Genomic DNA, 461373 nt, shown 5'->3' on the forward strand with positions numbered 1-461373 from the left:
TAGAGAAATTCGAGTAGCTCGAGTTTCTTGCTGGCATCAATTAAGATGTCAATTTGAATCCGAAGATTCGTTTGTTCTTTTCACCGACGAGGTCGGCTCCAGAACTTTATTTGTTGACGTTTTGCTGTTCAGTTTTCAAGGTTCATTGTGCGTCGCTCGGTTAGAAGCAACTCTTATATAATACCACGTTTACATTCCCGATGTCAACAACTTTTCTAAAAAAGATTTAAGCTGTTTTCAAAGCAGTTATTCACTTACCGGAAAGGCAACGTTATCAACTATACCACCCGTCCTTTTCAATTGCAACCCCTTTTGTAATCTTTTTTTGTCCTTCTCCATCTACTAAAGCCACGATGTATCTTTACAGTCGCGGCTTTATTCCATTCAATCTATGATCTTCGAAATCGCAATGCTTCTATGTGTCGCTAAATCAATGAGAATCCCATCCGATTCTTTTTTTACCATTGGTCTTAATGGAGTATCACGATGAATGAACATGATTTCGCCGACTTCGCCATCCGTCAGCTTCACTCTTGTACCAATGGATAGATTCCCGACAAGTCTATGAAGTGCTTCTACGACTCTAATATCGAATTTGCCGAACTCTTCCTCTTTGATCATTTCAATCACTTTGTATGGGGAATGTTTTACTCTATATAATCTTTCAGATGTCATGGCATGAAATACGTCAGCAACAGCAAGGATTTGGGAGAATGCCGAAATAGTATCCATTTTCTCTCCGCGTGGATAGCCACTTCCATCGAGCCGCTCATGATGCTTAAGGATTGCCAGTTTCATATCCTGCCTAAGTAAAGGCGTATCCTGTATCATCTTCACACTGAACAACGTATGCTTTTTCACTTCGTTGTACTCTTCTTTCGTAAGGAACGCGGTTTTTTCCAATATGGAAGGCGCAATTTTAGCCATACCGCAATCCGCCAATGCACCCGCCAATCCTAATTGCAGCGCATCTCCCTTTTCATATCCCATTTGATTGCTGATAGCTGCTGCGAGAATCCCGACAGCGACCGAATGATGATAAATGTATTCTTCCGGATTGGAAAAATCGTTCAACATCGTAAGCATTTGCTTCTGCTTAATGAATTTCTCGATCAATGGAATGATGAATCCACGGACTTTTGGGACATCGGGATGTTGACCGGCACGCCAATTGCTGAATTCCTTTTTATAATTACGGACCGCTTCGTTATATTCTTTGCGTAGTTGATACATGCTCAACGGAATATTTTCAAGAATGTCCCCAGCATTCATGGAAGAACTTTTCTCCGACTCTGGAATGTCTTTCTGGGCGACCCGTTCTTCCACTTTCACGCGTTGCACTCCGAAAGCCTGTAATACTTCAACATGTTCCTGTGTTAGTTCCGTGTCTTTTCGTATTATCGGAAACTTCGTTTTACTATACACATCTTCTTTAAGTACTATTCCTGTTCGCAGTTCACTGATTGTCTTATATACTTCCATGTCTAAGTTGTCACCACTTTCCAATCGTCTCTTAAGGACTATCATACTGCAAATATTCAAAATAGACGATAGAAAAAAAGTTATTGAGCAGCATTCAGCCGGCTCAATAACTTTTTAACATTATTCTTCTTCTATTTCTTCTATATGGTCCGCTTCGATGGATCCTTCCATCTCTACGTCCGTGTTACTATCGTCGGTTTCGTCGGTTTCATCAAACTCTTCATGTTCTTCTTCCTTTTCGACTTTTGCAACTGTCGCGACAAGCTCATCTTCTCCAAGACGGATCAGGCGGACACCTTGCGTACTGCGGCCGATTGAGGAAATGTCTTCAATATCCATGCGGATCAGTATGCCATGGATCGTGATCAACATGAGGTCTTCCGATCCGTCGACTGTCTTCATCGCAACGAGCTGTCCGTTCCGATCAGTCACATTCAACGTCTTCAACCCATATCCGCCACGGGACTGGATGCGGTATTCGTCTTCAGGAGTCCGTTTACCGAAGCCCTTTTCGGTTACAACCAGGATTTCATCGCCCTCTGAAACAGTATCCATGCCGACAGCGATATCTCCTTCTCGTAGACGAATGCCGCGCACACCACTTGCGACACGTCCCATCGATCGGATATCACGCTCGTCGAATTTAATAAGCATGCCATCACGTGTACCGATTGCGATGTTCTGATCACCGGTTGTCATCTTCACACCGATCAGTTCATCATCACCCCGCAATGTTAGAGCGATAAGGCCGTTAGAGCGGATATTGGCAAAGTCGGCTACAGATGTACGCTTGACCACGCCGGCTCTCGTAGCGAAGAAGAGATATTTATCCTCCTCGAATTTGTCCACAGGAATCATGGCCGTGACTTTTTCATCCTTGTCGACATCCAACAGATTGATGATCGGCAATCCTTTCGCCGTCCTGCTGAATTCCGGCACTTCATATCCCTTTTTACGGAATACCCTTCCACGGCTAGTAAAGAACAGGATTGTGTCATGTGTTGAAGTGTTCAATAAATGCTCGACAAAGTCATCATCATTCGTTCCCATTCCTTGGATGCCGCGGCCTCCGCGACGCTGGCTCCGGTACGTATTGGCAGGAAGCCGTTTGATATAGCCATTATGCGTCAACGTCAATACGGAGTTCTCGACAGGGATGAGATCCTCATCCTCGAGCATCTCAGCACCGCCACTGCCAATCTCGGTCCTGCGGTCATCGGCGAAACGCTGCTTCACTTCAAGCAGCTCTTCCCGGATGATCTCAATGACTTTTTCCTCGTCTGCAAGAATGGCGCGCAACTCGGAAATCAAGGTTAAGAGCTCTTGGTATTCATTCTCGATTTTATCCCGTTCCAGTCCTGTCAAACGTTGGAGACGCATGTCAAGGATTGCCTGAGATTGACGTTCGGACAAATTGAAACGTTCCATCAGACCTGTTTTCGCTTCATCGGTCGTTTTCGAACCGCGGATCAACGCGATGATTTCATCGATATGATCAAGCGCAATCCGCAGACCTTCCAAAATATGCGCGCGGTCTTCAGCTTTCCTCAACTCGTATTGAGTACGTCTCCGGATGACCACTTTCTGATGTTCCAAATAATGATAAAGGATTTCTTTCAGTGCTAAGATTTTCGGCTGTCCATCTACAAGCGCAAGCATATTAATCCCGAAGCTCGATTGAAGCGCCGTATGCTTATAAAGGTTATTCAGCAACACATGAACATTTGCATCCCTACGGACGTCGATGACAATACGCATACCTGTCCGGTCGGATTCATCCGCCAAATGTGTGATGCCTTCAATCCGTTTGTCACGGACGAGCTCGGCAATTTTTTCAATAAGCCGTGCCTTGTTCACCTGGTAAGGAAGTTCTGTCACGATGATTGTCTCTTTGCCGTTCGAGTGCGTCTCGATTTCAACTTTACCCCTGATGATAATCGAACCGCGCCCGGTTTCATATGCTCTGCGAATACCGCTTCTACCGAGAATGATACCGCCGGTCGGAAAATCCGGTCCCGGAATGATATCCATCAATTCCTCAGTAGTGATTGCCGGATTGTCTGCCATCGCAAGCACTCCGTCAATCGTTTCTCCCAAATGATGGGGAGGGATGTTCGTAGCCATACCGACCGCTATGCCCGATGTTCCGTTGACAAGCAAATTCGGAAAACGGCTCGGCAGAACAATCGGTTCTTTTTCTTGGCCGTCATAGTTATCTTGGTAATCGATTGTATCTTTATTGATGTCTCGAAGCAGTTCCATTGCGATCCGGGACATTCTAGATTCCGTATAACGCATCGCCGCTGCCGCATCGCCATCAACGGAACCAAAATTCCCATGGCCATCGACGAGCATATAGCGATAGTTGAAATCCTGCGCCATCCGGACCATCGTGTCATAAACGGCACTGTCGCCATGTGGATGATACTTACCGATTACATCACCGACGATACGGGCTGATTTCTTATGTGGTTTATCCGCGGTGTTTCCAAGATCTTGCATCGCATAGAGAATACGGCGGTGGACGGGCTTCAACCCATCCCTCACGTCAGGCAATGCCCGGGAGACGATGACGCTCATCGCATAGTCGAGAAAGGACGTCTTCATTTCCGTACTGATGTTAATGCCTTGGACACCACGTTTTGGCATATCTGCCATATTGTCAAACTCCTTTCAACTCAGGCGCTTTTCACACACAGCCTGTCAACTCAAAAAGGTCCCTTCTGTTGCGGGTCCCTGTTCCATTTTTCGTTTATTGAATAAATCAAGTATCCAAATTCTTTACGTACATCGCATTTTCCTCAATGAATCTGCGGCGCGGTTCAACTTCATCACCCATTAATTGCTCGAATGTTGAATCTGCATCAAATGCATCTTCGAGCTGCACTTGAAGGAGTGTACGCTGATCCGGATCCATCGTCGTTTCCCATAACTGTGTCGCGTCCATCTCACCAAGACCCTTATAACGTGTAATGACCGGTTTCGGAACGGAAGAAAGCCGGTTCATGATTTCTTGGAGTTGTTCTTCGTCGTAACAGTATTCTTCATGCTTGCCTTGTTTGACCCGGTAAAGCGGCGGTTGTGCGATATAGACATAACCTGCTTCAATCAACGGCCGCATGAAACGGAAGAAGAATGTCAATAATAACGTCCGGATATGTGCTCCGTCGACGTCGGCATCCGTCATGATGACGATTTTATGGTAACGCGCCTTCGAAAGATCAAATTCATCCCCGATGCCTGTACCGAGTGCTGTAATCATCATCCGGATTTCCGCATTTCCTAAAATACGGTCCAATCTGGCCTTTTCAACATTCAGGATTTTACCACGTAATGGCAGGATCGCTTGGAAATGACGGTCACGTCCGCTTTTCGCAGAACCACCTGCCGAGTCTCCTTCAACGATGTACAATTCACTGATTGCCGGATTGCGTGAAGAGCAGTCCGCCAGTTTTCCAGGAAGGCTCGATACTTCCAATGCTGATTTCCGGCGCGTCAATTCACGTGCATTCCTTGCAGCAATTCGCGCCCGGGCAGCCATAAGGCTCTTATCGATCACCAATCGTGCAGTCACCGGGTTTTCAAGAAGAAAACGTTGGAACCCTTCAGAGAATAAAGTATTCGTGATCGTGCTTACTTCGGAGTTGCCCAATTTTGTTTTCGTCTGTCCCTCGAACTGAGGGTCTGGGTGTTTAATTGAAATGATGGCCGTCAATCCTTCTCGCACGTCATCGCCTGAAAGGTTCGGATCTGCTTCTTTCAGCATTCCGTTCTTCCTGGCGTAGTCGTTGACAACACGAGTCAATGCGGTTTTAAACCCGGATTCATGCGTACCGCCTTCATACGTATTGATATTATTCGCGAATGAAAACAGGTTCTCCGCATAGCCGCTATTGTATTGCATCGCGATTTCGATGGAGATGCCATCTTTCTCACCTTCTATGAAAATTGGTTCCTCATGGATCGGTTCTTTGTTTTTATTTAAATGTTCAACGTAGGACTTGATGCCGCCTTCGTAGTAGAACGTATCTGTGCGAATTTCCTCCTCGCGTTCATCCGTGATGCTGATGCGCAAGCCTCTGTTCAGATACGCCAACTCACGCAGACGATGTGCCAATATTTCATATTCATAGACTGTCGTTTCCGTGAATATTTCAGGATCTGCTTTGAATCGTGTACGCGTTCCAGTTTCGTCGGTTTCACCGATGACTTCCAATTCATGCGAAAGAACGCCTCGTTCAAATTGGATAAAGTGAAGTTTACCATCCCGTCGCACATAGACTTCCGTCACTTCGGAAAGTGCGTTCACGACAGAGGCACCGACACCGTGCAAACCGCCTGATACCTTATAGCCTCCGCCTCCGAATTTACCTCCGGCGTGAAGAACCGTCATAATGACTTCAACGGCTGGTCTGCCTGTCGATTCCTGGGTGCCAACCGGAATGCCGCGCCCATTATCGTCGACGCGAATCCAGTTATCCTTTTCAATTGTCACTTCAATATGGTCGCAATAGCCCGCCAACGCTTCATCGATACTGTTGTCGACAATTTCCCATACAAGATGGTGAAGCCCTCGCGAACTAGTTGTACCGATGTACATGCCCGGACGTTTACGGACAGCTTCCAGGCCTTCTAGGACCTGTATCTGATTCGCATCATAAGCCATTTGCAATTCTTTTTCTTCCATAGCCAAACCGTTCACCTTTCCTTTCCACGCATCGATCTAATCTTCTATTACTTTTCAGACAGGAATGGATTTAATTCTCTTTATCGCTGACCCTGCCAGCAGATACTTCATATAGCTCGGCATCACGTATCGTCTCATGATCGATTCCCGCGATATTCGTCGTCGTGACAAATGTCTGCACTTGGCCCTGCATGATATTCAGCAAGTGGGACTGGCGGTAATCATCGAGCTCGGATAACACGTCATCCAAAAGAAGAACTGGGGTCTCTCCGACTTCCTGTTTGACGAGGTCTATTTCCGCAAGTTTGAGCGACAGAGCAGTTGTCCGCTGCTGCCCTTGCGAACCGTATGTTTGGATATCGTAGTCATTCACAAAAAAATGGAGATCGTCACGATGCGGTCCGATCAGAGTCATCCCACGTTCTAATTCACGACGTCTCACTTCTTGCAATTTTTGACTAAGTATTTCTTCCATCTGCTCAGCAGTCTGCCCAGAATCCAACTCTTTTAATGTTCCATACGTCACTTTTAGCTGCTCGATGCCTCTGGATATCCCTTTATGGATCGGTTCCGCCCATTTCTGGAGCAGTTCGATGAAATAAAACCGTTTCCGGATGATCTGGACAGCCAGCTGTATATATTGTTCTGTATAAATATCGAACATGACGTCCGTAAAATCCAATTTTCCGCGATGATCTTTGAGGATTGCATTCCGTTGCTTTAAGACCTTTTGAAAAGTCAGCAGGTCATGTAGATAGACGGGGGATATTTGTCCGATTTCCATGTCTAAGAATCTTCTTCGGACTTGTGGACTTCCCTTTACAAGATTCAAGTCTTCCGGAGCAAACATGACAACATTGAGCTGACCGATATATAGGCTGAGGCGGTTTTGTTCCAGATGGTTGACCCGCGCTTTCTTGCCTTTTTTCGATATCGTCAATTCAAGCGGAAGACGTCCGTATTTCCGCTTTATGTCCCCTTCTATTTTACCATACTCTTGCTCCCAACGTATAAGTTCACGATCGTTTGCAGTGCGGTGCGATTTCGCCATTGATAATACGTAGATCGCCTCCATGATGTTGGTCTTGCCTTGCGCATTTTCTCCGATCAGAACATTGATATGCGGGGAAAAGGATAGTTCAAGGGATTCATAATTCCGATAATCCGTTAGAGCAAGCCGTTCAATGTACATCCGATTGACCATCTGAGGATGTGGATATCTTGAATTTGCCGACGCCGGGAAGTGTGACGATATCCCCGTCATATAGCTTTTTGCCTCGTCTGCGATCAACTTCACCATTTACGTAGACAGTGTTTTCCTCCAAATACCATTTGGCCATACCGCCCGAGCTTATGCTATTCGACATTTTTAACAATTGACCTAATGTAATGAATTCCGTATCAATTTTCATGATTTCCATCCGCTTCAGTCCTTCATAAGTTAGTCTGTTCCTCTATTTTACCGAACTTTCAGCTGTAAGTAAAAATGTAAATGAAAAAGAGCTTGCACTAAATAAAAAGAAACAGGCGAAGGAAAACGTTTTGCATTCCTTTGCCTGCTGATAAAAGTAGACAGTCTCTTAGTTGTTAAAAAGTCCTGACAGGTAAAATCAATTGTAAAATTGCATCGCTTTCCATTGATTTCAAGATGAATGGCCTCATGGCACCTGTGAAATGGATCGCAATGTCCTGCCCTTCGATCGCTTTCAATGCATCCATCATATATTTGGCGCTGAAGGAGATCTTAAGATCCTCACCATTCACATCAATCGCTTCGATCAATTCTTCAACCTTTCCAATTTCCGGGGAGTTGGATGAAACTTCGATGGCATTGCCGCCTTCTGCAGCGAAGCGGACAATATTATTCCGGTCTTCACGGGCAAGAAGCGAAGCCCGATCGATTGCCTGTAATAATTTACGGCCATTCACTTGTACGGTCGTTTTATATTCCGAAGGGATCAATCTTGACGTATCCGGGTAATTCCCTTCCAAGAGCCTTGAATAAAACAGTACGTTTCTAGATTTGAATAAGACCTGCTGATCTGCAATAACAATTTCAACAACGTCCGAGTTGTCCTCAAGGATTTTATTCAGCTCCTGAAGGCTTTTGCCAGGAATGACGACACTGAATGGGCTTTCCGGCATCATTTCAGGAACGATTTCCCTTCTAGCCAGACGGTGGCTGTCCGTTGCTACGCATACGAGCTTCTCATCATCCGTTTCCCAATGTACGCCCGTCAAGATCGGACGAGTTTCCTGCTGGGATACAGCAAAGACAGTTTCCTTAATAATCGATTTCATCAAATCTGAAGGCAAAGAGAAGCGATATTCGTCTTTTACATTTGGAAGAACCGGGTATTCATCTGAATTTGAACCAATCAAATGGAATTCGGATTTTCCTGATTGAATAAGAGTTTGCATGTTTTCAACTTCAATCGTTATTTCGTTTGTAGGCAATTTACGGACGATTTCACTGAAGACTTTTGCTTGAAGAATAATTGACCCAGATTCAATCACACGGATAATTTGCTCTCCGTCTTGTTCAACAGGAATGAAAGTGCAGATTGTAATATCTGAATCACTTCCTGTCATCGTCAATCCTTTTTCATTCACTTCCATTTTCACGCCGGTCAAAATGGGGTTTGCCACTTTTGAACTGATTGCCTTCATGACATCATTCAATCCTTCGAGCAACCAGTCTCTCATTATTTCAAATTTCATTTTGCACCCTCGCTTATATAATTATTAGTTAAGTACTAAAGATAGTAATAGTAATAGGGGCTGTGGAAATGTTGATAAGTCCCTAAACCCTATATGCTGTAAAACGATTCACATGTGCATAATATGTGCACAGCTTGTTCTGTTTTCGGTAGGTTATTCACATGTGGATACTCATCAACGACCAAGGATGCTCTTAATATCCTGAATATCCTGCTGTAGATTTTGATCATCTTTCAGCTGCTTTGAGATTTTTTCATGCGCATGGATGACAGTTGAATGATCCCTGCCGCCAAATTCGGATCCGATTTTCGGCAATGACGAGTCTGTAAGTTCGCGTGAAAGGTACATGGCAATTTGACGAGGGAATGCAATCGCTCTCGTCCTTTTCTTGGCTGTGAAGTCTTCCAACCGTATATTGTAATGCTCCCCGACTGTTTTTTGGATATCCAATATGCTGACTGTTCGTGGACGGGAATTTGGAATGATATCTTTCAAAGCTTCTGCTGCCAGGTCAGTTGTAATGTCCATATTTACGAGAGATGAATAGGCAACGACGCGAATCAAAGCCCCTTCCAATTCACGGATGTTCGTATCAATTTGATTTGCGATATATAACATCACATCATCCGAAATGTCGAGCAGTCCATCCGCCTTCGCCTTTTTGCGCAAGATGGCAATCCGCGTCTCCAGATCAGGAGGTGCGATATCCGTTATTAACCCCCACTCGAAACGGGATCTGAGACGATCTTCCAACGTGGGAATTTCCTTCGGTGGACGGTCACTTGAAATGATGATCTGCTTCGATTCCTCATGCAATGTATTGAATGTATGGAAAAATTCCTCTTGCGTCTGTTCTTTTCCTGCGATGAATTGAATATCGTCAATTAGAAGCACATCCACGTTCCTGTACTGGTTCCTGAAATCGCCTGCTTTGTTATTCATGATCGAATTGATGAATTCATTCGTAAATTTTTCCGATGATAAATAAACGACTTTCGATGACGGATCCTGTTCCATAATGTAATGCCCGATTGCATGCATTAGATGGGTCTTCCCGAGTCCAACGCCCCCATAGATGAACAAAGGGTTATATGATTTCGCTGGGGCTTCTGCAACAGCGAGTGAAGCAGCATGGGCAAACCTGTTGCCTGAGCCGATGACGAATGTATCAAATGTATATTTTGGGTTCAACATGACAGAAGCTGATTGAATAGCTGACCTATCTGCTTGTTTTACCGCGGGTTTCGGTACTTGGAAATCGTTTTCTTCCATTTCTTTTGGAACGACGAAATGAATGAGCCGATCCTCCCCAGTCAATTCCGAGAGGATGCCTGTAATCAAATGCACATAATGATTCTCGAGCCAATCCTTAGCAAACGAATTTGGAACAGCAATTGTTACATTCTCTTCCCCATAGGACATTAATTTTGTCGATTTGAGCCAGGTTTCAAAACTTGGCCTGGAAATTTTGTCTTCAATTTTCGACAAAACATTGTTCCATAATTTTTCAAGCTGATCCACTCGTGGGCCTCCTTTACATAGAAAATAAAAAAACACAGGAATATGTATTATACACAGAATCCGCTTCTGTGGATAAGAAATATCCGAAAGTGTTGAAAAAATTATCCACAACCTATCAACAATTGTGGATAAAAAAATTAGGTTTTTAAATTGTTAACAGCAAAATCCTCTATATTGTATCAAGAAACTATAAGATTTACAAGGGATTCTATGAGTTACTAACAGTAGCGGCAATTGTGGAGAATTACTTTATCCACAGCCTTTTGTATGTGCAAAAGGTGTAGATAAGACCTGTGCATAAAAAAACGAGGAAAAATTTCTATGAACATATTGTTCGGTTGTCGATTTTTGAAATTGTGGATAACCTTTTATGTCGAAACGTGCGGTTGAAATTTGTTGAATACGTATGGAGTTCAAATTGGATGCATAAAAAACGGTTGACATCTTCGGCTATGCCCTTTATACTGTTCAAGACTGTCAGATTGTAAAGGGACAATGCAGGAGGTGTCTTTGAAATGAAACGTACATTCCAACCAAATAAACGTAAACGTAGTAAAGTTCACGGCTTCCGTGCAAGAATGAGCTCAAAAAGCGGTCGTAATATCCTCGCTGCTCGTCGTCGCAAAGGAAGAAAAGTGCTTTCAGCATAAGACCACTAACTCAGTGGTCTTTTTTTTTACATATACTTGAATATGTTGAATCAAAACTGGCGTTATAGTAAATGAATTTTATTGATTGAAGCGGAAGGCGGCGACTCCTGCGGGAAGAGCAAGCAAACCGAGACTCTGGACGGAGCGAAAGCGAAGGAAGCGGCTCGGTGCTTGCCCGCGGAAAGCGTCCGCCTGAAGCGGAAATCAACGTAGAAGATGTTGATCCATGGAGGTGAAGTGCTTGAAAAAAAGCCAGCGCGTCAAAAAGAATGAAGACTTTCAAAAAGTATTTAAAAAAGGCAAGTCCGTAGCGAATCGGCAATTTGTCGTCTACTCCTATAGGAAGGAAGACCAACTGGAATTCAGAATCGGGTTATCCGTTGGCAAGAAAATAGGGAATGCAGTGACGCGTAACCGTATTAAACGATACATCCGACAAGCCTTCCTCGAAATGAAAGAAGAACTGGAAAATGACAGAGACTATGTTATCATCGCCAGACACCAGGCGGCCGTACTTGATTTCCACGAAACGAAAAAAAGCTTGCAGCATGTATTAAGGATCGCCAAAGCCTTCAAACCGAAACAAGCATAGAGGCGTTATTGAGTAAGAAGTAGAACGTATTAAATGTTCATGATAAACTGAAATCATCGATATTTCATAGAAGCAGATTTGGGGGAAACGATTTGAAGAAAAGAGCCGCGTTATTACTTATGCTGACCGTAGTGTCAGTATTCCTTGCCGGGTGTTCGGAATTCAATCAACCGATATATGATACGAGCGAGGGCTTTTGGAATAAATACATCGTTTGGCCGATTGTGTCCTTGATCGTCACTTTTAAAGACTTATTAGGCACATACGGACTAGGAATCATTGCAGTAACAATTATTATCCGACTTGTCTTGCTGCCGTTAATGATCAAACAAGCGCAAAATTCGAAGCGGATGCAGCAAATGCAGCCAATTCTCGCCGGATTGAAAGAGAAATACAAATCGAAGGATGCTGTGACGCAGCAAAAGTACCGTGAAGAAATGCAGAAAGTGATGACGGAGCAGAAAATCAATCCTGCCGCCGGATGTCTGCCTGTATTGATTCAAATGCCAATTGTCATTGGACTTTATCATGCCATCAGCAGGATGAATGCTACTCCAGAAATAGAAATCGGGAAATTCCTTTGGTTCGAACTTGCAACTCCGAGCATTACGCTAGCGATCGTCGCTGGACTCATGCAGTTTGTCGTTTTACGGACAGGCCCGGCAATGGATAATCCTCAAATGAAAGTAATGATGTATATCATGCCTTTCATGATTATGATTTTCGGTACATTCCTGCCGGCAGCATTAGCACTTTATTGGGTTATCGGTAATATCATTTCAATTATCCAGAATATCTTCATTTACAAACCATTTAAGAAAAAAGAAGTGGCACCTGTAAAAGTAGGAGGGAAACGGAAATGAAAAAGATAACGCGAAAAGGAGCGACAGTGGAGGCTGCTATTGAGGCGGCACTACAAGAGCTCAATGTTACGCGTACTGATGTTGAAGTCGAAATTATGGATGCCGGAAAAAAAGGATTTCTCGGATTCGGAGCAAGGGACGCCGAAGTAACGGTCTCATTAAAGGAAACGATCAAGCAAAAAGCCGTTGAGCCTTCAGAGAAAAGAGAATCAGTCCAAGAAGAACCAATATTGCCGACTGAACCTACAATTCCGGCCCAACCTTCATTACCGCCAAATGTAGAAGAAACGGTAGTTGAGGCTGTTGAGCTGGCGATGCAAACAATCGAGTTGGATGATAAGAATCCGGCTATGTCGGATGAACAGGCGATTAATGAAACGAAAGCATATGTTACCGAAATCGCCAAAGCGATGGGAATCGATGATCTAGTCATCAAGCACGAAATGGATGGGAAATATCTATCCTTCCAATTGGATAGCGAGAAAGCTGCATTCCTGATCGGCAAACGCGGTCAAACATTGAACGCTTTACAGCAGTTGGCCCAGCTCGTCGCCAACAAAACTTCTGAACAATTTAAAGTCGTGCGTCTAGACGTAGGCGATTACCGTGAAAGACGCGAACAATCATTGGAGCAATTTGCAGAGCGGATGGCAGACCAAGCCGTACGGAATGGAAGAAAAGTTCAACTGGAACCAATGCCTTCCTATGAAAGGAAAGTCATTCATAACGCATTGTCAAACCGATTGGATATCGAAACGTATTCTGAAGGAACGGATCCGAACCGCTATCTCGTCATCGAGCCGATCATTTAATCTGAACCCCGTGAACTGATCACGGGGTTTTTCTATTCTAAGAAATACTGTTTGCGAGAGGAGAAGAGGGAATGATGACAGTGAGATAAAAGTCCCGAAATGAGCATAAGTCTCCTGAACTCGCGCATAACTCGGCCAAACTCGAGCATAACCTTCCCAAACTTGCGCAAAACGCCATCGAACACGAGCATAACTTCCTCAAACTCCCGCAAAACTTTTCACATCTCCCCGTATGATAACTTATCCACATTTTTTTAGCCCGATAACTATGAGAACGACAGGATTTGTGGTATTATATGTTGTCAGATAGTCAAGTCAAAACGGGTTATCCACATGTGGGTAACCGAGTTAGGAGGGTGAACAGTTTGCATTTTGATACAATAGCCGCCATATCGACTCCAATGGGGGAAGGGGCTATCGCCATCGTCCGGCTTAGTGGAGATGAAGCTATCGGCATTGCAGATCGAATTTTCCGTTCTCCGTCGGGGAAAAAACTTGCGGATGAACAATCACATACAATTCATTATGGGCATTTGAAAGATCCGTCCACGGAGGAAATTGTCGAGGAAGTCATGGTATCGATCATGAAAGCTCCAAAGACATTCACCCGTGAAGACGTTGTTGAGGTAAACTGCCACGGTGGCGTGGTGGCGGTGAACCGTGTCCTCAACCTTGTGTTGAAAGAAGGGGCTCGCCTTGCGGAACCGGGCGAATTTTCCAAGCGTGCATTTTTGAATGGCCGCATCGATTTATCGCAGGCGGAAGCAGTCATGGACCTGATCCGTGCAAAAACGGACCGGGCAATGAACGTTGCCTTAAATCAGATGGAAGGAAAGCTTTCCAAGCTGATTGGCGAGCTGAGGCAGGCGCTTCTTGAAACATTGGCGCAAGTCGAAGTGAATATCGATTACCCGGAATATGATGACGTCGAAGAAGTAACCATTCCACTTATGATCGAAAAAGGGACATGGGTAAAAGAAGAGATTGAAAAGCTTCTTCGTACTTCATCTCAAGGGAAAATTCTACGAGAAGGATTATCCACGGTCATTGTCGGGAGACCGAACGTCGGAAAATCCTCCTTGCTGAACAGCCTCGTTCAGGAAAATAAAGCAATTGTCACCGATATTGCAGGGACGACCCGTGATATCATAGAGGAATACGTAAATGTCAGAGGAGTGCCGCTGCGTCTCGTAGATACGGCCGGCATCCGGGAGACGGAGGATATCGTCGAGCGGATCGGGGTTGAAAGATCCCGTCAAGTTCTGAAGGAAGCGGATCTTATCTTGCTTGTCCTCAATAGTTCCGAGCAGCTTACGGAAGAGGATATCCGTCTTTTCGAAGCGACCGAAGGAATGGATATGATTGTCGTCATTAACAAAACCGATCTGCCACAGAAAATAGATATGCAGCAAGTGAGGCAATTGACCGGCAATGGAGCGATCGTCACTACATCCATCCTGAAAGAAGAAGGCATTGATGAATTGGAAGAATCCATCGCTAAACTCTTCTTCGAAGGGACACTTGAAGCGGGTGATTTGACGTATGTGTCCAATGCGAGACATATTGCATTGCTCCACAAGGCGCATACATCTATCCAGGATGCTTTGTCCGCTGCAGAGGGAGGCGTGCCCGTCGACATGATTCAAATCGATGTCACGCGCACGTGGGAGCTCCTGGGCGAAATTGTCGGCGACACCGTCCAAGACAGCCTCATCAACCAGCTATTCTCTCAATTTTGTTTAGGCAAATAAAAGCGAAGGGAGGCGTTTAGCTCCGACAGGCACTGGAAGATTTGAACCTAAGGCGCTTTTTGCCTTAGAATCAAATCTGAAGTGACCGAGGGGCTGCCTCCTGAAGCCTAGATAGGTAAATAAATTATTCAAATAGACACGGAAAATTTATATATTAGGAAGGATGAACGAACATGCCACAATTTGAAGCAGGCACGTTCGATTGTATAGTTATCGGAGCAGGGCATGCCGGCGTCGAAGCGGCATTGGCTTCTGCAAAGATGGGTGCATCGACATTGGTGCTGACAATGAATCTTGACATGATCGCTTTCATGCCATGCAATCCTTCACTCGGAGGTCCTGCAAAAGGGATCGTCGTACGTGAAATTGACGCCCTTGGCGGCGCGATGGGGAAAGTGATCGATAAAACACATATCCAAATGAGGATGTTGAATACAGGGAAAGGACCCGCTGTCCGTGCGCTTCGTGCACAAGCGGATAAAGTCCTCTACCAACAAGAAATGAAACGCGTCCTCGAGGAACAGGAAAACTTGACGCTCCATCAAGGTGTCGTTGAAGAATTGATCGTCGAGGACAATGAAGTGAAAGGGCTCGTCACGCAAATCGGTGCAATCTACCGAGCGAAAACGATCATCATTACGACGGGGACTTTCCTTCGCGGGGAAGTCATTATCGGTGACTTGAAATACTCAAGTGGTCCGAACAATCAAATGCCGGCAATCAAGCTTGCTGAAAACCTACACGAACTTGGATTGGAAACAATCCGGTTCAAAACAGGTACACCGCCGCGAATCAATGGCAATACAATTGATTACAGTAAAACAGAAATTCAACCAGGCGATGACGTACCTCGTGCATTCAGTTATGAAACAACACAATTCATCATGGACCAGCTTCCATGCTGGTTGACATATACAACACCGAGAACACATGAAATTATCAATGAAAATCTTCATCTTTCCCCGATGTACTCAGGAATGATCAAAGGGAAGGGGCCAAGCTATTGTCCTTCGATTGAAGATAAGATCGTCCGTTTTGCGGATAAATCACGTCATCAGATTTTCTTGGAACCGGAAGGACGAAACACGAAAGAGTATTACGTTCAAGGCCTTTCAACGAGCCTACCTGAACACGTTCAACGCAGATTGATCGAAAGTGTCCCTGGTCTGGAGAAAGCGGAAATGATGCGTGCAGGATATGCGATTGAATATGATTCAATCATTCCGACACAACTTTGGCCGACACTCGAAACGAAAAAAATTAAAAATCTCTATACAGCTGGGCAAATCAATGGAACTTCCGGCTATGAAGAAGCAGCTGCCCAAGGAATCATGGCGGGCATCAATGCGGCAAGTAAAGTGCTCGGCAAGGAAGAAGTCATTCTTGGAAGATCGGATGCTTATATCGGTGTTCTGATCGACGACCTCGTAACAAAAGGAACGAGCGAGCCATATCGTCTTCTCACGTCCAGAGCGGAATATCGTCTCTTGCTGCGCCATGACAATGCTGATATGCGTCTTACAGAAATCGGGTACAAACTTGGGATGATCAGTGAAGAACGTCACGAGAAATTCCTCCTCAAGAAACATCAAATCGAAGAGGAAATCGAGAGACTTCGAAAAGTGACGATCAAACCAAGTGAAGCAGTTCAGGAAATCATCCGTGAATCCGGTGGAACAGAACTTCGCGAACCGATGAAAGCGGCAGATCTGTTAAAACGGCCGGAAATGAAATATGATCAAATCATCACTGTTGTACCGCCTGAAGAGAAGAAATCCGAAGAAGTGGCGGAGCAAGTCGAAATCTTCATCAAGTATGAAGGCTATATCGAAAAATCCATGCAGCAAGTGGAACGTATGAAGAAGATGGAGAACAAAAGAATACCTGAGAACATTGATTACAATGCAATATCGGGTATTGCCAAGGAAGCGAAAGCTAATCTGTCTGCTGTCAGACCGTTATCCATTGCGCAAGCATCGAGGATTTCCGGTGTAAATCCAGCTGATATTTCTATCTTGCTCGTCTACATCGAACAAGGGAAAATCGCAAAGATTACTGGTTAACATCATGTGACTGATGTGGGGTTAAGTCCGCGTCAGTCTTTTTTTACAGAAGGAGGATTCGAGTGAACGAAGAACAATTCAGAGAGGCGTTGAAAGAGCAGGGGATTAACCTAACCGATCATCAGCTTCAACAATTCAACAAATACTTTCACATGCTGGTCGAATGGAACGAAAAAATGAACTTAACAGCCATTACGGATTCGCCATCTGTTTATCTAAAACATTTTTATGACTCCATTACCGCTGCATTTTACACAGATTTGACTGGAAAGAAATCCATTTGTGATGTAGGTGCAGGTGCTGGATTTCCGAGCATACCATTAAAAATCTGTTTTCCAGAACTATCTGTAACAATTGTTGATTCTTTAAATAAACGAATTACATTCTTGACGGAACTCGCTAATGAACTTGAACTTAATAACGTAAGATTCATCCATTCCAGAGCCGAGGACTTCGGACAAAACCCGAAGTACAGAGAGAAATTTGATATTGTCACTGCACGTGCTGTTGCTCGTTTATCTGTACTTTCAGAGTTATGCCTACCGCTAGTAAAAGAGGGTGGAATCTTTATTTCCATGAAGGGCGCTGCTGCTGAAGAAGAATTATTGGATGCGAAAAAAGCAATCAATGTGTTGGGAGCGGAACTCGTCGAGAAGTTTTCTTTCAATTTACCTATGGAGGAAAGCGAAAGAAATATATTCATCTTGAATAAAGTGAAGAAAACACCTAAGAAATACCCTCGAAAGCCTGGCATCCCAAATAAAACGCCAATCATTTAATTGTTTCACGTGAAACAATAACTACTTGCTACTAACTCTGATGCGAATGAAAACAATTTACAGGCGCTTGAAATAGAGTGCCTGTCTTTATACTATCTATCAGTTTAATAGTATTGCAATCTAATAGAATTCTACTCTTTAATAAGTAGTAAAGAGGATATATAATAGATATGACGAAATAGCTAGTAACGATGAGCAGTTTTGTAAAGGTGGGTGCCGGCGATGAAAAACACGTTTTCACGGTTTTTTGGTAGTGGAGAAAAAGAACCTGATTTACAGAACAATGGTAACACTCCACAAGAGAAAGTCGATCAAGTTAAAATTGATTTAATTAAACCGAATAAATATCAACCTCGAACCATTTTTTCCGAAGAGAAAATTGAAGAGCTTGCACGTACAATCCATACACATGGTGTGATCCAACCCATCGTCATTAGAAAAAGCGACGAAGGGTATGAAATTATTGCTGGAGAACGAAGATTCCGCGCAATGAAGAAATTGGGTTGGGAAGAAGTGCCGGCCATCATCCGTAATCTCGACGATAAAGAAACAGCGTCCATTGCATTAATTGAGAACTTGCAACGTGAGGAATTGACCGCAATCGAAGAAGCGTATGCTTATGAAAAATTGCTGGAGTTACATGGGTTAACTCAAGAAGCGTTAGCGCAAAGACTCGGAAAAGGACAATCCACAGTTGCGAATAAGCTGCGTTTATTAAAGCTTCCGGATGATATCAAACATAAGATCTTGACGAAGGAAATATCCGAGAGACATGCGAGGGCATTGATTTCCGTCAAGGATGCCGAGTTGCAACATAGGCTGTTCCAAGAAGCGATTGACGAACAGCTAAATGTAAAGCAATTGGAAGAACGGATTCAGCAAGCATTGAATCCTGTTGAAGAAGAAAAGGAAAAAAAGAGAGCAGTTAAACGAAAATCGGTGAGTAAAGATGTCAGAATTGCATTAAATACAATTCGGCAATCATTGGCGCTTGTAACGAAAAGCGGAATCGATGTAGTGACAGAAGAAGAGGATGCAGAGGATTTCTATACAATCACTGTTAAAATACCGAAGAAAAAGTAGAAAACAACATAATATTCTCGTAAAATGTGCGAGACGCACTCTTGCTTGGATGAAGCAGGAGTTTTTTTGTGCTATACCTTACCACGACCAACGTTTTTTTGATAAACTAGTAAAGAGTCAAAGAAATAGAATGAATCTATTCATTATTGAAGATAACTGTTTAATAGATGAGTGAGAAAGCAGGTGCAAGTGTGGGTAAAATTATAGCCATTGCCAATCAAAAAGGAGGAGTTGGTAAGACAACCACTTCGGTAAATCTTAGTGCTTGCCTTGCTCATATCGGCAAAAAAATCCTATTGATAGATGCCGATCCGCAAGGGAATGCGACGAGCGGGGTAGGGGTCAATAAAGGTGACGTACATCAATGTATTTACGATATGTTAATCGATGATGTCAATATAAAGGAAGTTATTCACCAGACGAAGATGGAAAACTTGGATATCGTTCCGGCAACCATTTCTTTAGCTGGGGCCGAGATTGAACTCGTTTCAACCATTTCAAGGGAAGTGCGGATGAAACATGCAATCCAAGAAGCGAAGGAATTGTATGATTATATTATTATTGACTGCCCGCCTTCTTTAGGATTATTGACTATCAATTCTTTGACTGCTGCAGACTCAGTCATTATCCCGGTTCAATGTGAGTATTACGCATTGGAAGGATTGAGCCAATTACTAAGTACCATCAGGCTTGTCCAAAAGCATTTGAATGAAGGTCTCTCGATTGATGGCGTGCTATTAACAATGTTCGATGCCAGGACAAATTTAGGGATTCAAGTCATTGATGAAGTGAAAAAATATTTTCAAGATAAAGTGTACGGAACGATTATTCCACGAAATGTACGATTGAGTGAAGCGCCAAGCCACGGAGAGCCGATCATCATTTATGATTCAAGATCGAGAGGCGCGGAAGTATATTTAGAGCTGGCAAAGGAAGTGGTGCACAATGGCTAAAGGTCTTGGAAAAGGATTGAACGCTTTATTTCCGGATGAGTCGTTAACGAAAGCAGAGTCCATCGAGAACATTCGTCTGAAAAGTATTACAGTGAATCCGTACCAGCCAAGAAAGATATTTGATGAGAATGCAATCCATGAGTTAAGTGAATCAATCAAAGAACACGGAATTTTACAGCCTATCATTGTCCGAAAGGTAGGGACAATGTATGAAATTGTAGTAGGTGAAAGACGATTCAGAGCTGCTAAGATTGCAGGGTTGGCGGAGATTCCGGCAGTCGTCCGTCAACTGACAGATGAAGAGTCGATGGAATTAGCGATTCTTGAAAACTTGCAACGTGAAGATTTAACGCCGATTGAGGAAGCAGAAGCTTATCAGAAACTAATGGATAACCTTTCTCTTACACAGGAACAACTAGCATTCAGACTAGGTAAAAGCCGGCCACATATAGCAAACCATATCCGATTGCTCAGCTTGCCTGAAAAGGTGCGCAACTTGATTACAGATGGGAAACTATCAATGGGGCATGGGCGCACATTGCTCGGACTCCGAAAGAAGGAGCAAATTCTGTTGATTGCAGAAAAAACAATCAACGAAGGATTGAATGTCCGTCAATTGGAGAAGCTAGTCCATAAGTTAAATGAAAATGTTCCACGTGAAACAAAACCAGAAAAGAAAAACATTTTCATTGAAGAGCAAGAGTCGCATTTGAGGAAATATTTCGGTACGAATGTGACGATAAAGAAATCAAAGAACAAAGGTAAAATCGAGATTGAGTTTTTCACAGAAGAGGATCTTGAAAGAATCCTGGAACTATTGAATGAATAAGCCTATACCTATTTTGCTTGTTGCAAAATAGGTATTATTTTTACAGATGGAAGTGAAAACGATGATTTTATTCGGTTCGATTGTAAATGCCTTTCTTATCGTGGTCGGAGCTTTGCTTGGCCGTTTTTTATATAATATCCCTGAACGGATGAAAGAGACTGTCATGTACGGAATCGGATTGGCGGTCACAGCAATCGGCATTCAAATGACATTTGAAAGCACCCAAATTTTGATTGTCATCATTAGCATCGTTATTGGAGCAATCATTGGGGAATGGATGAACCTCGATGACAAAATAAATGAATTGGGAAAATGGATTGAACGGAAGCTCCCATCGAAAAAAGAAGGACCTGGTATTGCCCAAGGATTTGTCACTGCAACACTCATCTTCGTTGTCGGCTCAATGGCCATTATTGGAGCAATTGACAGTGGATTACGAAGTGACCATGATGTGTTGATCATGAAGGGAATCATAGATGGATTCACCTCTGTCATCCTTAGCTCCACGCTTGGCATTGGAGTCATGGTTTCCGCAGTTCCGGTATTCCTCTACCAAGGCCTCATCACACTATTTTCAACGCAAATAAGCCGCTTTGTACCGGATGACCTATTACAATTTTTCATTTCAGAAATGACAGCGACAGGCGGTTTAATGATCGTAGGAATTGGATTGAATCTAATCGGCATAACGAAAATCCGGGTGGCGAACCTCATTCCTGGCATCGCCGTCGTCGGTATTATTGTGACAGTCGTTCATTACCTGTTTTGAATCTTCCATAGGCAAGTTGAAGAGAACGGGAAATGATTCTGCTCATCTCAAAAGGAAGATGCAGTCGTGTGCTCTGCAGGACAGCTTGTTCCATGAAACCTGAAATGTTAACGACACCTTTGATGGATAAATTACCGACGGGTGGTAATTCTTTTCCGACGGCTTTGCCGGGATAGAGAGGCCCTTGATGAAATAGCAAGTGGCCGATTGAGTCGCTTCTACCTAAGCATGCATCAATTGCAACGATGAAAGAGGATGGTTCCCTCGATTGCAGTTCATCCAATTGTTGTTGTAAATTAAGAGCATGTAAAGGCTTTTCCAATGTCCCGACGACGTTGAATGGAAATAATAACGATTCGGCTAAGTGGGATCCAGTCAACGGACCTAATGCATCTCCCGTGGATCGATCCGTTCCAATACAAAAGAAGGTTAAAGAATCTTCATGAAAAGGGATTTGTTCAAGGAAATAAGTGCTGAGCTTCCAAACTGCGCCGGTTTCATTATAATGAAGACGATAATCATATTCTGTGGAAAGTGTTGTGTGCATGACAAAACTCCATTCTCATAAATAGTTCAATAATTGATTGTGTAGCAGTATACGCGGCTTCATGGGGATTTATACGGAAAGGTAAGATGCGGATGACAAATGCATTACTAGAGAGTATGAAAAGAATGTTCCTAGATGAAGAAACGGAGAGAATCGGCAGGTTCATCTTCTCTGAGGAAACATGGTTCCATATTGGAATGCTTGCTATTAAGATTTTCTTTATTATCACACTAGCTATACTTGTCGTTCATGTCGGCAAGTATATTATTAGAAGGATTTTCAGAATCAAATTAAAAGGACCTATTCGTAAAGAGGAGCGACGGGAACAGACCTTACATAAACTACTCGAGAACGCGCTCAGCTATATCGTCTATTTTTCTGCAATCCTGGCTGTTCTACAGGAGTTTAACATCGATGTGAAAGGGCTTCTGGCAGGAGCAGGGGTTTTGGGGCTCGCTGTCGGTTTTGGAGCGCAAAGCCTTGTGAAAGACGTCATTTCAGGATTCTTCATCCTATTCGAAGACCAATTTTCAGTGGGGGATTACGTTAAAATTGGCACGGCTGAAGGCAGGGTGGAAGAAATCGGTTTGCGGACAACGAAAATTAAAAACTTTACAGGTGAAATTTTCATATTGCCGAATGGAACAATTGCACAAGTCGTTAATTATTCATTGAAAAACTCATTGGCCATTGTAGACGTCACTATTCCATTTGAACTTGGCGTCGAGAAAGTCGAAAAGTCGATCGAAGCTTATCTTAAGTCGATGAGCAAGGACAACCCCGATCTTTTAGGAAATCCGAAATTGATTGGTGCTCATGATTTCACGGAGGACTCAGTCATTGAACGGATAATCGTGGAAACGAAACCGATGCGTCATTTCGATACTGCAAGGAACATAAGCATGGGCATAAAAAAACATTTAGAGCAGGAAGGAATCGAGATTCCATATCCTATGCTCGTGTCAAAATCATTTGATAACCAGTAGGGGCAAGGAAGGAGTGAGATGAACGGTGGAGAAAGAGTTTCAGTTGAAAGACGTCGTGGAAATGAAAAAGCCGCATCCATGCGGAACAAATGCTTGGAAAATCATCCGCATGGGTGCTGACATCCGGATCAAATGCGAAGGCTGTGGCCATAGTGTAATGATCCCACGAAATGAATTTGCAAAGAAGATGAAAAAGGTGCTTGTCAAAGCGGAAGCTGAACAAAATTAGACAGGAACGCCAACTATTCTTATAATAGAAGAGTTGCAAAGATGATTATGAAATTGACCTATATGAAAGGTTGGGAAATAAATGGCGTTAACAGCAGGTATCGTTGGTTTGCCGAACGTCGGAAAGTCGACTCTATTCAACGCAATAACGAAGGCGGGAGCAGAGGCTGCCAACTATCCGTTCTGTACAATCGATCCGAACGTCGGGATTGTAGAAGTGCCCGATGAAAGGCTTCAAAAATTAACAGAGCTTGTCGTACCGAAAAAGACAGTGCCGACAGCTTTTGAATTCACAGATATTGCAGGGATTGTAGAAGGGGCGAGCAAAGGGGAAGGATTAGGAAATAAGTTTCTCTCCCATATCCGCGAAGTCGATGCAATCTGCCAAGTCGTCCGTTGTTTTGACGATGAAAATATTACACATGTATCAGGGAAAGTAAATCCGATTGACGATATCGAAGTCATCAACTTGGAACTGATCCTTGCTGATATGGAAAGCGTGGACAAGCGATTGACACGCGTCTCCAAAATGGCAAAGCAGAAAGACAAGGATTCAATGGCTGAAGAACCAGTGCTAATGAAGTTGAAGGATGCTTTCGAGAACGAAAAGCCTGCTCGATCCGTTGAACTGACGCCGGAAGAATTCCAGCTCATCAAAGGAATGCACCTGTTGACGATTAAGCCAATGCTCTACGTTGCAAACGTATCCGAAGATGAAATTGCGGATGCGGAAGAAAACGAGTATGTCAAAACGGTCCGTGAATTTGCCAAGCAGGACAATGCAGAAGTGATTGTCGTCAGTGCAAAAGTCGAGGAAGAAATGGCTGAATTGGATGACGAAGAGAAGGCGATGTTCCTTGAAGAGTTAGGCATCAAGGAATCTGGCCTCGATCAACTCATCAAAGCATCTTATCATCTACTAGGACTCGCCACATATTTCACAGCAGGCGTTCAAGAAGTCCGCGCATGGACATTCCGAAAAGGGATGAAAGCGCCGCAATGTGCAGGCGTCATTCACACAGACTTCGAACGCGGCTTCATCCGGGCAGAAACAGTGGCATATGATGCGCTTGTAGAAGCAGGCTCCATGGCAGCTGCAAAAGAAGCAGGCAAAGTCCGTCTGGAAGGTAAAGAATACATCGTCCAAGATGGAGACGTCATGTTATTTAGATTTAACGTGTAAATAAATGAAAAAACAACCGGAGAAGGGATATCCTTTTCCGGTTGTTTTACTGTATATTTCGATCAGGTTTGAACAGATAGAGCTTTGGCAACTCGGGATCATCTTTTACAAGCCAATCATCCGGGAATTTTTTCAGTTCCTTATGCATTGCAAAGTCACCCGCAGCCCCGCCAATGAGAAAAGCGGCTAGACCAAGCCAGATGCCATTACTCGTAACTAATCCAATCATCGCTGGTACTACGCCAGTCGTCCAAAAAGGAAGCAATAACGCTTTCTGAATAGCCCGGTTCGTCATCAGCCGATTGGTCGTAGCATAAGCAATACCCAACTTGAGATTCATTCCGATAATCATGCTCTTCCAAGGTACATTCCCAAACACCCTGAAACCAAGAAGATGAAAAAGCTCATGAAGAATTATCAAGAATATATAACCGACAATGAAATACAGAACATTCCGGATGGAAAAAGTGAAAGATAGTTCCTGCTGTATAAGACCATCTACAACCAGCAATCCAATGAGCGTCAGAATGGTAAGCAGCATGCCACTCTTAGCAACCGTGGGTAAGTCGATTTCAATGATTTTGTCTGGTTCAGTAATATTATTCATCAGATCACCTCTTATTATAATTATACACGACTTGGATAAGTTGATTTATAGTTTGAAAAGAACTTGCCAAGGATTGAAGCGAAAGGCGGCGTCTCCTGGGGGATCAGCGGGACAGGTGAGACCCCGCAGTGGAGCGCAAGCGACCGAGGAGGCTCACCGCCCGCCCCCCGGAAAGCGACCGCCTGCAGCGTAAATCCGATTAACTATATTTAATAGTTGATTGTATGAAGACATCATGTTAAAATATGATGATGTGAGTAATAAACATTACTTACTCCTTGCCCGCCGTAACAAGTGGGCCAAAGTCCATAAGGAGGTGACTAAAGATGAGAAAGTACGAAATCATGTACATCATCCGTCCAACAGTAGAAGATGAAGCGAAAAAAGCATTGATCACTCGTTTCGATGACATCCTAACTTCAAACGGAGCGGAAATCATCGAGTCGAAAGAGTGGGGCAAGCGTCGTCTTGCATACGAAATCGACGACTTGCGTGAAGGCTACTACCAATTGGTAACAGCTAATGCAGACACTGCAGCAATCGATGAATTTACACGTCTTGCGAACATCAACGAAGCTATCATTCGTCATATGGCTGTTCGTCTGGACAACTAATCCATAGAAGAACGAAATGCAGTACCGTTAAAAGGTGGAACTTGAAAATGATGAGGGAGGTTGCATTCTGATGATTAACCGTGTCGTTTTAGTCGGCCGATTGACAAAAGATCCTGAACTCAAGTACACGCAGAGCGGAATCGCGGTAACGCGTTTTACGCTAGCGGTGAATCGGACGTTCTCTAGCCAATCAGGAGAGCGTGAAGCTGATTTCATCAACTGTGTCACTTGGAGGAAACAGGCGGAAAACACTGCGAACTTTTTACGTAAAGGAAGTCTTGCTGGGATCGAAGGCCGCATCCAAACGAGCAGCTTCGATGGACAAGACGGCAAACGTGTCTTTATGACAGAAGTCGTAGCGGACAGCGTGCAGTTCCTTGAACCGCGCAGTGCAAATGCTGAGAGATCTGGAGCTGCTTATGGTGGTGCACCACAGAACGAACAACCTTATTATCAGAATCAGCAGCCGAACCAGCAATATCAACAACCAGCTCAACAACAAAATTATACACGTACTGACAATGATCCATTTTCAACGGGCAGTGGTCCGATAGAAGTATCGGATGATGATCTGCCGTTCTAATAGAGAATTGTCGGTAACGTAGTCAAGTAAGGAGGGAAAGCGATATGGCACCACGCCGTGGAGGTAAAAGACGTCGTAAAGTCTGCTATTTTAATTCGAATAACATTACACATATCGATTATAAAGATACTGACCTACTTAAGAAATTCGTTTCTGAACGTGGAAAGATCTTGCCTCGCCGTGTAACTGGTACAAGCGCAAAATATCAACGTAAATTAACGTCTGCTATTAAACGTGCTCGTATTATGGCACTTCTTCCGTTCGTTTCGGAAGAAAGATAAGAAATACTATTTAAACCGCCTTGTGATACCGGCATTTCCGGTCTCTGGGCGGTTTTTTGAATTTCCTTTTTATGCGTCTTTGGGAAGGTTTATGCGTGTTTGCGGACGGTTATGAGTGTTTCCTGGGAAATATGCGTGTTTGATGGCGTTTATGCGTGATTCGAAGAAGTTATGCGTATTTGTCAGATGGAAACCGACGCGGACTGTCTGCTGTGTGTTGGACAGGAAGTCATCCTGTCTTTTGGTTAATCGGCGGCAATCATGATACAATTATAAGAACTCACTTTCAATGAGGAGATAGAAAATACTAAGTCCATTGACTGGACGGAGGAACAGAATGATGCAGGACCAATCTCGAAAAATAACATACGGTGCGATGATGCTCGCATTGTTCACGATACTTCTGGCGGGGGCATTCTTCATCCCTTTCCTTGGAAGCATCATTATGATATTCATTCCGTTGCCGATCATTCTTTATCGGCTGCGTTATGACAGAAGCTCGACGATTTTCGTGGCGATTGCAGGGGCAATGCTGTCCCTTATTGTTGGGGGCATTTTATTAGTGCCTTTCGCTGTGATGTTCGGGGTACTTGCCTTCCTGGTTGCCGAATCGGTACTGTTGGGTAAATCCAAGCTTTACACGTTCATGGCATCGGGATTATTTTTCATCATAACAGGTATATTGGTTTATCTCATAGCCGCGCTTGTTTTTGAAGTCAATGCGATCGACAGTCTGATGACGATGCTGAAGGAATCGGAGACGCAATTCAAGGCGTCGCTCGAAAGTTTAGGTGCACTTCCGGAAAACTATGAAAAAATAGTGGGAGAGGCGTTCACTATGTACCGCTCTGCCATTCCGGCTATGTTCATCCTGTCGGTGTATGTGTTTACATTCATCATGGTGATCCCCAATTTCGAGATGCTCCGCAGACTTGGCCATCAAGTGCCTGTGTTTCCGCCATTCCGGGAGATGAAGCTGCCTGTCATTACGATTTTCGTATACGGGCTGATCATTATACTTCCTTGGATGATGGAATTGAAACCGGATTCCTCGGCTTATTTGCTTTATGTCAATGCAACGATTATTTTACGGTTTCTTTTACTAGTGCAAGGGTTGGCATTGATTCACTATTTTATGTATAAAATGAAAATGCCTACTTTTGTCACGGTACTTTCCACTATTTTCGCATTGCTTTTCAGTCCAATAACCACACTTCTTGGCATACTTGATATAGGCGTGAATATCCGTGCTTGGATCGGAAAAGACAACTTGAAGTAAGGGGATGAGACAATGAGGTCATTTTTTAGAAGAAGAGCTATCCGATACCCACTGACTGTCATATCTCTCCTTGGATTGATAGCGGCCGTCCTGTTATTCCTCTCGAATTTCTGGGAGGGCCTTTTATTCACGATTCCGTTCACGATAGCGTTAGGCATCGCTTGGAAGCTAGAGGAACAGACGTATATGGAAACGGAAAAGCATATCGAATCCCTCTCCTACCGGATGAAAAAGGTCGGGGAAGAAGCGTTGCTCGAGCTGCCGATCGCCATTATCCTTTTTAATGAAAAGCATATTGTCGAATGGGCAAACCCCTATGCCGTCAATATCTTTGATAAAGAGACGTTAATTGGTGAGGAATTGTTCCAGCTATCTGAGGCATTCCAAACTATTCTTAAAAACGACGGACAGAAGACGACGTTGAATGTTGGCGATTCCACTTATCAAGTCATTTACAGGGCTGAGGAAAAACTGCTCTATTTATTCGATATCACGGAAAAAGTGGAGATTGAATCTCTCTATCACCAAGATCGTACTGTACTCGGAGTCATGCTCATCGATAATTATGATGAACTAGCACAGACGATGGACGATCAGACGAGAAGCAATCTTAACTCGCTTGTCACTTCACTCGTGAATCAATGGGCGTTGGATAATGGTATTTATGTGAAACGGATAGCATCCGATCGTTTTCTAGCGGTTTTCAATGAAGCGATTCTTTCCAAATTGGAAACGGCGAAATTTACGATCTTGGACGATATTCGGGAGAAGACAGCAATTCAGAATGCTGGTTTGACGCTGAGCATCGGGGTAGGAACCGGCTCTGCCGCGCTGACAGAACTTGGTGAGCTGGCGCAATCCAGTTTGGATCTTGTTCTGGGCCGTGGAGGCGATCAGGTCGCCATTAAGCATACAGATGGCAAGCTCAAATTCTTCGGAGGCAAGACGAATCCGGTGGAAAAAAGAACTCGTGTACGCGCCAGAGTCATTTCACATGCATTGCGCGATTTGATCCAAGGCAGCGATAAAGTGTTGATCATGGGCCATAAAATGCCCGACATGGACGCAATCGGGGCATCCATCGGAGTTAGGAAGATGGCACGGATGAACAATGTGGAAGGTCATGTCGTCCTGAATTTTGATGAGTTGGATGGTAGCGTGACCCGTCTGATGGATGAAATTAAAAAGGACGAAGGGTTATTTTCACAATTTATCGATCCCGAAACCGCTTTATCAATGCTGACCGAAAAATCTCTTCTAGTCGTTGTTGATACACATAAACCGAGCATGGTCATAGATGAGCGGTTAATCGACAAGGCCGAAAAGGTCGTCGTCATCGATCATCATCGACGCGGCGAGGAATTCATCAACAGCACGATGCTCGTCTATATGGAACCGTACGCATCCTCCACAGCCGAGCTCGTGACAGAGCTTGTGGAATATCAGCCGAAGAATGAAAAATTGACGATGCTCGAATCGACTGCGTTGCTCGCGGGAATAGTTGTCGACACGAAAAGCTTCACATTGCGAACGGGGTCAAGAACATTCGAGGCGGCATCCTATTTGCGGACGAACGGAGCCGACACAGTACTTGTACAGCGACTGTTGAAGGAAGATATTGCGACGTATATTCAACGGTCTAAATTGATTGAAACTGTTGAGCTCACTTCTGCCGGCATAGCAATTGCGAAAGGTGAGGAAGGTGTCATCTATAGTCCAGTGCTGATTGCACAGACTGCAGATATCCTTCTGACGATGCAAGGAGTCATCGCCTCGTTTGTCATCGCTTCCCGTTCGGACGGGAAAATCGGCATTAGCGCAAGGTCCCTTGGGGAGCTGAATGTGCAGCTAGTCATGGAAGAACTTGGCGGCGGAGGACATTTGACGAATGCCGCTTGCCAGCTAGAAATGGAAACAATAGAAGAAGCGGTTCAATTATTGAAATCCGCTATAGAAGATAAATTGGAAAGGGGAAAATGATAATGAAAGTAATTTTTCTGAAAGACGTTAAAGGTAAAGGGAAAAAAGGCGAAGTGAAAGAAGTATCTGTAGGCTACGCGCAAAACTTCCTGTTGAAAAACAAGTTGGCGATTGAAGCGACGCCTGCAAACCTGAGCCAGCTCGAAGGACAGAAGAAGCGCGCACAAAAGGATGCGGCTGCAGAATTGGCCGAAGCACAGAAACTTAAAGAAGTAATCGATGAGAAAACTGTGGAAATGAAAGCAAAATCCGGGGAAGGCGGACGTCTCTTCGGCTCGATTACGACGAAGCAGATCGCAGAAGCTCTCGAAAAAAATCATAAAATCAAAGTGGATCGCCGTAAGATGGAACTGCCTGATGCAATACGGGCTCTCGGCTATACGAATGTGCCGATCAAACTGCACCCGGAAGTTACAGCTACGCTTAAAGTCCATGTAACCGAAGAATGATAGGGAGCGATAATGATGGATCAGATGTATGATCGCGTCCCCCCGCATAATAATGAAGCCGAACAATCTGTCATTGGAGCGATTTTCCTTCAACCCGAGGCATTAATTACAGCTTCCGAAGTCCTTCGCCCCGATGACTTCTACAGGACGGCTCATGAGAAAATCTTCGACACGATGCTGATCCTGAGCGATAAAGGACAAGCGATTGACGTTGTCACAGTCACAGAAGAGCTATCAGCGAAGAAGGAATTGGAAGACGTCGGCGGCATTTCGTATTTGACGGAAATTGCAAACGCTGTCCCGACAGCGGCAAATATCGAGTATTATGCCAAGATTGTTGAAGAGAAATCCATCCTAAGAAGGCTCATCCGGGTTGCAACCAATATCGTTGAGGAAGGTTTTACGAAAGAAGACGAAGTGGAAGCTGTCCTGTCCGAAGCGGAAAAAAGGATTATGGAAGTTTCCAACCGGAAAAATGCCGGTGATTTTAAGCACATTAAAGATGTTCTAGTGGAAACGTATGACAATATCGAGCTTCTTCATACGAGAAAAGGCGAAGTAACAGGCATTCCGACCGGATTCCGTGATCTCGATAAGATTACAGCCGGTTTTCAGCGGAATGACTTGATTATCGTTGCTGCCCGTCCTTCCGTTGGTAAAACAGCGTTCGCCTTGAATGTGGCTCAAAACGTGGCGACCAAAACGGATGAAAACGTCGCGATCTTCAGTTTGGAGATGGGTGCAGAACAACTCGTCATGCGTATGCTTTGTGCGGAAGGGAATATTGATGCGCAAGTGTTGCGGACAGGGAATTTGGAAGCAGAGGATTGGCGGAAACTGACGATGGCGATGGGGTCTCTTTCCAACGCCGGAATCTTCATCGACGACTCTCCAGGCATCCGGATTAACGAGATACGTTCCAAATGCCGTCGACTTCAACAGGAACATGGCCTGGGCATGATCATGATCGATTATTTACAGCTCATTATGGGAAGCGGCCGTTCCGGCGAGAACCGTCAGCAAGAAGTATCGGAAATCTCCCGTTCCTTAAAAGCACTTGCTCGGGAACTGAAAATCCCGGTCATTGCACTATCCCAGCTTTCCCGTGGCGTGGAACAACGACAAGACAAGCGGCCGATGATGTCCGACTTGCGGGAATCTGGAAGTATCGAGCAAGATGCGGATATCGTTTCTTTCCTCTACCGGGAAGATTACTATGATAAAGAAACAGAGAATCAGAATATGATTGAAATCATTATAGCGAAGCAACGTAACGGCCCAACCGGTACCGTTACGCTAGCGTTCGCCAAGGAATACAACAAATTCCTGAACATCGACTGGAGCCAACACCAAGCCCCGTCATATCAATAATGGATAGTGAAAAGCCTTGATTCACCTGTCTAACAGGTTTATCAAGGCTTTTTGCCATATATAAGACTATATTCACAGTTGGTATTCTCCTCATTTACAACTAACATTTGGAAGTTAATAAGGAATATTTGGTTGCAATACTACAAGTTCATTACAAATAGACACAAAGCAACAAGCGACTAACTAGATATGATAAATTGAAGAAGCGTGAAAATCTCTCAGTATGATGGCGTCTAGTAGCAGCTGCCAGTCGGAAGGAGTAACAAACGATGTTTTTCAAGAAACAAAACATGAACAATCAACAGAATAGAACGGCCCTATATAAGAAGTTCCAAAAGATAGGTATCATGACAGTCTTCTTTGGAGGAATTAGTATAAGCTCCGGTTTTGCACTGGAAAAAGAGGGAGAGTCCTCAATCCATACCGTCTACCATGTCTACTCGGCCAGCGAATATGTCGGAATGCTGTCTGACGATAAAAAGATCGAACAGCTCAAACAAGAGGAATTACAGAAAGCGGCCTCCGAATACGAAGGACTCCCATTAACAATCGGAACTGAGTTGTCTGTCGTACCGGAAAAGGTATTTACCGTAGGAACAGACGATGAACAGGTCCTTGGAAAACTTCAGAACATGCTTACCGTGGAGGCGGAAGCGATCGGTGTTCAAATTGACGATGAGACAGCATTCTATGTCAAAGACACTGCCGATTTTGAAGAAGTGATCAAGGAACTGACATTGCAAACAGTTACCGAGCAGGAGCTGGCTGAATTCGAAGCCCGCCAACAATCTACTGAACCTATACCACCGTTAAAAGAAAGTGAAACAAGACTTTCAACTATTCAATTCAGCGCCGACATTCAGGCTACTGAAGGACAGACGGCACCCGAAGAGGTCCGAAGCGTGCAAGAGGCAATGACTTTGTTGAATAAAGGTACGTTGGAAGAGAAGAAATATCCTATTCAAGCAGGGGATGTATTAGGGAAAATTGCTAGTGCCCACAATATGTCTACGGAAAAACTAATGGAAATCAATCCGGGCATTACGGAAGATTCGGTCCTTCAGATTGGTCAGGAGCTGAACGTGACAGCGCTTGAACCTTATATAGAAGTGGAAGCACACTATGAATCAAAGGAAATTGCACCAATCCAGTTCAAGAAACTGACTGAAAAAGACGCATCGACGTTCAAAGGTGAAGAGAGAGTTAAACAAAAAGGAACGGACGGCAAGAAATCGGTTACGCATCAGATCCGGAAGAAGAACGGAAAAGTGATTGGCAAGTCCGTAGCAGAGGAACATGTACTGGTAGAACCGGTTCATGAAGTAACGGTCGTCGGTACTAAAGTGATCCCTTCACGCGGGACGGGAAGCTTCAAATGGCCGGCGGATGGCGGATACGTTTCTAGCCAAATGGGGAAACGCTGGGGCAGAGTGCACCAAGGCATTGATATCGCCCGGCCATCGTCACGGTCAATCTTTGCTTCTGACAATGGCGTCGTGACCGATGTAGGCCATCACGCGACGTATGGAAACCGTATCATCATTACTCATAACAATGGGTACAAGACGTTATACGCCCATCTATCGTCTATTGAGGTCAAAGTCGGACAAACAGTACCTCAAGGATCGAAAATCGGTGTCATGGGCTCCACAGGACGCTCAACTGGCATGCATTTGCATTTTGAAGTAATCAAGAACGGTTCCAATATCAATCCGTTGAGTGTGTTAAGATAAAGAGAAGGAATGGAGACGCTACAGTGTATTCTGTTGCCGTCTCTTTTTCTAATTTGGTGTAGGTGCAGAATGGAAGGTTTATTGCAAAAGTAATAGAATATATACTAAAGTAGTCGCCAAATTGGCGGGAAAGGGAATGAATGATGCAAAATAAAACCATTTTAGTTGTAGATGATGAAAAACCGATAGCAGATATATTAGAGTTTAATTTAAAGAAGGAGGGCTTTACTGTCTATTGCGCATACGACGGTGAAGAGGCGCTCGAAAAAGTGGAAGAGGTACAGCCGGATATTATGCTGCTCGATATCATGCTTCCAAAGCGTGATGGCATGGAAGTATGCAGGGAGGTCAGGAAGAAGTATGATTTCCCGATCATCATGCTGACAGCGAAAGACTCGGAAATCGATAAAGTGCTAGGGTTGGAGCTAGGCGCGGATGATTATGTGACGAAGCCGTTCGGTACACGCGAATTGATTGCCAGGGTGAAGGCGAATTTGCGCAGGCATTCGAAGACATTGTCGGAAGAGCAGGATGAGGCAACAAATGAAATTACAGTTGGAAGCCTCATCATACAGCCGGACGCTTATTTGGTACAAAAACGCGGAGAGTCTATTGAGCTGACCCATCGTGAGTTCGAATTGCTGCATTACCTCTCAAAACATATCGGACAGGTGATGACGAGAGAGCATCTATTGCAAACAGTATGGGGATATGATTACTTCGGGGACGTACGGACAGTCGACGTAACGATCCGCCGTCTGCGTGAAAAGATCGAAGACACTCCGAGCCACCCGACGTGGATCGTAACGAGACGTGGAGTCGGTTACTATTTGCGTGATCCGGAACAGGAGTAAGGACAATGCAGAAAGTCGGATTCTTCAGATCGATTCACGTGAAATTCGTCCTCATCTATATCATGCTCATCCTTGTAGCAATGCAGATCATCGGGCTTTATTTTGCTAGTAAGCTTGAAGATACATTGAAGACGAACTTCACAACATCGGTCAGGGACAGGATGAACCTTGTCGAATTCAGTGTGCGTGAAGAAATGATAAAAGACCGGTCACCGGACGATCCGTCAATTGAACAGAGCTTGCGGACCGTCCTTTCGAACTTTAATTCGGAAGACATCAATGAAATTCGGGTCATCAATGCAAAGTATAGAATATTGGCCACCTCCGAATTGGGCAATCAATCATTGGTTGGCCAGCGATCGATGGAAGACAGTGTGAGAAGATCCATCACCTCCGAAACGTTCTATGAGAATATCAACTTTGATCCGGTCAAGCGTGAACGTGTCATGGTTCGCGTGAAACCGATCACGAACAATAATAAGGAAGTCGTCGGCACGTTATATGTGACGGCCAATATTGAAAAAGTGTTCAAGCAGATCAATGAAATTAACCAGATCCTTGCGGGTGGAGTGGCAGTATCGCTGACAATCACAATTATCATCGGCATATTCATCGCCCGTACATTCACAAGGCCGATTTCGGATATGAGGCGCCAGGCGCAAGCGATGGCGCAAGGGAACTTTTCCAGGAAGGTATACGTGTACGGGAATGATGAAATGGGCCAGCTGGCAATCGCCTTTAACCATTTGACGAATCAGCTTCAAGAATCTCAGTCCACGACGGAAAGTGAACAAAGGAAGCTAGCCTCAGTTCTTGAAAATATGACGGACGGCGTCATTTCAACGGATCGCAAAGGCAGAGTGAGCCTGATCAATGATTCCGCGCTCATGATGTTGAGGATGACACGCGATCTAGTGCTGAATCGTCCCATTACGAGCATTTTAGGTTTGGACCAGGAGTATACATTCGAGGATCTCATTCAAGTGAAAGATTCCATTGCGCTCGACTTCAGTACAGAGAAGGAACCATACATCTTGCGGGCTACTTTTTCAGTGACGCAGCGGGAGACGGGCTTTGTGAACGGCCTAATCGTCGTTCTTCATGACAATACCGAGCAGGAGAAAATTGACATGGAGAGACGGGAATTCGTTTCCAACGTTTCTCACGAGCTTCGCACGCCGCTGACGACAATGCGCAGTTATTTGGATGCATTGGCGGAAGGTGCTTGGAAGAACGAGGAGATTGCCCCTTCCTTCCTCCGTGTGACACAGACGGAGACAGAGCGGATGATCCGGCTCGTCAATGACCTATTGAAGCTTTCCAGGATGGATAGTAAAGAATATGAGTTGAATACCGAATGGGTGGAATTCAATCATTTCTTCAACTCAATCATCGAGCGGTTCGAGTTCTCGAAGTCGCAGAACGTTCATTTTAAACGGTTGTTGCCGTCTGCGGATCTATTCGTTGAAATCGATACAGATAAGATGACTCAGGTAATTGACAATATCATTTCAAATGCGCTTAAGTATTCGCCGGATGGCGGGGATGTGCGCTTCGGGGTGACAACATCGGGGACGTATATCAAGGTGATGATCTCAGACGACGGCATGGGCATCCCACAAGCGAATGTGAACCGTATTTTTGATAGGTTCTACAGGGCGGACCGCGCGAGATCGAGGGCAATGGGTGGGACAGGTCTCGGACTTGCCATCGCAAAAGAAATGATCATTGCCCATGGCGGGGAAATATGGGCGGAAAGTGAAGAAGGCAAAGGAACAACAATCTTCTTTACGCTGCCTTTTGAACGACAAGAGGAAGGTGAATGGGATTGAAGTATATTGAGCCTATCAAATCAATCATCCTACTATTGCTTGTCTTGTTGAGCGTCACATTCACCTTTTCCATTTGGACGTATTCTCCGAGGTTGGATACGATTGAACAATCACCGACCGTCGACATATCCATCGGAGCACGGAAGCAAGTGGAGGATCTCATCAAGCCGTATAAGTTTCTTATTAAGTACGACGAATCGTTCAGAGGGACGACCGATCAGAATCGAATTGATCATATTGTGAGGGAAATGGGCACCTGGAAAGTTTCCCAGTTGGCTCGGGAACCGAACGAGATGAACAAGGGTCAGATGAAATCCTTTTTCGAACAGACGAATCAGTTCACATTGTTTTTCCAAGGTGAAGTACCGCTGCCGGTATATGATGAGATTTTGCCGATTGAGGATGTTCAACTTCCGGAATTCAGATTTGACCGTCTTGTCGTCAGATGGAATCCGAAGGAAATCGCTTTTGAAGCTCATTTCATCAACCGTGCGACAGGAATCCATTATCGTGGAAAGATAGCAGCCTCGGATACGATGAAGTCGTATCGGCAAATCATCCTGGAAGGGGAAAATCTACCCTCCTATGCGGAAGTGAATGTCTCAGAGTCTGTCTATTTGGCGGTCCCGACTGAACCGGTTAAAATGCTGCAAAGCACGTATATCCAGGAGGAAATCAGTCCGACACGCTTCCGGGATGCTTTATTCAATGATCCGAATGCAGTGCGACGCAGCCAAGTAGATTCGACGGATGAGGAATTTGGTGATGACCATGCACAGCTACGTGTGAATACGGAAACTAAAATGTTGAACTTTGCCCATCCCGCCGCGCTGAGCAGTGATCCGGCAGCATACCCTTCCGACTTGTTGATTGATGTCATTGATTCTATTAATGAGCATGGCGGATGGACGGATGCGTATAGGTTTTCGTATATAAATCCTACCTCCAGGTACGTGAGATTCCAACTATATGTTCATGGTTATCCTGTTTTCAGCGAGCCCCCGGTTACGGGTACAACGGAAATTGCACAGTATTATGGCGAAAACCGGGTTTTCCGGTATATCCGTCCGTACTACAAAATTGATGTGCCGCTGGCGAATGATGAAATAGAGCTTCCGCCAGGGACCGATATTGTAAACGAGCTGCTGGAAGTTGAGAATCTTGATTTTGGAACGGTTGAGGAGATCACAACCGGCTATATGATGAAACATGATTTGGAGCAAAGGATATTTATCATGGAGCCTGCCTGGTATTATTATGCCAAAGGAAATTGGGTCCGCTATACACCTGAACAAGGCGGGAGTGAGCAGATTGGATTGGAATAAAACAAAAACAATCTTCATTGTCGTCTTTTCCATCTTGAATATCTTCCTTTATTTCTTATATTTGAATCAGCGCACCGAGGCGCAAAATATTCAGGTTGCGGGGAAAACGTCGATTGAGGATTTAATGAAGCAGGAGAATATTACGTACAATGTGCCGCAAGTCGTGAAAAATGACTTCTCCTACATCTCCGCAAATATGAAATCCTTTTCGCAGGAGGAATTGGAACCGCTTGAGGATCAATCCATTGTCATCTTCGACAACACACAGATTGAATCTATAATGGATACTCCTGTGTCTATCCGGAATGCAAAAGAAGACTATGATTTCAAGGATTTTATAACGAAATATGTATGGAACGGAGCAGAATATGAGCGTTGGGAAGTGGATAAGGAAGCACGGAAAGCCATCTTCTTTCAAAGAGTGAATGGGGAACCGATTTTCTACAGCCCGAATGCGACTTTGACGATCTATTGGGACGAGAACTATGAAGTGACCCATTACAATCAGCGAATGCTAGAGGAATTCTCGAGCGACAACCATAAAAAAGAAGTGTTGACGCAAGATGAAGCGGTTAGGTCACTCGTTACACGCGGTTATTTAAAGCAAGATTCCAAAGTGTTGAATGTGACGCCAGGATACTCATCACTCGTCCAATTGACCGGGAAGCAAGTATTTGCCCCGACATGGAATATTCGTGTAGAATTGAAGGACGGCACCATCGAGGATCACTTCATCAATGCTATTGAAGGTAAAGTGATAGACTTTAAATTGGACAAGTTGAAAGAGGAAGAATTCGATGAGGCTGAGGATGAAGAAGAATAAGGAGTTTTTCATATGCGTTTCAGTGTGCTCGCAAGTGGCAGTACGGGCAATTCAATATATATAGAGACCGAAGAGCATGCTTTTCTGGTCGATGCTGGACTTAGTGCAAAAAGAATGGAGCAGCAGCTTGAAAACATCGGGCGCTCCATGACGAATGTAGATGGCATCTTTGTCACCCATGAACATAGCGATCACATTAAAGGGATTGGTGTTCTGGCACGAAGATACAAAGTGCCAATCTATGCGAATGAGAAGACTTGGCTTGCGATGAATGGGCTCGTCGGCGAAATTCCGACGGAGCAACGATACCATTTCAATATGGAGACGAATATGTCATTCGGCTCTCTCGACATCCAGTCGTTCGCAGTTTCCCATGACGCCGCGGATCCGATGTTCTACGTATTCCATCAGAATGACCGCAAGCTTTCGATCATCACGGATACGGGGTATGTGAGCGATAGGATGAAAGGGCATATCCAAGGGTCTGATGCGTTCGTGTTCGAAAGCAATCATGACGTCAGCATGCTGCAGATGGGCCGCTACCCATGGTCGGTCAAACGCAGAATCCTGAGCGACGTCGGGCATGTTTCGAATGAAGATGCCGCTGTTGCAATGAGTGAAGTCGTCGCTCAAAAAGAGACAAGAATTTATTTATCGCATCTAAGCAAGGATAATAATATGAAAGACCTCGCAAGGATGAGCGTTGCACAAACATTGGAGGCATGCGGGATCCGCCCGGGGGAATTCGTGCATTTGCATGATACCGACGCGGACAAACCGACAGAGCTTGTCACTGTTTAATAAAGATCGAAAAGCCTTGCCTTCGGGTGAGGCTTTTTGATTGGCGAGAACGGTATGTGCCTTGCCCCGCCTGTAGCTACTCAGCGCTCAAAGAAACGGCTTTCGCGCTCATAGAGACGGCACCAACGCCCAAGCTAACCGATAAACCAACTAAAAGTTAAACAATGACTTGATTCTTATTAACCCGAATGGGGTAAAGTGAGTGTAACTGTCTACAGAGAGGGAGAGGAGAATGGACGAATTCAATCAAAGACCCGGCAATGGAGAAGAAAAGCCGGTCATTCAAGAAACAGAAAGGCATGAAGAACCGCCAAGATACAGCGAAAGACCAGTCAAATCGAAACGTCGTGGCGGCTTTTTAACAGCCCTCTTTGGAGCAATTCTCGGAGGGCTCATCGTCTGGTTCCTCATGAATTCCACTTTCGACAAGGAGAAAGTGACTCCACAAGTCGGCAGCGAGACGACTGGTGAAAACAACCTGACGAGCGAGAGAGTCTCCATCGATATTAATACGGATGTTACTGATGTAGTATCGGAAGTCGCAGATACGGTTGTCGGCATCACCAATCTTCAAACAGTGCGTGACTTTTGGTCGGCGAAGGAAACGACGAGGGAAGGCAGCGGATCGGGAGTCATCTATAAGAAAGAAGGCGACAAGGCGTATATCGTCACTAATCATCACGTCGTCGAAAACGCTGAGGAGTTGGAAATCACGTTCGATGACGGAACGAAGGCTGACGGAAGACTTGTCGGCAGTGATATGTGGACTGATTTGGCCGTCGTGGAAATCGATGCAGCCCATGTTAAAACAGTCATCGAATTTGGTGATTCGGATGCTTTAAAGCGCGGAGAGACGGTCATTGCAATCGGTAACCCGCTCGGCCTTGGCTTTGCAGGTTCCGTAACAATGGGGATTGTCTCTGGGAAGGACCGATCGATACCGATGGATTTCGATCAGAATGGGACGGTCGATTGGCAGGCGGACGTCCTGCAAACAGACGCTGCCATCAACCCGGGAAATTCAGGTGGAGCGCTCATCAATATGGCGGGACAATTGGTCGGCATCAACTCGATGAAAATTTCGGAGTCGACTGTGGAAGGGATCGGTCTTGCTATTCCAATCAATATTGCAGTACCGATCATTAAAGACCTTGAAACGACCGGCACGGTTCAGCGGCCGACAATGGGCGTCAGTCTCTTTAATCTGGAGGATGTCCCTTCATCGGAACGAAGAGGAGTGTTGAAACTGCCGGAGGAGATAGCTGGGGGAGTCATCGTCACCCAAGTATTTCGCAACACACCGGCGGAAGCAGCAGGCGTACAGAAGTATGATGTCATTGTGGAAATGGACGGTAAGAAAATTTCGGACATGGTTGGCTTGCGCAAGCATCTATACAATGACAAAAAGGTCGGGGACATGATGAAAATGAAAGTGTATCGCGATGGAGAACCCATTGATATTGAAATGGAACTGAAAGACGGCAATACATTCTGAGGAATTTAGCATAAAAGCGGGCGAAAAACCGAACAGAGTGTTACACTTTTTACAAGGATGTAATAAATACTTATCCACAACAGGCAGCATAGCAGAACATCAGCTATACTGCCTGTTTTTCTGAATAAGTTATTGACATGTGGATAAGAAATTGAAATTGTGAATAAGTTTGTGTAAAAAATAATGGATGAAAGAAGTGTGGATGATGAAAATATATAGCTGTGAAACCCATATAAATCATGCATTGGACGTACTTGTTGCACAAGAGGAGACATTTCCGATCATGGAAAAAGTCGATGAAGTGAATAAGTTATCCACAAAATGCGAGTACTGTGACACACCCGCAACGTATATTGTGGCGAACAGGTAATCGGGCACAATATGTAGTTTTTCCTGTGGATATGTGTATAAGTTCTGTGCATAACATTTAAGCAAAGGTGGACAACCCTGTGAATATTACAATTGTGTCAGTTGGCAAACTAAAAGAAAAATATTTGAAAATGGGCATCGACGAATATGCCAAACGACTCGGAGCTTATGCGAAAATTGATTTAGTGGAAGTACCGGATGAAAAAGCCCCTGAGTCTTTGAGTGAAGCCGACATGGAAATTGTTAAGAAAAAAGAAGCCGACCGAATTCTCGCGAAAATCAACCCCGATGCATACGTGGTTGCGTTGGCGATTGAGGGTAAAATGAAAACGAGCGAAGAATTGGCTGCGGGGATGGAGTCGTTGATGACGTACGGGCGAAGCAAAGTTGTCTTTGTCATCGGTGGCTCTCTCGGATTACATAATGATGTATTGAAACGGGCAGATGAGTTATTGTCGTTCTCAAAGATGACGTTTCCGCATCAGTTGATGAAATTGGTGTTGTTGGAGCAGGTGTATCGGGGATTTAGGATTATCAAGGGTGAACCGTACCATAAGTAAGTGAGGAAGTGATATTTATAAAGCCATTGGTACAGGTTCCTTGGCTTAAACAACCGAATTACCTGTACCTATGGCCATTGCAGAGTTAATGTTTGCTTCTGTCAAAAATGTTTTTCTTAATAATTAAATAGTTCTTGATCTCGAAGTTTAGATAAAATAGATTTGCCCTGATTTCAAATTCTTCCCTGGTCTTTGGCAATTCTGTTTCCCGTATGGATTGTTCGTATTCCTCTAATAGCTTTAATGCAATGGTTGTATCTCCCGAGTCTACATGTTGGCTGATGTTAAGAAAAATGCCAGCGAGCATGCCTCTTTGTTTGATGTCTAACTCTGATGAAGAAACAATGCTTATAATGCCAACCATCTGTTTTAAGATTTGCAGTTGATCCTCCCGCATTTCGAGATAATAATAATCTTTGTTTTCTTTTCGTAATAGATGGTTTTCTACATCTTGTATAGCAATGTTTTTAGCCCGATTCAGGACATCTTCGACTTCGATTAACTCTTTTCCGTCCCAATTTTGTTCACCGTTTTTTAAAAGAATAGAGAATTGGTATAGAATAGCGCTGAATTTAGTTTCAATTTCCGTTTTATAGTTTTCAATTTCTTTCTTAAAGCTTGGCATAATGCTATTCACGAGCAAGGCGATTCCTATACCAATGAAAATAACGTAAAGTTCATTCAATAAGTTTTCCAAGTTGGCTTCCTTCACTGTGTAAATATGTAAAATAACAACCATACTTGTGACGAAACCTTCCTGAATACGTAATTTTATAAGGGCTGGGACAAAAAACAAGATAAATAAAGTTAATACTATTGGATGATATCCTAATAATTCAAAGCAAATGGAACCAAGAAGTAAAGATAATAGAGACGCAAAGAACTTCTTCCGGATGGAATGTAAAGTTCTTTTTTTTGTCTTCTCAATACACATAATAACGATAATCGCCGCAAATGTTGCAAATTCCAAATCGAATAGACTTGCAATCCATATTGCTAGTCCTGCACCTATTGCAGTCTTAATTGTCCGATATCCCATTCCTACCATATAAGCATCACCTACTGTTTCTATACTTTCATTATACCCAAGCTAATGGCATTTAGTTATTTTGTGCTTGGACTTTAAGATAAGATTGACTTCATAGAATAAATATATTATTCTACAATATGGTTTATTATACCATTTATAGTAATGATTATTTGATATAACTTCAGAAATGGCTTACAATTATAAATGTAAACGCTTCACTTTTTTATATCTAATTGAATAGCAATTTCTTAAAATTTAGGAGGGTTATTATGTTATTAGAAGAAAAAGTTGCATTGATTACAGGAGCTGCGTCGGGTCTAGGAAGAGCACAAGCAATTGAATACGCAAAAGAAGGCGCAAAAATCGTCATTACTGATGTGAATGAAACTGGATTAGCTGAAACAGCAAAATTAATTGAAGATAATAAAGGTACTGTACTCAGTGTTATTGCTGACGTTTCTAAAAAAGAAGATGTACATAAATTGGTCAACGAGGCTCTAAAAGCGTTTGGGACAGTAGATATTTGTGTTAATAATGCGGCTATTTTGGCCGATTTCAAAGCTTCTCTCGATATTACGGAAGAAGAATGGGATAGAATCATGGCTGTTAACGTTAAAGGAGTCTATCTACTGACGAATGAACTTTTACCTTACATGCTTGAGAAAAAGAAAGGGACCTTCATAAATATTGCTTCAATTGGAGGAACAATTGCAGGAGTCGGAGACGCGGCATATATCACTTCAAAGCACGCGGTTGTCGGATACACGAAACAGCTAACATTCAGTTACGCTAAAGATGGCATTCGCGCTGTTTCACTTTGCCCGGGCCTAGTCGATACGCCAATGGTACGATACGCAATTGAGCAAGAACATCCAGCAGCAGCCAGACAAGTAGCTTCTATTCCTTCTGGGCGTGTCGGAAGCCCTGAAGAAGTTGCCGCTTTCTCTGCCTTTTTGGCAAGCGACAAAGCTCAGCATATAAACGGTGTTGAAATGAAAATTGATGGTGGTCAATCCATTGGCTAAGTAAGGAAGAAAATCTTTTAACGGGTTGACACTAGTCAACCCGTTAAAAATTGTTTAAGACTGTAAGACCTATGGATAAATACGATTTAGGGGGCATTTTTACATGGGTAATCTATTAATACGAAAAGCACATATCAAAGATGGCGAGGCTCTTAAAGACATCAAAATTATTGATGGTAAGATTGTTAAAATAGCGGCTGACATTCAAAATGACAATAACTCAAAAGAGATTGATGCAAAAGGCAATGCGGTACTACCCACACTCATTGAAAGTCATATTCATCCCGATAAAGCTTTTCTGGAAGAACGTAAACCGAATCTATCAGGTACTTTAGAGGAAGCTTTGAAGAATACAGCTGAACTAAAGAAATTATACACATACGAAGATGTGAAGGAACGAGCTGAACGAGTGATCCGGTGGTCGGTGCTAAACGGAACTACAATAATGAGAGCTCATCCTGACGTGGATCCCTTCGAAAAGACGCTTGGGGTAGAAGTACTTCTAGATTTAAAAGAGAAATTTAAAGACGTTCTAGATATGCAGATTGTTGCATTCCCTCAAGAAGGCATCATTCAATCACCAGGCGTACTGGAGATGATGGAAGAATCCATCAAAATGGGAGCCGATGTAGTTGGGGGTTGTCCATATAGTGAAAAGACAATGGAAGATACTAAAAAACAACTGGAAATCGTTTTTGACTTGGCGGAAAAATACAACTTGCCGATTGATATGCATGCCGATTTCGGTACCGATGCGAATGATCCTCAAAATACATGTATCGAATTGATATGCGATATGACAATTGAACGAGGATATCAAGGTAGAGTGGCAATAGGACATGTAACAACATTAGGTTCGCTTGATCCAGAAGTTGCGGCGCCTATTTTTGATAAAATTGCCAAAGCGGAAGTATCAATAGTTCCATTGCCTGTTACAGATATGTTTATGACTGGGCGTGCAGAGAGAAAAAACATTCCTCGTGGTATGGCGCCTGTATTGGCAATGATGGAGCGGGGAGTAAATCTGGCGTACTCCTCCAATAATATTCGAAATGCTTTTACGCCATTTGGCAATGCTGATTTAATCGCCGTTGGGTACTTACTGCAAGTTTCACAACAGATGGGCTCCGCGGCACAGCGTCGTTCAGTTTTAGATATGGTAACGTATAACGCAGCTAAAGCAATTGGAATTACGGATACGTACGGTTTGGAAGTTGGGAAAAATGCTGATGTAGTTATCTATGACTGTGATGATTTGAGTAATTTAGTGAATGACCAGCCACTAATTCGTTATGTCATTAAAAATGGTAAGGTCATCGTCCAAAATGAATTGACACAAGATTTGGCACCTGTATTGATGGAAGATTAATAACGTATGAAACTATTATTTTTAATCCGGAAAGGTGAAGAATATTGACTGTAACTACTATGTTAAACAATTCCCGACTACCTGTCTCTGACACTCCACCTTATGATGCGCTGCAAGCGTTTGTTAGAGAAAACCACATCGCTCTTAAAGGAACGGATGAAGGGAATCTTGAAGACCTTGTGTTTGCGGTAAAAGATGTATTTAAGATTTTAGGAAGTACTTATAGTAATGGACATCCGGAATGGCTGCGGACGCATGCTCCAGATGATTTTACTTCTAGCATTGTAACTAAATTATTAACTGCTGGAGCCGATTTAGTAGGGAAAACGGTCTGTGACGAGCTATGTTACAGTATTAGCGGTGAAAACTGGAATTACGGTTCGCCACTTAATCCTCATGACCCTAGACGTTTTGCAGGAGGGTCTTCGAGCGGAACGGGAGTGGCTACGGCAGGCGGTTTAGTCGATTTTGCCATTGGAAGCGACTGCCTGGGATCTGTTCGGGTTCCTGCGAGTTATACGGGAATCTTAGGAATGCGTCCCACTTATGGACGAGTGGCGAACGATGGAGAGGCGCCATATTGCGAGAGCATGGATGTTCTAGGATACGTAGCCGGCAATACAGATATTTTCAGACGAGTTTCTGAAGAAATATTAGGACAAGATACTAAACAAGTACCATTTAATAAGTTGCTTATCGCAGATGATTGTTTTGATTCGATAAACAAAGATGTCGCAGAAGTACTACAGCCTGCTGTTACCCATTTAAAACAAAATTATGAACAAGTTGAACACGTCAGATTAAGTCGTAATGGTTTAGAAGAATGGACAGAGATTTTTAGAATTATTCAGGGGTATGAAGTTTGGGAGAGCTACGGTGGTTGGATAAGAAAACATCGCCCGCATCTTTCACCTGGTCCAAAAGAACGCTTAGCTTGGGCATCTACCATTACCTTGAGCGAGTATAAAGAGGCATTAACTAAAAGGAAACCTATTATTGAAAGAATGAATGAGCTTTTGACAGATGGCGCACTGCTTTGCTTACCTACGGCTGCTTCTGTAGCGCCTTTACGAAATAGCTCTACAGAGGAAATAAATGCCGTCCGTGCCCAATCTAGTAACCTATTATGTATTTCACCTTTATCCGGTACTCCACAGATTACTTTGCCACTAGTTAAACAACATGATGTGCCACTTGGTATTTCGTTAATTGGCGCTCCTGGTTGTGATTTACAGCTAGCGCAGACTGCCGCTGATTTAGTTGATAGTTATACTAATTGAATTGAAAACCTGAAAGATGAGCCGGATAAAGTATCCGGCTTAACCTTTCGATTTTTAAGATATAGAACTAGGTAATTATCATTCCTCTGGGAGGTTTAGGTCAATATGAGTCAATTAGGTATTGGGGCAACACAACAAAAAGGCATGAGGGCGGTTGCTCAAGAGGAAATAAAGGTAACGCAAGACGATGTTACTTTATTCAAGTCTAGAGGGTACGAGAATGAGGACTTGTTACCGAAAACAAAAGATAAACGAAACATGAGTCCCTTGAATTATTTTACATTATGGATGGGGAACTTACATAATATCCCGAACTACGCTGCAGTAGGCGGTTTATTAGTTTTAGGGATAGCACCCCTGAATATAATGATAGCATTAATACTAGGTGCCATTATAACTGGTCTATTTATGGCGTTTAATGGACAAGCAGGTTCAAAATACGGAATTCCCTTCGCACTCCATTTGCGGGCGACATATGGAGACGCTGGAGCTAAACTACCGGGCTTTTTACGTGGTATCGTAGTTGCGATAGGTTGGTTCGGTTTACAAACCTTTGTCGGATCACAAGCCCTGCTTATTATCGTCGGAAAATTATGGCCAGGCTTCCTGGGAATCGGCGGTGACGCTACTTTCCTCGGAATCGGGATGCCAGGACTAGTATGTTTTATCATCTTTTGGCTGGTGAATGTAGGGCTTGGCATAAGTGGGAGTGGATTTTTAAATAAATTCAATACAGTGTTAACTGTCTTCATCTATGTTCTGTTTATCTCCATGGGAATTTGGGGAGTAATTGTTGGCGGCGGTTTTAGTAATATTCTAAACTACGCCATAGAAGGACCGACTCAATCCATCAACCCTCTTTTTGCATACATATTGATCATCAGTGCCGTATTGGCATTCTGGGCTGCTCCAGCAACAAGCGTTGCTGATTTCACGCAAAATGCAAATTCAAACAGGGACCAAATGATTGGACAGTCAATGAGTTTAATTATTGGTTACATCATTTTTGCTTTTACAAGCATCTCCATCCTCATAGGTAGTTCTATTCATTATGGAATGGAACAATGGGATGTGTTAAACGTAATTAATAAGTGGGATAGTTTACCGGCAGTATTCTTTGCAATGCTTATTTTATTGCTAATTACTGTTAACTCGAATGTAACGGCAAATGTCACTCCAGCTGCATATCAATTAACTGCGCTCTTCCCAAAATGGATCAACTATCGAAGAGGAGTCTTCATTGCAAGTATCGTCGGTTTCTTGATCATGCCGTGGAAATTGATGGAGAATCCTGACAGCATTTATACCTTCTTGAGCGGAGTTGGCGCCATTTTAGGTCCTGTAACTGGTGTTATGATCTATCAGTTTTTCTTCGTAACTAAAAAAGAGATTGATCTTAACCAGCTATATTACGATTCGAATGATCCGACAGCGGTCAGTAAGTATAAGGGTGTCAACAAGAATGCATACATTGCAACGATTTTAGGGGTAGTCGTATCTCTAAGTGGTAATTTCATACCATTACTTTCAAGCATCTCCGATATCTCTTGGATAATCGGATTTGTGACAGCATTCATAGCGTATGGATTACTTGTTAAGTTTTCACCAACAATTAATAACGTATAAACTGTTAAAACGGCGACTTGGAGTCATACATGATACAGTAATTAGGTTGTAAATACTTCGATTTATTTAACACGAAAGGTTGAGTTTGTATGAAAATTGGTATCATCGGCGCAGGAGCCATAGGCGGACTTTATGGTGCGGTCTTGTCTGAAACAGGACATGACGTTTACTTAATCGATATATTTAAAGAACATATAGACGCAATCAATACTAAAGGACTTACAATCTTCCATGGTGACGATAAAAAAGTGTATACGAATCTCAAGGCGTTCACTGATGGGAGAGAAATTGGCGAAGAGCTTGATTTAGTTATTGTTTTAGTCAAAACATATATTACTGAAATTGCTATGGAGGAAAATAAAAATCTCTTTGGCGAAAATACGATTGTGTTAACTCTACAGAACGGCATCGGTAATATTGAAAAAATCGCTAAATTTATTGATGAAAGAAAAATTATCGCAGGGAACACGAGTACAGCCGGCTACATTGAGGAGCCTGGTGTCATTCTCCATACAGGCAGTGGGGGCACGGTAATCGGTGAGGTTGATGGTCAAGTCACTGATCGAATTAAAGAGATTCAACGCATGTTTGACCATGAAAAACTCGGAGAATCAAAGATTTCTGAAAATGTAATGTCATTAATTTGGGAGAAGTTAATTGGCAATTGCGGTATTAATCCGTTAGGTGCACTGACCGGCCTGAGAAACGGCGAGTTGGTGGAAAACGAGGAGACTTCTAACTTGCAGGATAAAATTGCGGAAGAATGTCTGATGGTTGCCAAGAGAGCGGGCATTCCTTTACGTTTTACTGACTCCTCTATTATTAAAGACTTGGCTAGGAAAACAGCGCCAAACCAGACTTCGATGCTGGTAGATGTATTAAATAAAAGAAGAACTGAAATTATGGCTATCAATGGCGGAGTTGTTGAAAAAGCCAAAGAACTTGGCTTGGAAGTTCCCATAAATGAAATGCTTGTCAATTTAGTGTTGGCGAAAGAGAAAAGTTATTTAACCAAATAACAGTTGATACTGTTCATTTTGGTCTTGGAGTAGTAATGCAAACGAGGAGGATTCAATTATGATAAGTAATTCAGATTTGAAGCACCTGCGACGTTGTATTGAATTAGCAAAAACTGCGCTAGAGAAAGGGGACGAGCCATTTGGTTCAGTCCTTGTCTCGGCTAGCGGGGACGTACTTGCAGAAGACCATAACCACGTTGCAGGTGGAGACCATACACAACACCCAGAATTTGCTCTGGCACGATGGGCGGCTGCGAACATGACGCCTGAAGAGAGAAGCAAGGCAACAGTATATACCTCTGGTGAGCATTGTCCTATGTGCGCAGCGGCTCACGGCTGGGTAGGGTTAGGCCGGATTGTTTACGCAAGTTCCTCCGCTCAGCTCGTACAGTGGTTGAGTGAAATGGGAGTTGCCCCAGCACGCGTTCGTAATCTTCCTATTGAAGATGTTATTCGTGATACGACAATTGACGGACCTGTCCCTGAACTAGCTGAACAAGTTCGCGAACTCCATCGTCAGTTCCATGCAAGCAGATGATAGACAAAGCAATTAACACATGATAGAGTCCAATCTCCAAAAAGGAGATTGGACTCAGACTGTAGACAAACACTATGAATTTGGGTGTTAGCCTACAGTCTCTTTTCTTTTGAAATAGAGATAAAGCTACAATGTTGATTTACGCTACGAGCGGACGCTTTCCGCGGGCACGGCTTCAGCCGCTTCCCTCGCTGCGCTCAGTCCAGGGTCTTCAGCTCGCGCTGTTCCCGCAGGAGTCGCCGTTCTCCGCTCCAATCAACGGTGTTTTCTATTAACTGAATGAGGTGATGGATATGATGACATGGAATCAAATTAAAGAACGCGAACAGTTGGAAATGCTGACCATAAAGCAGTTGGTTCCTCATGACCATTTGGTGCGCAAACTGGGTGCCGCCCTTGATCAGCCACCAATAGATGATTCAACGTCATATCTGGCAAGATTACTTGGGTGTAGTTGAGGACTTGCGTCACAATCATGAAATCAAAGAAATATACGGGAAGCGTAAAGAGACGATTGAACGTGAACGTGTCTTTGCCGATGCCAAAGATAAGCATGGCATGCGATGGACGACTTAAAAAAATGTAAATACAGGCGATACTGACTTTTGCTGCCTTAAATCTTAAGAAGCTGGCCAGTTGGACGTGGAGAGCGCCGGATATGGAGGCTGAAATGATACCCCTGTCTTAAAGGATTTTCCAGTTGATTGGAGTGCAGGGCGGCGACTCCTGGGGGATTAGCGCAGCGTGAAGACCCCGCAGGAGCGAAGCGACGAGGAGGCTGAGGGCAAGCCCCCGGAAAGCGTCCGCCCGGAACGGAAATCAACGTTATTTCAGTCTACTGACAGTTAGAATGTACATGTTTAAGCAAAAGGGTTGGAAATCTATGATTTCCAACCCTTTTGTCTACAGTCTGAGTCCAATCTCCAAAAAGGAGATTGGACTTTTCTTATTCTCAAATATGAAACATCCATACAACAATCGGTCCAAGAACGGATCCGATGATTGCACTTAATGCCATTGTGATAGAGCTCATCGAAAAGGTGAGTTCACCGTATTCAGCGGCTTTGGCAGTCCCGATTGCATGCGATGCACTTCCAAGGGCAATGCCTCGGCCGATCGGGGTATGCACGCGCGTCCATTTGAAAATAGAAGGTGCAACTATTGCGCCAAAGATACCTGCAATCATAACACAGACAACCGCCAGCGATGCATTTCCGCCCAATCCTCTTGCGACTTCAATTGCAACAGGAGTCGTAAGGGATTTTGGGATAAGGGAAAGGGCTAATGAGTGGTCGATCCGGAAAAGTTTAGCAAGGAGAGCAACACTGACCATCCCCGAACTTGCGCCAACCAAAACCCCTCCTATTATGGGCAATAGATTATCAAGTAAAAAACGACGTTGGTTATACAAAGGATAAGCAAGTGCGACAACGGATGGACCTAATAGGGAACTTATCCATTGCCCTCCAATCATATAGCTGTCATATGAAATATGAAACAATGACAAGATAATGATAATAATAGTAGTCGCAGTTAAAACAGGTATGAGAACTGAGTAAGAATACCGCTTATAGACTTTAGCCATCGCTAGATATGCAATGATGGTTACTAAAATCATACAGAAGGCGAGTGTGGCTTGCTGCATTCTTGATCACCCTTTCTGTTTTGTGCCTTTTTCTCAAAAAATTGTCCTGCCGTACCTGTAATTGCAATGGAAATGACTGTACTTACTAGAACAGCAAGGATGAACAGTGCACCTTGAAAAGAGAGTAACGAGGAATAGTTCATGACACCGACTGTTGTTGGAATGAAGAACAACATTAATAAACTGAGTAGAAATCCCGCTCCACTTTCTATCCATTTCACCGGAATAATTTTAAAACATAAACAAGTGAATAGTAATAAGAGTCCTATAATACTGCCCGGAATGACTAAGTGGAAAAAGTTCTGAATAACGTTTCCAATATACGAAAATATATATAAAATACAAATTTGTAAAACAACGATGAAAGTTTTCATAATGTGTTGCTTAATTTGAAACAACTTCCTTTCTATCTAGAAAAATTTTTCTTTTCCTGATGACCAACCCTTTATCAGCCTTTCGCAGTTGGAAGTATATCATTGCTCTCCTCCCTTTACAACACTGGAATAGGTCATTCACAGACTAAATTTGCTCCATTTCTAATCATATATTAATCTATCTCTCAAAATATATTAGCTTTTGAAAGGTACATTACAGTTATCAATGATTTCAAGGAGGAATTTTACATGAAAATTGTAATTGTACCATCGGGATTTAAAGAATGTTTAGACGCTGAAGAGGTTGCGATCGCGATGGCTAAAGGGGTAAGACGGTTTGATGAGGAAATTGAAGTTGTAGTTGTCCCGATGATTGACGGAGGGGAAGGGTTTGCAAAAACAATTGTGAGCGTAAAGGCCGGTGAATTAATTTATAAAGAAGTGACGGGCCCTGTTGGAAAGAAAATTGTAAGTCATTTTGGGATTTTTACTGAGAACGATAAACGGACGGCTGTAATTGAAATGGCGGCTGTTGCTGGGTTGAAGCATGTTCCCCGAGATCAAAGAAACCCGTTGAAAACGACTACATACGGGGTAGGTGAACTGATACTCGCAGCCCTTGACCTTGGTGTCGACAATATCCTGATTGGGTGTGGGGATTCCGGCACATCTGATGGCGGCTCGGGAATGGCACAAGCTCTTGGTGTGAAGTTTTTCGATCATCATCGTAAGCAGCTGTTCATCCAAGGTGGTGAAGATTTGCTAAAGGTTGCCCATATAGATTCAACACATGTAGACAAACGACTAGCGGATGTTTCCATCGATGTGGCATGCAATTGGACGAACGTACTTTGCGGGGAGAAAGGGGTAGCTCGAGTCTTTGGCCCGCAAAAAGGAGCGACTCCCCACCAAGTGGAAAAATTGTCGGCTGCACTGGAGCACTATGCCGCTTTAATTCAAAAGAATAGTTCACTCGATGTCAGGACATTGCCAGGCAGTGGCGCATCCGGCGGGCTTGGAGCAGGATTAATTGCCTTTACAGGCGCAACCCTTCACCCGAGGTTCGATATTATTAAAAATTATATTGATATAGAGGAGAAAATTGCAGGGGCGGATATCGTACTCACGGCGGAAGGCAGTATCGATTTTCAAACACCGAACGGAAAAATTCCAGCTGAAGTGGCTAGGATTGCGAAAAAGAATCAAATTCCGGTTATAGCGATCACAGGTACGATCGGTAAAGGTGCAGATCTAAACTACCAGGCAGGTATCGATGCATATTCAAGCATCATTCAAAAACCGGCAACATTGGAAAAGGCGATCAGTAAAGCACCCCAATGGATTGAAGACAGTATTGTAGCAGTTCTTCGCCAAGTGAGCGTAGGACTTCGGATTGCTAGAAGAAAAATGGCATAGATGAGGTGGTGGACCGATGATTACGAGAATGAATAAAAGAAGGACAAAAGAAAGCTTCGCAGTTGCTCTAGTCGACAGAATTTCAACGGCAACATTAGGGATTATTAGTGTCCATGTCTTCTACTTGATGATCATTGCTTCAGCCGCCCAACTTGGTTATGCTGCAAAAGTTTCTCTTTTCGCATTTTTGTCTGCCATGACTTTATGGGTTGCAACAAAAATTCCTGCGGGTTTTGTAGCAATCTCGTTACTCATATTTATTGTTTTATTAAAGGCAGGTAAACCAGAGCTCCTCTACAATTCCCTGTCGGAGGAAATTGTGTGGCTGATGGTCGGCTCATTTATTATAGGTGAAGCGGTCAAACAATCAGGGCTTGCAACGCGTTTCGTTGAGTCGATTGTAAAATACTCCAGCAATAAGAATAGAGTGCTAGGAGGTGTTTCGTCGGCATTGTTCGCTTCCGCCTTTTTTATTCCATCCACTTCTGGAAGGGCCGCTCTTTCCATGCCGATGTTGGAACAGTTGCGCAACAAGTTTTCCGCTAAGGAACAAAGCGTGTTGGCAATCATGGCGCCAGTCGTTATTTTAATGAGTACTTCCGCAACATTAATAGGAGCCGGCTCCCATCTGATTGGAATAGGGTTATTGGAAACGACGGTCGGACGGTCCATATCCTTTGTCCAATGGCTTGTTTGGGGTGTACCGTTTGCCCTCGTTATCACTATTATTACAGTCGTGGTTATAAAGTTCATGTTATGGCCAAAAGAAGCATCGAACGAATTTGAATCGACGGAGAGCAGAAATGATATTTTGCCGAATAGACCATTTGGGAAAAACGAAAAAAAGACATTGGTCATCATATTTATTTTGATGGCCGGCTGGCTGTCAGAGAGCATTCATGGTTATGATATTGCATTTATTACGATGCTTGGCGCGGTGCTTGTCATGCTTCCAAACTATGGAGTGATTACTTGGAAACAAGGAATCAAGGCGGTATCATGGAATCTTATTCTATTTGTAGCTGCGGCAACTGCACTTGGCCAAGTCTTAGTAGACACTGGCGTTGTCTCTTGGATAGAGAAAGGGATGTTCAGCGCTATTCACCTGTTTAGCGAGGCGCCTGAGTGGGTGGTTGTAAGTATTATTTTACTTGTTACGATCACGAGCCATTTATATATTACATCTCATACGACAAGGGCGATTGTTTTCATCCCAAGTTTTATCTTGTTCAGTCAAAGTATTGGAATGGACCCAGCTGCGGTAGTTTTTCTAAGTTTAATAGGGATGAATTACTGCATAACAGTACCTGTCAGCTCGAAGGCATTATTGCTTTTCTACGAAGAAGGTGAAGTTTCCTACGATGCAAAGCAGCTAGCCAAAATCAGCTCCGTTTTAATGCCGATTTACTTACTAGTCATGCTGTTATTTTATTTTACGTACTGGCAGTGGACAGGACTGCATTTATAAATGAGGTGATAAAATGTCTGACCATATATTAATTATCGAAGATGATAATAAAATTGCTCGAATCATTCAGCTGGAACTGGAGTATGAAGGTTATGAAGTGAGCATCGCCCACACAGGCAGGGAGGGTATGGCCTTAATTGAAAACGAAAAGGTAGATTTGGTGATTCTGGATGTCATGATTCCGGAATTAAATGGAATGGAAGTACTTCGACGTATCCGTCAGGCGAATAACGAAATTATTGTTATTATGCTAACAGCAAGAAGTTCAGTGTTTGACAAAGTGAACGGCCTTGACTTGGGTGCTAATGATTATATGACAAAACCATTCGAAATTGAGGAACTGTTGGCCAGGATCCGCACGAACCTGCGTTTTAAGCCGAAAAGCGTTTCGGTGAAAAAAACAATCCATAAAATTGGCTCTGTTGAAATCAATACAAATACGAGAGAAGTGTACAAATACGGCAATTTAGTGGAGTTGACTCCGAAGGAATATAATTTGCTGCTCTACTTGGTGACGAATAAAAATCAGGCGATAGAGCGTGAACAAATTTTAACAGAAGTATGGGGCTATGACTATTATGGAGATACAAATATAGTAGATGTTTACATCCGCTACTTGCGAAAGAAATTAATTGACTCAAAGGAAGAATCATTCATTCAAACTGTCCGTAGTGTCGGTTATATGATAAAGGATTAACATCATGAAATTGCAAACGAGAATACAGTTATTTACGACGGTTGTATTAATCGTGCTGTTACTAGCTGCAAATACGAGCATTTATTTTATCTTTAAAAACACAAGTATTTCATCAGAACTAAATCGTTTGTCGAACATCTCCAATCATATCCTTATAGAAATGAACGAGAAACCGGAAATTTCAATGGAATCCATGTTGCAAGCATATTTACTTAGTGACGGACTGATCCGAACTGTAGTTAAAAAGGAAAGGCACCCGTCCATTCAGGTTTTTACTGACAATACCTATCGAACAATTCCATCCAGCTATTATGAAAAACAGTTTGAGGGAGTCTTTGAATTTGAAGATTCGATGTTTGCTATCGTTTCCATTCCTGCAATAAGTGAAGGCGGAGAAATTATCAACCTGCAGTTGATTGAGAATATTGATCTGTTGTATGAAAATATACAGGAATTAAAATGGGTGTTAGTGATGACTACAATAGTCGTTATAATCATTTTATATTTCACAAGCGGTTTTGTAGGAAGGTTAATTTTACTACCGATTCAACGATTGACGAATACGATGAACACGATTGAAAAAAGAGGGTCATTTGAAAAGATTGCTGTTGCTTGTGAATCGAAGGATGAAATAAATAAAATGGCCATGACCTTTAATCGAATGATGATAAAGCTAGAAGCGAGCTACTTAAAGCAAGAACAATTTGTTTCAGATGCTTCTCATGAATTGAAGACGCCTTTGACGGTCATAGATAGTTACATAAAAATGTTGAAGCGTTGGGGGAAAGAGAGACCGGATATGCTTGAGGAAGCTATCCACTCAATTGAATCGGAATCGCGCCATATGAAATATTTAACCGAACAGCTTTTGCAATTGGCGAAAGTGGAAGAGGGTATTGAATATGAAAAAGAAGTGGTGGATATTGCCGCTATTGTTCGAAGCACGATTCAGCGGCTGCAGCCGTCCTTTAAACATACAATTCACTTTCTGAATGATTCCGGTTATAGTTACGTCAAAATACATGAACAAAGCTTTGTTCAATTGCTTGTTATTTTGCTTGATAATGCTAATAAGTACAGTGACGACAGCATAACGGTGGAAATGACGGAAAGTAACGGCTTTGTAAGTATTACGGTGAAAGACAGGGGAGTCGGCATACCGAAAGATGCACAAGCCTTTGTATTTGATAGAATGTTCCGGGTTGATAAGACGCGAAGCCGCAAAACGGGCGGAACAGGGCTTGGCCTGGCAATTGCAAAAAAGGTCGTAGAGCAGCATGACGGCAAAATCATTCTTGAAAGTGTAGAAGGAATGGGTTCGAATTTTATCGTGACCCTTCCGAAGCTGGAGGTATAAAAAATGAAGGTGAAGCTCCTTCTGATAGGTTTTATTATTCTTGGCCTATTGTTTTCGCTGTTTCAGATTTTTGGTGATTCTTCAGCGGAATTCACTGAACAAGAAGCCCAAGATATAGCTATAAAGCTCTACGGTGGAAAAGTGCTCGACTATGCCGAGCAAAATGGCGACTATGAAATAACGCTTGAGAACGATAGAGGTGTTTATTATTTGGTTGTCGATGGGAAAAACAAAAAAGTGAATACAATAAAACTTATTGAGAAAAAAGACGAACTTGATTCCGCAGGAGGAAAAGTCGTTAGCGGTACTATCGACATCCCTGGCAATGAAGATCATGTAGACAGCAGGATAAACATAAGTGAAGAAAAGCTGGAGGCGATATATGAAAAGAAGGCAATAGAAATCGCTTTGAAGCAAGCCCATGGAATCATTACGAATGTTGTAAAAGTCACTACACAAAAAGGTGATCATTATAAAGTAACAATTGATAGCGTGAAAGAAGTTGCTCATGTATATGTTCAATCAGACACAGGTAAAGTATCCTCCGTGTCATCCATCCCGAAAAAACAAAGGTATGATGACGACGATGATCATGAGGGCGAAACTGAAGATATTGCCGACGATGATTAACATGCCACCAAGGTATTTTTAATGAGAAGTAGAAAACACCAGCTTCTACCGGCCGGTGTTTTTAGCTATCAGTATTCTGAAGTTCCTCGTAAAGTGCGTGAGCCTTTTGCTCGGCTATTTGCTGATCCTTATCATAGATGGTGATCAGTTTGTTTCCAATAATAAAGTTGAATTGTTTCGTCATGTTATTCACCTACCTTTGAATCTATCTTTATAAATACCACTTCTGAGCGGTTTCTAAACATCACGCATAGTTTCTGGATATTTTACAATACTAAGATCGCCGCAACTTATCTTATGTGCAGGAGGGGAAAACATAAATGGCGAATGATTCAAAACCGAGCTGGAAAAAGGACCATCCGAGCACTTTCTTAAGCAATTCTGTTCTTAAGGCGGATCGATCGGTAAAGCAGGCGATGTCACATCCGGAAGAGATGGCAGCGGAGCATGCGTTCAATTCAATCTTACGTGCTGAAAATGCATTCGCGAACGCAGTGGAACGCAATGAACATATGGATACAGTTCAGCAGAACAAAGAACAGTTGGACTTGATGAGACAGCAATTGAATGAAGTGCATGAGCAAGTGGAAGATCAGTAAGAACTGTACGGCCATGACCCCCAAAGGCTTTCGGGGGTTCTTTTTACGTTATACTTACTGTACAGGAATAAAGGAAGTGAATGATAAATGATTTACGCAATTGTAGTATTTATATTTGCAGGACTTGCTGAAATAGGTGGAGGTTACCTCATATGGCTATGGTTAAGGGAGGGTAAGCCGTTTTATTGGGGTATGTTGGGTGGCGTAGCTTTAATTTTATATGGGGTAATAGTTACCTTTCAATCATTCCCTTCGTTCGGCAGAGTGTATGCTGCGTATGGGGGGATATTCGTCGTTCTTTCCGTATTATGGGGATGGGGCATTGATAGAAAAACACCTGATTTATATGACTGGCTAGGTGCGGCTATTTGCATAGTCGGTGTTTCGGTGATGTTATTGGCACCGAGGCAGTAAAATTCGAAATTGATTGTGTTCCTGCTATCCACGCAAACATTGATATAATAGAGGAGTGTCACAAGCTGAACGATAGCTTTGACACTCTTTTTTCATATGACAGATTAACTGGGGAGTTGAACTATAAATGAACAAGAAAGCAATAGCGGATTTTCGCAAACGTTTTAAGTTGGATACAGATCTATTGAGAATCATTGATATTTACAATGTATACATTCGGCAGGAGAGCAATGAAATCTATCACGAGGTGAGCCAACCTTTCGCCCTCTTGGATCGGGAGCAGCAAGAATTATTCCTCTCCAATTTCAAGAAAGTGCTGGGTGGCAAACTGGATGCAAAGCTTTTCGAAGTGAAGTTCCGAAGTCAAATGGAAGAGGAAGCAGACCATACGCAGCAGGTTCTCTATGCTGGTCTCCAGTCGGACAACGTCGAGGAATGGAAGGCAGAAATGCAAAAAATTGCTCAAAAGATGATCCAAGACACGCAATATGAAAAAGACATCGTTGTCACATTCATAAGAGGGAATTATTACAGACCGACGAAACGGCATAGCGAAGAGGCAGAAGTGGCGGACAGGGATGAAGTGTACAAAAACCCATTCATTCTCTGCAGCATGAATCAGACCGATCTGCCGAAACAATCTCTTGTATTTGATTTTAATGAGAAGATATTCAAGTCTCGTATTACGCTTGACCCGGTCATCAATCTGACGTCCCCGATCGGCGGCTTTTTATTCCCGTGCTTTACGGATAATGCGGCAGACGTCAATCACGTCCTATATGCTGCGGGGAAAGTGAATAAGCCTAATTTCCACTTTATCGAAAATGTGTTGGACGGCGAGGAAATCATGACTGCCGAGGAAGATAAAGTCGTTTTTGAAGAGATTGTAAAGTCGGTTGTCGGTGATGAAATGAATACACGAACGATTGCGAGCGTATATGACGAGATTCAGCGCATGATGGAAGTGGATGACGAGGATGAGGAAGATGAGAGCATTCCTACCTTGGACACAAAAGAAGTTACTCGCGTCCTGAAGGCGAGCGGCGTGGAGGATGTCGATACCGAGAAGGTGGAAATGGCATTCCGGAAAGTGATCGATGATGACAAGTATGAGATGAAAGCAAGCCATATCGTCCCAAGCTATACATCGAAATCGATCAAAATCCAAACGAAAGTGGCAAACATTGCAATCAGCCCGCAGGACTTGCGGTTTGTAAGGCAAGTTGAAGTGAACGGTAAAACTTGCATTTTAATTGAGGTGGAAGAGGACACGATGATTGAAGGATTTACACTCCTTTCGGAAGAGCTGTTGGATTAAAAGAGAAATGGAACACGTACTTTAATAATTTCTCATTTTAAAGACAAGCTAAGGGAAAAGAGAAAGGTGATCACATGGATACCAAACATGGATCAGAACGTGCACAGCATGAATAAACCCTTCATACCACAGCTTGTCTATTTTGAACCAAATGCATTGGAATATCCGCTTGGAAAAGAATTGAAAGAGAAGTTCGAGAAAATGGGGATTGAAATCCGTTTTACAACATCACATAATCAAATTCGGGATTTGCCGGGCGAGACGGATGCCCAAAAGTATCGAATCGCTAAATCGACGTTAGTCGTCGGGATTCGAAAAACGTTGAAGTTCGATACATCGAAGCCGTCAGCGGAGTATGCCATTCCATTAGCCACGGGATGCATGGGGCATTGCCATTATTGTTATTTACAGACGACAATGGGGACCAAACCGTATATACGGACATACGTGAACGTAGAGGAGATCCTCGAAGCGGCCGACAACTATATCGAAGAACGGGCACCTGAAATCACCAGGTTCGAAGCAGCTTGTACATCGGATATTGTGGGAATTGATCATTTGACTCATTCATTGAAAAGGGCAATTGAACATTTCGGCCAAACTGAACTGGGGCGGCTTCGGTTCGTGACCAAGTTCCATTACGTGGATCATTTGCTTGACGCGAAGCACAATGGACACACGCGATTCCGATTCAGTGTCAACGCCGATTATGTCATCAAAAACTTTGAGCCGGGAACATCTCCTTTGGCGAAACGCATTGAGGCCGCGGGGAAGGTGGCGAGGGCAGGCTACCCACTTGGGTTTATCGTAGCGCCCATTTACATCCACGAAGGCTGGGAGGAAGGGTACAGGCATCTGTTTGAGCGTCTCGATGAGGAGTTGCCACAGGATGCCCGGGAAGACATCACCTTTGAATTCATTCAGCACAGATTTACGAAGCCTGCGAAAAGGGTCATCGAGAAAAACTATCCGAAGACAAAGCTCGAGTTGGATGAGGAGAAGCGGCGCTACAAATGGGGGAAGTACGGCATTGGCAAATATATTTATCAGAAAGACGAAGAGGATGAATTGAAGGATCGCTTATATAGCTATATGGAACAGTACTTTCCGAAAGCCAAAATAGAATATTTCACGTGAAACAAAATGAGTAGCACAATAGAACAAAAAAGTATCAGCACAACCCTAATGTTTTCGGGAGTCGCTGATACTTTTTGAATTAAATCACAATCACGCCAAGTAGAACTGCAATGATTAAGAGGACGATACTGAGTCCCCACATCATCATGAAGGAATAGCGGATATGTTTCCCCATTTCCAATCCGGCGAGTCCTAACGCCAACCAAAGCGCTGGTGATAATGGACTGACAAATGTACCGATAATGTTTCCGATGATCATTGCATAAGCCGTAGAAAGTGATGGGATGCCGAACGACAGAGCAACCTGGTCAATAATCGGCAGCAGGGCAAAATAGTATGCATCCGTGCTTAACAACAAGTCGAAAGGTACTCCGAATACACCGATGATGATATGCAAATATGGAGTGACGAATGCCGGCAAAACTTTCACTAGATCTGTAGCAATTGAGGTCAACATATTCGTACCGTTTAAAATTCCTAGGAAAGATCCAGCTGCCAAAATAATCGTCGCCATCATTATTCCGCCTGGCGCATGCTCTTTAATGCGTTCCATTTGGTCTTTAACTTTCGGGAAGTTGAGTGGCAGTGCAATACTGACGCCGATCATAAATGCAAAACCTGCTGGAATGATACCCCATACAAGAACGCCGATGACAGCAATTGCGAGAAAGGCATTGATCCAAAGAAGCTTGGGACGCTTTAAATCATTCTCTTCTGCAACAGTGGCCGCCAATTGTGCTTCCGCAATTGTTTCATCGGAAACTCCTTCTTCAATCGTACCTTCGCCTAACGAAGCTTTTTTCGCTATTAAGCGTTTTTCACGATAGCCTAGAGCGACTGCAAGGATAATTAATAAAACAAGGCCGATAATCTGAATTTGAATAAGTGGCCTCCATAGCTCCGTCACATCCACATCCAGCACAGAAGCTGTTCTACCGAGCGGACCAGCCCAAGGCACCATATTCATAATGGCGGCAGCTGTTCCAACAAGCATCAGGAGCAAATATGGATTCATTTTTAACCGTTTGTACAAAGGCAGCAATGCCGGAATTGTAATGAGGAATGTCGATGCGCCGGAACCATCCAAGTGTGCGATTGCGGCAATGATAACAGTGGCAACGGCAACTGCAATGACATTTCCCCGGGAAACTGCAATCATTTTATTAATGAGCGGATCGAATAAACCGACGTCTTGCATGATTCCGAAAAATAAAATCGCAAAGATGAACATAATGGCAACGCTTGCAACTTTAGTTGTACCTTCTGTGAAAAACACACCAATTTCATCGAAACTGAAGCCTGCAGCAAATGCCCCTGCAACTGGCACTAACACGAGTCCGACAATGGGAGAAACTTTCCCGCTAATAAGTAAAGCTACAATGATGACGATTGTTATCAAACCTATAATACTTAGCATATTGTCTCCTTTCCAGTGAACCGGAGTGCACTTATGAAAGAGAAAGGCATTCATTTATGTAAGCGGATACATACTTGATGAAAATCAAGATCTCCCTACAAAAAAGGACCTCTCTATTTCAAAATATTCTATAGTTAGAAATCTATCATAGAGAGGTTGGAAGTATAAGATTATTCAATTAAAAACACTAATGAGTGTTCTGGTCGTTTTGTTCATTCTGTCCACGGTATGTATCTTCGTTCCGGACGGCCAATATCCCCGTATTTCAACTGGGCATCTGCTTCTTTTATGGACACTAGATATTCCAGGTAACGCCTTGCGGTCGATCGGCTCACGCCCACTTTGTTTCCGGTGTTCAATGCCGTGATGCCGGATTCATCGCTATCATTCAAAATCACTTTTATTTTTTCCAACGTAAGTTGATCGATTCCTTTCGGCAATCTATCATCACTGTCTTTTAGTGGAGGTGAGGCTATTTGCAAGCCTGTCAGAAGATCAATTTCTTTTTGATTGAGCTCTGTTTTTGTCATCAAAAGATGCTTTTGCTTTTTATAGCTCACAAAGGTCCGTTCAAATCGGTCAAAGTCCACCGGTTTCACGATATAATCGAAAATCCCTCCACGCAATGTTTCTGCAACCGTCTCCACCTCTTTTGCGGCCGTCATCATAATGACATCGATTTCCGTGAACTCGGATCTTAACGTCCAAAACAAATCTAATCCTTCGACGTCCGGAATATAGACATCTAGTAAAATAAGATGCGGTAACTCTTCCGTGCTGCGTAAATAAGTAAGTGCTTCCTCACCCGTCTTCGCAACGTATGTCACAACAAATCCTTCCACGCGATTGACAAACTGACGATTAATGTCTGCAATCCGAAAGTCATCTTCAACAATGACTACATGAATCGGCTCAAGCATACGATTCCCTCCCTTCTTTCGGCATGGACAGCACGAAGCTTGCACCGCCAAGATCTCCTTCTTCCAAATAGAGTTCTCCATCTACTCCCTCGATAAGTCGCTTCGTAAGCGCGAGCCCAAAACCGCCGTGTTCGCCTTCTTTTAATGTAAATCCCTGCTCAAAAATCAACTTCACATATGGATCGGGTACGCCCTCGCCGGCGTCGTCTATTTCAAAAATGATATCATTGCCGATATCGGTAAAAGAAATAGCTATTTTCCGGTCAGCAGGCAGGTTTTGATTCACTGCATCCATCGCATTATCGATCAGATTCCCGATGGCGGTCAACAGGGCTTCCCTTTGCTTATCGCTTAAACGGGTTGCGAGTCTGCTATCTTCTTGCACTGCAATATTGATTCCCATCTCACTGGCCTGATTTAATTTGCCAAGTAAAAGGCCGCTTACCTGTGGATCGGCCACTTTCTGAATGAGCAGTCGGATCCAGCTTTTTTGAATGGAACTTTCCCGTTGAATATAGCGAAGCGCCTCTTCCTTTTTATCTAGTTGCAATAAGCCGAGAATCGTATAGAGCTTGTTCGAAAATTCGTGTGTTTGGGCGCGTAGTGCATTTGTATATTTTTTAATCGTTGTCAATTCTTTTGTCAATAAATCAATTTCAGTTTTGTTCCGGAAGGTGAATACTGTTCCGACCAACGAATCCTCGAAATAAATAGGCACCTTATTGGCAAAAACAATTGTATTGCCGATCATCATCTCTTGATCAATCCGATCGTTTTCATCTTGGAGAAAACTGAGTAGCTGTTGCGCGGGTGCGAGGTCTTTGATTGACACTCCTTCATATTGTTGAGGAGGTAGGACTTGATCGAACAATAGACGTTGCGCCGCAAAATTGATCATCGTAATCATACCGTTTTGATTAACAGCGATAATGCCTTCATGCGTCGATTGAAGTATCGTCTCTTTTTGGATGAATAAATGAGCGATTTCCTCCGGCTCTAAGCCAAACAACACTTTTTTAAGATACGATGCAATCAGAATGGCAACTATAATGGCGACAATAGCAACAGTTAACAAGACGATCCATAGGTGGATATTGTAGGACGTTACTATTGCTTGGATATCATTCACTAAAAATCCGACCGATACGACGCCTACAATTTCCCCGTCCAAATACACGGGGACTTTGGCGCGCACAGAATCGCCCAATGACCCGGCTGCCTTGGAGACATATGATTCACCATGGACCAACGCCCTTTCACTGTCTTCCCCGACCATTTTCTCTCCGATTTTGTTTGTGTCAGGATGCGCGTATCGGATTTCTTCTTTATTGCCGACGACTATGAACTCGGCCTTTGTCGCTTTTTGGATAGGTGCGACAAGGGGAGTGATGATGGAAGCGGGGTCTTCGTGCCTAAATGCATCAGCAAGCTCAGGAATATGCGCCACGCTTTCCGCTACACTGAGCGCGCGATCCCCAACTTGTGCTTCCATCGTGACAGATATGAAATGACCAATAAAAAGCCCGATCACCATAATAATCGCAATGATGAGGGAGCCAACCAATAAAACCATTTTCATTTTGAAGCTAATAATGATAGTTGGTTGTAGATGCGGATTTTTACCCCGTCTTTTATGTAGTTGAATCATATTCGTCGCTCCGATTCATTTTAATCGTAATAGTAATTCAAGATAATATGTTAGTATTTGTTTATGTCTTCGATAACGTACATCATGCAGAATAAGCTGTCCATTCGCATATAGTATAGTGAATTATTTCATAGGCAATAAAAAAACATAAGTAGAGGTAATGTAGTATGAATGACAAGTTACAAAAAAATGCCGATGCTGGCTATCGGCTTGCTGAGAAGAAAGCTGCCGAATATTTCGCATCACTTTCGGGACAGCGAACAAACAAGACTTATGCTACTACCTTAACGAAAGATATACTTAATTGGAAACAGAATCATATACATCATTATTCACTGTTCTCGCGGGGGAAGGGAAAATCCAATTCGCGCGGCTACCACCATTATATACAAAGGCTTGACTACACCGGGAAACTCGATAATTACTTAGATCGAAGCATCTCTTATATTTTCTTGCGGGACCTAGGGAAGTCCTTGGATTCGCCGCATACGCAGAACAGGATCCGGCTTCTAGTTAATGATAGTAAAGAACAACTCCAAGGACGTACTACGGAGATGTTCAGCATGGCGGGCTTGTATCGTTGGGCTCAAAAAGAAGGCGTGGAAACAACGATGATCTGGTTAATTAGCAAACTGAAGTCCGTTTCCGCAAATATTCCAGAAGGGATGAATGCAGAAGAAGCTAAGCGGAAACTGATGAAGATCATTGCAGGAGTCATCTTGCACCAGATTGAAGAAATGAGCGAGAAGATAACGACCGAAGAACGTACCCGAAAGTTAGATAAAGCGATAAGACTCGGCTATTCGTATGGCCTCACCTATCCTTTTATTGATGATCTCTTGGATTCGGATGTCCTATCCGGTGAAGAGAAGGGACAATTTTCCGGTTTGATACGAACCACCCTTGTTACAAGGTCAGTACCCGAATTGGGAGAGTGGACCGATACTACTAAAGAGTTAATACAATATATTCATTCCGAACTTCGAGAGGCTTTTGCGTATATTCAGGGTTGTTTGCGCCAAGAGACAAAAGATAATTTCTTCGAGCAATCCTACGTATTTTATCATTCTCAGGAAGTGGACCGTGAAAAGGATTTATCGAATGTAAGTTATTCGAATGAAGAACTATATATCCCGGTCATTTTAAAATCCGCTTCTTCACGACTCATTGTCCGTTCAGTACTTGGTGCTGAGGAGGATGAGGGGTTTGAAAACCGCACATTTTATTATGGCATTTACAACCAACTCGCCGATGACTTCGCAGATATGTTTGATGACTTGGAGGCGGGAGCGGTTACTCCATACACCTACTACATGAAATACCGGCACATCCGTCCGGATCTCATCAATCCATTTGAGATGTATTGGACGGTCATCTCTAATTTGATCCATAATGTATATCATTCGGATACGAAGACACGCGACGTGATTCTGAACCGCGCCATCAACGGTTTGAAACGATTTAAAGAGCGCATGGGAATCGAAAAATACAATGAGGTGATGGAGCTGTTCGCAACCGGGAATCTCAAATTCGATCGACTCATTCAAAAGATGGTACGGAAAGCGGATGATGTTGACTTCTTTGATAAATTGCTCCGGGATCATATTATCGCCAATTTCAAAGATGAACGGGAAGAGCGGGAAGTCTTTAAAGACATGGTTGAAACAATGCGGAATGAGATAAACGATTTCTTACATATCCGTGGGAATAATAATGTTTCATTCATGGAAGAGCCGATCATGGATGCTGCAAATTACAGTCTGCAAGGCGACGGAAAGCGACTTAGACCGATAATGACATGGGTCATGGGCGTTCACGAATATGGATTGGATCCGTCTGCAATTATACCCCTATTGAAATCATTGGAATATATGCACACAGCCTCTCTGATCTTTGATGATCTGCCATCCCAAGATAATTCGTCCATCCGCAGGGGGCGCCCAACGCTGCATCATAAGTATAATACGGCCACAGCGGAGTTGACCGGCCTCTATCTGACCCAGAAGGCGGTCGAGGAACAAGCATCGCTCAAACAATTCGACCCCGAAACCGTGCTCCGCCTGATCCATTATTCATCTGGAAAGACGACGGATATGTGTAAAGGCCAGGCGATGGACTTGAATTCCAAAGGCAAACAATTAACAGTCGAACAGTTAAATACGATGTGCTTTTACAAAACCGGTATCGCCTTTGAGGCCTCTCTCGTTATGCCGGCAATCTTAGCGGGGAAACAGGAATCTGAACTGGAAGCATTGAAACAATTTTCTTATCACGCAGGCATCGCTTTCCAGATCAAAGATGACTTGCTCGACGTCGAAGGCGACCTGGCATCCCTCGGAAAGCCAACCGGCAAAGACGTCGAAAACAACAATTCAACCTTCGTATCAATCTTAGGCACTGAAGGCGCCAGAAAAGCAATGTGGGACCACTACTGCACCGCCATGGAAACATTACAACAGATGCAGCACAAAACAACCTACTTAAAACACTTCTTACACTACATCATGAATCGTAATAACTGATGAGCTGTCAGAATAATTCCGGTGCCTGTGCAGCAAACTATTCAGATTATGAACTACAATTGCATAAAGGAAAAACAAAACTCACTCACCTCCGAGTTGGGTTTTGTTTTTGTGTATTATCATTCGATGGATTGAATAGTCATAAATGTGCTTTGCACAGGCACCCGAACAATAATTAGTTTTCATGGTACAATTAAATCTGAATATATCATAAAGTTAGAAAGTGTTAGATTCCTTGCCTTATAGTGTTTTGGAGCATGAGTGGGAAGAAAGAAATTTAGTAAGATGAACTGAAGTTGGGGAGTTATTATGACTAAAATTGGCCTAGTACGACATGGAATTACTGAGTGGAATATTCTTGGAAAGGCACAAGGTATCTCTAATGTTCCTTTGAATGAGGAGGGTATTCAGCAAGCAATCAAACTTGGAGACCGACTATCAAGTGAAGAATGGGATTTGATTATTTCAAGTGATTTATCAAGAGCTAAGAAAACCGCAATAATAATTGGTAGTAAGATGAATCTATCAGTGGGTTATTTAGATAAACGAATACGGGAAATAAACTGCGGTCAAATTGAAGGAACTACTGAAGAAGAAAGAGTGATTCTATGGGGAAGGAATTGGCGTGAATTAGATCTAGGTATGGAAGAATTTGAACTGGTAGCTAAAAGAGGAATTGAATTCGTTGAGGATATAGCAAATTTACATAAAGGAAAAAGAGTCTTAGTAGTGAGCCATGGTGCTTTAATCGGCCTAACTCTACAACATTTGATGCCTGAAAGATTTCCGACTACTTATATTGAAAATACTTCTATAACAGTACTTCAGAACAGCGAAGACGTTTGGGATTGCAAACTTTATAATTGCACTCATCACTTACAATAAAAATAGACTTGAAAGATTAATAATGGTTGCCGACGTTCTGAAAAAATCCAATAAAAATAGTATTGCTTTTGCATTTAAAAAGTTTGGAGTGATTTGATATTGATTAAAGCAGCGATCTTCGACTTAGACGGAACGCTATTGAACCGAGATGAATCTGTGAAATTGTTTATCGACAATCAATACGGCAGGTTACATAGATTCGTAGGCCATATTCCAAGGGAGCAGTTTGCAGCAAGGTTCATCGAATTGGATAACCGTGGATATGTATGGAAAGATAAAGTTTATCAACAGCTAGTTGATGAATTTAAGGTTACGGATATAACGTGGGAGGAACTACTTCAAGATTATGTCGATGAATTCCAGAACAACTGCGTGCCTTTCCTTGGTCTTATCGAAATGTTGGAGGAGATAAAAAGAATGGATTTGAAGTTGGGGATCATCACGAACGGTAAAGGGCAGTTTCAAATGGACAACATAAGAGCGCTTGGCATTGAGCACTATTTTGATGTTATTTTAGTATCCGAATGGGAAGGCATAAAAAAACCTGATTCACAAATATTTGAAAGAGCATTGGAGCGGTTAAATGTTTCGCCTACTGAAAGCATATTTGTAGGGGATCATCCTGTAAATGATGTAGAAGCTGCTAAGAATGTTGGAATGATTGGGGTTTGGAAAAGGGATCTTCAATGGAATGCAGTGGAAGCCGATTTTATCGTTGATGATTTGGCAGAAGTGCCTTTGATTATAGAGAAGATAAGTGTCTCGTAAGAAAAAAAGGGGGTAATACAGTTGCGGCTAAAAGCAATGAGCAAGCCTACAATTATGATTTTAGGAACATTTCACATGGGTTCGACTTTAGATATGATAGAAATAGAGAAGGACAGTATGCTATCAGTACAAAGGCAGAAAGAGATCAAAGAGGTGGTCGACCGTTTAAAAGATTTCAAGCCTACGAAAATCGCTTTGGAAGTTGAGAAGAAACGGAATGGTACTCTCAATGAGGAGTTTACAGGCTTTTTAAAGGGTGACTATCACTTGATGGAAAACGAAATCGACCAGATTGGATACAGACTGGCAAAACAGATGGGGCATCAGGAAGTTTACGCGGTCGATTGGATGGAACAAGGTGCTCTTCAGAGAGAGAGCAGTGAAGTTGCTGAATGGGCGAAAGAGCATCAGCCCAAGTTGTATGAAGAATTATTTGGGCCGTTGTACCGACTTGAGTTAACAACCGTAGGAAAGAGTGTCAATGATCTACTCCTTTATTACAATCAGCCGGAAGTAGTCGAACAACTTCATCGCAGCTATGTGAATATGGCGCGCATTAAAGACACCAAGCAATATGTCGGCATGGACTGGCTGATTTGGTGGTATCAACGCAACCTCATCCTATTCTCGAATCTCTCGGATTTGGTCACTACTCCAGACGACCGCATCCTCTTCATCGTTGGCGGCTCCCATGTCAGGATTGTCGAGAACTTCGTCAAAGAGAGCGGGCTTTTCGAAACTGTGTCCGTGCAGTCATACTTACAGTAATCCAAAAAACGATCGCATCCTTTAATTGGACGCAATCGTTTGAGCATTTATGGAGTGAAACTCTTTCCAATCATGAATTTCATAAGTAGGCTGAGCCAAGCCATTATTCTCTTTTCGTTTCGGATTGTACCAGCATGTATCGATGCCGTAGTTATTGCCTCCGCGGATATCCGACGAAAGTGAGTCTCCTATCATCAGGACGCGTGATTTGTCTTTGATTTGCAGCTGCTTGAATACATGTTCGAAAATTTCAGGCTGTGGCTTTTGGTAACCGATCTCTTCGGATGTGAAGATTGCTTCAAACGTGTCGGCTAGACCGGAAGCGGCAATACGAGCCAATTGAACTTCTTTGAAGCCGTTCGTCAAAACCGCAATCCTGGCACCCTTCAGAGAACGAAGCATTGATGCCACTCCGTCGATCAAGTGGACTTCTTTCCCTAAATAATCAAGATACAATTGGCCGAACTGTTCTGCATCCATATCAAGACCATGTTCAAGGAACAACCGTCTGAACCGCTCCGTTTTCAGCTCCGCAAGCGTTATCCTACCTTGCTCCAAATCCTCCCAAAGCACCGTGCTGACTGCCCTGTACGTATCCCTGAAATCCGCCAATGCGTTCGGTAAACCGTGCGTAGTGAACACATTCGTAAACGCATGTTTTTCTGTCTCACCAAAATCCATCAACGTATCATCCAAATCGAATAAAAACACATCGTATCTCATTCTCACATCTCCTGACTGACGAAAGCTGTGTCTCTAGTATAACACTGGACTTAGGTGCCTGTGCAACAAACAATTCAGATTATGAACTACAATTGCATGAAGAAAAGGGTAAACCCACTCACGATGTAGTTTGGTTTTCGTCCCTCGGTATATTCATACGTTGGGTTGAATAGTCATAATTGCACCATGCACAGGCACCCAAACAATTCACCTAAACAATTAAACAATTATGCATATGGGGGCATTCTGACAAAAGATTGTGATATAATATATGAGGTTATTATTGAACAGAAAAGGTGTGTTCCTAGCTCGCGTCTTGTCTTGTTTTGACGCCTAAGAAGGAGCGTCTACATCCTTTCTGCAAAACTAGGGTATAAGGATGATAAAAATGAGCAACGGAGAAACAAAAACAGACGTCATCTTAATTGGCGCCGGAATCATGAGTGCAACTTTGGGAACAATGTTGAAGGAATTGGCACCGGACTGGAAAATTACAGTGTTTGAGAAGCTCCCGGGCGCAGGAGAGGAAAGCTCCAATGAATGGAACAATGCGGGGACTGGACATGCTGCACTGTGCGAGCTCAACTACACCAATGAAAAGCCAGACGGAACTTTAGATATTAGTAAAGCAATAAAGGTCAACGAACAGTTCCAGCTTTCTATGCAGTTTTGGTCTTATCTCGTGAATAATCAATTGATCAGTAATCCAGAAGACTTCATTATGCCATTGCCTCATATGAGCTATGTGCACGGGAAAGACAATGTTGAGTTTTTGAGAAAGCGTTTTGAAGCGCTTTCCAATAATCCGCTGTTCGAAGGGATGGAATTCTCCGATGACCCTGAGCAGTTGAAGGAATGGCTTCCGCTCATGATGAAAGACAGGACCGTGAATGAACCACTGGCAGCGACAAAGATTGATACTGGCACGGACGTTAACTTTGGCGCTTTGACACGCATGTTATTTAACCATTTAAAGAATAGTAATGTTGATATAAACTATAACCATAGTGTGAACCAATTGAAACGTACAGCCGATGGTCTGTGGGAACTGAAAGTGAAAAATCTCGATAGCGGAGCTGTTGAACGCCATACCGCGAAATTCGTCTTTATCGGTGCCGGAGGAGGAAGTTTACATCTCTTGCAAAAATCCGGTATTCCTGAAGGAAAGCATATTGGGGGATTCCCGGTAAGCGGTCTCTTCCTAGTGTGCAAAAATCCCGAGATTGTCGAGCAGCACCACGCGAAAGTTTACGGCAAAGCTTCGGTAGGTGCTCCGCCGATGTCTGTTCCGCATCTAGATACAAGATATATTGATAATCAAAAATCATTGTTGTTCGGACCGTTCGCCGGCTTCTCGCCGAAGTTCCTGAAAACGGGCTCCAATATGGATCTCATCACTTCCGTGAAACCGAGCAATGTCTTTACGATGTTGGCGGCAGGCGCGAAAGAAATGTCATTGACGAAATACTTGATACAGCAACTGATGCTATCGAAGGAACAGCGGATAGAGGAGTTGCGCGGCTTCATCCCGAGCGCGAAAAGCGAGGATTGGGATACCGTCGTAGCCGGTCAACGCGTCCAAGTCATCAAAGACACGGAGGCGGGCGGCAAAGGGACGCTTCAATTCGGTACGGAAGTCGTCAATGCTTCAGACGGCTCGATCGCTGCATTGCTCGGAGCCTCCCCAGGAGCTTCCACCGCCGTTCACGTCATGCTGGAAATTCTAAATAGATGTTTTCCACAACACATCAAAGAGTGGGAACCGAAAATCAAAGAAATGATTCCTTCTTATGGCTTGTCGCTCGTCAACAATCCGAATCTCCTTAAGGAAATCCATGCGACAACTGCGCAGGCGCTTGGTCTTGTGTACCAAACAGATGAACAGGAATCTTCAAATGAAGAAACAGAGTCATTGGTAGAAGAGTCTGTTGTTGTTGAAACCGGGGATACCGAGCAAGACCCAGCCCTGGGAGTAGACAGGGAAGTACCGAACGTAGATGATACGTTGGTTGTAGAAGAAGAGCCAAGTAAAAAAGAGTGAAATATGAAAAGCTGACTCGGCGGCATCGTGCCGAAGTCAGCTTTTTTGCATGTTCAGAATGTATAGCGGGCAACTTGTTCGTCGCTAATAATGAGCCCCTCAATTTCTTTGAACCCCATTTTTTCATAAATACGTTTTGCATGTTCATTCGCCGGCTCATAAGAAAGCGTGATTGTATGATGGTGATCTTCCTTTATCGCCTTAATGTCATCTATTACAAGTTGGATTGCTACTTTTCCATGCCCTTTTCCCTGATGTTTTTGATCAATCATCATACGGTAAATCCAATACTCGTGATCGTCTTCATCGATACCGTAAAGCGCAAATCCGATCATTTCCTCGCCAAGGTAAATTCCTTTAGCGTAAAAGTTTTCAAGGAAATTCAACTGGGCAAGCGACACCGTATTTGACGCTACGAAATTCACTTGATCTTCCCGAACGCGAAGTGATATGGCTTTCACCCAATTATCCTTCGTAATTGATTCTAAATGCAGCATGTTCATCTCCCCTTTGCTAAATTATAATCGATAATTTGGCGGCCTTGGAAGCCTAACTTTTTAGAACAGGAAACTTTTTCAATACCCAGGAGCAGTTTGGAATTACCAATAATAGTATATAATGATAATATGACAGCCTAGTCAGATTGGGTTATAATAGATAACGTCGCAATCACCCTTCAAATCGTGGAAAGGGGATTTTTTTATGATTACATTACATAATATCAGTAAAAGTTATTCGGGTTTTCAGGCTATTCAATCAGTCTCCTTATCAATAGAAAAAGGCGAAATTCATGGCATTATCGGGGCGAGCGGCGCCGGCAAATCGACGCTTCTACGACTGATAAATTTGTTAGAAAGTCCAGACGGCGGGGAAGTGTTGGTCAATCATCAGACGCTGACAAACTTGAACGGCAAACAACTCCGCGAGGCGAGAAAATCGATCGGGATGATATTTCAGCATTTTAATTTAGTGGCAAATAAAACAGTGTATGATAACGTCGCTGCATCGTTGGAGTTGGCTAAATTCCCTAGAAAAGGTCGCCGATCCCGAGTGGTGGAATGTCTTCAGTTTGTCGGATTGGAAAGTTATAAGGACAAGTACCCTGCCCAATTGAGCGGCGGGCAAAAGCAGCGTGTGGCAATCGCCAGGGCATTGGCGAACAATCCGCAAGTTTTGCTATGCGATGAACCGACATCCTCACTCGATCCGAATACGTCTGCAGAAATTCTAACTGTGTTGCAAAACATTAACAGGAGCTTCGGAGTGACGATCGTCATTGTCAGCCATGAGATGGAAGTGATCAAAAGCATCTGCAACCGTGTCACAGTCATGAATGAAGGACAAGTGTACGATACGGTTTCCATGCAGCCGAAAGGGATTGGAATGATGAACAATAGCCCCAAATTCTTTGTGGAACAGCTGACAAAGGACGGTGACGTGGGTCATGCCTGACGTCTTGCTTCAATACGAAGCGGAAATTTGGAGTTCAATAGGGGAGACCTTTATAATGGTCGGGGTTTCAATCGCTGCGGCCGTGTTAGTCGGGCTCCCTGTTGGCACATTGCTCTTTTTGTGCAGGAAAGGGCAAGTCTATGAGAACCCGGTTGTCTTTTCAGTATTGAATTTATTGGTGAATACCGTCCGTTCATTCCCGTTCCTATTATTGGTCGTCTTCCTCATCCCGTTCACAAGGATGCTCATCGGAACCGCCATCGGAACGACGGCCGCAACCGTGCCGTTATCGATAATCGCCATTGCGCATTATTCCCGTCTCGTTGAACAATCGTTACTCGACGTGCCGAAAGGGGTAATGGAGGCGGCAATCGCTATGGGGGCGTCGGTCAGGCAGGTCATCTTTAAATTCTTATACGTCGAGGCCCGCTCAGGACTCGTTTTAGGATTAACGACGTCGATCATCAGTTTCATATCGTATTCAACGATAATGGGTGTCGTCGGCGGCGGCGGCATTGGAGACTTTGCCATCCGGTACGGTTACCAGCAATTTAAAACGGATTTAATGATGTACATGATTATCATAATGGTCATACTGGTGCAGCTCATCCAATTTACGGGGACAACTGTATCAAGAGTGATAGATAAACGATAACAGGAGGAAACAACATGAAAAAGCTAATGATGCTGGCGACTATGCTAATTATTTTATTAGCAGGCTGCGGCAAGGATAAAGCAGCGGATACCCCTGCTAAAGTAGAAGAGAAAGATGAAACAGTGACGTTGAAAGTCGCTTCCTTGATCCCTCCAATGACGGAAATTCTTGAGCTAGTAAAACCGAAGCTTGCTGAGGAAGGAATCGAACTAGAAGTTGTTGTATTAGGTGATAATGTCCAGCCGAATAGCGCACTTGCAGCGAAAGAAGTGGATGCGAACTTCTTCCAGCACGTTCCGTATATGGAGGAATTCAACCGTAATAATAATGCAAACTTAGTTCCGATTACACCGATCTACTTTGCGAATTACGGTGTCTACTCCAAAGACTTCGCGTCAATTGATGAACTGCCGGAAGGTGCTGTCATCGCAATGGCGAACGACGTTTCAAACATCGACCGTTCGTTGTCATTGCTCGCACAGCATAAAGTCATTACATTAGGTGAAAAGAAAGACACGTATTATACAAAAGCGGATATTACCGACAATCCGAAAAACTACAAGTTCGAGGAAGTCGATTTGCTGATGCTTGCGCGTATGTATGACGATGCAGATGCAGTTGTTATGACACCGGCATATGCCGCGCCACTTGGATTGACACCGAAGAGCGATGCATTGCTAACAGAAGGAGTCGAAAATGACTTTGCAATCACGTTAATCGCACGTGAAGACAATAAAGACTGGGAGCCGATTCAAAAGTTGGCAGATGCAATGACAAGCCCTGAAGTACGTAAGTTTCTAGAAGAGAACTACGACGAAACCGCAATTCCGGCGTTTGAATAAAGTGAGAAGAGCCATTCCGGGTTGTATTTACAACTTGGAATGGCTCTTTCATTTGCCGCGTAAAAGATATCGATCATTTCGGGACAGATATCGATCAATTCACGGGATATATCGATCACCATACGACTGATATCGTTCATTTCCCGAAAGTTATCGATCATTTCCCAAGATATATTGTCATTTCAGGACTTCCGACTCACCTGGTTTGCCTAAAAAAGCCATGCCCAATTCAATTGAGGCATGGCTCTTTTCATTCATCGTTTCAGTTTGTCCTCTTCGACAATATCAGTTGGTTCTTGTTGCAAATAATACGCGCCCTTTGTCAGTATCGCGATGATGACCGTCAAAATAGCGGCGAGCACCGCAGCGAAAAACGCAGCTGTCGATTGGAGGAATAATCCCATATAGCCAAGTGCGGCAACTGTGCCGATTACACTTGAAACGAGGAGGGAAACAACGCCGACCGGATTCCACTTATACAAATACTCTTGTGTGGCAACATAATAATTCGGTCCAATTTTCAACCATTTTTTTACGACTAGCGCATCCGTCACCAAGATGGACGCCCATGAGAACAGGAAGACTCCTTGGAATGTCATGACCGTAGCAAGATGGTCTACAATGCCGCCGAGCATTAGAGCAATCGCCGTCAATGCGGAGACAACGACCCAAAATCGTCGGCCGGGGGTGAAACGGAAGATGTTTTCAAAGAAGTTTGATAAGGAGAGTGAACTACTATAAATATTTGTGACATTAATACGCAATTGCGTCAACATGGTAAATAACGCGCCACCGATTCCGAGCAGCAGTACAATATAAACGCCTGGATCCGACTCCAAATAACGGACACCGAACCAGATGCCTAATCCTCCCATAACGCCATAACAAAAAATTTGAGGAATGAACCCGATTGCTAAAGATCCAATTTTGATATCTTTAGGGCGTAAAAAGCGGGCATAATCTGAAGCGAGAAGAGCGGTCAAGCCCATAATCCCATTATGCATACCGATGCAGAACAGCAGCGCGGTTCCGCCAAGCTGGACTCCTTCTGGCATGTAAGAGAAAACAGGACCCGTATAAATAGCAGGTTTGATAAAAGAAATGACAATCGCAGTGATCAAAAAGAGGATGAAAATTGGTAATGACCATTTTTGCAGCTTGTCCAGTTGTTGAATTCCAAACCAATTAAGAGGAATAACAATGAGTCCAAATACGAGGATTAAAACCCATTTCGGAAAGGAGGGTAGAAAATGATGTACGGCTGATATTAGAATCAGGCCTTCAAAAGCACAATACATAATAAAATTCGATGCGTAGATGAGTGATGTCAAAGATGCTCCAATATAGCCGAAGCCGCCGCCCCTCGATAGGAGGTTCACATTCATGCCGGTTTTCGCAGATAAGTACACAATGACTGTACCGAGTATACCCGCCACGATAATTGCGTAGCCTGCGGATAAAAGGGCATTGGGTGCTCCGAATTGAAGTGCCATCACACTTCCCATTTGGAAGTAAAAAATCGCTGTAGCGATACCGAACGTAATGTTCGTTATGCTAAGCCAGCTAGCTTTTCGTTCCTCGCGAGGTACACGGTCTAAAGAATAATCCCGAACGACCTCTTCTCCTGTGTCTTGTTGCAGTGTAGTAGTTTGTTCTGTTGTCATAAATTCCAGCTCCTTATTGTGAATCGCTCACTCCTTCAGCCCTTAGGCATATTTTTAATCAAACTTCTTTTATTAATGCTCACCCCTCCATTTTATCAAAAAGTAATAGAATAACCAAGTGTTTCGTTAGACGAACGGGTCTTTGTTAATGTGAAAATTCCCATCTAAAAACAATCTTTGTTTTGCTAAAAAACCACAAAAAACAATAATAATTATTTATATGAACGTATGATGAAGAAGACCATCGATCCGAAAATAATGACAAGGAAAATAGGCAAAAAGGCGATGCTAAGTGAGTCAACACTTCCTAAAGCCACTTGCTCGGTTTTGTACGTGAGAAACACAAAAAGCAGGACACATTCATTCTTTAGGACATTCATCAACAAGCGTGAATTCCTATATTGGAATTTGATATTACTTTCATTCAACTTCCTGTAATTATGCCATTCGGGATGTTTCTCAAGAAATGTCATAATAACAGCTAAAAAGGCAGCAATGCCGGGCAGCAGGATCAGCTCCCATTTCGATCCCCAGCGATTCACCTCACCCAATGCGTTGTAATGGGCAGGAACTTGGTCAGGAAGATTGCTCATGATGCCAGCTAAATAGAGGAGGGACGTTATAGTATCCAAGAATTTTTCGGACAAGGTTTTCGGAATGTCCAAAATAGGCTTCTTGTTCAATTTCCACACTCCTTTTACCTTTCATTTACGGTTGCTCTGCCCAGAAGTTTCATCGTTTGGATTTAATCATAAGGAAAAATTGGTTTTATTTGGAAGCACCTCGCACGTATGAAAATCCTCATTTAGCAAAAGCTAATTATAATTGTTTATAGAGGAGGAATATGTATGGGAGCGCTTCGACGTATTGCATTGGCATTGGTTATCATAGGAGCATTGAATTGGGGATTGATCGCTTTTTTCCAATTTGACTTGGTTGCGTCATTATTTGGCGGACAGGATGCATTTATGTCAAGGGTGGTTTATGCCCTTGTAGCAATTAGCGGATTGATTTGTTTAGGTCTTTTATTTAAACCGGATGAGAATAAGGAAGTCGTTGAGACTCGGAGCCGCACTTCCACCCCGGCCTATACTGAGTTCGGAGAAGAACCGGACTTCACGAAGGAACGAAAGTTATCTGATAAAGACGAACAATAACAAGAGTGACAGCTAACCCACGAATGTGGGCTGCTGTCACTCTTCTTTTTCTTCCTCAATAATTTCCTCGATTTTCTCCATTTGTTCCTGAACTTCTTCCTCCACGTCAGTTGTGGCGGGAATGATAGGCTCGGTGTTGTAATCAGTCCGTTTTCCATAACGGAGCAATTCGTATAAAACCATGCCATTGTTCGGTTTTCCATTCACAGTGAACATTGGGACAATATCCAACAGTACATAATAAAATATATAAAAAATGAAGCGTTCCCAAAAGGTTCGAAAGTCTTCCAAGAAACCATTCGCCAGCAAAGTATTGATGGCAAAAGCCACCGCAAGATTAATGAGGATAGGCCCGGCGTAAATGCATATATATGCGAACTTTCCATCCCTTTTCAAGGAATCAAAAGAAAACCAACTATATAAGTGATAATATCTTCGAATGTCAAAAATGCCGATTTTTTTAAAACGAGGTCCCGATCCGATCGTTAGTCTTGGATTCTTGACGCCGAAAATGGCACTTATGATAAAATATCCGGATTCCCTAATGAACGTGACGACTGGCAGAATGATGAAGACGGAGATGATCAACGAAATTAAATCTGAAAATCCAAACATAGCAGCCCCTTCTCTTCAAACAAACAAATATTTTGTCACCTCTACTCAACCTACCCAAAGGAAGGGGAGTTGAATCTTTGCCTGACGAGCAGGAATCTGTATATGCTCCGGCGAAACTTCTTATAAGCGGATGCAGAGAAGGAGAATATACAAGTGAATTTATTTAATCGGGTTGAGAAGGAAAATGAATATTGGCTTGTTGATCAAGTGAAGGTGGACGGGGTTTCCAAGCAGAAATATGAGGAAGCATTTGATCGATTGCTAGGTGAATGGAAGGAAGAACAGGTCGGTTATTTATCGTTGTTGATGGATACTGTGCATGAAAAGAAACTATTGGAACAAGGTTTCCGCAAAATCTCAACGATTGTGGAATATACACGGAAGTTAAATGAAACCTTTTCGTCAGCCCCGGGTATAACTGTCGAACCGTTAAGCGACGGAGGAATGGTGGATTCGGATTTTGCGGAGCTATACGAGCGTTGCCGCAGTGGATCTGCAAATAAAAATAAACTGTTCACAATCGAGCAGGTGATGGAATCACTCGAAAATGAACTTGGACCTGAATGGAGGGCATCTTGCTTTATCTTCCGGAAATCCGGCGAGCCGGTTGGTTTAAGCATCCCCATTATCGAGCAAGGAACTGTCGATGAGGGGCGTCTGTTTTATTTTGGGATTGTGCCGGAATGGAGAGGGAAAGGGTATGGAACCGTGTTTCACCGGCTTTCGCTCAATTTGCTGAAGGGAATCGGTGCTGCGACTTATGTCGGGAGCACGGATGAAGTGAATCATCATATGATTGGCATTTTTGAGCGGAATGGCTGCCGTTTGCGCGACAGGAAAGGGATTTATCGGATTGATAGGTGAAGAGCTCTCGTACTTGTACTTGCAGCGCTTGCTTGAGATTCTATTAAAGTGTTCGCGATGGCAAATCTCCAAAGGTCAATTTCAGTTAGTGGATGAACATTTAATCGCCTCCTTTGAAAATTGAATGTACTACCCTATCCAACTAGCTGAGAGTCTATTTTGAAGGGTATTGCCGATGGGAGTGAAGAACTTAACTAGTGATTAAGTCCTGAAATGACGATAAAATTGTGAAAATGACCGATAACGCGCTGTAGATGACCGATAACTTTGTGACATTGACCGATAACTTCCCGCAATTGATCGATAACTCTTGAGAAATGATCGATAAAAAACTGCCCGTCATGTTTACACGACCGACAGTAGGGCTACTATTTATAATTCTACTTCAATGTCTTCAAAATAAATTTTCTTCGAACCTTCAAGCGTGCTCACGGTCGCAAACGGGTGAAATATAAGTTTAGTCGCCTGCGGATCAATGTTGTGGATGGTTGCGCTCCATTGGAGATCCTCGCGAGTTCTGGCGCCACCTTCAGTAAACCCGCCGTTATAAGGAACTTCGTATTCATTCCCCAGATCATCTGTGGCTTTCAGCTCCGCCTCGACTGCCGTCCAGTCATCCAGCAATGTAGGGTCAACCAATTGCTGATAGTAAATATTGAAGGTTAACGGTGTCTTTCTCACTTCCTTGAATTGGATGGCAACACCATCTTTTTCAACTAGCTCATTCAAAGTCAGCACTTCGGGTTCGATTAAAGGCAGAGAGAAGTTTAACTTCCAGTCGCCTTTCACCTCTTTTTTATCACCAAGCAACACTTTCGGCTCCCAGTTGATATCCACCTCATCGGGTGTTTTCTCAAAATGGGGAGTGATGGTCATAATGCCTGCGTAGCCTAATCCTTTCACTCTCTCAAAGGAGGCGCCGGCATTTCCAGCAGACTCGCCCTCAACGGAAGGCCAGCCGTCAAAAAATAAGGTTGAGCCATAATTTTTATTTGTTTGTACCGTCACTGCCAAAGTGATTGTCGTCCCATCGAAGACTCCTTGGTCGATATTGATTAAAACATCTTTATCTTTCGCAGTCCGGCCGACGTCAGTCGCAAGCTGTCCGAACTCCTTATAGGCAGGTTTACTAGTTGAACCGAAATAGTCGAACACATTCCCGATGACCGGCAGCTGGCTTATCATATTCGCCATCGCTGGATTCAACAGTACCGTCCCGCCTAAAATACTAATTGCCAATGTGGCGGCGAGTACATATCCAGCACGCTTTTTGACAGTCCTTTTACGGGATTGAGCATTTGATTTAAATGAATTCTCAATGATCGAATCCAGCTTCTCACTCGGTACAGGAATGGCCTCCATCGTGTCTTTAATAATTTTCGTTTCGTCTTTCATCCATATAAACTCCCTTCAATTTTGTTTTCAACAGGGCGAGACCCCTATGTAAGTTCGTTTTAACAGTGCCCTCAGGACACCCAAGTATATCCGCAATCTGATTGACCGTGAAATCATGAAAAAAGCGCAAGACGAGAACAGATTTGTACTTGTCATCCAATTCATAAAGGACATTGGTCAAATCCAGTCTTTCTTCAATGGAGCCGCTAATCTGAATAACGTCAGGAATTGAATAGCTCTCCATTGTAACGATTTTTTTGTTTTTACGAATCTCCTTCAACGAGACATTGATGCAAATCCGCGTCACCCACGTGCTGAAATATTCCGGATTCCTTAGTTGATGTATTGATTCAATGACTTCCAATACGGTTTGCTGAAATACTTCCAGGGCATCATGTTCATTTTTCATGTAAATGAATGCCATTTTATAAAGCTTATCTTTCTCTTCTTTCAGAAGCAGCTGCAATGCGTTCTGATCACCTTTAATTGCTTTCTTCACCAGTCTTTCCTTTTTCGGCATGGAATCACCACCTTCTATAGATTAGGTGAACGGGATGGATGAAACGTTTCAAGTATTTTAAGAGTGAAAAAGAACAGCCACTAAACCCGAACTAGAAACCAAGTGATTCTTAAGTCCCGAAATGACGATAACTCAATGTATTTGACCGATAACTTTCAAGAAGTGACCGATAACTCTCCGCAACTGACCGATAACTAGTTGAAATTGACCGATATCCACCGGGAAATGACCGATATCCAAAAAAACGGCCCGGGCAATGAACGAACAACTCCAAAACGACAAGAAAAAGCCCTCAGTCAATGACCAAGGGCACAATCTTATTTCGTATAGTTATCAAAATATCCTTGAATGAACACAATCGGGGTACCTTTATCACCGCTGCCTGAAGTGAGGTCGGACAGTGAGCCGATGAGGTCAGTCAGTTTCCGTGGTGTCGTCCCTTGGGATTCCATGGAACCGACGAGATCCTCTTCTTTGTTCTCGATGAATTCATTGATCGCCTTTTTCAACTCTTCGCCTCGTAGATCAGCGAAGTTGTTGTCTGCAAGGTATTTCAATTTGATTTCGTTCGGCGTACCTGCGAGGCCAGCTGTATAGGCAGGTGACACGACAGGGTCTGCGAGCTCCCAGATTTTGCCGACTGGGTCTTTGAAGGCACCGTCGCCGTAAACCATGACTTCAACTAGCTTGCCGGTCTTTTCTTGCAATGAAGCTTGAATCGTGTCGACGACCGGCTGGCAATTGCGTGGGAACAGCTTTACGCTGTCTTCCGTCGCCTTATTGGAGCCTAGAAGTCCGTACGCTTCATTAAATCCACTGCCATCGACCGATTCGGCTAGGATATTATCAAGGCTGTAGATCTTTTCGCCGCCATTCGCTTTCAAGATGCGTTTTGTTCTCTCACGAGTATGGATATCGCAAGTGAGCACGTCTTTTGTGTAATCAAGAATCGTCTTCGCGTTGTTCGAGAAGATGACTTCGCATTCAACGCCGTATTCTTCAACGATTGATTTATAATACTCGATGTAATCGATACCAGTGAATGTATGTTTATTGTATCCGAAATGATTGCGGAATTCTTGTTCATTCAGCACGTCCGTCCATGGGTTGACGCCTTTTTCGTCGAGCATATCAATATCGACAAGGTGATTGCCGACTTCATCGGATGGATAGCTGAGCATCAAAACGATTTTCTTCGCAGCACCTTTCGCGATTCCGCGGAGACAGATTGCAAACCGGTTGCGGCTAAGAATCGGAAAAATGACGCCGATTGTGCTGTCGCCGAATTTTGCTTGAACGTCTTTCGCAATATGATCGACTGTCGCGTAATTGTCTTGAGCGCGAGCTACGATGGATTCCGTGATTGTGACGATATCTCTGTCATTGATGGCAAATCCTTCGACTTCCGCCGCTTTCAACACGCTATCCACGACGATTTCTTCAATATTGTCCCCTTTATTGATAATCGGGCAACGAAGACCTCTGACAACCGTTCCAACTACTCTTTCCAATGTTATCGCTCCTTATCGGTATAACTTAACTGACAATCCTCTTGTACTATACTACTGATTAATGGTATAAGTAAAATTAATAGTTCTAATGATGGGTATAAGGGGTGGTTATATGGTAAGTAAATTAGATCTGTACCGTATTTTTTGTGTTGTCGGTAAGAATGAAAGCTTTTCAGGGGCTGCAAAGGAACTTTTTATGACCCAACCTGCCATCAGCCAATCGATTATGCAGTTGGAACGGGAGCTCGACACACGACTATTCAACCGGACGCCTAAAGGAGTTACATTGACGAACGAAGGAAGCCTTCTTTTGGAGTATGTTAATTCGGCCATCAATTTAATCGAAATCGGTGAGGAAAAGATTGCCGAGTTCAAAAATCTGACAACCGGTGAGCTGCGAATCGGCGTCGGTGATACGATTTCGAAATACTTTCTCCTGCCCCAACTGGAAGCCTTCCGTTCTCGTTATCCGAATATCAAATTGAAAATCGAGAATGGAACGACGGACGAACTTATTTCATTCCTGAAATCGGGGGAGGTCGATATCGTCGTCTGTAATTTGCCTGTCAGTGACCCAACGTTGAATGTAACGTCTTGCATGGACATCCACGATACGTTCGTCTATGGAGATAAATATCGGAAGCTGCTTGCAAGGCCGGTCGGATTCCGGGAACTTGCCAAGCTGCCGCTCATCTTCCTTGAGCCAAGTTCGAATTCGAGGAAATATGTCGAAGATCACTTTTTATCCAAAGGCGTAAAGCTCTCGCCCGAGTTCGAATTGGGCTCCCATGATCTCGTCGTTGAATTTGCAAGGATGAATATGGGGATAGCATGTGTCACACGTGAGTTCACGATAGACTATTTGGATAGTGGAACACTCCATGAAGTCGAGCTGACGGAGCAGATTCCGCATCGAAGCATCGGCGTCTGCTCGTTGAAGAGTGTGCCGCTATCGCCGGCATCGACTAGATTTTGGGAGCTTGTTATAGGGGAATGATATGTTGATCGTGCTATTGATTTATGCGCAATTATTTCCGTTTATGCGCATTTCGCGAGATTTATGAGCTTTTATTTCCATTTATGCGTTTTTGGACAGTTTTATGCGTATATAATTGGAGTTATGCGCGCTTGTCAGGATTTATGCGTTTCTGGCGCGGGTGGATCAACTAAAGGGGGATCAGTACAATGTTTGCTTTTAGAATTGATGAAAACATCGAGTTGCGTTTATTGGAACTCAGACATGCCGAAGAGCTATTTCAATTGACCGATCAATCAAGGGAAAGCCTCCGCGAATGGCTTCCTTGGCTCGATTTCACGAGAACGATGGCGGATTCAAGAAATTTTATTGGCAGTACATTGCAGCAGTTCAGTCGGAATGACGGCTTCCAGGCGGGCATTTGGTACAAAGGAGAGCTTGCTGGCGTAATAGGCTTGCACAGCATTAATTGGTCAAACAAATCGACTTCTATCGGCTATTGGCTAGGAGCCGGCTTCGAAGGGAAAGGCTTGATGACGAAAGCTTGCCAGGCGGTTGTTGACTATTGTTTCAATGAATTAGAGCTGAATCGGATTGAAATCCGTACAGCGACTGAAAATCAGAAAAGCGCAGCCATTCCGCAACGGCTCGGTTTCCAGCTGGAAGGTAACTTGAAACAAGCGGAGTGGCTGTATGATAAGTTTGTTGATCATTATGTGTTTGGATTGGTGAAAGAGGAATAGCGAAAAACGGAGGACAAGCGATGTCCTCCGCCTCATTTTCATATCTCGATAATAAATGGAAGAATCATCGGTTTTCTTCTCGTCCGGGTGTAGAGCAGCTTCTCAACTGACTTCCGGATGGCGTGTTTCAAGTCATTCTGCCGGTACCTGGTGGAAGGTTTTGCATCTTTAATCGTTGAAATGACTAACTGGTTCACTTCCTTGTAAAGCTCATTTGCATCGCGTTCATAGACAAAGCCACGTGAAATCGTATCCGGATCCGAAATGATTCGACCATCCGCTTTGCTCATGGAAACGATGATGATGAGCATCCCTTCTTCGGAAAGAAGTTTGCGATCGCGCAATACGACTCTTCCGACATCCCCGATGCCAAGACCATCCACAAAGACATTCCCAGCTTCTACATGTCTCGTTTGGCGTGCGATTCCATTTTGAATGTCTACGACATCCCCGTTGTTAAGAATGAAAACATTTTCACTTTCCACACCGATCGATTCGGCCATTTCGCGATGCAACTCCAACATGCGGTATTCACCGTGAATCGGAATGAAATAGGTTGGTTTCATTAACGACAGCATGAGCTTCAACTCTTCCCGGTATGCATGTCCGGAAACGTGCATACCCGTTGCGCCGCCGGTCCCATATATGACCTTTGCTCCGAGACGATATAGATTATCGATAATCCGCGACACGCTTTTTTCATTCCCTGGTATCGGGCTGGAGGCAAATATGACGGTGTCTCCGGGCAGCACCGATACTTGGCGGAAGTTGTTGCTAGAGAGACGCGATAACGCCGCCATCGGTTCACCCTGGCTGCCGGTACAAATGATGGCGACGTTTTCAGGATCCATCTGATCGACTTCTTGCGGTTCGATCAGCATGCCTTCGGGAATCTTCAAATATCCGAGTTCCTCGGCGACTGACACGACGTTCACCATGCTTCTGCCAAGCAATGCAATTTTTCGGTTCGTCATATGCGCAGCTTCGATGATTTGCTGGACACGATGGACATTTGAGGCGAATGTTGAAATGAAAATCTTACCTTCCGCTTTCCGGAATGCGTCTGCAATATGCCCGCCGACAACCCGTTCGGATTGCGAGAAGCCGGGGCGCTCTGCATTTGTACTTTCAGATAATAAAAGCAGCACACCCTTTTTCCCGATTTCGGCCATCTTATGAAGATCCGCATACTCATCGTTAACAGGCGTAAGGTCAAACTTGAAATCGCCAGTATGCACAACTGTTCCTTCGGGCGTTTCGAAGGCGATTCCAAGACAATCCGGAATGCTGTGATTCGTTTTGAAGAAGGTGGCGGATATCGATCCGAGGTCGACAGTTGAATCTCCGTTTATTAATATAAGTTCAGTTTCCCTCAGCAGTCCATGTTCTTTTAATCTTAACTGGATCAGTCCGAGTGTCAGCCGTGTCGCATAGACAGGGACATTCAGTTGCTTCAGGAAATACGGAATACCTCCGATATGATCCTCATGCCCATGAGTGACAATGAGTGCCCGGACATTTTCCCGGTGTTCCTTCAAGTAGGAGATATCCTGGATGATCAGATCGACGCCCAATAAATTCTCATCCGGAAATTTCGAACCGCAATCGATGACGACGATATCGTTCGCGTATTGAATGACATACATATTTTTACCGATTTCATTGATGCCGCCTAAAGCAAAAACAGCTAATTTTGTGTCCACATCGATGTCCTCCCACATTGGTAATGAAAAAGGGCTGTCTCGTCGTTACGACAGAGACAGCCTTTACTCCGAAAGTAGGATTCGAACCTACGGCCTATCGGTTAACAGCCGATTGCTCCACCGCTGAGCTATTTCGGAAGGATATTAGTAATCCTATAATGTGCAGAATGCGGTGGATTATTCATCTTTATTTTAAAAAATTGAGCGGCAATGAATTAGCATGTAATTTTGGTGTACAAATTAAATGAAATATACTTCACATCCGCCCGGAGCGGAAGATGGAGTAGATCATGAAAAGAAACATGAGCGCGGCGATGATGGAACCGGCTTCAATGATCGGGAACTGCCATAGCACGTTTGTCTGGCCGGCGATGGCTGAGCCGATGATCAACCCGACCATGAGAATGCTGAAGGACAGCAGGATGATACTGAATGAAAGGCGGTTGCTGATCCGGTCAAGCCGATGCAGAAAGGCTTGAAGTTGCTGAATATTGATGTCGAGCTGAAGCTTCCCTTTTCGGATTGTCGTCGCAATTGCTTTCAAGTCCTTTGGCAGATTCGTTAGGATTTCGATGTTTTCAACAAAGTCTTTCCACGAATTTTCAAGCAGGTTCTTCGGATGATAGCGCTCTCGCATCAATTTCTCTCCAAAAGGCTCGACCGCTTCCATGATGCTGAGCTCAGGGTCCAACTTCGCAATGAGCCCTTCGAGTGTAAGGATAGCCTTACCTAATATCGAGATTTCAGATGGGATGATAATATGGTGTCGGTAGGCGACTTGAAACAGTTCGATGAAGATTGCCCCAAGGCTCACATCATTTAATGATACATCGTAATACTTCGTTTGAAGATCATCCACGTCCCTCGTAAATGCCCGCATGTCTGTGTCTTCCGATAGGATACCCATATCGGAAAAAACTTCGATCATCCCTTCTGTGTCTCCTTCGCGCAAATTGAGGATAAGCGAGGCAAAATGGTATTTCAGCTCCTTATCAAGCCTTCCGACCATCCCGAAGTCCAAATAAGAAACGACGTGTTCAGGGAGGATGTAAATATTACCTGGGTGCGGGTCACCGTGGAAAAACCCTTCATCCAAGATTTGATGGAACATCGAATCGACGATCCGTCGCGCAATCAACTTTCGGTCATACCCGCCTGCGTCCATCTTTTCCAAATCATTCGCTTTGACACCGTTGACCATTTCCATCGTCAGCACCTTGTCCGTCGAATAATCCCAATAGACTTTAGGTATATGGATACTCGGATTTTCCTCGAATTGTTTCGCGATACGCTCACTATTGCGCCCTTCCACCCGGTAATCCAGTTCATCTTGCAATGATCTGGAGAATTCGATGACCATCTCGCGGAGGTGATACGTTTCGGCCCAATCCGTATTGTCTTCTAAAAAGCGGGCCAAATCGCTTAAAATGGCAAGGTCGGTCTCCATTGTTGGTCTAATGTCAGGCCGCTGAACTTTGACAGCAACCTCTTCTCCACTTGGCAAGTGTGCGATATGCACTTGCCCGATCGAGGCGGTAGCTAACGGCTTCTCATCGAATGTCTTGAATAGATGTTCAAGAGGCTCTTCGAGTTCAAACTCTACTATTTCCCGAATTTGATCAAACGGAACAGCTGTAACATGGTCCTGAAGTTTCTCAAGCTCCGAAGCGATTTCAAGAGGAACAAGATCCCGCCGTGAACTCGCAATCTGTCCAAGTTTGATGAAAGTCGGTCCCAATTCCTGCAAGGCATGACGAAGCTTGACCCCGGCATCTTGCATATTCATTTCATTTCCGCCGTCGTCGTTTGACGAACTGCGATCGGTTAGCCCTAACCGGAACAGAAAGTGGCTGAACCCGTTGCGCAGAAAAACATTCGTAATCTCTTGAAATCGTTTTGTATGCCGTATTCGTATCTTCAACAAATTAATTCCTCCAAATCTATCGCAGCGGTTTACCTATCCATATACCCTTTTACGATTAATGTTAGCCATTGTATTACTTCTTTACGCGGCCGACAATTAAAGGCCAGCCCCTCTCAAACGTTGTGATTCCAAAGAAAGCTAGACTCATTTCGTGTTACACTTAACAAAAATCAATAGAGGGTCATTCCATTGGATATTCTTTTTTTCATCACAATCATATTAGTAGCATCCATCCTCCAGACTGGGACCGGGTTTGGCTTCTCAATCGTTGCGACACCGTTTCTTCTGCTATTATTCGATGCACGGGATGCCATCCAAATCAATCTTCTTTTGTCGTTAGTCATTTCATTGGCGATGTATCGGAAAGTGAGGACTGATATTGATAGGGGAGTGATGAAGCGGTTCATCATGGGCAGTTTCATTGGGTTGCCGCTTGGGATTATCGTATTCCTGCTCGTCGATATTCCAAAGTTAAAGCTGGGCATCGGTATCATCATCCTTCTGTTGACAGCCCTTTTGCTTCTGAAGTTGAGGATGAAGCAATCACCGAACAGGGATGTTGCCATCGGTGGACTTTCCGGTGCGTTGACGACAAGTATCGGAATGCCGGGGCCGCCATTGCTGCTTTATTTTTCAGGTGCGGACACGGCAAAAGAAACATTGCGCGGCACGACGCTCGTCTATTATTTATTCATCTATTCCATCAGCTTGCTCATCCAGATCGTATTTGCAGGGACTAGTGTTACAGTATGGAAATCGAGCGTTCTTGCATTGCCAATTGTTTGGCTTGGCCTTTATGCGGGGCAGTATTTATTCCTGAAGGTCAATCAAGCAGGTTTCCGCATTTTCATGTATATCATTTTACTATTTACGGGGATTTATTTGCTGTTAAGCAACTAAAAAAGGGCTGGCACACGCCACCCCTTTCGCTTATTAATAAACCTTGTCCCCATTAAAAATGGAGTTTTTCACGATTACATAATCAACTGTACGGATAGCATCCAACTTTGTTCCGCCTGCATAGGAGATGGACGATTGGAGATCCTGCTGCATTTCAGTAAGCGTGTCTTGCAGTTTCCCTTTGTAGGCCACATGCATTTTTTTGCCTTCGACGTTTTTCTTCTCGCCTTTTTGGTATTCAGAAGCAGATCCGAAATACTCTTTGTATAGCTTGCCGTCCATTTCGATTGTTTCGCCTGGGGACTCTTCGTGACCGGCGAAAAGGGATCCGATCATGACCATGGACGCGCCGAATCGAACCGATTTTGCGATGTCTCCATGTGTACGGATGCCGCCGTCAGCGATGATCGGCTTCGAAGCGGCTTTTGCGCACCAGCGAAGCGCTGCCAGCTGCCATCCGCCAGTTCCGAAACCGGTTTTAATCTTCGTGATGCAAACTTTACCCGGTCCGATGCCTACTTTCGTTGCATCTGCGCCAGCATTCTCGAGTTCGCGGACCGCTTCCGGCGTACCGACATTGCCAGCGATGACAAACGTTTCCGGAAGATGTTTTTTTATATGCTGGATCATGCGGATTACGGCGTTTGAATGACCGTGCGCAATGTCGATTGTAATATAGTCCGGAATAAGCTGGTCAGCTGCCAATTGCTCGACAAAGCCGTACTCCTCCTCTTTCACACCGACACTGATTGAAGAAATCAAACCACGGGTATGCATATCTATAATGAATTCAGCACGCTTTTCTGGGTTGAACCGGTGCATGATATAGAAATAACCGCCTTCCGCCAATTGGATGGCGACCTGTTCATCAATGATCGTCTGCATATTTGCAGGGACGACCGGCAATGCAAATTTGTGTTTACCTAACATGACGGAAGTGTCACATTCTGAGCGACTATTTACTATACACTTAGCGGGAATCAATTGAATATCTTCATAATCGAATACTGTATCCATATACTACACTCCTAAAGGCGAATGATATTTTTTATTTCGATGTAAACGTTCGTGCTTTTGTAATTTACATTATTTTTCCCCATTCGTCAATTACTATTCATACTTTACGAAAGTAATATTCCAAAATAAGGGTGTTCAATGGATTTATAGATGATATGATGGGTGGAAGTTTGAAAATTCACAGAGGTGATGGATCACTATGAGGCTATCTTTAAAATATTTAATAGGGTTGGTTGCGTTCCTATCGATAGTGCTGACTTTGGCGGCCAGCATCATTTCGGGTTATCGGGTGGAACAGCAATCGTTAATTGAGAATACATTGGAAACGAACCGTGCGTATGCGGTGAAAATGGCACAGTCGACGGAGTCGTATTTGTCGATGACACTGCAATCAATGGAAGCGAGCGCAAATCAGATTGCGCCGTTAATGGGACAAGAAAATGTTGAAGAAATTTTACTATCCGAAGTGAATCGAATGAAGAAACAGACGGATACATTCAACTCAGTTGCTATAGCTGCTAAAGATGGTGAAATTCTGGCCGTCTCCCCGGAGACTTTGGCTTTAAAGGGGAAAATGCTGAACTCGGAAGGCGGTCGCGAAGCGCTGAAAAAGCGCGAAGCTTTCATTTCACAACCTTATATCGGATTAACAGGGCGCTTGATCATTTTCCTATCCTATCCGATTTTCGACAATGAAGGTGATTATCTCGGCCTTGTCGGGGGAACAGTTTATTTAAAAGAGGAAAACATCCTTCAACAAGTATTGGGTGAACATTTTTACGAGGACGGCTCCTACGTGTATGTCGTGGATAAAAGCGGTCGCATTATATATCACCAAAATCCTTGGCGGGTAAACGATATTGTGTTGGAAAATGCCGTTGTCCAGCAATTGATAACAGGTAAGAGCGGTGCGATGGAAGTTGTGAATACGGAGGGAGTCGAAATGTTGGCGGGCTATGCGACGATTCCAATAGCCGATTGGGGCATCGTGACCCAAAGGCCGAAGGAAGTCGCTTTGGCCTCCTCCGTCACGATGATAAAAGAAATGATCTTGAAGACGGCTCCAATCCTACTTTTCTCCTTCCTGGTCATTTTACTTTTGTCTTATAAAATTGCTCAGCCTTTGACAAGGCTTGCTACATACGCCGAATCCAGCACGGAAAACAATCAAGGTGAAAAAATAAATGATGTGCATGCTTGGTATTACGAAGCGATTCAATTGAAAAAGGCATTGAACTACAGCTTGAATTTCTTTATTCACCAATCGACGGTCGATCCGTTGACGAAGCTGATGAACCGGCGAGTCATGGACGCCCATTTGGAACAATGGACAGAGCAGGACCGCCCTTTTGCATTGCTTATTTTTGATATTGATAAATTTAAACGCGTCAATGATACGTATGGACATGCTATGGGTGATGAAGTACTGAAATACTTGGCAGCATCAATGCTTGAAGTCGCCAGTAAAGATGATGTATGCTGCCGTTTCGGCGGGGAGGAGTTTGTCATGCTGTTGCCTGAGACGGATCGGCAGACGGCATTCCAAGTAGCGGAACGCTTGCGCAAGAAATTAGAAAGCACAAGTAGTCCATGCGGGGAAGTAGTGACGATATCGATCGGGATTGCGATGCATCCAGAAGATCGCCAGGACTCAGGCGAACTGTTGGAGTTGGCAGACCAAAGTCTATATGAAGCGAAACGGACAGGTCGTAACCGGACGATTGATTATGCTACACTGAGAATATGAAAGCCCAAGGAGGACATAATCATGCAATATTCGAAATCGAAAATGGAACTGCTTGTGAAAAACAATTCGGAATTGACGCAGCGGTTGAAGCAGATCATGAAGGAACATGAGCTGGAAAAGAGTTTTGCATTGAAGGCACTGTATCACTCCGAAGTGAAGGAAAGCGGCAGGTTCATGAAAGATTACCAGGAACTTTGAAGCGACGATAAATAGGCAGGGACACATCTCGACGTGTCCCTGCTTTTTTCTATTCATGACTATAAAAGCTATTTCATTGATTAATAGGAACGTTTGTTTTATATTGTTGGAAGGAGGTGGAAGGTTTTTTGTTGAAAAGGAAGTAAAAGGGAAATATAATATAATTTAATTGAAAGGAGGGAGTCATATGCAAAATCGGGTAGAGGAATTGGAGGAAGCGCGCTTGAAAGGGTTAAATCAAGGCATCTGGCAAGAGAAGGTTTCCACAGTGCTGACAATGCATGGCTTGGCTTTCTCCACAGAAAAAATCGCCTTGGTGACGAGGCTCACTACAACAGAGACCAAAGCCATTATTTCGGAAAATTGGCGTTAGTATAGGAAGAAACATGACTTGTGAGTATCTTTATCGAGAACCACAGGAAGAGCCACTGAAGACGAAATGTTTTCAGTGGCTGATTGTCTATCTGTTTTGATATAAATGAATCAGGTTTTGATTTTGCCCTCTTGCGAATACGTCCGTCCGGTTCGGTCCCCATGATACAGCTGAAGGCCTCGAGGTGAGCGATCCGCCGAGATTTTGCCAGTCGGACCAACGTGTGCCGTTCCACTCCAACAGGTACAAGCCGTTATCCGTCCCCCTTACAAATACTTGCAGGCGGTTCGGTTGCTTGGAGGAGACGGTTGGTCCGCCGACTAGGATTCCGCCAAGGCTTTCCCAGTTGCTCCAAGAAGATCCGTTCCACCATTTATGGATCAAGTCTTGGTTTTGTCCCCGAGCGAATACGTCAATCCGGTTCGGTCCCCATGATACGGCAGCCGGTTCCGAAGTCAAATTGCCGCCGAGATTCTCCCATTCTTCCCAACGAGATCCGTTCCACGTCTTTTTGTATAGTGCATTGTCACTTCCTCTTACGAAGACATCCAATTGATTGGGCCGGCGAGATGATGCAGCCGGGTCGCTCGTAAGCACACCGCCAAGACTTTCCCAATCATTCCATTGCCGTCCGTCCCACCATTTATGATAAAGGGAATTGTCTGTTCCTCTTACGAACACATCAATACGGTTCGGTCCCCAAGACACAGCTGCAGGAGCTGAAGTTAACACACCGCCAAGGCTTTCCCAATCATTCCATTGCCGTCCATCCCACCATTTATGGTAAAGGGCTTGGTCCGTTCCGCGGACAAACACATCCAATCGATTCGGCTGCCAAGAAGATACTCCCGGAGCGGATGTCAAGACACCACCCAAGTCCTCCCAACCGATCCAACCTTGGCCGGGCCCGGGTCCAGGTCCTGGTTGGCCTCCGCGGATTTCATCCAGAGTCAGTTGAATCACCCGCAACAAGATACGGTCAATAACGTTTTGAGGGATATTGAATTGGCGGAAGAATAGATTCATCCAAGGGTATTGCTGCTGAAACTGCCGATAGATTTGTTCAGCGGTTTGGTTCGCAGTTGACGCATTGATTGTGGCTCCGATGACGAGCGTGAATACATAATTGGTGATGACCTGATTCATGCCGTACCGGTCGAGTTCCCGGTACAGGTCATAATTTTCCCTTCTGATTTTCTGCAAAATCTGCTGAACGCTTGCTTGACGCTCTCTTTCATCAGGGCCGAGTTGTGCAAACTGGTTCATAGGCATCATTGAAGGCGCCATATAGCCATAATAAAACAATCAAACACCTCCTCTGAGTGATAAGATAGTATATGCAAAGCGCCTGTGCAGGTGATTAATCCCCGAAAGGAGACAAGCTGATTTGAGCACCCATATAACACAAAATAGGATCATGGAGCTGTGCGGCTCCGTCTCATTCAAACGGGGCGAGATGTTTAACCGTGCAGGGAAAGTGACGTTTACACAATATAGCAACACATATTGCGAAGCGATTGTGGCAGGGAAGGAAAACTTCCACGTCACCATCGATCTATCGGGTGAAAAACTTCAATCGGAGTGCAGCTGTCCGGTTCTGCCTTACTATAAATTCAAATGCCAGCACGTAGCGGCTGTTTTGATAGCCATGATGGAACGCAAGCGTGAGATAGCGCCGGATTTGGCGGAAGGAATGCTTTCCCTTTTCAATGACAAACCAAGAGCTAGCGGACATCAGCTTCATTTCGAAAATAGGGAAGTGGTGGAGCTCGCTTTTACGTTTAAGCCCGTTGTTGCGGGGAAACAGCAAATGCTTGGCATGGAGTTGGCTGTTGCAGGAATTCATGTGGAGGACATCCGGCAGTTTTTGGAGGATGTGAATGAAAGACGGCCAAGCACACTGAAACGTACATTCACTTTTGATTCCCAACTGCATTGCTTCAACAGGGAAGCTGATGCTGTTCTCCAGCAACTTATCGGTATTCATAATGAAGATAGGGTTTTCCGGCACGGTTCAGTGAGCCCCGCTACATTGCTAATCCCGCCATCCTCGTGGGAAAGGTTACTGAAGGTTATAACTCAAGCAAGCGACGTACAACTGGAAATTGGCGGCAGAATAACGAGCTTTCACATAGTGGAAGCGACATTGCCCGTCCATTTTCATTTCGAAAAAAAGCAGGAAACCGGGCATGTTCTCACAATTGATGGGTTGAACCATGTGCACGTATTGGAGGCTTACAAGCTTGTCCTTTGCGATGGGCAATTATTCCAGCTGAGCAATGAGGATTGCAAGCGGCTCGCCGATCTGCAAAAAATGATCGAGACGTCAGGCACACGCCAGCTGCCCATCTCCAATGAGCAAATCGGATTCTTCATCGAAAAGGTAGTACCTGGACTGAGGAGAATCGGCGAAGTCCAACTCGATGAAACGGTAATGGACCAGCTCGTAAAATCTCCTTTGAAGGCAAAGCTGTACATCGATCGGGTAAACAACCGATTGCTTGCAAGCCTCGAATTCCAATATGACCAGATCGTCCTGAATCCTGTTACGGAGAAGGATTTGCCGGCGGGATCCGTATTGGTCCGCGACCTTGATAAGGAAGAGGCCATCCTCCGTTTAATGGAAGACAGCTCATTCGCTACAACGGATGAAGGGTATTTATTGCACAATGAGGAATTGGAATATGAATTTCTTCATCACATCCTCCCGAAACTTCAGAAGTTCGTCCAAGTGTATGCGACGACAGCAATCAGGAACCGGGTTTTCAGGGGGAATGCCAAACCGCGCATCCGGGTGAAAGCGCACGAGGACCGGACGAATTGGCTAGAATTCAAATTTGAGATGGACGGCATACCCGATAAGCAAATACGTGAAATCCTTGAAGCGCTGGAGGAAAAACAGAAGTATTACCGTTTGCGGAATGGCTCCCTTCTTTCATTAGAAACGAAGGAGTTTGAAGAAATCCAACGGTTTTTGAATGAAATTCCGGAAGACATCGAGACCCTCGAAAAGGGATTGAACGTTCCGATGGTGCGTGGCATCCGATTTTTGGATTCAGTCGGTAATGATGAGATGTTTTCCGTTGAGGAATCTGCTCGCCAGTTTTTTGAACGTCTACTGAATCCCGGCGATTACGCGGAAGTGCCACCGTCGTTGGAAACGGTATTGCGCGATTATCAAAAAACAGGTTTTCAATGGATGAAAACGATTGCTGAATTCGGCGTCGGGGGCATACTTGCAGACGATATGGGGCTCGGTAAGACGTTGCAGAGCATTGCATTCATCCTGTCTATGCTTCCTGACATCCGCGAGAAGAAACGGCAAGTCTTAATCGTCTGCCCCTCTTCATTAACCTATAACTGGTTGAGCGAATTCCGGAAATTTGCGCCTGAAATAAATGCCATCGTCATAGACGGGTCAAGAAAGGAGAGGGCAGAGCGGCAAAGTGATGTGGAGGACAAGGATGTGTTGATCACGTCTTATCCTTTGATTCGCCGGGATATTCAGTGGTATGAGAAACAAGACTTCCTGACGATCTTTTTCGACGAGGCGCAAGCATTCAAAAACCCGTTTACGCAAACGGCACGGGCTGTGAAAAGATTGCATGCAGACACCTGTTTCGCGCTGACCGGAACGCCTATCGAAAATTCGGAGGAGGAACTTTGGTCCATCTATCACGTCGTATTCCCTGAACTGTTCATGGGATTGCAGGAATATAGTGAACTTACGCCGAAAGCGATATCCCGCCGAGTACGACCATTTTTGCTGAGACGGATGAAGGAAGATGTCCTCGGAGAGCTGCCGGCAAAAGTCGAATCGATGGAATCCGCGGAGTTGCTTCCCGAACAGAAGAAGCTGTATGCCGCCTATTTGGCAAAGCTGCGCCACGACACGTTAAAGCATTTGGATAAGGACACGATCCGAAGGAATAAAATCAAAATTCTCGCCGGTTTGACGAGGTTGCGGCAAATCTGTTGCCATCCGGCGTTGTTTGTTGACGGCTACCAGGGCAGTTCCGCGAAGTTCGAGCAGTTGAAGCAGCTGATTCAGGAATCGAAGCAGGCTGGGAGAAGAGTGCTGATCTTTTCACAATTTACGAAGATGCTTGGCATTATCGGCAAGGAACTTGCAATGAAAGGTACTCCGTTTTTCTATTTGGATGGCCAAACACCTTCCGAGGAACGACTGGAATTATGCAATCGATTCAATGCAGGAGAGCGCGATGTTTTTCTCATTTCATTGAAAGCGGGCGGGGCGGGCTTGAATTTAACGGGGGCCGACACCGTCATCTTGTACGATCTTTGGTGGAATCCCGCGGTGGAAGAGCAAGCCGCGGACCGTGCCCACCGCATGGGTCAACAGCAAACCGTCCATGTCATCAAGCTCGTCGCGCGTGGCACGATTGAGGATAAAATGAATGAGTTGCAGGAGAAGAAGAGGAATCTGATCGAGGAGATCATTGATTCTAAGGATGCTGCTAATACTACATTGACTGAGGACGACATCCGGGAGTTGCTGGAAATATAGAAGTATAGTTGCTGCAAGGGCAGTGGATACTACTGGAAAAGGAGCGGATCAATTGAGAGCAATCAAGATTTTACTAAGCATCGCCGTCATACTTGTTGTTATCGGCTTCGGTGTCTACCATTTCGGAACAAAATTCATCGCCGACGAAGTGATGGGCCAAGTGGCGGCAGAACTGGAATCGAGCGGTCAGATGGAGGCCATTAGACAGGAAGTTCAAAGAGACCCGGAACTCCGTGCGTTCATCGAAGAAGGGAAGAATGTAGACGCGTCGAAACTTCCTTTCCAAACAAAAGAGGAAGCGACGAGGGTCCTGTTGAAGAAATTCGATCTAGGTGAAATCAACGACATACAAATTCAAGCACGGCAAGGCATGACTGCATCGGAGCAACAGGCACTGCTCAATAAAATCGAAAGTCGGTTGACGGATGAAGAGATGCTAGCGTTGAAAGCGTTGGCTTATAAAGAGTTATTCAAGTGAGAAACCGCTTCAGTCGATTGACTGAGGCGGTTTTTCGCGTCATCGGGGAGTTATCGATTATTTCCCGGCGGATATCAATCATTTCCTATGAGTTATCGATCAATTCAACGGAGTTATCGTTTATTTCCCGAAACTTATCGATCATTTCCCAAGAGTTATTGTCACTTTGGGACTTTTGGATTATTTGAATCATGAAGCTCTCTAATCACTTTAAGGTCCGCCACATAATATCTTCCCCTTTTCTCCCCTTCAAAAGGTATTCCAAGCTGCCCTAAAATCCGTTTAGCTTTCTGGACGTTATCTAGATGTAAAAAGCGCCTACATTCTTTATTTGAAATACGTAAATCCACTAACATAAAGTAATCCAACATCGCTTGAACATGGGCATGCGGGTCTATATTGCCGCGGTTAGGACAGCCCCATCCGTTGTAAATTGATTCCATGCCAAACCGGCCGCATTCAACACAGCGGACTCCCGATATAACTTCGGTTGGCTGGATTCCAAATCGGTCTGATAATGGAAACGGATCAAATTCACGGTGGGCATCAGTTATCTTATTTGCAATGTCTGCAAGTCCGGGTAAATCAATTGAAGGGTGAAATGAATTGAGTCTGCGGAGAAAAACAGGGATCTCAAGAGGAAAAAGGAGAGTCAGATCTTTACGAAGGTTTTCGAATTGCTGATGCGGTCTGGGGAAAACCGCTGCCTGATAAATGGGGATAGGCATGTGGTGCGCGTGAAACCAATCTTCTAACAGCATCTTATTCCGCTCCAGCTGGACAGATGGACATTCAAATGCATCAATTTGTCCGTTTTCAAGGGTGCGCGTCAGTTGATTGTACTCTTCTGGAAAACTGATTCGGCCGGCAATATTTTTCACTTCCAAAATGACGGCACCTTGTTGACAAAGAAAAAGTGTATCGATTTGGAATTTGCCTGTGGATTGCAAGTTCACGTCATGGAAAATGTAATGCTTAAAAGGGAACTGATATTGCTGAAAGACATTTGCTAGTATTCTTTCACCATTTTCGCCTGCCCGAGTCTTCCTCAGCTCGTTCTCGATGTCCGCGTAGCGCGGGTGATGCTCCGGCAGCCTACGTAGCAAGGCCTCAAGCCCGATTGCCTTTAAAGAGATTTCTTTTTCCTTCATGATCAATGAAATACCGCCTCCATTATTGTCTTGTAACATCTATTCTACCATAAGAGTCTGAAAACTCGCTATAGTTAGTGCTGCTGAAAAGTTATCAATCATTTCCTTTAGGTTATCGATCAATTTCACCGAGTTATCGTTCATTTCCTGGCAGTTATCGGTCAGTTGTAAGAAGTTATCGGTCACTTCTCAAAAGTTATCGTCGTTTTGGGACTTTAATCTCCCCGAAAATCACATAATTCCAGTGCCTTTCAAAGATGATAGTCAGGCGTAATTTGTAAGTGAATCATTTGGCATTCCAGTAATATGGTATCCCAAGGTGCAAAACGGTTTTTATTGAATGAAATAAAATACGGCAGCGCACAAGGCGTTGCCGTTTCGTTGTTAATCACCGTATTCTAACTGTTCCTCTATCTTCCCATCATCTCCATGAACATAAACCATCGTACCGGCTTCTTCCGCCATTCGTTTGGCTTCATCGACGGCGTCATTCCGGTTGCCCGCCGTATAGGCAGGTTCATCATTGCCTTCCTTTTTCACAGCCCAGCCTTCGTCATCAAGGGGAACGACGTGGAATCTCGCATCGTCTGTTCCAGCGCGATCTTCGAAATACTCGTCTTGGTCACGTTTTGCCATACAATAACCTCCTCAATCTAGTACCCTTCCATTACCCGGTTGGGTGGAATCCAAAACAGCTCTAATTCATAGAATGGTATGACTTCTCTGGTTAATTAATGATAAACTTAAGCAAGTGGGGGTGTATATATGGAGTCACCAAATAAGGTGTTATCTTTACGGAATGTCACGATGACGTACGGAAATCATCGTGTGTTGAATGGCGTGAATTTAGAGGTTGAACGGGGGCAGATTATCGGCTATATCGGTCCGAACGGTGCGGGGAAAAGCACGACGGTGAAAATCATGCTCGGCTTAATTCAAAATTATACGGGCCAGGTAGTAATCTTTGGCGAGGATATCGCTTCGGGAGACCCATCTTACAAAAGAAGAATCGGGTATGTGCCGGAGCAAGCGGAGCTGTACGATAACTTGACGGCGATGGAGTACTTGGCGTTCACGGGGGAATTGTACGGACTTGACCGTGCATTTGCGGAAGAGAAAGCGCAGAAGCTTATGGAGGAATTTGAACTTGGCGACGTGATGCACACACGGCTTTCTTCCTTCTCCAAAGGGATGCGGCAAAAGGTGCTCATCATTTCGAGCTTGCTGCATAATCCTGATCTATTATTCTTCGACGAACCGTTAAGCGGCTTGGATGCGAACAGCATGATGGTCATTCGTGAAATGTTGGCGCAATTGGCGGCGCAGGGAAAAACAATCTTTTATTCCTCGCATATTATGGATGTCGTAGAGAAAATCAGCAACCGGATTGTGCTGCTCGTCAAAGGGACCGTTGTTGCGGATGGAAGTTTTGAAGAATTGCAGGAACTGAGTGAAGAAGGATCGCTTTCCGGCATATTCAATCAGCTGACAGGATTCACAGATCATGCGAGTCGGGCAGAGCGATTCATCACGATCGTTGAGGATGGAATTGCCGATGCATGAATTTCGTACACTTGCGATCCTCTCTAAATGTAAACGGCTATTTGTAAAAGCAGGCATCGACTACGACGCAATGGAAACCATTTTGCGCATGAAATTGACGATGGATGGCAGACGAACGCCAACTATTTTCAATGGGCAGAAGAAAAAGGAAGGCAATCAGTTCCTGAAGTCCTTGTGGATCTATGGATTGTATGGGCTTATGGTGATTCCGTTTCTCCTATTTGGAGACGGTCATTATATCTTTCAAATGAGCATCGTTTTCGGTATCATCATGTTCATTTTGACGACGACGATGGTTTCCGATTTTTCTTCGGTACTGTTGGATGTAAGGGATAAGACGATTTTGCAGACAAAACCGGTTAGTAGTAGGACGCTTGGCACCGCGAAAACCATCCACATATTAATCTATATGTTTTTCATAGCCGGGGCCTTCATTGCGATCCCGCTCGTCGTAGGACTGTTTTCCAAAGGAATCGTATTCACATTGGTTTTTCTTGTCGCACTACTGCTTACGATGCTTTTTATTGTAGTAATTACGTCACTCGTGTACTTTGCGGTCCTGCGGTTCTTTGACGGCGAAAAACTGAAGGATATCATCAACTACGTGCAAATCCTGCTGTCCGTCGGCGTCATCGTCGGTTATCAGATTGTCATCCGCGCCTTCGATTTTGTTGATATAGATTTGACGTACACATTCAGCTGGTGGCATGTGTTTCTTCCGCCGATTTGGTTCGGCGCTTCGTTTGAGCTATTGTTGAATCAAGACTTTTCAAAAGTGCTGATCCTGTTGTCAGCACTGGCCCTGCTCGTCCCGATCATCTCCATCTACGTCTACGTGAGGCTCATGCCTTCGTTCGAACGCAATATGGATAAGTTGATGAGCGAATCGAAAAACAAGAGGAAGAAATCGGGTTGGTGGGTGGACAGTTGGGCAAAGCTTTGCTGTGGGAATAGGGAAGAGAAGACGTTCTTCCGTTTTGGAGCTTTGATGATGCAACAGGAACGGGATTTCAAGCTAAAAGTCTATCCTTCACTTGGATTTTCAATGGTTTTTCCGTTCATTTTCATCTTTACAGAACTGCAAATGAGGACACTGGCGGAAATCTCCACTGGAAAGTTGTTTTTGCTCATCTATTTCGGCAGTATGATGATCCCGAGCATCATCCATACGATGCAGTTTTCCGTGAATCATAAAGGGAGTTGGCTTTTCAAGGCAGCGCCGATCCAGCAGCCCGCTGCAGCATATAGTGGGACGCTTAAGGCATTTTTAGTGAAGTTATATATGCCGGTTTTCGTATTACTGTCGATTGCATTCATCGCGATCTTTTCGTGGCGCATTGTGCCCGATCTCTTCGCTGTGTTATTGGGGGTAATTCTCCAAACGTTGCTCACATACAAATGGCTGAATTCAGGCGACTTTCCATTTACCCAATCCTTCGAGTTTGCACAATCGGAAGGGTCGGCGAAAATGATTTTGATTACTTTCTCGACAGGGATTTTTGTCATAGGTCACCTAATTGCGATGGCGATAACGGGTGGAATTTATGTATATATCGCATTGCTGCTAATTGGAGTATTTCTCGGTTGGCGGAAGGTGTTTCCGATGAAGGGGGACGTGCCGGTACGGGTGTGAATTGAGGGGTGGCTTGCTAGCATTTATGCGTCTTTCGCTCGAATTATGCGCGTTTGTGGGCGGTTATGAGCTTTTGCGGAGGTTTATGCATGTTTGCTGGCGTTTATGAGTGTTTGGAAGTATTTATGCGTGTCTGCTGAAGTTTATGGACTTTTGGAGGAAGTAATGCGTGTGTATATAAGAATATCGGGTGGGGATCAGTGCGACTTGCATGATTTCCACCCGTTTTTTAAATAACTTGTAATTCGATTATGAATAAACCAAGTCCATTCGCCTGCGAAACGGTATCAACAATTTTTTGGATGTCTCTTTTAATTGTTTCATCTTCCAGATCTATATTTCCGAAATAAAGCATGATGTATTGTTTATCTTTCGAGTATATTTGAAAACTCATTAAACCATTTGGAGAGTAGCCATTCCTTTTTAATTCTTCTTCAAGTTTAATAGTGAAATTCGTTTCTTGGATCCTTTTGATAATCTCTTGGGCTTCTGCATTTCGAGCGGAGGATGCTGTATGGATAGTATTGACGACGTTTATTTGAAAATCATCTTTTGCATGATGGTTTTTTTCAATTATGTCTGTCACTATTTTCTCCACTTTTGAATTGATGGATGGGTCATAATCTACTGGCAGGTTTATGATTAACTCGACTTTTTCAGATGCCATTTTGTATTCCAAACTGAAGGTAGTATAATTTTTAACCTCCAATTCCTGCATAATATAACCCATCAAGTCATTATAGCTTAACCGTACTGAAAAACGCGTGTTCTCTTTTGGTTCCTTATGATAGCTTGAAATTTGCAAATGAAACCGCTCAGGTTCGTAATTGTTTTCTTCTAGTACCCCATTGACGATCTTTGTTAATTCCTTTTTCGTGGACCGTTTAATTTTTTCGTATGGCAACTTGATAAGAATTTTTATGTTCTCACCTGGAAGAATGGCGTAATCCAAAACAAAGCCTATGTCAGCTTTGCGTAACTCTTGCTTAATTTCATAAATTAATTCCTCATATTGTTGGATATAGACAGTTAAATCAGTGGATATTTCCGAGGTTGTATCTACTTCTTTGGCAGACTTACTATTGATAATAACAACAGCAGAAAAAGAAAAGATTAAAAAAAAACATAACAATGGTAATTTAAATTTCACGTACTTTTATCCCGCCTTTCATATAAAATGGCTATGGTAAAGGGTATGTCCGGTGTTTTGATAAGATACATTTTACTTCCAGCAGTTCTTCAGCACTCTGGTTTATTTCTTCTTTGCCAACCTCTTTCGCAAGAAAAACATTCTATAAACGATATAGATAAAAAGCGGTTCCGTTGATTTAAGCGGAAACGGCTTAGCGCTCACACGCAAAAAGCGTCAGCCGAGAGCAGAAACCAACAGTAAATTCTTCTTTATAGATTAAAAAGGGTTGTCACAGAAAGTCGGTTTTTACTGACTTTCTGGACAGCCCTTTGCATTTATTAGAATAGTAAATCGTACGCTTCTTCAAAGAACTTATCAAATTTACGTTGACCATCTGTAATACCAATATCAGCGTAATCAGTATGGCCTCCAACAATATCGATAATCGCCATACTGATTTTTCCTGCCAATGTTGTACCCAGAATAAGACGAACGATTTTGTTATCAATCATTGTATCCAACGCTTCTGGCGCCGCATGTAACCAGATTTCCCAAGCCATAGCCTTAGCTGAGACAGGGAAGTGTTGTCGAAACGCCGTTGCATAAATGCTACGCGCTCTAATCGCTAAGTCATAACATTCTTTTAGTGAGCCCTTACACTTACCAAGAGTATTACCATGTTTGAAAGAAATTGCGATTGCTCGATCATATTTAATATTGATGCGAGCACCAGTAATGTTGCCAGATGTTACATTATCGTAAATAAAGTAACCGTTAGCCTCGTAATCGAAATCATTTGTATCCTCTGGAAATAGCGCCATATGAATCTCTCCCTTGAATTTTTTAGAAAGCGTTTCTTAATTAAATTCACTTAAGTTTTTGCTTTCTTATCATTAAAAGGGATTTTTAAAGCTCGTTTAACAACCTTTTGAAAAATATTTTAGTAATTATATAAGTAACTAGATTTATAAAAAGTAATATAATAAACTGTATAACAGAAATAAAAATAATAAGCAGTACATCCGCATGTAATACGATTTCGCCCGGCGGTAGCTCTTGTGGTCGCTCTAAGACTAGTAAAGTAATAAAAAATACAATGATAGAACAAAAAAAGCCTAAATACGCAGAAAAAGAATATTGATAAAATCTTAATTTAAATCCCTTAAATTTTAGGGCCATAGTAATATTAATAAGCAAAATGATTAAAGGGAAAGTTATAAATTGAAAAAACGGCATATTTATCTTTTCGCTTAGTATCGATGAACAAATAAACTGAGCAAAACAAGCGACAGTAATATTTACAAAAACTAGTAATACTAAAGACTTTTTTTGTTTATCCACTGTATCTTCCTTTCCTATTTCCAGCTTTACTTGTTTGGTCAATCTAGAAAGTTTCTGTCTAACAGTATTATCCGATTCAGATTATCATATCCATTTGACGTTAAAATAATCTTCCGGTTCCCACCATTTTCCTCATTCCCTAATTCACTCAGTATTATGAATACCGCAAAAACCAAGCACAGACAATTGCGAAGGATTAATACATAGTTTTGCGCCGTGAATTGTAAGACTTAAAGTAGCCCGTCACATACTAGCCCGGCTTTCATGTCTACCGGAATATAGGCTCTCTCGTTGGTTTTGCAGCTTGGACAGTGCTTATGTTGGATTAAGTGCTTTATAACGATGGGCATCTATCCTAGCAGGACATCAACAGAACATTGACGCGACAAGAACAGATGTGAACTCGATACATCTGGTTGGTCCGCCATTTTTCAGGGGAGGTCTGTCATGGTTGTTTTGGCTCCCTTCCTGCCAACTAACTTCCGTATACTTTTCGGCTTGCGCAGTCCGTCACTTGAAGCGAGCATGCTTCTACTCCTACTTATACTTATCAATCCAGTTGGGTGCTCTAGTTATTTCATGCGGTTCTCCAGCCTTTCACTTTGGCCTTGAGAAGGGAGATCACAATGATGTCTCAGTTTCCAAAGCCCGTTCTGCTTCTAATAATTCAAAGATGGAGGGAAGGGCAGGGTGAGTATTCTCCTTGATTTTTTTGATTATCATTAAGGAAACTTCTTGTTCTAAATCATCCCTGTTCTGATAATGTGTTTGACTTAAAATGGATTTAATTTTTGGTTTGAGCATATCTAATACTTCCACTTGAAACGTTTGGTCATCTATTTTCTGCATCAGGATTCCCCCTTTTCAATTCGTACTGCTGCTCGATTTTCTTTAGTGTATTTCGTTTAGATTTATTTACAGCTTGCTTCGTCACCCCTATTTTTCTAGCTATATCTTCCTCACTCATACATTCAAGGAAGATAAGTGTGAGAATCTCTTTTTGTTTTTCACTTAAACTTGATACAATCTTGGCAATTGTCTCTTCTTCAATTAAGTCTTCTAAGACACTAGTTTTTGAAAAGTACTCATTCTCCATTTCTTCTTGAATGCCGAGAGGGTGTGGCAATAAATTTAAAATCGTTTCGCCATCATCGATGGGCTTGTCTAAATTTAATTGATTTCGAGTGGAATGTTGTCTTGTTTTCTTGTCAAATCTTTGCCCCTCGAAATTCAAAACTTTAGAAAAGTAATTCAGAAGTTGAATTTTTCTTGCATGCCTAAAGAAGTATTTTTCCAGTTCAACTTTATTTAAATCAGTAGGATTCTTTAAATAATTATCGTAAAGCTTCATCATTTTTTCGTCTTCAAAAAATCTGTTTAGCAGCGGATTTTTCAATTTAAGATAACCTCCTTATTTTTTATATAGGAACATCTGTTCTAATTATAACGAAAAAAAAATAGAATAGGCAATTCAAATCACTCTTTTGGAAATTGTTTTTCAATTGCGTTAGACAATTTATTGATGTTTTCTACTAAGGTATCTATTTTCTTTTCGAACCTATGGAGCAAATAAACAGTAATCACAATGGGAAACCCAAAATTGCTAATCAAATTTACTAACGCTTCATAATCACCCATCTATATTCCCCCTTATTCTTTAAAGGGAGACGAAAGAGATAATTATCAACCTATTATTTACAAATAAAAAATCTTATGTTGTGAAAAAATATGAGGAAGAAGAGCCAAAAATTCTTATGATAAGTACAACATTTTGTTGAATGGATCGGACATTTGTGTGTGTGATTTTCTGCGAAATATATAAAAAGGTGCTATAAAGTCAGTTTCCACTGACTTTATAGCACCAGGTATGTCGGGAGGCTTATTCATGAATTCGGGCCTTATTGTAAAATAGATTGAACACTACTTCGGATAGTACTCATTTGATTGATAATATTCACTCCTGGACAATTGCTTGCAACCAATGCTTGATGGTAAGTAATGTCGCTTGCTTTAAGATCATAGTAGTAACATAACCAAGCCAGTAAATTAACAAGCGCTGATCTTTGTGAAGTAGTATTTTGTCGTAATCTCCATGAACTACTACTGCAACGGATTGCGATTTGAATCCAGGCACATGAATCCCTGGAATTGTCATTGGCATTCCTTCTAGGAGTGTTCCGTTTTTACCTACGCCGAAGTGGTATCCAATATCGCACCGCCCTTGATTTTTATGTTGCGTTTGTAATTGCTTTTGGTGAGCGATTTCGGTACTCCCGTTAATATTTGCATCAGGATAAGCACAGTGGTGGACGACAAGCATTTTTTACATTTTGTTTAGGAAGTTGATCTTTACAGGTATTTGCAACTGCCCCCCATTAGCATAGCAGTGTTCTCATTTGTTCTCTCCTTACATACACACACACACATCATCATAAAAAAATAGTTCTTTTATGATGAATCCCTAATTAGTATACGTCCAGCTAAAGAATTGTCATGCAGATAAGATAAGAAATTAAAACAAAAAGAACCGAAAGATTTCTTACTGAAATCCTTCGGTTCTTTAATATTGTATTCTTCTTTCTAATGTCAGGCTTTATTCTCTTGATGTAATAGTTGCGACTGTACTACTCAAATAGAGAGCAATCTTGCCATCCCTTAATCATAATACTTTGTTCAACAATCAATTACGATTGTTAACCATTTAAAGTAAACTTGGACACTTAAGGGTTAAATACAGGCGTTTCTTTATGCAATAATAATCATTTAATATTGTGGTTGTTTTTTCTATCCTTCTTTCCCCTTTATGTATTGTAAGAAAAAAAGGAGGAGTGATTTTGATGGCAGTACAACCATGTCCAATATTTGGAACACATCAAATGAGACCGGGAGCAAAAGCAATTATATGGAATTCAGATGGATCAGTACATCTTACCAACAAGTACGGCTTAAGTTACCATGCTGTATGTGAATGTGGCGAGAAATTCATTTGCTCGGGACAGCCACAATATAATCCACCATGGCCAATTCTTTATTGGGTTGCAGGGAATTTACAACCCTATGGAGGTATGGGAGGAGCTCTTACGTATCGAGTGCCTGAATCCAGTCTTAGGCATACAAATGATGTTCGCATGGAGGGGTATCGTTTTCTGATCTGACAACAAACGGAGCCAATAGGGCTCCGTTTTAATTTCAAGTAAATTATTTATCAATATATTCAATATCCTCTGTAATCTCATAACTAGCAGGGGATTTACCAATGTCATCAGCAATAAAAATCCAACAATTTACCTCTTCTGTAAGAACGCCACTATAATCTTTAGTTATTTTTATTTGTTTTGTTGGTTTTCCAAATGCTTTTACATCTTTTACATTCTTGTCTTTCGGTTGGATAGCCATGATATAAGGTCCCTCATTCTCTGTAGGACTGATAAGTGTAGCCTCACCTGTTTCATAAGTGAAAACCCATTTTAATTCGTTGGAGTCATCCTTTAGTATTGTTATTTCAACTGGCTTACGGATATTTTTAGTTAAAACAAAAATATAGTCACCTTTTATCTCATAATGAAAAATATCTTCGGAATTAGAGTAACCTTTTTCCTCCATAATAGAGTTAATTCTATCTTCTAATGTTCCAGATTTATTTACATATTCTTCATCTGTTTGTTCTGTTTTTACAGTCTTCGATTCTGTGGACCTTTCTGTATCTTTATTAGAACAACCATAAAGAAGCATAGCTACAGTAAAAGTTAAAAACAACCTTTTCATCTTAAAACCCTCCTAATGTTTGGTTTGTTTTCTTATAGTAGCTATACGTATTTAATCCTCAATAAGATTCACTTTCTTATTGAATATTCATTTTAATTTAACTAGTGTTTACACCAGGAGCAATTTTATGTCTACCAAAATAAAAAAGAAACGGCTAGCAGCCTTAAACACTGATCAATATTGATAATAGTGATTAATTATTGTTTTTAGCAGGGGTGGATATAGCAGCTAAGTTATAAGAACATTTGTCGTATATCGAGGTCTATACTCATAAAAAAGGAAACAACAAAGGAATTAATATCCGGCCTTTTATTTGGCGAAAAGAAAACAGTTTTATGAAAGAACGAGGGCTATCCAAAAAGTCATTGAAAATCGACTTTCGGGACAGCCCCGTTTTTAATTTATCCCACCAAAACTTCACTATTCAACGCATGCATATTACCCTCTGTGTCTTTGAAGAACACCATCCACGTTTCCGTTTGCCCCATCTTTGCAACCAAATGCGGCTCATCGATGAAAACAATCCCTTTTGCCTTATATTCCTCAAAGGCTCGTTGAATATCTCCCACATGAAAATAAAGGACGGAGCTTGAATGGGCGAACTCTTCCTTTTCAGGAAGGCTGACGAGTAAGCGTACGCCGTCGCAATCGAAAAACGCCATTGTGTCAGTGTTGAATAATAGCTGCAAGCCTAATTGCTCCTTGTAAAATGCTGTTGCACGTTCAATGTTTTTTGCCGGTACCCCAATTTGTCCGATTTTCTTGATTTCCCCCATTTAAAAATCCCCCTTATGAATAAATTACCCTCATTATACCATTTTCTAAGTAGTCGAACACCTCTACCATAGAGAATTTGCTAAGCTAAATGCTTAACAGAAAGTGACTTAGCTCGATAGGTATTAAGTCTTGAAATGACGATAAGTGAGCGAATTTGATTGATAACTGTACGGAAGTGACCGATAACTCGCTGGATTTGACCGATAAACTTGTGAACTTGACCGATAACCTAGCGCCAACCCTCGAAAACAGCCATCTACATCCAAAGTCCGAGCTGAAATCCGGCTGGAGCACGTTATAAGAAGTGGAAAAACTTGTTAAGCTAATGAACAATGAGGCCGGAAAGGGGAATTGTTGTGAGGGTATTGGAGTTAATTGTGAAAAAGAAGGTGTTGGTTGGTTTATTGACCGTGTTGATCGTAGCTTTGGGGAGCTACGCGGTTTTAAAGCTGGATAAGGAAATTATGCCGTCGGTCGGGATGGATGGGGCGTCCGTCTATATCGACGCGGGGGATATTGCAGCGGTTGATGTAGAACGGTTCATAACCTCGCCGCTGGAACAGGAGCTTGCAGGAATCGAAGGTGTTGAGGAAGTACGGTCGACGACGACGGTCGGGAGCAGTTCCCTCGATATAACGATTGCCCGTGGGCAGAGCGATAAGGTCATGAAAAATGTCGACAAAGCGGTGAATGAAACAAAAGCGGAGCATTCTGAAATTCAAGAAGCCGTGGCCATGCAATACGGTGTCCAGCAAGGCTATGAGTTTTTCATGGATCTATCGGGCGATAATCTTCAAGCGATGACGGCATTCGCCAAGGAAGTACTTGAACCGAGGCTTGAAGGCTTAAAGGAGGTTCAAGACGTCCATCTATCCGGGGTATCTGAGCAGGAACTGTCCATTGCGTTCAATCGGGATGAAATGAAGAAGCATGGATTGGATATTTCGCAAGTTGCGGGGTTCATTGCGCAAGCGAACTCGGAAACGACACTTGGCGAACTGCAGGACGGGATCATCCGCTGGAATTCCCAGCTTGAGAATATTGACGGAGTGAAGCGGATTGAAATCCCAACAGCAGAAGGTTTTATTCAACTGAAGGAGATTGCAGATGTAACGCTAGCGACTCGTGAAAATTCATCATTCGTATGGAAAAACGGGACGAAGGAATTGGTGTTCATCCAAGTAGGGCGGGCCGCGAACATTACACAAATTGATATGGCGAAAGCAGTCCGTGCCGAGATTCAGAAGATACGTGATGAAGGGCTTGTGAAAGGCTTTACGTTGAATGAAATGGTGGCGCAGGCGGACATCATACAGGAATCAATTGATGGGGTCGTCGTCAATATTCTGATCGGCAGCATTGTGGCAATTGCGATTCTGCTTTTATTCCTAAGAAATGTCCGTGCGACACTTATCATCGCGGTTTCAATCCCGACATCGGTGCTGCTGACCTTCTTGACCGTTTATATGCTCGGATACAGCCTCAATATGCTGACGCTTATCGGTCTAGGGCTTGGAATCGGAATGATGGTGGACTCGTCGATTGTCATTTTGGAATCGATTTATCGGCAGCGGGAGCTCGGCCTCGCAAAGTTGGAGGCGGTTCTTGCGGGGACGAAGGAAGTGGCGGGTGCCGTTTTCGCGTCCATGCTGACGACGATTGTGGTATTTCTTCCAATCGGTTTTATCGGTGGGGGATTGGGCGAGTTCATGATCATCCTTGCGATTGTCGTGGCGATTACATTGATAAGCTCGGTGCTTGTCGCATTCACGCTTATCCCTGTACTATCGGAGAATTTCCTTCGCTACCGGGACATCCGTGATACCAGGAAAGAGAGCCGTTTCAGCAAAGGGTACAGTGCAATCGTTTCGTGGATTGTTGGGAAAAAACGTCGGTGTCTTCTAGTCATCGCAGTCTTTTTCGGACTTTTTGCCGGATCGCTTTTCCTTGTGAATAAAATTCCGATGACCGTCATGCCGGACGTCTTTAATCGATATAGCGAGATTGTCGTTGCACTTGAAACAGGGGTGGAGCCTGCTGAAAAAGAGCGGCTTGCACATCTGCTGAATGACAAGTTGGCGAGAATTAACGATGTCGAATCCAGCTATGTATTGGAAGGTAGTGTTAACGAACTGTTTGTCATCGTCAATATGACCAAAGGTGATGACATGGTTCTCGAACAGAAGGAAGTAAATGAACAGATAGTACGATTGCTGCGGGAGTTCCAAGAAGCAGAACCGATACGAACCGTGCAATTGGCAATGTCCGAAGTGAGCGGCGCGCCTGTCCAAGTGATGATCAAAGGGGAAGATTTTGGTCAGCTGCAGGCAATTGCGAAGGACTTTATGGGGCAGCTCGGCAAGGTTGAAGGACTCGTCGGCATGACGAATTCAATGGAACGCACATCGGAAGAACAGACGATTGTGTTAAAACAGAAGGCAATCGCGGATGCCGGCTTATCGCAAATGCAGGTGAAACAGTTCATCGAACAAGCTTTCATTGATATGCCTGTCGGTCAAATGATGCTTGATGGGGAGAATGTGCCCCTACTAGTAAGTTGGGGTTCTAAAACGGATACGCAGGAGGCGCTATTCGATTTGGAAATTCCGACGATGGAAGGCGATAAGAAATTATCAAATTTTCTTAGCTTGGAATCGGTCAGCACGCCAAACGAAATTACACATATCAGCGGGGAACGATTCATAACAGTTTCAGCGGATATTGAAGGAAGGGATTTAGGTGCAATTAATCGCGACGTGCAAAAAGTCATTAGCGAATTCAATGCGCCCGCGGGCTATGCAATCGATGTGGCAGGCGATATCGAGCAACAACAGCAGCTTATGGTGGAAATGCTTCTAGTGTTGGGCATCGCACTGTTCCTCGTCTATTTCGTCATGGCTGTCCAGTTCAATCACCTGGGGCACCCGCTCATTGTCATGTCGGTCATTCCGATGGCAGTCATCGGCGTCATCATCGGATTGTTCGTGACGCAGATGGAGCTCAATCTGTTGTCCGGGATGGGTATCATCATGCTTATCGGTATCGTGTTGAATAACGCAATTCTCTTAATTGACCGGACGAACCAGCTTCGCAGGGAGGGGATTACTGTGCAAGAGGCTTTGGTCGAAGCAGGAAGGAACCGGGTTCGCCCGATCTTCATGACGACGTTGACGACGGTTGGGGGAATGCTGCCCCTTGCTCTCGCTTCGGGTGCCTCGGGAAATTATCAGGCGCCGCTCGCAACGGTGTTAATTTCCGGAATGCTGTTTGCGACGTTTATAACATTGCTGCTCATTCCTTCGGTGTATCGTTTGTTTACAAAGACTGAGAAATTGGTGGAAGCGGTGACTGCCAAACGAAAGAAACGCGTGGTGACACGATTGGCCGAACCTGTGAAATAACTAATGTAGTGCGAGCACGATCTTCATGAAAAATGAAGATCGTGTTTTCCGCTTGTCATAAGACAAGTTAGACGGCTACAATGAGGCGATGAAGAAAGGGAGTGAGTTCGTTGAACGAAAAGGAGTACGATAACCTTCTTCGGATAAAAACGGGTGGGACGCTGGAGCTATTGAGTCAGTCAGCTCATTATAATCGCTATGAGGCGACGCCTTACGAAGCGTTGGATGAACTGTTCAAATCTTACGAGTTGCAACGATCGGACGGTTTTGTCGATTTTGGCTGCGGCAAAGCGCGCGTGTCATTTTACGTTCATCATCACTTCGGAACATCTGTCACGGGTATTGAGATGAATGGCCAGCTCTACGAGGACGCAATTGAAAACTTGGTCAGATATCGCCGTAAAGCGAAGTACCGCGGCGGGGCAATCCGTTTTGAGCGGTGCTTTGCGGAAACATATGATATTGATCCGTCGGAGAATAAATTTTATTTCTTTAACCCGTTTTCCATTCAAATATTTATGACGGCTATTAGTAACATTCTAATGTCCGTGGAACGGGCTGCACGTCCGGTCGACGTCATCCTTTATTACCCGACCGCGGAATATGTGCAATATATGGACAATCAGACGCCGTTTGAGCTGTGGAAAGAAGTAAAAGTCGACCGGCTATATGATAAAAATGAGAATGAGCGATTTTTAATTTATCGATTGGGTGAGTAGGGGAGATATCGATCATTTCCGGTGAGTTATCGGTCAAATTTACAAGTTTATCGGTCAGTTCGAGGAAGTTATCGGTCACTTTCCGAAAGTTATCGGTCAAATTCACAAAGTTATCGTCATTTCGTGGCTTTTTACCTACTAGATACTAATGGCGAAGAGAGTTTTTGATTGGTCGAAGGCATTCGGCGCGAATGGGCTGGTCATTTGCGATAAAAATGACCGCGGAAGTGAAAAAATACAAGCCCTCGCCCGTCGCGCCAAATGCACTCTACAAATCAATCACAACAAATGCATCGCGGCTTCCGCTTCATACCACGGAACCGGATAGCCTTTGCCTTTTGCGCAAAAAATCGAAGTGGATATATATTCAGGGTCGGCGTCTTTGTTATAGCCGATTGCCTCGATCACTTCCTCCGGATTATGGCATTCGTCATAGCCGCCGAACTGCAAGGTGAGCGCACCTTTCCCATTCGTAAATGATGCGAATGTTGTGCTGTAATTCATGAACGTGGCAACCGGAACTCGACCTGTCACGACAGTGTTATCCCCTATCGTTTCAGGTGGCGTGAAACTTCCGGATGATTGCTGAATGTCGGAAAGGACTCGGCCGATATGGTCCATCCCGACTTTTATTTTGAAATCGTAAACAGGTTCAAGAAGAACGTTTTCCGCTTTCTCCAACCCTTGCCGCAATGCCCGGAATGTCGCTTCCCTGAAATCGCCGCCGGACGTATGCTCATTATGCCCCCTGCCTGTCAGCAAGGTGATTTTTAGGTCGGTCAGTGTCGATCCTGTCAATAAACCATGATGAGAACGCTCGAAAAGATGGGTCCGCACCAAGTTTTGATTGCCAATGGATAAATCATTCGCATGGCATACATTGTAGAATGAAATGCCGCTGTTCCGCTCTGCCGGCTCAATCATCAAGTGTACTTCCGCATAATGCTTCAGCGGCTCGAAATGGCCGTAGCCGTTTACGGTCGAACGAATCGTTTCCTTATACAAAATTCTCGGATCGCCAAACGACACGTCGAATTGGAACCGATCTCGCATAATTTGCTTCAACACTTCAAGCTGGATGACGCCCATCACATGGACATGGACTTCCTGGACATGCTCGTCCCAGACGACGCGCAACGAGGGGTTTTCAGCATCAAGCATTTTGAAGCAACGCAGAACTTCCTTCACATGGATGGAAGTGTCAAAAATCACTTTTGATTTCAACGTAGGAATCAAATCAAACTCCGCCTTCTCAACGAGCTCGCCGATCGGATCACCCGCACCTGCCTCTGACAATCCCGTAACTGCGACTATTTCTCCCGCAAGAGCAACATCCAAAGTTTGAAACTTGGTCCCGTTATATCGCCGAATCTGCGTAATTTTCTCTTGTTTGCCATCATATTGCACTTCATCCCTGACGCGCACGCCACCTTGCAACACTTTCAGGAACGTCGCTCGGTTGCCATTTTCATCATGCCGGATTTTATAGACGCGCGCGGCAAAATCTCCCTCAACTACATAAACCGTCTCCGTAAGCAAATCCAACTTCTTTAAGAAATCAAGTATACCGATATCCTTTAGGGCGGAACCATGTCCATAAGCGAAGACGTCACGATTTTTAATCATCCGCTTTAGAGCTTCCAGCCATAACGCTTCGTCATAGCCGGCATCCATATAACGCTCGAGCAATGCCTCGTCGCGTTCCGCAATGAATTCAATGAGGTTTTCGGTCATGCAGCCTTCTTCCATTTCCGACAAATCAAAAATCTCCACTGAAAGGCTGCCGCGAATTTCATCAACGACGTCCGGTAAAATCACGCCTTCGCGATCGGTTTTATTCAAAAAGAAGAAGGTTGGGACTTGATGCTTTTTCAGCAGTTGCCAAACCGTTTCGGTGTGCCCTTCCACTCCGTCCGCCGCGCTGATGATGACAATGGCGGCATCCATCACCTGGATCGCCCTCTCCATTTCAGGCGAAAAGTCGACGTGTCCAGGCGTATCGATGAGTGTGTAGTGCGATCCGTTGAATGTGAAGGCGCCTTGGTCTGCGAATACGGTGATGCCGCGGTTCTTCTCGATTTCATGGCTGTCGAGGAACGTGTCTTGATGATCGACACGGCCTCTATGGCGAATGCTGTTCGTATGAAATAGCAGCTGTTCGGAAAATGTCGTCTTTCCCGCGTCGACGTGTGCGACGACTCCGATTGTTTTATACATAAGCGCACCTCAATTCATACTGGATTCTATAACTCTTATTTTAGACATAAACGCACCCCGAACCGGAGTGCGCAATGTGAAAATTAGTGAAACAGCAATTGCTCGATTTCCTTGCGAGGAAGCGGTTTGGAATAAAGATAGCCCTGCACTTCATTGCAGCCGAGGTCTTTCAGGAATTGTTCCTGTTCTTCTGTTTCGACGCCTTCCGCGATGACGTTCAGTCCCAAGTTCTTTGCGAGATCGATAATCGCTTTGACGATTGCGGTGTTGTTGTTGCTCAGTTCCCGGATGAATGCCTGGTCGATTTTCAGATGAGAGAGCGGGAACTTGCTCAAATAGAGGAGGGACGAGTACCCTGTGCCGAAATCATCGACGCTGACAGTGATTCCTGCATCTTTCAACTGTTGTAAAACAATTTCGCAGCGCTTCACATCTGACATCATGCTTTCTGTTATCTCTAAATTCAAATACGATGGATGGAGCCCGGTTTCGTTCAAGATTTTAAGTGCATCTGCCACGAAGGAAGGCTGATTGAATTGTCTCATCGATACATTGACGCTCATCCGCAAAGCAGGAAGCCCTTGTTCCTGCCAAGCTTTCGCCTGCGCACATGCCGTTTTCAACACCCAATCGCCGAGCGGGATGATAAACCCGTTCTCCTCCGCAATCTCAATGAATTTTAGTGGCGGGATAAACCCCCGTTCAGGATGATTCCATCTGGCAAGCGCCTCCATCCCATTTACCTGTCCGGTTTTCAAATCGAATTGGGGCTGATAATGAAGGAGGAATTGCCCCTTTTCCAATGCCTGCCGAAGCTCCATTTCGAAGAATGTCTTTTCCATCAATTCTTCGTGGAGCTCTTCCGTGAAAAATCGGAACGTTCTCCTGCCTGCCTCCTTTGCCACGTACATGGCGGTGTCCGCATTGCGTATCAATGTACTATAATCCTCTCCATCGTGTGGATACGATGCGATTCCGATGCTTGGGGCGACGAAGATCTCTTGTTTATCGAAATAGTAGGGCTGTGAAATGTCTTCAACGATCTGGGCAGCAAGGGCTGTCAATTCATCCGTATCGCCGGAATCAATGAGGACGACAAATTCATCACCGCTTAGTCTGGCAACGGCATTTTCACTATGAACACAATCGCGCAGCCTTTCCCCGACAGCAATGAGCAATTGATCGCCGACATGGTGGCCTAACGTGTCATTGACATTTTTGAAACGATCCAAGTCAAGGAACAGGACGGCAAACTGTTCGCCCTCACTAGCTCCGGCGATTTTCTGTTTCACTCTCTCTTGAAGGTTTCTCCGGTTGGGCAGGTTGGTAAGGGAATCGAAATAGGCCATATGCTCAATGACTTTTTCTGCTTCAATTCGTTCAGTAATGTCAATAGCTGTGCCGACAACTTCGACGATTTCTCCATCTATTGCGATTGGCGATAGGTAAACGAGGAAGTAAAGGCCATCGTAGTGCAACTCGAATTGGACAATCTCCCCAGCCATCCCTGCCAATAAATGATTCTTGAATGTTACGAGCTCCTCTTCAGTGAAAAAATAGGAGAGCTTCTGAGAGTTTAACTTGTCTACCGAAATACCGATCCGTTCTTTTATTTGTCCCTCGAAAAGAGAGAATTTGATTTCTCCATCTTCAGTAGTCTTGTACTTGAAAATCGCATTTTGCAAGTTTTTCACGGTAGTCCGGAAATCATTCTGTAAAGCGACTTCCAAGGATTCTTCCGCCTGCTTCCGAGCTGTAATGTCATGCCGGATTGCAATATACTGTTCCGGTTTTCCTTCATCATCAAGAAACGGGACGATTGTCGTACTTACCCAATAGAGGGAGCCGTCCTTCGCCCGGTTGCAAATATCGCCTTGCCAGATTTCTCCGCTTTGGATCGTGTTCCACATTTCCTTGAAGAAACTTTTGGGATGAAATTTCGAATTCACTACTCGGTGTGTTTTTCCAATCAATTCATTACTCGTATATTGGGACAATGCACAGAATTTTTCATTGACATACGTGATGACGCCTTTCGCGTCGGTTATGGCGACGACCGATGAGTGGTCGAGCGCATTTTCGATATTACGCAGATTTTGCAGCGTTTCTTTATATTTTTCCTTCGTAAGCTCTCGTGCCGTAATATCACTGTCTATTGAAAGGAACTGGATGATCTCTCCGTCCTCATTCACTACCGGTATAATGTTGGCGTTCACCCAATAAGGGGAGCCATTTTTTGCAATGGCCATGATATTTTTCTGCCAAGCTTCATCACGTGAAAAGTACTGCTCCATTTCCTCCACAAATCGTTCCGGCGTATACCCAGGGTTGACAACGCCATAACTATTTCCGAGCAGCTCCTCTTTGGAATAGCCCGACAATGCACAAAAGTTGTCATTCACATAGGTTATCCGCCCTCTTCTATCAGCAACTGATACACAGAATTTCTTATCTAATAGAGAAACGAGAGAGTTGTAACTCAATTCCGAAAACACCATTTCCAATTCCTTTCTATACAAAAACAACGCTATGTCGCGAAGAAATATTTCTGTGTAATCCACCGGTTGAGGGAACGAGAGTATAAGTAGCCTAGAGGCATGAAAAAATCAATTTTATTAGTAATTATATTCATATTAATTATACCATTCGAAAGAACGGCATTCCACAAAATATAGTTCTTAAGTCGGTTTTTTTGAAGAAGGAGATATTTATTTATTTATTTATTTATTCAATTCAATAAAATTTAATTGACTTTCCATTCCTGCCGTCGTACGTTTAGAACAATAGAGGAAACTGTTACTATTTTATACGTTCATAGAAAAAGGGGGTCGCAAGATGGGAATGGAGAATCTGAAATGGAATCGGCCCGATCAACTGGAAGAATTATTATGTGAATTGGTCAGCTGGGACAGTCGCACGGGCACTGTGGGGGAAGTTGAGTTTTCGACTAGACTGTTAAAAAAGTTATTGGAATTGCAGTATTTTCAGGAACACAGCTCGCATATTCATTTCCACGACGCAGGCATAGGGAGAAATGCGGTGACAGCCCTTTATAACAGCGGGGTGACGAATAAAACAATTGTGTTGATCAGCCATTTCGACACCGTTCATACAAAGGAGTTTGGCGCGGGACTAGAAGAATTAGCTTTCCAGCCTAGGCAACTGACAGAGGAATTGAAAAACCGGATGGCCGACTTGCCGGAGGATGCGCAAGAGGATTTGGCTTCGGATGAATACTTATTTGGCCGCGGAACGATGGATATGAAAATGGGGCTTGTTTTGCATCTGCATTTGTTGGAAAGGGCAAGTGCTGAACAGTGGCCGATTAATCTCCTTTTACTGACAGTGCCAGATGAAGAGGTGAATTCTTCCGGAATGAGAGCTGCTGTGAAGGGGCTCGTGGAATTGAAGGAAGCATATCAGTTGGAATTCGAGCTGTTCCTAAACAGTGAGCCGTCCTTTTCACAGAAGCCGCAGGATCCGAATTATTATATCTACTCGGGAACCATCGGGAAAATTATGCCCTCAGCTCTGTTTTACGGAAGGGAGACACATGCCGGAGAGCCTTTAAGCGGTATGACGAGCCACTATATGGCTTCTTATCTAACAAGGGCGATGGAGTTCAATTCCGATTTCGTAGAAGAAGAGTATGGCGAGAGGACCCCGTTGCCAGTTTGTTTGCAGCAGGTGGATCTAAAGGAAGATTATTCGACCCAAACTTCCCATCATAGTGCGGCCTTGTACAATGTCTTTTTGATGCGGCAAAATGCTGACGATATTATGAAGATATTCAAAGATACTGCTGACCGGGCGATGGCGGAATGTCTAAAGGATTATAAAGCGGTTTGTAAACGGGAAGGCGTTCAGCCAATCGGGCATATCAACGTACTGGAGTACAAGGATTTGCTTGCGTACGCTAAGGGGAAAATTGGCGGCGCGGAAGTTCAAGTGATTCTTGAAGATATCATGTCGGACGAGTCGCTGGATGAACGGCAAATGTCCATGCTTATCAGCGATCGATTACTGTTGCACTGTCAGGACTTGGCTCCAGCTGTCATCTTGTTTTATGCCCCTCCGTATTATCCGGCCGTCAATTCATCTGATAACGAGCTCGTACAAGAAAAGATTGCCCTTGTGCAAAAGGTCTTACTTGAAGAGTTTCATGTGGAAGCGAAGCAAGTGCATTATTTCAATGGAATCTCTGATCTCAGCTATGTGAATTATGACAAGGCAGATTCGGGCTGGCAGTCTTATAAAGAAAACACACCCGTTTGGGGGAAGACATATAGCATCCCTTTCAAGGAAATGCAGCAGCTTCAGGCGCCTGTCCTGAATATCGGGCCGTATGGCAAAGATGCACATAAGCTGACTGAGCGATTGCACAAAAAGAGCGCATTCCACTATACATCTCGCACGTTAGGGAAGGTCATAGAAAGCATGTTTTCTCTTATAGAGGCATGATCTCCTGGAGGTCAACCCGTATCATTAAGGGTTGGCCTATTTAATTGGTGAAGAAAAAAACATTCGTCACTACTGTTTGCTGATCATTAATTGTATAATATTGGTACGAACTTAGTTTTGAAGAGTATGAAAGGGGTGGGATGGATGGGAAAGGGGAAATACACAAAGACGGAGAAAAGTTGGATGTTTTATGACTGGGCGAACTCGGCCTATTCAATCATCATTACAACAGCAGTATTTCCGATCTTTTACAAGTCGGTGGCGACCGAAGCAGGGGTCGGACTGACGCAGTCGACAGCGTATTTGGGGTATACGGTGGCGATTGCGACATTCATTTTAGCGATGATCGGGCCGATTTTGGGGACGATTGCGGACTATGAAGGATTGAAGAAGAAATTTTTCTTCGCCTTCTTCCTCCTTGGTTCACTTTCGACGGTTTCATTGGCGTTTGTGCCGGAGGGAACATGGTTGCCGTTATTGATCATTTACACAATTACTGCCATCGGATTCCACGGTGCGAATATTTTCTACGATGCCTTTCTGGTCGATGTAACGCCAGAAGAAAAGATGGATGAAGTCTCTTCGCGCGGTTTTGGATTGGGGTATATCGGAAGTACAATTCCTTTCATCATCAGCATCGCCATCATCCTGTTGGCGAAACAGGATCTTATACCACTTACGCCGACCCTCGCGACGAAGTTGGCATTTGTCATCACGGGAATTTGGTGGTTCACCTTCACGATACCGATGTTGAAAAATGTTGTACAGATCCATGCAATTGAACGGGAACCAAGGATTTTGGCTAGCAGCTTCCGCAGGCTTGGTGAGACGTTCAAGGAGATTAAGAAATACAGGACCGTCTTCATCTTCTTATTGGCCTATTTCTTCTATATCGATGGGGTTGGTACGATCATTTCTATGTCGACGGCATATGGGAAGGATTTGGGAATTGAAGATACGGATCTATTGATCGTATTGTTCGTTACCCAAGTCGTTGCCGCGCCTTTTGCCATTCTTTACGGAAGGCTCGCCCAGCGATTTTCAGTGAAGACGATGCTGTATGTCGGGATTTTCGTGTATATAATTGTTTGCATTTATGCGTTCTTCCTCTCGACAACATTGGATTTCTGGATTCTGGCAATGCTTGTTGCGACGTCACAAGGCGGAATTCAAGCTTTGAGCCGCTCTTATTTCGCGCAATTGGTGCCGAAAGAGAAGTCCAACGAGTTTTTCGGCTTTTATAATATTTTCGGGAAATTCGCATCCGTCATGGGCCCACTATTGCTTGGTGTAACTGCTACATTGACGGGAAGCTCTGCGTACGGTGTGTTCAGTCTAGTTATCCTCTTTATTATCGGAGGCATTCTGTTGCGGATGGTGCCGAAGCCAGAAAGCGAGATTGCTGCATAAAAGAAGGCTGTTTCCGATGTCGATTTCGACGTGGAAACAGCCTTCTATTTGTGGTTATTTTCCAACTGTTATTGCAAGGCAAGCGCCCGGTGCTTTTGGTTACTTAGGCTGAATTCTGTGCATTTGCAAGATCCGGAATCCATGTTTTTCAAGCCTCTCACGCAATTTCACCATTTCCTCATCGGATTTACCGTTTTCGAGCGTAATGACAACCCTTCTCGCGAGTGCTGAGCCGTTGTCCAGTGTGAGCATGCCTTCAATGTTCTCGTCCTTTAGCGTCGTCGTCAACTTTCTGATCATGCCTCGTGCTTCAGTCGATGCAAGTGTGATGTTAATGCCACCTGTTTTCAGTCCGAATGCGTCTTCCAGGACACTTTCAATTTTATTATGTGTTAAAATGCCGAGAAGTTTGCCATCCCTGACGACGCTGATGAAAGGCAATGCTTTGATTTCAAGCAATGCGCTCAAAAAAGAAGCGTTTTCATATAAGTAGATGTCTTGGTGTCTCAATAAGGAGTCGATAGGCTTCGCGACATCTCCCTTATCCTCATACAGATAGGAAAGTAGATCGACTTTGTAAATCATCCCTTTATAGGCGTCATCGTTGTCGACGACAGGGATGCACCGGTATCCTGTCTCGTTGATTTTTGCTAGTGTTTCAGATACGCTTTGATCTGACTTTACCGTAGCGACTCCGAGTCTTTCTACTATTAAATCCCGAATATGCATAATAGCTCCCCCTTGTTAACTGTAGTTTCTGTGAAGTCAAAATTTTTAGTCTAGATTGCTTACCATTATAAATGAAAATTGGAATATTGTACATGAAAACTTATACTAGTAATAATTGAATTGCGAAAGGAGTATGGAATACCTTGTTAAACGTGGAATCTCTCCTCGACGTTGTCGGCGAGTTGTTTGCTGATGAAATCTCCATAGTCGTATCTAATACAAAGGAATATATTTATTACCGGCCGAGCAAGCGAATTGACCTGAAAATCAGACCAGGCGATCCTGTGCGAGAGGGGACGATCGCCTATAAGGCACTAAAGGAAGGGCAAAAAGTTTCAGAATTCATCAATCGTGATGTCTTTGGTGTGCCTTATCACGGAATGGCAGTTCCTTTCCATGATAATGGAGCTTTGGACGGTTGCGTCGTTGCTATCTATCCCGCATATACGGAAGGTAAGTCGGTCGTTACCGTGAAAACGGAGGATGGCTGGGTACCAGTCCCATTTCCTGAAGTGAAGTATATTGAAGTGCGGGATCGGAAAACGGTCGTCGTTGCGGATCATATAACGGGTACCCATCGGCATTCATTGCAAAACTTCGAATTTGTGCTGCCACATGAATTGTTCGTACGTTGCCATCGGTCGTTCATCGTCAACGTAACACAAATTAAAGCGATTTATCCGGATACTCACTCTACATTTACTCTCTCCATGAATGATGGTGCACAAATCCCGGTCAGTCAATCGTATTCCAGTTATTTTCGTAAACTGTTAGGGTTTTGAGGTGGTTAATCAAAAATATGCTGTTTAAGTCATTGAATGAGCTTGTCTGTTTTCAAATCCGGTAGTTCATTCACAAAACCCCTTTTCAGCACGCAGACAAGGTATAATTTAATTATCTAAAAGTTATGAAAAGGGGCGATTTAAATGGGAAACCATATGGATCGTATCAGGATTGAAAAATTGAAAGACGTAATCGTGTCACCTGAAGAAGCTGCTTCTTGGATTAAGGACGGAATGACATTAGGGTTAAGCGGATTTACACGTGCGGGCGACGCGAAAGCGGTTCCAATGGCGTTAGTGAAACGAGCTGAAACGGAAAAGTTCAAAGTGAATGTGTTTACGGGGGCTTCCCTCGGCTCCGATATCGATAAATTATTCGCGGAAGCGGGCATCGTGAACAAGAGGCTGCCGTTCCAAGCGGAAAAGGCGATGCGCAACGGCATTAACAACGGGGAACTGCTTTTTGTCGACCATCATCTATCCCATACGGCAGAGTGGATCCGTACTAATGTGACCGAACCGATCGACTTCGCGATTTTGGAAGCGATTTCAGTGACGGAGGATGGAATGATCATTCCGTCGACTTCTGTAGGTAACTCGTTATCGTTTGCGCAGCATGCAAAGTCAATCATTATTGAAATAAACACAGCACAGTCGACGGCCTGGGAAGGAATCCATGATTTATATGACCCGGGCAAACAGGGAGAACGGAATCCAATACCAGTGACGAAAGTGAGCGATCGGATTGGTACGATCGGCATTCCGATTGACGTGGATCGAGTGAAGGGAATTGTGTTCACTCACCAACAGGATTCCGCTTCAACAATCACCCAGCCTGACCGTGACACGGAAATTATGGCAGAGCATCTGCTATCCTTCCTTCGTTCGGAAGTGGAAGCGGGTAGATTAACGAACAGTCTTGCTCCTCTCCAATCGGGTATCGGATCTCAAGCAAATGCAGTTTTGCATGGTTTGCTTGACTCGGAATTCGAGGATTTGGAAGTTTATTCGGAAGTGCTGCAGGACGCGGTATTCGATTTGATCGACGCGGGCAAAATCCGCACCGCTTCGTGTGCGTCAATCACACTATCGCAGGAGAAGATGGAAAAGGTCTTCAACAATCTGGATAACTACCGGGACAAGCTAATCATGCGTCCACAGGAAATTTCAAATCATCCGGAAATCATCCGCCGACTCGGTTTGATTTCCATCAATACTGCGCTTGAACTCGACATATACGGCAATGTCAATTCGACCCACGTGACAGGAACGAAGATGATGAACGGCATCGGCGGCTCCGGTGATTTCGCCCGAAATGCAAGGCTTGCCATCTTCGTTACGAAATCCATCGCTAAAGACGGCGATATTTCAAGCATCGTACCGTTCGTTTCGCATGTGGATCACACGGAACATGACGTTGATGTCATTGTTACGGAGCATGGATATGCGGATCTGCGCGGCCTTGCGCCGAGAGAACGTGTCGAGCTCATTATCGGTAATTGTGCGCACCCAATGTACCGTACGCAACTATGGGAATACTTCTATGAAGCTCTTGATAGAGGCGGCCATACGCCACATGTGCTCGAAAAGGCATTCTCATGGCATATGAACCTCATGCAGCACGGCACAATGAGGCCACTTACTGAGAAACGCATCTAACGTCAACCAACCATCGAACTTTGCTATATACCCGCCAATGAAAAAAGCAGCCACTGTGGCTGCTTTTTTCGTTCTCTACATCAATTTCGAAATGAACATCGTTGCGATTCCGAAGTAGATCAATAAGGATAAAATGTCATTGATCGTTGTAATAAGCGGGCCGGAAGCAACCGCGGGGTCAACTTTAAATTTACTCAGTATCAACGGAATGATAGTTCCTGCGAGTGTACCGATAATAAGAGTCGCGACGAGGGAAGAACCGACGACGAGACCAAGTGTGAAGCTGCCTTGCCAAACATACGCAATGACGGAGATGACTGCGCCGCAGACAACTCCGAGCATGATGCCGACGAGCAATTCTCGGAAGACAAGGCTAAGTGTCTTTTTCATTGTCAATTCCTCGGTGACGAGCCCCCGGACGACGACAGCCAACGATTGGGTTCCTGTGTTTCCTGTCATCCCCGCAATCATCGGCATGAAAAACGCCAATGCCACGACGGCTTCAAGTGTCGCCTCGAATTTCGCGATGATGCTACCCGATACGAGTCCTATGAATAATAGCAAAATAAGCCAAGGGAGCCGTTTATACGTTGCGACAAAGGGTTTTGTGTGGAAGTCGATCTCTTTACCGGATGCAAGCAACATATCAATATCCTGATTCGCTTCCCTGACGACAATATCGAGTACATCGTCAGCAGTAATGATGCCGACTAAAATATTGTCATCATTCACAACTGGTACGGACAGGAAATCATGCCGTCCGATCATTTTGGCGACTTCACTCTCTTTCGTATTTTCATGCACCTTGACGATGTCTGTCGTCATTACATCTGTGATTGCCTCGTCAGGTTCGCTCAAAAGCAGATCACGGTAAGAGGCGACACCGATCAATTCCTTTTCATCATTGATGACATATACGTAATTCAAATAATCCGCGAAGTCCCGAAAGTATTTCAACTTATTGATCGTTTTTTCAACAGTATAGGATTCGTGTACCCATACATATTGGCTGATCATCGCCCGACCGGCGGACTTTTTCGGATACTTCATCTTTTTACGTATGTCTTTCTTCTCTTCGTCCCGCATTTCGGCAATGAGTGCATTGACCTCTTTATCCGGTAAATCGGACAGTAGATGGGCAAGGTCGTCGCTCTTCAATAGTTCCAGTAATTCCGTGGAGCGGACGGATCCGATCTTCTTCAATACGCGAAGCTGTTCGTTGCGTGTCAAATATCTGAGCAACGTCACAAGTTGATCCATAGATAGCCACTCTAAAAATAGAATTCTTCTTTTACGGGGCAGTCCCCGGTAATGCCTCGATATTTCATATGGGGTTAATTCACTCACGATTTTTTGAAATGTGTCCTTTTGTCCTTCCTTCAATACGTGGACAATCGCACGCGATACATCTTCTTTCTCACCGTTTAACGCCATGACTCCCTTCACCTCTCTTTATGTATATAAAAGCCTTGCTGACTTGTCCAATTCCCTGTTTCTTATGTGAATAAACGGAGCATAGTTTACTCATTCAGTATGAATTGTAGTTAGTCGGTGATAAATTCACCCGAGTCGGTGATAAACCCTGCCAAATCGGTGATAAAGCATCGAGAGTCGGTGATAAACCCCGCTAAATCGGTGATAAAGTACAGACAGTCGGTGATAACACCTCAAAACACATTTTCCTGGCAAGTCCTGTTGTCGCTCAATCCTATTTTTCTATAAAGTATTAAAATTAGATGTTTAGCACGGAAATGATAGGGAAAGAGAGTTAGTAAGCAAAAAAAGACGGCAACTTGTCGGGAAAGAGGGAGTTATTATCATGGGAAAATGGAAAACGCTATTATTTTTACTTATTTCGGCCACGCTTGTGTTGGCAGCTTGCGGTGATGACAAAACCGAAGCGACTAATGACGGGTATCGACTTGTTGAAAAAGGGAAATTAACATATGCAGCAAGCGGTCTCTACAAGCCGTTCAACTTTGAGGAAAATGGGGAGCTTACGGGTTTCGATATGGAAATCGGAGCGGAGATCGCGGAGAGAATGGGCTTAGAGCCTAATCCGGTGACGAATCCATTTGAAACAATTCTTCAAGGACTGGTTGCCAATAAATACGATGCCATCATCGGCTCGATGGCTTATACGAAAAAGCGTGCCGAGCAGGCTGCTTTCACAGAGCCATACTATTATTCGGGCGGGATGATTTGGGTCGCCGAAGACAATAACGATATCAAGTCCCCTGAAGACCTGAAAGGCAAAAAGATCGGTGTCATTGCGCAATCGACATATGAGGAGCCAGCAAAGGAATTATCGGACAACCTCCAATACTATAGCAGCGATGTCGTCGCACTGAAGGATTTGACGGTTGAGAATCGATTGGATGCCGTCATTACGTCGGATATCGTCGGTTTCGAAGCGAAAGATAACGGCTTTGCCATTAAAGAGGTCGGCACTCCGTTATGGGTCGAACAGCCTTCGGTTGCGGTGAAAAAGGATAATGAAGAGCTCCGTGACGCGATTGACAAAGCCCTGCAAGAAATTATCGATGACGGTACGTATGAAGAAATCTCACAAAAGTGGTTCGACCGGAATCTATTGGATATCGACTTGGAGAATGCTGAACTACTAGAATAAAAACAGATTTGTAACGGAAAGAGGGAGTGGCCAGTGCCTGATATATTACTAACGTTATCTGAAGTGTTCATGCGCACGTACGAAGGCTTCCTGAAAGCGGCACTTGTCACATTGAAAATAACTGCCATTGCCATTGTGTTGGGGACCGTGTTCGGGATTGTCTTTGCGTTGATGAAAATATCTAGATCGAAAATCTTACAAACGATTGCAAACTTATATATTACATTGATCCGCGGGACGCCGCTCATCGTACAGATCATGTTTTTGTACTATGGGATTACGTCGATCGTCGTCCTGTCAAATTTCTGGGCAGGGGCGATTGCTCTTGGTGTCCATAACGGGGCGTATATTGCGGAAGTGTTCCGGGGGGCGATCCAAGGGGTTGACCGTGGACAGCGGGAAGCGAGCCTTGCACTTGGGATGAATCGGTCGCAGGCGATGCGCCGGATTATTTTCCCGCAGGCGCTGCGCCGCGCAATTCCTCCGCTAGGGAACCAATTCATCATTACATTGAAGGACTCGTCCCTCGTGTACGTCATCGGGGTGACGGAACTGTTCGGCCTTGCGAATCGGGAGGCGGCGTCATCCTTCTTGCCGTTCGAGACGTTCCTTGTCGTCGGCATGTATTACCTCGTTCTCGTCCTAATATTCACAGGGCTTTTGAAGTTGTATGAGAATAAATTGAACGTGGATAAATCGTAGGCTGGAGGAAATGACATGATTAAGACAACGAATCTCCATAAATCATTCGGTGATCTCGAAGTGCTGAAAGGGATCGATATTGATATAAATCCCGGCGAAGTCGTCGTTTTAGTCGGCGTCAGCGGTTCCGGGAAAAGTACATTGCTGCGCTGCCTAAACTTCCTTGAAAAGGCGCAAGAGGGAGACATCTTGATTGATGGTCGGAAAGTCGATCGGAAAAAGGAAGACTTGTCGAAAGTACGAGCGGAAGTCGGCATGGTGTTCCAGCATTTCAACCTGTTTCCGCATAAGACGGTGCTTGAGAATATAATGGAAGCGCCGTTGATCGTCAAAAAAGAGGACAAAGAGAAGGCGAAGAAATTGTCGCTTGCCCTGCTAGGGAAAGTCGGACTGTCCGATAAAGCGGATGTCTATCCGAATAAATTATCGGGCGGGCAAAAACAGCGTGTCGCCATCGCGCGTGCGCTTGCAATGGAACCGAAAGCATTATTGTTCGACGAACCGACATCTGCGCTCGATCCGGAGCTCGTCGGCGAAGTTCTCCAAGTTATGCAAGACCTCGCAAATGACGGTATGACGATGGTCGTCGTCACGCATGAAATGAAGTTCGCCAAAGAAGTAGCAGACAGAATTATTATGCTGGATGAAGGGCGCATCATCGAGGATGCAGATCCAGAGACGTTTTTCAATCACTCCACTAACGAGCGGACGCGGCAGTTTTTGGAGATGGTAAATGTGTGAATGAAAAAGCAGCTTCCTGTGAAAAGGAGGCTGCTTTTTTGGGAAAATAGTCCTCAATCGATCTCATTCACCCATTCAGGTACATAACTGATATTAACACGAGAGGAATTGGCTAAAAAAGTTAACGTAGAAGGCTCTATAAAACTGTTTCGGCGATAAAGCTGATAATAAAACCGGTCATCCTTCCATTCCATCAAATCTTGCGTAAACAACGCTCTCACTCCATCATCCAAAAGGATTGTCTTTACATCATCCAACCCCGAGTCCTCCAAGGAATAAGCAAAAGGCTCTTTACTGACCCTATAATAATACATGCCGTACGTTAGCTGCTGATTATACTCCCATTTGGCCCCCTTACGGACGTCGGTTTTTATATCCCGATGCCTGACAAAATGAGTGAATTGCACTGGCTCTCCATCTGCATACGCAACCTCTCCAAAAGTACATTCCATAAAATATGGCTCATCCTTGGGCAGGGGCACATACCTACCAAATTCTTTCATCGCATCTTCCGTCCGTTTATATCTCTTATACTTCTTCTCGTCAATTGATTCACTGGCGATGCTTTTACTGACTTCAAACTGACCGAGTGGTTGACTCGAAAATATAAAGGAGTTGTAATGAGGTGCTTTCCGCATACATGAATTATTGTTGGAAAAATAGTAGGCACTGATAATGATGCATACTAATAAGAAGGGAATTACTATTTTGGTTTTCTTCATTGCCCTATCGATCCCTTCGCTTTTTTTGAATAAAGTACATTATTCTCAAGTCGAAGTATATCATAAATTTATACAATTCAGTAAAATAATTGATAGGTTGAGAAAGTGCTTTAGCAGGTTCAAGGGTTGCAAAAGATAAAAATGAAGCTCATACTTATTTATTGGTTTAGTAAACTAGTAGGGAGATATAGAAATGAAAAATATAGCTACACTTCAAAAAATGTCGCCTGCCTATGATCCGTGGGAAGCCTACTTGGACGTGCAGGAACATGGCAAATTAACATTGTCGAGCATTGAATTTACGACTACATATTTGTGCAATATGCGATGTGAGCATTGTGCGGTCGGCTATATGCTGCAGCATAAAGATCCGGATGCTCTTCCAATCGACTTACTTCTTTCCCGACTCAATGAAATTCCGCATCTACGAACGATCAGCATAACAGGCGGCGAGCCGATGTTCTCCAAGAAGTCGATTGAGCAATACGTTTTGCCTTTACTGAAATATGCGCATGAAAATGGCATTCGGACACAAATGAACTCGAATCTGACGATGCCACTTGAGCGTTATATGGGAATTGCACCTTACTTGGACGTTTTGCACATTTCCCATAACTGGGGCACAGTTGATGATTTCATTGACGGTGGTTTCGCGAATATGGAAAGAAAACCGCCAAGAGAACGCCGTGCTGGGCAGTTTCAGCGCATGATCGACAATAGCCGCGCATTGGCGGAAGCTGGTGTGATGGTATCTGCAGAAACGATGTTGAATAAGCGGACGTTGCCGCATCTTGGCCATATCCATCGCCAAATTGTTGAGGAGATGAAGTGTGCAAGGCATGAGGTGCACCCAATGTATCCGAGTGACTTCGCATCACAGCTTGAAGTGTTGTCGTTGGATGAAACGCGAGAAGCGATCCATCAATTATTGGATATACGGAATGAAGACGTGTGGATGCTATTCGGCACATTGCCGTTCTATCCTTGCAGCCAGAACGAAGAAGATTTGAGGTTGTTGAAACGCATTTACAGCAATAAAAACGTTTCCGTTCGTAATGATCCGGACGGCCGCTCCCGGTTGAACGTCAACATTTTCACGGGCGACGTCATCGTAACCGATTTTGGGGATACCCCTCCAATGGGCAATATCCAGAACGATTCTCTGCCCGAAATGCTCGACAGATGGCTTGATCGTCCGCTTGCAAAAACGATTGGCTGCCACTGTCCTGTTGTGAAATGCCTGGGGCCGAATCTATTGGTGAAAGATGCTTATTATCCGGAGGAAGACTTTACTGTGAAACGGGCGAATATTGTAGGGGAATGATTATCTAACGAACGCGGAAGATTGCAAGAATCGAAAAAACTGCTTCGCGCCAAATGCTTTTGGCAAATAAAGAGCTTTCCGGGCAGGTATAAGGTCACGAAATGACGATATCTTTATGAAAATGACCGATAACTCGCTCGAAGTGACCGATAAGCCCTGACAACTGACCGATAACTTACAGTAAATGATTGATAACTCCCGGCGACTGACCGATATCCATTCGGGGAAAACAATAGACGATAAAGAAAGGACTTCCGGATTGTAGGAAGTCCTTTTCTTATCTCATGTCATAACTTTTTCATAATTACAACAACGTATTACTTTCCTGTATACTCATAATGGAAGAGATTTCTTTAAACTGATATAGGAGGTGGCCAACATATTCATAGGATCCATTTTCTTAAATGTAATCTTGCCCATTTTAATCCTCGTAGTCCTCGGTGCAGGTTTACAAAGAAAATTCGCCTTCAATTTAAAAGCAGTATCGAATCTGATTACATATTGTCTCATGCCGGCGGCTGTTTTCATTAATCTTTATGAGACGGAAATCGATGTCCATGTCCTCTTAGAAATCATCAGTTACCTATTCGCCTTCAGTTTAGCGATCATCATTGTTACAACTATATTGAGTAAATTTTTGAAGTTAGACAGAGGAGAGACAGCGATATTCAAAAATAGCATATCGTTAATCAACTCGGGGAATTATGGAATACCGGTCAGTCAGCTGCTATTCCACGCGAACCCCCTTGGCATCTCCATCCAAATCATCGTGATGGTCTTTCAAAACGTTTTAACCTATACATATGGATTGTATAATTTGATATCTGCCACAAAGTCCGGGTTGGAAATCCTAAGATCACTATTGAAAATGCCGGTCATCCACGCGATGCTCCTCGGCGGCTTGTTGAATTGGCTGCAAATCCCGATTCCGAACTTCATCTGGGTGCCGATCAGTCATCTATCCGATGCATTTTTAGCAATCGCACTTATTTTATTGGGGGCGCAGCTCGCGCAAATTGAATTGAAGACGATTGTGAATCGGACGATTGTTACCAGCAGCATCGGAAGACTTCTCATCGGCCCAAGCGTTGCATTGCTTCTCATTTTCCTTTTCGGGCTGGATGGCGTCGTCGCTCAATCGCTCTTTATCGCGAGTTCCTTCCCGACGTCAAGAAACAGCTCGACACTTGCATTGGAATACGATGTACATCCGGACCTGGCAGCGCAAACAGTTCTGTTTTCAACAATAGTAAGTGCGATTACAGTAACATTTGTCGTGTATTTATCTGGGATTTTGTTTGTGTAGACGAAGGGGAATAGGAGGAATCTATCGAATCATAAACTAAAGAGTTATGATGCCTTTAGGAAAAAGGGGAGAAATGAAACGGATGGGAATCCATGTGGAGAATCAACAGGTTGTCATTAAAAGTGATGTTTTATTAAAAGGAACACTGACCTTGCCTCCAATAAAAGAAGGTTTGCTCCCGGCAATCCTGATACTTGCCGGATCAGGTAAACTGAATCGGGATGCGAACGCGGAAAAAGGGAAATTCCAGTTCAATTTGTACAGGGATCTGGCAGAGCACATACCGACATTGGGATTTGCAACGCTTCGATATGATAAACGGGGCGTTGGGGAAAGCGAAGGGAACTTTGAACGCACAGGGCTTTGGGACGCGGTGACGGATGCGGCAAACGCCCTTAAATTTTTGGCATCCCATCCTGACATCGATCCGCATCGGCTAATTGTGGTAGGTCATAGTGAGGGATGTATTGTCGGGACTGCTTTATACGCGAAAAGACCATTTAATGGATTGGTTTTATTGTCCGGCGGTGGCGGAGGGTTGCGTGAAAGTCTGGATCATCAAAGGCAACAATTATATTCCGAGTTGAAACAGGCGAAAGGTTTGCAAGGGTTCATCATTCGAAAATTCAAGACGTTGGATAAAAGCGAAAAACAGGCACAAGCGACGTACCGGAAATTGACGACGACAAATAAGGATGTAGTCCGGATTGCCGGTTTAATTAAGATGCCCGCGAAATATTACCGCGAGCATTTCTATTACGACATTGTCGAAGGCTTGCAACATGTCGCATGTCCTGTGTTGGCGATTAATGGCTCAAAGGATTTCCAATCAAGCGTTGAATTCGCGAAAAGGATACCTGAAAACGTAAAGGGACCGTCAACATGTGTCGTTGTCGAAAATATGGATCATGGGTTGAAAGAACAACTGACGCCACTTTCCGCTTCCACTTTTAAGAAGGATTACATCAAGACGATCGGCAAGCCGATTCATGAAGAAGCAATCAAGCACCTTGATGCGTGGCTGAGTGAATGGAAAGAAGGGTTTCTCCGAGTAGCTGGGGAAAATATTTGATAGGTAAAAGGTCATGAAATGACGATAAACTTGTGAAAGTGACCGATAACTCGGCCGAAGTGACCGATAACATCCCGTAGGTGACCGATAAATTTGTGAACTTGACCGATAACTACGGAGAAATGACCGATAGCACAAAATAATGGACTTCCGGATAAGCGGAAGTCCATTATTGTCTCAAAGAATGATCAACTCTTTAGGTGATTTCGTAATGATCTCAATCCCATCTTTTTTCACGATAATATCATCCTCAATCCGCACCCCGCCAAGACCTGGAATATAAATGCCCGGTTCGACCGTCAATACCATTCCTTCTTCGACGAGCAGCTCGCACGTCGGGTTCATGAAAATATCTTCATGGATATATAAGCCGATTCCATGCCCCATGCCATGCCCATAATAGTCGCCATACCCTTTTTCGCTGATCAAATCACGGGTTAATGCATCCGCTTCTTTTCCGGTCATGCCGGCTTTGATACCCGACAGCGCGTTTTCAAGAGCAGCATGCACAATCGAATAGATGTCCTTCAGCTTCGGATCAGGCTCGCCGACTGCAAACGTTCTTGTCATATCGGAGCAATATCCTTGAAAATATGCGCCGAAATCCAACGTCACCATATCGCCTTGCTCAATTACCTTCTCACTCGCCACTCCATGCGGCAACGCGGAACGCACGCCGGATGCGACGATCATATCGAACGAGGAAGACGTCGCGCCCAATTTCCTCATATGGAATTCCAATTCATTCGCGATTTCAATCTCCGTGCGTCCAGGTTGAATGAACGTCAAAATATGCTCGAATGCAGCGTCTGCAATTTCAGCAGCCTTTTTTAAAATAGCCATTTCAGATTCGTTTTTAATCATCCGCAGCTTTTCAACGACATTTGAGACAGGCACAAGCTCCGCCTTTATTTCCTTCGAAAGCTGGGAGTAATACAAGTAGGATTGGTGCTGTTGTTCAAATCCTAGCTTATTGATTCCCAAACTTTCCGCAAGCGTTGAAATCTCCTTATAAATGATGGCGCGATCGATTTCCTTCACGGTAAAATTCGTCACTTGCGCATTCGCCTGGCTGGTATAACGGAAATCAACCAATAAAAACGCCTCTGACTTTGAAACAAGCACTGTCCCCGCAGTCCCGGTGAAATCCGTCAAATATCTACGGTTATATGGATCCGTAATAAGCATCCCGTCAATTCCTAATTCTTCAAATCTGTTGCGTAACTTCATTAACTTCTCCATTCTCAAACCCCCATTAATAGAAATATTCCCATTATTACTATGACACAAGGAGTGTGGAAATAATAGAGAGGGCAATCCTTTGCCAATGAAGATTAGCAGTTTATTTGGCTGGGTAAAAGGTTGCGAAATGACGATAACTCTTTGGCAGTGATCGATAACTCTGCCGAAGTGATCGATAACTCCCAGCAGGTGACCGATAACTTTGTGAACTTGACCGATAACTCCCCGGAAATGATCGATATATGCAGCTACACTGCTTTCCCCGCCATGGAAACAAGTTTGCGAGGACGGACTGATTGATACCAATGCTTAAACAGAATAAAAATCAGCAGCAAATCAACTGCATCTCCGCCATAGTACATCAGCATGGCACCAATCCTTGCCTGTTCTACCGGGACTCCCGCCGGTGGATATGCGTAGATGAATTTTGACAAGATGCCATGTCCTGCAAGCGCCAAGATGAAGACAACAGTCCTGTATGTGTAATTGAAACGGTGGAAGACCGGATCGATATAAACCAAGGATATTGTGAATAAATAACCGGCAAGAAAGACGTGGACGTGAACGATTATATGGAGCGAAAAATTCGAATGCCTAGCCGCATATAAATCGGTCGTATAGAGAAGCCATAACCCGCCTATGTTCAAGACGGAAGCAACGACCGGGTGAGTGAAGAAACCAACAAACGAACTTTGCAGCAGTCGGCTAAACTTTCTTGCTAAATGGACATTTAACGACCGCAATATTAATGTCATAGGTGCAGCGAGTGCAATGAGAAAAGGGCCGAGCATGCCGAGCAGTAAATGCCCCGCCATATGAGCTGTAAAATCGGCATGGGATTGACGTGCGAGCGGGCCGACCAATGCCGCTGCTGCAAAAAGCACACCTGCTACGAAAGAAAGTGTGCGGAGCCAAGGCCATTTACGAAGGCGTCCCCGTCTATTTGTAAGAACCACTGCCTCGATATATAACCCGACCGCAAGCAGAGCAGGTATGCCAAATAGCAGATCTGTCAACGGAAAATGTGCATCATGCATGAGAAAACGTCCCTTTCCCTATACGCTGGTCGTGTCTCGCACTTACAATCAAACCGATACCAACCCCAATCATGATAGCTGCGGAAATATTCCAGACGAGGTCATACGGTAAAATATCGACATTGTATCGAATTTGATGGATGCGCATGATCTTATGCTGGATGGTGCCGTCATAAAGCTGGAAAGCCCCGCCGCCCAGTAACTTTCCTCCCCAAAACATCTTATGCCATAGTGCATTTCGCCTCCGTAGATCGGCAACGAGGAATAAGCCACCGACAGTCGCAAACCAGCTGAATGCGTGAAACAGCCCATCCGATACAAGACCGACCGCGACAGTCGATTTATCGTAAAACTTATGCCAATGGAGCAGCTGATGGAACAATGTCTCATCAAGAAATGCAACAAATCCTAATCCAAACAAAATGCCCGACCAAATGTTTCGACGCGCAAATGTTACTCTGTTATCTGAATGTGCTTGCGTGTTATGTATCGTTGTCAAATCCTCTTCCTCCATTTATTGAAATTGACTTCTTCAAAAGTATAGCCGTTAAGTACGAATGGTAATCTGCCTATTTCGTTAGTATGTCTCCGCCTCCTTTTGTGAATGCTGACAAAAGAACCATTCAGAGGAGGAGAAATCATGTTGAAATTACAAACGGAGCTGGAAGGGCAGACTGCTTCTTTCGGTATTGTGAGCGACTGCATCCGGGAACTCGGCTACCATATAGGTGGAAATTGGGATTATGACCGGGGATGCTTCGATCATATCCTGTGCCAAGAAGGCGGCGAGACCATCTATATCCGAATTCCCTTTTTCGTTACGGAAGGCCAGCTGGACGATTACGAAGCGTCCATTAAATTCGGCACTCCTTACATCATCAAGCATGTCGTCCATATCGGTCTCGATCGGGACGGTGATTCATTATTGGATGCGACTGGATTTAGTCAATTCCAGCAGCCGATTGATAAGGATGGGAAGATTATCAATAAAAATAGATGGATTCATGCGGGGGAAGTTGCTGTGAAAGACCTCATGGATTGTATGTATGCACAAGATTTATTGAAAACGAGTTGAATTGAATAGGTAGTCCACCTTGGCAACAGTGACTAAGGTGGATTTTTTATTTTGGGGAATAGATTAAATTTTTAAACAAATATATACTTAGATATTGTAAAATGGAGATAATTGGATATTGAAAAACTTTTGGGGGGAGTTGTGGACATGATTTTATCAGTGAAAGATGTGTACAAATCTTACGGCAAGGAACAGGTGTTGAAGGGGATTACGTTTGAAATTGAAGAGCCGCAGATCATTGCGCTTGTGGGGCCGAATGGATCGGGGAAGTCGACGTTGATGAACATCATTACGAATCTGTTGCCTGCTGATAAAGGGGAAATTACGGTGCTTGGGAAGAGCAACCGGGATCCGTATATTTTTCGGGAGATTTCGTTCATGCAGGATAACACGGTGCTGTACGAATATTTGACGGGGTACGATCATTTGCAGTTCATTTGCGATGTGCAGGGGCTGCCGAAGAAGCAGCTGCTTGAGACGGCGGATCGGATTGGAATTACAAGTTATTTGAATAAAAAGGTGAAGAACTATTCGCTTGGGATGAAACAGCATCTGCTGCTCGCGATGGCTGTCATAAACAAGCCGAAGCTGGCGATTTTGGATGAGCCGCTCAACGGGCTAGATCCGACGAGCGCTATTCGGGTACGTAATTTGCTGCTCGCATTGCGTGACGAAGGGACGGCTATTTTACTGTCTTCCCACAATCTGGCGGAAATCGACCGGGTGACGTCATCGATTTTATTCCTGAAGAAGGGGAATTTGATTCAGGAAAATATGGCTGAATTTGAACAAGTTCGCTATCAGATTGCTGTTAACGATATCGTGAAGGCGGAAAAGGTATTGGCGGCAGTAGGCGTACCTGTCGAGGTAGTGGATGGGCGACTGCATATATACCGGAAGGACGTAGCGCTTGACCGTGTGTTTTATTTGCTGGATCAAGAGCGGATTGTCATTGACGATATCGAGAAGAAAGTGTTTGGTTCCGAGGAGCGCTATCGGAAAATCTTCACGGAAGAGACGAAGTCTAATGAGCTTGTTGAAGTTTGAGCTGAAGAAGATTTGGCGGCAGAAGAAGCTTGTTTGGCTATTGGCAATTGTGCTTTTATGCATCGGTTGGAGTTTCTATCAAAATCAACTAGAGCAAACCTCATGGCGAAAGGGGCTGAGGAAAACCTCTTTTCTGTTGTCCTGAAAACCGATCAATTATACGCGCAGCTTTTGCCGTTGGAACGAGAGAATAAACTGACTGCGGAGCAAGCGAAGCAATTCGATAGTTTGAACATCATGTCGACCGCAATCTTTCAATGGAAGAGCGCCATCTATGGAAAGCGTTGGGATGAAATTCCGCAAATTGAGAATGATTTCCTCACGCATTTAGCGAAATACGAAGAAGCGGGCGGAACCTTCACCGCCTTAATGGGTGTGGAGAGGGAAAAGGCAATTGAAAAGAATGCCTATTTGGTGGAACACGGGTTGCCATACGCAAACGAAACATATCCAGTGACCCCGGCCTTGCAAATGAGCAAGATTGCTCCCGTTTTGCTTGGCCCGGGCGGACTTTTAGTGCTATTGCTTCTTTTTGGGAATGCATACACAACGGAGAAAGAGCAACAGACATTGTTGACGTTAAGGACGCAGCCCCTCCGCAGATGGAAGCTGTTGTTGGCGAAATATGTTGGATTGCTAGTTGTGATGCTCTTCTTTTTAGCTGTCGTGGCGATTGGTGGATGGACGATCCCGGTTATTTTCGGAGATCCATTCAATGACTTGCTGTATCCACAGTTCCTGGAGACGGGCGATTCTTTCGCCATTATTCCTGTTTGGCAGCATTTATTGAACGTAGCAATCCTTTTCCTATCGGCGGGGGAATTCCTCTTTGCTTTGTCAATTTTGATTGGCACCCAATTAAGAAGCTCCTTCTCGACCACCATGTTCACGGGCTTCTTCACGATGATTGGCGTTGTAGTAACGGACGCATTGCCTATCCTGCAGACGCCTTGGAACCCTTTCCAATTTTTCCGCGCAGATCAGTTTCTGACGGAAATGCCGGTTCATCCAGTATGGCTATATGCTATCTCGGCGCTTCTATGGAGCGTTGGACTGCTTATTACATCGAGTCGTTTACGGGAAGGGGAACGCGGTTTATTCAAAGCGGCTGAAGAACTAAAACCCTACCGCAAAGGGCGGACGAAACAGCTCCGCTCTGTTTGGACCAATGGGCTGTTTGAATGGCGGAAGTCGAGGCGAAGGGGGCTAGTTGGGCAGTCCTTAATTGTCTTATCGATAGCGGTCATTGTCGGCTACTTCTATTTTGCGGAGCAGGTGAAGGAGAAGGAGAATGAAGCACTTGGCGGTTTAACTTCGCTTGTAGAAGAGACAGAGACGAGATTCATCCCTTCCTATTTGGAGACTATCGAGGAAATGGAGAAGCTTGTTGCAGAAGCAAATGCAAATGGCGAAGATGGGGATTTCATCTATGGCCATAATATTGCAACTTATCTTGGTTATATAGAAGACGCCCGCGAAAAAGCAGTGCTTGCCGAACGTGCGCTAAATGGTTTTGAAAAGCGTGAATGGGCCCAGTTTTACGATTATCAGCTGTCCAATGACCATTGGTATCTTGAGAACTTGATAGAGTTTAAAAAGCATAATTACAGCCCGTACACCATTTTCGGCTATGAAACAGCAATTGCGCAAAAAGAGTGGATGAAAGAGCATAAAATCCAACCGGTCTTTGCGGGCACTTATATTCCAAACATCCATGACCAGTGGAAAGCGGAAAACCGGAAGGAAAAGAAAGCGGATGAACAGTGGAACCGGAAAGTAGATCATAGCGGATTATTTTCGTTGTACATGTATTTCCGTGATTATCTGTATTTCATTCCATTACTTCTATTCCTGCTTCTCATAGGTGCAGGCTTTTCGGGCGAGCGTGGAAAGAGGCCGACGCTCCATCTGCTGGAGACATTGCCGATCACGAAGCGGTCCCTTTTCCTTGGGAAAGTCCTTTTTAGTTCGGTCGTGGCCATAGGAAGCGCAATTGGGGTTTTCCTATTTGCTGTGCTGGTCGGTACGGTGTTGAACCGGTTCGGCGACTGGATGTATCCCGTACTGCATTATCATAGCAAGCGTGAAGTGCAGTCATTCGACTATACAGGATTGCGGGCTTTTGAAGGCGGTTATCATTTCATGCCGCTCGGAGAGTACTTGTTGAAGACCCTTTTGCTATATGCTTGCGTCGCATTGTTCCTCATCGCGTTGACGAATGTCTTGGGACTTTTCATAAACCAGCCGCTAGTTGTGTATACGCTGACAGGTTTGATCAGTGTAGCGGGCTATTTGTTGAGCTGGAAATTAGACGATTTTGCCCAGTACTCGCCATTCCTTTATCTAAACATACCGAAAGTCGTCAACGGAGAGATTTTGACGCTGCTGAACGATCCGGCGATTAACGTGTATATGGGCTGCGGGACGCTACTTGCAGCGACGGTTATCCTTTTGGGAGTGACTTATGTCGGGTTGAGTTTTGAGAAGAGGTTTGTGAAGGGGAGGAAGTCGGTTACAGCGGCGGTGTGAATGCTGGAGTGGAGGTGGCGTTATGGGTTTATTGAAATTTGAAATGAAGAAGGTTTTGCGGCAGAAGAAGCTTGTTTGGCTGTTAGTGATTGTACTGTTAGGTGTCTGGGCCGTATTTTATCAGCATTATTCCGAACGAGAGGCTATGAAGGAAAGGGCTTTGGAGAGCATTCGGCCGTACTCGGAAGAAGTTGACGCCCGGTATCATTTTTATAAGGAACGTGAATACAAAGATGAGTTGGATGAAGCGATGCGGCAGCAACAGGAGCATATCGTTGAATTGGGGACCATCTTCTATCGTTGGAAAGGGACCATCCATAACGGGGGATGGAGTGAAATACCCGCCATTGAAAATGACTTTTTGAAAAGTGTGGCGTTGTTTGAAGAGGCGGAAGGCGGTTTCGGTTCGCTATATGGGATGGAAAGGGAGAAGGCGATCCAGAAGAATGCTTGGCTTCTCAAGCATGAGCTCCCTTATGTAGACGAAGAATTTCCCCTTTCGCCGGCACTTGTGTTGAAGCAGAGTTCCAACCTTCTGTTAAGTGTCGGTGGAATTTTGTTTCTCGTGCTCTTCTTTTGAAATGTCGTGACGTCTGAAAAAGAGCAGCAGACTTGGTTGACGCTGAAAACACAGCCGATTGCCAAGTGGAAGCGCATTGTGGCGAAGTATACGGGGGTACTCATCGTACTTTTCATTTTTCTACTGATGGTTTTCTGTGTTGGACTGCTGGTCCCGTATTTATTCGGTGAGCAAGCATGGAATTTCACCTATCCGCAGCTCATCCAATCTGGAGAGTCATTCACATTCATTTCAACAACGGCTTATTTGGTTCGGATCTTTATGTTGTTTTTCTGCGCGGGCGCATTGGTTTTCAGCTTCATCATGCTGCTGAGCACGCAATTCATAAGCTCGTTCGCCGTTTTAGTGCTGACGGGGTTTGTCGGTGCAGTCGGTTATTCGGCTACGTTGTTGAATGAAGGATTGCAGACATTTTGGAATCCGTTTCATTTATTAAGTATGACAACGGTTGTCTATGAAACAGTGGACGGCTCGTTTTGGTTGTATCCGATAGCTGCGGTTTGTTGGTGTTTGCTGTTGCTGACGGTAGCAATCGTACTGCCTGAAGGAGAACGGGGATTATTTGGGGCGACGGATATGAAGAAACCCTTTGGTGACGGGAATACACGTCATATCCGGGGGATTTGGAACAGCGCTCTGTTTGAATGGAGAAAGTTGGAGCGGCAAGGATTGTTGAGACAGTCCATTATTGTGCTTGGACTTTTTGCTGTGATCGGCTACTTTTTGCTTGGGCAGGTTTCGCAGAAGAAAGAAGCGGAGTATGTTGAGGGGCTGGATGAGAGTATAGCGATGTATCGCAGTATCGTACAGCATTCTGAAGAAGGGCTTGCTTCACTGGATGAAGATAGAAAAGCAGCTGAAGAGTCTGGAGACGAGGGATGGATTAGGTATTACAATGATGTTGCGCAGCATCAACGGCAAACGATGTTGGCTTATTTCGAAGATATCCTTTCCAATTACGAAATGGGTAAAAGAGCATATGAGGAAGGGGATTGGCAATCCTTTTACCAATATCAGCTCTTTAACAACAGGCAGAGCAGCGGGGAATTTACTAATGAATATATGTTTTGGGAGATTGGTGGGCGAAGCTACGTCATGCTAGAAGCAAGCAAAGCGGAAAAAGAATGGCTGATGAAGCATAACGTGCGACCGATCATCTCAGGTGATGAAATCCCGACGATTTATGAAAGTTGGGGAGATAAAGAAACGAAGAATTGGCATGTAGAGAAGAATCGAAAGGTCGATAACAGTGGATTATTTTCGCTTTATCTGTACTTTGATAACTATGTCTATTTCATTCCAATATTGCTCTTGCTAGTTGTGTTTGGCGCAGGATTCGCAGGTGAGACAGGGAAACGGCCTACGATCCAAACGCTGCAGACACAGCCGGTTGCAATGAGTTCTATTTTTTGGGGGAAAGTGACTACGGCGATAATTGTGGGGATTTCCGGCTTAGTGGGTATCTTTGCATTTGTTTTATTGGTCAGCACATTGTTCAATCGCTTCGGAGGCTGGTATTATCCCATCTTTCATTACAACAGCAAAAAGGTAGTGGAGGCTGACGGATACACGGGGATGAGGGCGCTCGAGGGCGGTTTTGATTTTATTCCGCTAGGCGAATATGTGCTGAGCGGGATAGCTTTATCTGTTTGCATTTTCTTGTTTTTAATTGCAATGGTACATGTGCTAGGACTTTTCATTCCACATGCATTCGTCGTCTATAGCAGCCTATTGTTGATAGGTGGAGTTGGGTACTTTGTGAGTGGCAAGTTGGGTGATTTTGCACAGTATTCTCCCTTTACGTATTTAGACATCGGTCGGATCGTCAATGGGGAAGTGGCAGCGGTGTTGAATAATCCAAGTGTGACGGTGTTGAGTGGATGCTTATTACTTGTGGGCATACCAGTTTTATTGGTTGGGTATGGGATGTTGCATTTGAGGTCGAGGTTGAAAGTGAAGGAGGTTTCCGCTGGTCGGTTGGTTATGGAGGAATAGGAACCATCAAATTAACCTTCAATAAAAACCATTGCAACAGAACGTCATAATAGTTAGTCAATTGGGAACGTATGTATGCTATAATTAAAGAGTAAGAGTAATTGAATAGGTGACTTAAGGATGGACGGCTCATCCCTTTTTGAAAGGGGGTGATGCCCATGTCAGTATTCGAATCATTAATGATTGCAATTGGTTTTGCAACATTAGTCGTCATGATACTGTCAAATGACAAAAAGAAATAACCCATCCTTGAGTTCAACGCTCCTTCGGATGGGTTATTCCAGACGATAAAGCTGTCCCCTTATAGGGAACCTATCAATTACCCTGACCACTCGGCTGCAACCGGGTGGTTCTTTTTATTTATATGAAGTCTATACATCAATTATACAATTGTTGAATTATTGTTGCAAGGTACGTGGACTTTACATTGTTCACAGCACATAGGAGGGATTCATTTTGAAAAAAGAATCAATCTAAAGAGCCTCATATATAGACACAGAATATAGTAAAAAGAAGATGGACGCTACAATCTGTAGAGATTCATCTTCTTTTTTGCTTGAAGGGGCATTTGTCAACAGCCCATTGAGCTGTTCAGTTTTGTGTCTACACCTTATATCTTAATGTCAATCTTCGCATTTTTCTTTAACTCTTCAACCTGCTGAGCGAGTTTTTCCTGCTGCTTTTGCTGATGAAGGGATTGTTCTATTTGTGATTTTATTTCTTCAAGCTTTGGAACTTCTTGTCCAGTACTCTTTCCTTGTTCCACATATTGATCATACATTTGTTGAATTTCTTCATTGGTTATTTTCCCAGCCGGCACTTCTTTCTCAACATACTTTTTAAGTTTAATATCGTCAGCTAATTGGGTTTCAAGTGTTTTCATATCCACGCCGGATTGTTTAAGAGCTGCATTGAATTCTTTTTCTGTTTTAAACTGTTTTTTTATTTCGTCCAGCTGCTTATTAATATCCGCCTCTGAAACTTTATAGCTTTTTTTATCTGCCTCTTGAAGAAGAAGAGTTTGCCCGACCAAACTGTCAATTGTTTGGTTTTTCGCTTGCTCTGCAGCTTCTTTAGAGGACGGATCTTGTCCCATTTGCTGCATTTGTCCTTGTATGGATGCTAGAGCGATATTATAGTCGCTTCCTAAGATTTCTTCATCATTCACTTTGGCAACAGTTTTATTTTCATCTACTTGCTGTTCTTCTAATTTCTTTTGCATTTCTTCCGTTTGCTTTTGCTGTTCCTTCTGCTGTTCGGTTTTTGCTGTTTTTGCTTTATTATCATTTTGGGCTTCTGTACTTTCTTCATTTCCTCCGCATGCTACTAAAACAACAGCCAATAGACCGGTTATTAATGTAAACATCATTTTTTTCATAATCGATCTCCTTCCTTAAGCTAGAAGTATAATTTTCCTTTAAGAAAATCATCTAGTGCGCATTATAAAGGTAATTCTATGAAAAAGAAACAGGATGCGCTCTCTTTTAATATTTATAACGGGATTGATATATTCTGTAATAATAATGGATGCCTGTAATAAAAGGCGATACATATTGCACTAGCACAATATGTATCGCCTTTTATTGGTATTACCATGGTTGTCTTCATCTTTTGGGCTCATAATCAAGCATTTGAAACATTTCCTTCAGTTCCTTATCCGTCAAGTCGCGCCATTGCCCAATCGGTAGATTGCCGAGATGGATGTTCATGATACGGGTGCGCTGGAGGCGTCTGACGTTGTAGCCGAGTGCTGAACACATGCGGCGGATTTGGCGGTTCAGCCCTTGTGTCAACGTGATGTTGAATTTTCGGGGACCGAGTTGTTTCACTTTGCATGGTTTTGTTATTGTGTCTAGGATTTCGACGCCGGATTCCATTTTGTGAATGAATTCCTTAGTGAGCGGGCGGTCGACGGTGACAATGTATTCTTTTTCGTGGCCGTGTTCTTCCCGTAGGATTTCATTCACGATATCACCATCATTCGTCAGAAGCAGTAAGCCATCTGAGTCTTTGTCGAGCCGTCCGATATGGAAGATGCGGAGCGGGTGGTTGACGAAATCGACGACATTCCCTTCGATGTGACGTTCAGTTGTACTTGTAATGCCAACAGGTTTATTGAGGACGATATAGACGAGTTGCTCCTCGGTTTTCACGGGTTTGCCGTCGACATGGACTTCATCTCCCTGTTCGACTCTGCTTCCGAGTTCGGCTGGCTTGCCGTTGATGGTGACGCGCCCGTCTTCAATCCATTTATCTGCACCGCGTCTGGAAACGATGCCGGCTTCGCTTAAAAATTTATTGATTCGCATTGGGTTCACCTATTTTCGAGTTTCTTTCCCACTATTGTACAGCTTGGGCTGCGAGTTTACAAAGTCGGCGGATTACATATATTATCGAAAGGTTGACAATTGATTGAATGAATAGTAAGGTTAAAACAACTTTTTTGTTCGGAGAGGGTAGAGGTGCCGGGAGCGGCGCCGCCCAGGAACAGATGAGCCGAGTTGAGAAGAGCATAGCTGAGAAATTGTTGAATAAGAGGAGTAGCATCGGAAGCGCGATGTAGAGAGTCAGTGGGTGGTGGAAACTGATTCGCGTCCGTTGTGAATGGACTTATGAGAGCTATCTGGAGTTTTCCAGGTGGACGTCTTTCCTACGTTACGGGAAGTGCCTTTTTTAGGCGCGCCGAGTGGAAGCTGTTTGGCTTCAAATAGAGGTGGCAACGCGGGTAATCCGTCCTCTGCAACTGGACTTTTCTGTCCTTTTGCAGAGGGCTTTTTTGTTTTTCATGAGTTTTAAGAAAGGAGATCAAGGATTTAATTTGTTAAGGGCATTTAGCGCGAAATTGGAATGTCGTTTAGTAAAAAGCTGGCTCCACGTCCTCGGTAGCGCGGGAAAATGAAACGTGCTCTCCAAATTCAGTCGCGCCAAATGCTTTTGACAAATAAAAGGTTTTAATTCGAAGAAGGAGGCTAGGCAAAAGATCCTGAAATGACGATAACTTCCGTCAAGTGACCGATAACAGCGGCGGATTGACCGATAACTCCGCCGAAGTGACCGATAACTCCCGGGAAATGATCGATAACTACACACGAACAATGAGAAGAGGAGAGATGAGATGGAAAAGACGAGTTTGCGTATTACAGAGAAGAAAATTGAAGGAGATTCGCTGACGCCGATCCTGATTTTCAGACGGTTGCAAGGCCGACACCGTTTTTTATTGGAAAGCTCGTCGCAGCATGAGCGGTCGGGGCGGTATTCGTTCATCGGGGTGGATCCAGTGAAGGCGTATCGTGGAGGGAATGGCCGGTTGGAAGAGTTTGTGTATGCAACGGAGAGGACATACGAACATGAAGGGAATTTATATACGCTTCTCAAAAGGTTGATGCCGCGGATTGCGGAGCATGGAAAATACCCGTTCATGGGCGGTGCTGTCGGATATGTCGGATACGGAGCGGCGGAGGCTACTGCGGTTTATTTCGATGAACAGCCTGACGTTTATTTCAATATTTACGATACGGTCATCATTTATGATCACCTACAAAACGAAGTGACGTTGCTGCATACGGAAATACACCCGGAATACGCCAAACCTGACCTGGATGCATTGGCGGAGACCATTACGTCGGGTCCAACAATAGAAGAGAAGGGAGTATCCGTTTCCGATTACCGATGCGCAATTTCACAACAAGAATTTGAAGACCGGGTCAGGCAGGCGCAGCAATACATTGAAAAAGGCAAGGTTGAGCAGGTCGTCCTCTCGCGAAAGCTTGAAGCAGATATCGATGGCGACCCGTTCGCTCTGTATCGAAAACTGCGTAAAAAGAATCCTTCGCCGTACATGTACTATATGGAGTTCAGCAATCAAACCGTCATCGGCGCCTCGCCAGAAAGTCTTGTCCGGGTGACGGATGGGAGGGTCATAACGAATCCGATTGCGGGAACGAGGAGAAGAGGGCGAAGCGAAGAGGAAGATAAGACTTTAGAAGAAGAGCTGCGAAAAGATCCGAAAGAGCTTTCGGAGCATGACATGTTAGTTGAAGAAAGCAAGAAAGAGATGGATATGGTCTGTGAATCATCGTCCATCCGCGTATCAACATACATGGAAACCGTCCGCTACGAGCATGTCATGCATCTCGTTTCAGAAGTGGAAGGGACACTTGCACCGGGCTTGCATGCGCTTGACGCATTGAAGGCGACATTGCCTGCAGGAACAGTGACCGGTTCACCGAAAAAGATTGCGATGGATATCATTTCACAGCTGGAAGATGAGCCGCGCGGGTTGTATGGCGGCGCAATCGGCTATATAGGATTGAACGGCAATATCGATTTTGCATTAACGATTCGGACGATGACTGTGCAGGACGGGGTGGCGACCGTGCAAGCAGGGGCTGGGATTGTGAAGAATTCCGTGCCGGCCCTGGAATATAAGGAGACAGTGAACAAGGCCCGTTCATTACTCGAGGCTTTGAAATAAAACAAAAGACTAGAAGAGGAGAGATGAGCAGTGAAAACTTATACGAGAATAGTAGAGGCAGGCCGGAACTTACAATATGAAGAGATGGAGGATGCGGCCAATCGGATGTTTTCAGAGGAAGCAAGCATAGAGGGTATGGCGGCGTTTCTTATCGCTTTATCCAAGAAAGGAGAAACAGCTACGGAAGTGGGGGCACTGGCTTCGGTCATGACGTCTCATGCCGTTGAATTCAAAGCCCCGGCAGCCCGTTATTTGGACAATTGCGGAACGGGTGGCGACGGGTTGAACACATTCAATATTAGTACGACATCGGCTTTCGTCCTTGCTGGCGCCGGCGTGAATGTGGCGAAGCATGGCAATCGGAAGATCACAAGCGCGGCGGGCAGTCAGGATGTGCTCGATTCGCTTGGCATCCATTCTAATTTTACACCTAACGATATGAGCAGGATGCTCTATAAGGAAGGAATTGCCTTTCTGTTCGCGCCGATCGTCCATCCGAAAATGAAACGGATCGGCATGGTCCGCGCGAAGATTGGGAAACCGACGATTTTCAACCTTGTTGGTCCGCTGACGAATCCAGTTCCAATAAGCACTCAATTTACAGGCATCAACCGCCCCGATTTTATTATGGAATATGCGTCTGTCCTACGGATGCTTGGCAGGGACCGGGCGCTAGTCGTATCGGGGGCGGGCGGACTTGATGAAGCGTCGCTTGCTGGGCAGAACTCATTTGTCCTTATGGATAAAGGAGACTTGATTCCTTTCTCACTCAACGCAGAAGATGTAGGGCTATCCTATGCACCTCTATCAGCAATCCGTGGTGGAACCCCGGAGGAGAATGCTGCAATGATACGTTCCGTATTGCAAGGCGATCGTGGTCCTCGCTTTGACACGGTTGTGTTCAATGCAGGTTTAGGGTTATTCACGAACGGCATTGCGGATTCCATACAGGAGGGTATTGAACGGTCGACTGACAGCATTCTTTCAGGCAATGCGCTCCGGAAATTGGAGGCTGTCGTCGCATTCAGCGAACAAATCAGGCAGGAGGCGATGGTGCGATGACAATTTTAGAAAGGATTTTACAGACGAAACGGCTTGAAGTGAAACAGCTGCTAATGGAGGGACGTGTCGTTTCATGTGAAACAATGTCGAAACGGCCCTCTCTTTTTGAAACGCTAAAGCAATCAAATCGTCTGGAAGTTATTTCGGAAATGAAACGCGCATCCCCCTCGAAGGGAATGATAGCGGGAAATACGGATCCGGTCGCACAGGCAAAGGCTTATGAGCAAGCAGGAGCGGCGTGCATCTCGGTATTGACGGATTCCACCTTTTTCAAAGGTTCATACGAAGACTTAGCAGCGGTTGCTGAAGCGGTAAAAATACCGTTGCTCTGCAAGGATTTTATTATTCATGAAGTGCAGATCGATCGTGCGAAACAGGCGGGTGCATCCGTCATCTTACTCATCGTGGCAGCGCTTGATGATGCGACATTACAAAGGCTTCATAACTATGCAACGGACCTAGGACTTGAAGTGCTAGTGGAAGTCCATGATGCAAGAGAACTGGACCGTGCCCTCTCAGTGAACGCAAAACTGATTGGCGTCAACAACAGGGATTTGAAAACGTTCGAAGTGGATCTTGCAAGGACAGAAGAGGTAGCACAGCATTTTCCGTTCAATGAAAACCGCATATTCATCAGCGAAAGCGGAATCATGGACGCGGCAGATGCAATACGGGCAGCGACAGCCGGAGCGAGCGCTGTCCTAGTTGGAGAATCGCTTATGCGGAGCGCTTCCGTTGAAGACTCGCTCCGTTCGTTGCAAGTTTCGAAGGCAGGTGTTCCGCTATGACGAAAGTGAAGATTTGCGGGTTGATGGAGCCTGAGCATGTAATAGCCGCGGTGGAAGCAGGTGTGGATGCGGTCGGATTCGTATTTGCACCGAGCAGACGCCGTGTCGCGATTGCGCAAGCGCAGGAACTGGCACGATTTGTTCCGGATCACGTCATGAAGATTGGGGTTTTCGTCAATGCAGAGCAAGAGGAACTGGAGCGGGCTTTTCGGGAAGTGCCGCTCGATTATGTGCAATATCATGGTGATGAGACGGCAGAATTCATTAAAAAAGTTGGACTTCCTTCTATTAAAGTATTATCAGTGCGTGGCAGTCAAGATGTAGCGAAAGTGTCTAACTATGAGACGGAGTATGTCTTGTTCGATACACCGGGCGTTGAATTCAAAGGCGGAAGTGGAAAGGTGTTTGACTGGAGTCTGGTGGAGCAGGATGTGCCAACAGGCCGCCTGATTTTGGCGGGCGGGTTGAATGCGCAAAATGTGAAGGAAGCGATTCGACAAGTTCGTCCATACATGGTGGATGTGTCGAGCGGGGTGGAGATTGAGCGAAAGAAAGATCCAACGTTGATCCGCGAATTCATTCGCGCAGTGAAAGAGGAGGAGAGCTGAGATGGCGGTAGAGACGAGAAAAGGCAGGTATGGGAAGTTCGGTGGGCAATATGTGCCGGAGACGTTGATGTCTGCATTAATTGAATTGGAGAATGCGTATGGGGAGGCGAAGGCCGATCCGTCTTTTGCTGAGGAATTGGATTACTATTTGAGGGATTTTGTCGGCAGGGAGAATCCGCTTTATTTTGCGGAGAGGTTGACGGAGAAGGTCGGTGGCGCAAAGATATTCTTGAAGCGTGAGGATTTGAATCATACAGGTGCCCATAAGATCAATAATTCGCTCGGGCAGGCGCTGCTTGCTATGCGGATGGGGAAACGGAAAATCGTGGCGGAGACGGGTGCCGGGCAGCATGGTGTGGCGACGGCGACGGCTTGCGCGCTGTTCGGTCTGGAGTGCGTCGTCTTTATGGGGAAAGAGGATATCCGCCGACAGGAGCTGAATGTGTTCCGGATGGAGCTGCTTGGAGCGAAGGTCGTGTCGGTCGACAAGGGATCTGGCACATTGAAGGATGCCGTCAATGAAGCGCTTCGCTATTGGGTCGCGAATGTGGAAGATACGCATTATATATTAGGATCTGCGCTCGGCCCGCATCCATTCCCGGAAATTGTGCGTGATTTCCAGCGAGTGATTGGCGTGGAGACGCGTCGGCAGATTGTGGAGAAGGAAGGGCGCTTGCCTGACGCGGTTGTTGCGTGCATCGGTGGCGGGAGCAATGCGATCGGCATGTTCCATCCGTTTGTCGACGATGAGGGAGTTGCGCTATATGGTGTCGAAGCAGCGGGGAGTGGAGTGGAGACAGGGCTTCATGCGGCTGCGATTGCGGACGGGAAGGAAGGCGTATTGCATGGGGCGTATATGTATGTATTGCAAGACGAGGACGGTTTCATCCAAGAAGCGCATTCAATTTCGGCAGGGCTTGATTACCCGGCAGTGGGACCGGAGCATTGTCACCTGCATGATATCGGCCGGGTGAAATATGAAGCCGTGACGGATGCGGGAGCGCTGGAAGGTTTGCAATTGCTCTCAAGGACGGAGGGAATCATCCCTGCCCTCGAAAGTGCGCATGCCATCCAGTTTGCAGTGGATTTGGCGAAAGGCATGGGGAAGGACCAAATTGTCGTCGTCTGTTTGTCGGGACGCGGGGATAAGGATATGCAGACGGTTCGTGATGTGCTTGGAGGTGGAGCGGAATGAAGACGTTGGAGAAGAGAATCCGTGAATGTAATGACGAAGGAAAAAAGGCGTTCGTGCCTTATATGATGGCTGGCGATGGAGGGCTCGGATCGCTGAAGGAGAAGCTGCTCTTTTTACAGGAAGCCGGTGTGACAGCAATTGAAATCGGCATCCCGTTTTCGGACCCGGTGGCGGATGGGGAGGCGATCCAACAGGCGGGAGCACGGGCACTTGCGGATGGGGTGACGCTGCGGAACGTGTTGGAGGAGCTTGAACGGTGCAAAGGTGAAGTGAAGGTACCTTTAGTCGTTATGACATATTTGAATCCGGTATTGGCGTACGGCGTGTCGCAATTTGTCGAAGCGTGCAAGCAGGTGAGGATTAATGGCTTGATCATCCCAGATTTGCCGCTTGAGGAGAGCGGGCCGCTTCGCGATGAACTGAGAGAGACGGATATCGCATGGATTCCGCTCGTGTCGTTGACAAGCCCTGATGAACGGATTGCAAGGATAGCGGAAAGCGCGGAAGGGTTTCTATATGCCGTTACCGTTAATGGAATTACGGGTGCGCGGAATGATTTCGGTGAGGATATTTACTCTCATTTGCAGCGTGTCAAGCGGATCTGTACTGTGCCGGTATTGGCTGGGTTCGGCATTTCGACACCGACACAAGTAAGGGAAATGGGCAACCATACGGACGGCGTTATAGTCGGGAGCGCGATTGTCGGAGCTTTTCATCGGGATGAATTGGAAAAAATCCGCAAATTAGTGGGGACTAGTGCAGGGAAAGTTGAAATTGTCAATTAACACTGAAACCTTTTAGGCACCTATGACGTACATATAGCAAAGGAGTTGTACGGCATGGATATGATTAGGCAGGAAGTGGAAACGACATATGACAAAGTTAAATCTTTGGCGGGCTGGAGCGTCGACAAGAATGTTGTGTTGACGATCACTTCGTATTATGTGACGGCGGAGAAAGAGTTTAATGCTATGGATTTCAACCGCGCCATGGCCGCCTTAAAGGAAAGGGCAGGCTGGTTTTCACCATTGCGCGGACATCTATTGCCGATAATGGCTGCATTTCTAACGCAAGCCGACGACTCGGTGGAAGAGGAAGCCGATCGTCTGATGGATAAGCAGCGGGCTTTGAAGCAGGCCGGGTTCCGGAACACGATTCATTCCTATCTTGCCGCGCTACTTATGGACGATGATAGCGCAAGACTAGAGGAAGAGGCGAACCGTGCAAAAAAACTATACGATGCGATGAAAAAACAGCATTACTTTCTTACATCCGATGATGATTATGCGTATGCAGTTTTGCTCGGAAAAATGGGGGAAGACCCCGTAGAACATGCCAAGGCGATGCGTTCTTATTACGATGCGTTGCATGAAGAGGGCTTCCGGACGGGCAATGAGCTTCAGTGGCTGTCGCAAGTGATGACGTATATGGATATCGCTTTCCAGCCACGGCTTGTTAAAAGGGCTTGGGAACTTTACGAGAGGCTCCGTGAGGAATTAAAAGCGAAGCCAATCCATTATCCAATGGTCGGATTCCTGACAGTTTTTGAGGTTGAGGACGCGAAAATTGATGATATCATCCTCCTTGCAAAGCAATTGGAACAATCGAAACGGTTTAAATGGAACAAGGGAATGGCTTTGTCAGTCGCTATCGGCCATGTGATGCATGGGTTGACGGAAAGAGCCGATGAGGTGAGTGTCAGTCTTGCCGCATCCGTCGAATTGATCTTGCAGGCGCAACAGGCGGTGATGGCCGCAACAGTTGCGGCTGTTGCGGCTTCCTCGGCTGCGAGTTCATCAAATTAATCATATGAAATGAATAAGTAAACAGGAGAAGAGGCTATTGTCATATAACAATGGCTTTTTCTTCCTGTTTTTTTATTGTGCAGGACGAATAAACGAAAAATATTTTAATTTCATAAATCATTAAGAAAACGTTTACCTAGCAACGTTTGTAACATATTTGTCATATTAGAAATAATACAAGATTTAGATATTCTAAAAAAACAGTATTGTCAGGACTTATGATGTGTAGTATATTGAGTTCAATAACTTCGAATAAAGTCTGAATATTAGTTATTCGGTAATGTGTCAGTTTGTAAGGAGGAAATTCTATTGAAAAACCCGGTTTTGGAAATAAAAGATCTTCGTACGTCATTCAATATTAAGGGCGACTATTATGCCGCGGTAGATGGAGTTTCCATTACAGTCCACGAAAACGAAGTCGTTGCAATCGTCGGTGAGTCGGGTTGTGGTAAAAGTGCATTGGCCCTTTCAGTAATGGGGCTGCATGACCGGAAAGCAACGAAGCTTGAAGGGCAAGTGAACTTTTCCGGACAAAATTTACTGACGTTAACACGGTCGCGGTTGGACAAAGTAAGAGGGAAAGACATCGGAATGATCTTCCAAGATCCGATGACCGCTTTGAATCCGCTCGCGATAATTGGACGGCAGATCGAAGAGCCGATGGATTATCACATGAAACTGTCTGCAAGTGAAAAGAAGAAGCGTACATTGGAACTACTTCGGCGGGTAGGTATTAAAAACGAACAACGCGTTTATGAGCAATATCCGCATGAATTATCGGGTGGGATGAGACAACGTGTCGTCATCGCAATTGCACTTGCATGCGACCCGGTTCTTCTACTGGCGGATGAGCCTACGACAGCTTTGGACGTTACGATTCAAGCACAAATCATGGATTTAATGAAAGAACTGCAAAATCAGATGAAAACAGGCATTGTCCTGATTACGCATGACCTCGGAGTTGTTGCTGAAATGGCAGACCGTGTCGTCGTCATGTACGCAGGGGAAGTCGTTGAAATAGCGGATGTCAAAGACCTATTTGAAAACCCACTGCATCCATATACAAGATCATTATTGAATTCGATCCCTTCCAATATGGAAGGAAAAGAGAAATTGCATGTCATTGATGGAATCGTTCCATCCATTCAGAACCTCGACCGCAAAGGGTGCCGTTTCGCACCGCGGATCGCATGGATTCCTGAAGAGGACCATGAGGAGATACCGGAAATGCATGAAGCGGCACCGAACCATTTTGTCCGATGCTCATGCTATAAAACGTTCTACTTCCCGGAGGACAGAGTAGGAGAGAAAGAATATGTCGCTACTAACAGTTAATGATTTGAAAGTACATTACCCGATTCGGGGCGGTTTTTTCCGTAAAGTAGTAGATCATGTCAGAGCCGTCGATGGCATCAGCTTCGAATTGCAGCCGGGCGAAACTTACGGACTAGTTGGAGAGTCGGGATGCGGCAAGACGACTTCCGGACGTGCGCTTATCGGCTTGAATAAAGCGACTAGTGGGGAAATGTTGTTTGAAGGAAAGGACCTTGCTAAACTAAGCAGGGCCGAAAGACGCAATTACACGAAAGATATTCAGATGATTTTCCAGGATCCGTATTCTTCATTGAACGGCCGGAAAAATGTATTGAATATCATTGCGGAGCCTCTCCGTAACTTTGAGAGACTATCTCCGAAGGAAGAGTTGCTGAGAGTACAAGAGTTGGTGGCACGTGTTGGTTTAAGCCCTGAATCGATCTATAAATACCCTCACCAATTCTCAGGCGGTCAAAGGCAAAGAATCGGGATCGCGCGTGCACTCGCATTAAATCCGAAATTGATCATTGCGGATGAGCCGGTTTCCGCGTTGGACGTATCCGTTCAGGCACAAGTATTGAACTTCATGCAGGAAATCCAAGAGGAGTTCAACTTGACGTATCTATTTATCTCGCATGACTTAGGGATCATCCAGCATATGTGCGACCGGATTGGCATTATGTATCGAGGTCGTTTCGTAGAGGAAGGAACGGCATCCGATATCTACAACAACCCACAGCACGTCTATACAAAACGGTTGATTGCAGCGATTCCAGAAATGAATCCAGAAAAACGTTTCGAGAAGATGCATTTACGTCAGGCAATCAATCAGGAATACCAAACTGAATATAATAACTACTTCGACAAAGATGGGCGGATGTTCGACTTGAAGAGAGTCTCGGATACGCATTCCGTCGCCATGCTATAAGGAGGATGAAGTAAATGTTGAAATTCATTTTACGAAGAGCATTGTTCATGATTCCGCAGCTCATCCTCCTCAGTCTCATCATCTTCATGCTTTCAAAAGCGATGCCGGGTGATGCGGTAACGGGAGCGTTCATGTCAAATCCTAACGTTTCACCGGAGCAGGTAGAGAAGATCCGTGAAAAATTAGGGCTGAACGATCCATGGTACGAACAATATGGGCGGTGGATTGGAAACGCGGTACAAGGTGATTTCGGACAGTCATATGTCCATAAACAGCCTGTAACATCATTATTGGCAGGCAGGGTCGAAAACACAGTACTCCTATCATTATTTACGGGTATTGTCATCTATCTGTTAGCCATACCGCTAGGAATTGTAGCGGGAAGATGGACAGATACATGGGCGGATAAAATGATCGTAACCTATAACTATTTTGCTTTTGCGACACCCCTATTCATTTTCGCCTTATTGATGCTTTTCCTTTTCTCTTTCATATTAGGATGGTTCCCGATTGGAGGAAGCGGAAATATACGGATAGATCCAGGAAGCTGGGAATATATCGTCGACAGAGCCAAGCATTTATTCTTGCCGGTTATGTCAGGTGCTTTAATCGGTACATTCGGAACGATCCAATATTTACGGAATGACATTATTGACCAGAAGATCAAGGATTATGTAAAGACTGCCCGTTCTAAAGGCGTCCCTGAGGGCAAGGTGTACACTCGCCATATCTTGCGGAATTCCCTATTGCCGATTGCGGCTTTTCTCGGGTATGAAATCACAGGTCTAATCTCCGGTTCAATATTCATTGAATCCATTTACAGTTATCCCGGTCTCGGACAACTTTTCCTTCAATCCATTGCGCAACGAGATTTCACTGTCGTTACGGCACTCGTCATGGTTTCTGGTACTGCCGTAATCATAGGGACTTTGCTATCGGATATTATCCTCAGCATTGTCGATCCTCGTATACGTATTGAATAGAAGATGAAGAGAAGGAAGAGGAGGGAAAGTAATGACAAATCCAGTCATAGATGAAAAAAAATTGATTGCTCAAGAAAAACTAAATAATCCATCGCTTTTGCGTACGATTTGGCGTGAAATAATGCACGATAAAATGGCATTAGGCTCATTAATTTTGTTTACAATCATCGTATTATCGGCTTACATTTCGCCATTATTCGTTGACCAAACAGCATTGACGCGAGTGAACTTCTTTAACGTCTGGAAGCCGCCTTCCTTAGATAATTGGGTAGGGACAGATGACGGAGGACGGGACGTGTTTGGCCAGTTGATGATCGGGACACGGAACTCGCTTACAATCGGAGTTGCAGTCACACTCATTGCCGGGTTGATTGGCTTGACATACGGCTTGATCTCCGGATTTTACGGAGGTGGCGTGGATAATGTCATGATGCGTATCCTGGAATTCTTGATGGTATTGCCAACATTGATGTTCATCATCGTATTTGTAACAATTGTTCCAAACTATAATGTTTTCACATTCATTCTGATTATGAGTGCTTTCTTCTGGTTCGGAAAAGCAAGGCTTATCCGCTCCAGGGCTTTACAGGAACGGGAGCTTGATTATATCAATGCTTCCAAGACATTAGGAACTCCAAGTTGGAAGATCATGTTTTTCGAAATGTTCCCTAACTTGAGTTCACTCGTCATAGTTAATATGACACTTTCGCTTGCTGGGAATATCGGGATAGAGACAGGGCTGACTTTCTTAGGATTCGGCCTGCCCGCTGGAACTCCTTCACTTGGAACGTTGATTTCGTTCGCAAGGAATCCCGATATTATAAAGAACAAGTGGTGGGTTTGGTTACCTGCAGCATTACTGATCTTAGTAATGATGCTGTGTATAAATTACATCGGGCAAGCGGTGAAACGCGCGTCTGATGCAAGGCAAAGATTGGCCTAAAAAATAAGGGGAGGTAATACAAATGGCAAAGAAGCAGTTTATGCTACTTGCGAGTCTGTTGCTTGTTCTCAGCGTATTTTTAGCTGCATGTACTGGCAAAGAAAAAGAAGGCGCTGGTGATAAAGAACCGGCAAAAGATCCAGAAAAGAAAACAGAGGAAACAAAAACGGAAGACCCAGTGGAAGAAGATCCAAACGCTGGCCTTGATTTCCCGTTCGAAGTAACGAACAAGGCTGAGCCAATGGCAGACGGCGAATTGACATGGGCTATGGTAACAGACACTCCGTTTGAAGGTACGCTTAGCCGTGTGTTCTACTCAGGGACATTTGACGCTCAAGTTATCGAGAAATTCGATGAGGCTCTACTATCTTCAGATGGTGACTACTTGATCACTAATGACGGTGCAGCTACTTACGAAATTTCAGAAGACAATAAAACAATCACGTTAACAATCAAAGACGGGGTAAAATGGCATGACGGCGAGCCGGTAAAAGCAAGTGACCTTCTTTACTCTTACCAATTGCTTGGTCACCCTGATTACACAGGAGACCGTTACGATTTCATGATTGAAAACGTTGTTGGTATGCCGGATTACAATGCAGGAAAAACAACAGAAATCTCTGGTATCGAAGTTTCAGAGGATGAGAAGCAAATTTCATTCACATTCACAGAAGCAACACCATCCCTATTGTCTGGTTTTTGGTCATATGCAACACCTAGGCACCACGTAGGGGATGTCATGACTGGCGAAATTACAATCGAAGAACTTGAAGCTTCCGATAAAATCCGTGTGAACCCAATCGGCTTCGGTCCTTACAAAGTTGAAAAAATCATCCCAGGTGAATCTGTCCTATACGTCCGCAATGATGACTACTGGAGAGGTAAACCTAATCTTAAATCAATGGTCTTGAAAGTTGTAAGCTCCGCTTCTATCCTTGAAGCACTTAAGAAAGGCGATGCTGATATTGCTTCAATCCCAGTTGATCAATATCTAAATGCAAAAGAAATCGACAATATCGAGCTTCTTGCGGATATTGACTATGCATACACATATATCGGGTTCAAACTTGGTAAATGGGATCCTGAAAAGAAAACAAACGTAACAGATCCAAATGCTAAAATGGCTAACAAACTTGTTCGTCAAGCTATGTGGTATGCAATGGACAACGAAACAGTCGGTAAAGAACTTTACCACGGTCTTCGTTTCCCTGCAACATCATTGATCATTCCTGTATTCGCAAGCTTCCATGATGCGGACCTTGAAACACCATCTTATGATCCTGAAAAAGCGAAAGCGCTTCTTGACGAAGCTGGTTACGTTGATACAAATAACGATGGATTCCGCGAAAATGACAAAGGTGAGGAATTCGTTCTTAACTTCGCTTCTATGTCCGGCGGAGAAACTGCTGAGCCGATTGCACAGTGGTATATGCAAAACTGGGCTGACGTAGGCATTAAAGTACAACTTCTTGACGGACGTCTACACGAGTTCAACTCGTTCTACGATATGGTTAAAGCTGACGATCCGAAAATCGACATCTACCAAGGAGCATGGGGAACTGGTTCTGACCCAGATCCATCTGGCCTATACGGTAGAGATGCTGCATTCAACTACAGCCGTTTCACAAACGAGAAGAACGATGAGCTTCTTGCAGCAGGTACTTCTGAGAAGGCATTTGACTCCGATTACCGTAAAGACATCTACAAACAATGGCAAGCGCTTATGGCTGAAGAAGTTCCGGTTGCCCCAACTGTATACCGTTACTACCTAATGGGCGTTAACAAGCGCGTTGTTAACTACTCAATCGACCCAGGCACTGATCTATACTTGTATGATTTGGGTGTAAGTGAATAAGTAATTATCGGTTCTGATTGATAATCAACCGCCATCCGGGAAACTGGGTGGCGGTTTTAATTTTTGAAATCATATTGTAATATTCTTAAAAATTTGATAGGATTAAACTTACCAATTAACAGACTAGGCTATTAATTCAGAGAGATGGAGAGATGGGGGAAATAGAAATGAAGATTTACGTATCAGTTGATATGGAAGGGATCACAGGGCTGCCTGATTACACATTTGTCGATTCTGCCAGACATAATTATGAACGTGCGCGGCGTATTATGACAGAGGAAGCAAACGCTATCATACGAGCGGCGATCGGACAAGGAGCTGAACAAGTCCTTGTGAATGATAGCCATTCCCAAATGAACAATCTGCTTTTGGAGGAGTTACATCCTGACGCAGATTTGATAACCGGTGGTATGAAAGCGTTTTCTATGGTGCAGGCACTGGATGAGTCATTTGACGGTGCTATCTTTGCCGGATATCACGCAAGGGCAGGTCAGCCAGGTGTCATGAGCCATTCAATGACCTTTGGCGTCAGGAATATGCATATCAATGACGTGGCCATCGGCGAGCTTGGCTTAAACGCATATGTAGCGGGTCATTACGGAGTTCCTGTCATCATGGTCGCCGGGGATGATCGTGCATGTATGGAAGCGCAAGCCTTGATTCCTGGGATTGTGACCGCCGCTGTCAAGCAGTCGATTTCCCGTTCCGCTGTCAAGACGTTGCATCCGACAAAGGCGCATGCATTACTCGAGGAAAAGACTGCAGAAGCGATTACTAAACGTTTAGCAATCAAACCGCTCGTACCTCCGGCAAACCCGGTTTTACGAATTGAATTCACGAACTATGGTCAAGCGGAATGGGCCGCGCTCATGCCGGGGTGTGAAATCGAGCCGGATACAACCATCGTGAAATTTGAAGCGAAAGATATTCTCGAAGCGTACCGGGCAATGCTCGTGATGGTCGAGTTGGCAATGCAAACAAAGTTCTGCTAAGGGGGAGTGGCGCGTGGCAATTTACATAGTTAAGAGATTCTTCATGATGATTGCGACAATCCTCATCATCGCGACACTGACATTTTTCTTAATGCATTCGATACCAGGCTCGCCGTTCGACGAAGAGCGGACATCGAATCCGACAATCCAGGCGAATCTGGAGAAATTCTATAAGCTAGATCAACCGACACATGTGCAATACGTGCACTACTTAAAGTCAATTGCGACGTTCGATTTTGGACCTTCCATTAAAAAACCGAACGAGTCTGTGAATAAATTACTTGCCAGAGGCTTTCCGATTTCATTCGAGCTTGGGATGGTGACGATTCTCGTCGCTGTCATATCGGGGATTACATTAGGGACATTCGCTGCTTTGCGACATAATGGCATCATCGATTATGCGGCGATGGCATTCGCTGTTATCGGGATATCCGTCCCTAACTTCGTATTGGCGACGGTGTTGATCCAGCAAGTGGCGGTCAACTGGAATCTACTCCCGCCTGCTACGTGGAGCAGCCCTCTCCATATGATTTTGCCGACATTGGCGCTTGCCACAGGTCCGACGGCAATCATTGCACGTCTGACAAGGTCGAGCATGTTGGAAGTCTTGACGCAGGATTATATGAAAATGGCGAGGGCGAAAGGATTATCGCCGATGCGCATCGTCCTTCGGCACGCATTGCGCAATGCACTTATGCCGATCGTCACAATCATGGGGACGATGCTTGCGGGAATTTTGACGGGAACATTCGTCATCGAAAAGATTTTCGCGATACCGGGCATGGGAAAATACTTCGTCGAGAGCATCAATAACCGGGACTACCCAGTCATCATGGGTTCGACCGTATTCTATAGCGCGTTCCTCGTATTCATGTTGTTTTTAGTAGATATCGTCTATGGATTCCTTGATCCGCGCATTAAACTTCACCGAAAGGAAGGTGATGCGTGATGGTAAGTCATCAGCAAAAAGTTCAAGTCCCGGATGAATGGTTCAAACCAATAGGGAAAGATGCGGAGAAAGCGGAATCAGTCGTACGTCCATCACTTTCCTATTGGAAGGATGCCTGGCGCAGATTGCGGAAGAACAAATTGGCGATGGGTGGGCTAGTATTCTTAATTATTCTGACATTGTTCGCAATTTTTGCTCCGATTCTATCACCACATAATATAGAAACAACGCAATATGCAAACCAGAACTTGGCGCCATCTTCGAAACATTGGTTCGGAACGGACGACAAAGGATGGGACGTCTTCACGAGAACTTGGCATGGCGCCCGCGTTTCACTGTTCGTCGGTGTTGCCGCCGCTTTGATCGACTTTTTCATCGGCATCATCTACGGCGGAATTAGCGGTTATAAAGGCGGAAGGACGGACACCGTCATGATGAGGATCATTGAAATCCTTTATGGGCTTCCTCATCTGCTTGTCGTCATTCTGTTAATGGTCATCATGGGTCCAAGCCTGACGACGATCATCGTTGCGCTGACGATCACCGGATGGGTCGGAATGGCCCGTATTGTCAGGGGGCAGGTGCTGCAAATCAAAAACTATGAATTTGTTACTGCCTCGAAATCTTTCGGAGCGAGAACACCTAGAATTATTCGGAAGAACTTGCTTCCCAATACAATGGGACCAATCATTGTCCAAATGACATTGACTGTGCCAAGCGCCATTTTCGCGGAAGCCTTCTTAAGCTTCATCGGGCTAGGCATCCAGGCGCCTGTTGCGAGCTGGGGGGTTATGGCGAATGACGCATTGCCTGTCATCTTATCAGGACATTGGTGGAGATTGTTCTTCCCAGCGTTCTTCATTTCAATGACAATGTTTGCATTTAACGTCCTCGGAGACGGTATGCAAGATGCACTTGATCCGAAACTGAGGGGGTGAAAGGTTTGGATATGAAAAAATTTGCACCGATTGATGAAAATCAAGGCGGAACAGCGATTGCGCCAGACCCGAAACGATCGCGTAAGCGTGCTAAAACATTTACGGATGTCATGCTCTCCGTTCAGGATCTGCATGTATCTTTTAAGACGTTCGGGGGTGAAGTACAAGCTCTGCGCGGCGTTTCGTTCGATCTGTATAAAGGGGAGACTCTTGCCATCGTCGGGGAGTCGGGCTGTGGAAAAAGCGTCACCGCGAATACGATCATGGGACTCATTCCAAAACCTGCGGGACGCATTAAAAATGGAAAAGTCCTATTTAAAGGGAAAGATTTGACGAAGCTCGATAAATCCGAGATGAGAAAGGTGCAAGGGGTCGACATTTCGATGATCTTCCAAGATCCGATGACCGCCTTGAACCCGACACTTAAAATCGGCGAGCAGTTGACGGAAGGGTTGCGGACCCATCAAAAAGTGAGTAAAGCCGAGGCACTTCAAAAAGCGATCAACTTGCTGGAAGTGGTCGGTATCCCAAATCCCGATGAACGAATGAAACAATATCCCCATCAGTTTTCCGGAGGGATGCGTCAGCGGATTGTCATTGCAATCGCTCTGATCTGTGAGCCTGAACTGCTAATAGCAGATGAGCCGACAACTGCACTGGACGTCACAATCCAAGCACAGATTCTAGAACTCTTTGAAGAGATTCAGGAACGTACGGGCGTCTCAATCATTCTCATCACGCACGATTTGGGGGTTGTGGCGAAAATCGCAGATCGGATTGCGGTCATGTACGCAGGGAAAGTGATTGAAATCGGCGATAAGCGCGAAGTGTTCTATACACCGCAACATCCTTACACAAAAGGGCTTCTCGCTTCTGTGCCGAGGCTCGACTTGAAGGAAGAGGAACTTCAGCCGATCGAAGGGACCCCGCCGGATCTATTTTCTCCGCCGATCGGTTGTCCGTTCACGGCGAGATGCCCGTTCGCCATGGAAGTATGTGAACGCATCTATCCCGCAACGACCGGCTTATCTGAGACCCACGCGGTGGATTGTTGGCTGCAGGATGACAGGGCAAGAAAGTATTTAAATGATTAGGAACAAAAGGAAATAGAGATTGACAGCATATTTGAGTTGGAGCGGAAGGCGGCGACTCCTGCGGGAAAGCGAGACAGGGGAGACCCCGCAGGGAGCGAAGCGACTGAGGAGGCTCACCGCTCGCCCGTGGAAAGCGTCCGCCTGTAGCGGAAACTCTTTACTCGGTATCACGCACGAAAGTGCTTTGTAAGTCATATATCAACAAGGGGGCTATCGGTATGAAGAAGTGGTTATCATTTTTGATGGTGGCAATGCTTGCACTTGTTCTTGCGGCATGTACTGCAAACAAGGAAGCGGGCAAGGAGCCTGAAAAACCGGCGGAAAATACGAAGACGGAAGATGGAAAAGAAGAAGGCAAGAAGGAAGATGAGGCTGCCGGCGAGAAGATTCTCCTCATGAATAACGGCGAAGAGCCGACATCGTTCGATCCATCCATCGGGTTCAACGCAGTGTCCTGGAGTGCACTGAACAATATCATGGAAGGTCTGACACGTCTTGATAAGGACCATAAAGCGGTCGAAGCGACAGCTGAAAAAATCGATGTCTCCGATGACGGATTGACGTATACATTCACAATCCGTGATGGCGCAAAATGGTCGAACGGGGATCCGGTCGTAGCTGGCGATTTCGTATTCGCTTGGAAACATATGCTGAATCCGGAAACAGCTTCACCAGCGGCATTCCTAGCATACTTCATCGAAGGAGCGGAAGAGTACAATACTGGGGAAGGTTCTGCTGATGACATCGCAATCGAAGCGAAGGACGAAAAGACGTTCGTCGTCAAATTGACGTCACCGAACGAAGCATTTTTGAATATTATCACAAACCCAAGCTTCTTCCCGATCAACGAAAAGGTGGCTTCAGCCGATCCGACTTGGCATACGGAAGCTGCAACTTTCGTAGGGAACGGACCATTTAAATTGTCCGCATGGAGCCACGATGTAAGCTTCGAATTTCAAAAGAACGAACATTATTGGGATGCTGACGCAGTCAAGTTGGATAAAGTCCACTGGGCAATGGTCAATGACACGACGACAGCTTATCAAATGTATCAATCCAATGAGTTGGACGTGACGGGCGTACCGTCTGAAATTGCGGATCAATTAAAGGACAGCAAAGAACTTCGCATCGATGACCAAGCAGGCTTGTATTTCTACCGCTTCAACACGTCAATGGAGCCATTTACGAATAAAAAGATCCGCCAAGCATTCGCTTATGCGGTTGATCAAGAGGAAATCGTCAATTTTGTAACAAAAAATGGCGAGAAGCCGGCACATGGCTTCGTCACTTACGGCTTCATCGGGCCGGACGGTAAAGAATTCCGTGAAACAGTAGGCGACCTCGTCTCCTTCAATCCGGAAAAAGCGAAACAGCTTTTAGAAGAAGGAATGAAAGAGGAAGGCTATACGGAGCTTCCGAAAGTGACACTCTCTTATTCAACGAGCGAATCGCATCAGAACATCGCGATCGCCCTTCAATCCAAGTTCAAAGAAGTGCTCGGCGTTGACGCAGAGCTGCAAAACGTGGAAAGCGGAGTATTCCTTTCCGAGCAAAAAGAGTTCAAATATCAAATGTCCCGTTCCTCATTCCTGCATGACTATGCAGACCCTGTGAACGCGCTTGAAAGCTTTATCACCGGCTCTTCCATGAACCGTACAACATGGTCGAATGCTGAATATGATAAGCTCATTGCGGACATTAAAAATGAAACGGACGAAAACAAACGTTGGGAGTTGTTGAAACAGGCTGATAAGCTTCTCATGGATGAAATGCCTGTATTCCCACTATATTTCTACAACTCGACATCACTTGAAAAAGAAGGCGTTTCCGGCATTCTGCGCCACCCTGTCGGCTATGTCGACTTGAAATACGCAGATAAGAACTAATGAATGAACAAGTCGCGGTGTCCGTCATGGCGCCGCGACTTTCCCATTTGAGTACGCGGGAAATTCAATTGAATGTAAGCGGTTAGTCGCGCCAAATGCCTTTCGACAATTCATGAACTAGTTGCAGGTGTTATGCGCGTGTCAGCGAGTTTATGCGTGAATAAAATGATTTATGCGTGTTTGCGAGCGTTTATGCGTAATTCCAGTGATTTATGCGCGAGAATTGAAATTTATGCGTATTTGAATGATATTATGCGTGAGTACGATGATTTTGATTGAAAGAGGTGCAGGGAAATGAGAGTACGACCGAAAAGGCTTCAGCCGGGGGATACGATTGGGATTGTCGCGCCATCGAGCCCGCCGAATCAAGAGAATCTTGAGCGTTCGCTCGCTTTTCTGGAACAGCTTGGCCTGAAATGGAAATTCGGACAACATGTGAAAAATGTTAACGGCTATTTGGCGGGGACGGATGATGAACGGCTGCAGGATTTGGAAGACATGTTTGCGGATCCTTCGATCAGCGGCATCATTTGTGCGGGGGGCGGCTACGGTTCGGCACGCTACACCGATCGGTTGGATTTGCAGCTGATCCGGGAAAACCCGAAAGTGTTCTGGGGATTCAGCGACATCACCTTCCTCCATACCGCAATCGGTCTTTATTCGGATCTTGTCACCTTCCATGGCCCGATGCTCGCTTCGTGCGTCGGAAAAGACAGTTTCAGCGAACTGTCGGCAAAAATGTTCCAACAGCTGTTCGAGCCGATGGAGCTTCATTATACGGAAGAGATTTCACCGCTGAACGCAATTGCAGGGGGCAGTGCACAAGGGGAGCTTGTTGGTGGAAATCTATCATTGCTATCGAATACGATCGGGACGAAATTCGAAATCGATACGAAGGGCAAGCTGCTGTTCATTGAGGATGTCGGCGAGGAACCGTATCGGGTCGATGGCATGTTAAACCAACTGCGCATGGCAGGAAAACTTGCAGACGCTACGGGCATCATCATCGGCGATTTCTCTGACGTTGAGCCGAAAAAGCAACAAAGGACCTTGTCGTTGGATGAAGTGTTCCGCCATTATTTGGGCGGCTTGAACAAGCCGGTTGTGGAGGGCTTCAAGATAGGCCACTGTGAGCCGCATTTCGCGATTCCGTTAGGGGTCGACGCGAAACTTGACGCAGATCATAAGACATTGACGATTTTGCCGGGGGTGGAATGAATGCGCATCCGTTCAATCGAAACAATTCCCGTCGCAGTGCCGCTGACAAAGCCGTTTAAAACGGCGCTTAGAACGGTGACGACGGCCTATGCGATCTACGTGAAAGTGACCTGTGAAGACGGACGAACCGGTTGGGGGGAAGCACCCCCGACCCACGTCATCACGGGCGATTCACTTGGAAGCATTACATACACGATTGAAGAGGTCATTGCTCCACTTATGCTAGGGAAGGATTTACGGAATCGCGAGGAGGTCTTCCGCCTGCTGAAACGGTCGATCGTCCGCAATACAAGTGCGAAGGCCGCCGTCGATATGGCCATCCATGATTTGCTTGGCCAGTCGGCGGGAATGCCACTCTTTCAATTGCTCGGCGGATTCAGAAGTGAAATCGAAACCGACTTCACGGTGAGTGTCAATGACGCCGCTGAAATGGCGGACGATGCGGAGCGTTATATTGCGGAAGGCTTCAACGTATTAAAAGTAAAAGTCGGCATTGGGGACATCAGCGAGGACATCGGGCGAATTCGTGCCATCCGGGAACGGGTCGGGGCAGGACCGAAAATCCGTCTCGATGCGAACCAAGGGTGGAAGCCGAAAGAGGCTGTCTTTGCAATCGGTAAAATGGAAGACGCTGGGCTCGACATCGAATTGATTGAGCAGCCGGTGCTTGCAGATGATATTGATGGTCTTGCGTACGTGACGAGTCATACGCTGACGCCGATCATGGCGGATGAGAGCGTGTTTTCCGCGAAGGATGCACTCCGTGTGTTGGAGCGGCGGGCAGCGGATTTGATTAATATCAAACTTATGAAATCAGGCGGTATCCATGAGGCACTTAAGATCAATGCTTTGGCGGAAACATATGGTGTCGAATGCATGGTTGGCAGCATGATCGAGACGAAACTCGGGATTACGGCGGCAGCCCATTTTGCAGCGAGTCAGCCAAACATTACGAGATTCGATTTCGATGCCCCGCTAATGCTTGCGAAGGATATTGTCGAAGGCGGGATCGTCTATGGAGGAAGGGTCATCCGAATGCCTGAAGGACCTGGGCTCGGGCTGGATCAGAAGGGAATGGGACTGATTGGGAAGGGGGCAGGACAATGACGGAGTTGACAGTGAATATGTATGCGTGTGCAGTGCCGGTTGCGACAGTCTGGACTTCGCCGGAATCCGCACGGGAGATGGATACGGACGGGGTATCAAATCCGCTTCATCTGAACAAATGGCTGGAGAAGCTAGCGTACGAAGAGAGGCTCGACCTTTGCAATGGAAACCGGGTACAGACGCAAATTCTATACGGCGAACCGGTTATCGTCGACGAAATCGCGGGTGAATGGGCAAAGGTGATTGCGGTATGGCAGCCATCGAAGAAAGATGAACGAGGCTATCCGGGATGGGTGCCGCTACGTCAACTGAAGAAGGCGACTCCGTTGGCGGAAGCTGGTGGATTTGTGAGAGTGGCAGTTTCGAAATCGCAATTATGGAATTTGGACGGGACGCCGCATATCATTGTTCCGTTCAATACAATCCTGCCGCTGACCGATGAAAGCGACGACCATTTCCATGTGGAAACGCCGGACGGAGAGGCGTTACTCCTGAAAGCGGATATTGTGCGGGCGGCATCTGTCCACACATTCAAAAAGCGTAATGCGGCAGCCGCCGTCGAAGAAGGGCTTGCCTATTTGGATCTTCCGTATTTCTGGGGCGGCATGTCGTCGTACGGCTTTGACTGTTCGGGCTTTACGTACAATATGCTGAAGGCTTGCGGGCATTTCATACCACGGGATGCAGGCGATCAGGCGAAAAGCGGCGTGGAAGTACCGATGGATAAACCGGAGCGATGGGAAAAGGGCGACCTATTATTCTTTGCAAATGATGAAGGGAAAGGCAATGTCCGGCACGTCGGGTTTTATTATGGAAATGGGTTGCTTCTGCATTCTCCATCGACGGGGCAATCGATTGAGCTATTGAAACTTGCAGGTTCGAAGTTGGAACGGGATTTGTGCGCAGTGCGCCGTTACGGCAATGATGAAGGGGGAAGTTGAATGGCTGGAGATGTGATTTTATCCGTACAGGACTTGAAACGCCATTTTGACGTGGGTAAAGGGTTGAAGCTGAAGGCGGTCGACGGCATCAGCTTCGACATTTTCAGAGGGGAGACATTCGGGCTTGTCGGTGAATCGGGCTGCGGCAAATCGACCGCAGGACGGACGATTCTGGGCCTGTACAATAAAACGGACGGCGAAGTTCTTTATGAAGGGCGCAGCGTCCATACGATGACCGATAACGAACGCCAGCGCTTCCTGAAGAAGATGCAGATGATTTTCCAGGATCCGTACGCCTCATTGAATCCACGTTCGACTGTTTACGAAATCATTGCCGAGCCGATGCAGATACATGGAATGTACAAGTCACAGGCGGAAATGCGGGCGCGTGTGAATGAATTGCTTGAAGACGTCGGCTTGAACCGGGATCATGCGAATCGCTATCCCCATGAGTTTTCCGGAGGTCAACGGCAGCGTATCGGGATTGCCCGGTCGCTTGCGCTCGATCCAGAATTCATTATTGCAGATGAGCCGATTTCAGCGCTTGACGTGTCGGTGCAGGCGCAAGTCGTCAAACTGCTTCAGCGGCTGCAACGTGAAAAGGGATTGACTTATTTGTTCATCGCGCATGATTTGTCGATGGTCAAATACATTTCCAACCGGATCGGTGTCATGTACTTGGGGCATATGGTGGAGCTTACGACGAGTGCGCAGCTGTATGATAAGCCGTTGCATCCATATACGGAAGCGCTGCTGTCGGCGATTCCGATTCCGGATCCCGACATTGAGGAATCGAGGGAAAGGATTTTGCTCAAAGGCGAGCTGCCGAGCCCGATCAATCCGCCATCCGGATGCGTTTTTCGGACACGCTGTCCGTATGCGATGCCGGTCTGCGGAGAGCTGAAACCGAAATGGCTTGAAAAGGAAGAAGGGCATTTCGTTGCCTGCCACTTGCATGACGAGGAAGTGATGCAACGGTCGGATGCGGTGAGAGTGCCGGTAGAGTCGTCCTGATAAATCGGGGCGGCTTTTTTTGGTTAAGGAAATTTCTTGAGGGTTATTTGTGAGTCAAAGGTCCCGAAATGAGCATAACCTGCTGAAAATCGCGCATAACTAGCCTCGGTTCGCGCAAAACCCCCTCGAAATCGCAAATAAGTGACCCGAGATCGCACAAAACTTATCCGGGCAGCCGACTAGGTTTGCTCCGCGGGCGTCAGTGTGGGGAAATCGCCGCTAACGTCGCGATTCCCAAGAAAAAACTTCCGGATTCCGTTAAAGTTGCCAATGAAATTCGGTTATCTTATAATAGTATCGTTGTAACTCCTCAATTACCTCTTTCGGCCTGCATCGTGCCAGGTTCCAATCAATCGGGCAAGACTGCCCTTTATTGCATACTCTTGCAAGACACAAGAAATCAAAAAAAATGAATAGGATAGGTGGACGGAGTAGAATACTGTCTACAGTTGTCTAAAATGTCTGATTAAAAATTCGGGGGTGTTTTTCGTTGAGGTTATCACCAGTTGAACAGGAAAAACTAATGTTGCATGTGGCGGGAGAGCTTGCCATCAAGCGTAAGGAGCGCGGGGTGAAGTTAAATTATCCCGAGGCTGTGGCTTTTATTTGCCATTTCATCATGGAAGGTGCACGTGACGGAAAGTCCGTTGGGCAGTTGATGAGTGAAGGCAAGCAGCTGTTGACGGTGGACGATGTGATGGAAGGCGTCGGTGATATGGTGAAAGATGTACAGATCGAGTGCACGTTCCCGGATGGAACGAAACTGGTCACTGTGCATCACCCAATTCAATAATAGAAGGGGGTTTTTCTTTTGAAACCAGGAGAGATCAAAGCTGCTGAAGGATGGATTGAAATTAATGTGGGGCGTGATACGAAAACGGTGAAGGTCGCGAATACAGGCGATCGTCCGATTCAAGTCGGGTCTCATTTTCATTTCATTGAGGTGAATAAGTTTCTTGAATTCGATCGTGAACAGGCGGTCGGCATGCATTTGAATATTCCTTCCGGGACGGCGGTGCGTTTTGAGCCGGGCGAGGAGATGGAAGTGGAACTTGTCGAGTTTGGCGGAAGGCGCCATGTATTCGGTTTGAATAAGTTGACGGAAGGTTCCACTCACAAAAAGGATGAAATTGTCGAGAAAGCGTCGGATGGTGGATTTAAAGGAGCTGACAGTTAAGTGAAAATTTCACATGAACAATATGCAAGGATGTTCGGCCCGACTGTGGGCGACAAGGTCCGTTTAGCGGATACCGATTTATGGATTGAAATTGAAAAAGACTATACAACCTACGGGGACGAAGGTATTTTTGGCGGCGGAAAGTCCCTTCGCGTGTCGATGGGGCAGAACGGTGAAAAAACTTCCGAAGACGGGGTATTGGATACGGTCATTACGAATGCCACAATCATTGATCATACGGGAATCGTGAAGGCAGATATCGGAATCAAGAATGGAAGGATCGCCGGCATTGGCAAGGCGGGGAATCCGAATACGATGGATGGTGTCGATCAAGGCATGATCATCGGTGTCGGTACGGAAGTGTATGGGGGAGAAGGGTTGATTGCGACAGCGGGTGCAATCGACACGCATATTCACCTCATCAGTCCACAACAGGTGGAGGTCGCATTGAATGCGGGAACAACGACATTCATCGGCGGAGGGACAGGTCCTGCGTCAGGTTCCACTGCGACTACGGTGACACCGGGGAAATGGCATATGCATAGGATGCTTCAGCAAATCGAAGACATTCCGTTGAATATCGGTATTTTCGGAAAGGGAAGTGCGGCTTTTCCTGCGCCGCTAGTTGAACAGATCCGTGCGGGTGCAATCGGTTTGAAGATCCATGAGGACTGGGGAGCGACTCCGTCTGCATTGGACCAAAGCTTGACGGTGGCGGATGAATATGATGTTCAGATCGCTCTGCACTCCGATACGTTGAATGAGGCTGGATTTGTCGAGGATACGATCAATGCAATCAATGGACGGGTCATCCACGTATTCCATACAGAAGGTGCAGGTGGAGGCCATGCGCCTGACCAGTTGAAGATGGCGTCACTGCCGAATGTATTGCCGGCGTCGACGAACCCGACAAAACCGTTTACAGTCAATACGATCGATGAGCATATGGACATGCTCATGGTGTGCCACCATTTGAAGCGCGACGTGGCGGAAGATGTCGCTTTTGCGGATTCACGTATCCGTCCGGAGACGATTGCTGCGGAGGATATTATGCAGGATCTTGGGATTCTTAGCATCATGTCATCCGACTCCCAGGCGATGGGCCGGGTCGGGGAAGTGGCAATCCGGACGTGGCAGACGGCGGATAAGATGAAGAAACAACGAGGTCCACTCCCGCAGGAAGCAGAGAAGGACAATGATAATTATCGCGTTAAGCGTTATATCGCAAAATATACGATCAACCCTGCAATCGCCCAAGGGATTTCCCATGAAGTCGGTTCGATTGAGGATGGGAAATTGGCGGATATCGTTTTATGGGAACCGGCATTTTTCGGCATCAAGGCGTCAGTTGTCATTAAGGGCGGCATCGCCGTGTATGCAGCGACAGGTGATCCGAATGCTTCGATCCCGACACCGCAGCCGTTCATGGGCCGCCGGATGTATGGCTTCCACGGGCAAGGACCACAAAATTCATCTATGACCTTCCTACCGAAAATCGCGGTGGAGGAAGGCCTTCCTGAACAGCTCGGGCTGAAGAAGATGATCGGAACGGTGAAAAATTGTCGCAACGTTTCCAAAGCGGACATGAAGCATAATAGCGAAATGCCGGTGATCGATGTTGATCCGGAGACATACGAAGTGAAAATCGACGGAGAACTCGCCACATGCGAACCAGTCGATGTTCTACCTATGGCACAGAGATACTTCTTATTTTAAAGCGAAGGGTGCCTGCCTAGGGGCGACAGACATAAGACGAAGACGCGCAGTGGGACGATTTTTCCACGAAACGGCTTTGCCTTATGATCCGAGCCCCTGGCACCCGGAGTCTGGATGTTAACTTATCTTGAACTAGAGTCTTTGCAAAGAAGGAGAATGCAAGATGCTAATTGAAAAAATCATAGGCAATATCGGTGATACAGAAGAAATTCCAGGAAAGCGCATCGAGTGGGTCGAACTGGAATGGGAAGAACTAAGCAAGCGTATTTTGCGGACAGAAACGACAGAAGGCACAGATGTCGCGTTGCGCCTCAACCAGGAAGAGCCGTTGAAATACGGCGATCTTTTGTTTGAAGACGACAATCGTGCCATCGTGATTCGGACGAAAATGGAATCGGTCATCGTCATCCGGCCGAAAGATATGGTCGAAATGGGCAAGGCCGCATTCGAGCTTGGCAACCGTCATACCCCTTCTTTAATCGAAAAAGATGAAATTGTCGTTCGCGCAGATCACACGTTGGCGCCATTACTAGATGAGGTGGGTGTGGACTATGAAACAACAGAACGACGATTCAAGCAACCTTTCAAATACCGTGGCCATTCCCACTGATATACAGTTTCTAAGACTTCTCCAAATCCACGATTCGGCGTTCCCGATCGGCACATATACACAATCCTACGGGATGGAGACGTATATCCAGGATGACGCAATCCGGACGAAGGAAGAGCTAATCGCTTTTTGTACGACTTTTCTCTATCAGAATCTCGTATATGGCGATGCGATCCTTATTCAGGAGGCGCATAAGGCTGCAAAGGACCGGGACATCGATCGGCTTCTGCATTTAGAAAATCTTTGCGGCGCTATCAAGCTTGCGAAGGAGTCCAGGGATGCAAGCGTCAATTTGGGCAGGCAGTTCATCAAAACGGTTTCACCGCTCGTCGAGGATGCTTTTTTCGACGAGTGGAAAAACCGGATCGCTGCGAATGAAATCAAAGGCCACTATGCAATCCTTTATGGCATTTATTGCGCCGTCAATAATATGGATGCGCATTATGCGGTCCTTTCGTATTTATTCTCATCGGTGAACGGGCTCGTCACAAACGCAGTACGCGCGGTGCCGTTCGGACAAAATACCGGTGTGCAGGCAGTGCATCTGCTGGCGGAAGAGGCGGTTGCGGCTGCCGGATTAGTTGCCGGTTTGACAGAAAAGGATATTAGCAATAATGCGCTAGGCATCGAGCTTGCATCGATGAAGCACGAATATTTACATTCAAGATTATTCATTTCATGACAGGAGGCGTTTCTATATATGAAACCAGTACGTATTGGAATTGGGGGTCCCGTCGGATCGGGCAAGACATCGCTCGTCGACGCATTGACCCGTGCGATGCATGAAGACTACAACGTTGCAGTTATTACGAATGATATATATACACGCGAGGATGCTCAATTCCTGATGAATCACGGTGTGTTGGGTGAAGATAGGATTCTTGGTGTGGAGACAGGCGGATGCCCGCATACGGCAATCCGTGAAGATGCTTCCATGAACTTCGCGGCAATCGATGAACTTAAGGAACGTTTCAAAGACCTTGATATCGTTTTCGTAGAGAGCGGCGGGGATAACTTGTCGGCTACGTTCAGCCCTGAACTTGTAGATGGATATATCTACGTAATCGACGTTGCGGAAGGACAGGATATTCCGAGAAAAGGCGGCCCGGCGTTGACAAGATCAGATCTTTTATTGGTCAATAAAACGGACCTTGCACCCCATGTCGGCGTTGACCTTGAACTGTACGAGAGCGACGTGAAGAAGATGAGAGGCGGCCGTCCTTACGTTTTAGCGGATGTACGGACACGAAAAAATGTCGACCAGATCGTCAATTGGATCAAACGGAATATGCTTTTAGAAGGCGCGGGAACAGCGAGTGGTGAGTAAAGTGGCACGGAGGCACCATAACGGCAAACTGGATATGGTGTTTGAGCCAAGAAGAGGCTATACCCGGATGCCGCATGTGTTCCAGCAGCCACCTTTAAAGGCGAGCCGTGAGCTGTACGAAGGCAAGGATCCAACAGCGACGGTATTTGTGATGGAGTCGTCAGGCGGAATGGTAGCGGGAGATCGCAATGATATTACGATCCGCCTGTTGCCGGGAAGCAAAGCGAGAATCATCCAGCAATCGGCATTGAAAGTGTACCGGTCGCATACGGGCGAAACGTGCGTTCAATCGATTGACGTGCAGCTTGAGGAAGAGTCGCGTCTCGAATGGATGCCGGAAGTGATCATCCCATTCGCTGATTCCAAATTCCAGATGGAAACGACAATCCGTCTTGCGAAGGGTGCCACATTACTTTGGGGTGAAATCATCGCTCCAGGCCGGGAGATGCGCGGTGAAGTATTCGATTTCTCTTCATTGAAATCAATGATGAAGATCTACGTCGAAGAGGAGCTGCTCGCGTTCGACAGCCTTCATTTCGTCCCGGACAATCTGCATCTAAATGGACTTGGTTTACTTGAAGAGGCATTGTATGTCGGTTCCATTTGGCTCGTTTCGGAAAAGGCCGATGAAATCGATCTGCGGGCGATTCATGAAGCGATGAATGTCGGAGACGGATTAAGGGCGGGCGTGACCAGACTTGCGGGAAATGCGGTGCATTGCCGTTTTCTCGGGGTGAATCAATGGAGACTTCAGCAGGAATTGAAACGGGTATTTTCCGAGCTGGCGGCACTCATATAAAGCGGGGTAAACTATGGATAAACGTAAAATACTACTAATCTTAATCAGTATGCTCCTGCTCGTTGCCGTCGCAGGATGTGGAAAAAAGGCAGCACCTGCCGCGAGAGAAAATAGCCTTATCTATGCTTCGGAATCCGAGTTTGATGGACTGAATCCGATTCTTGAGGAGACGAACGTGGACGCGCTTTTATTCCGCGGGCTTTTCCGTTTCGATGAAAACAACGAACCGAAAGCCGATATCGCAGAGTCATTCGACATGTCCGATGACAAGTTGACATATACATTCAAGTTGCGGGAAGACATCCGTTTCCACGACGGTGAACCGCTGACTGCCGAGGACGTCATATTTACGATTGAAAGTGTGTTAGATGACGAGAATGCTTCGTTCCTAAAGTCTGATTTCCTTGAAGTGGAATCATTGAAGAAAATTGGCGACTTCGAATTTGAACTGAAACTCAAGCGTCCTTTCACACCGATTTTGGATAAATTGACGTTGCCGATTTTGCCGAAGCACGCGTTTAATGGTGTTGATATGCGGACAGCGGACTTCAATAGCCATCCGATTGGCGCTGGACCTTATCAGTTTGACCGATGGGACCGCGGCAACAGCTTGACGTTGAAAGCGTATGAGCATTTCCATGGCACGAAGCCTTCCATTGCTAAAGTCATCTTTAAATTCATCCCCGACAGCAATGTGCGGGCATTGCAATTGGCTTCCGGCGAAGTGGATATTGCTCTTCTCGATCCGGTGCAAGTGGGTGAACTGGAAAAGCGCGATCATGTGAAAATATACAATATCGATACTGCTGACTACCGCGGAATTCTTTTCAATCTGCAAAACAATCTGTGGCAAGATGTACGGGTTCGACAGGCATTCAGCTTCGCTATCGATCGGGCGCAAATTGTAAAAGGCATTTTGAAAGGCTTCGGGGAAGAGGCGTATTCGCCGATCCAAAAGCATGCCTTTCATAATGAAGATATTGAAACGTATAGCTATGACGTCGAGCAAGCCGGACAGTTGCTGGATGAAGCGGGTTGGAAAATAGCAGAAGACGGCTTCCGTTATAAGGATGACCAGAAGCTGGGCTTCACGATTACAGCCCCTGCATCCGACGCAGTGCGTGTCAATATGGCGAATTATGTCGCTGAGGGCTACAAATCGATCGGTGCGGATGTCAATGTGGCGGCGCTTGACTGGAGTGCCATCACGATTGAAGAGACGGATGCTTTCATGATCGGATGGGGCAGCCCGTATGACGCGGATCATCATACGTACATCTTGTTCCATTCGGATGAATCAATTTTGACGGGATCCGGTTATAATTTTGGAAGCTACTCGAATGAAAACGTGGATGCATTGCTTGAAAAAGGTCGTTTATCAATGGATGAACAGGAACGAAAGGCAAGCTATATGGCCTTCCAAGAAGAGTTGGCAAACGATCCGGCATTCGCATTTATCGCTTATGTTAATGCAGTCTATGGCATTCACGGAAATATCGAAGGCGTGAAGGAGCGTACACTTGGCCATCACGGCTCCGGTTTCCTTTGGAATGTCGAGGAGTGGAAATGGAATGACCGTTAAATGGATTGGGAAGCGCATGATGCTAGGGGCACTCGTCCTCTTCATCGTGAGCTTCCTCTCTTTTTTCATAATGCATGCAAGTCCGGGAAGCTCCGCGACGGCGTATTACGGAGGTAATGCCCAGACGTTGACCACTGCTGAAAAGGAGCGGATCAGCAAAGCCTTTGCACTGGATCGTCCATTGATCGTCCAATATGGGGCGTGGTTAACGGAGACGGTGCAAGGGAATCTTGGCGTGTCCGCGAAGGAGGGCCGTCCCGTCGCTTCGATTCTTGGGGAGCGGCTGCCGAATACATTGCTGTTGTTCGGTGTATCGATGTTTTTCATTATTATAGGGTCGATTTGGCTTGGGATGACGGCTGGAATGAAACCTGGGTCGCTGCTTGACAGGGGTCTGTCGGCGTTCAGTATCGCATCCTCTTCCATCCCGGCGTTTTGGCTCGGGATATTGTTCATTTATCTATTCGCTGTCACGCTTGGCGTCTTGCCGTCTTCCGGGACGGGAAGCCTGGGCGGTGACGGCGGTTTTGTTGATAAAATGAAGCATCTCATCATGCCGGCATCCGTCGTCGTTCTGACGCATGTCGGCCTTTACGCGCGCTTCCTCCAAGAGAGTGTCAAAGCAGAAATCGGAAGCTATTATGTAATGGCGGCTAGGGCGAACGGCGTGGAGGAGCGGGAAATCAGGCGGGGCGTCTTACGGAATGCATTCATCCCTTATTTGAATTATGTAGGCGTGACAATCCCTTCGTTTTTCGGGGGATCCGTCATCGTGGAGGCTCTATTTGCATGGTCGGGTCTTGGCCAATTGCTTGTGAAATCCGTCATGGTGAAGGATTATCCGGTGCTGATGGGTGGCATCATGCTGACAGGGCTGATTGTCGTCATAAGCTTATTTGTCATTGACGTGCTTACGTACACGCTCGATCCGAAGCTTCGGAAAGGGGAGTTGGGCGGATGAAATCTCGGAAGAAACTTGTCTTCTGGTGCTCGCTTCTCGGACTGATCCTTGCAGTGACAATGCTATCCGATCTTCTCGCAACACAACCCGTGAATGAAATGGATTTGGACTCCGTTTATTCGCCGCCTGGAGAGGGTCATCTATTAGGGACGGATCATCTTGGCCGGGATGTTTTTTCGCGTTTATTGCAAGGCGGAAAGGTGACTTTGGCCGTTGCAGGCTTATCGGTTGCATTGTCATTTGTCATTGGCGTCATCTATGGCGGTATCAGCGGGTATGTCGGCGGATGGACTGATAGCGTCATGATGCGGATTTTGGAAGCCCTTATTTCGATTCCTTCCCTCATTTTTGTCTTAGCGTTCCAGGCGATCATGCAAGGCGGCATGTGGGGAATGACGTTCATCATCGGTGTGACGGGCTGGTTTACGACGGCCCGGATCGTCCGCTCGGAATTCATCCGGCTAAAGGATGCGGAATATGTAAAGATGGCGAAAATGTTCGGCACACCGGTTTGGAGAATCCTTACAGGGCATCTGCTGCGCAATAGTCTGCCGCCGCTGTTCGTCGTTACAATCTTCAATTTGGCAGGGGCGGTATTCATCGAAGTGTCGCTCAGCTTCCTCGGAATCGGCATACCGCCTTCAATTCCATCGTGGGGAAATATGCTGTACAATGCACAAAATGATCTGTTGATCGGTGCATGGTGGATCGGTGTCTTCCCTGGATTGCTGATCTTCCTGACGATACTTTCCATTAACTTCATCGGCGAAGCGTTGAAGCATTCCGGAAGGGGGCGTTTCCGTGCTTGAGGTGAAAGGGTTATCGGTTGAAATCAATGGAATCCCGGTCGTAAAAGGCAACTCGTTTTTCATTCCTGAAGGGAAAATAACAGCATTGATCGGCGAAAGCGGCAGTGGGAAAAGCATGACGGTTACGGCTTTGCTCAGGATGTTGCCGACTGGTGCGCTAGCTTCCGGAGAAATCCGTTATATGGACACCGATTTATTGAAGGTGACGAATGAAGAGATGGCAGTATTGCGGAAAAAGGAGTTCTTCACAATCTTCCAAGACGCTTTGAACAGCTTTAATCCAAGCGTGAAGATGGATCGGCAGCTGTATGCCTTTTCCGCAGGTCGCGTAGGTGATGATCAGGAAAGCTTCCGAAAGAAGATGAAGGCGATCCTTGGGAAGCTAAGCTTGTCCGGGGATATTTTGAATCGGTATCCATTCGAATTATCAGGCGGTATGCTGCAACGATGTATGATTGCCTGCGCTTTGTATGTTGAACCAGCCTTACTTATTGCAGATGAGCCGACGTCCGCACTCGATAAAGTCGTGCAAAAGGAATTTCTGAGATGGCTTCGATTGTTGAATGAGAGCGGCACGACGGTATTGATCATTACGCATGATCTGGATGTCGTCGCAGATGCGGCGGATGAAATGATTGTCATGCGAAAAGGAGAAGTCGTGGAGACGGGTGCAGTTGCAGATGTCTTGGCGAGGCCGAGGCATGAATATACAAAACGTTTATTGAACAGCCGATTTTAGGAAAGGGGGCGTAGGAATTGCTGAGGGTTGAACATCTATCGAAAAGCTATGGCAGGGGAAAGCAAAGGAAGACCATCCTTCACGACATTAATTTGTCGGTAGGCGACGGTGAACTCGTCGGAATCGTCGGGGAAAGCGGCAGCGGGAAAAGTACATTGGCGCGCCTGATAATGCAATTGGAGCCTGTGGATGAAGGATTGGTTTCATTCACGCCAGCGGGTGATTTCTATGCCTCCTGTCAAATCGTCTTCCAAAACGCGTCCGCTGCTATGAACCCTTCCTGGACGGTCCGTGATATTTTAAAAGAACCAGTACGGTTGATGAAAGGCGATCGGGATGCTTATATCCTAACGATGCTGGGAAAAGTGGGCTTGGAAGAGAAACATTTGGACCGGTGTCCTTCGGAATTAAGCGGCGGTGAACGGCAGCGGGTGAATTTGCTGCGCTCAATGCTTGTGGAGCCGAAGCTGTTGATATGCGATGAAATCGTGTCCAATCTGGATCGGTTGATTCAAAAAGAGATTGTAGAGCTTATTCAGAAGATGAATCGGGAGATGGGCATGGCGATTCTGTTCATTTCTCATGATCTCAAAGTCGTGCAGCATTTATGCGATCGAGTGTATGTAATGGAGGGAGGCAGGATTGTCGAGGAAAGTGTGAAGCGGGATGACGGGTTTTCATTCACACATCCTTACTCCCTGATGCTGTTCGAGTGAGCCTGTTCAACCTTTTTGGAAGTGGGTATACTGTAGAAGAGAATTATAAGGAGATGGACAACTATGGAACAACGGCCGATGAGCCAATCACGCACAATCATTTCGAAACTTGTATTGCCGCCAGACACGAACCATATGCAGACGATTTTTGGTGGAAAGGTCTTGGCATACATAGATGAAATTGCTGCCATTGCGGCAATGAAACATTCGAACAAGGCGGCAGCCGTCACTGCCTCCATCGATTCGGTCGACTTCCTGTCGTCGGCGAAGGTCGGGGATGTACTCGAACTCGAAGCTGTCGTCAGCTCAACAGGGCGTACATCGATGGAAATATTCGTCTCGGTGCATTCGATGGATCTGTTGACAGGCGATAAAAAGCTGACAACGGAATCATTCCTGACGATGGTCGCCATGGATGAACACAACAAGCCGACACCGGTTCCAGGCGTCTACCCTGAAACCGAAGCGGAAAAACGGTTATTCGACACTGGTCCCGCCCGCCGGAACCACCGGAAACTACGCAGGGAAATTAAACATTGATGAAAGCCGCCTTATAATAGGGCGGCTTTTTTCACTATATCTTTGTCAGTTTATCGACGAATTCCGTGAATGATTCCGCCAAGACGTGGAAGTTGTTTCCGTCCCCATCATCCGGCTCAACGTAGACGACATTCGGGGTGTCCCTATTTTCATAATTAAAGGCGAGCCAGGCATGGCCACTACCTGCGAAGAGGACGAGCTGTTGGGGCAATCCCCATTCTTGGATGAAATAGTCACTTAAAAGGATGCCTTCTTCATTCACGCCCATGATCTCTTCCACTTCAATGAAAACATCTCCGCTTTCAATCTGGAAGTCCGCGGGGAATGCCCTATGCGCGGTGTTGACATATCCCCCATTAGCGATTTTCAATAATTGTATAAAATCAGGCGGCAACTTTCTGCCAAGGGTTTCTTCTGCAAGTGTGATTTCTTGGTCAGATGCAGGTTTTTTCATTTGGTCTTGCTTGAATATCTGTTCCAATTCATGTCCTCCTTCATTCCACGGAAAATGTGGCGGCGACGGAAACTTCGTGGTATGGCTCCGTGATGGAAAGGAAAGTTTTGACGAGTCGGTAGTCACCCGGTATGAGGGTGATGCCAAGTGCTTCGACTGAAAATAGTTGTCGACCTTCCTCGCCATCTTTCAGTATGTTGCCGAAATCTCTGAAGCTCGGGTTGTTCAGGAATACAGCGTCTGAATAGGTGATGACATGCCACTTGCCGTCGACTTTCATTTCGATATGATAGAATTCGCCTAAACGGTACGGCTGTCCGCTGTCGTTTCGGACAATGGTGTGGATGGCTGCGGGCGACTCTTCGAATATACTTTCTACAAGTTCCAGTGATAGTCCTTCTTCCGAGTATGATATCTCTTGATCTGGCGCGGGGTCTGGAAGAATGGCGACTGTCGGTTCTTGGGTGCAAGCAACCAATAGCAATAATGCGAGTAGCAGAATGAAAAGCTTTTTCATCGGTATCACCTCTAGATTTAGCATACGGTTAAAACGTCTTGGAAACATTGATTTGTATCAAGCTTTATTGAAACCTCAACTGACCTTCCTCCGTATATGAGGAAAGGAGTGAGTGCGATGAGGACGGGTATCCATGAACGGCAAATGGAGCTGACGATGCTGCGAAATGAACGGAATCGAGTGAAGCGCCGTCTCGACGGGGCGGAGGCGCAATATAAGGAGGCGATCCAGTTGCGCGATCGCCTGCACCGGCAGCTGTCTAAGGAGCAGCAGGATGTTGTGAAGTTGGGCAAATTTTCATTTGGGAATAAAATTAAAGAGTGGACAGGCAAATGGGATGAGCAAATGGAAAAGGAGATTAATGAAGTCGCGGAGGCTGAGCTGAAATATAATGAAGCCGAAAAGACGGTGACCGATTTAAAAGCGGAAGTCGGGAGGCTGCGCGCCGAGATGAACCGGGAGGACTTCCTCTATGTCGATGAGGATTGGGAAGATTTCTTAAAGGAGAAAGAGGCGTGGATCCGGCAAAATGATACTGTGGCAAATGGGACGCTGCAGAAAATTGCCGATGACCGGGTTCGTATCCGATCGTTAGTGAGGGAAATTGACGAGGCGTATGAAGCGGGCGATAAAGCGAAACGGACGCTGGATGCTGCGCTGGATAAGCTAGGCAACGCGGAAGGACTGTCCATGTGGGATACGTTCTTAGGTGGCGGGCTCATCGTTTCGGCGCTGAAGTATTCGGAAATGAATAGTTCGGATGATCTTGTACATCGTGCGCAACGGGCGCTTCGCCATTATGAAACGGAATTGATGGACGTCCAAAATGCCGCGACGGAATCGTTCAATGTGAATCAAAACGACATTTTCACATTTACGGATATTTTCTTTGATAATATTTTCTCCGACTGGGCGGTCCATTCGCGGATTACAGATGCGAAGGGCAAGTTGAACACCGTGCTCCACGACGTTCGCCGCGTGCAGGACCAGTTGCGGCGGAAACACGATGAAGCGATGGAAGAATTAAACCGGCTGGATCAGCAGGAGAAGGATATTATTGTGTCTTAATTGACATATTACACCTTTGTATATACAATGTATATACGAAGGTGGTGTGTCGACATGTACCAAGTGAAGAAATGGGGGAATAGTCTCGGCATCCGTATTCCCAAAACGGTTAGCGATGAACTATTGCTGCGTGAAAACTCCGAAGTTTACCTTTACGTTGAAAATGATCGTTTAATTATCGAGCCAAAACGAAAGTCTCTTCAGGCAATGATTGATGGTATCAAAGAAGATAATATTCATTCTGAAATTGAATTTGGAGAGCCAGAGGGAGGAGAAGCATGGTGAAGTATGTGCCGGAACGTGGGGATCTGATCTGGCTATTATTCTCGCCACAATCCGGGGCAGAACAAGCGGGAAGACGCCCGGCTATTGTTTTATCGCCTTCCGCTTATAATGAAAAATCAGGACTAGTCCTAGTCTGTCCTGTGACTTCAAAACAAAAAGGCTATCCATTTGAAGTCATGCTAAAGGATTCATTAAAAACCTCTGGAATTGTGCTTTCCGACCAGGTGCGTAGTCTAGATTGGCGCGCAAGAGAAGCCAGTTTCATCGAACATATTGATGAGGTAGCACTGGCGGATATACTTGAAAATGTCCGTCTGCTCCTGGATTAACTCACTTCATTCAAACTCCAAAAACTCAACCCGGTTGCCGAACGGATCATGTGTGAAATAGCGGGCACGCCCTGCAATCGGCGGTTCTTCTGAAATATCATATCCGGCCGTTTCCAATCGGGATTTCAATTGTTCAAGCGCATGTACGGTGAAGCCGGGATGCGCTTTTTTGGCTGGCATGAAATCGGCCTGGATGCCGATATGGACTTCATGTGAGCCGCATTTAAACCAGCAGCCGCCACGGGCTTGCAAGTTTTCTGGCTTCGGAATTTCCTCCATTCCGAGCAGGTTGCCGTAAAATTCGCGTGCTTGCTCTTCCGATTGAGGAGGTGCCGCGATTTGGATATGGTCAATACCAGTAAGAAATTGAGTCATCGTCATTCGCCCCTTTTAGGTTGTTACCTTCAGTGTAGATGAGTTGGTCAAGAGAAGCTATGACGGGAAATGGAACAATATGTATAAGGGTTGCTTATGGGTTATTTACTTCGTGATAAGTTATTCGGGCCGAATTCTATAGGTCCCCCTCTTTTGTCGTGATAAATGCCTCTGACAAATTAAACTCTCTATGAATGGGGTGATCCATTAGTCCTGAAATGACGATATAAATGTGAATATGACCGATAACTTCCTATTAGTGACCGATAACCTCGCTCAAGTAACCGATATCTTCCTGGAAGTGACCGATAACCTTCGGAATTTGATCGATAACTCCATTCAATGACTGCACCGGGACTTTCGATTCATTTCATACAGGTTATTCAATTTCCTTTACATTCCAGTTGTCATTAGTGTACTATGTAACTAATACACCAGTACAGGAGGGGTAGATGGTGAAGCAGTGGAATGGTTTATTGCGGAAGGAATGGGTCCAGTGGAGAGGGCAGATCATTGTGGTGGTCTTCCTGCTACTAGCGGGATTGTTTATATTGCCGTACTTTGCGGGGGTGCTTGTAGCAGGGGAAGTTTCCGTATTCGAAATGACGATGGTCATTGGTTTCGTAGCAGCGGGTGCATGCATATTGGTTCCTATCATTGCGTTCTCGATGATGTTTAATAAGGACATGAAAAGGCCTGATTTATGGTTTCATTCGACAGCCTCCACTGTAAAGCTCGTGGCGGTAAAAATGGTGATGTCATCTGGACTGGGCTTGGCGTACTTGCTTGTTACAGCATTTGTTGTTGCGATTGGTTTTGCAATTACACCTCAACGGGAAGCCATTTTCAATGAGTTGTTGTTCTATGGAAGTTTTCTGATCGGCGGAGTATTTCTCGCTTCCATACAGTTCATGGTTTACGGATTTTTCTTTATCGTCATCGACCAGTTGTTGAAGCCTTTTCTTAAAGGGTTTTCCTTTGTCGTTACATTACTTTTATTCATCATTTCAATAAGGATATACGGTGAGGTTACGGCTTCCGATTTTTACGGAAAATTCATACAGGTAGGCGGTTTCGATTTGATGTCTATTAAGAATCCGGTAATCGATCTCCAATACAATTACTTCACCGTCACGGATACAATTTTGTACACTGGAGAGATTATATTCGCGGTTCTCTTCACTGTCGGTTTGTTCTATTTGGCAATCGCCTTGTTTGAGAAGAGGGTGAGGCTATGACGAGCTGGAATGGTTTATTGAGAAAAGAGTGGGTGCTCTTGAGGTATTCACTGTTCGCCTTTGTCGTAATTTTCATCGTGCTAGCTGTTTCAAGTTTTGCACCTGCGGCGGTTGGCGGAATTGTGGATCCTGATGAGCTCGCTCACATGTTTTCGACGATACTTATCGGTTTCGCCCTGGCATTGTTCCTGCATAGTCTGCAAGTGGATTTGAAGCAGCCGGATCTATGGCTGCATTCACCCGCTTCAATTTGGAAGCTATTATTTGTGAAAGTGGGAATGGTACTACTTTTGATGGTGGGATTTGTTCTGATTTGGGGCGTCCTAGGCGTATTCGCTTATTTCTTGGGAGGTATTGCAGGAATCATCCCAGGAGTGCTAACACTGCAGAAATTGTTTGCCAATACCATTTTCATGATAACGGCGGGCTTGCTAATATGGGTAGTCTATAAAACTTTAGAAATCAGGCATGGTTGGCTGGCAGTACTACTTACACTCATTCCCATCTCGTTTGGGGTAATCATATGGGGATTTCTGATTGTAGTAATGAAGACAATGGATCCTCTCGCCAGCACACTAATCTTCATCGCCGTTTCAATTGTATTATTCGTTAGCGGAGCAATCCTGCTTGAAAAGAAAGTGAGGTACTGACGATGAGCATTGATTTTTTACCGGATAAGCCGATTTACCAGCAGCTCATCGACCGGATTTTGGGGGATATTATGCGTGGCACTTTGAAGGCGGGGGAGAAGTTGCCTTCCGTCCGTGAATACGCAGTTGAAGTTGGCGTGAATGCGAACACGATGCAGCGCGTCTACAGGGAGTTGGAGCAGATGGAGATCACTGAGACAAGAAGGGGGCAGGGATCGTTCGTGACGGAAAATCAAGAGAAAATCAAGGCGCTTCGCAATGAAATGAAGGAGCAGCTCGTGACGACATTCCTTCAAAGTGTGGCGGCATTCGGATTTACGACTGACGAAATTGTAAAGTGTCTGCAGGAACGGGGTGGCGGAAATGATTGAGTTGAAACATATCGTGAAGAAGTATGGCAGTAAAAGGGCATTGCAGGATGTGACTGTGTCGATTCCTAGAGGGAAAGTGATCGGACTTGTCGGTGAAAATGGAAGCGGCAAGTCGACATTATTGAAGATGATGGCGGGTTTATTGACAGCGAATAGCGGCAGCGCGGCGTTTGACGGGCAACCAATTACGCGGCGTATTGCTTCACGAGTTGCCTATATGTCCGACACCGATGATTTCTATACGTACTTTACCGTGCAGCAGCTGATCGATTTCTACGAATCACAATTCGAGGACTTCGACATGGTCAAAGCGAAGGAGATTGTGCAATTTCTGAATGTGTCGCTTACTTCGCGGATAAAAAGCTTGTCCAAAGGGAACCGTGGACGTGTGAAAATCGCCGTGACGCTTGCGAGGGAAGCCGATTACTACTTGCTCGACGAACCGTTTTCAGGCCTTGACCCAATGGTCCGGGAAGATATCGCGAAAGGGCTCATTCGTTTTACGGACCCGGAGCGTCAGTCGGTCATCATGTCGACGCATGAAATTCGGGAAGTGGAGCCGCTGCTGGATGAAATCATCGTCATGCGGGGCGGGCGGTTGATCGCCCATGAGGCGGTCGATGAAATAAGGGATTTTTACGGAATCGATGCAACGAGCTGGATGGTGTCACTTTTCAAAGATTCACAAGTGGAAAGGGAGTTGGGAAAATGAAGCCGGTAGTGGAATTGAAGAATTTATCCAAAACGATTCGAAGCAAGAAAATCATCGACAATTTGAATCTGTCGCTGTATCCGGGGCAGATCACGGGCTTCCTCGGTCCGAATGGTGCGGGGAAAACGACGACGATCAGAATGATGGTAGGGCTCATGAAGCAGACGGAGGGCGATATCGTCATCGAAGGGGTTTCATTGCGGGACAACTTCGAGGTAGGCCTTTCAAAGGTTGGTGTCATTGTTGAGAATCCTGAAATGTATAAATTTATGTCAGGTTATAAGAATTTGCTGCATTTTGCCCGCATGCATAAAGGTGTGACGAAGGAGCGGATCGATGATGTCGTCCGCCAAGTCGGGATGCAAAATCGTATCCATGAAAAAGTAGGGACCTATTCGCTCGGAATGCGTCAACGTTTAGGCCTCGCGCAGGCTATCCTGCACCGGCCGAAGTTCTTGATTTTGGATGAACCGACGAATGGACTCGATCCTGCTGGAATCCGTGAATTCAGGCAGTACCTTCGTAAGATTGCAGAAACAGAAGGGGTATCCGTCTTCGTTTCCAGCCATATGCTCTCCGAAATTGAGCTCATGTGCGACCGGATTGCCATCATCCAAAACGGCAAGCTGATCGATATCCGTGAAATGTCCGAGGCGCGGGAATCGTTCTATTATATTGAAGCAACGCCGGCGGAAAAGGCGAAGCAACTGCTTACGGATGGAGGGTTCACGGTGGAGCCGTTTACAGATGGATTGCTCGTCAATGCGGAGCAACATCAAATCCCGGACCTGGTCGAGTCGTTCATTGCCGAAGGGCTGCAAGTGTTTGCGGTTCAGCCGCATCGGAAAACGTTGGAAGATGAGTTCTTAGAGATGACTGGAGGTGGCCAGATTGCTGAAGCTTATGCAAAATGAATGGATGAAATTGTGGCATAAAAAAGGAACATGGATCATGGTCGGTATTCTTGTCGTCTTGACAGTCGGAATGATGGGCTTGATGAAATGGATTAGCTTGCAGAATATGGGTGGCGAAATGACAAGGGAAGGGATGATCCAGGATCCATCTTCACTGGGCGGAACTGTCTTATTGCTGACGGTCATCGTTGCAGCGGGCATTGTCGCGTCCGAGTTTTCCCAGGGTACGATTAAGATGCTGCTGACACGCCCGGTAAAAAGATGGAAGATTCTTGTATCCAAATTCCTGACCGTGAATCTCTTTGGCATTTTCCTTATGCTGATTGGTTACGTTGTCTATATCCTGTTGGCGATGCTTTTATTCAAATCGGGGGCAGGAGAGAGCTTATCGGATTGGTCGGTTTGGAGCAAGAGTCTGTATATGCTGCTTCTTTCATTCGGTAACGTATTCATCACTTCGACATTCGCATTTGCAATCGGAAGCGTTTTCCGCTCCAGCTCACTGGCAATCGGTCTGTCGCTGTTCATTTACTTCACCGGCTCAACGATCAGTGCCTTGCTATCGCAATACGAAGTTGCAAAGTACTTGTTCTTCACACATATGGACTTGACCCAATTCGAAACAGGCATGATGTTAGTGCCTGACTTGACGATGCCTTTCTCGCTCGCGGTATTGGCCGTTTATATCGTGGTCTTCCTTCTTATCAGCTTTTCGGCATTCATAAAACGAGATGTTACAGCTTGATTGCTAGGTATAATTGAACAGAGAATTGATAATTTGCCCAACACCAACCGCGTTAATGGTTGGTGTTTTTAGTTCATTTGAATTATATAAATTCCTTTTGGTGGGTGGATAGATATAGAGAATAGTCGGGGATACTGTCGAATCCAGGCGGATTTTTCCCAATTTCCTATTGTCGTAATGTTTGTTACAGTGAAGGTAGTAACAATGCAAGAGGATAGTAAGAGAGTTTATTAGAATAGCCTCCTAATGAAAATCCCATACATTAGGCCGAAAACAGTCCCATACTCCCCTGGGACTGTTTTCTCATGTGTTCGTTCACTCAAAATGATATGTTTGAATAATAAGAAATTTACGGGGGTGCAAATGATGAATATTGGATCCATCCTAAAATACTACCGAATGAAAAACAACTTAACACAGGCAGAACTCAGCAAAGGTGTCTGTTCCATTTCCCATTTAAGTAAGATCGAGTCGAATAAATACATTCCAAACGGCGAAACGATCAATGAATTGTTTAAACGGATGGGTGTTGTTTGGGAACGGGAAGTACTTACATATGAATATTGGAAAGAGAAATTGGAAACCTTCATCATGCACTCGGTCTACTATGACCTGAAATCGATGGATGAGGTATACAAAGAGCTTTCTACTCAAATAGACTATTTGCAATCGACGGACTTGGTGAACCGGTATGAGCTCTACAAATTACGTTATTATTTATTCAAACAGGACATGCCTCGCGCTACACAACAAGTCTTCATCTTGAAACGAATGGAGACATCCTTCACGGATTATGAAAAAGCCGTATCCAAAGTCATTCACCTGATGTACGACATTTTTTCGCAAAACTTTACAGAGGCGGAAAATCTTCTTGAACAGATAGAAGAGTACCGCGAACGGATTCCCTTTATGTTCGAAGGGGAGTTGTTTTATCAGAAAGCGTATTTGCTTCACAACCGAGCACAATACGGCAGATCGACCTACTTTGCAGAAATGGCTGTCGACCACTTCCGGAAGGACTGCAATTACATCCGCTTGCTGCACGCCCAGCTTCTGCTTGCCATCAATTATACAAACCGCGACTTCATCCTGCAGGCTGACGCCTTGTTTAAAATAATTCTCCGCAATGCGAAGATGATGGAGATGGATCAGTTGTATCAGGGAGCGCTCTATAATTATTCAGTATTACAAAACCGCAGGGGTTTCCATGAATCTGCCTATGAGATGTTGCAGGAATTAAAAGCGTTGTTGGAACCCGGAGCAGATTATTATCAAGCAATCCTCATTCATTTATTGCAAACCGCCGTTGAAAAGAATAAAGAAATAGATCCGTTGCTGGAAGAATTGAAAGTACTATCGGAGAGGAAGAATGACCCGTATTTAACGATACAGTTGAATTACTTTCGGCATACTAAACTTTCCCAACAAGAGCTTTTCGACTATTGTGAACAAATAGTATTTCCTTTTATGAAAAAACATGGTTATATAGGGGAAGCAAGAAGTATCGCCTGGAGGTTGGCAACCTATTACCGATCCACTGGCGACTACGGAAAAGCCGCGAAGTACAGTTTATATCACTATGAAAAAGGGGAGAAGGAATGATGAAACGAAAATTATCCATTATCTTGTTGACAGCACTGCTTGCTGCATTTGCAGGAACAGGAAGCGCTTTGGCATTGGAACCGGATGACAGCGTACACACAAACACTAAAGGAAAGGACAATCTAACACCACCATCGATTTTACCTCCACAAGTATAAGAAAAAGGTGTTCCACAGCCAATCGAGGCCGCGGGACACCTTTTCAATTTACACGCGCGATGCCGCGATTAACCAAAAAAAAGCACTTCAACAATCACTTATGATTGTTGAATGTGCTGACAAGACCAAATGTTGTACCAAGGATGATAAAAGCGAACAGCGTGTACATGATGTATAGGAACCACATGAAGACTTCACTCCTTTTTATCGTAAATCCTACATTCCATTGTAGCATCACTTCGGGAAGGTGGCAACGGGAGATGCGAGGGTGTTGGAATATCGTTGTTCGCGGAAAACTTGTTGGACATGAGAATGTCGACTTCGCGCTAAATGCCTTTGACAAACTGAATGCGTATGTTGAACTTGGAGGATGCTATAAATTTGGGAGCATACCGGGGGAGACCTAAGTCCGAAGTGAGCAAAACTATGTGAAACTCGCGCATAACTAGCGCGAACTCGAGCAAAACCACGAAGCATGCTACACCAACATGCCAAAACACCCAATTTAGAGCGAATTTGAAACCCTTCCCCTCCATTCGCCGTATCCTAATAAAGCAATAGGGGGTGTTCCGATGCGGAAGATAATTGTGTTCATAATCATGCTATTCATCCTTTCACCAACCCATGTCCATGCGAAGTCCTTCACGATTGACCGGGTGCAGATCAAGGGGTGGGTGCAGCCGAATGGCGATATGCTCGTGAATGAGGTGTTCACGTATACATTGGATGGATCGTTTTCGCGATTGACGCGGTCGTTTCCGGAGAAGCATCTTGGCCAGATTCATAACTTTGAGGCGTATCAAATCGCGAGCAAAGATCCTATTGTAGGGGAAATCGATGAATCCGCCATAACGAGAGCGGTGGTGTCCCGCAAAGGCAGCACGTATGCGACTGAAGTCCAGGCGGAGAATGACACGATGAATGTACTGTATGTCTACACGATGCAGAATGCGGTGACCTCATACGATACATATAGTGATTTAGCTATCACCTTTTTCGAAGGGGGCAGCAATCATGACATGGACTTGAATAATGTAGACATCACCTACGCGATGCCGGGCGATGCCGGCAAGGACCAAATCCATGGATTTCTGCACGACCGAGAAGGGCAGGTACGTAAGGTTTATCGCAACGGCATCACATTTCATACACCAAAATCAGCTGCATACACAGTGACGGGAACCCGCGTGCTGTTCCCTTCGACAATTATGACCGAGCAGCAAAAAATCGCAGCGCCTGTTTCATTCGAGGAAGCAATCCGGAAGGAACAGCAGCTCATTGATAAAAAGGAGTCAAGGTGGGCGAATATACCAGCCGCGAAAAACGTAGCGGATGGCCTGAGTATTTCATTCATCGTACTGCTCGGCATACTCATCCTACTGAGGCAGCGGGTGTTCACCTTGTTCGGCAGCACGGATCTTGTATTACAGACCGATCCGTCATATTTGGCTTTTGTCGATCAAAATGGGCGGTTCAATCGGAAAAACTTTCTGGCAGGGCTATTTTCACTCGTCGAAAAAGGAATTATCAAAGCGGAATTGACAGAATCAGCGGCACGGTTCCAAGGGAAGGAAGGCGCACCCGACAAGACGCTTGTCTTTCGCTTGCTTCAGTCGAATGAACAATTGAAAAAATCCAAGCATACATTACTGCCCCATGAACAATATTTGGTGACGTGGCTATTCAAGGGAAGGGTCGGTCATCGGAAATTCCATTTGCACGACATGGCCGGACCTTCAGTACGTGAAGATAAGGAGAATCGGACTTATCTGCGGAAACAGCGGCAATTCCATGGAAACCATGAAATCTGGCATGAGGATGTGCTTAATCTAATGGAGGAGGCGGGTGCCCTTTCGACAAAGGTGCCGAAAATGATGAAGGTAGTTATTTTCCTTTTGCTTACGATAACGACGATGTATGGATTTTACGCGGATGGCGCGGGTGGCTGGGGGATTGCCTTCCCCGCGATTGTTGCTGGCATCGTGTATTATTTTTACAGTACAAACCCTGGAAATAAATGGCCCGCTATCCTATTCTTTATCGGAATGTTTTCTGCTGGGGCACAAATCGTTGCTTCAGAAGTAACAGAAGCTGTCCTTTCTGCGGTCATTTGTGGCGCAGTTTTCTTCTTCTTGATTCCAAAGGCGGTTCCAATCTCGTTTACCGCACTTTACACGAAGATGAGCATTACTAAATACAGGCGACAGATGAAGAGGGGAATACCGGATTATCTCCATTCCGACGAAGCTGACCGGTGGATTACACGAGCTTATTTATTGAATAAATCAAAGAAAAGACTTCCAAGGATTAAAAGGGGTTTGCCTGAATCCTCTTCGCTAGCGCCCCTTTTCGCATTGCAAACGGATCCTCTTTATTTCACCTACTCCACTTGGGGTCCGATGAGCATCAACAAAAGCGGATCCTCTTGGGGAGGCGGATCCAGTGATTCCGGCGGCTACAGTGGCGGAGGTGGAGGAGATGGCGGCGGCGGTGGAGCCGGGGCAGAGTAATAGAAAAAATGCCGGTTTGTAAAAAGACCGGCATTTTCGTCATTGTTTTTCCTTCAATAAATCACGGATTTCTTTCAATAATTCCTCTTTTGCATCAAGAGCAGGCTCTTCATCCTTTGCCGGCTCTTCTTTCCGCTTGAACTTCATTAAGAGACGTACGAATAGGAAAATCGAGAATGCGATAATGATGAAATCAATGATGGATTGTAAAAAGAGACCATATTTAATAGGAGTCGCCCCGATTGCCACCTCGAGTTTTGATACGTCAACCTTCCCAGTGATTGCAACGAGGAGCGGCATAATGATGTTATCGACGAGCGATGATACGATTTTCCCGAATGCTGCCCCGATGACGACGGCAATTGCAAGGTCTAGGACGTTTCCTTTGAACGCAAATTCCTTAAATTCTTTCCACATATTACTCACCCCTTTCAAATGAAAACTAGTTGTTTTTCTCCAATCGTTCGCATATAATGAGAACAAATGTTCCGAATGGAGATGACAGCTATGCGACAGGCTTTACTGAAGATATGCCAACGCCATGAATTGGCTGAAATGATCTATATGGGGGCGGATGGCACACTGACGAAGAGACGCGTGCGCATCCTGGCAGTCGGCATCGATTCATTCACGGCCTACTGCCATCTGCGTCATGAGAAACGTACGTTCAAAATAGACCGGGTCTTGTCCATCCAACGTGTCGTAAGTCGTGAACGGCAGGCCATTTGAATTTCACCACATGAATTCCTCTTCAGGAAACCATCGATAGACTTGCAGATCCACTTTACCGTTTGGCAAGAATTTCACGCCTTCCGCCTCTAGCAACTCTCGCTGCAAACCGCCTTTTTCTTCCCGATCGGAAGGGGTTGATATGCCGCCTTGCGCATTGATGATACGATGCCAAGGCAAGTCGTATTTAGCGCTCATCGAGTGGAGGACCCTGACGACTTGTCTTGCGCCTCGCGGACTGCCTGCTGCGCTTGCTACTTGTCCATATGTCATGACCTTGCCTGCAGGGATGTCCCCGATGATCTGCACAACTCTTTCTGTAAATGGAAGCATGTCATTCCTCCTCATAATGAAACTATCCATATCTCTCAATCGTACACAAGATAAGTGGAAATTAAAATGGGAGAGTGGTCATGTTGAGCAACTTGTTCACGAAACAAAGTTTCATCGGATATCTCATTAAGATTGCCGGAGTTGTCGTGATCGCATGGGGAGTCATCCAAGGAATCATTTCGTTGTCGATGATGGCGAAAATGGGCGGTGGCGAGTTCATGAATGAATGGGGAGAAATGCAGTATGCTAGCGGGCTTACAGGCTCGACGTTGTTTGCATTCCTCGGCATTGTCGCAATACATTTCCTCATTGGATTGCTGATCATCGGATTCGGAGAAGTGATCGATACCTTGCAGAAGATTTATTTCTGCATGGATTCTGAAGCGAAGCAACAATGGGAGGATGAGCGGAAGGAGAAAGAAAAGGAAATTGTCGTGCCGAATCGAGATGTGCCATTTTGGGTGGAGCAGGAAGTGAAGGGCTATTACGAAGAAATGCAATCGAACGTCCAATCCATTGAAAAGACTAGCGATCCGTATGTGTTCAAAATTGCGGTGGATGAGCGCGTTGACTATATGGAAGTTGGGAACTTCGAACCGCGGATTTTATCCGAAGAGGAAACGGCTAAATTCACCGAATGAAAAGGGCCTCGTCAGTCTTCGACGAGGCTGCGTTTCTTCTGATTCTGAAATAGGACGAACAGTAACAACGTAAGTGTAAGCCAAAATGCGCTTGCAATCATGCCTCCGAGGATATCGCTCGGGAAATGGACGCCTAGATAGATGCGGCTCGCGGAAATCATGACGAACATGAAAATTGCAAAGGCCACTAAGGCGATCCTGCCTGCAGTCGATTGTATATGACGCCATAGCAAATAAATGAAAAGCAGGTAGAGACTGAAGGCCATCATTGCATGACCGCTCGGAAAGCTGTAGCCACCCACCTCGGTGAGACGATGGAACTCAGGACGGGGCCTTTTGAAAATGAGCTTCAAAGCTTGGAATAATATAATGGTCCCGATCATTGTAAAGAAAAAGTAGTAGGCTTGGCTTCTAGAGCCGAACTTCCATAGTAGAAGAACGGTCAATGCGATGGTAAGGAGCATGACGACTTTCGTGGAGCCGATGAATGTGAAAGCGAGCATAATTGACGTCAACCAAGACGCTTCCAACCCTTGCATGGCATCAATGACCGATCTGTCAAATCCGCCGACCATATCGCTGAGAATCGCTGTGACTAGGAAAGCAAAGGCACTACCGAAAACAATACATAAAATGATGGCCACAGAAGGGCGAATTGGTGATTCCTTCAACTAGATCATCCTCTCTTCTGCGACATATTGTACAGGAAAAGACATGGTGCTGCATATTGTGAAGTAGGAAAGTGGGGTGGGAATGAATGGAAGTCACGGTGTTGCTCATCTGCGCATATTTGATTGGCAATTTGCTGATGGCAACTGTCATCGGTAAATTGTTGTTCCGACAAGACATCCGCTTAGCAGGCAGCGGAAATCCTGGAGCGCGAAATGCAGGAAGAGTGTTCGGAAAAACCGGCTTTGTATTGACGTTCATTGGAGATGCAGTAAAGGGAGCGGCCGTCGTCTCACTTGCCAGATGGCTAGGGATGGACGAATGGCTTCAACTGGTATGCCTCATTGCCGTCATGGCAGGGCATATATATCCAATTGTCCATAAGTTCCGCGGCGGGCAAGGGGTATCGACGTTCATTGGTGGGATGCTTTCATTCAACCCGATTGTCGTCGCTAGTTTTGTTGTCGTGTTCCTCATTTTTTACCCATTCCTGAAAAACTTCAGCCTCGTCGGATTAAGTGCTATGGCCCTGTCGCCGCTATTCTTGTTTGGATTAACGAAAGAATGGCCCCAAACGGTTGCCGCCATACTCGTCGTGGCTCTCCTATTATTCGCACACCGGAAAGATTTTCCTTGCCGCAAAAGGGTATACATGGCAGTAAGGCGACCCATCCACCGTCTATTAGTTGCGAATGACCCCTCAAATAGGGAAAGGAGAGATCATCTAATGAAAGAGATCCGATCCATTGAAGAATGGGAACAAGTACGGAGTCAATCGAATAAAGAGCCGGTCTTACTGATGAAGCATAGCTCGACGTGCCCGATAAGCGCAGCAGGGTATCGGGAGTTCGAAAGATTCGAAACGGAGATACCGAAATACTATCTGATTGTCCAAAGAAGCCGCCGACTGTCAAATGAAATCGAAAGCGAATTGAGCATCCAGCATGAGAGTCCACAGCTATTCTTACTGAAGGATGGCGAAGCAGCATGGCATGCAAGCCATTACAAAATCAGTCAATCCAATCTCAAAGCAGCCGTACAAGCGAACGGGTGATGAATGCAGACATCTCTTAATGGGATGTCTGTTTTTTATATGTGAATCACTATGTAATTGAACCTCTTGATTTGTCAAACGCATGCATTAGTAATTTAAACTTCTCCCAGACGAGATTGTGCTCGTCGTACCTAAAATTGCATATCACGCATAAACCCTGAAATTCACGCATAACTCCTCTGAATCCCGCATAAACGTTAAAACTCGCGCATAACTCTCCAAACGCACGCATAAACGTAATTACTTACGCATAACTCCAGAAAAACACGCATAAACCTTATATCTCGTTCCTATTCTTTGTGAATGCCTTCACAAAAAATGACACTTGTCATATGAAAAGTTATGACGTTCATCTATTCTGCAAAATGGGTAAGCATACTAGTATGGAAATAAGGAAAATTATCGAGGAGGCGTTTACAATGAGCAAGGAAAAAACGAAGCAATTGCACAAAAATGTTGCACCTTATGCCAAATCGGATTTAAAAAAGAGTGTCATCCAATTGATTAATACGGTTCCGCCTATATTTATTCTATGGTTTTTGGCGTATCAGAGCTTGTCGGTATCGATTTGGTTGACGATCGGGATTGCAATACTCACAGCGGGCTTTGTCGTACGGACATTCATCATTTTCCACGACTGCACGCATGGTTCTTTCTTTAAAAACAAAAAAGCGAATGATATTGTCGGTACGATTACAGGAATCCTCACGCTGTTCCCATATGAGAAATGGAAACGCGAGCACGCGATTCACCACGCGACAAGCTCCAACTTGGATAAGCGGGGCGTCGGAGACATCTGGGTCATGACGGTTGAAGAATATATCGAAGCTTCGAATTGGGTTAAGTTCAAGTATCGATGCTACCGGAATCCCCTTGTCATGTTCGGGCTCGGACCGCTATATTTGGTACTCATTACAGGTAGAGTAAACCGAAAAGATGCACGTTCTAAAGAACGTAACAACACATACTTGACGAATGTCGTTCTCGTCGCACTCTATGCATTCATGGTATGGCTCGTCGGCTGGCAGGCATTCCTCATCGTTCAAGGTTCGATCATGTTTGTCTCTGCTGCGCTCGGCATCTGGCTTTTCTACATCCAACATACATTCGAGGACTCTTATTTCGAGGAAGAATCCGAGTGGGATTACGTGAAAGCGGCAGTGGAAGGCAGCTCGTATTACAAATTGCCGAAAGTCCTACAATGGGCGACTGGCAACATCGGCTTCCACCACGTCCATCATTTGGCTCCACGCGTTCCGAACTACAACTTGGAAAAAGCGCATGAGTCAACGCCGCCACTTCAAATGGCGACGACAATTAATATCAAAACAAGCTTGGAATCGCTCCGCTATAAAGTATATGACCCGCAAAACAAGCGGTTCATCACATTCAAAGAAGTGAAAAACGCGGTCAAACGTGCCACACCAGGCATTAATTTGAATGAATTGAAACGGAAACAAACAAGCTTTGACAGTAAATAATAAGACGCAGCCGCCTTCCTATGAGGCGGCTGTGTGTTTTTGGTACAATGGAAGAAACAGGACGGTGAAATGGATGCAAAAATGGTATAGTATTTTCCCGAAAAATCGGTGGCTCAGTATTTATGCATGGGTCGTTTTTTGCCTATTGCCGTTCTTTTTCATATTTCGGACATGGTCTGCTGTCGGAATCTCAGTCGGGACCGGACTATTAGTACTTTTCTTCATCTCCTATTTCTTTTCAATCAAATCAAAAAGCGGGCTCGTCTATATGTGGGTCAGCTTCGAAATCGTCATCAATATTGTCATGACACTTTTGTTCGGCTACGTCTACCTGTCCATTTTTACTGCGTTTTTCATCGGAAATATCAGATCAACGGTAGGATTCTTCATCATGTATGGCCTTCATATCTTTTTTACGGTTGGTGCGATTGTTACAGGATTTTTCCTGGAGATCAACCTCTTTTTACCGCAAGTCCATTTCATTCTCATAACGGTGATCGGTGTCATCCTGCTTCCGTTCAATCTGTACAATCGAAGCAAGCGCGAAAGACTTGAAGATCAGTTGGAGGACGCGAATGAGCGCATTTCAGAGCTAATATTGCTGGAGGAACGGGAGCGAATCGCAAGGGACCTTCATGACACGCTCGGGCAGAAACTATCGATGATTGGATTGAAAAGCGACTTGGCCCGAAGATTGATTTCAAAAAGTCCGGAAGCGGCGGAACAAGAACTGAATGACATCCGCCAAACGGTCAGCACAGCGCTGAAGGAAGTGCGTGAGCTTGTGGCGGATATGCGTGCGACACGGCTTGTGGATGAAGTGATGCGTGCTCGTCAAATTCTAGCTGCCGCAGAAATCGAATTGAGGATTGAAGGAAACCCGGCCGTGACCCATATTCCGTCAAATTTTGAAAATGTCCTCGGCATGTGCCTGAAAGAGGCTGTCACAAATGTTGTAAAGCATAGTGAAGCGACGGTTTGCAATGTCATTTTCAAGCAGAAGGAAGATGAAGTGTCGATTATCGTCCACGATAACGGAAAAGGGATGAAAGCGGTAAAATCAGTCAGCACGGGCTTGAAGGGCATGAGGGAACGTCTGGAATTCGTGAATGGCTCGCTCGAAATCGAAGAGGAGAGCGGAACGACATTGACGATCCGGATACCGATCGTCATTACACATCAAGTGGAGGAGGGGTAATAGTGATTCGAATCGTCATTGCGGAAGACCAAGGAATGATGTTAGGCGCATTAGGCTCCCTTTTGAATATGGAAGATGATATGCAAGTCGTAGGAATGGCACGGAACGGCGAGGAAGCAGTCCGCCTCGTGAAGGAACATAAACCCGATATTTGCATCATGGATATCGAGATGCCGATCAAGACCGGCTTGGATGCGGCAGAAGAGCTGAGCGGGATGGACTGCAAGATCATCATCTTAACGACATTTGCGCGGGCGGGCTATTTTGAACGCGCGCGAAAGGCCAAGGTTCGCGGTTATTTATTGAAAGACAGTCCGATCGAGGAGCTTGTCAATTCCATCCATGCGATCCAGGAAGGACGCCGGATCTATGCACCCGAGCTCGTCGATATCGCGTACGAAGAGGACTCCGAAAACCCGCTGACCGACCGCGAAAGCCAAGTGCTGGGCCTCGTTGCAGAGGGGAAGACGACGAAAGAAATTGCGGGGGAGCTGTTTCTGACACCGGGAACAGTAAGGAACTACATATCGGTCATTCTTGAAAAGCTGGAGGTCGGCAATCGGATCGAAGCAATTTCGCGGTTTAAGGAAAAAGGATGGTTCAAATAAGAGGGTGTTAGCAGGTGAAGGAGTTATTCCTTTGCCTTTTTTTCTGCCTGCTTGCAATCGCGTCCAAAGCAAGCCGCCTCGCGTCCAAAGTGAGCCGCTCCGCGCTCAAAGTGAGTCGATACGCGCTCAAAGCAAGCCAATCCGCGACCAAAGCAATCCCCAACGCTAACCGAAAATCCCAACGTATACCTGATATTTCCACAAATTCAGAATGTCCACCCTTTCGCGAATATGCTATGCTTTTCTTACCAAAATAAAAGGGGGATCTGCATGACACACCACACTTTATCCAACGCACAGGATCGAGATAGCCACGACACGCTCGCTTCCTACAGGAACGAATTTTACATACCGGCAAACACAATCTACATGGATGGCAACTCACTCGGTTTATTGTCCAAAAGGGCGGAGCAAACGCTGCACGACTTGCTCAATTCCTGGAAAACGCTAGGCATTGACGGATGGACGGAGGGGGAGCATCCTTGGTTTTATTTATCCGAACAGGTCGGGGAGAAGATGGCACCGCTCGTCGGGGGGTTCAAAGGGGAAGTCATAGCAACCGGCTCTACGACAACGAACTTGCATCAACTTGTCTCAACGTTTTACAAGCCTGATGGCAATAAAACGAAAATACTCGCTGATGAATTGAATTTTCCGTCGGATATTTATGCGCTGAAAAGCCAGCTTCAGTTGAAAGGGTATGATCCGGACATTCATCTCATCCGTGTCAAAAGCCGCGACGGACGCTATTTGCTTGAAGAGGACATTATCGACGCGATGACAGACGACGTGGCGCTCATCGTGTTGCCGGCTGTCCTGTACAGGAGCGGGCAAATCCTCGATATGGAGAAATTGACGAAGGCTGCGAATGAACGGAATATCCCGATCGGCTTCGACCTATGCCATTCGATCGGAGCAGTCGAGCATTCGCTCCATGACTGGGGGACGGATTTCGCATTCTGGTGTACGTATAAGCATCTGAACGGCGGGCCTGGTTCGGTCGGCGGCCTGTTCGTCCATGAAAAGCATTTCGGCATGGCGCCGGGACTTACGGGGTGGTTCGGTTCGAAAAAGGAGTCGCAATTCGATATGGAACATACGATGGATCCCGCGTTGGATTCGGGCGCTTATCAAATTGGTACTCCCCATGTGCTAAGCTTGGCGCCTGTCATCGGATCCCTCGACATGTTCGAGGAAGTCGGCATCTCGGCAATCCGTGCGAAATCGCTCGAGTTGACGGGCTATATGCTCAAATTGATTGAACAGGAGCTAGGCGGAATGGAATTCACAATCGGTAATCCGATTGATGAAAATCGCGGTGGCCATGTATTGCTTGAGCATAAGGAAGCGGCGCGCATATGCAAGGCGTTGAAAGAAGACGGCGTCATTCCGGACTTCCGCGCGCCGAACGGCATAAGGCTCGCGCCTGTTGCACTTTACAATACGTTTGAGGACGTTTGGCATACAATACAGAAGCTGAAAGTGATCATGGATGAAAAGCGGTACGAAAAGTTTGAGAATAAAAGAGGTGTTGTCGCATGAGGGGGGAGTGGATCGATATTTCGCAGCGTCTGCATAATGGAGTCGCTGAATGGCCGGGAGATACGCCGTTTACCTACAAAGTCGAGTTCCCGAAAGCAGACACGGGTTCCGTCAACATCGGAAAGATAACGACGAGTACGCATATGGGGACGCATATTGACGCGCCTTTCCATTATGACGATAACGGAATGAAAGTGAATGAGCTGCCAATCGATGTCTACATCGGAAAAGCTCGCGTCATTGACGTTTCGGGGCTTGAAAGCGTAGGACGCTCCGATTTGGAAGGAATTGATTTCGACGGTGTTGAACGGATTTTATTGAAGACGTCTAGCCGTCCGGATCCGGATGTGTTTCCGGAAACGTATGCTGTTTTGCGGGCGGACATCGGACCTTTATTGAAGGAACGAGGCGTAAGGCTGATCGGAGTCGATACGCCCTCCGTTGACTCTGAGCATAGCAAGACGCTCGATGCCCATCATTCGCTGTATGACAACGGCGTGCTTATTCTGGAGAACATCGTTTTGACTGGAGTGGAACCTGGCGACTATGAACTGATTGCCTTGCCACTGCCGATTGAGGGCGGAGACGGAAGTCCAGTGCGCGCAGTAATAAGGAGGTGGCAATCATGAGTGAAAAAGAAAATGGAATTCATACCGATTTCCGGGACAATATGACGTACGGCGAATATTTGCGTCTCGATAAAGTGCTCTCAAGCCAGGAACGGTTGTCCGGCCATCACGATGAAATGCTGTTCATCATCATCCACCAAGTGAGTGAATTATGGATGAAACTCATTTTGCATGAACTGAACACGGCAATTGAATTGATTGAAAAAGACGAACTGCCGGAAGCGTTCAAAATGCTGGCACGCGTCTCCCGGGTCCAGACGCAGATCATCCAGGCGTGGGATGTCCTGTCCACATTAACACCAGCGGAGTACATGGAGTTCCGCGAAAGCCTCGGCCGCGCATCGGGCTTCCAATCCTACCAAAATCGAAAGATCGAGTTTGCGCTCGGCTACAAACAGCCTCACATATTGAAAATCTACGAGAAAGACCCCGAGCTCGCAAACGAATTGCAGACAGCCTTCGGGGCACCGGGTATTTACGACGTCGCCATCCGCGCACTTGCACGCGCCGGATTCCCGATCAATCCCGACTTGCTGAATCGCGATTTTTCGATCACGTACACAGGCGATCCGACTGTGGCATCCGCATGGCTCGAAGTGTACCGCGACGTCGACCGCTATTGGGACTTGTACCAGCTTGCCGAAAAGCTCGTCGACATCGAAGACAGCCACCAGCAATGGCGCTTCCGCCACATGAAAACAGTGGAACGGATCATCGGCTTCAAAACAGGCACCGGCGGCTCATCAGGCGTCGACTATCTGAAATCCGTCCTTGACCATAAATTCTTCCCTGAACTGTGGGACGTACGGACAAAGCTATGATTAAAGTGAAAGAGGCTATCCGATGGTAGTCTCTTTTTTAATTAATCCAAAGATTGTGAAGGACATTCTGCACGAGAGGGAGAACCTAATAGCTCATAATTTCCGCGAATCACGCATAAACCCCAACAGAAGTGCATAAAATCCCCCAATCGCGCATAAATCGTTAAATGTACTCATAACCATCCCGAAAGGCGCATAAATCATAAACCTTACGCATAAATCACTCCAAATAAGCCCCGCCGGCTCACACCGGCGAAGCTTCAATATCCTCAAAACGAATCTCTTTCATCTCACCTCTGACCATCTGCAGCAGCGAATGCCTGATGCCGGTCTCCCCGACGGTGACCAACCCGATATTGTTCTCCGTCTCGACAATCGCCCCGCCTTGCATCTCCAAATAACGGAGAGCCTCCTGCCATTTGGCATCCTTCGGGCAGTCAATCGCTTTCCCGCCATTCCGAATCGAAAAGCCTACATCGCAATACCGGTAGATCGTCTTCTTCACCCGCCGCCTCGCATTTCCCCAAATCGCCATCTTCATAAGCTTTCCCCAAACGCCCGAGAAGCTCATATTATGGGAAGGGCTGCTCGTGAATTGCAAAATATCAAGCACTTCCCGTTTCGATGTCAAGCGCGACCGGACCCCGGAAGCATAATGGACATCCCCCGACAGGATGATGCATCGGGACAGGCTCCAATGGAACAGCTGGCCGATGAAATCGGTGAACCCTCTGCCGTTATACTTCCACGCCTCGAAATCAAGCACTTCATGAATCGGAAACCCAAGCGTCCGTAGCGGATACACATATGAATGGAGAACTGATTCGATGAGGCCCAATCCATATAACGGCGTCGGCGAAACAATGATCAGCGGGTCGCCCCGTGTCCACCGGGATTTCAATAGCGTCCGGGCCGTCACCTTCCAACCGGACGTGCCGATCAACCTCGGAGTTTGGACGCTCTCTTTATACATCCGTCCAACTTTCACCGGTTTCGGCTCATCTTCAAATTGACGCATTGTCCTCGTATCTAAAAACAGCGCAGCAGGTGTAGTGGGCGCTACGAATTGCCAGCCATTGAATGACCAGAGACGATTCGCCCAAACCTTATAAGAAGTTGAGTCAGCAATGAACCCGTCGAAATGACTACACATCGACTGTAGGAACCCCTCCCCGAACCGTTGTGGCTCATTGCCCCAACCTTGGAACGCCCAATATGCACAAAGCCCGTTCGCAATCACATGTTTTCCTAGAGGCGAAGCGAGCACCGCACTGCGCCAATCTGCAGATAAATTCCAGTCATCCGTCACATCATGGTCATCGAATATCATATACGTAGGTACATTCGCAAAAAGCCTACGGATCCGATGGAGAGAACCAATCGCCTGCAATAGCTGCCCGGCCTGTTCTTCAAAACGGACCCTGCATCGCTCGAGCTCACCATGATCGTCAGGATAATACAAATACAGGTCACCTTCCCTCACCAGCTCATCGAAAGTAGGGAGGTAAACACCCGCCCACATCGAGGGACTCCAAGATAGTAAATACATCGCTGCGTACTCCCCGAATGTGAGCAGATGATTCGAAGCGTTGCCTGAAGTAAACCGGCAAAACCGTTCCGTAATAAACTGCCGGCCATTCACTTGCGTTAACGAACTAGAAAAAGGCTCCCCCCGCAAGCGCAAATCGAACTGCCAAAGATCTTCCTTACCAATATAGTGTTCGGCAACCGTTCTGATGACTGGAAATAAAGGATCCGCCACATCATCTGCGTAAATCTGGTCTCCGGTAAGAAACAAAGCGCACGGCCGTGCCGCAAGATTCTTCGTTTCCCTATGCAAAAGCGCATCTGCTGCAACGAGAGCATCATCTCCCTTCCCGTGAAATTTCCGGCACGATGCATATAGAAAAGTTGGAGCTGCACTAGCGGGGATGAAAAACGAAGGATAGGGAAGCCCATCGTACGTGATGGAATCTTCATTATCGTGAATCAATCCGAGGCTCGCCAAAGTAACTATGTTTTTACCAACGCGAAAAAGCAGGTCATAGCCAAGGAGTGTCTCCGTTGGAAATTGCCCATGCACCTGCACTAGGTGGATGAACAAACGATGGCCTGCCCGTATAGATGTAGTCTTCGTATCGGTGTCGAACTGAATAAGTGTATCAAGACAGTAAATGGCAGCATTCACCTCGACAGGACAGTCTGTCGCCACCCAAATAGCAACAGATTCTGTATCGACGCGCCGTAACATCGGACCTGCTAAAATCCCCGCACTCTCCATGCAAATCACCACCATCACTGACGTTATTATTACTAGCGTATTCAGTCCGGATGATGATGGTGTGTGCAGAAGGGCGATGACCTTATTGTGTGGAACACCCATCTTCAGAAATTCTTCAGAAAGTCCATGCATGAATCTTCATCTTTGTTGTAGACAATAGAAGTACTACAGAAAGGTGTGGTCTTCCATATGAAAAAAATTCTCGCAATCCTATTCGTCGCCGCAATGGCATTTTTCTTCTTCATTAAGGATAAAGACGCTCGTAAAGAAGCGGACCCCATCTACAGCGAGGCAAAGGCTTCCATCGTCATGGAAGCTGATTCCGGAAAGATCCTTTATGAGCAAAACGCCAAGGAAGCATTGCCGATCGCAAGCATGTCAAAGCTGATGACCCAATACATCGTCCTCGAAGCGATTGCCGATGGTCGAATCACGTGGGATAGCCAATACAAGCCGTCCACAACGGCGTTGAACCAACCGAAATATGCGGTCATTTTAGGAATGGACAAGCATAAAACATACAATGTCCGCGAACTTTTCGCCGCCATGACCGTCACTTCCGCAAACGATGCGGCTGTCGCACTCGCCGAAATGGTGAGCGGCACGGAAGAGGAATTCGTGATACAGATGAACAAGAAAGCCAAATCATTCGGCTTGCGGAACACCAGCTTCATCAATGCAACGGGATTGGATGAAGACGAGACGAATCGCGCAACAGTCCGGGATGTCGCCGCCATCGCGAATGAACTTCTGATAAACTATCCGGAAGTACTGGAATTCACCCGCATGACGGATTTCACCACGAGCGAAGGAACGAAGCTATGGAACACAAACCTCATGCTCCCGGGAATGCCGCAAGCGATGACTGGCATGGAAGGGTTGAAAACGGGGTACACCGAAGAAGCCGGGCCATGTTTTGCAAGCACAGGCATCTATGAGGGGAAGCGGATCATCACGGTCGTCATCGGCGTCGAAGCGGAGGGAAGCGACACGTCCACTCCCCGTTTTGAACTGACCCGCGATTTAATCGACCGATATGTGTTGAATAAATAAGAGATTCCCGCATGCTATAATGAAGGAAATTCTCTAACTGGGGGCTGATAACCGTGGATAAAACTGAAAAAGCGAAGTGGGTCGAAGAATTCCCAATACTGAAACAAATCATTGAGAAGCAGGAAGTTCTATGGAAGAACCCATTGAATGGTGACAGTGCAACAGGCATTGCGCAATCCGGCATCACTGCAACAGACGTGAAGGACGCAAGCGAACGGTTAAAGCGTTTTGCCCCGTACATCGCAAAAGTATTTCCTGAAACTGCAAAGGAAAATGGCATTATCGAGTCACCAATCACCGCCATCCCGAAAATGAAAGAAGCACTTGCTCCCATATATGAAACTGTAATTCCCGGGAAATTGCTGTTGAAGCAAGACAACGCCCTCCCGATTTCGGGCTCCATCAAAGCGAGGGGCGGCATCTACGAAGTATTGAAGCATGCCGAAACGCTTGCCTTGGAGCATGGGCTCATTAAACAGGATGGGGACTACACAAAATTCGCGGAGCCGGAATTCCGTAATTTATTCGCGAAGCATAAAATCGCTGTCGGATCGACGGGAAATCTCGGATTGAGCATCGGCATCATGAGTGCGAAGCTCGGCTTCAATGTCACGGTCCATATGTCCGCGGATGCGAAGCAATGGAAGAAAGATCTTCTCCGTGAAAAAGGCGTAACAGTCGTCGAATATACGGACGATTACAGCAAAGCGGTCGAGGAAGGCAGACGACAGGCGGAAGCAGATCCGCTCTGCCACTTCGTTGATGATGAAAACTCGCTCGACCTCTTCCTCGGCTACGCCGTCGCAGGCGAACGGGTCGCTGCCCAATTAAAAGAGAGTGGTATCGAAGTCGATGGAAACAATCCTTTATTCGTCTATTTGCCATGTGGTGTAGGCGGGGGACCGGGGGGCGTCGCTTTCGGTTTGAAGCTTCAATTTGGCGACAATGTCCACTGCTTCTTCGCGGAACCGACGCATTCACCATGCATGACAATCGGCATGATGACGGGATTGCATGACAAAGTATCCGTCGCGGATTTCGGTTTGGACAATCAGACTGCCGCGGACGGACTTGCTGTTGGCACAGCATCTGCATTTGTCGGTAAGAAGATGGAACCGCTCCTTGAAGGCTGCTATACCATTGGCGATGACACGATGTTCGAGCTGCTGTCAATGATTGCAGATACTGAGGACATCCGACTCGAACCGTCAGCGCTCGCGGGAATGACAGGTCCAATCCAAGTCATTCGCAATGGAGTGCCACTAGCCGACGCTCCATCCGCAACCCATCTTGTCTGGGCGACGGGAGGCGGAATGGTGCCAGAAACCGAAATGGATATCTACTATGGAATCGGCAAGGGAATCGGCAGGAAATAAACGCTATTTCCCGGGAAATCGACACACTTCGGGAAATATTCCGTCAAAAAACGACGTGGAAATGTAGTGTCGACGGCATTCTTCAGTATGGGCAAAGCGGGAAATTAAACATGGGAAATAAGAAAAGAGGCCGAAATAATCCTTCGGCCCCTTTTTACATCATTCAATCACTTTTCATTTCTTTATGGGAAAACGGACATTTTCCGACAATCGGTTCAACATCGTCACCGATGAAGAATTGTTTCCATTCATTATGTGTCGGATCGCCGTAATGGCTAATATCCGGATGCTTCGGCAATTGATCCCACACTTCGACACGTTCACGGACCTTTTCGCGGGACATGATGCCACCTTTTTCGGTGCCCTTCAATCCTTCGAAAATACGTCTAGGTTGAAAGCCGAGCACCATTGATTGCCCTAAATCCCTCGTCTTCCGCTGCTTATAGGCAGGGGCATTTCCGAACACGAAAATCGGCTCTCCGCCAAAATGGAAATCCCATAAGTAATGCTCTGGATCCCGAGGGCTGTCGGCTGGCCATTCGACCTTATCTACGTCATGCAAGTATTGCAAAACGTCCCAGAACTGCTTGCGGTACGCCTCTAAATCACTTTCCGCTTCAAAAGGCTCCACGAAGACGAACAGACCATGCCGTTTATGCATCGGATCCTCGAATAACTTCAAAAATGCATAAAGTGCGGAAGGCAAATTCGACCAATCCTTCTGCGTCACATACGCATACCGCAGCTCACCTTTTATTTCGCCACCCATGCCAAAATAACACGGAAACGTCTTATCCGTTACAGTTTCCCGGAATGTCCGATAGCTCTCCAATAACCACTCCGGCAGATCAGACCGATTTGCAAAATCCTCTTTCGTCAATAATGTATTTGTAATTTCTTCAATCAAAATCTATTCCCCCCGACCTTAATTAGTTATCCATTCCCTCCTCAGGAGACCCTAAACTACTGGTTTAGTTTGAATGGAAGAGGGAATAGTTTTGAAGGATAATAAGAATGTGGAGGATGAAAGCATGAGTTCCCCAGTGGACGATAAATCAAAAACGAAGTGCAATACAGAATATGACCCATTGAAGCGAGTCATTCTATGTCAACCTAAATTTATGGCAATCGAAGATATTATCAACTACACACAAAAGGAATATGCAGACGAAAACATCGACGTGGAATTGGCGATGAAGCAGCACGAGGAGTTCGAAAAGCTACTCCTTGAACACGGCGTGGAAGTGATCAAACTGCCTTCATCCAAACGATTCCCCGAGCAAGTATTCACGCGAGACATCGGCTTCACAGTCGGAGAGGAAATATTCGTCGCCGAAATGGCGAGCGATATTAGAAAAGGCGAGGAAGAGGCACTCGAGGGTTTCCTGGAAGACGAAAACATCCCATACCAGACGACTACTGACCGGGTCGAAGGGGGAGATGTCATCGTCGATCGCGACAAAGTGTACGTCGGTATCAGCAGTCGAACATCCGAGGAGGCAGTCCGCAATTTACAACAAGATCTGCCGGAACACAACATCATCCGCGTGCCTTTTAATGAAAAATACTTACATCTGGATTGTGTATTCAACATACTGTCGCCTGAAATCGGACTCATCTTCCCGGAAGCACTTTCAGCAGACATGGTCGAAACACTATCGCAATCATATAAGCTGATCGAAGTGTCTCCTGAAGAACAATTTACGATGGGCACTAACGTCTTATCAATAGGAGGCAACAAAGTATTCAGCCTCCCGCAAAACAAACAAGTGAACGCCGCCATGCGCGCCCACGGATTCGAAGTCATCGAAGTCGACTTCTCCGAAATCATCAAATCCGGCGGCTCCTTCCGCTGCTGCTCCATGCCGCTCGAAAGGGACTAAACCTCACGTGAAGTGAGGTTTTTTGGTGGAATAGATCCTAACAACGCATAAATCCATTAATCTACGCATAACTCGCCAGAAACACGTATAAATCCCTTCAAAAGCTTATAAATCCAGGTAAAAACGCATATATTGTAATATCCACGCATAAACCGCTGGAAACACGCATAAACTCGCTGCAGCGCATACTAGTTACCCTACAAATACAATCCAGCTAGAAAAATGCCCAACGCTTCCTGATAAATCTCACCAAACTGTTCAATTGGCAATGGATTAACTCCAAATCCTAGCTCGACGGTGAATCCTGGTCTTCGCCAATCTTGAATAAACCAATCCTTATAGCCGGCATAGCTTTCAATTGTTTGGACAGGCTCATAGCCGCTTACCCGGCTAAATTCATTGACCATCGCTTCCGACTCAGACGGCTCAAGTCCCTGATACCCCCAATAGATGACCTCACCTTGCGTATGGAACGCGAGCACCCACGCGAAATCCCGTTCCCTCGTCAGGTCTGCCATCGCTATGGCTTCAGGTTCCGAAAGTGGTCGTTCTCCACCATAATCTCGAGGTCCCGGGGTTTTCGGATTACGTTCCCGTTCCAACTCCCAATTTGCCGGAAACTGATCGTTCAAATCGACACCACGTATATTCGCTTTCCATCCAGAGAAATCCGTGCTGCCGTTGTTCCATTCTACGACTCTCGTTCTCCATGGCTCCGTCTCCGGCGGCCCTTCCTGCACAAGTGTCACACCGTCAGGATTCACCATTGGGACAATGGACAAGGTGGATTGTTGGTACAGAGGAAAAGTGGACAGTCCGCGTATCGGAGTTTGATTTGTTAGTGAAAGCAAATAGTCATTGAGGAAAGTCATGACGACAGGTGTCGTGATCCATTCATTCGCATGGAAGGAAGCATTGTAATGAACCCGTTTCGGACCGGTGCCAAGTCGTATCTCAGGAATGTTCCTTCCGAGAACCGAATTCCCGATTGACGTGCTCAGGATGAAGGGATACACAGATTGAAGCCTTCTCAAGTCATTGATCATCATCGCATAGCTATACGTCTGCCCACCGTTGACGAGCCTCCACGTGATCCGCAAGGGAACCCGGATCGTCTGCCCGACTTGCAGGCGGTTTGGATTGAGTGTTGGATTCACAAGAAAAATCGCATCGAGAGGAATATTTCTTCGCTGCGCAATCAACCATAAGGAGTCACCCTGATTGATTTGCACTTCGAACGCCACATATCCCGGGATTCGGATACGTTGCCCGACCGAGAGAACCTCCAAATTTACATCACGATTCGAATCTATGATCAATTGAAGCGGAACTCTAAATAACTGGCTATAATACCACAGCGAATCTCCCCGTCGCACGGTAATATCCACGCCATTCCTCCTCTATAGGAAAGTACACAATCGATACCAGTATATGAGGAGTGAGTGGGGAAGTACTACTCACATAAAGACGGCTTGAGTAATTAACGTGTAGAATGGATACTTTTATAAGAAATGAATTATACTTTAGAGGATAGCGATGGAAAGGTGTAGATGTTTAATGAAGAAGATAGCATCATTCTTAATGTTTCAGGAAGATAATGCAGAAGAAGCGATGAATTATTACACATCCCTCATTGAGGATTCACAAATTACAAGCATTGTTCGATACGGACCTGGCGAATCAGGGAAAGAAGGAACTGTCATGCAGGCTACTTTTACGCTAAAAGGGCAAGAATTCATGTGTATTGACAGTAGCGTAAAGCATCAGTTTTCATTCACACCTTCATTCTCAATTTTTGTGACTTGTGATACTGAAGAGGAACTTGACAATCTTTATCATGAACTCATCGAGGGTGGATCAGCACTCATGCCTTTAGGTGATTATGGTTTCAGTAAAAAGTTCGGCTGGCTAAATGATCGCTTCGGAGTTTCATGGCAACTAAATCTTCCTAACTAATATGAAGAACCTTTGAAAAGCCTTAATCAAGGATTACTTGGTAATCTAAGATAGAGGCTTTCAATTTTTTTGTAATAAAATGCGTTCAAATGTAGTCAAACAGTGATGAATTTAGTAGTACATCAAAAAAAGGACTACCCAAAGATAGTCCTCCTCAATTATACATCCGACTCTACAATGTGGTGATCATCATGCATCGGACTTTCATACGCAACAAGCGTCACACCCAGCTCATCCTCCAAAGCACTCAATGCCTTCAACTGATCCTCATTCAACTCCGCAAAAAGTTCCCGTTCTGGCATCATCGGAATACACACCCTTTCAAATTTATGGTTAGGGTGTCCAAACAAAGGCGGAATATACAAATATCAACATGAGTCCCGAGAACCTATGTTTAACTCTCCGCATAAATGCGTTGAAAACCCAACACCGGAGGGATATTCAGAAATATTAATACATATTGAAACAAAGTGTTACATGATGTATTATGATAATTACAAATGTTATAATGAAAGAGGTGACAAATTGTGAGTAGATATACCACGGTTCGAATTGATACTGAAACTATGAGGAGACTTGAGAACATTGCGGAATCATTACAAGAGAATAATATAGGGAAAGTCTCCAAAGCCCAAGCCCTAAAATATATTGTTGATTGTGAGTTTAATCGCATGTTCATTAATGAAAAGCCTGAAGATTATAAGGTTCATAAGTGAATACGATAGAAGTTAGTTTAAACAATTTGACCATTATTGATCTAGTAATTGGAGATGAAGTGTATTGTGTAACAAGAAACCAACCGTCATTGATATGTTTTGTGGTTGCGGTGGTTTATCAAAAGGTTTTATTGATGCTGGATATAAGGTTCTCTTAGGAGTTGATAATAACATTCCAGCACTCGAGACTTTTAAAGAGAACCATGATGGTGCAATAGCAATGGATGGAGACCTATTCCAAGGTTCAACGATATTAGAGATGGCTAGTCTTACTAATAATAAAAGAATTGATTTGATAATTGGGGGGCCTCCTTGCCAAGGGTTTTCGCTCACTGGCTCACGAGATGAAAATGATGAACGCAATAAGTTGTTTAAAGCCATGGTTGAAGCAGTTAACTTTTTTCAACCTAAGGCATTTGTGTTAGAGAATGTACCTGGCTTAGCCACTTTATATAAAGGAAAAGCGAAAGAAGCCATTATTAAAGAATTTACTGATTTGGGCTACGAGATGAATACTGAAATTCTATACGCCCCAGATTATGGAATTCCCCAAATCAGGAAGCGTCTATTTATTGTTGGTTTAAAGAACGGCATGAAGTTTGAATTTCCGGAACCTGTCCGTAATCAGGATAACTATGTAACCTGTTCGGATGCCATAAGTGATTTGCATGATTTTGAGGATGATTTGGGTAGTGATGTAAGCGAGTATATAAATCCCCCGAAAACTGCTTATCAAAGAATGATGAGAAAGAAAGCAACTCATTTATATAACCATTTGGGTACAAAACATACACCAGAAGTTATTAACGTGATATCACAAGTGCCGGAAGGTGGAAACCATAAAGACTTACCACCAGGCGTAGGAGAAAGCCGTAAATTTAATGAAGCATGGACCCGCTATCACAGTCAGAAACCTTCTAAAACCATAGATACTGGGCACAGAAACCACTTTCATTACAAGTACAATCGAGTACCTACTGTTAGAGAAAATGCTCGTTTACAGTCTTTTCCTGATGACTTTGTTTTCTATGGAAATAAAACTGAGCAATATAAGCAAGTTGGTAACGCTGTGCCTCCTTTACTTGGCTATCATTTAGGTCTACAACTAAAAAAATACTTATTATCAGACGGGGAGGAGCAATGAAGCAATATAATTTTATCGATATCTTCGCAGGTTGCGGAGGACTCTCAGAAGGATTTAAAAAAAATAAACATTTTAATATGCTAGCTGCTGTCGAATGGGAAAAGCCTCAAGTAGAAAACTTAGTAAACCGGTTAGTTGAAAAATGGAATATGTCAGATGCAGAAACCCGCGTGTTACGGTTTGATATACAACGAACTGAAGAACTATTTGAAGGTTGGTCAGACGATGTTGAGTATGGTTCGCACGAAGGATTAGATTCCCTCCTAAATAATCAGTCTTTGGATCTGATTATTGGAGGTCCACCATGCCAAGCATATTCAATGGCAGGTAGAATAAGAGATGCAAATGGAATGCGGGATGACTACAGGAATTATTTATTTGAAAGTTATTTAAAAATTGTCAGAAGATATCGTCCAAAGCTATTTGTGTTTGAAAATGTTCCTGGAATGCTTAGCGCTAAGCCGGGGGGGATTCAAGTAACTGACCTAATAAAAAAACAAATTGAAGAGTGTGGATACGAAATAATAGAAGACTTAAAGCAATTTGCGCTACTAGACTTATCGGAATACGGTGTACCGCAAAAAAGAAAACGCGTTATAATTATTGGACTACGTAAAGATTCATATTCCGATATTCAGGGGCTGTTGAAGTCTTTCTATATGGAGCAACTGCCGAAGTATAAAGAAAAACCAAAAAATGTTTACGATGCGATTGCTGATCTTCCCAAACTCCTTCCTTTAGATAAAGAAGTAAGGGTTGGAGGAAGAAATTATTCTCATGATCTTACTGCAAAGGTTGAAAACCATCTTCCGCGTTATCACAATTCACGGGACATAAATGTTTTCAAGTTGCTTTGTGAAGATATCGAAAGTGGCCGTTGCGAATATGTTTCAAGCGAATCACTAAAACAGCTCTATACAGAGATAACAGGAAAGACCTCAAATGTGCATAAATATTTTGTGTTACGGTGGGACAAACCAAGCAATACTATTCCCGCTCATTTATATAAAGATGGGTTAAGGCATATACATCCCGATTCTATACAATCCCGGTCAATAACTGTGAGAGAAGCTGCTCGACTGCAAACATTTGATGATGATTATATATTCATTTCTAGTACTGGTGACAATTATAAAATGATTGGTAATGCTGTTCCTCCTAGGTTTTCAGAAAAGTTGGCATTGGCATTAGAGTCGTTGTTATAAAATTCGGAGAAGCTTCAATAGCTTCTCTTTTTTATGTTATAATTGCCGATATAGAATGGGAGGAAATGTAATGACGTATTATCTAAAAAAATTAGGGCATCAGGAATTAGGTAGCATTGCACATCCTGGGGATAGAGCAACGCGAGGAAGATATATTTATATATCAAAAGATTCTAGAGTACTCTCTTTTTTTCCTCCACTATCAGAGGCAGTTAAAAATGATTCATCATTACTACCAATCATTCCTGTATATGCAAGTAATCTTGAAAAGATTTACTGTAATTATATTTATCATAACGACAAATATCATGGCAGCACATCAGCAAGACCGAGGAACGAATACAGGATTTACTTAAACAATGCACTGGAAATGAACCAGTATTTATTCGAAACTAATGACATAATCATATTTAAAAAAGCTATTATCACAGTTGAAAATACGGGTGTTACGGGTGAAGTAGAAAGGCAAGTTGTCTATTACGCTGATAGAATTACACCTGCGAACACAGAGTTATATGTAACTTGTAGGGATATTATTGAATCATCTTCTATTCTTGGAGGGCATGCTATTTATGAGGAACCTCTGGAGGAAATTGAAGCTAGAATTAGTAGGATTTATCAAACTGATGCCCCAATACGAACAGTAGTGGACACGAGTGTTACTAAGAAAATCTATACTTCAGATACTCAACTTTCAGATCTATTTACATCTATCAGCTTTAGAGATTTTACTATGGTAGCTTATGAAAACAGATGCGCTGTGACTAGAAATGTTATTCAGTATGGTAGATTCCTGAATTTGGAGGCTGCACATATTTGGCCGAAAAGTCATGGAGGACTCTTCATGCCTAACAATGGCTTAGCGTTAAGTCGTGACATTCATTGGTCATTTGATAAAGGGTTCTTTACTTTAAATGATGACTATACAATATCCGTACACCCCGAAGTTGAGAGCGATTTTCTAAAAAGTCTTGATGGAGAACCAATCTTTCTTCCAACAACTGATTTCTTGAAGCCCTCCATTGAGAGCATTCAATATCATCGTAAAAATGTTTATGGCTTGTTTTTAACGTCGGGAAGATTGTAAATTATAAAATCGAACTTATTGATGTCTATATGTACAGAACCGCTTGCTAGAAAAATAAGCGAGCGGTATTTGTGATGAGTTATTGTATGAACACATTCATGTTTTATTATCTTTAGCTGCTTTAATAAATTTCAATGTATCATCAACGGCTTTGCTAATATCACTTCTTATTTCATGTTCCCATATCCTTTTAATGTTCCAATTCTTTTCTATGTAATAAGCATTAATCTCCGCATCCCTCTCAACATTCCGTTTTAATTTTTTGTTCCAATACTCCTCGTTGCTTTTGGGTTGATTAAAATGTTCTGGACAAACATGCCAAAAACAAGAATCTACGAAAATGACGATACGGTACTTGACAATTGCTATGTCCGGGGTGCCTTTTAATGATTTAACATTGCGGCGGAACCGCAGACCTTTTCTCCAAAGGGCACTGGCAAACATATTCTCAAGCTTAGATTTTGATTTTATTTTGCTCATTGTTTTGCTGCGTTGTTCTTTAGACATATTGTCAGCCATTAATTTTCACCTTTTTATTTTTGATATTCCCTCATTAGATTGAGTCAAACGTAAAACTTATAGTAACTTGGTATTACAAAGAATTGTCAAAGTGTAATTTAGTTAAAATCGGAAAAAGTATCTAGCTAATATTTACAGTTGCTCCTATATACATTAATTTGATATTTCTTAGCTACATCTTAATGTGCTATCCTTTAAATAGTCCAAATATTTAGGGGGAATAGGTATACGAGGTCTAATATGGCTCAGTACCGATTAGAGTCTGGGTAAGAAACATCTCCAACCCTAAGACATAATAATTATATATATAAAGGAGGAGAACCTAATTAATAATTCAACTAAGAAGAATGTAAAAGACGTAGTCTTAATAAAAATCAATAGATCTTACAAAGACGAAATGACACCTGAAGAACTTTATAATGCAACAAGTTACAGTTGGGTGGCTAGCTTCGGTAGAACCGAAAGTAGAGATCTAAAGTATTATTGTGCGGTTTATCAAAATAGAATAATTGAAGTATATGATTTTGAAGGCTATGAAGAAGAAATACCAAAACGAAAGCCAACAAGATATTTCCTCAAGGGACATGTTAGCCGCGAGGAAATGAGGAATGACCTTATTGGAAAAGATGTGAGCAGTATACATAAGGGAAAAGGTAATCCAATCAAATATACAAGGCTAAGTACACTGTTATCATTGGAGAGTGATGGCGTTCCTTCTGGGTTAGATGAAACAGTCGAAGAAATGTTGGAAAGCGTAGATTTTGTAAATCATGTATATTCGTATATTACTTCCGGGGGATTTTGTTATTCTTTGTCTAATATAATGAACCTTTATCTCTCGCTACGCAGCAAACCCTTCGTCATCATCTCGGGAATTTCCGGCACCGGAAAGACTAAGATTGTCCAGCTATTTGCAGAGAGTATAGGTGCAACAGAAGACAGCGGCCAGTTCAAATTAATTCCTGTAAGACCTGACTGGAGCGACAGTTCGGAGTTATTGGGCTATGTAGATTTAAAGGGTGATTTTAAAAAAGGGCCTCTTACCGAAATGATTGAGCATGCATTAGATCACCCTAATCTGCCTCATTTCGTTCTATTAGATGAAATGAATTTGGCCAGGGTTGAGTATTACTTTAGCGATTTGCTTAGTGTAATGGAGAGCCGTAGACGAGATGGAGATGAAATTATATCATCTACCTTATTGGATGAAAAATACATGGGGCGATCAATTGGATTACCCGAAAATCTTTACGTTATCGGTACTGTCAATATGGATGAAACTACTCACCCATTCAGTAAAAAGGTGCTTGATCGAGCAAATACAATTGAATTCAATGAAGTTGATCTTAATAACTTTGATTTTCTAGAAGGCAGCGATGAAACGGTGGATCCAATACATGTTACAAATGATCAACTTAAGCCCACCTTTATTACCTTGAAGGATATTTATTCTACTCACATGTATTTGATACAGAAGGTTTCTCAAAAACTAGATGACATAAATCGTAAACTAGAATTGATAAATGCCCAGGTAGGATATCGGGTGCGGGATGAGATTTGTTTTTACATGGTACACAGTCAAGACGGAGGATTATTGGACGAAGAGGAAGCATTTGATTTGTGTATTATGCAAAAGGTATTGCCTCGAATTACAGGCGGAGATAGCCGGATTGAGTTAGTTTTACAACAATTATATGAGCAATTTACTGGTATTTCTTTCGATGCTACAAATGTACAAGCTTCGGTTGATTATCCACGTAGCACCAAAAAGATAGTGGAAATGTTAAGGAGGTACCAAACGGATGGCTTTACCTCTTTCTGGATCTCCTAAAGACAAAGAGTTGGTAATCATTGAAACCTCGGATCTTACATGTGTAATTAAAGGACCTGCAGAGCATCCGCAATATAGAAAACTTCGAGGGTATAGTTCTTTTAAGGTAGAGGATTATATGAAGTTTCAGTGCCGTGCGGAGAATTTGGTGTCCATACAAATATATGATGTATTAAGCGAAGAGCTAAAAACCTATTCAGGGCAGGAATTTATTCCTGTCTTTTTTGAAAATGGACAGTACGAGCTAATTATTATTCCTAAGACAGAAGAAGAATTGAGGTTTTATCATGAGTATCCTCAATTCCGTGATGCAATTTCCAAGGTATCTAGGGTCAATTTACTAACAGGTATCCTTCATTTTAGAAACGAAGTTGGCCTTACATCTTTTGAAATCCGGGATTCCAGTGATCGTCGTCTAGTGGATATTATGCTAGAAGTCTATCCAACCAAGCTGGATTATAAGAAAGACTACAAAGCGCTGTTGAATGAAGTGAGTGAGGAAATCTATAATTTGGCCTATCACTTTATTAAACGAACCTATCTGCAAGGAAGCGCGATGATCTATAAGGATCCTTCACTTTCTGAGTTTTATCGATTAATGCAACTCCATTTCGAACAATATATTCAAGCAATTGATCGTATTGAAAGAGCATCCCATCATCAACTCAAGAAGAATTATGTTGAAGTTCGTGGCAGCAAATTAAGAAAGCCGGATCAGAGAGCATTAGCTTATTTACGTCGAAATGCCAGTCGATTTGAAGACGTACCGAATGGAATACAAATCGGTGATAGGACAGTTATGCCTTCAAAAGGTGTTCTAATGAAAAAGCAGCATACTGCTGACACTCATGAAAATCGATATGTGAAATGGACAATGGCAAGAATCATTATTCGTCTGAAAGAATTGAAAAGGGTAATTGAGGCTGCTACTCCATGGGGATACAGTAAATTAGACAATGAATTGATTGGCAAATTGGATCAAATGATATCTGACATTGAAAAGCGGCAAAAGAATACGTTTTGGCGGACCATTGGAAAACTTGACCGATCAATCGTTAGTTTGGTTTTGCAAATGGCGCCTGGATACCGTGAAGTATTAGTTGTATATACAACGATTAGCAAAAGCATCATTCTGCAAGGTGAGATCTATAAAATGTCTGTTAAAGACATAGCAACATTGTATGAGTATTGGACGTTTTTAAAGCTAGGGCAGATTTTGGCTGAAAAATGTGAGCAAAAAAGCCAAGATGTTGTAAAAGTTAATACAGATGGCCTTTTTGTGAATTTGGACAAGTCTAAAACGGCGGAAAGAAAGTATGTCCATCCTGTAACAGGAGAAGAAATTACACTTAAATACCAGTATGATACTTCAAGCAATAAAGTGCCTACCGTTCAGCAGAAGCCAGATTCAATGTTGAGTATAGGCAAGAAAGGGAAGGACTATCAATACCAGTATGTCTTTGATGCAAAATATCGAATTGACTTTGAAACGAGCAGCATGCCAGGACCAATGCAAGACGATATAAATACGATGCATCGATATCGGGATTCTTTAGTGATTAACACTTCCGGCAGCTATGAGCGTACTGCTTTTGGCGCTTACGTTTTGTTTCCTTGGCATGATGAAAAGGCTTATGAGAACCATCAGCTCTATCGTAGTATTAATAGCGTTAATATAGGCGGACTTCCTTTTTTGCCAAACCATACGACGTTGGTGAACCGATTCATAGATAGTTTATTGAATAAAAGTCCAGAAGAACTTCAGCGAGAAGGCATATTGCCAAAGGGATCACTGGAATCAGTTGATATGTACTCAACAGATTATGTGCTAATTTGTACTTTCATTAATAATGAAGATATTCAAAGGCTTTTATCCGCGAAGGTGTACAAGTTAAAAATTGCTGACTTAAAAGAGGGTTGGCATCACATTCAATTTATTGCTTGCTACGAAGAGTCTATAAACGAGATTAACTATTTTGGTTCGATTAAAAAAGTTGAGGTCGAAGGCGAGTATATAAATTTTGCGATTGAAAATTGGACATTAAAGAAAATTACTGGGAAGGGCTATACAGTTAATAACTATACAATGGTTCCTTCTAGTTCTTTTCTGCAGGCCAACTCACTCGCAGAATTACACACGAAATCAGAGGAAGAATATATTTTGTGGAAATTAGTTAATCGTCTATCGGACAACGCGTTAGTAAATCTAGATAATCGCTTTATCGACATGGCGGATAAGGTAAGTTCTTTTGAATTTGATGCCTATAGATTGGAAATGCATCATGGAACAAGAGAATTGTTGTTTATTGGCGATAGCTTTGAAGAAAAGATTAGCATGGACTTAATTCTGGATAATGAATCATATATATTTCAGAGAATGGTTGAGTTAATATACCCGAAATAACAATGAAGTGGGATTGGAGCGATCAAACATGTTCATCGTCAACACAGAAGCAGCCATATACAAGGATGGCCGTTATTTACTATGCAAGCGAAGCGAGGAGGAAGAACACGAGCCTGGCGGAATAGGATTGGTTGGCGGGAAAGTTGAGCTCGAAGGTGCTTCATCGGACATATTAGAGCGTACCATTGCGCGGGAAGTGAAGGAGGAAGTTGGGCTTGTTATTGAAGGGCGTCCACAATATGTGCATAGTACAAGCTTTGTGACGGATCAAGAGGAGCCCGTTGTAAATGTAATCTTTTTGTGTGAGGAATTTAGCGGTGAACCGTATGCGGCCAGTGCTGATGAGGTGGCGGCTGTGTATTGGATGACGCCTGAAGAGGTGTACGGGAATCCTGAGACTATGGATTATTTGAAGGATTATATTCGGAAAGTGGAAGATTTGAGGACGAAGGGGACTTCGGTTTAATATTACGGTTTCGGCCATTTTCCTGTGAAGTGCAGTCTAAGTTCGCGACGTCCCGAATAAAGTGCTAATGCCTTAATTTCTGCAAAGGACGCAGAAATACGGCAAATCGAACCCTTCGCAGTTCGATTTGCTCGTATTTACTTTCGCAGCATTAATCGTAGCCGTATTGTCATTTCACCATAAAAAATAATCCATCCTTGAGTTGATCGCTCGTGTAGGATGGATTATTTCATCTCTGTGCCGATCCCCTTAGGGAACCTACGCTATTATATTGACCGTTCAATGTGCAACCATTGGGCGGTCCTTTTTACTATATACATTCTATACCCCTATTATACGTAGTTTATTCGAGTTGTTCCAGTCGTTCGAATGTAACGGAGACTGGCGGCTCGTATTTTATTGAAAGGAACGGAAAGCCATTCGTAGTCTGCCTAGGTATTTCAAAGGTGTGTTGGACAAATTGGTGGATGAAACGTATTTCAAGGATATGTTTATGCTATTTGATGTACCGGTGGAGGGGTTTTATTGGCCGGAGTAAAGGCGATATGATTTAACGAACAAAGTTAAATAAAGGACTTTCAGGATAGTTGTAGAATGACTACTTTAGACGAGGCGTTTGGGGGAGATTGGGATGAAGAGTTTAAGGAGTTATATGTTGCACTTCGTATTGCTATTGGTGCCGTTCGTTTATGGGTTTTTGGTAAATGTAATGGTGATTCCTTTGTTTCCTTTTATAATGCAATTTGTGCTTTTAGTATTTTGGTTCTATGTAGGTGCTCAATATTCTAAATTGGATATGCCTGTTTGGAAAAGTTTTATAATAGGAAATTCCGTTTGGTTGATCTCGTTCATCTTGTTTGTTTGGCAGTTTGTCGTGCTGGATGGAACTTCAAGAAGTATGGAGTTGGCATTGTTATCGCAGCACTATATGCTGGCATTTGTTTATGGGGCAGTGAGAGTGTTGCCATTCGTCGGTAACGGGACGACGATAATGTTTTGTGCATATATGTTGATGTTACTCACATTCACATTTGGATTTTTGGTAATGAAAAGAAGAAGTTACGGGGTAACAGTGGTTGCTGAACAATCTATAGAATGAAATTCCTCGTATTGTCATTTCAACATAAAAAATAACCCATCCTTGAGGTAGCCTCGCCGATGGGTTATTCATATATGTGCCGATCCCTTACGCTGTTATATTAACCTTTTCTTCATGCATAGATAGCGCCTGTTGCAATGAAAACTGTTGCTCTTCATTCAACGGAATCATAGGCAAACGGACTCCGCCGACTGGGATTCCTTTCAGATTCAAAGCCGCTTTGACTGGAGATGGGTTTGGTGCTGCAAAGAGTGCTTTCATCATTGGCACCAGTCTGCGATGATTGCTTGCCGCTTCTACAGTATTGCCGATTTTGAAGTTTCGGATCATCGTTTGCATTTCATTCCCCAACACATGGGAGGATACAGAAACGACCCCTGTGCCGCCAATTGATAAGACTGGAAGTGTCAATGCATCGTCGCCGCTATATAAAGAAAAACTTGGCGGTGTCTGCTCGATAATTTTGGCCATTGCCTCTAAATTGCCGCTCGCCTCTTTGATGGAAACAATATTCGGTATTGTGGAAAGGCGTACGACTGTATCGACATCGATATTCACAACAGTGCGTCCTGGGACATTGTACAGCATGATTGGTAAAGAGGTTGCCGCCGCAATTGTCGTGAAGTGTTGATAGATTCCTTCTTGGCAAGGATTGTTATAGTAAGGAGCGACGAGCATGATTGCGTCCACGCCTACATCCTCTGCCTGCATTGTCAGTTCGATCGATTCTCTCGTGTTGTTCGAGCCTGTACCGGCAATGACCGGGACTCTTCCGTTTACAACATCAACTGTAAACTTGAATAATTTGACCTTTTCTTCACTTGTTAATGTCGGTGATTCTCCGGTCGTTCCTGATACGACCAAGCTATCCGATCCATTGGTGATTAAATGATTGATCAAGTTCCGTGTCGCTTCAAAATCAATTTCACCGTTTGTGTCAAAAGGTGTTACCATTGCTGTTACGATTTGTCCGAAGTTCATTAGTTCTCCACTCCTATAATTAATTTTTTTGAAAAAAATTAGAGGGGAGAGGGCAGTTGAAAATGAACGCAAAAAGCAACAACGAGGGCTCGTTGTTGCTTGAAATAATAACTACATTATTTCATTGCATAAGATAGCCCTCCATATAGTTTCCTATATGACAATTCTGGACTTGTTCAACCCAGAACCAGCTTCGAGATAAATGAGCCTCTCTCCACTTCGGCAAATTCCCCTTTCCACAACCTTCATAGGATCTCATTATCCTCAGATTGTATACTGATGGTCTTTGCGCCTCTATCCTTACTTCAAAACTTGCGAAATAAGATTTTGTTAAATTAACTATCAGTTTACATGCAATTCGATTTAATTGCAAGTGAAAAATGAAAATAAAGTGAATTCGAATATTACTTTAGACGTTTACTCGAGTTTTAGGCCACGCCCATTTGTAAGAGGAGATTCTATAGTCAGCAGAGAAGAATATAATAACATGCAGCAAAAAAGGAGCGAGCAGATAGTCGAAGGATTGAGGTGTTTCATGAATAACATTCAAATTAAACAGAGGCTAAAAGAATTGCTTGTTGATTATGCAGTAATTCTTACTTACTTGGTTCTTTTGTTGATTGTCAACTTGGTGATCATGTTTTTAATTCTAAAGGAAATTCCACAGTATACAGAGACACAATCTCAACTTGTCGCGACATTTACTTCGGTGATACCGATTATTCTATTGTTTTCGTATTTGGATTACAAAGGTGGATCAATTGGAAAAAGAGCCGCTGGATTGAAACTGATGTACAACCAGCATAAATTCAGCTCAGCTATACTAAGAAATATTATCAAGTTTTTACCTTGGCAATTAGGGCATATAGGTGTGATCCATGGTATGTATAGCGGTTTTGATATGACCGCAATTATTGTCGCAAACGGTGGATCGTTGCTTGGACTCGTATTGTTGTGCATGGGTCTATTTCGTAAAGACAAACGTCATCTAGGTGATTTATTAGCCGGTACAAAAATCGAGGTGCAATAATTTTTATGGTGCCTGTGCACGAAGCAATTCAGACTATACACTACAATTGTATATAATAGAAAAGGGAAGCCGTTGAATTCAACAATTCAATGGCTTCCGCATGTATTTCTATTCATTTCAATGAATTGTCATAAATGCACCACGCACAGGCACCGACACAATTCATTCGGAAAACTTGAATTTGACATCGCCGACTCCGATGTCGAGAGAAATGTCGATAATTACGTCTGCCCCTGAAAATGCATCGTTGACATAAACACCATCGTTTTGCATGGTGAAGTCTTTCAAGTCAACGCGACCGATCCCTTTCGAAACGTTAACTCTGACGCCAGTCTGTTTTGGCAGGATGATGGTTACATCTCCAACACCTAAGTCCATATCCGCACGGAAACCTTTTTTCCAATCGCCGCTCATGTCGATAACGGATTCACCGACGCCACTATCGACTGATAGGCTGTTTAATTGAAGGCCTTTCAGATTTAGTGTCGAAGTTGAAACGCCCATGTCAACGTCCAAGTCGATAGGAATCTCATTTGTCAGATGGAGGTCCCACTCGTTTTTCAGTTTGCGTTTATTGAAACCGAATGTTGGCTTCGAGCCTTGCTTGATTTTGACGGAGCCGATATCCTTCTTTTTCTTATACGTCACTTTTGGTTCAAGTTTTTTGTGATTGTAGGTGAATTCCCCACTGACCCATTCCGGGGAACCGCCTTGGATGAATAGGGTGCCAACCCCGAAGTCGATGTCCACATCCAGAGCTTCTGCCTTGTCTTTAGCAATTGAAATTTCGTCATTCCCACTTGCCTTCGCAAACCATTTGTTATACCCGTAGATGCCGAAAACGACTAGAAAACCCGTCAGCAGTGCAATCCCTAATATTTTATTCATTCTCATTCTCCTTCTACCCCATTTTATTCTATTCTACCTTATTCAATTGAAAAACTTACCAGTCGTATGATTGATTTTCACATACGTCTTAAGACTGAGGTAGATGCATCTTTCGTACAAGGCTACATGTTTTGTCCCGTACATTAATATATTGGTTAAAAGAGTGACGGAAGGATGGGTAAATGAAGCGGGTTCTTCTATATTCAGCAACGGTCTTCCTAGGGATTTTGCTTGGCATCATCATCACGATCTTAATGGAATCCTAGTAATTCTTAATGAAAAAACAGAACCTGCGGCCGCCGTAGGTTCTGTTATCTTAAGAAGTGGTGACATATCGTTTACTATTCTTGTTTCGTATTGTTCTATAACTATAGTTCATTGAAAATAATAAAAACTGTACACTTACCTCTTGTCCTGTCGTTAAATCGACGTACTATACGGTAACGGGGGAATGGCGATTAATGAGCATAGCCTAATCCGTCATCCCTTGCCAAGCAAAAGGGAGGAGGTATGGACATGTCATTATTTTTTGAGGATGAAATTGAAAAGGTGAAGAGGAAAATTGGTCCTTCCGAATTAAAGGAAATGATGTCGCAGGATCCCCGTATGAATGGACAATTGGATGAACTTCGTGCATTTCAGCGTAGGTATAGGGCGGAACAGCGGGAGGCATCTCGCAGACGTCAGACGTATTATTACCATGCATGAAATCAATACAGCCCGCCAATCGGTAGTCGATTGGCAGGCTGTCCTGTAGATGCGGGAACATAAGACCTAAGGCAGCTGCCATAGATTCTGTTTTTTCGGGGATGCTTATTGGAGGAGGTTTGCTTTCTGCTCAACTGCGTGGACAACGTCGTCAATCGACATGCCCTTCATCGTGATGACTGGAAAGTTGAATTCATGCGTGTTCCCTTCATTAATGGCACGGACGACGCCGATATCATAGCCGGTGACATCTTCATCGGTGGTAAACATTTTCGCTTCATAACCTTTCGCCACAAGTGCATTCATGACATCTTCATACGGTTGTTCTACGGCAATCCTTGGCATTGGTTTTCCTCCTTTCATTTTTTTGTTCAGCCTCCCCCATACAGTTCCCTGTATTTTTGAATTTATGAACGAGTCGCTTACGTGAATCGATTCGAATTGGGTATACCAAGGTTGAAGCGTCTTTTATTCATAATGGAGAAGCGGATCCCTTTGTTGTAAGATTGGGATTAGAAATAACGCGAGGTAAAACATGGAATTTCAAAAATGGGAGCTGAAGACGATGACAGAGAGAAAAGGATTCGGATGGCGTTTCGATAACAGCTACACGCGTCTACCGGAGCCGTTCTACGCGGAAACTAATCCGGAAGAAGCGCCTTCACCGGAATTGGTTGTATTCAATCAGCCATTGGCGGAATCTCTCGGACTGGATGCCGAGTTATTGGAAAGCGAAGAAGGAGCAGAGATTTTTGCAGGAAATATGATACCTGAAGGCGCAGAACCGATTGCACAAGCATACGCCGGACACCAATTCGGCCATTTTACGATGCTCGGGGATGGACGGGCCGTGCTGCTTGGCGAACAGATGACACCTGAAGGAAAGCGGTTCGATATACAGCTGAAAGGTTCAGGCAAGACGCCGTTTTCCCGTGGAGGCGATGGCCGTGCGGGGATTGGACCGATGCTGCGTGAATTCATCATTAGTGAGGCAATGCATGCGCTCGGCATCCCGACGACGCGGAGTCTAGCGGTAGCTGTGACGGGAGCACCCGTCTATCGTGAGGAGACGCTTGAAGGAGCTGTTTTGACGCGTGTTGCGGCAAGCCACATCCGTGTCGGCACGTTCCAGTACGCGGCGGCGCGTGAGGTTGTTGAGGATTTACGTACGTTAGCGGACTACACGATTGAAAGACATTATCCGGAAGTGGCCAATGACCCGAATCCTCACGTGTCATTGCTGCAAAAAGTGATGGAAAGGCAAGCGTCGTTAATTGCCAAATGGCAACTGGTCGGTTTCATTCACGGCGTCATGAATACGGACAATATGACAATCAGCGGCGAAACGATCGACTATGGACCTTGTGCCTTCATGGACACGTATGATCCGGCGACCGTCTTCAGCTCCATCGATCGGCAAGGCCGTTATGCGTACGGCAATCAACCCGGAATTGCAGAATGGAATCTCTCACGATTTGCCGAAACGCTTTTGCCGCTCTTCGATGAAGATCAGGAAAAAGCTGTCCACATTGCGCAACAAACACTTTCGGGGTATGCGGGGAAGTATTATGGGCATTGGCTCAAAGGCATGAGAAGCAAGCTCGGTTTGTTCAATGAAGAAGAGGATGACGAAAAGCTCGTGAAGGATCTGTTACGGATTATGAAAGACAATCAGGCGGATTACACGAATACGTTCCGTGCACTGACAATGGGTGATCTGAACGCGTTGCCGATGTGCAAGACGCCTGAGTTTAACGACTGGCATGATAGATGGAAGGCAAGGTTGGAAAGTCAACCGGAGTCGGAAGCTGCCGTCAAGCAGCTGATGCAAGAGAATAATCCATCCATTATCCCGCGTAACCACCGCGTGGAAGAAGCATTGGATGCGGCAATCGAAGGGGACTTCGGCGTAATGGCAGAATTGCTTAACGCGCTTGAAAACCCATACGCTTACTCGGCTGATCAAGAAAAATACGTCGTGCCGTCTGCGGCGACAACCCCATACAGGACATTCTGCGGAACATAATGTCGGCAAACGCTCATAAATTCGAACAAGTGATCATAAATCATGACATGCGCTCATAAACTCGTTTAAGTGATCATAAATCTTGGCAAGCGCTCATAAATCTGTATAAGTGATCATAAATCGCTGCATTCGCTCATAAATCCAAATCCACAATCATGCCTAAGCGCTATGACCTTCGGGAAAAGACCAAACCTCAAATGGATTTGGTCTTTTTCAGCTTCTAAAGGAAACGTATGTTCGTTTCGAATCTAAAAAAAATTACAGCTTTCGTAAATAAAGTGGATCAAAGAAAATCTCATATCCATCATGAATTGTCGAAACGCCGAAACGGGAATGGTAATGGGCAATGGACGTACTCAAATAATCCTCCGTCACTTCAAGATGCGTGCACACTTCCTCAACCGTCTTAAAACCCGATTCATAGCATTCGATCAATTTATCCAACGATACGATTTTTTCATATCCCCATCTCCTCGCTGCGAGCTCCAACTTCAAATTCGTCAACTTCTGAAGATCCGTAATATCGCCGTAGGTCGTTTCATAATGGCCGATTTCCTCCGCCAAAATGCAGTGCTTTTCATAATGGCTCCGATTTTTATCAATGAGTACGACTTCGTCCATATAGAGGCCCGCGAGCCCGGATGGGAGTGTTTTGACTTCCTTGATGACCAAATGGGGGTATTGGGCAATCAGGGATTCATAGGTCATGGAACCACCTCACTTTCGTTGAGACTTGATGAATTGAATATATCTGTTAATGTCCGCCAGCTCTTCCTCTGTCAGATCATCATCGATATGGGCAGCAATCGTTTCAACCGTCGATGGCGTTTCCGGCACTTTCAATCCAAGCATCTGATCTAATGAAACATGGAATGTCTCCGCAATCGCCTTTATCATCCTCGTTTTCGGTTCGATTGAATCGGACTCCCACTTCGATACCATCCCTTTTGTAATCGAGAGACCTAGCTTTTGATTGATCCGATCGGCAAACTCCTCCTGGGACAATTTATGTTCGCTCCGAATCTTCTTAATTTCGCGGCCTATAGAATACATCATGAAACCCCCTGTTCGTTATGGTTATTATATACCAAAGTTTCTCTTGTGACAACTATGTAGTTGTAAATGAAACGTTGGCATGGTAAAGTGTGGCTACAAGGTTTCATTTGTGAAACCAAAACAAGGGGTGATTGTCATGATGAAGGAGGAAATGGAACAATTAGTGAAGGATTATCATTGGATGATCAACAGTGTGAAAGTCATTCGCGAGGGAATGAATGAAGTTGGAGAAGGGATGACAGCGCGCTACGGTGTCGAAGCGGCAATGCCGAAAGGAACTGGCCGTCCTGCCGATCCCATCTACCGGGAATTCAACAGGAGGGAAAGACGGTTGAAAAAGGTGTACGAGTATGAGCGCAAGATCCAACTTGTCCAAGAACGAATTACATTCATCACGGAAGACCGTGAACTTGAAGTGCTGCATTGGCTGCTCGAGGGGAAGAGCTTGCGCTGGATCGGGAGGCATATGCAAATATCGGACCGTCAAATCGGCAGAATAAAAGACGCCATCATATATAAGATGTCGCAAATGCCGCATGTGCCGCAAATGTCGTAGAAATGACGAGTGGAAATCTTCCAGGTTACAATGGGTGCAGGCCAAGTAAATCGGCTGACAGCAACACAATTAGAGGAATTTCAAAGGAGCGTCCACTAGGGCGTTCTTTTTGTTTTCCTAAAATTAAAAGGAGGATTGGCATGGCTACAAAAGAGCTTCTAGGTTATTTTTTGACACAGGGTCCGTTTGCCGTCCTGTTCGTATGGTTGTTTTGGTATCAAGTGAAAAGCAGTGAGACGAGGGAGAAGCGTTATCAGTTTTTATTGGAAGTGATGACTGACAAATACGATGAGATTGTGGATGAAATACGAGAAGTGAAAGAGCGGTTGCCAAAGGAATAGGCATCGCTTTTTTTATTGGCCGAAAGGAGGTGATGCCGCTAGAAATAGGGTTTCTTAAAAGGAGGTGGACTTCATGTAGACATTCAAACGGCTGATTGTCAGGCTAGTGGATTTTGGAATGAAAAACAACTAAAAAACGAGAGGATGAAGAAGAATGGTTAAAATTTATATCGATCCGGGGCATGGTGGAACAGATCCGGGAGCATCTGCAAATGGTTTGAAGGAGAAGGACTTGACGCTCGCAATTGCGACACGCGTTAAAAATATGCTCGTGAATGAATATTCGAATGCGACGGTCCGGATGAGCCGGACGGGTGATCAGACTGTAGATTTGCCGCAGCGGACGAATGACGCGAATGCATGGGGTGCCAATTACTATTTAAGTATCCATATTAATGCTGGCGGAGGAACGGGGTATGAGGATTATATCCATAACCTGTTGTCGGATTCTTCAACTACTGCCCAATTGCGGAACACGATTCACGCGGAAATCGTTAAATTGATTGATATGCCGAACCGCGGTAAGAAGAAGGAGAATTTCCATGTGCTTCGCGAAAGCCGGATGCCCGCAATGCTGACGGAGAATGGGTTCATCGACAATGCAACCGACGCAGCAAAAATGAAAACATCGGCGTGGCTTGATAAGGCGGCAAGAGGACATGTCAATGGACTCGCTAAAGCACTTGGCCTGCAAAAGGTGAGCATTCCGCCGCCAACGGGCAATGTATTATATAGAGTCGTCACCGGTTCATTCACGACGAGAGCTAATGCCGACCAGCAAGTTGCCGCGCTCAAAGCGAAAGGATTCGACAGTTTCATCGATATCGCTGTCGTGAACGGCATAACGTATTACCGTGTCATCACCGGTTCTTTTGCGGACAAGTCAAACGCGGACAAGCAAGTGGCTGATTTGAAAGCTAAAGGGTTTGACGCGTTTATCATCGTGGTGAATGTATAAAAGACAAACGCCTGTGCACGCAACTCCGTGCACAGGCGGCTTACATACTCAATCATCAAAAAACTCATTCGTCAGATCACCATTCACTCCGATAGCGGCAGCACTCCCGGATCCCGCGGCAATGACGAGCTGGGCAGGGACGATATTCGCTGCGTCCCCAGCAGCATACACATTCCACACATTCGTCCTGCCGTATTCGTCAGTCTGGATGCCGCCGTATTCATTCAGCTCACAGCCGAGCTCTTCCGCGAACTGATTGCAATGGCTCCAAAGGGGAGTGACAAACCCGCCGGCGCGTTCAATGAGCGTCCCGTCCTCCAGGCATATACCTTTCAGCTGGCCATTTTCACCCTCCAGCGAGGCAATATTGTCTTCAAAAACTTGGATGCCTTTCGCGAGCAGCTTCTCGCATTCATCCGCCTCGAGCCGCCCTTCGCCATTCGTGAACACAGCCAAATCTTTGCTCCAAACAAAAACTTCCTTCGCAAGCTTATACACGTTTTTATCTGCAATGACGGCAAGCGGCTTGTCACGAAGCTCCCATCCGTCACAGTACGGACAGCTGAACATGCTCGTCCCATAGAACTTTTCGATGTTCGGGATGTTCGGCTGCTCGTCCTTCAAGCCTGTCGCCAAGATGATTTTTACCGTTTGAAAGCTGTTGCCTTCTGCAGTTTCCAATTCAAAATGGTTGTTGTCCAGCTTTTTAATAGCAGCAACTTTTTCACTTTTAATCTCCACGGACGGATAGTTGCCGATATCTCGATGAGCAAGCCGCCGGAACTCGTCAGGAAGGATACGATCGCGGGTAATGAATCCATGGGCTTCGCGTGTCACCCGGTTTCGGGCTTGATTATTATCAAAAAGCAGCACATTTCTTCTCGCTCGTCCAAGCACGAGGGCGGCGTTCAAGCCAGCCGGTCCGCCGCCGACAATGACACAGTCATACATCATGGAGCCATTCATCCTTTTTAGTAGAAGTTTACCCTTGCGGAATAAAAATAAGCGTCACGCGCAGTTATCTTTCATGAAAGGAGGCGACCGTACTTATATTGGACTAAGGGAGGAATGAGTTGGAGAAAAAGATGTTGGAGCGAGGCATCGGTCTCGGCACTTGTCTAGCGGTCGTCATTTCTTGGAGCGTCCATAAATCAATCCTTTGGGCAATTTTCCATGGAATTCTTAGTTGGCTGTACGTTCTTTATTATGCATTGATGAGATGAACTAAAGGTTTTGGATGGGCTCCTAGTTGGGAATACTATATATATCAACATAAGGAGTGATCATCATGACCAAGAGCTATGCCGGCGATAAAGAAGATAAACCGAACGGGCAACCGAAAGACTCCGCTGCATTGGCAAATGATGCCGCGAAAAAAGCGGAGATGCAAGTGGACGCAATTAAAGAGGAAGCTCAGAATGAAGTAAAACGACAACAGAAGCAATAGATTCTTATGAAGGGTGCCTTCCGGCTACGGGGGCATCCTTTTCATTTGCCGAGTTATGGAGCAATTTCTGATGATTATGCTCGATTTTCTTCTCCGCTGCGGGCGCATGCCTATAACATTGATCAAAAACTATTTGGAAGATGAAGACTCACATAATTATGCGTTAGTAATGGAATGGAAGAATCCGCTCAAAAGGGGGATATAGGCTTCGTCCGCTATAGAAATAAAATCCACGCAATTCCTTTGTAAGGGGCGCGTGGATTTTTCATCTACAACGTATCTATCTCTTGTTTAATAAATGCAGATCGTTCTTCGATAAAATTAAAGATGTAGTCGGGTTCTCTGTCAAAGAGATCAATACTGTCCATTTTATACGGATCCAATAATAGATAAGGGCGAAGCGATGCATGCATTCTTTGTATTTTCGGTTTCAAATATTCCACAGTGAATTGATTGCTTAAAATATCCTTTACTAAGCTTTTATATTGGCTCCGAAAGTTTTTTACATCAAGAATCCTAGCTGTCAGTGTATTGAAGCCTGTAATTCGTAAATAATCACTTTCCATTTCCTCGCCATTCACGTCCCGCCCCCATGTCGCATCGTAATCCCAAGGGATGATTTCATACAATCCACTCTCCTTGTTCCGGTAAAGTGCATAATTATGGACAAATCCATCGAAATTCTGAGTGAAAACGACACCGGCGAGCCAACGTAAATACTTATCCACATTTATATAGTCCACAATTTCCTTTTCAAAGTCTTCCCTTGGAATCGTATTAATGTCTATGATCATTTTTTGTAAATGCTGTGCATCTTCCTCTGCCCCACATTGTTGTTCATATCCGAACGTAAGTGATTTCTTCACTTCTTTGTCCAAGTCGCTCATTAAGGAAAAATTAGCATCCCCGTCGACTCCATAAAAAATAGAACCGGCCGGCAATTTTCGGTTTGCAAGGAATCGATCGTCGACTGATTCCAATTCCAAGTACACTCCTTCATTTCTTCCATTCACTTTCAAAAAGACAAACCGTGCTTGTGGTGCGAGGCAACCAATTTCATTGAAGAAATCAAAGGAAAGTTTATTTCTAATCAATGATGGATCCTTGAATTCTGCATTTAAATGTAATGCTTTAGCATTTCGATAAGTTGAAGGTTTATAGAAAGAGACATGGTATGACTTTTTAGGGAAGTCACGGATATGGGATCCACGATAAGCGATGTCTACTTCGTATTTTTTTCCATGAATCGTGAGCTTTGCAGAAACAGGATCATCAATCCAAATATCTTTTCGGAGTTCAATCAAATCCAAAGGGTGTATAAAAAGTCGATACTCAGGTAATTTCTCGATAGTTCCCATAAAACCCCACTCCTTCATTCATTATTCTATTTCTATGAATAATTATGAAAGATGTTTCCATACATTATTTATCGTAAGTTGTGCACTTAACTCAACCCCTGTCAAATATGCAACGTACTTTAAGAAGAGGAATGAAAGCGTGAAACACACGGTTTTTTTCTCTACATCATGAGAGGGGAGGTTTGGACATGTCACTCTTTTTTGAAAATGAAATACAAAGAGCGAGAGAAAAGGTCAGTCGTTTGGGGCTTGATGACTTTATGTTTCAAGATCCTCGAAGCAACAATAGGACATCACGGAAAAAACGTAGAACGAGCAGAGTTCGGGCAACTTCCCGCAATCGCCGTCATACAAGCAGAGTTCGGGTAACTTCACGAAAACGCCACCGCACGAGCAGGGTTCGGGTAACATCCCACAATCACCGCCGTACAAACGATGTTTGGGGAGCATTCTGGAACCACAAACATAAAAATCGTAAACGCACAAGCAGAGTGCGAAATACTTCGGAAAATCGTAAACGCACAAGCAGAGTGCGAAATACTTCGGAAAATCGTAAACGCACAAGCAGAGTGCGAAATACTTCGGAAAATCGGAAACACACAAGCCGAGTTCGAAATACTTCCCGCCGCCAAAGTACTAGTCCGTTTATGTCATGTGACAGGTGTGGCCGAAACAAATTGAAAGTAACTTCACGAAATCGGCGTGTCACAAGCAGAGTGCGGGCAACGTCCCGCAATCGCCGTTGCACAAGCAGAAAAAGGGTCACTTCGCGCAACCGAAGAAACAATATATTTGATACGAATTTCCGACCTAATTGTAGAAATCGAGCCACTTGCCGCACTCGATTCTTCTGATAGCAAAAATATGTAATTTGGACAAATCAAAGTTCAGTGAGTGCATGGTAGCAATGCAAAAATACCCGTCCAGCGCATTACATGCAGGACGGGTACTTCTATTTATACTCGGCTTTATAAGCTATTGAGTCATTTGCCATTTCTCATAACAAAGCTCAGATGCCTTCCCGCTTTCTTATCTTGGCGATACGAGAAACCATCGGGGCTTATGTAGGTGCATGTCCGATCAAGAGTGATTTGTTCGGGTGGAATGCCCGCTAGCTCGAGTTGCTTCTTCACGGTTTTCTGGTTGTCGATATGGTATTTATTCGTAGTCTCATTGAAATACATGTATTCATCCGCATACCCGAGCGCCTTGAACTTTACATAGACATCCTCATCCACTTCGAATTTCTCCTGACTTAACGCCATTCCGATTTGCACGTGAAAATCTCCAGGCTTGCACCCTTCAACTTTTTTTAAATGGTCAAACATTTTCAACGTGATTTCCTTGACGGTTCCTTGCCAGCCGGAATGGATTACACCGATGAGGCCGTTCGCTTCATTCCAAAAAATGACGGGTACGCAATCTGCCGTGAAGCTGCAGAGCAGAACATTTGGTTCAATGGTGTAAAGTGCATCTGTATCCGGAATGGCGGTCGCTCCAACCTCAGCGCCGCGCCCCTTATCGGCAACCGTCACCTTATGGAAATTCGCACTATGCGTTTGACTAGCGCTGACGAAATCCGTCAGCTCACGTTGTAGGGAATCCGCCAATCGCTTCCGGTTTTCGATGACGGATTCGGGCTTCTCACTTGCATGAAAAGCCATATTATTATGCTCCGGCCGACGTTCATCCTTCAAAGTCGTTCCAGCAACAAATGTACTATTGTCTATATATATTTTTGTTTTCATATTATCACCTGTTCTTACTATACGCGATTCCGTCGCGGACAACCATGACGGGTGTGCCGTTTTCGATTAAGTTTTTTCTTTCCAAGAGAAATGAACTTTTTAGCGGTATGATGACTCTTATAGGGGAGAGGTGAGGTCGTGAAGGTCGTTCGGTTAGTGAAAAAAGCGAAAAAGGGGCATAAAGAAGCGTTGTTGGAATTGATTATGGCGCAGCAGGATGATTATTATCGTCTAGCTCTTTCATATATGGGAAACTCGCACAATGCTATGGATGCGATGGAAGAAATGATCGTCAGTTTGTATGAAAAAATAGGCCAATTAAAAAAGGAAGAATCCTTTTATAGCTGGAGCAAAACCATTTTGGTGAATCGCTGCAAGCAAATGTTGAAGAAGCAGGGCAAGGTTGTATTGCTGGATGATTGGGAACCGTATGATTCCACCCACAATCCATACCTGCAAAGCGAACAGCAAATGGAAATCAAAGAGATGTTGAAATTTGTGAGTGAACACCAGAAAGAAGCGATCCAATTGAAATACATTCACGACTTGGATTACGAAACGATTGCCGTAATGATGAATGTTTCGGTCGGTACCGCAAAGTCCAGAGTCTTTCAAGGTTTGAAGAAAATAAAGGAACAGTATAGGGGTGAGATTAATGAGTGATATCGAAAAGGAACTACTTGAACGGAAGAAACAGTTGGACACTGTAACAGCACCTGATGAGTTGGAAGGGCGGCTCAGGCAAGCGCTGGAAACTGCTCCTGTTAAACAGAAGCTGAAGCCCAAATGGCCGATCGCAGTAGTTGCCCTCTTATTCTTATCTTTTGTCGGCTATAACTATAATGGGTTTGCCTATTACGGGAAGAAAATAATGGGGTTCGATGAAGTGATGAGCGGGACACTTGCCGAGCTGAATGAAGAAGGAATGGGGCAGACAATAGGGAAGAGTGTTTTACTTGAAGATGGAACGGAATTTACTGTAGATGGCATTATGACGGATGCCAATCAGTTGATCCTTTATTATACCTTAGCAAATACAAAGGAAACTGAAGATATTCCATTCATGACAATTACAGGTTTTCTGACAAACTCACACCAAGGAGGCGGAATGTCCATACTTAATGAGGAGAAATCCGAAATCAAAGGGCAAATGTCATTTGAACCAGTCAGCCCATTTGCGAAGAAGTTAACATTGGAATTTTCGAAGTGGACTCAGGAAGGAAAATTGATAGAAGGAACTATTTCATTCCCCTATGATCCAAACAAAGCAATGCAAACCGAAATCCAGCAGAAAATCAGGAAAAAAGTGAAAGTCGACAAAGGGACAATTACATTCAAAACAATAACAGCCACTCCTTCATTAACAATAATTAAAGGGAAAGTGAATGTCGAGAATCTTAGCCGGGTCAGCCTTCCTTTTGAAAAAATAGAGTTGCTTGCGAACGGAAAGTCAGTTGAAATGGTAGGTGGCGGTACCAGATCAGCGCTAGGTGGCACAAACTTCGATTTGCGTTTTGACGGACTGCCTAAGAAATTGGATTCCTTGGAGCTAATTGTTAAGGAATTCGTCGGTTATACAAGCGTCGATGAAAACATTCCGCTTACCCCGATAAATGAACAACCGTACGTGATAAAGGGCGAGGATATTTGGGTAAGGGATGTAATGAAAACGGAAGACGGAATCGAAATTACAATTGCTTCTAATGATGATGTCCTCTTCGATGGCGTTACAATTGAGGGCCAGGGAAATTCCTCTCCGCTCGAAACAACCGTTAGGCAAGACTTTGAAAAGTTTCATGACGGAAGGATTTTGAAGGTACGTACATTGGTATTTTCATCGGAAACGACACCTGAATATTTGAGAATTAAAGGAATGCATCATATGAAGCCGATAAATTATAAAATTGAAATTCCTGTACAATCAGCACGATAAAATCAATCGGTTAAATTTCAGCGGTCCGGGAAAACTGATTGTAGATTGACGGAAAGGAGCATTTTTCTATGAATCAGAAAAAGGAGCCGCATGAAAGGTTCACCGAAAAAAACAACGGCTTGAGTTCTACCCAAGAAGTGTTATATGCAAAGGAATTTAAAAGTGCCGACAAAGCTGCTAAAGAAGATGAGAATAAAAATCGTAAAAAAGACCAATAATGAGAAGGCCACGATTGATTGCAACCCCCCTGCAATCAGTCGCGGCTTTTTTAATGCGTTTCTGGATACGTTACTGTTCCATCTGTATTGTGTTTCGGCGATGCCCCCCATTTGCCGGGTTCATGCTGCTCGATGAGAGTTTCGCCTTTTGGACCGTCTATTATGTGGCATACCGTCCATCCATTCAACGCAAGCCAATTGCTGATTACTAAACGGTGGCACCGGGCGGGATGGCGTTCCGAGCAACAAATTGCGACTCTTTTAGATACAGCTTCCTCTTTTAACTGTTCCATCCCCTCCCGGAATTCAGGTTGCAATGTATAATCTGCGTAGTTATGGAAGGATTGATTATTCCATGCAGCATTCACCTCATCATCGACCACTTTCGATTTATTTCTGCGTCCGCCTAACGATTTCATAGTCTTATAATCAATGCCGTTTTCCGGCAGCCATTCCTTCATCCGATCTTCGTGGAAATGAGGGAATTTCCGACTTCCGGGGAAGGCGCGCACGTCAATAAGCATAGTAATCTCCCCATCACGCAGCAGTTTCAGGAATTCCTCTTTCGTATGAGTGGAATGACCGATTGTAAATAATTTCATGCAGATCACCTGCTTCACATAGACTTCAAGTATGGTAATCGGTACCCCGTGGAATTTGAGTTAAACAATCATTTCAAAATGGTAATTTAAAGAACTATTAAATTATATATATAAACGTAACTATTATCCGATATAATAAGAGCAGGCAGTTAACTGCCGAGAGACTATAAGAGGGAATGAGAACAATTAAAATAAATTGGAAGAAATTATTGGTTATTTTGTCGACCGTCTTCCTAGTCATACAGATTGCGGGCAGCTTCTTTTTCTTTGAACTTGCAGTCAAGCGCGGACCGAAAGAGTACTTACAGGGAAATGCCGATTTGGAAGTGTCCGATCAGACATTGGATCTTTATTTGAAAGGGGATTGGAAGAAATGGGTCGCCGCCCAGAAGTTCGAAACGCTACATCTGACTTCACGGGATGGACTGAAGCTATCAGGCTACTATTTACCCGCCGCGAAGCCGACAAACAAACTTGTCATTTTGCCGCATGGCTATTTAGGCCACGCAAAACAGATGGGTCTTTTCGGACAATATTATCATAATGATCTTGGCTACAACATCTTCATGCCGGATGCGCGGGGGCATGGAAAAAGTGAAGGTGATTATTACGGATTCGGATGGCCGGATCGGCTCGATCTCATCGATTGGACGAATCTGTTGGTGCAAAGGCTTGGACCGAAGTCGGAAGTGGCCTACCATGGATTATCGATGGGGGCGGCGACAGTGTTAATGGCGAGCGGCGAGGAAGGCCTTCCGCGTCAAGTGAAAGCCATCATTGCAGACAGTCCCTACCAATCCGTATACCAATTATTCACCTACCAGATGAATCGGATGTTCCATCTGCCGGCTTTTCCATTGTTGGATAGCACAAGCGCTATGACGAAAGTCCGTGCCGGTTATTCATTCAGGGAAGCTAGCGCTCTGAAGCAAGTGAAGAAAACGAGCGTACCGGTATTTTATATCCATGGAATGAACGATACGTTCGTGCCGACGGAAATGGCGGGGGAATTGGAACGGAACACTTCGAGCGACAGTGAAATATTCCTCGTCCCGAACGCAAACCACGGCGAAGCCTTTGCGCTTTCCGGGGAGACATATAAAGTGAAGGTCGGTCATTTCTTGAATCGTTATATGAAGTAAAAAAAGTCGGTTCCCGTCATGGGAACCGACTTTTTTATTCAGCAGGCTCGTTTCCTTTTCGGACTTGCGCTGGATCTGTGTCACTGTATTGCGCAGTTCCTATGCCACCGGTGCGGGCAAGAACTTCTTTCACTTGGTTATAGGTCAACCCCGAGTTAGCATTTTGCCGTTTCACTTCTTCGATATCGGTTCCTGCTTCAGTAACTTTTTTCGAAATCTTCATTATCTCCACCTCCATGCCATTAGAGTTCCATGTAATGTGCTTTTTATTCCCTTACATGAAGTGTTAGTATTTAGAAAAGAGCAACAATGTTTTCTTTGATGCAACCAAGGGAAAAACAGGAATGGAGGTGGTTGAATTGGAAAAGGTGATTTATATTGTGCGCCATTGTTCAGCGGAAGGTCAGTCACCGCATGCGGATTTGACTGCGGAAGGCATCGTCCAGTCGGAGAAGCTTGCTGAGTTTTTTGATGAGCTGGCAGTGGAGCGAGTCATTTCAAGCCCGTTCATCCGTGCCCGGAGGACTGCAGAACCAATTGCAGATAGAAAGAAAATCCATATCGAAGAGGACAGCCGATTGGCGGAACGAACATTGAGTTCACATGCATTTGAAGATTGGCTATTAAAATTGGAAGATTCTTTTCTTGATTTCCATTTAAAATATGAAGGCGGAGAGTCATCCCATGAAGCGATGGAGCGCGTCTGTAAAGTCGTAGATGAACTGCCGGACGGTTCGAAAACCGTGCTCGTCACACATGGGAATCTAATGACATTGCTGTTGAGATGTTATGACGAACGGATCGGTTTCCAGGAGTGGCAGGCGTTGACGAATCCAGATGTGTTTCGTGTGCATGTGACCGATAACGGTGCGCAAGTGGAACGGATATGGAAGGAAGAGGCCCTTCTATGATGTTTGGCTGCTGGATAGTAATTTATGCTCCTTTCGTTATGAAACGAAGGGATTTTTTTATGCTATCCAAGCTTTATCTATTGAATATGTAGAGTTATCTATCGGATCCAGCGAGTTATCTATTGAATATGGAAAATTATCTATTGAATAAACGCATTTATCACCAAAAAGGGACTTAAGACCACTTCCGGCGATTGTTTCGCGATTCGGCAACAAGGGCATTGACAATAAAAAGCCGTCAAATGTTTAGGCGATCTGTCAATGCAGCAAAATGAAAATAGGAGGCGGTCCGTATGCTATTTGAAATCAAATCAGTGAAGCATGAGCATGACCTGATTTCATTCACATGGAATGATGTCGGTGGATTTTACAACGTGTACAAAGACGGCGAGCATTTGTATGAAGGATCCGTACCGGAATTCCAGGATGGTGACTTCAAACATGGCAAGCTATATCACTATATGATTGAGCGCGTGGAAAACAATCAAGTCGTCGATGTTATCGCGATGCAAACCTCGGCATTCGCCGAAGAGAAAAATATTGAAAACCCTTTGCAGTCGCTAGTCATGACGACAATCGTCGCGAGAACGCAAATCGCCCTGGCATGGGAGGGGATTAAAGAAGTCGATGAATATGAAGTGTACCGGAATGGGGAGTTTATGGCGAAAGTCGACACGACCAGATATATCGACCGTGACATTGATGTGGACCAATCATACGTCTATACAATCCGTTCCAGACGCCCGCTGAAGAAATCCGAGGAGATACTAACCTCGGTTAAATCGGCCGTATCCAATTTATTCGGCTTGTTGAATCCAGCTACTTCCACATCAGAATCGGCAGTTGAAACGTTTACGACAATCAAATCAATCGGCAAGCCCTCCAAATTGCTGAGGCCGGTCAACGAACGTGAACAGGAAGTGGAGAACATTGATCGGTGGAAATTCCGCTATACGACGTTCCTCGCGGATAAGTGGATACGAAATCCGAATCCGCTGTCACCGAATCATTTTTTCGAAGGTGACCAAAGGGGATTTGATCCGAATGGAAACGGCTTTCGAACACGCGTCGATATTGAGCTGGCTTACGACGAGAAAGGTGAGCCGATGAAGTTTTCGAAAGAAGTAGGACCAACAGTCGCCTACGATCATCTGAAGCGCTTCAGGGAAAAAGCGAAAGCTTCAGCTGATGGGATAACGATGAAGAGGACCGACCACCGTAAAGGGGAAAGCGGTTTTGTATTGGAGCATTCTGTCGGTAATCCGTTGACGACCGCGCCGAGAATCGACTATGAAGTGAATGCTGTCTTTAGAAGGCATGGCACATATGATATGTCAGGTTATTTCGACCCTGCTCCCCATCACGAAATCTATTTGATGAGAGGAAGAGGAGAGGAGTGGCAGCCCATCCTGCAAGTCGAAAGCAGAGGACTTGGCTTCATGTCTGAAGCAATCGCATATCATTATTGGCGTTGCTCTAGTTTTGAATGAAACAGCCCTTTTGACAGTGGGAAGTTGTTCTGTTACCATTACCTTGAATTCAAGATATGTGATTTAGGATACTAAATTCTAGTTAGATATACAATGAATCAAGGGGGAGAAATCATGAAGCATATTTACAAGCAAGGAACCGACCCGTCAAAACCGACTCTTCTTTTATTGCATGGAACCGGTGGGACCGAAGAGGATTTATTACCGCTTGCAGGATTGATCGATCCGGACGCTTCCGTACTGAGCGTGCGGGGGAATGTGCTGGAAAACGGGATGCCCCGGTTTTTCCGGCGACTTGCGGAAGGCGTTTTTGATGAGGAGGACTTGATTTTCCGAACGAAGGAACTTCATTCATTTCTCGACGAATCGGCGGAAGAGCATGGATTTGATAGGTCGAATATTGTCGCTGTTGGCTATTCGAACGGGGCAAATATTGCGGCGAGCCTGTTGTTCCATTATGCGAATTCGTTAAAAGGGGCTATCTTGCATCATCCGATGGTACCGAGGCGGGGGATCCAGCTGCCCGATATGGCGGACCTTCCGGTGTTTATTGCAGCAGGGAAGAATGACCCGATCTGTCCGGCGCAGGAGACAATCGATCTGCAAGAGTTACTGGCGGGTGCGGGTGCTTCAACGGAAGTCCATTGGGAAATGAACGGACATTCGTTGACGCGGACGGAAGTGGATGCGGCAACGGAATGGTATCGTAAGAATTTTTAACATGAAAAAACCGATCCAGTAGGGGTCGGTTTTTCGGATTTATGCGTGAATAATGCTTTTTATGCGTGATTATCGGGGGTTATGGACTTTTATCGGGCGTTATGAGTTTCTGGAGAGATTTATGAGCTTTTAGAAAACTTTATGCGTTTTTGGGTAGAATTATATGCAGTGGTAATGTAATAGGAAGCCGCACCTCTATAGATAATGGACCGGCTTTTGCGATTAACCTGTTTTTTGCGGTCGTTGCCATATGAAGTACGAGACAGATATGGCAAAATCGATTCCCAGGACGAGCGCCCATACTTTCAACATTCCGGATAAGGCTTCGGTTTTGGATGGGTCATCGATTAGATAGATCATCAGGAAAAGGAACGCTCCGCCGATGATGAATGCGAGCACATGCTGCAAAGAGCCTTTCATGGAGTGCTTGGCATAGGCAAGTCCATGTTTACGGACAGGTTTCTGGCCTTGTTTTTTGACGTAATACAAAAACCGTTCGTCCGCCCAGCGGATCATGCTCTTTCCAAAAGCGATTGAAACGCCGAGGTAGATGGCGGCGATTGCATGAACTTGCGTGGCGGTTGCGCCGTTGTATAGATCGTTCGCTGTGACAATGAGCAAAAGCAAATCAATGACTGGGGTTAAGGCTAGAAAGAATAAACCGAGCCGTTTTCGATTGAATATATATCTTGTGATGAGCCCGGCTGCGATAACGACCCAAAATCCGATTTCACATGCAACGATGATCCAAGCGATGAAGTTCATAGAAACACCTCGATAGTTTCATTAAATTAATTGTATCGTACCATAGAGTGGAAGACTTTCATTCATAACATATGTGAATTAGTGGAAAAATTTGCGTGAAAAAGGTCTGTCAATCGGCGGGGAGCCGGTAGACAGACCTTTCTACATCTCACGAACAAAACTGAACATTTCACATAGCTTACCCTGCCGGTGACGACAAGGTCAAAGTTGATTGAACTGGCAAGGCCCCATTCTTTCGCATCCAAGGTCCATTTATCTAATCAAAGACTCCATTATTCCTCGCACGCAACCTCACCCGGCAACTCAATCCTGAATTTCGTCCCTTCACCTTTCTCACTCTCGACTGCAATCGTTCCACCGTGCATGGTGACCAACTGCTTCACAATCGATAACCCAAGTCCGAATTCGCCATATGGATTCGTCGTCCGTGAGTCGATCGCCTTGTAAAATCGGCTCCAAATCTTCTCTATTTCCCCGGTATCCATTCCGATGCCGGTATCCTCGATTTCGATGACTGTCTTCTCCTTCGACGTATATCCCCGGAGCCAAATCGTTCCGTTTTCCGTGAATTGGATGCTGTTTTTCGCGATATTAATTAACACCTGGGTGAGCCGGTCATAATCGGCGAAGACAGAAACTTCCTCCCTAACGTCTACAACGATTTTATCGCCGCGTTCGGCAGCGGTATCCTCAAGTTGCTCCTCAATGATTGCGAGCAGTTCACCAAGTTGGATCTCCTGTTTTACTAATGTCACTTGATTCGAACGGATCTTTTCGTAGTCGAGATTTTCATTCACAAGGCGGATGAGGCGCATCGTTTCGCTGCTTGCGAGTTGCAGGCCACGCTCCTTTTCCGATTCCGAGATCATATCATTGCGCAAACCTTCGATGATGCCGCGGATTGTTGTAAGGGGTGTTCGGAGTTCGTGCGACACATCCGCCATGAATTGCCGGCGGCGGTTTTCAAGGTTTTCGATCTCCTCTGCTGACGTTTCAAGCTTCTCGACCATCCTGTTAAAGTCCCCCGCAAGCTCTCCAATTTCATCGACGCCCGCGGTCGGAATCCGTACGGAATAATCGCCTTGCGCCACATTCGCAGTAGCTGAACGCAGCCGATTGATGCGCCGGCCGTGGAAAGTCGACAGCAATCCGCTCAATAATAATGCAATCGCTAGCGCAATGACCGTTGTGTAGATCAAATAGCTGTTCATCTGTGAAATCACTTCCCGGGATCCTTTGATCGGGGAGGTTAATAAGACACCGCCGACAAACTGTTCCCTATGGAAATAGGGGAGGAGGACGAACGTGACCGCCTGTTCGAACCGTTTGAATTCCTGTTTCACAGTGACCGTTTTCCCGTTTTGCAATTCCCGCCACTCTTCCTCATTCAGTTCAATTAAAGGCGTTTTCAGTCCGGTCGAATAAATGATGACGGACTTTTCATCGAATAAGCTGTATTGGATATCCCTGCTCTTCAATACATATCCGTATGATTTCAAAATGGACCGGGAATTACGTTGGTCCTGCTCGATATCCGTCAATATCGATTGTCCGTAGGAGGCGAGCTCTTCCGTTTTATTGTCATAGACAAACTGCTCGACGAAATGGGAGAACAGCAGGCTCAGGATGAGAAAAGCGATGATGATGACACTGAAATGGCTTGCGAGTTGCTGATAGAAGTATTTGATCTTCATTCCTGCTCACCAGTCGTTTCGTCGAATCGGTAGCCTACGCCCCATACTGTATGGAAAAATGGCTGATCCGGCTTTGACACCTTCGACCTCAATCGCTTGATATGCACATCGACTGTCCGGTCATCGCCGTAAAAGTCATAGCCCCACACTCGATCTAGTAGCTGCTCGCGCGAAAACACCTGCTTTGGATGTTGAATGAAAAAATGGAGCAGATCGAATTCCTTCGGCGTTAAATTCGGTACCGGCTTGCCGTCCAAGAGCACTTCGCGGGTAGCGGTATTAATAGTGAAGTGTTTCGTTTTCAGTGTGACGACATCAACACGATCCTCTTTCGCGATCAAATACCTGCGTGTAACAGCTTTAATGCGTGCCATGAGCGCAAGCGGACTGAACGGCTTTGTTACATAATCATCCGCACCCATCTCAAGTCCAAGAACCTGATCGGATTCACTATTTTTCGCTGTCAGCATGATAATCGGCACTGCAACTTCGGCTTTTCGCAACTTCCGACAGATTGTCACTCCATCCATCCCAGGCAGCATCCAGTCGATAATCAGACAATCCCAATTTCCCGAGACAGCCTGTTCATAGCCTTGGAGTCCGTCTTTCACGAACTCGCCGTAAATCCCTTCCTTTTCAAAAAACAGTTCAATCATGGAAGATACACTTTCATTGTCTTCGATTACGAGGATTCTCATTTTCAGTCCCTCTTCCCTAATTCTACTTAATTAAAATTATACAGACATTTATATACACAGAAAACATAAAGCCTCTTGTTATGTATATGTTTCACTAGAGTACTAAAGAGGAATGGTGTAATGACTGAATAATAAATATTTAATTAAAATAGTAATTGTTACAAAGATACGCCGGAAAAACTGTGAAGAATCTGTGAAAGATTGGAAATCCATTGTTGGCTAAATTAGTTCCGTGCTAAAGTTATATTATAAATACATGTTATTAAAAACAGAAAGGAGAGGTAGCAGAAAATGAAGACAAATGGTGTGATTTTTCTTATTGCGTTCCTGTTGGCTTTCGGAGGAGGATATTTGTATTTCAGCCAAGCAGGTAAAGATCAAAAACAACAGACTACACAACAGAACACTTCAACTGAAGTGGACAAGGGGGAAGTTGAAAAGGAGGAAGCTACTTCAGTCCCTGCCGAAGCGGAAGTGATGAGCAACAATAGCTGCTTATCATGTCATGCCGTCAGCTCGATGGGTGTTGAAGGGGGGACAACAGGTCCCGATCTATCAAATGCCTTTAAGGATATCGAAGGAAAACACGGTAAAGATCTAGACTCATTCTTACAAGAGCCCACATCAGCAGTTATGTCAGGAGTCATTGCGGGAAGTCCTTTATCCGATGAAGATCGTGCTGAAATTGTTAAGTTCTTAGAGAAAGCGTCAGAACAATAAAGAGTGGGGTGAAGAGAATTGAATACACCATTGATAAAACGCATCATCGCAGCAGTCATTGGGATAGCTGCGGGTCTTTTAGTCGCGGTAGTGTTTTTCGCGGATCTGAATAAAGCGGATCAAAATGCTGGGGAAAATAAAACGAAGGCTGAAAAAGTATACGTTCCATATGGAGAAAAAGATGAGTACTATATGATGGCTTCCGGTGGGCATTCAGGGCAATTATTTGTATATGGTCTCCCGTCTATGCGTAAAATTCGGACTGTGCCTGTTTTTACGCCGGATCCTGCCACGGGTTATGGATATGATGACAAGTCAAAAGAAATGTTGGGCGGCTTTACATGGGGGGACTTCCATCACCCTGCCATTTCAGAAACTGAAGGGGATTATGATGGAGAGTTCCTATTTGCGAATGACGTAGGGAATAATCGTGTGGCGGCTGTGGATTTGAGTACTTTCCATACAGTGGATATTATGTCCTTGCCTAATATGGGCGGTCCTCACGCAGGTGTGTTTGTTACTGAAAATACTGAGTACATCGCTTTGCCGACTCGCTTTGCCCGTCCATTGGATGGGAAGTTTGCGGACTTGGATGAATACGAAAATGAATACAAAGGTGTCGTCTCCATGACAACTTTTGATCGCGAGAAAAAGAAATTTGACCTTGCCTATCAAGTCGTTCTTCCGCCATGGTCATATGACTTGTCCGACGCGGGCAAAAAGATGTCCAGTGACTGGATTGTCATGACGACATACAACTCGGAATTTGCAACAACGAATCTTGAAATCAATGCTTCACAAAATGACCGCGACTATATCGTTCTTCTTAACTGGAAAAAGCTTGAGGAGGAAGTGGCTGAAGGCAATTACGATGACGTGAACGGCGCTAAAATGATCGATCCCCGCAAGCATAAAGGGGCGATATTTGCAGTCCCTGTTGCGAAATCACCGCATGGTGTCGATGTCACGCCTGATGGCACTAGATTCATAGCTGCAGGAAAACTTGCACCGATGATGACTGTGTTTTCATTCCAAAAAGCATTCGATGCGATTGAGAAAGGCAGTTTCACTGATGAGAAATTCGGAATTCCGGTTCTCGCCTATGAAGATGTTATGGAACGTGAAGTCGATCCGCCGGGTGCATTAGGCCCGCTTCATACCCAATTTGATGATAAAGGAAATGCTTACAATACAATGTTCATTTCTTCTGAAATCGTTAAATGGAATGTTGATACAGGCGAAGTGATCGACCGCACGCCGACATACTTCTCACCGGGTCACTCTACAGCAGCCGAGGGAGATACAGTATCGCCTGACGGTAAATGGCTTGTCGCGTTGAACAAAATTGCAAAAGATAACTTCTTGTCTGTCGGACCTTCCCATCCGGAATCCATGGACCTCATTGATATATCTGGAGAGAAGATGGAACATGTTATGGCAGCTCCTGTCGACCCGGAACCACATTACGCGCAAATCATCCATCGGGATAAGATTAATACAATAACAGTTTATCCAAAAGATGAAGCTCGCGAAAACTCCGTTTGGAAGCAGGATGACACACGTGTTGAACGTAAAGGAAATGAAGTGCATATCTATGGAATCGCAATGCGGTCCAAGTTCATCTTTGACGCGAAATCGGAACGGCCAGATGCTGTAACCGTCAAAGAAGGGGACCGGGTATTCTTCCATATGACAAATATCGATCTTGACCAAGATATTACCCACGGTTTCGGTATTAACGAGTACGACTTGAATTTTGAAGTTCAGCCCGGACAAACGAACACTTTGGAATTTGTCGCTGACAAACCTGGTGTCTACCCGATTTACTGTACGAACTTCTGCTCAGCGCTTCACCAAGAAATGAGCGGATATTTATTAGTGGAACCAAAATAACAGAATGCTAGAAGTGAAAGGCTACACCTTTCACTTCTCTTCTAACATTTGGAGGTGAGCTCCTATGAAAGGGAGACTTTCCATCGCATCAATGATTAGCCTACTTATAGCCTCAATTATTACTGTACTTACCTTATTCGTTCCATGGTGGGGAATGAAATTCTATGCACCTCAATATCCTGAGGGGCTGGATATCATTGTGTACCCGACAACCTTGGCTGGGAACATCGATATCGTTAATGGCCTCAACCATTATATTGGGATGGCGGAGTTTACGAATGAGTCATTCCCTGAATTGGCATGGATGAAGTATATCGTCATCGGTTTAGCGGTTCTTATCCTGATAGTTGCCCTTTTGCGCCGCAAAGCTTTCTTATATGGACTCATAGGCGTTTTCATTGTCGGTGGAATCGTAGGCCTGTGGGATATGTACAGATGGCTGAAGGCTTTTGGCACGAATTTAGATCCGCGTGCACCAATTGAACTGGAGCCATTCATCCCGCCGATCATCGGGAAAAATATCATCGCAAACTTTACGACAATCAGCTATTTTACGTATGGCGGCTATATGCTACTACTCGTTTTCATCCTTGTCGTCTATCCGCTATGGAAAGATAGGAGAAAACCATGAAGAGAAGTATTATTGTCTCTTTGCTAGGTTTTTTACTCCTTTCAGGCCATGCAGATGCACAAGAGGCTGAAAACTTACAACAATTAATCGATAAAACGCCTGCAGGCAGCGTACTGGAACTGGAAGCTGCCACGTATGAAGGCAACGTTGTCATAACCAAACCGATTACGATCAAAGGAAAGAAAGGCACTGTTATCAAAGGCGACAAAACGGTGAATGTCATCGAAGTGCGTAGTCAGGATGTTACGTTAGATACGTTGTCGATTGAAGGCAGCGGGATGAGCCGGAGTTCGCAGGAAGAGTATTCGGCAATACGGGTCATGGCAGATGGCGCTGTCATGAAAAACTTGAAGATATCCGATTGTTTTCACGGAATTTACCTGAACAAAACGAAGCACACAACGATATCGGGCGTAACAATTGTCGGTCAAGGAACAGATGCCTTGGGCAATCAAGGAAATGGCATCCATATCGCCCGTTCAAGTGATAATCATATTGACCATAGCCATATCGAGAAAACCCGTGACGGAATTTTTGTCGAGTATTCTAATGATAACGTCGTTAGCGATAACACGATGACACAAACCCGATATGGTCTGCATTATATGTATTCTAACAACAATGAATTCAAACGGAATAACTTTGTCGACAACGTCGGTGGGGCTGCCATCATGCATTCTGATCATATCCTGCTTGCGGATAATAAATTCTCGTTCAATCAAGGCTCCCGTTCATTTGGCCTTATCGTGCAGACGAGCCGGGATGTCCATGTGTTAAATAATGAATTCCACTTGAATCAGCGTGGTCTTTATTTAGAACAATCAACGAGCAATATTATTGAAGGAAACGATTTCTTCCAAAATCAAATTGGCGTGGAACTATGGACTTCTTCCACGGCCCACGTATTTGTCAAAAACAGTTTCAGGAAAAACCGAATCCATGCGTTGACGGTTGGTGGGGAATCCAACAATGAGTGGTTTAGGAATGGAGAAGGGAACTACTGGAATGTACCGATGCTTGATTTCGATAAGGATGGGATCGGTGATGCCCCGATGGAATATACATCCGCTTTAGGTGAACTGGTCGAAACGAATGAACTTTCCTACCTATTTCTCTTAAGTCCCGCTATCACGATCTATGAAAAGGCGAATGAATTGCTGACGTTCCAGAAAGTGATGGCTTATGACAAATATCCTTTGATGAGTAATCAAAAATATAGAGGGTATGAATGGGCTCTGTTAGCAGCTGTGCTAGCTTTGACAGGATGGCTCGTTTACCGAAAGAAGGCGATGAAGCGATGATGTATGTATGGAAGGAATTTCTTGAACAGACGAGAGGAAAAGGACTGTGGTTAGGTATTGGGGTACTCATGCTTGCATCACTTTTCCTTATAGCGGAAGCCCGCTCTTTCCCGGCGGATCTTGGATTCGAGGCGATGTTGTTATCGGTATTTGATATGAATATGTATCTTCTGCCGCTATTTGCAATGTTCCTCTCTTCATTTTCAATATTTCAGGAGAAAGAACTGAAGACGTCCATGATTTTATTGACGAAGAAAGAATCGACTCTTTCTCTTCTATTAAAGAAATCAATGGCCATCCAAATCGTGCTTCTCACCATTTTCATAATGGCCTATTTCATATTGGCTCTTTTCATGAAAGTATTTTTAGCTTTTCATATCGTCAGTTTTCTGCATTTCCTACTTGCGATCACTGTGTTTCTCGTTATTTTCAATCAGCTGGGAATTTTCCTGGGGGTTGCTTGCAATACGAAAATGCAATTGGTCGGAGCGAATATTTTAACTTGGTTTTTCGTAGTCTTCCTTTTTGACCTAATGTTCCTATATTTTTTACCGGCTGTGACATTCGATAATTTACGGTTCTTCTCTTGGCTGTATTTTTTAGATCCGATTCATACGTTGCGGTTCTATTTGGAGACAAGTCTAGGACTCTTCTCGTTAAGCCATATGTCAAGAATGATGGAGAATTTCGTTTTCATGGATATGAGGATCTTCCTCATTATTAATGCTCTACTTTGGCCAAGCCTGTTATTTGGTCTTTCTAATCTCTTCCGGAATGGAGGGACAATCGATGATTAATATTCAACATGTATCCTATGCCTATCATAAGAAAAAGGTATTGGACGATATCAGCTTATCTGTCGAGGCGAATGAGAGATGTGCCTTAGTGGGGCGTAACGGTGCAGGCAAGTCGACGATGATTCATGTCATGTTAGGTTTGCTCCCAATGCAAAAAGGATCGATTACATTAGGTGGAATCTCGAATAGAAAGCAGGAGTGGAAACGGATCGTCTCCTACCTTCCAGAGAAGTTCCACCTGTATCCCCATTTGACAGGGGAAGAGAATATGCGGTTCTTTGCATCCCTTTCGACAAAAAAGATTGACGAAGAGAGCATTGCTGAAAAGCTGAAGATGGTTTCGTTGTACGAAGCGCGCGGGGAACAGATTACTAGGTATTCGAAAGGAATGCTACAGCGATTGGGCCTTGCTGTCATGCTTTACTATGATTCGGACATCATCATTTTGGATGAGCCGACAAGTGGATTGGATCCGATGGGGCGGGAGGAAATATTGCAGATCATAAAGTCCTTGGATAATAAAACGATCCTCATGGCCTCGCACCACCTTTCCGAAATTGAAAAGGTATGTACACACGTCGCGTACCTCGACAATGGAAAGATGACAAAATACCCGGTCGATGAATTTATCCGGCATCATTTGAAGGAGGAGTCGGTATGAAGAAAAGTGTAGTCAGCTTGCTATTCGTTGTATTGCTGGCAGCCGGGTGCGGTTCTGCCAAAATGGATATTTCAATCGAAGAGACGCCTGAATTCAAGAATGGTACTCCATCGGAAATGATACTAAAAGTGATGGATGATGATATTCGCATTGAAGGTCTGTCGATTGTTGCGACGCTTGAAATGGCGAAAATGGATCACGGGGTAATCGAGGTTCAGTTCGAGGACATCGGCGAAGGTCTGTACAGTGCACAAGTAGAGTTGCCGATGGGTGGCGAATGGATTGCCGATGTAGAGGTGGAATCCGAAGGTGAACAGACGAAAGAAGTTTTGACATTCGATGTTAAAGAGAGATGATGACGATGAAGAAAAAACGGTTGATGATCGTCACTCTGTTATCGATGCTAGTGCTGAGTGCGTGCGCAGATAAATCGGAAACGCCCGAACAGAGCGGAACAGAAACGGTGGAAACGACGAAGAGTGAAGACGTGGCTAAAATCGAAGGAACGACATTTGCGATGAAAGATATGGAGTTTTATTCGCTTATGCAAGTCATCGATATGGAATTGACAAAGGCAAGGAAAGCGGAAAATCTCGAGGGCAAGGCGTTGGAACAAAGTAATGCGTATTGGGATGAAGAGATTGCCCGTTTCGAGAATCCGAACATTCAACTTCAAAAGCTGATTGAAATTCATGCCATGTCATTGATAGGCAAAGAGAAACATTACTATATTCATCCAGATAAGTTGGAAAGGAAAATAGCCGATTTCAAAGATGCAATTGCAGGCAATGCAGAGATTCAAGCAATGCTGAAGGAGTTCGGGAAGGATGAAGTGAATGGACGTCTCCACGTTTATTTTGAAAAAGTTATGCTCGTGGACCGAATTGTCACAGAAATTGAGAAGAATATTAGGGCAGAGATACCGGAAGCTTCGAATCAAGAAATTGCTTATGAAGTGAGCAAGCGGTATGAGGAACTGTATATGGACCAAGTATCGGGATTGGAAAGAGAAATCTATTTGCGTTAACAAGAGTCAGGACCGGATAATGGTTCCTGACTCTTGCGTTTTCAATCCAGACGAGTCTTCCTGTCGGGACGATGGTCAAGGAAGTTTTGGCAAGCAAATCCCTTCACTTCATCCGCACTATACTTTTTCAACAGCTCGTTGATCAAGGTGGGATGCATCGAAGCATCTTCAAGGCCGATGATCTTTTCCGAAATGCCGTCGAAATCTGATCCCAACCCAATTTGCCGAACGCCTCCAAGGGAACAGAAATGGTCGATATGTGTGATAAGATCCGATATGGAAGCATCGCCTTTTTCGATGACAAAAGGCGGGTTATACACGACATGGATCAGACCGTGAGCTTTAAATAAATGTGTGGCTTGCTCATCCGTCAAGTTCCGATTGTCATTGCAAATCGTCTTCGAGTTGGAGTGGCTTGCAATTGGAAAGTGGGCTATGTCCAAAACGTCCCAAAAGGCTTTTTCGCATAGATGGGATACATCCGAAAGAATAGTATTTTCATTACAAAATGCGATAATTTCCTTCCCGAATGCAGTAAGACCTGCACCGCGCTCCTCACCGACGCCATCCGCCGCCAAATTCGCATTATTCCATGTCAGCCCGATTGAAAGGACCCCAAGTTCCCGTAGAATCGACAGCTTTTGCATGTCATTCCCGATGCAATCGACTCCCTCAAGTGTCAGAAATGCACCGATCTGCCCTTCCTGGAGCCGGTCAAAATCATTCCACGTTTTTAAGGCCTTCATATTCGGGTTTTTGCCGATCACCGCGGTATAAAAATAATGAATCTGATCAAGTGCCGCTTGAAATTTCTGGTCCGATTTAATGGACGGTGAAATGAAAATGGCAAATGCTTGGATACGTACTCCGCCTTGTTTCAACTTTTCGTACGTGACATCGAGATCCTTGGAATCTGCGAATGAAAGATTCCCTTTTGCTTTATGCATTCTAGCAAGTACATCGCAATGCAGATCAATGATATTCAACTGCAGCCATCCTCTCAACACAAGCCTTCATATAAGCCTCGAATAAGCGTCTGGAAACCTGATCACTGTTTTGCATCAAAGATTCGGGATGCCATTGTACGCCAACAACGAAATGATGGTCCGTACTTTCAACCGCTTCCGCAATTCCGTCACTTGCCTTGCCCGAGACAACGAGCGGAGAGGGGATATCCTTTACCGCCTGGTGATGAAATGAGTTGACCATGATTTTATCGGAAGTCGTGATAGACTCGAGAATTGTCCCCTTTTCAATATGCACCGCGTGGGATTGGTACTCCCTTTTCGCTTTTTGATCATGTTGCAAGATCGGGCTGGCAACTTGTGAGACGATGTCCTGATAAAGCGTTCCGCCTAAAGCGACATTCAGCACCTGATGACCTCTGCATATGCCGAGTATTGGTTTATCCAGCTTGAGCATATGCCTTACAAGCTCCATCTCAATTGAATCTCTTTCGGGTGTCACGTTGCCTAGCTCAGGCCATGGTTCCTCATTGAATAGATGAGGATTCATGTCACCCCCGCCTGAGATAATCAATCCATTGAGGAGCGTGGTGATTTGCTGGACGTCGCTTTCCACCCCTGTCGGTATGATAAAAGGTACGCCTCCACCATCGATGACCGCCTGGATGTAAGTGTTTTGAAGTGTGTGTGCAGCTGAATCTATGTTTGAAGTAATGCCGATGATCGGTTTCAATCCCCATCCCCCTTTTGAAATATATCCCTGATACCATCAATTATATCGTTGCTCCAGGTGAGAAGGAATAACTTTTAAGAATGTTTCAGTAATTAAAAATAAACACCTCCGCCACAACTGACAATGGCAGAGGTGTTTAGTCATTTATTCAACAGGTGAATTGCTCGTCAATGTCAATTCAACTGTGCGTTTTTGGGAGCCGGAGTAAACGGTGAGTGTCGCTTTGTCACCGATTTTAAGTTCGGAATAAAGGAATTTGCGCAGTTCCATGGAGTTGCTGATATCGGTTCCGTTAATCGCGGTGATGACGTCCTGCTCTTTCAATCCAGCTTTGCCCGCTGCAGATGTCGGGTCGACGTTGGCGACCATGACGCCACCTTTCACTTCTTCCGGTAGATCCTGTACATAGATATACGGAACCTCGGCCAAGTCTGCAAGGCCAACGCCGATATACGGCCGTTCGATTTTGCCGTCTTTCGTAATTTGTTCGAGCAATGGAACGACATCGTTGCTCGGGATTGCAAAGCCGAGGCCTTCTACGCCGTTTTCCGCGATTTTCAAACTGTTGATGCCGATCAGTTTGCCATCTGTTGTCAGAAGGGCGCCGCCGCTGTTGCCGGGATTGATCGCCGCATCGGTTTGGATAACGTTCATCTCCCAGTTGCCTGCGGTTGTTTTCACGTCGATGGAACGGGATGGTGCACTGATGATGCCTTGCGTTACGGTGCCGGAAAAGTCCAGGCTGAGCGGATTTCCGATGGCGACGACAGAATCGCCCGCGCGCAATTTATCGGAATCCCCGAACTCAAGGGCAGTGTCGACAAGTTTAGCATTTATCTTCAGGACGGCCAGGTCGGTCAATGCATCACTGCCAATCAGCTCCGCAGTTTCCTTCTCGCCGCCTTGCAATGTCACTTCGACTTTGCCCGCGCCTTCGATGACGTGGTTATTCGTCACGATGTAGGCATCATCGCCATCGATTTTATAAATGACTCCGGAGCCGGTCCCGTATTCCGAGAGCTCAGAACTGCCGGCGAAGCGGTTACCGGTGTTTTTGAAGTTCGATACACCGACAATTCCTTTCGATGCATGCTCCACCATATCGGAAAGGGAAGTTGGAGAGTTCGCTGAAGTTGGGATGAAATTAGGCGTTGAGGTTGAACTTTCCGTAACGCCTGCCGTTGCCTCACTCTGTGTTTTAACCTGCATTATGTCCGTATTTGCCACGACGCCTAGCGTTATCGCGGAACCTAGAATGCCAGCACCAACTGTTGTGATGAAACGTTTGCCGAATGAATTTGCCATAAATAAAAACTCCTCTCATATACTCGTTGGTTTTATTGTAAGGGAAAATTATGAACAAATTATTACGGGGGAATTAATAAATGGCAAACAATGGGGGAGTATATGTGACTGGTGATGTCTATGCTGCGAGCGGTGATAAAGTTGTCATAAGTGGTGATAAAAATGTCCTGAGCGGTGATAAACTATGCAACTTGCAATAGTTTATTTAGTCAGATAGAATAGAATTCACAGACTCTTCACTCGATACATGTAAGCGCATTCAAATTGAATAGCGCTGCAGACCAGCGCATATGGTGGCTTTGTGTGCGATTTTTGCACTTACTATAGCAATCTATAAGGAATAGGGAGGAATGGAACATGGTACAAGCTGTAGAAAATCACGTTTATGCATTTCCGAACACAGAAGGGGCAAAGGTGAATTTCAAGGAACGCTACGATAACTTTATCGGCGGAAAATGGGTTGCCCCGGTGAATGGGCAGTACTTCGACAACCCGACGCCAGTTACGGGCAAAGTGTTTACACAAGTGGCGCGTTCGACTGCTGAAGACATTGAGCTTGCATTGGATGCGGCACATGCTGCGAAAGACGCTTGGGGGAAAACGTCCGTCACGGAACGGGCGAATATCCTGTTGAAAATCGCTGACCGCATGGAAGCGAATCTTGAAATGCTCGCTGTTGCGGAAACGTGGGAAAACGGTAAAGCGGTCCGTGAAACGTTGAATGCCGACCTGCCGCTTGCAATCGACCATTTCAGATATTTCGCTTCGGCAATACGCTCACAAGAAGGCGGTGTCAGCCAAATCGATAATAATACAGTTGCGTACCATTTCCATGAACCGATCGGGGTTGTCGGCCAGATCATCCCTTGGAACTTCCCGTTGCTAATGGCAGTTTGGAAGCTGGCGCCTGCGCTCGCTGCAGGGAACTGCGTCGTGCTGAAGCCTGCTGAGCAAACGCCATCATCCATCCTCGTATTGATGGAGTTGATCGAAGACCTTCTGCCGGCTGGTGTTCTTAATATTGTTAACGGTTTCGGTCTCGAAGCGGGTAAACCGCTAGCATCGAGCCCGCGGATCGGGAAAATCGCATTCACAGGCGAGACGACGACGGGCCGCCTCATCATGCAATATGCATCACAGAACCTGATTCCGATGACACTCGAGCTTGGCGGGAAATCGCCGAACATCTTCTTTGAGGACGTCATGGCGGAAGACGATGCATTCCTAGATAAAGCGATCGAAGGTTTCGTCATGTTTGCATTGAACCAAGGGGAAGTGTGCACTTGCCCTTCGCGTGCATTGATCCAGGAATCCATTTACGACAAGTTCATGGAACGTGTGATCGAGCGTGTTAAAGCAATCAAAATCGGCAACCCGCTCGACCCTACAGTCATGATGGGTGCACAAGCTTCGACGGAGCAATTGGAAAAAATCCTTTCGTATCTTGATATCGGGAAACAGGAAGGGGCCGAGTGCCTCGTTGGCGGAGAACAGAATAAGCTTGGCGGCGAATTGGCGGGTGGCTACTATGTCCAGCCGACAGTCTTCAAAGGGAATAACAAAATGCGCATTTTCCAAGAGGAGATCTTCGGGCCGGTCGTTTCTGTGACGACATTCAAGACGAAAGAAGAAGCTTTGGAAATTGCGAACGATACATTATACGGTTTAGGTTCAGGCGTCTGGACACGCGATATGAATACAGCATATCGCTTCGGACGTGGCATTGAAGCAGGGCGTGTCTGGACGAACTGCTACCATGCCTATCCGGCGCATGCCGCATTCGGAGGCTACAAGGCATCCGGTATCGGACGTGAAAACCATTTGCAAATGCTTTCACATTACCAACAGACGAAAAACATGCTCGTCAGCTATAGCGAAGACAAATTAGGATTCTTTTGATCAAGAGATTTCCATTCCGTTTTAAGTGATTGGAAAGGAGGCATGTCCATGCCTGAACGCGTTCTTGCAACGGACGCTGCTTTGGAATTGATTGAATTATTGAAGGGGAAGCATGGCCCGTTAATGTTCCACCAATCGGGAGGCTGCTGTGACGGATCCTCCCCGATGTGCTACCCGGAAGGCGACCTGATCATCGGTGATCAGGACGTCCTCCTCGGTCATATCGGCGGCACACCTTTCTACATGCATAAAAACCAATTTGACTATTGGAAGCATACGCAACTGATCATTGATGTCGTGGAAGGCAGGGGAGGCATGTTCTCACTGGAGGGGGTGGAAGGGAAGCGATTCCTTACACGGTCCCGCGCCTTTACGGCTGAGGAGAATGAAAAGCTCCAGCAAGAAGCATAGAAAAAGGTTCCGGGCAACCGGAACCTTTTTCGTATTATTTATTTGTTACGCTTATCAACTTCGTCAATAGACTAGTGGCAAATGCACGTGTCACAGGTTCAGTAGGGCTGAATGCAGTTTGCTCGATTACATCCTCAGCCCAGTGACCTTTTATGTCGCTGAACAACGAAGTGGCGATAGCTTCCGTGGTCACATTCAAGGATGGCGATTCCTCACTGCTGATTCCATTTTGATCTACTGCCACGATGGAAAATGCATACGCATGATTTTCCTCCAATTCCCCGACCGTGAATGAAAATACATCGCCGTCAATGGACCCGATCTTGTTACCCTCGAGAAAAATATCATACGCTGCAATCTGTCCCTCGGTAGTCGCCGTCTTCCAAGCGAGCGTGATGGAATCCGTCGTAACGTCATCTGCAATAAAAGCATCAGCGGGAATCCAAGGATAATCGACCTGGACTTTATTCCAAAACAGTTCCGCCACGACCTGATATCCATCCGGACTCAAATGGATATTTTGCGGATTCGGCAAATTGACTTTAAAATCCTTTGCGACGACATCAGCCGTTTCGACCCAATCGACATTTGGCAATTGTGCCGCCGTCTCAATCGCTTTATTCACACCGGTCAACATCTGTGCGAGCAAAGGCTGAATCTCCGCTGGAAGATGAGGATAAGGATTGTAATAGCCCATCACATACAATTGCGCATCAGGATTGATCGTATGGATTGCCGTAATGATTTTCATCAGAATCATGCCGACTTGCTTGATTTCCATCTGAAGCGCCTGCTCGTCATACGTGATAGCAAACGTCTTCGGATTGATTTTCACATGCGCAAGTACATCATTCGCACCCGCACTGATCGTAATCAGACCTGCATTGGCAATCGCGTCATGAAGTCGGATGGACTTTCCATCAACTTCCCGCGTCGCATTTTCTTCGATGTCCTTCAGTACATCCTTTGTCGTGTAGCCAGGCACAGCGAAGGTTTTATTGAAAGAATCCAAAAGCCCTGTTTCTTCCAGAGTATCCGCCAGGTAATCAGCATAGCCGTCACCAATTTTTCCGGAATGATCCATTCCCGCGGCAAGTGAATCGCCTAATGCGAGATAGCTTGCAGGGGCGACCCAGCTCGGTGCCGCAGTTTCGGTCGTACTTTCTTCGACAGTAGTGTCAGCGCTTACTATTTGGAGGGGAGACATACCAACGTAAAGCATAAGCGCCAATAAAGCGGACAAATTACGTATGACCCTTTTCCCCATAATACCTCCCTTTGGAACTGTTTTTCTTCGTTTATCTGGTGACTGGAGTAATTTTTCATGTACAACCTGCAGATGTTCTCCAATTGTATGTGGATATGTAAAAAAATTATACAGAAATAAAAAAGATGCCTCTCATAATAGGATAGGCACCGGAATATTGTTAAATAAATCGTTTCCTTTCATCCGGAGAAGGAAGCATGCAAGCCCCTTCAGTCTTGCCGAACCATCGATAACGGTTGCGAGCAAAATAATCGTAAAAGCCGTCACGGATTTTACGTGGGACGAGTATAAATAGAAATAACAGATGCCATAAACCGTCCAACTTCTTTGCAATATGGAGGGCGGCGGACGATTTTGTGTATGCCTTTCCGTTTTCTATCAACACGATGCTGTCCACATCCTTCGGAATGTTAAATTGCTTCACATACTTTTCGCCGGTCTCGCTTTGCAATGAGGAAAAAAGGAAGTGGGCAGCAGGATCCCGTTTTATTATGAATTGGACACTTGAATTGCAAAAGTTGCATTCCCCATCGAATAATACAATTCGCTTCATCGTAACGTCTCCTTCCGACATGCTTAGTATTATTATATCCTTATTGAGCGAAAAGAAACGCAATCTGCAATTCTTTACCTTAAACAGAAAATTTGGTATAATAATAGTAACGAGGGACGGTCCCGCGACTTTTCCTATTGTGGTTATCGTCTTCATTTCACGTCACATTTGCCTTGGGTCCCAAATGAAGGAGAGTGATTGAATGGAACGCGTATTCATTGATTCGTACGAAATGGAACTGAGACAGGATCCTGATTTCATCGCATCGCTTGAGATGATCGACGAAGGTTCGCCTGTCCACTATCCGCAGTATACAAAGAATAGGAAAGAAACTGCCGGATTTACTCCAAGAGAATTGCCGCAAGTATATCAATAATAAAGAATAACTACAGGGCTGTCTCCTATCAAAGGGGACAGCTCTTTTTATTTCGAGAAAATGAAGTTTCACAATTACGAAAATAAGGGATAGATAGACAGATAGCATTTTACTTTATTATTTCCGGGAAATAGATAGAGGAGGAATTGCCATGAAGTTAGCACGGAAAATTATCATCGCCCTTATTGCCGGTGTCGTTGTCGGACTGATTCTGAACTTGTTTGCCCCGGGAATTTTCGGAGTAGCGGATAAGTACCTGTTCAAGCCGTTGGGAATCATCTTCCTGAACCTCATGAAGATGCTCGTCATCCCGGTCGTTTTCGTTTCCATTGCGCTTGGAACGATTGGCATAGGTGATCCTAAGAAGTTAGGAAGGATTGGCGGGAAGACGTTAGGATATTTCCTGGCTACAACCGCAATCGCCATCGTCATTGCCCTCTCTTTGGCCCTCATGCTGAAGCCGGGTGCAGGAGGGGACTTTGATACGTCAGGCGCGAATTATGAAGCGTCAGAAGCACCGCCTGTCACAGACACGTTGTTAGGTATCATCCCGACGAACCCGATCACTGCAATGGCGGAAGGGAATATGTTGCAGATCATCTTCTTTGCGGCTCTGGTCGGATTCGGGATTGCAATGCTCGGCAATCGGGTGGAGCGAGTCACCGAATTGCTGGAGCAAACTAATGAGCTAATCATGTACCTCATCACCTTTGTCATGAAGTTTGCGCCATACGGAGCTTTCGGCTTGATTGCTTCAGCAGTCGGCAGTCAAGGGTTCGACGCGCTCCGGGCGATGGGAATGTATATGGTTGTTGTCCTAGGCGCTCTTCTTATCCATTCGATCGTCGTCTACGGGGGCTCGGTGTCCTTGATCGGCAAGCGGAATCCGGTCTGGTTCTTTAAAAACTTCTTTCCGGCGCAGGTCGTCGCCTTCAGTACGGCGAGTTCCGCGGCAACGCTCCCGATTTCCATGAAGACCGCGCAGGAGAAGCTGAAAGTGCCTGAATCAATCAGTTCCTTCACCCAATCGTTAGGTGCGACAATCAATATGGACGGAACGGCAATCATGCAGGGGGCGGCAGTTGTTTTCATCGCCCAAGCTTATGGCATTGAACTGTCAATGGGGCAGTTGCTCACCGTCGTCCTCACCGCAGTCCTTGCCAGCATCGGGACGGCTGCTGTGCCTGGTGCAGGACTGATCATGCTGGCGATGGTGTTGACATCTGTCGGCCTGCCTGTCGAAGGAATCGCACTCGTCTTAGGGGTCGACCGACTTCTTGATATGGTGCGCACTGCCGTCAACATCACAGGAGATGCAGCATGCGCAGTTGTCGTTGCTCAGACGGAGGGGGTCCTGGGCGATCCTGATGATGACCGGGTACCGGCTAGTACGGAAACCGTCTGAAGGATAGTAAACCGTTCTCGATATGTGAAGCAAATGAGGCTATAAACCAAAGTGATAAAGGGCAATATGAGTGATGACGAGATTGAACAGGCATCGTCGTTCTGAAGCTGCAAGAAGAGAACTGACTCCTGTCACGAAGGATGAGAAAGATGAAACGAACGATTGTATGGTTTCGAAAAGATTTTCGATTACACGATAACCCTGCTTTATGGGAGGCGGCGAAAGAGGGGATCGTCATTCCTGTCTTCATTTGGTCGGAAGAAGAGAAGCGGGAATATGCGGAAAGTGAAGCATCCTCATGGTGGCTCTATCATTCGGTGGCAACTCTTGAAAAAGGGCTTCAGGCACATGGCTTGAAGCTCTTTATTAAATCCGGAGATGAGTTTGATGCGCTTGTCGAGCTGTTGGAAGAAACGGATGCAGAAGCCGTTTATTTCAATGATCGTTATGAGCCTGCCGAGCGGAGCAAGGGGATGAGGATCACGGCGCAGCTCGAATCGATTGGGAAAGAGGTGCAGATATTTCACGGACAGCTCTTATTCAATCCCGAATTAGTGAATAAACTAGGCGAACCTTATAAAGTGTTCACTTCTTTTTGGAAAAGGTGTATGCAGGAGGAGGTAGCCCGCCCGCTTCCTGTTCCAGTAGGGATGAAAGGGATAGAGCAGGAAATTGAGACGCTTGCCTTAGATTCATTATGTATATTGGACAAGAATCCATGGCATCAGAAATTCGATAAGTATTGGAAACCTGGTGAACAAGCAGCCATTGAACAATGGGAACAATTCTCGGATGATGGCATGTTTTATTACGGAGCGGAAAGAGATTTAATCTCAAGTGGCACCTCCTCCATGCTCTCTCCTTATATTGCTGTAGGCAATATAAGCGTGAAGGCGATGTGGCATTCCGCAAGAAGCATCTATGAGGAAGTGCAGGGCACGTCAGTTCAATCGATCGATACGTTTCTCAAACAGCTTGTATGGCGTGAATTTGCCTATCACCAACTCATCCACTTTCCGGACATCACCCGGATCCCGTTGCGAAAGCAATTTTTGGAGTTCCCTTGGCAAGGCACGGCTGAGCAGCTTATGAAATGGAAAAGGGGACAGACAGGTTATCCGCTCGTCGATGCAGGCATGCGGGAACTTTGGGAGACGGGCGTCATGCATAACCGTGTGCGAATGGTGACCGCGTCGTTTTTAGTCAAGCATCTGCTGATTCCGTGGCAAGAGGGCTACGAGTGGTTCAAGCATACCCTCCTCGATTTTGATACCGCCAACAACGCAATGGGGTGGCAGTGGGTAACAGGGTGCGGCATTGACGCTGCCCCTTACTTTAGAATCTTTAACCCGTTCCTACAAAGCGAGAAGTTTGACCCGGATGGCGAATATATACGGAAATGGGTGCCGGAGCTTTCCGGTCTGCAAGTTCCATATATCCATAGACCGTGGGTAGCGCCAACCTCTGTATTGGAGGACGCGGGCATTCAAATGGGCGTGACCTACCCTTCGCCGATTGTCGACCACGCTGCTGCCAGAAAGCGTGCATTAGAGGCTCTTCAACAAGTGAAAGGGAAATAAATATGCTGAAAAGGCAGAGACAAGCACACAGAACAAATGACTAGTGAATTTCCTCGTCCATGGTCGCTCGCCCGTATGTCCCGTCCATTTTTACATGTAATAGATAGGAGGGGGTGAGTGAAGATGATGATGCACCATGGACACTGTGGAGGACATTGTGGAGGGCGTTGCGGAGGACATTGTGGAGGAAGCCACATGCTTCCTATGAACCAAATGCCGCAAATGCAACCATTGCAACCAATCGTATGCCCGACACAATGTCGTTTTAATGACCAATTCTTCCCGGTAGAACAACCGTATATTCATCCGATTGTCAACGTCAATAGGACGCATCCTGTTGTCACGCCGCGGCACTATTTTACGGAGACAACGGAAAACGTAATGGGCGCACCAGTTTATCCTGGTCAAGAGCCTGGTTTCGGTAGAAGGGGCAGAGGCTTCTTCGGCTTCGGGAGAAGAGGGTTTTAATATCCAAACCGCTGTCACCGGCGTCGAGCACATCGACAAGGGGACAGCTTTTTTGTTTTTCAAATCGCGTCGGGGGGAAATTCGGCGCATAGTGCTATCCGCGCTCAAGAAGTGTTGTTCCGCGCTTAAAGCGTTGCTCTCCATGCTCAAAGTACCGCCTCCCATGGCCAAACCCGCAAAAAAAAAGCCGCCCCCGCAATGGAGGCGACTTCAATCTTCAATCTACATTAAAATACCGCGCATCCGGGTGCGCAAATACGATTGCGGACACTGATGCTTCCGGTTCCATCATATATTCTTCCGTCAAATGCACGCCGATGTCTTCCGGCTTCAGCAAACCGAACAGCTTCGACTGGTCTTCGAGGTTCGGACAAGCAGGATAACCGAACGAGAAGCGCTGCCCTTGGTATTTCGCGGCGAACCGGTCGCGCATCGTAAAGTCAGTTGCGTCCGGGAATCCCCATTGGTCCCGGATTTCCTGATGGATGCGCTCAGCGAACCCTTCCGCGAGTTCAAGCGCCGTCGATTGGAACGCATGGCTTTCAAGGAATTTCCCTTCGGCTTTCAACTGATTCGCAAAATCACGCACGCCGTGTCCTGCCGTCACTTGCATAAGTGCCACATAATCCATTTCACCGCTGTCGACCGTTTTCAAATAGTCGGCGAGGCAGAGGAATGGCTCCTTGCTTTGACGGGGGAATGTGAAGCGCTCGATCTCCGTCTTCGCGTCAATCGGATCATAAATGACCACGTCGTCACCATCCGCCTGTGCGGGGAAGAACTGATACAAGCCGGAAGCCGACAGATTGCCTGATTCCAAAAAGCCGGTCACCATTTCGTGAAGCTGCACAGCGCGCTCCTCGCCGTCCGTAAGCATCTTGTCGACATTGCCGCGCAACCCTAAATGATGCCCAATCAGCGTCCGCATATTGACGTATGGGTATAAATGCGAAACGGAATATTCTCTCAAAACACGCCTGCGCAAATCGGATGGCACGAAAACAGGCGCATCTTCCCGCACCGTCTTCACTGGCCTTGGCAACACTGCAACCGCTGTGTCGCGCGCCGCCCGGATCGCTTCCGACTCGAGGCGCTTCTCCTGCTTCTCGACGAGTTCGTCCAACAATGCCTCCCTGTCGACGCCTTGCAATCGGTTGGCAAGTTCCAACCCTTGCATCGCATCCTTCGCGTAGATGACAGGTCCATCATATTCCGCCGCAATCTTCGTCTCCGTAAATCTACGTGTCAACGCAGCTCCTCCGACCATGACAGGAGTATTAATTCCCGCCGCCTTGAAGTCCTGCGCGGTAATCACCATTTGCTGCGCCGACTTTACAAGCAGACCGGATAGCCCGATAATGTCAGGCTTCTCCTTGCGAATAACGTCAATCAACGTTGCGGGCGTCACTTTGATGCCGATGTCGATGACGCGGTACCCGTTATTGCTCAAAATGATGTCGACGAGGTTTTTCCCGATATCATGGACATCCCCTTTGACCGTCGCCAAAATGATCTTCCCTTTACCGGAATCGTCCTCTTTCTTCTCCATGAACTGCTCGAGGAATGAAACCGACGCCTTCATCACTTCCGCGCTTTGCAACACTTCCGCAACGATCAGCTGGTTATCATTGAACAGCCGTCCGACTTCCGACATCCCTTCCATAAGAGGTCCATTAATGACCTCGAGCGGGCTATCGTACATCTTAAGCGCTGCTTCAAGGTCAGGGATCAAGCCTTCCTTCGTCCCTTCGACGACATAATACGCGAGCCTTTCAGGAACCGTCTTCGGAATATCATCCTCGGTTTTCTCCTTCTTTTTATCCCGGTAGAAAGCAGTGAAATCCGCAAGCGTCTGGTCAGTCGTCGTGAACAAAAGATCATTCGCAAGCTTGATTTCATTCTCGGGAATAGAAGCGTACCGTTCCAACTTCTCTGTATTGACGATTGCGTAATCGAGTCCTGCCTGGGTGCAATGATACAAGTACACCGCGTTCAGCACTTCACGGCCGACAGGGGGCAGCCCGAACGAAACGTTGCTGACACCTAGCGTCGTCAAGCAACGAGGCATCTTCTCCTTAATCAGCCGGATGCCTTCGATCGTCTCAACTGCCGACCCGATGTATTGCGCATCACCTGTTCCGACAGGGAATACGAGGGGGTCAAAAATGATATCTTCAGGAGCGATTCCCCATTTGTTCACAAGCAGATCATAGGAACGTTCCGCGACTTCGAGCTTCCGTTCGCGCGACACCGCCATTCCGATTTCATCGATTGTCCCGACGACGACAGCCGCACCAAACTTTTTCACAAGAGGGAGAACCGCATCGAATCGCTCTTCTCCATCCTCTAAGTTGATGGAGTTGATGATTGCTTTTCCTTGGGAGAATTTCAACGCCTCTTCAATGACATTTTCATCCGTCGAGTCAATGACGAGTGGCACTTTCACCTTCTTGACGACTTCCTGCATGAACTTCTTCATGTCTTCAAGCTCATCCCGATCCGGATTTGCAAGGCAGATATCTAGCACATGGGCTCCGCCGCGCACTTGCGCACGCGCAACCTCCGCCGCCTCTTCGAATTTTTCTTCGACGATCAGCCGTTTGAACTTCCTTGACCCGATGACGTTCGTCCGCTCGCCGATCAACAGCGGTCGCATCGATGACTCATACAATAACGGTTCGATGCCTGAAACGGCGTGCTCATGCCCGTTTTCAGGCTTCTGGCGCGGGGCGAGACCGTCAACCGCTTCCCGTAGCGCTCGGATATGGTCAGGCGTCGTTCCGCAACAGCCACCGACCATATTCAGCCAACCTTTTTCCGCAAATCCTTTCAGCTTCAATGATAAGGATTCAGGTGATTCATGGTAATGACCTTCCTCGTCCGGCAAGCCCGCGTTCGGATAGCAAGTAACAAAGCTTGTCGCCAAATCGGAAAGAGAGCGCAGATGATCGGTCATGAATTCCGGCCCTGTCGCACAGTTCAATCCGACTGAGAGCGGCTTGATATGCTCGATTGAAATATAGAAAGCTTCGATGCTTTGACCGGCCAACGTCGTTCCCATCGGCTCGATCGTTCCCGAAATCATTACAGGTAGCTCGATGCCCGTTTCGTCAAACGCTCGCTTGATCCCAATCGTTCCCGCTTTCACATTGAGCATGTCTTGGCTCGTCTCCATTAATAAAAGATCTGCGCCGCCTTCGATTAATGCTTTTGCTTGGACGTAGAAATCGTCGGAAAGCTTATCGAAAGTAATGCCCCCTGTGACGGAAAGCGTCTTTGTTGTCGGACCGATTGCACCGGCGATGAAACGCGGCCACTCTGGTGTCGAGAAGTCGGCTGCACACTTTTTCGCGATTTCCACAGCCTTTTTATTAATTTCAGAAGCCTTATGGCCGAGGCTGAATTCGTCCAGTACGAGGGGGGTGCCCCCGAACGTGTTCGTGCAGATGATATCCGCTCCCGCCTCCAAGTAGGAACGGTGGATCCGGTCCAAAATATCCGGCCGTAAAATGTTCAGATATTCGTTGCACCCGTCATATTCCTCTCCGCCGAAATCGTCTTCTGAGAGGTCCTCCGCTTGCAGCATTGTGCCCATCGCTCCGTCTATGATGAGGATTCTGTTTTTCAGTTGTTGTTCGATTGGGTGTTTAGGCATGGACAAACTTCCTCTCCTTTTCCGCGTCTAACTCTTTAATATGGGTGATCAGTTCCAATGACATGTCATACCGCAGGAACGGTGTAATGATGTAGATGCCATTGAAAAGCTCCGCTGCCGTGTCGATCAGTTCCTTCGCGATTTCGATGCCTTCCGCGGTCGCTTTCTCGCGGTCTTCGCCGCAGGCAGCCATCCGTTCCAGCACCTCTTCGGATAGCTTGATGCCCGGCACTTCGTGATGTAGGAATTCAGCATTCCGTATACCCGTAAGCGGCATGATGCCGATGAAGATCGGCGTATCCAAATGCTTTGTAGCCTCATGTATATCAACGATCTTCTCTTTCGTATAAACCGGCTGTGTAATGAAATAATCCGCCCCGCATTCGATTTTCTTCTCGAGCCGCTTCACAGCACGGTCGAGGACGCGGACGTTTGGATTGAAAGCCGCTGCGACCGAGAACTTCGCTTTTTTACGTAGCGGCTTTCCTGTGAAGGAAATCCCTTCGTTCAGCTGTTTGATGAGCTGCAGCAATTCCATGCTGGAGACATCATAGACGCTAGTCGCTCCAGGGAAATCGCCAACCTTTGTCGGGTCGCCTGTGACGGCAAGGATATCATGGATTCCTAGGGCGTCGAGCCCCATCAAATGGGATTGCAGACCGATCAAGTTATGGTCGCGGCACGTCAAGTGGACGAGCGGCCGAACGTGATGCTCATGTTTCAACATCGATCCCATCGCCATATTGCTGATGCGAGGGGAGGCGAGGGAATTGTCCGCCAATGTGACGGCATCCACGCCGGCTGCATACAATTCGTTCGCGCCTATGAAATATTGTTCTGTCTCCAAATGGCGGGGTGTATCAAGTTCCACAATGACAGTCCGTTCCGTTTTCGCTTTGATGTGAAGCGGCACGTGTTCTGCGGGCTCAGCTTCACGGATAATGATCGGCTTCTGCGGAGTGACGGTCTTTTCCGTCACGGGCTGCAGTCCTGCCAAGTGCTTTTTTGCAGCGGCGATATGCTTCGGTGTCGTTCCGCAGCACCCGCCAATCAGACGGACGCCTTCATTCCGAAGGAGCGCGGCTGCGCGGCCGAAATAATCAGCCTCGGACGCGTAAACGATTCGACCATCCTCAACATCTAGCAAACTTGCATTTGGTGCGGCGGACAAAAATGCTCGATCCGGTATCGTCACTTTTTCAAATGCCTGGATTGTATGGAAAGGACCTAGTCGGCAATTGACACCGACGATATCCGCTCCCAGCGTTTCCAGCTGATGAAGCGCGTCATTCAGATGCATCCCGTTTTGCAATACGCCCGGCTCATCCATTGCGACTTGCGCAATAAGTGGTAGATCCGTCAGTTTCCGCAGCTCGGTGACGACTGTCGATAACTCTTCAAAGTCATAATATGTTTCCAGCAATAGTCCGTCGGGATCGCCTGAAAGCAAGGCGTCTGCCTGCTCACGGACCATCGTCAGTACTTCGGCAAGCGATGCATCGCTTTTCCGTATGCCGCGAAGTCCTCCGATCGTCCCAAGCACATATTGATTGCCGGGTTCCGCAGCGCGCTTCGCAATTCGAATCGCCGCCTCGTTGAGTTCCTTCACCCGGTTCTCCATTCCATAACGGGCAAGCTTCAAGGAATTGGCGCCATATGTATTTGTCTGGATGATATCCGCTCCTGCGTCGATATATTCGCGATGGATTTTCTCAATGATTTCAGGCTTCTCGACGTTCAATTCCTCATAACTGAAGTCGATGCCGTATGAATAGAGCAACGTCCCCATCGCACCGTCCGCCACCAGTACGTTATCTTTCAACCGATCAAGCAATCTCATAAGAAATCATCCTTTCTTCATTCGAAGTCCCGAACCTGCGTCATCAAGCCTGTAAAAACGCATAAATCGCAAAACGGACGCATAAATCCACACAGACACGCATAAACGCGAGCAGACGCGCATAAATCCAAAAATCTACGCATAAACGTCTTCAAAAACGCATAAATCCAGAAACTCACGCATAACCTCATCTTACCAAGACGAAAAATTTAGACTGCAATGAAAAATAAAAAAGCCTTCGTTAAAAAAGAAGGCTTTCAAGCGAATGCTCGCTCCTTCTCATCTGCCAAGCCGAAACAGGCCTGCTGGAATTAGCACCTGACCGTAACCGGCTGGTTGCTGAAGCTTCGACGGGCCAGTCCCTCAGCTTCTCTTGATAAGAATTAAATATGCAGTTGTTTGAATAATTTAAAACATCATATCGTTAAATGTTTGATACATCAATAGTCAAATTATGATAGAATCGGCATATGAACTTAAAATAGAAGGTGAATACGTTGAGGATTTTCAAATTTTCCATTCCGATCGCACTTCTTGTTGCCGGGATTTCCTGGTGGATGCTCCATAAAAACTTTCAGGAAGTTCCAGGGACTTCCAGAGTTTGGATAACAGTAGGCGCAGCTATATTAAGTGGAATCATTGCCCATTTTTTATTTCCGAAAAGTGAAGACGAAGAACGATAAGTCATTATGGACTGCCACCAAAAGTAGAAATCCTACTTTTAGTGGCAGTTTTTTTAATTAAGGAAACCCCGCGTCCAAAGCAAGCCGCTTTGCTTCCAAAGAAGCCACTCCTGCGTCCAAAGCGGACCACCTCGCGTCCAAAGCAAGCCGTCTAGTTTCGTTGGTTAACTCAAAATAAATATAGGTTGACACAAATTGAGTTAACTTTTATTCTATTTACGATAACTAAAATTATGAGGTGGATTATGACAACAGCTACAGTGAAAACAAAAAGCGGGATGAGTGCGCTCAGTCTCGTCTATTGCGGGATGTTTGCGGCATTGATGATGATCGGGGCGAATATTACATTTTTTGTGCCGTTCCTCGTTGTTGGTGGGGTTCCGATAACGCTGCAAACCTTCTTCGCCGTCTTGGCGGGTCTCCTTCTCGGAAGCCGGCTCGGTGCAATTTCCATGACGGTTTACATGGCGCTCGGCTTGGTAGGCGCGCCGGTTTTCGCAAAATTCCATGGGGGCTTCGGAGCAATTCTTCTTCCGACATTCGGCTTCATCGTCTCATTCATCCTTGTCGCGTACGTAGTAGGGAAAATTGTCGAAAAGAACGGTAGTTTGCGCAGTTATGTCATCGCGGCTCTTGTAGGACTCGTCGTAAATTATGTCATCGGCACGAACTGGATGTACTTTGCATACAAGCTATGGGCCGCTGCGCCGGACGCATTTACGTATAAGGTGGCATGGCTTTGGATGGTGCCTCCACTGCCGAAAGACATTCTGCTCTCGGTTCTCGCGGGGATTTTCGGTCACCGGATGTATAAGGTTCTAAGAATCAGGCGTGCACTTTAATATGTACAAAACTGGCTATCTGCAATGTGGAGCTTCCACAGATGCAGATAGTTTTTTTATGGAATCCACCAATAAAACGAATCGTATGCCATTCTCATCCGTATAGTAGAGGGGGATTAATTTCAAAAGAAGAGAGTGTTCATATGATAAATTTATTGCTGTTTTCATTGGTCGTTGGCATCGTTGCCGCAATGATCATCATGCCGTTGACATCCACTACTACAGAAGGGCAACCCGCCTTTAATCGGATCGGAGCGCTTTCTGCAACAGTCGCAGCCGTGGCGGTGCTCACGTTCGGCCTTTATTACGTCACGAATCTCGACCGGAACTGGACGTCGGTGTGGGCGCTGGCTCTCATCGCTACTCTAGCGGGCGCCGTGCTTTCAACCGGGAGGGAAAGAAGTGCCAAGGTAATCCTGTTTTTAGCGGCATTGGCGGGAAGTGCGTTCATCCTAAGTGCGCCACTTTTCAATGCGAATGAAAAATACAAAGCAGTCGAAATGGATCAGCAAGTGGAAATCAAGGCGTTCGACGAAACGAAGACGCCAGCAAGCGTTCCACCAAAATTCGCCCGGAATAAAATGAAGAAGGCGTTCGGTCAAGTGCCGAATACGAGCTATTATGAGCTAGGCAACTTACAAATCCAAAAAGTCGATGGGAAATTCGTTTACATCGCGCCTGTCGAATTCTCGGGCTTCTTCAAATGGATAAACGGAAAGACTACTCCAGGATATTTCACGATGAGCGCGACCGATTCGGCGGACAATCCAAAGTTCGTCAAGACGGAAATGTCGTATACACCATCATCGTTCTTCCACAAACAAGTAGAACGCCATATGCGGATGGCGATGCCGGATCTCATCTTTTACGGGGATGTACAACTTGAAATCGATGATGAAGGAAAGCCGCATTATATCCGATCCTATGGGCATTTTATTACAGCAAGAAATGGATTTGATGTCCAAGGGATCGTCATGGTCGACCCTGCTTCCGGGGAAGTGAGCCGATACCCGCTTTCGCAAGTCCCTGAATTCATCGATGGAGCGGTTTCACCTGAGGCAGTCAGTCTCCAAAACAGTTATTTCGGAAAATACGTCCACGGATTCTGGAATTCGATTGTCGGGAAGAAAGATGTGAAGCTTCCTTCGGACGAAGGGACGGAATCGAATGTTAGCCCGGTGTTTGACGAAAACGGGCATATGTATTACTTCACCGATTTCACAAGCCCGAAAGAAGGAGTCGACTCGATGTTAGGCTATGCATTGACGGATGGTCGCACCGGCGAGGCGACGTATTATACCGGCAATCTGGAAGAGTCGTATATGGATTCCCAAGGTGCTCTTCAAATTATCGAAAAGAAATTCATCGAAAAGAAATGGGCCGGGGAAATGCCGGTGCTCTATAACTTTTACGGGGAAGCGAGCTGGCTGACGCCTGTTCTGGATTCAAACGGCTTCCTACAAAACTATTTCATCGTGTCGGCGGCAAACCCGGAAATTTCCGTTTTCGCCAATTCGCCGAACGAAGCATTAAGACTTTATAAAACAGCACTACAACGTGGCGGTAGCACAGTCGACGGCAGTTCGAATGCCGAGGAAGGAAAAGCGTCTGTCAACGTTGTCCGTGTCTACAAGGAACGCGCCGGCGACTTTACAATCGTGTCAATCCTTGCCGACGACGGCCGGAACTATATCGTCTCCACCGAAGCTGTTCCGCTCGCCATTTACATCCAGGAAGGTGACCATCTAACAATCACCTATTTTGAAACGGGCGAACTATTCCTGCCGGTCAAGGAAATGAAAAACAGTACAATAGAATAAAATAAAGGCGGCTTCCGGAATTTCGGAGGCTGCCTTTTATGCGTCTTTACGAGCGTTTATGAGTAATTTTACCGATTTATGCGTCTTTTATAGCAATTATGCGCTTCTGCAACGCTTTATGGACTTTCCCAACGATTTATGAGCATTGCGAACATTTTATGCTTTTTTGGAAGCTCATAATTGTCCTTACTTTACTTCATTCCAATAATATCGATACATTCTCTGCCAAGTCGTATCGATTATTGTTAAATATCCCATCCTGTATAAATAAGAGTTTGTACAAATGGATAGACTCCGTTAACTTGCATATCAATTGCACGCAGAATGTATTTTCATGTACAATTAAGTCAAAGATAGTCAAAGTCAATGACTTATCACCGGAAGAAAAGAGGTGACATCATGCGAAACATTTCCGACATTATTGAAGGATATTTAAAGGCCATTATCGAAAAAGAAGATAGCGGGACGATTGAAATCAAACGGAGTGAAGTGGCAGAAAAATTTCAGTGCGTGCCTTCGCAAATAAATTATGTCATCAACACACGATTTACCGTGGAGCGCGGCTATGCCGTCGAATCGAAGCGGGGCGGCGGAGGCTATATCCGGATTTACCGAGTCCAAACGAATTCGCATAAGGAATTGATTGAACATATTTTAGAAGGAATCCAACAAGGCGCGACATACACGATGGCCGAAGGGATCATTTACAGGCTGTTGAATGAAGAAGTTGTTTCGGAGAGGGAGGCAAGGATCATCCTAGCAGCAGTGGACAGGACGACTCTACATTACCCACTGCCTGAACGTGACATGATCCGGGGACGGATTTTGCAGGCGATGCTCCAAACGCTTATCTACAGACAGCTTGATTAGAAATCAACGAATACGAGGTGGCAGACAATGCTATGCGACAATTGCAAAGAACGGCCGGCTTCCGTGATTTTTACCCAGGAGGGAATGGGCGGGTCGGCGGAACGCCATCTATGCGAGAAATGTGCGTTTCAAACACAAGTGTTTCATTTTGATCCAAGTCAGGAACCGTTGTCGATTCAGCAATTCCTTTCACACTGGTTCAGCGGGAGTGAATCGATCCAGCCTTTTCAGCAGTCAAGGGACAGCATGCCGGACGGACCGATTTGCCCCGACTGCAAACTGACGTTCAGAAAATTCCTCGACATCGGAAAGTTCGGCTGTCCGACGTGCTATGACACGTTCAGGGGACAACTGCCGCGCGTTTTCAGCAAGCTCCATAATGGGCACACGACCCATGTAGGAAAAATCCCGGATTCCTTCAACGAACGATTCGCCTTGAAGAAAAAGGTCGAGGAAATCCGTTCGAAAATGCAGGAAGCGATTGAGATGGAACGATTTGAGGATGCCGCCGCATTGAGGGACGAAGCGAATGCGCTAAAAGAGCGTTTGGCGGAGTGCGGCAATGGAGGTGATGGCAGCGATGTCAATTAATAAATTCATGAAAGGCGCAGTTACAGGCTGGATGACGTCGCATGGGGAGCACTCGGATATCGTCATGTCGACGAGGATCCGCTTGGCCCGGAATTTAAGGGGATTCCGATTCCCGATCGCGTTCACGGCCGATGAGGCGGAGAAAGTCGATTCGCAAGTTTCGGCTGCCTTGCTTACTTCCGACGAAAAAGGGTATGCCTATATGAAGATGTCGGAGCTTCCCGGTCTTGAAAGGCAAGTGCTCATTGAGAAGCATTTAGTCAGTCCACAATTGACGGATGTGAAGCGACACGGCGCGGTCATCCTGTCCGAAGACGAGACGCTGAGTATCATGTTGAACGAAGAGGACCATATCCGCATCCAATGCATCTATCCAGGCTTTCAGTTGGAAAATGCATATGATCATGCAGACTCAGTCGACAACTATTTGGAAAATAAGCTCCCTTATGCCTTCGACGAGGATTTCGGTTACTTGACGAGCTGTCCGTCAAACACAGGTACAGGCATGCGAGCGTCCGTCATGATGCATTTGCCGGCGTTGACAATTACAAAGCAGATCGAGCGCATCATTCCGGCAATTGCAAGGCTAGGGATGATCGTCCGGGGAAGCTACGGAGAGGGCAGCGAAGCACCGGGCAACATTTATCAGGTTTCGAATCAGACGACTTTGGGCAAACCGGAGAAAGAGATCCTTTCCGATTTGAAAAATGTTGCGCTTAGGCTTATCGCACATGAGAGGCGCTCACGAGAACTCCTCCTTTCCAAATCACGAGTAGCTTTGGAGAACAAGCTTTTCCGATCGCTCGGCATCATTTCGTATGCAAGACTCCTGCCATCAGGGGAAGCGGCCCGTTGCCTTTCGGATGTCCGTCTAGGCATCGATCTGGGCATCATTGAAGATGTGGATATGTCCATCTTGAATGAATTGATGATCTTCATGCAACCTGGTTTCCTTCAGCAATATGCCGAAGCAGATTTGACAGCGGAGGAAAGAGATATATTCAGAGCCGATCTTTTCAGGGAACGGCTGCGTTCTGAACAACAAACCAATGAAAATAATAAAGAAAACTGAGCAATACTTTTGCAACGGATTTTTCTTTTTATTATACTTACGTCAAAGATGGTCAAAGTCAATTTAGTGGAATTGGATTGCTTCTTGATCCATAGGAATAGAGTAAGAGGAATTCCTATTCCGCACTTTAGGTAGTGGGGACAGGATGGACGTTACTTATAGAAGGAGTGGAATTGAATATGATGTTCAATCGTTTTACACAGCGGGCACAAAAGGTCCTACAGCTTGCACAGGAAGAAGCAATCAGACTGAAACATGAATCCATCGGTACCGAGCATATTTTATTGGGACTCATACGGGAAGGCGGCGGCATCGCTGCGAAAGCATTGGAAGCGATCGACATCAGTTTCGATACGATTGAAAAAGGGGTGGAAAGCCTCGTCGGTTCCGGATCGAAGGAAGTCGGACCGATTGTTCATTACACGCCAAGAGCAAAAAAGGTCATCGAGCTTTCTGTTGATGAATCAAGGAAGCTCGGCCATTCGTATATCGGCACTGAGCATATTTTGCTTGCGCTCATCCGTGAAGGGGAAGGCGTGGCTGCCCGTGTATTAAATAATGCGGGAGTCAGCTTAAACCGCGCAAGGCAGCAAGTGCTCCAATTGCTCGGAAGCAATGACAGCTCTGTCGGCAATCAAGGCACTTCATCATCCGCATCTACACCGACACTCGACAGCCTTGCTCGCGATTTGACGGAAGTGGCACGTGAAGGGACGCTTGACCCGGTCATCGGCCGCAGCAAGGAGATCACACGTGTGATCGAAGTATTGGCTCGCCGTACGAAGAACAACCCTGTACTAATTGGAGAGCCGGGTGTCGGTAAAACTGCAATTGCGGAAGGGCTTGCGCTTCAAATCGTTAATAATGAAGTTCCTGAAATCCTGCGTGATAAACGCGTCATGACATTGGATATGGGTACGGTCGTTGCGGGTACGAAATACCGCGGCGAGTTCGAGGACCGCATGAAGAAAGTGATGGAGGAGATCCGTCAGGCTGGCAATATCATTCTATTCATTGATGAATTGCATACACTGATTGGCGCTGGAGGAGCTGAAGGGGCGATCGATGCATCCAACATCCTGAAACCGTCGCTTGCCCGCGGGGAATTACAATGCATCGGGGCGACGACGCTTGATGAATACCGTAAATATATCGAAAAAGACGCAGCTCTCGAAAGACGTTTCCAACCGATTCAAGTCGATGAACCGACTGTCGAAGAAACGATTTTGATCATCAAGGGCTTGCGCGATCGATATGAAGCGCATCACCGTGTAAAAATTACGGATGAAGCAATAGATGCGGCTGCGAAGATGTCGGATCGATACATTTCTGACCGTTTCCTGCCAGACAAAGCGATTGACTTGATCGATGAAGCGGGATCGAAAGTACGTCTCCGTTCATATACGACACCTCCGAATTTGAAGGAGCTTGAAGCAAGACTTGAAGCGATTCGCCACGAAAAGAATGCCGCGGTGCAAAGCCAGGAATTCGAAAAGGCGGCATCATTCCGCGATAAAGAGCAGAAAATGAAAGAAGAGCTCGAAAAGACCAAGACGGAATGGAAAGAGAAGCAAGGGAAAAAGGAATCTGAAGTGACAGTGAACGACATTGCGGAAGTAGTCGCAATGTGGACGGGAGTTCCAGTAGCGAAGATCGCGGAAACGGAAACTGCCAAGTTGTTGAACATGGAAGAACTTCTGCATGAACGCGTTATCGGGCAGAAGGAAGCCGTAACAGCAATTTCACGAGCGATCAGGAGAGCCCGTGCAGGATTGAAGGATCCGAAGCGGCCAATCGGCTCATTCATCTTCCTCGGACCTACTGGTGTAGGGAAGACTGAGCTTGCAAGGGCGCTTGCGGAAGCGATGTTCGGGGATGAAGATGCGATGATCCGCATCGATATGTCCGAGTATATGGAGAAGCATGCGACGTCGCGTCTTGTCGGTTCGCCTCCAGGGTACGTCGGTTATGAAGAAGGCGGTCAATTGACTGAAAAAGTCCGCAGGAAGCCATATTCAGTCGTCCTGCTTGATGAGATTGAAAAGGCGCATCCTGATGTCTTCAATATTCTACTGCAAGTACTTGAGGATGGAAGATTGACGGATTCAAAAGGTCGCACAGTCGATTTCCGTAATACCGTCGTCATCATGACGTCCAACGTCGGGGCGGAAACATTGAAATCGAATCGTTACGTCGGCTTCAATCTGCAAGACGGAGAACGCGATTATGAAGGCATGAAATCGACGATGCTTGAGGCGTTGAAAAAAGCGTTCCGTCCGGAGTTCCTGAACCGTGTCGATGAAATGATTGTCTTCCACTCGCTTGAGAAGGAACACTTGCGTGAAATCGTCTCTCTCATGTCAAACGAGTTGACGAAGCGTCTTGCGGAGCAGGATATTACGCTTGAGTTGACGGATGAAGCGAAACACAAAATCTCCGAAGTGGGATACGATCCGGATTACGGTGCACGACCGTTGCGCCGGGCTTTGCAGAAACATGTCGAAGACCGTCTCTCGGAAGAGTTGTTGAGCGGAACAGTGCTCACAGGCGGAAAAGTAATCGTCGATGTAGAGGAAGGCGAGTTCGTCGTCAAGACGGATCGCGTAGCAGTGACAGAAAATCAATAATAGGATGGCCCTCCCGTAGAGTTCGCTATCTACGGGAAAGGGCTGTCCTTTTCGTATATGGAGGTACATATGGCAAAGCGGAAAACGAAATTCATGTGCAGGGACTGTGGGTACGAATCGCCGAAATGGATGGGAAGATGTCCGGGCTGCGGCGAGTGGAATACAATGGACGAGGAAGTCGAAATTGTAAGCAAGGGTCCGCGCGGGGCTTTTAAGCACACGGAGAACATCCAACAGAAAGCGATGCCGATCAGCGCGATTGAAACAATGGAGGAACCGAGGGTCAAGACGGAGCTTGGAGAACTGAATCGGGTGCTCGGCGGCGGGATCGTCCCGGGTTCGCTCATCTTGATCGGCGGGGATCCGGGCATAGGGAAATCGACGTTGCTGCTACAAGTGTCTTCCCTTCTCGCCAATCAAAAACAGCGCGTCCTTTACATATCTGGTGAGGAATCCATCAGACAGACGAAGCTGCGCGCTGAGCGTCTCGGTGTTGCGTCGGATGAACTTTATATTTATGCGGAGACGGATTTGGCGAAGATACATGAAACGATCAATGACGTGCAACCGAAATTTGTCATTGCCGACTCGATCCAGACAATCCACCATCCCGAAGTCACATCCGCTCCAGGCAGTGTTTCGCAAGTGCGGGAATGTACGGCTGAGCTGATGCGTATCGCAAAGACGCAAAACATCGCCATTTTCATTGTTGGCCATGTGACGAAAGACGGACAAATTGCAGGTCCACGCCTTCTCGAGCATATGGTGGATACTGTCCTCTATTTTGAGGGGGAGCGGCATCATACGTACCGGATCTTGCGAAGTGTGAAGAACCGCTTCGGCTCGACGAATGAAATTGCGATTTTCGAGATGCTGCAATCCGGCTTGAAGGAAGTTTTGAATCCGTCCGAACTGTTCCTGCGGGAGAGGTCTCAGGGCGGTGCGGGATCGACCGTCGTCGCTTCGATGGAAGGGACCCGTCCAATCCTCGTCGAAATCCAGGCGCTCATAACTCCGTCAAGCTTCAATTACCCGAAGAGGATGGCAACCGGGATCGATCAGAACCGCGTTTCGCTCTTGATGGCTGTTCTGGAAAAACGGATGGGCATGCTTTTACAAGCGCAGGACGCCTATATTAAGGTTGCTGGCGGCGTAAAGCTGGATGAACCGGCGATCGATTTGGCTGTCCTCGTCAGCATCGTTTCGAGCTACCGGGATGCGGCGGCAGGAGCTACCGACTGCTTCATTGGCGAAGTGGGGTTGACGGGCGAAGTGCGCCGTGTTTCACGCATAGAACAGCGGGTAACGGAGGCGGCGAAACTAGGGTTCGAAAAAGTCGTCATTCCATCATCGAATATCGGCGGGTGGGATTTTCCGGAAGGGATTCAAGTCGTTGGCGTCGAAACGATAAGTGAGGCATTAAACATCGCATTTTCGTAAAATATGAAAAGGGATGAGACTTTTTAAAGGGAGTCCTATTTCCCTGATTTTGCAATGCAAGGAACTTCACTATCTTTTGTGTGTCCTATACTTGTCGGAAAAACATTGAGTTTGATGGTTCAAAACGGCGAAGGGCATGGAAAACGTGTATAGTTATCAGTAACAGAATGGAGGTGTTATGCATGTTGAAAAGAGTAGTTCAAGCTGGACTGCTGCTGATCGGAGGAACACTCGGCGTATTATTTTTACCGTATTTATTCACTTTATCTTCCTTTACTTCAAAGCCGATGATTGATAATCCTTACGTAGCTGCTGTCCTAGGGGCGATCGTGTTATATTTGCTAAGCCTTTTCATCGCGGATCCGATTGTGAATTTCATTAAGTGGATGGAAGACCGTCTGTTGAAGGCTCCTATCTTCGATTTATTATTCGGAACGATCGGTCTGATGGTCGGTTTGAGTGTCGCTTTTCTCGTCAGCTTCGGGTTGAGCAGTGTGGAGATTCCTATTATTACGTCCATTCTGCCTGTCCTTCTTTCAATCCTTCTCGGATATCTAGGTTTCCAGGTTGGATTTAAAAAACGTGAAGAATTTTCCCACGCCATTTTTGCGGCGCGGAATAGCAATCCGAAAAAGAGGGATGGCGCGGAAGGTGCAGCGCAGCAGGATGCTAAGATCCATAAAATCTTGGATACGAGTGTCATTATTGACGGAAGGATTGCGGATATCGCGTCAACGGGATTTCTGGAAGGGCTTCTCGTCGTACCGCAATTCGTATTGACAGAGCTTCAACATATCGCCGATTCATCCGATTCATTGAAACGTACTAAAGGGCGGCGTGGACTCGATGTCCTGAAGCGTTTGCAGACGGATGACGGACCGAGCATATTGATTACTGACGAAGATTTCGCGGACGTTGCGGAAGTGGACCTGAAGCTTGTCCGTCTCGCGAAAAGCATGAACGGTCATGTCGTGACAAACGATTTCAACTTGAATAAAGTGGCGGATCTGCACGGTGTAGCAGTTTTGAACATCAATGATCTGGCCAATGCGGTGAAGCCTGTCGTCATCCCTGGTGAGGAGATGCATGTCGTCGTCATAAAGGATGGCAAGGAGCATAATCAGGGCGTCGCGTATTTGGATGACGGCACGATGATCGTCATTGAAGATGGCAGAATGCATATCGGCAATGCGATTGATGTCGTTGTCACGAGCGTGCTGCAGACCTCCGCGGGCCGTATGATTTTCGCGAAGCCGAAGAACGGCAAAACTGCAAAGGCGCATTAACAGGCGCATTGATGAAGAAAGCTGAGGAACGATGATGAAGACATATACAGTGATGCTCCCGGCAGCGGGGAGCGGACGGCGTATGGGTGCCGGGTTCAACAAGCTGTTTTTGGAGATGGCGGGCAAGCCGATTCTCATACACACTTTGGATGTGTTCGAACAGGATCCCGATTGCGCGGGGATGATTCTCTCCGTGAAGGACGAGGAAAAGCTTCATATCGAAGAAATGCTCGAGCGTTTCGGTATTGCGAAAGTGGCTGCACTCGTTGAAGGTGGAGTGGAGCGGCAGCAAAGCGTTGCGGCTTGCATCAATGCTCATACAGAGGGAGGGGTGGTCCTCGTGCATGATGCGGCGAGGCCATTCATTAACCTGGATGTCATCCGTGAGCTTGTGGACGTAGCCCAAGAACATGGCGCCGCAATCGCAGGTGTCCAAGTGAAGGATACGATGAAGGTTGCACCAGGCGGCATCGTCGAAGAGACAGTGGACCGTTCGAAGCTCTGGGCGATCCAGACGCCGCAAGCGTTCCGCTACGACCTCTTGAAGGAAGCGTCCGAGAAAGCCGAATCTGAAGGGTTCCTCGGGACGGATGAATCGATGATCGTCGAACGGCTGGGACACCCGGTTAGAGTTGTAGAAAGTACGTATGACAATATTAAAATGACGACGAAGGAGGATCTCCTGTTTGGCGAGGTCCTCTTGAAACAGAGACGGCAGGAGGATTTCCAATGATTCGGATAGGACAAGGGTTTGATGTACATCAATTTGAGGAAGGTCGGCCATTGATCATCGGCGGCATTACCATTCCTTACGAAAGAGGATTGACGGGGCATTCCGACGCGGACGTCCTATTGCATACAGTGACAGATGCTGCGCTTGGTGCAATCGGGGAAGGGGATATCGGCAGGCATTTCCCGGATACGGATGAGGCATTCAAGGATGCGGATTCAGCGGTCCTTCTTCAAAAAGTATGGGAGATCGTAGAGACGAAAGGCTATCGTTTGGGCAATATCGATTGCACAATCATGGCGCAGAGACCGAAAATGGCGCCGCATATCGAGACGATCCGCGCACGCATTGCAGAATTGCTGAATGCAGATACAACGCAGGTGAATGTCAAGGCGACAACAACCGAAAAACTTGGATTCGTCGGCAGGGAAGAAGGGATCGCCTCAATGGCTACCATCCTTCTCATGAAAGATTGAGCCCTTTCAAATTGGACGAAGCAGTGATAAAATGACACTTGAATTAATCAAGAACGGAGATGCACTCAAATGACAACAGAAGTACGTGTACGTTATGCGCCGAGTCCGACCGGCCATTTACATATCGGCGGAGCCCGGACAGCATTGTTCAATTATCTTTTCGCAAAGCATCATGGAGGAAAATTCATCATCCGCATCGAGGATACCGACACGGAACGGAATATCGAAGCAGGCGAACTTTCCCAGCTGGACAACCTGAAATGGTTGGGGATCCATCATGACGAGTCCGTCGATATCGGCGGGGAATATGGTCCTTACCGTCAGATGGAACGCCTTGATCTCTACACGAAATATGCGCAGGATATGCTCGACGGTGGGCATGCCTACAAATGTTTCTGTACGACGGAGGAGTTGGAGGCGGAGCGTGAAAAGCAGAAGGCTTCCGGAATCGCAGCGCCGATGTATGGCGGGACTTGCCGTCATCTGACTGCCGAAGAAGTTGCCGAAAAGGAAGCTTCGGGCATGCCTTACACGATTCGCATGCGCGTACCTGAAAACGTAACCTATACGGTGGATGACCTCGTCCGTGGCGAAGTGGCGTTCGAATCGAAAGACGTCGGCGACTGGGTGCTTGTAAAAGCAAACGGCATCCCGACATATAACTTCGCGGTTGTCATCGATGACCATCTGATGAAAATCTCGCATGTCTTCCGTGGTGAGGAGCACTTGACGAATACGCCTAAGCAATTGATGGTGTACGATGTATTCGGCTGGGAGTATCCGCGCTTCGGACATATGACGTTAATCGTAAATGAAGAGCGGAAAAAGCTTTCAAAGCGGGATGAATCAATCATCCAATTCATTTCCCAGTACAAGGACCTCGGTTATTTGCCGGAAGCGATGTTCAACTTCTTCGCGTTGCTCGGTTGGTCGCCAGGCGGAGAAGAAGAGATTTTCACGCAGGATGAATTGATCAAGCTTTTCGACGAAAGCCGCCTTTCCAAATCGCCGTCCATGTTCGATAAGACGAAGCTTACGTGGATGAATAACCAATACGTGAAGAAGCTCAGCTTGGATGAAGTGATTGAATTGACATTGCCGCATCTTCAAGCAGCAGGACGTGTTAGCGAAGAGATGACGGAAGAGCAACGCAACTGGGTGCACGATCTGATCGCCCTTTACCAGGCGCAGTTGAGCTATGGAGCGGAAATCGTCGAATTGACCGCCCAATTCTTCAATGATCATATTGAATATGATGAACAATCCAAGGAGATCCTATCGGGTGAGCAAGTTCCGGAAGTGATGGCATCCTTCCAACGCCAGTTATCCGCCCTTGAATCATTTGATCCTGCTTCAATTAAAGCAGCGATCAAAGAGGTGCAAAAGGAAACGGGTCATAAAGGGAAGAATCTCTTCATGCCGATCCGTGTGGTAACGACAGGACAGACGCACGGTCCGGAATTGCCGGATTCCATCGCATTGATTGGCAAGGAGAAAGCGATTGAACGGGTTTCGAAATTTGCTCAGGCGTAATTGATTTAGTTGACTTTAGACATTTTCTAGGTACAATTAACGTACATTCATTTAAAAGAACGAAAGCTTTGATAAGGAGAAGTACACATCGCATGCTCTTCAGAGAGGGTCATCATCGGCTGTAAGTGACCTGTGCCTCTGCAATGTGGAAATGCCCCTTTGAGCGCCGTGCCGAACGAAGAAGTAGGCCGGACGCATCGCCAGCGTTAGAGGCGTCAAGCGGGAAGGGGATTAAACCCTTCCAAGCGGAGTGGAACCGCGCATTCGATTGCGTCTCTGTCTAGTTATGGACAGGGGCGCTTTTTGCGTTCATGAAGAATTGGAACAGGAGGTCGAAAACAGTGTTTCGTAGGATGAAGGAAGACATCCATTGCATATTTGAACAGGATCCTGCTGCGCGCAGCACGTTCGAGGTGGTGCTTACGTATTCCGGCCTCCACGCAGTGTGGGCGCACCGGATCGCACATGCACTCTATAAAAAGAATCTGTTGTTTCTTGCAAGGCTCATCTCACAGATCAGCCGATTTTTCACAGGCATCGAAATCCATCCAGGCGCAACGATCGGCAGGCGGCTATTCATTGACCACGGCATGGGAATCGTCATTGGCGAGACTTGTGAAATCGGCGATGACGTAACCTTATACCAAGGTGTGACATTGGGGGGAACGGGCAAGGAAAAAGGAAAGCGTCACCCGACTCTTGGCAATAATGTACTTGTAGCTTCGGGGGCAAAAGTGCTCGGCTCCATTACAATAGGTGAAAATAGCAAGATCGGCGCAGGGTCGGTCGTTCTGATCGATGTACCGGAAGATTCGACAGTCGTCGGCATCCCGGGCAAGGTCGTCGTGACGAACGGCGTACGGGTGAAGGATAAACATGATCACCGCAACTTGCCTGACCCTGTCGAAGATACATGCAACCGCTTGGAAGATGAAATTGCATTTCTGAAAAAACGAATTGAAGAACTTGAGAAGAAAGAAGGGAAAACCGATGAGTATTCAAATTTATAATACATTGACACGGAAGAAGGAGCCTTTCATACCACTGGAGGAAGGGAAAGTGAAAATGTATGTGTGCGGACCGACCGTCTACAACTACATTCATATCGGGAATGCAAGACCGGTCATCGTGTTTGATACAGTCCGCCGCTATTTGCAGTATCGCGGCTATGACGTCAATTACGTGTCCAACTTCACAGATGTCGACGACAAAATCATCAACACAGCGAATGAGCTAGGCGAAGAGGTAGGGGAATTGACTGAACGCTTCATCAATGCCTATTTTGAGGACGTCGGAGCTCTCGGCTGCGGCAAAGCGGATGCCCATCCGCGTGTGACGGAGCATATCGACGACATCGTCGCTTTCATCCAAGTACTTGTGGATAAAGAATTCGCTTATGAAGCGCAAGGGGATGTGTATTACCGCACGCGCAAGTTCGACGGCTACGGCAAACTGTCCCATCAGTCGATCGATGAGCTGAGGGTAGGTGCACGCATTGAAGAGAGCGGCATCAAAGAGAATCCTCTCGATTTCGCTTTATGGAAAGCGGCAAAAGAAGGGGAAGTCGCCTGGGAAAGCCCATGGGGCCCTGGCAGACCAGGTTGGCATATCGAGTGCTCCGTCATGGCGAGGGAACATTTGGGCGACACGATCGACATCCATGCCGGCGGGCAGGATCTGACATTCCCGCATCATGAAAATGAAATCGCGCAGTCCGAGGCGATGACCGGGAAGCAGTTTGCCCGTTACTGGATGCATAATGGCTATATTAATATCGATAATGAAAAGATGTCAAAGTCGCTCGGGAATTTCATTCTCGTCCACGATATCCGCAAGCAGATCGATCCCAAGGTGCTTCGTTTCTTCATGCTGTCCGTTCATTACCGTCATCCGGTCAACTTTTCGCAAGATCTCGTCGAAAGCGCGGCGAATGGACTGGACCGAATCCAAACGGCTTACAACAATTTGAAGCACCGTGTTGGCACATCCGCCGATCTTGGAGACCAGCAGGACATTTGGACACATAAGGTGGATGAATCCGTACGTTTGTTTGAAACTGCGATGGATGATGATTTCAATACGGCGAATGCCATTGCCGCCATTTTCGAACTCGTTAAAACAGCCAATGTATATTTACTGGAGAAAAACACGCAAACGGCTGTACTCGAGTATTTCATTTCCGCATTCGACCGACTGATGGAGGTTCTCGGCTTGCCGTTCAGTGGGGAAGAACTGTTGGATGCTGAAATTGAAGGGCTTATCGAGGAGCGATTGACTGCGCGCCGTGAACGGAATTTCAGCCGTTCAGACGAAATCAGAGACCTATTGAAGGAAAAGGGGATCATCCTGGAAGATACCGCCCAAGGCACGCGGTGGAAGAGAGGATGAGCGGCGTGTATACATTGCGTGACATCGATGTGAAGCAACTGAACGCACTTGCACTCGCCTATATGGGGGACGCAGTTTATGAGCAGGCGGTCCGTGAGCATTTGCTGCGCTCTGGCCGCGTGAAGCCAAACACGCTCCATAAAGAGGCGACACGGTATGTATCCGCGAAAGCGCAAGCGTCCGCTGTCAAGATGATGCAGGAAACAGGCTTTCTAACCGAAGAGGAGGAAGCCGTCCTACGCCGCGGACGGAATGCGAAATCTGGATCAGTACCAAAAAACACTGACGTCGTGACGTATAACCATAGTTCTGGATTCGAAGCGGTTCTCGGTTATTTATATCTGCTTGGCAGAACTGAACGGGTTGGGGAAATCATCGGAAGTACAATGCAATTCATCGAAAATCCGAACGAGGAGGGCGCATCATGACAAATCAGGAATCGGAATTGATTGGCGGTAAAAACCCGGTTGTAGAAGCACTACGGTCGGGCCGGGAACTGAATAAGATCTGGATTGCCGAAGGGTTGAATAAAAAAAGCATCGGGGAGATTTTATCCCTATCGAAACAATCGGGGATCATCGTCCAAGCGGTGCCGAAACAGAAGTTGGACGGCATGCTGGACATGAATCATCAAGGCATTATCGCCTCGGTTGCCGCCTACTCCTACGCAGAACTCGATGATTTGTTTGCAGTCGCGAAAAACCGCGGCGAGGATCCGTTTTTCCTCATTCTCGACGAACTGGAAGATCCGCATAATCTCGGCTCGATTCTCAGGACGGCGGATGCTGCAGGTGCACATGGCGTTATCATCCCGAAACGCCGCTCTGTCGGTTTGACAGGAGTCGTCGCGAAAGCTTCGACGGGGGCAATCGAGCATATCCCGGTCGTCCGTGTGAACAATCTCTCCCAGACGGTGGAGGAGTTGAAGAAAGCGGGAGTCTGGATTGCTGGGACAGACGCGCAAGGTTCGCAAGATTACCGTTCGATGGATGCCACACTGCCACTTGCCGTCATCATAGGCAGCGAGGGTAAAGGGATGTCCCGCATCTTGAAAGAAAAATGCGACTTCCTCTATCATCTGCCGATGGTAGGGCATGTGACGTCATTGAATGCCTCTGTCGCAGCGTCCTTGCTCATGTATGAAGTGTTACGCAAACGCAAGCCCTTAACGCCAGGGTCATGAAAAAGGATGTATTGCTCGTCGATGGATATAACATCATCGGGGCATGGCCGGAATTGAGGAAGCTGAAGCTTGTAAGCCTTGCTGAGGCCCGCGACCGGCTTATTGAAAGAATGGCCGAATACAAGGCGCATACAGGCTGGCGAGTCATCATCCTGTTCGATGCGCACTTGATGCGGGGGACCGAAAAGAAGAATTGGCAGCATAATGTCGAAGTTGTTTTCACTCGTGAAAATGAAACTGCCGATGAACGAATCGAAAAGTTGGTATCCGAGCTGAGCGGGCGCCGAGTCCAAATCCATGTGGCTACATCCGATTTGACGGAGCAATGGGTCATCTTCGCACAAGGCGCCCTGCGGAAATCGGCTCGCGAACTAGAAATTGAAATGAATGAAATCGATAAATTGATTACAAAAAAAGTAAAAGAAATCCAGGTGGAAAGGCCGTTCTCCAAGATTCAGTTGTCCGATGAGGTGGCAGAAATATTTGAAAAATGGCGCCGAGGAATGAAATGAACGGTTGACGTTAAAATTTTCCATGCGTTATACTGATTGAAAGGCAATGACGAATCGGGGTGTGGTGATTGGCGGGAAATGTTTACGTTCAAGGGGGACCATCTGATTTCACCGGGCTATCCGATGAAGAGATTTTAGTTCGTATTCATGAAGGCAGCACGGACGCGCTAGATTTCCTTATTACCAAATATCAATCTTTCGTAAAAATGAAAGCACGCTCATATTTCATGATGGGCGGGGATCGTGAGGATATCATTCAGGAAGGAATGATCGGCCTCTACAAAGCGATCCGCGATTTCAGGACGGATCGGCTTGCTTCATTTAGGGCATTTGCAGAGCTGTGTATAACAAGGCAAATTATCACAGCCATTAAAACGGCGACAAGGCAGAAGCACATTCCTCTGAATACATCGGTATCTTTGGACAAGCCCGTATTCGATGAGGAATCCGACCGCACGTTGTTGGACGTCCTAACCGGATCTGTGCTCGATGATCCAGAGGATTTAATAATCCATAAGGAAGATTTCATCCATATGGAAGGGGAAATCAATAAAGTGTTGAGCGGACTCGAAAAGCAGGTCCTATCACTCTATTTGGAAGGTCAGTCCTATCAGGAGATTTCAGACGAATTGAACCGGCAAGTCAAATCTGTGGACAATGCACTCCAGCGCATCAAGCGGAAACTGGAACGTCACATGCAAGTGGATGTCGTGCATTGAAGCATGTCCATGATGAATTGCCAACCCATTTCCATCATGTTGACATCATGAATGTTAGGTGGTACTCTTTAGCAAGGCAATGACTATATACGTAGACTGTCGACAATAGTTGCACGATGGAAGTTCAAGGTGGAAAAATGTCTAAAAAATTGATTTTATGTTGTGATCGTTGCGGATCACGAAACTACGTCATCCCTGCAGGAAATAAGCAGACAACAGTCCGTTTTACGGTGAAGAAGTTTTGCAATCAATGCAATGAACATACAGAGCATAAACAAACAATCTAGTTGCAGTACTATACTTAGTATTCGGAGGTCTACGATTGAATGGGTAAGATAACCGGTTTTTTAAAAGATGTCGTCTCTGAAATGCGGAAGGTCAGCTGGCCGAAGAGAAAAGAATTGACACGCTACACGATCGTTGTTATTACAACAGTTGTATTCATGGCAGTTTATTTCGGTCTCGTCGATTTGGGCATTTCAAAAGCAATGGAATGGTATATTGCGTTATAATAGGACAGCATGAATAATCCTTGTTGAAAAATATCCCGTCTTGTCACATGAACGGGTTTTTTCATTTCTCGGAAATAAATATAGAGTCTTTGGCGAATAAATGAGTAATGCATTTCGAAAAGGAGGGACGGACACACAGTCCTACGTAATTATGGAAATGGAGAAAAATTGGTACGTTGTCCACACATATTCAGGATATGAAAATAAGGTGAAAGCCAACCTTGAAAAACGTGTCGAGACGATGGGTATGCAAGATAAAATATTCCGCGTCGTCATCCCTGAAGAGCAGGAAACGGACTTCAAAGATGGCAAAAAACGCACAGTCATGAAAAAGACGTTCCCGGGATACGTCCTCGTGGAAATCATCATGACGGACGACTCTTGGTATGTCGTCCGGAACACGCCTGGAGTGACAGGTTTCATCGGGTCATCCGGTGGTGGCGCAAAACCGACGCCGCTCTTGCCTGAGGAAGTGGATTTCATCCTCAAGCAAATGGGTATGAAAGAACGGAAAGCTGAAGCTGACTTCCAAGTCGGCGAAATGATCGAGGTGCTTGAAGGGCCGTTCGCGCATTTCCAAGGGAAAGTCGAAGAAATCGATCAGGACAAAGGGAAGGTTCGCGTTTCCGTCGATATGTTCGGCAGGGAAACAATCATGGAGCTTGACTTTGAACAAGTTGAAAAAATATAAGAGATTACCACTTGCAAGACAAGCATAATAATGGTATCATTTCAAAGGTCAGACTGTAATCAGAACAGACTGGACGGATTAACCAAATTCTACCGGGTAACCGGCAGGCACATATTGAGTGGGAGGGGCAACCCAATTACCACATCACGGACTTAAGGAGGTGTGTCTCGTGGCTAAAAAAGTAACCAAAATCGTGAAATTGCAAATCCCTGCAGGTAAAGCTAACCCAGCTCCACCGGTTGGACCGGCGCTAGGTCAAGCAGGTGTCAACATCATGGGATTCTGTAAAGATTTCAACGCACGTACAGCAGATCAAGCAGGTCTAATCATTCCTGTTGAAATAACTGTATTTGAGGATCGTTCATTCACATTCATTACAAAAACTCCACCAGCAGCAGTATTGCTGAAAGTTGCAGCTAATCTTCAAAAAGGTTCAGGCGAACCGAATAAAAAGAAGGTAGCTACTGTAAAACGTGATAAAGTTCGCGAAATTGCTGAACAAAAAATGGAAGACCTTAACGCAGCATCGGTTGAAGCGGCGATGGCAATGGTTGAAGGTACTGCACGCAGTATGGGAATCTCGATCGAAGACTGATCGCGATGAAACCATGTTCTGTTTCTTTGTAGTGGGGGTTGCGCTTGTTCCTCGGAACACGCAACCCTTATTCGTGGGAGGTTCAATCCGTTAAAACCACAAACGAGGAGGAAATTTTAATGGCTAAAAGAGGTAAAAAATTCACTGAGGCGGCAAAGCTTGTCGATCGCACGCAAGTGTATGACATGAAAGAAGCGATTGAGCTTGCAAAGAAAACAAGCACAGTCAACTTTGACGCAACTGTTGAAGTCGCATTCCGTCTTGGAATCGACACTCGTAAAAATGACCAGCAAATCCGTGGGGCAGTTGTGCTTCCGAACGGTACTGGTAAAACTCAACGCGTTCTAGTTTTCGCGAAAGGCGAAAAATTGAAAGAAGCGGAAGCTGCTGGTGCAGACTATGCAGGCGATGCAGAGTACATCACTAAAATCCAACAAGGCTGGTTCGATTTCGACGTTATCGTTGCAACTCCGGACATGATGGGCGAAGTTGGTAAAATTGGTCGCGTATTGGGACCAAAAGGCTTAATGCCGAACCCTAAAACAGGCACAGTAACATTTGATGTTGCTAAAGCTGTTGCGGAAATCAAAGCAGGTAAAGTTGAATACCGTGCGGACAAAGCTGGTATTATCCACGCTCCGATCGGAAAAGCTTCTTTCGACAACGAAAAGCTTGAAGAAAACTTCAAAACTGTTTTTGAAACAATCCAAAAAGCTAAACCAACTGCAGCTAAAGGAACTTACATGAAGTCAGTGAATATCACGACTACTATGGGTCCTGCGGTCAAAGTTGATCCGTCAACTGTAGTTGTTAAATAAAAACATTGACAAGCTTGAAATCTTATAGTAAGATTTCGTTTGTTGTAAACTAAATCATTTGTACCGTAGACAGCAGGGGCTTTAAAGCTTAATCATCCTGCCGAGGACAAGACGCTCTTTATGTTAAAGATGACGACTTTTCTGCCCTCGTGGTCTACTTTGTGGATCGCGAGGGCTATTCATATCGGTATGAATGACCCGAATTCTTACAGGAGGTGTCAAGATGAGCAAAGTATTAGAAGCTAAACAAGCGGTAGTGGATGAGATCTCAGGCAAATTGCAATCAGCGGTTTCCGTTGTCGTAGTCGACTATCGTGGTCTAAACGTGAGCCAAGTTACGGAACTTCGTAAACAGCTTCGTGAAGCAGGCATTGACTTCAAAGTTTACAAAAACTCAATGTCACGCCGTGCTGCTGAAACAGCTGGACTTGAGGGGTTGAATGAGCATTTAGTAGGTCCGAACGCAATCGCATTCTCGACTGAAGATGTTGTTGCTCCTGCTAAAATCCTTAACGACTTCGCTAAGAAGAACGACAAGCTTGAAATCAAAGCAGGCGTGATTGAAGGAAATGTCGCATCTGTTGAAGATATCAAAGCATTGGCGGAACTTCCATCCCGCGAAGGACTTCTTTCCATGCTACTCAGCGTTCTACAAGCTCCAATGCGCAACTTCGCGCTTGCAACAAAAGCTGTTGCAGAGCAAAAAGAGGAACAAGGCGCTTAAGTTTACTGAAGCTGCCTGAACGACAAAAATCTGCGGGCTAATCCCCGACAAACTAAAACCTATTTAGGAGGAAAAAATAATGACTAATCAACAAATCCTTGACGCGATTAAAGAAATGACAGTCCTTGAATTGAACGACCTTGTAAAAGCTATCGAAGAGGAATTCGGCGTAACTGCTGCAGCTCCTGTTGCAATGATGGGCGGAGCAGGTGCTGGTGAAGCGGCTGCTGAACAAACTGAGTTCGACGTAGTTCTAGCTTCTGCTGGAGACCAAAAAATCAAAGTTATCAAAGTTGTTCGCGAAATCACTGGCCTAGGCTTGAAAGAAGCGAAAGAAGTAGTTGATAACGCTCCTAAAGCAATCAAAGAAGGCGTTTCTAAAGAAGAAGCAGAAGAAATGAAAGCGAAACTTGAAGAAGTTGGCGCTGGCGTAGAAGTTAAGTAATTTTTGAATAATGAAGAAAGGCTCGTCGTTTCGGACGGGCTTTTCTTCATTTTTTTATCTAGAAGGAAATATGGGCAACCTTTCGGGAGGAAGGAGAATCAATATGGCTGAACATTACTACTCTAAAAATCCAATAGTGAAAAGTGATCCGAAGGAATGGCAAGCGACATTGCGAAATAACCGGCTTCGATTCAAGACGGACGCGGGAGTATTCAGTAAAGGGGAAGTGGATTTCGGTTCACGTCTGCTAGCGGATTCTTTCGTAATGCCTACTGTGGCAGGGGCTGTGCTGGATGTTGGTTGTGGTTACGGACCTATCGGATTATCGATCGCCGCATCTTTTCCGGACCGGAGCGTCCATATGGTCGATGTCAACGAAAGGGCGATGGCGCTCGCGAATGAAAATGCCAAACTGAACGGCATACGGAATGTGTCGGTCTACCCGAGTGATGCATTGTCGGCTGTAGAGGCGGAGGGTTTCGCGGCGATATTGACGAACCCGCCAATCCGGGCAGGAAAAGAGACGGTATTCAAAATTTACGACGGAGCTTTTTCGAAATTGGCTACCGGAGGAGAATTGTGGGTCGTCATTCAGAAGAAGCAGGGGGCCCCTTCCACAATGGCGCATTTGACCGAGTTGTTCGGAAATGTGGAAACCGTGGAAAAGAAAAAAGGATATTTCATACTTAAAGCCCAAAAAACGTTGACCTGAGTGTTTTCTTGTGCTAGTATTGTAAAATGCATAAATAATATAATGCGGTCGTGTGCCCTTTTGCATAAGATTTGGAAATCTAAGGCATACTGGCAATGGATAAAAGATTGTTAAACCGAAAATGAGCTCTTGCCAGAACTCGTTTTCTTTTTGTTTTTTCGATATCATACACTATTTTTATGATTTCGCAAAGGACTAATATTGTTTTGAGGGGTGAAAGAGTTGACAGGTCATTTAGTTCAGTATGGTCAACACCGTCAGCGCAGAAGTTTCGCGCGGATCAATGAAGTTCTCGAGCTGCCGAATTTGATTGAAATCCAGACGGCATCTTATGAGTGGTTCTTGGAAGAAGGGCTACGGGAAATGTTCCGTGATATTTCTCCAATCCAGGATTTCACAGGTAATCTTTCGTTGGAATTCATTGATTATCAACTTGGTGAACCGAAATACCCTGTTGATGAATCAAAAGAGCGTGACGTTACGTATGCAGCACCGCTGCGCGTAAAAGTGCGATTGCATAACAAGGAAACGGAAGAAGTGAAAGAACAGGACGTTTTCATGGGTGACTTCCCGCTTATGACGGAAAACGGAACGTTCATCATCAACGGTGCGGAAAGGGTCATCGTATCCCAGCTCGTAAGGTCCCCGAGTGTCTACTTCAATGATAAGACGGATAAGAACGGTAAGCGCGGATTTGCTGCGACTGTCATTCCGAACCGCGGTGCGTGGCTCGAGTACGAGACTGACGCAAAAGATGTAGTCCACGTCCGGATTGATCGTACCCGTAAATTGCCGATTACCGTCCTTCTTCGAGCGCTTGGATTTTCAACAGATCAAGAAATCATTGATCTGATCGGAGACAATGAGTACTTGCGCAACACGCTTGAAAAGGATAACACGGAAACTTCGGAGAAGGCCTTGCTTGAAATCTACGAGCGTCTCCGTCCAGGTGAGCCTCCGACGTTGGACAGTGCGCGAAGCCTGCTGTACTCCCGCTTCTTCGACCCGAAAAGGTATGACTTGGCGAATGTCGGCCGTTATAAAATGAACAAGAAGCTTCATCTGCAAAATCGTCTGTTCAATCAAACGGTTGCAGAAACACTTGCAGACCCTGAAACAGGTGAAATTCTAGTTGAGAAAGATCAGCTGCTAGACCGTCGGACATTGGATCGTCTATTGCCTCATCTTGAAAAGGGTGTCGGCATCCAGGAAATAACGCATGTTGGCGGTGTCTTGGAAGAAGATATTACAATCCAGACAATCAAGATCTATGCTCCGAAGAGTGAAGAGAAGCAAGAGATCAATGTTATCTCGAATGCGAGCATTGATGAGTCGGTGAAACATGTGACACCTGCGGACATTGTCGCTTCCATCAGCTATTTCTTCAACTTGCTCCATGGAGTTGGAAATACGGACGATATCGACCATCTTGGAAACCGTCGTCTGCGTTCGGTTGGTGAATTGCTTCAAAACCAATTCCGGATTGGATTATCCCGTATGGAACGTGTCGTTAAAGAGCGTATGTCCATCAATGACACTCAATCGATCGTGCCTCAGCAATTGATTAATATCAGACCGGTCATCGCTTCCATCAAAGAATTCTTTGGTAGCTCTCAGCTATCCCAGTTCATGGATCAGACGAATCCGCTTGCCGAATTGACGCATAAGCGACGTCTGTCAGCGCTAGGACCAGGTGGATTGACAAGGGAGCGTGCGGGCATGGAAGTCCGTGACGTTCACTATTCCCACTACGGACGCATGTGTCCGATTGAAACGCCGGAGGGTCCGAACATTGGATTGATCAACTCCCTTTCAACGTTTGCGAGAGTGAATAAGTTCGGTTTCATTGAAACTCCTTATCGGAAGGTTGACCCTGAAACAGGACGCGTCACTCACCAAATCGATTATTTGACTGCGGATATCGAGGATAACTATGTCGTTGCGCAGGCGAATGCGCCGCTTAACGAAGATGGTTCCTACGTCAACGAAGAAGTTGTTGGGCGTTTCCAAGGGGATAACACAGTATTCAAACGTGAGCAGATCGACTATATGGATGTATCTCCGAAGCAAGTCGTCTCTGCGGCAACAGCATGTATTCCGTTCCTTGAGAATGACGACTCCAACCGTGCCTTGATGGGTGCGAACATGCAACGTCAAGCTGTACCTTTGTTGAATCCTGAAGCCCCGTTTGTCGGGACTGGTATGGAACACGTATCTGCGCGTGACTCCGGAGCTGCCGTAATTGCCAAATACCATGGCATCGTCGAGCACGTCGAGGCAAGGGAAATCCGGATCCGCCGCATTGAAACGGTGGACGGCAAAGAAGTGAAGGGCGACTTGACGATTTATCGCCTTGATAATTTCATCCGTTCCAACCAAGGGACTTGCTATAACCAACGACCGATCGTAAGCGTCGGAGATCGTGTGCAACCTCGCGATATCCTTGCAGACGGACCTTCGATGGATAGTGGGGAGCTTGCTTTGGGCCGAAACGTCCTTACAGCCTTCATGACATGGGATGGTTACAACTATGAAGATGCCATCATTATGAGCGAACGTCTTGTGAAAGATGATGTATTTACATCGATCCATATCGAAGAATACGAATCGGAAGCACGGGATACGAAACTCGGACCTGAAGAGATTACGAGGGACATCCCGAATGTCGGGGAAGAAGCCCTTCGCAACTTGGATGACCGCGGTATTATCCGTATTGGTGCAGAAGTTCGCGACGGTGACATCCTCGTCGGTAAAGTGACACCAAAAGGAGTAACTGAACTGACGGCTGAAGAAAGACTTCTTCATGCCATCTTCGGTGAAAAGGCACGGGAAGTACGTGATACTTCATTGCGTGTTCCTCACGGTGCAGGCGGAATCGTCCTGGACGTAAAAGTGTTCAATCGTGAAGATGGAGACGAATTGCCACCAGGCGTAAACCAACTCGTCCGTGCATATATCGTCCAGAAGCGTAAAATCTCTGTCGGGGATAAAATGGCTGGACGTCACGGTAACAAAGGTGTTATCTCACGCATCTTGCCTGAATCGGATATGCCATACCTTCCGGACGGCACACCGATCGACGTCATGTTGAACCCACTTGGTGTACCTTCTCGTATGAATATCGGACAGGTATTGGAAATGCATCTTGGAATGGCTGCCCGTAACCTGGGCATTCATATGGCTTCGCCGGTATTTGACGGAGCGAATGAAGAAGATGTATGGAGTACCATGGAAGAAGCGGGTATGAACCGTGACGGAAAGACGATCCTTTACGATGGCCGCTCAGGTGAGCCATTTGACAGCCGCGTATCTGTAGGCGTCATGTATTTGATCAAACTCGCTCACATGGTCGACGACAAGCTTCATGCTCGGTCGACTGGACCTTACTCGCTCGTTACGCAACAACCGCTCGGAGGGAAAGCTCAATTCGGCGGTCAGCGTTTCGGGGAGATGGAAGTGTGGGCGCTTGAAGCTTATGGTGCCGCTTATACATTGCAAGAAATCCTTACTGTCAAGTCGGATGACGTTGTCGGACGTGTGAAGACGTACGAAGCGATCGTCAAAGGACAAAGCGTCCCTCAACCGGGCGTTCCTGAGTCGTTCAAAGTATTGATCAAAGAACTTCAGAGCCTTGGGTTGGACGTGAAGATGCTAACAGAGGAATTCGAAGAAATCGAAATGCGCGATCTCGATGATGACGATGATATGCAACCAACAGACGCATTGAACCTCATGGCTGAAGATCAAACGGTTTGATTGAAATACAGTTTGTGCAATTGGATAGGGGAGCTCGAACGCTCCTCTGTCTTACTGATAAAGATGTGAGTCCATCGCGGAGATAAGATAAGAGGGAGGTAGGCTCCTTGATAGATGTAAACAATTTTGAGTATATGAAAATCGGCCTTGCTTCACCGGATAAAATTCGTTCTTGGTCTTACGGTGAAGTCAAAAAACCCGAAACGATCAACTATCGTACGTTGAAGCCAGAGAAAGACGGTCTGTTCTGTGAACGGATTTTCGGACCTACAAAAGACTGGGAATGTCACTGTGGGAAATACAAACGTGTTCGTTACAAAGGCGTCGTTTGTGATCGCTGTGGTGTTGAAGTAACACGCCAAAAAGTTCGTCGTGAACGTATGGGGCATATCGAGCTTGCGGCACCAGTCACGCATATTTGGTATTTCAAAGGCATCCCAAGCAGAATGGGCTTAATTTTAGACATGACGCCACGCGCGTTGGAAGAAATTATTTACTTCGCATCTTACGTTGTCGTTGACCCTGCAGACACGCCACTTGAACGAAAACAATTGCTTTCTGAGAAGGAATTCAGGCTCTACCGTGAAAAGTATGGTTCGAAATTCCAAGCACTCATGGGTGCTGAAGCGATTGAACAGCTTTTGATGGCGATTGATCTAGACAAAGAGACGGAATCACTGAAGGAAGAGTTGAAGACCGTACAAGGTCAACGTCGTACTCGTGCAATCAGACGCTTGGAAGTCGTCGAATCTTTCCGTAACTCTGGAAACCGTCCGGAATGGATGGTTCTCGAAGTGTTGCCGGTCATCCCGCCGGAACTGCGCCCGATGGTACAACTGGACGGCGGCCGTTTCGCAACTTCCGATTTGAATGACCTTTACCGTAGGGTAATTAACCGGAACAACCGGTTGAAGCGACTTCTTGACCTTGGAGCACCTGGCATCATCGTGCAGAACGAAAAGCGGATGTTGCAGGAAGCTGTCGACGCACTAGTTGACAACGGTCGTCGCGGACGTCCGGTTACTGGTCCAGGAAATCGTCCGTTGAAATCCCTCTCCCATATGTTGAAAGGGAAGCAAGGTCGCTTCCGTCAAAACTTGTTGGGTAAACGGGTCGATTATTCAGGTCGTTCGGTAATTGTTGTCGGACCTAACTTGAAAATGTATCAATGTGGTCTTCCGAAAGAAATGGCGATTGAATTGTTCAAGCCTTTCGTTATGAAGGAATTGGTTGAACGTGGACTGGCCCATAACATCAAGAGTGCGAAACGCAAGATCGAACGTTTGCATTCAGAAGTTTGGGATGTCCTTGAAGACGTCATTAAAGAGCATCCGGTATTACTAAACCGCGCTCCTACTCTTCATAGACTTGGAATCCAGGCATTTGAACCGTTGTTGGTCGAAGGACGTGCCATCCAGCTTCATCCACTCGTATGTACGGCTTATAACGCCGACTTCGACGGAGACCAAATGGCTGTTCACGTTCCGCTTTCAGCAGAAGCTCAAGCAGAAGCGCGTTTACTCATGCTTGCAGCGCAAAACATCCTGAACCCGAAAGACGGTAAACCAGTTGTTACTCCATCACAGGATATGGTGTTGGGCAACTACTACCTTACGTTGGAAAGGGAAGGATCCATTGGAGAAGGGTCGATTTTCAGCAATATGAATGAGGCTTTGATTGCATATCAAACAGGCCATGTCCACTTGCATACGAGAATCGCCATCCAAGCTGGTTCGTTGAACAACCCTACATTCACAGAAGAACAGAACCGCAAGCTTTTATTGACAACAATCGGGAAGCTTATTTTCAATGAAATTCTTCCTGAGACGTTCCCATACATCAATGAACCGACAGATCACAATCTACAGATTGAAACGCCGGATAAATACTTCATTGATGGAACAGTCAATATTAGAGAGCATATTCAAAACGCGGAGATCGTCCTTCCGTTCCGTAAGAAGATCCTTGGAAATATCATCGCGGAAATCTTCAAGAAGTTCCATATCACGGAAACTTCAAGAATGCTTGACCGGATGAAAAACCTAGGTTTTAAATATTCAACTCGTGCAGGAATCACGGTCGGTATTTCAGATATCGTCGTATTGCCGAATAAAGATGATATTTTGAAAGAAGCTCAAGATAAAGTGGATAAAGTAACGCAACAATTCCGCCGTGGTCTCATTACGGAGGAAGAGCGTTATGACCGTGTCATTTCCTATTGGAGCAATGCGAAGGACGTCATCCAGGATAAACTGATGGACTCTCTTGAAAATACAAACCCTATTTACATGATGAGTGACTCAGGTGCCCGTGGTAACGCGTCCAACTTCACGCAGCTCGCAGGAATGCGGGGACTAATGGCCAACCCGGCAGGACGGATCATCGAGTTGCCGATCAAGTCTTCGTTCCGTGAAGGATTGACAGTACTTGAGTACTTCATTTCCACTCACGGTGCCCGTAAAGGTCTTGCGGATACAGCATTGAAAACTGCTGACTCCGGTTACTTGACACGTCGTCTCGTAGACGTTGCGCAAGATGTCATCGTACGCGAAGACGATTGCGGAACGGACAGAGGTCTGCAAATCAGCGCTCTGACTGAAGGAACAGAAGTCATCGAAACATTGGAAGAGCGTATTGAGGGCCGTCATACGAAGAAGACGATCCGTCATCCGGAAACGGGCGAAGTGATTGTTCCGAAAGATGGTCTTGTCACTGCCGATCTTGCAACAGCAATCATCAATGCAGGAATCGAAACAGTTACAATCCGTTCTGCGTTCACTTGTAATACAAAACACGGTGTTTGTAAAAAATGTTACGGCATCAATCTTGCAACAGGGGAAACGGTTGAAGTTGGTGAGGCAGTTGGTATCATCGCTGCGCAATCAATCGGTGAGCCTGGTACACAGCTTACGATGCGTACATTCCATACAGGTGGAGTTGCGGGGGATGACATTACATCCGGTCTTCCTCGTATCCAGGAGATTTTCGAATCCCGGAATCCAAAAGGGCAAGCAGTCATTTCTGAGATCAAAGGTGAAATCACTGAGATTGACGAAATCCGGGAAGGTCAGAAGGAAATTACAATTCAAGGGGAAGTTGAAACGCGCAAGTATCTTGCTCCGTACAACGCCCGCTTGAAAGTACAAGTCGGCGATTCAATCGATCGCGGGGACAGCATTACAGAAGGTTCCATCGATCCGAAAGAATTGATTGTCGTTAAAGACGTAGCGACTGTACAAGAATACCTTCTTAAAGAAGTTCAGAAAGTTTACCGTATGCAAGGTGTTGAGATCGGTGATAAGCACGTTGAAGTGATGGTCCGCCAGATGCTTCGAAAAGTGCGTGTCATCGAAGCTGGAGACACGGATCTACTTCCGGGCTCATTGCTCGACATCCACCAATTCGCCGAGGCGAACGCTAAAGTATTGAAAAGCGGGAAGGTGCCGGCTACATCACGTCCGGTCATTCTCGGTATTACGAAAGCATCACTTGAAACGGAATCCTTCTTGTCGGCAGCATCCTTCCAAGAAACGACTCGCGTCTTAACAGATGCAGCGATCAAAGGAAAAACGGATGAATTGCTCGGCCTTAAGGAGAACGTCATCATCGGTAAGCTTGTTCCAGCTGGAACTGGCATGCAGCGTTATCGCCAGATCAAGATGGAACAGGAAGAAAAGGCGACAGCAGCGGTAATTGAGTAAATGATAATCAAATGGGGAGAGAAAGAATCCTCTCCCCATTTTTTATTAATTGTTGACATGCATCTTCGTAGATGGTAATATACAAAAGGTTGATAGTTGAATGTCTGTACTTTGGAGGATGCACGAATGTCTTATGAAAAAGTCGAGCAGGCAAAGAAGACAATCATCGGTACAAAGCAAACAGTGAAAGCGATAAAGTCTGGCGTGGTGAAGGAAGTCGTCATTGCGGAAGATGTCGAAGGAAAGCTGATCGAACCGGTAATCGGGGAAGCAGCCAAGCACGGCATTCAAGTAAGTTATGTCGATTCGAGGGAAAAGCTCGGTCAGGCATGCGGCATTCAAGTCGGTGCGTCCGTCGTCGCCATTACTGTATGATAGTTTTTGTGTGATGAAACACACAAAGACTTTGTTTTTACCCCAAAAATGAACCACCTGGATGTGTGGTCTTACAAAAAGCACAGTGAAAGGAGGAAATCCGATGCCTACAATTAACCAATTGGTCCGTAAACCTCGTAAATCGAAGTCGGACAGTTCCAAGGCACCAGCACTCGGAAAAAGTTATAATAGCTTCAAAAAGTCGATGACAAACGTCAACTCGCCACAAAAAAGAGGTGTTTGTACTCGTGTGGGTACAATGACTCCGAAGAAACCGAACTCGGCTCTTCGTAAATATGCGCGTGTTCGTTTGACAAACACTTTGGAAGTGAACGCATATATCCCTGGTGAAGGTCACAACCTTCAAGAGCACAGCGTTGTTCTAATCCGTGGAGGACGTGTAAAAGACTTACCGGGTGTTCGTTACCACATCGTACGTGGAGCGCTTGATACAGCTGGAGTTACTGGCCGTATGCAAAGCCGTTCACAATACGGTGCGAAAAGACCTAAAGAAAAGAAAAACTAATAACGAAAACGAAATGATTATTTCGAAAGGAGGAAAACAATATGCCTCGTAAAGGTCCTGTTGCAAAACGCGACGTATTACCGGATCCGATTTATAATTCGAAGCTTGTCACTCGTCTTATCAACAAAATGATGGTAGACGGTAAAAAAGGTACATCACAAAAAATCCTCTATGGTGCGTTTGAACTTGTTCAAGAACGCTCAGGTAAAGACCCTATAGAAGTATTTGAAGCAGCATTGAACAATGTTATGCCAGTGCTTGAAGTACGTGCTCGCCGTGTCGGTGGTGCGAACTACCAAGTTCCGGTTGAAGTTCGTCCTGAACGCCGTACAACTCTCGGATTGCGTTACCTTGTAAACTACTCCCGCTCACGTGGTGAGAAAACGATGGAAGAACGTCTTGCGAATGAAATCCTTGATGCTTCCAACAACACAGGTGCTTCCGTGAAACGCCGTGAAGAAATGCACAAGATGGCAGAAGCGAACAAAGCATTCGCTCACTATCGCTGGTAAGATCGGACGTTTTATCTTTATTCAGCAGAAGATTGCCGCCTCTAAAGGTATCGAGATGCATGCAATTTTGAATACTGTTTAGCGGGTGTTGAGATTCAGCTGAAAAAAGATGAAAGCCTCCGGCGGATGTCAAGGATTTTTTAGGGTAGGTTTTCGAGCTTGCTCGAAAAAATCCTGACACAATCACGCCGAGGCGTGATTGATTGACACCTTAATCCGAAACGGAAGGAGTTATACAAAATGGCTAGAGAGTTCTCCTTAGTGAATACTCGTAACATTGGTATCATGGCTCACATCGACGCCGGTAAGACGACGACGACCGAGCGGATCCTTTTTTACACAGGTAAGATCCATAAGATTGGAGAAACGCACGAAGGGGCTTCCCAAATGGACTGGATGGAGCAGGAGCAGGAGCGTGGAATCACGATCACTTCTGCTGCGACAACAGCTGCATGGAAAGGCCACCGTGTAAACATCATCGATACACCGGGACACGTAGACTTCACAGTTGAAGTTGAACGTTCACTTCGCGTATTGGATGGTGCTGTAACGGTTCTTGACGCTCAATCGGGCGTTGAACCACAAACAGAAACTGTTTGGCGCCAAGCGACAAACTATAAAGTTCCACGTCTTGTTTTCGTTAACAAGATGGATAAAACAGGTGCGGACTTCCTTTACTCTGTAGGCACTCTTCATGATCGTCTACAAGCGAATGCTGTTCCGATCCAACTTCCGATTGGTGCTGAAGATAATTTCAGCGGCATCATCGACCTCGTCGAAATGAAAGCTACTATGTACGGTAATGACCTCGGAACTGATGTTACAGTGGAAGATATTCCGGAAGAACACCGTGCGCAAGCCGAAGAATACCGTGAGAAATTGATCGAAGCGATCGTAGACTTTGATGAAGATCTCATGGAAAAATACCTCGGCGGCGAAGAGCTGACGGTCGACGAAATCAAAACTGCAATCCGTAAAGCGACTCTTGCGGTAGAATTCTACCCAGTTGTTTGTGGTACGGCTTTCAAAAACAAAGGTGTTCAATTAGTCCTCGACGCTGTTGTCGACTACTTGCCATCACCACTCGACATTCCACCAATGATGGGTGTCAACCCGGAAACAGAAGAAGAAGAAGAGCGTCATTCAAGCGACGAAGAGCCGTTCTCTGCTCTAGCGTTCAAAGTTATGACAGACCCTTACGTTGGTAAGCTTACATTCTTCCGTGTTTATTCCGGTGTCCTTCAATCGGGTTCATATGTACAGAACTCTACTAAAGGAAAGCGTGAGCGTGTAGGACGTATCCTGCAAATGCACGCAAACTCCCGTGAAGAAATTTCTGAAGTCCATTCAGGTGAAATTGCAGCTGCAGTCGGTTTGAAAGATACTGGAACAGGTGACACGCTTTGTGACGACAAAGCACCAATCATCCTTGAGTCCATGGATTTCCCAGAACCGGTTATCTCTGTTGCGATTGAACCGAAAACTAAAGGTGACCAAGATAAGATGGGTAACGCCCTTGCGAAATTGCAAGAGGAAGACCCGACTTTCCGTGCGCACACTGACCAAGAAACAGGCGAAGTCATCATCGCTGGTATGGGTGAACTTCACCTTGATATCATCGTTGACCGTCTACGTCGTGAGTTCAAGGTAGATGCTAACGTTGGTGCACCACAAGTTTCTTACCGTGAGACATTCCGCACTGCTGCGGAAGTTGAAGGTAAATTCGTCCGTCAATCCGGTGGTCGTGGACAATACGGTCACGTTTGGATTGAGTTCTCGCCAAACGAAGAAGGAAAAGGTTTCGAATTCGTAAACGCTGTCGTCGGTGGTGTTGTTCCTCGTGAATACATCGGATCCGTTGAAGCGGGAGTTCGTGATTCCTTGAACAATGGTGTTCTTGCAGGTTATCCGTTGATCGACGTAAAAGCTCGTCTATTCGATGGCTCTTACCATGACGTCGACTCCAACGAGATGGCGTTCAAGATCGCTGCTTCCATGGCACTTAAAAATGCAGCTGCAAAATGTAACCCAGTTCTTCTTGAGCCGATGATGAAAGTTGAAGTCATCATTCCTGAAGAATACATGGGCGACATCATGGGTGATATCACATCACGCCGTGGTCGCGTGGAAGGTATGGACGCTCGCGGTAACGCACAAGTTGTCCGTGCAATGGTTCCACTTGCAGAGATGTTCGGTTACGCAACTTCACTTCGTTCGAATACACAAGGCCGTGGAGTATTCTCCATGTCATTCGATCACTACGAAGATGTTCCGAAATCAGTTGCAGAAGAAGTCATCAAGAAAAATAAAGGTGAATAATTAATATTCATCCTTGTTTCCATCATTGATTACTTGTAAGATATGGATAGTTGGAGGGAATTGCTTCTCCAGCATCCATGCTTATAAAAAACTAAAAAACATTCATATTTTTAAGGAGGAATTCCACAATGGGTAAAGAGAAATTCGATCGCTCCAAGGAGCATGCTAACGTTGGAACAATCGGTCACGTTGACCATGGTAAAACAACTTTGACTGCTGCAATCGCAACAGTTCTTTCGAAAAAAATGGGTGGAACAGCGAAATCTTACGCTGACGTTGATAACGCGCCAGAAGAAAAAGAGCGTGGAATCACAATCAATACTTCACACATCGAGTATGAAACTGAAAAGCGTCACTACGCGCACGTTGACTGCCCAGGTCACGCTGACTACGTTAAGAACATGATCACTGGTGCAGCACAAATGGACGGCGGAATCCTAGTTGTTTCTGCAGCTGACGGCCCAATGCCACAAACTCGTGAGCACATCCTTCTTTCACGTCAAGTAGGTGTTCCTTACCTAGTTGTATTCATGAACAAATGTGACATGGTTGACGACGAAGAGCTTCTTGAGCTAGTCGAAATGGAAATCCGTGACCTTCTATCTGAGTATGAGTTCCCTGGCGACGACATTCCTGTCATCAAAGGTTCTGCTCTTAAAGCACTTGAAGGTGAGCCTGAGTGGGAAGAGAAAATCGTTGAGCTTATGAATGCTGTTGACGAGTACATCCCAACACCACCACGTGACACTGAAAAACCATTCATGATGCCTGTTGAGGACGTATTCTCAATCACAGGACGCGGTACAGTTGCTACTGGACGTGTTGAGCGTGGAGTAGTTAAAATCGGTGACGTTGTAGACATCATTGGTTTGACTGAAGAGCCAAAATCAACTACTGTAACAGGTGTTGAAATGTTCCGTAAGCTTCTTGACTATGCAGAAGCTGGCGACAACATCGGTGCACTTCTTCGTGGAGTTTCCCGTGAAGACATCGAGCGTGGACAAGTACTTGCTAAACCAGGTACAATCACTCCACACACTAAATTCAAATCAGAAGTTTACGTTCTATCAAAAGAAGAGGGTGGACGTCACACTCCATTCTTCTCTAACTACCGCCCACAGTTCTACTTCCGTACAACTGACGTAACTGGTATCATCCAACTTCCAGAAGGCGTGGAAATGGTTATGCCTGGCGACAACGTTGAAATGACAGTTGAACTTATCGCTCCAATCGCGATTGAAGAAGGTACTAAATTCTCAATCCGTGAAGGTGGACGTACAGTAGGCGCTGGCGTTGTAGCAACAATCGAAAAGTAATAACCTTTAAAAACCCCGCACCGGTGCGGGGTTTTTCTTTTGGAGAAACTTTAAATTAGTCGAATGCATTTGGCGCGAATGTATGTGGGACTGTTCTTGGATTGAAGCCGCGGTAAAAGGGTGAGTGATGAATATCCCGAGCTCAAAGTGAACACTCCTACGCTCAAAGTCAGTTGTTTTTCGCTCAAAGTAATTCGCTCCGCGTCCATAGTAAGGCGTTCCGCGCCTAAAGCGAGCTGTTGTGCGTCCATAACGAGGTAATGTACGTCCAAAGTAAGCTGCTCGTACGTCCAAAGCAAGCCATCACGCGTCCAAACAACTCATTCCTATCCGCTACCAATACAACAAACTAACTTCAACGATCCCTATTATTACAAACAAAGCTACGAATCGTTAAAATCCAAGCTATTTTTTACTCAAAATCCCACAAAACAGTTGAATTATAAGTCGTACCCTATTATAATTAAAAAGCTGAGAAAAGAATTTCGCCAAAAGGGTTGCGGGATTCTTTTTCATTGTGTATAATGTTGAATGTTGGTCTTTGACTGCGATGAAGCGAGAGGTTGCCGACACACCCGGCCGCTTTGCCATGGCAAGTGTGTGGGAAATTTTCGTGGAGAATGTCTAGAAAATAGGCGAGAAGGAGGGAAAATAATGGCAAAACAGAAGATTCGTATCCGTTTAAAAGCATATGATCACAGAATCCTTGATCAGTCAGCTGAAAAGATTGTAGAAACAGCAAAACGTTCAGGTGCAAGCGTGTCAGGTCCGATTCCACTTCCAACTGAAAGATCTGTTTATACAGTACTTCGTGCGGTACATAAGTACAAAGATTCGCGCGAGCAGTTCGAAATGCGTACGCATAAACGTCTTATCGATATCGTTAACCCGACACCACAAACTGTCGATGCGTTGATGAAACTCGATCTACCATCTGGCGTTGACATTGAAATCAAACTTTAATCGATAAAATAAAACTTATTAAAATCAGGAGGTGTGACAAATGACCAAAGGAATCTTAGGGAGAAAAGTCGGCATGACGCAAATTTTTGCTGAAAACGGCGATCTCATTCCAGTGACTGTGATTGAAGCTGCTCCAAACGTTGTTCTTCAAAAGAAGACGAACGAAACAGACGGCTACGAAGCAATCCAGCTTGGATTCGACGACAAACGTGAGAAGCTTGCAAACAAACCTGAAAAAGGCCACGTTGCTAAAGCTGAAACGGCACCTAAGCGCTTCATTCGCGAATTCCGCGGAGTTGACGTAGCTGGGTACGAAGTTGGTCAGGAAGTCAAAGTCGATACATTCGCAGAAGGCGATATCGTCGACATTACAGGAGTATCAAAAGGTAAAGGGTTCCAAGGTGTTATCAAACGCCACGGATACTCACGCGGACCGATGAGTCACGGTTCCCGTTTCCACCGTGCGCCAGGTTCACTAGGTGCGGTTGACGGACAACGTGTATTCAAAGGTAAGAAATTACCAGGACGTACTGGTGGAGACACTGTAACGATCCAAAACCTTGAAATCGTACGAGTTGACGCTGAGCGTAACTTGCTACTAATTAAAGGTAATGTTCCAGGACCACGCAAATCACTAATCACAGTGAAAAGCGCAATCAAAGGGAACTAATACTTAAAGGAAGGAGGAAACATAATGCCTAAAGTATCCGTACTAAGTCAGACAGGTTCTTCAGTTGGCGATATCGAATTGAACGAAGCGATTTTCGGAATCGAGCCAAATGAAGCTGTCCTATTTGAAGCATTGGTTCAACAACGCGCATCATTGCGCCAAGGGAACCATAAAGTAAAAACTCGCGCGGAAGTTGCTGGCGGTGGCCGTAAACCATGGCGCCAAAAAGGAACTGGACGTGCACGTCAAGGTTCAATCCGTTCACCACAATGGCGTGGAGGCGGTATCGTATTTGGTCCATCTCAAAGAAGCTACAGCTACAAGCTTCCTAAGAAAGTCCGTCGTTTGGCACTCCTTTCAGCGCTTTCTACGAAAGTACGCGACGAGGAAATCATCGTATTGGACGCTCTTACATTCGATGCACCAAAAACAAAAGAATTTACAAAGGTCCTAACAGATCTTTCTATTGATAGAAAAGCATTGTTCGTAACAGCTGATCTTGACGAAGCGGTGGCATTGTCCGCTCGCAACATCCCTGGAATCAGTGTTGTTACAGCAAACGGCATCAACGTGCTTGACCTTGTCGCTCATGACAAGCTTGTCATCACAAAAGATGCAGTTCAAAAAATTGAGGAGGTGCTTGGTTAATGGAAGCACGTGATGTCCTAAAACGTCCGGTCATTACCGAGCGTTCTTCAGAACAAATGGAATTCAAAAAGTACACTTTCGAAATCGATACTCGCGCTAACAAAACACATGTGAAGCAAGCTATCGAAGAAATCTTCGGAGTAAAAGTTGAGAAAGTCAACGTACAAAACTACAAAGGCAAGTTCAAACGTATGGGCAAGCATGCTGGCTACACTAACAAACGCCGCAAAGCTATCGTAACGTTGACTGCTGATTCAAAAGACATCGAACTATTCGAATTGTAATTGGTTCGTAAATAAACAAAGGAGGGAACACCAATGGCGATTAAGAAATACAAACCTACCTCCAACGGACGTCGTAACATGACAAGCTCTGACTTCTCTGCAATCACTACAGATAAGCCGGAAAAATCATTGCTTGAGCCGGTAAAACGGAAAGGCGGCCGTAACAACCAAGGTAGGATGACTGTTCGTCACCAAGGTGGAGGCCATAAGCGCCAATACCGTGTCATCGATTTCCAACGTCGGAAAGATGGCATTCCAGGACGCGTTGCTACGATCGAATACGATCCAAACCGTTCTGCTAATATTGCTCTAATCAACTATGCTGATGGAGAAAAACGTTATATCCTTGCTCCAAAAGGATTGGAAGTAGGCATGACTGTCATGTCAGGACCTGAAGCGGACATCCGCGTAGGGAACGCTCTTCCACTTGAAAACATTCCGATGGGTTCTACTATCCACAACATCGAAATGAAACCTGGTAAAGGTGGACAATTGGTACGTTCTGCTGGTACATCCGCTCAGCTTCTAGGGCGTGAAGGCAAATACGTAATCATCCGTCTTCAATCTGGAGAAGTTCGTATGATCCTATCAACTTGCCGTGCAACAATCGGTCAAGTAGGTAACGAGCAACACGAATTGATCAACATCGGTAAAGCAGGTCGTTCACGCTGGATGGGTAAACGTCCAAGTGTCCGTGGATCTGTCATGAACCCTAACGATCACCCACACGGTGGTGGTGAAGGACGTACTCCAATCGGTCGTCCGAGCCCAGTTACACCTTGGGGTAAACCAACTCTTGGCTTCAAAACTCGTAAGAAAAACAACAAATCCGACAAACTTATCGTTCGTCGCCGTAAAAAATAATGTGATGACACTGCGGTTCGGTAAGAGGACCGTAGTACACCCATCACGGAGGGAGGTTTTTCCATGGGCCGCAGCTTGAAGAAAGGACCTTTTGCAGATGATCATCTACTTAAAAAGGTCGACGCTCAAAAAGATACACAAAAGAAACAGGTCATTAAAACTTGGTCTCGCCGTTCCACAATTTTCCCATCCTTCATCGGATTGACGATTGCAGTGTATGACGGACGCAAGCACGTACCTGTCTATGTGACTGAAGATATGGTTGGTCACAAACTCGGTGAATTCGTACCTACGCGCACATACAAAGGTCATGGCGCTGACGATAAGAAAACAAGACGTTAATTGAGAGGAGGTTATTCTGATGCAACAAGCAAAAGCTACTGCCCGCACAGTCCGTATTGCTCCTCGCAAAGTCCGTTTGGTCGTTGATCTTATCCGGGGCAAGAAAATCGGTGAAGCTGTCGCGATTCTACGCCTGACGCCTAAAGCGGCATCGCCGGTTGTAGAAAAAGTATTGAAATCAGCAATCGCTAATGCTGAACACAACTATGAGATGGATGTTGAGAACATGATCGTCAGCGAAGTTTTCGTTGATGAAGGTCCAACAATGAAACGTTTCCGTCCACGAGCACAAGGTCGTGCAAGTGCGATCAACAAACGTACTAGCCACATTACAGTAGTGGTATCCGAAAAGAAGGAGGGGTAATTCGTGGGTCAAAAAGTACATCCTAATGGTTTACGGGTTGGCATCATTCGTGACTGGGATTCGAAATGGTATGCAGAGAAAGACTATGCGACTCTTTTACACGAAGACTTGAAAATCCGTGAGTACATCGAAAAACGCCTTGTTGACGCAGCAGTTTCCAAAGTGGAAATCGAACGTGCAGCAAAGCGTGTCAATATTACAATCCACACTGCGAAGCCGGGTATGGTGATCGGTAAAGGCGGTTCTGAAGTCGAAGCACTTCGTAAATCGTTGAATGATATCACTGGCAAGCGTGTACACATCAACATTGTAGAAATCAAACGTGCTGATCTTGACGCGAAATTGGTTGCGGAATCAATCGCACGCCAATTGGAAAGCCGTGTTTCATTCCGTCGTGCTCAAAAACAAGCAATTCAACGTACAATCCGTTCTGGTGCAAAAGGAATTAAAACTCAAGTTTCCGGACGTCTTGGCGGTGCTGACATCGCTCGTGCGGAACACTACAGTGAAGGTACTGTTCCCCTTCATACATTACGTGCAGACATTGACTATGCACACGCAGAAGCTGATACTACATATGGTAAGCTTGGCGTAAAAGTATGGATTTACCGGGGAGAAGTCCTTCCAGTGAAGAAGAACTCTGGGGAAGGAGGCAACTAATTATGTTAATGCCTAAACGCGTTAAATATCGTCGTGTATTCCGTGGTAAAATGCGCGGAACTACAAAAGGCGGAGCATCTGTGCAATTCGGTGAGTATGGCCTGCAAGCAACTGAATCAGGTTGGATCACGAACCGCCAAATCGAATCCGCTCGTATCGCAATGACACGTTACATGAAACGTGGCGGTAAAGTTTGGATCAATATTTTCCCACACAAGCCATATACGAAAAAGCCTCTTGAAGTCCGGATGGGTTCCGGTAAAGGTGCTGTAGAAGGCTGGGTAGCAGTAGTGAAACCAGGTCGTGTAATGTTTGAAATCGCAGGTGTGTCAGAAGAGGTTGCTCGTGAAGCGCTTCGTCTCGCATCTCACAAACTGCCCGTGAAGAGCAAGTTTGTAAAACGTGAAGAAATTGGTGGTGAATCTAATGAAAGCTAAAGAAATCCGTGACTTAACAACTGCAGAAATTGAGCAAAAAGTGAAATCACTGAAAGAAGAGCTTTTCAACCTTCGCTTCCAATTAGCGACAGGACAATTAGAAAACACTGCACGCATCCGTGAAGTTCGCAAATCGATTGCGCGCATGAAAACTGTAATACGTCAAAGAGAGATCAGTGCAAATAACTGATGAAGGAGGTTGCAGCCATGACTGAGCGTAACCAGCGCAAAGTATATACAGGCCGTGTAGTATCCGACAAAATGGATAAAACGGTTACCGTAATGGTAGAGACACATAAAAAACACACTTTATACGGAAAACGTGTAAAGTACTCGAAGAAATTCAAGGCCCATGACGAACTGAATGAAGCGAAAATCGGCGATGTAGTTCGCATTATGGAAACACGTCCACTTTCAGCTACAAAACGTTTCCGCCTCATCGAGATTGTCGAAAAAGCGGTCATCATCTAATATCGTTCGGAAAGTAAATTCCGAGAGGAGGTAGCCTCAATGATTCAACAAGAAAGCCGTATGAAAGTTGCCGATAACTCAGGTGCACGTGAAGTTCTAACAATTAAAGTACTTGGTGGAACAGGTCGTAAAACTGCTAATATCGGTGACGTCGTTGTTGTAACAGTGAAAAAAGCAACACCAGGTGGCGTTGTCAAGAAAGGCGACGTTGTCAAAGCTGTTATCGTCCGCACGAAAAGCGGAGTTCGTCGTAAAGATGGCTCCTACATTACGTTCGACGAAAACGCATGTGTTATCATCCGTGATGACAAGAGCCCACGTGGGACACGTATTTTCGGACCAGTTGCACGCGAATTGCGCGACAGCAACTTCATGAAAATCATTTCACTAGCTCCAGAAGTTCTTTAATCACATGACAGTGCCAATCAAGGAGGTGCGATGAAATGCACGTTAAAAAAGGCGATAAAGTTATGGTCATCACCGGAAAAGACAAAGGTAAGACCGGAGTAATCTTAGCTGCTTTCCCTAAGAAGGATCGCGTGCTTGTAGAAGGCGTCAACATTGTTAAGAAACATACAAAGCCTAACCAAGCAAATCCTCAAGGCGGAATCGTCAGCCAAGAGGCAGCTATCCATGTATCCAACGTCATGCCAATCGATCCTAAAACAGGCGAGCCTACTCGCGTAGGATACAAAATTGTAGATGGCAAAAAGATTCGTATTGCTAAAAAATCCGGTGAAGCACTGGACAAATGAGTAATGGATGAAAGGAGGTCCAACTGATGAGCCGATTAAAAGAGAAGTTTTCGAAAGAAGTCACACCTGCTCTTATGAGCAAGTTTGAATATACTTCAGTAATGCAAGTACCTAAAGTAGATAAAATCGTCATCAACATGGGTGTTGGTGATGCTGTTCAAAACACAAAAGCGCTTGACGCGGCAGTAGAAGATCTAACGATTATTTCCGGTCAAAAACCAGTTGTAACAAAAGCGAAAAAATCAATCGCTGGATTCCGTCTTCGTGAAGGAATGCCGATTGGAGCAAAAGTTACATTGCGCGGTGAACGTATGTATGAATTCCTGGACAAGCTGATCTCAGTTTCACTTCCACGTGTTCGTGACTTCCGAGGCGTTTCGAAAAAATCATTCGACGGTCGCGGCAACTACACACTTGGTGTGAAAGAACAGCTGATTTTCCCTGAAATCGACTACGATAAAGTATCTAAAGTACGAGGAATGGATATCGTCATCGTTACGACTGCTAACTCTGATGAAGAAGCACGCGAGTTGCTAACGCAGTTCGGCATGCCGTTCCAAAAGTAAACTAGAGGGAGGCGAAAACGTGGCTAAGAAATCAATGATCGTTAAACAGAAACGTACGCAAAAGTTCAAGGTTCAAGAATATACACGTTGCGAGCGATGTGGTCGTCCGCACTCCGTATATCGTAAATTTAAACTTTGCCGTATTTGTTTCCGAGAACTCGCATATAAGGGACAAATTCCTGGCGTTAAAAAAGCTAGTTGGTAATCCCCTAACTTGGGAAGGAGGTTAATGGAATGACAATGAGTGATCCGATCGCAGATATGCTTACACGCATCCGTAACGCGAACATGGTTCGTCACGAGAAGCTTGAGGTACCTGCTTCAAATATGAAAAAAGAAATCGCTGAAATCTTGAAACGTGAAGGTTTCGTCCGCGATGTTGAATATGTGGAAGATAGCAAACAAGGCATTATCCGCATTTTCCTTAAATATGGTCAAAACAACGAGCGTGTTATCACTGGTCTTAAACGTATATCAAAACCTGGTCTTCGTGTTTATGCTAAAACAAATGAAGTTCCTAAAGTTTTGAATGGCCTTGGTATCGCCCTTGTATCCACGTCGAACGGTCTCCTTACTGACAAGGAAGCACGCGCGAAACAAGTAGGCGGAGAAGTCGTAGCTTACGTTTGGTAATCTGTAACAATTGAATGGAGGTGCAATAGGATGTCCCGAATTGGTAAACGTCCGATCGAGGTACCTGAAAACGTGACAGTTACTATCTCTGATAACAACGAAGTCACTGTTAAAGGCCCGAAAGGCGAACTTACAAATACATTTAACACTGATATTAAAATCGAACAGGAAGGCAACGTCATCACTTTGACTCGCCCATCTGAATCGAAAGAACACCGTTCCATCCACGGAACTACTCGTTCCCTTCTGGACAATATGGTAACTGGTGTATCAAAAGGTTTTGAACGTACACTTGAACTTGTCGGGGTTGGTTACCGTGCACAGCTTCAAGGCACAAAGCTTGTATTGAACGTAGGTTACTCCCACCCGGTTGAGTTTACACCGGAAGAAGGAGTTACAGTTGAAGTACCTGCTAACACGAAAATCATCGTTCGCGGTATCAACAAAGAGCGCGTCGGTGCATTGGCTTCTAACATTCGTAAAGTACGTCCACCTGAGCCGTATAAAGGTAAAGGTATTAAGTACGAAGGCGAAATTATCCGTCGTAAAGAAGGAAAAACAGGTAAATAATGCCGCGTAAAGGCATTCGGAAGGAGTGACCACGATGATCACGAAACAAGATAAGAACGCTGTCCGCAAAAAACGTCACGCACGTGTGCGTACGAAAATCAGCGGAACTCCAGCGCGTCCACGCTTGAATGTTTATCGTTCAAACAAACATATCTATGCACAACTAATCGACGATATGAATGGCGTTACGATTGCTAGTGCTTCCACTATGGATAAAGGGTTCGATATGGACTCTAAGGCGAATGCTGAAGCAGCAGCTAAAGTCGGCGAGATGATCGCGAAGAAAGCCGTTGAAAAGGATGTCAAATCGGTTGTTTTCGACCGTGGCGGATACCTATTCCACGGCCGTGTGAAAGCTCTTGCAGACGCAGCACGCGAAAATGGACTTGAATTTTAATTAAGAAGGAGGGACATATTTCATGCGTCGTAATGATCAGAATAGAAGTGAATTCGAAGAACGCGTAGTAACGATCAACCGCGTAGCGAAAGTGGTAAAGGGTGGACGTCGTTTCCGCTTCACAGCACTTGTCGTTGTCGGCGATAAAAACGGCCGCGTCGGTTTTGGAACAGGGAAAGCGCAAGAGGTTCCTGATGCTATCCGTAAAGCAATCGAAGATGCGAAGAAGAACTTGATCGAAGTGCCAATGGTTAAAGGAACGACTCCACACGAAATTATTGGACGTTTCGGTGCAGGTCAAATCCTTATCAAACCGGCAGCACCTGGTACAGGAGTAATCGCCGGAGGACCTGTCCGTGCGGTACTTGAACTTGCAGGAATCACGGATATCCTTTCAAAATCCTTGGGATCAAGCACACCGATCAACATGGTACGTGCAACAATTGAAGGATTGAAGAATTTGAAACGCGCTGAAGAGGTTGCTAAATTGCGCGGTAAATCCGTAGAAGAACTGTTAGGTTAAGGGGGGAAACAATATGGCGAACAAACTTGAAATCACCCTTACGAAAAGTGTAATCGGCTCAAAGCCAGCACAACGTAAAACAGTTGAAGCTCTCGGTCTGCGTAAGTTGAATCAGACAGTTGAACATCAAGACAACGTAGCAATCCGTGGCATGATCAGCAAGGTTAGCCACTTAGTCACTGTTAAAGAACAATAATGCACATTTTCGATATAAGGAGGTGCCGATAAGATGAAATTACACGATATGAAGCCAGCTGAAGGCGCACGTAAAGCATGTAAACGCATTGGTCGTGGAATCGGTTCCGGTACAGGTAAAACTTCCGGTAAAGGTCATAAAGGACAAAACGCTCGCTCCGGCGGCGGTGTCCGTCTTGGATTCGAGGGTGGACAAATTCCACTTTTCCAACGACTTCCGAAGCGTGGATTTACGAATATCAATCGTAAAGAATATGCAATCGTGAATTTGGACGTACTGAACCGTTTTGACGAAGGTACCGAAGTTTCGCCTGAATTGCTAATTGAAACTGGAATCGTGAGCAATGAAAAATCAGGAATTAAGATTCTTGGAAATGGGACTCTTGAAAAAAAGATTACTGTCAAAGCTCATAAATTCTCTGCTTCTGCTAAAGAAGCGATCGAGAAAGCGGGCGGGCAAGCAGAGGTGATTTAATGTTTCAGACAATCTCCAACTTTATGCGCGTTAGAGATATTCGGTCTAAAATCATTTTCACACTAGTAGTGCTCATCGTATTCAGACTCGGTGCATTTGTGCCGGTCCCAAACGTTGATGCAACAGCTTTGCAACAATCAAACAACCAATTCATCGGATTTCTAAACATATTCGGCGGTGGCGCGTTATCGCAGTTCTCCATTTTTGCAATGGGAATCATGCCGTACATCACCGCTTCCATCATTGTGCAATTATTGCAGATGGATGTTGTTCCGAAATTCACTGAATGGGCGAAGCAAGGGGATGTCGGAAGACGGAAGCTTGCTCAATTCACAAGATATTTCACAGTCGTCCTCGCCTTTATTCAAGCGATTGCCATGTCATTCGGCTTTAACCAAATGTTTGGTGGCACGCTTATCCTTGGCGAAGGGATCTCCACATATGTGATGATCGCGATTGTTTTAACTGCCGGTACATCATTCCTGCTTTGGCTTGGTGAGCAGATCACCGCAAAAGGAGTCGGTAATGGTATTTCCATTATCATCTTCGCGGGTATCGTTGCAGCTATTCCGAATGCAGTGAACCAACTCTATGCAACACAAATTCAAGATGCGGGAGACGCGTTGTTCATTCGTCTTGCTATGATGGCATTATTGTTGATCGTCATCATTGCGATCATCGTCGGAGTCGTTTATGTACAGGAAGCGCTCCGTAAAATTCCGATTCAGTACGCAAAACGTATGACAGGTCGTCAACAGACGACGGCCGGACAACAAACGCACTTACCATTGAAATTGAATGCTGCAGGTGTTATCCCGGTAATCTTCGCTGTGGCGTTTTTCATCACTCCTCAGCAATTGAGTGCATTTTTCGGTGATAATAGTGTTACAAAATTCATTACACGGACGTTTGACTACAATCAACCGGTCGGGATGATCATTTATGTAGCACTGATCCTTGCTTTCACATATTTCTACGCATTCATTCAGGTGAATCCGGAGAATATGGCAGATAACCTGAAAAAGCAAGGCGCGTATATCCCAGGCATCCGTCCAGGACAAAATACGCAAAACTATTTAACGAGCACTTTGTACAGACTAACATTTGTTGGCTCGCTCTTCCTTGCCACAATAGCAGTCATGCCGATTTTCTTCATCAATTTGGCGAACCTTCCACAGTCCGCTCAAATCGGAGGAACTAGCTTGCTCATCGTCGTCGGGGTTGCACTTGAAACGATGAAACAGCTTGAATCACAACTCGTGAAGAGGCATTACAAAGGGTTCATGAAATAATATTTTGAATAGGCGCGCCCCTTGGTGAGCTCCTGTTTTAAATAATTACGGAGGGCAAGACGTATGAATATCGTATTAATGGGTCTGCCGGGTGCCGGTAAAGGTACGCAAGCAGATAAAATTGTCGAAAAGTACGAAATCCCTCATATTTCTACAGGCGATATGTTCCGTGCTGCGATTGCAGAAGGCACGGAACTTGGAGTCAAAGCAAAATCGTTCATGGATCAAGGTGCTCTTGTTCCTGATGAAGTGACAATTGGCATTGTGCGTGAACGACTAAGCAAATCGGATTGTGATAACGGATTCCTACTTGATGGTTTTCCGCGTACAGTTCCTCAGGCAGAAGCATTGGATGCACTGCTTTCGGAGATGGGCAGGAAGATTGAGCATGTTCTCAACATCAAAGTAGAAAAAGAAGAACTTATCGCAAGATTGACCGGTCGCAGAATATGTAAAGTATGCGGCACATCCTACCATTTGCAATTCAACCCGCCAAAGGTTGAAGGCAAATGTGATAAGGATGGCGGAGAACTTTATCAGCGGGCGGACGACAATCCGGAAACTGTAACTAACCGTCTGGAAGTAAATATGAATCAAACAGCACCACTATTGGCGTATTACAACGACAAAGGCGTGCTGACAAACATAGATGGACAAAAAGACATCAATGTTGTTTTCAATGATCTGGACGCTATCCTACAAGAGAGTGGCCAGTGATCCTTTCCGGACGCAATTCATGCACGCCATATTGCGGGCAGCATCACACTGTTGCACGGAAAGAGCATATGATTAACGAGCTGCAAAGGCATATGGTGCCCGGTATAGGAACTGGTGATAATCCATTGGCGACACTGTTTCGGGACTTTGTAAATGCAAATATCCGCCGAGGTGGGTATAATGTAAAAGGTGTCCGGAACCATGTGGCGAAAATGGAACGCACCAACGGCAATCCTGTCGTTTGTGTCTTTTCCGACGCGATTTTCCACAACAAGAGTCGGGGACTGACTTACGGGAAACGAAGTGTGACAGACGTCTTTCGAACATCACTCATGCAATCCGGACATATGTTGAAGGAAGCTTTGAAGGCGACTGCTGCCGCTCGATGGTTAAGAGCTTTATTGGATATAGAAGGGAGACAGGATTGATGGCGAAGGACGACGTAATTGAAGTTGAAGGTACCGTAGTCGAAACGTTGCCGAACGCGATGTTCAAGGTGGAATTGGAAAACGGTCATACGATTCTTGCACATGTTTCTGGCAAGATCCGTATGCACTTTATCCGCATCCTGCCTGGCGACAAAGTGACGATGGAACTCTCACCTTATGATTTAACACGCGGTCGTATCACATACCGTTTTAAATAAAACTTTTGCAACTCCGGAATATTGAAGGAGGTTGGGTAAGATGAAAGTAAGGCCATCTGTAAAACCGATCTGCGAAAAATGTAAAGTTATTCGCAGACGCGGCCGAGTAATGGTAATCTGTGAAAATCCAAAACATAAACAAAGACAAGGCTAATACAAAGGGAGGTGCACAATCTATATGGCACGTATTGCTGGTGTAGACGTACCGCGCGATAAGCGCGTAGTCATTTCATTGACATACATTTTTGGAATTGGGAAAACAACTGCACAGAAGGTCCTAGCTGGAGCTGGCGTTTCTGAAGAAACACGGGTTCGTGATCTTACTGATGCTGAACTTGATAAAATCCGTGAGCAAATCGACGCTTTGAAAGTTGAAGGGGACCTTCGTCGTGAAACTTCCCTTAACATCAAACGTTTGATGGAAATCGGTAGCTTCCGTGGAATCCGTCACCGTCGTGGATTACCTGTTCGTGGACAAAACACGAAAAACAACGCACGTACACGTAAAGGTCCTAAACGGACTGTCGCTAACAAGAAGAAATAATAGGTAAAGGAGGTTTTTCGTAGACATGGCACGTAAACAACAAACTCGTAAACGTCGTGTGAAAAAGAATATTGAAACTGGTATTGCACATATCCGTTCGACGTTCAACAATACAATCGTAACGATCACTGATAGTCATGGGAATGCTCTTTCTTGGTCCAGTGCTGGTGCACTAGGATTCAGAGGATCCCGTAAATCAACTCCGTTTGCTGCACAAATGGCTGCTGAAACTGCTGCCAAAACTGCTATGGAGCATGGCTTAAAGTCTTTGGAGGTTACTGTTAAAGGACCGGGTGCTGGTCGTGAAGCTGCAATCCGTTCACTACAAGCTGCAGGTCTTGAAGTAACTGCAATCAGAGACGTAACACCGGTTCCGCATAACGGATGCCGCCCACCGAAACGTCGTCGTGTATAATGGTTTGTTCTCCAATTGATTGAAAAGCACAATTTTTGGTAAAACTGAATTGTGTGATTGCATTTTGATTTCTTTTGATAATCGATTTCAATATGGAACGGCCTATATACTAGACGTTTTGAAGGAGGGTAAATGAATGATCGAGATTGAAAAACCGAAGATTGAAACAGTTATGATCAGCGAAGATTCCAAGTTCGGTAAATTTATTATTGAACCATTGGAGCGTGGATACGGAAACACTTTAGGGAATTCCTTGCGCCGCGTGCTTCTTTCCTCATTGCCAGGAGCTGCCGTGACATCTATCCAGATCGACGGAGTTCTTCATGAATTCTCTACAATTGAAGGTGTCGTCGAAGACGTTGCAACAATTATTTTGAATGTGAAGAAACTTGCTCTCAAAATCTATTCGGATGATGAGAAAGTGATTGAAATAGATGTAAAAGGCGAAGGAACGGTTACTGCAGCGGATATCACCCATGACAGTGATGTTGAAGTGCTTAATCCGGATCTTCAAATCGCTACACTAGGCAAGAATGGTCATTTGCGTATGCGGATGTATGCTGTTCGGGGCCGAGGGTATGCACCTTCCGATCAAAACAAACGTGAGGATCTTGCGATTGGTGTTATTCCGATCGACTCTATTTACACTCCAGTTTCACGCGTCAATTTCCAAGTAGAGAATACTCGTGTAGGTCAAAGCACTAACTTTGATAAGTTGACGTTTGACATTTGGACAGATGGAAGCATCGGTCCAAAAGAAGCTGTTTCGCTCGGAGCAAAAATCCTGACGGAGCATCTGAATATATTCGTCGGCATGACTGACGAAGCACAAACTGCTGAAATCATGGTGGAAAAAGAAGAAGACCAGAAAGAGAAAGTTCTTGAGATGACTATCGAAGAGCTTGATCTATCAGTCCGTTCATATAACTGCCTGAAACGTGCAGGCATCAATACAGTACTTGAACTTGCTAATAAGTCCGAGGACGAAATGATGAAAGTGCGCAACCTTGGCCGTAAATCACTTGAAGAAGTGAAGGCGAAATTGGACGAGTTGAACCTCGGGTTACGCTCGGAAGATTAATCAACTAGATTGAAGGAGGGAAACTTCTATGGGTTACAGAAAACTTGGACGTACAAGTTCACAACGTAAAGCAATGCTTCGCGACTTGGCGACAGACCTAATCGTGCATGAGCGCATCCAAACGACAGAAGCGCGTGCGAAAGAATTACGTTCAGTCGTTGAAAAGATGATCACGCTTGGTAAACGCGGTGACTTGCATGCACGTCGTCAAGCAGCACAATTCATTCGTCGTGAGTTGGTAACAACTGCGGATGAAGAAGGTAATGAGAAAGAAATCTATGCAATTCAAAAGCTATTCGATAACGTTGCACCACGTTACGCAGATCGTCAAGGCGGTTATACGCGTATCATGAAAATGGGACCACGTCGCGGAGACGGAGCACCTGTTGTCGTTATTGAGTTAGTTTAATTACTAAATACAAACAACCGAGGGTGTGTCTGTCATACGCACAGCCACGCCCTTTTCTTATCTATATGATTTATACGACAATATTAAAAGCTGAGTGTTATGATCGACGGTTCAGCCGATCGGTCTAGCTCTACGCATCTCATCCGCTGATCCGGATTGAGCACCCGGCATCAGAATAGAATGGAGCGCATTTCTTCGGATGAGGTGCGCGCTTTTTTTATTTGTTCAGAGAAAAAATTGTAGAATTCAGTTGTTTCATACATAATCAGTAAAACCCGGAGGTGACATATGTGAAGGAAATTTTGTCGTTGGATCACGTGTCCTATTCATACGAGTCGGAAGATGGCGTAACGCGGAGAGCGGTTGACGATGTCAATTTCACCGTGAATGACGGTGAATGGATTGCTATCGTCGGTCATAATGGCTCAGGAAAATCGACGTTGGCGAAGCTGATGATCGGTCTTTTGTTTCCAGAGGAAGGTAAAGTGAAAGTCTTCCTGGAGGAGCTGAACGCGGACAACTTATGGGAAATCCGTTCGGACATCGGAATCGTCTTTCAAAATCCGGATAATCAGTTCGTCGGCTCGACTGTTCAGGACGATGTTGCATTCGCTTTGGAGAACAATGGCATCCCTTTCGAGGAAATGGTACCACGTGTCCACGAATCGCTTGCTCAAGTGAACATGGAAGGATTTCTGGATCATGAGCCTCATCATCTATCCGGCGGACAAAAACAGCGTGTGGCAATTGCGGGGGCACTTGCGATGCGCCCTAGACTGCTTATATTGGACGAGGCGACTTCGATGCTTGATCCGCAAGGGCGAGATGAGGTGATCCAAGTCGTCGATGAACTTAAGCGGGCAACGGGGCTCACGGTCATTTCCATTACACATGATCTGGAAGAAGTGCTATTGGCTGATAGGGTCATAGTAATGAATGATGGGAAGTTGTTGTTGACAGGCAAGCCTGAGGAGATTTTTGCTCATGGGGATAAGCTGGAGTCAATTGGGTTGGATTTGCCTTTCGCTGCAAGACTATCGCGTTCGTTGCGCCAGGCAGGAGTCGGGATACAAGGGGAACATATGACGGAAGAAGAGTTGGTGAATGAATTATGGACATCTCACTTCAACAAGTAGGCTATTCGTATGCAAAAGGCACGCCTTTTGAAAAACGGGCCCTTTACGAGGTGAATGCTTCGATACGGACAGGATCGTACACGGCGATCATCGGACATACAGGATCAGGCAAATCGACGTTGCTTCTCCATTTAAACGGTTTATTGAAACCGACTGAAGGTGTAGTGCGTGTCGGAGATGTTAGCATCACCGCTGACACGAAGGCGAAAGAGCTGAAAAAGATCCGTCGGCACGTCGGCATCGTGTTCCAATTTCCTGAACATCAGCTCTTTGAGGAAACAGTGGAAAAGGATATCATGTTCGGTCCGCTGAATTTTGGGATCCCCGAAGAAGAGGCTAGGCAGCGTGCCCATGAATTGATCCGACTGTTGGGATTGCCTGAAGACGTTGCACAGAAGTCGCCGTTCGATTTATCGGGGGGACAGATGCGACGTGTGGCGATTGCCGGCGTCCTTGCATTCAAGCCGTCAGTCCTCATTTTGGACGAACCGACGGCCGGACTCGATCCGCGTGGACGGAAAGAAATTATGGAGCTGTTTACCAAATTGCATAAAGAGGAAGGCTTGACGACCATCCTCGTCACTCACAGCATGGAGGATGCCGCTAGATACGCGGATCAGGTCCTCGTCATGCATGAGGGGCGTTCTGTTATGGCTGGAGCGCCTGAGGAAGTGTTCGGGGATGTTGACCGACTAAAGTCTTTCCGGCTCGGCTTGCCGCGTTCTGTGGCGTTTCAGCATAAAGTGGAGAAGCTATTTGGCAAGCGATTTGGAACGCTGGCACTGACGGAAGAGCAGCTTGCTAAGACAATTGCAGAAGCTCTGAAGGAAGAAGGTGAGCGATAATGTTGGAGAAGATGATTTTCGGCCGATACGTGCCGGGAAATTCATTCGTCCATCGGCTGGATCCGAGATCGAAGCTGCTGTTCGTCTTCTTGTTCATCGTAGCGGTCTTTCTAGCTAACAATACGGCGACGTACGCTTTGCTATTGGCTTTCACATTGCTCGTCATTTCTATTGCGCGCATCCGGCTCTATTTCCTGTTCAACGGATTGAAGCCGATTCTCTTCCTAATCATATTCACATTGCTCATGCACTTCATTTTCACTAAAGAAGGTGCATTGCTGATCGATTGGAAGTTCCTCAAAATTTACGAAGAAGGCGTCAGGCAGGGGATTTACATTTCCATCCGCTTCCTCGTGCTTGTCTTGATGACAACCATATTAACGTTGACAACGTCCCCCATTTCCATCACGGACGGAATGGAGACGCTGTTGAATCCTTTAAAGCGTATTAAATTGCCTGTCCACGAGCTTGCATTAATGATGTCGATTTCCCTTCGCTTCATCCCTACATTGATGGATGAAACCGATAAGATATTAAAAGCGCAGCTCGCACGTGGTTCCGATTTGACGAGCGGGACTGTCAAAGAAAGGATCCGGGCGGTCGTTCCTCTTCTTGTCCCTCTTTTCGTCAGCGCGTTCAAACGGGCGGAGGACCTCGCAATCGCAATGGAAGTGAGAGGCTACCGCGGCGGAGAGGGCAGGACGAGGTACCGTCAATTGAATTGGCAATGGCGTGATACAGTGGTCATCATTCTCTTCCTCTTTTTAGTCGCCGCTCTTATTTGGCTAAGAGGAGGGAACTGAGATGAGACGTGTTAAAGCCACAGTAGCTTATGACGGTACAGACTACGCTGGATATCAGTTCCAACCGAATATGCGGACAGTGCAGTCCGTCATTGACAAGGCGCTTGTGAAGCTCCACAAAGACAGTTCCATCCACTCTGTCGCAAGTGGCAGAACGGACGCAGGTGTGCATGCATGGGGCCAAGTAATCCATTTTGACACACCACTAGAGCTGCCGCTTGATCGCTGGCAAATGGCGCTGAATGTTTTATTGCCTAAAGACGTACGGATCGTCAAAACGGAATTTGTAAATGACGATTTCCATGCGCGCTATTCGGCAACAGGTAAAACGTATATGTATAAATGGTCGTCCAGTGAAGTGCAGAGTCCCTTTGAACGCAATTATGCAGTCCATTTGGGGAAGTGGCGGCCGGATGTCACTAGGATGCGCGAGGCTGCCGAGTATTTAATTGGTACGCATGATTTCACGAGTTTCTGTTCGTCAAAGACTGCTACGTCGAACAAAGTGCGGACAGTCAGGGAATTGACGGTTGCACAACAGGGCGAAGAGCTGATCATGACGATTGAAGGCGACGGTTTTCTGTACAACATGGTACGGACAATTGCCGGTATGCTTTTTGCAGTCGGCATCGGTTGGAACGAGCCGCAAGACATGAAGGAAATCCTTGAGGCGAAGGACCGGAAAAAGGCTGGCAAAACGGCGCCAGCACACGGTTTGTACTTGATGAATGTCACGTACTAGACCCGTGTCAACTTTTCCTGGCGTTTTCTAACAAAACGCTTGACTTATGAACGTATTCAATATAAGATGATAAATGGTATTTCAATAACCCCACAATAAGCCCCGGAAAGTTTATTTGTGTTTAGGGATAGAGAAAACGGAACAGATTTGATATTTTTAGGAGGAAACAATACATGCGTACAACATTCATGGCTAAAGGTCACGAAGTAGAGCGTAAATGGCTCGTTGTCGACGCTGAAGGACAGACGCTTGGTCGTCTAGCTTCTGAAGTTGCATCAATTTTGCGCGGCAAAAACAAACCTACGTTCACACCACACGTTGACACTGGCGATCACGTTATCATCATCAACGCTGAGAAAATCCATTTGACTGGGAATAAATTAAAAGATAAAATCTACTATCGCCACTCTGGCTATACTGGTAATCTTAAACAACGTACTGCGCTTGAAATGCGTACGAACTATCCAACTAAAATGTTGGAACTTGCGATTAAAGGGATGCTTCCAAAAGGCCCACTTGGTCGTCAAACATTCAAGAAACTTCATGTCTATGCTGGACCGGAACATCCACATACGGCACAAAAACCAGAAGCATACGAGCTTCGTGGATAATTAAGAGGAGGAAACACTTTTGGCACAAGTACAATATATCGGCACTGGCCGTCGTAAAAGCTCAGTAGCTCGTGTACGTCTCGTACCTGGTGAAGGCAAAATTGTCGTCAACAACCGTGACGTAGAAGACTACGTACCATTCGAAACACTTCGTGAAGTGATCAAACAACCACTTGTAGCTACTGAAACACTTGGCAGCTATGACATCCATGTAAACGTCCACGGCGGCGGTTACACAGGTCAAGCAGGCGCAATCCGCCACGGCGTAGCACGCGCTCTACTTACTGTAGACCCTGACTTCCGCGGTACTTTGAAATCTGCTGGTTTGCTTACACGTGACTCACGCATGAAAGAACGTAAAAAATACGGCCTTAAAGGCGCGCGTCGTGCACCTCAGTTCTCAAAACGTTAATCTACGAATATTTACAACCCTTTCCCGAGTTTTCAGGAAAGGGTTTTTTGTTTGGAGATTTTGGAATCATGTAGTTTGTAGTTTGCTTTTATGAAGTCTTCTTTACTTTGAAAGTGTAAACACGAAGAATGATTTATCAAAATAAAATAACATTCGTGTTTTCGTTGACCGGCTTACAGTTTTTATGCTATAAATGTAAAGTGAAAAAACAACTTCACAAACTGTGTGATAATTTTATTTTAATAATAAATGTATATGCTTGGGAATATGGCTCAAGCGTTTCTACCTGGTAACCGTAAACTACCGGACTACATGAAAAACTGACTGGAAACATTTTTGTTCCATTGTTTTTCGTGAATCGGTAAACCGGATAGGTAGAATCTATCTGGTTTTTTGTATTTCATCCAGAAAAGAAATTGCCGGAAGAAGCATATGAATAGCTTCCCGCTAATAACGGGAGACTAATCTAAAGTGATTCAAACAAATATTTATTCTAGAGGATGGGACAGCATGACGAAAAAACCTATTTATTTCAACCACGACGGTGGAGTCGACGACCTTATATCTTTATTCTTATTGCTTCGAATGGATAATGTCGAACTGACAGGCGTATCTGTCATTCCGGCGGATTGTTATTTAGAGCCGGCTGTTTATGCAAGCCGGAAAATAATCGACCGCTTCGGGAATGGTGTTAGCCTCGATGTAGCAGAATCGAACTCTCGCGGGAAAAATCCTTTTCCGAAAGACTGGAGGATGCATGCATTTCTTGTAGATGCACTGCCAATTCTAAATGAATCTGGGAAAGTTGTTACGCCCGTGGCGGAGAAGCCGGCACATCTTCATATGATCGATGCGATTCGGAATACTTCAGAAAAGACCACTTTATTATTTACAGGCCCACTTACTGACCTCGCTCGTGCATTGGACGTAGCGCCGGATATTGAAGAGAAAATCGAAAGACTTGTTTTCATGGGTGGCACTTTCCGTGAAGATGGGAATGTTCATGAGCCAGAACATGATGGTACAGCTGAGTGGAATGTGTTTTGGGATCCGGAAGCAGCGGCTCGCGTATGGGAAACAAACATCGAAATAGATTTAGTCGCGCTTGAAAGTACAAACCAGGTGCCACTAACTTTGGATGTGCGTGAACGTTGGGCAAGGGAACGCAACTATATCGGGGTCGACTTTCTCGGTCAATGTTATGCAATGGTTCCGCCGCTCGTCCACTTTAAAACAAATTCCACGTACTATTTATGGGATGTGTTAACAACAGCATTTCTTGGAAAAACAGATCTTGTTAAAGTAAAATCGGTCAATAGTATTGTCATTCCGGATGGACCAAGTCAGGGTCGGACAGTGGAAACACCTGACGGACGCCCAGTAAATGTTGTTTATGATGTGAATCGAGACGCATTCTTCGATTACATTACGGAATTGGCAAAGCAGGTGAGTGGAGAAAACTCCAAATAAAAACGATTAATCAACATGATTTTAATATGATAGGAGAGATACTATGCAATACATCTGGGGAATTGGCGGCATCATTGGGATATTAGCGATTGCATGGTGCCTATCAACAGCAAGAAAGTCCATTAATCCGAGAACTGTTTTTGGGGCTTTGGCCATCCAAATTATTTTCGGATTTATGGTGTTAAAATGGGAGTTCGGAAGAAAAATCTTGGAATACATTTCTGGAATTGTCCAAAAAGTAATCGACTCCTCCAATGAAGGAATTCAATTCTTATTTGGAGGAGTACTAGGGGCAGAAGGTGCAGGCTTCACCTTTGCATTTCAAGTGTTGCCCATTATCATTTTCTTTGCTTCCTTAGTATCGGTACTTTATTATTTAGGAATTATGCAATTCTTGACGAAAATCCTTGGTGGCCTTTTGGCGAAGGCCCTCAAGACGAGTGAAACCGAATCGATGTCGGCTGCTGCCAATATTTTTCTCGGACCGACGGAAGCCCCATTAGTCGTCAAACCTTATATTGAAAAAATGACTAGATCAGAGTTGTTTGCGGTAATGGTAGGAGGCCTGGCCTGCGTGTCAGGTGCCGTGTTAGGCGGTTACGCCATGTTAGGGGTTCCTATCGAATATTTGTTGGCGGCAGCTTTCATGGGTGCTCCGGCTGGATTATTATTTGCGAAAATCATCGTTCCTCAAACGGTACAGTTGAACGAAACAGAAGATGTTCAAATGGTAAAAGACACAGAATCTAAAAACGTCATCGATGCGGCTTCACGCGGGGCGATGGATGGATTGAAAATAGCGGTTGGTGTAGGTGCGATGTTAATCGCGTTTATCTCACTCATTTACTTGATTAACCTAATCACCGGAGCAATTGGCGGGTTCTTTGGATTTGAATCGTTAACGCTTGAAAAAATATTAGGGTATCTTTTCTTCCCAATCGCCTTCCTCATTGGTGTTCCTTGGGAGGAAGCATTGCAAGCCGGTTCATTTATCGGACAAAAATTCATACTGAACGAATTCGTTGCCTACACTTCTTTTGCATCTGAAATAGCGAATCTGTCACCTAAGAGCGTCGCGATGATCAGCTTTGCACTATGCGGCTTCGCAAATCTTTCAGCGCTTGCTATGTTAATTGGCGGTTTAGGTGGAATGGCCCCTTCAAGAAGACAAGACATCGCGGAGATGGGATTACGTGCAATCATCGCTGCGACACTAGCCAATCTCACGAGTGCAGCTATTGCGGGGATGTTAATTTAATTTCCACTGGAGTTCAAAATATTGGACTGAAGATCCCTCACCCCTATAATATGAAGGGAATGAACAAGAGGAGGAATCGGCATGAAGGAAATGACTACAACTGAACTCCAGAAGCAGTTGGAAAACGGTGAAACAGTTAATATGATTGATGTCCGGGAAGAAGATGAAGTTGAACAAGGTATGATTCCAGGTGCAATCCATATTCCATTAGGGGAAGTTCCGGAGCGTTTGGAAGAGCTCGAAAAGGCTGCACCATATGTGCTCATTTGCCGGTCGGGCGGGCGCAGTGGGCGTGCAGCAGAGTTCTTAGAGGCAAAAGGATATGACGTGACCAATATGGTCGGCGGCATGCTGGACTGGCAAGGGGACGTTGAATAAGCATTGTGTAAAAAGAGCCGAATCGGCTCTTTTTTTGTTGGTGTGCCCAGCATGGGCGTAGTCTATAGGGTGCAAGTCCCGAACCGCGAAGGCAGAAGTAGCGGTTAGCCTAACGCAAGGGTGTCCATGGTGACGTGGAATCTGAAGGAAGCGGGCGGCAAACCTCCGGTCTGAGGAACACGAACTTCATATAAGGCTATGTACGATTGGGTGAGTTTGCCAAACAAAACAAAGCCCTTTCTGCCGAAGGTCGTATGTAGTAGATGAAGCAGATAGGTGGAGGGAAAGACTACGCTCTTACCTGGGGAGGTCTGATTGAAACGCCAAGTACACTTGGTAACCTATCCAGTGATGGATAGCTGAACAATCAGAAGTCAGCAGAAGCCATAGTACCATTCGAACTCGAGAAGAATGGGAAGGGCTGAACAATTAAGAGAGAACAACATCTTGGCATTCAGTAACCTGTGAAGAACACAGATAACCGATAAGGCATGCCCGAAGGAGGAAGTGGTGAATCCCACTGGGGACTTCGGGATGGTGGAGCAGGACTGGCATAAGAAGAACCGTTGTTCACGGAAAGAGGCGTAACACATGTTGATGGAGCGAATACTATCACGTGAAAACTTGCTTTCTGCCCTAAAGCGGGTGGAGCGCAATAAAGGAAGCCACGGTGTGGATGAAATGCCTGTACAAAACCTACGGAAGCATTTCCTGGAACACTGGGAATCCATGAAAATGGAACTCCTTCAGGGAACCTATGAACCGCAACCTGTCCGCAGGGTCGAAATCCCGAAACCTGACGGAGGCGTGCGTCTATTAGGTATCCCTACCGTGATAGACCGCTTCATTCAACAGGCGATAGCCCAAGTGTTAACTTCCCTATACGACCCTACGTTTTCAGACCATAGTTACGGATTTCGACCAAATCGAAGTGCCCATGACGGAGTGAGGAAAGCGAAAGGATATATACAGGAAGGAAATCGTTGGGTTGTCGATATGGACCTGGAGAAATTCTTTGACAAGGTAAACCATGACAGGCTCATGGGGACACTTGCGAAAAGAATCAAAGACAAGCGTCTCCTTAAGTTGATCCGTAAATACTTGAAATCGGGTATCATGATTAATGGTCTCGTGACAAACAGTGAAGAAGGTACTCCGCAAGGAGGACCATTGAGTCCCCTTCTCTCCAACATAGTCCTTGACGAACTGGATAAGGAATTAGAGAAAAGAGGTCATAAATTTGTCCGATACGCTGATGACTGCAATATCTATGTGAAAACAAAGAAAGCAGGGAATCGGGTCATGAACTCCATCACCTCTTTTATTGAAGGAAAGCTTAAGTTGAAGGTGAATCTAACTAAATCTGCAGTTGACCGTCCGTGGAAGAGGAAATTCCTTGGATTCAGTTTCACCAGTGGTAAGGAACCGAAGGTTCGTATTGCCAAGGAAAGTGTGAGACGGATGAAGATTAAAATCAGGGAAATCACCTCAAGGAAGAAACCCTACTCCATGGAATATCGGATAAACAAACTCAACCAATACCTTATGGGCTGGAGTGGATATTTCGCCTTGGCAGACACGCCAAGCGTGTTCGTTAAGTTCGATTCTTGGATTAAAAGAAGACTCCGGATGTGTATGTGGAAGGATTGGAAGAAACCCAGTACAAAGACGAGAAAACTCATCGGTTTAGGCATCCCGATAGGGAAGGCATATGAATGGGGAAATTCACGCAAGAGCTACTGGAGAATTTCTAAAAGTCCTATACTACACAGAACCCTAGGGAACTCCTATTGGAGTTCCCTAGGGCTCAAAAGTCTAATATCTCGTTACGAAGCTTTGCGTCAACAATCTTAGTTGAACCGCCGTATACCGAACGGTACGTACGGTGGTGTGAGAGGTCGGGAGTTAATCGCTCCCTCCTACTCGATTATGCGTTATAAGTGAGGAGGGCTCAAAGATGGACAGGGTCCATTCTTTCGCATTCAGGGTCCATTCATTCCAGCAAGGGTCCATTCTTTCGCATTCAGGGTCCATTCATTCCAGCAAGGGTCTATTCTTTCGTGTTCAAGGTCCATTCATGCTGTTCATCTGAAATGTAATACAAGCATTCATATCTTCGCTAAAGTCTGCGTATAGTGGAGGAAAAAGGCGGTGTGAGATTGAAACGATGGCTTATCATCGGGTTATTATTTGCGAGTTCCCTTCTTGTAGTGCTGTACGGTGTGAATGCTTCGGACAGAGGATTCTTCATGCCTGAACAGCTTGGGGGAATGAAGATTCTCATTGATCCTGGGCACGGTGGATTGGATGGGGGAGCGTCAGTTGGAGAAGTAGTAGAGAGGGATATTACCTTAAGCATTGCACATGAGTTGAAGAAAAGGCTTGAAAAGAAGGGTGCAATGGTTGTCATGACCCGTGAGAAGGAAGGAGACGCCATTGCGGAACATGCACCAAGTGATAAGTTTGGAACGATTCGGCAAAGGAAGATGGCTGATTTGAAACTGCGTGAAAGTATCGCTATCGACGAGGAACCCGACATCTTCCTCAGTGTCCACGTGAATGCAATTCCAGAACAAAGATGGCGGGGCTCTCAAGTATTTTATCATGCGGAAGGACATCCCGGAGGCGAGCTGTTAGCCAAGTCAATTCAAGGGTCTTTCGTAACGAATCTACAAAACACCGAGCGAGAAGCCATGGCGATTAAAGGGGTTTATTTATTGAAAAAGGTTCCAATGCCTTCAGTACTTATAGAAACCGGCTTCATCTCCAATCCTGAAGAACGGGCATTGTTGATGGATCCTGCGTACCGGGGGAAAGTGGCAGATGCGATTGTGGAAGGAATTATTCAATTTCAACTATCGGAAAAACAATGAAAGTAAATTCCGACTTTGAAGAAGGGGCAATATGGTATACTTAGGGAAGAATGAATAAATCTCTAAGGGGTGGCCATATTGATAAACGAACAAATTATCCGTGATGTTGTAGGCGAGTTGAAGGATCCGTTTTTACATAAAACACTTGCGGAAACAGATGGAATTGTCAGCATATCGGTTAAACCGGAGAAGAAGCATGTCAGTGTAAAATTGGCCATCGCTAAAGTCAACACGGCGGAGCAAATGAACTTGCAGACGAAAGTGGTTGAAGTGATAAAGGCGGCCGGGGCGGATTCAGTCGGAATCCGATTTGAGGAGCTTCCGCCCGAGACGCTTGAAAAGTTCCGTGGCACTGCGACGGAGGCGGAAGCACAGGACCTGCTGTCACCGTTAAATGATATTGAATTCATTTCGATTGCATCCGGGAAAGGCGGAGTCGGTAAGTCGACCGTTTCCGTGAACTTGGCGGTTGCGCTCGCTCGTCTCGGGAAAAAGGTCGGATTGATCGATGCGGATATTTACGGATTCAGTGTGCCGGATATGATGGGCATTACCGAATTGCCGGTAATCCGTGAAGACCGAATTATTCCGGTGGAGCGTTTTGGCGTGAAAGTAATTTCCATGGGGTTCTTTGTAGAAGATAACGCTCCGGTCGTATGGCGCGGACCGATGCTCGGGAAAGTGCTAGATCAGTTCTTCCGGGATGTGGACTGGGGTCCCTTGGATTACCTCATCTTGGATTTGCCACCTGGAACAGGAGACGTTGCGCTTGATATCCATCAAATGATTCCTTCCTCCAAAGAAATTGTTGTTACTACGCCTCATCCAACTGCTGCATTCGTAGCAGCGCGTGCAGGTGCAATGGCGCTCCAAACGGATCATACGTTACTAGGTGTCATTGAAAACATGGCATGGTTTGAATCGAAGCTGTCTAACGAAAAGGAATATGTCTTCGGACAAGGGGGAGGCACGCGGTTGGCGGAGGAATTACGCACCGAGCTTTTAGGTCAAATCCCACTTGGGCAGCCCGATTGGAATGAAACAGATTTCGCGCCTTCCGTTTATGCGGAGCATCATCCGATTGGTCAAACATACACAGAAATTGCAAAGGCAGTTATCGACAAAACAAATAAATAAAGGAAAACGAACAATCAATGGGGCTCAGCTCACTCTCCCATTGACTGTTCGTTTTTTAATCCGACGTGGAGGTTTAAAATGTACTGAGGGGTGCGGGTAGTGACGTCATTTTCCACCGCCACCGCCGCCACCTTCACCACCGCCACCCTCACCGCCACCGCCACCGGATTCACCGCCGCCGCCCTTCTCGGTTGGCGCTACTTCACCAGCTTTAAGGATCAGTTCCTGCCATTTTGCTTTGAGCAATGGACTGTTAATCGTTTCCTCAATAGATTTCTCCATCTGTTTTTTCATATCCGTTGATTGCAATATGGTTTCCATCTGCTTTTGCATATCTGGCTGGCCGAAAAACTCCACCATTTCTTTTTGAAAAGAAGAGTCGTTAATTAACTTCGACATGATATCCTGCTGCTGATCTTTCATGCTTTTTGCAATTTTTTCGGTAAATTTCGGGTCTTCAAATGCTTGCTTCCAAAAATCCTCGCCTTTTTTGGACAATAACGTATCCTCGATGGATTTCTTCACTTCCGGCTGCTCCAGCACCATCAATTCCCTGAACTCGGGGTCGGAAAGCATTTTCCGGACAGCTTTTTTTCCATCATCCGTCTGCAAGGCATCCGTCATCATCTTCTTCATTTCATCGTAGTTCGGTCCTTGCTGTTGCATGCTGCAGCCCGATAAGAGTATGGCCAGTACAAGTAAATGAACCCATTTTTTCATCATGAGATCAATTTCCCTTCCGATTGCATTTTCAATTATTGTTCACAATATGAAGAGGAATATGCATTAGTCATTCAAGGAAATAGATTTTTTGGCAAAACGTTGATACACTATTGAGAGCAATTAAAATGGGGGAACAGTATCGTGACCATACGAAATTGGGTTAAATTCTTTTTTACTGCATTGATAATTGGAGGAGTTGTCACGGGCATCCTAGGATTGATCGTCCGTTGGGAATTCTTTTCACAATATTTATCTGCCGGAGAATATATAGAGTTTCTTAGCGCTTTATTATGGATGATCTTTCTCGGGTTCACTATGAGTGTCGTTGCACAAATGGGTTTTTTCGCCTATTTAACTGTGCATCAATTCGGCGTGAACTTATTTAAGACATTGACATTATGGAACTGGGTGCAGCTGCTGATCATCGCGGTTGTCATCTTTGACCTCGTGTTTTTCAGATTTAAATTAACGGCAGGGGAAACAGGGCGGACGGTACTCTATTTGACATTGCTGTTTTCCTTACTTGCAGTGTCCATCGTCACAGCGTATTTTAAAGCGAAATGGACAAAAAAGCACACACTCATTTCAGCATTGTTTTTCATGATTGTCATTACGACACTTGAATGGCTGCCAGCTTTGATGGTCCGGTCGGGCAATATTGATTCATGGGTGACAATTTTATTATTCCCACTTCTCGCGGTAAATGCCTACCAGCTTCTTATGCTGCCGAAGTATAACCGTCAATCCGATGAGGATAAAGCGAGACTTGACGCACGTAAACAAGCGCGTAAAACGGCAAAAACGGCAAAAGCGAAATGATGAAAAGCGCAGTTCCTCACTTGAATGGGGAACTGCGCTTTTGTTATTTCGGCATTTTTTTTGTTTTGATGGACATATTGAATAGGACATCCTCCAATGATTTGTTCTGGCGCGTTTCAGTCAGCTTTTTGAAGTCGGCTAACGTAATCCGTTCCTCGCGATAATGCGGCAGCGAAATGATTTCCCCTTCGATGACCGGCGGCGGCTCTCCCGTATGCCAGCGGACTGATGAACCAAGGGCGTTCACTTCGGTGTCCCAAAGTGCGGTCCGTAGTGAATAAGGGAACTGCTCATCTGACGTTCTGAACCATAACGGTTTGGCACCGAAAAGCTTCTCATATGTCTCCAGCTGTTCAATCAGAAGAGGTGTATTCTGTTCATACTCCATCCCGGCATGTCCCAATAAACCGGTAGGGATATTGCGTTTCTTGATCAATTGCACGATTTCAGGAAAGCGCCCGGCCCAATCCATGTCAAGAAGGAGCAAAGGATAGGGAGCCTGTAATTCACGGATCAGCTGCTCCACTTCCTCATCTCCGAATGATATATTAATGGTCAGCGCGGATCCCGACATTCCTCTGACGATGACTTCATTCGGCTCGTCCGTCAAACGGAAAACAGACTTCAACGAATCCGATCCGGGCATGCTTGGGAAAAACAATGCGGCAGCGCAGCATACGAAAAGTAAAAGAATTAGTTTAGCTCTCAAGTTACATCCCCTTTGAAACGAAATCTATAGGGTACTTTATGATAAAGGCTTGACCGATATGATTGGAACATGCTAATATAAGAAAGTCGTTACGGGGTAATGAAATTAAAGTTGATTTTTCCCCGGCGGTCAGCTAAACTAAATAGTGTCGTTGGAAAAATTAATTACGATTCCGCAGTAGCTCAGTGGTAGAGCAATCGGCTGTTAACCGATCGGTCGTAGGTTCGAGTCCTACCTGCGGAGCCATATTTATGCTTCCATAGCTCAGTAGGTAGAGTGCTTCCATGGTAAGGAAGAGGTCACCGGTTCGAATCCGGTTGGAAGCTCCAGATGAAACTTGAGAATTTTGTTTCATAGGCAAGAACTTTTTTTTATGTCCGCCTGCTGTCTGAGTGCAAGATTATAAAAATAGGCTTGCATTACGACTATAAATTTGGTACTATAGCATTTGTGCTAATCACTGAGAAATTTATTATTATAGTATGGCCCCTTGGTCAAGCGGTTAAGACACCGCCCTTTCACGGCGGTAACACGGGTTCGAATCCCGTAGGGGTCACCATTTTTTATTATTAGGAAAGCTGGCAAATAGATGCTCAGCTTATTATATTTTAACCTGGTGGGGTAGCGAAGTGGCTAAACGCGGCGGACTGTAAATCCGCTCCCTCAGGGTTCGGCGGTTCGAATCCGTCCCCCACCACCATCTATACATACAATCTGGGAAGCAGCTTATCACGATATATCATTGGGGTATAGCCAAGCGGTAAGGCAACGGACTTTGACTCCGTCATTCGTTGGTTCGAATCCAGCTACCCCAGCCAATCATTTTTTTCGCTCCACGAAAAAAATGATTTGCGAGTAATTCCGAAAGGAATTAGGAGCACAAGGTTTTAATACTAGAGCATTCCAATTTCAAAGTATTGCGAGCAAACTGTTTTAATATAATGCATAAAAAATACTACCAGTAAAACACAAACCCCATAAAACACCCACACAAATCCATCAATAGATAGGATTTTTTTTATTGCCAAAAATCTCCCACCTCAACATTTTCTTAAAATATTCATAGAGCTTATCCCGTCTCTGTAGTGGTAACGAGTATCATGGAAAGGTATTATATAGTAGGCAAATTAACTAAAGTATAAAAAGCGAATGACTTGATGCTATTGAATAGAGAAGGTGTCCGTAAGAATTGTACAGGCCGAGAATTAGTTAAACGTGTGCTTTTACACATTTAAAAGAATTTGTGAGCGTATATGCGTATCTGAATCCATTTATGAGCTTTTGTGGAGATATATGCGTTTCTCATATAAGATATGAGCATTTGGAGCGTTTTATGCGGTTTTGGACGACTTTATGCGTATTTGCATGCTCATCATGACATCGGATGTTCCTCATGGGCAATATTGCAGCTATTTATCAGATGAACAGTTGATGGATGTTATATGGATAACTATTATCAAATGATACAAGCCTTTATCTCCAGTAGATTGTGAACTCATGTTTTTGAAATCTGTAGAAAATGAATAAATATCCAAAAACTTGTTAGGTTGAGCCATTCCATGTGACGAATTACAATATGGATGGGGGGCTGACAAATATGAAAAAAATGAATATATCATTAATAGGGGTTCCACTAGATTACGGACAAAGCCGTAGAGGCGTGGACATGGGCCCGAGCGCCATCCGTTATGCCGGTGTGGTAAACAGATTGGAAACGATCGGGCATACGCTTAAGGATGAGGGAGATGTCCAAGTAAGTGCAGTTGAACGTAAAGATCAGGAAGTTGCGAAATTAAAAAACTTGGAGGAAGTTGTTCAAGCGACTGGTGAACTTGCGAACCGAGTAGCTAAAGTCGTAGAGAAAGGGAACTTTCCTCTTGTACTCGGAGGCGATCATAGTATTGCCATCGGAACAATTGCAGGTTTAACATCAAAATATAAAAACTTAGGCGTCATCTGGTATGACGCACATGTTGACATGAATACGATTGAAACGTCACCATCAGGCAATATCCATGGGATGCCGCTTGCGGTCCTTATGGGGCGTGGCCACGAGAGATTAGTGAATATTTATCAAGAAGGGCAGAAAGTGAAGCCCGAAAATATTGTCATCATCGGTGCACGTTCAGTCGATCCCGGAGAGCGTAATCTCATTAGGGATCTAGGTATTAAAGTGTTCACGATGCATGAAATTGACCGGGATGGCATGACTACGGTCATGAAAGAAGCGATTGCTTATTTGCAGGAAAAGAACGTTGACGGGGTTCACCTATCATTGGATTTGGATGGCCTTGATCCGCTTTACACTCCTGGAGTGGGGACACCGGTGGCGGGCGGAATAAGCTATCGTGAAAGCCATCTCGCAATGGAAATGCTTGAGGATGCGGGCATAATCACATCAGCTGAATTTGTCGAAGTAAATCCAATACTCGATGAGAGAAACAAAACCGCGGATGTCGCGGTCGGATTGATGGGATCTTTGTTAGGGGAGAAATTACTCTAAGAATGGCCGCCTGGGTTTTCATCCAGGCGGTTTTTAAGTAATAATTTTCCTAAAAGAACGGAAATAGTTATCAATCTTTGGTAAAATAAAAAACATGGAGTAAAAATGAAACCAGTTGGACCCTTCAAACGTATAGAAGGAACAGCCGCATAGAGCGGAGGATGAAAGTCATTGGATGAATTGGTCAATAAAAGAATAAATCAAGTGATCAAAGGCGATCAAGATGCATTCGAGGAAATAGTCACCATGTTTCAACATCGGCTGTATCATGTTTGTTATCGAATGCTCGGCAATCCCCAGGAAGCGGAAGATATAGCCCAGGAAGCTTTTGTACGTGCCTATGTGAATATCCATACGTACGATCAGAAACGGAAGTTTTCCACTTGGTTATTTCGGATTGCAACAAATTTATGCATCGATAGGATCCGCAAAAAGAAGCCGGATTATTATCTTGATGCGACAGTGCCGGGAACGGACGGCCTGAACATGTACTCGCAGATTGCAGCGTCCGGCGATTTGCCGGAGGAAGAAGTGGAGCGTATGGAAGCGCAGGAACGTGTCCAATATGAGATTGGACGGCTGCCGGAGAAATACCGCACTGTCATTATTCTGCGTTATATGGAAGAATTGCCGTTGCAGGACATCAGTGATATTTTAGAGTTACCACTTGGAACCGTGAAGACCCGGGTTCACCGTGGACGGGAAGCATTACGGAAGCAGATGGGTACTATGTAGGAGGGAATAAAGTATGAATACGTGTCAGGAACCAGTGATTCATTTAATGCACGCGTATTTAGACGGAGACATTAGCCGTGAAGAAGAGCAGGTGCTGCATAAGCATTTGGATGAATGTGATCTTTGCAGGGAAATGATGGATGAACTGAAAATGTCGGCTTTATTCCTGAAGGATACAGCTCCAATTCAAGCACCGGAAGGATTTGTCTCAGGCGTCATGGAACGTCTCCCAAAAGAGAAATCGCAAGCAGGCTTTCAGCGCCTATTACGCAGGCACCCGCTCGTGGCTGCGGCCGCACTATTTTTACTACTAATGAGCGCTACGCTCTTTTCTAGCTATAGCAACAATCAGCAGTTCTCCTTCACGAAACAGCCGAATCTTATCGTCGAAGGGGAAACGGTAATAGTTCCCGCCGGCGAAGTCGTGAAAGGCGATATTGTCGTTAAAAATGGAAATCTCCGGATTGAAGGGGAAGTGGATGGGAATGTGACAGTTATCCATGGATCCAAATATATGGCTTCGACAGCAGTCGTTACAGGGAAGAGTGAAGAAATTGATCAGGCCTTCGACTGGCTATGGTATAAAATCAAGTCTACCGTGAAGGATATTTTCCCGTCTTCGGATGGCGAGCAACAGGAAGAATAGCACTTCAGCGACTGCCTTCCCGGAAACGGGGAGCGCGGTCGTTTTTTAAATCGCGCAATAAATGCTGCCGCTCGCGGAAAGTTTTCCTTGGTAGGAAACAAACCTCGGCTGAAAACGTTCCCATTAGTAACCAGTCCTAATTTGTTTTCAAGAGCATTGAAACTAGGCTGTATGATATACTGAGGTATAGAATTTGCGATGAAGGTGAGGGAAGCGCATGCCAGGTTGGGAAATGATAACAAACTCAAGTCCAGTTGAAATACTTAAAAATATAGTGGATGTGCTTCTCGTATGGTTTGTTTTCTATAAATTAATCACCATCATAAAAGGCACGAAAGCTGTACAGCTGTTAAAAGGAATTTTCGTCATTTTATTAGCCCGAATTCTTACTGAATACTTTGGACTTGATACATTGAAGTGGATGTTGGATCAAGTGTTGATGTTCGGTTTCCTTGCTATTATTATCCTTTTTCAACCCGAAATACGCCGTGCGTTGGAACAGCTTGGACGAGGACGCTTGTTTGCAAGGTCCGCAATGCAGGAGGAAGAAGAACGCGACCGCATGATTGAGGCATTCAATAAGTCGGTGAGCTATATGGCGAAGCGGCGGATTGGAGCACTCATTTCGATTGAAAGGGAGACAGGTCTTAGCGAGTATATAGAAACCGGTACTCCATTGAATTCAATTGTCACATCTGAACTGCTTATCAATATCTTCATTCCTAACACACCGTTACATGATGGAGCCGTCATCTTGCAAAAGAATAGGATTGCGGCTGCGGGTTGCTATTTGCCGCTCTCGGAAAATCCCTTCATTTCCAAGGAACTCGGAACCCGTCACCGAGCGGCACTCGGCATAAGTGAAGTGACCGATGCCATTACGGTAATCGTTTCCGAAGAGACAGGGGCCGTCAGTATTACCGCTAACGGGGATATCAATCGGAATTTATCGATGGAAGAGTTTGAGAAGCAGCTGCGTCAAGTATGGTTTGGGGCGGAAACCGAAACGTCTTCTTCTCCATTCTGGAAATGGGGGAAACAAAAAAATGGTTGATAAGTTAATGGATCGCCCATGGTTTCTCCGTTTCACAGCATTGGCACTCGCCATAATCCTTTTCTTTTCCGTCCAGTCGGAGAATGAAAAAAAGACGAGCTCCACGATCGGTGATTCACAGGGTATCCTTCACGATGTGCCTGTGGAAGTGCTTTTTGATAATGAAAATTCCGTCGTAACCGGAGTCCCTAAGACGGTCAATATGGCAATAGACGGGCCTGCAAGTCTCGTCCAGTCGACAAAACTGTTGAAGGATTTCACATTGAAGGTCGACTTGCGGGAGCTGCCGATGGGAAGACATACGGTCAAGATACAAGCTGAAAATCTATCGGATAAGCTGGATGTGAGATTGGATCCGGCGACTGTGGCCGTTGTCATCGAAGAGAAAGTATCAAAAACGTTCCCAGTCGAGCCTGAATTTAATGAGCGGCTGCTTGCGGAAGGTTATAATGCAGTGAAGAAGGAAGTCGAACCTTCCACCATTCAAGTGACTGGCGCGAAAAGCGTTGTGGAATCAATCAGCTTTGTGAAGGTTTCGGCAACCGGAGATACGGGCATTAATAAATCATTTGAACAGAAAGCACGTGTCCGGGTACTCGACCGGGATCTGAATAAATTGGATGTCACGATTGTGCCCGAAGAAGTGACGGTCAAAGTAGAAGTGAAAGAAAATAGTAAAGAGGTTCCTGTTACCCTGAGACAAAAGGGCGAGCCGGGCGAGAACATCGTCATCGACTCTGTATTCACAGATACGAAAACGGTAACTCTGTTCGGCTCTCAGAAAACTCTCGAGTCCATTAACGACCTCCGAGTGGATGTGGATATCTCGAAAGTGAAGCAATCAGGAACTGTAGAATTGAACCTTCCAAAGCCAAAGGGAGTTTCCAAGCTCTCGGAGGAGAAGATCAAAGTGAACATCGGCGTAACCGTCGTGGATGGAGAGGATCCGCCGCCTGATGTATCGATGGAACCAACGACTGATGTGGTGAAGGACGTAACAAAGGAATTTAAAAACATCCCGGTCGCAGTGAAGGGTCTGGATGAGAAATATAGCAGTACCTTTTTGAAACCTACAAATGGAGTTGTCGATGTGACGGTAACTGCCAAAGAGGATGTCATAAATTCACTTGACACTTCGGATTTCGATATTAGCGTCGATGCTTCCGTGACCGATCAGGAAGGGGAGCATACATATCCGTTGACTGTAGTAGGGCCGGATAATATTGCATGGAAGATTTCTCACGATGAAGTGACATTGGAAATTAGGCTTGCATAATGAAGAAGCTGATTAAGAGCATTGAAAGGGAGTATGGATTATGACAAAGTATTTCGGAACGGATGGCGTCCGTGGGATTGCGAATAAAGAATTAACGCCGGAGCTTGCATTTAAACTTGGCAGGATTGGCGGACATGTATTAACAAAAGCTTCCCAGGAGACATCCCAAGTGCTTGTTGGACGGGATACCCGCATATCCGGCCATATGCTGGAAAACGCTTTGATTGCAGGTCTATTATCAATGGGAGTCGAAGTGATGAGGCTTGGTATCATCAGCACACCTGGTGTTGCCTATTTGACGCGCGTCATGAATGCCCAGGCGGGTGTTATGATCTCAGCATCCCACAACCCATTTGGAGATAATGGCATCAAGTTTTTCGGTGCTGATGGTTTCAAATTGACAGATGAGCAGGAAGAGGAAATCGAATCCCTTTTACATGAAGAGACAGATAGCCTGCCTCGTCCGGTAGGTGCTGATGTCGGCACTGTTACGGATTACTTTGAAGGCGGCCATAAGTATATCCAATACTTGAAGCAGACAGTCGATGAGGAATTCACCAACCTTCATGTTGCACTTGATTGTGCACATGGCGCGACTTCTTCATTAGCGACGCATGTCTTTGCCGACCTTGATGCGGACTTGACGACGATAGGCGCATCTCCAAACGGCCTTAACATTAATGAAGGAGTCGGGTCGACACATCCTGAAGGACTCAGCCAGCTCGTGGTTGATAAAGGTGCAGACATCGGACTTGCTTTTGACGGGGATGGAGACCGCCTCATTGCAGTTGACGAACTTGGCCGGGTCATTGATGGTGACCAAATCATGTTCATCATCGGCCGCCACCTCCAATCGAAAGGCCGCTTGAAGTCCGACACGATCGTTTCAACGATCATGAGCAACCTCGGCTTCTATAAAGCATTGGAGCGGCACGGCATGATGAGCGTCAAAACAGCCGTCGGTGACCGATACGTCGTCGAAGAGATGAGAAAAGGGAATTACAATCTTGGCGGGGAGCAATCCGGCCATATCATCTTCCTCGATTACAATACGACAGGGGACGGTCTATTGACGGCCTTACAACTTGTCAACATCATGAAGCGAACTGGTCGGAAGCTATCAGACCTTGCAAGCGAGATGACAATCTACCCGCAGGAACTTGTCAACGTCCGAGTGACGGATAAAAACAAAGTTACTGAAAATGTAAAAGTCGCTGCGGTGATCAAGGAAGTTGAAGAGGAAATGGCTGGCAACGGCAGAGTCCTCGTCCGCCCATCTGGAACTGAACCGCTCGTCCGCGTAATGGTCGAGTCACCGGATCACGATACATGCGAACGCTTTGTCAACCGCATTGCGGATGTAGTTCGTGAGGAAATGGGTATAGAAGAATAATCAATGAATTGGCTATTAAGGGTGAAAGGAAATCGCTACGATTTCCTTTCATCCTTTTTTGTTTTGCGCTGTTAACAGACGGTCATGATGCTGCTTCACGCGGTCACGAACAAAAAAATCGCACCCATAACCGGATGCGATGGAAATATAAATTTAAAATACACGCTGGAATTTATTCCGGATGATGATCGCTGTGGAGTTCAAAACGAACAGTGCCACTAGCAGAACGATGATTGTGGCGGCGGCCAAATTTGCATATTCCGCGACTAGCGAAGCATCCAACGTCCAGTAATAAATCTGCATCGGCAACACTGTGAAGCGGTCCATGATGCTACCTGGGAATGGGATCAGCAATGCAGGGATACCGATGACGACGAGCGGCGCGGTTTCGCCGATTGCCCGGGATAAGGAAAGAATGGCTCCTGTCAAAATTCCGGGAAGTGCTGCGGGCAGGATGATTCGCTGAATCGTTTGCCATTTCGTCGCGCCTAGCCCGTATGCAGCTTCACTTAAAAAGAAAGGGATGGAGCGAATTGCTTCCTGACTTGCAACGATGACAATCGGTAAAATCAATAGGGACATCGTCAACCCGCCGGCAAGGACGATGTTTCCAAGATCTAGCACCCGTACAAAAACAGTTAAACCAAGGATTCCATACACGATGGAAGGGACACCTGCCAAATTGGATATATTCGTTTGAATGAAGCTGACTAGGCGGCCTTTTTTTGCATACATCTCTAAGTAAATTGCCGTGCAGACGCCTACAAACATTGTAACGGGAGCGACAACGAGCATGAGCCAAAACGTTCCGAGGATCGCTCCCATGATGCCAGCACGTTCAGGCTGCGTTGATAATTTACCGGTCAAGAAATCGAAGTTGACTGAACCGATGCCTTCCGAAACGACTTTGACGAGCAAAACTGCTAGGAAGAAAAGTCCGAAGAATGCGGACAGCATAAAGATGGACTTCGAGAACCGGTTCATGAATAAACGACGCTTCGTCCGCCGTATATGTTGTTTTTCACTCAATTGATTCATCTTAATATTCCTCCCTGAACTTTTTGGAAACGGCCCTTGCGATAAGGTTCATCATGAGTGTGAAAACGAAAAGGGTCATCGCAACTGCATACAAGCTGTAATAGACTGTCGATCCGGCAGCGGCGTCTCCGCCCGTCACTTCGACGATGTAAGCGGTCATTGTCTGCGTCGATTGTGTAAGGTCAAAAGTAAAATTTTTCGTGCTGCCGCTTGCAATCGTCACAATCATCGTTTCCCCGATGGCACGGGAAATCCCAAGTACAAACGAGGCGATGATGCCGGATAGAGCCGCGGGAATGACAACTTTGCGCGTAACCTCAAGTTTTGTCGCTCCTAATCCATAAGCGCCTTCACGCATAGCATTCGGAACAGAACTCATTGCGTCTTCGGATAGGGACGCAATCATCGGGATGATCATGACACCCATGACTAAGCCGGGGCTAAGAATATTCGTCGCCTGGAGACTCGGAATGAATTCACGTAAAAGCGGCGTGACGAAAGTGAAAGCGAAAAATCCATAAACGATTGTCGGTACGCCGGCGAGCAGTTCAAGAATCGGCTTGACAACTCTCCGCACTTTCGGGGACGCGTATTCGCTCAAGTAAATGGCTGCCATCAGCCCAATTGGCGCAGCTACTGCCATTGCAATCAAAGAGGAAGTAACGGTGCCCATCAATAATGGAAGCACCCCGAACTCAGGATTCTGGCTCAACGGCTTCAAGACGGTGCCTGAAAAGAAATCGAGGAAAGGCACCCGTTTGAAGAACTCCACTGTTTCAAATAACAGTGTCCAAATGATGCCGATTGTCGTCAAGACGGACAATGAGGCGATTATGGCGAGGAAGCTGGGAATGAGCCGTTCAATCCTTCTTCTGATCGAATTGCCGCGATGGTTTTGGTCGATCATGTCCCGGATATTCACTTTATCTGCATTTGGTAGTTCTTGATTTATCATTAAAGATACCCCTTCCAATAAGATGCAAGAGGATGAAGGCTTTAACAGCCCCCATCCTTATCCTCGTCTAGACTCCAACGTTTTGATTGCTGATTACAGGCCTTCCAGGTAGCTGACGTTTTCTTTCACTTCAGATTCCGGGATCGGTGCAAAGCCTGTTTCACCTGCGAATTTAGTAATATTGTTCATGACGTAGAGTGCAAAATCTTTAACTTGCGGCTTTTCTTTTGCGTGATTCACATTCAAGTATGTGAAGACCGGGCGAGTGAAGTCCGCATAAGCGCCATCCTCAGCGATCGTATCTAACGCCGGCTCGACAGGACCGTTTCCGAAGTCGACAGCAACGGCATTCATCTTGTCTTGGTTATTGACATAGTAGCCGAATCCGAAGAACGCGATTCCGTTCTTATCTTCAGAAACAAGGTTCACAAGCGTTGAGTATTCCTGCTGCAAGTTGACTGAGTTATCCATATCCTGCTTATTTAAAATGCTCTCGTAGAAAAATTCATATGTTCCGTGGTTTTCATTCGGTCCCATCGCATTGATCTTTTCGTCCGGCCAATCAGGATTGATGTCGGACCATTTCTCGACAGTGCTATCAGCAAGGAAGATGCTGACCAGTTCTTCAGGCGTCATTTCTGTAGCCCAATCATTTTCTTTATTGATGACGAATGTAAGGCCGTCCAAAGCAACCTTCAATTCTTTCACTTCAATGCCGAGCTTATCGGCTTCTGCTGCTTCTTCATCTTTGATTTGGCGGGAAGCATCATTGAAGTCTGTACCGTTTTCAACGAGGAATTTTTTGAACCCTGCGCTTGTTCCAGCGCGACTCACTTCAACGGAAACGTTCTCTTGTTCGTTCACCATATACTCCTCGGCAAGTCGGGCCATAAGCGGGTACACTGTTCCGGAACCATCAATGGCGACACTGCCTTCCAGCTCTGCTCCTTGCGCGGAGGCTTTGTTTTTGTCCGATTCCCCGGACTCGCCGTCCTTGCCGCATGCCGCAAGAACAACTGTAAAAGCAGCGATGATCATGAATAAAAGATACTTGTTGAACTTCATTGATAAATCCTCCCCTGGTTTAAGTTCTATATTAGATGAAGGAATCTCCTTCACAACTACATCTTAATGGTCCATTGTTAAGTAGGTGTTGTTAATATGTAAAGGTATTGTAAATTATTGTTAATAAAAAAATAAAACCCGCTCTCATAGGAAGCGGGTTCATGGTTCAGCCGAAACGGCCGTTAATATAGTCGTCTGTCAATGTATCTGAAGGGTTGTTGAAGATGGTAGTCGTCCGATCTTCTTCGATCACTTCGCCATTCAGGAAAAATGCAGTACGATCGGAAATACGTGCGGCTTGCTGCATGTTATGCGTTACGATGGCAATCGTCACATCGTTTTTAATGGAGCTAATCAATTCCTCTATCTTATGAGTCGATACAGGATCCAGGGCGGACGTAGGTTCATCCATCAAGATCACTTCGGGATCGATGGCAAGGCAGCGTGCGATACATAGCCGTTGTTGCTGTCCGCCGGAAAGGCTGTACGCGCTTTTATGGAGTCGATCTTTCACTTCATCCCATAAGGCGGCTTTCTTCAAGCTTTCTTCTACAATCATGTCGAGCATCGCCTTGTTGCGGATGCCGTGCACTCTTGGTCCAAAAGCAATGTTTTCGTAGATTGATTTCGGGAAGGGGTTCGGCTTTTGGAACACCATGCCAACTTTGGAACGAAGGATTTCCACAGGCATTGCCTTACCTAAAATATTATTCCCTTTGAAAGTGACATTGCCTGAGATGGAGACATCGGTTGCTGTTTCCACCATACGGTTCAATGTTTTGAGGAACGTCGATTTCCCACATCCCGATGGACCGATGATGGCGGTCACTTCGCGTTCATTGATGGAGAGATCGATGTTCTTCAGTGCATGCGACGTGCCGTACCAGAGATTCAGCCCGTTCGTTTCATAAATCGGTTTATGCCAGCTTTCGTTTCGTACGACAGATAATGGTTTTTCTTTTATACGATCAAGAAGTAATGTCATTTAAAATCCTCCTAGTTGGTTTGAGGCTTACGTTTAGTCTACGGGAGGATTATTGAGGAAGTATGAAGGTGTTGTTAAGGTTTTGTTAAGAGGAAGTAATGCGGAGCATCTAGAAACTGTACGTAAATGGGTTGGAATTTGCCGAATCCGTGATAAAGTGTCGAGAATCGGTGGTAAAGTGCTGAGATTCGGTGATAAAGTGTCAAGAATCGGTGGTAAAGTGCTGAGATTCGGTGATAAACCCGCCGTTGTCGGTGGTAATCGACAATAGTTTCCAACATAAAAAGGCCATTCTCAGAGGGATAGCCTTTCATTCATTCAAAAATATAATGCAATGCCTTCACGGCTTGGTCCACTGTCTCGACTGTAGCATGCGCTTTACGGGAAAGCTCCTTCAGAGGATGGTGATGCTGCTCGGAGCGGATGAGGATAAGCGGCTTGCCGTATGCAACTGCGGCACTCGCGTCCATCGCTGTGTTCCATTGCTTGTACTGCTCGCCGAAAAGGGCAATGACAAGATCAGCTTTCTTCATTAGAAGTTCAGTCCGCAAGTTGTTGAAGCTGGAAGCGGCAGCATCCTTGAAAATTGCATCCGGCTGCTTGCCTAAAATCTCCTCCCCGATATTATCCGAGCGATCGTGGTCTTCCATCGGACCAACGAAATCAATCGGCAAATTCAATGCCGCGACTTTCCGTTTCACCTCTTCACGCCAAGATGTATGGATTTCCCCTGCAAGATATACTGTCAATCTCATTAAAGATCCCTCCTATAAATGATACCCCCATTATAACATTCATCCGAATTAGATTGCCCAACGTTGCACGAAAGTTTAGAATTAAGGAAAGAAAAGGGGGAGACGTATGAAAACGATTTGGCATAACGGCAAGATGTATACGATGGACAGGGAAGGGGAAACCGTCGAGGCGCTTCTCACGGAAAACGGAAAGATCATAGCAGTGGGAACCTATGACGAATTAAGGAATGAAGCCGATAATGAAATCGACCTAAAAGGGGCGGTGCTCTATCCAGGATTCATTGACAACCATATGCATATGATCGGGCATGGGCAGAAATTGCTCAGTTTGGATTTATCCAAGGCGAAGTCTTCGGATGAAATGATGGATATGCTCTTGAATGCCTATCCAGATTTGAAAGAGGATGAGTGGTTCATTGGCGAAGGATGGAATGAAAACAATTTCGCGGATAAAAAGATTTTTACGCGCAACGAACTGGACAAGGTGACGAATTCTCCAATGTATTTGAAACGGACGTGCAGGCACGCGGCAATCCTCAATTCAAAAGCGTTGGAGCTCGCAGGCATTACGAGAGATACGCCGGATCCGGATGATGGCGTCATTGAGCGGGATGAAAACGGGGAACCGACAGGAGTATTGAAGGAAGGACCGATGGATCGCGTACTGCAGCTCATTCCGCAGCCGACGGAGAAAATGCTGACGATGGCGCTTGAGAAGTCGGTCGATGATCTGCTGTCGCTCGGACTGACTGGGGCAGTGACGGACGACTTGGGCTATTATGGGAATTACCAAAATCCATTGCAGGCATTCCGAAATGTCATCGGTGAAAAAAAGAAGTTCCGTGCGCATCTGTTGCGCCGTTCGACGGTGTTTATGCAATTGATGGAGGAAAATGCCGAGTACAACGAACCGTGGATTGACCCAGGGGAAATGAAGTTCTTCATCGACGGCTCGCTTGGCGGAAGCACAGCTTTACTGAGTGAACCATATTCGAATGACCCGTCCACTTTCGGCACAGCTGTGTTGACCGATGAGGAGATCCACGAGCATGTAGCGACCGCCCGGAAATACGGTCAGGCCGTTGCAATGCATATGATTGGCGATGGAGCTGTTGAAAAAGGATTGGACGCAATCGAGCGCCATCCTGTGCCGGAAGGGAAGCGCGACCGTCTCATCCATGTAAATGTGCTGCGTGACGACTTGGTGGAGCGGATGAAGAAGCTTCCGATCGTCTTGGACATACAGCCAGTTTTCGTCTCATCCGATTTCCCATGGGTGATGGAGCGTCTAGGGGAAGAGCGCTTGGACTGGGCTTATGCATGGAAGCGACTGATTGACAAAGGGTTCATTTGCGGAGCTGGATCGGATGCGCCGATCGAAGAGGTCGATCCATTGCTAGGCATTTACGCGGCGGTCACACGGAGAAAACCGGGAGAGACCCACGAAGGGTATTTACCGAAAGAAAAGCTAAGCATGTTTGAAGCGGTCGGTTTATTCACATCGGGCAGTGCGGCGACAATTGGCAAGGCGGATTCGCGTGGAAAAATTGGTATTGGATTTGATGCAGACTTCACGGTCTTGGATAAAGACTTGTTTGAGGTGAGTGAAGAGGAGATCCTAGATGCTGCTGTCGTTATGACGGTAGTTGCAGGAGATGTCATGTATCGGAACTGACAAAAATGTATTTGGAGGAAGATAACAGGGTGCTGATTGTCTGTTATCTTCTTTTCAGTATGAGGGGGATACTATGTTTTATCGGAGAAAATTTTATACTGTGAAAAAAGAATTTGTAGGGATCTTTAATCAACATTTTAGTAACACCAACTTGCCTAACCAGCTTAAACACGGTTCTCGATTAATTGGCCGTTGGATGAAGGAAAATGAGGACAATACTGTCGAGATCTTTGCTATATGGGAATATGACAGCTATGAAGATTATGTAGAGATCGAAACCAAGATAAGAAATGATCATGCTCATGTAGGGCGTGTGAAGGACTGGTATGCAAAGCACGGTGGACGGGAACACGTATTGAAGGAATACATTTTAGAGGTTGAAAATGAAGCGATAACATCGACTGTAGAATGGAAGGCACAGTGATCTCTTCGGCCAACCAAACTATACATTGTATGGGAGAGTGGATATGATACAGTCTTTTATATTCGATATGGACGGCACGCTTTTTCAAACAGATAGAATCCTGGAATTAGCCCTTAATGAGACCTTTGAACACTTACGGTCAATGGATAATTGGAACGGCGCCACACCGATTGAGAAGTACCGTGAGATTATGGGTGTTCCTTTGCCGGTAGTTTGGGAAACATTGATGCCCACTCATTCTAAGGAAGATAGAGAACTAACGGATGGATATTTTCTTAAAAGATTACTTGAAAATATAAGAGATGGAAACGGAGCTTTATACCCCGGTGTCAAAGAACTCTTCAGTTACTTGAAAAAGAACCAATTTTCAATCTACATAGCAAGCAATGGGTTAATTGGTTACCTCGAAGCCATAGTGAGCTATTATCGATTGGATCGATGGGTGACAGAGACCTTTAGTATCGAGCAAATTGACTCTATGAACAAATCGCACTTAGTCCGGAGTATTGTACAAAAGTATGGCATTACAAACGGAGCGGTAGTAGGTGATCGATTATCGGATATAAACGCAGCGAAAGATAACGGTTTACTCGCTATTGGTTGCAACTTCGATTTCGCAAAGGAAGACGAACTTGCTCAGGCGGATGTCGTAATTGATGACTTACTTGAGTTAAAAAAGATCTTAAAGTGAGGACAGTTAGGAGTGTGAATAAAATGATAGATCTACGGCATAAACCTCTGATAGAAGGGGAGAAAGTTATCCTCAGACCTTTTAAGGAAGAGGACTTCCCTTTCATAGAGGAATGTTTACAGGACCCCGAAGTACTTAAACTGACAGGAAGCACAAATGAAATTGACTGGGATTTTACTCGAAATTGGTACCAAACTAGGAATGAACAAGTGGATCGCTTGGATTTGGCGATTGTTGACTCATCTCAGGGCATCTTTGTTGGTGAGGCAGTGGTAAATCTATACGATGAGAAGAATCATAGTATGAATTTCAGGATTCTAATTGGTCCGAGGGGAAGGAATCGGGGATTAGGAACGGAGGCCACTCAGCTTATCATTAGTTACATATTTCAAACCACGACAATTAACGAACTTACCTTAAGTGTTTTTAATTTCAATCCCAGGGCAAAGCATGTGTATGAAAAGCTTGGCTTTGTAGTAGAGAGTGTTGATGAAAATGATCTGGAATTTGAAGGCGAATGGATTGATTCGAATAATATGAAATTGACGAGGGACAGTTGGTTGGATAGAAAAGTTGGTTAATAAAAACAGAGCAGATAGGGCACTTCAGCCATTCTGCTCTGTATTTTTATTTGTTCAATAAACTATCTTATTACTCAGCAGTCCCGATAATGATCCCTTCAATCTCTCCGATCGGCAAAGGACCATACTCGCGGCTATCGTATCCACGCCACCATTGATCAACGAGAATGAACACTGTATTTTCCTCCACAGTTACGGCTGCCATGTCCATATTGAAGTATTCCCTTATCGATTGTTCATCTACAATTCGACTGCTCGCAACCGTATTGAAATACTCCTCCTCGCTTAAGCCGTGCATTGTTGCTTTGCCATAGAACGTATCAAGTCTCTTTCCGTCAATATACACTTGACCGCCTTTAATTTCTACCGTTTCACCGGGTAATCCGACGACTCTTCCGATATACATTTCAGGAACTGCCGAATTCTTGGCAATGACGGAAGGTGGCATATGATAATAAACAGCTTGCCCCCGCTGCAACTCATCGAAATCAGTTGAAACGACAAGCTGCCCGTGCTCAAGGGTATAGAAATCGTGATTTCCCCTATCCATTGAATCGGATCCCCATTCAATCAAAAATGTCTGTTCATTTTGTGGAGCAGCTTCCAAACGCTCCGGTGTTATGTTATCGGTGATTACTCCTGTCGTTAATTCCGATTCGCCAATGATGACAAACAATCCGACACCGACCGATAGTAGAACGATAAGGGAGATAAAGGTAGGGAGCAATGTATTACGAAACACTTTCTTAGGGCGGGCTGATGCAAAGATACTCCGCCGTATATTCTCCTTCTGTATGGAAGAAGGTTTAAACGCATGACCAAGCTTTACCAGCTCCTGCGCTATATCATCATCGGTTAAGCGTTTCATTCGTAAAACCACCTTTCTCTAATTCCTTTTTGAACGCGACAAGCGCCCTCGACAAACTCATCTTCACTTTTCCTTCTGACCACTTAAGGATCGCTGACGTATCTTTTGTCGAAAAGTCTTGGATCTTCCGCAGTATGATCACTTGCTGGTAACTTGGCTTCAGCTGGTTAAGCGCTTCGTAAAATTGCTTTTGCTGTGAATTAAGAAGGACAATTTCTTCCGGCGATCGTTCGTGCTTGGCGCTGTGAGCATATAAATCAAAATAAAACGTAATGGGATTCTTCTTTCTGAAATAACTTATCGTCGTCGTGTAGGCGATACGGAAAATCCAAGTTTTGACGTGGGAGTCCCCCTTGAATTGATGTGCATTCCGAACTACCTTCATAAACGTCTCCTGGGACAAGTCCTCGGCTGTATGGGAATCTTTCACGAGCATGAGGATGTAACTGTAAACGGCATCATAATGTTCATCAAACCACGCTTCACTGGACAAATCGTTCACCTCACTTGTTATTTACTTAGACGCAAACTCTGAAAATCGGTAACGAATCTGAACTAAATCATAATAAATCATTCAAACAGACATGCGCATGTCGATTAGTGTTTCATTAAGTATAACGGGTCTACTCGCAAGGAAATTTCATTTCCAGGAATTTTGTGTGAGTTTTTTTGTGTAAATGAAGTTAATTGAGGAGAATCGGTGGTAAACCCGCTTAAGTCGGTGATAACCTATCTGCTCGGTGTACGGATGGCCATGCCGAGGACAGGTTGTGATAAACTTAGGGAAATCGTCATGAAAGGAACGGATAGCTAATGACAAATTTTTGGCATGAGCGATTTTCTACAAAAGAGTACATATACGGAAAAGAGCCGAATCAGTTTGTCGTGGAAGCTGCTCACGTGCTGCCAAAAGGAAAAGTGCTTTGCATCGCGGAAGGGGAGGGGCGCAATGCCGTCTACTTGGCATCCCTCGGATTTGATGTGACTGCATGGGACTATGCGCAGGCCGGGCTCGATAAGACACAGCAATTGGCGAATGAAAAAGGGGTTGCCGTGAAGACGGAGCTTCGCGACTTGGCGCAAGTGGATTGGGAAGAGGAGCAGTGGGATGCAATCGTTCACATTTTCGGTCATTTTCCAAAGGATGTCATGGAAAAAACGATGACTGGCATTCAAAAGGCGCTGAAAGTCGGCGGCTTTTATGTGAGTGAGTTATATACGAAAGAGCAACTCCGATACGGCACAGGTGGACCACGTGATGAGGCGATGCTTGCGGATCCGGCGGACATCTTGGAAAAGTTCGATGGCTATTTCATTAAACATTTCCACGTAGGTGAAGTGAACCGCGACGAAGGACAGCTTCACACTGGAACGGCCCATGTTGTACAAAGCATTTTTCAAAAGAGAGAGGAAGCGAACTAATGGACGGACGTAATCGAAGTGATGTGAAGCCAGGAAGTAAGGTCGCAGTCATCCTGAAAAAGGACCAACGCACAGGCGTGAAGACGGAAGGGGTCGTCAAGGATTTATTGACAAACTCGAGCTTCCATCCGCATGGCATTAAAGTACGGCTCGAGGACGGACAAGTCGGCAGGGTCAGCGATATTTTGGAATGAATCGCAATAAAGGGACGCAGCCTACATCAGGCTCGTCCCTCTTTCATTTTAATATGGATCAGCTTTATGGCTTTCCTTCACAGCATCATCTGTTGCCTCGTTCGCAGCTACTGTCCCTTGGCCATATTTCGATAGGCCAGATTCACGGCCCGGAATCTTATTGTCCGTTTTCATTTCTTGGATTTCTTTCATTACCCTTTCTATACCTTCCTTCACGCGTTTGCCATAGTCTTCATCGGCTTGCGTGAAGTGATCGATCATGGCGTCTTGAATTCGTTTGTCACAGATCGCCAGCGCTTCGGATAGGTTCTTAATCAATTCATCGCGCTCCCAATCTTCAAAGCTGCGATATGTGTGGCCGGCTTGACCATAATTGTTCGGGCGATCGATTGGTGCACTCATTGCTGCTGCATTATAGATGGGTTGATGCGGTGTACGAATATCCTCGCTTTTTTCCTGATAGCCGCCGAGCATCGATGGTTCATAGTTGATATGCAAATCTCCAGACTCTTTCGCGTCATGGATAGCCATTTGACCGCGTTTCTGATTCGTCCGGACAGGAACCTTTGGTGCATTTACAGGCAATTTCAGATAGTTCGCGCCTATACGATAGCGCTGCGTATCTGAGTATGAGAAAGTCCGTCCTTGCAGCATTTTATCATCCGAGAAATCCATCCCGTCGACGAGAACCCCCGTACCAAAGGCCGCTTGTTCAATCTCTGCGTGGAAATCTTCAGGATTTCGATCAAGGACCATCTTACCTACCGGCAGCCATGGAAACTTCTCCTCCGGCCATAGCTTCGTATCATCGAGCGGATCGAAATCGAGTTCAGGATGGTAATCATCTTCCATGATCTGCACGAATAGCTCCCACTCCGGATAATCTCCCCGCTCAATTGCCTCATATAAATCCTGTGTTGCATGGCCGACGTTCTTCGCTTGAATATCGTTAGCCTCTTCTTGAGTCAAGTTGCGGATCCCTTGCTTCGGCTCCCAGTGGTACTTCACCAATACAGCTTCGCCTTTATCATTCACCCATTTGTAAGTGTTGACGCCAGAGCCCTGCATGTGGCGGTATGTAGCTGGTATGCCCCATGGGGAAAATAGGAACGTGATCATATGGGTCGCTTCAGGTGAACGGGAAACGAAATCGAACATCCGCTGAGGACTTGGCACATTCGACGCTGGATCAGCTTTAAACGCATGAATCATATCAGGGAATTTCATCGCATCGCGGATAAAGAAGATTTTCAGGTTGTTTCCGACTAAGTCCCAGTTGCCGTCTTCCGTGTACATTTTTACCGCAAAGCCCCTTGGGTCGCGTGCCGTTTCCGGCGAATCCTTCGCACCTGCCACTGTGGAGAAGCGAACCATCAGCGGCGTTCTCTTCCCGGCACCCGAGAATACTTTCGCACGCGTGTACTTCTCTACTGGTTCGTCACCGACTGTACCGTACGATTCAAAGTATCCAAATGCTCCGGTTCCCCTTGCATGTACCACTCGCTCGGGTATCTCTTCGCGGTCGAAATGTGAAATCTTTTCAATGAAATGATAATTCTCAAGCGTAGCTGCCCCGCGATTGCCGATCGTACGGATATTTTGGTTATCTGTCACAGGATGGCCCTGCCGCGTTGTCAACGTCTCACGTGTCACGTCTTGGCCATTTGTAACATTCACATCTTTGTTCTCTGCCAAATAGAAAACCTCCTCAAATCATTCTCATTATCTTTTACCCTCTGTCGGAAAGTTTATTCAGGTGTATTTCAGCGCCGTTTTTATATTCGGAATAATGTATACTAAACAAAAGAGAGATTGCGAGGAGGGAATAGGTTGAAAACGATTTGGGGCATATTGTCAGTTTTATTCATATGGGCATTAGTATTTCCATTTGCGGGCTTCGCAGCGTTTTTATTATACATTTCAAATAAGGGTTTTTTTGTACCGCTCGTCATCGCGGCATACATATCATTCGGTGCAATGCTTGTCATGGCGCGCTTTGAACTGTTCAACTATAAAAAGCATTTCTGGATCGGAGTAACGGCTCTCATCGCTGTATCGCTTCTGTTCACCATACCGGCCGTCTATGACAAAACACGTCCAGTCATTACCGATGGCCAAGTTGAATTAGCTGTATATCAACCGTTTGAAAAGAGAACGAAGGCCGTATTTTTAGATGAGCCTGCAAATTTGCACATCGAGGAAGACTTGCCGATTATCGATGGGGCGACGGCGCTTTATCCAATTTACGCGTCATTCGCACAAGCCGTTTATCCTGAAAAAGAGTACCAACCTTATGACAGCGAAGTGATGTCGAATCGGACTGAAGCTGCCTATACGAACTTGATTAACGGAAAAGTGGATATCATTTTCGTTTTGGGACCGTCTACAACGCAGCTGAACCAAGCGGAAAGTGCGGGCAAGGAGCTGAAGCTGACACCGATCGGGAAGGAGGCATTCGTTTTCTTCGTCAATTCCAAGAACTCGGTGGAAAGCTTGACCGAGAATGAAATTAAAGGGATTTACTCAGGGAAGATTACGAATTGGAAAGATGTCGGTGGAAAAGACAATGAAATCCGTGCATTTCAACGACCCGAAAATAGTGGCAGTCAAACTGCGCTGCGAAACTTCATGGGCCTCACACCAATTATGAAGCCGCCGACAGAGGATGTCATGTCACTCATGGGCACGGTCATCGGCGAAGTGTCCGACTATAAAAATCATAAAAACGCAATCGGCTACACATTCAGGTACTACTCGACACAGATGGTGAAAAACAATAGAATTCGCCTGCTTAGCGTGAATGGTGTCGAACCGAACACCGATACTATCAGGTCAGGAGAATATCCAATAACGAATGAATTTTATGCTGTGACGGCGGGAAGCGACAACCCGCATGTCGATGCGTTCATTGAGTGGATCTTGTCGGATGAAGGGCAAGAAATTGTGGAGAAGACGGGGTATGTGCCAGTTGGGAAGTAAGTGGGAGCTCATAAACTAGGAGGGAATGCATGAACTTGATCGTCGTCCTATGGCAGGCTTCATTAATCATTTCGTTTCTTACGTTCTTTTTTGGGCTGTTTACCAAGTCTAAAACTTCATTGCTCATTAGCTTTTTCACATCTATACCGATTGCATATTATTTTTTCGGCGCAAACAATGCATTTAAATTAGTGGCGCTTTTCCCGGTTATTCCCTTAGTGATCATGTATTTATTTCATCGGTATGAGAGAAGGAGAGTGGAATCATGACCTTTACAGAAACGTTAGGAATTCAACATCCAATCATCCAAGCTCCAATGGCGGGTGTCACGACGCCGGAATTCGTGGCGGCATCATCAAATGCGGGTATTTTAGGTTCAGTAGGTGCAGGATATTTATCCGGAGAAGCTACGCGGGATTTCATTCGCGAGGTCAAAAAGCTCACAGATAAGCCGTTTTCAGTCAATCTGTTCGTACCAGAAGATGTCGAAATGAATCAAGACCTTCTGCGACAAGCGTATTTAGGACTGCAGCCAATCGGCAAGAGACTCGGCATGCCGTTTTGGAAGGCGCCATTGTCGGAATCGGATTTTGACGAGCAAGTGGATGTCATTATTGAAGAGAGGGTCGCAGTGTGCTCCTTTACATTTGGTTTGCCGGACGAAACAATTGTGCGGAAATTAAAAGATCATTACATCTACTTGATCGGCACGGCAACGACAGTCGAAGAAGCTGTTTTAGCCGAACAAGTCGGAATGGACGCAGTCGTTGCACAGGGCAAGGAAGCGGGAGGACATCGAGGTTCATTCATCAGCGAACAGCTTGTACCACTCGAAGAACTACTTCCTTCAAGCGTCCAGACTGTCGATATTCCAGTCATTGCGGCTGGTGGAATCGCTAACAAAGAGCATCTCGAACTTCAACTCTCCCGCGGAGCGGCAGCCGTCCAAATTGGTACCGCACTGCTAGTAGCAGAAGAAAGTGGTGCGCATCCGCTCTATAAAGAAGCCGTCTTGGCAGCTGGCGGCAATAGCACAGTGCTGACAAAAGCTTTCTCCGGAAAATCGGCAAGGGGCATCCGTAACGAGTTCATAGACATGACCGCAAGCGTCCCAATCGCCCCTTACCCATACCAAAACGATTTGACGAAAAAAATCCGGAGTGAAGCGGCAAAGCTCGGAAAACCGGAGTTCATGTCGCTATGGGCGGGGGAGAGCGTCCATGAAACAACGGGTGGAACGGTGAAGGAAATCATCGGAAAATTCCTTTGAATAGAGGATGGGTAATAGCATAAAACTGCAATATTGTCGAGAAATTTATTGTGCTTATTAAACTGAGCACCCGTTAGTGGAATAGCTAATACAAGTTCAATTTCATTTGCTGATGCTTCACTGATCCGTTAATTTTTCTCCTGTAACTATTTCAAATAGCTCTGCTGACTTATTTTTGTCTAATCTGACATATTGATTTCCTCCAATGAGCTCTACTTTATCTTTGTTTGGAGTTATCGATAGTTCATATAATACCGCTTTTGCTTCAATGTTAGGGTTTTTAAAACGAAATGCAAATCTGTAATCAGGAGGGTTTACCCTTTCTGCTTTTGCATTTATCCAATTTGCATCCTGTAAAATCTCTAACAATTTTTGAACTTGCTCATTGTCAGTGACCTCTCTGAAGTCTTCATAGTTATTTTCATCGCCAATGCGCTTTTCAACTACTATACTTTGTTCCGTATTCTGGATTTCGTTTGAACAACCTACTAACAACATTGAAAATATCCCGATTAAGCTAATGAGTAATTTAAACGTCTTCAAATTTATGCCCCCTATTACGCTCAGAACTCTGAACGGTTAGATAGATCACAGACACATCCCCTTTTTCAATCCATATTATCATCCTTGTTAAACTAACCTGCTCCGTTAGTTCAAGAAAAAAGGCTTTACTCCTTCTTGAAGTAAAGCCCCTGTTTAAAAAGTAAGAAACATCATTTTGAGAAATAAATGTCATTCTATCTTTACAAATTATTTAGAGCGTTTGATATTTCCTGTATAATTTCTTTGTGCCGATAAATACTCCAAAAAATAAAGACGGTAAGGAATATAAAGTATATTGTGAGATACAATTTCACGATTTTTCTTGGTATCCCAGGTTTAACAAATAATAAAAAAAAGCCTGTGATGAAAAGTGAGGATATTAAGATAGTAACTCCCCACATGTCATATGCTTTGTTAATTGATATCATTACTTTCATCGCTTGAATTGGAGAATCTTGCACATTGTACGTTTCTATTTTTCCGAAGCCCTCTTCAATCGTTAACATCATCGTTTTTTCATCCAAGTAATAACTATAACCAGTCAAATTGAAGTTAGTCTTTAGTGTTAATAGAAGTATTGTTAGCAAAAGAATATAAACAAATAAAGGTAAAAACCTCTTCTCAGGAATAGTTACCCCTCCTAAACGGCCTATTTGAGATTCTTTAAAAACCACCCATCTCCAAACTGAAAGTAAAGCGTCCCTCTTGTTCAATAAATTACATATATTAACTTATTCAACACAACCGTAAAAAATCCTTTTATTCAACATCCATCTTCGTTAGTTGAAAATTCACTACTTCCAATTGGGTCCCCGAACACTGTGAGACTTACTGAATAACCTGAAAACAACATTTTATTATGTAGCAAAATGAAGTATACTAGATTCAAGCTTTCAGGTTCTGAAAGAAATATTGCCTTTGGGGAAAGGGGAAAAAGAAATGATTACGTTCTTATTTTGTATCGTCTTATTGATTGTCGGCTATTTCACGTATGGCAAATTCATTGAGAAGATGTTCGGGGTGAAAGAAGATCGTGCGACACCTGCTTATACGAGCGGGGACGGCGTGGACTATGTGCCGATGAGCACAAAGAAAAACTCGTTGATTCAGCTGTTGAACATTGCGGGGGTAGGTCCGATTTTCGGTCCGATCATGGGGGCTCTTTATGGTCCGATTGCCTTTGTTTGGATTGTAATTGGGGCGATTTTTGCAGGTGCTGTTCATGACTATTTAACGGGAATGATCTCCATACGTAACCGCGGAGCGCATTTACCTGAGCTTGCAGGGAAGTTTTTAGGGAAGTTCATGAAACATATTGTAAATGCTTTTGCCATTCTATTATTGGTTCTCGTCGGAACGGTATTCGTATCCGCACCGGCAGGATTGCTGTACAACTTAATGAATGGTTGGATGGCGATGGGCATCATCGTTGCACTTATTTTTGCTTATTATATTCTTGCGACACTCTTGCCGATTGATAAGATCATCGGCCGTTTCTATCCGATTTTCGGAGCGCTTTTGATTATCAGTGCTGTCGGGGTTGGCGGTATGATGGTCGTCAAAGGGGTCAGCATTCCTGAGTTGACTTTTGCCAATATGCACCCTGATAAATTGGCGGTCTTCCCGCTATTATTCTTAACGATTTCATGTGGTGCATTGTCTGGCTTCCACGCGACACAATCACCGATCATTTCACGTACGACACAAAAAGAAGGCCAAGGGCGCAAAATTTTCTACGGCATGATGATTGCAGAAGCGATCATCGCGATGATTTGGGCAGCTGCAGGAATGGCGCTGTTCAACGGGTATGGCGGCTTGAATGAGATGTTGGCTGCAGGCGGTCCTGCATTGATCGTCAGCGAAGCTTCGACATTGATGTTGGGTGCAGTTGGTGGAACGCTAGCAATTCTAGGTGTCATTATCCTTCCGATCACTTCCGGCGACACGGCTTTCCGTAGTGCGCGTATGATCATTGCTGATTACTTCAAGTTACCGCAAGTGAAGATGGTGAGCCGTCTTTGGATTGCTGTACCGATGTTTGTCATCTCCATCGCGTTGACACAAGTCGACTTTAACATCCTATGGCGTTACTTCTCATGGGCGAACCAATCGACAGCCGTTATCGCATTATTCGTAGGTGCGATGTATCTGTTCATCGCGCGGAAGAACTACTGGGTGGCACTCATCCCGGGGACGTTCATGCTAATGGCGACGACGACGTATATTTTAAATGCAACGATCGGCTTCGGATTACCGATGAATGTGGCGTATATCGGAGCAACGGTCATTTCGATCTTCCTCGTCGTGCTATTCTTCTTCGCTGCGGTTCGGGCAAGAGCTGCACAAATTCCACTGGAAGAAGACATTTCACATTGGAACAGTGCAACGACAAACTGATTGTTATTTTGAGAAAGAGGCGGCCGAGGCTGCCTCTTTTTACATATACCAAAGCAAGTCGTACTCCATCTTCTTCCCTTTTTCACTGTCCTGGTCGATGACTTTCCAAATGCCATTCTCCTTGAAGACCTTGTAATAAAAATTGGTTCCATCGGCTGTCTTGAATAGAATGAAACCTTCATTGCCTTTAACGAAAGTTACCGGGTTGATCACATTTTTGTAAGGCGGTTGGATTTCCGTGCTAAGAATATTGATGACAATTTCCTCAGCGATATGAGCGAGAGAATTGAAATCATTTTGTTTTTCGGCCTTGTACCGCAACTGGTTATAATCATATCGCTCATACGGAAGTAAGTTTAAATGGAATGACTTTTTAATGTCGATGAGTGATTCCTTATAAAATTGATGTAATTTCTTTTCCTCGTCATCACCTTCATGAGAAAATTCGAGCAGTTTAACACCTTTCGGACTAATCCCGAACTGCAACGTCTCCTTGCCGTATGGTGGATTTTCCGCTGTCTCGAATGTATTCACTTGAACTTCAACTGTGAAGGAAAATCCACCTTTTTCGTCACGCTGGATATTCACTATTTTTGCGTCATATAATCCATACGATTTATCGTATCCGTAATATTGGATGATGCCTTCCGAAATATACGGTTGAAGTGTCGACAGTAGCGCATCTTGGATGGATTGTTGGTCAATATTGTTCTGCTCCGCTTTAGACGTAAGAGGTTGAATAAGCATTGAAATCATTAGAAATGGAAGTAAGAAGTATAAACGTCTCAATTGGAAACCTCCTAACCGGTTTTGTGATTAGGTTTTCCTCAGTCGATGAAACAATACATAAATGAAATTTAAAAATTGAGCCTTTGAATGAAGACAGTTGCGTTATAATGAAATAAATTGTTTGATTACTTGGATACCGGAGGATGCTATGCGGAAATATTATGGTGAAATTGGATTGCTGTTAACAGCAATCATTTGGGGAAGTGGGTTTGTCGGGAGTGCAGTTGCATTGGATTCCTACACGCCCTATCAAATTCTGGCGGGCAGATTCCTAATCGGCGCCGTTCTATTATGTGCGGTTTTTTATAGAAAATTGAAGTTCATTTCAAAAAGTGCATTGATAAAAGGAGCGGTTTTAGGGGTCTTCTTATATATAGCATTTGCGCTGCAAACGGTCGGTCTCCAATTTACAACACCGTCCAAAAATGCTTTTTTGACAGCGGTGAATGTAGTTATCGTACCTTTCATAGGGCTGGCGATTTATAGAAGGAAACTAGATGTGTTTGAACTCATCGGAGCATTTCTCGCGATGTTCGGCGTGGCGGTCCTGTCACTCCAATGGTCAGCGGGACTCAATATTGGCGATTTCCTTTCGTTTTGCTGTGCAATCGGTTTTGCATTTCATATATTCTACACATCCCAATTCGTGAAAAAGGAAGATCCGATTGCGTTGACGATTGTCCAAATGGCGACAGCGACTGTGATCGGAGTCATCGTCGTATTGCTGAAAGGCGAGACAACGTTCAGCACGTATCCGGAAGGTTTGACATCTCTACTCTATTTAGGTGTATTTTCAACGACAATTGCGTTTTTATTACAAACCGTCTCACAGAAATTCATTACAGAAACAAAAGCGGCAATCATACTTTCGACGGAATCATTATGGGGAATGGTCTTTTCCGTCATCCTCTTGAGTGAAATCCTTACGCTTAAGATGGGGATTGGGGCGGTTTTAATACTTGCTGCAATTATTTTATCGGAAACGAAACTAAGCTTTTTGACGAAAGGGAGTAATCCAGCAAGGTTGGGATAAAACGATGAATGGGGGAGTGGAGAGATGTATAGTTCTGAAGAAAGAGATGAGTTTTTTGTAAAGGTAGTTGAGAGATTAACGTCCTCCAATTTAGTTGAAGGAGTTGTTCAGTTAGGTTCAGGAGTGAATGGATATAACGACAAATGTTCCGATATTGATCTAATGGTTTCTACGTCCAAAGTTGAAGACGTTGAAAGCACTAAAAGTTATATTCATCGGACTCTCAGTGAGCTAAATCCTATCTATATTAAAGAAAAGCAGTTTAGCAAGGATATTTATCTGCTGATCGCATTCATGGAAAATTCACTTGAGTTTAATGTGTCTATTCTTCCTAGTGAATTACTGAATGTGAAATCGCCTTTGTGGAAAGTGATAGTCGATAAAACTGGATTCGTATCCGAAAAGATGAACGCTGAAAATGAATTCTTTCAAAATAAGCCAGTCAAATACGATGTAATTGTCGATATCGCGTTTGAATTCGTTTACAGTGCATGGAGTTTGGACAAAGAGTTGAAAAGAAATAATCTCATTTATTCTCTGAAGATGCTTGAGACTATGAGAGATTATATTCTACTGGCACAATCGATGAACGAAAACAAGAAGCTGCACCAATTTAAAGCGTATGACACGTTGGACCCATCGTTTATAGAGGCATACCTTTCAACCTATCCGGATGAAATGACAGTTGAAAAATTGACTGCTTCAGCTGAAAAGTTAAAAGGACTCTTTTCTGAAGTAGTTCAGCATAGTTCTACTATTACGATTGATAAGGCTTTACATAAGCTTCTTTATTCCTAAGAGAATTTTGTTGACCTGTCCCTTGGAGGCAGGTTTATAGTAAACAAAAGCGGAGGGCGCCTGTCTAGAGGCGACAGGCATAAGACGAAGGTGCGTCGTGGCGTTGTTTGCCACAGAGCACATTTGACTTATGACCCCGAGCCTCTGGCGTCCGTAGCTGGATGAGATAAAAGGGAGGGAAGCTATGTTATCAATCGGGAAGACGGCCCATCTTGTCGGACTGACGACGAAGGCTATCAAACATTATGAGGAAATCGGACTTGTCCAGCCTGCTTATGTGAGTCCGGAGTCGGGATACCGGTTTTATTCCCAAAAAGAACAGCAACAGCTTGTGCGAATCAAAACATTAAGGAATTTCGGCGTGTCCCTTTCCGACATTTTGCGGGAAGGAGATGAACAGATGGAGTCTTTGTTGATGAATCGGAAAAAGGAAATCGAGGATGAAATCAACGAACTGCAAGGAAAGATGGAAGGAATCGATCAATTACTAAGCAAAGGGGAGAAGGAAATGGAGACACGTATTGTTGAAAGTGAAGGGTTTACAGTAAGAGGGTATGAGGTACAAGGGCCGGTATCAGAAATTCCAGCAGAATGGGATCGGCTAATCAAGGAAATTAATGAGAAAGATGTCGTCGTAGAAGAATCATTTGGCGTCTGCCTGAAGATGGAGAACGAAATAATCCATTATATTGCGGGACTGAAATCTGAGTTGACGGAAAGGTTCCCGGACACGAAAGAGGTCGTTATTCCCGCTGGCAAGTTTATTGTTGCAAAAGTGGAAGGCGGGATTCCGGGCATTCCGGCTACGTATGACTACATCATTCAAATGGATGACATTAAACTGAGGGATTGCTATGACTTCGAGCGATACGTCCATCCAGCTGTCGCAACGGAAGATGTTATCGAGATTTGGATGCCGATCGAATAAGTAGATTCAAAAGGGGATGTTAGTAATGGAGACACGCATTGAACATGTAGAACAATTCACGGTTAAAGGCTATGAAATGAATGGACCCGTTACTCAGATTCCGAAGTTGTGGGATGAATTGAACGGGATCATCCATGAAAAGGGGGTTGCGCCTGAAGAGTCTTTTGGGATTACGTTAGGAATGGAGAATGGCAACTTCCATTACTTAGCGGGAATTAATTCGGATTTGGCAGAAGGGTTTTCCGGCACGAAGGAATTTATAATACCAAGCGGTAAATTTATTGTATCGAAGGTCGAAGGTGGAGTAGAAGCAATTCCAGCTGCTTTTGATGCGCTGTTGCGCAATCCGGATGTGACACTTAGACATAGCTATGGATTTGAGCGATATATCCACCCGGCAGGTTCAAGTGGCTACGAGACAGAAGTATGGGTTGCGATTGAGTAGGGATTTCTACTTTTAAAGTTTAAGCGTAGACAAAGAATACCACCTAAGTTGGTTTTCTTTTGTAAGAAGTAACATTTACATGCATCCCTCAATTGGCGGAATCTAAGGCTTCATTGAGAACAAAATCTCATAGACTCCAACTTTGGAAGAGATCCAGAAGGTACTGGGTCTTTTTCTATTTACATACGGAATCCTCACTTTCAGATTTAATTCTTACTTCAAAAGTGAGTCTAAATGTTTTGTTAAACGTAGATAGAAGTAAAGGAACTGTTACGATAAGGGCAAGGGGGTTACGGCATGAAAGAAATATATAGGAAGTCGTCGATTTTCGCTTTTATTGGAGGAACAGGAATGATTTTATTTTGTATCCTCTATTATTTTATCTGGTATGAGGGGTTTTCTGTAAACGGCAATATTTTGTTTGAAATAGGGATCAGCGGGTTAGCTGCGATAGGTGCAGGAGTGTATTTCAAATATGCATATGAAAAGATGGTTGACCTCGAAGTCGTCGAAAATGTAAGGGACATGGAGACAATTGGAGAATTAATATTGAAACGAGTGCCGTCGTTGTTGCCGAAATTATATCACGTAGATCGAAATGGACAACCGTTGTTTCAAATTCATCCTACAACAGGCTGGATTAGCAGGTGGCTTCTATGTTTTCGTCCGTTTGAAAAAGGAATTCTTTTTCCTGTTGAATACGATATTTCATCAATGGATGGACGTCCGATGGCGACAATCCACATTAAAAACAATGTAAAACAATTTACATTAACGTTGAAGAAACCCGATGGAACGGACATAGGAAGGTACATACAGCAATTATCAAAATCGGCAATGAAAAACCGGGGAACCCTCTACCATGCGGATGGAACGGTTTGGAGAAAAATTAAAGCGAAGAATATGGCAGGCGACATCGACGTAATAGACGAGGAGGGAAATCGGACAGCTTTCTATCGCTACGGCCTGTTTCCTTACGCAACGCTCCCAGCATTCCAAAGCACATCCCATCATGAGCATGTCCGTTTTGGGGCACAGATTTCATCCGAAGAAAAGCTTGCTTACGTCATGATTTTTTTCTTTTGGTTGGATGGGGAGGGTTGAAGATAAACGTGAGGGGAAATAAAAAACCACCTGGTGACGGTGGGGAAAGTAATCAATTAAATTGTTAACCGCTTGCCTATTAAATGTAAGCAACGAAATGATTGAAGAAGATAGACATAGAGCATGAACGAGTTAAAGTTTACTTATTCATTTCCCACTTAAGCATATTGTCTTCTCTTCCAATTTGCCGTAAGCCCAACTTTCCTAGCACCTTAATTGAAGCGGAATTATCTTGCAAACATTCTGCAATGACTCTCTTAACTTGCCCCGATCCAAATGCCCATTCAATAAGCGCTCCGACTGCTTCAGTCGCATATCCTTTGTTTTGAGCAGATGGAATAATGCCGTAACCGATTTCCACTATATGATCGGCAGTTGGTTTCCCTTTAAAGCCGATGTCACCAACAATGGCATCCGTTGTTTTATCAACAACAAACCAAACACCCCACCCTAATTGGGAAGCATCGTTTTGAAGTTCAGATAGATGTCCCTTCACATGAGCCCCTATTTCATACTCCTCAGGCGATATTGTCGATAAAAATTCTGGTGTGCAAGCAATCAGTTTGAGTCTCTTTGTGTTAAAAATCATGGCTATAACCTCCTACGTAAGTCATTGATTCAAGTATACTTGAATACCGGATTATTAGTTAAAAAATCTTTCATCAATTGTATTGACTCTCACGTTACGTCATACTCTATAGTCAATAGTGAAGGGAGGCGGGGAGTTATGAAAGTGAAAGAAGTGGCGGATTTGACCGGTGTGAGTGTGCGCACGCTCCATCATTATGATGAAATCGGTTTACTTGTTCCGGACAACGTGACAGAGGCGGGCTATCGGGTGTATTCCGATGAGAACTTGACGACCCTCCAGCAAATCTTGTTCTTTCGTGAAGTCGGCTTCCCTTTGAAGAAAATCAAGGAGCTATTGGAAAGTCCGTCGTTTAACCGGTTGGAAGCATTCGAGCTGCAGCGCGACATGTTAGAGGCGAAGCGAAAGCAACTCGGGACAATGATTGAGACGATTGACAAGACGCTCCAATCTGAGAGAGGAGAAATGACAATGACGAACGAAGAGAAGTTTAAAGGGTTCGACTTCAGTTCGAACCCATATGAGCAGGAAGCAAGAGATCGGTGGGGGGATGAGGCGGTCGATAAAGCTAACAAGAATGTCGCCAAATTCGGCAAGGAAACTCAGGAGGACATGAACCGCATTTATTACAACCTCGCAGAACTTCGCCATACGGATCCGGCTTCAGCGGAAGCTCAAGCAGCTATTGGTGAATGGTACACGTTCTTGAATAAAATCGGTGACTACTCATTAGAAGGATTCGCCGGACTTGGTGAAATGTATGTCGCGGATGAACGATTTACGAAGAATATTGACAAATTCGGGGACGGTTTGGCTGTTTTTATGAGGGATGCGATGAAGGTTTTTGCCGAAAGAAACTGATGATAACAATATGAAGTGACCATATATATCCTTACGAGCGATTCATCGCTATTTTCACTCAGACAACGTATAATGAGGAAGCAGAAGAAGAATTCATTTTTCCTCTAGTTTAAAAAAGAGGTGCAATAACTTGAGCCAATATGAAACAGCATTACCGGAGCAATATGAAACGTTAAAAAAACAGGCTAATTATACGTCTAGCTGGCGAGAGCGTTTAGACGCAGTCGAATTGTTATCGGCTTATCAACATGACAAAATCATTGATTTATTAAAAAATCGTATGCAGCATGATACTGTCTACAAGGTGCAAGTAGCAGCCTATGAAGCACTAGTGGCGTTTGGTGAGGACGTAGAGAAACCACTACCGGCACGTTTTGATATTATCAAAGACACAGACAAAATATTCCTACGGGTAAAAAAGAGCTTGCCGAAGGACCATTCAGTAGCAGAATTTGCGGATAAGCTAAAACGTATGCGTTTAGATGTCTATGATGCGTATGAAGGCGATAAAGGTCCACAATTTATGAACTGGTTAGAGGAACGTTGGGCAAAACTGTAATCAGTAGTTTGGCGATTTAGAAGGAAAGTCATTCTCTCCGCATGTGGAGGGAATGGCTTTTTCTTATCCTACAAGTACGAATCATCTCGTTAGAATATCCTGATTGTATTTTTCACTAAAATAAAAATCCATATAGACGACTTTAGCAAGTTGGCGTATTGTTGAATAAATAAGAAAATGGGAGTGATTGCAAATGAACGTTGCCGAATTTTGCGAGCGGTATGCTGTCGAGCGAAAAGGAACGAATTCATTGAAATGGGATGCATTGGATGAGCGTTTCGGGGACCCTGATCTGATCGCAGCATGGGTTGCAGATATGGAGTTCAAGGCCCCCGAAGCAGTATTGGATGCATTGCAAAAACGGATTGCCCATGGCGTGTTCGGTTATTCATTCGTACCCAATTCTTTCTATGAAGCATTTATCAAGTGGGAGAAACAGCATCATGGCTACGAAGTGAAAAAAGAATGGATGCGCTTTTCAACCGGAGTCGTCACAGCACTATATTGGTTTATAAATGCATACACCAAACCTCGTGAAGCTGTCATGATTGTAACGCCTGTCTACTATCCATTCCATAACGCCGTGAAGGACACCGACCGTAAATTGGTGACTTGTGAGCTTGTGAACGATAATGGATTTTATCATATCGACTTTGATGCGTTCGAGAAAAGCATCATCGACAATGATGTAAAACTGTTCATCCAATGCTCTCCGCATAATCCTGTCGGCCGCGTATGGACAGAAGAGGAATTGGTGAAGGTCCTGTCAATTTGCAAGAAGCACGGCGTTCTAGTCGTTTCGGACGAAATTCACCAAGACCTTACTATGGAAGGGCATAAGCATATCCCTTCTGCAATTGTATGCGATGGTGAATTCGCAGATCGGCTCATCACCGTAACAGCGCCGTCTAAAACATTTAATTTGGCTGGACTCTTATTTTCACAAATCATAATTGAGGATGAACAGCTGCGTACCCAATTCGATGACTACGTGAAAACGGTGAACCAAACTGAAGTGAATATCCTTGGATTGACCGCCGCGGAAGCTGCTTATCGGCATGGACAAGGGTGGCTGGATGGACTATTGGCAGTCATCAGGCATAATTACGAACATGTGAAACGACATCTGCATGAAGTGGCACCCGAAATTATCATCTCTCCATTAGAAGGCACTTACTTGATCTGGCTTGATTTAAGAAATGTGATTGATCCAGAGAAAACAAAGGAGTTTATCCAAGATCGATGTCGAATTGCTGTTGATTTCGGGGAATGGTTTGGCCCAGAAGGAAAAGGGTTTATTCGATTGAATATGGCGACTGAGCCAAGATTTGTCGAGCTTGCCGTTGAAAATATCTTGTCGAACCTTGGAAGGTGAAAGGTGTTTTCAATTTTATTTTTAAGAAAAGCAAGAAAGTCGAAGCGATTCATAGTATAATAGGACAACCATCGATAGATGAGCAATTGTTACTTCCATGACAACCATGCCATCACTTGCTTTCCTGCGGGATTGAAAAATCTTGGGAAAGTGAAACTCTACGTATAGGTAAAACGTATAATACATATATAGATAAACGCTTGAACTGTCCGAACCCCTACTCATGTCTACAACTTAGGGCTTAGAAGGTTTACACCTGCAGACGGTTTAGGTTCCCCCAAAAAATGTACATACTTGTAGAGAGATGAGTTAGGGGTTGGGATAATGGGAAAAACAATTTACATCGTACTTACAGACACGGGAACATTACTGTCTAAGGCGATTGGCATGTATACACGCAAAGATTTGAATCATGCATCCATAGCATTCGACGAGCAATTGACCGAAATCTATAGTTTCGGGCGGAAGCAGCAATACAATCCATTCTTCGGTGGATTTGTACGTGAAAATGTTGCGGAAGGCATTTTTCAGGAGGCTGATTGCGCTGTGTACCGTTGCGAAGTTTCTACGGAAGCGTATATACGGATCCGTCAGAAAATCGTTCAATTTGAGTTGAATCAAAAAGCTTATAAATACAACTTTATCGGTTTGTTCGGCGTGGCGCTGAATAAAGAGATTCGACGGAAGAGGGCGTTTTTCTGTTCGCAATTCGTCGCAACCGTCATGCAGGAGAGCGAGATGCACCGACTGCTGACGAGACCTAGCCTGACAATGCCGCATCATCTGGCGTATATGCCACATATGGAACTAGTGTATGAAGGTGACTTAAAAACATATTTACACACCGCAAGAGGACCGCAAATGGATCGTCCGATTCGAATGGGACTTTGGAAGAGTCTGGCGTTCCGCCTACTTGCCTGATGTTGAAGCTTCTCTGTTACGAGAAGCTTTTTTCGCGTCTTCATGCGATAATTAAAAAAAAGATGGAAAAAGGATGACACGATGACAAAAACGATTGATGTACAAGTAAACGCACAAAGTATAGCGGCCTTTAAGAAGGGCTACCCATTGATTTTGAAAGACGCGGTGATTAATCCGGAAGTGTTGCAGGAGGAAGGCTCACTTATCCGCTTGGTCGATAAATACCGTAAATTCATCGCAAAAGGCTATTATGGCAATCAAAACAAAGGAATCGGCTGGGTATTGACAAGGGATGAAAACGAGGAAATCGACTTCGCCTTTTTCGAATCCAAGATAGCAGCAGCTCTTTCGAGACGGGAATCTTTTTTTGAAGATAGCGAGACGACCGCATTCCGTATCTTCAACGGCGAAGGCGATGGCATCGGTGGATTGACGATTGATTATTTTGAAGGCTATTACATGGTGAGCTGGTATAGTGAAGGAATCTATTCCATGAAGCATCATGTGTATGGTGTGTTGGACAAGCTCGTGGAGTATAAGGCAGTATACGAAAAGAAACGCTTCGATACGCAAGGCCAGTACATCGAGCAGGATGATTTTGTAAGAGGGATCCCTGGGGATTTCCCGATCATCGTGAAAGAAAATGGCATGAACTTTGCCGTCGATCTGAATGATGGCGCAATGACGGGAATTTTCCTTGATCAGCGCGATGTGCGTAAAGCGCTGCGCGACAAGTATTCGGAAGGCAAGCATGTATTGAATACATTCTCATACACAGGTGCGTTTTCCGTTGCCGCGGTACTTGGCGGGGCGCGGGAGACGACGAGCGTTGATTTGGCGAAGCGCAGTTTGCCGAAGACGATCGAGCAGTTCAGTGTGAACGGGATTGACTATGAAGCACAAAACATTCAAGTGATGGACGTGTTCGATTACTTCCGTTATGCGAAACGTCATGAGCTGAAATTCGACGTTGTTGTTTTAGATCCACCGAGTTTTGCACGCTCCAAGAAATACACATTCAGCACGGCGAAGGATTACCCGGCCTTGCTGAAGGATGCAATTGACATCACAGAGAAAAACGGCATCATTATTGCATCGACAAATAACGCAAGCTTCAGCATGAAGAAGTTCAAGACATTCATAGAAAAAGGTTTCGCGGATGCTGGCTCACGCTTTAAGATCCTCGAGGAATCTTCATTGCCAAAGGATTTCCGCACAAGCCGCGACTTCCCGGAATTCAATTACTTGAAAGTCGTCATTTTGCAGAAGTTGAAATAAGAAGTGCAAAGCCATCTCCGTTCGGGGATGGTTTTTTGGTTGAGTCATTGCAATATTTGAGAGAAAGCCTTTCAATAGAGAGAAAGATAGAAAAGGGGGAGAGCGGATGGTTGAGGCTGTTCTTCATGGGATAATCCTAGCGATCGGGCTTATATTACCACTAGGCGCTCAAAATGTTTTTGTATTCAATCAGGGGGCTTTGCAGCCAAGGCTAGCCAGGGCACTTCCCGTCGTTATCACCGCGGGGATTTGTGACACGATTTTGATCGTGGCTGCAGTATCAGGAGTATCTCTGCTCATCTTGACATTCCACTGGTTGGAAACAATCATGTTTGCTGTCGGTATCCTGTTTTTACTGTACATCGGAATTTCTCTTTGGCGGAGCGCACCTGCGTCAATGGAGGCGGAAGCGGAACGGTTTTCTCCCAAGAAGCAGATTTTGTTTGCAGCATCCGTCTCTTTATTGAATCCACATGCCATCATCGATACGATCGGCGTGATCGGTTCGAATGCCTTAAGTTATTCAGGGGAGGCACGTTTTGCGTTCACGTTGACGACAATCATCATTTCATGGTGTTGGTTTTTCGGACTCGCTGTTGCTGGAAGAGTACTCGGCAAGATGGATACGAGCGGGAAATTCATTGGCATGTTGAATAAAGTCTCCGCTGTCGTCGTCTGGACGGTCTCGGTGTATATGGCGTTCCGGTTACTGAGCAAGCTTATTTGAGAGGTACCAATATCTATTGAATAAAGAGAGTTATCTATTGAATCCGGATAGTTATCTATTGGATAAAGAGAGTTATCTATCGAATTTAACCAGTTATCTATCGAATAACAAAACTTATCACCAAATCGGGACTATTAACCTAACAATAGAGGAGCGTGGGCTTACAGCTCCCTCAGCTCCTCATTCAAATTCGCTGCTTGCTTCCTGAAGTACATGTAGAAGGAAATCCAAATGATCGAATAGAACACGATGAAAATGCCGAGCATACCGATAAATCCTTTCACTGTGAATGGAATCCATCCAATGATGAAGGCGACGATGAAATACAACACAGTCACACATAAGAAATGCAGTGTCGTCTGGACCGGCAATGTCAGTTTTTCATTTTCAAACAGCAAAGGAGTCACCGTGAAGAACCAACCGCAAAATACTGTACCGAGCAAGTTTTTCCCCAGAATTGAGGCATCTAGCATATCCTTACCGTCAATATAGATGACCGCTAGAATTGTAACGACTGCCAGGAATGAGCCAAAGAAAATGCCCAATACACTTCTTGTCAAAAACGTTTTCATCCGTTTTTCCTCCTGTTCATTTTCAGCGCTTCCTTGATGCCGCTCACATACGTCCTCGAAACATACTCTTTCGCTCCGGATTTAAAATGGACGACTAACGTACCGTTGAAAGAAGCTTCAAAACGGCTTAGCTCATGCAAGTTGGCAATGACCGATTTCGATAGCCTGATGAATTTCGCGGAAGACAGCATCTCCTCAAGCTCATAAAGCTTCTCTTTCAATGAAAAGGAGCCTGCCGCAGTGACTGCCATGACACCTTCCTTTTCAGTATGGAAGTAATGAATGTCGTCCGGTTTCAAAATATGCTGCATCTCGCCATCTCTTCCGACGAGAAACTCCGATTTCTTCCCCTTCAAAAAATCAAGGATTTCCTTTATCGAATCATCCACTTCATTGCAATGGATTGTCACTTTCGTCTCCTCGTAAATTTCATCAATGTCCAGTGTAACTTTCATTCCCCATATCTCCTCCTCGTCCCCTATTAGTAGGATACCATTTGAAGGAAGGATTTCGCAGACTATTTCCAAAACGTAAGACCAATAGAGAGATGGCAGTGACGAGGACGATAAATCCGATAGACTTGAGTGTCGCTGCGTTCCATTCCAACTGTCCATTCCAAACTGCGATGAAGATTTGATTCATATGGTAGACCGGATTGAAATCAGCGATGACGTGCACGAACTTTGGCATCATTGCAATCGGCATTGTGAACCCCCCAGTGAACATCACTACTTGAAAGATGACAATGGAGAAAACTAACGCGCCATTCATGCTTGTGAATAATGAGTAGATCGCTGAAGAGATGATGAGCAAGGCTGCATTCAATAAGATGAACGTCCCGAATGCCAAAATGAAATTCAGTGAATGGAATGATAGATCATAAGCGATCATGCCAATGAAGAACACTAGGAAATAGCCAAGGCTCGTAATAATGATGGACCTTAAGATATTCGATAGCAGCAATGTCCTCTTCGGTACCGGTGATAAAATAATCCGCTTTTCCACGCCTGTCGTCCGGTTCATTACTTGATCGAACCCGAATGCGAAAAAGACGACGCCGAACGTGATCAGTAAAATGAAGGAAGGGGTGTACGTTTCTGCATAACTAAGATTCCCGGCATACGTGGCGTTCCCGAAGAGCTGCCCCATGAATAAATATGTGACCGGCGGAACGATGATCGTGAATACCAAATAAAATATCTCCCGTGTAAACATTAGCAAGTCGTACTTCAGTTGAGTAAGTAACATGAAAATTCCTCCCTATATAGATACTTTTGATAAGTAAAACTCGTTGATTGATTTGTAGCCGCTGGAAAGGATCCCTTCCGTCGAATCAAACACTTCATTAACGCCGTCGTTCAAGAGCATCACTTTGTCGCAGTACATTTCGACTTCGTCCATATTATGTGTCGTCAAAATGACCGTCCCGTCTGTGCGTTTGTTGTACTCGCTAATATACGTCCAAAGCATATTGCGCATATGTGGATCGAGGCCAGTCGTCGGTTCATCCAAAATAAGGAGTTTCGGCTCGGATAAAAAGGCAATTGCCAAACTGACGATTTGCTTCCAGCCTCCTGATAATTTATCAAAGTATTTCTTCCGATGCGGTTCCAATTTGAAGTCGGCAATAATCTGTTCGATATCGACCGGTGAGTTGTAATACGCTTTGAACAGCTTCAGCAACTCGACCACCTTCAACGTTTTGTAAAACTGCGTCGGCTGCAGAACGACTGATATGTCCCTTCGTATCTGTTCAACTTGGTTGGCCGTTAACGTGTTCAATTCACTGCCCAACACGGCGACAATTCCATTGTCATACGGTTTCAGCGTCATCAATATCTCTAGAAATGTAGATTTCCCTGCACCATTTTTGCCGATGACTCCAATGATTTCTCCTGCATTGGCAGTGAAATCAATTCCCCTTAATACGTTGTTCCCCCCATATGCCTTTTGTAAATTGTTGACTCTCACAATTTCCATTTGCAATCCCTCCGTCATTGTTCTTTGTACACTAACTATATCCAGCCGATACGAGTCAGTCTGCCGGTTTTCGATAACCGGTCGTTTTTCCACGGTCAGTTGCAAAAAAGTACATGTGAGTTGCATCGGGCGTACACTTCCTTGGAGTTATGCGCGACTTTAGTAGACTTATGCTTATTTTGGGAGCTTTGGATCATTTTAGTTAAGTCGTCTTTACAGTTCAAGGTCCATTCTTTCGTGTAAGCGCCCAATAATGAAGGAGAATAGAGAATCTTTGTTGAATGAAGTTTAGGTGGAGGTGTCACCATGGTTTCATTAAAACCGATCAAACGAAGCAAACTGAGAATCTTTGCAGGAAAGAAAGTATATAGACTGAAACGCTATAGTGAATGGCTGTTAGACGGGAAAAAGTATGCGCGCAAAAGACTCGGTGAAAAACTACCATATAGTATCAAAAAGCATCGGACTCCTTTGCTGAGGCAATTGAAGGACGTCGATATGCAGTTGCAAAGGAATAAAATAATAAATCTTGAGATTGCCGCAAAACGATTGCATAAAGTCGTCATTGAACCAGGAGAAACCTTTTCATACTGGCGCCTGATCGGCAATACGACGAAGCGGAAAGGGTATGTCGACGGCATGATCCTCCATTATGGAAAAGTGACTGTCGGGACAGGCGGAGGGCTTTGCCAACTATCAAACCTCATCTATTGGATCACATTGCATACGCCGCTGACTGTGACAGAGCGCTATCGCCACAGTTACGATGTCTTTCCCGATTCGAACAGGAGTCAGCCGTTCGGCAGCGGGGCGACTTGTGCCTACAATTATTTGGATTTGCAAATAAAGAACGAAACCCAAACGCCATATCAGCTCATGATTTATTTAACTGATACACATCTGAACGGGGAATGGCGTTCAATTGCGCCAGCAACCCGGACATATGAGATTTACGAGAAAGAGCATCATTTCACGAGGGAATTATGGGGAGGGTACGTCCGTCATAATTCGATTTTTCGGAAAGTATATGACGCAGACGGGAACCAGATCGACGATGAATTCGTCACAGAGAATCATGCGATAACAATGTATGAGCCTTTTCTGACATATGAGGGGGACGGGAAATGATTATCATGATTAACGGGGTGTTCGGTGTTGGCAAAACATCTGTTGCGAATGAACTAGTAAGCAGGCTGGATGGGGCGATGCTGTATGATCCAGAAGAGGTCGGATTCATGCTGAAGCAAATCATTCCGGATGAGATGAAATTGCAAAATGAGAAAACAGGGGATTTTCAAGACTTGAATATATGGAAACCATTGACGGTAGAGGTGGCAAGGCAATACGCGAGACATACGGCAAGGATTTGATCGTGCCGATGATGATTTACAATGAGGACTATTTCAACACAATTCATAGCGGATTCCTGCAAGTCGATCCTGAAATCTACCACTTCTGTTTGACCGCGAAAAAGGAAACAATTCATAAGCGGCTGATTGAACGCGGAGAAGAGGTAGGCAATTGGTGCTTCGAGCAGACGGATAAATGCCTTGAGGGGTTTGCCGACTCCTGCTTTGAACAATTCATACCAACAGACGATGTTGGTATTGAAGAGATTGCGGATTTCATTTGCAAAGAGATTAGACAAGGAGCAAAGACAACATGTTAGGTCTGAATAAAGACGTAGTCGCATTAACACCGTACTGCCGAGAATGGAAAGCGCTTTTCGAACAGGAGAAGACGTTAGTAGAATCGTTAATCGGGGAGTATGTAGTTGATATTCAGCATATCGGGAGCACCGCGATTGAAGGGATTGCTGCAAAGCCTATGATTGACATTCTCATTGGTGTCCGATCGGTGGATGACGTGAAGAAATTCGATAAATACCGACTGAAGGATGCAGATATTTATCATTTGGGGCGTGTGGAAATTGAAGGTAAAGCAGTGTTTGCCAAGTTCTCAAATTTGGAGGAATTGACGAAGACGCATGTCTATCATGTCGTAGAATATGGCGGCAACTGGTGGAAGCAACATACGTTTTTCAGGGACTATTTGAATGAACATCCCGATGTAGCGCAAAAATATGAAGCGTTGAAGAAGGAACTAGCGTTGATATATCCGGATAACGAACGGAAATATACAGACGCAAAGAAGGCGTGTGTTGATGAGGTGTTGAGGTTAGCAGGATTGTGAATACGGGCGGGAGGAAACTACTATGAGACACCAGGATACGCTTCCGGAAAAACAGCCGGAGCTGAACATCATAAGAGCATTTAAACAACTTGTCCATTTCGGGTGGCAGCAGGCTCTCTCCTGTTTGTTCCCGGTTGTTATTTTTGCTTCCTTGGCACTTACAAAAATTATACCTCTTCCCTTACTGTCACGGTATGACTGGCTTCTGGTCATTTGCGTTCTCATGCAGTGGTGGATGCTACGTTCGGGACTGGAAACGAAAGATGAACTAAAAGTAATTACCCTGTTCCACTTGATTGGACTTACTCTTGAAATCTTCAAGGTGAATATGGGTTCGTGGTCTTATCCAGAGGAAGGGTATTTCAAAATTTTGGGAGTTCCTTTGTATAGCGGATTCATGTACGCAAGCGTAGCAAGTTATCTATGCCAAGCGTGGAGAAGGCTGGATGTCGACCTCATTAAATGGCCGCCTTTTTGGATAGTTGTCCCCCTTGCTTCGGCAATCTATTTGAACTTTTTCACCCACCATTATTGGATCGACATTCGTTGGTGGTTATCTGCACTTGTCATCATCGTCTTTTGGAAATCTTGGGTTAGTTATCATGTGAATGGATCTCAGTACCGGATGCCCATTGCTCTTTCATTTGTCCTCATCGGTTTTTTCATATGGGTAGCTGAAAATATCGCGACGTTCTTCGGTGCATGGCAATATCCAAACCAAGCCGACGCATGGAGTCTCGTTCATCTAGGAAAAGTCAGCTCATGGCTATTATTAGTGATTGTCAGCTTTCTAATCGTCGCAACGTTAAAGCAGGTGAAGGGAAAAAACAGGTAAGATGCAGTGCAATGTAAAGGTTGAGAATTTACGTTAAGGTGGGGGTCAGATGAGTACGCAATGGTTGGATTGGGCGAAGCAAATTCAGGCTTTGGCGCAGTCAGGGCTAGCGTTTTCAAGGGATATATATGATATAGAGCGCTATGAGGAGTTGCGCAAAATCAGTGTAGAGATTATGTCGGAGTACACCGATCTTGAGATACATAGAATTGAAAGCTTGTTTACGAACGAAACAGGTTATCAAACACCGAAAGTGGACGTTCGGGGTGTAGTCTTTAAAAATGATCAAATCTTAATGGTAAAAGAAAATATCGATGGTAAGTGGGCATTGCCAGGCGGGTTTTGCGATATTGGATTGTCTCCTTCAGAAAATGTTGTGAAGGAGATTAAAGAGGAATCCGGGTTTGATGTAATTCCGGTAAAATTAATTGCATTACTGGATAAAAACAAGCATCCACATCCTCCGGACCCATATCATTACTATAAGGTTTTTATTATGTGTGAAATTATCGGAGGAGAACCTGCTGTAGGACCCGAAACAAATCAAGTTGAGTTCTTTACGAAAAACAATTTACCGCCACTTTCTATGAATCGAAATACGGAGTCTCAAATTACAACAATGTTTGAATTCTTGAGGGACCCTAAAAAGAAAACGGTATTCGATTGATTTCATTCCACCACGAGTAGAATCTCATATTCAACCAACAGTTGATAGGCGGCCAGAGAGCGATATGCTACGCTGAATGTACAGTGCGCGCTGAAACATATTGGGGAGGTTGTTTGGATGTTGGATACACGGAAGATTGGAAGTTATATTTCAAAGCTTCGAAAAGAGCGGGATTGGACGCAGGTGGAAATGGCGGATCGGTTGAATGTGAGTCATCAGGCCGTATCTAAGTGGGAGCGTGGGGAATCGTTGCCTGACCTTGGGACATTGATGAACATCGGACAGGCTTTTGGTGTGTCGGTGGATGAGTTGATGAATGGAGGTGCCGAGCGAGAAGGTTCGGTATATATCCATAATCTTGGGCGGATCATGAAGGGGATTTCTGAAGACCGTCGGGAAGAGGTCGCGGAAATGATAAATGCGGGGGAAGCGGATATGGATGAATTGATTGAAGTCGCCCCTTTATTAAGAGCAAGCGAATTGGCTGCCGTGACGGAGAGAGTCGATAAAAGCTTGTTCAATGAGGATATGATTGTAAGACTCGCGCCATTTGTGGAAACGGAGCTGTTGGATGGGCTCGTGCTCCAGGCGATGGAGGACAGTGTTGAATTGGAATTGATCGAAAAACTGGCTCCGTTTGTTAGCAGTAACGCGTTGGGCCAATTGTTAGACAAGGCTGTTACAGATGGAGTGGATTTTGACGCTGTAGTCCGACTGGCCCCATTTGTGGAACAAGAGTCATTGGATAAGCTTTCGCTTCAAGCGATTGAGGATGGCATTGAATTGGAGCAGATCGGTAAACTGGCCCCGTTTGTTAGCAGAGAAACATTGTGGAATATACTCGATAAAGCTGTTACGAAAAATGTGGATTATCATGCCGTTATCAAACTGGCGCCATTTATCGGAAGAGAACATGTCGATAAATTGATTGATCGGGCAGTGAGCGAAGGTCTTAAATGGGAGTTTGTCGTCAAATTGGCTCCATTCTGCAGTCGGGCAATGTTGAATCGATTGGCGGAACAAGTGAAGGAGGGCGAATTGGATTCAAGCCGCTTAGTTTCCCTTGCTCCTTTTATTGACAGGGAGGTCCTGAGCAGAATTGTGGATCGGATGGAAATGAGCGAGTTTGCTCCGGCGACTGTGGCGGAATTAGCACCATTTGTAGATAAAGGAACGCTTAGCAGATGGATTCAAGGTTTGTTGATTAAATGAGAGGGAAAGCAGCACTGTGAATTCGGTGCTGTTTTTAAATTGTATACATAATTTGTCATGTTCTCCGAGTTGCGAATTGTCTGGTAAGTGGGAACGGGTGTATGGTATACTGTGAGAATAATAGCATAGTTTTCAAGGGCGGTCAGCATTCCGTAGTTGTAACAACTTTCCAGTCTATCCTAGACGGAAGGGGGTGCTGTAACGTGACTACATTCCAAGCAATAATCGTCATGATTAGTTTTTCTACGCTAATCGTAGCAGTGATTGCATTAGTATTGTCACAAAAGAAATAATCCACCCTTGAGTTTTAGCCGGCTCGGATGGATTATTCCCTGACGTGACGCTGATCCCCATATGGAAACCATGTCTATTGAAGTTCCGCAATGATGCTCTAACATCGTTGCGGTCCTTTTTACTATATCCTCTATCTATTGGAATTATAACAAATAGGAATCACAAAGTCTATTAATTGAAATAATTTAAGTCTGCATAATTGATTAGGGGGAAGTGGATGTTGATAAATAATCGGTTAGCCATCCGGGATTTAATAGAAGAAGATAAATTCCTTTTGGCCAAATGGTTGTCCGATCCGGAGGTTCTCCAGTTTTACGAAGGACGGGATCGTCCGTTGGATTTGGCGCAAGTCGAAGAGGGTTTTTTCGGGAATGCAGACGGTGAAACAAGGTGCCTCATTTTCTATGATGAGGAGCCGATTGGGTATGTACAGTATTATCCGGTTGGGGATGAGGAAAGACGAATTTATGGCTATTCGGATCCGTCAGAAATCCTTTATGGAATGGACCAGTTCATCGGTGAACCAGCCTATTGGGATAAAGGAATCGGGACGCAACTTGTCGAAATGATAGTTGCGTATTTATTGATTGATAAGAATGCTGATCGCATCGTTATGGACCCGCAAACGTGGAATGAGCGGGCAATCCGGTGTTATGAGAAATGCGGATTCAAGAAGGTCAAGCTCTTGCCACAGCATGAATGGCATGAAGGGGAATACCGGGATTGCTGGCTGATTGAATATGGCAAGAAGTGAAGTTGTGCAGCCAAGAAATCGAGGATCTTCCGTTATTATTGAGAAGGATAAGGTCGCGGTTATTAAGAGGAATCTTGGCGGTGAGGAATATTATGTCTTTCCGGGCGGTGGAATTGAAGTTGACGAAAGTCCTGAGCAAGCAACAATTCGGGAAGCGTTTGAGGAGCTAGGTGTTCATATTGAGATAAAAGAACATCTGGGAATCGTTGAATTCAATGGAAAGCAATACTATTTCTTAGCAGAGATTGTCGGCGGGGAATTTGGGACAGGACAAGGCGAAGAGTACGATGAGAGCTGTAACCGTGGATTATATGAGCCGAAGTGGATACCGATTGCCGAGCTAATAGCGTTGGATGTTCGACCAATAGAGATTGTGAAAATAATAGTTGACCGAATGGAAATTTGAAAATAGTTGGAGGAACTAGGAATGAAACGAATGAAACGAATGAGAGCACCATTCGCAGCCAAACGATTTGTCGATGAATACTTCCCTCGTTGCCAGGCTGCAGTCCTCGCGGGAAGCGTTGTCAGGGGAGAAGAAACTCCTACATCGGATCTGGATATAGTGATTTTTGACAACCAAATTGAAGTGGCCTACCGTGAAACACTTATTGAATATGGCTGGCCAATTGAAGTATTCGTACATTCTTTAACTTCCTATCAAACCTATTTTCGAAGTGATGCGGAACGAGCGCGTCCTAGCTTGCCGCGAATGGTAGCGGAGGGAATTGTTTTGAGGGACACCGGTATATTATCAACGATTAAAAACGAAGCTGCCGAGTTGTTAAATGCAGGACCAGCCCCTTGGTCGGACCAGACATTGTTGACGAAGCGGTACATGCTGACAGATGCGCTTGGTGATTTAATAGGAACACAAAATGAGACAGATGCACTTTTCATCGCAAATACACTCGCCGAAGCGATTCATGAATTTGTACTCCGGACGAACGGGCAGTGGATTGGCGCCTCCAAATGGATCGTGCGGGCACTGAAAGAGTATGATGAAGACTTTGCCGATCGATTTGTGGAAGCATTTCATTCATTTTATAAGACTGGCAATCGTGAAGGGATCATCGAACTAACAGATGAAGTGTTAGCACCATATGGCGGAAGATTATTTGAAGGGTATTCTGTAGGGAAATGAGGAATGGCTATGACAGTTACTCATGTTAATTGGGGTGGACATCAGTTGAGGCTTACGTGGATTCGGGAATTGATGCCGGATCGAGAACTGATCACAAGCGTCCATGCTTTTTGTTTTTATGAAGGTAAACTGCTCATGGTTAACTTGAATGACCGCGGTTGGGATTTTCCTGGAGGACATATCGAAGCGGGTGAAACAGCGGAAGCTTGCGTCTGTCGCGAAGTAATGGAGGAGGCCTATGTGGCGGGTGATTGTACACACTTAGGTGCCATTGAAGTGAGCCATGAAGAAAATCCGTTATGGAATTCATCAAGCCCCTACCCTAAAGTGGGTTATCAAGTGTTTTATCGGATGGATATTACAGAACTTATGCCCTTTGACGCGGCGTTCGAATCATCGGAGCGGATGCTGATTCGGCCGGAAGAGGCGGCTCATTACCATAAGGGATGGCAGAAGGGTTTTGATGAAATTTTGAACGCGGCAAGAAGTGTCCAGGGGTTATCTATTGAATAAAAGGAGATATCTATTGGATAGCAGAGAATATCTATTGAAAACAGGAGTTATCGATTGAATGAAGATAATAAAATTACAGCATCATGAAATACCACCATATGATTTACTTCTACTCGCCGATCCTTCTTATGAACTCGTAGAAGCATACACAGCAGATGGCGAATGTTATGTATATGAGGAGAACGAAGACATAATTGGAGTCTTTGTGATAGTTCCATTGTCCGAAGTTACAGTGGAGATTACAAACATAGCAGTCCGTGGAGATAGGCAAGGACAAGGGATCGGCAAGAAATTACTACAAGAAGCAATCAAGGTCGCGAAAAGCAGCGGCTATGAATGGATCGAAATCGGAACGGGAAACTCAAGCATAGGTCAGCTTGCGCTCTATCAAAAATGCGGATTTCGTATTTCGGATGTGATCAAAGACTTCTTCATACAGCATTATGACAAGATCATCATGGAGAACGGCATTCAATGCATCGATATGATTCGGCTTAGGTTAGAGATTCAGTAAAGGGAAGAAGGGATTACGATGATAATACCAAACAAATTAAAGCAAGGAGATGAAATTCGGATCATCGCTCCGAGTCGAAGTGCAAGCATTCTATCCGATGAAGGCGTTCAAACTGCAAAGGAACGATTAGAGAACTTAGGCTTTGTCATTTCATTCGGTAAACATGTTTTCGACAAAAACCTTCAAAACTCCACTTCCATTCAGCAAAGGGTCGAGGATTTACATGATGCATTTGCCGATAAAAATGTAAAAGGCATTTTGACGGTCATTGGCGGTTTTAATTCAAATGAACTCCTTCCTTACATTGATTACGAATTAATTAAAAAGTACACGAAAGTGTTTTGCGGATACAGCGATATTACGGCAATCGGGACAGCAATATCGACGCAGACCGGAATGGTCACGTATTCAGGGCCGCATTTCTCGAGCTTTCAAATGCGAAAGGCGCAGGAATACCAAACACATTTCTTTAAGCAATGTCTCATGCAGAATGAACCGTTCGAGTTGAAGCCGTCTGAACACTGGAGCGACGATGCATGGTATTTGGATCAGGAAAACCGTGTCTTTGAGAACACGGTTTGGAAGACATATAACGAGGGGACAGTAAGCGGCGAGCTATGGGGCGGCAATTTATGCACATTGAATTTGCTGCAAGGAACAAAGTACATGCCAATTATCGAAAATGCGATTCTTTTTATCGAAGACGATGAAATGACAATTCCCGAAACGTTCGCCAGAGATTTGACGTCATTACTGCAAAATGCGCAATCCATAAAGGCCCTCGTCATCGGCAGATTTCAACGAGCGTCAAAGATAACGGAGGAGCAATTGCTGTTCATTCTTGATAAGCATCCCATGTTGAAAACGATTCCAGTTCTATATGACGTGGATTTCGGCCATACGCAGCCAATGTTTACATTTCCGATTGGCGGAGAAGTGCAGATTGCTGCGGAGAAAGGATCATTGAAACTTGTGAGGTTTTAAGGTGTAAGGGAGGAGTATTCGTTTTAATGAATGTAAATGTATGGTCATTTATAGGTGCACTGCTTTGCATTCCACTATTTTTATTTACGATTTTTACTCCTTCTATCTTTAAACTGTTTCAAATGACAGGCACCCATCCGTTGAATATCGTTTTTGGCGTAACATTAGTTGTCTTTTTCCTCGGACTTGTAGGATTGAAGGACATGAGAGAATGGAAATCCATATCTAGAAGTATAGTATCACTACTCCTTACTGCTTTATTGATGGTCATAATTGGCTCTATTATAATTGTTGGCAGTTTGCTTAAATGAACATCGTTCATCTGCAAAGCCCTATTTGTTTCAACCTAGAAAAAGCGTCTCCGTAAAAGGAGGCGCTACTTTTATTTGTTCGATTTTAGTGATTGCCTTACAGCATATTCCCTTATTAACGCATAATTTTCATTATGAAGGACAGTCTAATCCTTAGAAAAAAGTTGAAAGGATTGGATCAGTTTGTACTACTACAAGGAAGAGCTAATTAATATTATCACTCCTGATAAACCAGACCCGGAAGCAGCAAGAGTATTACAAGAAATATTAGGCGGTCATTACGGTGAGATGAGAACGATGATGCAATACTTTTTCCAAAGCTCCAATTTTCGGGGGAAAGATACACAATATCGAGATTTGCTCCGTGGCGTTTTCTTGGAAGAGATTGCGCACGTCGAACTAGTTCAAAATACAATAAATCAGCTATTAAATGACTCAGGCCATTCTGCAGCGCCAGGAAACGCCGGTGTCGATCAAGCCCCATTGAATGATGCCACTAGACATGCAAATCCACATCATTATATTATTGGCGCTCAATCTTCTCTACCAGTCGACGCTGGAGGCAATCCTTGGAATGGTTCTTGGGTGTATGCTCATGGAAACCTCATCGCTGATTTACTCGACAATTTGGTACTCGAATCAACAGGTGTACTCCAAAAAACACGTATTTACGAAATGAGTTCAAATAAAACATTCCGCGAAACGCTAGCTTTTCTTATCGTTCGCGATAACGCACATCAAAATGCTTTTGCTAAAGCTTTGGAGACGTTGGGCGTTGATTGGGGCAAGATACTCCCAATTCCTAATTATGATATAAACAAGTATCCTGAATGTAGAAAGTATGTAGAGATGGGTTTCCATCATATACAGTTCAACTTTAGGCTAGACCCTACCCGCATAGGCGAAATTCTTCAAGGACAAACCCCAAGTAGAAATCCCGAAACGTTTGCTGTGGTTGACCCTCCTAAAGGGTTTCCAGTACCGTTGATGCCTGAAATGCCGAACGAACATAGTCCTGGAACTCAAGATTTGAACCGTTGATTTCTCAGCCCCTGGTCATAAAGCTAGGGGTTTTTTGTTTTTTCACACCCAAGTATTGTCACAAATTCGTCGGGAGACAAACAGTGATTTTCCCTTTACGCTATAAGTAACAGTTCCAGTGAGGGAGGGGGTTAATATGCTGAGGTGGATGTTGATTCCGATGTTGCTAGTTGCCGCTGTGATGATGACGGGTTGTGTATATGAGTATACGGAGGAAGATGGCTATCGGATGGCGGTCATCAATGAAGGATTTCCGGTTCCGAAAAATGCCTATGAACTGAAGCCTGAAGATTGCACATCGCAAATTGCGAAATCGGCGAAGTACAAGTTGGAGGGCATCGGGGATGAAGAAGGAACCCCGCCCGCTGACTACTTGCAGGAAATCCGGGAATGGGGATGGAACGAGCTTGAAGACCAACGTGTCGGCCATGTTCATTACTTTGAGAAAAAGGGGAAAATCATGTCGCTCATCATTCAGGAAAATGTGTTTGATGTGTTTGAGATGAGTGATGATGTGGAGTTGTAACAGAAAACAGGAAATGAGGGCGACTCAGCTCTTCAATTCCTGTTTTTGTTTCTTTTAACTCTCAATAATCCGAAAACATCTGTACACCATCCATGCGGATGGCATATACTATAGTTAACATACAAAAGGGGGATGGTAGGGGTGGCTGAATCTGAAAAGATTACAATTAATATGAACGTTGTCGACTTGGGGAAAGTCGATTTGCTTGTTGATCAAGGGTTTTATTCCAACAGAACAGATTTCATAAGGACTTCGATTCGTAGTCAATTGGATACGCATGCTGATGAAGTCAAGGACATCGTAATTAGGAAATCATATGTCGTAGGGGTAGTGAATTACGGGCGAAAAGAGCTGGAAAAGCTTCGTGACTCTGGGACAATGATTGATGTGAAAGTTGCGGGATTACTCGTGATCTCAGATAACGTCGATGCAGAACTGGTGAAACAGACGATGGCTTCGGTACAAGTAAGAGGTGTATTGAAAGCGAATGCTGAAGTGAAAACAGCTATTCAAGAGCTATGAAATGACGCCTCCCGGGAAAAAAACTGGGAGACGTCTTCATTGTAAGCTCCTTAACGCAATCCGAAACTTTGCCTTTTTCTCTTCCTCGTTTTTATATTCGAAGAAACCTAGCTGATTCCCCCAAGGGTCTGTGAAAGTTCCCCATTTGACGGGTACTTCTTCCCTTGAATGAAGTTCGAACCGTTTAACGCCTAATTCTTCCTGAATCCGATTGCGTTCCTTTTCGATATCAAGTACTCCCAACCTAAGAGGGCCACTATTAACAGAAGGAATACCTTTAGCAACTTGCAACCAACAACCGGGGAGGAGCTCCCACTCGGCAAACCCATCATGCGGAATGAAATCAGGTTCTCTTTTGAGCAAGGTCGTATACCAATCTTGCCCTTTTGCGAACTCTGTTACCCGAACTTGTATCGTCAATTCATACAACAATTGAATCACCTTTTCACTGTTATTCAAATAACTTAACGTTAAGATCTTTCCTAACACAATGGATAAGCATGGCATGCAACTGCCCGCGGTGGTGATAGAGGTGTGCTGAAATCTCTAACAACCACTCAAACCGCGTATAGGAAACGCCCCAATACGAAGTTGTCTTTTGCATCAGTTCTTCCTCGGTATAACCAAGATAACGTTTTTCCAAAAGTGTAAAGTTAGACAGCAACGCTTCTTTCATTTCAGTCACGGACACAAGAGTGTTGACCGCATAAAAATTGCTCATCTGTCCCTCAGAAGCTTCCTCTGAAATGAGTAAATCGGCTTTGCAGACTAGGGCCATATGAGCCAACAGCTGCCCGACAGAAAACTTGTTTTCTGTTGGCTGCACTTCTAAATCGGATTGATCTACTGTATCTATAATGTCAATCGTCGACATAACCACAATATGGAATTGATGCAACACACTTTTTACATACTCACTCATTTCACCACCTCAATCAAACGCCCTCAGGACCCTCAAATTATCAAGCGTCAGCACACCGCTCCATTCCTGCTTAGCGGTTTCCCAAACGTCTTCATATCGTCCCCATGCCCATGTTGGCTCCCAGCTGCCATTTTCTGTTTGGCTGGAAGCGAGATGCTGAATGTTTGCAGGGATGATGTCTTTAAAGTCTTCATATAGAAAAGACGTCGGGGATGATACGACTTGAAGGGGAAGCAGGCAATAGTCATGCCATTTTTCCTGGTCTGTCGTCACACTGTGGTGGGCAATCTCGCGCACTCTAGCAGAAATTTTCCCTGCTTCTTCCGCAGGCAATTCTATCATCAATTTCACCAAGCACTGCAATTCATGAAAGTCGTTTGTCGCCTCTTCGTTGGTATAAGCAACCGCGTGGGCAGTCAACTTTTCTAGAAACTCCTTAGGAACAAGCCCCTTGTAATGATGAAGCAATCCAGTCATTTCAGCGCTTGGATTTCCCCATGGCCAATCGCCCCCATAATTCCACCAGATGGCGCGCGGTGCAGTCTCCACTTCCTTCGGGACGATTTCCCATCCCATCTTTTCCTCATCAAACGTATTAAGTGCATACTGAATTGCTCGCTGCACCATCGGCTCAGATTGATCCGCCGCGACGCGAATTAAATGCTGTAATCCAATTGTCGTGGCTAACGCTGAAGATGCCTCACATCGGAAATCAGGCTCCAATCCATTTCCGAAACCGCCGTCTTCATTTTGATAAACCTTAAGCTCCTCTAACACTTGCCCCCGGCTGCCATTTTCAAATTCAAATTCGAATAGCGCTTTTTCTAATGGTCGTGCCTCTGATTTAAGAAAATCCGTGGCTTGTAGATATTGTTCGGTCGCTAGTTTTTCCATTTAAATCCCCACTTTCGAAAGAATGATTAATATGGATACTTTCGCTATTGTTATCTGTGAATCCTTCCCAAATAAAAATAAAGACACCCATTGAATGGATGCCTTTATCTGATAGTCAATCAAAACTCATATTCCGCGAGCACTTTCGCAATCGCATCTTCAATCGGCGTAACAGGTCCGGTTACATAATTGTTGATTAAGATTGAGAAAATTAGTTCCGAGCCATCTTTCGCGGTGACGTAACCGGAAAGGGTGGAGACGCCTGTGATGGATCCGGTTTTTGCAGTAACATTTCCGGCCGTCAACCCACTGCCCATCCGATTGCGGAGCGTGCCCCCAATCAACCGCTCAGGAACGCCCGCAATCGGCAAGGAAGCCTCGAACGCAGGGAACCAGCTTTTGCCTTGAATGTTATACAGTAATTTTGTGAATTCATCTGCAGAAACGAGGTTTTTATGCGACATGCCGGAGCCGTCGCGAAGGACGATCGTATCCGTGTTGACGCCGAATTGCTTCAGCTTATCCTTCATTACGGCGAGACCTGCACTCCAACTACCTTCGCCGCGTTGTACTTTCCCCATTTCCTTCACCAACGTTTCGGCGTGTCCGTTGTTGCTCAACTTCATGAATGGAATGAAAAGTTCTCTTAGCGGCATCGATTTTTTCGAAAGAAGAACGGTAGCGTTCCCAGGTGTCACACCGGTCTTCATCCCGCCGTTCCCGACAATTTGGATGCCTTGTTCTTCGAGTGACTTCTTAAAGACATCGAGGGTTAATCCTGTTGGTTCCCAAACAGCTGACCATGACTGGGATCTCGTACCTTCTACAGGAATTTTGCCTTCAATAATGATTCTGTTCGTTCCATGCTCACGCGCGATGGAAATACTTTTCGTTTCGCCTTTCGCCACAGTCGTTGCACGGTTGACAATCTCAACATAGTCCGTTTCCGGAGTGAGTGTCACTTTCGGAAGATCCCCGGCTTTATTGCCAGCATTCACTTCGACAATAACAGTTCCCGCGTCATAGTCTTCGTTCGGGGAAAGCGTCAGTGCAGAAACCTGTGCTCCGACATAATTATGCTCATCCGACCAGTTCAAATCCTGGGAATAACGGTCGCCGTCATACCAACTGTCGTCAGCAATCAGGTTTCCGTTGATCTTGTCGATCCCTTTCGCCTTCAAATCCTTTGCGAATTGATCCAAATCCTTTTTCATCAACGTCGGGTCGCCTTTACCTTTCAGATAAAGATTGCCGTGAATCATTTTTCCTTTTACTTGTCCGTCCGTCAGCACTTCTGTCGAGAACTGATAGTCAGGACCCAATATGTCCATTGCCGTCGAGCCCGTAAGCAATTTCATATTGGAAGCAGGGCGTAGCCGGATATCACCGAGGTGGGAATAAATCGTTTCACCCGTATCGGCTTTCCGTACACTGACCCCGGTAATTCCCCCTTGGAGCTTCGGGTCTTTTACTATTGCCTGTATTTTTTGGTCTAAGGTTGTCGAATCAATGGATGCTACGGGAGTTGTTTCTCCGGATGCGGCGACAGATGAATACGTTCCTTCATGTGTTACCGGAAATACGGCGATCAAAGCAATTACCATTGCCAGAAAAGCCCTTTTGAGAAGACATTGCTGTTTCATTAACATGCTCACATCCTTTCATCCTTTGTATTTGATTGTACTTCAACTTTTTTGAAGTGGGTAGGAGAAAATACAGAAAATTAGCAATTGAAGCGTTTTACCTAAGTGGATAAGTAGTCGTTATTCATTATATGTTTGAATTGGCATTGCTCATACATGCCTATCAGGCGGTTGCTCGATGACTTCAGGCAATCCATAATAAAAAACCGCCAATCATGGCGGTTTTCACAAGATTTATTCCCCTAATTCAACATTATGGTAAACTTGCTGAACGTCTTCCAGGTCATCCAATGCGTCAATCATTTTCTCGAATTGCGCTTGCGCATCAGCATCCAAAGTGACATCATTATGAGCGAGCATCGTCAATTCAGCTACGGAGAATTCTGTGATGCCAGCATTCTTCAAAGCTTCCTGCACAGCATGGAATTGGTCCGGCTCCGCGTAGACAATGACCGTGTCTTCTTCTTCTAAAATATCGCGGACTTCAACGTCTGCTTCCATTAGAAGTTCCAACACTTCATCCGCAGTTTTACCTTCCAAACCAAAGACAGCAGTCGCGTCGAACATGTATGCAACGGAACCGCTGACACCCATGTTTCCGCCGTTTTTCCCGAAAGCTGCGCGCACTTCGGAAGCGGTGCGGTTGACGTTGTTCGTCAGCGCATCGACGATAACCATCGATCCGTTCGGGCCGAACCCTTCGTAACGAAGCTCGTCATAGTTTTCCTCTGCGCCGCCTTTCGCCTTCTCGATTGCGCGGTCAATGATCGCTCTTGGAACGTTGTATGTCTTCGCACGCTCCACTACTACTTTCAACGTTTGGTTCAACTCTGGATCAGGTTCACCCTGTTTTGCTGCAACATATAATTCACGCCCGAACTTTGCGTAAATACGGCTCGTATTCGCATCCTTCGAAGCTTTCTTCTCTTTAATATTATTCCATTTACGGCCCATTCTCATTCACTCGCTTTCAGTCTGAGCATTAATTTCATCAAGCAATTATACACCCGTAGCATGAATGCTGACAAGCGAAAAATCCTTTAAATGGAATGGGGCAAGTTCACGTTTCTGCGAAAAAAGTTCTCGTTCCTACGTAAAGAGTTCTCGTTTATCTCCATAAAGTTCTCATTCCCGCGTAGAGAGTTCTCGTTTATCTCCATAAAGTTCTCATTCCCGCGTAAAGAGTTCTCGTTTATCCCCGAAAAGTTCTCGTTCCCCAACTTAAACAAGCAATAACGCATCCACGTCCAAAATCTGAATCTCTCGCTGGCTCAGTTGGCGGATCCAGCCGGCATCTTCAAATTCCGCGAGCTTTCGGCTAATCGTCTCAGGTGTTGTGCCGATATGCGAGGCCAAGTCCTTGCGGGTCATCGGCAATTCAATCCGATCTGAATTCCATTCTTCCGCTAAATCTGCAAGATACATAGCGATTCGTGTGTCAGTCGTTTCCATGGCGATCCGGGCGGCCTGTTTCTCTGTCTTTGCGAGGCGAGTAGAAAATTCACCAAGCACTTTGAGCGAAATGGCAGGGTATTTCAATAAAAACTTCTGGAAATCGTCCCGGCTCATGACACAAAGCTCGACTTTTTGCATCGCCTCGGCGTACGCGTCGTGCACTGTTTCACTGAATAAAGAAAGTTCCCCTGTAAAATCGCCTGGTTCCAGAATCCTCACTAATTGCTCCTTGCCACTTTCAGAAAGGCGATAGATTTTCACCCTGCCTTTATGAACGATATACAGTCCATCCGAAATATCGCCTGCGTGGTAGATTGTATGTCCACGTGGGTGGCTGACCGAATGGGTATGCTTGACAATTTCATTCATTTCCGTCGGTTCAAGATGGTTGAAAATCGGGACGATGGAGATGCACAATTTCTGCATCTCCGCCGTCCCATCACCGTGCCTGCACTGTCCGTTTCCTGTCATCAACGTTCACTCCTCATTCCGGTAGTAATTCCCGTTCCAAGTTTTGCCGTTTTACAGGCTTTCTCTTAGTATAGCGGATTAACCGGATGGCGTTCAAAATAACGAGCAGGACGCTAACTTCGTGAATTAGCATGCCGGAAGCGAGGAACACTTTGCCGAGCAGTACACCTGCGAGTAGCAATGCGACTGTGCCAACTGCAAAGAATGTATTCTGTTTCATATTGCGGACAGTCGCTTTTGCGAGTGAATAGGCATGTGAGAATTGGTCGAGCCGGTCTGCCATAAGGACGACATCGGCAGTTTCCATCGAGATATCAGTTCCACCTTCGCCCATTGCAAGCCCGATATCTGCAGTCGCAATTGCCGGTGCGTCGTTAATGCCATCGCCTGCCATCGCAACGCGGTGACCGGCGTCTATCAGTTGTTGGACCATGGCGACTTTATCTTCCGGCAATAATTCTGCATGTACTTGATCCAAGCCTAATCGTTCACCGACGAGTTCGGCTGTATGGCGGTTGTCGCCAGTTAGCATGATCATCTGTTTGACGCCGCCTGCCCGCAGTTCGCGGAGCGCATCCATCGCTTCGGGACGAATCCGGTCCGCGATTGACAGAACCCCAGAGATTTTGCCGTCGATACTTGCGAAGATTGCAGTGTTCCCGGCTTTCTCACGGGCGATTGCATAGTCTTCGATCGCCTGATCCACTTGAATTCCTTCAGCAACCATCAGTTTCCGGTTGCCGATTGCGAGCATCTTTCCTTCAATTGTCGCTCGGATGCCGTTTCCTTTAATCACTACGGCGTTTTCCGGTTCGTTCACCAGTTGAAGGCCTTGGTTCCTCGCTTCCTTGACGATTGTTTGGCCGAGGTGATGTTCGGAAATCATTTCGGCTTCTGCGACGATTTGCAGGAGGTCCGTTTTGCCGATGCCAATTGCATGAATATCCGTCACTTCAGGTTTCCCGCGTGTCAATGTGCCGGTTTTATCGAAAACGACCGTATCGATTTTCGCTAGCTTCTCCATAATGTCGCCGCCTTTGATAAGAACGCCGTGGCGAGCGCCGTTTCCGATGCCTGCGACAATTGAGACAGGTGCGGAGATGACGAGCGCCCCGGGACAAGCGATGACGAGGAAGGTGAGCGTCATTTCGATATTCCGTGTGAATACATAAACAAGGACAGAAAGGACGACGATAGCAGGTGTGTAAAAATTGGCGAAGCGGTCGAGGAATTTCTCCGTCTTCGACTGTGATTCCTGTGCCTCTTCCACAAGTTCGATGATGCGTGCAAATGTCGTATCATCACCGACTCGCTCCGCAATTACTTCGATGAACCCGTTATCGACGATTGTTCCGCTGAAGACACGGTCATCGAGCACTTTTGAAGCAGGGACGGATTCACCAGTGATGGCTGCCTCATTCAACGTTGCATTTCCTGACACGATCCGGCCATCGATGGCGACTTTTTCACCAGACCGGATGATGACGCGATCGCCTTCTACTACGTCGTCGACGGGAATCGTCATCGTTTCACCTTCACGGATGACTGTCGCTTCGAGCGGCGCCATATCGACGAGTGCTTTCAGGGAAGAACGTGTTTTTTCGAGCGTGCGTGCTTCGAGATACGCGCCAAATAAAAACAGGAATGTCACTGCGGCGGACTCGACGTATTCACCGATGAACAATGCACCGATGACAGCGATTGTCACTAATAATTCAATGCTGAATGCTTTCATTTTCAATGCCTTGAATGCTTTGAAAGCAATTGGGATGCCGGCAAGAACGGTTGCCGAAATGAGAAGTATTTGCCGCCATTCATGGAATCCTGCGAGATGGAGCCCGATTGCCGCCGCGAGCAGCAGTCCAGTCACGGCGGTGATTTGGGAAGTTCGTTTTGCATTCATACTCCTTCACTCCTTTCATGAAACTTTTTGTGAGATGACCGGATAGCCAAGTCCGGAAACTGTTTTCGCGATTTGCTCAGCGGCGATTTTGCTTTCGTCAAATTGTGCACGGACTTTTCCTGAGTTGAACAGCACTTTTGCTTCAATGACGCCATCCATTTTGTTCAAAGCACCTTCAATTTTCTTGATGCAAGATGGGCAAGTCAACGTCTCCAAGTTCAATACGATTTTCTTCATTTTCCTCTACCTCCATGTAGTTGTTTTCTTCTTCTTGACTACATCATAAGGCGTTTTTTGGGATGAAACCTTGACCTCCATCAAGATTTCACTTTTTAATCAAGGAAAAGTGCCTTATACTATAAGTGAACAAGGCTGCCTTAATTTCTGCAAAAAACGCAGAAATACGGCAAATCGAACTCTGCGTGGTTCGATTCACTACATTTTCGAATAGAGAGGAAACGTGGGCATGGAACTTGTATATAAAGGCAAGACGAAAGATGTTTATAAATTGGAAGATGGCAATGTTTTATTGGCATTCAAAGATGACGTGACCGGGGAAGACGGCGTGTTCGACCCAGGAGCAAATACAGTAGGATTGACGATTGAAGGCGCAGGGCAATCAGGCTTGCGCATGACGAAATTCTTTTTTGAGAAATTGGCGGATAAAGGAATCCCGACGCATTATATCAATGCCGATATCGAAAATGTGACAATGACTGTGAAACCGGCAACAGTATTCGGAAAAGGTCTGGAAGTCATTTGCCGGTTCCGCGCTGTCGGAAGCTTCCTGCGTCGATACGGGGCATATTGCGAAGAAGGACAACCGTTGGATGCGTTTGTTGAAGTGACAATTAAAGACGATGACCGCAATGACCCGCCGATCAATGAGGATGCATTAGCGCAGCTCGGCATTTTGACGGAGGACGAGTATGCGGTATTAGAAAAATTGACGAAGGAAATTTCAATTGTCGTGAAAGAGGAACTTGCGGTGAAGGGGCTTGAGTTGTACGACATTAAGCTCGAATTCGGACATGATCCGGAAGGGAATATCATGCTGATCGACGAAATTTCTGGCGGCAATATGCGTGTGTATCAAGATGGTGTGTATGTGGCGCCGCTAGACCTGGAGAAATTGGTATTAGCTTAAATAGAGGAGACCGCTGTTCATTCCGATATAGGGGAATGTGCGGCGGTTTTTTTATGGGTTGGCAATCGCGTCCAAAGTGAGTGCTCTCGCGTCCAAAGCGGGGCTTCTCGCGCCCAAAACAGGCTTGCCGAGCTTAAACTATCCTCGACAAATCGGCGGGAAAACTTACCACTACTAAATTCTCTTAAGTTGGGCATGCTTGGCAGGAATAAACGTGGAGGAGGAACTACAATGAAGCGAAAGCTATTAATGGTCTTACTAATCAGCGTCATTATCGTAGTGGCGGGGTGCGGGAAAGCGAATAAGAAGGTGCCTGTCAGCGGGGAACAAATGGAAGCGATCGTCTCTCCTTTATTGAACACTAAAGGAAAGGTAATCGGTGAAGTGACATTGGTCCAAGAGACGGAAGGCGTTATGATCAATGTGCAGGCGGAGGACTTGCCGCCTGGACTGCATGGCATTCATTTCCATGAAACCGGTGTGTGTACACCACCCGATTTCACTTCTTCGGGAGGGCATTTCAATCCGGCCGGGAAGGAACACGGCTTTGACAATCCAAAAGGCTTCCATCTTGGCGATTTGCCGAATATCGAAGTGCCGAAGGACGGGAAAGTGTCGTTCAAGTTGACGAATTCAGAAATTACACTGAAAAAAGGCCAGGAAAACTCTATCCTCGATAAGGACGGAAGTGCAATCGTTATCCACGAAAAGGCGGATGACTACAAGACGGATCCGGCAGGGGATTCTGGTGCACGCATTGCCTGCGCTGCCATCACAGGGAAGAAATAAGAAAAACGGTCCATGCGACGGATGCATGGACCGGTTTTTTGTCTAGCTCCGGGCGCCAGCCCCTCGAGTCCCTTGGGCCCGCACGATGCGGGTCATGCAGTCGTTGTCGCATGAAGCGACGGTTTTAGACTGCCTTCCTCTCGAAAAAGGCAAAGAACGCCTTTCCGGTATGTCTTCCAGAGAAAGCCGTCACGAAGAACGGCTTTTGCGAGTAAAAGCGCAGCGTGACGAGCACGTCTTTGCTTTGTCGGGGCTATGCAGGCGCCCTTTGCTTTTCATATTTATGGCTTCAATATCACTTTAATGCAATCATCTTCGTGCTCGTAGAAATGATGATACGCAGCGGACGCTTCCTCCATCGGAACGACATGCGTAATGATTTCCGTCGGATCGAATTCGCCTTTCGTAATCTTATCAAAAAGTGTAGGCATGTAGTGGATGACGGGGGCTTGCCCCATCTTCAGCGTAATATTCCGTTCGAACATATTCCCGAGTGGAAACATGTTGTAGAGCGAACCGTAGACGCCTGTCAGATGGATCGTCCCGAATTTACGCACGGCTTGGTAACCGATTTCCACTGCACTTAACGTCCCGCCTTGCATCTTCAACTTTTGACCGACCTTCTCCGCAATATTCTTCTTTCCATCCATTCCGACGCAATCAATGACAATATCAACGCCGCCACGGGTGATCTCTTTAATATGCGCGCCCATATTGTCATAGTCATCGAAATTGAAAGCTTCCACTTTGTTCATCTTCACAGCGTGATTCAGCCGATACGGGACATGGTCGACTGCGATGACGCGTTTCGCGCCTTTCATCCACGCGAATTTTTGTGCCATTAATCCGACAGGTCCGCAACCAAGCACGGCAACCGTATCCCCACGCTTCACGCCGGCATGCTCGACGCTCCAATAGGCGGTTGGCAGCACATCGGACAGGAAAAGCAACGCCTCGTCAGGAAGTTCGCAAGACTCCGGTACGAGAAACGGTGTGAAATTGCCATACGGGACGCGCAAATATTCCGCCTGGCCGCCAGGATATTCCCCATACCGTTCGGTGAATCCGAAATACCCGCCCGTATCGACATGGGGATTCGGATTCGAATTGTCGCATTGGCTTTCCATCTGATGCTCGCAATAAAAGCATTTGCCGCATGAAATATTGAACGGAATGATGACCCGGTCGCCTTTCTTCACTTTCGTTACATTCGGTCCAGTTTCTTCAACAATTCCCATCGGTTCATGGCCAATGACATATCCCTTATGTGTAGGTAACGCGCCTAAATAGATATGCAGATCGGACCCGCAAATCGCAGTGGACGTCACCTTGACAATAATATCATCAGGCTTCTCGATCTTCGGTGCCTCAACCTTTTTCACCTGAATATCCTTCACACCTTGGAACGTTACAGCTTTCATTTGAACTCCTCCTTCTCTATCCGCTTCTTCCTATATTCCCCGTAAGAAACAAAAATAGTCGCGAAGAGTTCATTGCAGGAAAAAGTTCTCCGTGTAATACGGCTGCGACTTCTCGTTGAAAGCGACCCCGATGCCGAGGTGGCTATAGTCTTTAATTAATATATTCTCCCGATGCCCTAAGGAATTCATCAATCCCTCATGAGCGAAAATGCTGCTCGATTGCCCATACGCCAAATTTTCACCAGCCCTGCGGAATTTGATATCATCCTCTTTCATCCGATCGAAAGGCGATAGCCCCTCCAAGTTTTCATGGCTGAAATAGTCTTTGATCGCCATATCGCGGCTATGCTTGCGCGCTGTTTCAGCGATTCTCTCATTCCATTGCAATATTGAGCGGCCGTGCCGGACACGGGCGGCGTTCGTTAAATCGAATAATTGCTGCTCGAACCCGTTGCGCAACGATACATCTCCGCCTGCGTACATCCCTGATTTTCTTTGTTCTAACGCGGTAGTGATGAGCTGGACGGCTGTCACGGTTTCATTCTGATGAAGATCGTAAAACACATACATATAGACATCCCCGGCTCTAAAGAGATCCATTCCCTCGTTTTCCTGCAGGACATAGATATTCAAGCCTTTCCGGATCTCTTTCAACGGCTCGCCATAAGCTTTCCGGACATCAGCTTTCGGTGTGCCGTACCGGATTCCTGCTTTCGAGGAAATGAGGTCATCATTCGTGTAAATGGCATTCACTTTCGAATTTTCATCGAAGGAAATCATAACGAAATTCTGGTAATCTTCATGGTATGTGAACCACTCGGTGCCGTATTCATTCAATGAATAGCTTTTGGGCTCGCCAATTTCTGCCTTTACTTGATCCTCGGTAGCACCTAGCTCGATATTATGGATGGACATTGCGGACTGATCAGGTTTGCCCAATTTCGGTTTAGCCACTTTGTCAGGAATAAGCTGTTCTACTTCTGATGACTTCGAAGATATATAAAGGAATAATTTATCGGCAGCGTTAAGGATGGAGTTCATGGTGGAAGTGACCGGTTCTTTTCCTAATATGTTTTCAACCTTTTCATCAACAGGATTCAGGAAGGAAAGGTCGATGTATTTAGAAACGGGCTCTTCCCATAAAGGTTTTGCGAGATAAAGTGCAACTATGAAAATGATGAATAGAAAAATCCGCTTCACGGAAATCGCCTCCTTTCTAGTATTGTACCCGCTGAAGGTGCGATAGATACAGTTGGACACTTTGAGAGTTTGAGTCCAAGCGGAAAGGCGGTATACTGGTAGAACACTATTGGATCGGAGTACAGGAAATGAAAATGACGAAGAAAATGCAAAGCGCGCTAGTGATGGAGAACAATATACAGCTATTCATATGCCCAATCTGTTCTGCTGAGATGGAAATAGAGGAGCATTCCCGACTCATTTGCCGGAACATGCACTCATTCGACTTGGCGAAAAGCGGATATGTCAATTTGGCGCCGCAAGCTCATGCGACGAAATATGATAAATCTCTGTTTGAAGCGAGGACTGCTGTCATGAGTAGCGGGTTTTTCGAGCCTGTCCTCGAAACTATCATTTCCCGTTTGGATAATCAATTTGCGAAATCTGATTGTCCTGTCGTATTGGATGCGGGCTGCGGAGAAGGGACCCATTTGCAGGCAGTTCATTCTAGGATGAGGACTGGGAGTGTCGGTATAGGTATCGATTTGGCAAAGGAAGGCATTGCGGCAGCTTCGAAGGCCTACCCGGGAATCATATGGAGTGTGGCGGACCTGGCTGCCATGCCGTTTGCGGATGCTCGTATCGATGCGATTTTGAACATCTTATCACCGGCGAATTACGCGGAGTTTAACCGGTTGCTAAAACCCGGCGGCGTGTTGGTGAAAGTCGTGCCGGAAAGCGGGTACTTGCAGGAGTTGCGGGACGTCTTTTACGAAGGGAAGCAGCAGAAAGAAGAGGCTGACCCGGTAGCAAGGTTCTCTGAACAGTTCGATGCAGTCGAGACGGAACGGGTGACATATACGTTTGCGCTGCCGGATGGGCTGCTCGCGCCATTGATTCGCATGACGCCGCTCACATGGAATGCGAGTGAAGAGCAGGTTGCTGAAGTGATTGCGACGGGAATGAAAGAGATTACGATTGATTTGCGGGTGATTTCGGGCATTCGGCGATCGGGGGAAAGCGGTTAAGTGGTGATAAACTCATTGCGAGCGGTGATAAAGCATGCATGAGCGGTGATAAACCCAGTCTTAGCGGTGATAAACGGTCCATAAACGGAGATAAGCTCAATGTAAACGGTGATAATCAGATTTGTAGATCGCTCGAAGGGGGAGAGGGTAGATGTTCAGCGGGATTAGTTCGATTCCAAATTGGTTTTATTTGTTGGCGTTCATAGTTGTCATACTGCTCGTCATAATTATTGAATGGAAGACGCGATAGGAGGGATTGCATGGCGATTAAAAAGGACAAGCGGGTGAAACCGAAATTGTCGATGGAACATGAGCTGTTGAGGCCTTCGGATATATGGAGTCGGGACGGGTTCATTGAAAAAGTGAGATTTGAAGGCGGTATAATGCCAGGTGCAGATGGGGAGCGCCTCGTGTTTGATAATTGCGTGTTCAAAGACATGTCATTTGCGAACAGTGATTGGAGAGGCGCAGAATTCGTCGATGTTTTATTCCAAACATGTGATTTCTCAAACGTCCAAATGGAAAATGTCATGTTCCACCGATGCGAAATCGTTGCTTCCAAGCTGACGGGTGCAGATATGGCCAATTCCAATATAGGACATCTCCTCATGAAGGAATGTGACGCCCGCTATGCGAACTTCAATTTTTCTAAAATGAAGGAAGTTGAGTTCACGGAGTGCAACTTAGAGGATAGCGATTTTTACGAATGCGATTTTAAACAGGTCCGATTTGAAAAGTGCAAGCTTGACGATGCGAATTTCTCGGAAACCGATTTGGATGGCGTGGATTTATCCAACAATACATACGAGCGCATAGAAGTGACAGTGCCGAAGATTGCGGGATGCATCGTTTCGACGGAGCAGGCGCTCGGCTTTGCGCGTGCGCTCGGTCTAACGGTGAAAGATGAATGATGGTATACTGAAAAGACATTTGACAAAGAAAGAGTGGCCAAAACATGCTAACATTCGAACAAAAACAGCAAATCATTGAGACATTCCCTGAACTGACGCGGAAAGAAGTGTCGATGAAGCGGCTCAATTACCATTATGAAGATAGTCTTTATGAAAAAACAGTCGTCGTACAGCATCTTCATCCGAACGGCAATGGATTTGTGTACGTAGAAGGGGTCCCAGGGTACGAGACAGATGACCGCGGGCTCGTCAATATCCGTGAAGCAACGGAAGAAGAATTGAAAAAAACAATCCGCGACGCCATCCATGCACTGTCAACCGAAGAGGCGGAGGAAGAAGAGTCGATTGAAGAAGTGTGGGAAAACGAGGAAGGTCAGAAGCTGACGTTACTTGGGGAAGAAGGCTTTTTCAATATTTACCATGGTACCAATCTGGAAGAGGGCTTTGGCGATTATCAGGAAGCCGTCGACTATTTGAAAGAGGAGAAATTCAAGCTTAGCAAGGGGTGACGCCAAATGAAGGGAAGAACGCTCGTCATCGGGCTCGTCGTCTTTGTCCTTGCAATCGTTGCAATCATCTATTTTGCGATGACAGCAGAGTTTGATAAAGAACGGCAGGAAGGCCCACAAGTTGAGATTATTGATGAAAAATAAAAGCTGCCTGGACGAACGGAAAAATTCGTTGTCCAGGCAGTTTTTCTATTGTCATGGAGTTAATGCCAATTCCCAGCTTTGTATTCACCTTTCCTAAATGGCATCCACCAGTTCCACTTGCCAAATAATTTCATTAAACTTGGAACAAGCAGCGAGCGGATGATCGTTGCATCAATTGCGACCGCAATCGCGATGCCGACGCCAATCTGCTTCACCGGCATGACGTCTGTGAACGCGAATGCACCCGTCAATACAATCATGATCAATGCAGCGGATGTAATGATCTTACTTGTCGTCGCAAGCCCTTCGACCGTCGAATGATCGTTATCGAACGTCTTCGCGTATTCCTCTTGCATTCGCGAAATGAGGAACACTTCATAGTCCATGCTCAAGCCGAAGACGAGACTGAAGACGAGGATCGGAATGATGAGCGCAATTGTTCCGGGATGCATTCCGAAATGGCCGTATTGGAAAATATAGACGAGGATCCCGAACGTTGCGGAGAGCCCGACGATGTTCATCAAAATTGCCTTCAACGGAATAAGCACCGAGCGGAACGCAATCATGAGAATGATGAACGTCGACACTAGGATAATCGTTAGCACAGACACGATATTGCCGAAAATCTCATCAAAGATTTCCTGATTGAACTTCGGTTGACCACCCACCAACAGATTCCATTCCGATTGCTCCGACCAATCTCGCGCCCATTGCTGCGCTTCGTCGGACGTGCCTTTCGCCTGAAGCGTAACAGGAATCAATAATTGATTATCCTTAACGAATGAATCAAGAAGCGGTTCAAGCTGGGCTTTCATTTCAGGTACTTGCATCGCTTGCTCCCATTCTTCAGGAGAACCAACTCCGCTAGCAGTGAAAATTGTAGTAAGTTCGTCGACCAATGGATCATCTGCCAAATCGCCTTCCAATGCTTTCATTGCATCCAAGCCATCCACGTCAGACCAACCGCCATCCCGTTCCGCGATCAAGTACACATTCGACCGCTTGCCAAGCCCAAACGTGTCATCCATCAATTCGTACGAAGCCCGCGTATCATATGAAGCCGGCAATGAATCGATCTGTGGAATCGTCAAATCCATATTTTTCACTGGAATTATTGCTATGCCTAATAAAATAAGCGCCACAATTGTAATAAGAATGGGGCGTTTAATAACGGCATTGGCGAACTGCCTCCATCGGTCAGAGCCGTTTTCCTTCACCTTCAACACGCGGCCTTTATTCAAACGGTCGCCGAGCATTATTAAAATCGCTGGAAGCAACGTAACTGAACTGAGCACTGCCATACCGACGACAATCATTCCGCCGAGCGCAATGTTTTGGAAGATCTCAACTTTAATAATGAACATAGCACCGAGACCGATGAACACACAAAAGGCCGAGAAAATGACAGAGCGGCCCGCCGTGCGGATCGTTGTCGCAACAGCCTCCAGCACATCGCTCTTCAATCGCTCCTCCCGATATCGGCTAATGAACAGAAGTGAAAAGTCGATGCTCAAAGCGAGCCCAAGCATCGGAACGATATTCAATACAAAAATAGCCAACTCCATCTGTCCGCCAACTAAAGCTAACACGCCGAACGTCGATACGACTGTCGCAACGCCGACGATCAACGGAACCATCGAAGCCATGAGTGAACCGAATGCAAAAAGAAGTACGATGATTGCGATTGGCAAGCCGATCGCCTCCGCCTTCATCAAATCGCGTTGGCTCGCGCTATTGATGTCTTTCGTAATGGCAGATTGGCCTGTTAGGACAATGCCTTTCTCTTCACCGATCGCTTTCCGGATATCTGTAACGACTTTGGACATATCCTTGCCGTTCTTTTCAAAGTGAAGCAATGCATAGGAGACATCCTTCGTATATTGCTCTTCGTTATCCAAAGGAGAAACAACTTCGGAAGCAAGATTCAACTTCTCAATTTCAGTCAAAGTGGACGCAATCGTTGCATCATTTACTTTATCGAAAACGACAAACATCGTTTCTGCTGGTAAATCGAATTTCTCAGAAGCGATTTTCATCACTTGTTCATGTTCTCCATCCATCCTGAAGCCGTCACCCGCGAGCAGCCCAGGCAAGCGGATTGCAAAAATGGCCATGGCAATGAAAAGTGCAATCCAGGCTATCATGATCGTTTTATAATACTTCGTAACAAAAAGCGCAAGTGTGCGCATACCATCGTCCTCCCCAATCGTTCTATCTGTTCCCTTATCATAACGAAATTGGATGGGAATGTCTTTTTTGAAGGAATAGTTTAGGAGAATCGCGTCTAAAGCAAGAAGCTGCGCATCCAAAGAGGAAGGTTCCGCGTCCAAAGCACATGCACCATCCAGGAATAAACACGAAAAAAACCACTCCCCGAAGGAAGTGGTTTTGAAGGGTTAATTCAAATTAGTTTTTTTCAACGTTAGTTGCTTGAAGTCCGCGTTGACCTTGTTCGATTTCGAAAGTCACGTCTTGGCCTTCTTCAAGAGTTTTGAAGCCATCACCTTGGATAGCTGAGAAGTGTACGAATACATCGTCGCCATCTTCACGTTCGATGAAGCCATAACCTTTTTCTGCGTTAAACCATTTCACTTTACCTTGTTCCATGTTTGTTTCCTCCTTGTATGCAAAGCATACATTGTGTTACTATCCTTGCTCAAGTCTTGAAGCGGTCAAGCGTTAAATCGTGACCATCGCGCCGAACAAAAATAATTCTCCTTTATCATACCAGAGGCCATTTGGCAATGCAAGTGAAAAGTTTTGTATTAGAATAATAAATTCAAAATTTGGTACACAATGGCGGCTAGAGCGGCAGAAATGGGCATTGTAATCACCCAAGTGAGGACAATTTTTTTCGCAACTCCCCATTTGACGCCTTTAACACGTTGCGCCGAGCCGACTCCCATGATTGCGGATGAGATGACATGCGTCGTGCTGACAGGCAAATGGATGAGCGTCGCACCGAAAATAATCATGGCGGAGCTCAAATCGGCTGCTGCTCCATTCACTGGACGGATTTTCATGATCTTTCCACCGACAGTCTTAATGATTTTATATCCGCCGATGGATGTCCCAAGCCCCATTGCAGTGGCAGCAGCAATCCGAACCCAAAGCTGGATATCGTCGCCTGTCTGCAATTGTGCGGCAATCAATGCCATTGTAATGATCCCCATTGCTTTCTGGGCATCGTTCGTTCCGTGTGTGAATGCTTGTAGCGCCGCGGTACCAATCTGCAAATAACGGATCCGTTTATTCGCCTTGAACAAATTCCGGTTCTTCAATAAAACCTTAAAAAGCGTCATCATGAGGAACCCGGCCGCAATTGCGATGAACGGGGAAATGAGCAGTGCTTGCATGATTTTGACAAACCCACCGTAATTCAAAACCCCGAACCCTGCCGCTGAAATGGCGGCACCTGCGATCGAACCGATCAACGCATGCGATGAACTCGAAGGAATCCCGTAATACCAAGTGATTAAATTCCACGCAATCGCTGCAGTAAGTGCAGCCAATATGACAAGTGATCCTTTTTCCAACATGAAAGGATCGACAATATCTTTGGAAATGGTCTTGGCGACGCCTGTAAACGTCAATGCACCGATGAAATTCATAATTGCAGCCATATAGATGGCTGTCCGCGGTTTCAATGCGCGTGTCGATACTGAAGTCGCAATGGCATTTGCCGTATCGTGGAAGCCATTTATGAAATCGAATGCGAGCGCAAAAACTACAATAGCTATCGTGAGAAACAATATCATGTCCATAAAAGCTGCCCCTTACGCGTTTCGCATGATGATTGTTTCAAGTGTGTTCGCAACGTCTTGGCAATGATCCGCAATGTCTTCCAGCAACTCATAAATATCCTTGAATTGAATGATACGGATCGGATCCTTTTCACGGATAAACAGCTGCTTGATCGATGTGCGAAGGACTTCATCGCAAATACGCTCATATTCTTTGATCAAAACAGCGTGATCCCGCATCTGGACAAGTTTCTTCTTCGCAAGCAATTCCATCGCCTTGACGATTTCATCGGAGCTTTTCACGATATTATCCATGAACTTCTGGACATATTCATCGATTTCCGTCAGCGAGAACATTTCAAGATTCGCCGCGAAATGTTCGATTCCGTCGAGGATATCGTCCATCTTGATTGCCAATTGTAAAATATCTTCCCGTTCAATCGGTGTCATGAAAGAAATGTTGAGCTTTGAGATAAGGTCGTGAATCAAATCATCCCCTTCAGTCTCATATTCTTTCAACTTAATGCTTACTTCTTTTAAATCTGCAACCGACGTCACTTTAAAGTCATTCGCATAGTGCATCGCTTCTTGAACATGCTCAGCAATCTCCAAAAGAGCTGCGAAAAAAGGATCGGTTTTACGTGGACTGAACATTTTTAAGCCTCCATCCGTTTCCGGAATCAATTTTTAGTAGTCTTATCATAGCAAAAAACTATAAAAATAAGTACAGATATACGGGCTGATTTCTTTTTTAGTGGCGAATAGGTTGAATTCAGATGTTGAAAAAATCGAAATTTATTTCCAGGAATCTTGAAACTTTATTATCGGTCGACCGTATGTATAGTAGAATTCAAATAGGAGAAGGCGAGGTGAGAGGATGGAAGTGTTTGGAATGCCGGTCATCCATGTCTATTTGACCGTGCTCATAATCGCAGGATTAGCGACCGTGCTGTACATTCTATTCAGTGACATTGCAGAAGGGATTGGCGATGCGAGTCCGATTTTGGATCCCGCAGTCATTCTTGCATTCATTTCATTTACATCAGCAGTCGGTTATATTTTGGAGTTGACGACAGAATGGAATCATTTGCTGATCTTGATCATTGCGCTTGGGGCAGCGACCGCATTAGACTTCCTTCTATATTTCTTCGTGCTCCTTCCTTTGAAATCCGCGGAAGTATCGCTTGCTTATACCGATGAATCACTTACGGGCCAAGTCGGCAAAGTCATCGTTCCGGTACCTGTTGACGGCTTTGGCGAAATCATTATCGAAACGGTGAATGGCATCATTTCGAAAAGGGCTGCGGGGTATGAAAACAAAGCGATCGACTACGGAAAAGAAGTGTTGGTCATCGAAGTGAAGGAAGGGACGTTCATCGTAAAGGAATATGAGCCTTTCCGCTTCAAATGATCAAATCAAAACCAATTAATTAAGGGGGAAACAGAATGCCAGGAATTTCAGGAATGTTTATTGTTATCGGGATTGTCGTGTTCATTTTGCTCGCTGTCATCCTTGTGTACATTTCAAAGTACAAGACAGTCGGACCGGATGAAGCGCTGATCGTCACGGGTAGTTATTTAGGATCGAAAAACGTACATACGGATGACTCGGGCAACCGGATCAAAATCATCCGTGGTGGGGGAGCATTCGTCTTCCCTGTGTTCCAACAAGCGGAACCGCTCAGCTTGCTCTCAAGCAAACTGGAAGTGACGACGCCTGAAGTGTATACAGAACAAGGGGTTCCCGTCATGGCGGACGGAACAGCAATCATTAAGATCGGTGGATCGATTACTGAAATCGCGACGGCAGCGGAGCAGTTTTTAGGAAAAGCGAAAGCCGACCGAGAAAATGAAGCGAAGGAAGTCCTTGAGGGACATTTACGTTCCATTCTAGGATCCATGACAGTCGAAGAGATTTATAAGAATCGTGATAAGTTCTCCCAGGAAGTGCAACGTGTCGCTTCACAGGATTTGGCTAAAATGGGGCTTGTCATCGTTTCCTTTACGATCAAAGATGTACGCGATAAAAACGGCTACTTGGATTCACTCGGTAAACCGCGTATCGCCCAAGTGAAACGCGATGCGGACATTGCAACGGTCGAAGCGGAAAAAGAGACGCGCATCAAGAACGCAGAAGCATCGAAGGAAGCGCAAAAAGCTGAAATCGAACGTGCTACGGAAATTGCTGAAGCGGAGAAAGAAAATCAGTTGAAGGTCGCTGACTACCGCCGCGAGCAAGATATCGCGAAAGCGCGCGCCGACCAAGCGTATGAGCTTGAATCCGCACGTGCAAAGCAGGAAGTTACGGAGCAGGAGATGCAAGTCAAAATCATCGAGCGTCAAAAGCAGATCGAGTTGGAAGAGAAAGAGATTCTGCGCCGTGAAAAGCAATATGATTCCGAAGTTAAGAAAAAGGCCGACGCAGACCGTTACGCAATCGAGCAAAACGCTGCTGCAGATAAGTCTCGTCAAATGGCAGAAGCGGAGGCAGAGAAGTACCGCATCGAAGCGCGTGCATCTGCGGAAGCTGAAAAAATCCGCCTAGATGGATTGGCAAAAGCCGACGCTCAGCGTGCGCAAGGTGAATCCGAAGCTGACGTCATCCGCCTGAAAGGTCTCGCAGAAGCAGAAGCAAAACGCAAAATCGCGGAAGCGTTCGAACAATACGGCCAGGCAGCTGTGCTTGACATGATCGTTAAGATGATTCCAGAATACGCGAAGCAAATTGCAAGCCCGCTTTCGAACATCGATAAAATCACTGTTGTTGACACAGGCAGTGGTGAAGGCGGCGGTGCCAATAAAGTGACATCATACGCAACGAACCTGATGTCCACTCTGCAAGAAACATTGAAAGCCTCTTCAGGCATCGATGTAAAAGAAATGATGGAAAGCTACGTTGGTAAAAACAATCTTCGTCCTAGCATCGACAACCTGGCGGAAGAACTTCGTACGAAGCCGACACCAGTCAAACCGAAACCTGTTGATGAGGAATAAGCTTTGCTTGAACACCCGTACCACATTCGTGGTACGGGTGTTTTTTTAATTGTCAAAGGCCCCGTCCAAAGTGATGCCATCCGCGTCCAAAGCAAGCTGCTCCGCGTCCGAAGTCCACCCACATCTTAAGAATTTCTTCATTTTTCTCCTCACTCCCCCTTAAGATTCTTCCCCTACAATGAGAAACAGTTACTACGTTGGAGGGGAAATCATGATTCAGGTTCAAGAATTAACACATTCATTCAAAATCGGCAAGAAAGGCAAGGAGCGGCAAGTGCCCGTACTTAAAGGGCTGTCCTTCGCAATTAATGAGGGAGAGATCGTTTCGATTGTCGGACGAAGCGGGTCAGGGAAGTCGACGCTTCTTCATATATTGGCGGGATTCCTTAAACCGGATGCCGGCATCATTCAAATCGGTGACGTCCGGACATCCGCTTTCAGTGAAGCAGAGAGCGCGAAGTTTCGTCTTGACCATTTCGGCTTCATCTTTCAAAATTTCCAGCTTATGCCTGGTCTCACGGCATTCGAAAATGTGGAGCTGCCGCTCAAACTCGCTGGCGTGGCCAAAAAGGACCGTCGGGAAAAAGTTCAACAGCTTCTTCAGCTCGTCAGCCTGGCAGAGGTGCAAGACCATTATCCAAATGAATTATCGGGAGGTCAGCAGCAGCGGGTGAGCATCGCGCGTGCGCTCATCACCGATCCGCCGATCATCTTTGCGGATGAGCCAACTGGGAGCCTTGACTCAGAGACCGAGCAAGACATCCTGCTGCTCATCCAATCGCTCAACAAAACCCGCGGCATCACATTCATCATCATCACACATGACGACACAGTGGCGGAAACCGCGGATCGTGTTTATAAGATGCACGACGGTGAATTAACGGAAGGGGGTGTCGGACATGCAATTTAACGATCAAATCGATTTCGTCCGACAACATATTAAAAAGAACAAACTGCGCGTCTTCATGACAATCCTCGCTGCAACGATGGGGACAGCATTTTTAATCGTGCTTGCTTCCGTTGGATTCGGCATCCACGATACGTTACGGAATGAAATACTTGATAACCGGTTGGTGAACGAGATTGAAGTGTACTCAAGTGAAATGGGCCAAGCCAAAGTGGAGGAACTGAAAAAACGTGAACATGTGAAAGCGGTCGTCTTCCGCCAATCTGTGAGCATCAATCAGCAATCTGAACTGGATGGATTCATCGGCAGCCATAATATGACGGTTACCGAATTCCAAGAGGAAGCGAAAGTGGGCTTCGCCTTACAAGAAGGACGCTTGCCGGAAAATGAATATGAAGTTGTTGTCGGCAGCCACTTTGCAGAAAATCTGATCGAACCGAATACAGTCGAGGAAGCGGAGCCTTCAACATATAAAGGATCTTTAATCGGCAAACAGTTTACATACAAAATGGGATTGTATGAAGAAAAGGAACTGTTTCCGGAAGAAACAACATTGACCATTGTCGGCGTCGCGAAAGAGCCGGCGAAGGATTGGATCATGGATTTCAATATATATGCGGATGCAGCCATCATGCCTGACTTGGACCGAATTTTCACTAGCCACGTTGATGATGAGAACAGCGAATTATTCTACGGAAACGTTAATGTGTATGCAGATAATCTGGAGAACGTCACAGCTGTCAGCAACGCGCTCAAAGACGAAGGGTATTCCGTTTACTCGATTGCTGATCAGCTCGAACAGCTCGACGTCTTCTTCCTCGCATTCAAAGCTGGCCTCGTCTTCGTCGGCACGATTGCAATCTTAATTGCCTCCATCGGAATCTTTAACACGATGACAATGGCCGTCACGGAACGGACGCGGGAAATCGGCGTCATGAAAGCGATCGGGGCAAGCCCGAAACTGATCCAAAGACTGTTCCTCATGGAAAGTGCTTGGATCGGTATAGTAGGAACAATCATCGCAGTCATCATCTCTTACGGCGTCAGTTTCCTTGCCAATATGGTATTGCCGATCATCGTTTCAGCTGCACTCGGGGAAGAGGAGATTGCAAGCTTGGATATCACGTTTTCCATCATTCCTTGGCAGCTTGTCATCATCGCATCCGCAATAAGCATTACAGTTGCCATGATCTCTGGCTGGCGCCCGGCTCGTAAAGCAACAAAAATTGACGTCATTCAAGCGCTGAGGCAAGAAATATAAAAGAAAGTATATTCTATTTATTCAAAAATAACTATGGAAGTTCCCGGCTTTGTCCGTTATAATGGAGGAAACATGCGGAGAAAGTCGAAACCTGCCTGACGGAGGATGCCTATGGGAACCACTCGAAACGACACACCCCGACAAGTAGATGTCCTGTCCCCCGTATTACGGTTGACGTCAGGACAAATCACGTATTTGGGGCGATGGAATAACGTTGCGGAAGCCCTTTTTTCATTGAATGAAGGAGGCTCATTCTGCGCCCAATATAACCCTGAGAACACAATTGTCGAAACGTACACGCTGCTGGATGGTCAAGTCGATATTGAATACCGTGGAACGCGCACAAAAATGCATATCGGAGAAACGCTGGACGCTTCCTGTTACGACAAGGTCGTCACGTTTTACGGAACATCCGACGCGGAAATCCTTATGAAAATGGATGCGGACTTCTATGAACAATTATTTTATGAAACCCAAACTTTGCAAACCGAAATTGATGCAGTCGCGCTTGTGGACGGCTATACGTATCACCATTGCGACAGGATCAGGCAATATGCCATTGAAGTATGGAAGCGGATGGACCAACCGAAATGCAGACTGAAATTGTTGCGATGGGGTGCTCACTTCCATGATATCGGTAAACTCGCAATCCCCCTCGAAATCTTAAATAAGCCTGGAATTCTTACGCCGGAAGAGTGGGAAATTATGAAATTACATTCCCAAGCCGGGGCTAACATTATGCGCGCCCATCCAGTGGAGTGGCTGAAAGATGCCGCATTCATCGTTGAACAGCATCACGAGCGTTACGACGGCAAAGGGTACCCTTATGGATTGAAAGGGGACGAAATATCCCTGGAAGCCGCCATCGTCTCCGTCGTCGATGCCTATGACGCAATGACAACGGAACGCGTCTACAAAAAAGCGGTGACAGCAGAAGAGGCGTTCGAGGAACTGAGAAGAGGCAAAGGAACACAATTCCATCCCGATGTAGTGGATAGTTTCATAGAAATATACCAGGAAAAAAATCAGCCTGATTCTTAAAGACTCGGATAACCGGGTCTTTTCATTTTATTTCAACTCTAAAAAGGTGCATGATAGAAAGAGGAGTTTGAATAATCTATTGAAAGGCGGAGGGAAAATGGAATATCGTATCGAGCATGACACGTTTGGAGAAATCAAAGTGCCAGCGGATAAGTTGTGGGGCGCGCAGACACAGCGGAGCAAGCAGAACTTTAAAATCGGTGGAGAACGGATTCCGATCGGCGTCATCCGTGCGTTCGCCCATTTGAAAAAATCGGCTGCGATTGCGAGCAACTCATTTGGCAATCTATCGGAAGTGAAAATGAAAGCAATCGTGGCGGCTGCTGAAGAGGTGATTGAAGGCAAATGGGACGACCATTTCCCGCTTGTCGTTTGGCAAACCGGCAGTGGAACGCAATCAAACATGAATATGAACGAAGTACTCGCAAACCGGGGCAACCAGCTGTTGGAGGAGTGGGGCGAGGACGAGCGCCTTCATCCGAACGATGATGTGAATAAATCGCAAAGCTCCAACGACACATTCCCGACTGCACTGCACGTCGCGGGCGTGATTGCAGTGGAGCGTGAATTGCTGCCATCCCTACAAGTCTTGAAAGAAACATTCGGCAAGAAATCCGAAGAGTTCATGGATATTATCAAGATCGGCCGTACACATCTGCAAGACGCAACACCTCTTACACTGGGCCAAGAAATCAGCGGCTGGCATCGCATGCTTGAAAAGACGGAAAAAATGCTGAACGAAAGCGTCCAATCCATGAAGGAACTTGCCATCGGCGGAACTGCTGTCGGTACAGGACTGAATGCACCGAAAGGATTCGGTGAAAAAGTCGCTGAAGAAATTTCGAAATCAGTCGGTATCGCATTCACTTCTGCTGACAATAAATTTCACGCTCTCACAAGCTATGACGAAGTCGTCTATACGCATGGTGCGATAAAAGCCCTTGCAGCAGATTTGATGAAAATCGCGAACGATGTTAGGTGGTTAGCGAGCGGCCCGCGTTCAGGTATCGGCGAAATCACGATTCCCGAAAATGAACCGGGCAGCTCCATCATGCCGGGCAAAGTCAATCCGACGCAAAGTGAAGCTCTCACAATGGTCGTTGCTCAAGTGATGGGGAATGACGCAGCAATCGGATTTTCAGCAAGCCAAGGAAACTTTGAACTGAACGTCTTCAAGCCGGTCATCATCTACAACTTCCTGCAATCTGCAAAGCTTCTCGCAGACGGCATGCGCAGCTTCAATGACAACTGTGCTGTCGGCATCGAACCGAACCGGGAAGAGATTGATAGCAAAGTGAAAAACTCGCTCATGCTTGTAACTGCTCTTAATCCGTATATCGGTTATGAAAACGCTGCGAAAATCGCGAAAACGGCTCATAAAGAAGGCACGACGTTGAAGGAAGCTGCATTGAAAACGGGTTTATTAACAGCGGAGCAATTCGATGAATATGTTGATCCGTCCAAGATGATCGGCCGTTAAAATGTACGAAGAAAATTGCCCCTACTGTAATCTGGCAGCGGATCCAGAACAGCAAATCATTTTTGAGACAGAAACATGCGCCTATATCCTAAAGCCTTCCGAGCAAAAAGTGTTGGAAGGCAGTGGCTTAATCGTACCGAAACGGCATGTGGAAAATGTGTTTTCATTGACGCCTGAAGAGTGGCGGGATACGCAGGAGCTCTTGCTGAAAGCGAAGGCATACTTGGAAGAACGTTATGACCACGAAGGCTATACGATTGGATGGAATACGGATGTAGTGGGTGGGCAGACGATTCCGCACGCCCATCTACATGTCATTCCACGGTTTTCAGATGAGCCGTTAGCTGGCAAAGGCATCCGTTATTGGATCAAGCAGAAAGAGAATAAACGAGGCGCAATGTCCACAAAGTTGTAACCCTACTCCTTACCATTATCCGATATGATGGAAGGACAATGACGTAGCAAAGGAGTAGACATGAATGAAGAAACTAATGCCTATCATGCTTATACTGATCCTTATCCTTTCCGCTTGCGGTGAGAAGGCGCAAAAACACTCGGAAGACGAACATTTGGAAGTGGGCCATGAAAAACATTTGCCGAATGGGGACTTGCAGGAAGTAACTGAATCAGCCTCAGTCTTGCCGAAGTTTTTGGATGACAAGCCCGAGGATATGCGACTTGTCTATCAAGTTGCAGCATCCGCCTCTGATGTGCTTACCTATATGCCCTGCTATTGCGGCTGCGGTGAAAGTGCCGGGCATGGCCACAACTTGAACTGCTTCGTCGATGAAATCCGCGAAGACGGTTCTGTCGTCTGGGACGACCATGGAACACGCTGTCTCGTATGCTTGGAGATTGCGGTTAAATCGGTACAAATGAAACAAGAAGGCAAGTCGATGAAAGAAATCCGTGAATTCATCGATGAAACATACAAAGAAGGCTATGCAGAACCGACAGACACGCCGATGCCTGCATAATCACAACGCTCCATCCGACCAGGATGGAGCGTTTTTTACAATACGCGCATAAACTCTAGAAAAGACGCATAAATTGCTTCAAAGGCTCATAAGTCATAAAAGATGCGCATATATCACGAAAATGCCTCATAAATGCTTATATATACGCATAAATCTGTTCAAAAGCGCATAAACATCTTTATTACAAATATAACCAACAATTTATTTTTCTGAATATGTTTTTACCACTTTAAATTTTCTTCAAAACGTCGTATGCTGTGGGAGAGAATTGAATGCTCCTATTTCGTTCTACATGAGGAGAGATATAATGGTTTTTGAGGGGAATAATAAAATCCGCAGAAAAATCTATCAAACCATCGATGGGATGACTGATGAAGAGTTCAACGGTACTCCGTCAACAGGCGGCTGGTCTCCAAAGCAAATCTTGGAGCATCTTGCATTGATGGAAACATATATAGCTTCAAAAATAGCAGGAGAATTGAAGAATCCGAAGAGTCCCAAAGCCTCAAAGAAAATGATCGTTCTTTCTGGAAGCTTGCTCGTCAAAGGAGATCTTCCTATGCAAACGCAACCGACAAATACGTATAAAACGATTCCGGAAATAAAAGAGGAGCTTCATAACTCGAGAATTTATTTGCTCGATGTCTATGATTGCAGTTGCAAGGATCAATTGCGTGAGAAGTCATTCAAGCACCCGAATATCGGTTTGATGCCTTTGGAACAATGGTTTCCGGTTGTCGGCTTGTACGAAAAATGCCATTTAAAGCAATTGAAGAAGACGATTGATGAACTACGAATAAACGGCTTCTCCTTAGAAGCGGCCGAATAATGAAAGTCCCCGACACAATATTGTTCGGGGACTTCTTTTTCATTGAATATATACATCACTCACCAACAGATCCCTCACAACTTCGGTTGGGATTTCAAATGTCACAACACCCATATAACCGGGAGCAACTTCATATTTATCAAACGAAATCACAAGCTTTTGATCATTTGTTATATAGAAGTTTTGGTCAGGCTTGATCGTCGTAAAGCCTTCACCATATTCATTGTCGGTAAAATAAGAGATCATTTCATCCGCCGCCATCTGCCGTTCCATCTCATCTGCGATATAGGTGTTAATCGCCGCGATATACGAATCATCTTTGAAAAGGCTAGGTAACGTTATCAATACATTATCGACTTTATCAATTGTATCGTATTGCATTGTTGTCGATGAAGAAGCGACTGTATTCACTTGATAGCGCATGATCGAAAGGATCCGGTCATTATCCGTCATCACTTCATAGCCTGCATCTACACCGAGATGTCCGCCGCCTAGTTCCTTCAGTTCGGCAATCTCCTTCTCGAATTGCTCAAATAGCTCCTTGTTCTCTTTCACATACTTTTCATTCAAAGCTGCCTGTAATTCTTCGTTCTCCAATCCAGTTATGATAGGTGTGTAGACATCTGCCTGATAAGTACCTTCATCGACTTTCAATTGTTGTACAGTGAACACTTCAACAATTGAACCTAAAAGAGGTACATTCACCATTGATTTAGCGAAAGCTGGACTAACATTAATGCTGCCAATGAAAAGTGCCGCGGCTGCCACAGCTCCAATTATGATATTCCTAGAAACAGGGCGTTTCTTTCTTTGTTTCATTTTCGCTTCATGAATGGAAGCTCTCACAACTCGATCCAACTCTTCGGGAATCTCGATGTTCTCATAATCATTCTTCAACTTATCCATTTTACTCATACGTTTGCTCCTCTCCCATCTCAACACGCAATTTCCGCAAAGCTGTATACAGCCTTGTCTTCACCGTATTGAGGTTATCTCCAGTTATTTCGGCAATTTCATCGAGTTTCAGATCCGCGAAAAATCGCAGGATGATAATCGTTTTATAAGTCGGTGGAAGCTGATCGACCGCATCCTGTAAATCTAAATCGCTCATTTCATTTTCTGAAGTTGGTAAATGACTTTCCAAAACATCGTCTTCCATAATGGACACCCGCTGATGTTTTCGAATGAAATCAATAGAAGTATTGACGACAATCCGGTATAGCCATGTCTTCAAATAGTTCACTTCATCCAGCCGGTCAATGGATCGAAGTGCTTTGTAAATCGCTTCCTGCACAATATCAAGAGCATTCTCTTTGTTTTTCACGTAACTGAACGCGAGCCGATAATATATGTGCTGATTTTCTACAATGTATTTTTCAACCAATTCGAATTTCTCATCTCTTGTCATGACAATCGGGTCACCTTCTCTAAAAATAACGTATCGCGATCACGTCTCATTAGTATGGACGGCTGATGCAGTAAAATAGTTTTCCAAGCATATGTTATAATTTTAGCAATATAGCGTAAGGGAACGTGTTGCAAATGAACAACCAACCATTCGTCGCCTCTTGGAGTGGCGGAAAGGACTCGGCGTTGGCGTATTATCGCGCACTTCAAGCTGGCGGAGTCGCTAAACGGATTTGGACGATGTTTGAAGAGGATAAAGAACGTTCGAAATCACATGCCTTGCCATTGGAAATTATTCGGGCGCAGGCGAACAGCCTCGGTATTCCTTTGATGATCCGTGGTGCCGACTGGAACAGATACGAAGAACAATTTTTAGATGCAATGAAAGAATGCGTAGATGCGGGCATCGCTGATGGAGTTTTTGGGGATATCGACCTCGAAGATCATTTGACTTGGGTTCGAGCAGCATGTGCAAAAGTCGGAATGAATGCAGTTCACCCCCTATGGATGGAACCTCGCCGTCGATTATTGGAGGAGTTCGTGCATTCAGGTTTTGAAGCATACATTGTTGTAGTGAATACAAACATGATGCCTGCAGAATTCATCGGGCGTGAATTCACGATTGAATTGATGGATGAACTCGAGTCGCTCAGCATTGATTCGTGTGGGGAATCGGGGGAATTCCATACCGTTGTCGTCGATGGACCGATTTTCAAAAAACGTGTACCTATAGAATTCAAAGGGCAGCATGAGCGTGATGGATATGTATTCTTAGAAGTGGGGTTGGAAACAAACATGCCAACTTAGTGAGTTAGCATATTTTTGACAATTTAGTGTAAGTTGGAATTTCCCTGTTGAAATATATTTGTAATTTATTTATAATGTAAAGGTTGCTTGGAAAAAGCTCATGTATGAAAAGTATACATGCCAATTTGGCTAACATAGATAGAAACTTAACAGTAAAGGGTGTCAGGGAAAGAGAATGAATGAACGAATGACGGAATCGAAAATCGTCGCTGTAATCGAATCGGCCATCCGTGCAGTTAACATGGATGTGGAGCTCAAGCAGGAAAGCACGGGCGTCAATATGATGTATGATTTCATCAAGGATGAAGTCATTGTCGACATTGACCGTGTTAAAAAAGCTTGGCAAGAACTCCCCGAATCGATGCCACTGGAAACGTATCTTCGTGTATTGACCATCCACGAGTTGGGGCATGCAATGGATCGTAAAGCATTGCTCGACTCACTCGACCGCACAAAGGAAATCATTCTCATGAAAAAACAGGCCGCCGCTGAAAAACGTCCTACGGATCTGCAGTTGATGACGGCGCTGATTGAAGAGCATGAAGCAGACATTGCTTTCGAAGAAACCGCATGGGTAAATGCTGAAATATTGAACAGCTTTTTCGAAATCATTGATGGAGTCAGTTTTGATAAAGTGAAGGCGCATAGCCTTTCGACGTATCGAGTCGCATATGAGGCAGATTTGAAAATTTATAATGGGTTTATACACACGCAAGAGGAATTATTATCTATATAACATGAAGAAACCGCCAGTCTGAGGAATCAGGGGCGGTTTTTGCATTTTTATTGTAAGTACCCAGCTGCCTTTAACTCCCGTTCCAAAAATGGCTTCGCGTTCAGCAAATCACGGAATCCTTCGTACTTGGCGAAACCTTCAGCCGTCGGTTTTTTACCGGTCTTATACGCCCGGATCAAAATATTTTTCGGTGTATGCTCCATATCAATGAATTCAAGCAGCTGAGCGTCATATCCGACGAGTGACAGGATTTCAGCGCGGATGGAGTCGGTGGCAAGTGCCGAGAAGCGTTCTTTGATTAACCCATGTTGGAGCATCACTTCAAGAGCAGGTGATTGGACTTGCGAGAACAGTTCATGCTGACAGCAAGGGACGCTCAAAATAACTTCCGCTCCCCATTTGACAGCGCGTGCCAATGCCATATCCGTTGCAACATCGCATGCATGTAAAGTGACGACCATGTCCACGGACGTTTCCTCGTTGTAATCGTTAATATCACCGACGAGGAACTCCAACTGTTCATAGCCAAGATCCATCGCAATCAAATTGCATTCTTCAATGACTTCCTTTTTCAGATCAAGCCCCGTCACTCTGATATCCAACCCTTTTTCAATATGTAAGTAATGATAGAGGGCAAACGTCAAATAGGATTTTCCGGACCCAAAGTCCAAAATACGGACGGGACGATCTTTTGGCAAGTGAGCGAGCGCGTCATCGATGAATTCGACAAAGCGGTTGATTTGCCGGAACTTGTCGTATTTCTGCTTTTTCACCTTTCCTTCAGGAGACTGCACGCCAAGACGGACTAGAAAAGGGTAAAGAGTTTCATCGTCCAAAAGATAGTTCTTTTTCCGGTTATGCGACAAGTCGACTTTTTTCGTCACTGCCGCCTTTTCACCTTTCCAGGAAACTTTGAATTTTTTCGTCAGCTGGATATGGACTTTCTCATCCGTGAATTCCGCATGCATCTGCTTGAATTGCTCCAAAAGTTGATGGAGGGTTGTCTGGATGTCTGAGATTTTTATATTTTCATGTTTTAAAATTCGTTCGTAGTGATATTCAAATTGAATATGGACTTCTTTTTTAATTTCCACCGGCTTTAGTTTCACTTTCTGCAAGCCGGTCGATTTGTAACGGGGCTGACTGATCGTTCCTTGGATGAATGATCCTTCCTGAATTCGGCGGACGATTTCATTGACTAGTTCTTCAAATTGCATAATGATGGACCTCTTTTCGGGCGAGTATGTATGTATAAGAATATCAAAAGGGATTAGCGTTTGCTAATCCCGTGAAGTGAACTGCCGTTTATGCGTGGATAAACCGATTTATGCGCGAGTTAACGAATTTGTGAGCTTTTACCAGGATTTATGCGTTGTTTATCGCGTTTATGCGTATTTGGTGCGATTTATGCGTGAATAAATAGATTTAAGAGCTTTTGGAACACTTTATGCGTAATTACGCGTTCAAGTTTTATTTAAATGTGAATCCGCGCTTCGCCAAGAATTCTTTCATATACGTCCGTCTAGGTTCGGCGAGGAAGTCGGCCATTTGCACAGACCATGCCGTATCCTTTTGGTTCGACCCGCGATTGAGGTAATAGTCGTGCATTGTTTGATCATAGGCAGGCAGAATCTCGGCATACTTGTCCGTATCATAGCTGTTCTCATGGATAATCGCTTCGATCGGCAATCTCGGTTTCACTTCGTTCGCTTCGTCAGGAACGCCGATGGACATGGCGAACATTGGCGCGACGCCATCCGGGAGTCCTAGTAGCTCGCTTATTTCCTCAGGGGCATTGCGAATGCCCCCGATATAGCAAATGCCATATCCTTTTGATTCTGCAGCGATGGCTACGTTTTGGGCGAAGAGTGCTACATCGATGGAGCCGACGAGCACGTTTTCTGCGTGGGAATAATCGATTTCCTTGCCATGCATAGCAGCGGCTTTTGCTAATCGGCAATAATCTGCACAGAAAATTAACACCGCTCCGGCGGATAGAAACTGCCTTTTATTCTTTGAAAGCTCAGCTAGCTGTTCCCGTTTTTCCTGGTCGGTGACATGGATGACGGAATAGGCTTGGACAAAATGGGAGCTTGCCGCATGTTGGCCTGCGTGGACCAGTTCCTGGACGTCTTCCTTTGAAAGAGGAATGTCCTTGTATTTTCGTACGGATGCGTGTGATGTCAATAAATCGATGATCATATCTATACCTCCAGAATATCTCGTTATTCTATATTGCGTGAATATGTTCATGTTACACTACTCATAACGCTTAGAAAAGGGGTGTCCGCATGGATTGGTTTGAAGGTATATCATTGACGACGACTTTGCTTGTCCTTATTTTAGTCGTCATTCCCATTTCGATCGCTATCTATCTTTATTTTTATGACAAACGCCAGAAGCAGCATTCTGTTCTCCGGAACTATCCGGTACTCGGACGGATGCGTTATGTGCTTGAAAAGACGGGACCGGAGCTGCGTCAGTATTTGTTCAATGCCGATCATGAAGGGAAGCCTTTCAATCGGGAAGAATATTTGCATATGGTGCTGCCGGGGAAGTATTTGAACAGTATTATCGGCTTCGGATCGAAACGTAATTTTGAAGAAGCAGGCTATTACATCCGCAATGCGCTGTTCACGAAGCAGAACGAAGAAATGCGTGTTGATAATGAAGAATTGATCCATACGATGCGCTACCGTGTCGATGAAGACAATCTCTTCTCGCGGAAGGAGCATCGGGAGGAAATTCCCGCACTGCCTTGGCTTCTGCCTGAAGAGGATGCGATTGTCATCGGGCCGAACTGCGAGCATCCTTTCTACGTCCGGAGCTTGCTTGGCCAATCCGGCATGAGTTATGGGGCACTCGGTGAAAATGCGATTACCGCTTTGTCTAAGGGAATCGGCATGGCTAAAGAAGCGTGGATGAACACAGGTGAAGGCGGATTGTCCCCGCACCACCTAGCGGGAGACGCCCATATCATCGCGCAAATTGGCTCGGGACTATTCGGTTTCCGCACGGAGGAAGGGGAGTTCAGCTGGGAGCGTCTCCGTGAAAAGGCGGAAATTGAGCAAGTAAAAGCTTTTGAAATCAAGATGGCGCAAGGCGCTAAAATGCGGGGCGGCCATGTCGAAGGGGAAAAAGTGACAGAGGAGATAGCGAAAATCCGGAATGTAGTTCCGTATACAACAATCAACAGCCCGAACCGTTTTCGTCAGTTCTCCGACTACCCGACATTGTTTGACTTCATCGAACAGATCAGGGACCGTGGCGGCAAGCCTGTCGGAATTAAAATCGTCATTGGGGGCAAGGAAGACGCAGAAGAACTTGCATCGTTCATGCATGAAACAGGCAAAGGTCCGGATTTCATCTCTTTGGATGGAGCGGAAGGTGGATCCGGAGCGACGTATCAAGATTTGGCAGACAGTGTAGGATTGCCGCTCAAATCGGCACTCATCTTATTGGATGACGCCTTGCGGAAATATGATGTGCGCGACCAAGTGAAGATCATTGCTTCCGGAAAAATCACAACTCCTGACAAAGCGGCGATTGCATTGGCGATGGGGGCTGATCTTGTCCAAATTGCCCGTGGCTTCATGATTTCGGTAGGATGCATCATGGCCGAGCGATGCCACACGAATGAGTGTCCGGCGGGTGTGGCAACGACTGATAAAAATTTACAAAGAGGGTTGGTTGTTGACGAGAAGAAATTCCGAGTCACGAATTATATATTGACGATGCGTGAAGGGTTGTTTCGGATCGCAGCTGCCGCTGGGATTGATTCTCCGACAAAGTTCGAGCGCAATCACGTTGTTTACAAGGATGAAAGAGGACGTGTTTTCCCTGTTGAATAAAGATATTAAGCCGTTCTGCCTATCTGGTGGAACGGCTTTTTTTGAAGTAAAATACCTAAGACACCTTCTGAATTTTGTGATAATATGTAAATAACTAAAGTTTTATAGAAAGGGGTTAGATGGATGTCTTTGTTGAGGAAAACGGTTGGCGAGGTCGTAAGGGATTGGGCGAAAGCGTTGCCGGAGCAAGAGGCCTATGTGTATCCGGAGCATGGGATCAGAAGAACATATGATGAGTTTAATAGAGAGACAGATGAGCTCGCGAAGGCATTCATCGGGATGGGGATCGAGCGTGGGGAGCATATCGCCATTTGGTCCGATAACAAGCCGCAATGGTTGCTAAGTCAGTTTGCCACTGGAAAGATGGGGGCTGTCCTCGTTACGGTGAATACGAACTATCAGGCGAACGAGCTCGAATATTTGCTGAAGCAATCGGATGCGACAACGTTGATTTTGGCTGAAGGATACAAAGGGACGTGTTATATCGACATTATCCGTTCCGTTTGTCCTGAACTGCTGGATAGCGAAGGCGGTATCGTAACCAGTGTCAAGCTTCCTAAACTTAAAAGAATCATACTCATGTCGGATCGCGAGGAATCCGGTATTTATAAATGGTCGGAATTCCTTGCTCATGCGCAAGGAATCACAGATGAAGAATTAGAAGAGCGGGAAAAGACGTTGTCGCCCGACGATGTCATTAACATTCAATATACGTCCGGCACGACAGGGTTTCCGAAAGGCGTCATGTTGACGCACCACAATATTGTTAACAATGGAAAGATCATCGGGGATTTCATGAAGTTGACGGAGAAAGATCGCCTCTGCATTCCAGTACCTTTCTTCCATTGTTTCGGAGCGGTTTTGAGCAATTTGGCTGCGGTTACCCATGGTTCGACAATGGTCATCCTCGAGCAGTTCGACCCTCTTCGTGTGTTGGAAGCAGTTCAGGAGGAAAAATGTACGGCACTTAACGGAGTGCCGACAATGTTTATATCGGAATTGAACCATCCTGAATTCAAGAATTTCGACACGTCGACATTACGAACGGGCATCATGGCGGGCTCAACTTGCCCAATTGAAGTGATGAAGAAAGTGATTCACGACATGGGAGCGGATGAAATTACGATTTGTTACGGACAGACAGAAGCTTCGCCGGTCATTACACAGACACAAACCGACGATCCAATCGAAAAACGCGTATCCACTGTCGGCAAGCCGCATCCGTTTGTCGAAGTGAAAATTATTGATCCGGTTACAGGTGACGAGATGCCGGTCGGTAGTCCCGGTGAACTGTGCACTCGCGGTTATCATGTTATGAAAGGCTATTATAATAATGAAGAAGCGACGCGCGAGGCGATCGATGAGGATGGCTGGCTCCGTACAGGAGATATCGCTGTCATGGATGAGGCTGGTTACATTGACATTACAGGACGAATAAAAGACGTTATTATCCGCGGTGGAGAAAACATCTATCCGCGTGAAGTGGAAGAGTTCCTTTATAGGCATCCAGGTATTTCTGACGTTCAAATTGTCGGGGTGCCGGACCCGAAATACGGTGAGGAATTGATGGCGTGGATCATTCCGAAAAAGGGAGCCCACATTGATGAGGAAGCTGTTCGTTTATTTTGCCAAGGCAATATTTCGCACCATAAAATTCCGAAGTACATTAAGTTCATTGATGAATATCCAATGACTGCATCGGGAAAAATCCAGAAATTCAAACTGCGTGAAATGTCGATTGACGAAGCATATAGTCACCAAACATAAAAAAACCCTACCATGAAACAGGCGAAGGAATGAATTCTTCGCCTTTTTATTTAGTTCCTGCGTGTATTTGTTTGAATGAACTTGTGAATTCAGTCATATAAAGTTGTTTCGAGTGATCCATCAGCGTGGTAAACGGCTAGAATTCCGTTTTGGTCATTTACATACGGTTTGGCTTTCTCCAGTAGGTCATCCTTTCTCTCCTCCTTGAAAATTGCCCGTTCACCGTCTTCTTTCATTAGAATCCAATCTTCGTCACGTGCTTTCGCTTCATATTTCGTGCGGTCGGCACTGTCCCCATGCACGTATTCCCTTGCTTTTGCTGTAGCGATGGATATCGCTTTACCTTCATCGTTCCCTTCGCGAAGTAACGCATTCGCTATTTCAATTGCCTTATTCCTGACGTCTGGTTCCAGGTTCTTAAAAGAATCAGGATAATCACTTGTAGTCCAAGGCATTGGAAATCGCCTCCTTATGTTGACGATTCCCTTTTTCAATTTGCTTAAACGCCATTTATGAGGATTTCGTCCAAATGAATCGGCTGTGTTGTCGAAATATGTGCATTTCCCGGGAAATGTGTAAGAAGTGATGGGGGGCTGTCATAAATTGGTGGAAATGATAATTTTAAAAATACGCATTTACTAATTGAAAAAATGCTATTATAAAAAGAAATAGAATATAGAAACAGGAGTGAGAATATGTCTAGTGATTTCTATCAACTGATTGCCATTGTTGTGTATATGGTGGCGATGCTGTTCATCGGCTGGTATGCTTTCAGGAAAACGACGAATCTTAACGATTACATGCTCGGCGGACGTTCCCTCGGACCTGCCGTTACAGCGCTGAGCGCCGGTGCGGCAGATATGTCGGGTTGGCTGCTCATGGGGCTTCCGGGGGCCATTTATGCTGTAGGACTAACGGAAGCATGGATTGCCATCGGTTTGACGGTGGGCGCGTATTTAAACTGGCTTCTCGTTGCGCCAAGACTTCGTGTGTATACGCAAGTATCTAGCGACTCGATTACAATTCCGAGCTATTTGGAAAGCCGGCTGAAAGACAAGTCGCGACTACTTCGGATTGCGTCAGGTATTATCATCCTTGTATTCTTTACATTCTATGTTTCTTCAGGCATGGTTGCCGGCGGAAAGTTTTTCATGAGTTCATTTGGACTCGATTATCATTCCGGAATGCTGATTGTTTCCGCTGTCGTTGTCGCGTATACGCTATTCGGAGGATTCTTGGCCGTCAGCTATACCGATTTCGTACAAGGTCTCACGATGTTCTTCGCATTACTATTAGTTCCAATAATCGGTTTGACATTGACAGGCGGTTTTGCTGAAACTGCTGCAAGTATTAGAGAAGTGGATCCTGCCAGACTTAGCCTTATCAAAGGGGCAACTGTGGCGGGAGTTATTTCATCCGTTGCTTGGGGGCTCGGCTATTTCGGACAGCCGCACATCATCGTCCGTTTCATGGCAATCAAATCGGTCAAGGAGACGAAAAGTGCACGTCGGATCGGAATTGGTTGGATGGCGTTGAGCTTGTTCGGTGCAATCGCTACCGCGCTGGTGGGAATTGCTTATTTCCAGCAAAATGCTGGTGCCGAATTGGTCGATGAGGAAACGGTGTTCATCGCACTAGGGCAGATCATTTTCCACCCATTCATTGCAGGAATCATGCTTGCGGCGGTGCTTGCTGCTATTATGAGTACGATTTCTTCACAATTGATCGTCACTTCTTCTGCGCTTATCGAAGACTTGTATAAGGCGATCATCAAGTCGGATGCGACAGATAAACGATATGTCTTCCTCGGAAGGATGGCGGTTCTTGTCGTTTCATTAGTCGCGATGGCGCTCGCTTGGCCGAACAATGAATCGATCTTGAAACTTGTATCATTTGCATGGGCGGGCTTCGGCGGAGCATTCGGACCGATTATCTTGTTATCCCTTTATTGGCGCAAACTGACGGCAACTGGCGCATTATGGGGAATGATTGCAGGTGCGGTCACTGTCGGTATTTGGGGTACAATCGATGCGTTGTCTGATGCACTTTATGAAATCGTGCCGGGCTTCCTGATCTGCCTAGTCGTAACGTATTTCGTCAGCTTGCTGACGTATCGTCCGAACGCGGAAATCGATAAGGAATTCTACGACGCAACGGTTTTATTGAAAAAAGAAAGATAATGGAACGACCTCCAGCGAACGCCGCGGAGGTCGTCTTTTATTGGATATGGTAATCTATTCATAAGAGGGGGATGGATTGGATGAAACTGGACCATGTTGTTTATTTCACATCAAAAAGCCCTGAAGAAGTCGTCGAGGACCAAAGGAAAGCAGGAAGACAGGCGATTGTCGGTGGAAAGCATGAAAAATGGGGGACGCAGAACGCATTGCTGTATGTGAAGAATGCGTATGTGGAATGGTTATCCGTAGAACGCCCCGAGGTTTCAGAGCAAGTTGATCATCCATTGACTCGTCTTCTGCTTCATGATTTGAAGGAAAAGGATGGATGGGGTACGTTATGTTTATCCGTAACCGATATTGAGCAATTTAATGAGGATATTACAAACAAAGGGTTTGCGACTTCCGGCGTTTTGGATGCAGAGCGTCGGACTGCGAGTGGAGAGCTGAAGAAATGGAAAATGCTTTTTGTCGATCAGCCAGTTTCCGATGAGTTGCCTTATCCTTTTTTTATTGAATGGGAAACACCTGAGGAAATTCGTTTCGAGCAGTTGCGATCGGAAGGGGCATTGACTTCGGATAATGAAAAATTAGAAATCCGGGAGTGTGTTTTCGCGGTAGAAGATCCGCTCCGGGATACGGGTGAATGGGCAATCCTCTTATCACAAAAGGTCGGGGACTTGAACGATATTATGATCGGGGATATCCGGCTTCGGTTCATCGAACAAGAAAGCGGAAAGAATAGATTGCAGGAAGTCGTAATTCGGTAGATGGTAGGAAAGGGGTTTGCTTATGGAGATTTTAGTGGAATATGCAGTTCTTGTCGGCGTGCAGGAACAGAATAATGAGCATTTTGATTATGAGATGGAAGAGTTGCAGAATTTGGCGGAGGCTATCGATGTGCAAGTCGTCGGTACGGTAACGCAAAATTTGGAGCGAAGGCACCCGACCACGTATGTCGGAAAAGGGAAGATCGCAGAAATTAAGCGGTTTTACGAGGAGACGGATGCGAATCTGATCATTTTCAATGATGAGCTTTCCCCGTCCCAAATCCGTAACTTGGAACAGGAGCTGGAAGTGAAGGTCATTGACCGGACGATGCTCATCCTCGATATATTTGCGAGACGGGCACGGACGCATGAAGCGAGGATGCAAGTCGAGTTGGCCCAGCTTCAATATACGCTTCCAAGGCTCGTCGGTTTGCGTGCGTCTTTGAGCAGGCAAGGGGGCGGAACGGGTGGCGGCTTCCAGAACAAAGGGGCCGGGGAGACAAAGCTTGAGCTTGACCGTCGGAAAATCGAAGACCAGATTGCGAAGCTTCGGAAGGATCTAGAGCATGTACGCGATCGGCGTGATACACAGCGGAAGCAACGGAAGAAAAGCGGCATCCCTGTCGTATCGATCGTCGGCTATACGAATGCAGGCAAATCGACATTGATGAATGGGATGCTGCAAAAAATGGACGAGGATCATACGAAGCAAGTGTATGAGGAGAATATGCTCTTCGCGACGCTTGACACGTCGGTCCGACATTTGAAGTTTGCCGACAATAAGGAATTCCTCCTGACGGATACAGTCGGCTTCGTATCCAAGCTGCCCCATCACTTGATCAAAGCTTTCCGCTCCACGTTGGAAGAAGCGCGCGGGGCCGATCTCCTCCTGCATGTCGTTGACGTTTCAAATCCGGAATACCGTTACATGATGGAAGTGACGAATGAGACGCTGCATGACGTCGGCGTTGAAAATATTACGACCATCAACGTCTACAATAAAGCTGACCTTGCAGGGGTCCCTTATCCAAGAGAGACCGCAGATAGCGCTTGGATTTCAGCAAAAGAAGCGGAAAGCCTGGATGAATTGCTTGAATTAATTAAGAAAAAGATCTTTGAACAATACATCACGTGCAAGCTGCTCGTTCCGTTCGATCGTGGAGATATCGTTTCCTATTTGAATGACAAGGCGAATGTGAAGAAGACGGAGTACGAGGAAGAGGGTACGTTGATGACCGTCGAAATGGATGGTTCGGAGAGAATCAAGTTCGAAGAGTTCATCGTTAGTCACTAGAAATGCGGAAGGCGCTCGCCCAAATGCGACAGGCATAAGGCGAAGATGCGTCGTGGCGCTTTTTGCCACAGAGCAGATTTGACTTATGACCCGAGCAAGTCGAACTGCGCAGGGTTCGATTTGCCGTATTTCTGCGGTTTTTGCAGAAATTAAGGCATCTTACTAGCGCCTGAAGCTGGACATTAAACCAATAAACGAAAAAACCGTACCGTGTGACTCGAAAGTCGCCGGTACGGTTTTTATCTATAAAGAGAAAGGGGGGTGGGATAGTAGTAGTATCCCCCGGTTCTCAAAATGTTAAACCTCTTGGAATTGAATATTATGGAGGCGGGCAAAAATACCGCCTTTTCTTACTAACTCATCGTATTTTCCGTCTTCCGCAATTCCGTCCTCCGTCACGACAATGACTCTGTCCGCATCCCGGATTGTCGCCAATCGGTGCGCAATGACAAGTGTCGTCCGGTTTTCAGCAAGCTCATTCAACGATTGCTGGATGATGCGTTCCGTTTCCGTATCCAGGGCGGACGTAGCTTCATCCAAAATGAGGATCGGAGGATTCTTCAAGAACATCCGTGCAATCGCAAGCCGTTGCTTCTGGCCTCCGGATAATTTCAATCCGCGTTCACCGATTTGCGTTTCGTAGCCGTTCGGAAGCGAGGCGATGAACTCTTCTAAATGCGCCTTTTGAGCGGCTGCAAATACTTCTTCGTCCGATGCATCCAAATTTCCGTACGCGATGTTTTCCTTGATCGTCCCTGTGAATAAAAAGACGTCTTGCTGCACAATTCCGATTTGTGAACGCAACGACTGCTGCGTCATGTTCCGGATATCGATGCCATCGATTGAAATCGCTCCGGAATCGACATCATAAAACCGTGGGATAAGGGAGCAGATTGTTGTTTTCCCCGCACCCGATGGACCGACGAATGCAATCGTCTCACCGGATTTGATTGATAAATCAATACCTTTCAATACGTATTTATTATCATCGTATTGAAAATGGACATCGTCGAACAGAATATCACCGTGTAAGTGGCTGACTGACTTCGCCCCGTCACGATCTTTGATTTCCGGCTCCTGTTCAATCAAATCAAGGAACCTGCGGAATCCAGCCATCCCTTTCGGATACAGCTCCAGCAAGGCACTGATTTTATCGACAGGCTTGATAAGAATATTGACGAACAGAATGAATGCGACAAGATCCCCTATTGACAGTCGCTCATTGAAAGTGAACCATGCACCGACAACGAGGACGATCAATGTTACAAGCCTTGTCATCATAAACATGCTCGAATGCGTCCATGCCATGACGTTATAGGCGACGAGCTTAGCTAGCCTAAAGCTGCCATTGTCTTTTTTGAATCGCGAAATTTCGAATTCTTCGTTCGTGAACGATTTGACGACCCGCGCACCAGACACCGAATCCTCGACGCGTGCGTTGACATCCGCGATCTTCCCGTACATATTCTGCCACGCAGCATTCATTTTAATATTACAGAATGTCACGAGCACAACGAGGAGGGGCACCATGCAGATTGCGATGATGGCCAACTCGGGATTAATGTTAAACATGAGAATGAATGCCCCGATGATCGTCATGACCGCAATGAAAGCATCCTCAGGCCCGTGATGGGCGAGCTCTCCAATATCAAACAGGTCATTCGTAATCCGGCTCATCACATGTCCCGTTTTTGTGTTATCGAAGAAACGGAAAGACTGCCGGTGGACATGATTGAACAGTTGCTGTCTCATATCCGTCTCAATGTTGATGCCGAGCTTATGTCCTAAATAACTGACGATATATTGGAGGAATGTGCTTACTAGGTAGACGATCAGTAGCAGGATGCTCGTCGTAACGATCATCCCCCAATCTCCGGAAGGCAGGAGCTTGTCGATAAACCATTGGACAGCCATCGGAAATGCCAACTCTAGCAGAGCAACGAATATGGCGCTTGAAAAGTCGATGATGAAAAGCCTTTTATGCGGCTTATAATAAGATGCGAATTTTTTGAGCATAGTATGATGTCCTTTCTGTCATTCCCAGTCATTATAGCGGATTTCATTCAAAAGGGACATTAAAACATGAGGATTCAAAATAGCTGCAGCGAGTGAGAAAAGGCACAGAGGATTCCTGTAGTAGGAAAGATTCAAATTATAGGAATTGCATTAAATGATGGAACCCTTTTCCTTTTATACCGTATGATTAGATGTGACATAAAGAGAAACAAAGAGAGGAAGCGAGACAAATGAAAAAATGGTTAAAGGGTCTTGGTGTCGGTGTGCTAGCACTTGGATTGGCGGCTTGCGGATCTGCGGCAGAGCCAAAAAAGGATGCAGGAACCGGTGAAAAAGTCGAGCTTGAAAATAAAAGTGAGATGACGGCGCAAGAAGTATATAGCAAAGCGATGGAAGTATCGGCAGAGCAAAAGAGCATGCATGCTGTAATGGATATCGATCAAAAGATTTCGATGCCAAGTCAAGAAGTTGAAATGGATTCCAAAATTAAAATGGACATGGACATCATCGTCGAACCTATGGCAATGCACCAAAACATGAAGATGGATATGGGCGAGATGGGCAAAATGGACATGGAGCTGTACATGAGTGAGTCAGGTTTCTTCATGAATGATCCTGAGTCTGGTCAATGGATTAAAATGCCTAAGGATATGTATGATGAAATGATGGCGCAAATGGGCGGCGAAACAGATCCAACATTGGATATGAAAATGTTCAATGAATTCAAGGACGATTTTAAGTTCGAACAGACTGATGATGAGTACATCTTGACGCTCTCTGCTTCCGGCGATAAGTTCAGCGGCCTCATGAAAGAATTGATGGGATCGTCTCTTCCAGCAGATATGACTGAGGAAGAATCTGAGCTACTTGAAAATATAGATGTGAAAAGCTTGGAAGTTATCCTGTACATTGACAAGGAAACGTTCTATACGAATGCGTTCGATCTGGACATGGATATGACGATGAAAATCGAAGAGGAAGAAATGCGCATCGTTCAAAAGATGAAATCCGTCATTACGAAAATTAATGAGATCGATGAAATTGTCGTTCCTCAAGAAGTGATTGACGAAGCGGTTGATTTGGAAGAATTGATGCAACAAGGACAAGATCAAGAGTAATAACACGCAAGCGGTCATGAACAGTTGGATTCAACTGTTCATGACCGCTTTTTTTGATGCGAACAACTGACTATCATCTTGTAATCTCACAACTGATAATCATTTTCAATTATCATTTGACTCTTAATTCACAACTGCTATAATTGGGTTAGTGGCTAACTGATAATCGTTTTCACTAGTGAGATTCTCAGTTAGATCGCTAATATTCGATATCGGAGCTCTTTCTTCATGAAGAAACGTTATTTGTTCATTGCACTACTTATACTCTCATTCCTGTCGTTATTCGTTGGAGTGAGCTCGATTAAACCGTTGGACCTCCTCGATTTCAAATCGGAGGAGACTGAAATTTTCCTCATCAGCCGCGTGCCTAGACTTGTGGCGATTTTACTCGCCGGGGCAGGGATGAGCATTGCGGGTCTGATCATGCAGCAACTAAGCCGGAATAAATTCGTGTCGCCAACGACCGCAGGGACACTCGATGCCACCCGGTTAGGCATTTTAGTCTCAATGTTATTGTTCACCAATGCATCAACGATCGAGAAGATGATTGTCGCGTTTGCGTTCGCGCTTGCGGGCACATTGCTATTCATGCAGATTCTTGATCGGATCAAGTTCAAGGATGCGATTTTCATTCCGCTCGTCGGGCTGATGTTCGGAAACATCCTATCATCTATCACAACATTCTTCGCTTATAAGTCGAACGTAATCCAAAACATGTCGGCGTGGCTGCAAGGTGACTTCTCGATGATCATGAAAGGGCGGTACGAACTTCTTTACATAAGCATCCCTGTGCTGATCATCACGTACTTGTACGCCAACCGGTTCACGGTGGCGGGAATGGGTGAGGATTTTTCGAGAAACTTGGGTCTTGCGTATAAGCGGATTGTCAATATCGGTCTTATCTTGGTTGCACTCGTTACGACAACGGTCATTTTGACGGTCGGGATGATTCCGTTTCTCGGTTTGATTATCCCAAATATCGTATCGATCTTCCATGGGGATCATTTGAAGAAGACTTTGCCGCACACTGCTTTGTTAGGTGCAATCTTCCTTCTGATTTGTGATATTTTAGGCAGGGTTCTCATTTACCCTTATGAAATTTCCATCAGTCTGATGGTCGGAGTCATTGGAAGCGGTATCTTCCTCTACTTGCTGTTTAGGAGGAAGGCATATGCGTAATTCTACGAAATTGATCATCTTGTCAGTGTTTGCCGCTGTGTTCTGTGCCTTGTATTTATTCCAAGGGTTAAATGGCAGTTTTGACTATGCGCTTCCCCGTCGCGGCATCAAAGTGATTGCGATGGCGTTGACTGGCGTGGCAATCGCGTATTCGACGGTCATCTTCCAGACAATTACACATAATCGGATCTTGACCCCAAGTATAATGGGATTGGATTCCTTGTATTTATTGCTCCAGACGGTCGTCATCTTCTTTCTGGGCTCAAACCATATTACAATCGTCAACAAGCATGTGAATTTCATTTTATCCGTTTCGACGATGGTTGTTTTCGCGCTCATTTTGTACCGCTTCCTCTTCAAAAGGGGCGGGCAGCCGATTTACTTCCTATTGCTAGTCGGAATTATCGTCGGCACATTTTTCGGAAGCATATCAACATTTCTTCAAGTGCTGATTGATCCGAATGAATTTATGCGGGTGCAGGACAAAATGTTCGCGAGCTTCAACAATGTGAGCGGGGAACTGGTTTGGTGGGCGCTTGGAATCGTTATTCTTACGTTCATCATCGGCTGGAAATCATTCAATGATCTCGATGTACTGTCACTCGGAAGGGATACGGCCATCAACCTCGGCGTTTCCTATGATCGGGTCGTCAAATTGATGTTGGTCATATCTGCAATTTTGATATCCGTTTCTACGGCGCTTGTCGGGCCAATCACTTTTTTTGGTTTGATTGTAGCCAACTTAGCTTATCAATTCTTCAAAACATATAAGCACTCGATTCTTATTGCGGGCGCTTCCGTCATGAGCATCATTGCACTCGTCGGAGGGCAGTGGGTCGTGGAGCGTATCTTCACATTCTCGACGACGCTCAGTGTCATCATCAACTTTGTCGGCGGTGTATATTTCATCTATCTACTATTAAAGGAGAGTCGATCCTCATGATCCAAGTCCGTGAGTTGTCAAAGTTCTATGGAAAAAAAGCGGTCGTTGAAAAGGTGAACGTCAATATCCATCGTGGGAAGATCACTTCATTCATCGGACCGAACGGCGCGGGGAAATCGACGCTGCTTTCAATGGTGAGCCGACTGATTGACGCAGACACAGGCGAAGTGCTTGTGGATGATCACCTAGTGAATAAAATGAAATCCAATGAATTTTCAAAGCGTGTATCCATTTTGAAACAATCCAACTTCATGAATGTACGTCTGACAATCCGTGAATTGGTTTCGTTCGGACGTTTCCCGTACTCCAGAGGGAAACTCAACTCGGAGGATCTGCGGATCATCGAGCAGGCAATGGAGTATATGGGTCTGATGGAAATGCAGCATGAATATATGGATGAACTATCTGGCGGTCAGCGCCAACGGGCTTTCATTGCGATGGTCATCGCCCAAGATACCGATTATATTCTATTGGATGAACCATTGAATAACTTGGACATGAAGCATTCAGTCCAGATTATGAAGATCTTGCGCAGATTGGTTGATGATCTAGGGAAGACAGTCGTCATCGTGCTTCACGACATCAACTTCGCATCTGTCTATTCCGATCGAATCGTCGCCTTGAAAGACGGGCGTGTCGTGAAAGATGGTCTGACGAACGAAATCATCAACTCGGATGCTTTGAAGGAAATTTACGACATGGATATTCCTATTAAACAAATGAATAATTGCCGAATTTGTGTGTATTTTAACTCTTAAAAACAAAAGGATGGTATTGATGAAAAAACTTACAATGGCGCTATTGCTTGCAGCTATTATGATTGTGGTTGCGGCTTGCGGTACGAAAGAAAAAGAAGTAGGCAAAACATCAGGAACCGATACAAATAAAGCAGGCGAAACAATCTCCATCGAGCATGAACTAAGCGACAAAGCTGTAGAAATCAAGAAAAACCCCGAGAAAGTCGTCGTTTTCGACTTTGGTACACTTGATACGATGGATGCACTCGGAATTGAAGTGGCAGGCCTTCCAAGAGCGAACGTTCCAGGATACCTTTCGAAATACGATGATGATAAATATGTGAACCTTGGAAGCTTGAAAGAGCCTGATTTTGAAGCGCTTCACGCAATGAAGCCTGACGTTATCTTCATTTCATCACGCCAAGCGGATCTGTACGATCAATTCGCTGAAATTGCTCCGACGATTTATGTCGGCTTGGATTATGCGCATTATATGGATTCATTCAAACATAATGCTGAAATGATCGGGGAAATCTTCGGCAAGGAAGATGCAGTGAAGTCAGAGCTAGCTGACATCGATGAAAAAATCGCTGGTATTCATGAAAAGGCATCTTCAAATGGTTCAAAAGCGCTTCTTGTACTTGCGAGCGAAGGCAAAGTGAGTGCATATGGTCCGAATTCGCGTTTTGGTTTGATCCATGACGTATTGGGCTATAAAGCAGCAGACGAGAAGATCGAAGTTTCTACGCACGGACAAAATATCTCTTTTGAATACATCGTTGAGAAAAACCCTGATGTTCTATTCGTTATCGACCGTGACGCTGCAATCGGCAACGGCGCTAGCGCAAAAGACTCTGTGGAAAACGATCTTGTGAAAAAGACTAACGCGTATAAGAACAATAAAATCGTCTACTTGAACGGGGAGTACTGGTACCTGTCGGGTGGCGGATTGCTTTCCATGAAAGAGATGATCGAAGAGGTTCAAGCGGGTCTTTGAGTAAAACAGGCCTGTTCACTTATTGAGTGAACAGGCCTGTTTTTTGTTATTATAAAAGTAAAACATGACTCGGGGTGAAAGTATGGGGAAGCCCGTGATGGTACAGGCTGATGAATTCCTGCATGACGGGAATGTCGACATGAGAAGTGGGGATATTAAACACGACGGTGATGTACGAATCGCGCAGGACGTGGAAAACTCCATGTTCGTCGGGGCTACAGGGAAGGTTTTCATTTGCGGAGCAGTACGGAAAGCGACTATTGAAGCGGGAACGTCCGCCATCATCGAAGGGAATGTCCTTTCCTCGACCGTGACAGTCGGGATGCAGGAAGTGTTGGAAGAAGCGCTGGCGGAGCAATTGAGCGGACTTCTTTCCTATTTGGAGAAGATAAAGGATACGATCCTTCAAATCATCCAAATTAGAGGCGTCAAGCCGGAAGAAGTTGATGCCAGTGAATTGAAAGAACTTGTATTGGTCATTCTGAAAGAGAAATACTTGGAGTTTCAACACGATAAAAATGAATTCATTCAAAAAGCGAAGAACCATTCCACCGAATTATCATCTGAATGGGAACCGGTCATCGAAAAACTGTATAACGTCTTTACGGATACATCGATGACAGTTGTCCGGAATGCGGAGGAGTTTTCAAAACTATTGAAGGAGGCGCACGCGCTGGTAGAGCAATACTCCGCAGGTGGAAGCGGTTGCTCTTTGCTAAGGATTCCATACGCCATCAACAGTGCGCTGTCTTGCAATGGGACGATCGAAGTGACCGACTCCGGACTGTACAATTGCTCCGTGAGCGCTAAGAAGCATGTTTCCGTCGAAGGCTGCTGCCGTGGCGGCGTCATTACTGCGGGTGAAAAAGTATCCATCAAGGAGACCGGTTCCACGAAAGGCGTCAAAACAGTCGTCAAGACGGAGAGCGGCGGTACGATTACAATCGGGCTTGCTCGCTGCGGGACCGAGATTTGGATAGGAGACACTGTCCATCATATTGACACGGATACATTAGGGGTCTATGCACGCATCGTTGACGGGCAATTCGTGATGAATTAAAAAAAGTTCTTGTGATTAGCAGTTGCTCAGGAGTATAATGACAAGTGTCAAGACACCAAAACTATACAACGAGGGGCAGACTACTTGTGAACAATAAAACGGGCGGGATTTCCCGCAATAAATTACTCGTAATTTCTGGGACAGGTTGGATGTTCGATGCAATGGACGTCGGAATCCTTTCATTCGTCATTGCGGCCATCTCGGTAGAATGGCATTTGTCGACAACGGAAATGGGCTGGATCGGGAGCGTGAACTCGATCGGCATGGCGGTCGGGGCATTTGGTTTCGGCTTGCTCGCGGATCGGATTGGAAGGAAAAATGTCTTCATGATGACGCTTGTACTCTTTTCATTGGCAAGCGGATTATCTGCGCTGACGACAACATTGACAGTCTTCCTCATTTTGCGTTTCTTCGTAGGAGCGGGTCTCGGCGGGGAACTCCCAGTCGCATCGACGCTCGTGTCGGAAAGTGTTGCGGCAAAAGAACGAGGTCGCGTCGTTGTCCTTTTGGAAAGCTTCTGGGCAGCGGGCTGGCTCATCGCAGCGTTGCTGGCATACTTCATCATCCCGGAATACGGCTGGCGGATTGCTTTGATCCTAACAGCACTCCCTGCATTTTACGCCATCTATTTACGGCGGAATTTGCCTGACTCCCCGAAATTCGAAAGGGAAGGGGAACCGAAACAGTCCTTCAGCGACAAGCTAAAGCTTATCTGGTCCAAGCCATACGCGCGTAGAACGACGATGCTTTGGATCGTCTGGTTCACCGTCGTGTTCTCCTATTACGGCATGTTCCTTTGGCTGCCGAGCGTCATGGTCATGAAAGGGTTCGATATGATCCACAGCTTCAAATATGTGCTGATCATGACACTCGCGCAATTGCCTGGCTACTTCACAGCTGCCTGGCTCATTGAAAGGGCGGGACGCAAATTCGTGCTGTCGACGTACTTGATCGGGACAGCTGTGAGCGCGCTTCTGTTTGGAAACGCGGAATCGCTTACAATGCTCCTTATTTCCGGCGCACTTCTTTCATTCTTCAACTTAGGGGCATGGGGTGCACTGTACGCCTATTCGCCGGAACAATATCCGACTGCCGTCCGGGCGACAGGATCAGGAATGGCGGCAGCAGCCGGTAGAATCGGCGGCATCTTCGGTCCGTTGCTCGTCGGCTCCCTGTTAACTGCAGGCTACGGCTTTGGATTGATCTTCGGCATTTTCTGCGGCGCCATCATCATCGGCGTCCTGGCTGTTTTATTGTTAGGGACCGAAACGAAACAACTGGAATTGGAATAAACAACAGGGACTGCTACTTGGCAGTCCTTTTTGTATGGATTGCGTGGAAGCCGTATGTTTGCGGGTGATCCATGAAGGTTATACAAGGACAGAGTGAAGATACATAGAATATGGATCAAGTTAGAATAGGAGAGATGGAAACGTGGAGAAAAAGCTACAACTACTCATTTTCGCGCTTGTGATCGTATTGGGGCTAGCTGCTTGCGGGAATGATAAGGGCAGCGACTCAGCGAATACAACTGCAGACAGTGAAACCGAGACGAAGACAGAAGAGGCGGAAGGCGCTGACTCGAATGCCAAAGAGGATGAAGCAGGCGAGGAAACAGCAGATGACGCAGAAGCCGAAAGCAATCTTCAAAACGACCAAACTATCGGCTTGTCGATGGATGAATTCAAGGACAAGTTCAATGAACATGCCGCTGCGCAAGGGTTGGATTACAAAATCGAGAAATTTGAGTGGCTCGACCAGGAAGACGGCACGCAAACGGCAACCATTGAATTGCATGATGACCTAAGGATCAACGGATTGTCGACAGGTAAAGAGGATGAGCTGAAAGCGATCCTGCTTGAAGTCGAAGGATTCGAATCGCGGCAAACCGCTTTCGACATTGTCAATGTCATTATCAAATCAGTTGGCAACGTGGCGGACGAAGATGCGAAAACAATCATGAACGAACTAGGACTGAAAGACCCGAACGAAGACGGCAATGACACAGAAACCTACGTCGACCATAACGGCCTGAAGTATCTCCTGATCAACGAACGGTCGAATTACTTCGAGTTTGGTATCGCGAACCAAAACGACCCTGATCTCATCGCTGACTAATATCCTTGCTGACGACCTCTCATCCAGGGTCGTCAGTTTTTTATTTTGGAATCGCGTCATGGGGAGTTGAGGAATGGCAGACCCTCCGCATACAAAACCTATAGGTGCGCCCAATAATAGACGTTCCGCACCCAAGGAACGGCGTCACGCGCCCAAGTTCGCCTGCCTCTCTGGGAAGTTTCAACTTAATGAAACTTCCATTCGGCTCCATACGTAATTAGACGTATAAAGAGAGGGGATGTTGGTATGTCAGTCAAAGAGTTTACAGTGAGTATCACTCCAACGGAAGCAGCTGATATCATTCAAACGGAAATATTGCGGGGGAGCATCAGCGGCACATTGGTGGATCATTACGTGAGGACAGCCGGTTTGTCGGAAGTCCATGTTTTGATTATGGAGAAATACTATATGCGCTCGCATAATCGTGCGTCCGTCACTGCCACGATTGATAATTTCGAAGGGACAACACGTGTCCATGTCGTGGCGGCGGGCAGCTCGGAGGGTGTGTTCTTCCGATTTGATTGGGGAGCGGGCAATAGTTTTGCGACAAGCGTGGAGCGGGCGCTGGAGGAACATATCGTTGGGGGCGAGTGAATTGATTCAAGAGGTAATGAAATACTATTTTACAGAACCGGTTACACGGCACGAAATTCTACGGGACAAAGAAAGACTTGTTGCGGAAGTGGAAGTGGACGGGGAGATGTATTATCTAAAGGGTGAGAAACAGCCGGTAGCATTTATCGAGAAAATTATCGAATTCACCATACTTATGAATGATGCGGGTTTGCCCTTTATCGTGCCTGAAAAAACAATAATAGGTAATCGGTATGTTGAGCATGGAGGTTTGCTGTTTATCCTCGAAAAAAAGGGGTTTGGGGAAGAGATAAAACATCTCCGTTTGTCACATAGTAGAGAGATTGGAAAATTGCTCGGCAAACAGCATGCCATTTCTTCAACGACAGATTTTCGCTTCGGAACAGGAACGAGTTGGGGCATGTTCGGCGGGAATGAAACCGATGCAATTGGCGATTATGATGAAAATGAATTAAGTTATTTGGCTCTCATAAGGGAAATTGAGAAAGAGGGAACTTTTAAGATAGAGCTAGACACGGTAAAAGAACTGTATCTAAGTAGAAGATCGAAGTTGAAAGAAGTGTGGAGTTCGCTTCCGTCTGGCCCGGTTCAAGGGGACCTATGTCCTTATAATCTTTTATTCCAACAAGATGAAATTTCTGCAGTCTTTGATTACGACATTGCCGGGGATGAAGTCCTGCTAAATGAGTGCATAGGCGTTGCTGTTTTCTTGGCATGGCACCATGACTTCGAGGGAACTGAAACGCCGGAAGAGCACTATCATGCATACATAGAGGCCTATGAAGCAGAAAGACCTTTATCCGATGGCGAACGGGAGATGATCCCACATCTATTCGCAATCATCCGCGCATTTCGATATGATCGGATAGAAGAAGGAATTGACAAGATTAAACAAGGTGATGGCAAAGCGTTCATAGATGAAACAATAATGTTACTGCAAGGCTGAAAGGGAGTGTGCTGATGTTTCGAATACCTGAGTCAATTGCTGAACTTGGCAAGGAGCGGATCAAAGGATTTCCGGTAGAAGGATTTGTCTATGGGGAAGGCCCGCAAAAGCCAGAGCTTATGCTAATTGGCGAAGCGCCAGGGGAATTTGAGGCTGTTGATGGAATTCCTTTCATCGGCAGGGCTGGCAAGGAATTGATGAAGTCGCTCGATTCAATTGGATTGACGCGTGATGATGTTTATATGACGAGCACGGTCCGCAGCAGGCCGTACAAATGGGGAGAAAAGCGGGAGCGGGACGGCACGATGACGAAGCGGAAATACAATCGGCCGCCGACCGCGAAAGAGATTTTGGCGCATGCTCCGGTGCTCGATTATGAGATAGCAAATATTGAGCCGAAACTGATTGTAGCGCTCGGGAATGTCGGCCTGCAAAGGTTGATCGGTAAAGCGGCGAAAGTGACGGAGCTGCATGGCCAGTTGCTGGAACGGCCTGTACGGTTTCTACCGGATCTCGAGAGTACGACGTTCGAGTGGACGGATAAGGTGTATCGGATTGTGCCAACATTCCATCCAGCGGCGGTCTTTTACCGTCCGTCGCATAGGCCGGATCTAGATGCGGATTGGCTGAAGATTGGAGAGTTCCTGGAGGATTTGCGGAATGAATGAAAAATCATATAAACGGATTCTCATAATCGGATGCAGCGGTGCGGGGAAATCGACGTTATCGGTCGAGCTGGCGAACCGGTTGCAATTGCCCGCCCTTCATTTAGATGCACTTTTTTGGAATGAAGGATGGGTACCTACGCCGAAGCCGGAATTTAGGGAAAAACTTCAAAGTGAATTAGAGAAGCCCGCATGGATCATCGATGGAAACTTCAACTCCACGATTGAGATGCGGGCTCAATATGCTGACCTGATCGTCTTCCTCGACTTCCCGAACTGGCTATGCCTAATGCGGGTTTTCAAGAGGAGATGGATGTATCGGGGGAAAACGCGCCCGGATATGGCGGAAGGCTGTCCGGAGAAGGTTGATTGGGAGTTTGTGAAGTTCATATGGACGTATCCGAAGAAGCGGCCAGGTGTTTTTCAAATGCTTGAGCGGAGCGATGCGGAAGTGTTAATTTTAAAGTCTCCGCGGGAAGTGGAGAATTGGTTGGCGGCATTGAGCAAGGGGGATATGGATTGAATAAGAGATGGTGGATGGGCTTACTTGTTGTCGTAGGGTTGATTTTTGCACAGGTATTTTTCCCGTATTCGGTTTTCAGCGTCTATCAATCAGTTTCAGTCAGTACGGAACTTCCTATTTTGCAAGATTACAAAATGAAATTATATGAATTTAAGAAGATGGATGAAGAGAATGAAGGAAAGGATCCGGAAGGCTATTCGATGGATCATGTAAAGTACGCTACAAAACACATTCTCGAAACGTATGAAATGGATATGATGACGACTTCTAGATCGAGTATTGGTAAAGGTGACTTGAATATTATTTTAGAAGACCTTAGATTCTTGCAGGACAGGGTATTGTCTATCACTTTTGAGGAGCCACATTCATCAGAATCCAGAAAGTATCTATATGCGACTTTGCGATGGATTCAAGCAGCTGAGGAGGAGATTGTCAGGATAAAAAGCTCTCCTCCTTCGAGGTTCCACTTAATCCATCGACTAGAAGAAATTCAAAATGACATTAGAAAGAGCTTCGATATGTATACGGAATTTTATAATGCTTATTATTGGTATGAGGGAGAATAGAGCGTCTGCAAATTTTATGCGTGATTGTAGACGTTTATGAGCTTTTAGAAGGGGATATGCGTGAATTTTAGAGTTTATGCGCGATAATTAGGATTTATGCGTTTCTGGATGAATTTATGCGTAAGTGGAGAGAGAAAAGGGTGAGTAGATGGAAAGTGAATTGAAAACGAAAGGTTCGATGAAGGAATTCATCGGTTTATTGCGCCAGCTGAAGTGGCCGAAGGGGAAGACGGCGCTTGCGCTTGTGCTTGCGTTATTTTCGACGGCGGCGAGTTTGGCGGTGCCGTTAGTGACGAGGGAGCTTGTCGATTCCTTGACGGGTGCCTCTTTTAATTGGAGTACGGCCGTGTTCTTGTTTGCGGTTTTCATTCTGCAAGCAGTATTAGGCGGTGTTTCGTATTATTTGTTGGCGTTCATCGGCGAGACGATTGTGGCTGACTTGCGGAATAAGTTATGGTACAAAGTGCTGCGGCTCCCGGTTTCCTATTACGATGAGAATGAAACCGGTGAGACAATGAGCCGGATTACGCAGGATACGACGATGCTGAAGCAATTGGTGTCAGATCATCTCGTGTCGTTCATTACGGGTATCATTTCGATTATCGGTGCAGTTGCAATTCTTCTGTATTTGGATTGGAAGATGACGTTGATCATGTTGATCAGCATACCGGTTAGTATGGCAATCATCTTTCCGCTTGGCCGGATTATGCATAAAATCGCAAAGGCGACGCAAGGGGAGATGGCGAAGTTCTCGGGCCATCTTGGCAGGGTGCTTGGCGATATCAGGTTAGTGAAGGCTTACCGGGCGGAGCCGAATGAAGGGGAGAAGGGTGGGAAAGCGATCAGCTCGCTGTTTTCATTCGGATTGAAAGAGGCGAAGATACAGGCAATCATTTCGCCTGTCATGACGCTCGTGATGATGAGTATTTTAGTCGTGATCCTTGGTTATGGAGGCGCGCAAGTTTCAAAAGGCGTGTTGTCCGCGGGGACGCTTGTCGCTATCATTTTTCTGATGTTCCAAATTATCATGCCGTTTGCGCAGATGGCTCAAGTATTTACGATTTTCCAGAAGGCTGTCGGGGCGACTGAACGGATTCAGCAGATGTTAGGAATGGATAGCGAACCTTCTAAAGGCTCTACGAATGTGCCGGATGGAAGCATCAAGTTTGAATCGGTCGGCTTTTCATATGAAAGCGGAAAAGAGGTTCTGGAGGGAGTTTCATTCCAGGCAAACCCAGGGATGGTGACTGCATTTGTCGGTCCGAGCGGCGGAGGGAAGACGACGATTTTCTCGTTGATCGAACGTTTTTATTTGCCGACGGTGGGTGAGATTTCGATTGGCGGTATGCCAATTTCAGAAATTGCATTGTCCGATTGGCGGAAACGGATTGGCTATGTGTCGCAGGAAAGTCCGTTGTTGAGTGGGACGATTTTGGATAATATCGCTTATGGGTTGGAAATTCGTCCTTCAATGGAAGAGGTGCGGAAGGCTGCGGAGGCGGCGAACGCCCTTCAATTTATTGAAGCGATGTCCGACGGTTTTGAAACGCTCGTCGGAGAGAGGGGAATGAAGCTCTCAGGAGGCCAGCGTCAGCGGATTGCGATTGCGCGTGCGTTATTGCATAATCCGGAGATTCTCTTACTAGACGAAGCGACGTCCAATTTGGACAGCGGTTCGGAGACGCATGTACAGGAAGCGCTGCAGCGGCTCATGGAAGGGCGGACGACGCTCATCATCGCGCATCGGTTGTCGACGGTGGTTGACGCGGATCAGCTCATTTTCCTAGAGGCGGGCCGCATTACGGGAATTGGCACGCATGAGGAATTAATTAAGTCCCACCCGTTGTATCGGGAGTTTGCGGAAGGGCAAGGATTGTCGTGAAAGTATCATAGTTGCAACATTAGGGGATAAATAAGGTTGAAGAACATTAGCGGAGGAAAATTGAAATGGCAGCCAAGAAATCGCTGGCGGATTATCAAAGAGAATATGAGGACATCATCTTTGCAGACCGGCCAAAAAGGGATATGCTGTTGGCCGGTTTAATGACGGAGATGAAAAAGCAATTCAAGATCCCTATGCCACGAAATAAAGACTGGGAAAGAGAGAACCCGGAAATTGCAGCGATGTACAGGAAGTTATTGATAACAAGATCACTGTAAAATAACGGAGAGATTCGAACGTGAGGAGGATTCGGATGTACAAGCCGATTGATAAATCATTTTTTGAACCGCATGTGCTGGAGCTGGCGCATAACCTTGTCGGGCAATATATTGTGCATGAGCATCCGGATGGCGTGATTGCTGCAAGGATCGTGGAGACGGAAGCGTATCAAGGACCTGAGGATCGAGCCGCCCATAGTTTCGGGAACCGGCGGACGAAACGGACGGAGATCATGTTCGGCGCGCCAGGGCTTGTGTATACGTATCAAATGCACACACATACGTTGATGAATGTCGTGAGTGGCCCCATAGGAACACCGCATGCCGTACTCATCCGTGCAGCGGAACCGGTTGATGGGCTTGAGTTGATGCAGGACAACCGCGGTCCGCATTTGAAGATGAAGGACTGGACGAATGGTCCAGGCAAGCTGTCGAAAGCACTCGGCGTCTCGATGAAGTATTACGGACATCATTGGGCGGACGAGCCGCTGTTCATTGCCGAAGGGCCGGGAGCAGTCGAGATTGAAACGGGTCCCCGTGTCGGAATCGGGAATTCCGGTGAAGCTGTCCATTATCCTTGGAGATTCTTTGAAAAGGATAATCCTTACGTCTCAAAGTATCGCCCTTAAGTTTAGCTGCCCTCCAGTGTGGAATAGTAGTAAGGGTAGAAACAAGAAAGGATGATAGACTATGGCTAAAATTGCTACGGTAATCACGAATCTATTCGAAGACTCGGAGTACACGGAGCCGGCGAAGGCGTTCGAGGAAGCTGGACATGAAGTCGTCACGATCGAGAAGGAAGCCGGCAAGGAAGTGAAAGGCAAGCAAGGGGAGTCAACAGTCAAAGTAGACCTCGGAATCGGCGATGCTTCGCCTGAAGACTTCGATGCTCTGTTCATTCCAGGTGGATTTTCACCGGATCAGCTGCGTGCGGATGACCGCTTCGTCCAATTCGCGAAAGCGTTCATGGACGCTAAGAAACCGGTTTTCGCCATCTGCCATGGACCTCAGCTGCTGATTACGGCAAAGACGTTGGAAGGCCGCGACGCGACGGGATACAAATCCATAAAAGTCGATATGGAATATGCAGGCGTGAACTATGCGGATAAGGAAGTCGTCGTTTGCCAGAATCAATTGGTCACAAGCCGGACGCCAGACGATTTGCCGGCATTCATCCGGGAATCAACTAAATTACTAGCAAAATAATAATCGATAACAGGACCGTTCCTTAACTGGGACGGTTCTTTTTTGTCAAATAACGGAATATAAAAATAAAGAAAAATATTTTATTGAACTGAGGTGAATACCGTGTTAAATTAAAACAATACAAATCTCTTCATGTTGAGAAGTCGGATTATTTGGCCTATGAAAGGTTTTTTTACGGGGATTTCGAGGGGGAAAATAGTATGAAAAAGATACTGAAAATGGGAAGTGCTTTCATCGGAATCATCGTCGGTGCCGGCTTTGCTTCAGGGCAGGAAATACTGCTGTACTTTACGAGTTTTGGATTCATGGGAATTGTTGCAGCAGTTATATCCACAATTCTATTTGCTTATTTGGGAATGGTGTTAACGAGGATTGGAAGCCGGATGCGTACGACTTCCCATAAGGAAGTCATCTACAAAATCAGTGGACGGTACGTTGGAATAATTGTCGACTTCGTCATTATTTTTACGCTATTCGGTACAGGCGTCGTCATGTTGGCAGGGGCGGGTTCCAATCTGAATCAACAATTTGGATTGCACCCCATCGTAGGAACGATCGTAATGGTGCTCCTTGTCTATTTGACGATCTTGCTGAATGTCGATAAAGTTGTTGCCGTTATCGGGAGTATTACGCCATTTCTGATTTTGGCGGTCGTTATCATTTCAGTTTATTCATTGGCGACGATGGATCAGCCGTTCAGCTCTTTGAATCAAACAGCTATCGCTCTGGAGACGCCGTTGCCAAACTGGTTTTTTTCCGCCATTAACTACGTATCCTTCAACATTACTGTAGGTGCTTCAATGGCTTTGGTTATGGGTGGAGCCGAGAAGGATGAAAAATCCGCTGCAATTGGCGGTTTGGTTGGCGGGTTAGGATTGGGGATTCTAATTATCCTGAGCCATTTGGCCATTTTCTCCAAAGTGGATGTTGTAGGGGATGCAGACCTGCCGATGCTTGCCATCATCAATGATATTTCCCCTATACTTGGGACTTTCATGGCGTTCATTCTTTATGGAATGATTTTCAATACGGCTGTTAGTATGTTTTATGCTTTCGGTGCGAGGTTCGTCAAGATTGACACGGATAAATTCAGGGTTTTCGTCTTGATTACATTGGTTGTCGGATTTGCACTGAGCTTCCGAGGCTTTAAGGAGTTGGTCGGCGATTTCTATCCGATTGTCGGGTATTCCGGTCTATTCCTCGTAGGGGCGCTCATTGTTGCGTCATTCAGGCTTCCGTCGATACTGCGTAGATAATCGTAAAAGCGCGTTTCTCTCGTTTGAGAGACACGCGCTTTTTCTTATGCATTTTGTAATTCCAGTTGCTCTTTCGGTCCGAAGAACTCAAAGTGGATTTTATCTTCCGAGACTCCGTTTGCATGCAATGCAGAGATGACGGCTTGCATGAACGGTGTTGGTCCGCAGACGAATACGTCGCTGCCTTCCGCTACATGCTTCGCCAAGAATTCGCGGGTAATGAACCCGTCGCCTTCTTCGGAATAAAGTACTTCGTATTTTGCGTTTGAAAGTGATTCTGTCACGTTGCGCAATACTTCATCGAACGCTTGATGCTTGCGTGTACGTGCTGAATGAAGGAATGCGACTTGCCGTTCCGGTGAAACACTTGCAATCGTTTCGTACATCGCCATCATCGGTGTGATGCCGACACCGCCGCTGATCAATGTGACAGGAGTAGTGCTTTCTGTATCCAAATAGAAGTCTCCCGCTGGTGCGCTCACTTCAATTGTATCGCCGATGTTCATGTCTCTGTGAAGGTACGTAGAAACTTTTCCGTTCGGTACACATTCATCTTCACGTTTCACTGAAATACGGAACATTTTGTTTCCAGGTGCTTGTGACAAGCTGTATTGACGATTCAATGTGTATTCGTCCCCAGGGATGCGGAGTCGGACTGTGATGTATTGGCCAGGCTTGTACGTAGGCAGTTGTTTGCCATCTGCTGGTTGTAAATAGAATGAAGTGATAACGTCGCTCTCTTCAACTTTATTGGCAATGACGAAATCCTTGAATGTTCTCCATCCTGTTGCTTCTTCTGTTTCATCGTACATTTCTTTCTCGATGCCGATAAAGGCGTCAGCAATTACCCCGTATGCCTCTCCCCAAGCGCCGATGATTTCAGGAGTAGCTGCATCTCCGAGCACTTCTTTAATCGCCCCGAGGAGATGATAACCGACGATTGGGTAATGTTCTGCTTCGATTCCTAGCGAACGGTGTTTATGAGCGATTTGGACGACTGCAGGGATGATCGCTCCAAGATTATCGATGTTAGCAGCTGCAGCATAAACGACATTGGCAAGTGCTGTTTGCTGACGGCCCTGTGATTGATTTGCATGGTTGAAAATATTTAATAGCTCTGGATGAGCTGCGAACATGTTTTTATAGAAGACTGTTGTAATTGTTTTGCCGTGCTGCTCAAGAACGGGAACTGTAGATTTTACGATATCGATTGTTTGTTGGGATAGCATAGGTTGCACAACCTTTCTTGTTTTGTTAATTCCACTATAAACGATTAGTTTGTTTAAAGATATATGCATAATACATCTTTACTGTTGATGTAAAATTTTCGACACATTTCTTTCACGATACTGTCATAATCGTTATAATAGGTTGGTGAATGGATGTGAAATTATGCGGTTAACATTATATACAGATTATTCCCTGCGGGTGTTAATGTATTTAGGTACAAAGGAGACCGGGAAGTTGTCGACAATACAGGAGATATCGGATCGGTACAATATATCGAAAAACCATTTGACAAAGGTCGTCCACGAATTAGGGAAGATGGGGCTTATCGCAACCGTGCGAGGACGAGGCGGCGGTATTCGTCTGAACGTAAGGCCAGAAGAAATAATTGTTGGGGAGCTCGTGCGGAAAACGGAGGATGATTTTTATCTTGTCGAATGTTTCCGTGAGGATGGCAATCAGTGCATCCTTTCTTCTGCATGCAGATTGAAGGGCGCATTGCATGAAGCACTCGCCGCATATTTGGCGGTGTTGGACAAGTACACGATTGCCGATTTTTTAGTGAATAAAGAAGAGTTAGCAGCAATTTTGTTAGGCGACCCTTTATGATAGAATAAAAAAGGAATATACCTGTAGGAGGATTACGATGGGGAAAGTATTAGTATTCGGACATAAAAACCCTGACACCGATTCAATTACGTCGGCGATCAGCTATGCTTATTTGAAACAACAGCTTGGAATGGATGCAGAAGCTGTGCGTCTTGGCTCCATTTCAGGTGAAACTGCTTACGCGCTAAGTCAATTCGGTTTTGAAGCTCCGCGATTGATTGAAAAAGCGGCACCGGAAGCCCAGCAAGTCATCCTTGTCGACCATAATGAAAAGCAGCAAAGCGTCGATGATCTGGATGATGTACAAGTCATTGAAGTTGTCGATCACCACCGGATCGCCAATTTCCAGACGGCAGATCCACTCTATTACCGCGCTGAACCTGTTGGTTGCACGGCAACAATATTGAAGAAACTATATAAGGAAAATGGCGTCGACATTCCAAAGGACATTGCGGGACTTATGCTTTCCGCGATCATTTCCGATTCACTGCTGTTCAAATCGCCGACATTTACGGAAGAGGATCGCGCAGCAGCTGAGGAATTGGCTGTGATTGCAGAAGTGGATGCGCAAGTGTATGGTCTTGAAATGCTAAAGGCGGGCGCGGATTTGAGCGGAAAGTCGCTTGAAGAACTTGTTTCGCTTGATGCAAAGGAATTCACGATCGGCAATGCGAAAATTGAAATCGCGCAAGTGAACGCAATTGAAGTAGATGATGTCATGAGCCGCCAAGCTGAAGTGGAAGTTCTTTTGAACAGCATCATCGAAGAAAAAGGGTTGGACTTGTTCCTGTTCGTCGTAACGGACATCCTGAACAATGATTCGACTGTCATTGCGCTCGGCAAGTCTGCTGAACGCGCTTGTGCTGCATTCAACGTCGCTTTGACGAACAATACGGCTACCTTCAAAGGTGTCGTCTCCAGGAAGAAGCAAATTGTACCTGTTTTAACAGAAGCATTGAAATGAAATAATGAAGGTTGTGCCCTTTAGAGGCACAACCTTTTTTGATTTTGAGCGATGAAAACTTATCGTTCATTTCCCGGCGGATATCGATCATTTCCTGGGAGTTATCGATCATTTCCCGGTAGTTATCGGTCACTTTAGCGGAGTTATCGGTCACTTTTCAAGAGTTATCGTCATTTCGGGACCTTTGACTCATCGAAATAGCGATGAAGTTTGAGTAACACAATCAGCCCAAATCCAATGGCTTCGTTGCAGGGCCTTCGAGGACGGAGCCATCCCTCCGGAAACGGGATCCATGGCATGGACAATCCCACGTCTGGTCGGCTTCATTCCATCGCGTCCTGCACCCCATATGAGTGCACACAGGGGAGTTGGTCCTTGAAATATGGCCACCAGTGAATTCTTTCAGCACAAGCCCCGTATTCTTCAAAGCTTGAACGAGGAACGAGCCGAAGCCTGTACGGTCGGGAGCATAGAGCGAAGCGGCCCTGTTCTGCCGGCCGACAATCTGGTCGCTGATAATACGCGCACTGGCAAGCGAATTGGAAAGTCCCCATTTCCTAAACCCCGTATTTAAATAGACATATGGCATGCTCGTCGAAATGCATCCTGCATATGGAATGAGGTCAGGCGTCTGCGGATCCTGTGCAGACCATCCATATTTCATCGCGTCAAGCTGATAGACTTCGCCTAATTCGGAGGACAATGTTTCATAATGCACTTGCGTCTCTTTTTCCATTCCGGCCTGATGCCCCTCGCCGGATAAGAGGAAATGTGTTTTTCCATCGATATAGGCAGTCCTAACCGAGCGCTTCGGATTGTCGACCGAAATATACTGCCCGGTTAACGGCATATTCGCTGGGGCGGAAACGATATAGGAACGGCCGACGATCAATTTCAGAATCTGCAATCCCCTCAGCGCCTCTATTGGATAATGGGTGCATAGAACAAGTTCATTGAATCGAACTTCGTTTTCAGAATTTGTATAAAGCAGCCGTTTTTTCAAATCCATGAGCCGGACATCCGAATTTTCGAATATGCGGGCTCCTGCTTGAACGGCCATTTTTGCTAAATGTTGCCCGAACCGTACGGGATGGATCTGTGTTTCGTCTTTCACCGTCAACATCAGTTCGGTTTTCAAAGGAAGCTCGCTATTCCTGCTAAGTTCCCCTATAATTCCGATGTCGTCATACGCCTTTTTTTCATCCCGAAGCCGTTCGGTTCCATATTTGGACTGTGCAAAAAGGATGGAATCTGCATTCCGTAACTCGTCCCCTTCTGCAAAAGTTCGTCCGAACAGGACAGCTTGCCGGTTCACTTCATAATAAACCTTTGCATTTTCACGTCCGAACTGCTTGATCAAGTCTGCATAGACGACGTCATGCTGCACGGTCAGTTTTCCAGTCGAATTGCCTGTAGCCCCGCAGAGGATTTCATCTTTCTCAAGCAGGATGACGTCTTTTCCTTCTTTCGCTAGAAAATAGGCGTTTGCAATTCCGCTCAACCCTCCTCCAATAATGCAAACATCACATGATAGGTCTTTATCCAAAGTGGGGTATGAATCCCGCGGGTAAGCAGTCTTTAGCCATAGTGAATTGTACATGATATAGCCCTCCAATTAATCTTCGATAACGATGGCAGCAGGCATATTCATTGTTGCCATTTTGATTGGAATCTAAAATGAAAGAAGAAAGGTGGTCGTAATTTATGAAAATAGAAATCTGGTCAGACTATGTTTGCCCATTTTGTTACATTGGAAAAAGGAGATTGGAGGAAGCATTGAGAGCGACGGACTTAGAAGGCAAGGCCGAGGTCGTGTTCAAAGCATACCAATTGGATCCGAACACGCCTGTAGGGGCGGGAAGTCCGGTGCCGGAAGACTTGTCGAAGAAATACGGCATCAGCTTGGATGAAGCGAAAAAGATGTTGGACAATGTTGCAGCTCAGGCGAAAACAGTCGGACTCGACTTTGATGTCGACAGCATGAAGGGGGCGAACACGTTCAACGCACATCGACTCGCCAAACTCGCCGAAACGGAAGGCAAGGGGGACGCAGTATCGGAGCGCCTGCTGCAAGGCCACTTCGTGAGTGGGGAAGCAGTCGACAACGAAGATACGTTGCTCGCCATTGCTGAAGAGGCGGGAATTTCGAAAGAACGCGCAGAGCAGATCCTTCAATCCGATGAATTTGCCGATGACGTGAAAAGAGATATCGAAGAGGCAGGGCAAATCGGAGTAAAAGGCGTTCCATTCTTTGTCATAAACCGCAAATACGCCATCTCAGGAGCACAGCCAGTCGAAGCCTTCGCGGAAGCATTGAAAAAAGTTGCAGACGAAGAAGGAATTCAACCCAATTAAAAGTGCCCCGGAAAGCGCCCGCCTGAAGCGGAAATCAACTTTTTTACTCAGCAATAAAAAAACGACGGTTCTAGCTTTTTTCGCTAGAACCGTCATTTTTGCTTTCATTCTTATATAAAACCTCGTACAACTCATCTTCTGTTGATATATCCGCGAGCTTCACCTTCGAGCGGTACGCAGCACGGACAATCAAATGACCTGCCACCGGTGCTGTGAGAAACACAAAAACAATACCGAGAAGCACCCGAACACTGACAAACTGCTCACGGAATAAAAAATATAAGAAAGTTCCCGATAGCGTCAACAAAACTGCCAGAGTGGAACTCTTCGTCGCAGCGTGTGATCTTGTGTAGATATCCGGCAATCGGATAAGCCCGAAGGCACTAATGACACTCGCAATTCCACCCGTTAAAATTAGCACAGCCCCTATGAATTCACCGATCTCGTTTACGCTCAACGATGACACCCCTTTCAATAGATTTCGAAAAGGCGATCGTTCCGATGAATGAAAGAATCCCTAAAATCAAAATGACCTCCAAGAAGGCTTTTGTCTTCAACATGATTGAAACAACAGCGATCATCGCTATCAAATTGACCCCGACCATATCAAGTGCAATGACCCGGTCCGGCATGGATGGGCCGAGGATGATCCGGAGGACGGCAATGGAGATGGTGATGGAAAAAAGGACGAGTGATATCGTCATCATCGTTTCAATCATCGTGTCACCTCCATAATCGCTTTTTCAAAGTTTTTCAGTTGTTTAATCAAACCATCCCTGGATTGCTCGACGTCCATCGCGTGGATATAAAGCATATTGCCTTCAGGCGATACTTCCATGACGACAGACCCCGGTGTCAAGGTGAGGAGAAGCGACAGCATCGTCACTTCCACATCACTCTTCAAAACAGTTTCATATTTAAAGATGCCCGGCTTGATTTTCAACGTCGGGCTTAAAATCTGCCGCAATACGACGATGCTCGACTGCGTCAATTCCGATATGAAAATGAAAAGCAATTTAATTGAATAAAATAACCGGCGTAAATAGAATTGTGTGCCGAAAAAACGGTGCATGAAAAAGATGATTCCGATTCCAACGAGGAAACCGGCAAAGAACGTCGTAAATTTCAATTCATCTTCATCCATCAATGTCATCCATAAAAAAGCGATGAACAGATTCAGTAATAACTGGGCTGGCACTCGCCTTCACCTCAACTTTCCGCTTAACGATTTCCTTGTAAGACAGCTTCGATATAGATTTCCGGATTCATAAGCGTCCTCGCTGCATCACTGACATACGGAGCAAGGCCTTCGACGCCGAGTCCGATAGCGACTGTCATAATCGCAAATAGGATGCATGGAACGAGCATCCCTTTTTTCAGTGGAACGTCGTCGTCTTCATTGATGATCGTCTCTCCCCAAAAACAATTCAGGAAGATGCGCAGCAGCGAATAGAGGACGAAAATGCCGGATAAAAAGGCTACAATCAACAGTAAAAAGGAGCCTGTTTCGATTGCTCCTTGCCCGATGAACACCTTGCCGATGAACCCGCTTAACGGTGGAATTCCCGCTAACGATAGCATCGTGATGAAGAAGAGCCAACCGAGTGCCGGATAGTTCCGAATCAAACCGCTCATCTCTTCGATCTTCGTTTTACCCGTCAAATAGATCATCGTTCCCGCTAGAAGGAACAGTAACGCTTTGACGATCATGTCATGAATTAAATAGTAAATTGCTCCTTGAAAAGCAATCTCTGAGGAAATTGCAAGCCCGGCCAAGATGAAACCAACCGCGATCACGACATTGTACGAAACGATTTTGCGGATGTCGTTATACGCAAGTGCACCGACACTTCCACCGATCATTGTAAGAATTGCCATCACACCGATCGCGGTATGCGTAATAATTGGTTCGTGATAAAAAATGAGGGTGAAGACGCGGAACAACGCGTACATCCCCACCTTTGTCAACAATGCGCCGAAGAGGGCCGCTATCACAGTCGGGGGCGCACTATATGATCCAGGCAGCCAGAAATAAAGGAGCAGTCCCGCCTTCAAACTGAAGACAATTAAAAAGATAAGACTGATTACCGTCAGCAGCGGGCCTTGTCCCACCTCTGCGATCCGGACTGATAGATGGGCCATATTTAGTGTGCCGATTGTTCCATATAAATAGGCGATCCCCATTAAGAAAAACCATGAGGATAGGACATTGATCGTGACGTATTTGATTGATTCGATCAGCTGAACCTTCCTGCCCCCCATCGTAATGAGCACGTAAGAGGAGAGGAGCATCACTTCGAAACAGACGAATAAATTGAACAGGTCCCCTGTAAGGAATGAGCCGTTGACGCCCGCCACAAGGAAGAAGACGAACGGATAAAAGAACATATGCTCAAACTGCTGTCCAATGGACGAAAAAGCATAGATAAGAAGGATTCCTGTCACGATAGAAGTCGTAACGACAAGCAGCATGGAAAATGAATCTGCAACGAATAAAATGCCGTAGGGAGGAATCCAGCCTCCGAAATCGAGCCGTAATATCCCTTCCTGCTGAATTTGGTATAGAATAACTAAACTGACAGCCACTGTCGCAATGCTCGACAGGATGCTGAGAACACGCTGTGTCTTCGTGTAATGGCGTAAAAAAACGAGGATGATCCCTGTTAGCAAAGGGATGATCATCGGCATGGCGATTATGTTATTCATCTTCGAACCCCCTTAATTCCTGGAGGTTATCCGTTCCAGTCTTTTTGTATGTACGGTAGGCAAGTACAAGTAGAAATGCGGTTACGGCAAAGCTGATGACGATTGCTGTCAGGATTAGCGCCTGTGGCAAAGCATCCGTATAGCTTTCCGCATTCTCGCCTAGCAACGGTGCACTGCCTTTCTTCAATCCTCCCATAGTCATCAAGAGCAGATGAGCTGCGTGAGACAGGACGGCTGTCCCTAAAATCACACGAATCAAATTGCGGGACAGCAGCAAATAGACAGCGATCATTACAAGAAAGCCAACAAGTATGGTCATTAACGTTTCCATCTGCTACACATCCTCACTAATGGTTGAAATAATCGTCACGACGACACCGACAACCGTCAATGCCACCCCCGCCTCGAACACGAGGACTGTCGACAGTTCCGTCTCGCCGAAAACGGGTAAATTGAAATGTCCGGCAGCCTGTGTAAGGAAATGCTTGCCGAACAGGACTGAACCAATACCAGTACCGACGGCAAGAAATGCCCCTAATGCCGCAATTTTTTTGAAGTCGAACGGAATGCCTTTATGCACCGTATCAATATCATGAACTAAATAAAGCAGAACGAATGCGGAGGAGAGGACAAGACCGCCAATGAAACCGCCGCCCGGATTGTTATGCCCCGACAAGAACAGCTCAACGCCGAACGTCAATATGATGAATACGACGATTTTCGTTACTGTTTGCAAAATGACATCATTGATCTTCAAAATCCTGCCCCTCCTTTCGCGTTTTTAACTTAATAAGTGTGAACACGCCAATTCCTGCAATGAACAGCACAACGACCTCCAACATTGTATCGAACGCTCGGAAATCTCCTAAGATTGTATTGACAATATTTTTACCGCCTGCAAGTTGGTACGAATCTTCAAAGTAAACGGATATGGATTCAAACATTTTATTCCCCTGAACGGTGAGGGCGAGAACCGTCACAATCGTTCCCGCAGCGAAGGCGATCAACCCGTTCAACACTTTTGTTCCGATCGGCGAACGCTCCTTCTTCCAATCCGGCAAAAAGTAGAAGCACAGGAGGAACAGGGCGGTTGTTACCGTTTCAACGACGGCTTGGGTCAATGCTAAATCAGGCGCCCGGAAGACGACGAAGAAGAAGGCGATGGAATAGCCGAGCACACCATTTAAAATAATCGCTGTCATCCGGGATTTTGCGAATAGCATTGAAAGGCCAGCAACCGTCATGGCGAGCACAATAAGATATTCGTTTGCCGTAACCGGTGCATCATTCGAGAAGTCGAACGTATAGGAACCCGTATAAACAATCGCCCCTCCAACAACTACGATAAAGAAGGAGAAGATATAGACGAGATAGTCTTTCAAATACCCTTTCATATAAAGGCGGGTAAAGAAGTGAGATGCTTTTTCCAGCAAGATCAAATTGGCATTGAAGGCTGCATCCAAGTTCCAAGTCATAGGGGCAATCGTATAAATGCCTCTCCAGTAACGATAGAATTTGTATAGGACAGCACCTAGAATGATGACTCCGATTGTCATCAACAATGCAGGGCTATTGAAGCCGTGCCACGCAACGATTTGCGGCGTCAAACCTTCAGCGCCCGCGAGTGTTGGGTAGACCGCAGCCATTGCAGGGCGCAGCAAGTAGTTTCCGATACTATTCGGGAAGAAGAAGATCCCGATGACCAGAATTGCCAAAATGGAAGGCGCAAGGAGCATTCCGAAAGGAGCTTCCCTCGACGGTTTCTCTATCCGTTCAGGTTGGAATTCCCCGAAAAACGTTTGGAATACGATAATCATGCTGTACACGAATGTGAAGACACTCGCAAGCCAAGCAACTATGAGGAAAATTGTTCCCATCGTGCCCACATCAAAAAGCTCCAGATTACGTGCATTCACTAATGACTCAAAAAACATTTCCTTACTTAGAAATCCATTGAACGGAGGCAACCCGGCCATTGAAAAGCTGCCGATCAAAGCGATGCTGAAAGTCACTGGCATGAAAGCCATAAGCCCGCCTAATCTGCGGACATCCCGCGTCCCTAATTCATGGTCGAGAATTCCGACAACCATGAAGAGGGCTCCTTTAAAGGTGGAATGGTTGATGAGATGGAACAGTGCAGCAAATGTGGCTTGCGCGTAAATGATTGAATTTGCACTATGACCTTCATTGAGCGCAGCAGAGCCGAGGCCGAAAAGACTCATGACCAAACCGAGCTGACTGATTGTCGAATAAGCGAGCAAGGCCTTTAAATCCGTTTGCTTTACGGCGTTGAACGATCCCCAGAACAAGGTGAAGATCCCCACGCTGCTAACGATGTAAAACCAGGTCATCTCACCTCCGAAAATGGGAGTGAAACGTGCTACCAAATAGATGCCCGCCTTGACCATCGTAGCTGAGTGTAAATAAGCACTGACCGGTGTAGGTGCTTCCATCGCATCCGGCAGCCAAATATGAAACGGGAACTGGGCGGACTTCGTAAATGCCCCGAGTAAGACGAGCAGCATGGCAAATACAAAGAGAGGCTCGTCCGTATACTGACCAATCGTGACTACTATCTCACGTACACTGTACGTGCCTGTCATAGTATGTAGCATAATGAATCCGGCAAGCATCGCAATTCCGCCGGATACTGTAATGAGCATGGACTTTTGCGCGCCGTACCTTGATTTTTTCCGGTGGTACCAGAAGGCGATCAGCAGGAAAGAAGAAATACTCGTCAATTCCCAAAAAACGTACAACACCATAAGATTATCGGAAAAAACGACTCCGAGCATGGCGCCCATGAACAGGAGAAGGTACACGTAAAAGCGTCCTAACGATTCCCGTTCGGATAAATAATAGATGGAGTAAAGGATGACCAAACTGCCGACACCCGTAATGAGAAGGCCGAATATTAAACTGAGGCCATCAAGATAAGTTGTAAAGTGGATCCCGGCAGATTCAATCCACCGGAACGTATGTGTATACGTTTCCCCTTTTGCAATAGGAGGGATAAAGCTTGCAAGCGTTGCAAAAAGTAAGAGTGGAACAAGCAAGACAAACCAACCGATTTTCCGGCTTTGTATCCTTTTATAGAGAAAGGGAACGAAAATGGCAACTATAAAAGGGATGAATATGGATAATGAAATTGTCAAACAGGTAACCTCCTGAAAAAAGGGATTTCGATGTCTTATGTAAATTTTTTCTTGATTGATGGGATAGGCTTGACTCGTGACAGAACTGGGGACATAATAGGTAGCTACAGATACCATTAGAAAAAGTTCATAAATAGAATTATACACTAAACGGATTTCCGTCGCACTTTGAGACATTTACATCTTGTCAGCCAATCATCTTTTATGTATAATATTGTGGTTTTCAATTGTAAATACAAATTGCGATACAGTGAACGAAAATAAATGTAAGAGGTGACTACGGTCATGGGCAAAGTAAAAGGTCGTATGGACGAAGCGATACTTGTTTGTGTCTACTACGGTCCAAATGGCGAACGTCTCATTAGACGTGGACATAAAATGGCATCCATCATCGATTGTCCACTATATATATTAACGATTGACCCATTGCCATTCGATGAATTTGACGCCGAGAAATCCGAGTATATCGAGAGATGGCAGGAACTTGCCAAAGAGCTCGATGTTGAAGACTTCATCATTATGGATAATGAAAAACGGCCGGTTGCAAAGGCGATCAAAGAAGTAGCTCACAAACATAATATTACGCAGATCATTATCGGTCAAACTGCCCAGAGCAGATGGGAAGAGATCACAAAAGGATCATTCATGAACGTGTTGCTGCGCGAAATAACATTTGTTGATTTCCATGTGGTCTCCGTTGATCGTGCGATTAAAGATGAAATTGAAGGCATGTTCGAAAAAGGAGTGCGGGCTTATTTAGTCGAAGAAGGGGAGGGCTTTCGAATTAGCTTCACCCTTTCAAAAGAGGCGCGCTTCGAAGGTATTTTCTTTAAGGAAATCGGAACAGATTTCAATAACGGGATCTTCAAATTCATGAACAATAATAAAATGTGTCAAGTGCAGATTACAGATGACAGAGTTACCGAAGCAACTCAATTTGTCTGTAAAATCGAGCAGTGAACTTAATTATAAGCGGATGACCGGTTACTGGTCATCCGCTTTTGTTTTCCACTATTGTTTATTCTTCTCCTACAATCTTCACTTCCAGCTCCAAGTCAACGTCGAATTTCTTCTTCACTTCCGCCTTTACCATATTAATTGTATTAATGTAATCGGAAGCGGTCGCTTTATTTTTATTAATAATGAAGCCCGCATGCTTCGTCGACACTTCCGCTCCGCCATGGCCTCTTCCTTGCAGGCCGCAATCTTGGATCAATTTCCCTGCGAAATAACCCGGCGGCCGTTTGAACACACTTCCCGCGGATGGATATTCGAGCGGTTGCTTCGATTCACGTTGGAACGTCAAGTCCGCGACTTTTGCATCGATTGTTTCCTTGTCTCCCTCTGCCAGTTCGAAATCAGCGGATAATACATAATACCCTTCAGACGTAATGATGCTTTTCCGATAGCCGAGCTCCAACTCTTCCTTCGATAGAACAAGGCGTTCACCAGTCTTTGTAAGAACTGTGCACTGCACAATAATATCTTTAATTTCCCCACCGTAGGCTCCTGCATTCATAGCCATCGCACCACCGATGGAGCCGGGTATTCCACATGCGAATTCAAGACCTGTCAACGATTCCTCTGCAGCGCGTCTTGAAACGTCGATAATGAGTGCTCCTGCTTCTGCGTGGACCTTATTGCCATCCACTTCAATTGCATCCAGTTTCGACAGATGAAGGACGATGCCGCGCACGCCGCCATCCCTCACGACCATATTCGACCCATTGCCTAATAATAAAAGCGGAATTCCATTTTCATATGCATACCGCACCGTCCCTTCCGTTTCCTCGATAGTCCCCGGAATGACGAGTATATCTGCAGCTCCGCCAAGTTTTGTCATTGTATATTTGTTTAATGGTTCATCTATCCGTAGTATGCCATCTTTAATAATTCCGCGTAGTTCCTCTAACCACTGATGCTTCGACATCAACATCCAGTCCCTTCAATTCTAATGCGCTGAAAACCTTCTCTTTTAATTGAATCAAAAGAAGCCTTCACTTTTATAAGTATGCTAGCTAACCGGTGTTTTGACAAGAAATAATAACCGAGGCATTCCGAATAGCAATTAAAGGAATATTTATCTTGACTTCAAGACATATTCGAGTTATCATTTGGAATATATCTTGGAGTGAAGATATTTTTGCTTGCGAGAATGTTTTCATGACTGCAGGTATACGGAATAGGGAAATGAAATGCAACGAAAAAATGGGAAGGGTGGATGGTAACATGGCAACATGGAAAGTGGACGCGTCACACACAAGTGTAGGTTTTTCAGTAAAGCATATGATGGTTTCAAAAGTAAAAGGAAGTTTTGCAGGAGTCGAAGGGACAATTGAGGGGAGTCCTGAAGATTTGACAGGTGCACAAATCAATTTCACTATCGATGCAACTTCCATTAATACAAATAGCGAAGACCGAGACAATCACCTTCGTTCAGGCGACTTTTTCGATACAGAACAATTTCCTCAACTAACTTTCGTCTCTACGGATATCGTGAAAACAGGCGATGATGAGTACGAAGTGACAGGTGATCTGACAATCAAGGACGTAACGAAGAAAGTTACATTTGAAGCAGAATTCGGAGGCACAGGAACAAACCCATGGGGCGTTCAAGTTGCTGCATTCGAAGTCGAAGGGAAAATCTCCCGCAAAGAGTTCGGTCTCACATGGAACCAAGCACTCGAAGCGGGCGGCGTACTCGTAGGCGACGACATCAAGATCTCGATCGACCTGCAAGCAAACCCTGCTCAATAATTATATATAGCAAACGGCACGCATGAGATGAACTCATGCGTGCCGTTTTTTTATTGCCGTGAATCGATGCTAGGGTCCATTCTATGTTCACCAGGGTCCATTCTTTCTAGCAATGGCTCATTTATTTGAACAAGGGCTCAATTAATCGCGCAAGGGCTCCATTATTTGCTCAAGGGCTCAATTAATCTCACAAGGTCTCCATTATTTCACCAAGGACTCAATTATCACCCACTCACTCCTCAACAAATGGCCATCGTTCCACAGTCCGTCCATGCCTTCCGGTTGTCGTCTCTGCATGCATCAATGATTGATATACCGCTTCCTCCGTCGCCTCGATGACTGCCTTGAAAAGTTCGTTCATCACTTTGGCGTCATCACGCAGCAATGTATAGCTCACCGTATCACCGCTTCCGCTCGAATGCGGAATCGTATAGGCGTTCGAGAAGGCGATGATGATGTCGCCGCTGCCGTTATGGATATGGGAGCCGGTACGACCGAGGCCGATGGAGGCGCGTTTCGCAAGTCGCTTCAACTGCCGGCTGTCCACCGGTGCATCCGTTGCGACGATGATCATAACGGAGCCGTCCGGTTTTTCGCTTTGCATTTCGCTGGATGGCTTTAAGTTGTCTTGCGCTGTCGTCATTTGCATTTTATTCCGCGCAAGCCATTCATCAATCAGACATTCTTCCGGATTGCCGAAATTCGTCAACGTCAGCACGCCGACTGTGAATGAATCCCCGTCGTGAGGGACAACCCTTGAAGAAGATCCAATCCCGCCTTTTCGACCGAAGCAGATCATCCCTTTCCCTGCACCGACATCGCCTTGTTCAAACGAACCGGCACTCGCTTCGCGGATTGCTTCAATGGCATGCTCCGGCCGGACCTTCAACGAACGCATCGCGTTCAAATAGCTGTCATTGCATTCGCCGACTACGATGTTCAATGAACTGGTGGAATCCCCGATGGCGGTATTCTCCTCGAGCATATGCCTCAACGTCCCTTCCAGCACCGCGCCAACGCTGAATGTATTGGTAAGCATGATGGGGGATTCGATGACACCAAGTTCCTCCACCTGGAGAAGTCCGGCTGATTTGCCGAAACCGTTCAATACGAAACTCGCCGAGGGCACTTTCTGTTCGAAGCAATTTCCTTCATGGGGCAAGATGGCTGTGACTCCTGTGCAGGCGCTATCTGTGCCGGGCTCCTCTTTCAACGTTACATGGCCGACCGCCACACCTGGCACGTCCGTAATAGCATTCCATTTTCCTTTTAACATTTATTCCACACTCCGTTTCACTTGATGGTCCGATGTGGTCCCTCACTCTACTATGCCACTTTAAGACTGATGCATCCCGCTGCTTCTCCTGCAGCAATTTTATAGGAATAATTATCAACTTCCATGCGAATGTCTAAAACCCTTTATTTCTAAATGAAATAAACAATCAAATGTTTGTTTGATTGTCCTTGCAATCAGAAAAGTGTACACATATACTATAATCAAACGAACATTTGAATGAGGTGCCGAAATGAAAGTCAAAGATACATGCGAAGTAACAGTTGTCCATGAGGAAGTAGTCGAGAAAGTTCAAAAAGGACTGCCGGATGTCGGCGGCATGGTGCGAATATTTAAGGCGCTCGCAGACGAAACGAGATTGAAAATCGCCTATTCTCTCACGCTCGAGGAGCAGATGTGCGTCTGTGACGTGGCAGCGGTCATCGGCGCATCTAATGCGACGGCGTCCCATCATCTTCGCTATTTGCGGGAGCATAGTCTTGCGAAATCAGAGCGCAAAGGGAAGATGGTTTATTATTCATTGGCGGATGGCCATGTTTATGACCTTGTAAAGATTGCCCACGATCACGCCTCGGAAAAGGAGGATGAGCCGGATGACCACTAAAATGGAGTACAGACTCGAGAATCTCACTTGTGCAAACTGTGCAATGAAATTCGAAAACAATGTGAAAAGCATCCCCTCCGTTTCTGAAGCAACGGTCAACTTTGGCGCATCCAAGCTTTCTTTCACAGGCGAAGCGACGATGGAGGAGCTCCAGGCGGCAGGTGCATTCGATGGTATTCAAGTCGTCCCTTTGGCGAAAAGGAATACTGAGCCGAAAATTCCGTTTTACCAAAGGAAAGAAAATATCGTTACATTCTTATCCCTATTGTTCGTCATTGCGGGGATGTATTTCACCTATCGGGACGTCCCGCATCCGACAGTAGCAACTGGACTGTTCGCAGCCGCCATCCTGATCGGCGGGACGGGAATGTTCATCACAGGCATCAAGAACCTTGTACGACTTGATTTTGACATGAAGACGTTGATGACGATCGCGATTATCGGAGCGGCAATCATCGGTGAATGGCAGGAAGCGGCTGTCGTCGTGTTTTTATTCGCAGTGAGTGAAGCGCTTGAAGCATACTCCATGAATAAAGCGCGTCAATCGATCCGCCAACTCATGGATATTGCCCCTGCGTCCGCGCTTGTGAAAAGGAATGGCGGCATGATGGAGCTTCCGACTGAGGATATCCGAGTCGGCGATATCCTAATCGTGAAACCAGGGCAGAAAATTGCGATGGACGGCATCGTTCTGAGCGGGCAATCGACTGTCAATCAGGCAGCAATCACAGGGGAATCGGTCCCCGTGTTGAAACAGCAGGATGACGAAGTGTTTGCGGGGACGTTGAATGAAGAAGGTGCGTTGGAAGTGACCGTGACAAAACTCGTCGGGGATACGACCATCGCCAAAATCATCCACCTCGTCGAGGACGCCCAAGCAGAGAAGGCACCGTCACAGAAGTTCGTCGATCGATTCGCGAAATACTATACGCCGATCATTATCGGCATTGCCATTTTAGTCGCCATCGTCCCGCCGCTTTTCGGAGGAGAGTGGCATACGTGGATTTACCAAGGGCTCGCGGTGCTTGTCGTCGGCTGTCCTTGCGCACTCGTCGTATCCACGCCTGTCGCCATCGTGACGGCGATCGGAAATGCCGCCCGCCAAGGAGTCCTCATTAAAGGAGGCGTCTATCTTGAAGAGATGGGGCGCATTACTGCGGTCGCCTTCGACAAGACGGGCACGTTGACAAAAGGATATCCTGAAGTGACGGATTTCATTACTGAGGGTGGGGAGAAGCGGAATTTACTGCAAGCGGTCGCAGCGGTCGAATCGATGTCCCAGCATCCGTTGGCACGGGCGATTGTCGATTATGCGAAAGAACAAGGCGAAGGATTAGCGGATATCCGGAACTTCCAGTCGGTCACCGGGAAAGGGGCCTTCGGGGAAGTGGATGGTGCTCTAGTCCACGTCGGGAGCATGAACTGGGCGGCAGAGCTTGCTGAACTGCCTCCGAAAATGAAAAAACGCGCAGAAGGCTTGCAACAGGAAGGGAAATCCGTCATGGCGGTTCTCTTCAATCATGAATTCCAGGCATTGATTGCAGTGACGGATCCATTGCGGGAGGAAAGTGCTGATGTCCTGCGTCAATTGAAGGGAGTCGGCATCCGGCATACGGTCATGCTGACGGGTGATGATGAGCGGACAGCTGAAGCAATTGCAACAATTGCTGGTGTGACGGATGTCCGTGCGGGACTCATGCCGGAGGACAAATTGACTGCCGTGAAAGGATTGATCGGTCATTATGGCCGGGTCGCGATGGTCGGCGACGGCATTAATGACGCTCCTGCATTAGCCGCTTCTTCAATCGGGATCGCCATGGGAGGAGCAGGAACTGACGCCGCTCTAGAGACGGCGGATATCGCATTGATGGCGGATGATCTCCGACAATTGCCGTATACGATGAAATTAAGCCGAAAAACGTTGCAGATTATTAAAGAAAATATTATGTTTGCAGTAGGCTTAAAAATTGTAGCGCTGCTTTTGATCATCCCAGGATGGTTGACTTTATGGATTGCAATCTTTGCAGATATGGGAGCGACGTTGCTCGTCGTTTTGAATTCACTTAGATTGTTGCGGATCCATAAGTAAAGTACGCAGCCCGGACGGGGGGAATTGGAATGAAATTGCGGGAATGGACGATGGAGGAACAGGAACAGCTCATCCATTTTTTAACGACGAATACATGGCCGTTTCATGGAAATGCACATCCGGAACGTGAATTGATCGAAAAGACGATCGAAGAAGGCGGTTATGAATCGGATGAAGTGAAGACGTTCTGGGTGCAAAACGAGGAAGAAGATATTGTAGGAATCGTGAAGATCCATGATTTGCAGGATGAAATTCCGCTGTTCGATTTACGGATTGCTGATCGTTATAGAGGATTCGGATATGGACCGAAAGCGCTCCGCCTCATTACGGAGTTCGTGTTCGGCATGCCGGAGGAGAAGATCCGTCTGGAAGGCCATACGCGTCAAGATAACTTGGCAATGCGAAAGACATTCGAGCGCGCAGGGTTTGTTAAGGAAGCCCACTTACGCAAAGCGTGGTTCTCACCGAAAGAGAACTCGTATTATGACGCTGTCACATACGGGATGACGCGTGAAGACTTCCTGGCGGGAACGACAACTCCTGTCATGTGGGAAGATGCAGGCATCGGAGAAAAACCGAAAAAACGCATTCCGAATTTCCCGACTGAATTTGAGTCGGAGCGGCTCATCATCCGTATGCCTGAAGTGGAAGACGCTCTTGACGTGTGGAATGCGATGCGGAATTCCCAGCCTGCCTTAAAGGAATGGATGCCATTTGCACAAAAGGCGCCTGAGCTGCATGCGACAGAGGAGAATTTGCGGCAGGCGATTGCCGATTTCATTACACGGAAGGATTTACGGCTCCATATGTTTTCGAAAGAGACTGGCGAGTTTGTCGGGTCGACGGGACTTCACCGCATCGACTGGACAGTTCCGAAGTTTGAAATCGGGTATTGGCTGGATACGAAATTCGAAGGGCAGGGGCTTATGACAGAGGCGGTTGAACGTTTGACACGCTTCGCATTCGAGGATTTGCACGCTCGCAGAGTGGAAATCAGATGTGATGAGGAAAATGTGAAAAGCCGTTCTGTAGCTGAACGGGCAGGATTTGAGCTTGAAGGGACATTGAGATGCGATTCCCTTTCGGCGGATGGTAAGCAATTGCGGAATACATGCATTTATGGAAAAGTAAAATGAGAAAGGGTGCCACTAATTGGGCACCCTTTCTTCAAACTGATCGCCTGCCGGTTAATAACTGGATGACGAATATGATTCCTGCGATGACTAACAGAAGGTGGATAAGTCCGCCTCCGACCTTCATGACAAATCCAAGCAGCCAGAAGGCGATTAGTGCTACGATAATAATCCAAAGTATTTTACCCATTTTTTTCACTCCTTCGAAGTGGTATAGTGAATTTACCCGTAAGTTGGAACTTGTAAACTGCTTACATGCATGATTTATCATTAAATGGGCAGGGAATGTACATACTGGAGGTGGAATGATTGGCAACACCAAGTATGGAAGATTATATTGAACAGATTTATATGCAGCTCGAGGCAAGGGGAGAGGCCCGCGTCTCCGATGTAGCGGAAGCACTTTCGGTATTGCCTTCATCTGTAACAAAAATGGCGCAGAGGCTCGACCGTGAAGGGTATGTCGTCTATGAGCGCTATAGAGGATTGGAACTGACAGAAAAAGGCTTGACGTTCGGAAAGAAACTCGTCAGGAGGCATGAACTTCTCGAGCAGTTTCTCCGGATCATCGGCGTTGAGGAGAAGAACATCTATGGAGATGTTGAAGGAATCGAGCATCACTTAAGTTGGAATGCGATGGACCGGATTACGGATCTCGTCGAGGCGATGAAAGAAGACGAAGCTTTCGTAGAAAAACTGAAAGAACGGCAGAGCTACAAAATGGAAGAGGTAGATAACAAATGACAGAACATAAACCGGGTTTTATTGCCCAACTGACCGTAATTGGCCAGGAAGGATCAAGATGGGTGCTGGATGGCGGAGACGAGCAGGAGATTATGATCAATGCGTCGGAATTCGAATCGCCTGTCGAAGAGGGGGATGACGTCGAAGTCTTCCTATATATGAACCGGCGTGGCGAATTGACAGCGACTGCTAATATCCCGAAGATGACATGCGAGTCATTCGGTTGGGGACGAGTGATCCGGATCGATGACAAGGAAGGCGCGTATGTAGATATCGGCTCCTCCTTCGAAGTGCTCGTGAATAAAGCGGACTTGCCAAGAGTGAAGGCATTATGGCCGAAGACGGACGATGAGCTGTTCATGACATTGCGCACCGATCTCGGCGGCAATATTTTCGGACGCCTCGCAACGGAGGAGAGGGTGTTGGAATTGATTGAGGATGCGCCTGAAACGACTTTCAATAAGAACTTGAAAGCAAGGGCATACCGTCTATTGCCAGTGGGATCGTTCTTTTTAAGCATTCCGGAAACGTATCGTATTTTTGTCCACCAGACGGAGCGGGAGCATGAGCCGCGTCTAGGTGAGGAAGTGGATATCCGGATTATTGATGTGCGCGATGACGGTACGCTAAACGGCTCGTTGCTGCCAAGGAAAGAGGAGCGCCTTGGAGATGATGCGGAAACTGTTTACCGTTACCTCAGCGATGTAGGCGGGAAAATGCCGTTTTCGGATAAATCGACTCCGGATGAAATTAGCGAGATGTTCGGGATGAGCAAAGGTTCTTTCAAACGGGCACTCGGCAAGCTGATGAAGGAAGGGAAAGTTACGCAAAGTGAAGGTTGGACTACTTTGAAATGAGAACTGGAACCTTTTTCAATGCACTTCGTACTACATCATAGTACAGGAGGGAAAGCTTATGAAAAGAATATTGATGGCAGCGGGCGCATTGCTGCTAGTGGTCGGGGGCTTGATGCCGACGTATGCGAAAGCCGATACGACCATTGATGAAAAATTAGGTGTGCCCATTGTTGTATTGGGTGCGAACTTGACAGACGCAGAGAAGGAAAGCGTTAAGAAGAGCTTGAAAGTTGA

479 protein-coding genes, 6 tRNA genes, 1 rRNA gene, 1 pseudogene, 3 riboswitches and 3 other annotated features (2 of these 493 running past the window's edge) are annotated in these 461373 nt (G+C 45.4%); of the genes and pseudogenes, 357 read left to right on the forward strand and 130 right to left on the reverse strand.

Features of this window, described 5'->3' with window-relative positions:
* The 8 genes from OC538_RS10955 to dnaA form a co-directional block, all read right to left on the reverse strand.
* A 16S ribosomal RNA gene (locus tag OC538_RS10955) occupies position 1 on the reverse strand (it extends 1551 nt beyond the left edge of the window).
* 383 nt (positions 2 to 384) lie between these two features.
* Complete coding sequence (locus OC538_RS10960) at positions 385 to 1482, reverse strand: HD-GYP domain-containing protein (RefSeq protein ID WP_251695875.1); 1098 nt, start codon at positions 1480 to 1482, stop codon at positions 385 to 387.
* 120 nt (positions 1483 to 1602) lie between these two features.
* Positions 1603 to 4140 (reverse strand): DNA gyrase subunit A, encoded by a 2538-nt coding sequence (gene gyrA, locus OC538_RS10965; RefSeq protein WP_251695873.1) that lies wholly within the window; start codon positions 4138 to 4140, stop codon positions 1603 to 1605.
* Positions 4141 to 4246: 106 nt separating this feature from the next.
* Positions 4247 to 6169, reverse strand: a complete 1923-nt coding sequence (gene gyrB, locus OC538_RS10970; protein WP_251695871.1) for a DNA topoisomerase (ATP-hydrolyzing) subunit B — start codon at positions 6167 to 6169, stop codon at positions 4247 to 4249.
* Positions 6170 to 6239: 70 nt separating this feature from the next.
* Positions 6240 to 7361, reverse strand: a complete 1122-nt coding sequence (gene recF, locus OC538_RS10975) for a DNA replication/repair protein RecF (RefSeq protein WP_251695870.1) — start codon at positions 7359 to 7361, stop codon at positions 6240 to 6242.
* Positions 7351 to 7590, reverse strand: a complete 240-nt coding sequence (gene yaaA, locus OC538_RS10980; RefSeq protein ID WP_251695868.1) for a S4 domain-containing protein YaaA — start codon at positions 7588 to 7590, stop codon at positions 7351 to 7353. Before yaaA ends, recF begins: the two co-directional genes overlap by 11 nt.
* A gap of 166 nt (positions 7591 to 7756) precedes the next feature.
* Positions 7757 to 8890 carry a DNA polymerase III subunit beta gene (dnaN, locus tag OC538_RS10985; protein ID WP_251695866.1) on the reverse strand — a complete coding sequence of 378 codons (1134 nt, stop codon included), beginning with the start codon at positions 8888 to 8890 and terminating at the stop codon, positions 7757 to 7759.
* Between the two features lie 174 nt (positions 8891 to 9064).
* Positions 9065 to 10411 carry a chromosomal replication initiator protein DnaA gene (gene dnaA / locus OC538_RS10990; RefSeq protein WP_251695865.1) on the reverse strand — a complete coding sequence of 449 codons (1347 nt, stop codon included), beginning with the start codon at positions 10409 to 10411 and terminating at the stop codon, positions 9065 to 9067.
* A 515-nt stretch (positions 10412 to 10926) separates the two neighbouring features.
* Here dnaA and rpmH point away from each other — a divergent pair.
* From rpmH to OC538_RS11045, 11 genes are all read left to right on the forward strand, one after another.
* On the forward strand, positions 10927 to 11061 hold the full coding sequence (rpmH, locus tag OC538_RS10995; RefSeq protein WP_147060480.1) for a 50S ribosomal protein L34: 135 nt from the start codon (positions 10927 to 10929) through the stop codon (positions 11059 to 11061).
* 241 nt (positions 11062 to 11302) lie between these two features.
* Positions 11303 to 11653: a ribonuclease P protein component gene (gene rnpA / locus OC538_RS11000; protein WP_262175400.1), complete on the forward strand. Its 351-nt coding sequence runs from the start codon at positions 11303 to 11305 to the stop codon at positions 11651 to 11653.
* 92 nt (positions 11654 to 11745) lie between these two features.
* The gene (gene yidC, locus OC538_RS11005) at positions 11746 to 12516 is read left to right on the forward strand and encodes a membrane protein insertase YidC (RefSeq protein ID WP_262175405.1); all 771 of its coding nucleotides are present in this window, start codon (positions 11746 to 11748) and stop codon (positions 12514 to 12516) included.
* Positions 12513 to 13328 carry an RNA-binding cell elongation regulator Jag/EloR gene (gene jag / locus OC538_RS11010; RefSeq protein WP_251695860.1) on the forward strand — a complete coding sequence of 272 codons (816 nt, stop codon included), beginning with the start codon at positions 12513 to 12515 and terminating at the stop codon, positions 13326 to 13328. The genes yidC and jag overlap by 4 nt, the downstream gene beginning before the upstream one ends.
* A 365-nt stretch (positions 13329 to 13693) precedes the next feature.
* A complete protein-coding gene (mnmE, locus tag OC538_RS11015; RefSeq protein ID WP_251695859.1) occupies positions 13694 to 15079 on the forward strand; it encodes a tRNA uridine-5-carboxymethylaminomethyl(34) synthesis GTPase MnmE in 1386 nt (461 codons plus the stop codon).
* A 173-nt stretch (positions 15080 to 15252) separates the two neighbouring features.
* Positions 15253 to 17142 (forward strand): tRNA uridine-5-carboxymethylaminomethyl(34) synthesis enzyme MnmG, encoded by a 1890-nt coding sequence (mnmG, locus tag OC538_RS11020; protein ID WP_251695857.1) that lies wholly within the window; start codon positions 15253 to 15255, stop codon positions 17140 to 17142.
* A 62-nt stretch (positions 17143 to 17204) separates the two neighbouring features.
* Positions 17205 to 17921: a 16S rRNA (guanine(527)-N(7))-methyltransferase RsmG gene (rsmG, locus tag OC538_RS11025; protein ID WP_251695855.1), complete on the forward strand. Its 717-nt coding sequence runs from the start codon at positions 17205 to 17207 to the stop codon at positions 17919 to 17921.
* Between the two features lie 222 nt (positions 17922 to 18143).
* On the forward strand, positions 18144 to 19004 hold the full coding sequence (gene noc, locus OC538_RS11030; protein WP_251695853.1) for a nucleoid occlusion protein: 861 nt from the start codon (positions 18144 to 18146) through the stop codon (positions 19002 to 19004).
* Positions 19005 to 19195: 191 nt separating this feature from the next.
* Complete coding sequence (locus tag OC538_RS11035) at positions 19196 to 19957, forward strand: ParA family protein (protein WP_251695851.1); 762 nt, start codon at positions 19196 to 19198, stop codon at positions 19955 to 19957.
* On the forward strand, positions 19950 to 20786 hold the full coding sequence (locus tag OC538_RS11040; RefSeq protein WP_251695850.1) for a ParB/RepB/Spo0J family partition protein: 837 nt from the start codon (positions 19950 to 19952) through the stop codon (positions 20784 to 20786). The genes OC538_RS11035 and OC538_RS11040 overlap by 8 nt, the downstream gene beginning before the upstream one ends.
* A 61-nt stretch (positions 20787 to 20847) precedes the next feature.
* The gene (locus OC538_RS11045) at positions 20848 to 21555 is read left to right on the forward strand and encodes a DUF554 domain-containing protein (RefSeq protein WP_251695848.1); all 708 of its coding nucleotides are present in this window, start codon (positions 20848 to 20850) and stop codon (positions 21553 to 21555) included.
* Here the strand turns inward: OC538_RS11045 and yyaC are convergent.
* On the reverse strand, positions 21524 to 22102 hold the full coding sequence (yyaC, locus tag OC538_RS11050) for a spore protease YyaC (RefSeq protein ID WP_251695846.1): 579 nt from the start codon (positions 22100 to 22102) through the stop codon (positions 21524 to 21526). The two genes, OC538_RS11045 and yyaC, sit on opposite strands and share 32 nt — an antisense overlap.
* A 92-nt stretch (positions 22103 to 22194) precedes the next feature.
* On the opposite strand from yyaC, the gene OC538_RS11055 reads away from it, so the two are divergent.
* The 3 genes from OC538_RS11055 (at position 22195) to ychF (ending at position 24499) form a co-directional block, all read left to right on the forward strand.
* Positions 22195 to 23088 carry a mechanosensitive ion channel family protein gene (locus tag OC538_RS11055; RefSeq protein ID WP_251695844.1) on the forward strand — a complete coding sequence of 298 codons (894 nt, stop codon included), beginning with the start codon at positions 22195 to 22197 and terminating at the stop codon, positions 23086 to 23088.
* Positions 23089 to 23113: 25 nt separating this feature from the next.
* Positions 23114 to 23317 carry a DUF951 domain-containing protein gene (locus OC538_RS11060; protein ID WP_262175426.1) on the forward strand — a complete coding sequence of 68 codons (204 nt, stop codon included), beginning with the start codon at positions 23114 to 23116 and terminating at the stop codon, positions 23315 to 23317.
* Between the two features lie 81 nt (positions 23318 to 23398).
* Positions 23399 to 24499 (forward strand): redox-regulated ATPase YchF, encoded by a 1101-nt coding sequence (gene ychF / locus OC538_RS11065; RefSeq protein WP_251695843.1) that lies wholly within the window; start codon positions 23399 to 23401, stop codon positions 24497 to 24499.
* Between the two features lie 46 nt (positions 24500 to 24545).
* Here ychF and OC538_RS11070 read toward each other — a convergent pair whose 3' ends face one another.
* Positions 24546 to 25106 (reverse strand): DUF3267 domain-containing protein, encoded by a 561-nt coding sequence (locus tag OC538_RS11070; protein ID WP_251695841.1) that lies wholly within the window; start codon positions 25104 to 25106, stop codon positions 24546 to 24548.
* A gap of 326 nt (positions 25107 to 25432) precedes the next feature.
* Between OC538_RS11070 and rpsF the strand changes: the two genes are divergently transcribed.
* The 16 genes from rpsF (at position 25433) to rlmH (ending at position 41455) form a co-directional block, all read left to right on the forward strand.
* Complete coding sequence (gene rpsF / locus OC538_RS11075; protein ID WP_251695840.1) at positions 25433 to 25720, forward strand: 30S ribosomal protein S6; 288 nt, start codon at positions 25433 to 25435, stop codon at positions 25718 to 25720.
* 70 nt (positions 25721 to 25790) lie between these two features.
* Entirely contained in the window at positions 25791 to 26303 is a 513-nt protein-coding gene (gene ssb, locus OC538_RS11080; RefSeq protein WP_251627352.1) for a single-stranded DNA-binding protein, read from the forward strand.
* 44 nt (positions 26304 to 26347) lie between these two features.
* Complete coding sequence (rpsR, locus tag OC538_RS11085) at positions 26348 to 26584, forward strand: 30S ribosomal protein S18 (protein WP_251695838.1); 237 nt, start codon at positions 26348 to 26350, stop codon at positions 26582 to 26584.
* A 337-nt stretch (positions 26585 to 26921) separates the two neighbouring features.
* Complete coding sequence (locus OC538_RS11090; RefSeq protein WP_251695836.1) at positions 26922 to 27863, forward strand: YybS family protein; 942 nt, start codon at positions 26922 to 26924, stop codon at positions 27861 to 27863.
* Positions 27864 to 27875: 12 nt separating this feature from the next.
* Positions 27876 to 29843 (forward strand): DHH family phosphoesterase, encoded by a 1968-nt coding sequence (locus tag OC538_RS11095; RefSeq protein WP_251695834.1) that lies wholly within the window; start codon positions 27876 to 27878, stop codon positions 29841 to 29843.
* 2 nt (positions 29844 to 29845) lie between these two features.
* Positions 29846 to 30292, forward strand: a complete 447-nt coding sequence (gene rplI / locus OC538_RS11100) for a 50S ribosomal protein L9 (protein WP_251695832.1) — start codon at positions 29846 to 29848, stop codon at positions 30290 to 30292.
* A 12-nt stretch (positions 30293 to 30304) separates the two neighbouring features.
* Positions 30305 to 31663 carry a replicative DNA helicase gene (gene dnaB, locus OC538_RS11105; protein ID WP_251695830.1) on the forward strand — a complete coding sequence of 453 codons (1359 nt, stop codon included), beginning with the start codon at positions 30305 to 30307 and terminating at the stop codon, positions 31661 to 31663.
* Between the two features lie 269 nt (positions 31664 to 31932).
* On the forward strand, positions 31933 to 33396 hold the full coding sequence (locus tag OC538_RS11110) for a M23 family metallopeptidase (RefSeq protein WP_251695828.1): 1464 nt from the start codon (positions 31933 to 31935) through the stop codon (positions 33394 to 33396).
* Positions 33397 to 33539: 143 nt separating this feature from the next.
* Entirely contained in the window at positions 33540 to 34250 is a 711-nt protein-coding gene (gene yycF / locus OC538_RS11115; RefSeq protein WP_251627378.1) for a response regulator YycF, read from the forward strand.
* 5 nt (positions 34251 to 34255) lie between these two features.
* A complete protein-coding gene (walK, locus tag OC538_RS11120; protein ID WP_262175442.1) occupies positions 34256 to 36082 on the forward strand; it encodes a cell wall metabolism sensor histidine kinase WalK in 1827 nt (608 codons plus the stop codon).
* Positions 36073 to 37407, forward strand: a complete 1335-nt coding sequence (locus tag OC538_RS11125; protein WP_251695824.1) for a YycH family regulatory protein — start codon at positions 36073 to 36075, stop codon at positions 37405 to 37407. Before walK ends, OC538_RS11125 begins: the two co-directional genes overlap by 10 nt.
* The gene (locus OC538_RS11130) at positions 37394 to 38230 is read left to right on the forward strand and encodes a two-component system regulatory protein YycI (protein ID WP_251695822.1); all 837 of its coding nucleotides are present in this window, start codon (positions 37394 to 37396) and stop codon (positions 38228 to 38230) included. Before OC538_RS11125 ends, OC538_RS11130 begins: the two co-directional genes overlap by 14 nt.
* A 12-nt stretch (positions 38231 to 38242) precedes the next feature.
* Complete coding sequence (locus OC538_RS11135; protein WP_251695820.1) at positions 38243 to 39031, forward strand: MBL fold metallo-hydrolase; 789 nt, start codon at positions 38243 to 38245, stop codon at positions 39029 to 39031.
* 232 nt (positions 39032 to 39263) lie between these two features.
* A complete protein-coding gene (locus OC538_RS11140; protein ID WP_251695818.1) occupies positions 39264 to 40526 on the forward strand; it encodes a S1C family serine protease in 1263 nt (420 codons plus the stop codon).
* Positions 40527 to 40728: 202 nt separating this feature from the next.
* Positions 40729 to 40896, forward strand: coding sequence for a CxxH/CxxC protein (locus OC538_RS11145; RefSeq protein WP_410055872.1), 168 nt, complete (start codon positions 40729 to 40731; stop codon positions 40894 to 40896).
* Between the two features lie 79 nt (positions 40897 to 40975).
* Positions 40976 to 41455, forward strand: coding sequence for a 23S rRNA (pseudouridine(1915)-N(3))-methyltransferase RlmH (gene rlmH, locus OC538_RS11150; RefSeq protein ID WP_251695814.1), 480 nt, complete (start codon positions 40976 to 40978; stop codon positions 41453 to 41455).
* Between the two features lie 85 nt (positions 41456 to 41540).
* Here rlmH and OC538_RS11155 read toward each other — a convergent pair whose 3' ends face one another.
* Entirely contained in the window at positions 41541 to 42503 is a 963-nt protein-coding gene (locus tag OC538_RS11155) for an aromatic acid exporter family protein (protein WP_251695812.1), read from the reverse strand.
* A 251-nt stretch (positions 42504 to 42754) separates the two neighbouring features.
* Here OC538_RS11155 and OC538_RS11160 point away from each other — a divergent pair, with 251 nt between their 5' ends.
* From OC538_RS11160 to OC538_RS11195, 8 genes and pseudogenes are all read left to right on the forward strand, one after another.
* Entirely contained in the window at positions 42755 to 43510 is a 756-nt protein-coding gene (locus tag OC538_RS11160) for an SDR family NAD(P)-dependent oxidoreductase (protein ID WP_251695810.1), read from the forward strand.
* Positions 43511 to 43613: 103 nt separating this feature from the next.
* Positions 43614 to 44879, forward strand: a complete 1266-nt coding sequence (locus OC538_RS11165) for an amidohydrolase family protein (protein WP_262175451.1) — start codon at positions 43614 to 43616, stop codon at positions 44877 to 44879.
* A 44-nt stretch (positions 44880 to 44923) separates the two neighbouring features.
* Complete coding sequence (locus OC538_RS11170; protein ID WP_251695806.1) at positions 44924 to 46159, forward strand: amidase; 1236 nt, start codon at positions 44924 to 44926, stop codon at positions 46157 to 46159.
* A 105-nt stretch (positions 46160 to 46264) separates the two neighbouring features.
* Entirely contained in the window at positions 46265 to 47785 is a 1521-nt protein-coding gene (gene allW, locus OC538_RS11175; protein WP_251695804.1) for an allantoin permease, read from the forward strand.
* A gap of 89 nt (positions 47786 to 47874) precedes the next feature.
* Entirely contained in the window at positions 47875 to 48804 is a 930-nt protein-coding gene (locus tag OC538_RS11180) for a ketopantoate reductase family protein (protein ID WP_251695802.1), read from the forward strand.
* Positions 48805 to 48862: 58 nt separating this feature from the next.
* Entirely contained in the window at positions 48863 to 49342 is a 480-nt protein-coding gene (locus OC538_RS11185; protein WP_251695800.1) for a nucleoside deaminase, read from the forward strand.
* A gap of 293 nt (positions 49343 to 49635) precedes the next feature.
* Positions 49636 to 49800: a hypothetical protein gene (locus tag OC538_RS11190; protein ID WP_251695930.1), complete on the forward strand. Its 165-nt coding sequence runs from the start codon at positions 49636 to 49638 to the stop codon at positions 49798 to 49800.
* A pseudogene (locus OC538_RS11195) lies at positions 49757 to 50030 on the forward strand (transposase); the annotation flags it as partial. The gene OC538_RS11190 and the pseudogene OC538_RS11195, both read left to right, overlap by 44 nt.
* A 264-nt stretch (positions 50031 to 50294) precedes the next feature.
* On the opposite strand, the gene OC538_RS11200 reads toward OC538_RS11195, so the two are convergent.
* Positions 50295 to 50987, reverse strand: coding sequence for an LrgB family protein (locus tag OC538_RS11200; protein ID WP_251695798.1), 693 nt, complete (start codon positions 50985 to 50987; stop codon positions 50295 to 50297).
* On the reverse strand, positions 50957 to 51361 hold the full coding sequence (locus OC538_RS11205; protein WP_251695927.1) for a CidA/LrgA family holin-like protein: 405 nt from the start codon (positions 51359 to 51361) through the stop codon (positions 50957 to 50959). The genes OC538_RS11200 and OC538_RS11205 overlap by 31 nt, the downstream gene beginning before the upstream one ends.
* Positions 51362 to 51610: 249 nt before the next feature.
* Here OC538_RS11205 and OC538_RS11210 point away from each other — a divergent pair, with 249 nt between their 5' ends.
* From OC538_RS11210 to splB, 9 genes are all read left to right on the forward strand, one after another.
* Complete coding sequence (locus OC538_RS11210) at positions 51611 to 52777, forward strand: glycerate kinase (protein WP_251695796.1); 1167 nt, start codon at positions 51611 to 51613, stop codon at positions 52775 to 52777.
* Positions 52778 to 52793: 16 nt separating this feature from the next.
* Positions 52794 to 54245, forward strand: a complete 1452-nt coding sequence (locus tag OC538_RS11215; protein ID WP_251695794.1) for an SLC13 family permease — start codon at positions 52794 to 52796, stop codon at positions 54243 to 54245.
* A gap of 13 nt (positions 54246 to 54258) precedes the next feature.
* Positions 54259 to 54942, forward strand: coding sequence for a response regulator transcription factor (locus OC538_RS11220; protein ID WP_262175460.1), 684 nt, complete (start codon positions 54259 to 54261; stop codon positions 54940 to 54942).
* Positions 54943 to 54946: 4 nt separating this feature from the next.
* The gene (locus OC538_RS11225; RefSeq protein ID WP_251695792.1) at positions 54947 to 56299 is read left to right on the forward strand and encodes a sensor histidine kinase; all 1353 of its coding nucleotides are present in this window, start codon (positions 54947 to 54949) and stop codon (positions 56297 to 56299) included.
* 3 nt (positions 56300 to 56302) lie between these two features.
* Positions 56303 to 56929: a PepSY domain-containing protein gene (locus OC538_RS11230; protein ID WP_251695790.1), complete on the forward strand. Its 627-nt coding sequence runs from the start codon at positions 56303 to 56305 to the stop codon at positions 56927 to 56929.
* A 320-nt stretch (positions 56930 to 57249) separates the two neighbouring features.
* Positions 57250 to 57528 (forward strand): hypothetical protein, encoded by a 279-nt coding sequence (locus OC538_RS11235; protein ID WP_251695789.1) that lies wholly within the window; start codon positions 57250 to 57252, stop codon positions 57526 to 57528.
* Between the two features lie 87 nt (positions 57529 to 57615).
* The gene (locus OC538_RS11240; protein WP_251695787.1) at positions 57616 to 57942 is read left to right on the forward strand and encodes a YnfA family protein; all 327 of its coding nucleotides are present in this window, start codon (positions 57616 to 57618) and stop codon (positions 57940 to 57942) included.
* A 127-nt stretch (positions 57943 to 58069) separates the two neighbouring features.
* Entirely contained in the window at positions 58070 to 59260 is a 1191-nt protein-coding gene (locus tag OC538_RS11245) for a DUF4317 domain-containing protein (RefSeq protein ID WP_251695786.1), read from the forward strand.
* A gap of 108 nt (positions 59261 to 59368) precedes the next feature.
* Positions 59369 to 60397, forward strand: a complete 1029-nt coding sequence (gene splB, locus OC538_RS11250) for a spore photoproduct lyase (protein ID WP_251695926.1) — start codon at positions 59369 to 59371, stop codon at positions 60395 to 60397.
* Between the two features lie 79 nt (positions 60398 to 60476).
* On the opposite strand, the gene OC538_RS11255 is transcribed toward splB, so the two are convergent.
* The 3 genes from OC538_RS11255 to OC538_RS11265 form a co-directional block, all read right to left on the reverse strand.
* Positions 60477 to 61814, reverse strand: coding sequence for a CitMHS family transporter (locus tag OC538_RS11255; protein ID WP_251695785.1), 1338 nt, complete (start codon positions 61812 to 61814; stop codon positions 60477 to 60479).
* A 212-nt stretch (positions 61815 to 62026) separates the two neighbouring features.
* Complete coding sequence (locus OC538_RS11260; RefSeq protein ID WP_251695784.1) at positions 62027 to 62734, reverse strand: response regulator; 708 nt, start codon at positions 62732 to 62734, stop codon at positions 62027 to 62029.
* Positions 62727 to 64382, reverse strand: a complete 1656-nt coding sequence (locus tag OC538_RS11265) for a sensor histidine kinase (RefSeq protein WP_251695782.1) — start codon at positions 64380 to 64382, stop codon at positions 62727 to 62729. The genes OC538_RS11260 and OC538_RS11265 overlap by 8 nt, the downstream gene beginning before the upstream one ends.
* Before the next feature lie 167 nt (positions 64383 to 64549).
* Between OC538_RS11265 and OC538_RS11270 the strand changes: the two genes are divergently transcribed.
* The 4 genes from OC538_RS11270 (at position 64550) to OC538_RS11285 (ending at position 69325) form a co-directional block, all read left to right on the forward strand.
* Positions 64550 to 66904 (forward strand): polyprenyl synthetase family protein, encoded by a 2355-nt coding sequence (locus OC538_RS11270; protein WP_251695780.1) that lies wholly within the window; start codon positions 64550 to 64552, stop codon positions 66902 to 66904.
* 309 nt (positions 66905 to 67213) lie between these two features.
* The gene (locus tag OC538_RS11275) at positions 67214 to 67789 is read left to right on the forward strand and encodes a histidine phosphatase family protein (protein WP_251695778.1); all 576 of its coding nucleotides are present in this window, start codon (positions 67214 to 67216) and stop codon (positions 67787 to 67789) included.
* Positions 67790 to 67888: 99 nt separating this feature from the next.
* Positions 67889 to 68557 (forward strand): HAD family hydrolase, encoded by a 669-nt coding sequence (locus tag OC538_RS11280; protein WP_251695776.1) that lies wholly within the window; start codon positions 67889 to 67891, stop codon positions 68555 to 68557.
* 21 nt (positions 68558 to 68578) lie between these two features.
* Positions 68579 to 69325: a DUF5694 domain-containing protein gene (locus OC538_RS11285; RefSeq protein WP_262175471.1), complete on the forward strand. Its 747-nt coding sequence runs from the start codon at positions 68579 to 68581 to the stop codon at positions 69323 to 69325.
* A gap of 21 nt (positions 69326 to 69346) precedes the next feature.
* On the opposite strand, the gene OC538_RS11290 is transcribed toward OC538_RS11285, so the two are convergent.
* On the reverse strand, positions 69347 to 70048 hold the full coding sequence (locus tag OC538_RS11290) for a YjjG family noncanonical pyrimidine nucleotidase (protein ID WP_251695771.1): 702 nt from the start codon (positions 70046 to 70048) through the stop codon (positions 69347 to 69349).
* Positions 70049 to 70436: 388 nt separating this feature from the next.
* Between OC538_RS11290 and OC538_RS11295 the strand changes: the two genes are divergently transcribed.
* Positions 70437 to 72089: a malate:quinone oxidoreductase gene (locus OC538_RS11295; RefSeq protein WP_251695770.1), complete on the forward strand. Its 1653-nt coding sequence runs from the start codon at positions 70437 to 70439 to the stop codon at positions 72087 to 72089.
* Positions 72090 to 72142: 53 nt separating this feature from the next.
* Here the strand turns inward: OC538_RS11295 and OC538_RS11300 are convergent, their stop codons facing one another.
* Positions 72143 to 72592, reverse strand: a complete 450-nt coding sequence (locus tag OC538_RS11300; RefSeq protein WP_251695768.1) for a GNAT family N-acetyltransferase — start codon at positions 72590 to 72592, stop codon at positions 72143 to 72145.
* A 199-nt stretch (positions 72593 to 72791) separates the two neighbouring features.
* Here OC538_RS11300 and OC538_RS11305 point away from each other — a divergent pair, with 199 nt between their 5' ends.
* From OC538_RS11305 to OC538_RS11315, 3 genes are read left to right on the forward strand one after another with little or no spacing between them, the layout of a single operon-like run.
* Complete coding sequence (locus OC538_RS11305; protein WP_251695766.1) at positions 72792 to 73541, forward strand: methionine ABC transporter ATP-binding protein; 750 nt, start codon at positions 72792 to 72794, stop codon at positions 73539 to 73541.
* The gene (locus tag OC538_RS11310) at positions 73534 to 74196 is read left to right on the forward strand and encodes a methionine ABC transporter permease (RefSeq protein ID WP_251695764.1); all 663 of its coding nucleotides are present in this window, start codon (positions 73534 to 73536) and stop codon (positions 74194 to 74196) included. Before OC538_RS11305 ends, OC538_RS11310 begins: the two co-directional genes overlap by 8 nt.
* Before the next feature lie 14 nt (positions 74197 to 74210).
* Entirely contained in the window at positions 74211 to 75038 is an 828-nt protein-coding gene (locus tag OC538_RS11315; protein WP_251695762.1) for a MetQ/NlpA family ABC transporter substrate-binding protein, read from the forward strand.
* Positions 75039 to 75292: 254 nt separating this feature from the next.
* Here OC538_RS11315 and OC538_RS11320 read toward each other — a convergent pair whose 3' ends face one another.
* Positions 75293 to 76702 (reverse strand): purine-cytosine permease family protein, encoded by a 1410-nt coding sequence (locus OC538_RS11320; RefSeq protein WP_251695760.1) that lies wholly within the window; start codon positions 76700 to 76702, stop codon positions 75293 to 75295.
* A 212-nt stretch (positions 76703 to 76914) separates the two neighbouring features.
* Complete coding sequence (locus OC538_RS11325) at positions 76915 to 77394, reverse strand: DUF1648 domain-containing protein (RefSeq protein WP_251695758.1); 480 nt, start codon at positions 77392 to 77394, stop codon at positions 76915 to 76917.
* A 156-nt stretch (positions 77395 to 77550) separates the two neighbouring features.
* Between OC538_RS11325 and OC538_RS11330 the strand changes: the two genes are divergently transcribed.
* Positions 77551 to 77859 (forward strand): DUF378 domain-containing protein, encoded by a 309-nt coding sequence (locus OC538_RS11330; RefSeq protein ID WP_251695756.1) that lies wholly within the window; start codon positions 77551 to 77553, stop codon positions 77857 to 77859.
* A gap of 36 nt (positions 77860 to 77895) precedes the next feature.
* On the opposite strand, the gene OC538_RS11335 is transcribed toward OC538_RS11330, so the two are convergent.
* Positions 77896 to 78474: a hypothetical protein gene (locus OC538_RS11335; protein ID WP_251695754.1), complete on the reverse strand. Its 579-nt coding sequence runs from the start codon at positions 78472 to 78474 to the stop codon at positions 77896 to 77898.
* Between the two features lie 153 nt (positions 78475 to 78627).
* Here OC538_RS11335 and OC538_RS11340 point away from each other — a divergent pair, with 153 nt between their 5' ends.
* Positions 78628 to 79338 (forward strand): GNAT family N-acetyltransferase, encoded by a 711-nt coding sequence (locus OC538_RS11340; RefSeq protein WP_251695752.1) that lies wholly within the window; start codon positions 78628 to 78630, stop codon positions 79336 to 79338.
* A gap of 372 nt (positions 79339 to 79710) precedes the next feature.
* Here the strand turns inward: OC538_RS11340 and OC538_RS11345 are convergent, their stop codons facing one another.
* The 3 genes from OC538_RS11345 to OC538_RS11355 form a co-directional block, all read right to left on the reverse strand.
* A complete protein-coding gene (locus OC538_RS11345; RefSeq protein ID WP_251695750.1) occupies positions 79711 to 80733 on the reverse strand; it encodes a DUF4179 domain-containing protein in 1023 nt (340 codons plus the stop codon).
* The gene (locus OC538_RS11350) at positions 80708 to 81253 is read right to left on the reverse strand and encodes a sigma-70 family RNA polymerase sigma factor (RefSeq protein ID WP_251695748.1); all 546 of its coding nucleotides are present in this window, start codon (positions 81251 to 81253) and stop codon (positions 80708 to 80710) included. The genes OC538_RS11345 and OC538_RS11350 overlap by 26 nt, the downstream gene beginning before the upstream one ends.
* A 317-nt stretch (positions 81254 to 81570) precedes the next feature.
* Positions 81571 to 82764: a coenzyme F420-0:L-glutamate ligase gene (locus OC538_RS11355; RefSeq protein WP_251695746.1), complete on the reverse strand. Its 1194-nt coding sequence runs from the start codon at positions 82762 to 82764 to the stop codon at positions 81571 to 81573.
* 112 nt (positions 82765 to 82876) lie between these two features.
* Here OC538_RS11355 and OC538_RS11360 point away from each other — a divergent pair, with 112 nt between their 5' ends.
* Both OC538_RS11360 and OC538_RS11365 read left to right on the forward strand, forming a co-directional pair.
* A complete protein-coding gene (locus tag OC538_RS11360) occupies positions 82877 to 83761 on the forward strand; it encodes a LysR family transcriptional regulator (protein WP_251695744.1) in 885 nt (294 codons plus the stop codon).
* Between the two features lie 188 nt (positions 83762 to 83949).
* Positions 83950 to 84483, forward strand: a complete 534-nt coding sequence (locus OC538_RS11365; protein ID WP_251695742.1) for a GNAT family N-acetyltransferase — start codon at positions 83950 to 83952, stop codon at positions 84481 to 84483.
* Between the two features lie 38 nt (positions 84484 to 84521).
* On the opposite strand, the gene OC538_RS11370 is transcribed toward OC538_RS11365, so the two are convergent.
* The 3 genes from OC538_RS11370 to OC538_RS11380 all read right to left on the reverse strand — a co-directional run bounded on the left by OC538_RS11370 (position 84522) and on the right by OC538_RS11380 (position 88110).
* Entirely contained in the window at positions 84522 to 86186 is a 1665-nt protein-coding gene (locus OC538_RS11370; RefSeq protein WP_262175488.1) for a ribonuclease J, read from the reverse strand.
* Positions 86187 to 86252: 66 nt separating this feature from the next.
* Positions 86253 to 86324 (reverse strand) — tRNA-Asn (locus OC538_RS11375).
* 118 nt (positions 86325 to 86442) lie between these two features.
* Complete coding sequence (locus tag OC538_RS11380; protein WP_251695739.1) at positions 86443 to 88110, reverse strand: ABC1 kinase family protein; 1668 nt, start codon at positions 88108 to 88110, stop codon at positions 86443 to 86445.
* Positions 88111 to 88299: 189 nt separating this feature from the next.
* On the opposite strand from OC538_RS11380, the gene OC538_RS11385 reads away from it, so the two are divergent.
* The gene (locus OC538_RS11385; RefSeq protein WP_251695737.1) at positions 88300 to 89010 is read left to right on the forward strand and encodes a sulfite exporter TauE/SafE family protein; all 711 of its coding nucleotides are present in this window, start codon (positions 88300 to 88302) and stop codon (positions 89008 to 89010) included.
* A gap of 33 nt (positions 89011 to 89043) precedes the next feature.
* Here OC538_RS11385 and guaC read toward each other — a convergent pair whose 3' ends face one another.
* A complete protein-coding gene (gene guaC, locus OC538_RS11390) occupies positions 89044 to 90027 on the reverse strand; it encodes a GMP reductase (RefSeq protein WP_251695735.1) in 984 nt (327 codons plus the stop codon).
* A gap of 199 nt (positions 90028 to 90226) precedes the next feature.
* Between guaC and OC538_RS11395 the strand changes: the two genes are divergently transcribed.
* The 3 genes from OC538_RS11395 to OC538_RS11405 all read left to right on the forward strand — a co-directional run bounded on the left by OC538_RS11395 (position 90227) and on the right by OC538_RS11405 (position 92345).
* Positions 90227 to 91774: a sensor domain-containing diguanylate cyclase gene (locus tag OC538_RS11395; RefSeq protein ID WP_251695734.1), complete on the forward strand. Its 1548-nt coding sequence runs from the start codon at positions 90227 to 90229 to the stop codon at positions 91772 to 91774.
* A gap of 21 nt (positions 91775 to 91795) precedes the next feature.
* Positions 91796 to 91972 carry a hypothetical protein gene (locus OC538_RS11400; protein WP_251695732.1) on the forward strand — a complete coding sequence of 59 codons (177 nt, stop codon included), beginning with the start codon at positions 91796 to 91798 and terminating at the stop codon, positions 91970 to 91972.
* Between the two features lie 187 nt (positions 91973 to 92159).
* Entirely contained in the window at positions 92160 to 92345 is a 186-nt protein-coding gene (locus OC538_RS11405; RefSeq protein ID WP_251695731.1) for a hypothetical protein, read from the forward strand.
* Between the two features lie 87 nt (positions 92346 to 92432).
* Here OC538_RS11405 and OC538_RS11410 read toward each other — a convergent pair whose 3' ends face one another.
* Complete coding sequence (locus OC538_RS11410; protein ID WP_251695729.1) at positions 92433 to 93650, reverse strand: DUF346 domain-containing protein; 1218 nt, start codon at positions 93648 to 93650, stop codon at positions 92433 to 92435.
* An 82-nt stretch (positions 93651 to 93732) separates the two neighbouring features.
* Here OC538_RS11410 and OC538_RS11415 point away from each other — a divergent pair, with 82 nt between their 5' ends.
* Positions 93733 to 96873 carry an SNF2 helicase associated domain-containing protein gene (locus OC538_RS11415; protein WP_410055873.1) on the forward strand — a complete coding sequence of 1047 codons (3141 nt, stop codon included), beginning with the start codon at positions 93733 to 93735 and terminating at the stop codon, positions 96871 to 96873.
* Positions 96874 to 96925: 52 nt separating this feature from the next.
* Positions 96926 to 97351 (forward strand): hypothetical protein, encoded by a 426-nt coding sequence (locus tag OC538_RS11420; RefSeq protein ID WP_251695727.1) that lies wholly within the window; start codon positions 96926 to 96928, stop codon positions 97349 to 97351.
* A 161-nt stretch (positions 97352 to 97512) separates the two neighbouring features.
* Here OC538_RS11420 and OC538_RS11425 read toward each other — a convergent pair whose 3' ends face one another.
* A complete protein-coding gene (locus OC538_RS11425; protein WP_251695922.1) occupies positions 97513 to 98502 on the reverse strand; it encodes a nuclease-related domain-containing protein in 990 nt (329 codons plus the stop codon).
* Between the two features lie 384 nt (positions 98503 to 98886).
* Complete coding sequence (locus tag OC538_RS11430) at positions 98887 to 99138, reverse strand: DUF2188 domain-containing protein (protein WP_251695725.1); 252 nt, start codon at positions 99136 to 99138, stop codon at positions 98887 to 98889.
* A gap of 129 nt (positions 99139 to 99267) precedes the next feature.
* On the opposite strand from OC538_RS11430, the gene OC538_RS11435 reads away from it, so the two are divergent.
* Together OC538_RS11435 and OC538_RS11440 are read left to right on the forward strand one after the other, a co-directional pair.
* The gene (locus OC538_RS11435; RefSeq protein WP_251695724.1) at positions 99268 to 100065 is read left to right on the forward strand and encodes an ABC transporter ATP-binding protein; all 798 of its coding nucleotides are present in this window, start codon (positions 99268 to 99270) and stop codon (positions 100063 to 100065) included.
* Positions 100058 to 101698 (forward strand): hypothetical protein, encoded by a 1641-nt coding sequence (locus OC538_RS11440; RefSeq protein ID WP_251695723.1) that lies wholly within the window; start codon positions 100058 to 100060, stop codon positions 101696 to 101698. The genes OC538_RS11435 and OC538_RS11440 overlap by 8 nt, the downstream gene beginning before the upstream one ends.
* 229 nt (positions 101699 to 101927) lie before the next feature.
* Here OC538_RS11440 and OC538_RS11445 read toward each other — a convergent pair whose 3' ends face one another.
* The 9 genes from OC538_RS11445 to OC538_RS11485 form a co-directional block, all read right to left on the reverse strand.
* A complete protein-coding gene (locus OC538_RS11445; protein ID WP_251695722.1) occupies positions 101928 to 102848 on the reverse strand; it encodes a hypothetical protein in 921 nt (306 codons plus the stop codon).
* A gap of 320 nt (positions 102849 to 103168) precedes the next feature.
* A complete protein-coding gene (locus OC538_RS11450) occupies positions 103169 to 103651 on the reverse strand; it encodes a hypothetical protein (RefSeq protein ID WP_251695721.1) in 483 nt (160 codons plus the stop codon).
* 85 nt (positions 103652 to 103736) lie between these two features.
* Positions 103737 to 104171, reverse strand: a complete 435-nt coding sequence (locus OC538_RS11455; RefSeq protein ID WP_251695720.1) for a hypothetical protein — start codon at positions 104169 to 104171, stop codon at positions 103737 to 103739.
* Positions 104172 to 104792: 621 nt separating this feature from the next.
* Complete coding sequence (locus tag OC538_RS11460) at positions 104793 to 105020, reverse strand: hypothetical protein (protein ID WP_251695718.1); 228 nt, start codon at positions 105018 to 105020, stop codon at positions 104793 to 104795.
* Positions 105004 to 105567: a sigma factor-like helix-turn-helix DNA-binding protein gene (locus OC538_RS11465; protein ID WP_251695716.1), complete on the reverse strand. Its 564-nt coding sequence runs from the start codon at positions 105565 to 105567 to the stop codon at positions 105004 to 105006. Before OC538_RS11465 ends, OC538_RS11460 begins: the two co-directional genes overlap by 17 nt.
* Positions 105568 to 105647: 80 nt before the next feature.
* Positions 105648 to 105809, reverse strand: a complete 162-nt coding sequence (locus OC538_RS11470) for a YvrJ family protein (protein WP_251695715.1) — start codon at positions 105807 to 105809, stop codon at positions 105648 to 105650.
* 316 nt (positions 105810 to 106125) lie between these two features.
* Positions 106126 to 106326: a hypothetical protein gene (locus OC538_RS17975; protein WP_251695713.1), complete on the reverse strand. Its 201-nt coding sequence runs from the start codon at positions 106324 to 106326 to the stop codon at positions 106126 to 106128.
* Between the two features lie 1043 nt (positions 106327 to 107369).
* Positions 107370 to 107936 carry a hypothetical protein gene (locus OC538_RS11480; RefSeq protein ID WP_251695711.1) on the reverse strand — a complete coding sequence of 189 codons (567 nt, stop codon included), beginning with the start codon at positions 107934 to 107936 and terminating at the stop codon, positions 107370 to 107372.
* Between the two features lie 401 nt (positions 107937 to 108337).
* Entirely contained in the window at positions 108338 to 108712 is a 375-nt protein-coding gene (locus OC538_RS11485; RefSeq protein ID WP_251695709.1) for a VOC family protein, read from the reverse strand.
* Positions 108713 to 109069: 357 nt separating this feature from the next.
* Between OC538_RS11485 and OC538_RS11490 the strand changes: the two genes are divergently transcribed.
* Together OC538_RS11490 and OC538_RS11495 are read left to right on the forward strand one after the other, a co-directional pair.
* A complete protein-coding gene (locus tag OC538_RS11490) occupies positions 109070 to 112114 on the forward strand; it encodes an efflux RND transporter permease subunit (RefSeq protein ID WP_262175517.1) in 3045 nt (1014 codons plus the stop codon).
* 110 nt (positions 112115 to 112224) lie between these two features.
* On the forward strand, positions 112225 to 112833 hold the full coding sequence (locus OC538_RS11495; RefSeq protein WP_262175521.1) for a class I SAM-dependent methyltransferase: 609 nt from the start codon (positions 112225 to 112227) through the stop codon (positions 112831 to 112833).
* Between the two features lie 279 nt (positions 112834 to 113112).
* On the opposite strand, the gene OC538_RS11500 is transcribed toward OC538_RS11495, so the two are convergent.
* Both OC538_RS11500 and OC538_RS11505 read right to left on the reverse strand, forming a co-directional pair.
* Positions 113113 to 115050, reverse strand: coding sequence for a GTP-binding protein (locus tag OC538_RS11500; RefSeq protein WP_262175523.1), 1938 nt, complete (start codon positions 115048 to 115050; stop codon positions 113113 to 113115).
* An 83-nt stretch (positions 115051 to 115133) separates the two neighbouring features.
* On the reverse strand, positions 115134 to 117548 hold the full coding sequence (locus OC538_RS11505) for an EAL domain-containing protein (protein ID WP_262175525.1): 2415 nt from the start codon (positions 117546 to 117548) through the stop codon (positions 115134 to 115136).
* A 337-nt stretch (positions 117549 to 117885) separates the two neighbouring features.
* Here OC538_RS11505 and OC538_RS11510 point away from each other — a divergent pair, with 337 nt between their 5' ends.
* Both OC538_RS11510 and OC538_RS11515 read left to right on the forward strand, forming a co-directional pair.
* A complete protein-coding gene (locus OC538_RS11510) occupies positions 117886 to 119511 on the forward strand; it encodes a M20/M25/M40 family metallo-hydrolase (protein ID WP_316044305.1) in 1626 nt (541 codons plus the stop codon).
* Positions 119512 to 119655: 144 nt separating this feature from the next.
* Complete coding sequence (locus tag OC538_RS11515; protein WP_262175530.1) at positions 119656 to 120921, forward strand: MFS transporter; 1266 nt, start codon at positions 119656 to 119658, stop codon at positions 120919 to 120921.
* 99 nt (positions 120922 to 121020) lie between these two features.
* Here the strand turns inward: OC538_RS11515 and OC538_RS11520 are convergent, their stop codons facing one another.
* Positions 121021 to 121650: a CBS domain-containing protein gene (locus OC538_RS11520; RefSeq protein WP_251695698.1), complete on the reverse strand. Its 630-nt coding sequence runs from the start codon at positions 121648 to 121650 to the stop codon at positions 121021 to 121023.
* A 143-nt stretch (positions 121651 to 121793) separates the two neighbouring features.
* Here OC538_RS11520 and OC538_RS11525 point away from each other — a divergent pair, with 143 nt between their 5' ends.
* Entirely contained in the window at positions 121794 to 122432 is a 639-nt protein-coding gene (locus tag OC538_RS11525; RefSeq protein ID WP_251695696.1) for a LytTR family DNA-binding domain-containing protein, read from the forward strand.
* Positions 122433 to 122576: 144 nt separating this feature from the next.
* A complete protein-coding gene (locus tag OC538_RS11530) occupies positions 122577 to 124091 on the forward strand; it encodes an acetyl-CoA hydrolase/transferase family protein (RefSeq protein ID WP_251695694.1) in 1515 nt (504 codons plus the stop codon).
* Positions 124092 to 124166: 75 nt separating this feature from the next.
* Here OC538_RS11530 and mgtE read toward each other — a convergent pair whose 3' ends face one another.
* A complete protein-coding gene (gene mgtE / locus OC538_RS11535) occupies positions 124167 to 125525 on the reverse strand; it encodes a magnesium transporter (RefSeq protein WP_262175539.1) in 1359 nt (452 codons plus the stop codon).
* Between the two features lie 385 nt (positions 125526 to 125910).
* Here mgtE and OC538_RS11540 point away from each other — a divergent pair, with 385 nt between their 5' ends.
* The 3 genes from OC538_RS11540 to OC538_RS11550 all read left to right on the forward strand — a co-directional run bounded on the left by OC538_RS11540 (position 125911) and on the right by OC538_RS11550 (position 128166).
* Positions 125911 to 126723, forward strand: coding sequence for a transporter substrate-binding domain-containing protein (locus OC538_RS11540; RefSeq protein WP_251695690.1), 813 nt, complete (start codon positions 125911 to 125913; stop codon positions 126721 to 126723).
* 69 nt (positions 126724 to 126792) lie between these two features.
* Positions 126793 to 127425, forward strand: a complete 633-nt coding sequence (locus OC538_RS11545; protein WP_285847209.1) for an amino acid ABC transporter permease — start codon at positions 126793 to 126795, stop codon at positions 127423 to 127425.
* A 15-nt stretch (positions 127426 to 127440) separates the two neighbouring features.
* Positions 127441 to 128166, forward strand: coding sequence for an amino acid ABC transporter ATP-binding protein (locus OC538_RS11550; RefSeq protein WP_251695686.1), 726 nt, complete (start codon positions 127441 to 127443; stop codon positions 128164 to 128166).
* 53 nt (positions 128167 to 128219) lie between these two features.
* On the opposite strand, the gene OC538_RS11555 is transcribed toward OC538_RS11550, so the two are convergent.
* Complete coding sequence (locus OC538_RS11555; RefSeq protein WP_251695684.1) at positions 128220 to 128888, reverse strand: hypothetical protein; 669 nt, start codon at positions 128886 to 128888, stop codon at positions 128220 to 128222.
* A 193-nt stretch (positions 128889 to 129081) separates the two neighbouring features.
* Here OC538_RS11555 and yfkAB point away from each other — a divergent pair, with 193 nt between their 5' ends.
* From yfkAB to OC538_RS11570, 3 genes are all read left to right on the forward strand, one after another.
* The gene (gene yfkAB, locus OC538_RS11560; protein ID WP_262175550.1) at positions 129082 to 130212 is read left to right on the forward strand and encodes a radical SAM/CxCxxxxC motif protein YfkAB; all 1131 of its coding nucleotides are present in this window, start codon (positions 129082 to 129084) and stop codon (positions 130210 to 130212) included.
* 418 nt (positions 130213 to 130630) lie between these two features.
* On the forward strand, positions 130631 to 131518 hold the full coding sequence (locus tag OC538_RS11565; protein ID WP_262177777.1) for an AEC family transporter: 888 nt from the start codon (positions 130631 to 130633) through the stop codon (positions 131516 to 131518).
* Positions 131519 to 131591: 73 nt separating this feature from the next.
* Complete coding sequence (locus OC538_RS11570) at positions 131592 to 132590, forward strand: alpha/beta hydrolase (RefSeq protein WP_262175552.1); 999 nt, start codon at positions 131592 to 131594, stop codon at positions 132588 to 132590.
* Between the two features lie 177 nt (positions 132591 to 132767).
* Here the strand turns inward: OC538_RS11570 and OC538_RS11575 are convergent, their stop codons facing one another.
* The 3 genes from OC538_RS11575 to OC538_RS11585 form a co-directional block, all read right to left on the reverse strand.
* Positions 132768 to 133832: a M24 family metallopeptidase gene (locus tag OC538_RS11575; protein ID WP_262175554.1), complete on the reverse strand. Its 1065-nt coding sequence runs from the start codon at positions 133830 to 133832 to the stop codon at positions 132768 to 132770.
* A gap of 248 nt (positions 133833 to 134080) precedes the next feature.
* The gene (locus OC538_RS11580) at positions 134081 to 134869 is read right to left on the reverse strand and encodes a cytochrome c oxidase assembly protein (RefSeq protein WP_262175556.1); all 789 of its coding nucleotides are present in this window, start codon (positions 134867 to 134869) and stop codon (positions 134081 to 134083) included.
* Complete coding sequence (locus OC538_RS11585; RefSeq protein WP_262177778.1) at positions 134862 to 135359, reverse strand: DUF2243 domain-containing protein; 498 nt, start codon at positions 135357 to 135359, stop codon at positions 134862 to 134864. The genes OC538_RS11580 and OC538_RS11585 overlap by 8 nt, the downstream gene beginning before the upstream one ends.
* Positions 135360 to 135509: 150 nt before the next feature.
* Here OC538_RS11585 and OC538_RS11590 point away from each other — a divergent pair, with 150 nt between their 5' ends.
* The 5 genes from OC538_RS11590 to OC538_RS11610 all read left to right on the forward strand — a co-directional run bounded on the left by OC538_RS11590 (position 135510) and on the right by OC538_RS11610 (position 142095).
* Positions 135510 to 135944 carry a YugN-like family protein gene (locus tag OC538_RS11590; RefSeq protein ID WP_262175559.1) on the forward strand — a complete coding sequence of 145 codons (435 nt, stop codon included), beginning with the start codon at positions 135510 to 135512 and terminating at the stop codon, positions 135942 to 135944.
* Positions 135945 to 136091: 147 nt separating this feature from the next.
* Complete coding sequence (locus OC538_RS11595) at positions 136092 to 136991, forward strand: ABC transporter ATP-binding protein (RefSeq protein WP_262175561.1); 900 nt, start codon at positions 136092 to 136094, stop codon at positions 136989 to 136991.
* A gap of 102 nt (positions 136992 to 137093) precedes the next feature.
* Positions 137094 to 139520 carry an ABC transporter permease gene (locus OC538_RS11600; RefSeq protein ID WP_262175563.1) on the forward strand — a complete coding sequence of 809 codons (2427 nt, stop codon included), beginning with the start codon at positions 137094 to 137096 and terminating at the stop codon, positions 139518 to 139520.
* A 22-nt stretch (positions 139521 to 139542) separates the two neighbouring features.
* Positions 139543 to 140100 carry a hypothetical protein gene (locus tag OC538_RS11605; protein ID WP_262175565.1) on the forward strand — a complete coding sequence of 186 codons (558 nt, stop codon included), beginning with the start codon at positions 139543 to 139545 and terminating at the stop codon, positions 140098 to 140100.
* Positions 140101 to 140136: 36 nt separating this feature from the next.
* Positions 140137 to 142095, forward strand: a complete 1959-nt coding sequence (locus OC538_RS11610; RefSeq protein ID WP_262175567.1) for a hypothetical protein — start codon at positions 140137 to 140139, stop codon at positions 142093 to 142095.
* A gap of 610 nt (positions 142096 to 142705) precedes the next feature.
* On the opposite strand, the gene OC538_RS11615 is transcribed toward OC538_RS11610, so the two are convergent.
* Together OC538_RS11615 and rluF are read right to left on the reverse strand one after the other, a co-directional pair.
* On the reverse strand, positions 142706 to 143473 hold the full coding sequence (locus OC538_RS11615) for a SurA N-terminal domain-containing protein (protein WP_262175569.1): 768 nt from the start codon (positions 143471 to 143473) through the stop codon (positions 142706 to 142708).
* Positions 143474 to 143699: 226 nt separating this feature from the next.
* Positions 143700 to 144404, reverse strand: coding sequence for a 23S rRNA pseudouridine(2604) synthase RluF (rluF, locus tag OC538_RS11620; RefSeq protein ID WP_262175573.1), 705 nt, complete (start codon positions 144402 to 144404; stop codon positions 143700 to 143702).
* 209 nt (positions 144405 to 144613) lie between these two features.
* Positions 144614 to 144836: a binding site (T-box leader), on the forward strand.
* 374 nt (positions 144837 to 145210) lie between these two features.
* Here rluF and OC538_RS11625 point away from each other — a divergent pair.
* The 34 genes from OC538_RS11625 to OC538_RS11790 all read left to right on the forward strand — a co-directional run bounded on the left by OC538_RS11625 (position 145211) and on the right by OC538_RS11790 (position 179165).
* Positions 145211 to 146569, forward strand: coding sequence for an anthranilate synthase component I family protein (locus tag OC538_RS11625; protein WP_262175575.1), 1359 nt, complete (start codon positions 145211 to 145213; stop codon positions 146567 to 146569).
* A 30-nt stretch (positions 146570 to 146599) separates the two neighbouring features.
* Positions 146600 to 147631 (forward strand): anthranilate phosphoribosyltransferase, encoded by a 1032-nt coding sequence (gene trpD / locus OC538_RS11630; protein ID WP_262175577.1) that lies wholly within the window; start codon positions 146600 to 146602, stop codon positions 147629 to 147631.
* Entirely contained in the window at positions 147628 to 148419 is a 792-nt protein-coding gene (gene trpC / locus OC538_RS11635) for an indole-3-glycerol phosphate synthase TrpC (RefSeq protein WP_251695660.1), read from the forward strand. Before trpD ends, trpC begins: the two co-directional genes overlap by 4 nt.
* Positions 148416 to 149027, forward strand: coding sequence for a phosphoribosylanthranilate isomerase (locus OC538_RS11640; RefSeq protein WP_251695659.1), 612 nt, complete (start codon positions 148416 to 148418; stop codon positions 149025 to 149027). Before trpC ends, OC538_RS11640 begins: the two co-directional genes overlap by 4 nt.
* Before the next feature lies 1 nt (position 149028).
* Complete coding sequence (gene trpB, locus OC538_RS11645) at positions 149029 to 150222, forward strand: tryptophan synthase subunit beta (protein WP_251695657.1); 1194 nt, start codon at positions 149029 to 149031, stop codon at positions 150220 to 150222.
* Entirely contained in the window at positions 150219 to 151007 is a 789-nt protein-coding gene (gene trpA / locus OC538_RS11650; protein WP_251695655.1) for a tryptophan synthase subunit alpha, read from the forward strand. Before trpB ends, trpA begins: the two co-directional genes overlap by 4 nt.
* 54 nt (positions 151008 to 151061) lie before the next feature.
* Entirely contained in the window at positions 151062 to 152027 is a 966-nt protein-coding gene (locus tag OC538_RS11655) for a DUF4003 family protein (RefSeq protein WP_251695653.1), read from the forward strand.
* Positions 152028 to 152336: 309 nt separating this feature from the next.
* Positions 152337 to 153362: an ABC transporter ATP-binding protein gene (locus OC538_RS11660; RefSeq protein WP_285847184.1), complete on the forward strand. Its 1026-nt coding sequence runs from the start codon at positions 152337 to 152339 to the stop codon at positions 153360 to 153362.
* Positions 153343 to 154269 carry an ABC transporter ATP-binding protein gene (locus OC538_RS11665; protein WP_251695651.1) on the forward strand — a complete coding sequence of 309 codons (927 nt, stop codon included), beginning with the start codon at positions 153343 to 153345 and terminating at the stop codon, positions 154267 to 154269. Before OC538_RS11660 ends, OC538_RS11665 begins: the two co-directional genes overlap by 20 nt.
* A 14-nt stretch (positions 154270 to 154283) precedes the next feature.
* Positions 154284 to 155252, forward strand: a complete 969-nt coding sequence (opp4B, locus tag OC538_RS11670) for an oligopeptide ABC transporter permease (protein ID WP_251695650.1) — start codon at positions 154284 to 154286, stop codon at positions 155250 to 155252.
* 31 nt (positions 155253 to 155283) lie between these two features.
* Positions 155284 to 156195: an ABC transporter permease gene (locus OC538_RS11675; RefSeq protein ID WP_251695649.1), complete on the forward strand. Its 912-nt coding sequence runs from the start codon at positions 155284 to 155286 to the stop codon at positions 156193 to 156195.
* A gap of 22 nt (positions 156196 to 156217) precedes the next feature.
* Positions 156218 to 158050 carry an oligopeptide ABC transporter substrate-binding protein gene (gene opp4A, locus OC538_RS11680; protein WP_251695648.1) on the forward strand — a complete coding sequence of 611 codons (1833 nt, stop codon included), beginning with the start codon at positions 156218 to 156220 and terminating at the stop codon, positions 158048 to 158050.
* 167 nt (positions 158051 to 158217) lie between these two features.
* Positions 158218 to 159042 carry a M55 family metallopeptidase gene (locus tag OC538_RS11685; protein WP_251695647.1) on the forward strand — a complete coding sequence of 275 codons (825 nt, stop codon included), beginning with the start codon at positions 158218 to 158220 and terminating at the stop codon, positions 159040 to 159042.
* 13 nt (positions 159043 to 159055) lie between these two features.
* A complete protein-coding gene (locus OC538_RS11690) occupies positions 159056 to 159991 on the forward strand; it encodes an ABC transporter permease (RefSeq protein ID WP_251695646.1) in 936 nt (311 codons plus the stop codon).
* Complete coding sequence (locus OC538_RS11695; RefSeq protein ID WP_251695915.1) at positions 159991 to 160929, forward strand: ABC transporter permease; 939 nt, start codon at positions 159991 to 159993, stop codon at positions 160927 to 160929. The genes OC538_RS11690 and OC538_RS11695 overlap by 1 nt, the downstream gene beginning before the upstream one ends.
* Positions 160930 to 161039: 110 nt before the next feature.
* Entirely contained in the window at positions 161040 to 162023 is a 984-nt protein-coding gene (locus OC538_RS11700; RefSeq protein WP_251695913.1) for an ABC transporter ATP-binding protein, read from the forward strand.
* Between the two features lie 218 nt (positions 162024 to 162241).
* Positions 162242 to 163909 carry a peptide ABC transporter substrate-binding protein gene (locus tag OC538_RS11705; RefSeq protein ID WP_251695645.1) on the forward strand — a complete coding sequence of 556 codons (1668 nt, stop codon included), beginning with the start codon at positions 162242 to 162244 and terminating at the stop codon, positions 163907 to 163909.
* A 294-nt stretch (positions 163910 to 164203) separates the two neighbouring features.
* Positions 164204 to 165127 carry an LD-carboxypeptidase gene (locus tag OC538_RS11710; RefSeq protein WP_251695644.1) on the forward strand — a complete coding sequence of 308 codons (924 nt, stop codon included), beginning with the start codon at positions 164204 to 164206 and terminating at the stop codon, positions 165125 to 165127.
* Positions 165128 to 166234 carry a mandelate racemase/muconate lactonizing enzyme family protein gene (locus tag OC538_RS11715; RefSeq protein WP_251695643.1) on the forward strand — a complete coding sequence of 369 codons (1107 nt, stop codon included), beginning with the start codon at positions 165128 to 165130 and terminating at the stop codon, positions 166232 to 166234.
* Positions 166231 to 167175, forward strand: coding sequence for a C40 family peptidase (locus OC538_RS11720; protein WP_251695642.1), 945 nt, complete (start codon positions 166231 to 166233; stop codon positions 167173 to 167175). Before OC538_RS11715 ends, OC538_RS11720 begins: the two co-directional genes overlap by 4 nt.
* The gene (locus OC538_RS11725) at positions 167176 to 168189 is read left to right on the forward strand and encodes an ABC transporter ATP-binding protein (protein ID WP_251695641.1); all 1014 of its coding nucleotides are present in this window, start codon (positions 167176 to 167178) and stop codon (positions 168187 to 168189) included.
* Positions 168190 to 168679: 490 nt separating this feature from the next.
* The gene (gene ureA, locus OC538_RS11730; protein WP_251695640.1) at positions 168680 to 168982 is read left to right on the forward strand and encodes an urease subunit gamma; all 303 of its coding nucleotides are present in this window, start codon (positions 168680 to 168682) and stop codon (positions 168980 to 168982) included.
* 18 nt (positions 168983 to 169000) lie between these two features.
* On the forward strand, positions 169001 to 169366 hold the full coding sequence (gene ureB, locus OC538_RS11735; protein WP_251695639.1) for an urease subunit beta: 366 nt from the start codon (positions 169001 to 169003) through the stop codon (positions 169364 to 169366).
* A complete protein-coding gene (ureC, locus tag OC538_RS11740; RefSeq protein ID WP_262175597.1) occupies positions 169367 to 171082 on the forward strand; it encodes an urease subunit alpha in 1716 nt (571 codons plus the stop codon).
* Between the two features lie 163 nt (positions 171083 to 171245).
* Positions 171246 to 171692 carry an urease accessory protein UreE gene (locus tag OC538_RS11745; RefSeq protein ID WP_251695638.1) on the forward strand — a complete coding sequence of 149 codons (447 nt, stop codon included), beginning with the start codon at positions 171246 to 171248 and terminating at the stop codon, positions 171690 to 171692.
* Positions 171634 to 172374, forward strand: a complete 741-nt coding sequence (locus OC538_RS11750) for an urease accessory protein UreF (RefSeq protein WP_251695637.1) — start codon at positions 171634 to 171636, stop codon at positions 172372 to 172374. Before OC538_RS11745 ends, OC538_RS11750 begins: the two co-directional genes overlap by 59 nt.
* 18 nt (positions 172375 to 172392) lie before the next feature.
* Complete coding sequence (gene ureG, locus OC538_RS11755) at positions 172393 to 173019, forward strand: urease accessory protein UreG (protein ID WP_251695636.1); 627 nt, start codon at positions 172393 to 172395, stop codon at positions 173017 to 173019.
* The gene (locus OC538_RS11760; protein ID WP_251695635.1) at positions 173012 to 173818 is read left to right on the forward strand and encodes an urease accessory protein UreD; all 807 of its coding nucleotides are present in this window, start codon (positions 173012 to 173014) and stop codon (positions 173816 to 173818) included. The genes ureG and OC538_RS11760 overlap by 8 nt, the downstream gene beginning before the upstream one ends.
* A 13-nt stretch (positions 173819 to 173831) precedes the next feature.
* A complete protein-coding gene (locus OC538_RS11765; protein WP_251695634.1) occupies positions 173832 to 175400 on the forward strand; it encodes an ABC transporter substrate-binding protein in 1569 nt (522 codons plus the stop codon).
* On the forward strand, positions 175390 to 176361 hold the full coding sequence (locus OC538_RS11770; protein ID WP_251695633.1) for an ABC transporter permease: 972 nt from the start codon (positions 175390 to 175392) through the stop codon (positions 176359 to 176361). Before OC538_RS11765 ends, OC538_RS11770 begins: the two co-directional genes overlap by 11 nt.
* The gene (locus OC538_RS11775) at positions 176358 to 177170 is read left to right on the forward strand and encodes an ABC transporter permease (RefSeq protein ID WP_251695632.1); all 813 of its coding nucleotides are present in this window, start codon (positions 176358 to 176360) and stop codon (positions 177168 to 177170) included. The genes OC538_RS11770 and OC538_RS11775 overlap by 4 nt, the downstream gene beginning before the upstream one ends.
* Positions 177163 to 177909, forward strand: coding sequence for an ABC transporter ATP-binding protein (locus OC538_RS11780; protein WP_251695631.1), 747 nt, complete (start codon positions 177163 to 177165; stop codon positions 177907 to 177909). Before OC538_RS11775 ends, OC538_RS11780 begins: the two co-directional genes overlap by 8 nt.
* Before the next feature lie 17 nt (positions 177910 to 177926).
* Positions 177927 to 178625 (forward strand): ABC transporter ATP-binding protein, encoded by a 699-nt coding sequence (locus OC538_RS11785; RefSeq protein WP_251695630.1) that lies wholly within the window; start codon positions 177927 to 177929, stop codon positions 178623 to 178625.
* 63 nt (positions 178626 to 178688) lie between these two features.
* Positions 178689 to 179165, forward strand: a complete 477-nt coding sequence (locus tag OC538_RS11790; protein ID WP_251695629.1) for an acyl-CoA thioesterase — start codon at positions 178689 to 178691, stop codon at positions 179163 to 179165.
* Positions 179166 to 179199: 34 nt separating this feature from the next.
* Here the strand turns inward: OC538_RS11790 and OC538_RS11795 are convergent, their stop codons facing one another.
* Together OC538_RS11795 and OC538_RS11800 are read right to left on the reverse strand one after the other, a co-directional pair.
* Positions 179200 to 179646 carry an SMI1/KNR4 family protein gene (locus OC538_RS11795; RefSeq protein WP_251695628.1) on the reverse strand — a complete coding sequence of 149 codons (447 nt, stop codon included), beginning with the start codon at positions 179644 to 179646 and terminating at the stop codon, positions 179200 to 179202.
* 13 nt (positions 179647 to 179659) lie between these two features.
* Positions 179660 to 180136: an immunoglobulin-like domain-containing protein gene (locus OC538_RS11800; protein WP_251695627.1), complete on the reverse strand. Its 477-nt coding sequence runs from the start codon at positions 180134 to 180136 to the stop codon at positions 179660 to 179662.
* Positions 180137 to 180253: 117 nt separating this feature from the next.
* On the opposite strand from OC538_RS11800, the gene OC538_RS11805 reads away from it, so the two are divergent.
* From OC538_RS11805 to mazF, 3 genes are read left to right on the forward strand one after another with little or no spacing between them, the layout of a single operon-like run.
* Positions 180254 to 181204 (forward strand): hypothetical protein, encoded by a 951-nt coding sequence (locus tag OC538_RS11805; RefSeq protein ID WP_251695626.1) that lies wholly within the window; start codon positions 180254 to 180256, stop codon positions 181202 to 181204.
* 54 nt (positions 181205 to 181258) lie between these two features.
* Positions 181259 to 181489, forward strand: a complete 231-nt coding sequence (locus OC538_RS11810) for an AbrB/MazE/SpoVT family DNA-binding domain-containing protein (RefSeq protein WP_251695625.1) — start codon at positions 181259 to 181261, stop codon at positions 181487 to 181489.
* Positions 181483 to 181818, forward strand: a complete 336-nt coding sequence (gene mazF, locus OC538_RS11815) for an endoribonuclease MazF (RefSeq protein ID WP_251695624.1) — start codon at positions 181483 to 181485, stop codon at positions 181816 to 181818. The genes OC538_RS11810 and mazF overlap by 7 nt, the downstream gene beginning before the upstream one ends.
* Positions 181819 to 181824: 6 nt before the next feature.
* Here the strand turns inward: mazF and OC538_RS11820 are convergent, their stop codons facing one another.
* A complete protein-coding gene (locus OC538_RS11820) occupies positions 181825 to 182193 on the reverse strand; it encodes a VOC family protein (RefSeq protein ID WP_251695623.1) in 369 nt (122 codons plus the stop codon).
* 455 nt (positions 182194 to 182648) lie between these two features.
* On the opposite strand from OC538_RS11820, the gene OC538_RS11825 reads away from it, so the two are divergent.
* From OC538_RS11825 to OC538_RS11865, 9 genes are all read left to right on the forward strand, one after another.
* On the forward strand, positions 182649 to 183431 hold the full coding sequence (locus OC538_RS11825) for a hypothetical protein (RefSeq protein WP_251695622.1): 783 nt from the start codon (positions 182649 to 182651) through the stop codon (positions 183429 to 183431).
* Entirely contained in the window at positions 183428 to 184081 is a 654-nt protein-coding gene (locus OC538_RS11830) for a hypothetical protein (protein ID WP_251695621.1), read from the forward strand. Before OC538_RS11825 ends, OC538_RS11830 begins: the two co-directional genes overlap by 4 nt.
* 2 nt (positions 184082 to 184083) lie before the next feature.
* A complete protein-coding gene (locus OC538_RS11835) occupies positions 184084 to 184452 on the forward strand; it encodes a GntR family transcriptional regulator (RefSeq protein ID WP_251695620.1) in 369 nt (122 codons plus the stop codon).
* Positions 184445 to 185164, forward strand: a complete 720-nt coding sequence (locus OC538_RS11840) for an ABC transporter ATP-binding protein (protein WP_251695619.1) — start codon at positions 184445 to 184447, stop codon at positions 185162 to 185164. Before OC538_RS11835 ends, OC538_RS11840 begins: the two co-directional genes overlap by 8 nt.
* Positions 185161 to 186078, forward strand: a complete 918-nt coding sequence (locus tag OC538_RS11845) for an ABC transporter ATP-binding protein (protein WP_251695618.1) — start codon at positions 185161 to 185163, stop codon at positions 186076 to 186078. Before OC538_RS11840 ends, OC538_RS11845 begins: the two co-directional genes overlap by 4 nt.
* Positions 186047 to 186823 carry an ABC transporter permease gene (locus OC538_RS11850; RefSeq protein WP_316044306.1) on the forward strand — a complete coding sequence of 259 codons (777 nt, stop codon included), beginning with the start codon at positions 186047 to 186049 and terminating at the stop codon, positions 186821 to 186823. The genes OC538_RS11845 and OC538_RS11850 overlap by 32 nt, the downstream gene beginning before the upstream one ends.
* 363 nt (positions 186824 to 187186) lie before the next feature.
* Complete coding sequence (locus OC538_RS11855) at positions 187187 to 188425, forward strand: helix-turn-helix domain-containing protein (RefSeq protein WP_262175624.1); 1239 nt, start codon at positions 187187 to 187189, stop codon at positions 188423 to 188425.
* Positions 188425 to 188583 (forward strand): hypothetical protein, encoded by a 159-nt coding sequence (locus OC538_RS11860; protein ID WP_262175626.1) that lies wholly within the window; start codon positions 188425 to 188427, stop codon positions 188581 to 188583. Before OC538_RS11855 ends, OC538_RS11860 begins: the two co-directional genes overlap by 1 nt.
* A 572-nt stretch (positions 188584 to 189155) precedes the next feature.
* On the forward strand, positions 189156 to 191093 hold the full coding sequence (locus OC538_RS11865; protein WP_262175628.1) for a DUF2207 domain-containing protein: 1938 nt from the start codon (positions 189156 to 189158) through the stop codon (positions 191091 to 191093).
* A gap of 39 nt (positions 191094 to 191132) precedes the next feature.
* On the opposite strand, the gene mscL is transcribed toward OC538_RS11865, so the two are convergent.
* Entirely contained in the window at positions 191133 to 191510 is a 378-nt protein-coding gene (gene mscL, locus OC538_RS11870; RefSeq protein ID WP_251695611.1) for a large conductance mechanosensitive channel protein MscL, read from the reverse strand.
* Positions 191511 to 191600: 90 nt separating this feature from the next.
* On the opposite strand from mscL, the gene OC538_RS11875 reads away from it, so the two are divergent.
* Entirely contained in the window at positions 191601 to 191822 is a 222-nt protein-coding gene (locus OC538_RS11875) for a transcriptional regulator (protein WP_251695610.1), read from the forward strand.
* Positions 191823 to 191825: 3 nt separating this feature from the next.
* On the opposite strand, the gene OC538_RS11880 is transcribed toward OC538_RS11875, so the two are convergent.
* Entirely contained in the window at positions 191826 to 192155 is a 330-nt protein-coding gene (locus tag OC538_RS11880) for an MGMT family protein (RefSeq protein WP_251695609.1), read from the reverse strand.
* Between the two features lie 80 nt (positions 192156 to 192235).
* Between OC538_RS11880 and OC538_RS11885 the strand changes: the two genes are divergently transcribed.
* Positions 192236 to 192796 (forward strand): hypothetical protein, encoded by a 561-nt coding sequence (locus OC538_RS11885; protein WP_251695608.1) that lies wholly within the window; start codon positions 192236 to 192238, stop codon positions 192794 to 192796.
* 11 nt (positions 192797 to 192807) lie between these two features.
* Here OC538_RS11885 and OC538_RS11890 read toward each other — a convergent pair whose 3' ends face one another.
* Positions 192808 to 193467, reverse strand: a complete 660-nt coding sequence (locus OC538_RS11890) for a phosphatase PAP2 family protein (protein WP_251695607.1) — start codon at positions 193465 to 193467, stop codon at positions 192808 to 192810.
* An 86-nt stretch (positions 193468 to 193553) separates the two neighbouring features.
* Here OC538_RS11890 and ytxJ point away from each other — a divergent pair, with 86 nt between their 5' ends.
* From ytxJ to kynA, 7 genes are all read left to right on the forward strand, one after another.
* Positions 193554 to 194519: a bacillithiol system redox-active protein YtxJ gene (ytxJ, locus tag OC538_RS11895; protein ID WP_251695606.1), complete on the forward strand. Its 966-nt coding sequence runs from the start codon at positions 193554 to 193556 to the stop codon at positions 194517 to 194519.
* A gap of 419 nt (positions 194520 to 194938) precedes the next feature.
* A complete protein-coding gene (locus tag OC538_RS11900) occupies positions 194939 to 196000 on the forward strand; it encodes a fatty acid desaturase (RefSeq protein WP_251695605.1) in 1062 nt (353 codons plus the stop codon).
* A gap of 73 nt (positions 196001 to 196073) precedes the next feature.
* Complete coding sequence (locus OC538_RS11905) at positions 196074 to 197198, forward strand: sensor histidine kinase (protein WP_251695604.1); 1125 nt, start codon at positions 196074 to 196076, stop codon at positions 197196 to 197198.
* Positions 197199 to 197200: 2 nt separating this feature from the next.
* Positions 197201 to 197806, forward strand: coding sequence for a response regulator transcription factor (locus OC538_RS11910; RefSeq protein WP_251695603.1), 606 nt, complete (start codon positions 197201 to 197203; stop codon positions 197804 to 197806).
* Positions 197807 to 198076: 270 nt separating this feature from the next.
* The gene (kynU, locus tag OC538_RS11915) at positions 198077 to 199348 is read left to right on the forward strand and encodes a kynureninase (RefSeq protein ID WP_262175639.1); all 1272 of its coding nucleotides are present in this window, start codon (positions 198077 to 198079) and stop codon (positions 199346 to 199348) included.
* Positions 199345 to 199977, forward strand: a complete 633-nt coding sequence (gene kynB / locus OC538_RS11920) for an arylformamidase (protein WP_262175642.1) — start codon at positions 199345 to 199347, stop codon at positions 199975 to 199977. The genes kynU and kynB overlap by 4 nt, the downstream gene beginning before the upstream one ends.
* Positions 199974 to 200798, forward strand: coding sequence for a tryptophan 2,3-dioxygenase (gene kynA, locus OC538_RS11925; RefSeq protein ID WP_262175645.1), 825 nt, complete (start codon positions 199974 to 199976; stop codon positions 200796 to 200798). Before kynB ends, kynA begins: the two co-directional genes overlap by 4 nt.
* Positions 200799 to 201042: 244 nt before the next feature.
* Here the strand turns inward: kynA and OC538_RS11930 are convergent, their stop codons facing one another.
* Complete coding sequence (locus OC538_RS11930; RefSeq protein ID WP_262175648.1) at positions 201043 to 203211, reverse strand: hypothetical protein; 2169 nt, start codon at positions 203209 to 203211, stop codon at positions 201043 to 201045.
* Positions 203212 to 203268: 57 nt separating this feature from the next.
* Between OC538_RS11930 and OC538_RS11935 the strand changes: the two genes are divergently transcribed.
* Entirely contained in the window at positions 203269 to 204132 is an 864-nt protein-coding gene (locus OC538_RS11935) for a D-alanyl-D-alanine carboxypeptidase family protein (protein WP_262175652.1), read from the forward strand.
* Between the two features lie 53 nt (positions 204133 to 204185).
* On the forward strand, positions 204186 to 205508 hold the full coding sequence (locus OC538_RS11940) for a D-serine ammonia-lyase (protein ID WP_262175656.1): 1323 nt from the start codon (positions 204186 to 204188) through the stop codon (positions 205506 to 205508).
* 163 nt (positions 205509 to 205671) lie between these two features.
* Here OC538_RS11940 and OC538_RS11945 read toward each other — a convergent pair whose 3' ends face one another.
* Positions 205672 to 206412: a YqcI/YcgG family protein gene (locus tag OC538_RS11945; protein WP_262177782.1), complete on the reverse strand. Its 741-nt coding sequence runs from the start codon at positions 206410 to 206412 to the stop codon at positions 205672 to 205674.
* A gap of 127 nt (positions 206413 to 206539) precedes the next feature.
* Between OC538_RS11945 and OC538_RS11950 the strand changes: the two genes are divergently transcribed.
* Complete coding sequence (locus OC538_RS11950; RefSeq protein WP_262177784.1) at positions 206540 to 207391, forward strand: dimethylarginine dimethylaminohydrolase family protein; 852 nt, start codon at positions 206540 to 206542, stop codon at positions 207389 to 207391.
* Positions 207392 to 207588: 197 nt separating this feature from the next.
* Here OC538_RS11950 and OC538_RS11955 read toward each other — a convergent pair whose 3' ends face one another.
* Positions 207589 to 208779, reverse strand: coding sequence for a M14 family metallopeptidase (locus OC538_RS11955; RefSeq protein WP_262175660.1), 1191 nt, complete (start codon positions 208777 to 208779; stop codon positions 207589 to 207591).
* 169 nt (positions 208780 to 208948) lie between these two features.
* Between OC538_RS11955 and OC538_RS11960 the strand changes: the two genes are divergently transcribed.
* On the forward strand, positions 208949 to 209347 hold the full coding sequence (locus OC538_RS11960; RefSeq protein WP_262175662.1) for a VOC family protein: 399 nt from the start codon (positions 208949 to 208951) through the stop codon (positions 209345 to 209347).
* Between the two features lie 158 nt (positions 209348 to 209505).
* Here the strand turns inward: OC538_RS11960 and OC538_RS11965 are convergent, their stop codons facing one another.
* Positions 209506 to 209652 carry a hypothetical protein gene (locus tag OC538_RS11965; protein ID WP_251695594.1) on the reverse strand — a complete coding sequence of 49 codons (147 nt, stop codon included), beginning with the start codon at positions 209650 to 209652 and terminating at the stop codon, positions 209506 to 209508.
* Between the two features lie 475 nt (positions 209653 to 210127).
* Here OC538_RS11965 and OC538_RS11970 point away from each other — a divergent pair, with 475 nt between their 5' ends.
* From OC538_RS11970 to OC538_RS11980, 3 genes are all read left to right on the forward strand, one after another.
* Complete coding sequence (locus OC538_RS11970; RefSeq protein WP_262175666.1) at positions 210128 to 211207, forward strand: DNA cytosine methyltransferase; 1080 nt, start codon at positions 210128 to 210130, stop codon at positions 211205 to 211207.
* On the forward strand, positions 211204 to 212412 hold the full coding sequence (locus tag OC538_RS11975) for a DNA cytosine methyltransferase (RefSeq protein WP_262175669.1): 1209 nt from the start codon (positions 211204 to 211206) through the stop codon (positions 212410 to 212412). Before OC538_RS11970 ends, OC538_RS11975 begins: the two co-directional genes overlap by 4 nt.
* Before the next feature lie 70 nt (positions 212413 to 212482).
* On the forward strand, positions 212483 to 213499 hold the full coding sequence (locus OC538_RS11980) for an HNH endonuclease (protein WP_262175672.1): 1017 nt from the start codon (positions 212483 to 212485) through the stop codon (positions 213497 to 213499).
* Positions 213500 to 213595: 96 nt separating this feature from the next.
* On the opposite strand, the gene OC538_RS11985 is transcribed toward OC538_RS11980, so the two are convergent.
* On the reverse strand, positions 213596 to 214018 hold the full coding sequence (locus tag OC538_RS11985) for a very short patch repair endonuclease (RefSeq protein ID WP_262175674.1): 423 nt from the start codon (positions 214016 to 214018) through the stop codon (positions 213596 to 213598).
* A gap of 397 nt (positions 214019 to 214415) precedes the next feature.
* Between OC538_RS11985 and OC538_RS11990 the strand changes: the two genes are divergently transcribed.
* From OC538_RS11990 to OC538_RS12005, 4 genes are all read left to right on the forward strand, one after another.
* Positions 214416 to 215849, forward strand: a complete 1434-nt coding sequence (locus tag OC538_RS11990) for an AAA family ATPase (RefSeq protein ID WP_262175677.1) — start codon at positions 214416 to 214418, stop codon at positions 215847 to 215849.
* Positions 215821 to 218253 (forward strand): restriction endonuclease-like protein, encoded by a 2433-nt coding sequence (locus OC538_RS11995; RefSeq protein WP_262175680.1) that lies wholly within the window; start codon positions 215821 to 215823, stop codon positions 218251 to 218253. The genes OC538_RS11990 and OC538_RS11995 overlap by 29 nt, the downstream gene beginning before the upstream one ends.
* A gap of 28 nt (positions 218254 to 218281) precedes the next feature.
* The gene (locus OC538_RS12000) at positions 218282 to 218719 is read left to right on the forward strand and encodes an NUDIX hydrolase (RefSeq protein ID WP_262175682.1); all 438 of its coding nucleotides are present in this window, start codon (positions 218282 to 218284) and stop codon (positions 218717 to 218719) included.
* A 631-nt stretch (positions 218720 to 219350) separates the two neighbouring features.
* A complete protein-coding gene (locus OC538_RS12005; protein WP_262175685.1) occupies positions 219351 to 219818 on the forward strand; it encodes a hypothetical protein in 468 nt (155 codons plus the stop codon).
* A gap of 87 nt (positions 219819 to 219905) precedes the next feature.
* Here the strand turns inward: OC538_RS12005 and dapA are convergent, their stop codons facing one another.
* Positions 219906 to 220799, reverse strand: coding sequence for a 4-hydroxy-tetrahydrodipicolinate synthase (gene dapA / locus OC538_RS12010; RefSeq protein WP_262175688.1), 894 nt, complete (start codon positions 220797 to 220799; stop codon positions 219906 to 219908).
* A gap of 126 nt (positions 220800 to 220925) precedes the next feature.
* Positions 220926 to 221104: riboswitch (Lysine riboswitch) on the reverse strand.
* Positions 221105 to 221334: 230 nt separating this feature from the next.
* Between dapA and OC538_RS12015 the strand changes: the two genes are divergently transcribed.
* On the forward strand, positions 221335 to 221829 hold the full coding sequence (locus OC538_RS12015) for an RDD family protein (RefSeq protein WP_262175691.1): 495 nt from the start codon (positions 221335 to 221337) through the stop codon (positions 221827 to 221829).
* 162 nt (positions 221830 to 221991) lie between these two features.
* Here OC538_RS12015 and OC538_RS12020 read toward each other — a convergent pair whose 3' ends face one another.
* On the reverse strand, positions 221992 to 222717 hold the full coding sequence (locus tag OC538_RS12020) for a toast rack family protein (RefSeq protein ID WP_262175694.1): 726 nt from the start codon (positions 222715 to 222717) through the stop codon (positions 221992 to 221994).
* 516 nt (positions 222718 to 223233) lie between these two features.
* On the opposite strand from OC538_RS12020, the gene OC538_RS12025 reads away from it, so the two are divergent.
* Complete coding sequence (locus OC538_RS12025) at positions 223234 to 223425, forward strand: hypothetical protein (RefSeq protein WP_262175696.1); 192 nt, start codon at positions 223234 to 223236, stop codon at positions 223423 to 223425.
* 105 nt (positions 223426 to 223530) lie between these two features.
* Here the strand turns inward: OC538_RS12025 and OC538_RS12030 are convergent, their stop codons facing one another.
* The gene (locus OC538_RS12030; protein ID WP_251695584.1) at positions 223531 to 223770 is read right to left on the reverse strand and encodes a YkuS family protein; all 240 of its coding nucleotides are present in this window, start codon (positions 223768 to 223770) and stop codon (positions 223531 to 223533) included.
* Positions 223771 to 223990: 220 nt separating this feature from the next.
* Here OC538_RS12030 and OC538_RS12035 point away from each other — a divergent pair, with 220 nt between their 5' ends.
* Entirely contained in the window at positions 223991 to 225451 is a 1461-nt protein-coding gene (locus tag OC538_RS12035; protein ID WP_262177786.1) for a protein adenylyltransferase SelO, read from the forward strand.
* 258 nt (positions 225452 to 225709) lie between these two features.
* Here the strand turns inward: OC538_RS12035 and OC538_RS12040 are convergent, their stop codons facing one another.
* Positions 225710 to 226159 carry an ImmA/IrrE family metallo-endopeptidase gene (locus tag OC538_RS12040; RefSeq protein WP_262175699.1) on the reverse strand — a complete coding sequence of 150 codons (450 nt, stop codon included), beginning with the start codon at positions 226157 to 226159 and terminating at the stop codon, positions 225710 to 225712.
* Between the two features lie 9 nt (positions 226160 to 226168).
* Positions 226169 to 226504, reverse strand: a complete 336-nt coding sequence (locus OC538_RS12045) for a helix-turn-helix domain-containing protein (protein ID WP_262175702.1) — start codon at positions 226502 to 226504, stop codon at positions 226169 to 226171.
* Between the two features lie 139 nt (positions 226505 to 226643).
* Here OC538_RS12045 and OC538_RS12050 point away from each other — a divergent pair, with 139 nt between their 5' ends.
* From OC538_RS12050 to OC538_RS12060, 3 genes are all read left to right on the forward strand, one after another.
* Positions 226644 to 227063, forward strand: coding sequence for a helix-turn-helix transcriptional regulator (locus tag OC538_RS12050; protein WP_262175703.1), 420 nt, complete (start codon positions 226644 to 226646; stop codon positions 227061 to 227063).
* 140 nt (positions 227064 to 227203) lie between these two features.
* On the forward strand, positions 227204 to 227404 hold the full coding sequence (locus tag OC538_RS12055; protein WP_251695580.1) for a BhlA/UviB family holin-like peptide: 201 nt from the start codon (positions 227204 to 227206) through the stop codon (positions 227402 to 227404).
* 154 nt (positions 227405 to 227558) lie between these two features.
* Entirely contained in the window at positions 227559 to 228362 is an 804-nt protein-coding gene (locus OC538_RS12060) for an N-acetylmuramoyl-L-alanine amidase (protein ID WP_262175707.1), read from the forward strand.
* A gap of 48 nt (positions 228363 to 228410) precedes the next feature.
* Here OC538_RS12060 and OC538_RS12065 read toward each other — a convergent pair whose 3' ends face one another.
* On the reverse strand, positions 228411 to 229316 hold the full coding sequence (locus tag OC538_RS12065; protein ID WP_251695578.1) for an NAD(P)/FAD-dependent oxidoreductase: 906 nt from the start codon (positions 229314 to 229316) through the stop codon (positions 228411 to 228413).
* Between the two features lie 119 nt (positions 229317 to 229435).
* Between OC538_RS12065 and OC538_RS12070 the strand changes: the two genes are divergently transcribed.
* Complete coding sequence (locus OC538_RS12070; RefSeq protein WP_251695929.1) at positions 229436 to 229585, forward strand: hypothetical protein; 150 nt, start codon at positions 229436 to 229438, stop codon at positions 229583 to 229585.
* Positions 229586 to 229650: 65 nt separating this feature from the next.
* Positions 229651 to 229809 (forward strand): hypothetical protein, encoded by a 159-nt coding sequence (locus tag OC538_RS12075; RefSeq protein WP_251695577.1) that lies wholly within the window; start codon positions 229651 to 229653, stop codon positions 229807 to 229809.
* Between the two features lie 269 nt (positions 229810 to 230078).
* On the opposite strand, the gene OC538_RS12085 is transcribed toward OC538_RS12075, so the two are convergent.
* Positions 230079 to 231167, reverse strand: a complete 1089-nt coding sequence (locus OC538_RS12085) for a CotH kinase family protein (protein WP_251695576.1) — start codon at positions 231165 to 231167, stop codon at positions 230079 to 230081.
* Between the two features lie 983 nt (positions 231168 to 232150).
* Positions 232151 to 232915 (reverse strand): peptidoglycan editing factor PgeF, encoded by a 765-nt coding sequence (pgeF, locus tag OC538_RS12090; RefSeq protein ID WP_262175712.1) that lies wholly within the window; start codon positions 232913 to 232915, stop codon positions 232151 to 232153.
* 138 nt (positions 232916 to 233053) lie between these two features.
* Between pgeF and OC538_RS12095 the strand changes: the two genes are divergently transcribed.
* From OC538_RS12095 to OC538_RS12105, 3 genes are all read left to right on the forward strand, one after another.
* Positions 233054 to 233578: an RNA polymerase sigma factor gene (locus OC538_RS12095; protein ID WP_262175714.1), complete on the forward strand. Its 525-nt coding sequence runs from the start codon at positions 233054 to 233056 to the stop codon at positions 233576 to 233578.
* Positions 233571 to 234848 carry a DUF4179 domain-containing protein gene (locus OC538_RS12100; RefSeq protein WP_262175717.1) on the forward strand — a complete coding sequence of 426 codons (1278 nt, stop codon included), beginning with the start codon at positions 233571 to 233573 and terminating at the stop codon, positions 234846 to 234848. The genes OC538_RS12095 and OC538_RS12100 overlap by 8 nt, the downstream gene beginning before the upstream one ends.
* Before the next feature lie 68 nt (positions 234849 to 234916).
* A complete protein-coding gene (locus OC538_RS12105; RefSeq protein WP_251695572.1) occupies positions 234917 to 235066 on the forward strand; it encodes a YfhE family protein in 150 nt (49 codons plus the stop codon).
* Between the two features lie 50 nt (positions 235067 to 235116).
* On the opposite strand, the gene OC538_RS12110 is transcribed toward OC538_RS12105, so the two are convergent.
* Entirely contained in the window at positions 235117 to 235668 is a 552-nt protein-coding gene (locus tag OC538_RS12110) for a DUF488 family protein (RefSeq protein WP_251695571.1), read from the reverse strand.
* A gap of 176 nt (positions 235669 to 235844) precedes the next feature.
* Between OC538_RS12110 and OC538_RS12115 the strand changes: the two genes are divergently transcribed.
* Entirely contained in the window at positions 235845 to 236810 is a 966-nt protein-coding gene (locus OC538_RS12115) for an alpha/beta hydrolase (protein WP_262175721.1), read from the forward strand.
* Positions 236811 to 236844: 34 nt separating this feature from the next.
* Here the strand turns inward: OC538_RS12115 and OC538_RS12120 are convergent, their stop codons facing one another.
* Positions 236845 to 237033, reverse strand: a complete 189-nt coding sequence (locus OC538_RS12120; protein WP_262175723.1) for a gamma-type small acid-soluble spore protein — start codon at positions 237031 to 237033, stop codon at positions 236845 to 236847.
* 145 nt (positions 237034 to 237178) lie between these two features.
* On the opposite strand from OC538_RS12120, the gene OC538_RS12125 reads away from it, so the two are divergent.
* From OC538_RS12125 to OC538_RS12135, 3 genes are all read left to right on the forward strand, one after another.
* A complete protein-coding gene (locus OC538_RS12125; protein ID WP_251695903.1) occupies positions 237179 to 237721 on the forward strand; it encodes a histidine phosphatase family protein in 543 nt (180 codons plus the stop codon).
* A 293-nt stretch (positions 237722 to 238014) separates the two neighbouring features.
* Positions 238015 to 239211 (forward strand): DUF3238 domain-containing protein, encoded by a 1197-nt coding sequence (locus OC538_RS12130; protein WP_262175725.1) that lies wholly within the window; start codon positions 238015 to 238017, stop codon positions 239209 to 239211.
* Between the two features lie 114 nt (positions 239212 to 239325).
* Positions 239326 to 239931: an alpha/beta hydrolase gene (locus OC538_RS12135; RefSeq protein ID WP_262175727.1), complete on the forward strand. Its 606-nt coding sequence runs from the start codon at positions 239326 to 239328 to the stop codon at positions 239929 to 239931.
* 222 nt (positions 239932 to 240153) lie between these two features.
* Here OC538_RS12135 and OC538_RS12140 read toward each other — a convergent pair whose 3' ends face one another.
* The 3 genes from OC538_RS12140 to OC538_RS12150 all read right to left on the reverse strand — a co-directional run bounded on the left by OC538_RS12140 (position 240154) and on the right by OC538_RS12150 (position 243088).
* Complete coding sequence (locus OC538_RS12140; RefSeq protein ID WP_262175729.1) at positions 240154 to 240696, reverse strand: hypothetical protein; 543 nt, start codon at positions 240694 to 240696, stop codon at positions 240154 to 240156.
* Positions 240697 to 240968: 272 nt separating this feature from the next.
* Positions 240969 to 242390 (reverse strand): sensor histidine kinase, encoded by a 1422-nt coding sequence (locus tag OC538_RS12145; protein ID WP_262175730.1) that lies wholly within the window; start codon positions 242388 to 242390, stop codon positions 240969 to 240971.
* Positions 242387 to 243088 carry a response regulator transcription factor gene (locus OC538_RS12150; protein ID WP_262175733.1) on the reverse strand — a complete coding sequence of 234 codons (702 nt, stop codon included), beginning with the start codon at positions 243086 to 243088 and terminating at the stop codon, positions 242387 to 242389. Before OC538_RS12150 ends, OC538_RS12145 begins: the two co-directional genes overlap by 4 nt.
* Before the next feature lie 291 nt (positions 243089 to 243379).
* Between OC538_RS12150 and OC538_RS12155 the strand changes: the two genes are divergently transcribed.
* The 8 genes from OC538_RS12155 to OC538_RS12190 all read left to right on the forward strand — a co-directional run bounded on the left by OC538_RS12155 (position 243380) and on the right by OC538_RS12190 (position 250118).
* A complete protein-coding gene (locus tag OC538_RS12155; RefSeq protein ID WP_262175734.1) occupies positions 243380 to 243808 on the forward strand; it encodes a c-type cytochrome in 429 nt (142 codons plus the stop codon).
* Positions 243809 to 243838: 30 nt separating this feature from the next.
* A complete protein-coding gene (gene nosZ / locus OC538_RS12160; RefSeq protein ID WP_262177789.1) occupies positions 243839 to 245701 on the forward strand; it encodes a Sec-dependent nitrous-oxide reductase in 1863 nt (620 codons plus the stop codon).
* Between the two features lie 64 nt (positions 245702 to 245765).
* A complete protein-coding gene (locus OC538_RS12165) occupies positions 245766 to 246332 on the forward strand; it encodes a hypothetical protein (protein ID WP_262175736.1) in 567 nt (188 codons plus the stop codon).
* Positions 246329 to 247633, forward strand: coding sequence for a nitrous oxide reductase family maturation protein NosD (gene nosD / locus OC538_RS12170; protein ID WP_262175739.1), 1305 nt, complete (start codon positions 246329 to 246331; stop codon positions 247631 to 247633). Before OC538_RS12165 ends, nosD begins: the two co-directional genes overlap by 4 nt.
* Entirely contained in the window at positions 247630 to 248430 is an 801-nt protein-coding gene (locus OC538_RS12175; protein ID WP_262175741.1) for a copper ABC transporter permease, read from the forward strand. The genes nosD and OC538_RS12175 overlap by 4 nt, the downstream gene beginning before the upstream one ends.
* On the forward strand, positions 248423 to 249091 hold the full coding sequence (locus OC538_RS12180) for an ABC transporter ATP-binding protein (protein ID WP_262175744.1): 669 nt from the start codon (positions 248423 to 248425) through the stop codon (positions 249089 to 249091). Before OC538_RS12175 ends, OC538_RS12180 begins: the two co-directional genes overlap by 8 nt.
* Positions 249088 to 249447 carry a FixH family protein gene (locus OC538_RS12185; RefSeq protein ID WP_262175746.1) on the forward strand — a complete coding sequence of 120 codons (360 nt, stop codon included), beginning with the start codon at positions 249088 to 249090 and terminating at the stop codon, positions 249445 to 249447. Before OC538_RS12180 ends, OC538_RS12185 begins: the two co-directional genes overlap by 4 nt.
* A 5-nt stretch (positions 249448 to 249452) precedes the next feature.
* Positions 249453 to 250118, forward strand: a complete 666-nt coding sequence (locus OC538_RS12190; RefSeq protein ID WP_262175748.1) for a hypothetical protein — start codon at positions 249453 to 249455, stop codon at positions 250116 to 250118.
* Positions 250119 to 250159: 41 nt separating this feature from the next.
* On the opposite strand, the gene OC538_RS12195 is transcribed toward OC538_RS12190, so the two are convergent.
* The 3 genes from OC538_RS12195 to OC538_RS12205 all read right to left on the reverse strand — a co-directional run bounded on the left by OC538_RS12195 (position 250160) and on the right by OC538_RS12205 (position 253121).
* Positions 250160 to 251104, reverse strand: coding sequence for a dipeptidase (locus OC538_RS12195; protein ID WP_262175750.1), 945 nt, complete (start codon positions 251102 to 251104; stop codon positions 250160 to 250162).
* Positions 251091 to 251816: a gamma-glutamyl-gamma-aminobutyrate hydrolase family protein gene (locus OC538_RS12200; RefSeq protein ID WP_262175753.1), complete on the reverse strand. Its 726-nt coding sequence runs from the start codon at positions 251814 to 251816 to the stop codon at positions 251091 to 251093. The genes OC538_RS12195 and OC538_RS12200 overlap by 14 nt, the downstream gene beginning before the upstream one ends.
* A 144-nt stretch (positions 251817 to 251960) precedes the next feature.
* Entirely contained in the window at positions 251961 to 253121 is a 1161-nt protein-coding gene (locus OC538_RS12205; protein WP_262175756.1) for a S1C family serine protease, read from the reverse strand.
* A gap of 357 nt (positions 253122 to 253478) precedes the next feature.
* On the opposite strand from OC538_RS12205, the gene adh reads away from it, so the two are divergent.
* Both adh and OC538_RS12215 read left to right on the forward strand, forming a co-directional pair.
* Positions 253479 to 255020, forward strand: a complete 1542-nt coding sequence (adh, locus tag OC538_RS12210) for an aldehyde dehydrogenase (RefSeq protein WP_262175760.1) — start codon at positions 253479 to 253481, stop codon at positions 255018 to 255020.
* A 48-nt stretch (positions 255021 to 255068) separates the two neighbouring features.
* Complete coding sequence (locus OC538_RS12215; protein ID WP_251695555.1) at positions 255069 to 255431, forward strand: DUF779 domain-containing protein; 363 nt, start codon at positions 255069 to 255071, stop codon at positions 255429 to 255431.
* Between the two features lie 34 nt (positions 255432 to 255465).
* Here OC538_RS12215 and OC538_RS12220 read toward each other — a convergent pair whose 3' ends face one another.
* Positions 255466 to 256698 (reverse strand): GDSL-type esterase/lipase family protein, encoded by a 1233-nt coding sequence (locus OC538_RS12220; protein ID WP_262175764.1) that lies wholly within the window; start codon positions 256696 to 256698, stop codon positions 255466 to 255468.
* A gap of 160 nt (positions 256699 to 256858) precedes the next feature.
* Complete coding sequence (locus OC538_RS12225; RefSeq protein WP_251695553.1) at positions 256859 to 257251, reverse strand: thiol-disulfide oxidoreductase DCC family protein; 393 nt, start codon at positions 257249 to 257251, stop codon at positions 256859 to 256861.
* A gap of 202 nt (positions 257252 to 257453) precedes the next feature.
* Here OC538_RS12225 and OC538_RS12230 point away from each other — a divergent pair, with 202 nt between their 5' ends.
* The 4 genes from OC538_RS12230 (at position 257454) to OC538_RS12245 (ending at position 261080) form a co-directional block, all read left to right on the forward strand.
* Positions 257454 to 257627, forward strand: coding sequence for a hypothetical protein (locus OC538_RS12230; RefSeq protein ID WP_262175767.1), 174 nt, complete (start codon positions 257454 to 257456; stop codon positions 257625 to 257627).
* 151 nt (positions 257628 to 257778) lie between these two features.
* Complete coding sequence (locus tag OC538_RS12235) at positions 257779 to 259032, forward strand: dicarboxylate/amino acid:cation symporter (RefSeq protein WP_262175771.1); 1254 nt, start codon at positions 257779 to 257781, stop codon at positions 259030 to 259032.
* Between the two features lie 149 nt (positions 259033 to 259181).
* Positions 259182 to 260612, forward strand: a complete 1431-nt coding sequence (locus OC538_RS12240; protein ID WP_262175773.1) for a cryptochrome/photolyase family protein — start codon at positions 259182 to 259184, stop codon at positions 260610 to 260612.
* 195 nt (positions 260613 to 260807) lie between these two features.
* Positions 260808 to 261080, forward strand: a complete 273-nt coding sequence (locus OC538_RS12245; RefSeq protein WP_251695549.1) for a hypothetical protein — start codon at positions 260808 to 260810, stop codon at positions 261078 to 261080.
* Between the two features lie 217 nt (positions 261081 to 261297).
* On the opposite strand, the gene metH is transcribed toward OC538_RS12245, so the two are convergent.
* Both metH and OC538_RS12255 read right to left on the reverse strand, forming a co-directional pair.
* Positions 261298 to 264735, reverse strand: a complete 3438-nt coding sequence (metH, locus tag OC538_RS12250; RefSeq protein ID WP_262175779.1) for a methionine synthase — start codon at positions 264733 to 264735, stop codon at positions 261298 to 261300.
* Complete coding sequence (locus OC538_RS12255; RefSeq protein ID WP_262175784.1) at positions 264728 to 266575, reverse strand: bifunctional homocysteine S-methyltransferase/methylenetetrahydrofolate reductase; 1848 nt, start codon at positions 266573 to 266575, stop codon at positions 264728 to 264730. Before OC538_RS12255 ends, metH begins: the two co-directional genes overlap by 8 nt.
* Positions 266576 to 266851: 276 nt before the next feature.
* A riboswitch (SAM riboswitch) is annotated at positions 266852 to 266958 on the reverse strand.
* A gap of 114 nt (positions 266959 to 267072) precedes the next feature.
* Here OC538_RS12255 and OC538_RS12260 point away from each other — a divergent pair.
* From OC538_RS12260 to OC538_RS12630, 75 genes are all read left to right on the forward strand, one after another.
* Entirely contained in the window at positions 267073 to 267258 is a 186-nt protein-coding gene (locus OC538_RS12260) for a histidine kinase (RefSeq protein WP_251695546.1), read from the forward strand.
* A gap of 245 nt (positions 267259 to 267503) precedes the next feature.
* Positions 267504 to 268100 carry a biotin transporter BioY gene (locus OC538_RS12265; RefSeq protein WP_251695545.1) on the forward strand — a complete coding sequence of 199 codons (597 nt, stop codon included), beginning with the start codon at positions 267504 to 267506 and terminating at the stop codon, positions 268098 to 268100.
* 143 nt (positions 268101 to 268243) lie between these two features.
* A complete protein-coding gene (locus tag OC538_RS12270; protein ID WP_251695544.1) occupies positions 268244 to 269920 on the forward strand; it encodes a hypothetical protein in 1677 nt (558 codons plus the stop codon).
* A gap of 399 nt (positions 269921 to 270319) precedes the next feature.
* A complete protein-coding gene (locus tag OC538_RS12275; RefSeq protein ID WP_251695543.1) occupies positions 270320 to 270790 on the forward strand; it encodes a CtsR family transcriptional regulator in 471 nt (156 codons plus the stop codon).
* A gap of 27 nt (positions 270791 to 270817) precedes the next feature.
* Entirely contained in the window at positions 270818 to 271381 is a 564-nt protein-coding gene (locus OC538_RS12280) for a UvrB/UvrC motif-containing protein (protein WP_251695542.1), read from the forward strand.
* Positions 271371 to 272453: a protein arginine kinase gene (locus OC538_RS12285; RefSeq protein ID WP_251695541.1), complete on the forward strand. Its 1083-nt coding sequence runs from the start codon at positions 271371 to 271373 to the stop codon at positions 272451 to 272453. Before OC538_RS12280 ends, OC538_RS12285 begins: the two co-directional genes overlap by 11 nt.
* A gap of 179 nt (positions 272454 to 272632) precedes the next feature.
* Positions 272633 to 275080 carry an ATP-dependent Clp protease ATP-binding subunit gene (locus OC538_RS12290; protein WP_251695897.1) on the forward strand — a complete coding sequence of 816 codons (2448 nt, stop codon included), beginning with the start codon at positions 272633 to 272635 and terminating at the stop codon, positions 275078 to 275080.
* Positions 275081 to 275149: 69 nt separating this feature from the next.
* Entirely contained in the window at positions 275150 to 276520 is a 1371-nt protein-coding gene (gene radA, locus OC538_RS12295) for a DNA repair protein RadA (protein ID WP_251695540.1), read from the forward strand.
* A gap of 182 nt (positions 276521 to 276702) precedes the next feature.
* Positions 276703 to 277806 carry a PIN/TRAM domain-containing protein gene (locus OC538_RS12300; protein ID WP_262175795.1) on the forward strand — a complete coding sequence of 368 codons (1104 nt, stop codon included), beginning with the start codon at positions 276703 to 276705 and terminating at the stop codon, positions 277804 to 277806.
* Positions 277807 to 277840: 34 nt separating this feature from the next.
* Complete coding sequence (gene ispD / locus OC538_RS12305; RefSeq protein WP_262175797.1) at positions 277841 to 278539, forward strand: 2-C-methyl-D-erythritol 4-phosphate cytidylyltransferase; 699 nt, start codon at positions 277841 to 277843, stop codon at positions 278537 to 278539.
* Positions 278536 to 279012: a 2-C-methyl-D-erythritol 2,4-cyclodiphosphate synthase gene (gene ispF / locus OC538_RS12310; RefSeq protein WP_262175799.1), complete on the forward strand. Its 477-nt coding sequence runs from the start codon at positions 278536 to 278538 to the stop codon at positions 279010 to 279012. Before ispD ends, ispF begins: the two co-directional genes overlap by 4 nt.
* Positions 279013 to 279081: 69 nt before the next feature.
* Positions 279082 to 280545, forward strand: coding sequence for a glutamate--tRNA ligase (gene gltX / locus OC538_RS12315; RefSeq protein ID WP_262175802.1), 1464 nt, complete (start codon positions 279082 to 279084; stop codon positions 280543 to 280545).
* A 59-nt stretch (positions 280546 to 280604) separates the two neighbouring features.
* Positions 280605 to 280826, forward strand: a binding site (T-box leader).
* Between the two features lie 30 nt (positions 280827 to 280856).
* Positions 280857 to 281555, forward strand: coding sequence for a serine O-acetyltransferase (gene cysE / locus OC538_RS12320; protein ID WP_262175805.1), 699 nt, complete (start codon positions 280857 to 280859; stop codon positions 281553 to 281555).
* Positions 281536 to 282933: a cysteine--tRNA ligase gene (gene cysS / locus OC538_RS12325; RefSeq protein ID WP_262175808.1), complete on the forward strand. Its 1398-nt coding sequence runs from the start codon at positions 281536 to 281538 to the stop codon at positions 282931 to 282933. Before cysE ends, cysS begins: the two co-directional genes overlap by 20 nt.
* On the forward strand, positions 282930 to 283361 hold the full coding sequence (locus OC538_RS12330; RefSeq protein WP_251695533.1) for a Mini-ribonuclease 3: 432 nt from the start codon (positions 282930 to 282932) through the stop codon (positions 283359 to 283361). The genes cysS and OC538_RS12330 overlap by 4 nt, the downstream gene beginning before the upstream one ends.
* The gene (rlmB, locus tag OC538_RS12335; protein ID WP_251695532.1) at positions 283358 to 284116 is read left to right on the forward strand and encodes a 23S rRNA (guanosine(2251)-2'-O)-methyltransferase RlmB; all 759 of its coding nucleotides are present in this window, start codon (positions 283358 to 283360) and stop codon (positions 284114 to 284116) included. The genes OC538_RS12330 and rlmB overlap by 4 nt, the downstream gene beginning before the upstream one ends.
* A complete protein-coding gene (locus OC538_RS12340) occupies positions 284113 to 284628 on the forward strand; it encodes an NYN domain-containing protein (protein WP_251695531.1) in 516 nt (171 codons plus the stop codon). Before rlmB ends, OC538_RS12340 begins: the two co-directional genes overlap by 4 nt.
* 68 nt (positions 284629 to 284696) lie before the next feature.
* Positions 284697 to 285347 (forward strand): RNA polymerase sporulation sigma factor SigH, encoded by a 651-nt coding sequence (gene sigH / locus OC538_RS12345; RefSeq protein ID WP_251695530.1) that lies wholly within the window; start codon positions 284697 to 284699, stop codon positions 285345 to 285347.
* Positions 285348 to 285484: 137 nt separating this feature from the next.
* A complete protein-coding gene (gene rpmG / locus OC538_RS12350; protein ID WP_251695529.1) occupies positions 285485 to 285634 on the forward strand; it encodes a 50S ribosomal protein L33 in 150 nt (49 codons plus the stop codon).
* A gap of 39 nt (positions 285635 to 285673) precedes the next feature.
* Entirely contained in the window at positions 285674 to 285859 is a 186-nt protein-coding gene (gene secE / locus OC538_RS12355; RefSeq protein WP_251695528.1) for a preprotein translocase subunit SecE, read from the forward strand.
* Between the two features lie 157 nt (positions 285860 to 286016).
* On the forward strand, positions 286017 to 286550 hold the full coding sequence (gene nusG, locus OC538_RS12360) for a transcription termination/antitermination protein NusG (RefSeq protein WP_251695895.1): 534 nt from the start codon (positions 286017 to 286019) through the stop codon (positions 286548 to 286550).
* Positions 286551 to 286719: 169 nt separating this feature from the next.
* Complete coding sequence (gene rplK / locus OC538_RS12365; protein ID WP_251695527.1) at positions 286720 to 287145, forward strand: 50S ribosomal protein L11; 426 nt, start codon at positions 286720 to 286722, stop codon at positions 287143 to 287145.
* 119 nt (positions 287146 to 287264) lie between these two features.
* A complete protein-coding gene (gene rplA, locus OC538_RS12370; protein WP_262175820.1) occupies positions 287265 to 287963 on the forward strand; it encodes a 50S ribosomal protein L1 in 699 nt (232 codons plus the stop codon).
* A 45-nt stretch (positions 287964 to 288008) separates the two neighbouring features.
* Positions 288009 to 288154 (forward strand) — a sequence feature (ribosomal protein L10 leader region).
* Positions 288155 to 288186: 32 nt separating this feature from the next.
* Complete coding sequence (gene rplJ, locus OC538_RS12375; protein WP_251695525.1) at positions 288187 to 288687, forward strand: 50S ribosomal protein L10; 501 nt, start codon at positions 288187 to 288189, stop codon at positions 288685 to 288687.
* A gap of 79 nt (positions 288688 to 288766) precedes the next feature.
* Positions 288767 to 289132: a 50S ribosomal protein L7/L12 gene (rplL, locus tag OC538_RS12380; RefSeq protein WP_251627852.1), complete on the forward strand. Its 366-nt coding sequence runs from the start codon at positions 288767 to 288769 to the stop codon at positions 289130 to 289132.
* A 103-nt stretch (positions 289133 to 289235) separates the two neighbouring features.
* A complete protein-coding gene (locus tag OC538_RS12385) occupies positions 289236 to 289844 on the forward strand; it encodes a class I SAM-dependent methyltransferase (protein WP_262175826.1) in 609 nt (202 codons plus the stop codon).
* A 213-nt stretch (positions 289845 to 290057) separates the two neighbouring features.
* Complete coding sequence (gene rpoB / locus OC538_RS12390) at positions 290058 to 293600, forward strand: DNA-directed RNA polymerase subunit beta (protein WP_251695523.1); 3543 nt, start codon at positions 290058 to 290060, stop codon at positions 293598 to 293600.
* 107 nt (positions 293601 to 293707) lie between these two features.
* Positions 293708 to 297301: a DNA-directed RNA polymerase subunit beta' gene (gene rpoC / locus OC538_RS12395; RefSeq protein WP_285847167.1), complete on the forward strand. Its 3594-nt coding sequence runs from the start codon at positions 293708 to 293710 to the stop codon at positions 297299 to 297301.
* A gap of 126 nt (positions 297302 to 297427) precedes the next feature.
* Positions 297428 to 297676 (forward strand): ribosomal L7Ae/L30e/S12e/Gadd45 family protein, encoded by a 249-nt coding sequence (locus OC538_RS12400; RefSeq protein WP_251695522.1) that lies wholly within the window; start codon positions 297428 to 297430, stop codon positions 297674 to 297676.
* A gap of 103 nt (positions 297677 to 297779) precedes the next feature.
* Entirely contained in the window at positions 297780 to 298202 is a 423-nt protein-coding gene (rpsL, locus tag OC538_RS12405; protein WP_251627860.1) for a 30S ribosomal protein S12, read from the forward strand.
* Positions 298203 to 298243: 41 nt separating this feature from the next.
* A complete protein-coding gene (rpsG, locus tag OC538_RS12410; protein ID WP_251627862.1) occupies positions 298244 to 298714 on the forward strand; it encodes a 30S ribosomal protein S7 in 471 nt (156 codons plus the stop codon).
* Positions 298715 to 298954: 240 nt separating this feature from the next.
* A complete protein-coding gene (gene fusA, locus OC538_RS12415) occupies positions 298955 to 301033 on the forward strand; it encodes an elongation factor G (protein WP_251695521.1) in 2079 nt (692 codons plus the stop codon).
* Positions 301034 to 301161: 128 nt separating this feature from the next.
* Complete coding sequence (gene tuf, locus OC538_RS12420) at positions 301162 to 302349, forward strand: elongation factor Tu (protein ID WP_251695520.1); 1188 nt, start codon at positions 301162 to 301164, stop codon at positions 302347 to 302349.
* Positions 302350 to 303003: 654 nt separating this feature from the next.
* Positions 303004 to 303312 carry a 30S ribosomal protein S10 gene (rpsJ, locus tag OC538_RS12425; RefSeq protein ID WP_060203412.1) on the forward strand — a complete coding sequence of 103 codons (309 nt, stop codon included), beginning with the start codon at positions 303004 to 303006 and terminating at the stop codon, positions 303310 to 303312.
* 40 nt (positions 303313 to 303352) lie between these two features.
* Positions 303353 to 303982, forward strand: coding sequence for a 50S ribosomal protein L3 (rplC, locus tag OC538_RS12430; protein ID WP_251695519.1), 630 nt, complete (start codon positions 303353 to 303355; stop codon positions 303980 to 303982).
* A gap of 24 nt (positions 303983 to 304006) precedes the next feature.
* Positions 304007 to 304630 (forward strand): 50S ribosomal protein L4, encoded by a 624-nt coding sequence (gene rplD / locus OC538_RS12435; RefSeq protein WP_251695518.1) that lies wholly within the window; start codon positions 304007 to 304009, stop codon positions 304628 to 304630.
* A complete protein-coding gene (gene rplW, locus OC538_RS12440; protein ID WP_251695517.1) occupies positions 304630 to 304914 on the forward strand; it encodes a 50S ribosomal protein L23 in 285 nt (94 codons plus the stop codon). Before rplD ends, rplW begins: the two co-directional genes overlap by 1 nt.
* A 33-nt stretch (positions 304915 to 304947) precedes the next feature.
* The gene (rplB, locus tag OC538_RS12445) at positions 304948 to 305778 is read left to right on the forward strand and encodes a 50S ribosomal protein L2 (RefSeq protein ID WP_251695516.1); all 831 of its coding nucleotides are present in this window, start codon (positions 304948 to 304950) and stop codon (positions 305776 to 305778) included.
* Between the two features lie 63 nt (positions 305779 to 305841).
* A complete protein-coding gene (gene rpsS / locus OC538_RS12450) occupies positions 305842 to 306120 on the forward strand; it encodes a 30S ribosomal protein S19 (protein WP_251695515.1) in 279 nt (92 codons plus the stop codon).
* A 19-nt stretch (positions 306121 to 306139) separates the two neighbouring features.
* The gene (rplV, locus tag OC538_RS12455) at positions 306140 to 306484 is read left to right on the forward strand and encodes a 50S ribosomal protein L22 (RefSeq protein WP_060203423.1); all 345 of its coding nucleotides are present in this window, start codon (positions 306140 to 306142) and stop codon (positions 306482 to 306484) included.
* Positions 306485 to 306487: 3 nt separating this feature from the next.
* The gene (rpsC, locus tag OC538_RS12460) at positions 306488 to 307144 is read left to right on the forward strand and encodes a 30S ribosomal protein S3 (protein ID WP_251695514.1); all 657 of its coding nucleotides are present in this window, start codon (positions 306488 to 306490) and stop codon (positions 307142 to 307144) included.
* A gap of 2 nt (positions 307145 to 307146) precedes the next feature.
* A complete protein-coding gene (gene rplP, locus OC538_RS12465; RefSeq protein WP_251695513.1) occupies positions 307147 to 307581 on the forward strand; it encodes a 50S ribosomal protein L16 in 435 nt (144 codons plus the stop codon).
* Positions 307571 to 307771, forward strand: a complete 201-nt coding sequence (rpmC, locus tag OC538_RS12470) for a 50S ribosomal protein L29 (protein WP_009499049.1) — start codon at positions 307571 to 307573, stop codon at positions 307769 to 307771. Before rplP ends, rpmC begins: the two co-directional genes overlap by 11 nt.
* A gap of 17 nt (positions 307772 to 307788) precedes the next feature.
* Positions 307789 to 308052 carry a 30S ribosomal protein S17 gene (gene rpsQ / locus OC538_RS12475; protein WP_251695512.1) on the forward strand — a complete coding sequence of 88 codons (264 nt, stop codon included), beginning with the start codon at positions 307789 to 307791 and terminating at the stop codon, positions 308050 to 308052.
* Between the two features lie 39 nt (positions 308053 to 308091).
* Positions 308092 to 308460 carry a 50S ribosomal protein L14 gene (gene rplN, locus OC538_RS12480; protein ID WP_251695511.1) on the forward strand — a complete coding sequence of 123 codons (369 nt, stop codon included), beginning with the start codon at positions 308092 to 308094 and terminating at the stop codon, positions 308458 to 308460.
* A 35-nt stretch (positions 308461 to 308495) separates the two neighbouring features.
* Entirely contained in the window at positions 308496 to 308807 is a 312-nt protein-coding gene (gene rplX, locus OC538_RS12485) for a 50S ribosomal protein L24 (RefSeq protein WP_251627886.1), read from the forward strand.
* A 26-nt stretch (positions 308808 to 308833) separates the two neighbouring features.
* Complete coding sequence (rplE, locus tag OC538_RS12490; protein WP_251695510.1) at positions 308834 to 309373, forward strand: 50S ribosomal protein L5; 540 nt, start codon at positions 308834 to 308836, stop codon at positions 309371 to 309373.
* Positions 309374 to 309392: 19 nt separating this feature from the next.
* Entirely contained in the window at positions 309393 to 309578 is a 186-nt protein-coding gene (locus OC538_RS12495) for a type Z 30S ribosomal protein S14 (protein ID WP_230498276.1), read from the forward strand.
* Positions 309579 to 309607: 29 nt separating this feature from the next.
* Complete coding sequence (gene rpsH, locus OC538_RS12500; protein ID WP_147057440.1) at positions 309608 to 310006, forward strand: 30S ribosomal protein S8; 399 nt, start codon at positions 309608 to 309610, stop codon at positions 310004 to 310006.
* Positions 310007 to 310036: 30 nt separating this feature from the next.
* Complete coding sequence (gene rplF / locus OC538_RS12505; protein ID WP_251695509.1) at positions 310037 to 310576, forward strand: 50S ribosomal protein L6; 540 nt, start codon at positions 310037 to 310039, stop codon at positions 310574 to 310576.
* 34 nt (positions 310577 to 310610) lie between these two features.
* Positions 310611 to 310973, forward strand: coding sequence for a 50S ribosomal protein L18 (gene rplR, locus OC538_RS12510; protein WP_251627892.1), 363 nt, complete (start codon positions 310611 to 310613; stop codon positions 310971 to 310973).
* Between the two features lie 22 nt (positions 310974 to 310995).
* Positions 310996 to 311496 (forward strand): 30S ribosomal protein S5, encoded by a 501-nt coding sequence (rpsE, locus tag OC538_RS12515; RefSeq protein ID WP_060203444.1) that lies wholly within the window; start codon positions 310996 to 310998, stop codon positions 311494 to 311496.
* A gap of 13 nt (positions 311497 to 311509) precedes the next feature.
* Positions 311510 to 311692 (forward strand): 50S ribosomal protein L30, encoded by a 183-nt coding sequence (gene rpmD / locus OC538_RS12520; protein WP_251695508.1) that lies wholly within the window; start codon positions 311510 to 311512, stop codon positions 311690 to 311692.
* Between the two features lie 33 nt (positions 311693 to 311725).
* Positions 311726 to 312166, forward strand: coding sequence for a 50S ribosomal protein L15 (gene rplO / locus OC538_RS12525; protein ID WP_262175858.1), 441 nt, complete (start codon positions 311726 to 311728; stop codon positions 312164 to 312166).
* Positions 312166 to 313458 carry a preprotein translocase subunit SecY gene (gene secY, locus OC538_RS12530; protein ID WP_251695507.1) on the forward strand — a complete coding sequence of 431 codons (1293 nt, stop codon included), beginning with the start codon at positions 312166 to 312168 and terminating at the stop codon, positions 313456 to 313458. The genes rplO and secY overlap by 1 nt, the downstream gene beginning before the upstream one ends.
* A gap of 63 nt (positions 313459 to 313521) precedes the next feature.
* Positions 313522 to 314175, forward strand: coding sequence for an adenylate kinase (locus OC538_RS12535; RefSeq protein ID WP_251695506.1), 654 nt, complete (start codon positions 313522 to 313524; stop codon positions 314173 to 314175).
* Positions 314172 to 314603, forward strand: coding sequence for a hypothetical protein (locus OC538_RS12540; protein ID WP_251695505.1), 432 nt, complete (start codon positions 314172 to 314174; stop codon positions 314601 to 314603). The genes OC538_RS12535 and OC538_RS12540 overlap by 4 nt, the downstream gene beginning before the upstream one ends.
* Entirely contained in the window at positions 314603 to 314821 is a 219-nt protein-coding gene (infA, locus tag OC538_RS12545) for a translation initiation factor IF-1 (RefSeq protein ID WP_060203457.1), read from the forward strand. The genes OC538_RS12540 and infA overlap by 1 nt, the downstream gene beginning before the upstream one ends.
* 40 nt (positions 314822 to 314861) lie before the next feature.
* The gene (gene rpmJ, locus OC538_RS12550) at positions 314862 to 314975 is read left to right on the forward strand and encodes a 50S ribosomal protein L36 (RefSeq protein WP_076758849.1); all 114 of its coding nucleotides are present in this window, start codon (positions 314862 to 314864) and stop codon (positions 314973 to 314975) included.
* A gap of 24 nt (positions 314976 to 314999) precedes the next feature.
* A complete protein-coding gene (rpsM, locus tag OC538_RS12555; protein WP_251627901.1) occupies positions 315000 to 315365 on the forward strand; it encodes a 30S ribosomal protein S13 in 366 nt (121 codons plus the stop codon).
* Positions 315366 to 315390: 25 nt separating this feature from the next.
* A complete protein-coding gene (gene rpsK, locus OC538_RS12560; RefSeq protein WP_009499031.1) occupies positions 315391 to 315780 on the forward strand; it encodes a 30S ribosomal protein S11 in 390 nt (129 codons plus the stop codon).
* A 136-nt stretch (positions 315781 to 315916) separates the two neighbouring features.
* The gene (locus OC538_RS12565; protein ID WP_251627903.1) at positions 315917 to 316861 is read left to right on the forward strand and encodes a DNA-directed RNA polymerase subunit alpha; all 945 of its coding nucleotides are present in this window, start codon (positions 315917 to 315919) and stop codon (positions 316859 to 316861) included.
* Positions 316862 to 316889: 28 nt separating this feature from the next.
* The gene (rplQ, locus tag OC538_RS12570) at positions 316890 to 317270 is read left to right on the forward strand and encodes a 50S ribosomal protein L17 (RefSeq protein WP_251627905.1); all 381 of its coding nucleotides are present in this window, start codon (positions 316890 to 316892) and stop codon (positions 317268 to 317270) included.
* Positions 317271 to 317560: 290 nt separating this feature from the next.
* Positions 317561 to 318406 (forward strand): energy-coupling factor ABC transporter ATP-binding protein, encoded by an 846-nt coding sequence (locus OC538_RS12575; RefSeq protein WP_251695504.1) that lies wholly within the window; start codon positions 317561 to 317563, stop codon positions 318404 to 318406.
* Complete coding sequence (locus OC538_RS12580; RefSeq protein ID WP_251695503.1) at positions 318382 to 319251, forward strand: energy-coupling factor ABC transporter ATP-binding protein; 870 nt, start codon at positions 318382 to 318384, stop codon at positions 319249 to 319251. The genes OC538_RS12575 and OC538_RS12580 overlap by 25 nt, the downstream gene beginning before the upstream one ends.
* Positions 319251 to 320054 (forward strand): energy-coupling factor transporter transmembrane component T family protein, encoded by an 804-nt coding sequence (locus tag OC538_RS12585; protein WP_251695502.1) that lies wholly within the window; start codon positions 319251 to 319253, stop codon positions 320052 to 320054. The genes OC538_RS12580 and OC538_RS12585 overlap by 1 nt, the downstream gene beginning before the upstream one ends.
* Position 320055: 1 nt before the next feature.
* Positions 320056 to 320796 (forward strand): tRNA pseudouridine(38-40) synthase TruA, encoded by a 741-nt coding sequence (truA, locus tag OC538_RS12590; RefSeq protein WP_262175885.1) that lies wholly within the window; start codon positions 320056 to 320058, stop codon positions 320794 to 320796.
* 173 nt (positions 320797 to 320969) lie between these two features.
* Positions 320970 to 321407: a 50S ribosomal protein L13 gene (rplM, locus tag OC538_RS12595; RefSeq protein ID WP_251695500.1), complete on the forward strand. Its 438-nt coding sequence runs from the start codon at positions 320970 to 320972 to the stop codon at positions 321405 to 321407.
* 19 nt (positions 321408 to 321426) lie between these two features.
* Positions 321427 to 321819, forward strand: coding sequence for a 30S ribosomal protein S9 (rpsI, locus tag OC538_RS12600; RefSeq protein ID WP_251627916.1), 393 nt, complete (start codon positions 321427 to 321429; stop codon positions 321817 to 321819).
* 229 nt (positions 321820 to 322048) lie between these two features.
* Positions 322049 to 322150: riboswitch (purine riboswitch) on the forward strand.
* A gap of 179 nt (positions 322151 to 322329) precedes the next feature.
* On the forward strand, positions 322330 to 323289 hold the full coding sequence (locus OC538_RS12605) for a nucleoside hydrolase (RefSeq protein ID WP_251695499.1): 960 nt from the start codon (positions 322330 to 322332) through the stop codon (positions 323287 to 323289).
* A 43-nt stretch (positions 323290 to 323332) separates the two neighbouring features.
* Positions 323333 to 324547, forward strand: coding sequence for a NupC/NupG family nucleoside CNT transporter (locus OC538_RS12610; protein WP_251695498.1), 1215 nt, complete (start codon positions 323333 to 323335; stop codon positions 324545 to 324547).
* Positions 324548 to 324628: 81 nt separating this feature from the next.
* A complete protein-coding gene (locus OC538_RS12615; protein ID WP_251695497.1) occupies positions 324629 to 324925 on the forward strand; it encodes a rhodanese-like domain-containing protein in 297 nt (98 codons plus the stop codon).
* Positions 324926 to 325516: 591 nt separating this feature from the next.
* The gene (gene ltrA / locus OC538_RS12620) at positions 325517 to 326779 is read left to right on the forward strand and encodes a group II intron reverse transcriptase/maturase (RefSeq protein ID WP_262175895.1); all 1263 of its coding nucleotides are present in this window, start codon (positions 325517 to 325519) and stop codon (positions 326777 to 326779) included.
* 305 nt (positions 326780 to 327084) lie between these two features.
* The gene (locus tag OC538_RS12625; protein WP_251695496.1) at positions 327085 to 327798 is read left to right on the forward strand and encodes an N-acetylmuramoyl-L-alanine amidase; all 714 of its coding nucleotides are present in this window, start codon (positions 327085 to 327087) and stop codon (positions 327796 to 327798) included.
* A gap of 78 nt (positions 327799 to 327876) precedes the next feature.
* Complete coding sequence (locus OC538_RS12630) at positions 327877 to 328935, forward strand: Mrp/NBP35 family ATP-binding protein (protein WP_251695495.1); 1059 nt, start codon at positions 327877 to 327879, stop codon at positions 328933 to 328935.
* Between the two features lie 105 nt (positions 328936 to 329040).
* On the opposite strand, the gene gerD is transcribed toward OC538_RS12630, so the two are convergent.
* On the reverse strand, positions 329041 to 329658 hold the full coding sequence (gerD, locus tag OC538_RS12635; protein ID WP_316044309.1) for a spore germination lipoprotein GerD: 618 nt from the start codon (positions 329656 to 329658) through the stop codon (positions 329041 to 329043).
* 141 nt (positions 329659 to 329799) lie between these two features.
* Here gerD and OC538_RS12640 point away from each other — a divergent pair, with 141 nt between their 5' ends.
* Complete coding sequence (locus OC538_RS12640; protein WP_262175901.1) at positions 329800 to 330477, forward strand: KinB-signaling pathway activation protein; 678 nt, start codon at positions 329800 to 329802, stop codon at positions 330475 to 330477.
* Positions 330478 to 330520: 43 nt separating this feature from the next.
* Here OC538_RS12640 and OC538_RS12645 read toward each other — a convergent pair whose 3' ends face one another.
* Positions 330521 to 331186 (reverse strand): hypothetical protein, encoded by a 666-nt coding sequence (locus OC538_RS12645; protein WP_251695493.1) that lies wholly within the window; start codon positions 331184 to 331186, stop codon positions 330521 to 330523.
* Positions 331187 to 331357: 171 nt separating this feature from the next.
* Between OC538_RS12645 and OC538_RS12650 the strand changes: the two genes are divergently transcribed.
* The 11 genes from OC538_RS12650 to glmM all read left to right on the forward strand — a co-directional run bounded on the left by OC538_RS12650 (position 331358) and on the right by glmM (position 338793).
* Positions 331358 to 331432 (forward strand) — tRNA-Asn (locus OC538_RS12650).
* A 7-nt stretch (positions 331433 to 331439) separates the two neighbouring features.
* Positions 331440 to 331515: transfer RNA gene (locus tag OC538_RS12655), tRNA-Thr, on the forward strand.
* Between the two features lie 155 nt (positions 331516 to 331670).
* A tRNA-Glu gene (locus OC538_RS12660) sits at positions 331671 to 331745 on the forward strand.
* A 56-nt stretch (positions 331746 to 331801) separates the two neighbouring features.
* Positions 331802 to 331886 (forward strand) — tRNA-Tyr (locus tag OC538_RS12665).
* 43 nt (positions 331887 to 331929) lie between these two features.
* A tRNA-Gln gene (locus OC538_RS12670) sits at positions 331930 to 332004 on the forward strand.
* Positions 332005 to 332783: 779 nt separating this feature from the next.
* The gene (rocF, locus tag OC538_RS12675; protein WP_251695492.1) at positions 332784 to 333689 is read left to right on the forward strand and encodes an arginase; all 906 of its coding nucleotides are present in this window, start codon (positions 332784 to 332786) and stop codon (positions 333687 to 333689) included.
* A 171-nt stretch (positions 333690 to 333860) separates the two neighbouring features.
* Positions 333861 to 334424, forward strand: coding sequence for an RNA polymerase sigma factor SigW (sigW, locus tag OC538_RS12680; protein WP_262175906.1), 564 nt, complete (start codon positions 333861 to 333863; stop codon positions 334422 to 334424).
* A gap of 13 nt (positions 334425 to 334437) precedes the next feature.
* Positions 334438 to 335070, forward strand: a complete 633-nt coding sequence (locus tag OC538_RS12685; protein WP_262175910.1) for a zf-HC2 domain-containing protein — start codon at positions 334438 to 334440, stop codon at positions 335068 to 335070.
* 217 nt (positions 335071 to 335287) lie between these two features.
* The gene (cdaA, locus tag OC538_RS12690) at positions 335288 to 336124 is read left to right on the forward strand and encodes a diadenylate cyclase CdaA (protein WP_316044310.1); all 837 of its coding nucleotides are present in this window, start codon (positions 335288 to 335290) and stop codon (positions 336122 to 336124) included.
* Entirely contained in the window at positions 336117 to 337400 is a 1284-nt protein-coding gene (locus OC538_RS12695) for a YbbR-like domain-containing protein (RefSeq protein WP_251695488.1), read from the forward strand. The genes cdaA and OC538_RS12695 overlap by 8 nt, the downstream gene beginning before the upstream one ends.
* 40 nt (positions 337401 to 337440) lie before the next feature.
* Positions 337441 to 338793, forward strand: a complete 1353-nt coding sequence (gene glmM / locus OC538_RS12700) for a phosphoglucosamine mutase (RefSeq protein WP_251695487.1) — start codon at positions 337441 to 337443, stop codon at positions 338791 to 338793.
* A 153-nt stretch (positions 338794 to 338946) separates the two neighbouring features.
* On the opposite strand, the gene pstA is transcribed toward glmM, so the two are convergent.
* The 4 genes from pstA to pstB form a co-directional block, all read right to left on the reverse strand.
* Positions 338947 to 339777, reverse strand: a complete 831-nt coding sequence (gene pstA / locus OC538_RS12705; protein ID WP_410055885.1) for a phosphate ABC transporter permease PstA — start codon at positions 339775 to 339777, stop codon at positions 338947 to 338949.
* 55 nt (positions 339778 to 339832) lie between these two features.
* Positions 339833 to 340786, reverse strand: a complete 954-nt coding sequence (gene pstC / locus OC538_RS12710; protein WP_262175920.1) for a phosphate ABC transporter permease subunit PstC — start codon at positions 340784 to 340786, stop codon at positions 339833 to 339835.
* A gap of 93 nt (positions 340787 to 340879) precedes the next feature.
* Positions 340880 to 341851, reverse strand: a complete 972-nt coding sequence (locus OC538_RS12715) for a PstS family phosphate ABC transporter substrate-binding protein (RefSeq protein ID WP_262175923.1) — start codon at positions 341849 to 341851, stop codon at positions 340880 to 340882.
* A 166-nt stretch (positions 341852 to 342017) separates the two neighbouring features.
* On the reverse strand, positions 342018 to 342836 hold the full coding sequence (pstB, locus tag OC538_RS12720) for a phosphate ABC transporter ATP-binding protein PstB (protein ID WP_251695483.1): 819 nt from the start codon (positions 342834 to 342836) through the stop codon (positions 342018 to 342020).
* A gap of 52 nt (positions 342837 to 342888) precedes the next feature.
* Here pstB and OC538_RS12725 point away from each other — a divergent pair, with 52 nt between their 5' ends.
* Positions 342889 to 343107 carry a hypothetical protein gene (locus tag OC538_RS12725; RefSeq protein WP_262175929.1) on the forward strand — a complete coding sequence of 73 codons (219 nt, stop codon included), beginning with the start codon at positions 342889 to 342891 and terminating at the stop codon, positions 343105 to 343107.
* 43 nt (positions 343108 to 343150) lie between these two features.
* On the opposite strand, the gene OC538_RS12730 is transcribed toward OC538_RS12725, so the two are convergent.
* Positions 343151 to 343591, reverse strand: a complete 441-nt coding sequence (locus OC538_RS12730; protein WP_060205541.1) for a YtoQ family protein — start codon at positions 343589 to 343591, stop codon at positions 343151 to 343153.
* A gap of 106 nt (positions 343592 to 343697) precedes the next feature.
* On the opposite strand from OC538_RS12730, the gene OC538_RS12735 reads away from it, so the two are divergent.
* The 4 genes from OC538_RS12735 to OC538_RS12750 all read left to right on the forward strand — a co-directional run bounded on the left by OC538_RS12735 (position 343698) and on the right by OC538_RS12750 (position 346962).
* Entirely contained in the window at positions 343698 to 345266 is a 1569-nt protein-coding gene (locus tag OC538_RS12735) for an amidohydrolase (protein ID WP_262175932.1), read from the forward strand.
* A gap of 73 nt (positions 345267 to 345339) precedes the next feature.
* Positions 345340 to 345690, forward strand: a complete 351-nt coding sequence (locus tag OC538_RS12740) for an NIPSNAP family protein (RefSeq protein ID WP_251695480.1) — start codon at positions 345340 to 345342, stop codon at positions 345688 to 345690.
* A 43-nt stretch (positions 345691 to 345733) separates the two neighbouring features.
* The gene (locus OC538_RS12745; RefSeq protein ID WP_262175939.1) at positions 345734 to 346381 is read left to right on the forward strand and encodes an HAD hydrolase-like protein; all 648 of its coding nucleotides are present in this window, start codon (positions 345734 to 345736) and stop codon (positions 346379 to 346381) included.
* A 23-nt stretch (positions 346382 to 346404) separates the two neighbouring features.
* Positions 346405 to 346962 carry a GNAT family N-acetyltransferase gene (locus tag OC538_RS12750; protein WP_262175941.1) on the forward strand — a complete coding sequence of 186 codons (558 nt, stop codon included), beginning with the start codon at positions 346405 to 346407 and terminating at the stop codon, positions 346960 to 346962.
* 70 nt (positions 346963 to 347032) lie between these two features.
* On the opposite strand, the gene lepB is transcribed toward OC538_RS12750, so the two are convergent.
* Together lepB and OC538_RS12760 are read right to left on the reverse strand one after the other, a co-directional pair.
* Positions 347033 to 347830, reverse strand: a complete 798-nt coding sequence (gene lepB / locus OC538_RS12755) for a signal peptidase I (protein ID WP_251695477.1) — start codon at positions 347828 to 347830, stop codon at positions 347033 to 347035.
* Positions 347811 to 348323: an RNA polymerase sigma factor gene (locus OC538_RS12760; protein ID WP_262175944.1), complete on the reverse strand. Its 513-nt coding sequence runs from the start codon at positions 348321 to 348323 to the stop codon at positions 347811 to 347813. The genes lepB and OC538_RS12760 overlap by 20 nt, the downstream gene beginning before the upstream one ends.
* Before the next feature lie 320 nt (positions 348324 to 348643).
* Between OC538_RS12760 and OC538_RS12765 the strand changes: the two genes are divergently transcribed.
* Together OC538_RS12765 and OC538_RS12770 are read left to right on the forward strand one after the other, a co-directional pair.
* Positions 348644 to 349252, forward strand: coding sequence for a class I SAM-dependent methyltransferase (locus OC538_RS12765; RefSeq protein ID WP_251695475.1), 609 nt, complete (start codon positions 348644 to 348646; stop codon positions 349250 to 349252).
* Complete coding sequence (locus tag OC538_RS12770; RefSeq protein ID WP_251695474.1) at positions 349252 to 349446, forward strand: YwbE family protein; 195 nt, start codon at positions 349252 to 349254, stop codon at positions 349444 to 349446. Before OC538_RS12765 ends, OC538_RS12770 begins: the two co-directional genes overlap by 1 nt.
* Positions 349447 to 349494: 48 nt before the next feature.
* Here OC538_RS12770 and OC538_RS12775 read toward each other — a convergent pair whose 3' ends face one another.
* Positions 349495 to 351141 (reverse strand): catalase, encoded by a 1647-nt coding sequence (locus OC538_RS12775; RefSeq protein WP_251695473.1) that lies wholly within the window; start codon positions 351139 to 351141, stop codon positions 349495 to 349497.
* Positions 351142 to 351276: 135 nt separating this feature from the next.
* Here OC538_RS12775 and OC538_RS12780 point away from each other — a divergent pair, with 135 nt between their 5' ends.
* From OC538_RS12780 to OC538_RS12790, 3 genes are read left to right on the forward strand one after another with little or no spacing between them, the layout of a single operon-like run.
* A complete protein-coding gene (locus OC538_RS12780) occupies positions 351277 to 352425 on the forward strand; it encodes a PstS family phosphate ABC transporter substrate-binding protein (RefSeq protein ID WP_262175947.1) in 1149 nt (382 codons plus the stop codon).
* 29 nt (positions 352426 to 352454) lie between these two features.
* Positions 352455 to 352694 carry a hypothetical protein gene (locus tag OC538_RS12785; protein WP_262175950.1) on the forward strand — a complete coding sequence of 80 codons (240 nt, stop codon included), beginning with the start codon at positions 352455 to 352457 and terminating at the stop codon, positions 352692 to 352694.
* Entirely contained in the window at positions 352691 to 353695 is a 1005-nt protein-coding gene (locus OC538_RS12790) for an NAD(P)H-dependent flavin oxidoreductase (RefSeq protein ID WP_262175952.1), read from the forward strand. The genes OC538_RS12785 and OC538_RS12790 overlap by 4 nt, the downstream gene beginning before the upstream one ends.
* Before the next feature lie 117 nt (positions 353696 to 353812).
* On the opposite strand, the gene OC538_RS12795 is transcribed toward OC538_RS12790, so the two are convergent.
* The gene (locus tag OC538_RS12795) at positions 353813 to 354238 is read right to left on the reverse strand and encodes a hypothetical protein (RefSeq protein WP_410055875.1); all 426 of its coding nucleotides are present in this window, start codon (positions 354236 to 354238) and stop codon (positions 353813 to 353815) included.
* A 939-nt stretch (positions 354239 to 355177) separates the two neighbouring features.
* Between OC538_RS12795 and OC538_RS12800 the strand changes: the two genes are divergently transcribed.
* The gene (locus OC538_RS12800; protein ID WP_251695468.1) at positions 355178 to 356635 is read left to right on the forward strand and encodes a carbon starvation protein A; all 1458 of its coding nucleotides are present in this window, start codon (positions 355178 to 355180) and stop codon (positions 356633 to 356635) included.
* 39 nt (positions 356636 to 356674) lie between these two features.
* On the opposite strand, the gene OC538_RS12805 is transcribed toward OC538_RS12800, so the two are convergent.
* Positions 356675 to 357424 (reverse strand): DUF3888 domain-containing protein, encoded by a 750-nt coding sequence (locus OC538_RS12805; protein ID WP_262175955.1) that lies wholly within the window; start codon positions 357422 to 357424, stop codon positions 356675 to 356677.
* Between the two features lie 148 nt (positions 357425 to 357572).
* On the opposite strand from OC538_RS12805, the gene OC538_RS12810 reads away from it, so the two are divergent.
* The 5 genes from OC538_RS12810 to OC538_RS12830 all read left to right on the forward strand — a co-directional run bounded on the left by OC538_RS12810 (position 357573) and on the right by OC538_RS12830 (position 361732).
* Positions 357573 to 358457: a DMT family transporter gene (locus tag OC538_RS12810; RefSeq protein ID WP_262175958.1), complete on the forward strand. Its 885-nt coding sequence runs from the start codon at positions 357573 to 357575 to the stop codon at positions 358455 to 358457.
* A 24-nt stretch (positions 358458 to 358481) separates the two neighbouring features.
* Complete coding sequence (locus OC538_RS12815; RefSeq protein WP_262175959.1) at positions 358482 to 359255, forward strand: aminoglycoside 6-adenylyltransferase; 774 nt, start codon at positions 358482 to 358484, stop codon at positions 359253 to 359255.
* A gap of 184 nt (positions 359256 to 359439) precedes the next feature.
* Entirely contained in the window at positions 359440 to 360183 is a 744-nt protein-coding gene (locus tag OC538_RS12820; RefSeq protein ID WP_262175961.1) for a GyrI-like domain-containing protein, read from the forward strand.
* Positions 360184 to 360208: 25 nt separating this feature from the next.
* Positions 360209 to 360628, forward strand: a complete 420-nt coding sequence (locus OC538_RS12825) for a GyrI-like domain-containing protein (protein ID WP_262175964.1) — start codon at positions 360209 to 360211, stop codon at positions 360626 to 360628.
* Between the two features lie 297 nt (positions 360629 to 360925).
* The gene (locus tag OC538_RS12830; protein ID WP_262175967.1) at positions 360926 to 361732 is read left to right on the forward strand and encodes a hypothetical protein; all 807 of its coding nucleotides are present in this window, start codon (positions 360926 to 360928) and stop codon (positions 361730 to 361732) included.
* 139 nt (positions 361733 to 361871) lie between these two features.
* Here OC538_RS12830 and OC538_RS12835 read toward each other — a convergent pair whose 3' ends face one another.
* A complete protein-coding gene (locus OC538_RS12835; protein WP_262175969.1) occupies positions 361872 to 362321 on the reverse strand; it encodes a GNAT family N-acetyltransferase in 450 nt (149 codons plus the stop codon).
* Between the two features lie 138 nt (positions 362322 to 362459).
* Between OC538_RS12835 and OC538_RS12840 the strand changes: the two genes are divergently transcribed.
* The 6 genes from OC538_RS12840 (at position 362460) to OC538_RS12865 (ending at position 368042) form a co-directional block, all read left to right on the forward strand.
* Entirely contained in the window at positions 362460 to 363182 is a 723-nt protein-coding gene (locus OC538_RS12840) for a MerR family transcriptional regulator (protein WP_262175970.1), read from the forward strand.
* A gap of 130 nt (positions 363183 to 363312) precedes the next feature.
* Complete coding sequence (locus tag OC538_RS12845; RefSeq protein ID WP_262175973.1) at positions 363313 to 363741, forward strand: HEAT repeat domain-containing protein; 429 nt, start codon at positions 363313 to 363315, stop codon at positions 363739 to 363741.
* Positions 363742 to 363934: 193 nt separating this feature from the next.
* Positions 363935 to 365116, forward strand: coding sequence for a MalY/PatB family protein (locus OC538_RS12850; protein WP_262175974.1), 1182 nt, complete (start codon positions 363935 to 363937; stop codon positions 365114 to 365116).
* A gap of 324 nt (positions 365117 to 365440) precedes the next feature.
* Positions 365441 to 366037, forward strand: a complete 597-nt coding sequence (locus tag OC538_RS12855) for a hypothetical protein (protein ID WP_251695457.1) — start codon at positions 365441 to 365443, stop codon at positions 366035 to 366037.
* A gap of 81 nt (positions 366038 to 366118) precedes the next feature.
* Positions 366119 to 367315, forward strand: a complete 1197-nt coding sequence (locus OC538_RS12860) for a class I SAM-dependent rRNA methyltransferase (protein ID WP_262175977.1) — start codon at positions 366119 to 366121, stop codon at positions 367313 to 367315.
* A 106-nt stretch (positions 367316 to 367421) separates the two neighbouring features.
* On the forward strand, positions 367422 to 368042 hold the full coding sequence (locus OC538_RS12865; protein ID WP_262175979.1) for a LysE/ArgO family amino acid transporter: 621 nt from the start codon (positions 367422 to 367424) through the stop codon (positions 368040 to 368042).
* Positions 368043 to 368203: 161 nt separating this feature from the next.
* Here the strand turns inward: OC538_RS12865 and OC538_RS12870 are convergent, their stop codons facing one another.
* Genes OC538_RS12870 through OC538_RS12885 form a run of 4 tightly spaced genes read right to left on the reverse strand, consistent with a single transcriptional unit; the run spans position 368204 to position 370594 of the window.
* Positions 368204 to 368614, reverse strand: coding sequence for a DUF3021 domain-containing protein (locus OC538_RS12870; RefSeq protein ID WP_262175982.1), 411 nt, complete (start codon positions 368612 to 368614; stop codon positions 368204 to 368206).
* The gene (locus tag OC538_RS12875; protein ID WP_262175983.1) at positions 368611 to 369069 is read right to left on the reverse strand and encodes a LytTR family DNA-binding domain-containing protein; all 459 of its coding nucleotides are present in this window, start codon (positions 369067 to 369069) and stop codon (positions 368611 to 368613) included. Before OC538_RS12875 ends, OC538_RS12870 begins: the two co-directional genes overlap by 4 nt.
* On the reverse strand, positions 369047 to 369862 hold the full coding sequence (locus OC538_RS12880; RefSeq protein WP_262175985.1) for an ABC transporter permease: 816 nt from the start codon (positions 369860 to 369862) through the stop codon (positions 369047 to 369049). Before OC538_RS12880 ends, OC538_RS12875 begins: the two co-directional genes overlap by 23 nt.
* 12 nt (positions 369863 to 369874) lie before the next feature.
* The gene (locus tag OC538_RS12885; protein ID WP_262175987.1) at positions 369875 to 370594 is read right to left on the reverse strand and encodes an ABC transporter ATP-binding protein; all 720 of its coding nucleotides are present in this window, start codon (positions 370592 to 370594) and stop codon (positions 369875 to 369877) included.
* A gap of 306 nt (positions 370595 to 370900) precedes the next feature.
* On the opposite strand from OC538_RS12885, the gene OC538_RS12890 reads away from it, so the two are divergent.
* The 18 genes from OC538_RS12890 (at position 370901) to OC538_RS12970 (ending at position 382104) form a co-directional block, all read left to right on the forward strand.
* Complete coding sequence (locus OC538_RS12890) at positions 370901 to 371722, forward strand: VanW family protein (RefSeq protein WP_251695450.1); 822 nt, start codon at positions 370901 to 370903, stop codon at positions 371720 to 371722.
* Positions 371719 to 371964 (forward strand): AAA family ATPase, encoded by a 246-nt coding sequence (locus tag OC538_RS12895; protein ID WP_262175990.1) that lies wholly within the window; start codon positions 371719 to 371721, stop codon positions 371962 to 371964. The genes OC538_RS12890 and OC538_RS12895 overlap by 4 nt, the downstream gene beginning before the upstream one ends.
* Positions 371904 to 372263 carry a hypothetical protein gene (locus tag OC538_RS12900; protein ID WP_262175992.1) on the forward strand — a complete coding sequence of 120 codons (360 nt, stop codon included), beginning with the start codon at positions 371904 to 371906 and terminating at the stop codon, positions 372261 to 372263. Before OC538_RS12895 ends, OC538_RS12900 begins: the two co-directional genes overlap by 61 nt.
* Positions 372257 to 372787, forward strand: a complete 531-nt coding sequence (locus OC538_RS12905; protein WP_251695448.1) for a GrpB family protein — start codon at positions 372257 to 372259, stop codon at positions 372785 to 372787. The genes OC538_RS12900 and OC538_RS12905 overlap by 7 nt, the downstream gene beginning before the upstream one ends.
* A 70-nt stretch (positions 372788 to 372857) precedes the next feature.
* Entirely contained in the window at positions 372858 to 373622 is a 765-nt protein-coding gene (locus OC538_RS12910) for a DUF817 domain-containing protein (protein WP_251695889.1), read from the forward strand.
* A 49-nt stretch (positions 373623 to 373671) separates the two neighbouring features.
* A complete protein-coding gene (locus tag OC538_RS12915; protein WP_251695447.1) occupies positions 373672 to 374289 on the forward strand; it encodes an NUDIX hydrolase in 618 nt (205 codons plus the stop codon).
* Between the two features lie 117 nt (positions 374290 to 374406).
* On the forward strand, positions 374407 to 375501 hold the full coding sequence (locus tag OC538_RS12920) for a helix-turn-helix domain-containing protein (RefSeq protein ID WP_262175994.1): 1095 nt from the start codon (positions 374407 to 374409) through the stop codon (positions 375499 to 375501).
* Positions 375502 to 375602: 101 nt separating this feature from the next.
* Positions 375603 to 375794: a putative holin-like toxin gene (locus OC538_RS17980; RefSeq protein ID WP_353056619.1), complete on the forward strand. Its 192-nt coding sequence runs from the start codon at positions 375603 to 375605 to the stop codon at positions 375792 to 375794.
* Positions 375795 to 376012: 218 nt separating this feature from the next.
* Positions 376013 to 376549, forward strand: a complete 537-nt coding sequence (locus OC538_RS12925) for a GNAT family N-acetyltransferase (protein ID WP_262175997.1) — start codon at positions 376013 to 376015, stop codon at positions 376547 to 376549.
* A complete protein-coding gene (locus tag OC538_RS12930) occupies positions 376536 to 376955 on the forward strand; it encodes an NUDIX hydrolase (RefSeq protein ID WP_251695444.1) in 420 nt (139 codons plus the stop codon). Before OC538_RS12925 ends, OC538_RS12930 begins: the two co-directional genes overlap by 14 nt.
* Before the next feature lie 21 nt (positions 376956 to 376976).
* Complete coding sequence (locus OC538_RS12935; protein ID WP_251695443.1) at positions 376977 to 377693, forward strand: nucleotidyltransferase domain-containing protein; 717 nt, start codon at positions 376977 to 376979, stop codon at positions 377691 to 377693.
* 9 nt (positions 377694 to 377702) lie between these two features.
* On the forward strand, positions 377703 to 378206 hold the full coding sequence (locus tag OC538_RS12940) for an NUDIX hydrolase (RefSeq protein ID WP_262176001.1): 504 nt from the start codon (positions 377703 to 377705) through the stop codon (positions 378204 to 378206).
* Positions 378207 to 378264: 58 nt separating this feature from the next.
* On the forward strand, positions 378265 to 378720 hold the full coding sequence (locus OC538_RS12945) for a GNAT family N-acetyltransferase (protein WP_262176003.1): 456 nt from the start codon (positions 378265 to 378267) through the stop codon (positions 378718 to 378720).
* Positions 378721 to 378738: 18 nt separating this feature from the next.
* The gene (locus OC538_RS12950; RefSeq protein ID WP_262176005.1) at positions 378739 to 379704 is read left to right on the forward strand and encodes a S66 peptidase family protein; all 966 of its coding nucleotides are present in this window, start codon (positions 378739 to 378741) and stop codon (positions 379702 to 379704) included.
* Positions 379705 to 379730: 26 nt separating this feature from the next.
* Positions 379731 to 380015, forward strand: a complete 285-nt coding sequence (locus OC538_RS12955) for a hypothetical protein (protein WP_251695439.1) — start codon at positions 379731 to 379733, stop codon at positions 380013 to 380015.
* 183 nt (positions 380016 to 380198) lie between these two features.
* Positions 380199 to 381056 (forward strand): manganese catalase family protein, encoded by an 858-nt coding sequence (locus OC538_RS12960; protein ID WP_262176008.1) that lies wholly within the window; start codon positions 380199 to 380201, stop codon positions 381054 to 381056.
* Between the two features lie 136 nt (positions 381057 to 381192).
* A complete protein-coding gene (locus tag OC538_RS12965) occupies positions 381193 to 381582 on the forward strand; it encodes a hypothetical protein (protein ID WP_251695437.1) in 390 nt (129 codons plus the stop codon).
* 141 nt (positions 381583 to 381723) lie between these two features.
* Positions 381724 to 382104 carry a CopG family transcriptional regulator gene (locus OC538_RS12970; RefSeq protein ID WP_262176010.1) on the forward strand — a complete coding sequence of 127 codons (381 nt, stop codon included), beginning with the start codon at positions 381724 to 381726 and terminating at the stop codon, positions 382102 to 382104.
* Between the two features lie 36 nt (positions 382105 to 382140).
* Here the strand turns inward: OC538_RS12970 and OC538_RS12975 are convergent, their stop codons facing one another.
* The 8 genes from OC538_RS12975 to OC538_RS13010 form a co-directional block, all read right to left on the reverse strand.
* On the reverse strand, positions 382141 to 382536 hold the full coding sequence (locus OC538_RS12975; RefSeq protein ID WP_262176013.1) for a VOC family protein: 396 nt from the start codon (positions 382534 to 382536) through the stop codon (positions 382141 to 382143).
* A 19-nt stretch (positions 382537 to 382555) separates the two neighbouring features.
* The gene (locus OC538_RS12980; protein WP_262176016.1) at positions 382556 to 383026 is read right to left on the reverse strand and encodes a DinB family protein; all 471 of its coding nucleotides are present in this window, start codon (positions 383024 to 383026) and stop codon (positions 382556 to 382558) included.
* 9 nt (positions 383027 to 383035) lie between these two features.
* A complete protein-coding gene (locus OC538_RS12985; protein ID WP_262176018.1) occupies positions 383036 to 383920 on the reverse strand; it encodes a hypothetical protein in 885 nt (294 codons plus the stop codon).
* Between the two features lie 119 nt (positions 383921 to 384039).
* On the reverse strand, positions 384040 to 385569 hold the full coding sequence (dacB, locus tag OC538_RS12990) for a D-alanyl-D-alanine carboxypeptidase/D-alanyl-D-alanine-endopeptidase (protein ID WP_262177801.1): 1530 nt from the start codon (positions 385567 to 385569) through the stop codon (positions 384040 to 384042).
* Positions 385570 to 385797: 228 nt separating this feature from the next.
* Positions 385798 to 386517, reverse strand: a complete 720-nt coding sequence (locus OC538_RS12995; protein WP_262176020.1) for a YebC/PmpR family DNA-binding transcriptional regulator — start codon at positions 386515 to 386517, stop codon at positions 385798 to 385800.
* A 267-nt stretch (positions 386518 to 386784) separates the two neighbouring features.
* Positions 386785 to 387489, reverse strand: a complete 705-nt coding sequence (locus tag OC538_RS13000; RefSeq protein WP_262176022.1) for a Crp/Fnr family transcriptional regulator — start codon at positions 387487 to 387489, stop codon at positions 386785 to 386787.
* A 13-nt stretch (positions 387490 to 387502) separates the two neighbouring features.
* On the reverse strand, positions 387503 to 389392 hold the full coding sequence (locus tag OC538_RS13005) for a heavy metal translocating P-type ATPase (protein ID WP_262176025.1): 1890 nt from the start codon (positions 389390 to 389392) through the stop codon (positions 387503 to 387505).
* A 15-nt stretch (positions 389393 to 389407) separates the two neighbouring features.
* The gene (locus OC538_RS13010; RefSeq protein WP_262176028.1) at positions 389408 to 389629 is read right to left on the reverse strand and encodes a heavy-metal-associated domain-containing protein; all 222 of its coding nucleotides are present in this window, start codon (positions 389627 to 389629) and stop codon (positions 389408 to 389410) included.
* 229 nt (positions 389630 to 389858) lie between these two features.
* Here OC538_RS13010 and OC538_RS13015 point away from each other — a divergent pair, with 229 nt between their 5' ends.
* Both OC538_RS13015 and OC538_RS13020 read left to right on the forward strand, forming a co-directional pair.
* A complete protein-coding gene (locus OC538_RS13015; protein WP_251695429.1) occupies positions 389859 to 390539 on the forward strand; it encodes a phosphoribosylaminoimidazolesuccinocarboxamide synthase in 681 nt (226 codons plus the stop codon).
* Between the two features lie 231 nt (positions 390540 to 390770).
* Positions 390771 to 391328: a superoxide dismutase family protein gene (locus OC538_RS13020; protein ID WP_262176030.1), complete on the forward strand. Its 558-nt coding sequence runs from the start codon at positions 390771 to 390773 to the stop codon at positions 391326 to 391328.
* A gap of 281 nt (positions 391329 to 391609) precedes the next feature.
* Here the strand turns inward: OC538_RS13020 and OC538_RS13025 are convergent, their stop codons facing one another.
* Positions 391610 to 392749, reverse strand: coding sequence for a zinc-dependent alcohol dehydrogenase (locus tag OC538_RS13025; protein WP_251695427.1), 1140 nt, complete (start codon positions 392747 to 392749; stop codon positions 391610 to 391612).
* 69 nt (positions 392750 to 392818) lie between these two features.
* Positions 392819 to 393949, reverse strand: a complete 1131-nt coding sequence (locus OC538_RS13030; protein ID WP_262176032.1) for a CAP domain-containing protein — start codon at positions 393947 to 393949, stop codon at positions 392819 to 392821.
* Positions 393950 to 394077: 128 nt separating this feature from the next.
* On the opposite strand from OC538_RS13030, the gene OC538_RS13035 reads away from it, so the two are divergent.
* From OC538_RS13035 to OC538_RS13050, 4 genes are all read left to right on the forward strand, one after another.
* Positions 394078 to 394956, forward strand: coding sequence for a putative RNA methyltransferase (locus OC538_RS13035; protein ID WP_262176035.1), 879 nt, complete (start codon positions 394078 to 394080; stop codon positions 394954 to 394956).
* 260 nt (positions 394957 to 395216) lie between these two features.
* Positions 395217 to 395867: a pentapeptide repeat-containing protein gene (locus OC538_RS13040; RefSeq protein ID WP_262176036.1), complete on the forward strand. Its 651-nt coding sequence runs from the start codon at positions 395217 to 395219 to the stop codon at positions 395865 to 395867.
* 44 nt (positions 395868 to 395911) lie between these two features.
* The gene (locus tag OC538_RS13045) at positions 395912 to 396376 is read left to right on the forward strand and encodes a hypothetical protein (protein ID WP_262176038.1); all 465 of its coding nucleotides are present in this window, start codon (positions 395912 to 395914) and stop codon (positions 396374 to 396376) included.
* Positions 396377 to 396382: 6 nt separating this feature from the next.
* The gene (locus OC538_RS13050; RefSeq protein ID WP_251695422.1) at positions 396383 to 396520 is read left to right on the forward strand and encodes a hypothetical protein; all 138 of its coding nucleotides are present in this window, start codon (positions 396383 to 396385) and stop codon (positions 396518 to 396520) included.
* A gap of 59 nt (positions 396521 to 396579) precedes the next feature.
* Here the strand turns inward: OC538_RS13050 and OC538_RS13055 are convergent, their stop codons facing one another.
* The 4 genes from OC538_RS13055 to OC538_RS13070 form a co-directional block, all read right to left on the reverse strand.
* A complete protein-coding gene (locus OC538_RS13055; RefSeq protein WP_262176042.1) occupies positions 396580 to 398709 on the reverse strand; it encodes an MMPL family transporter in 2130 nt (709 codons plus the stop codon).
* Positions 398710 to 398926: 217 nt separating this feature from the next.
* Entirely contained in the window at positions 398927 to 399127 is a 201-nt protein-coding gene (locus tag OC538_RS13060) for a cold-shock protein (protein ID WP_060205704.1), read from the reverse strand.
* A 158-nt stretch (positions 399128 to 399285) separates the two neighbouring features.
* Positions 399286 to 400284 carry an inorganic phosphate transporter gene (locus tag OC538_RS13065; protein WP_251695420.1) on the reverse strand — a complete coding sequence of 333 codons (999 nt, stop codon included), beginning with the start codon at positions 400282 to 400284 and terminating at the stop codon, positions 399286 to 399288.
* A 12-nt stretch (positions 400285 to 400296) separates the two neighbouring features.
* Positions 400297 to 400917 (reverse strand): DUF47 domain-containing protein, encoded by a 621-nt coding sequence (locus OC538_RS13070; RefSeq protein ID WP_251628042.1) that lies wholly within the window; start codon positions 400915 to 400917, stop codon positions 400297 to 400299.
* A gap of 223 nt (positions 400918 to 401140) precedes the next feature.
* Between OC538_RS13070 and OC538_RS13075 the strand changes: the two genes are divergently transcribed.
* The 9 genes from OC538_RS13075 (at position 401141) to OC538_RS13115 (ending at position 409752) form a co-directional block, all read left to right on the forward strand.
* Positions 401141 to 401674 (forward strand): hypothetical protein, encoded by a 534-nt coding sequence (locus tag OC538_RS13075; protein WP_251699529.1) that lies wholly within the window; start codon positions 401141 to 401143, stop codon positions 401672 to 401674.
* 35 nt (positions 401675 to 401709) lie between these two features.
* A complete protein-coding gene (locus OC538_RS13080) occupies positions 401710 to 403257 on the forward strand; it encodes a flotillin family protein (RefSeq protein ID WP_251699528.1) in 1548 nt (515 codons plus the stop codon).
* A gap of 211 nt (positions 403258 to 403468) precedes the next feature.
* Entirely contained in the window at positions 403469 to 404167 is a 699-nt protein-coding gene (locus OC538_RS13085) for an ABC transporter ATP-binding protein (protein WP_251695414.1), read from the forward strand.
* Positions 404157 to 405425, forward strand: coding sequence for an ABC transporter permease (locus OC538_RS13090; protein WP_251695413.1), 1269 nt, complete (start codon positions 404157 to 404159; stop codon positions 405423 to 405425). Before OC538_RS13085 ends, OC538_RS13090 begins: the two co-directional genes overlap by 11 nt.
* A 111-nt stretch (positions 405426 to 405536) precedes the next feature.
* Positions 405537 to 406466, forward strand: coding sequence for an HD-GYP domain-containing protein (locus tag OC538_RS13095; protein WP_251695412.1), 930 nt, complete (start codon positions 405537 to 405539; stop codon positions 406464 to 406466).
* A 97-nt stretch (positions 406467 to 406563) separates the two neighbouring features.
* Positions 406564 to 407946, forward strand: a complete 1383-nt coding sequence (fumC, locus tag OC538_RS13100) for a class II fumarate hydratase (RefSeq protein WP_251695411.1) — start codon at positions 406564 to 406566, stop codon at positions 407944 to 407946.
* A 1-nt stretch (position 407947) separates the two neighbouring features.
* Complete coding sequence (locus OC538_RS13105) at positions 407948 to 408361, forward strand: HIT family protein (RefSeq protein WP_251695410.1); 414 nt, start codon at positions 407948 to 407950, stop codon at positions 408359 to 408361.
* Between the two features lie 64 nt (positions 408362 to 408425).
* A complete protein-coding gene (locus tag OC538_RS13110; RefSeq protein WP_251695409.1) occupies positions 408426 to 408923 on the forward strand; it encodes a PCYCGC domain-containing protein in 498 nt (165 codons plus the stop codon).
* A gap of 307 nt (positions 408924 to 409230) precedes the next feature.
* On the forward strand, positions 409231 to 409752 hold the full coding sequence (locus OC538_RS13115) for a DinB family protein (RefSeq protein ID WP_251695408.1): 522 nt from the start codon (positions 409231 to 409233) through the stop codon (positions 409750 to 409752).
* Positions 409753 to 409791: 39 nt separating this feature from the next.
* Here the strand turns inward: OC538_RS13115 and OC538_RS13120 are convergent, their stop codons facing one another.
* Together OC538_RS13120 and OC538_RS13125 are read right to left on the reverse strand one after the other, a co-directional pair.
* Positions 409792 to 410667, reverse strand: a complete 876-nt coding sequence (locus OC538_RS13120) for a DUF3298 and DUF4163 domain-containing protein (RefSeq protein ID WP_262176064.1) — start codon at positions 410665 to 410667, stop codon at positions 409792 to 409794.
* Positions 410660 to 411160: an RNA polymerase sigma factor gene (locus tag OC538_RS13125; RefSeq protein ID WP_262176068.1), complete on the reverse strand. Its 501-nt coding sequence runs from the start codon at positions 411158 to 411160 to the stop codon at positions 410660 to 410662. The genes OC538_RS13120 and OC538_RS13125 overlap by 8 nt, the downstream gene beginning before the upstream one ends.
* A 134-nt stretch (positions 411161 to 411294) precedes the next feature.
* Between OC538_RS13125 and OC538_RS13130 the strand changes: the two genes are divergently transcribed.
* Positions 411295 to 411966 carry a diphthine--ammonia ligase gene (locus OC538_RS13130; protein WP_262176071.1) on the forward strand — a complete coding sequence of 224 codons (672 nt, stop codon included), beginning with the start codon at positions 411295 to 411297 and terminating at the stop codon, positions 411964 to 411966.
* Between the two features lie 175 nt (positions 411967 to 412141).
* A complete protein-coding gene (locus OC538_RS13135; RefSeq protein ID WP_262176074.1) occupies positions 412142 to 412702 on the forward strand; it encodes an integrase in 561 nt (186 codons plus the stop codon).
* Between the two features lie 47 nt (positions 412703 to 412749).
* On the opposite strand, the gene OC538_RS13140 is transcribed toward OC538_RS13135, so the two are convergent.
* The gene (locus OC538_RS13140; RefSeq protein WP_262176078.1) at positions 412750 to 413919 is read right to left on the reverse strand and encodes a class I SAM-dependent methyltransferase; all 1170 of its coding nucleotides are present in this window, start codon (positions 413917 to 413919) and stop codon (positions 412750 to 412752) included.
* Between the two features lie 253 nt (positions 413920 to 414172).
* On the reverse strand, positions 414173 to 414904 hold the full coding sequence (nfsA, locus tag OC538_RS13145) for an oxygen-insensitive NADPH nitroreductase (protein WP_262176081.1): 732 nt from the start codon (positions 414902 to 414904) through the stop codon (positions 414173 to 414175).
* Between the two features lie 89 nt (positions 414905 to 414993).
* Here nfsA and OC538_RS13150 point away from each other — a divergent pair, with 89 nt between their 5' ends.
* Together OC538_RS13150 and OC538_RS13155 are read left to right on the forward strand one after the other, a co-directional pair.
* The gene (locus OC538_RS13150) at positions 414994 to 416553 is read left to right on the forward strand and encodes an FMN-binding glutamate synthase family protein (protein ID WP_262176084.1); all 1560 of its coding nucleotides are present in this window, start codon (positions 414994 to 414996) and stop codon (positions 416551 to 416553) included.
* Between the two features lie 123 nt (positions 416554 to 416676).
* On the forward strand, positions 416677 to 418320 hold the full coding sequence (locus tag OC538_RS13155; RefSeq protein WP_262176087.1) for an AMP-binding protein: 1644 nt from the start codon (positions 416677 to 416679) through the stop codon (positions 418318 to 418320).
* A gap of 89 nt (positions 418321 to 418409) precedes the next feature.
* Here OC538_RS13155 and OC538_RS13160 read toward each other — a convergent pair whose 3' ends face one another.
* A complete protein-coding gene (locus OC538_RS13160; RefSeq protein WP_262176089.1) occupies positions 418410 to 418775 on the reverse strand; it encodes a hypothetical protein in 366 nt (121 codons plus the stop codon).
* Between the two features lie 240 nt (positions 418776 to 419015).
* Here OC538_RS13160 and putP point away from each other — a divergent pair, with 240 nt between their 5' ends.
* From putP to hflX, 3 genes are all read left to right on the forward strand, one after another.
* Positions 419016 to 420500 carry a sodium/proline symporter PutP gene (putP, locus tag OC538_RS13165; RefSeq protein WP_251699496.1) on the forward strand — a complete coding sequence of 495 codons (1485 nt, stop codon included), beginning with the start codon at positions 419016 to 419018 and terminating at the stop codon, positions 420498 to 420500.
* 80 nt (positions 420501 to 420580) lie between these two features.
* The gene (locus OC538_RS13170) at positions 420581 to 421267 is read left to right on the forward strand and encodes a VOC family protein (RefSeq protein WP_262176094.1); all 687 of its coding nucleotides are present in this window, start codon (positions 420581 to 420583) and stop codon (positions 421265 to 421267) included.
* A 22-nt stretch (positions 421268 to 421289) separates the two neighbouring features.
* Positions 421290 to 422561 (forward strand): GTPase HflX, encoded by a 1272-nt coding sequence (gene hflX, locus OC538_RS13175; RefSeq protein WP_251699493.1) that lies wholly within the window; start codon positions 421290 to 421292, stop codon positions 422559 to 422561.
* Positions 422562 to 422858: 297 nt separating this feature from the next.
* Here the strand turns inward: hflX and OC538_RS13180 are convergent, their stop codons facing one another.
* The gene (locus OC538_RS13180; protein ID WP_262176098.1) at positions 422859 to 424577 is read right to left on the reverse strand and encodes an ABC transporter ATP-binding protein; all 1719 of its coding nucleotides are present in this window, start codon (positions 424575 to 424577) and stop codon (positions 422859 to 422861) included.
* Between the two features lie 230 nt (positions 424578 to 424807).
* Between OC538_RS13180 and OC538_RS13185 the strand changes: the two genes are divergently transcribed.
* The 18 genes from OC538_RS13185 to OC538_RS13270 all read left to right on the forward strand — a co-directional run bounded on the left by OC538_RS13185 (position 424808) and on the right by OC538_RS13270 (position 440645).
* Complete coding sequence (locus OC538_RS13185) at positions 424808 to 425695, forward strand: DUF6612 family protein (RefSeq protein WP_262176102.1); 888 nt, start codon at positions 424808 to 424810, stop codon at positions 425693 to 425695.
* Positions 425696 to 425923: 228 nt separating this feature from the next.
* Entirely contained in the window at positions 425924 to 426874 is a 951-nt protein-coding gene (locus OC538_RS13190; protein WP_251695392.1) for an ABC transporter permease, read from the forward strand.
* On the forward strand, positions 426867 to 427817 hold the full coding sequence (locus tag OC538_RS13195; RefSeq protein WP_251695391.1) for an iron chelate uptake ABC transporter family permease subunit: 951 nt from the start codon (positions 426867 to 426869) through the stop codon (positions 427815 to 427817). Before OC538_RS13190 ends, OC538_RS13195 begins: the two co-directional genes overlap by 8 nt.
* Positions 427814 to 428575, forward strand: coding sequence for an ABC transporter ATP-binding protein (locus OC538_RS13200; RefSeq protein WP_251695390.1), 762 nt, complete (start codon positions 427814 to 427816; stop codon positions 428573 to 428575). Before OC538_RS13195 ends, OC538_RS13200 begins: the two co-directional genes overlap by 4 nt.
* A gap of 19 nt (positions 428576 to 428594) precedes the next feature.
* Positions 428595 to 429551, forward strand: coding sequence for a siderophore ABC transporter substrate-binding protein (locus tag OC538_RS13205; RefSeq protein WP_251695389.1), 957 nt, complete (start codon positions 428595 to 428597; stop codon positions 429549 to 429551).
* An 82-nt stretch (positions 429552 to 429633) separates the two neighbouring features.
* On the forward strand, positions 429634 to 430611 hold the full coding sequence (locus tag OC538_RS13210; RefSeq protein WP_262176111.1) for a FapA family protein: 978 nt from the start codon (positions 429634 to 429636) through the stop codon (positions 430609 to 430611).
* Between the two features lie 149 nt (positions 430612 to 430760).
* Positions 430761 to 431903 carry an MFS transporter gene (locus OC538_RS13215; RefSeq protein WP_262177804.1) on the forward strand — a complete coding sequence of 381 codons (1143 nt, stop codon included), beginning with the start codon at positions 430761 to 430763 and terminating at the stop codon, positions 431901 to 431903.
* 142 nt (positions 431904 to 432045) lie between these two features.
* Positions 432046 to 432729: a hypothetical protein gene (locus tag OC538_RS13220; protein WP_262176114.1), complete on the forward strand. Its 684-nt coding sequence runs from the start codon at positions 432046 to 432048 to the stop codon at positions 432727 to 432729.
* A gap of 246 nt (positions 432730 to 432975) precedes the next feature.
* Positions 432976 to 433323 (forward strand): DUF6054 family protein, encoded by a 348-nt coding sequence (locus tag OC538_RS13225; protein WP_251695386.1) that lies wholly within the window; start codon positions 432976 to 432978, stop codon positions 433321 to 433323.
* 1 nt (position 433324) lies between these two features.
* Positions 433325 to 434269, forward strand: coding sequence for a phosphotransferase enzyme family protein (locus tag OC538_RS13230; protein ID WP_262176118.1), 945 nt, complete (start codon positions 433325 to 433327; stop codon positions 434267 to 434269).
* A gap of 14 nt (positions 434270 to 434283) precedes the next feature.
* A complete protein-coding gene (locus OC538_RS13235) occupies positions 434284 to 434937 on the forward strand; it encodes a uracil-DNA glycosylase (RefSeq protein WP_262176122.1) in 654 nt (217 codons plus the stop codon).
* Positions 434930 to 435457: an AAA family ATPase gene (locus OC538_RS13240; protein ID WP_262176126.1), complete on the forward strand. Its 528-nt coding sequence runs from the start codon at positions 434930 to 434932 to the stop codon at positions 435455 to 435457. Before OC538_RS13235 ends, OC538_RS13240 begins: the two co-directional genes overlap by 8 nt.
* The gene (locus tag OC538_RS13245; RefSeq protein ID WP_262176129.1) at positions 435454 to 436023 is read left to right on the forward strand and encodes a hypothetical protein; all 570 of its coding nucleotides are present in this window, start codon (positions 435454 to 435456) and stop codon (positions 436021 to 436023) included. Before OC538_RS13240 ends, OC538_RS13245 begins: the two co-directional genes overlap by 4 nt.
* A gap of 148 nt (positions 436024 to 436171) precedes the next feature.
* The gene (locus tag OC538_RS13250; RefSeq protein WP_262176131.1) at positions 436172 to 437905 is read left to right on the forward strand and encodes an ABC transporter ATP-binding protein; all 1734 of its coding nucleotides are present in this window, start codon (positions 436172 to 436174) and stop codon (positions 437903 to 437905) included.
* 65 nt (positions 437906 to 437970) lie between these two features.
* Entirely contained in the window at positions 437971 to 438183 is a 213-nt protein-coding gene (locus OC538_RS13255; RefSeq protein WP_251695380.1) for a hypothetical protein, read from the forward strand.
* 35 nt (positions 438184 to 438218) lie between these two features.
* Positions 438219 to 438812, forward strand: coding sequence for a DNA-3-methyladenine glycosylase (locus OC538_RS13260; RefSeq protein ID WP_262176135.1), 594 nt, complete (start codon positions 438219 to 438221; stop codon positions 438810 to 438812).
* 61 nt (positions 438813 to 438873) lie between these two features.
* Positions 438874 to 439389: a type 1 glutamine amidotransferase domain-containing protein gene (locus OC538_RS13265; RefSeq protein ID WP_262176138.1), complete on the forward strand. Its 516-nt coding sequence runs from the start codon at positions 438874 to 438876 to the stop codon at positions 439387 to 439389.
* Between the two features lie 200 nt (positions 439390 to 439589).
* Positions 439590 to 440645 carry a hypothetical protein gene (locus OC538_RS13270; RefSeq protein ID WP_262176141.1) on the forward strand — a complete coding sequence of 352 codons (1056 nt, stop codon included), beginning with the start codon at positions 439590 to 439592 and terminating at the stop codon, positions 440643 to 440645.
* Positions 440646 to 440689: 44 nt separating this feature from the next.
* Here OC538_RS13270 and hmpA read toward each other — a convergent pair whose 3' ends face one another.
* A complete protein-coding gene (gene hmpA / locus OC538_RS13275; RefSeq protein WP_262176142.1) occupies positions 440690 to 441874 on the reverse strand; it encodes an NO-inducible flavohemoprotein in 1185 nt (394 codons plus the stop codon).
* 163 nt (positions 441875 to 442037) lie between these two features.
* Here hmpA and OC538_RS13280 point away from each other — a divergent pair, with 163 nt between their 5' ends.
* Complete coding sequence (locus OC538_RS13280) at positions 442038 to 442481, forward strand: RrF2 family transcriptional regulator (RefSeq protein WP_262176144.1); 444 nt, start codon at positions 442038 to 442040, stop codon at positions 442479 to 442481.
* 37 nt (positions 442482 to 442518) lie between these two features.
* The gene (locus OC538_RS13285; RefSeq protein ID WP_262176147.1) at positions 442519 to 443445 is read left to right on the forward strand and encodes a manganese-dependent inorganic pyrophosphatase; all 927 of its coding nucleotides are present in this window, start codon (positions 442519 to 442521) and stop codon (positions 443443 to 443445) included.
* Between the two features lie 223 nt (positions 443446 to 443668).
* Here OC538_RS13285 and OC538_RS13290 read toward each other — a convergent pair whose 3' ends face one another.
* The gene (locus tag OC538_RS13290; RefSeq protein WP_262176150.1) at positions 443669 to 445045 is read right to left on the reverse strand and encodes an FAD-dependent oxidoreductase; all 1377 of its coding nucleotides are present in this window, start codon (positions 445043 to 445045) and stop codon (positions 443669 to 443671) included.
* A 104-nt stretch (positions 445046 to 445149) separates the two neighbouring features.
* Between OC538_RS13290 and OC538_RS13295 the strand changes: the two genes are divergently transcribed.
* The gene (locus OC538_RS13295; protein WP_251695372.1) at positions 445150 to 445800 is read left to right on the forward strand and encodes a DsbA family oxidoreductase; all 651 of its coding nucleotides are present in this window, start codon (positions 445150 to 445152) and stop codon (positions 445798 to 445800) included.
* Between the two features lie 70 nt (positions 445801 to 445870).
* Here OC538_RS13295 and OC538_RS13300 read toward each other — a convergent pair whose 3' ends face one another.
* The 7 genes from OC538_RS13300 to OC538_RS13330 are packed head-to-tail and all read right to left on the reverse strand — an operon-like array spanning position 445871 to position 451661.
* Positions 445871 to 446257 carry a Na+/H+ antiporter subunit G gene (locus OC538_RS13300; RefSeq protein ID WP_262176155.1) on the reverse strand — a complete coding sequence of 129 codons (387 nt, stop codon included), beginning with the start codon at positions 446255 to 446257 and terminating at the stop codon, positions 445871 to 445873.
* Positions 446235 to 446519 carry a Na(+)/H(+) antiporter subunit F1 gene (locus OC538_RS13305; RefSeq protein WP_251695370.1) on the reverse strand — a complete coding sequence of 95 codons (285 nt, stop codon included), beginning with the start codon at positions 446517 to 446519 and terminating at the stop codon, positions 446235 to 446237. Before OC538_RS13305 ends, OC538_RS13300 begins: the two co-directional genes overlap by 23 nt.
* A complete protein-coding gene (locus OC538_RS13310; protein ID WP_251699447.1) occupies positions 446516 to 446998 on the reverse strand; it encodes a Na+/H+ antiporter subunit E in 483 nt (160 codons plus the stop codon). The genes OC538_RS13305 and OC538_RS13310 overlap by 4 nt, the downstream gene beginning before the upstream one ends.
* A gap of 23 nt (positions 446999 to 447021) precedes the next feature.
* Entirely contained in the window at positions 447022 to 448506 is a 1485-nt protein-coding gene (locus tag OC538_RS13315) for a Na+/H+ antiporter subunit D (protein ID WP_262176160.1), read from the reverse strand.
* On the reverse strand, positions 448499 to 448837 hold the full coding sequence (locus OC538_RS13320; protein ID WP_251628135.1) for a Na(+)/H(+) antiporter subunit C: 339 nt from the start codon (positions 448835 to 448837) through the stop codon (positions 448499 to 448501). The genes OC538_RS13315 and OC538_RS13320 overlap by 8 nt, the downstream gene beginning before the upstream one ends.
* Before the next feature lie 3 nt (positions 448838 to 448840).
* A complete protein-coding gene (locus tag OC538_RS13325; RefSeq protein WP_251695367.1) occupies positions 448841 to 449263 on the reverse strand; it encodes a Na(+)/H(+) antiporter subunit B in 423 nt (140 codons plus the stop codon).
* Entirely contained in the window at positions 449250 to 451661 is a 2412-nt protein-coding gene (locus OC538_RS13330; RefSeq protein ID WP_262176164.1) for a Na+/H+ antiporter subunit A, read from the reverse strand. Before OC538_RS13330 ends, OC538_RS13325 begins: the two co-directional genes overlap by 14 nt.
* A gap of 285 nt (positions 451662 to 451946) precedes the next feature.
* Between OC538_RS13330 and OC538_RS13335 the strand changes: the two genes are divergently transcribed.
* Positions 451947 to 452621 carry a histidine kinase gene (locus OC538_RS13335; protein ID WP_251695365.1) on the forward strand — a complete coding sequence of 225 codons (675 nt, stop codon included), beginning with the start codon at positions 451947 to 451949 and terminating at the stop codon, positions 452619 to 452621.
* 58 nt (positions 452622 to 452679) lie between these two features.
* Here OC538_RS13335 and murB read toward each other — a convergent pair whose 3' ends face one another.
* A complete protein-coding gene (gene murB / locus OC538_RS13340) occupies positions 452680 to 453591 on the reverse strand; it encodes a UDP-N-acetylmuramate dehydrogenase (protein ID WP_262176167.1) in 912 nt (303 codons plus the stop codon).
* Between the two features lie 299 nt (positions 453592 to 453890).
* Between murB and OC538_RS13345 the strand changes: the two genes are divergently transcribed.
* A complete protein-coding gene (locus OC538_RS13345; RefSeq protein ID WP_262176169.1) occupies positions 453891 to 454418 on the forward strand; it encodes a YceI family protein in 528 nt (175 codons plus the stop codon).
* Between the two features lie 232 nt (positions 454419 to 454650).
* Here OC538_RS13345 and OC538_RS13350 read toward each other — a convergent pair whose 3' ends face one another.
* On the reverse strand, positions 454651 to 455694 hold the full coding sequence (locus tag OC538_RS13350) for a P1 family peptidase (RefSeq protein WP_251695362.1): 1044 nt from the start codon (positions 455692 to 455694) through the stop codon (positions 454651 to 454653).
* A 250-nt stretch (positions 455695 to 455944) separates the two neighbouring features.
* Between OC538_RS13350 and OC538_RS13355 the strand changes: the two genes are divergently transcribed.
* Genes OC538_RS13355 through OC538_RS13365 form a run of 3 tightly spaced genes read left to right on the forward strand, consistent with a single transcriptional unit; the run spans position 455945 to position 459541 of the window.
* A complete protein-coding gene (locus OC538_RS13355) occupies positions 455945 to 456316 on the forward strand; it encodes an ArsR/SmtB family transcription factor (RefSeq protein WP_251695361.1) in 372 nt (123 codons plus the stop codon).
* Positions 456297 to 458405 carry a heavy metal translocating P-type ATPase gene (locus OC538_RS13360; RefSeq protein ID WP_410055876.1) on the forward strand — a complete coding sequence of 703 codons (2109 nt, stop codon included), beginning with the start codon at positions 456297 to 456299 and terminating at the stop codon, positions 458403 to 458405. The genes OC538_RS13355 and OC538_RS13360 overlap by 20 nt, the downstream gene beginning before the upstream one ends.
* Before the next feature lie 29 nt (positions 458406 to 458434).
* On the forward strand, positions 458435 to 459541 hold the full coding sequence (locus OC538_RS13365) for a GNAT family N-acetyltransferase (RefSeq protein ID WP_251695359.1): 1107 nt from the start codon (positions 458435 to 458437) through the stop codon (positions 459539 to 459541).
* Between the two features lie 31 nt (positions 459542 to 459572).
* Here OC538_RS13365 and OC538_RS13370 read toward each other — a convergent pair whose 3' ends face one another.
* Positions 459573 to 459728, reverse strand: a complete 156-nt coding sequence (locus tag OC538_RS13370; RefSeq protein ID WP_153009923.1) for a lmo0937 family membrane protein — start codon at positions 459726 to 459728, stop codon at positions 459573 to 459575.
* Positions 459729 to 459847: 119 nt separating this feature from the next.
* On the opposite strand from OC538_RS13370, the gene mntR reads away from it, so the two are divergent.
* The 3 genes in view from mntR to OC538_RS13385 are tightly spaced (at most 58 nt apart) and all read left to right on the forward strand, a layout consistent with a single transcriptional unit that may run on beyond the window.
* Complete coding sequence (gene mntR, locus OC538_RS13375; protein ID WP_262176179.1) at positions 459848 to 460282, forward strand: transcriptional regulator MntR; 435 nt, start codon at positions 459848 to 459850, stop codon at positions 460280 to 460282.
* Entirely contained in the window at positions 460279 to 461139 is an 861-nt protein-coding gene (locus OC538_RS13380) for a S1 RNA-binding domain-containing protein (protein ID WP_251695357.1), read from the forward strand. The genes mntR and OC538_RS13380 overlap by 4 nt, the downstream gene beginning before the upstream one ends.
* 58 nt (positions 461140 to 461197) lie before the next feature.
* On the forward strand, positions 461198 to 461373 hold the 5' portion of the coding sequence (locus OC538_RS13385) for a DUF1002 domain-containing protein (protein WP_251695356.1). Its footprint extends 712 nt past the window's final position; the window shows 176 of its 888 coding nt (coding positions 1-176); it begins with the start codon at positions 461198 to 461200; its stop codon lies beyond the right edge, outside the window.

This window comes from Saccharococcus sp. Marseille-Q5394, assembly GCF_946901335.1.
Lineage (GTDB): Bacteria > Bacillota > Bacilli > Bacillales_A > Planococcaceae > Sporosarcina > Sporosarcina luteola_C.

Coding starts and splice junctions, on each gene's coding strand:
- OC538_RS10960 (WP_251695875.1), bottom strand. CDS start 1,482: ATGGAAGTATATAAGACAATCAGTGAACTGCGAACAGGAATAGTACTT.
- gyrA (WP_251695873.1), bottom strand. CDS start 4,140: ATGGCAGATATGCCAAAACGTGGTGTCCAAGGCATTAACATCAGTACG.
- gyrB (WP_251695871.1), bottom strand. CDS start 6,169: ATGGAAGAAAAAGAATTGCAAATGGCTTATGATGCGAATCAGATACAG.
- recF (WP_251695870.1), bottom strand. CDS start 7,361: ATGTACATTGAACGGCTTGCTCTAACGGATTATCGGAATTATGAATCC.
- yaaA (WP_251695868.1), bottom strand. CDS start 7,590: ATGGAAATCATGAAAATTGATACGGAATTCATTACATTAGGTCAATTG.
- dnaN (WP_251695866.1), bottom strand. CDS start 8,890: ATGAAATTTGAAATAATGAGAGACTGGTTGCTCGAAGGATTGAATGAT.
- rpmH (WP_147060480.1), top strand. CDS start 10,927: ATGAAACGTACATTCCAACCAAATAAACGTAAACGTAGTAAAGTTCAC.
- jag (WP_251695860.1), top strand. CDS start 12,513: ATGAAAAAGATAACGCGAAAAGGAGCGACAGTGGAGGCTGCTATTGAG.
- mnmG (WP_251695857.1), top strand. CDS start 15,253: ATGCCACAATTTGAAGCAGGCACGTTCGATTGTATAGTTATCGGAGCA.
- noc (WP_251695853.1), top strand. CDS start 18,144: ATGAAAAACACGTTTTCACGGTTTTTTGGTAGTGGAGAAAAAGAACCT.
- OC538_RS11040 (WP_251695850.1), top strand. CDS start 19,950: ATGGCTAAAGGTCTTGGAAAAGGATTGAACGCTTTATTTCCGGATGAG.
- OC538_RS11045 (WP_251695848.1), top strand. CDS start 20,848: ATGATTTTATTCGGTTCGATTGTAAATGCCTTTCTTATCGTGGTCGGA.
- yyaC (WP_251695846.1), bottom strand. CDS start 22,102: ATGCACACAACACTTTCCACAGAATATGATTATCGTCTTCATTATAAT.
- OC538_RS11055 (WP_251695844.1), top strand. CDS start 22,195: ATGACAAATGCATTACTAGAGAGTATGAAAAGAATGTTCCTAGATGAA.
- ychF (WP_251695843.1), top strand. CDS start 23,399: ATGGCGTTAACAGCAGGTATCGTTGGTTTGCCGAACGTCGGAAAGTCG.
- OC538_RS11070 (WP_251695841.1), bottom strand. CDS start 25,106: ATGAATAATATTACTGAACCAGACAAAATCATTGAAATCGACTTACCC.
- rpsF (WP_251695840.1), top strand. CDS start 25,433: ATGAGAAAGTACGAAATCATGTACATCATCCGTCCAACAGTAGAAGAT.
- ssb (WP_251627352.1), top strand. CDS start 25,791: ATGATTAACCGTGTCGTTTTAGTCGGCCGATTGACAAAAGATCCTGAA.
- rpsR (WP_251695838.1), top strand. CDS start 26,348: ATGGCACCACGCCGTGGAGGTAAAAGACGTCGTAAAGTCTGCTATTTT.
- OC538_RS11090 (WP_251695836.1), top strand. CDS start 26,922: ATGATGCAGGACCAATCTCGAAAAATAACATACGGTGCGATGATGCTC.
- OC538_RS11095 (WP_251695834.1), top strand. CDS start 27,876: ATGAGGTCATTTTTTAGAAGAAGAGCTATCCGATACCCACTGACTGTC.
- rplI (WP_251695832.1), top strand. CDS start 29,846: ATGAAAGTAATTTTTCTGAAAGACGTTAAAGGTAAAGGGAAAAAAGGC.
- dnaB (WP_251695830.1), top strand. CDS start 30,305: ATGATGGATCAGATGTATGATCGCGTCCCCCCGCATAATAATGAAGCC.
- OC538_RS11110 (WP_251695828.1), top strand. CDS start 31,933: ATGTTTTTCAAGAAACAAAACATGAACAATCAACAGAATAGAACGGCC.
- yycF (WP_251627378.1), top strand. CDS start 33,540: ATGCAAAATAAAACCATTTTAGTTGTAGATGATGAAAAACCGATAGCA.
- walK (WP_262175442.1), top strand. CDS start 34,256: ATGCAGAAAGTCGGATTCTTCAGATCGATTCACGTGAAATTCGTCCTC.
- OC538_RS11125 (WP_251695824.1), top strand. CDS start 36,073: ATGGGATTGAAGTATATTGAGCCTATCAAATCAATCATCCTACTATTG.
- OC538_RS11135 (WP_251695820.1), top strand. CDS start 38,243: ATGCGTTTCAGTGTGCTCGCAAGTGGCAGTACGGGCAATTCAATATAT.
- OC538_RS11140 (WP_251695818.1), top strand. CDS start 39,264: ATGGACGAATTCAATCAAAGACCCGGCAATGGAGAAGAAAAGCCGGTC.
- OC538_RS11145 (WP_410055872.1), top strand. CDS start 40,729: ATGATGAAAATATATAGCTGTGAAACCCATATAAATCATGCATTGGAC.
- OC538_RS11155 (WP_251695812.1), bottom strand. CDS start 42,503: ATGGTAGGAATGGGATATCGGACAATTAAGACTGCAATAGGTGCAGGA.
- OC538_RS11160 (WP_251695810.1), top strand. CDS start 42,755: ATGTTATTAGAAGAAAAAGTTGCATTGATTACAGGAGCTGCGTCGGGT.
- OC538_RS11165 (WP_262175451.1), top strand. CDS start 43,614: ATGGGTAATCTATTAATACGAAAAGCACATATCAAAGATGGCGAGGCT.
- allW (WP_251695804.1), top strand. CDS start 46,265: ATGAGTCAATTAGGTATTGGGGCAACACAACAAAAAGGCATGAGGGCG.
- OC538_RS11180 (WP_251695802.1), top strand. CDS start 47,875: ATGAAAATTGGTATCATCGGCGCAGGAGCCATAGGCGGACTTTATGGT.
- OC538_RS11185 (WP_251695800.1), top strand. CDS start 48,863: ATGATAAGTAATTCAGATTTGAAGCACCTGCGACGTTGTATTGAATTA.
- OC538_RS11190 (WP_251695930.1), top strand. CDS start 49,636: ATGATGACATGGAATCAAATTAAAGAACGCGAACAGTTGGAAATGCTG.
- OC538_RS11200 (WP_251695798.1), bottom strand. CDS start 50,987: ATGCAGCAAGCCACACTCGCCTTCTGTATGATTTTAGTAACCATCATT.
- OC538_RS11205 (WP_251695927.1), bottom strand. CDS start 51,361: ATGAAAACTTTCATCGTTGTTTTACAAATTTGTATTTTATATATATTT.
- OC538_RS11210 (WP_251695796.1), top strand. CDS start 51,611: ATGAAAATTGTAATTGTACCATCGGGATTTAAAGAATGTTTAGACGCT.
- OC538_RS11215 (WP_251695794.1), top strand. CDS start 52,794: ATGATTACGAGAATGAATAAAAGAAGGACAAAAGAAAGCTTCGCAGTT.
- OC538_RS11220 (WP_262175460.1), top strand. CDS start 54,259: ATGTCTGACCATATATTAATTATCGAAGATGATAATAAAATTGCTCGA.
- OC538_RS11225 (WP_251695792.1), top strand. CDS start 54,947: ATGAAATTGCAAACGAGAATACAGTTATTTACGACGGTTGTATTAATC.
- OC538_RS11230 (WP_251695790.1), top strand. CDS start 56,303: ATGAAGGTGAAGCTCCTTCTGATAGGTTTTATTATTCTTGGCCTATTG.
- OC538_RS11235 (WP_251695789.1), top strand. CDS start 57,250: ATGGCGAATGATTCAAAACCGAGCTGGAAAAAGGACCATCCGAGCACT.
- OC538_RS11240 (WP_251695787.1), top strand. CDS start 57,616: ATGATTTACGCAATTGTAGTATTTATATTTGCAGGACTTGCTGAAATA.
- OC538_RS11245 (WP_251695786.1), top strand. CDS start 58,070: ATGAACAAGAAAGCAATAGCGGATTTTCGCAAACGTTTTAAGTTGGAT.
- splB (WP_251695926.1), top strand. CDS start 59,369: ATGAATAAACCCTTCATACCACAGCTTGTCTATTTTGAACCAAATGCA.
- OC538_RS11255 (WP_251695785.1), bottom strand. CDS start 61,814: ATGCTAAGTATTATAGGTTTGATAACAATCGTCATCATTGTAGCTTTA.
- OC538_RS11260 (WP_251695784.1), bottom strand. CDS start 62,734: ATGCTTGAGCCGATTCATGTAGTCATTGTTGAAGATGACTTTCGGATT.
- OC538_RS11265 (WP_251695782.1), bottom strand. CDS start 64,382: ATGATTCAACTACATAAAAGACGGGGTAAAAATCCGCATCTACAACCA.
- OC538_RS11270 (WP_251695780.1), top strand. CDS start 64,550: ATGAATGACAAGTTACAAAAAAATGCCGATGCTGGCTATCGGCTTGCT.
- OC538_RS11275 (WP_251695778.1), top strand. CDS start 67,214: ATGACTAAAATTGGCCTAGTACGACATGGAATTACTGAGTGGAATATT.
- OC538_RS11290 (WP_251695771.1), bottom strand. CDS start 70,048: ATGAGATACGATGTGTTTTTATTCGATTTGGATGATACGTTGATGGAT.
- OC538_RS11295 (WP_251695770.1), top strand. CDS start 70,437: ATGAGCAACGGAGAAACAAAAACAGACGTCATCTTAATTGGCGCCGGA.
- OC538_RS11300 (WP_251695768.1), bottom strand. CDS start 72,592: ATGAACATGCTGCATTTAGAATCAATTACGAAGGATAATTGGGTGAAA.
- OC538_RS11305 (WP_251695766.1), top strand. CDS start 72,792: ATGATTACATTACATAATATCAGTAAAAGTTATTCGGGTTTTCAGGCT.
- OC538_RS11310 (WP_251695764.1), top strand. CDS start 73,534: ATGCCTGACGTCTTGCTTCAATACGAAGCGGAAATTTGGAGTTCAATA.
- OC538_RS11315 (WP_251695762.1), top strand. CDS start 74,211: ATGAAAAAGCTAATGATGCTGGCGACTATGCTAATTATTTTATTAGCA.
- OC538_RS11320 (WP_251695760.1), bottom strand. CDS start 76,702: ATGACAACAGAACAAACTACTACACTGCAACAAGACACAGGAGAAGAG.
- OC538_RS11330 (WP_251695756.1), top strand. CDS start 77,551: ATGGGAGCGCTTCGACGTATTGCATTGGCATTGGTTATCATAGGAGCA.
- OC538_RS11335 (WP_251695754.1), bottom strand. CDS start 78,474: ATGTTTGGATTTTCAGATTTAATTTCGTTGATCATCTCCGTCTTCATC.
- OC538_RS11345 (WP_251695750.1), bottom strand. CDS start 80,733: ATGAAAGACGAAACGAAAATTATTAAAGACACGATGGAGGCCATTCCT.
- OC538_RS11350 (WP_251695748.1), bottom strand. CDS start 81,253: ATGCCGAAAAAGGAAAGACTGGTGAAGAAAGCAATTAAAGGTGATCAG.
- OC538_RS11360 (WP_251695744.1), top strand. CDS start 82,877: ATGGTAAGTAAATTAGATCTGTACCGTATTTTTTGTGTTGTCGGTAAG.
- OC538_RS11365 (WP_251695742.1), top strand. CDS start 83,950: ATGTTTGCTTTTAGAATTGATGAAAACATCGAGTTGCGTTTATTGGAA.
- guaC (WP_251695735.1), bottom strand. CDS start 90,027: ATGGATACAGTATTCGATTATGAAGATATTCAATTGATTCCCGCTAAG.
- OC538_RS11395 (WP_251695734.1), top strand. CDS start 90,227: ATGAGGCTATCTTTAAAATATTTAATAGGGTTGGTTGCGTTCCTATCG.
- OC538_RS11400 (WP_251695732.1), top strand. CDS start 91,796: ATGCAATATTCGAAATCGAAAATGGAACTGCTTGTGAAAAACAATTCG.
- OC538_RS11405 (WP_251695731.1), top strand. CDS start 92,160: ATGCAAAATCGGGTAGAGGAATTGGAGGAAGCGCGCTTGAAAGGGTTA.
- OC538_RS11425 (WP_251695922.1), bottom strand. CDS start 98,502: ATGAAGGAAAAAGAAATCTCTTTAAAGGCAATCGGGCTTGAGGCCTTG.
- OC538_RS11430 (WP_251695725.1), bottom strand. CDS start 99,138: ATGGCAAAACGTGACCAAGACGAGTATTTCGAAGATCGCGCTGGAACA.
- OC538_RS11435 (WP_251695724.1), top strand. CDS start 99,268: ATGGAGTCACCAAATAAGGTGTTATCTTTACGGAATGTCACGATGACG.
- OC538_RS11440 (WP_251695723.1), top strand. CDS start 100,058: ATGCATGAATTTCGTACACTTGCGATCCTCTCTAAATGTAAACGGCTA.
- OC538_RS11450 (WP_251695721.1), bottom strand. CDS start 103,651: ATGGCGCTATTTCCAGAGGATACAAATGATTTCGATTACGAGGCTAAC.
- OC538_RS11460 (WP_251695718.1), bottom strand. CDS start 105,020: ATGCAGAAAATAGATGACCAAACGTTTCAAGTGGAAGTATTAGATATG.
- OC538_RS11470 (WP_251695715.1), bottom strand. CDS start 105,809: ATGGGTGATTATGAAGCGTTAGTAAATTTGATTAGCAATTTTGGGTTT.
- OC538_RS17975 (WP_251695713.1), bottom strand. CDS start 106,326: ATGACAATTCCAGGGATTCATGTGCCTGGATTCAAATCGCAATCCGTT.
- OC538_RS11480 (WP_251695711.1), bottom strand. CDS start 107,936: ATGAAAAGGTTGTTTTTAACTTTTACTGTAGCTATGCTTCTTTATGGT.
- OC538_RS11485 (WP_251695709.1), bottom strand. CDS start 108,712: ATGGGGGAAATCAAGAAAATCGGACAAATTGGGGTACCGGCAAAAAAC.
- OC538_RS11500 (WP_262175523.1), bottom strand. CDS start 115,050: ATGTATAAAACAATCGGAGTCGTCGCACACGTCGACGCGGGAAAGACG.
- OC538_RS11505 (WP_262175525.1), bottom strand. CDS start 117,548: ATGGTGTTTTCGGAATTGAGTTACAACTCTCTCGTTTCTCTATTAGAT.
- OC538_RS11510 (WP_316044305.1), top strand. CDS start 117,886: ATGGGAATGGAGAATCTGAAATGGAATCGGCCCGATCAACTGGAAGAA.
- OC538_RS11515 (WP_262175530.1), top strand. CDS start 119,656: ATGGGAAAGGGGAAATACACAAAGACGGAGAAAAGTTGGATGTTTTAT.
- OC538_RS11520 (WP_251695698.1), bottom strand. CDS start 121,650: ATGCATATTCGGGATTTAATAGTAGAAAGACTCGGAGTCGCTACGGTA.
- OC538_RS11530 (WP_251695694.1), top strand. CDS start 122,577: ATGGGAAACCATATGGATCGTATCAGGATTGAAAAATTGAAAGACGTA.
- mgtE (WP_262175539.1), bottom strand. CDS start 125,525: ATGGCGTTAAACGGTGAGAAAGAAGATGTATCGCGTGCGATTGTCCAC.
- OC538_RS11540 (WP_251695690.1), top strand. CDS start 125,911: ATGGGAAAATGGAAAACGCTATTATTTTTACTTATTTCGGCCACGCTT.
- OC538_RS11545 (WP_285847209.1), top strand. CDS start 126,793: ATGCGCACGTACGAAGGCTTCCTGAAAGCGGCACTTGTCACATTGAAA.
- OC538_RS11550 (WP_251695686.1), top strand. CDS start 127,441: ATGATTAAGACAACGAATCTCCATAAATCATTCGGTGATCTCGAAGTG.
- OC538_RS11555 (WP_251695684.1), bottom strand. CDS start 128,888: ATGAAGAAAACCAAAATAGTAATTCCCTTCTTATTAGTATGCATCATT.
- yfkAB (WP_262175550.1), top strand. CDS start 129,082: ATGAAAAATATAGCTACACTTCAAAAAATGTCGCCTGCCTATGATCCG.
- OC538_RS11570 (WP_262175552.1), top strand. CDS start 131,592: ATGAAACGGATGGGAATCCATGTGGAGAATCAACAGGTTGTCATTAAA.
- OC538_RS11575 (WP_262175554.1), bottom strand. CDS start 133,832: ATGGAGAAGTTAATGAAGTTACGCAACAGATTTGAAGAATTAGGAATT.
- OC538_RS11580 (WP_262175556.1), bottom strand. CDS start 134,869: ATGCATGATGCACATTTTCCGTTGACAGATCTGCTATTTGGCATACCT.
- OC538_RS11590 (WP_262175559.1), top strand. CDS start 135,510: ATGTTGAAATTACAAACGGAGCTGGAAGGGCAGACTGCTTCTTTCGGT.
- OC538_RS11595 (WP_262175561.1), top strand. CDS start 136,092: ATGATTTTATCAGTGAAAGATGTGTACAAATCTTACGGCAAGGAACAG.
- OC538_RS11600 (WP_262175563.1), top strand. CDS start 137,094: ATGGCGAAAGGGGCTGAGGAAAACCTCTTTTCTGTTGTCCTGAAAACC.
- OC538_RS11605 (WP_262175565.1), top strand. CDS start 139,543: ATGGGTTTATTGAAATTTGAAATGAAGAAGGTTTTGCGGCAGAAGAAG.
- OC538_RS11615 (WP_262175569.1), bottom strand. CDS start 143,473: ATGAAAAAAATGATGTTTACATTAATAACCGGTCTATTGGCTGTTGTT.
- rluF (WP_262175573.1), bottom strand. CDS start 144,404: ATGCGAATCAATAAATTTTTAAGCGAAGCCGGCATCGTTTCCAGACGC.
- OC538_RS11625 (WP_262175575.1), top strand. CDS start 145,211: ATGGAAAAGACGAGTTTGCGTATTACAGAGAAGAAAATTGAAGGAGAT.
- trpC (WP_251695660.1), top strand. CDS start 147,628: ATGACAATTTTAGAAAGGATTTTACAGACGAAACGGCTTGAAGTGAAA.
- OC538_RS11640 (WP_251695659.1), top strand. CDS start 148,416: ATGACGAAAGTGAAGATTTGCGGGTTGATGGAGCCTGAGCATGTAATA.
- trpB (WP_251695657.1), top strand. CDS start 149,029: ATGGCGGTAGAGACGAGAAAAGGCAGGTATGGGAAGTTCGGTGGGCAA.
- trpA (WP_251695655.1), top strand. CDS start 150,219: ATGAAGACGTTGGAGAAGAGAATCCGTGAATGTAATGACGAAGGAAAA.
- OC538_RS11655 (WP_251695653.1), top strand. CDS start 151,062: ATGGATATGATTAGGCAGGAAGTGGAAACGACATATGACAAAGTTAAA.
- OC538_RS11665 (WP_251695651.1), top strand. CDS start 153,343: ATGTCGCTACTAACAGTTAATGATTTGAAAGTACATTACCCGATTCGG.
- opp4B (WP_251695650.1), top strand. CDS start 154,284: ATGTTGAAATTCATTTTACGAAGAGCATTGTTCATGATTCCGCAGCTC.
- OC538_RS11675 (WP_251695649.1), top strand. CDS start 155,284: ATGACAAATCCAGTCATAGATGAAAAAAAATTGATTGCTCAAGAAAAA.
- opp4A (WP_251695648.1), top strand. CDS start 156,218: ATGGCAAAGAAGCAGTTTATGCTACTTGCGAGTCTGTTGCTTGTTCTC.
- OC538_RS11685 (WP_251695647.1), top strand. CDS start 158,218: ATGAAGATTTACGTATCAGTTGATATGGAAGGGATCACAGGGCTGCCT.
- OC538_RS11695 (WP_251695915.1), top strand. CDS start 159,991: ATGGTAAGTCATCAGCAAAAAGTTCAAGTCCCGGATGAATGGTTCAAA.
- OC538_RS11700 (WP_251695913.1), top strand. CDS start 161,040: ATGCTCTCCGTTCAGGATCTGCATGTATCTTTTAAGACGTTCGGGGGT.
- OC538_RS11705 (WP_251695645.1), top strand. CDS start 162,242: ATGAAGAAGTGGTTATCATTTTTGATGGTGGCAATGCTTGCACTTGTT.
- OC538_RS11710 (WP_251695644.1), top strand. CDS start 164,204: ATGAGAGTACGACCGAAAAGGCTTCAGCCGGGGGATACGATTGGGATT.
- OC538_RS11715 (WP_251695643.1), top strand. CDS start 165,128: ATGCGCATCCGTTCAATCGAAACAATTCCCGTCGCAGTGCCGCTGACA.
- OC538_RS11720 (WP_251695642.1), top strand. CDS start 166,231: ATGACGGAGTTGACAGTGAATATGTATGCGTGTGCAGTGCCGGTTGCG.
- OC538_RS11725 (WP_251695641.1), top strand. CDS start 167,176: ATGGCTGGAGATGTGATTTTATCCGTACAGGACTTGAAACGCCATTTT.
- OC538_RS11745 (WP_251695638.1), top strand. CDS start 171,246: ATGCTAATTGAAAAAATCATAGGCAATATCGGTGATACAGAAGAAATT.
- OC538_RS11750 (WP_251695637.1), top strand. CDS start 171,634: ATGAAACAACAGAACGACGATTCAAGCAACCTTTCAAATACCGTGGCC.
- ureG (WP_251695636.1), top strand. CDS start 172,393: ATGAAACCAGTACGTATTGGAATTGGGGGTCCCGTCGGATCGGGCAAG.
- OC538_RS11765 (WP_251695634.1), top strand. CDS start 173,832: ATGGATAAACGTAAAATACTACTAATCTTAATCAGTATGCTCCTGCTC.
- OC538_RS11770 (WP_251695633.1), top strand. CDS start 175,390: ATGACCGTTAAATGGATTGGGAAGCGCATGATGCTAGGGGCACTCGTC.
- OC538_RS11775 (WP_251695632.1), top strand. CDS start 176,358: ATGAAATCTCGGAAGAAACTTGTCTTCTGGTGCTCGCTTCTCGGACTG.
- OC538_RS11790 (WP_251695629.1), top strand. CDS start 178,689: ATGGAACAACGGCCGATGAGCCAATCACGCACAATCATTTCGAAACTT.
- OC538_RS11800 (WP_251695627.1), bottom strand. CDS start 180,136: ATGAAAAAGCTTTTCATTCTGCTACTCGCATTATTGCTATTGGTTGCT.
- OC538_RS11805 (WP_251695626.1), top strand. CDS start 180,254: ATGAGGACGGGTATCCATGAACGGCAAATGGAGCTGACGATGCTGCGA.
- OC538_RS11810 (WP_251695625.1), top strand. CDS start 181,259: ATGTACCAAGTGAAGAAATGGGGGAATAGTCTCGGCATCCGTATTCCC.
- mazF (WP_251695624.1), top strand. CDS start 181,483: ATGGTGAAGTATGTGCCGGAACGTGGGGATCTGATCTGGCTATTATTC.
- OC538_RS11820 (WP_251695623.1), bottom strand. CDS start 182,193: ATGACTCAATTTCTTACTGGTATTGACCATATCCAAATCGCGGCACCT.
- OC538_RS11830 (WP_251695621.1), top strand. CDS start 183,428: ATGACGAGCTGGAATGGTTTATTGAGAAAAGAGTGGGTGCTCTTGAGG.
- OC538_RS11835 (WP_251695620.1), top strand. CDS start 184,084: ATGAGCATTGATTTTTTACCGGATAAGCCGATTTACCAGCAGCTCATC.
- OC538_RS11840 (WP_251695619.1), top strand. CDS start 184,445: ATGATTGAGTTGAAACATATCGTGAAGAAGTATGGCAGTAAAAGGGCA.
- OC538_RS11845 (WP_251695618.1), top strand. CDS start 185,161: ATGAAGCCGGTAGTGGAATTGAAGAATTTATCCAAAACGATTCGAAGC.
- OC538_RS11855 (WP_262175624.1), top strand. CDS start 187,187: ATGATGAATATTGGATCCATCCTAAAATACTACCGAATGAAAAACAAC.
- OC538_RS11860 (WP_262175626.1), top strand. CDS start 188,425: ATGAAACGAAAATTATCCATTATCTTGTTGACAGCACTGCTTGCTGCA.
- OC538_RS11865 (WP_262175628.1), top strand. CDS start 189,156: ATGCGGAAGATAATTGTGTTCATAATCATGCTATTCATCCTTTCACCA.
- mscL (WP_251695611.1), bottom strand. CDS start 191,510: ATGTGGAAAGAATTTAAGGAATTTGCGTTCAAAGGAAACGTCCTAGAC.
- OC538_RS11875 (WP_251695610.1), top strand. CDS start 191,601: ATGCGACAGGCTTTACTGAAGATATGCCAACGCCATGAATTGGCTGAA.
- OC538_RS11880 (WP_251695609.1), bottom strand. CDS start 192,155: ATGCTTCCATTTACAGAAAGAGTTGTGCAGATCATCGGGGACATCCCT.
- OC538_RS11885 (WP_251695608.1), top strand. CDS start 192,236: ATGTTGAGCAACTTGTTCACGAAACAAAGTTTCATCGGATATCTCATT.
- ytxJ (WP_251695606.1), top strand. CDS start 193,554: ATGGAAGTCACGGTGTTGCTCATCTGCGCATATTTGATTGGCAATTTG.
- OC538_RS11900 (WP_251695605.1), top strand. CDS start 194,939: ATGAGCAAGGAAAAAACGAAGCAATTGCACAAAAATGTTGCACCTTAT.
- OC538_RS11905 (WP_251695604.1), top strand. CDS start 196,074: ATGCAAAAATGGTATAGTATTTTCCCGAAAAATCGGTGGCTCAGTATT.
- kynU (WP_262175639.1), top strand. CDS start 198,077: ATGACACACCACACTTTATCCAACGCACAGGATCGAGATAGCCACGAC.
- kynB (WP_262175642.1), top strand. CDS start 199,345: ATGAGGGGGGAGTGGATCGATATTTCGCAGCGTCTGCATAATGGAGTC.
- kynA (WP_262175645.1), top strand. CDS start 199,974: ATGAGTGAAAAAGAAAATGGAATTCATACCGATTTCCGGGACAATATG.
- OC538_RS11930 (WP_262175648.1), bottom strand. CDS start 203,211: ATGCATGGACTTTCTGAAGAATTTCTGAAGATGGGTGTTCCACACAAT.
- OC538_RS11935 (WP_262175652.1), top strand. CDS start 203,269: ATGAAAAAAATTCTCGCAATCCTATTCGTCGCCGCAATGGCATTTTTC.
- OC538_RS11950 (WP_262177784.1), top strand. CDS start 206,540: ATGAGTTCCCCAGTGGACGATAAATCAAAAACGAAGTGCAATACAGAA.
- OC538_RS11960 (WP_262175662.1), top strand. CDS start 208,949: ATGAAGAAGATAGCATCATTCTTAATGTTTCAGGAAGATAATGCAGAA.
- OC538_RS11965 (WP_251695594.1), bottom strand. CDS start 209,652: ATGATGCCAGAACGGGAACTTTTTGCGGAGTTGAATGAGGATCAGTTG.
- OC538_RS11975 (WP_262175669.1), top strand. CDS start 211,204: ATGAAGCAATATAATTTTATCGATATCTTCGCAGGTTGCGGAGGACTC.
- OC538_RS11980 (WP_262175672.1), top strand. CDS start 212,483: ATGACGTATTATCTAAAAAAATTAGGGCATCAGGAATTAGGTAGCATT.
- OC538_RS11985 (WP_262175674.1), bottom strand. CDS start 214,018: ATGGCTGACAATATGTCTAAAGAACAACGCAGCAAAACAATGAGCAAA.
- OC538_RS11990 (WP_262175677.1), top strand. CDS start 214,416: ATGACACCTGAAGAACTTTATAATGCAACAAGTTACAGTTGGGTGGCT.
- OC538_RS11995 (WP_262175680.1), top strand. CDS start 215,821: ATGGCTTTACCTCTTTCTGGATCTCCTAAAGACAAAGAGTTGGTAATC.
- OC538_RS12000 (WP_262175682.1), top strand. CDS start 218,282: ATGTTCATCGTCAACACAGAAGCAGCCATATACAAGGATGGCCGTTAT.
- OC538_RS12005 (WP_262175685.1), top strand. CDS start 219,351: ATGAAGAGTTTAAGGAGTTATATGTTGCACTTCGTATTGCTATTGGTG.
- dapA (WP_262175688.1), bottom strand. CDS start 220,799: ATGAACTTCGGACAAATCGTAACAGCAATGGTAACACCTTTTGACACA.
- OC538_RS12015 (WP_262175691.1), top strand. CDS start 221,335: ATGAATAACATTCAAATTAAACAGAGGCTAAAAGAATTGCTTGTTGAT.
- OC538_RS12020 (WP_262175694.1), bottom strand. CDS start 222,717: ATGAATAAAATATTAGGGATTGCACTGCTGACGGGTTTTCTAGTCGTT.
- OC538_RS12025 (WP_262175696.1), top strand. CDS start 223,234: ATGTCATTATTTTTTGAGGATGAAATTGAAAAGGTGAAGAGGAAAATT.
- OC538_RS12030 (WP_251695584.1), bottom strand. CDS start 223,770: ATGCCAAGGATTGCCGTAGAACAACCGTATGAAGATGTCATGAATGCA.
- OC538_RS12035 (WP_262177786.1), top strand. CDS start 223,991: ATGACAGAGAGAAAAGGATTCGGATGGCGTTTCGATAACAGCTACACG.
- OC538_RS12040 (WP_262175699.1), bottom strand. CDS start 226,159: ATGACCTATGAATCCCTGATTGCCCAATACCCCCATTTGGTCATCAAG.
- OC538_RS12045 (WP_262175702.1), bottom strand. CDS start 226,504: ATGTATTCTATAGGCCGCGAAATTAAGAAGATTCGGAGCGAACATAAA.
- OC538_RS12050 (WP_262175703.1), top strand. CDS start 226,644: ATGATGAAGGAGGAAATGGAACAATTAGTGAAGGATTATCATTGGATG.
- OC538_RS12055 (WP_251695580.1), top strand. CDS start 227,204: ATGGCTACAAAAGAGCTTCTAGGTTATTTTTTGACACAGGGTCCGTTT.
- OC538_RS12060 (WP_262175707.1), top strand. CDS start 227,559: ATGGTTAAAATTTATATCGATCCGGGGCATGGTGGAACAGATCCGGGA.
- OC538_RS12065 (WP_251695578.1), bottom strand. CDS start 229,316: ATGATGTATGACTGTGTCATTGTCGGCGGCGGACCGGCTGGCTTGAAC.
- OC538_RS12075 (WP_251695577.1), top strand. CDS start 229,651: ATGACCAAGAGCTATGCCGGCGATAAAGAAGATAAACCGAACGGGCAA.
- OC538_RS12085 (WP_251695576.1), bottom strand. CDS start 231,167: ATGGGAACTATCGAGAAATTACCTGAGTATCGACTTTTTATACACCCT.
- pgeF (WP_262175712.1), bottom strand. CDS start 232,915: ATGAAAACAAAAATATATATAGACAATAGTACATTTGTTGCTGGAACG.
- OC538_RS12100 (WP_262175717.1), top strand. CDS start 233,571: ATGAGTGATATCGAAAAGGAACTACTTGAACGGAAGAAACAGTTGGAC.
- OC538_RS12105 (WP_251695572.1), top strand. CDS start 234,917: ATGAATCAGAAAAAGGAGCCGCATGAAAGGTTCACCGAAAAAAACAAC.
- OC538_RS12110 (WP_251695571.1), bottom strand. CDS start 235,668: ATGAAATTATTTACAATCGGTCATTCCACTCATACGAAAGAGGAATTC.
- OC538_RS12115 (WP_262175721.1), top strand. CDS start 235,845: ATGAGAACAATTAAAATAAATTGGAAGAAATTATTGGTTATTTTGTCG.
- OC538_RS12120 (WP_262175723.1), bottom strand. CDS start 237,033: ATGAAGATTTCGAAAAAAGTTACTGAAGCAGGAACCGATATCGAAGAA.
- OC538_RS12130 (WP_262175725.1), top strand. CDS start 238,015: ATGCTATTTGAAATCAAATCAGTGAAGCATGAGCATGACCTGATTTCA.
- OC538_RS12135 (WP_262175727.1), top strand. CDS start 239,326: ATGAAGCATATTTACAAGCAAGGAACCGACCCGTCAAAACCGACTCTT.
- OC538_RS12140 (WP_262175729.1), bottom strand. CDS start 240,696: ATGAACTTCATCGCTTGGATCATCGTTGCATGTGAAATCGGATTTTGG.
- OC538_RS12145 (WP_262175730.1), bottom strand. CDS start 242,390: ATGAAGATCAAATACTTCTATCAGCAACTCGCAAGCCATTTCAGTGTC.
- OC538_RS12150 (WP_262175733.1), bottom strand. CDS start 243,088: ATGAGAATCCTCGTAATCGAAGACAATGAAAGTGTATCTTCCATGATT.
- OC538_RS12155 (WP_262175734.1), top strand. CDS start 243,380: ATGAAGACAAATGGTGTGATTTTTCTTATTGCGTTCCTGTTGGCTTTC.
- OC538_RS12165 (WP_262175736.1), top strand. CDS start 245,766: ATGAAAGGGAGACTTTCCATCGCATCAATGATTAGCCTACTTATAGCC.
- nosD (WP_262175739.1), top strand. CDS start 246,329: ATGAAGAGAAGTATTATTGTCTCTTTGCTAGGTTTTTTACTCCTTTCA.
- OC538_RS12175 (WP_262175741.1), top strand. CDS start 247,630: ATGATGTATGTATGGAAGGAATTTCTTGAACAGACGAGAGGAAAAGGA.
- OC538_RS12180 (WP_262175744.1), top strand. CDS start 248,423: ATGATTAATATTCAACATGTATCCTATGCCTATCATAAGAAAAAGGTA.
- OC538_RS12185 (WP_262175746.1), top strand. CDS start 249,088: ATGAAGAAAAGTGTAGTCAGCTTGCTATTCGTTGTATTGCTGGCAGCC.
- OC538_RS12190 (WP_262175748.1), top strand. CDS start 249,453: ATGAAGAAAAAACGGTTGATGATCGTCACTCTGTTATCGATGCTAGTG.
- OC538_RS12205 (WP_262175756.1), bottom strand. CDS start 253,121: ATGGCAAATTCATTCGGCAAACGTTTCATCACAACAGTTGGTGCTGGC.
- adh (WP_262175760.1), top strand. CDS start 253,479: ATGGTACAAGCTGTAGAAAATCACGTTTATGCATTTCCGAACACAGAA.
- OC538_RS12215 (WP_251695555.1), top strand. CDS start 255,069: ATGCCTGAACGCGTTCTTGCAACGGACGCTGCTTTGGAATTGATTGAA.
- OC538_RS12220 (WP_262175764.1), bottom strand. CDS start 256,698: ATGGGGAAAAGGGTCATACGTAATTTGTCCGCTTTATTGGCGCTTATG.
- OC538_RS12225 (WP_251695553.1), bottom strand. CDS start 257,251: ATGAAGCGAATTGTATTATTCGATGGGGAATGCAACTTTTGCAATTCA.
- OC538_RS12230 (WP_262175767.1), top strand. CDS start 257,454: ATGGAACGCGTATTCATTGATTCGTACGAAATGGAACTGAGACAGGAT.
- OC538_RS12235 (WP_262175771.1), top strand. CDS start 257,779: ATGAAGTTAGCACGGAAAATTATCATCGCCCTTATTGCCGGTGTCGTT.
- OC538_RS12240 (WP_262175773.1), top strand. CDS start 259,182: ATGAAACGAACGATTGTATGGTTTCGAAAAGATTTTCGATTACACGAT.
- OC538_RS12245 (WP_251695549.1), top strand. CDS start 260,808: ATGCTTCCTATGAACCAAATGCCGCAAATGCAACCATTGCAACCAATC.
- metH (WP_262175779.1), bottom strand. CDS start 264,735: ATGCCTAAACACCCAATCGAACAACAACTGAAAAACAGAATCCTCATC.
- OC538_RS12255 (WP_262175784.1), bottom strand. CDS start 266,575: ATGAGATTGCTTGATCGGTTGAAAGATAACGTACTGGTGGCGGACGGT.
- OC538_RS12265 (WP_251695545.1), top strand. CDS start 267,504: ATGACAACAGCTACAGTGAAAACAAAAAGCGGGATGAGTGCGCTCAGT.
- OC538_RS12270 (WP_251695544.1), top strand. CDS start 268,244: ATGATAAATTTATTGCTGTTTTCATTGGTCGTTGGCATCGTTGCCGCA.
- OC538_RS12275 (WP_251695543.1), top strand. CDS start 270,320: ATGCGAAACATTTCCGACATTATTGAAGGATATTTAAAGGCCATTATC.
- OC538_RS12280 (WP_251695542.1), top strand. CDS start 270,818: ATGCTATGCGACAATTGCAAAGAACGGCCGGCTTCCGTGATTTTTACC.
- OC538_RS12285 (WP_251695541.1), top strand. CDS start 271,371: ATGTCAATTAATAAATTCATGAAAGGCGCAGTTACAGGCTGGATGACG.
- OC538_RS12290 (WP_251695897.1), top strand. CDS start 272,633: ATGATGTTCAATCGTTTTACACAGCGGGCACAAAAGGTCCTACAGCTT.
- radA (WP_251695540.1), top strand. CDS start 275,150: ATGGCAAAGCGGAAAACGAAATTCATGTGCAGGGACTGTGGGTACGAA.
- OC538_RS12300 (WP_262175795.1), top strand. CDS start 276,703: ATGTTGAAAAGAGTAGTTCAAGCTGGACTGCTGCTGATCGGAGGAACA.
- ispD (WP_262175797.1), top strand. CDS start 277,841: ATGAAGACATATACAGTGATGCTCCCGGCAGCGGGGAGCGGACGGCGT.
- ispF (WP_262175799.1), top strand. CDS start 278,536: ATGATTCGGATAGGACAAGGGTTTGATGTACATCAATTTGAGGAAGGT.
- gltX (WP_262175802.1), top strand. CDS start 279,082: ATGACAACAGAAGTACGTGTACGTTATGCGCCGAGTCCGACCGGCCAT.
- cysE (WP_262175805.1), top strand. CDS start 280,857: ATGAAGAATTGGAACAGGAGGTCGAAAACAGTGTTTCGTAGGATGAAG.
- cysS (WP_262175808.1), top strand. CDS start 281,536: ATGAGTATTCAAATTTATAATACATTGACACGGAAGAAGGAGCCTTTC.
- OC538_RS12330 (WP_251695533.1), top strand. CDS start 282,930: ATGAGCGGCGTGTATACATTGCGTGACATCGATGTGAAGCAACTGAAC.
- rlmB (WP_251695532.1), top strand. CDS start 283,358: ATGACAAATCAGGAATCGGAATTGATTGGCGGTAAAAACCCGGTTGTA.
- OC538_RS12340 (WP_251695531.1), top strand. CDS start 284,113: ATGAAAAAGGATGTATTGCTCGTCGATGGATATAACATCATCGGGGCA.
- rpmG (WP_251695529.1), top strand. CDS start 285,485: ATGTCTAAAAAATTGATTTTATGTTGTGATCGTTGCGGATCACGAAAC.
- secE (WP_251695528.1), top strand. CDS start 285,674: ATGGGTAAGATAACCGGTTTTTTAAAAGATGTCGTCTCTGAAATGCGG.
- nusG (WP_251695895.1), top strand. CDS start 286,017: ATGGAGAAAAATTGGTACGTTGTCCACACATATTCAGGATATGAAAAT.
- rplA (WP_262175820.1), top strand. CDS start 287,265: ATGGCTAAAAGAGGTAAAAAATTCACTGAGGCGGCAAAGCTTGTCGAT.
- rplJ (WP_251695525.1), top strand. CDS start 288,187: ATGAGCAAAGTATTAGAAGCTAAACAAGCGGTAGTGGATGAGATCTCA.
- rplL (WP_251627852.1), top strand. CDS start 288,767: ATGACTAATCAACAAATCCTTGACGCGATTAAAGAAATGACAGTCCTT.
- OC538_RS12385 (WP_262175826.1), top strand. CDS start 289,236: ATGGCTGAACATTACTACTCTAAAAATCCAATAGTGAAAAGTGATCCG.
- OC538_RS12400 (WP_251695522.1), top strand. CDS start 297,428: ATGTCTTATGAAAAAGTCGAGCAGGCAAAGAAGACAATCATCGGTACA.
- rpsL (WP_251627860.1), top strand. CDS start 297,780: ATGCCTACAATTAACCAATTGGTCCGTAAACCTCGTAAATCGAAGTCG.
- rpsG (WP_251627862.1), top strand. CDS start 298,244: ATGCCTCGTAAAGGTCCTGTTGCAAAACGCGACGTATTACCGGATCCG.
- fusA (WP_251695521.1), top strand. CDS start 298,955: ATGGCTAGAGAGTTCTCCTTAGTGAATACTCGTAACATTGGTATCATG.
- tuf (WP_251695520.1), top strand. CDS start 301,162: ATGGGTAAAGAGAAATTCGATCGCTCCAAGGAGCATGCTAACGTTGGA.
- rpsJ (WP_060203412.1), top strand. CDS start 303,004: ATGGCAAAACAGAAGATTCGTATCCGTTTAAAAGCATATGATCACAGA.
- rplC (WP_251695519.1), top strand. CDS start 303,353: ATGACCAAAGGAATCTTAGGGAGAAAAGTCGGCATGACGCAAATTTTT.
- rplD (WP_251695518.1), top strand. CDS start 304,007: ATGCCTAAAGTATCCGTACTAAGTCAGACAGGTTCTTCAGTTGGCGAT.
- rplW (WP_251695517.1), top strand. CDS start 304,630: ATGGAAGCACGTGATGTCCTAAAACGTCCGGTCATTACCGAGCGTTCT.
- rplB (WP_251695516.1), top strand. CDS start 304,948: ATGGCGATTAAGAAATACAAACCTACCTCCAACGGACGTCGTAACATG.
- rpsS (WP_251695515.1), top strand. CDS start 305,842: ATGGGCCGCAGCTTGAAGAAAGGACCTTTTGCAGATGATCATCTACTT.
- rplV (WP_060203423.1), top strand. CDS start 306,140: ATGCAACAAGCAAAAGCTACTGCCCGCACAGTCCGTATTGCTCCTCGC.
- rplP (WP_251695513.1), top strand. CDS start 307,147: ATGTTAATGCCTAAACGCGTTAAATATCGTCGTGTATTCCGTGGTAAA.
- rpmC (WP_009499049.1), top strand. CDS start 307,571: ATGAAAGCTAAAGAAATCCGTGACTTAACAACTGCAGAAATTGAGCAA.
- rpsQ (WP_251695512.1), top strand. CDS start 307,789: ATGACTGAGCGTAACCAGCGCAAAGTATATACAGGCCGTGTAGTATCC.
- rplN (WP_251695511.1), top strand. CDS start 308,092: ATGATTCAACAAGAAAGCCGTATGAAAGTTGCCGATAACTCAGGTGCA.
- rplX (WP_251627886.1), top strand. CDS start 308,496: ATGCACGTTAAAAAAGGCGATAAAGTTATGGTCATCACCGGAAAAGAC.
- rplE (WP_251695510.1), top strand. CDS start 308,834: ATGAGCCGATTAAAAGAGAAGTTTTCGAAAGAAGTCACACCTGCTCTT.
- rpsH (WP_147057440.1), top strand. CDS start 309,608: ATGACAATGAGTGATCCGATCGCAGATATGCTTACACGCATCCGTAAC.
- rplF (WP_251695509.1), top strand. CDS start 310,037: ATGTCCCGAATTGGTAAACGTCCGATCGAGGTACCTGAAAACGTGACA.
- rplR (WP_251627892.1), top strand. CDS start 310,611: ATGATCACGAAACAAGATAAGAACGCTGTCCGCAAAAAACGTCACGCA.
- rpsE (WP_060203444.1), top strand. CDS start 310,996: ATGCGTCGTAATGATCAGAATAGAAGTGAATTCGAAGAACGCGTAGTA.
- rpmD (WP_251695508.1), top strand. CDS start 311,510: ATGGCGAACAAACTTGAAATCACCCTTACGAAAAGTGTAATCGGCTCA.
- rplO (WP_262175858.1), top strand. CDS start 311,726: ATGAAATTACACGATATGAAGCCAGCTGAAGGCGCACGTAAAGCATGT.
- secY (WP_251695507.1), top strand. CDS start 312,166: ATGTTTCAGACAATCTCCAACTTTATGCGCGTTAGAGATATTCGGTCT.
- OC538_RS12535 (WP_251695506.1), top strand. CDS start 313,522: ATGAATATCGTATTAATGGGTCTGCCGGGTGCCGGTAAAGGTACGCAA.
- infA (WP_060203457.1), top strand. CDS start 314,603: ATGGCGAAGGACGACGTAATTGAAGTTGAAGGTACCGTAGTCGAAACG.
- rpmJ (WP_076758849.1), top strand. CDS start 314,862: ATGAAAGTAAGGCCATCTGTAAAACCGATCTGCGAAAAATGTAAAGTT.
- rpsM (WP_251627901.1), top strand. CDS start 315,000: ATGGCACGTATTGCTGGTGTAGACGTACCGCGCGATAAGCGCGTAGTC.
- rpsK (WP_009499031.1), top strand. CDS start 315,391: ATGGCACGTAAACAACAAACTCGTAAACGTCGTGTGAAAAAGAATATT.
- OC538_RS12565 (WP_251627903.1), top strand. CDS start 315,917: ATGATCGAGATTGAAAAACCGAAGATTGAAACAGTTATGATCAGCGAA.
- rplQ (WP_251627905.1), top strand. CDS start 316,890: ATGGGTTACAGAAAACTTGGACGTACAAGTTCACAACGTAAAGCAATG.
- OC538_RS12580 (WP_251695503.1), top strand. CDS start 318,382: ATGGACATCTCACTTCAACAAGTAGGCTATTCGTATGCAAAAGGCACG.
- OC538_RS12585 (WP_251695502.1), top strand. CDS start 319,251: ATGTTGGAGAAGATGATTTTCGGCCGATACGTGCCGGGAAATTCATTC.
- truA (WP_262175885.1), top strand. CDS start 320,056: ATGAGACGTGTTAAAGCCACAGTAGCTTATGACGGTACAGACTACGCT.
- rplM (WP_251695500.1), top strand. CDS start 320,970: ATGCGTACAACATTCATGGCTAAAGGTCACGAAGTAGAGCGTAAATGG.
- OC538_RS12605 (WP_251695499.1), top strand. CDS start 322,330: ATGACGAAAAAACCTATTTATTTCAACCACGACGGTGGAGTCGACGAC.
- OC538_RS12610 (WP_251695498.1), top strand. CDS start 323,333: ATGCAATACATCTGGGGAATTGGCGGCATCATTGGGATATTAGCGATT.
- OC538_RS12615 (WP_251695497.1), top strand. CDS start 324,629: ATGAAGGAAATGACTACAACTGAACTCCAGAAGCAGTTGGAAAACGGT.
- ltrA (WP_262175895.1), top strand. CDS start 325,517: ATGTTGATGGAGCGAATACTATCACGTGAAAACTTGCTTTCTGCCCTA.
- gerD (WP_316044309.1), bottom strand. CDS start 329,658: ATGATGAAAAAATGGGTTCATTTACTTGTACTGGCCATACTCTTATCG.
- rocF (WP_251695492.1), top strand. CDS start 332,784: ATGAAAAAAATGAATATATCATTAATAGGGGTTCCACTAGATTACGGA.
- OC538_RS12685 (WP_262175910.1), top strand. CDS start 334,438: ATGAATACGTGTCAGGAACCAGTGATTCATTTAATGCACGCGTATTTA.
- cdaA (WP_316044310.1), top strand. CDS start 335,288: ATGCCAGGTTGGGAAATGATAACAAACTCAAGTCCAGTTGAAATACTT.
- OC538_RS12695 (WP_251695488.1), top strand. CDS start 336,117: ATGGTTGATAAGTTAATGGATCGCCCATGGTTTCTCCGTTTCACAGCA.
- glmM (WP_251695487.1), top strand. CDS start 337,441: ATGACAAAGTATTTCGGAACGGATGGCGTCCGTGGGATTGCGAATAAA.
- pstA (WP_410055885.1), bottom strand. CDS start 339,777: ATGAACCGGTTCTCGAAGTCCATCTTTATGCTGTCCGCATTCTTCGGA.
- pstC (WP_262175920.1), bottom strand. CDS start 340,786: ATGATAAATCAAGAACTACCAAATGCAGATAAAGTGAATATCCGGGAC.
- OC538_RS12715 (WP_262175923.1), bottom strand. CDS start 341,851: ATGAAGTTCAACAAGTATCTTTTATTCATGATCATCGCTGCTTTTACA.
- pstB (WP_251695483.1), bottom strand. CDS start 342,836: ATGACATTACTTCTTGATCGTATAAAAGAAAAACCATTATCTGTCGTA.
- OC538_RS12730 (WP_060205541.1), bottom strand. CDS start 343,591: ATGAGATTGACAGTATATCTTGCAGGGGAAATCCATACATCTTGGCGT.
- OC538_RS12735 (WP_262175932.1), top strand. CDS start 343,698: ATGAAAACGATTTGGCATAACGGCAAGATGTATACGATGGACAGGGAA.
- OC538_RS12740 (WP_251695480.1), top strand. CDS start 345,340: ATGTTTTATCGGAGAAAATTTTATACTGTGAAAAAAGAATTTGTAGGG.
- OC538_RS12745 (WP_262175939.1), top strand. CDS start 345,734: ATGATACAGTCTTTTATATTCGATATGGACGGCACGCTTTTTCAAACA.
- OC538_RS12750 (WP_262175941.1), top strand. CDS start 346,405: ATGATAGATCTACGGCATAAACCTCTGATAGAAGGGGAGAAAGTTATC.
- lepB (WP_251695477.1), bottom strand. CDS start 347,830: ATGAAACGCTTAACCGATGATGATATAGCGCAGGAGCTGGTAAAGCTT.
- OC538_RS12765 (WP_251695475.1), top strand. CDS start 348,644: ATGACAAATTTTTGGCATGAGCGATTTTCTACAAAAGAGTACATATAC.
- OC538_RS12770 (WP_251695474.1), top strand. CDS start 349,252: ATGGACGGACGTAATCGAAGTGATGTGAAGCCAGGAAGTAAGGTCGCA.
- OC538_RS12785 (WP_262175950.1), top strand. CDS start 352,455: ATGAACTTGATCGTCGTCCTATGGCAGGCTTCATTAATCATTTCGTTT.
- OC538_RS12790 (WP_262175952.1), top strand. CDS start 352,691: ATGACCTTTACAGAAACGTTAGGAATTCAACATCCAATCATCCAAGCT.
- OC538_RS12800 (WP_251695468.1), top strand. CDS start 355,178: ATGATTACGTTCTTATTTTGTATCGTCTTATTGATTGTCGGCTATTTC.
- OC538_RS12810 (WP_262175958.1), top strand. CDS start 357,573: ATGCGGAAATATTATGGTGAAATTGGATTGCTGTTAACAGCAATCATT.
- OC538_RS12815 (WP_262175959.1), top strand. CDS start 358,482: ATGTATAGTTCTGAAGAAAGAGATGAGTTTTTTGTAAAGGTAGTTGAG.
- OC538_RS12820 (WP_262175961.1), top strand. CDS start 359,440: ATGTTATCAATCGGGAAGACGGCCCATCTTGTCGGACTGACGACGAAG.
- OC538_RS12825 (WP_262175964.1), top strand. CDS start 360,209: ATGGAGACACGCATTGAACATGTAGAACAATTCACGGTTAAAGGCTAT.
- OC538_RS12830 (WP_262175967.1), top strand. CDS start 360,926: ATGAAAGAAATATATAGGAAGTCGTCGATTTTCGCTTTTATTGGAGGA.
- OC538_RS12835 (WP_262175969.1), bottom strand. CDS start 362,321: ATGATTTTTAACACAAAGAGACTCAAACTGATTGCTTGCACACCAGAA.
- OC538_RS12840 (WP_262175970.1), top strand. CDS start 362,460: ATGAAAGTGAAAGAAGTGGCGGATTTGACCGGTGTGAGTGTGCGCACG.
- OC538_RS12850 (WP_262175974.1), top strand. CDS start 363,935: ATGAACGTTGCCGAATTTTGCGAGCGGTATGCTGTCGAGCGAAAAGGA.
- OC538_RS12855 (WP_251695457.1), top strand. CDS start 365,441: ATGGGAAAAACAATTTACATCGTACTTACAGACACGGGAACATTACTG.
- OC538_RS12860 (WP_262175977.1), top strand. CDS start 366,119: ATGACAAAAACGATTGATGTACAAGTAAACGCACAAAGTATAGCGGCC.
- OC538_RS12865 (WP_262175979.1), top strand. CDS start 367,422: ATGGTTGAGGCTGTTCTTCATGGGATAATCCTAGCGATCGGGCTTATA.
- OC538_RS12870 (WP_262175982.1), bottom strand. CDS start 368,614: ATGAAAACGTTTTTGACAAGAAGTGTATTGGGCATTTTCTTTGGCTCA.
- OC538_RS12875 (WP_262175983.1), bottom strand. CDS start 369,069: ATGAAAGTTACACTGGACATTGATGAAATTTACGAGGAGACGAAAGTG.
- OC538_RS12880 (WP_262175985.1), bottom strand. CDS start 369,862: ATGTTACTTACTCAACTGAAGTACGACTTGCTAATGTTTACACGGGAG.
- OC538_RS12885 (WP_262175987.1), bottom strand. CDS start 370,594: ATGGAAATTGTGAGAGTCAACAATTTACAAAAGGCATATGGGGGGAAC.
- OC538_RS12890 (WP_251695450.1), top strand. CDS start 370,901: ATGGTTTCATTAAAACCGATCAAACGAAGCAAACTGAGAATCTTTGCA.
- OC538_RS12895 (WP_262175990.1), top strand. CDS start 371,719: ATGATTATCATGATTAACGGGGTGTTCGGTGTTGGCAAAACATCTGTT.
- OC538_RS12900 (WP_262175992.1), top strand. CDS start 371,904: ATGGAAACCATTGACGGTAGAGGTGGCAAGGCAATACGCGAGACATAC.
- OC538_RS12905 (WP_251695448.1), top strand. CDS start 372,257: ATGTTAGGTCTGAATAAAGACGTAGTCGCATTAACACCGTACTGCCGA.
- OC538_RS12915 (WP_251695447.1), top strand. CDS start 373,672: ATGAGTACGCAATGGTTGGATTGGGCGAAGCAAATTCAGGCTTTGGCG.
- OC538_RS12920 (WP_262175994.1), top strand. CDS start 374,407: ATGTTGGATACACGGAAGATTGGAAGTTATATTTCAAAGCTTCGAAAA.
- OC538_RS17980 (WP_353056619.1), top strand. CDS start 375,603: ATGGTATACTGTGAGAATAATAGCATAGTTTTCAAGGGCGGTCAGCAT.
- OC538_RS12925 (WP_262175997.1), top strand. CDS start 376,013: ATGTTGATAAATAATCGGTTAGCCATCCGGGATTTAATAGAAGAAGAT.
- OC538_RS12930 (WP_251695444.1), top strand. CDS start 376,536: ATGGCAAGAAGTGAAGTTGTGCAGCCAAGAAATCGAGGATCTTCCGTT.
- OC538_RS12935 (WP_251695443.1), top strand. CDS start 376,977: ATGAAACGAATGAAACGAATGAGAGCACCATTCGCAGCCAAACGATTT.
- OC538_RS12940 (WP_262176001.1), top strand. CDS start 377,703: ATGACAGTTACTCATGTTAATTGGGGTGGACATCAGTTGAGGCTTACG.
- OC538_RS12945 (WP_262176003.1), top strand. CDS start 378,265: ATGAAGATAATAAAATTACAGCATCATGAAATACCACCATATGATTTA.
- OC538_RS12950 (WP_262176005.1), top strand. CDS start 378,739: ATGATAATACCAAACAAATTAAAGCAAGGAGATGAAATTCGGATCATC.
- OC538_RS12955 (WP_251695439.1), top strand. CDS start 379,731: ATGAATGTAAATGTATGGTCATTTATAGGTGCACTGCTTTGCATTCCA.
- OC538_RS12965 (WP_251695437.1), top strand. CDS start 381,193: ATGCTGAGGTGGATGTTGATTCCGATGTTGCTAGTTGCCGCTGTGATG.
- OC538_RS12980 (WP_262176016.1), bottom strand. CDS start 383,026: ATGAGTGAGTATGTAAAAAGTGTGTTGCATCAATTCCATATTGTGGTT.
- OC538_RS12985 (WP_262176018.1), bottom strand. CDS start 383,920: ATGGAAAAACTAGCGACCGAACAATATCTACAAGCCACGGATTTTCTT.
- dacB (WP_262177801.1), bottom strand. CDS start 385,569: ATGTTAATGAAACAGCAATGTCTTCTCAAAAGGGCTTTTCTGGCAATG.
- OC538_RS12995 (WP_262176020.1), bottom strand. CDS start 386,517: ATGGGCCGTAAATGGAATAATATTAAAGAGAAGAAAGCTTCGAAGGAT.
- OC538_RS13000 (WP_262176022.1), bottom strand. CDS start 387,489: ATGACAGGAAACGGACAGTGCAGGCACGGTGATGGGACGGCGGAGATG.
- OC538_RS13005 (WP_262176025.1), bottom strand. CDS start 389,392: ATGAATGCAAAACGAACTTCCCAAATCACCGCCGTGACTGGACTGCTG.
- OC538_RS13010 (WP_262176028.1), bottom strand. CDS start 389,629: ATGAAGAAAATCGTATTGAACTTGGAGACGTTGACTTGCCCATCTTGC.
- OC538_RS13015 (WP_251695429.1), top strand. CDS start 389,859: ATGGAACTTGTATATAAAGGCAAGACGAAAGATGTTTATAAATTGGAA.
- OC538_RS13020 (WP_262176030.1), top strand. CDS start 390,771: ATGAAGCGAAAGCTATTAATGGTCTTACTAATCAGCGTCATTATCGTA.
- OC538_RS13025 (WP_251695427.1), bottom strand. CDS start 392,749: ATGAAAGCTGTAACGTTCCAAGGTGTGAAGGATATTCAGGTGAAAAAG.
- OC538_RS13035 (WP_262176035.1), top strand. CDS start 394,078: ATGAAAATGACGAAGAAAATGCAAAGCGCGCTAGTGATGGAGAACAAT.
- OC538_RS13040 (WP_262176036.1), top strand. CDS start 395,217: ATGGCGATTAAAAAGGACAAGCGGGTGAAACCGAAATTGTCGATGGAA.
- OC538_RS13045 (WP_262176038.1), top strand. CDS start 395,912: ATGCTAACATTCGAACAAAAACAGCAAATCATTGAGACATTCCCTGAA.
- OC538_RS13050 (WP_251695422.1), top strand. CDS start 396,383: ATGAAGGGAAGAACGCTCGTCATCGGGCTCGTCGTCTTTGTCCTTGCA.
- OC538_RS13055 (WP_262176042.1), bottom strand. CDS start 398,709: ATGCGCACACTTGCGCTTTTTGTTACGAAGTATTATAAAACGATCATG.
- OC538_RS13060 (WP_060205704.1), bottom strand. CDS start 399,127: ATGGAACAAGGTAAAGTGAAATGGTTTAACGCAGAAAAAGGTTATGGC.
- OC538_RS13065 (WP_251695420.1), bottom strand. CDS start 400,284: ATGGACATGATATTGTTTCTCACGATAGCTATTGTAGTTTTTGCGCTC.
- OC538_RS13070 (WP_251628042.1), bottom strand. CDS start 400,917: ATGTTCAGTCCACGTAAAACCGATCCTTTTTTCGCAGCTCTTTTGGAG.
- OC538_RS13075 (WP_251699529.1), top strand. CDS start 401,141: ATGGAAGTGTTTGGAATGCCGGTCATCCATGTCTATTTGACCGTGCTC.
- OC538_RS13080 (WP_251699528.1), top strand. CDS start 401,710: ATGCCAGGAATTTCAGGAATGTTTATTGTTATCGGGATTGTCGTGTTC.
- OC538_RS13085 (WP_251695414.1), top strand. CDS start 403,469: ATGATTCAGGTTCAAGAATTAACACATTCATTCAAAATCGGCAAGAAA.
- OC538_RS13090 (WP_251695413.1), top strand. CDS start 404,157: ATGCAATTTAACGATCAAATCGATTTCGTCCGACAACATATTAAAAAG.
- OC538_RS13095 (WP_251695412.1), top strand. CDS start 405,537: ATGGGAACCACTCGAAACGACACACCCCGACAAGTAGATGTCCTGTCC.
- fumC (WP_251695411.1), top strand. CDS start 406,564: ATGGAATATCGTATCGAGCATGACACGTTTGGAGAAATCAAAGTGCCA.
- OC538_RS13105 (WP_251695410.1), top strand. CDS start 407,948: ATGTACGAAGAAAATTGCCCCTACTGTAATCTGGCAGCGGATCCAGAA.
- OC538_RS13110 (WP_251695409.1), top strand. CDS start 408,426: ATGAAGAAACTAATGCCTATCATGCTTATACTGATCCTTATCCTTTCC.
- OC538_RS13115 (WP_251695408.1), top strand. CDS start 409,231: ATGGTTTTTGAGGGGAATAATAAAATCCGCAGAAAAATCTATCAAACC.
- OC538_RS13120 (WP_262176064.1), bottom strand. CDS start 410,667: ATGAGTAAAATGGATAAGTTGAAGAATGATTATGAGAACATCGAGATT.
- OC538_RS13125 (WP_262176068.1), bottom strand. CDS start 411,160: ATGACAAGAGATGAGAAATTCGAATTGGTTGAAAAATACATTGTAGAA.
- OC538_RS13130 (WP_262176071.1), top strand. CDS start 411,295: ATGAACAACCAACCATTCGTCGCCTCTTGGAGTGGCGGAAAGGACTCG.
- OC538_RS13135 (WP_262176074.1), top strand. CDS start 412,142: ATGAATGAACGAATGACGGAATCGAAAATCGTCGCTGTAATCGAATCG.
- OC538_RS13140 (WP_262176078.1), bottom strand. CDS start 413,919: ATGCAATTTGAAGAACTAGTCAATGAAATCGTCCGCCGAATTCAGGAA.
- nfsA (WP_262176081.1), bottom strand. CDS start 414,904: ATGATCATCGATTTATTGACATCACACGCATCCGTACGAAAATACAAG.
- OC538_RS13150 (WP_262176084.1), top strand. CDS start 414,994: ATGGATTGGTTTGAAGGTATATCATTGACGACGACTTTGCTTGTCCTT.
- OC538_RS13155 (WP_262176087.1), top strand. CDS start 416,677: ATGTCTTTGTTGAGGAAAACGGTTGGCGAGGTCGTAAGGGATTGGGCG.
- OC538_RS13160 (WP_262176089.1), bottom strand. CDS start 418,775: ATGCCTTGGACTACAAGTGATTATCCTGATTCTTTTAAGAACCTGGAA.
- putP (WP_251699496.1), top strand. CDS start 419,016: ATGTCTAGTGATTTCTATCAACTGATTGCCATTGTTGTGTATATGGTG.
- OC538_RS13170 (WP_262176094.1), top strand. CDS start 420,581: ATGAAACTGGACCATGTTGTTTATTTCACATCAAAAAGCCCTGAAGAA.
- hflX (WP_251699493.1), top strand. CDS start 421,290: ATGGAGATTTTAGTGGAATATGCAGTTCTTGTCGGCGTGCAGGAACAG.
- OC538_RS13180 (WP_262176098.1), bottom strand. CDS start 424,577: ATGCTCAAAAAATTCGCATCTTATTATAAGCCGCATAAAAGGCTTTTC.
- OC538_RS13185 (WP_262176102.1), top strand. CDS start 424,808: ATGAAAAAATGGTTAAAGGGTCTTGGTGTCGGTGTGCTAGCACTTGGA.
- OC538_RS13190 (WP_251695392.1), top strand. CDS start 425,924: ATGAAGAAACGTTATTTGTTCATTGCACTACTTATACTCTCATTCCTG.
- OC538_RS13195 (WP_251695391.1), top strand. CDS start 426,867: ATGCGTAATTCTACGAAATTGATCATCTTGTCAGTGTTTGCCGCTGTG.
- OC538_RS13200 (WP_251695390.1), top strand. CDS start 427,814: ATGATCCAAGTCCGTGAGTTGTCAAAGTTCTATGGAAAAAAAGCGGTC.
- OC538_RS13205 (WP_251695389.1), top strand. CDS start 428,595: ATGAAAAAACTTACAATGGCGCTATTGCTTGCAGCTATTATGATTGTG.
- OC538_RS13210 (WP_262176111.1), top strand. CDS start 429,634: ATGGGGAAGCCCGTGATGGTACAGGCTGATGAATTCCTGCATGACGGG.
- OC538_RS13215 (WP_262177804.1), top strand. CDS start 430,761: ATGTTCGATGCAATGGACGTCGGAATCCTTTCATTCGTCATTGCGGCC.
- OC538_RS13225 (WP_251695386.1), top strand. CDS start 432,976: ATGTCAGTCAAAGAGTTTACAGTGAGTATCACTCCAACGGAAGCAGCT.
- OC538_RS13235 (WP_262176122.1), top strand. CDS start 434,284: ATGTTTCGAATACCTGAGTCAATTGCTGAACTTGGCAAGGAGCGGATC.
- OC538_RS13240 (WP_262176126.1), top strand. CDS start 434,930: ATGAATGAAAAATCATATAAACGGATTCTCATAATCGGATGCAGCGGT.
- OC538_RS13250 (WP_262176131.1), top strand. CDS start 436,172: ATGGAAAGTGAATTGAAAACGAAAGGTTCGATGAAGGAATTCATCGGT.
- OC538_RS13255 (WP_251695380.1), top strand. CDS start 437,971: ATGGCAGCCAAGAAATCGCTGGCGGATTATCAAAGAGAATATGAGGAC.
- OC538_RS13260 (WP_262176135.1), top strand. CDS start 438,219: ATGTACAAGCCGATTGATAAATCATTTTTTGAACCGCATGTGCTGGAG.
- OC538_RS13265 (WP_262176138.1), top strand. CDS start 438,874: ATGGCTAAAATTGCTACGGTAATCACGAATCTATTCGAAGACTCGGAG.
- OC538_RS13270 (WP_262176141.1), top strand. CDS start 439,590: ATGAAAAAGATACTGAAAATGGGAAGTGCTTTCATCGGAATCATCGTC.
- hmpA (WP_262176142.1), bottom strand. CDS start 441,874: ATGCTATCCCAACAAACAATCGATATCGTAAAATCTACAGTTCCCGTT.
- OC538_RS13280 (WP_262176144.1), top strand. CDS start 442,038: ATGCGGTTAACATTATATACAGATTATTCCCTGCGGGTGTTAATGTAT.
- OC538_RS13285 (WP_262176147.1), top strand. CDS start 442,519: ATGGGGAAAGTATTAGTATTCGGACATAAAAACCCTGACACCGATTCA.
- OC538_RS13290 (WP_262176150.1), bottom strand. CDS start 445,045: ATGTACAATTCACTATGGCTAAAGACTGCTTACCCGCGGGATTCATAC.
- OC538_RS13295 (WP_251695372.1), top strand. CDS start 445,150: ATGAAAATAGAAATCTGGTCAGACTATGTTTGCCCATTTTGTTACATT.
- OC538_RS13305 (WP_251695370.1), bottom strand. CDS start 446,519: ATGATTGAAACGATGATGACGATATCACTCGTCCTTTTTTCCATCACC.
- OC538_RS13315 (WP_262176160.1), bottom strand. CDS start 448,506: ATGAATAACATAATCGCCATGCCGATGATCATCCCTTTGCTAACAGGG.
- OC538_RS13320 (WP_251628135.1), bottom strand. CDS start 448,837: ATGGAAACGTTAATGACCATACTTGTTGGCTTTCTTGTAATGATCGCT.
- OC538_RS13335 (WP_251695365.1), top strand. CDS start 451,947: ATGGGCAAAGTAAAAGGTCGTATGGACGAAGCGATACTTGTTTGTGTC.
- murB (WP_262176167.1), bottom strand. CDS start 453,591: ATGTCGAAGCATCAGTGGTTAGAGGAACTACGCGGAATTATTAAAGAT.
- OC538_RS13345 (WP_262176169.1), top strand. CDS start 453,891: ATGGCAACATGGAAAGTGGACGCGTCACACACAAGTGTAGGTTTTTCA.
- OC538_RS13350 (WP_251695362.1), bottom strand. CDS start 455,694: ATGTTAAAAGGAAAATGGAATGCTATTACGGACGTGCCAGGTGTGGCG.
- OC538_RS13355 (WP_251695361.1), top strand. CDS start 455,945: ATGAAAGTCAAAGATACATGCGAAGTAACAGTTGTCCATGAGGAAGTA.
- OC538_RS13360 (WP_410055876.1), top strand. CDS start 456,297: ATGAGCCGGATGACCACTAAAATGGAGTACAGACTCGAGAATCTCACT.
- OC538_RS13365 (WP_251695359.1), top strand. CDS start 458,435: ATGAAATTGCGGGAATGGACGATGGAGGAACAGGAACAGCTCATCCAT.
- OC538_RS13370 (WP_153009923.1), bottom strand. CDS start 459,728: ATGGGTAAAATACTTTGGATTATTATCGTAGCACTAATCGCCTTCTGG.
- OC538_RS13380 (WP_251695357.1), top strand. CDS start 460,279: ATGACAGAACATAAACCGGGTTTTATTGCCCAACTGACCGTAATTGGC.